The organism is Streptomyces sp. NBC_01334 (assembly GCF_035983595.1).
GTDB classification, from domain to species: domain Bacteria; phylum Actinomycetota; class Actinomycetes; order Streptomycetales; family Streptomycetaceae; genus Streptomyces; species Streptomyces coriariae.
In genome coordinates, this window is sequence record NZ_CP130718.1 from 9,097,650 (window position 1) to 9,559,022 (window position 461,373).

General features: G+C 71.1%; 379 protein-coding genes, 2 tRNA genes and 9 pseudogenes (1 of these 390 cut by a window edge). 211 read left to right on the top strand and 179 right to left on the bottom strand.

What is annotated here, in order from left to right; translation table 11 throughout:
• Positions 1-92: 92 nt before the first annotated feature.
• On the bottom strand, positions 93-908 hold the full coding sequence (locus OG736_RS40470; RefSeq protein ID WP_327186881.1) for an SAM-dependent methyltransferase: 816 nt from the start codon (positions 906-908) through the stop codon (positions 93-95).
• A 259-nt stretch (positions 909-1,167) separates the two neighbouring features.
• Between OG736_RS40470 and OG736_RS40475 the strand changes: the two genes are divergently transcribed.
• Positions 1,168-4,029 carry a protein kinase domain-containing protein gene (locus OG736_RS40475; RefSeq protein ID WP_327186882.1) on the top strand — a complete coding sequence of 954 codons (2,862 nt, stop codon included), beginning with the start codon at positions 1,168-1,170 and terminating at the stop codon, positions 4,027-4,029.
• Between the two features lie 75 nt (positions 4,030-4,104).
• Positions 4,105-4,638 (top strand): P-loop NTPase family protein, encoded by a 534-nt coding sequence (locus tag OG736_RS40480; RefSeq protein WP_327187844.1) that lies wholly within the window; start codon positions 4,105-4,107, stop codon positions 4,636-4,638.
• Between the two features lie 40 nt (positions 4,639-4,678).
• Here OG736_RS40480 and OG736_RS40485 read toward each other — a convergent pair.
• Positions 4,679-5,103, bottom strand: a pseudogene (locus OG736_RS40485) (SAM-dependent methyltransferase); the annotation flags it as partial.
• Between the two features lie 171 nt (positions 5,104-5,274).
• Positions 5,275-5,433, bottom strand: coding sequence for a DUF397 domain-containing protein (locus OG736_RS40490; RefSeq protein WP_327187845.1), 159 nt, complete (start codon positions 5,431-5,433; stop codon positions 5,275-5,277).
• Between the two features lie 220 nt (positions 5,434-5,653).
• Here OG736_RS40490 and OG736_RS40495 point away from each other — a divergent pair, with 220 nt between their 5' ends.
• Positions 5,654-6,094 carry an ATP-binding protein gene (locus OG736_RS40495; protein WP_327186883.1) on the top strand — a complete coding sequence of 147 codons (441 nt, stop codon included), beginning with the start codon at positions 5,654-5,656 and terminating at the stop codon, positions 6,092-6,094.
• Positions 6,095-6,136: 42 nt separating this feature from the next.
• Here the strand turns inward: OG736_RS40495 and OG736_RS40500 are convergent, their stop codons facing one another.
• Positions 6,137-7,444, bottom strand: a complete 1,308-nt coding sequence (locus OG736_RS40500) for a PP2C family protein-serine/threonine phosphatase (protein ID WP_327186884.1) — start codon at positions 7,442-7,444, stop codon at positions 6,137-6,139.
• Between the two features lie 870 nt (positions 7,445-8,314).
• On the opposite strand from OG736_RS40500, the gene OG736_RS40505 reads away from it, so the two are divergent.
• Positions 8,315-8,866 carry a YciI family protein gene (locus OG736_RS40505; RefSeq protein ID WP_327186885.1) on the top strand — a complete coding sequence of 184 codons (552 nt, stop codon included), beginning with the start codon at positions 8,315-8,317 and terminating at the stop codon, positions 8,864-8,866.
• 48 nt (positions 8,867-8,914) lie between these two features.
• Positions 8,915-9,340, top strand: coding sequence for a VOC family protein (locus tag OG736_RS40510; protein WP_327186886.1), 426 nt, complete (start codon positions 8,915-8,917; stop codon positions 9,338-9,340).
• A gap of 30 nt (positions 9,341-9,370) precedes the next feature.
• Here the strand turns inward: OG736_RS40510 and OG736_RS40515 are convergent, their stop codons facing one another.
• Positions 9,371-9,964 carry a TetR/AcrR family transcriptional regulator gene (locus OG736_RS40515; protein WP_327186887.1) on the bottom strand — a complete coding sequence of 198 codons (594 nt, stop codon included), beginning with the start codon at positions 9,962-9,964 and terminating at the stop codon, positions 9,371-9,373.
• A 79-nt stretch (positions 9,965-10,043) separates the two neighbouring features.
• Here OG736_RS40515 and OG736_RS40520 point away from each other — a divergent pair, with 79 nt between their 5' ends.
• Positions 10,044-10,979: an oxidoreductase gene (locus tag OG736_RS40520; RefSeq protein WP_327186888.1), complete on the top strand. Its 936-nt coding sequence runs from the start codon at positions 10,044-10,046 to the stop codon at positions 10,977-10,979.
• Between the two features lie 124 nt (positions 10,980-11,103).
• Here OG736_RS40520 and OG736_RS40525 read toward each other — a convergent pair whose 3' ends face one another.
• On the bottom strand, positions 11,104-11,427 hold the full coding sequence (locus OG736_RS40525; protein WP_057606645.1) for an antibiotic biosynthesis monooxygenase family protein: 324 nt from the start codon (positions 11,425-11,427) through the stop codon (positions 11,104-11,106).
• 321 nt (positions 11,428-11,748) lie between these two features.
• Between OG736_RS40525 and OG736_RS40530 the strand changes: the two genes are divergently transcribed.
• The 3 genes from OG736_RS40530 (at position 11,749) to OG736_RS40540 (ending at position 16,697) form a co-directional block, all read left to right on the top strand.
• On the top strand, positions 11,749-13,029 hold the full coding sequence (locus OG736_RS40530; protein WP_327186889.1) for a ricin-type beta-trefoil lectin domain protein: 1,281 nt from the start codon (positions 11,749-11,751) through the stop codon (positions 13,027-13,029).
• Positions 13,026-14,411, top strand: a complete 1,386-nt coding sequence (locus tag OG736_RS40535; RefSeq protein WP_327186890.1) for a ricin-type beta-trefoil lectin domain protein — start codon at positions 13,026-13,028, stop codon at positions 14,409-14,411. The genes OG736_RS40530 and OG736_RS40535 overlap by 4 nt, the downstream gene beginning before the upstream one ends.
• A gap of 78 nt (positions 14,412-14,489) precedes the next feature.
• Positions 14,490-16,697: a pectate lyase-like domain-containing protein gene (locus OG736_RS40540; protein ID WP_327186891.1), complete on the top strand. Its 2,208-nt coding sequence runs from the start codon at positions 14,490-14,492 to the stop codon at positions 16,695-16,697.
• Positions 16,698-16,717: 20 nt separating this feature from the next.
• On the opposite strand, the gene OG736_RS40545 is transcribed toward OG736_RS40540, so the two are convergent.
• The 3 genes from OG736_RS40545 to OG736_RS40555 all read right to left on the bottom strand — a co-directional run bounded on the left by OG736_RS40545 (position 16,718) and on the right by OG736_RS40555 (position 19,227).
• Positions 16,718-17,620 (bottom strand): class I SAM-dependent methyltransferase, encoded by a 903-nt coding sequence (locus OG736_RS40545; protein ID WP_327186892.1) that lies wholly within the window; start codon positions 17,618-17,620, stop codon positions 16,718-16,720.
• A gap of 95 nt (positions 17,621-17,715) precedes the next feature.
• Positions 17,716-18,306 carry a helix-turn-helix domain-containing protein gene (locus OG736_RS40550; RefSeq protein ID WP_327186893.1) on the bottom strand — a complete coding sequence of 197 codons (591 nt, stop codon included), beginning with the start codon at positions 18,304-18,306 and terminating at the stop codon, positions 17,716-17,718.
• A gap of 75 nt (positions 18,307-18,381) precedes the next feature.
• The gene (locus OG736_RS40555) at positions 18,382-19,227 is read right to left on the bottom strand and encodes an oxidoreductase (RefSeq protein ID WP_327186894.1); all 846 of its coding nucleotides are present in this window, start codon (positions 19,225-19,227) and stop codon (positions 18,382-18,384) included.
• Positions 19,228-19,333: 106 nt separating this feature from the next.
• Between OG736_RS40555 and OG736_RS40560 the strand changes: the two genes are divergently transcribed.
• Positions 19,334-20,269: a LysR family transcriptional regulator gene (locus OG736_RS40560; RefSeq protein ID WP_327186895.1), complete on the top strand. Its 936-nt coding sequence runs from the start codon at positions 19,334-19,336 to the stop codon at positions 20,267-20,269.
• Between the two features lie 55 nt (positions 20,270-20,324).
• Here OG736_RS40560 and OG736_RS40565 read toward each other — a convergent pair whose 3' ends face one another.
• From OG736_RS40565 to mmsA, 3 genes are all read right to left on the bottom strand, one after another.
• Complete coding sequence (locus OG736_RS40565; RefSeq protein WP_267021911.1) at positions 20,325-21,434, bottom strand: substrate-binding domain-containing protein; 1,110 nt, start codon at positions 21,432-21,434, stop codon at positions 20,325-20,327.
• A gap of 88 nt (positions 21,435-21,522) precedes the next feature.
• Entirely contained in the window at positions 21,523-22,821 is a 1,299-nt protein-coding gene (gene mmsB / locus OG736_RS40570; protein WP_327186896.1) for a multiple monosaccharide ABC transporter permease, read from the bottom strand.
• Positions 22,818-24,368, bottom strand: coding sequence for a multiple monosaccharide ABC transporter ATP-binding protein (gene mmsA / locus OG736_RS40575; protein WP_327186897.1), 1,551 nt, complete (start codon positions 24,366-24,368; stop codon positions 22,818-22,820). Before mmsA ends, mmsB begins: the two co-directional genes overlap by 4 nt.
• Before the next feature lie 208 nt (positions 24,369-24,576).
• Between mmsA and OG736_RS40580 the strand changes: the two genes are divergently transcribed.
• The 3 genes from OG736_RS40580 to OG736_RS40590 all read left to right on the top strand — a co-directional run bounded on the left by OG736_RS40580 (position 24,577) and on the right by OG736_RS40590 (position 27,931).
• Positions 24,577-25,845 (top strand): ROK family transcriptional regulator, encoded by a 1,269-nt coding sequence (locus tag OG736_RS40580; RefSeq protein ID WP_327186898.1) that lies wholly within the window; start codon positions 24,577-24,579, stop codon positions 25,843-25,845.
• A gap of 51 nt (positions 25,846-25,896) precedes the next feature.
• The gene (locus OG736_RS40585) at positions 25,897-26,655 is read left to right on the top strand and encodes an IclR family transcriptional regulator (RefSeq protein ID WP_327186899.1); all 759 of its coding nucleotides are present in this window, start codon (positions 25,897-25,899) and stop codon (positions 26,653-26,655) included.
• Between the two features lie 118 nt (positions 26,656-26,773).
• Positions 26,774-27,931: a PP2C family protein-serine/threonine phosphatase gene (locus OG736_RS40590; protein WP_442817133.1), complete on the top strand. Its 1,158-nt coding sequence runs from the start codon at positions 26,774-26,776 to the stop codon at positions 27,929-27,931.
• Positions 27,932-28,019: 88 nt separating this feature from the next.
• Here OG736_RS40590 and OG736_RS40595 read toward each other — a convergent pair whose 3' ends face one another.
• The 3 genes from OG736_RS40595 to OG736_RS40605 form a co-directional block, all read right to left on the bottom strand.
• Positions 28,020-29,513, bottom strand: a complete 1,494-nt coding sequence (locus OG736_RS40595) for a family 43 glycosylhydrolase (protein WP_327186901.1) — start codon at positions 29,511-29,513, stop codon at positions 28,020-28,022.
• Positions 29,510-32,761 (bottom strand): discoidin domain-containing protein, encoded by a 3,252-nt coding sequence (locus tag OG736_RS40600; protein ID WP_327186902.1) that lies wholly within the window; start codon positions 32,759-32,761, stop codon positions 29,510-29,512. Before OG736_RS40600 ends, OG736_RS40595 begins: the two co-directional genes overlap by 4 nt.
• Before the next feature lie 186 nt (positions 32,762-32,947).
• Positions 32,948-33,976: a LacI family DNA-binding transcriptional regulator gene (locus OG736_RS40605; protein WP_327186903.1), complete on the bottom strand. Its 1,029-nt coding sequence runs from the start codon at positions 33,974-33,976 to the stop codon at positions 32,948-32,950.
• A gap of 217 nt (positions 33,977-34,193) precedes the next feature.
• On the opposite strand from OG736_RS40605, the gene OG736_RS40610 reads away from it, so the two are divergent.
• The 10 genes from OG736_RS40610 (at position 34,194) to OG736_RS40655 (ending at position 45,349) form a co-directional block, all read left to right on the top strand.
• A complete protein-coding gene (locus OG736_RS40610; protein WP_327186904.1) occupies positions 34,194-35,510 on the top strand; it encodes an ABC transporter substrate-binding protein in 1,317 nt (438 codons plus the stop codon).
• A gap of 67 nt (positions 35,511-35,577) precedes the next feature.
• Positions 35,578-36,540: a carbohydrate ABC transporter permease gene (locus OG736_RS40615; RefSeq protein ID WP_327186905.1), complete on the top strand. Its 963-nt coding sequence runs from the start codon at positions 35,578-35,580 to the stop codon at positions 36,538-36,540.
• Positions 36,541-36,563: 23 nt separating this feature from the next.
• A complete protein-coding gene (locus OG736_RS40620) occupies positions 36,564-37,385 on the top strand; it encodes a carbohydrate ABC transporter permease (protein ID WP_327186906.1) in 822 nt (273 codons plus the stop codon).
• 198 nt (positions 37,386-37,583) lie between these two features.
• Positions 37,584-39,533, top strand: coding sequence for a glycoside hydrolase family 127 protein (locus OG736_RS40625; protein WP_327186907.1), 1,950 nt, complete (start codon positions 37,584-37,586; stop codon positions 39,531-39,533).
• A gap of 180 nt (positions 39,534-39,713) precedes the next feature.
• Positions 39,714-41,915 carry a beta-L-arabinofuranosidase domain-containing protein gene (locus tag OG736_RS40630; RefSeq protein ID WP_327186908.1) on the top strand — a complete coding sequence of 734 codons (2,202 nt, stop codon included), beginning with the start codon at positions 39,714-39,716 and terminating at the stop codon, positions 41,913-41,915.
• Between the two features lie 45 nt (positions 41,916-41,960).
• Positions 41,961-42,200, top strand: coding sequence for a hypothetical protein (locus OG736_RS40635; protein WP_327186909.1), 240 nt, complete (start codon positions 41,961-41,963; stop codon positions 42,198-42,200).
• Positions 42,200-42,577, top strand: coding sequence for a fic family toxin-antitoxin system, toxin component (locus OG736_RS40640; RefSeq protein WP_327186910.1), 378 nt, complete (start codon positions 42,200-42,202; stop codon positions 42,575-42,577). The genes OG736_RS40635 and OG736_RS40640 overlap by 1 nt, the downstream gene beginning before the upstream one ends.
• 165 nt (positions 42,578-42,742) lie before the next feature.
• Positions 42,743-43,849, top strand: a complete 1,107-nt coding sequence (locus OG736_RS40645; RefSeq protein ID WP_327186911.1) for an NAD(P)/FAD-dependent oxidoreductase — start codon at positions 42,743-42,745, stop codon at positions 43,847-43,849.
• A gap of 221 nt (positions 43,850-44,070) precedes the next feature.
• Complete coding sequence (locus tag OG736_RS40650; RefSeq protein ID WP_327186912.1) at positions 44,071-44,892, top strand: SAM-dependent methyltransferase; 822 nt, start codon at positions 44,071-44,073, stop codon at positions 44,890-44,892.
• A 136-nt stretch (positions 44,893-45,028) separates the two neighbouring features.
• Positions 45,029-45,349 carry a DUF6191 domain-containing protein gene (locus OG736_RS40655; protein ID WP_327186913.1) on the top strand — a complete coding sequence of 107 codons (321 nt, stop codon included), beginning with the start codon at positions 45,029-45,031 and terminating at the stop codon, positions 45,347-45,349.
• Positions 45,350-45,410: 61 nt separating this feature from the next.
• Here the strand turns inward: OG736_RS40655 and OG736_RS40660 are convergent, their stop codons facing one another.
• Complete coding sequence (locus OG736_RS40660) at positions 45,411-45,776, bottom strand: hypothetical protein (protein WP_327186914.1); 366 nt, start codon at positions 45,774-45,776, stop codon at positions 45,411-45,413.
• A gap of 582 nt (positions 45,777-46,358) precedes the next feature.
• Here OG736_RS40660 and OG736_RS40665 point away from each other — a divergent pair.
• Positions 46,359-48,497: a SpoIIE family protein phosphatase gene (locus OG736_RS40665; RefSeq protein WP_327186915.1), complete on the top strand. Its 2,139-nt coding sequence runs from the start codon at positions 46,359-46,361 to the stop codon at positions 48,495-48,497.
• 1 nt (position 48,498) lies between these two features.
• Here OG736_RS40665 and OG736_RS40670 read toward each other — a convergent pair whose 3' ends face one another.
• Positions 48,499-49,119 (bottom strand): class I SAM-dependent methyltransferase, encoded by a 621-nt coding sequence (locus OG736_RS40670; RefSeq protein WP_327186916.1) that lies wholly within the window; start codon positions 49,117-49,119, stop codon positions 48,499-48,501.
• 170 nt (positions 49,120-49,289) lie between these two features.
• On the opposite strand from OG736_RS40670, the gene OG736_RS40675 reads away from it, so the two are divergent.
• From OG736_RS40675 to OG736_RS40690, 4 genes are all read left to right on the top strand, one after another.
• Positions 49,290-50,141: a restriction endonuclease gene (locus tag OG736_RS40675; RefSeq protein ID WP_327186917.1), complete on the top strand. Its 852-nt coding sequence runs from the start codon at positions 49,290-49,292 to the stop codon at positions 50,139-50,141.
• Between the two features lie 135 nt (positions 50,142-50,276).
• Positions 50,277-50,960: an alpha/beta hydrolase gene (locus tag OG736_RS40680; RefSeq protein WP_327186918.1), complete on the top strand. Its 684-nt coding sequence runs from the start codon at positions 50,277-50,279 to the stop codon at positions 50,958-50,960.
• Positions 50,961-51,255: 295 nt separating this feature from the next.
• Positions 51,256-51,432, top strand: coding sequence for a hypothetical protein (locus OG736_RS40685; protein WP_020126612.1), 177 nt, complete (start codon positions 51,256-51,258; stop codon positions 51,430-51,432).
• A 180-nt stretch (positions 51,433-51,612) separates the two neighbouring features.
• Positions 51,613-52,827 carry an aminotransferase class V-fold PLP-dependent enzyme gene (locus tag OG736_RS40690; RefSeq protein WP_442817213.1) on the top strand — a complete coding sequence of 405 codons (1,215 nt, stop codon included), beginning with the start codon at positions 51,613-51,615 and terminating at the stop codon, positions 52,825-52,827.
• Between the two features lie 9 nt (positions 52,828-52,836).
• Here the strand turns inward: OG736_RS40690 and OG736_RS40695 are convergent, their stop codons facing one another.
• The 3 genes from OG736_RS40695 to OG736_RS40705 all read right to left on the bottom strand — a co-directional run bounded on the left by OG736_RS40695 (position 52,837) and on the right by OG736_RS40705 (position 55,933).
• Entirely contained in the window at positions 52,837-53,733 is an 897-nt protein-coding gene (locus tag OG736_RS40695; RefSeq protein WP_327186920.1) for an SDR family oxidoreductase, read from the bottom strand.
• 66 nt (positions 53,734-53,799) lie between these two features.
• Positions 53,800-55,431: a phytoene desaturase family protein gene (locus tag OG736_RS40700; protein WP_327186921.1), complete on the bottom strand. Its 1,632-nt coding sequence runs from the start codon at positions 55,429-55,431 to the stop codon at positions 53,800-53,802.
• Complete coding sequence (locus OG736_RS40705) at positions 55,424-55,933, bottom strand: SRPBCC family protein (RefSeq protein ID WP_327186922.1); 510 nt, start codon at positions 55,931-55,933, stop codon at positions 55,424-55,426. Before OG736_RS40705 ends, OG736_RS40700 begins: the two co-directional genes overlap by 8 nt.
• Positions 55,934-56,130: 197 nt before the next feature.
• On the opposite strand from OG736_RS40705, the gene OG736_RS40710 reads away from it, so the two are divergent.
• The 6 genes from OG736_RS40710 to OG736_RS40735 all read left to right on the top strand — a co-directional run bounded on the left by OG736_RS40710 (position 56,131) and on the right by OG736_RS40735 (position 63,935).
• Entirely contained in the window at positions 56,131-56,751 is a 621-nt protein-coding gene (locus tag OG736_RS40710; RefSeq protein WP_327186923.1) for a hypothetical protein, read from the top strand.
• A gap of 149 nt (positions 56,752-56,900) precedes the next feature.
• On the top strand, positions 56,901-57,044 hold the full coding sequence (locus OG736_RS40715; RefSeq protein WP_171401420.1) for a hypothetical protein: 144 nt from the start codon (positions 56,901-56,903) through the stop codon (positions 57,042-57,044).
• Between the two features lie 158 nt (positions 57,045-57,202).
• On the top strand, positions 57,203-58,384 hold the full coding sequence (locus OG736_RS40720) for an ROK family transcriptional regulator (protein ID WP_327186924.1): 1,182 nt from the start codon (positions 57,203-57,205) through the stop codon (positions 58,382-58,384).
• A 121-nt stretch (positions 58,385-58,505) separates the two neighbouring features.
• Positions 58,506-60,308, top strand: a complete 1,803-nt coding sequence (locus OG736_RS40725; protein ID WP_327186925.1) for an alpha-galactosidase D — start codon at positions 58,506-58,508, stop codon at positions 60,306-60,308.
• A 55-nt stretch (positions 60,309-60,363) separates the two neighbouring features.
• Entirely contained in the window at positions 60,364-62,730 is a 2,367-nt protein-coding gene (locus tag OG736_RS40730; RefSeq protein WP_327186926.1) for a glycosyl hydrolase family 95 catalytic domain-containing protein, read from the top strand.
• Complete coding sequence (locus OG736_RS40735) at positions 62,727-63,935, top strand: SGNH/GDSL hydrolase family protein (RefSeq protein ID WP_327186927.1); 1,209 nt, start codon at positions 62,727-62,729, stop codon at positions 63,933-63,935. Before OG736_RS40730 ends, OG736_RS40735 begins: the two co-directional genes overlap by 4 nt.
• Positions 63,936-63,957: 22 nt before the next feature.
• Here OG736_RS40735 and OG736_RS40740 read toward each other — a convergent pair whose 3' ends face one another.
• Together OG736_RS40740 and OG736_RS47370 are read right to left on the bottom strand one after the other, a co-directional pair.
• Entirely contained in the window at positions 63,958-64,431 is a 474-nt protein-coding gene (locus tag OG736_RS40740; RefSeq protein WP_327186928.1) for an MSMEG_6728 family protein, read from the bottom strand.
• Between the two features lie 26 nt (positions 64,432-64,457).
• Positions 64,458-64,545: pseudogene (locus OG736_RS47370) on the bottom strand (catalase); the annotation flags it as partial.
• Between the two features lie 358 nt (positions 64,546-64,903).
• Between OG736_RS47370 and ppk2 the strand changes: the two are divergent.
• The gene (gene ppk2 / locus OG736_RS40745) at positions 64,904-65,869 is read left to right on the top strand and encodes a polyphosphate kinase 2 (RefSeq protein ID WP_327186929.1); all 966 of its coding nucleotides are present in this window, start codon (positions 64,904-64,906) and stop codon (positions 65,867-65,869) included.
• A gap of 69 nt (positions 65,870-65,938) precedes the next feature.
• On the opposite strand, the gene OG736_RS40750 is transcribed toward ppk2, so the two are convergent.
• Complete coding sequence (locus OG736_RS40750) at positions 65,939-66,385, bottom strand: excalibur calcium-binding protein (RefSeq protein ID WP_327186930.1); 447 nt, start codon at positions 66,383-66,385, stop codon at positions 65,939-65,941.
• A 224-nt stretch (positions 66,386-66,609) separates the two neighbouring features.
• Here OG736_RS40750 and mscL point away from each other — a divergent pair, with 224 nt between their 5' ends.
• The 6 genes from mscL to OG736_RS40780 all read left to right on the top strand — a co-directional run bounded on the left by mscL (position 66,610) and on the right by OG736_RS40780 (position 69,847).
• Positions 66,610-67,059: a large conductance mechanosensitive channel protein MscL gene (gene mscL, locus OG736_RS40755; protein ID WP_327187846.1), complete on the top strand. Its 450-nt coding sequence runs from the start codon at positions 66,610-66,612 to the stop codon at positions 67,057-67,059.
• A gap of 85 nt (positions 67,060-67,144) precedes the next feature.
• A complete protein-coding gene (locus OG736_RS40760) occupies positions 67,145-67,585 on the top strand; it encodes a phage holin family protein (RefSeq protein ID WP_327186931.1) in 441 nt (146 codons plus the stop codon).
• Positions 67,582-68,010 carry a DUF3618 domain-containing protein gene (locus OG736_RS40765; protein WP_327186932.1) on the top strand — a complete coding sequence of 143 codons (429 nt, stop codon included), beginning with the start codon at positions 67,582-67,584 and terminating at the stop codon, positions 68,008-68,010. The genes OG736_RS40760 and OG736_RS40765 overlap by 4 nt, the downstream gene beginning before the upstream one ends.
• Positions 68,011-68,195: 185 nt before the next feature.
• Positions 68,196-68,387, top strand: a complete 192-nt coding sequence (locus OG736_RS40770; protein ID WP_327186933.1) for a hypothetical protein — start codon at positions 68,196-68,198, stop codon at positions 68,385-68,387.
• Positions 68,384-69,241, top strand: a complete 858-nt coding sequence (locus OG736_RS40775; RefSeq protein ID WP_327187847.1) for a DMT family transporter — start codon at positions 68,384-68,386, stop codon at positions 69,239-69,241. The genes OG736_RS40770 and OG736_RS40775 overlap by 4 nt, the downstream gene beginning before the upstream one ends.
• A gap of 132 nt (positions 69,242-69,373) precedes the next feature.
• A complete protein-coding gene (locus OG736_RS40780; protein ID WP_327186934.1) occupies positions 69,374-69,847 on the top strand; it encodes a hypothetical protein in 474 nt (157 codons plus the stop codon).
• 21 nt (positions 69,848-69,868) lie between these two features.
• Here OG736_RS40780 and OG736_RS40785 read toward each other — a convergent pair whose 3' ends face one another.
• The 4 genes from OG736_RS40785 to OG736_RS40800 all read right to left on the bottom strand — a co-directional run bounded on the left by OG736_RS40785 (position 69,869) and on the right by OG736_RS40800 (position 75,502).
• A complete protein-coding gene (locus tag OG736_RS40785; RefSeq protein WP_327186935.1) occupies positions 69,869-71,098 on the bottom strand; it encodes a PP2C family protein-serine/threonine phosphatase in 1,230 nt (409 codons plus the stop codon).
• A 166-nt stretch (positions 71,099-71,264) separates the two neighbouring features.
• A complete protein-coding gene (locus OG736_RS40790; protein ID WP_327186936.1) occupies positions 71,265-72,848 on the bottom strand; it encodes an alpha/beta hydrolase in 1,584 nt (527 codons plus the stop codon).
• Positions 72,845-74,125 carry a serine hydrolase domain-containing protein gene (locus OG736_RS40795; protein WP_327186937.1) on the bottom strand — a complete coding sequence of 427 codons (1,281 nt, stop codon included), beginning with the start codon at positions 74,123-74,125 and terminating at the stop codon, positions 72,845-72,847. The genes OG736_RS40790 and OG736_RS40795 overlap by 4 nt, the downstream gene beginning before the upstream one ends.
• 177 nt (positions 74,126-74,302) lie before the next feature.
• Positions 74,303-75,502 carry a PucR family transcriptional regulator gene (locus tag OG736_RS40800; protein ID WP_442817134.1) on the bottom strand — a complete coding sequence of 400 codons (1,200 nt, stop codon included), beginning with the start codon at positions 75,500-75,502 and terminating at the stop codon, positions 74,303-74,305.
• Between the two features lie 150 nt (positions 75,503-75,652).
• Here OG736_RS40800 and OG736_RS40805 point away from each other — a divergent pair, with 150 nt between their 5' ends.
• The 7 genes from OG736_RS40805 to OG736_RS40835 all read left to right on the top strand — a co-directional run bounded on the left by OG736_RS40805 (position 75,653) and on the right by OG736_RS40835 (position 81,523).
• Complete coding sequence (locus OG736_RS40805) at positions 75,653-77,152, top strand: long-chain-fatty-acid--CoA ligase (protein ID WP_327186938.1); 1,500 nt, start codon at positions 75,653-75,655, stop codon at positions 77,150-77,152.
• Positions 77,153-77,226: 74 nt separating this feature from the next.
• Positions 77,227-78,174 (top strand): SMI1/KNR4 family protein, encoded by a 948-nt coding sequence (locus OG736_RS40810; protein WP_327186939.1) that lies wholly within the window; start codon positions 77,227-77,229, stop codon positions 78,172-78,174.
• Positions 78,175-78,214: 40 nt separating this feature from the next.
• Entirely contained in the window at positions 78,215-78,889 is a 675-nt protein-coding gene (locus OG736_RS40815) for a maltokinase N-terminal cap-like domain-containing protein (RefSeq protein ID WP_327186940.1), read from the top strand.
• A gap of 32 nt (positions 78,890-78,921) precedes the next feature.
• Positions 78,922-79,215: a hypothetical protein gene (locus tag OG736_RS40820; protein ID WP_054237840.1), complete on the top strand. Its 294-nt coding sequence runs from the start codon at positions 78,922-78,924 to the stop codon at positions 79,213-79,215.
• A 140-nt stretch (positions 79,216-79,355) separates the two neighbouring features.
• Positions 79,356-79,429: transfer RNA gene (locus tag OG736_RS40825), tRNA-Met, on the top strand.
• Between the two features lie 191 nt (positions 79,430-79,620).
• Positions 79,621-80,823: a lactonase family protein gene (locus OG736_RS40830; RefSeq protein WP_327186941.1), complete on the top strand. Its 1,203-nt coding sequence runs from the start codon at positions 79,621-79,623 to the stop codon at positions 80,821-80,823.
• A gap of 241 nt (positions 80,824-81,064) precedes the next feature.
• A complete protein-coding gene (locus OG736_RS40835) occupies positions 81,065-81,523 on the top strand; it encodes an SRPBCC family protein (RefSeq protein ID WP_327186942.1) in 459 nt (152 codons plus the stop codon).
• A gap of 46 nt (positions 81,524-81,569) precedes the next feature.
• On the opposite strand, the gene OG736_RS40840 is transcribed toward OG736_RS40835, so the two are convergent.
• Both OG736_RS40840 and OG736_RS40845 read right to left on the bottom strand, forming a co-directional pair.
• Positions 81,570-81,743, bottom strand: a complete 174-nt coding sequence (locus OG736_RS40840) for a hypothetical protein (RefSeq protein WP_199876178.1) — start codon at positions 81,741-81,743, stop codon at positions 81,570-81,572.
• A gap of 25 nt (positions 81,744-81,768) precedes the next feature.
• Positions 81,769-82,125, bottom strand: coding sequence for a PRC-barrel domain-containing protein (locus OG736_RS40845; RefSeq protein WP_327186943.1), 357 nt, complete (start codon positions 82,123-82,125; stop codon positions 81,769-81,771).
• A 584-nt stretch (positions 82,126-82,709) separates the two neighbouring features.
• On the opposite strand from OG736_RS40845, the gene OG736_RS40850 reads away from it, so the two are divergent.
• Positions 82,710-82,937 carry a hypervirulence associated TUDOR domain-containing protein gene (locus tag OG736_RS40850; protein WP_327186944.1) on the top strand — a complete coding sequence of 76 codons (228 nt, stop codon included), beginning with the start codon at positions 82,710-82,712 and terminating at the stop codon, positions 82,935-82,937.
• Between the two features lie 416 nt (positions 82,938-83,353).
• Here OG736_RS40850 and OG736_RS40855 read toward each other — a convergent pair whose 3' ends face one another.
• Entirely contained in the window at positions 83,354-83,584 is a 231-nt protein-coding gene (locus OG736_RS40855; protein ID WP_327186945.1) for a hypothetical protein, read from the bottom strand.
• A gap of 213 nt (positions 83,585-83,797) precedes the next feature.
• On the opposite strand from OG736_RS40855, the gene OG736_RS40860 reads away from it, so the two are divergent.
• Together OG736_RS40860 and OG736_RS40865 are read left to right on the top strand one after the other, a co-directional pair.
• Positions 83,798-84,487 (top strand): beta-glucanase, encoded by a 690-nt coding sequence (locus OG736_RS40860; RefSeq protein ID WP_327186946.1) that lies wholly within the window; start codon positions 83,798-83,800, stop codon positions 84,485-84,487.
• Positions 84,488-84,615: 128 nt separating this feature from the next.
• Positions 84,616-85,044 (top strand): DUF6003 family protein, encoded by a 429-nt coding sequence (locus OG736_RS40865; RefSeq protein WP_327186947.1) that lies wholly within the window; start codon positions 84,616-84,618, stop codon positions 85,042-85,044.
• A gap of 96 nt (positions 85,045-85,140) precedes the next feature.
• Here the strand turns inward: OG736_RS40865 and OG736_RS40870 are convergent, their stop codons facing one another.
• On the bottom strand, positions 85,141-86,106 hold the full coding sequence (locus tag OG736_RS40870) for a YihY/virulence factor BrkB family protein (protein WP_327186948.1): 966 nt from the start codon (positions 86,104-86,106) through the stop codon (positions 85,141-85,143).
• Between the two features lie 159 nt (positions 86,107-86,265).
• Between OG736_RS40870 and OG736_RS40875 the strand changes: the two genes are divergently transcribed.
• Both OG736_RS40875 and OG736_RS40880 read left to right on the top strand, forming a co-directional pair.
• Entirely contained in the window at positions 86,266-86,886 is a 621-nt protein-coding gene (locus OG736_RS40875) for a TetR/AcrR family transcriptional regulator (RefSeq protein ID WP_327186949.1), read from the top strand.
• Positions 86,883-87,908 carry a DMT family transporter gene (locus tag OG736_RS40880; RefSeq protein WP_327186950.1) on the top strand — a complete coding sequence of 342 codons (1,026 nt, stop codon included), beginning with the start codon at positions 86,883-86,885 and terminating at the stop codon, positions 87,906-87,908. The genes OG736_RS40875 and OG736_RS40880 overlap by 4 nt, the downstream gene beginning before the upstream one ends.
• A 99-nt stretch (positions 87,909-88,007) precedes the next feature.
• Here the strand turns inward: OG736_RS40880 and OG736_RS40885 are convergent, their stop codons facing one another.
• From OG736_RS40885 to OG736_RS40895, 3 genes are read right to left on the bottom strand one after another with little or no spacing between them, the layout of a single operon-like run.
• The gene (locus tag OG736_RS40885; RefSeq protein WP_327186951.1) at positions 88,008-88,766 is read right to left on the bottom strand and encodes an SDR family NAD(P)-dependent oxidoreductase; all 759 of its coding nucleotides are present in this window, start codon (positions 88,764-88,766) and stop codon (positions 88,008-88,010) included.
• Entirely contained in the window at positions 88,763-90,100 is a 1,338-nt protein-coding gene (locus OG736_RS40890) for an L-fuconate dehydratase (RefSeq protein ID WP_327186952.1), read from the bottom strand. Before OG736_RS40890 ends, OG736_RS40885 begins: the two co-directional genes overlap by 4 nt.
• 11 nt (positions 90,101-90,111) lie before the next feature.
• Positions 90,112-90,963 carry a fumarylacetoacetate hydrolase family protein gene (locus OG736_RS40895; protein WP_327186953.1) on the bottom strand — a complete coding sequence of 284 codons (852 nt, stop codon included), beginning with the start codon at positions 90,961-90,963 and terminating at the stop codon, positions 90,112-90,114.
• An 862-nt stretch (positions 90,964-91,825) separates the two neighbouring features.
• On the opposite strand from OG736_RS40895, the gene OG736_RS40900 reads away from it, so the two are divergent.
• The 10 genes from OG736_RS40900 (at position 91,826) to OG736_RS40945 (ending at position 105,609) form a co-directional block, all read left to right on the top strand.
• A complete protein-coding gene (locus tag OG736_RS40900) occupies positions 91,826-92,878 on the top strand; it encodes a sugar ABC transporter substrate-binding protein (RefSeq protein WP_327186954.1) in 1,053 nt (350 codons plus the stop codon).
• 109 nt (positions 92,879-92,987) lie between these two features.
• On the top strand, positions 92,988-94,562 hold the full coding sequence (locus OG736_RS40905; RefSeq protein ID WP_327186955.1) for a sugar ABC transporter ATP-binding protein: 1,575 nt from the start codon (positions 92,988-92,990) through the stop codon (positions 94,560-94,562).
• A 2-nt stretch (positions 94,563-94,564) separates the two neighbouring features.
• A complete protein-coding gene (locus tag OG736_RS40910) occupies positions 94,565-95,605 on the top strand; it encodes an ABC transporter permease (protein WP_327186956.1) in 1,041 nt (346 codons plus the stop codon).
• Between the two features lie 85 nt (positions 95,606-95,690).
• Complete coding sequence (locus OG736_RS40915; protein ID WP_327186957.1) at positions 95,691-96,398, top strand: FadR/GntR family transcriptional regulator; 708 nt, start codon at positions 95,691-95,693, stop codon at positions 96,396-96,398.
• Between the two features lie 128 nt (positions 96,399-96,526).
• Positions 96,527-99,736, top strand: a complete 3,210-nt coding sequence (locus OG736_RS40920) for a glycosyl hydrolase family 95 catalytic domain-containing protein (RefSeq protein WP_327186958.1) — start codon at positions 96,527-96,529, stop codon at positions 99,734-99,736.
• A gap of 249 nt (positions 99,737-99,985) precedes the next feature.
• Positions 99,986-100,906 (top strand): amidohydrolase family protein, encoded by a 921-nt coding sequence (locus OG736_RS40925; protein WP_327186959.1) that lies wholly within the window; start codon positions 99,986-99,988, stop codon positions 100,904-100,906.
• A gap of 224 nt (positions 100,907-101,130) precedes the next feature.
• Positions 101,131-103,404, top strand: a complete 2,274-nt coding sequence (locus OG736_RS40930) for an MMPL family transporter (protein ID WP_327186960.1) — start codon at positions 101,131-101,133, stop codon at positions 103,402-103,404.
• 76 nt (positions 103,405-103,480) lie between these two features.
• On the top strand, positions 103,481-104,692 hold the full coding sequence (locus OG736_RS40935; RefSeq protein WP_327186961.1) for a sensor histidine kinase: 1,212 nt from the start codon (positions 103,481-103,483) through the stop codon (positions 104,690-104,692).
• Entirely contained in the window at positions 104,689-105,369 is a 681-nt protein-coding gene (locus OG736_RS40940) for a response regulator transcription factor (RefSeq protein WP_327186962.1), read from the top strand. Before OG736_RS40935 ends, OG736_RS40940 begins: the two co-directional genes overlap by 4 nt.
• Before the next feature lie 54 nt (positions 105,370-105,423).
• Positions 105,424-105,609 carry a DUF1963 domain-containing protein gene (locus OG736_RS40945; protein WP_327186963.1) on the top strand — a complete coding sequence of 62 codons (186 nt, stop codon included), beginning with the start codon at positions 105,424-105,426 and terminating at the stop codon, positions 105,607-105,609.
• A gap of 42 nt (positions 105,610-105,651) precedes the next feature.
• Here the strand turns inward: OG736_RS40945 and nadE are convergent, their stop codons facing one another.
• Both nadE and OG736_RS40955 read right to left on the bottom strand, forming a co-directional pair.
• Complete coding sequence (gene nadE / locus OG736_RS40950; RefSeq protein WP_327186964.1) at positions 105,652-106,482, bottom strand: NAD(+) synthase; 831 nt, start codon at positions 106,480-106,482, stop codon at positions 105,652-105,654.
• 149 nt (positions 106,483-106,631) lie between these two features.
• Positions 106,632-107,540: an SMP-30/gluconolactonase/LRE family protein gene (locus tag OG736_RS40955; protein WP_327186965.1), complete on the bottom strand. Its 909-nt coding sequence runs from the start codon at positions 107,538-107,540 to the stop codon at positions 106,632-106,634.
• Between the two features lie 86 nt (positions 107,541-107,626).
• On the opposite strand from OG736_RS40955, the gene OG736_RS40960 reads away from it, so the two are divergent.
• The 3 genes from OG736_RS40960 to OG736_RS40970 all read left to right on the top strand — a co-directional run bounded on the left by OG736_RS40960 (position 107,627) and on the right by OG736_RS40970 (position 109,973).
• Positions 107,627-108,064: an Lrp/AsnC family transcriptional regulator gene (locus OG736_RS40960; RefSeq protein WP_327187849.1), complete on the top strand. Its 438-nt coding sequence runs from the start codon at positions 107,627-107,629 to the stop codon at positions 108,062-108,064.
• A 380-nt stretch (positions 108,065-108,444) separates the two neighbouring features.
• Complete coding sequence (locus tag OG736_RS40965; RefSeq protein ID WP_327186966.1) at positions 108,445-109,209, top strand: alpha/beta hydrolase family protein; 765 nt, start codon at positions 108,445-108,447, stop codon at positions 109,207-109,209.
• A 98-nt stretch (positions 109,210-109,307) separates the two neighbouring features.
• The gene (locus OG736_RS40970; protein WP_327186967.1) at positions 109,308-109,973 is read left to right on the top strand and encodes a class I SAM-dependent methyltransferase; all 666 of its coding nucleotides are present in this window, start codon (positions 109,308-109,310) and stop codon (positions 109,971-109,973) included.
• 219 nt (positions 109,974-110,192) lie between these two features.
• Here the strand turns inward: OG736_RS40970 and OG736_RS40975 are convergent, their stop codons facing one another.
• The 8 genes from OG736_RS40975 to OG736_RS41010 all read right to left on the bottom strand — a co-directional run bounded on the left by OG736_RS40975 (position 110,193) and on the right by OG736_RS41010 (position 118,831).
• The gene (locus OG736_RS40975) at positions 110,193-110,948 is read right to left on the bottom strand and encodes an esterase/lipase family protein (RefSeq protein ID WP_327186968.1); all 756 of its coding nucleotides are present in this window, start codon (positions 110,946-110,948) and stop codon (positions 110,193-110,195) included.
• 291 nt (positions 110,949-111,239) lie between these two features.
• Positions 111,240-111,698 (bottom strand): DUF3237 domain-containing protein, encoded by a 459-nt coding sequence (locus OG736_RS40980; protein WP_327186969.1) that lies wholly within the window; start codon positions 111,696-111,698, stop codon positions 111,240-111,242.
• Positions 111,695-112,552 carry an ABC transporter ATP-binding protein gene (locus tag OG736_RS40985; protein ID WP_327186970.1) on the bottom strand — a complete coding sequence of 286 codons (858 nt, stop codon included), beginning with the start codon at positions 112,550-112,552 and terminating at the stop codon, positions 111,695-111,697. Before OG736_RS40985 ends, OG736_RS40980 begins: the two co-directional genes overlap by 4 nt.
• Positions 112,542-113,561, bottom strand: a complete 1,020-nt coding sequence (locus OG736_RS40990; protein WP_327186971.1) for an ABC transporter ATP-binding protein — start codon at positions 113,559-113,561, stop codon at positions 112,542-112,544. The genes OG736_RS40985 and OG736_RS40990 overlap by 11 nt, the downstream gene beginning before the upstream one ends.
• Positions 113,558-114,433, bottom strand: a complete 876-nt coding sequence (locus OG736_RS40995) for an ABC transporter permease (protein WP_327186972.1) — start codon at positions 114,431-114,433, stop codon at positions 113,558-113,560. Before OG736_RS40995 ends, OG736_RS40990 begins: the two co-directional genes overlap by 4 nt.
• The gene (locus OG736_RS41000; RefSeq protein ID WP_327186973.1) at positions 114,430-115,380 is read right to left on the bottom strand and encodes an ABC transporter permease; all 951 of its coding nucleotides are present in this window, start codon (positions 115,378-115,380) and stop codon (positions 114,430-114,432) included. Before OG736_RS41000 ends, OG736_RS40995 begins: the two co-directional genes overlap by 4 nt.
• On the bottom strand, positions 115,377-117,032 hold the full coding sequence (locus OG736_RS41005; protein ID WP_327186974.1) for an ABC transporter substrate-binding protein: 1,656 nt from the start codon (positions 117,030-117,032) through the stop codon (positions 115,377-115,379). The genes OG736_RS41000 and OG736_RS41005 overlap by 4 nt, the downstream gene beginning before the upstream one ends.
• A 92-nt stretch (positions 117,033-117,124) precedes the next feature.
• A complete protein-coding gene (locus OG736_RS41010; protein ID WP_327186975.1) occupies positions 117,125-118,831 on the bottom strand; it encodes a CocE/NonD family hydrolase in 1,707 nt (568 codons plus the stop codon).
• A gap of 241 nt (positions 118,832-119,072) precedes the next feature.
• Here OG736_RS41010 and OG736_RS41015 point away from each other — a divergent pair, with 241 nt between their 5' ends.
• The 4 genes from OG736_RS41015 to OG736_RS41030 all read left to right on the top strand — a co-directional run bounded on the left by OG736_RS41015 (position 119,073) and on the right by OG736_RS41030 (position 122,816).
• A complete protein-coding gene (locus OG736_RS41015; RefSeq protein WP_327186976.1) occupies positions 119,073-119,660 on the top strand; it encodes a TetR/AcrR family transcriptional regulator in 588 nt (195 codons plus the stop codon).
• Between the two features lie 389 nt (positions 119,661-120,049).
• Positions 120,050-121,507, top strand: coding sequence for an amidase (locus OG736_RS41020; RefSeq protein ID WP_327186977.1), 1,458 nt, complete (start codon positions 120,050-120,052; stop codon positions 121,505-121,507).
• Positions 121,508-121,608: 101 nt separating this feature from the next.
• Entirely contained in the window at positions 121,609-122,280 is a 672-nt protein-coding gene (locus OG736_RS41025) for a hypothetical protein (protein ID WP_327186978.1), read from the top strand.
• Between the two features lie 62 nt (positions 122,281-122,342).
• Positions 122,343-122,816 (top strand): GNAT family N-acetyltransferase, encoded by a 474-nt coding sequence (locus OG736_RS41030; protein ID WP_327186979.1) that lies wholly within the window; start codon positions 122,343-122,345, stop codon positions 122,814-122,816.
• Between the two features lies 1 nt (position 122,817).
• On the opposite strand, the gene OG736_RS41035 is transcribed toward OG736_RS41030, so the two are convergent.
• Positions 122,818-123,645 (bottom strand): alpha/beta fold hydrolase, encoded by an 828-nt coding sequence (locus OG736_RS41035; protein WP_327187850.1) that lies wholly within the window; start codon positions 123,643-123,645, stop codon positions 122,818-122,820.
• A 559-nt stretch (positions 123,646-124,204) separates the two neighbouring features.
• On the opposite strand from OG736_RS41035, the gene OG736_RS41040 reads away from it, so the two are divergent.
• The 6 genes from OG736_RS41040 (at position 124,205) to OG736_RS41065 (ending at position 133,055) form a co-directional block, all read left to right on the top strand.
• A complete protein-coding gene (locus tag OG736_RS41040; protein ID WP_327186980.1) occupies positions 124,205-125,239 on the top strand; it encodes a LacI family DNA-binding transcriptional regulator in 1,035 nt (344 codons plus the stop codon).
• 565 nt (positions 125,240-125,804) lie between these two features.
• Complete coding sequence (locus OG736_RS41045) at positions 125,805-126,899, top strand: ABC transporter substrate-binding protein (protein WP_327186981.1); 1,095 nt, start codon at positions 125,805-125,807, stop codon at positions 126,897-126,899.
• A 111-nt stretch (positions 126,900-127,010) separates the two neighbouring features.
• Positions 127,011-128,570, top strand: coding sequence for a sugar ABC transporter ATP-binding protein (locus tag OG736_RS41050; RefSeq protein WP_327186982.1), 1,560 nt, complete (start codon positions 127,011-127,013; stop codon positions 128,568-128,570).
• The gene (locus tag OG736_RS41055; RefSeq protein ID WP_327186983.1) at positions 128,563-129,525 is read left to right on the top strand and encodes an ABC transporter permease; all 963 of its coding nucleotides are present in this window, start codon (positions 128,563-128,565) and stop codon (positions 129,523-129,525) included. The genes OG736_RS41050 and OG736_RS41055 overlap by 8 nt, the downstream gene beginning before the upstream one ends.
• Positions 129,522-130,556 (top strand): ABC transporter permease, encoded by a 1,035-nt coding sequence (locus tag OG736_RS41060; protein WP_327186984.1) that lies wholly within the window; start codon positions 129,522-129,524, stop codon positions 130,554-130,556. The genes OG736_RS41055 and OG736_RS41060 overlap by 4 nt, the downstream gene beginning before the upstream one ends.
• Positions 130,557-130,688: 132 nt before the next feature.
• Positions 130,689-133,055 carry an AbfB domain-containing protein gene (locus OG736_RS41065; RefSeq protein WP_442817135.1) on the top strand — a complete coding sequence of 789 codons (2,367 nt, stop codon included), beginning with the start codon at positions 130,689-130,691 and terminating at the stop codon, positions 133,053-133,055.
• A 100-nt stretch (positions 133,056-133,155) separates the two neighbouring features.
• Here the strand turns inward: OG736_RS41065 and OG736_RS41070 are convergent, their stop codons facing one another.
• Positions 133,156-133,425 carry a hypothetical protein gene (locus OG736_RS41070; RefSeq protein ID WP_327186985.1) on the bottom strand — a complete coding sequence of 90 codons (270 nt, stop codon included), beginning with the start codon at positions 133,423-133,425 and terminating at the stop codon, positions 133,156-133,158.
• On the opposite strand from OG736_RS41070, the gene OG736_RS41075 reads away from it, so the two are divergent.
• Positions 133,415-133,645 carry a hypothetical protein gene (locus tag OG736_RS41075; RefSeq protein WP_327186986.1) on the top strand — a complete coding sequence of 77 codons (231 nt, stop codon included), beginning with the start codon at positions 133,415-133,417 and terminating at the stop codon, positions 133,643-133,645. The genes OG736_RS41070 and OG736_RS41075 overlap by 11 nt on opposite strands.
• A gap of 415 nt (positions 133,646-134,060) precedes the next feature.
• Here OG736_RS41075 and OG736_RS41080 read toward each other — a convergent pair whose 3' ends face one another.
• On the bottom strand, positions 134,061-137,336 hold the full coding sequence (locus tag OG736_RS41080) for a LamG-like jellyroll fold domain-containing protein (RefSeq protein WP_327186987.1): 3,276 nt from the start codon (positions 137,334-137,336) through the stop codon (positions 134,061-134,063).
• 568 nt (positions 137,337-137,904) lie between these two features.
• On the opposite strand from OG736_RS41080, the gene OG736_RS41085 reads away from it, so the two are divergent.
• Entirely contained in the window at positions 137,905-138,738 is an 834-nt protein-coding gene (locus OG736_RS41085; protein ID WP_327186988.1) for a class I SAM-dependent methyltransferase, read from the top strand.
• A 145-nt stretch (positions 138,739-138,883) separates the two neighbouring features.
• Here the strand turns inward: OG736_RS41085 and OG736_RS41090 are convergent, their stop codons facing one another.
• Positions 138,884-142,312, bottom strand: coding sequence for a CARDB domain-containing protein (locus OG736_RS41090; protein WP_327186989.1), 3,429 nt, complete (start codon positions 142,310-142,312; stop codon positions 138,884-138,886).
• Positions 142,313-142,847: 535 nt separating this feature from the next.
• Between OG736_RS41090 and OG736_RS41095 the strand changes: the two genes are divergently transcribed.
• The 7 genes from OG736_RS41095 to OG736_RS41125 all read left to right on the top strand — a co-directional run bounded on the left by OG736_RS41095 (position 142,848) and on the right by OG736_RS41125 (position 154,576).
• Complete coding sequence (locus OG736_RS41095) at positions 142,848-147,131, top strand: discoidin domain-containing protein (protein WP_327186990.1); 4,284 nt, start codon at positions 142,848-142,850, stop codon at positions 147,129-147,131.
• Between the two features lie 99 nt (positions 147,132-147,230).
• Entirely contained in the window at positions 147,231-148,241 is a 1,011-nt protein-coding gene (locus tag OG736_RS41100) for a LacI family DNA-binding transcriptional regulator (RefSeq protein WP_327186991.1), read from the top strand.
• A gap of 344 nt (positions 148,242-148,585) precedes the next feature.
• Positions 148,586-150,001, top strand: a complete 1,416-nt coding sequence (locus tag OG736_RS41105) for an ABC transporter substrate-binding protein (protein WP_327186992.1) — start codon at positions 148,586-148,588, stop codon at positions 149,999-150,001.
• A 330-nt stretch (positions 150,002-150,331) separates the two neighbouring features.
• Positions 150,332-151,294: a carbohydrate ABC transporter permease gene (locus OG736_RS41110; RefSeq protein ID WP_327186993.1), complete on the top strand. Its 963-nt coding sequence runs from the start codon at positions 150,332-150,334 to the stop codon at positions 151,292-151,294.
• A 20-nt stretch (positions 151,295-151,314) separates the two neighbouring features.
• A complete protein-coding gene (locus OG736_RS41115) occupies positions 151,315-152,193 on the top strand; it encodes a carbohydrate ABC transporter permease (protein ID WP_327186994.1) in 879 nt (292 codons plus the stop codon).
• A gap of 165 nt (positions 152,194-152,358) precedes the next feature.
• Positions 152,359-153,975, top strand: a complete 1,617-nt coding sequence (locus tag OG736_RS41120; RefSeq protein WP_327186995.1) for a glycoside hydrolase family 13 protein — start codon at positions 152,359-152,361, stop codon at positions 153,973-153,975.
• Between the two features lie 100 nt (positions 153,976-154,075).
• The gene (locus OG736_RS41125; RefSeq protein ID WP_327186996.1) at positions 154,076-154,576 is read left to right on the top strand and encodes a nucleotidyltransferase domain-containing protein; all 501 of its coding nucleotides are present in this window, start codon (positions 154,076-154,078) and stop codon (positions 154,574-154,576) included.
• Between the two features lie 159 nt (positions 154,577-154,735).
• Here OG736_RS41125 and OG736_RS41130 read toward each other — a convergent pair whose 3' ends face one another.
• Together OG736_RS41130 and OG736_RS41135 are read right to left on the bottom strand one after the other, a co-directional pair.
• A complete protein-coding gene (locus OG736_RS41130) occupies positions 154,736-156,244 on the bottom strand; it encodes an MFS transporter (RefSeq protein ID WP_327186997.1) in 1,509 nt (502 codons plus the stop codon).
• A gap of 239 nt (positions 156,245-156,483) precedes the next feature.
• Complete coding sequence (locus tag OG736_RS41135; RefSeq protein ID WP_327186998.1) at positions 156,484-157,227, bottom strand: TetR/AcrR family transcriptional regulator; 744 nt, start codon at positions 157,225-157,227, stop codon at positions 156,484-156,486.
• 59 nt (positions 157,228-157,286) lie between these two features.
• On the opposite strand from OG736_RS41135, the gene OG736_RS41140 reads away from it, so the two are divergent.
• Positions 157,287-158,891 carry an FAD-binding oxidoreductase gene (locus OG736_RS41140; protein ID WP_327186999.1) on the top strand — a complete coding sequence of 535 codons (1,605 nt, stop codon included), beginning with the start codon at positions 157,287-157,289 and terminating at the stop codon, positions 158,889-158,891.
• A 344-nt stretch (positions 158,892-159,235) separates the two neighbouring features.
• Here the strand turns inward: OG736_RS41140 and OG736_RS41145 are convergent, their stop codons facing one another.
• The 8 genes and pseudogenes from OG736_RS41145 to OG736_RS41180 all read right to left on the bottom strand — a co-directional run bounded on the left by OG736_RS41145 (position 159,236) and on the right by OG736_RS41180 (position 170,839).
• Positions 159,236-160,870, bottom strand: coding sequence for an alpha/beta hydrolase (locus tag OG736_RS41145; protein WP_327187000.1), 1,635 nt, complete (start codon positions 160,868-160,870; stop codon positions 159,236-159,238).
• A gap of 202 nt (positions 160,871-161,072) precedes the next feature.
• Positions 161,073-161,420, bottom strand: a complete 348-nt coding sequence (locus tag OG736_RS41150) for a VOC family protein (protein ID WP_327187001.1) — start codon at positions 161,418-161,420, stop codon at positions 161,073-161,075.
• A 167-nt stretch (positions 161,421-161,587) separates the two neighbouring features.
• Positions 161,588-163,009, bottom strand: a complete 1,422-nt coding sequence (locus OG736_RS41155; RefSeq protein WP_327187002.1) for a lamin tail domain-containing protein — start codon at positions 163,007-163,009, stop codon at positions 161,588-161,590.
• Between the two features lie 550 nt (positions 163,010-163,559).
• On the bottom strand, positions 163,560-164,231 hold the full coding sequence (locus OG736_RS41160; RefSeq protein ID WP_327187003.1) for a DNA alkylation repair protein: 672 nt from the start codon (positions 164,229-164,231) through the stop codon (positions 163,560-163,562).
• 82 nt (positions 164,232-164,313) lie between these two features.
• Complete coding sequence (locus OG736_RS41165) at positions 164,314-165,594, bottom strand: YhgE/Pip domain-containing protein (RefSeq protein WP_327187004.1); 1,281 nt, start codon at positions 165,592-165,594, stop codon at positions 164,314-164,316.
• 352 nt (positions 165,595-165,946) lie between these two features.
• Positions 165,947-166,732, bottom strand: coding sequence for an MBL fold metallo-hydrolase (locus OG736_RS41170; RefSeq protein WP_327187005.1), 786 nt, complete (start codon positions 166,730-166,732; stop codon positions 165,947-165,949).
• Between the two features lie 343 nt (positions 166,733-167,075).
• Positions 167,076-169,389 (bottom strand): annotated as a pseudogene (locus OG736_RS41175) (beta-L-arabinofuranosidase domain-containing protein).
• Between the two features lie 787 nt (positions 169,390-170,176).
• Positions 170,177-170,839 carry a tetratricopeptide repeat protein gene (locus OG736_RS41180; protein ID WP_327187006.1) on the bottom strand — a complete coding sequence of 221 codons (663 nt, stop codon included), beginning with the start codon at positions 170,837-170,839 and terminating at the stop codon, positions 170,177-170,179.
• Between the two features lie 217 nt (positions 170,840-171,056).
• Here OG736_RS41180 and OG736_RS41185 point away from each other — a divergent pair, with 217 nt between their 5' ends.
• The 8 genes and pseudogenes from OG736_RS41185 to OG736_RS41220 all read left to right on the top strand — a co-directional run bounded on the left by OG736_RS41185 (position 171,057) and on the right by OG736_RS41220 (position 180,454).
• On the top strand, positions 171,057-172,160 hold the full coding sequence (locus tag OG736_RS41185) for a pentapeptide repeat-containing protein (RefSeq protein ID WP_327187007.1): 1,104 nt from the start codon (positions 171,057-171,059) through the stop codon (positions 172,158-172,160).
• A gap of 935 nt (positions 172,161-173,095) precedes the next feature.
• A complete protein-coding gene (locus tag OG736_RS41190) occupies positions 173,096-174,199 on the top strand; it encodes an inositol-3-phosphate synthase (protein WP_327187852.1) in 1,104 nt (367 codons plus the stop codon).
• Complete coding sequence (locus OG736_RS41195; protein WP_327187008.1) at positions 174,196-175,221, top strand: SCO3242 family prenyltransferase; 1,026 nt, start codon at positions 174,196-174,198, stop codon at positions 175,219-175,221. The genes OG736_RS41190 and OG736_RS41195 overlap by 4 nt, the downstream gene beginning before the upstream one ends.
• Positions 175,218-176,075 (top strand): annotated as a pseudogene (locus OG736_RS41200) (sugar phosphate isomerase/epimerase family protein); the annotation flags it as partial. The gene OG736_RS41195 and the pseudogene OG736_RS41200, both read left to right, overlap by 4 nt.
• Before the next feature lie 262 nt (positions 176,076-176,337).
• Complete coding sequence (locus OG736_RS41205) at positions 176,338-177,054, top strand: EboA domain-containing protein (protein WP_327187010.1); 717 nt, start codon at positions 176,338-176,340, stop codon at positions 177,052-177,054.
• Positions 177,054-177,902: a TatD family hydrolase gene (locus OG736_RS41210; RefSeq protein WP_327187011.1), complete on the top strand. Its 849-nt coding sequence runs from the start codon at positions 177,054-177,056 to the stop codon at positions 177,900-177,902. The genes OG736_RS41205 and OG736_RS41210 overlap by 1 nt, the downstream gene beginning before the upstream one ends.
• A 3-nt stretch (positions 177,903-177,905) precedes the next feature.
• Positions 177,906-179,075, top strand: coding sequence for a metabolite traffic protein EboE (gene eboE / locus OG736_RS41215; protein ID WP_327187012.1), 1,170 nt, complete (start codon positions 177,906-177,908; stop codon positions 179,073-179,075).
• Positions 179,072-180,454: an alkaline phosphatase family protein gene (locus OG736_RS41220; protein WP_327187013.1), complete on the top strand. Its 1,383-nt coding sequence runs from the start codon at positions 179,072-179,074 to the stop codon at positions 180,452-180,454. The genes eboE and OG736_RS41220 overlap by 4 nt, the downstream gene beginning before the upstream one ends.
• 50 nt (positions 180,455-180,504) lie before the next feature.
• On the opposite strand, the gene OG736_RS41225 is transcribed toward OG736_RS41220, so the two are convergent.
• The 3 genes from OG736_RS41225 to OG736_RS41235 all read right to left on the bottom strand — a co-directional run bounded on the left by OG736_RS41225 (position 180,505) and on the right by OG736_RS41235 (position 188,580).
• The gene (locus tag OG736_RS41225; protein ID WP_327187014.1) at positions 180,505-180,816 is read right to left on the bottom strand and encodes an STAS domain-containing protein; all 312 of its coding nucleotides are present in this window, start codon (positions 180,814-180,816) and stop codon (positions 180,505-180,507) included.
• Positions 180,816-184,784: a SpoIIE family protein phosphatase gene (locus tag OG736_RS41230; protein ID WP_327187853.1), complete on the bottom strand. Its 3,969-nt coding sequence runs from the start codon at positions 184,782-184,784 to the stop codon at positions 180,816-180,818. Before OG736_RS41230 ends, OG736_RS41225 begins: the two co-directional genes overlap by 1 nt.
• 409 nt (positions 184,785-185,193) lie before the next feature.
• Positions 185,194-188,580, bottom strand: coding sequence for an ATP-binding protein (locus OG736_RS41235; protein ID WP_327187015.1), 3,387 nt, complete (start codon positions 188,578-188,580; stop codon positions 185,194-185,196).
• A gap of 212 nt (positions 188,581-188,792) precedes the next feature.
• On the opposite strand from OG736_RS41235, the gene OG736_RS41240 reads away from it, so the two are divergent.
• From OG736_RS41240 to OG736_RS41250, 3 genes are all read left to right on the top strand, one after another.
• Complete coding sequence (locus OG736_RS41240) at positions 188,793-189,431, top strand: hemerythrin domain-containing protein (protein ID WP_327187016.1); 639 nt, start codon at positions 188,793-188,795, stop codon at positions 189,429-189,431.
• Positions 189,428-190,372: a pyridoxamine 5'-phosphate oxidase family protein gene (locus tag OG736_RS41245; protein ID WP_327187017.1), complete on the top strand. Its 945-nt coding sequence runs from the start codon at positions 189,428-189,430 to the stop codon at positions 190,370-190,372. The genes OG736_RS41240 and OG736_RS41245 overlap by 4 nt, the downstream gene beginning before the upstream one ends.
• 202 nt (positions 190,373-190,574) lie before the next feature.
• On the top strand, positions 190,575-191,789 hold the full coding sequence (locus OG736_RS41250) for a ricin-type beta-trefoil lectin domain protein (protein WP_327187018.1): 1,215 nt from the start codon (positions 190,575-190,577) through the stop codon (positions 191,787-191,789).
• Between the two features lie 159 nt (positions 191,790-191,948).
• Here OG736_RS41250 and glpK read toward each other — a convergent pair whose 3' ends face one another.
• Complete coding sequence (gene glpK / locus OG736_RS41255) at positions 191,949-193,466, bottom strand: glycerol kinase GlpK (protein WP_327187019.1); 1,518 nt, start codon at positions 193,464-193,466, stop codon at positions 191,949-191,951.
• 24 nt (positions 193,467-193,490) lie between these two features.
• Entirely contained in the window at positions 193,491-194,336 is an 846-nt protein-coding gene (locus OG736_RS41260) for an MIP/aquaporin family protein (protein ID WP_327187020.1), read from the bottom strand.
• 440 nt (positions 194,337-194,776) lie between these two features.
• On the opposite strand from OG736_RS41260, the gene OG736_RS41265 reads away from it, so the two are divergent.
• Complete coding sequence (locus tag OG736_RS41265; RefSeq protein ID WP_327187021.1) at positions 194,777-195,343, top strand: DUF4760 domain-containing protein; 567 nt, start codon at positions 194,777-194,779, stop codon at positions 195,341-195,343.
• 120 nt (positions 195,344-195,463) lie between these two features.
• Here the strand turns inward: OG736_RS41265 and OG736_RS41270 are convergent, their stop codons facing one another.
• Positions 195,464-196,306: a GntR family transcriptional regulator gene (locus tag OG736_RS41270; RefSeq protein WP_327187022.1), complete on the bottom strand. Its 843-nt coding sequence runs from the start codon at positions 196,304-196,306 to the stop codon at positions 195,464-195,466.
• A 311-nt stretch (positions 196,307-196,617) separates the two neighbouring features.
• Here OG736_RS41270 and OG736_RS41275 point away from each other — a divergent pair, with 311 nt between their 5' ends.
• From OG736_RS41275 to OG736_RS41300, 6 genes are all read left to right on the top strand, one after another.
• Complete coding sequence (locus tag OG736_RS41275; protein WP_327187023.1) at positions 196,618-197,883, top strand: extracellular solute-binding protein; 1,266 nt, start codon at positions 196,618-196,620, stop codon at positions 197,881-197,883.
• 44 nt (positions 197,884-197,927) lie between these two features.
• Positions 197,928-198,938 (top strand): carbohydrate ABC transporter permease, encoded by a 1,011-nt coding sequence (locus tag OG736_RS41280; RefSeq protein ID WP_327187024.1) that lies wholly within the window; start codon positions 197,928-197,930, stop codon positions 198,936-198,938.
• The gene (locus OG736_RS41285) at positions 198,935-199,774 is read left to right on the top strand and encodes a carbohydrate ABC transporter permease (protein ID WP_327187025.1); all 840 of its coding nucleotides are present in this window, start codon (positions 198,935-198,937) and stop codon (positions 199,772-199,774) included. Before OG736_RS41280 ends, OG736_RS41285 begins: the two co-directional genes overlap by 4 nt.
• Positions 199,775-199,815: 41 nt before the next feature.
• The gene (locus OG736_RS41290; RefSeq protein WP_327187026.1) at positions 199,816-201,345 is read left to right on the top strand and encodes a beta-N-acetylhexosaminidase; all 1,530 of its coding nucleotides are present in this window, start codon (positions 199,816-199,818) and stop codon (positions 201,343-201,345) included.
• 63 nt (positions 201,346-201,408) lie between these two features.
• Complete coding sequence (locus OG736_RS41295) at positions 201,409-202,842, top strand: cellulose binding domain-containing protein (protein ID WP_327187027.1); 1,434 nt, start codon at positions 201,409-201,411, stop codon at positions 202,840-202,842.
• A gap of 305 nt (positions 202,843-203,147) precedes the next feature.
• Positions 203,148-203,438, top strand: coding sequence for a hypothetical protein (locus OG736_RS41300; RefSeq protein ID WP_327187028.1), 291 nt, complete (start codon positions 203,148-203,150; stop codon positions 203,436-203,438).
• Positions 203,439-203,550: 112 nt separating this feature from the next.
• Here the strand turns inward: OG736_RS41300 and OG736_RS41305 are convergent, their stop codons facing one another.
• From OG736_RS41305 to OG736_RS41315, 3 genes are all read right to left on the bottom strand, one after another.
• Complete coding sequence (locus OG736_RS41305) at positions 203,551-203,787, bottom strand: hypothetical protein (protein WP_327187029.1); 237 nt, start codon at positions 203,785-203,787, stop codon at positions 203,551-203,553.
• A gap of 1,586 nt (positions 203,788-205,373) precedes the next feature.
• Positions 205,374-205,805, bottom strand: a complete 432-nt coding sequence (locus OG736_RS41310) for a hypothetical protein (protein WP_327187030.1) — start codon at positions 205,803-205,805, stop codon at positions 205,374-205,376.
• Positions 205,798-206,832 (bottom strand): hypothetical protein, encoded by a 1,035-nt coding sequence (locus tag OG736_RS41315; RefSeq protein ID WP_327187031.1) that lies wholly within the window; start codon positions 206,830-206,832, stop codon positions 205,798-205,800. Before OG736_RS41315 ends, OG736_RS41310 begins: the two co-directional genes overlap by 8 nt.
• Before the next feature lie 298 nt (positions 206,833-207,130).
• Here OG736_RS41315 and OG736_RS41320 point away from each other — a divergent pair, with 298 nt between their 5' ends.
• Together OG736_RS41320 and OG736_RS41325 are read left to right on the top strand one after the other, a co-directional pair.
• On the top strand, positions 207,131-207,370 hold the full coding sequence (locus OG736_RS41320; RefSeq protein ID WP_327187032.1) for an Imm32 family immunity protein: 240 nt from the start codon (positions 207,131-207,133) through the stop codon (positions 207,368-207,370).
• 67 nt (positions 207,371-207,437) lie between these two features.
• Positions 207,438-207,791: a hypothetical protein gene (locus tag OG736_RS41325; protein ID WP_327187033.1), complete on the top strand. Its 354-nt coding sequence runs from the start codon at positions 207,438-207,440 to the stop codon at positions 207,789-207,791.
• Between the two features lie 392 nt (positions 207,792-208,183).
• On the opposite strand, the gene OG736_RS41330 is transcribed toward OG736_RS41325, so the two are convergent.
• The 5 genes from OG736_RS41330 to OG736_RS41350 all read right to left on the bottom strand — a co-directional run bounded on the left by OG736_RS41330 (position 208,184) and on the right by OG736_RS41350 (position 215,626).
• Positions 208,184-211,579, bottom strand: coding sequence for a hypothetical protein (locus tag OG736_RS41330; RefSeq protein WP_327187034.1), 3,396 nt, complete (start codon positions 211,577-211,579; stop codon positions 208,184-208,186).
• 326 nt (positions 211,580-211,905) lie between these two features.
• The gene (locus OG736_RS41335; RefSeq protein WP_327187035.1) at positions 211,906-213,054 is read right to left on the bottom strand and encodes a PP2C family protein-serine/threonine phosphatase; all 1,149 of its coding nucleotides are present in this window, start codon (positions 213,052-213,054) and stop codon (positions 211,906-211,908) included.
• 177 nt (positions 213,055-213,231) lie between these two features.
• On the bottom strand, positions 213,232-214,143 hold the full coding sequence (locus OG736_RS41340; protein WP_327187036.1) for an alpha/beta hydrolase family protein: 912 nt from the start codon (positions 214,141-214,143) through the stop codon (positions 213,232-213,234).
• Positions 214,140-215,036, bottom strand: a complete 897-nt coding sequence (locus OG736_RS41345; RefSeq protein ID WP_327187037.1) for a hypothetical protein — start codon at positions 215,034-215,036, stop codon at positions 214,140-214,142. The genes OG736_RS41340 and OG736_RS41345 overlap by 4 nt, the downstream gene beginning before the upstream one ends.
• A gap of 14 nt (positions 215,037-215,050) precedes the next feature.
• Positions 215,051-215,626: an NAD(P)-binding protein gene (locus tag OG736_RS41350; RefSeq protein WP_327187038.1), complete on the bottom strand. Its 576-nt coding sequence runs from the start codon at positions 215,624-215,626 to the stop codon at positions 215,051-215,053.
• Positions 215,627-215,628: 2 nt separating this feature from the next.
• Here OG736_RS41350 and OG736_RS41355 point away from each other — a divergent pair, with 2 nt between their 5' ends.
• Complete coding sequence (locus tag OG736_RS41355) at positions 215,629-216,438, top strand: flavin-binding monooxygenase-like family protein (protein WP_327187039.1); 810 nt, start codon at positions 215,629-215,631, stop codon at positions 216,436-216,438.
• Positions 216,439-216,458: 20 nt separating this feature from the next.
• Here the strand turns inward: OG736_RS41355 and OG736_RS41360 are convergent, their stop codons facing one another.
• Complete coding sequence (locus OG736_RS41360; protein WP_327187040.1) at positions 216,459-217,322, bottom strand: alpha/beta fold hydrolase; 864 nt, start codon at positions 217,320-217,322, stop codon at positions 216,459-216,461.
• 162 nt (positions 217,323-217,484) lie between these two features.
• On the opposite strand from OG736_RS41360, the gene OG736_RS41365 reads away from it, so the two are divergent.
• On the top strand, positions 217,485-218,285 hold the full coding sequence (locus tag OG736_RS41365; RefSeq protein ID WP_327187854.1) for an AraC family transcriptional regulator: 801 nt from the start codon (positions 217,485-217,487) through the stop codon (positions 218,283-218,285).
• 549 nt (positions 218,286-218,834) lie between these two features.
• On the opposite strand, the gene OG736_RS41370 is transcribed toward OG736_RS41365, so the two are convergent.
• The gene (locus tag OG736_RS41370; protein ID WP_327187041.1) at positions 218,835-220,886 is read right to left on the bottom strand and encodes a PA14 domain-containing protein; all 2,052 of its coding nucleotides are present in this window, start codon (positions 220,884-220,886) and stop codon (positions 218,835-218,837) included.
• Positions 220,887-221,141: 255 nt separating this feature from the next.
• Between OG736_RS41370 and OG736_RS41375 the strand changes: the two genes are divergently transcribed.
• Positions 221,142-221,375, top strand: a complete 234-nt coding sequence (locus tag OG736_RS41375; RefSeq protein ID WP_327187042.1) for a hypothetical protein — start codon at positions 221,142-221,144, stop codon at positions 221,373-221,375.
• A 205-nt stretch (positions 221,376-221,580) separates the two neighbouring features.
• Here OG736_RS41375 and OG736_RS41380 read toward each other — a convergent pair whose 3' ends face one another.
• Positions 221,581-223,914: a M4 family metallopeptidase gene (locus OG736_RS41380; protein WP_327187043.1), complete on the bottom strand. Its 2,334-nt coding sequence runs from the start codon at positions 223,912-223,914 to the stop codon at positions 221,581-221,583.
• 444 nt (positions 223,915-224,358) lie between these two features.
• On the opposite strand from OG736_RS41380, the gene OG736_RS41385 reads away from it, so the two are divergent.
• The 3 genes from OG736_RS41385 to rox all read left to right on the top strand — a co-directional run bounded on the left by OG736_RS41385 (position 224,359) and on the right by rox (position 227,259).
• The gene (locus tag OG736_RS41385; RefSeq protein WP_327187044.1) at positions 224,359-224,940 is read left to right on the top strand and encodes a hypothetical protein; all 582 of its coding nucleotides are present in this window, start codon (positions 224,359-224,361) and stop codon (positions 224,938-224,940) included.
• Positions 224,941-225,080: 140 nt separating this feature from the next.
• Positions 225,081-225,371 (top strand): hypothetical protein, encoded by a 291-nt coding sequence (locus tag OG736_RS41390; protein ID WP_327187045.1) that lies wholly within the window; start codon positions 225,081-225,083, stop codon positions 225,369-225,371.
• 340 nt (positions 225,372-225,711) lie between these two features.
• Positions 225,712-227,259: a rifampin monooxygenase gene (gene rox / locus OG736_RS41395; protein WP_327187046.1), complete on the top strand. Its 1,548-nt coding sequence runs from the start codon at positions 225,712-225,714 to the stop codon at positions 227,257-227,259.
• Between the two features lie 229 nt (positions 227,260-227,488).
• Here the strand turns inward: rox and OG736_RS41400 are convergent, their stop codons facing one another.
• Positions 227,489-228,418, bottom strand: coding sequence for an ADP-ribosylglycohydrolase family protein (locus OG736_RS41400; protein WP_327187047.1), 930 nt, complete (start codon positions 228,416-228,418; stop codon positions 227,489-227,491).
• A 250-nt stretch (positions 228,419-228,668) separates the two neighbouring features.
• Between OG736_RS41400 and OG736_RS41405 the strand changes: the two genes are divergently transcribed.
• Positions 228,669-229,169: a hypothetical protein gene (locus OG736_RS41405; RefSeq protein ID WP_327187048.1), complete on the top strand. Its 501-nt coding sequence runs from the start codon at positions 228,669-228,671 to the stop codon at positions 229,167-229,169.
• Between the two features lie 22 nt (positions 229,170-229,191).
• On the opposite strand, the gene tpg is transcribed toward OG736_RS41405, so the two are convergent.
• The gene (gene tpg, locus OG736_RS41410) at positions 229,192-229,746 is read right to left on the bottom strand and encodes a telomere-protecting terminal protein Tpg (RefSeq protein WP_327187049.1); all 555 of its coding nucleotides are present in this window, start codon (positions 229,744-229,746) and stop codon (positions 229,192-229,194) included.
• Between the two features lie 2 nt (positions 229,747-229,748).
• Positions 229,749-231,863 carry a telomere-associated protein Tap gene (gene tap, locus OG736_RS41415; protein WP_327187050.1) on the bottom strand — a complete coding sequence of 705 codons (2,115 nt, stop codon included), beginning with the start codon at positions 231,861-231,863 and terminating at the stop codon, positions 229,749-229,751.
• A gap of 331 nt (positions 231,864-232,194) precedes the next feature.
• On the opposite strand from tap, the gene leuE reads away from it, so the two are divergent.
• The 3 genes from leuE (at position 232,195) to OG736_RS41430 (ending at position 234,588) form a co-directional block, all read left to right on the top strand.
• Positions 232,195-232,845 carry a leucine efflux protein LeuE gene (gene leuE / locus OG736_RS41420; RefSeq protein WP_327187051.1) on the top strand — a complete coding sequence of 217 codons (651 nt, stop codon included), beginning with the start codon at positions 232,195-232,197 and terminating at the stop codon, positions 232,843-232,845.
• Positions 232,846-233,316: 471 nt separating this feature from the next.
• The gene (locus OG736_RS41425) at positions 233,317-233,688 is read left to right on the top strand and encodes an iron chaperone (protein WP_327187052.1); all 372 of its coding nucleotides are present in this window, start codon (positions 233,317-233,319) and stop codon (positions 233,686-233,688) included.
• A 321-nt stretch (positions 233,689-234,009) separates the two neighbouring features.
• Positions 234,010-234,588 (top strand): dihydrofolate reductase family protein, encoded by a 579-nt coding sequence (locus OG736_RS41430; protein ID WP_327187053.1) that lies wholly within the window; start codon positions 234,010-234,012, stop codon positions 234,586-234,588.
• An 80-nt stretch (positions 234,589-234,668) separates the two neighbouring features.
• Here the strand turns inward: OG736_RS41430 and OG736_RS41435 are convergent, their stop codons facing one another.
• Positions 234,669-235,463 carry an SDR family NAD(P)-dependent oxidoreductase gene (locus OG736_RS41435; RefSeq protein ID WP_327187054.1) on the bottom strand — a complete coding sequence of 265 codons (795 nt, stop codon included), beginning with the start codon at positions 235,461-235,463 and terminating at the stop codon, positions 234,669-234,671.
• 686 nt (positions 235,464-236,149) lie between these two features.
• Here OG736_RS41435 and OG736_RS41440 point away from each other — a divergent pair.
• The 7 genes from OG736_RS41440 to OG736_RS41470 all read left to right on the top strand — a co-directional run bounded on the left by OG736_RS41440 (position 236,150) and on the right by OG736_RS41470 (position 241,778).
• A complete protein-coding gene (locus tag OG736_RS41440) occupies positions 236,150-237,727 on the top strand; it encodes an ATP-binding protein (protein WP_327187055.1) in 1,578 nt (525 codons plus the stop codon).
• Complete coding sequence (locus OG736_RS41445; protein WP_020126464.1) at positions 237,724-238,131, top strand: roadblock/LC7 domain-containing protein; 408 nt, start codon at positions 237,724-237,726, stop codon at positions 238,129-238,131. Before OG736_RS41440 ends, OG736_RS41445 begins: the two co-directional genes overlap by 4 nt.
• On the top strand, positions 238,128-238,475 hold the full coding sequence (locus OG736_RS41450; RefSeq protein WP_314225445.1) for a DUF742 domain-containing protein: 348 nt from the start codon (positions 238,128-238,130) through the stop codon (positions 238,473-238,475). The genes OG736_RS41445 and OG736_RS41450 overlap by 4 nt, the downstream gene beginning before the upstream one ends.
• Positions 238,456-239,082, top strand: coding sequence for a GTP-binding protein (locus OG736_RS41455; protein WP_403874844.1), 627 nt, complete (start codon positions 238,456-238,458; stop codon positions 239,080-239,082). Before OG736_RS41450 ends, OG736_RS41455 begins: the two co-directional genes overlap by 20 nt.
• Positions 239,079-240,296, top strand: a complete 1,218-nt coding sequence (locus tag OG736_RS41460; RefSeq protein ID WP_327187056.1) for a cytochrome P450 — start codon at positions 239,079-239,081, stop codon at positions 240,294-240,296. Before OG736_RS41455 ends, OG736_RS41460 begins: the two co-directional genes overlap by 4 nt.
• A 2-nt stretch (positions 240,297-240,298) precedes the next feature.
• Positions 240,299-241,534, top strand: coding sequence for a cytochrome P450 family protein (locus tag OG736_RS41465; protein ID WP_327187057.1), 1,236 nt, complete (start codon positions 240,299-240,301; stop codon positions 241,532-241,534).
• 64 nt (positions 241,535-241,598) lie between these two features.
• Entirely contained in the window at positions 241,599-241,778 is a 180-nt protein-coding gene (locus tag OG736_RS41470) for a hypothetical protein (RefSeq protein WP_327187058.1), read from the top strand.
• 137 nt (positions 241,779-241,915) lie between these two features.
• Here the strand turns inward: OG736_RS41470 and OG736_RS41475 are convergent, their stop codons facing one another.
• Positions 241,916-242,458, bottom strand: a complete 543-nt coding sequence (locus OG736_RS41475) for a GNAT family N-acetyltransferase (protein WP_327187059.1) — start codon at positions 242,456-242,458, stop codon at positions 241,916-241,918.
• A gap of 145 nt (positions 242,459-242,603) precedes the next feature.
• Positions 242,604-243,461, bottom strand: a complete 858-nt coding sequence (locus OG736_RS41480) for a discoidin domain-containing protein (RefSeq protein WP_327187060.1) — start codon at positions 243,459-243,461, stop codon at positions 242,604-242,606.
• A gap of 479 nt (positions 243,462-243,940) precedes the next feature.
• On the opposite strand from OG736_RS41480, the gene OG736_RS41485 reads away from it, so the two are divergent.
• On the top strand, positions 243,941-244,894 hold the full coding sequence (locus tag OG736_RS41485) for a Ppx/GppA phosphatase family protein (protein ID WP_327187061.1): 954 nt from the start codon (positions 243,941-243,943) through the stop codon (positions 244,892-244,894).
• A 502-nt stretch (positions 244,895-245,396) separates the two neighbouring features.
• The gene (locus OG736_RS41490; protein WP_327187062.1) at positions 245,397-248,573 is read left to right on the top strand and encodes an AfsR/SARP family transcriptional regulator; all 3,177 of its coding nucleotides are present in this window, start codon (positions 245,397-245,399) and stop codon (positions 248,571-248,573) included.
• Between the two features lie 86 nt (positions 248,574-248,659).
• Here OG736_RS41490 and OG736_RS41495 read toward each other — a convergent pair whose 3' ends face one another.
• From OG736_RS41495 to OG736_RS47375, 5 genes are all read right to left on the bottom strand, one after another.
• A complete protein-coding gene (locus OG736_RS41495) occupies positions 248,660-249,475 on the bottom strand; it encodes an ABC transporter permease (RefSeq protein ID WP_327187063.1) in 816 nt (271 codons plus the stop codon).
• Between the two features lie 67 nt (positions 249,476-249,542).
• Positions 249,543-250,502 (bottom strand): ATP-binding cassette domain-containing protein, encoded by a 960-nt coding sequence (locus tag OG736_RS41500; RefSeq protein WP_327187064.1) that lies wholly within the window; start codon positions 250,500-250,502, stop codon positions 249,543-249,545.
• 281 nt (positions 250,503-250,783) lie between these two features.
• Positions 250,784-251,044 carry a hypothetical protein gene (locus OG736_RS41505; protein WP_327187065.1) on the bottom strand — a complete coding sequence of 87 codons (261 nt, stop codon included), beginning with the start codon at positions 251,042-251,044 and terminating at the stop codon, positions 250,784-250,786.
• Complete coding sequence (locus OG736_RS41510; RefSeq protein ID WP_327187066.1) at positions 251,041-251,604, bottom strand: hypothetical protein; 564 nt, start codon at positions 251,602-251,604, stop codon at positions 251,041-251,043. Before OG736_RS41510 ends, OG736_RS41505 begins: the two co-directional genes overlap by 4 nt.
• A gap of 78 nt (positions 251,605-251,682) precedes the next feature.
• Complete coding sequence (locus OG736_RS47375; protein WP_442817136.1) at positions 251,683-252,129, bottom strand: aromatic-ring hydroxylase C-terminal domain-containing protein; 447 nt, start codon at positions 252,127-252,129, stop codon at positions 251,683-251,685.
• Positions 252,130-252,259: 130 nt separating this feature from the next.
• Here OG736_RS47375 and OG736_RS41520 point away from each other — a divergent pair, with 130 nt between their 5' ends.
• Positions 252,260-253,444, top strand: a complete 1,185-nt coding sequence (locus OG736_RS41520; RefSeq protein ID WP_327187067.1) for a type III polyketide synthase — start codon at positions 252,260-252,262, stop codon at positions 253,442-253,444.
• A 55-nt stretch (positions 253,445-253,499) separates the two neighbouring features.
• On the opposite strand, the gene OG736_RS41525 is transcribed toward OG736_RS41520, so the two are convergent.
• The 3 genes from OG736_RS41525 to OG736_RS41535 form a co-directional block, all read right to left on the bottom strand.
• A complete protein-coding gene (locus OG736_RS41525; RefSeq protein WP_327187068.1) occupies positions 253,500-255,662 on the bottom strand; it encodes an ATP-binding SpoIIE family protein phosphatase in 2,163 nt (720 codons plus the stop codon).
• Positions 255,663-256,240: 578 nt separating this feature from the next.
• Positions 256,241-257,227 (bottom strand): aldo/keto reductase, encoded by a 987-nt coding sequence (locus OG736_RS41530; RefSeq protein ID WP_327187069.1) that lies wholly within the window; start codon positions 257,225-257,227, stop codon positions 256,241-256,243.
• A 217-nt stretch (positions 257,228-257,444) separates the two neighbouring features.
• Positions 257,445-258,404, bottom strand: a complete 960-nt coding sequence (locus tag OG736_RS41535; protein WP_327187070.1) for an NADP-dependent oxidoreductase — start codon at positions 258,402-258,404, stop codon at positions 257,445-257,447.
• Positions 258,405-259,270: 866 nt separating this feature from the next.
• Here OG736_RS41535 and OG736_RS41540 point away from each other — a divergent pair.
• Positions 259,271-260,143 carry a helix-turn-helix domain-containing protein gene (locus OG736_RS41540; RefSeq protein WP_327187856.1) on the top strand — a complete coding sequence of 291 codons (873 nt, stop codon included), beginning with the start codon at positions 259,271-259,273 and terminating at the stop codon, positions 260,141-260,143.
• A gap of 110 nt (positions 260,144-260,253) precedes the next feature.
• Here the strand turns inward: OG736_RS41540 and OG736_RS41545 are convergent, their stop codons facing one another.
• From OG736_RS41545 to OG736_RS41575, 7 genes are all read right to left on the bottom strand, one after another.
• Complete coding sequence (locus OG736_RS41545) at positions 260,254-261,210, bottom strand: amidohydrolase family protein (RefSeq protein ID WP_327187071.1); 957 nt, start codon at positions 261,208-261,210, stop codon at positions 260,254-260,256.
• Positions 261,211-261,252: 42 nt separating this feature from the next.
• A complete protein-coding gene (locus tag OG736_RS41550; protein WP_327187072.1) occupies positions 261,253-262,839 on the bottom strand; it encodes a Na+/H+ antiporter in 1,587 nt (528 codons plus the stop codon).
• Between the two features lie 67 nt (positions 262,840-262,906).
• Positions 262,907-263,278: a DUF2255 family protein gene (locus OG736_RS41555; RefSeq protein ID WP_327187073.1), complete on the bottom strand. Its 372-nt coding sequence runs from the start codon at positions 263,276-263,278 to the stop codon at positions 262,907-262,909.
• Between the two features lie 258 nt (positions 263,279-263,536).
• A complete protein-coding gene (locus OG736_RS41560; protein WP_327187074.1) occupies positions 263,537-263,962 on the bottom strand; it encodes a nuclear transport factor 2 family protein in 426 nt (141 codons plus the stop codon).
• A gap of 109 nt (positions 263,963-264,071) precedes the next feature.
• The gene (locus OG736_RS41565; RefSeq protein WP_327187075.1) at positions 264,072-265,088 is read right to left on the bottom strand and encodes a zinc-dependent alcohol dehydrogenase family protein; all 1,017 of its coding nucleotides are present in this window, start codon (positions 265,086-265,088) and stop codon (positions 264,072-264,074) included.
• A 36-nt stretch (positions 265,089-265,124) separates the two neighbouring features.
• Positions 265,125-265,514, bottom strand: a complete 390-nt coding sequence (locus OG736_RS41570; protein ID WP_327187076.1) for a (R)-mandelonitrile lyase — start codon at positions 265,512-265,514, stop codon at positions 265,125-265,127.
• Positions 265,515-265,545: 31 nt separating this feature from the next.
• Positions 265,546-265,878 carry a carboxymuconolactone decarboxylase family protein gene (locus OG736_RS41575; RefSeq protein WP_327187077.1) on the bottom strand — a complete coding sequence of 111 codons (333 nt, stop codon included), beginning with the start codon at positions 265,876-265,878 and terminating at the stop codon, positions 265,546-265,548.
• 377 nt (positions 265,879-266,255) lie between these two features.
• Here OG736_RS41575 and OG736_RS41580 point away from each other — a divergent pair, with 377 nt between their 5' ends.
• Together OG736_RS41580 and OG736_RS41585 are read left to right on the top strand one after the other, a co-directional pair.
• Positions 266,256-267,101, top strand: coding sequence for a helix-turn-helix domain-containing protein (locus OG736_RS41580; RefSeq protein ID WP_327187078.1), 846 nt, complete (start codon positions 266,256-266,258; stop codon positions 267,099-267,101).
• Positions 267,102-267,179: 78 nt separating this feature from the next.
• A complete protein-coding gene (locus OG736_RS41585; protein WP_327187079.1) occupies positions 267,180-268,049 on the top strand; it encodes a helix-turn-helix transcriptional regulator in 870 nt (289 codons plus the stop codon).
• A gap of 385 nt (positions 268,050-268,434) precedes the next feature.
• On the opposite strand, the gene OG736_RS41590 is transcribed toward OG736_RS41585, so the two are convergent.
• The 5 genes from OG736_RS41590 to OG736_RS41610 all read right to left on the bottom strand — a co-directional run bounded on the left by OG736_RS41590 (position 268,435) and on the right by OG736_RS41610 (position 271,823).
• Positions 268,435-269,304 (bottom strand): helix-turn-helix domain-containing protein, encoded by an 870-nt coding sequence (locus OG736_RS41590; protein WP_327187080.1) that lies wholly within the window; start codon positions 269,302-269,304, stop codon positions 268,435-268,437.
• Between the two features lie 189 nt (positions 269,305-269,493).
• Entirely contained in the window at positions 269,494-270,192 is a 699-nt protein-coding gene (locus OG736_RS41595; protein ID WP_327187081.1) for a type 1 glutamine amidotransferase domain-containing protein, read from the bottom strand.
• A gap of 20 nt (positions 270,193-270,212) precedes the next feature.
• On the bottom strand, positions 270,213-270,605 hold the full coding sequence (locus tag OG736_RS41600) for a nuclear transport factor 2 family protein (protein WP_327187082.1): 393 nt from the start codon (positions 270,603-270,605) through the stop codon (positions 270,213-270,215).
• Positions 270,606-270,850: 245 nt separating this feature from the next.
• A complete protein-coding gene (locus OG736_RS41605) occupies positions 270,851-271,630 on the bottom strand; it encodes a TetR/AcrR family transcriptional regulator (protein ID WP_327187083.1) in 780 nt (259 codons plus the stop codon).
• The gene (locus OG736_RS41610) at positions 271,533-271,823 is read right to left on the bottom strand and encodes an SDR family oxidoreductase (protein ID WP_327187857.1); all 291 of its coding nucleotides are present in this window, start codon (positions 271,821-271,823) and stop codon (positions 271,533-271,535) included. Before OG736_RS41610 ends, OG736_RS41605 begins: the two co-directional genes overlap by 98 nt.
• 251 nt (positions 271,824-272,074) lie before the next feature.
• Between OG736_RS41610 and OG736_RS41615 the strand changes: the two genes are divergently transcribed.
• Positions 272,075-273,022: a quinone oxidoreductase family protein gene (locus tag OG736_RS41615; protein ID WP_327187084.1), complete on the top strand. Its 948-nt coding sequence runs from the start codon at positions 272,075-272,077 to the stop codon at positions 273,020-273,022.
• A 476-nt stretch (positions 273,023-273,498) separates the two neighbouring features.
• On the opposite strand, the gene OG736_RS41620 is transcribed toward OG736_RS41615, so the two are convergent.
• On the bottom strand, positions 273,499-273,954 hold the full coding sequence (locus OG736_RS41620) for a MarR family winged helix-turn-helix transcriptional regulator (protein WP_327187085.1): 456 nt from the start codon (positions 273,952-273,954) through the stop codon (positions 273,499-273,501).
• 72 nt (positions 273,955-274,026) lie between these two features.
• Here OG736_RS41620 and OG736_RS41625 point away from each other — a divergent pair, with 72 nt between their 5' ends.
• Positions 274,027-274,818, top strand: coding sequence for an SDR family NAD(P)-dependent oxidoreductase (locus OG736_RS41625; protein ID WP_327187086.1), 792 nt, complete (start codon positions 274,027-274,029; stop codon positions 274,816-274,818).
• A 286-nt stretch (positions 274,819-275,104) separates the two neighbouring features.
• On the top strand, positions 275,105-276,640 hold the full coding sequence (locus tag OG736_RS41630; RefSeq protein WP_327187087.1) for an aldehyde dehydrogenase family protein: 1,536 nt from the start codon (positions 275,105-275,107) through the stop codon (positions 276,638-276,640).
• Positions 276,641-277,003: 363 nt separating this feature from the next.
• On the opposite strand, the gene OG736_RS41635 is transcribed toward OG736_RS41630, so the two are convergent.
• Both OG736_RS41635 and OG736_RS41640 read right to left on the bottom strand, forming a co-directional pair.
• Positions 277,004-277,141, bottom strand: coding sequence for a hypothetical protein (locus OG736_RS41635; RefSeq protein WP_327187088.1), 138 nt, complete (start codon positions 277,139-277,141; stop codon positions 277,004-277,006).
• 5 nt (positions 277,142-277,146) lie between these two features.
• Complete coding sequence (locus tag OG736_RS41640; protein ID WP_327187089.1) at positions 277,147-277,479, bottom strand: hypothetical protein; 333 nt, start codon at positions 277,477-277,479, stop codon at positions 277,147-277,149.
• A gap of 86 nt (positions 277,480-277,565) precedes the next feature.
• On the opposite strand from OG736_RS41640, the gene OG736_RS41645 reads away from it, so the two are divergent.
• The 5 genes from OG736_RS41645 to OG736_RS41665 are packed head-to-tail and all read left to right on the top strand — an operon-like array spanning position 277,566 to position 283,787.
• A complete protein-coding gene (locus tag OG736_RS41645; protein WP_327187090.1) occupies positions 277,566-277,790 on the top strand; it encodes a fumarylacetoacetate hydrolase family protein in 225 nt (74 codons plus the stop codon).
• On the top strand, positions 277,787-278,512 hold the full coding sequence (locus OG736_RS41650; RefSeq protein ID WP_327187091.1) for a maleylpyruvate isomerase family mycothiol-dependent enzyme: 726 nt from the start codon (positions 277,787-277,789) through the stop codon (positions 278,510-278,512). The genes OG736_RS41645 and OG736_RS41650 overlap by 4 nt, the downstream gene beginning before the upstream one ends.
• A 16-nt stretch (positions 278,513-278,528) precedes the next feature.
• Positions 278,529-280,082 carry an FAD-dependent monooxygenase gene (locus OG736_RS41655; RefSeq protein ID WP_327187092.1) on the top strand — a complete coding sequence of 518 codons (1,554 nt, stop codon included), beginning with the start codon at positions 278,529-278,531 and terminating at the stop codon, positions 280,080-280,082.
• Entirely contained in the window at positions 280,079-282,136 is a 2,058-nt protein-coding gene (locus OG736_RS41660; RefSeq protein WP_327187093.1) for an acetate--CoA ligase family protein, read from the top strand. Before OG736_RS41655 ends, OG736_RS41660 begins: the two co-directional genes overlap by 4 nt.
• Positions 282,126-283,787 (top strand): (2,3-dihydroxybenzoyl)adenylate synthase, encoded by a 1,662-nt coding sequence (locus OG736_RS41665; protein WP_327187094.1) that lies wholly within the window; start codon positions 282,126-282,128, stop codon positions 283,785-283,787. Before OG736_RS41660 ends, OG736_RS41665 begins: the two co-directional genes overlap by 11 nt.
• A 224-nt stretch (positions 283,788-284,011) precedes the next feature.
• Here OG736_RS41665 and OG736_RS41670 read toward each other — a convergent pair whose 3' ends face one another.
• Positions 284,012-284,383: an antibiotic biosynthesis monooxygenase family protein gene (locus OG736_RS41670; RefSeq protein WP_327187095.1), complete on the bottom strand. Its 372-nt coding sequence runs from the start codon at positions 284,381-284,383 to the stop codon at positions 284,012-284,014.
• A 92-nt stretch (positions 284,384-284,475) separates the two neighbouring features.
• Positions 284,476-285,270, bottom strand: coding sequence for an alpha/beta fold hydrolase (locus OG736_RS41675; RefSeq protein WP_327187096.1), 795 nt, complete (start codon positions 285,268-285,270; stop codon positions 284,476-284,478).
• A gap of 143 nt (positions 285,271-285,413) precedes the next feature.
• On the opposite strand from OG736_RS41675, the gene OG736_RS41680 reads away from it, so the two are divergent.
• The 5 genes from OG736_RS41680 to OG736_RS41700 all read left to right on the top strand — a co-directional run bounded on the left by OG736_RS41680 (position 285,414) and on the right by OG736_RS41700 (position 292,606).
• Positions 285,414-286,013, top strand: coding sequence for a TetR/AcrR family transcriptional regulator (locus OG736_RS41680; protein ID WP_327187097.1), 600 nt, complete (start codon positions 285,414-285,416; stop codon positions 286,011-286,013).
• 1,001 nt (positions 286,014-287,014) lie between these two features.
• The gene (locus OG736_RS41685; RefSeq protein WP_327187098.1) at positions 287,015-288,103 is read left to right on the top strand and encodes an amidohydrolase family protein; all 1,089 of its coding nucleotides are present in this window, start codon (positions 287,015-287,017) and stop codon (positions 288,101-288,103) included.
• Positions 288,104-288,854: 751 nt separating this feature from the next.
• Positions 288,855-289,559: a response regulator gene (locus tag OG736_RS41690; protein WP_327187099.1), complete on the top strand. Its 705-nt coding sequence runs from the start codon at positions 288,855-288,857 to the stop codon at positions 289,557-289,559.
• A 76-nt stretch (positions 289,560-289,635) separates the two neighbouring features.
• Positions 289,636-290,736, top strand: coding sequence for a sensor histidine kinase (locus OG736_RS41695; protein ID WP_327187100.1), 1,101 nt, complete (start codon positions 289,636-289,638; stop codon positions 290,734-290,736).
• Positions 290,737-291,514: 778 nt separating this feature from the next.
• Positions 291,515-292,606, top strand: a complete 1,092-nt coding sequence (locus tag OG736_RS41700; RefSeq protein WP_327187101.1) for a quinone oxidoreductase family protein — start codon at positions 291,515-291,517, stop codon at positions 292,604-292,606.
• A 471-nt stretch (positions 292,607-293,077) separates the two neighbouring features.
• Here OG736_RS41700 and OG736_RS41705 read toward each other — a convergent pair whose 3' ends face one another.
• Positions 293,078-294,307: a right-handed parallel beta-helix repeat-containing protein gene (locus OG736_RS41705; protein ID WP_327187102.1), complete on the bottom strand. Its 1,230-nt coding sequence runs from the start codon at positions 294,305-294,307 to the stop codon at positions 293,078-293,080.
• A 152-nt stretch (positions 294,308-294,459) separates the two neighbouring features.
• Here OG736_RS41705 and OG736_RS41710 point away from each other — a divergent pair, with 152 nt between their 5' ends.
• Positions 294,460-294,600, top strand: a complete 141-nt coding sequence (locus OG736_RS41710) for a hypothetical protein (protein ID WP_327187103.1) — start codon at positions 294,460-294,462, stop codon at positions 294,598-294,600.
• A 148-nt stretch (positions 294,601-294,748) separates the two neighbouring features.
• Here OG736_RS41710 and OG736_RS41715 read toward each other — a convergent pair whose 3' ends face one another.
• From OG736_RS41715 to OG736_RS41725, 3 genes are all read right to left on the bottom strand, one after another.
• Complete coding sequence (locus tag OG736_RS41715) at positions 294,749-296,443, bottom strand: carboxylesterase/lipase family protein (RefSeq protein ID WP_327187104.1); 1,695 nt, start codon at positions 296,441-296,443, stop codon at positions 294,749-294,751.
• Between the two features lie 475 nt (positions 296,444-296,918).
• Positions 296,919-298,934, bottom strand: a complete 2,016-nt coding sequence (locus tag OG736_RS41720) for a glycoside hydrolase (RefSeq protein WP_327187105.1) — start codon at positions 298,932-298,934, stop codon at positions 296,919-296,921.
• A 47-nt stretch (positions 298,935-298,981) separates the two neighbouring features.
• The gene (locus tag OG736_RS41725; RefSeq protein ID WP_327187858.1) at positions 298,982-300,616 is read right to left on the bottom strand and encodes a glycoside hydrolase family 43 protein; all 1,635 of its coding nucleotides are present in this window, start codon (positions 300,614-300,616) and stop codon (positions 298,982-298,984) included.
• A gap of 465 nt (positions 300,617-301,081) precedes the next feature.
• On the opposite strand from OG736_RS41725, the gene OG736_RS41730 reads away from it, so the two are divergent.
• Complete coding sequence (locus tag OG736_RS41730) at positions 301,082-302,728, top strand: glycoside hydrolase family 27 protein (protein WP_327187106.1); 1,647 nt, start codon at positions 301,082-301,084, stop codon at positions 302,726-302,728.
• 461 nt (positions 302,729-303,189) lie between these two features.
• Complete coding sequence (locus tag OG736_RS41735) at positions 303,190-303,900, top strand: phosphatase PAP2 family protein (RefSeq protein WP_327187107.1); 711 nt, start codon at positions 303,190-303,192, stop codon at positions 303,898-303,900.
• Between the two features lie 22 nt (positions 303,901-303,922).
• Here the strand turns inward: OG736_RS41735 and OG736_RS41740 are convergent, their stop codons facing one another.
• The 22 genes from OG736_RS41740 to OG736_RS41845 form a co-directional block, all read right to left on the bottom strand.
• Entirely contained in the window at positions 303,923-305,257 is a 1,335-nt protein-coding gene (locus OG736_RS41740) for a glutamate-1-semialdehyde 2,1-aminomutase (protein WP_327187108.1), read from the bottom strand.
• A 17-nt stretch (positions 305,258-305,274) separates the two neighbouring features.
• Positions 305,275-305,826, bottom strand: coding sequence for a dTDP-4-dehydrorhamnose 3,5-epimerase family protein (locus tag OG736_RS41745; RefSeq protein WP_327187109.1), 552 nt, complete (start codon positions 305,824-305,826; stop codon positions 305,275-305,277).
• Positions 305,823-307,064 carry a polysaccharide pyruvyl transferase family protein gene (locus OG736_RS41750; protein ID WP_327187110.1) on the bottom strand — a complete coding sequence of 414 codons (1,242 nt, stop codon included), beginning with the start codon at positions 307,062-307,064 and terminating at the stop codon, positions 305,823-305,825. The genes OG736_RS41745 and OG736_RS41750 overlap by 4 nt, the downstream gene beginning before the upstream one ends.
• The gene (locus tag OG736_RS41755) at positions 307,061-308,008 is read right to left on the bottom strand and encodes a glycosyltransferase family 2 protein (protein WP_327187111.1); all 948 of its coding nucleotides are present in this window, start codon (positions 308,006-308,008) and stop codon (positions 307,061-307,063) included. The genes OG736_RS41750 and OG736_RS41755 overlap by 4 nt, the downstream gene beginning before the upstream one ends.
• The gene (locus tag OG736_RS41760) at positions 308,005-309,303 is read right to left on the bottom strand and encodes an MATE family efflux transporter (protein ID WP_327187112.1); all 1,299 of its coding nucleotides are present in this window, start codon (positions 309,301-309,303) and stop codon (positions 308,005-308,007) included. Before OG736_RS41760 ends, OG736_RS41755 begins: the two co-directional genes overlap by 4 nt.
• The gene (locus tag OG736_RS41765) at positions 309,300-310,574 is read right to left on the bottom strand and encodes a DUF4910 domain-containing protein (protein WP_442817137.1); all 1,275 of its coding nucleotides are present in this window, start codon (positions 310,572-310,574) and stop codon (positions 309,300-309,302) included. Before OG736_RS41765 ends, OG736_RS41760 begins: the two co-directional genes overlap by 4 nt.
• Entirely contained in the window at positions 310,571-311,596 is a 1,026-nt protein-coding gene (locus OG736_RS41770; RefSeq protein ID WP_327187114.1) for an NAD-dependent epimerase/dehydratase family protein, read from the bottom strand. Before OG736_RS41770 ends, OG736_RS41765 begins: the two co-directional genes overlap by 4 nt.
• A gap of 3 nt (positions 311,597-311,599) precedes the next feature.
• On the bottom strand, positions 311,600-312,247 hold the full coding sequence (locus OG736_RS41775; RefSeq protein ID WP_327187115.1) for a PIG-L deacetylase family protein: 648 nt from the start codon (positions 312,245-312,247) through the stop codon (positions 311,600-311,602).
• Positions 312,244-313,053 (bottom strand): sugar phosphate nucleotidyltransferase, encoded by an 810-nt coding sequence (locus OG736_RS41780; RefSeq protein WP_327187116.1) that lies wholly within the window; start codon positions 313,051-313,053, stop codon positions 312,244-312,246. The genes OG736_RS41775 and OG736_RS41780 overlap by 4 nt, the downstream gene beginning before the upstream one ends.
• The gene (locus OG736_RS41785) at positions 313,050-314,285 is read right to left on the bottom strand and encodes a class I SAM-dependent methyltransferase (RefSeq protein ID WP_327187117.1); all 1,236 of its coding nucleotides are present in this window, start codon (positions 314,283-314,285) and stop codon (positions 313,050-313,052) included. Before OG736_RS41785 ends, OG736_RS41780 begins: the two co-directional genes overlap by 4 nt.
• Positions 314,282-315,556, bottom strand: a complete 1,275-nt coding sequence (locus OG736_RS41790) for a glycosyltransferase (protein WP_327187118.1) — start codon at positions 315,554-315,556, stop codon at positions 314,282-314,284. The genes OG736_RS41785 and OG736_RS41790 overlap by 4 nt, the downstream gene beginning before the upstream one ends.
• Positions 315,557-315,558: 2 nt before the next feature.
• Positions 315,559-316,818 carry an O-antigen ligase domain-containing protein gene (locus OG736_RS41795; protein ID WP_327187119.1) on the bottom strand — a complete coding sequence of 420 codons (1,260 nt, stop codon included), beginning with the start codon at positions 316,816-316,818 and terminating at the stop codon, positions 315,559-315,561.
• A gap of 1 nt (position 316,819) precedes the next feature.
• On the bottom strand, positions 316,820-318,340 hold the full coding sequence (locus tag OG736_RS41800; protein ID WP_327187120.1) for a right-handed parallel beta-helix repeat-containing protein: 1,521 nt from the start codon (positions 318,338-318,340) through the stop codon (positions 316,820-316,822).
• A gap of 8 nt (positions 318,341-318,348) precedes the next feature.
• Positions 318,349-320,325 carry an alginate lyase family protein gene (locus OG736_RS41805; RefSeq protein WP_327187121.1) on the bottom strand — a complete coding sequence of 659 codons (1,977 nt, stop codon included), beginning with the start codon at positions 320,323-320,325 and terminating at the stop codon, positions 318,349-318,351.
• Positions 320,322-322,517, bottom strand: coding sequence for a bi-domain-containing oxidoreductase (locus OG736_RS41810; RefSeq protein ID WP_327187122.1), 2,196 nt, complete (start codon positions 322,515-322,517; stop codon positions 320,322-320,324). The genes OG736_RS41805 and OG736_RS41810 overlap by 4 nt, the downstream gene beginning before the upstream one ends.
• A gap of 33 nt (positions 322,518-322,550) precedes the next feature.
• Positions 322,551-324,476, bottom strand: coding sequence for an asparagine synthase (glutamine-hydrolyzing) (gene asnB, locus OG736_RS41815; RefSeq protein ID WP_327187123.1), 1,926 nt, complete (start codon positions 324,474-324,476; stop codon positions 322,551-322,553).
• Between the two features lie 2 nt (positions 324,477-324,478).
• Positions 324,479-326,032: a Wzz/FepE/Etk N-terminal domain-containing protein gene (locus OG736_RS41820; protein WP_327187124.1), complete on the bottom strand. Its 1,554-nt coding sequence runs from the start codon at positions 326,030-326,032 to the stop codon at positions 324,479-324,481.
• The gene (locus OG736_RS41825; RefSeq protein WP_327187125.1) at positions 326,029-327,399 is read right to left on the bottom strand and encodes a Wzz/FepE/Etk N-terminal domain-containing protein; all 1,371 of its coding nucleotides are present in this window, start codon (positions 327,397-327,399) and stop codon (positions 326,029-326,031) included. Before OG736_RS41825 ends, OG736_RS41820 begins: the two co-directional genes overlap by 4 nt.
• Positions 327,396-328,676 carry a glycosyltransferase family 4 protein gene (locus OG736_RS41830; RefSeq protein ID WP_327187126.1) on the bottom strand — a complete coding sequence of 427 codons (1,281 nt, stop codon included), beginning with the start codon at positions 328,674-328,676 and terminating at the stop codon, positions 327,396-327,398. The genes OG736_RS41825 and OG736_RS41830 overlap by 4 nt, the downstream gene beginning before the upstream one ends.
• A complete protein-coding gene (locus tag OG736_RS41835; protein ID WP_327187127.1) occupies positions 328,666-329,982 on the bottom strand; it encodes a nucleotide sugar dehydrogenase in 1,317 nt (438 codons plus the stop codon). Before OG736_RS41835 ends, OG736_RS41830 begins: the two co-directional genes overlap by 11 nt.
• 82 nt (positions 329,983-330,064) lie before the next feature.
• Positions 330,065-331,543, bottom strand: coding sequence for a sugar transferase (locus tag OG736_RS41840; RefSeq protein WP_442817138.1), 1,479 nt, complete (start codon positions 331,541-331,543; stop codon positions 330,065-330,067).
• Between the two features lie 600 nt (positions 331,544-332,143).
• Positions 332,144-333,607 (bottom strand): aldehyde dehydrogenase family protein, encoded by a 1,464-nt coding sequence (locus OG736_RS41845; protein WP_327187128.1) that lies wholly within the window; start codon positions 333,605-333,607, stop codon positions 332,144-332,146.
• A 172-nt stretch (positions 333,608-333,779) separates the two neighbouring features.
• Here OG736_RS41845 and OG736_RS41850 point away from each other — a divergent pair, with 172 nt between their 5' ends.
• A complete protein-coding gene (locus OG736_RS41850; protein ID WP_327187129.1) occupies positions 333,780-336,209 on the top strand; it encodes a SpoIIE family protein phosphatase in 2,430 nt (809 codons plus the stop codon).
• Between the two features lie 104 nt (positions 336,210-336,313).
• On the opposite strand, the gene OG736_RS41855 is transcribed toward OG736_RS41850, so the two are convergent.
• The 3 genes from OG736_RS41855 to OG736_RS41865 all read right to left on the bottom strand — a co-directional run bounded on the left by OG736_RS41855 (position 336,314) and on the right by OG736_RS41865 (position 339,699).
• Complete coding sequence (locus tag OG736_RS41855; protein WP_327187130.1) at positions 336,314-336,748, bottom strand: VOC family protein; 435 nt, start codon at positions 336,746-336,748, stop codon at positions 336,314-336,316.
• A 202-nt stretch (positions 336,749-336,950) separates the two neighbouring features.
• A complete protein-coding gene (locus OG736_RS41860; RefSeq protein ID WP_327187131.1) occupies positions 336,951-338,330 on the bottom strand; it encodes an MFS transporter in 1,380 nt (459 codons plus the stop codon).
• A 1,000-nt stretch (positions 338,331-339,330) separates the two neighbouring features.
• Positions 339,331-339,699 (bottom strand): STAS domain-containing protein, encoded by a 369-nt coding sequence (locus OG736_RS41865; RefSeq protein ID WP_327187860.1) that lies wholly within the window; start codon positions 339,697-339,699, stop codon positions 339,331-339,333.
• A gap of 222 nt (positions 339,700-339,921) precedes the next feature.
• On the opposite strand from OG736_RS41865, the gene OG736_RS41870 reads away from it, so the two are divergent.
• The 5 genes from OG736_RS41870 (at position 339,922) to OG736_RS41890 (ending at position 344,818) form a co-directional block, all read left to right on the top strand.
• Positions 339,922-340,344, top strand: a complete 423-nt coding sequence (locus tag OG736_RS41870) for an ATP-binding protein (RefSeq protein WP_327187132.1) — start codon at positions 339,922-339,924, stop codon at positions 340,342-340,344.
• Positions 340,345-340,713: 369 nt separating this feature from the next.
• Positions 340,714-340,926 (top strand): hypothetical protein, encoded by a 213-nt coding sequence (locus OG736_RS41875; protein WP_327187133.1) that lies wholly within the window; start codon positions 340,714-340,716, stop codon positions 340,924-340,926.
• A gap of 114 nt (positions 340,927-341,040) precedes the next feature.
• Positions 341,041-342,324, top strand: coding sequence for an MFS transporter (locus OG736_RS41880; protein ID WP_327187134.1), 1,284 nt, complete (start codon positions 341,041-341,043; stop codon positions 342,322-342,324).
• A gap of 193 nt (positions 342,325-342,517) precedes the next feature.
• Complete coding sequence (locus OG736_RS41885; RefSeq protein WP_327187135.1) at positions 342,518-343,144, top strand: class I SAM-dependent methyltransferase; 627 nt, start codon at positions 342,518-342,520, stop codon at positions 343,142-343,144.
• 324 nt (positions 343,145-343,468) lie between these two features.
• Complete coding sequence (locus OG736_RS41890) at positions 343,469-344,818, top strand: phosphatase PAP2 family protein (protein ID WP_327187136.1); 1,350 nt, start codon at positions 343,469-343,471, stop codon at positions 344,816-344,818.
• A 165-nt stretch (positions 344,819-344,983) separates the two neighbouring features.
• Here OG736_RS41890 and OG736_RS41895 read toward each other — a convergent pair whose 3' ends face one another.
• The 6 genes from OG736_RS41895 to OG736_RS41920 all read right to left on the bottom strand — a co-directional run bounded on the left by OG736_RS41895 (position 344,984) and on the right by OG736_RS41920 (position 351,215).
• Complete coding sequence (locus tag OG736_RS41895; protein WP_327187137.1) at positions 344,984-345,451, bottom strand: SRPBCC family protein; 468 nt, start codon at positions 345,449-345,451, stop codon at positions 344,984-344,986.
• A gap of 122 nt (positions 345,452-345,573) precedes the next feature.
• A complete protein-coding gene (locus OG736_RS41900) occupies positions 345,574-346,035 on the bottom strand; it encodes an SsgA family sporulation/cell division regulator (RefSeq protein ID WP_327187138.1) in 462 nt (153 codons plus the stop codon).
• 115 nt (positions 346,036-346,150) lie between these two features.
• On the bottom strand, positions 346,151-346,993 hold the full coding sequence (locus OG736_RS41905; RefSeq protein WP_327187139.1) for a hypothetical protein: 843 nt from the start codon (positions 346,991-346,993) through the stop codon (positions 346,151-346,153).
• 271 nt (positions 346,994-347,264) lie between these two features.
• Positions 347,265-347,633 (bottom strand): ArsR/SmtB family transcription factor, encoded by a 369-nt coding sequence (locus tag OG736_RS41910; RefSeq protein WP_327187140.1) that lies wholly within the window; start codon positions 347,631-347,633, stop codon positions 347,265-347,267.
• A complete protein-coding gene (locus tag OG736_RS41915; protein ID WP_327187141.1) occupies positions 347,630-348,076 on the bottom strand; it encodes an SRPBCC domain-containing protein in 447 nt (148 codons plus the stop codon). The genes OG736_RS41910 and OG736_RS41915 overlap by 4 nt, the downstream gene beginning before the upstream one ends.
• Before the next feature lie 220 nt (positions 348,077-348,296).
• A complete protein-coding gene (locus OG736_RS41920; RefSeq protein WP_327187142.1) occupies positions 348,297-351,215 on the bottom strand; it encodes a glycoside hydrolase family 48 protein in 2,919 nt (972 codons plus the stop codon).
• Positions 351,216-351,476: 261 nt separating this feature from the next.
• On the opposite strand from OG736_RS41920, the gene OG736_RS41925 reads away from it, so the two are divergent.
• On the top strand, positions 351,477-351,818 hold the full coding sequence (locus OG736_RS41925; protein WP_327187143.1) for a cellulose binding domain-containing protein: 342 nt from the start codon (positions 351,477-351,479) through the stop codon (positions 351,816-351,818).
• Between the two features lie 306 nt (positions 351,819-352,124).
• Positions 352,125-353,852: a glycoside hydrolase family 6 protein gene (locus OG736_RS41930; protein ID WP_327187144.1), complete on the top strand. Its 1,728-nt coding sequence runs from the start codon at positions 352,125-352,127 to the stop codon at positions 353,850-353,852.
• Between the two features lie 603 nt (positions 353,853-354,455).
• Here the strand turns inward: OG736_RS41930 and OG736_RS41935 are convergent.
• Together OG736_RS41935 and OG736_RS47380 are read right to left on the bottom strand one after the other, a co-directional pair.
• A complete protein-coding gene (locus OG736_RS41935) occupies positions 354,456-355,502 on the bottom strand; it encodes a hypothetical protein (RefSeq protein WP_327187145.1) in 1,047 nt (348 codons plus the stop codon).
• A 76-nt stretch (positions 355,503-355,578) separates the two neighbouring features.
• Positions 355,579-355,889: pseudogene (locus OG736_RS47380) on the bottom strand (transposase); the annotation flags it as partial.
• Positions 355,890-357,254: 1,365 nt separating this feature from the next.
• Here OG736_RS47380 and OG736_RS41945 point away from each other — a divergent pair.
• From OG736_RS41945 to OG736_RS41960, 4 genes are all read left to right on the top strand, one after another.
• A complete protein-coding gene (locus OG736_RS41945; RefSeq protein ID WP_327187146.1) occupies positions 357,255-358,277 on the top strand; it encodes a LacI family DNA-binding transcriptional regulator in 1,023 nt (340 codons plus the stop codon).
• A 435-nt stretch (positions 358,278-358,712) separates the two neighbouring features.
• On the top strand, positions 358,713-359,846 hold the full coding sequence (locus OG736_RS41950; protein WP_327187147.1) for a glycoside hydrolase family 12 protein: 1,134 nt from the start codon (positions 358,713-358,715) through the stop codon (positions 359,844-359,846).
• 118 nt (positions 359,847-359,964) lie between these two features.
• Positions 359,965-362,169, top strand: a complete 2,205-nt coding sequence (locus tag OG736_RS41955) for a glycoside hydrolase family 3 N-terminal domain-containing protein (protein WP_327187148.1) — start codon at positions 359,965-359,967, stop codon at positions 362,167-362,169.
• A gap of 229 nt (positions 362,170-362,398) precedes the next feature.
• Complete coding sequence (locus OG736_RS41960) at positions 362,399-362,992, top strand: VOC family protein (RefSeq protein WP_327187149.1); 594 nt, start codon at positions 362,399-362,401, stop codon at positions 362,990-362,992.
• Between the two features lie 147 nt (positions 362,993-363,139).
• Here OG736_RS41960 and OG736_RS41965 read toward each other — a convergent pair whose 3' ends face one another.
• Complete coding sequence (locus OG736_RS41965) at positions 363,140-364,870, bottom strand: acyltransferase (protein WP_327187150.1); 1,731 nt, start codon at positions 364,868-364,870, stop codon at positions 363,140-363,142.
• 197 nt (positions 364,871-365,067) lie between these two features.
• Between OG736_RS41965 and OG736_RS41970 the strand changes: the two genes are divergently transcribed.
• The 3 genes from OG736_RS41970 to OG736_RS41980 all read left to right on the top strand — a co-directional run bounded on the left by OG736_RS41970 (position 365,068) and on the right by OG736_RS41980 (position 369,969).
• The gene (locus OG736_RS41970) at positions 365,068-367,470 is read left to right on the top strand and encodes an Orn/Lys/Arg family decarboxylase (RefSeq protein ID WP_327187151.1); all 2,403 of its coding nucleotides are present in this window, start codon (positions 365,068-365,070) and stop codon (positions 367,468-367,470) included.
• Between the two features lie 506 nt (positions 367,471-367,976).
• A complete protein-coding gene (locus OG736_RS41975) occupies positions 367,977-369,251 on the top strand; it encodes a sensor histidine kinase (RefSeq protein WP_327187152.1) in 1,275 nt (424 codons plus the stop codon).
• Between the two features lie 40 nt (positions 369,252-369,291).
• Positions 369,292-369,969 carry a response regulator gene (locus tag OG736_RS41980; protein ID WP_327187153.1) on the top strand — a complete coding sequence of 226 codons (678 nt, stop codon included), beginning with the start codon at positions 369,292-369,294 and terminating at the stop codon, positions 369,967-369,969.
• Between the two features lie 87 nt (positions 369,970-370,056).
• Here the strand turns inward: OG736_RS41980 and OG736_RS41985 are convergent.
• A pseudogene (locus tag OG736_RS41985) lies at positions 370,057-370,650 on the bottom strand (phosphatase PAP2 family protein); the annotation flags it as partial.
• Between the two features lie 244 nt (positions 370,651-370,894).
• Here OG736_RS41985 and OG736_RS41990 point away from each other — a divergent pair.
• The 3 genes and pseudogenes from OG736_RS41990 to OG736_RS42005 all read left to right on the top strand — a co-directional run.
• Positions 370,895-371,974 (top strand): hypothetical protein, encoded by a 1,080-nt coding sequence (locus tag OG736_RS41990; RefSeq protein WP_327187154.1) that lies wholly within the window; start codon positions 370,895-370,897, stop codon positions 371,972-371,974.
• Positions 371,975-372,139: 165 nt separating this feature from the next.
• Positions 372,140-372,613: a hypothetical protein gene (locus OG736_RS42000; protein WP_327187155.1), complete on the top strand. Its 474-nt coding sequence runs from the start codon at positions 372,140-372,142 to the stop codon at positions 372,611-372,613.
• A 159-nt stretch (positions 372,614-372,772) separates the two neighbouring features.
• Positions 372,773-372,874, top strand: a pseudogene (locus OG736_RS42005) (SDR family oxidoreductase); the annotation flags it as partial.
• Positions 372,875-372,993: 119 nt separating this feature from the next.
• Here OG736_RS42005 and OG736_RS42010 read toward each other — a convergent pair.
• On the bottom strand, positions 372,994-373,638 hold the full coding sequence (locus OG736_RS42010) for a GAP family protein (RefSeq protein ID WP_327187156.1): 645 nt from the start codon (positions 373,636-373,638) through the stop codon (positions 372,994-372,996).
• Between the two features lie 313 nt (positions 373,639-373,951).
• Here OG736_RS42010 and OG736_RS42015 point away from each other — a divergent pair, with 313 nt between their 5' ends.
• Positions 373,952-374,617 (top strand): hypothetical protein, encoded by a 666-nt coding sequence (locus tag OG736_RS42015; RefSeq protein ID WP_327187157.1) that lies wholly within the window; start codon positions 373,952-373,954, stop codon positions 374,615-374,617.
• Between the two features lie 267 nt (positions 374,618-374,884).
• Here the strand turns inward: OG736_RS42015 and OG736_RS42020 are convergent, their stop codons facing one another.
• Positions 374,885-375,586 carry a haloacid dehalogenase type II gene (locus tag OG736_RS42020; RefSeq protein ID WP_327187158.1) on the bottom strand — a complete coding sequence of 234 codons (702 nt, stop codon included), beginning with the start codon at positions 375,584-375,586 and terminating at the stop codon, positions 374,885-374,887.
• Positions 375,587-375,981: 395 nt separating this feature from the next.
• Between OG736_RS42020 and OG736_RS42025 the strand changes: the two genes are divergently transcribed.
• The 4 genes from OG736_RS42025 to OG736_RS42040 all read left to right on the top strand — a co-directional run bounded on the left by OG736_RS42025 (position 375,982) and on the right by OG736_RS42040 (position 379,877).
• A complete protein-coding gene (locus OG736_RS42025) occupies positions 375,982-376,725 on the top strand; it encodes a DUF1963 domain-containing protein (RefSeq protein ID WP_327187159.1) in 744 nt (247 codons plus the stop codon).
• Between the two features lie 105 nt (positions 376,726-376,830).
• Complete coding sequence (locus tag OG736_RS42030) at positions 376,831-377,331, top strand: GNAT family N-acetyltransferase (protein WP_327187160.1); 501 nt, start codon at positions 376,831-376,833, stop codon at positions 377,329-377,331.
• A 185-nt stretch (positions 377,332-377,516) separates the two neighbouring features.
• Positions 377,517-377,590: transfer RNA gene (locus OG736_RS42035), tRNA-Met, on the top strand.
• Between the two features lie 754 nt (positions 377,591-378,344).
• Complete coding sequence (locus OG736_RS42040) at positions 378,345-379,877, top strand: flavin-containing monooxygenase (RefSeq protein ID WP_327187161.1); 1,533 nt, start codon at positions 378,345-378,347, stop codon at positions 379,875-379,877.
• Positions 379,878-380,042: 165 nt separating this feature from the next.
• Here OG736_RS42040 and OG736_RS42045 read toward each other — a convergent pair whose 3' ends face one another.
• On the bottom strand, positions 380,043-380,279 hold the full coding sequence (locus tag OG736_RS42045) for a hypothetical protein (protein ID WP_327187162.1): 237 nt from the start codon (positions 380,277-380,279) through the stop codon (positions 380,043-380,045).
• Positions 380,280-380,314: 35 nt separating this feature from the next.
• Positions 380,315-380,764, bottom strand: coding sequence for a hypothetical protein (locus OG736_RS42050; RefSeq protein ID WP_327187163.1), 450 nt, complete (start codon positions 380,762-380,764; stop codon positions 380,315-380,317).
• Positions 380,765-381,140: 376 nt separating this feature from the next.
• Between OG736_RS42050 and OG736_RS42055 the strand changes: the two genes are divergently transcribed.
• On the top strand, positions 381,141-381,383 hold the full coding sequence (locus OG736_RS42055) for a DUF5302 domain-containing protein (RefSeq protein WP_327187164.1): 243 nt from the start codon (positions 381,141-381,143) through the stop codon (positions 381,381-381,383).
• A gap of 444 nt (positions 381,384-381,827) precedes the next feature.
• Here OG736_RS42055 and OG736_RS42060 read toward each other — a convergent pair whose 3' ends face one another.
• Positions 381,828-382,187 (bottom strand): excisionase, encoded by a 360-nt coding sequence (locus OG736_RS42060; RefSeq protein WP_327187165.1) that lies wholly within the window; start codon positions 382,185-382,187, stop codon positions 381,828-381,830.
• Between the two features lie 68 nt (positions 382,188-382,255).
• Between OG736_RS42060 and OG736_RS47385 the strand changes: the two genes are divergently transcribed.
• Both OG736_RS47385 and OG736_RS42075 read left to right on the top strand, forming a co-directional pair.
• Positions 382,256-383,227, top strand: a complete 972-nt coding sequence (locus OG736_RS47385; protein ID WP_442817139.1) for a Clp protease N-terminal domain-containing protein — start codon at positions 382,256-382,258, stop codon at positions 383,225-383,227.
• Between the two features lie 346 nt (positions 383,228-383,573).
• A complete protein-coding gene (locus tag OG736_RS42075; RefSeq protein WP_327187166.1) occupies positions 383,574-384,710 on the top strand; it encodes an FAD-dependent oxidoreductase in 1,137 nt (378 codons plus the stop codon).
• Positions 384,711-385,068: 358 nt separating this feature from the next.
• On the opposite strand, the pseudogene OG736_RS42080 reads toward OG736_RS42075, so the two are convergent.
• Both OG736_RS42080 and OG736_RS42085 read right to left on the bottom strand, forming a co-directional pair.
• Positions 385,069-385,419: pseudogene (locus tag OG736_RS42080) on the bottom strand (ergot alkaloid biosynthesis protein); the annotation flags it as partial.
• A 291-nt stretch (positions 385,420-385,710) separates the two neighbouring features.
• A complete protein-coding gene (locus OG736_RS42085; RefSeq protein WP_327187167.1) occupies positions 385,711-386,298 on the bottom strand; it encodes a TetR/AcrR family transcriptional regulator in 588 nt (195 codons plus the stop codon).
• 111 nt (positions 386,299-386,409) lie between these two features.
• Between OG736_RS42085 and OG736_RS42090 the strand changes: the two genes are divergently transcribed.
• Both OG736_RS42090 and OG736_RS42095 read left to right on the top strand, forming a co-directional pair.
• A complete protein-coding gene (locus tag OG736_RS42090) occupies positions 386,410-387,429 on the top strand; it encodes an NADP-dependent oxidoreductase (RefSeq protein WP_327187168.1) in 1,020 nt (339 codons plus the stop codon).
• 715 nt (positions 387,430-388,144) lie between these two features.
• Positions 388,145-388,663 (top strand): YczE/YyaS/YitT family protein, encoded by a 519-nt coding sequence (locus tag OG736_RS42095; RefSeq protein ID WP_327187169.1) that lies wholly within the window; start codon positions 388,145-388,147, stop codon positions 388,661-388,663.
• A 162-nt stretch (positions 388,664-388,825) separates the two neighbouring features.
• On the opposite strand, the gene OG736_RS42100 is transcribed toward OG736_RS42095, so the two are convergent.
• The 3 genes from OG736_RS42100 to OG736_RS42110 form a co-directional block, all read right to left on the bottom strand.
• A complete protein-coding gene (locus OG736_RS42100) occupies positions 388,826-389,056 on the bottom strand; it encodes a hypothetical protein (RefSeq protein WP_327187170.1) in 231 nt (76 codons plus the stop codon).
• A gap of 296 nt (positions 389,057-389,352) precedes the next feature.
• A complete protein-coding gene (locus OG736_RS42105) occupies positions 389,353-389,784 on the bottom strand; it encodes a hypothetical protein (protein ID WP_327187171.1) in 432 nt (143 codons plus the stop codon).
• Positions 389,785-389,845: 61 nt separating this feature from the next.
• Positions 389,846-390,256 (bottom strand): hypothetical protein, encoded by a 411-nt coding sequence (locus OG736_RS42110; RefSeq protein WP_327187172.1) that lies wholly within the window; start codon positions 390,254-390,256, stop codon positions 389,846-389,848.
• Positions 390,257-391,221: 965 nt separating this feature from the next.
• On the opposite strand from OG736_RS42110, the gene OG736_RS42115 reads away from it, so the two are divergent.
• The 4 genes from OG736_RS42115 to OG736_RS42130 all read left to right on the top strand — a co-directional run bounded on the left by OG736_RS42115 (position 391,222) and on the right by OG736_RS42130 (position 394,873).
• Positions 391,222-391,743, top strand: a complete 522-nt coding sequence (locus tag OG736_RS42115) for an HAD domain-containing protein (RefSeq protein WP_327187173.1) — start codon at positions 391,222-391,224, stop codon at positions 391,741-391,743.
• Between the two features lie 715 nt (positions 391,744-392,458).
• A complete protein-coding gene (locus tag OG736_RS42120; RefSeq protein WP_327187174.1) occupies positions 392,459-392,590 on the top strand; it encodes a hypothetical protein in 132 nt (43 codons plus the stop codon).
• 449 nt (positions 392,591-393,039) lie between these two features.
• A complete protein-coding gene (locus OG736_RS42125) occupies positions 393,040-393,456 on the top strand; it encodes a hypothetical protein (protein ID WP_327187175.1) in 417 nt (138 codons plus the stop codon).
• Between the two features lie 487 nt (positions 393,457-393,943).
• Positions 393,944-394,873 carry a M23 family metallopeptidase gene (locus OG736_RS42130; RefSeq protein WP_327187177.1) on the top strand — a complete coding sequence of 310 codons (930 nt, stop codon included), beginning with the start codon at positions 393,944-393,946 and terminating at the stop codon, positions 394,871-394,873.
• A gap of 6 nt (positions 394,874-394,879) precedes the next feature.
• On the opposite strand, the gene OG736_RS42135 is transcribed toward OG736_RS42130, so the two are convergent.
• Together OG736_RS42135 and OG736_RS42140 are read right to left on the bottom strand one after the other, a co-directional pair.
• Positions 394,880-396,424 (bottom strand): serine/threonine-protein kinase, encoded by a 1,545-nt coding sequence (locus tag OG736_RS42135; RefSeq protein ID WP_327187178.1) that lies wholly within the window; start codon positions 396,422-396,424, stop codon positions 394,880-394,882.
• On the bottom strand, positions 396,421-397,221 hold the full coding sequence (locus OG736_RS42140) for an FHA domain-containing protein (RefSeq protein ID WP_327187179.1): 801 nt from the start codon (positions 397,219-397,221) through the stop codon (positions 396,421-396,423). Before OG736_RS42140 ends, OG736_RS42135 begins: the two co-directional genes overlap by 4 nt.
• A gap of 710 nt (positions 397,222-397,931) precedes the next feature.
• Between OG736_RS42140 and OG736_RS42145 the strand changes: the two genes are divergently transcribed.
• The gene (locus tag OG736_RS42145) at positions 397,932-398,846 is read left to right on the top strand and encodes a LysR family transcriptional regulator (protein ID WP_327187862.1); all 915 of its coding nucleotides are present in this window, start codon (positions 397,932-397,934) and stop codon (positions 398,844-398,846) included.
• A gap of 162 nt (positions 398,847-399,008) precedes the next feature.
• On the opposite strand, the gene OG736_RS42150 is transcribed toward OG736_RS42145, so the two are convergent.
• Positions 399,009-399,575: a P-loop NTPase family protein gene (locus OG736_RS42150; RefSeq protein WP_327187180.1), complete on the bottom strand. Its 567-nt coding sequence runs from the start codon at positions 399,573-399,575 to the stop codon at positions 399,009-399,011.
• 178 nt (positions 399,576-399,753) lie between these two features.
• On the opposite strand from OG736_RS42150, the gene OG736_RS42155 reads away from it, so the two are divergent.
• The gene (locus OG736_RS42155) at positions 399,754-400,215 is read left to right on the top strand and encodes an MBL fold metallo-hydrolase (RefSeq protein WP_327187181.1); all 462 of its coding nucleotides are present in this window, start codon (positions 399,754-399,756) and stop codon (positions 400,213-400,215) included.
• A 468-nt stretch (positions 400,216-400,683) separates the two neighbouring features.
• Here the strand turns inward: OG736_RS42155 and OG736_RS42160 are convergent, their stop codons facing one another.
• The 3 genes from OG736_RS42160 to OG736_RS42170 all read right to left on the bottom strand — a co-directional run bounded on the left by OG736_RS42160 (position 400,684) and on the right by OG736_RS42170 (position 403,221).
• Positions 400,684-401,163, bottom strand: coding sequence for a MarR family winged helix-turn-helix transcriptional regulator (locus OG736_RS42160; protein WP_327187182.1), 480 nt, complete (start codon positions 401,161-401,163; stop codon positions 400,684-400,686).
• A 12-nt stretch (positions 401,164-401,175) separates the two neighbouring features.
• On the bottom strand, positions 401,176-402,237 hold the full coding sequence (locus OG736_RS42165) for an alkene reductase (RefSeq protein ID WP_327187183.1): 1,062 nt from the start codon (positions 402,235-402,237) through the stop codon (positions 401,176-401,178).
• Positions 402,238-402,315: 78 nt separating this feature from the next.
• Positions 402,316-403,221 (bottom strand): NADP-dependent oxidoreductase, encoded by a 906-nt coding sequence (locus OG736_RS42170; protein ID WP_327187184.1) that lies wholly within the window; start codon positions 403,219-403,221, stop codon positions 402,316-402,318.
• A gap of 774 nt (positions 403,222-403,995) precedes the next feature.
• Here OG736_RS42170 and OG736_RS42175 point away from each other — a divergent pair.
• Positions 403,996-404,373, top strand: coding sequence for a hypothetical protein (locus tag OG736_RS42175; RefSeq protein ID WP_327187185.1), 378 nt, complete (start codon positions 403,996-403,998; stop codon positions 404,371-404,373).
• A gap of 442 nt (positions 404,374-404,815) precedes the next feature.
• Here the strand turns inward: OG736_RS42175 and OG736_RS42180 are convergent, their stop codons facing one another.
• On the bottom strand, positions 404,816-405,667 hold the full coding sequence (locus OG736_RS42180; RefSeq protein ID WP_327187186.1) for an SAM-dependent methyltransferase: 852 nt from the start codon (positions 405,665-405,667) through the stop codon (positions 404,816-404,818).
• A gap of 142 nt (positions 405,668-405,809) precedes the next feature.
• Here OG736_RS42180 and OG736_RS42185 point away from each other — a divergent pair, with 142 nt between their 5' ends.
• The 11 genes from OG736_RS42185 (at position 405,810) to OG736_RS42235 (ending at position 416,062) form a co-directional block, all read left to right on the top strand.
• Positions 405,810-406,127 carry a PadR family transcriptional regulator gene (locus tag OG736_RS42185; RefSeq protein WP_327187187.1) on the top strand — a complete coding sequence of 106 codons (318 nt, stop codon included), beginning with the start codon at positions 405,810-405,812 and terminating at the stop codon, positions 406,125-406,127.
• Positions 406,124-406,873 (top strand): hypothetical protein, encoded by a 750-nt coding sequence (locus OG736_RS47390; protein WP_442817140.1) that lies wholly within the window; start codon positions 406,124-406,126, stop codon positions 406,871-406,873. The genes OG736_RS42185 and OG736_RS47390 overlap by 4 nt, the downstream gene beginning before the upstream one ends.
• Positions 406,874-407,369: 496 nt before the next feature.
• Positions 407,370-407,813, top strand: a complete 444-nt coding sequence (locus OG736_RS42195) for a hypothetical protein (protein WP_327187188.1) — start codon at positions 407,370-407,372, stop codon at positions 407,811-407,813.
• A gap of 105 nt (positions 407,814-407,918) precedes the next feature.
• Complete coding sequence (locus tag OG736_RS42200) at positions 407,919-408,674, top strand: GntR family transcriptional regulator (RefSeq protein WP_327187189.1); 756 nt, start codon at positions 407,919-407,921, stop codon at positions 408,672-408,674.
• Positions 408,675-408,805: 131 nt separating this feature from the next.
• Positions 408,806-409,930, top strand: coding sequence for a TIGR03364 family FAD-dependent oxidoreductase (locus OG736_RS42205; RefSeq protein WP_327187190.1), 1,125 nt, complete (start codon positions 408,806-408,808; stop codon positions 409,928-409,930).
• Between the two features lie 7 nt (positions 409,931-409,937).
• Entirely contained in the window at positions 409,938-410,651 is a 714-nt protein-coding gene (locus OG736_RS42210) for a phosphonatase-like hydrolase (RefSeq protein WP_327187191.1), read from the top strand.
• Positions 410,651-411,706: an ABC transporter ATP-binding protein gene (locus OG736_RS42215; RefSeq protein ID WP_327187192.1), complete on the top strand. Its 1,056-nt coding sequence runs from the start codon at positions 410,651-410,653 to the stop codon at positions 411,704-411,706. Before OG736_RS42210 ends, OG736_RS42215 begins: the two co-directional genes overlap by 1 nt.
• A 79-nt stretch (positions 411,707-411,785) precedes the next feature.
• Complete coding sequence (locus OG736_RS42220) at positions 411,786-412,580, top strand: 2-aminoethylphosphonate ABC transporter permease subunit (RefSeq protein ID WP_327187863.1); 795 nt, start codon at positions 411,786-411,788, stop codon at positions 412,578-412,580.
• The gene (locus OG736_RS42225) at positions 412,567-413,364 is read left to right on the top strand and encodes an ABC transporter permease (protein WP_327187193.1); all 798 of its coding nucleotides are present in this window, start codon (positions 412,567-412,569) and stop codon (positions 413,362-413,364) included. Before OG736_RS42220 ends, OG736_RS42225 begins: the two co-directional genes overlap by 14 nt.
• A gap of 55 nt (positions 413,365-413,419) precedes the next feature.
• On the top strand, positions 413,420-414,475 hold the full coding sequence (locus OG736_RS42230) for a 2-aminoethylphosphonate ABC transporter substrate-binding protein (protein ID WP_327187194.1): 1,056 nt from the start codon (positions 413,420-413,422) through the stop codon (positions 414,473-414,475).
• Positions 414,476-414,568: 93 nt separating this feature from the next.
• Positions 414,569-416,062, top strand: a complete 1,494-nt coding sequence (locus tag OG736_RS42235; protein WP_327187195.1) for an alkaline phosphatase family protein — start codon at positions 414,569-414,571, stop codon at positions 416,060-416,062.
• 183 nt (positions 416,063-416,245) lie between these two features.
• Here the strand turns inward: OG736_RS42235 and OG736_RS42240 are convergent, their stop codons facing one another.
• Complete coding sequence (locus OG736_RS42240; RefSeq protein WP_327187196.1) at positions 416,246-417,295, bottom strand: cellulose binding domain-containing protein; 1,050 nt, start codon at positions 417,293-417,295, stop codon at positions 416,246-416,248.
• 407 nt (positions 417,296-417,702) lie between these two features.
• Between OG736_RS42240 and OG736_RS42245 the strand changes: the two genes are divergently transcribed.
• Both OG736_RS42245 and OG736_RS42250 read left to right on the top strand, forming a co-directional pair.
• Complete coding sequence (locus OG736_RS42245; RefSeq protein ID WP_327187197.1) at positions 417,703-419,064, top strand: hypothetical protein; 1,362 nt, start codon at positions 417,703-417,705, stop codon at positions 419,062-419,064.
• A gap of 152 nt (positions 419,065-419,216) precedes the next feature.
• Entirely contained in the window at positions 419,217-419,900 is a 684-nt protein-coding gene (locus OG736_RS42250; RefSeq protein ID WP_327187198.1) for an alpha/beta fold hydrolase, read from the top strand.
• Between the two features lie 62 nt (positions 419,901-419,962).
• On the opposite strand, the gene OG736_RS42255 is transcribed toward OG736_RS42250, so the two are convergent.
• Both OG736_RS42255 and OG736_RS42260 read right to left on the bottom strand, forming a co-directional pair.
• On the bottom strand, positions 419,963-420,976 hold the full coding sequence (locus OG736_RS42255) for an aldo/keto reductase (RefSeq protein WP_327187199.1): 1,014 nt from the start codon (positions 420,974-420,976) through the stop codon (positions 419,963-419,965).
• 49 nt (positions 420,977-421,025) lie between these two features.
• Positions 421,026-421,667 (bottom strand): ScbR family autoregulator-binding transcription factor, encoded by a 642-nt coding sequence (locus OG736_RS42260; RefSeq protein WP_327187200.1) that lies wholly within the window; start codon positions 421,665-421,667, stop codon positions 421,026-421,028.
• 137 nt (positions 421,668-421,804) lie between these two features.
• Between OG736_RS42260 and OG736_RS42265 the strand changes: the two genes are divergently transcribed.
• From OG736_RS42265 to OG736_RS42275, 3 genes are all read left to right on the top strand, one after another.
• Positions 421,805-422,866 carry a ScbA/BarX family gamma-butyrolactone biosynthesis protein gene (locus OG736_RS42265; protein ID WP_327187201.1) on the top strand — a complete coding sequence of 354 codons (1,062 nt, stop codon included), beginning with the start codon at positions 421,805-421,807 and terminating at the stop codon, positions 422,864-422,866.
• A gap of 305 nt (positions 422,867-423,171) precedes the next feature.
• Positions 423,172-424,407 (top strand): acyl-CoA dehydrogenase family protein, encoded by a 1,236-nt coding sequence (locus OG736_RS42270; RefSeq protein ID WP_327187202.1) that lies wholly within the window; start codon positions 423,172-423,174, stop codon positions 424,405-424,407.
• A complete protein-coding gene (locus tag OG736_RS42275) occupies positions 424,404-425,147 on the top strand; it encodes an HAD family hydrolase (RefSeq protein WP_327187203.1) in 744 nt (247 codons plus the stop codon). The genes OG736_RS42270 and OG736_RS42275 overlap by 4 nt, the downstream gene beginning before the upstream one ends.
• Before the next feature lie 85 nt (positions 425,148-425,232).
• On the opposite strand, the gene OG736_RS42280 is transcribed toward OG736_RS42275, so the two are convergent.
• Positions 425,233-425,838 carry a TetR family transcriptional regulator gene (locus OG736_RS42280; RefSeq protein ID WP_327187204.1) on the bottom strand — a complete coding sequence of 202 codons (606 nt, stop codon included), beginning with the start codon at positions 425,836-425,838 and terminating at the stop codon, positions 425,233-425,235.
• 294 nt (positions 425,839-426,132) lie between these two features.
• The gene (gene car, locus OG736_RS42285) at positions 426,133-429,636 is read right to left on the bottom strand and encodes a carboxylic acid reductase (protein ID WP_327187205.1); all 3,504 of its coding nucleotides are present in this window, start codon (positions 429,634-429,636) and stop codon (positions 426,133-426,135) included.
• A 757-nt stretch (positions 429,637-430,393) separates the two neighbouring features.
• Here car and OG736_RS42290 point away from each other — a divergent pair.
• The 9 genes from OG736_RS42290 to OG736_RS42330 all read left to right on the top strand — a co-directional run bounded on the left by OG736_RS42290 (position 430,394) and on the right by OG736_RS42330 (position 442,016).
• Entirely contained in the window at positions 430,394-431,419 is a 1,026-nt protein-coding gene (locus OG736_RS42290; RefSeq protein ID WP_327187206.1) for a ParB/RepB/Spo0J family partition protein, read from the top strand.
• A gap of 133 nt (positions 431,420-431,552) precedes the next feature.
• Complete coding sequence (locus OG736_RS42295) at positions 431,553-432,383, top strand: 2-amino-3,7-dideoxy-D-threo-hept-6-ulosonate synthase (RefSeq protein ID WP_327187207.1); 831 nt, start codon at positions 431,553-431,555, stop codon at positions 432,381-432,383.
• 128 nt (positions 432,384-432,511) lie between these two features.
• Positions 432,512-433,624: a 3-dehydroquinate synthase II family protein gene (locus OG736_RS42300; RefSeq protein WP_327187208.1), complete on the top strand. Its 1,113-nt coding sequence runs from the start codon at positions 432,512-432,514 to the stop codon at positions 433,622-433,624.
• A 102-nt stretch (positions 433,625-433,726) separates the two neighbouring features.
• Positions 433,727-435,091, top strand: coding sequence for an aspartate kinase (locus OG736_RS42305; protein ID WP_327187209.1), 1,365 nt, complete (start codon positions 433,727-433,729; stop codon positions 435,089-435,091).
• A 118-nt stretch (positions 435,092-435,209) separates the two neighbouring features.
• Positions 435,210-436,454, top strand: a complete 1,245-nt coding sequence (locus tag OG736_RS42310) for a cytochrome P450 (RefSeq protein ID WP_327187210.1) — start codon at positions 435,210-435,212, stop codon at positions 436,452-436,454.
• 62 nt (positions 436,455-436,516) lie between these two features.
• Complete coding sequence (locus OG736_RS42315; protein ID WP_327187211.1) at positions 436,517-438,058, top strand: GMC family oxidoreductase; 1,542 nt, start codon at positions 436,517-436,519, stop codon at positions 438,056-438,058.
• 52 nt (positions 438,059-438,110) lie between these two features.
• On the top strand, positions 438,111-439,604 hold the full coding sequence (locus OG736_RS42320) for an aldehyde dehydrogenase family protein (protein ID WP_327187212.1): 1,494 nt from the start codon (positions 438,111-438,113) through the stop codon (positions 439,602-439,604).
• Between the two features lie 32 nt (positions 439,605-439,636).
• The gene (locus tag OG736_RS42325; RefSeq protein WP_327187213.1) at positions 439,637-440,659 is read left to right on the top strand and encodes a zinc-binding dehydrogenase; all 1,023 of its coding nucleotides are present in this window, start codon (positions 439,637-439,639) and stop codon (positions 440,657-440,659) included.
• A 52-nt stretch (positions 440,660-440,711) separates the two neighbouring features.
• Complete coding sequence (locus OG736_RS42330; RefSeq protein ID WP_327187214.1) at positions 440,712-442,016, top strand: flavin-containing monooxygenase; 1,305 nt, start codon at positions 440,712-440,714, stop codon at positions 442,014-442,016.
• Between the two features lie 315 nt (positions 442,017-442,331).
• Here the strand turns inward: OG736_RS42330 and OG736_RS42335 are convergent, their stop codons facing one another.
• The 10 genes from OG736_RS42335 to OG736_RS42380 all read right to left on the bottom strand — a co-directional run bounded on the left by OG736_RS42335 (position 442,332) and on the right by OG736_RS42380 (position 452,955).
• Positions 442,332-443,561 (bottom strand): cytochrome P450 family protein, encoded by a 1,230-nt coding sequence (locus OG736_RS42335; RefSeq protein ID WP_327187215.1) that lies wholly within the window; start codon positions 443,559-443,561, stop codon positions 442,332-442,334.
• 50 nt (positions 443,562-443,611) lie between these two features.
• Positions 443,612-444,958 carry an MFS transporter gene (locus OG736_RS42340; protein WP_327187216.1) on the bottom strand — a complete coding sequence of 449 codons (1,347 nt, stop codon included), beginning with the start codon at positions 444,956-444,958 and terminating at the stop codon, positions 443,612-443,614.
• A 179-nt stretch (positions 444,959-445,137) separates the two neighbouring features.
• Positions 445,138-446,841 carry an AMP-binding protein gene (locus OG736_RS42345; protein ID WP_327187217.1) on the bottom strand — a complete coding sequence of 568 codons (1,704 nt, stop codon included), beginning with the start codon at positions 446,839-446,841 and terminating at the stop codon, positions 445,138-445,140.
• A 5-nt stretch (positions 446,842-446,846) separates the two neighbouring features.
• Positions 446,847-447,647: an enoyl-CoA hydratase/isomerase family protein gene (locus tag OG736_RS42350; protein ID WP_327187218.1), complete on the bottom strand. Its 801-nt coding sequence runs from the start codon at positions 447,645-447,647 to the stop codon at positions 446,847-446,849.
• Positions 447,644-448,384, bottom strand: a complete 741-nt coding sequence (locus OG736_RS42355; protein ID WP_327187219.1) for an SDR family NAD(P)-dependent oxidoreductase — start codon at positions 448,382-448,384, stop codon at positions 447,644-447,646. The genes OG736_RS42350 and OG736_RS42355 overlap by 4 nt, the downstream gene beginning before the upstream one ends.
• Positions 448,381-448,872 (bottom strand): PaaD-like zinc ribbon domain-containing protein, encoded by a 492-nt coding sequence (locus OG736_RS42360; protein WP_327187220.1) that lies wholly within the window; start codon positions 448,870-448,872, stop codon positions 448,381-448,383. Before OG736_RS42360 ends, OG736_RS42355 begins: the two co-directional genes overlap by 4 nt.
• Positions 448,869-449,966 carry a Phenylacetic acid catabolic protein gene (locus tag OG736_RS42365; protein WP_327187221.1) on the bottom strand — a complete coding sequence of 366 codons (1,098 nt, stop codon included), beginning with the start codon at positions 449,964-449,966 and terminating at the stop codon, positions 448,869-448,871. Before OG736_RS42365 ends, OG736_RS42360 begins: the two co-directional genes overlap by 4 nt.
• On the bottom strand, positions 449,966-450,853 hold the full coding sequence (locus tag OG736_RS42370) for a Phenylacetic acid catabolic protein (RefSeq protein ID WP_327187222.1): 888 nt from the start codon (positions 450,851-450,853) through the stop codon (positions 449,966-449,968). Before OG736_RS42370 ends, OG736_RS42365 begins: the two co-directional genes overlap by 1 nt.
• 51 nt (positions 450,854-450,904) lie before the next feature.
• Complete coding sequence (locus OG736_RS42375; protein WP_327187223.1) at positions 450,905-451,897, bottom strand: 3-oxoacyl-ACP synthase III family protein; 993 nt, start codon at positions 451,895-451,897, stop codon at positions 450,905-450,907.
• Entirely contained in the window at positions 451,897-452,955 is a 1,059-nt protein-coding gene (locus tag OG736_RS42380) for a ketoacyl-ACP synthase III family protein (protein WP_327187224.1), read from the bottom strand. The genes OG736_RS42375 and OG736_RS42380 overlap by 1 nt, the downstream gene beginning before the upstream one ends.
• A 792-nt stretch (positions 452,956-453,747) precedes the next feature.
• On the opposite strand from OG736_RS42380, the gene OG736_RS42385 reads away from it, so the two are divergent.
• The 6 genes and pseudogenes from OG736_RS42385 to OG736_RS42410 all read left to right on the top strand — a co-directional run bounded on the left by OG736_RS42385 (position 453,748) and on the right by OG736_RS42410 (position 459,804).
• A complete protein-coding gene (locus OG736_RS42385; RefSeq protein ID WP_327187225.1) occupies positions 453,748-455,217 on the top strand; it encodes an MFS transporter in 1,470 nt (489 codons plus the stop codon).
• Positions 455,218-455,708: 491 nt separating this feature from the next.
• The gene (locus OG736_RS42390; protein WP_327187226.1) at positions 455,709-457,625 is read left to right on the top strand and encodes a 2-oxoacid:acceptor oxidoreductase subunit alpha; all 1,917 of its coding nucleotides are present in this window, start codon (positions 455,709-455,711) and stop codon (positions 457,623-457,625) included.
• The gene (locus tag OG736_RS42395; protein ID WP_327187227.1) at positions 457,618-458,730 is read left to right on the top strand and encodes a 2-oxoacid:ferredoxin oxidoreductase subunit beta; all 1,113 of its coding nucleotides are present in this window, start codon (positions 457,618-457,620) and stop codon (positions 458,728-458,730) included. The genes OG736_RS42390 and OG736_RS42395 overlap by 8 nt, the downstream gene beginning before the upstream one ends.
• A gap of 112 nt (positions 458,731-458,842) precedes the next feature.
• Positions 458,843-459,091 (top strand): annotated as a pseudogene (locus tag OG736_RS42400) (hypothetical protein); the annotation flags it as partial.
• Positions 459,092-459,153: 62 nt separating this feature from the next.
• The gene (locus OG736_RS42405) at positions 459,154-459,339 is read left to right on the top strand and encodes a hypothetical protein (RefSeq protein WP_327187228.1); all 186 of its coding nucleotides are present in this window, start codon (positions 459,154-459,156) and stop codon (positions 459,337-459,339) included.
• 48 nt (positions 459,340-459,387) lie between these two features.
• Positions 459,388-459,804 (top strand): hypothetical protein, encoded by a 417-nt coding sequence (locus OG736_RS42410; RefSeq protein ID WP_327187890.1) that lies wholly within the window; start codon positions 459,388-459,390, stop codon positions 459,802-459,804.
• On the opposite strand, the gene OG736_RS42415 is transcribed toward OG736_RS42410, so the two are convergent.
• Positions 459,788-460,369 carry a snapalysin family zinc-dependent metalloprotease gene (locus tag OG736_RS42415; RefSeq protein ID WP_327187229.1) on the bottom strand — a complete coding sequence of 194 codons (582 nt, stop codon included), beginning with the start codon at positions 460,367-460,369 and terminating at the stop codon, positions 459,788-459,790. The two genes, OG736_RS42410 and OG736_RS42415, sit on opposite strands and share 17 nt — an antisense overlap.
• A gap of 707 nt (positions 460,370-461,076) precedes the next feature.
• Positions 461,077-461,373 carry the final stretch of an NACHT domain-containing protein gene (locus tag OG736_RS42420; protein ID WP_327187230.1) on the bottom strand. 2,721 nt of this gene lie beyond the right edge of the window, so only the last 297 of its 3,018 coding nucleotides appear in the window; the start codon falls outside the window, past its right edge; its stop codon occupies positions 461,077-461,079.

Here is a 461,373-nt window from a genome sequence, read left to right on the forward strand (position 1 = left end):
GCTCCGCCGCACCGGCCCGGACGGCGGGTGCGGCGGAGCGGCGTCAGCGCGCGCCGGCCGCCCGTGCGGTGGGGAGGGCAGCGGCGTGGCCGCTACGGCTTGCGGGCGAGGCCGCCGTGTTCGCCGATCACGTCGGGGGCGGGGGAGGTGGCCTCCGGGCGCCAGAGGGGGACCGAGACGACTCCGGGCTCCAGGAGCTCCAGGCCGTCGAAGTACGCCGTGATCTCGTCGACGGAGCGCAGGTTGTACGGGACGGCGCCGCTTTCGTTGTAGGCGTCCTGGGCCTCTTCGAAGACCGGGTCGATGCCCCGCGAACCGTCGTTGACGGAGAGGTAGCTGCCGGACGGCAGTGCCGCCATCAGGCTGTTGACGATGGAACGGGCCTGGTCGTGGTCGGCGACGTGGCCCAGGATGTTGCTGAGGATGAGCGCGGTGGGACGGCTGAAGTCCAGCGTCTCCGCGGCGCTCGCCAGGATGCGCTCCGGGTCCAGCACGTCGGCGTCGACGTAGGAGGTCGCGCCCTCCGCGGTGGAGTAGAGCAGGGCGCGGGCGTGGGCCAGGACCAGCGGGTCGTTGTCGACGTAGACGATCCGCGTCTCGGGGGCGAGACGCTGGGCGACCTCGTGGGTGTTCTCGGCGGTAGGCAGGCCGGTTCCGACGTCCAGGAACTGCCGTATGCCCGCCTCGGAGACCAGGTACGTGATGTTGCGGCGCAGGAAGGCGCGGCTGCTGCGCGCGATGGTGACGATGCCGGGGAACACGGCGGTGTAGGCGTCACCGGCCTGCTCGTCGACGGGGTAGTTGTCCTTCCCGCCCAGCCAGTAGTTCCAGATACGGGCCGAGTGCGGCACCGAGGTGTCGATCTTCTGAGGTGCCGCTGAACCGGGCGTGGTCACATGGTCGGTCATGAGGGGCGTCCGTCTTTCGGCCGAGGCGTGGGCAGTTCGAGCCACAACCTACGTCCCAACGACCCTGGTACGTACACCCGTTCACATTTTCGGTCGGTTCGAACAGTGCTCTCGTGGAAACGACCGGCTGAACGTCCGGCTGTCGGCCGGTCCGGCCGCACCGTCGGTCAGGCCGCCCGCACCTCTCCTGGGACCCCTCAACTCGCTCTGTGCATAGGTACATTGAGACCGCCGAATCCTTGAGCGAGTGGGGGCGAGGATGCGCGACACGGTACTGGACGGCCGGTACACGCTCACGGAGCGGATCGGTGCGGGCGGTATGGGTGTGGTGTGGCGGGCCAGGGACGCGCGGCTCGAACGCACGGTGGCCGTCAAGCTGCTGAGTCTGCCACCGGGCACGGCCGGTGCCGAGCGGGAACGGCTGCTCGCCATGTTCGGGCGGGAGGCACGGGCCGCCGCCGCCCTCGACAGCTCGTACGTCGTGCCGGTCTTCGACCACGGCGCGGAGGGCGAAGTCCCCTACCTGGTCATGCCGTTGCTCTCGGGACGGACCCTGCGCGAGTCGGTGGCCGAGGGGCCGCTGCCGCCGGAGCGGGTCGCGGTGCTCGCGGCGCAGGTCTGCCGGGCCCTGGCGACCGCGCACCGGGCCGGCATCGTGCACCGTGACATCAAACCGGCGAACGTGATGGTCACGGACGAGGGCATGGTGAAGGTGCTCGACTTCGGAATCGCCAAGTTCCTCGACGCGACGACGGGCGGCCGGCTCACCGCCACCACGGACTCGCCCGTCGGCACCCTCCCGTACATGGCGCCGGAGCGTTTCACCCGTGGCGCTGACGACGGCCGCACGGATGTGTACGCGCTGGGCTGCACGGTGTACGAGATGCTCACCGGCGCACCGCCGTTCGACTCGGCGTCGGCGCCCGCGCTGATGCACTGCCATGTGTACGAGACACCGCAGAAGCCGTCGCTACGGTGTCCGGGGCTGGCCCCCGAGTGGGACGAGCTGGTGGGGCGGATGCTGGCGAAGCCGGTCGGTGAGCGACCGACGGCGGAAGAGGCACGGGCGCTGTTCGACACGCTGGCCGCGCCCGCGCCGCAGCTCTCCGCGGCCGCGCCCCGGCTCCCGCATCACACCGCCCTGCCGGGGCAGGGCGCCGCCGCCACGGCACCGGGGAGCCCGGCCCGGGCGTCCGCGCACCGAGCTCAGCGGGATCCCGCGCCTGCGCCGGCCCCGGGGCCGATCGCGGCGGATGTCACGCCCCCCGGCCTCGACGTCACCTCGTACCTCCTCGCACCGCCCCGCCCGAGGCAGCCGCCGACCGTTGCCGCACCCCCACGTCGGCGCTGGCGGGCCGCGTGGATCGGGGCCTGCGTGGTCGTGGCCGTCGCGCTCGTGGCCGCACTCGCCGTCCTCCAGCCCTTCGGCGGCGACGACAGCGACGGCCAGGGCAGCGGGAAGAACGGCTCGGGCGGGTCGAAGGCCGGCACCGTGGCCCCGGTGGCGAAGACCCAGACGCTCACCCTCGGCTCGGCCGCCGACTCCAAGGGTCCGGCCCCGGCGGTGCGGGACGCCCGTAAAGGGGGCACGGTCACGGTCCTCGAACCCGGCGAGATCACCACCGTCGACCCGGGGAACATGTGGTCCGGCGCCGACCGGCTGATCTCCCGCCTCGTCCACCGCAGCCTGACCGCCCTCAGAACCCTGCCCGACGGCTCCGTCCGGCTCGTCGGGGACCTCGCCCAGGACACCGGCCGGTCGTCGCTGGACGGCCGCGCATGGACGTTCACCCTCAAGGCGGGGCTCACCTACAACGACGGCTCGCCCGTACGCGCCCGGGACTTCGCGTACGCGGTCGAGCGCGCCCTCGACCCCGACGAGTTCCCGATGGGCGACCGCACCCTGCGCAGCTTCCTGCTCGGACCCGAGGACGCGGACGGCATCGGCGACGAGCACGCGATGCCGCCGGGCGTCATCGAGACCCCGGACGACCGCACGGTCGTCTTCCATCTCGACGGCGCCCACCCCGACTTCAACGTCGTCCTGGCCGGCCCCAACGGCGCTCCGGTGCCGGAGCGGGTCTCCGACATCTCCGGCACCTCCGCCCTTCTGCCGTCGACGGGCCCCTACCAGATCGGCTCCTTCACCGGTGCCAAGAACCTCACGCTCACGCGCAATACGAAGTGGCGCGCGGACACGGACCCGGTGCGCACCGCGTACCCCGACCGGTACGAGATCACCGGCGCGCTCACCCTCGACGAGATCAGGTCCCGGATCCGCGCGGCCGGTCCGGACTCCGCCGTGATGACGTTCTCCGGCTCGCTGGACAAGGACGGGCTGGGCACGACGGACGGCGCGACCGGCAGCGGAACGGTGCGGGTGACGTCACCGGCCCCCTACGTCCACGCGTACTGCGTCGACACCGAGCGGGTGCCGAAGCTGAAGGTCCGCCAGGCCGTCGCCACCGCGTATCCGGCGGCGGACGTCCTGGCCGCGAGCGGCGAGGACGGCGTCGCCACGCATCACCTGATGCCGCCGGGCATCCGCGGTTCCCGCGACTTCGACCTGTACGGCGCCGGCGCGCACGGTGACCCCGACGCCGCCCGCGCGCTGCTCACCGAGGCCGGCGAGACGGGCTACCCGCTCACCGTCGCCTTTGCGACGACAGCCGACGAAGCACGGGCGAAAGCGGTGAAGAAGGCCCTGGACAAGGCCGGTTTCCGGGTGACGCTGAAGAACGTCGACGTCTCTGACATCTACGAGAACGCGGGGAAGGGCGAGTACGACCTGGTCCGCCTGCCGATGAACGCCGGCGGCCTCCCGCTGGCGTCGGCCTATCTTCCGGACTCCTTCGACGGCCGCTACACCTATCCGACCACCTCCAACTTCTCCCGGCTCGACAGCGCGGCCGTCAACACCGCGATCGACGAGGCCAACGCGACGACGGACCTGGCGGCGGCGGGCGAGAAGTGGTCGACGGTCGACCGCCGGGTGATGGAGCAGGCGGCGGCCATTCCGGTGTACGTGCCGGTGCGCACGTTCCTCCACAGCTCCGGCCTGAAGGGGCTCCAGGCGGATCTGGACGGGCTCTCGCCGCTCAACGCGTACGTGTCCGGCTGACCCCTGCCACCGCGCGGAACCGGGAGCGACGCCGTGCGCGCCGAGGTCGGCCGGGCCGGTAGCGTGAGCGCCGTGATGGTGGGCACCCCAGAGACCCGGCTGGTCGTCCTGCGCGGCAACAGCGCCGCGGGCAAGTCGGCGGTGGCGGCCGGTCTCCGCGAGAGGTTCGGCCGGGGCCTGGCCCTGGTCGCGCAGGACAACCTCCGCCGGGTCGTGCTGCGCGAGCACGACCGCCCCGGCGCGGCGAACATCGGGCTGATCGACGCCGTCGCCCGCTATGCCCTGGACGCCGGCTACCACGTCGTCCTCGAAGGCATCCTCTACGCCGACCGGTACGGGCCCATGCTCGAACGACTGCGCAGGGATCACCGCGGCCCGACCCACGGCTACTACCTTCACGTGCCGCTCGCCGAGACCCTGGTGCGTCACGCCACGAAGCCGATCGCCCACGAGGTCGGCGAGGCGGACCTGTGCTCCTGGTACCGGGAGCTCGACCTGCTGCCCGGCGACGTCGAGACAGTCATCGGCGCCGACAGCACGCTCCCGCAGACCGTCGACCGCATCCTGCTCGACACGGGCCTGGACCGGCTTCCCGCCCGGGAACACTGACACCCGGGGTCGGGCCCGCACCGGGCCCGACCGGTGCCGTCGGCTTGATGCCCACTCCCGTCCAGAGGCTGACCTCGGCGTCCGTGGCCTCGACGGTGGTGTCCGGGCGCCCCAGCGGTGCCCGACCGTGACGCCGGGGCCGAGGAGGTCCAGCCCGTCGAAGAAGCGGGCCACGTCGTCGCGGGAGCGGAACCGGACCGGTGTGCCGGCGCCCGTGTAGATGTCGGTGACCTTCCGCCAGGTGGCCGGGTCGAAGTCGGGCGTGCAGTGACTCAGGGCCAGCGCGCTGCCCGAGGGCAGCGCGGCCGGCAGGCGGCCGACGATGCCGTACGGGTCCTGGGCGTCGGTGACGAGGTGCATGAGGGCGTTGAGCGACAGGGCCACGGGCCGGTCCAGATCCAGCACCTCGGCGAGCGCGGGCGCGCTCAGCAGCGCGTCGGCGTCGTTGACATCCGCCTCGAGGTAGTAGTCGTACATCCGGGCGGAGTGCGGCCTGCCGATGTCGATGTCCCGTGGGGCGTTCGAACTGGTCATTTTGCGTGGCCGGCCTGTCGGTGGTGTGCGTGGGGGGGGGTAGCGGGCAGGGCCGGGGCCGGGGAAGGAGGGGCGGCCGGGTCCTGCCCGTGGTGCTCGGGTTCAGCCGGCCGCGAGATGGTCGGCGAGACCCCGTTTGACGCCCGCGACGAACGCGGCGATCTCCTCGGGTGTGTAGATCAGCGCGGGCCCGGCGGGATCGGTCGACTGCCGCAGTGCCACGCGGCCGTCGGCGAGATACCGACCCGCTGAAATTATCAGGCAGTCGGTTGCAGCTTGAACTTCGTTGCGAGCATAGTTACTTGTGTGAAGCGTGCTGCCGAACTCGAGCGTTCCCCCGCCAACTCTGCCCACCCCTCACCGGAGTTGGACCGCTCGCGCGTTCGCGGTACCGGGCCCGTACGGAACACCCCTTCCCCGTAGGCCCCTTGCTCACCGTTCCCCGCCTGGCTGCTGCCGCCCCCCACGGAAGGCGACCACCGTGTCCCCCCACACGACGTCCTCACCCCGGCCCTTGGACACCTGGAGCCCCGACCGGACGCACTGGATCGAACTCCCGGCACACCGCTCCAGCGTCTCGGTGGCCCGCAGGGCCATGAACGCGCGGCTGGCCGCCTGGCGGCTGCCGGGCGAGCTGTGCGCGGACACCGTCCTGCTCGTGTCCGAGCTGGCCACCAACGCCGTACGGCACACGCTCGGCACCCGGTTCCTGTGCGGTGTAGGACTCGTCACGGACGGGCGGCTGCGCCTGGAGGTGCACGATCACGACCGTACGGGACGGGGCCTGCCCCGCTGCGAGCCCGGACCGGACGACGAGGGCGGGCGCGGTCTCTTCCTCGTGGAGCAGCTCGCCGAGACCTGGGGAGTCGACCGGTCGAGGCTCACGGGCGGCAACGCGGTCTGGGCGACCATGACAACCTGAGCGGCCCCGGGAACCCGGCACGCGCCGGCCGGGCCCGGCGACTCAGCACCCGGCCGGGGTCAGTTCGGCCAGCAGCAGGGTGCGGTCGTCGGCTCCGGCCGTGCCGGAAGGGGCGTGCAGGAGCCGACGGCACAGGGACGGCAGCGTGTCCTGCCCGTCGCCGTCCACGGGTTCGACGGCTGCGGCCGCGTCCACGGTGCGTGCGAGACGGGTGATCTCCTGGTCGATGTCGGAGTCGCGGGACTCGACCAGACCGTCGCTGTAGAGCACCAGCAGGGCCGGATCCGGCACGCTCAGCACGGTCTCCTCGTAACCGCCCGCCCCGAGCCCGAGGGGCAGACCCGCCCCGGTCAGCCTGACCGGCGCCGTGCGGCCGTCCGGGCCGCGCAGCAACGGGGGAGGGTGGCCCGCACCCACCAGGGTGCAGGTGCGCCGCCGGGCATCCCACTCGGCGTATATGCAGGTCGCGAAGGACACGCCGGGGGAGTCGCCGGCGAGGGTGTCGAGCCGTCCTATGAGGTCGGCCGCGGGGATGTCGAGCGCCGCCAGGGTACGGACGGCGGTGCGCAGCTGGATCATCGCGACGGCGGACTCGGGACCGTGCCCCATGGCGTCCCCGACGATCAGACTGACCCGGTCGCCCGGCCGCTTCAGCACGTCGAACCAGTCGCCGCCGACGAGGTTCCCCTGACCGGCGGGCAGACAGCCGTGCGCGGTGCGGCAGCCGCCGAACTCCTGCGCCGTGCCGGGCGGCAGACTGTTGCGGATCGCCAGGGAGGTCCGGCGCTCGCGCTCGTAGCGGCGCGCGTTGTCGAGGGCCACGGCGGCCCGCGCGGCCAGTGCCTCCACGGCGGCCACGTCCGCCGGGCCGAACGGCGCACGTCCCGGCCCCCTGGTGCAGGTGACGAAGCCGATCGCCAGGTCCCGCAGCCGCAGCGGCACCACGAGGAAGGCCGCCACGCCCAGGAGGTCGCAGACGCGGGCCTCGCCGTCCCCGGAGGCGATGAGCCGCTCGGACGTGTGCGGGTCCACCGCGTCGAGCACCTGCGCGTGCCCGGTGGCGAGCGCGCGGGCGTACGGCGTGTCCCGGGGGAAGGTGATGACCTCGCCGACCGGCAGCACGCCCTCCCAGTCCTCCCGCGCGCCCGTCCCGACACGCAGTGCCATCCGGCGCGCCTCGATCCTGGGCGCGTCCACGCCGACGTGCGCGTTCTCCTCGACGCGCCACCGCTCCAGCAGGTGGACGGAGGCCGCGTCGCAGAATCCGGGGGTCAGCGCGTGCACGACATGGCTGCCGGTCATCAGCAGATCGAGTTCCGAGCCGATGACGTCTGCGGCGGGGGAGAACACCGACCGACGGGGCGAGGAGGCAAAGACGTCGTCGGCGCCGCTGCGCGGTTGGTTCCGCAGGGTCGTGCCTTTCCAGTGGGGGTCGGCCGCGCGGCGGGGAGCAGGGGGAGCGCCGCGTGCCGTCGCAACTATATGATGGCGCGTCAAGTCAGCGGGACTGAAGCCAAGTTGCCGCACGGATCCCCGGTCCATGACGCCGGTCCGACCACTCGGGGCGACCGGCCGACTTCGCGCGGGTGAGAGAGTGGCACCGCGGGCGGGCCGAGCCACCGCGAGCGGGCGCGGGGCGGCCCGGTCGGAACGGCGGAAAGCGGCTCAACCCTCCGAAGCCCGGCAACCCCGCGCCTACGCATCAGGTCCCTCCCCCTGACCGAACCACCGGCCCAACGGGGGCGACACATGTCAGTGCACAGGGGATATCTGCGCAAGGGGTTCGTCGGAGCGACCGCGGCGGTGGCGGTGACGGCCGTGGCCCTCACCGCCGTACCCGCGTCCGCGGACCCGAGGCCGGCAGCCGGCCGCCACGAGGCGACCCGGCGGGCGATGGACGCCGTCGTCGACGAGGGCGCACCGGGAGTCGCGCTACAGGCCAAGGACAAGTACGAGGTATGGAAGGTTCCGTGGCGTTCACCACGGCGAACGGCAAGCACTCGCTCGCCGCCAACGTCAACGGCGACTGGGCCGGTGACCCCGCGGAGATCATCGAGGCGGAGTTCTGCGGCGAGTAGCCGTCCGGCGGTTGGGAGCGGGCGCGGGCCCACCGGGACCGGGTGACTGTCGCGTCGCCGGTCCCGCGGAAGCCCGTGCCCGCGCTCGTCCCCGCCGAAAGCCGGTTGAGATACCGGGCGGACAGGGGAAGGGTCTGCCGGTATGGAGTTCTTCTGCTACCACCGTGACCGGCCCGCCTCCGCCGCCCTGCGCGACGAACTGCTCGAGAAGCACTGGTCCTACATGGACCGGTACGCGGCGCAGATGATCGCCCGGGGGCCGACCTTCGCCGCCGACGGCGACACGCCCACCGGCAGCGTGCACATCGTCGACCTCCCGGATGCCGCCGCCGCCCGCGCGTTCGTCTTCGACGAGCCCAACTACCAGGCCGGTGTCTACCGGGACGTGCTGCTGCGCCGGTGGCGCAACACGCTGGGGCGCACCATGTGGGACTTCCCCGGTGGCCGGAGCGGCGGCAACCGGTATCTGGTGCTCGGCCTCGGCCCGGTCACGGACGACGGCCTCGTCGTGCCGCCCGAGCGCGACGAGCTGATCGCGTACGGTCCGCTGCTGTCCGACGACGGGGCGACCCGGGTGGGTACCGCGGTGCTGCTCAGAGCCCCGGATGCGGACTCGGCGCGCGCCGTCCTGGCCCCGGACCGGTATGCCGACGTCGAAGTCCACGACTGGCAGTTCGGCGGACGGCCGTCATGAGGCCGCAGCCGCCCTCCGTCCGGCGCGGGTCTGCGTGACAGTGGAGGCATGAACACGGACGACAGGAACATTCTGGCCCGGGGACGCGTGGCGACCAGGCTTCCCACCCAGGACCTGGACCGGGCGCGGCGCTTCTACGCCGAGCGGCTCGGGCTGGAGCCCGTCGACGAACGGCCCGGCGGGCTGTTGTACCGATGCGGAGGGACGGAGTTCGCCCTGTTCACATCGACGGGAGCCTCGCCCGGCACCTTCACCCAGATGGGGTGGCAGGTCGACGACCTCGACGCGGTCGTGGCGGAGCTCAAGCGCCGAGGCGTGGTGTTCGAGGAGGTCGACGCGCCCGGGTTCGGAACCAAGGACGGCATCGCCGAGATCGACGGGAACTACCCGAGCAAGGGAGCACGGGGGGAACGCGCGGCCTGGTTCCGAGACAGTGAGGGAAACCTCCTGGGCATCGGCGAGCCGGTCGTCTGAGGGCCGTCATGGCCCGGGGCTTGTGGCCATCTACTCCGGCTCGCAGCCGCGCAGGGCGGACGCGATCACGTCGTCCAGGCCGGGCCCGGTGACCTCCGGTGGCAGCAGCCCGCTCACGGTGAGCCCGGCATACCCGTGCAGCGTCGCGAAGATCGGCAGGGCGACGCGCTCCAGCTCGCCCTGCCGCACCTCGCCCCGGCGCTGCCCGTCGCGGATCAGTTCGAGCAGCTGGTCGGACCACAGGTGGGCCGTCGCGCCCAGTGCCTCCGACGCCTCCGGGCTGTGCTTGGCCGAGAACATCAGGTCGAGCAGCGCGGCGTTGGTCACGGCGAAACCGACATAGGCGCGGGCCGCGGCGTCCAGCCGTTCGGCGAACGACTCGCCGACGTCTTCCTGGGCGGCCGAGACGACGGCGGCCAGCCGCTCGAAGCCGGTCAGCGCCAACGCGTCCAGCAGTGCCTGCTTGGTCTTGAAGTGGCGGCTCGGCGCGGCGGGGCTCACCCCGATGTCACGGGCCAGTTCCCGGAGGGACAGCGCTCCCGATCCCCTCTCGCGCAAGGTCTGCTCGGCGCGTGCGAGCAGCTCCGCAGCGAGGTCTCCGTGGTGGTAGGGGCGGCTTCTCATGCCCTCAGCCTAGCCCGGCGTGAGCAGCGCCCACATTGTTATCGTTGCCAACATTGTGAGCACCGCCTACATTGGATCCATGGCAAAGGACATGAAGACCACCCAGCCCTGGAACACCACCGACATCCCCGACCAGACCGGCCGCACCGCCGTGGTGACCGGCGCCAACAGCGGGCTCGGCCTCGCCACCGTCGAGGCACTGGCCCGCGCGGGGGCCCATGTGGTCCTGGCGGTACGGGACCCCCGACGCGGCGAGGCGGCGGCCGCGGCCGTGCCGGGCAGCGTGGAGGTGCGCCGGCTCGACCTGGCCGACCTCTCCTCCGTACGCGAGTTCGCCGCAGGCTGGCGCGGCGACCTGGACCTGCTCATCAACAACGCCGGCGTCATGAACGTCCCCGAGGGCCGCACCGAGGACGGCTTCGAGACGCAGTTCGGCACCAACCACCTGGGCCACTTCGCCCTGACCAACCTGCTGCTGCCGCACATCACCGACCGCGTGGTCGTCCTGTCGTCCGGCGCGCACAAGATGCCGGGCAGCCCCCGCATCCGCTTCGACAACCTCGACCTGACCGGCGAGTACACCCCGATGGCGGCCTACAGCCAGTCCAAGCTCGCCAACCTGCTCTTCACCCTGGAACTCCAGCGGCGGCTCGGCGCGGCGGGTTCGCCCGTACGCGCCCTGGCCGCACACCCCGGCTGGGCCGCCACCAACCTCCAGGGGCACGACGCCAGCTACCTGCGGCGCCTCTTCATGCGGCTGGGCAACCGGCTCGTCGCCCAGGACAGCCGGGCCGGTGCGCTGCCCACCCTGTACGCCGCGGTCCGGGACCTGCCCGGCGCGAGCTATGTCGGCCCCGACGGCCCCTTCGAGATGCGCGGCGCCCCGACCCTGGTCGGCCGCTCCCCGGCGGCCGGCGATCCGGCCGCCGCCCTGCGGCTGTGGACCGTGTCCGAGGAGCTGACCGGCGTCACCTTCCCCGAGCACGCACTGACGCCTAGCGGCCTGACGTCCTGAGGAACCCGGAAGGTCGCGACGGATCGGCACGACCCGACGCCGACCGGGACGGCCGTCCATCGCCGGTGACGGCCGGCGGCGGGCGGCGGGTGGACGGCACGGCGGCCACCCGCCACGGGAGCGGCTACTCGCCCTTCGGCGCCGCCTGTTGCACCACCTCGAAGGACCAGAGGGTGGAGCCCGATGCCGCGGGCTTGGGCCGTTCCCCCTCCGTGTCGCCCCGGTGGGCGGCCTTCATCGGGCCCTCGAGCCAGGCCTGGAAAGACGCCTCGTCACGCCAGCGCGTGTAGACGAGGTAGGTGTCGGTGCCCTCGACCGGGCGGAGCAGCTCGAACCACTCGAAGCCGTCCGAGTTCTCGACGGCGTGGGCTCGCGCGGCGAACCGCTTCTCGAGGGTCTCCCGCTGTTCCGCCGGGACGGTCAGTACGTTGATCTTGACTACGCTCATGGTTCCATCCTGCCCTCCCGCGACCGCAGGGCGGCGGACCACCCCCTCCGTGACAGCCGGCTCCCGCTCCGGAGGCCCCTCTCCTGAATCCGGGCCTCCGGGATCCGGGTCTCCCGAATCCCGGTCTCGCGAATCTGGTCCAGACCAAACTCTTGACAGGGTCATTACTCACTTCTTAAATCACGTAGTGAACTAAGCCCATGTCAGGGCCGGTTCGCACCCCCCACCCATTCGGCGCGGTCAGCGGTGAGCCGCCCGGCCGCGCCCACGGATGTCATGACCATGTCGTGACCGTCCGTCATGTGTCAGGAAGGGAGAGCCATGGCCTCTCCGCGCCTGCCCCGGCGCCTGCTGTTGTCGCTGGCCTCGCTCCTCGCCTTCGCGTCGCTGTCCACCGGACCGGCGCTGGGCGTGTCCCCGTCCGCGGAGGACTCCTCCGCACGCGCTGTCGCGGCACCCCGGGCGGCCGCCGTCACGTTCTCCGAGGAGTTCGACGGGCCCGCCGGTTCTGCCGTGGACGGCGCCCGATGGCAGACCGAGACCGGGGACAACGTCAACAACCACGAGCGGCAGTACTACACCGCGGGCAACCGCAACGCCGCTCTGGACGGCCAGGGCCATCTGGTGATCACCGCCCGCCGGGAGAACCCGGGCAACTACCAGTGCTGGTACGGGCGGTGTGAGTACACCTCCGCCCGGCTGAACACGGCCGGCCGGTTCACCACGACGTACGGCCGGGTCGAGGCCCGGATGAAGGTCCCGCGTGGGCAGGGCATGTGGCCCGCGTTCTGGATGCTGGGCAACGACATCGGCCAGGTCGGCTGGCCCGCCTCGGGCGAGATCGACGTCATGGAGAACGTCGGCTTCGAGCCGGCCACCGTCCACGGCACCCTGCACGGCCCGGGATACTCCGGCTCCGGTGGCATCGGCGCCGGGTACACCCTGCCCGGCGGACAGGCGTTCGCCGACGCCTATCACACCTTCGCCGTCGACTGGAGTCCGAACGCGATCACCTGGTCCGTCGACGGCACCGTCTACCAGCGGCGCACCCCGGCCGACCTCGGCGGGCGGCAGTGGGTCTTCGACAAGCCCTTCTTCCTGATCCTCAATCTCGCGGTCGGCGGTTACTGGCCCGGAGACCCCGACGGCAGCACGGTCTTCCCCCAGCAACTCCTGGTCGACTACGTCCGGGTGAGCACCGACACCGCCCAGCCCGGCGGCAGCGGCCCCATCACGGGCCTCGCCGGCAAGTGCGTGGACGTGGCCGGGGCCAACAGCGCCAACGGCACGGCCGTGCAGCTGTACGACTGCAACGGCACCGCCGCCCAGCAGTGGTCGGTGGGCGCCGACGGCACGATCCGCGCGCTCGGCAAGTGCCTGGACGTCGCCTCGGGCGGCACCGCGGACGGCACCCCCGTCCAGCTCTGGGACTGCAACGGCTCCGCGGCCCAGCAGTGGGCCGTCCCCGCCGCCCGGGACATCGTCAACCCGCAGGCGAACAAGTGCCTGGACGCCACGGGCGGCAGCTCCGCCAACGGCACCCGGCTCCAGATCTGGACCTGTACCGGTGCCTCTCAGCAGAAGTGGACGGTGACCCGATGACCAGGAGGATCCCGCATCGCCGCGCCGTACGCGGCGCGCTGGGCGCGGCGGCCGTGGCCGCCCTGCTCACCGGCCTGAACGGCACACCGGCGAGCGGTGCCGCGGCGGCCGCCGCCGGACAGATCACCGGGATCGGCGGCAAGTGCGTCGACATCGCGGGTGCCGCCACGGAAAACGGCACGGCCGTGCAGCTGTACGACTGCAACGGCACCGCCGCCCAGCAGTGGTCGGTGGGCGCCGACGGCACGATCCGCGCGCTCGGCAAGTGCCTGGACGTGACCTCGGGCGGCACCGCCGACGGAACCCGGACCCAGCTGTGGGACTGCAACGGCAGCGCGGCCCAGCAGTGGACCGTCACCGCCGCCCGCGACATCGTCAACCCGCAGGCGAACAAGTGCCTGGACGCGACCGGCAACAGCTCCGCCAACGGCACCCGGCTCCAGATCTGGACCTGCACCGGATCCGCCAACCAGAAATGGACGGCGCCCGGCGGCGAGCCGGCGCCCGGACCCGGAGCCATGGCCGTCGCGCCGTACCTCTACAACGGGTGGGGCAGCCCGCCCAGCCCCACCACCGTGATGAACGCGACCGGCGTCAAGTGGTTCACGCTCGCCTTCGTCCTCAGCAACGGCTACTGCAACCCGCAGTGGGACGGAAGCCGCCCGCTGACCGGGGGAGTCGACCAGCAGACCGTCACCACCGTCCGGGGAGCCGGCGGTGACGTGATCCCCTCCTTCGGCGGCTGGAGCGGCAACAAGCTGGAGAGCTCCTGCGGCAGCGCGGGCGAACTGGCCGCCGCGTACCAGAAGGTCATCAACGCCTACGGGCTCAAGGCGATCGACATCGACATCGAGGCGGCGGCGTACGACAGCCCGACCGTGCAGCAGCGCACCGTCGACGCGTTGAAGACCGTCAAGGCCAACAACCCGGGCATCAAGGTGTACATCACCTTCGGCACCGGACAGAACGGCCCCGACAGCAGCCTGATCGGCAGGGCCGCCGCCTCCGGACTCACCGTGGACAGCTGGACGGTCATGCCGTTCAACTTCGGCGGCGCGGGCCAGAACATGGGCCAGCTCACCGTCCGGGCCGCCGAGGGACTCAAGACCGCGGTGAAGAACGCTTACGGCTACTCGGACGACCAGGCCTACCGGCGCACCGGCATCTCCTCGATGAACGGCATCACCGACAACAGCGAGACGGTGACCGTCGCCGACTTCCGCACCATCCTGGCGTACGCCCAGCAGCGCCACCTGGCCCGGCTGACCTTCTGGTCGGTCAACCGCGACCGGCCCTGCACCGGCGGCGGCGCCGACACCTGCTCGGGCATCGCCCAGCAGCCCTGGGACTTCACCCGGGTCTTCGCGCAGTACGCCGGCTGACCCGCCCGCGCACCCCGCCGACCTGGCCCTGCCTTCCCCGATCCCCACTCACGCCGTCCCGACGGCACAGGAGAAGACGTGTTCCGCATCCCCCGACCATCCCTCGCCGGCCCCTGGGCCGCGGCCTCCGTGGCAGCCGCCACGGCGGTCTCGCTCTTCACCGGCGTCCAGCCCTCCCGGGCCGCGACCGACGCGGCCACCGCCCTGCCCACCGGCTGGTCCACGGTGGTGAACTCCGGCAGCGGCAAATGCCTGGACGCCCGGGCGGCCGCGACCGTGAACGGCACCGCCGTGCAGCAGTACGCCTGCAACAACAGCACCGCCCAGCAGTGGAGTTTCACCGCGACCGGCGACGGCTTCGTGCGGATCGGCAACCGCAACGACGCCCAGCAGGTCGTGGACGTGAGCGACGTGTCCACCGCCGACAACGCGGCCGTGCACCTGTGGGCGTACGGCGGCGGCGCCAACCAGCAGTGGCAGGCCGTCGACGAGGGCGGCGGCGCCTACCACTTCGTCAACCGCAACAGCGGCAAGTGCCTCGACGTCCCGTCCGCCTCGACGGCCGACAGCGTCCAACTGGTGCAGTACACCTGCAACGGCACGGCCGCCCAGCGCTTCCAGGTCGCGCCGGTGAGCACCGCCCCGGGGGACGTCGACCTCGGCCCCAACGTCGTCGTCTTCGACCCGTCGATGCCGTCGTCCACGATCCAGAGCCGGCTGAACTCGATCTTCCAGCAGCAGGAGACGAACCAGTTCGGCTCCCAGCGCTACGCGGTCATGTTCAAGCCCGGCACGTACAGCAACGACGTCAACGTCGGCTTCTACACCCAGGTCCTGGGGCTCGGTCAGTCGCCCGACTCGGTCACGATCAACGGCGCCGTGCATGTGGAGGCCGACTGGTTCCCGCCGCAGAACGCCACCCAGAACTTCTGGCGCGGCGCGGAGAACCTCTCGGTCAACCCGACCGGCGGTACCGACCGGTGGGCGGTCTCCCAGGCGTCCGGCTATCGCCGTATGCATGTCCGCGGCAACCTGGAGCTGAGCGACGGCGGCTGGTCCAGTGGCGGGTTCATGGCCGACAGCAAGATCGACGGCCAGGTGCGGTCCGGCACCCAGCAGCAGTGGCTGACCCGTAACTCCCAACTCGGCAGCTGGACCGGCTCCAACTGGAACATGGTCTTCGTCGGCAGCCAGGGCGTCCCGGGCAACAGCTTCCCCAACCCTCCCTACACCACGGTCAACCAGACCCCCACGGTCCGGGAGAAGCCCTTCCTGTACGTCGACAGCGCAGGCGCCTACCGGGTATTCGTGCCGTCGGTGCGGGCCAACTCCTCGGCCACCACCTGGGCGAACGGGACCGCCGCCGGCAGCTCGCTCGGCATCGACCAGTTCTTCGTCGTCAAGCCGGGCGCGACCGCCGCACAGATCAACACCGCTCTCGCCGAGGGCAAGAACCTGCTGGTCACCCCCGGCGTCTACCACCTGAACCAGACCCTGCGGGTGACCCGCCCCGACACCGTCGTGCTCGGTCTCGGCCTCGCCACGTTCGTCCCGGACAACGGCGTCACCGCCATGACCGTCGCCGACGTCGACGGGGTGAAGGTCGCCGGCGTCCTCTTCGACGCCGGCACCACCAACTCGCAGACGCTCATGGAGATCGGCCCGGCGGGCGCCGCCGCCGACCACACGGCGAACCCCACCTCCCTGCACGACGTCTACTTCCGGGTCGGCGGGGCCGCCGTGGGCAAGGCGACCACCAGCCTCGTCGTCAACAGCGACGACGTCATCGGCGACCACATGTGGATCTGGCGCGCCGACCACGGCAGCGGGGTGGGCTGGACCACCAACACGGCGGACACCGGACTCGTCGTCAACGGCGACGACGTCACCATGTACGGCCTGTTCGTCGAGCACTACCAGAAGCACCAGACCCTCTGGAACGGCAACGGCGGCCGGACGTACTTCTACCAGAACGAGATGCCCTACGACCCGCCCAACCAGGCCGCCTGGATGAACGGCACCACCCAGGGTTACGCCGCCTACAAGGTCGCGAACTCGGTCACCGGCCACCAGGCCTACGGGCTCGGCAGCTACTGCTACTTCAATGTCAACCCGAGCGTCACCGCCGAGCACGCCTTCGAGGTGCCGGCCAACCCGAACGTGCGCTTCCAGAACATGGTGACGGTCTCGCTGGGCGGCACCGGAACCATCCGGCACGTCATCAACGACCGGGGCGGACCGTCCAACTCCAGCTCGAACGTGGCCAACCTGGTGAACTACCCGTGAAGTGAGCCACCCACGGGCCGTCAGGCACGGCGTGCGGCCCACACCGTGCGTTCGGTGCGCACGCCCAGGTCGGTGCGGCGCAGGATGCCGTGCGGGCTGTCGGTGTCGAGCAACCGGTCGAAAGCGGTCAGGTCCTCGGCCGTCAAGGCGGATGCGATGCCGGCCCGCATGCGGCGCAGACCGCTGAGGGCGTAGCGGCCGACCGCGTCGGTGTGGGTCGGGCCTATGTCGACGGTGAGGGTGCGTTCGCCTTCGACGGTGAAACCGGCCTTCGCCAGCTCGGGTCCCCAGTCGGCGCCGCGATGGGGGAGCCGCTCGGCGTGATGGTGGTCGAGCGCGGCATGGCAGCGCTCCTCGAGACCGGGAGCGTCCTCCGGGGCGCTCTCGGGCAGGAACCGGGGGAAGCCCGCCAGCTCGACGACGGCGAACAGTCCGCCCGGTGCCATCAGGTCGTGGACCTGGCGCAGGGCGCGGCCGGGGTCGGCCATGTGGTGCAGGGAGGCCGATGCCCAGACCAGCTCCGGCCTGCCGAGTTCGGGCCATGCCGGCGCGTCGAGGTCGGCCCGCACGATGCGCACGCGGTCGGCCGCTCCGGCCGCGACGGTCTTCTCCCGCAGGCGGTCCAGGTGGGCGTCCGAGACGTCGACGGCCGTCACCTCGGCCTCGGGAAAGCGCTCGAGCAGGGCAAGGGTGCCCGCTCCGGTCCCGCAGCCCAGGTCCACGATGCGGGCGGGGCTGGTCCCGACGGGCAGCCAGGCGGTGAGGGACGCGATGTGCTCGGCGAGCACTTCCGCGTCCAGGTCGAGGATCTCCGACTGGTCGCCTGCCTCGTGCTCGTGCTCGTGTTCGTGTTCGTGCACGTGCTCCTGCTCGTGAGGCCGGTGCGCGGCGGGGTGCGTCGTGTGCGGGGAGGGGGGGTTCATGCGCTCACGCTAAGCGGGCCGAGGGCGGGAGCCGGCTCCCGTTGCGGAATGCGCAAGACGATGGCCCGCTGGATTGCGTGACACGCAAAAGGCGGTCACGGTGACGGGCGGTTCGCCTTTGCGGCCCCCTCGCCGCGCTGGTGGCCGCGGCGGGCGTCGCGGTCGAAGATGCCCAGGAGCTCGCACGGTCCGCCCTCGGCGCCGATGGCGTGCGGGAGCATCGTGGGGAACTCCGCCGCCTGGTGGGTCTCGATCCGGAAGCGCCGGTTGCCCAGCAGCAGGATCGCGGTGCCCGAGAGGACGACCAGCCATTCGCGGCCCGGGTGGGCGCGCATGCGCGAGGGGTTGTCGGGCGGCGGGTCCGTCATGCGCTGACGCACGACGGTCACGCCGGGCTCCGCCTTGACGAGCCAGCGCATCCCGTGGGCCGCGTCGACGATCGGGTTGGAGACGACGTCGTCCGTGGCGGTCTCGACCAGTTGGTCGAGGGAGGTCTCCAGGGCGCGGGCGAGCGTCACGAGCTGGTCCAGGGCCAGGCGGCGCCTGCCGTTCTCGATACGGCTGAGTGTGGACTGACTGACCTGGGCGCGGGCCGCCAGCTCCTCCAGGGACCAGCCCTGCGCCAGACGCAGCGCGCGGATGCGTTTGCGTACCAGGCTCTCCAGCTCACCGGCTTCTTGCGTCATGAGCAATATCGTATGCCCCCGCGGCAAGAAGAATCCGAACCGAACGGTGCGCCTGCGGGCCCGCCGATCACGCCGTCACTCCGTGTCGAAGTCCGTCCCCCGGGAGACCCTCTCCCACTCGATGAGCTCGGCCCGCACGGAGTCCAGGTGCCCGGTCAGGAAGTCGACCGCGTCACCGCCCAGGGCGAGGCGGAGCGGGGTGTTCTCGGCGTCCAGAGCCAGCCGGATCGCCGCCGCGGCCTTCGCCGGGTCGCCGGGCTGATCGCCGTTGCCGCCCTCCACCAACTGCCGGGTCGCGCCGACCTTCTCCGCGTACGCCGGGTTCTCCTCGGAGAAATACGCCGCACCCTTGCCGAACAGGTTGGTACGGAACGCGCCGGGCTCCACGATCAGCACCTTGATGCCGAACGGTGCCACCTCGTCGGCCAGGCCCTCCGACAGCTGCTCCAAGGCCGCCTTGGTCGCGCTGTACGCGGAGAACCCGGCGAAGGACAGCTGACCGCCGAAGCTGCTGATGTTCACGACCGATCCACTGCCCCGCTCCCTCATCTGCGGCAGCAGCGCCCGGGTCAGCCGCGCCGGGCCGAACACGTGCAGGTCGAACAGGTCGCGCAGCTCCTGGTCGGTGGTCTCCTCGAACGCACCGACCTGGGTGCGGCCGGCGTTGTTCACCACCACGTCCACCCTCCCGTAACGGGCCAGGACGTCGGCGGCCACCGCGTCGACGCGCTCGCCGTCGGTGACGTCCATGCTGATCGCCTCCGCGCGGTCCGGGTGCGCGGCGACCAGGCCGTCCAGCGCCTCGATCCGGCGGGCCGTGCCGATCACCGTGTCACCGGCGGCGACCGCGGCCTGCGCGATGGCCCGTCCGAAACCGCTGCTCGCGCCGGTGACCAGCCAGACCTTGGCGTTCTCGCTCATCTTCGTCTCCCTCGTCGGCTGCCGGTCGGGGCTCCCCGTCCGACGGCTGCCATCCTTCGCCGGACATCGGGGCGGCGTCCAAGACCCCTTGTGATAGCCATGAGTTATGGACATCCATGGACGCGATCTGCGCTACTTCACCGCGGTGGCCGAGGAGTTGAGCTTCACCCGCGCCGCCGAGCGGCTGTTCGTCTCCCAGCCCGCACTGAGCAAGCAGATACGGATGCTGGAGAACCGGCTGGGCGTGGTCCTGTTCGAACGGGACCGGCGGACGGTGCGGTTGACCGCGGTGGGGGAGGCCCTGTTACCGCACGCCCACGAGGTGCTGGCCGCCTGGCACGCCGCGGAGGCGGCGGTGCGGGAGGCGGAGACCGCCGAGCGGCGCACTCTGGTGATCGGCATGTCCACCAGCCCGGGCCGTGGCCTGCTGCCCGCCCTGCGGACCCGCCTCGTCTCCCGCTGTCCGCAGGCTCAGCCGGTCCTGCGGCAGGTCAACTGGGCCGATCCCAGTGCCGGGTTGGCGGACGGATCCAGCGACGTCGCCTTCGTCTGGCTGCCGCTGCCGGACGAGGACCGCTACCGGTATGCGGTGGTGGCCCGCGAGCCTCGCCTGGTCGCGCTGCCGGAGGGACACCCCTTGGCGGCGCGGGCCGCGTCCGACCCCGAGGGGCAGGTGGACTTCTCCGACCTGCTGGAGGAGCCCTTCCTCGCCCTTCCCGCGGAGGCCGGCCCGTTGCGCGACCACTGGCTCGCTCTCGATGCCCGAGGCGGCCGCCCGCCGCGGATCGGCGGGGTGGTGGCCAGCGCCGAGGAGACCCATGAGGCGGTGTCCGGCGGTCAGGGGATCGCGCTGCTGGCCACCGGGAACGCTGCGCTGGTCGTCCGGGACAAGGTGGTCGCCGTACCGGTCCGGGGCATCTCCCCGTCCCGGCTGGCGGTCGCCGCCGCCCAGGACGACAGACGGCCCCTGGTGCTCGCCTACCTGGCCGCCGCGAGCGAGGTCGGAGCCACCACCCGCTGTGACCCGGTGTCTGGGGCATGACCGCCTTCGCCCGCCCCGGAGAGCCTTTCGGGGCGGGCGAAGACGCTGGTCGGTGCTACTTGGTGAGCGCTGCCAGCTTGGGGTCGTTCGCGTAGGCCTCGGCCGCGTTCTCCTTCGTCACGATGACCGGCGGCAGGAGGAAGGACGGGACGACCTTCTTGCCGTTGTCGTACGACTTGGTGTCGTTGATGGTCGGCTTGTCGCCCTTCTGGAGGGCCTTGACCATGTTGACGGTCTCCGCGACGAGCTTGCGGGTGTCCTTGTTGATGGTCGAGTACTGCTCACCGGCCATGATCGACTTCACCGACTCGACCTCGGAGTCCTGACCGGTGACGACCGGGACCGGCTTGCCGGCGCCCTTGACCGAGGTGAGGATCGCGCGGGCGAGGGTGTCGTTCGGGGACAGGACGCCGTCGAGGGTCTTCTTGCCGCCGTAGGCCGAGGTCAGCAGCGAGTCCATGCGCTGCTGGGCGTTCTCGGCCTTCCAGCCCTGCGTCGCGGTCTGTTTGATGTCGGTCTGCCCCGAGCCGACAACGATGTCGCCCTTGTCGATCAAGGGCTTCAGCACCTCCATCGCACCGTCGAAGAAGACCTTGGAGTTGTTGTCGTCCGGCGAGCCGGAGAACAGCTCGATCGTCCAGGGACCCTTCGGCTTCTTCGCCTTCATACCGTCGATCAGGGCCTGTCCCTGGAGCTGGCCGACCTTGAAGTTGTCGAAGGCGATGTAGTAGTCGACGTCGGGCGTGTTCGTGATGAGCCGGTCGTAGGCGATGACGGTGGCGCCCTCGTCCTTGGCCTGCTTCACCTGGGTCGCGAGCTGCGAGGCATCGGTCGCGCCGATCACGATGACCTTCGCGCCCTTGGTGACCATGGAGGAGATCTGCGCCTGCTGGTCGGCGACGGTGGTCGAGGCGCCCGCGTACTGGACGTCGGCCTTGAAGCCGGAGTCCTTCAGGCCGTCGGTGAACAGGTCACCGGCGAGCACCCAGTTCTCCGAGGTCTTGGCGGGCAGGGCGACGCCGATCAGCGAGTCCTTCGCGAAGCCCTTGCCGTCGGCGCTGTCGCTGCCGGTGGAGCCCTCGCGTTCGTTGGAGCAGGCCGTGCCCAGGGTGAGCAGGGCGGCGGCGCCGACGGCGGCGATGCTTCTGATGACGAGTGTGCGCATGGTGGAGTTGGCCCCTTCGTACGGTGTGCGGTTGCGGGAGTGCGGTGTGCCGTCGAGCGCGGCGGGGGAGGAGACGCGGGCTCTGCGGTCAGCCCGCGATCCCGGCCTTGTCGGCGTCGGAGTCGGGGGCCGCCGGTGGAGCCGGTGCCGCCGGGTCGTCCCGCCGGAACGGGCGTGTCAGTGCGCCGATGACCGAGAAGCGTCCCTGGCTCTTGTTGTAGACGTCGAAGGCGACGGCGAGCAGGAGGACCAGGCCCTTGATGATCTGGACCATGTCGGATCCGACGCCCTCGAGTTGGAGGCCGTTGTTGAGCAGTGCCATGACCAGGCCGCCGACGATCGAGCCGCTGACGGTGCCCAGGCCGCCGGAGACCGCCGCGCCGCCGATGAACACGGCCGCGATGGCGTCCAGTTCCCAGCTCAGGCCGTCCTGCGGTCCGGAGGCCGAGGAGCGGGCGACGAAGATCATGCCGGCCAGCGCGGCCAGCACCGACATGTTCATCATGACGAGGAAGTTGACCCGCTTGAGCTTCACACCGGACAGTTCCGCCGCTCGCGCGTTGCCGCCGACGGCGTAGATGTGCCGGCCGCCGATGGTGTTGCGGGTGTAGTGCGAGTACGCGAGGACCAGAACGATCAGGATGATGCCGGAGATCGGCAGGCTGGTGCCGATCCGGCCGCCGGCGAAGCGGAGCGTCGCGAAGACGATCACGCCGAACATGACGGCCAGGCGGATGCCCGTGACCCACAGCGGTGCCAGGTCGGCCTTCATCTCGCGGCGGGTCTGGCGCGCCTTCCACTCGCGCCACAGCACGCCCGCGCAGGCGGCCACGCCGAGGAGCAGCGTCAGGTTGTTGTACCCGGTGTCCGGCCCGACCTCGGGCAGGAAGCCCGCGCCGATCTTGCGGAAGCCCTCGGGCACCGGAACCGTGTCGGCGTTGCCGATGTACTGGTTGCCGCCGCGGAACAGCAGCATCCCGGCAAGGGTCACGATGAAGGCGGGCACGCCGATGTAGGCCACCCAGAAGCCCTGCCAGGCACCGATCGCGGCGCCGACGAGCAGACCGAGCGCGATACCGAGGGGCCAGGGCAGGTCGTACTCCTGCATCGCCTTGGCGACGACGATGCCGGTGAACGCGGCGACCGAGCCGACCGACAGGTCGATGTGCCCGGCGACGATCACCATCAGCATCCCGATGGCCAGGATCAGGATGTAGGAGTACTGGCTGACGACCGCGATGAGGTTGCCCGACGTGAGCGTCAGGCCGTCGGTCCAGATCTGGAACAGCAGGACGATCGCCACCAGGGTGGAGATCATGCCGAACTGTCGGGCGTTGGAGGTCGTTCCTCCGAAGAGGTTCTTCTGAAGGTCGGTTATACGGCTCATGGAGTGGGGCTCTTCTTGGTAGCGGTCATCTGCTTCATCAGGAGTTCCGGATCGGCGTCGCCACGCGCCACATCGCCGGTGATGGTGCCCTCGAACACCGTGTAGATGCGGTCGCACAGGCCGATCAGCTCGGGCAGCTCGGAGGAGATGACGACGACCCCCTTGCCCTGGGCGACGAGCCGCTGGATGATCCCGTAGATCTCGAACTTGGCGCCCACGTCGATGCCGCGGGTCGGTTCGTCGAGGATCAGCAGGTCCGGGTCGGTGAACATCCACTTCGCCAGGACGACCTTCTGCTGGTTGCCGCCGGAGAGCTTGACGACACCCTCGTCGACGCTGGGGGTCTTGATCCGCAGGCTCCGGCGGTACTCCTCGGCGATCCGGTGCTCGCGCACCGGGTCGATGACGCGCCGTCGGGCGATCTTCGACAGCTTCGCGGCGACCATCGAGGTCTTGATGTCGTCCAGCAGGTTGAGGCCGATCGACTTGCGGTCCTCGCTGACGTAGGCCAGTCCGTGCCGGATGGCGTCCGACACGGTCTTCAGCCGGACTTCCTCGCCGTCCTTGAAGACCCGCCCCGACAGCCAGGTGCCGTAGGAGCGGCCGAAGAGGCTCATCGCGAGTTCGGTGCGGCCCGCGCCCATGAGTCCCGCGAAGCCGACGATCTCCCCGCGGCGGACATGGAACGTCGAGCCCTTGCACACCATCCGCTCGTCCGAACTGGGGTGGCGTACCGTCCAGTCGCGGACCTCGAAGAAGATCTCGCCGATGTCGGGCGTGCGGTCGGGGAAGCGGCTGTCGAGCTCACGGCCGACCATGCCCCGCACGATGCGGTCCTCGTTGACGCCGTCGGCCTGTACGTCGAGGCTCTCGATGGTGCGGCCGTCGCGCAGGATCGTGATGGTGTCGGCGACCGCCTCGATCTCGTTCAGCTTGTGCGAGATGATGATCGAGGTGATGCCCCGCTCGCGGAAGCCGCGCAGCAGGTCGAGCAGGTGCTGCGAGTCGTGCTCGTTGAGGGCCGCGGTCGGCTCGTCGAGGATCAGCAGCTTCACGTCCTTCGCGAACGCCTTGGCGATCTCGACGAGTTGCTGCTTGCCGACACCGATGTCCTTGATCAGAGTGTCGGGGTCCTCCCGGAGCCCCACCCGCGCCATCAGCTCCAGAGCGCGGCGTTGGGCCGTCTTCCAGTCGATCGAGCCGCGGCGGCGCGGTTCGTTCCCGAGGAAGAGGTTCTCGGTGATCGACATACCGGGTACCAGGGCCAGTTCCTGGTGGATGATCGCGATACCGGCCTGTTCGCTGGCCCGGATGTCGTGGAACCGGACCTGCTCGCCGCGGTAGACGATGTCGCCGGTGTAGCTGCCGTGCGGGTGCACCCCGCTGAGCACCTTCATGAGGGTGGACTTGCCGGCGCCGTTCTCGCCGCAGATCGCGTGGATCTCGCCTTCCCGCACGACGAGGCTGACGTCGGCGAGCGCGGTGACGCCGGGGAAGGTCTTGGTGATCGACCGCATCTCCAGCAGGGTCGGGGCGGTGGGCGTCATGAGTGGTGCTCCCCACCGCCGGGAACGCGCCTGGGCGTACCCGAGCCTTCGGGCCTGCGGCATTGCATGGACATCAACTTGCCTCCGATGGCACTGCCCTGTGCCTTCGTGTCCGGGATTTCGTCTGCCGGACACTAAATCCATTTGTTTTACTAAGTCAATGGGCTGCGAGAGATAGGTTGTAGGGGGAAACGAGAGAGGACCGTGCGTGCGGCAGGCAGGAACGAACCTTCCCAAGGTCGGGCGATACAACCGGGCTGTCGTCCTGGACCAGATCCAGCTCGCGGACGGCATCAGCCGGGTCGAGATCGCCCAGCACACGGGCCTCACCCCGCAGACGGTCTCGGGCATCGTGCGGCGTCTGCTCGACGAGGACATCGTGCGGGAGGACGGCGCGAGCAGGGTGTCCAGCGGCGGGAAGCCCCGCACCACCCTGCGCATCAACGCCGAGGCGGGCAGCGCGGTCGGCCTCCACTTCGATCCCGTGGAGCTCAGCTGCACCGTGGTCGACCTGCTCGGCCGGCCGCTGGTCGTCAAGAAGCGACCCACGGATCCCGGCACCGACCCGGCCCAGGTCGTCAAGGACATGGCGGAACTGGTCGCCGACGTGCTGGCCGAGACGGGCGTCGACCGCGGCAAGGTCCTCGGGCTGGGCCTCGCCACCCCCGGGCCGATCGACCTCGAGGCGGGCGCGATCGTCGGCGCGCCCCAGCTGGCCCGCTGGACGCGGGTCCCGGTGCAGCACATGCTGAGCGAGGCGACCGGCCTGCCGGTGACCCTCGACAACGACGCCACCGCCGCCGCGGTCGGCGAACGCTGGTCGGGCAAGGGCAAGGGCGTGGCCGACTTCGCCTACTTCTTCTTCGGCACCGGCGTCGGCGGCGGCCTCATCCTCAACCACCAGGTGTACCGGGGCGGTTCACTCAACGCGGGCGAGTTCGGGCACTCCTCGGTACTGCCCGAAGGACCGGAGTGCTACTGCGGCAACCGAGGCTGCCTCGAGCGGCTCGTGAACCCCACGGCGATCGTCGCCGAGGTGCATCGCAGGCTCGCCGCCGGAGCGCATCCGGACAGTGCGCTGGCGCGGGTGTTCGCCGAGCGTCCCGAGGCGGTCGACCACGCCGCCATCGGGGTGGCCGCGGCGGCCGGCGACCCGGTCGCGGCCGCGGTCATCGACGAGACCGCGGAGCACGTCGCCTCGGTCGCGGTCGACATCGCGAACTTCATCGACGTGGACCTGATCGTCCTCGGCGGCCACGGCATCCAGCACGTCGAGTCGCGGTACGTCGAGGTCGTCGCCGCCGCGCTGGCCAGCCGGCCGTTGTCCCGGCACGTCCGGGTCGTCGAGGTCGAGGCGTCCTGGCTCGGCACGGACGCGGCGGTGGTGGGCAGCGCGGCACTCGTCCTGCACGCCACGTACTCCCCACAGCTGTCGGCCCTGCTGGGCACGGCCGCGGGCCCCGGCGGGATGCCCTAGCCGGGGCCCGCGCGCCTTGCCCGAGCCGGGTGTCTGGCGCAGGCTGTTCCTATGGGTGCGCAGGACGGCCCCACGCTCATCACCTCCGTGCAGCGGGCCTTCCGCTTGCTGGAGGCGGCGAGCGCGCACGAGAACGGCGCGCCGGCGAAGCAGCTGGCGCGCGAGACGGGGCTGCCCCTGGCCACCGCCTACCACTTGCTGCGGACCCTCGTGAACGACGGCTACCTGCGGAAACTCCCGGACGGCGGGTTCATCCTGGGGGACCGGCTCCAGACGCTGCACACCGCGGGCCGCGCGCAGGCGCTGCTCAGCCGGGTCCGGCCCGCCCTCGCCGCACTGCGGGACGAGCTCGCCACAGCCGCCTACCTCACCTTCTACGAGGAGGGGGAGATCCGGGTCGCCGAGATCGTCGACGGCCCCCGGGCACCCCGGGTGGACCTGTGGGTCGGTTTCGAGGACGCGGGGCACGCCACCGCGCTCGGCAAGTCGGTACTGCGGGAACTGGACGAGGAGGCCCGCAAGGAGTACCTCTCCCGCCACCACCTCGCCGATCTCACGCCCAGGACCATCACCAGCGCCCCCGAGCTGCTCCGGCAACTGGACTCCTCGCCCGTGGCCCCGGCCGTCACGGACCTGGAGGAGTACGCCCTCGGCACGGTCTGTGTCGCGGTGCCCGTCTACAGCGGCGACACCCTCGGCTCGCTCGGCGTCTCGCTGCCGGTCGACCGGCTGTCCCGGCTCGAACAGGTGCGGGCCCGGCTGCTCCCGACCGCGAGCCGCGTGACCAGGGGTCTTTCGCTCACCAGGTGATCGTTCACTATCTGAAAATCTGATCCTTGTGAGCAGTCGGGTCGAACCCGTTTCCTAGACGAAACGGACATTTCCGAAGTGCCCCGGCGCACGGACAGATGAGGATTGCGGACGAAGCATGGGTCATGCGCGCAACCATGGCGGCGATCACTGCCCGACACGGCTGTTGAAATCGTTCAGACACCGGGTGGCAGGGCCTCTGCTGCCGGTTCTGATCCTCCTGGTCATCATGCTGGTCGGCCTCTTCGGTGACCCCGGGATGATCTGGCTGCCCCTGCTGTCGGCGGGGCCGGCGCTGGCCGCCACGACCAACGGCCCGCGCGGTGTCCTCTGCGTGGGCCTTCTCGCCGCGGTGGTCGGCGCGACGCTCGGCGCCCGGGTCGGCGCTCCCGGCCGCGAGGTGGCCGCCGTACTGGCCGCCCTGGTGGCCGTCACCCTGGCGAGTGGTCTGGCCAGCGCGCTGCGCGGGCGCCGTGAGCGGGTGCTCGCGGACGTCCGGTCGGTCGCGGAGGCCGCCCAGCACGCGCTGCTCAGGCCGGTGCCGGCGACCGTCGGTCCGTTCGAGGTCGCCGTCCGTTACAGCGCCGCGGCCGCGGAGGCCCGGATCGGCGGCGATCTCTACGCGCTGGTGCCCACCCCGTACGGCGTACGGCTGATCGTCGGTGATGTGCGGGGCAAGGGACTGCCCGCCGTGGGGACCGCCGCACTCGTCCTCGGCGTCTTCCGGGAGGCCGCCTACGACGAACCCGATCTCCTGGCCGTCGTCGACAGGATCGAGCGGAGTCTCGCGCGCAACCTGGGTACCGACGACTTCGTCACCGCCGTGGTCGCCGGATACCCGCGATCCGGTGAGCTGGAGATGGTGAACTGCGGGCACGCGCCACCGCTGCTGGTCGGCGCCTCCCGGAGCGTCGTGGCGGTGGAGCCCACGCAGCCCGCCCCGCCCCTCGGGCTGCGCGCCCTCACCGACCAGACCCCGAGCCTTCAGGTGCTTCCCTTCGCCGACGGCGACCAACTGCTGCTCTACACGGACGGGGTCATCGAGGCCCGGGACCGCGACCGGGAGTTCTACCCGCTCGTCGAGGGCCTCGAGCACCACCTCTGCGACGATCCGGCGCGCACGGTCGGAGCGATCCACGACGAACTGCTGTCGCACGTCGGCGGACGACTGCATGACGACGCGGCCCTGCTCCTGATCCGCAAGCCCGCCGTCGCCGCCACCTCGATTCCCCAACCGGCCCTGCCTGGACAGTTGTTGGGGGACCAGGCGGTGTGAACGCCGTGACGCTTCCCGCCACCGCGCCGAGGGTGACGACACGCGTCCGCGGGGCATCGACGCGATGCCCCGCGGAGGACCGGTCCGGCTACTCGCCCGACGGGGCGGTGAGTGTGACGCCGAGGGCCACGGGGGTGCCGAAGTTCGGCGTGCCGTCGGTGTTCCAGGTGAACTTCTGCGCCCTGGTCGTCCGGTTCATGTCGCAGCCGCCGCCCGTGGAGTTGTTGGCGTGGTAGACGATCCAGTCCTCGGTCCCGTCGGGCGACTTGAAGAAGCCGTTGTGGCCGGGACCGTAGACGCTGCCTGCGTCGGACCGCTGGAAGACCGGGTTCGGCGACTTGACCCACGACGAGGAGCTGAGCGGGTCACCGCCGTTGTAGGTGAGCATCCCGAGCTTGTAGTCGGGCGTGGAGCAGTGGCTGGCGGAGTAGACGATGTACGTCCTGCCGTCCCGCTGGAGCACCTCGGCGCCCTCGTTGACCGCGCCGCCAACCGTCTCCCAGCTGTAGGTCGGCGTGGACAGCACACGGCGGGTGCCGCTCGCGGTCCACGGGTTCGACAGCGGCCGGATGAACATCGGCTGCGAGCCGTTGTAGAAGGTGCCCAACAGGTAGAGCTGACCGTTGAGTTGCAGGATCCCCGGGTCCAGTTCCCAGGTGTTGTCCTGGGTCGGGTCGAGCAGGTCGGCCTTGAAGCTGTACGGCCCCATCGGGTCGAGGCCCGCGCTCTCGAGCACATGGATGCGCTGGGTGCCGAGGTCGTAGGGCTCGCGGCCGGCCGTGTAGTAGAAGTACCACCGCTTGCCGTCGGGGCCGTCGAGCAGATGGAACTCCGGCGCCCACATCGTGCCCGCCCCATTGGGCCGGGTGAGGTTGAAGATCACCTGGTCGGTGGCGGTGGCGAGCCCGGCCAGGGTGCTCGCCCTGCGCATGGTGACCGTCGAGTTCCAGGTGGTCGTGGCGAGGTAGTAGGAGCCGTCGTAGTACGTGAGCCAGGGGTCGGGGCCGTGCTGGGACAGGGGGTTGGTGAACGTGTGCGGGCCGGTGCCGCCGCCGGTGAATCCGGGCAGCCGCCACACCCTGCCGTTCGCGGCGGCGCACGGCAGCTGCACCAGAACGGAGCCGGACGCCGAGGACCCGCCGCTGGGTGTGACGCACTTGCCCGAGCTCACGGAGACCAGGTTGAAGGTCTTGTCGGTGCCGCCGACCGACACCGCGACGAGCCGCCACCGCTGGTTCGTCCCACCGTGGCAGGGCCACTGGATGATCGCCGCGTTGTCCGCCGTGGACGCCCCGTGGACGTCGACGCACTGGCCGGACCCGGTGGTGATCGTGTACGTGTCGTTCGTCCCGGAGACCAGGGTGTGGGCGAAGTTCTGGTTCGCGCCGGAGCCGCAGGCGAAGGCACGCAGTTGTGTCCCGTTGGCCGTCGAACCGCCCGGTAGATCGAGGCAGTTGCCGCCGTTCTGGTTCACCCCCGTCGAGGTGAACGCGACGGCGGCGGAGGCGGGCGGCGCCACGAGGAAGGCGACCGCCGGGGTCAGCAGGGCGATGAGCGCGGCCAGGCATCTGGAACGGGTCACGGTCCGTACACCTTTGCTTCGAGGAGACCGACGGAGTTGGTGCCGTTGCCGGTGAGCAGCACCCGCAGCCGGGTGGTGCTCGTGGCGGTGAAGGCGACGGTGTTGTACTGGTTCCTGACCAGTGGGTAGCCGCCGGCGCCGGGCATGTCGACGTAGGCGCTGCCGTTCCAGTACTGGAGCTTCCACGCGGCCGGCAGGTCGATGCCCTGGTCGTCGTCGAAGAAGTACACCTCGGCCCTGTTCAGGGTCCTGGCCGACGGCCAGGTCAGTTCCGCCCACTGCTGACCGGTCTCCGGCCAGGTCCCCCAGCGCGGGTTCACGGTGTCGTTGGACGACGGCGGGTCGATGCCGTCGTTGACGGCGGTGACAGCTTCCCAGGGGGAGGTGTACGACGCGGACGGCGTCGCGGACGTCGCCAGGTTGGCCGGTGGCTGCACGCCGCCCCGGTTGTACACCTTGACCTCGGTGAGCCCCGTCTTGGCGCCGGAGGCGTTGGTGGCCAGGACCCGTACGCGTTGGGCGGTGATCGCCGGGAACCGTACGAGGTTGTAGTTGGCGCGTGGCACCGCCGGGCTCCTGGTCTGGCCGGGCGCGTTCACCCATGAACTGCCGTCGTGGTATTGGACGGTGTACGCGGACGGCGCCCGGTAGGTCGTATTGGCCGGGCGGCTGTCCTTGAAGTACAGGCGCAACTCGTCGAGCGTGCGGGCGGTGCCGAAGTTCAGCTCGTACCAGTCCTGGCTGTTGGCGGACCCGCCGGCGCCCCAGAAGGGCTCGTTGGTGGGGTATCCGTCGATCGCGCCGGCGGTGCTGCTGCCGGATCCGGTGGCGGAGGCGGACACGGTCGCCCCCGCGGCGAGGTTGGTGAGGTCGGCGGTCAGGTCGACGCCCGCCTTGGCGAGCATGTCGACCATCCGGGGGCTGTTCTGGACGACCTGGTTCGGGGCCTGGAGCCCGGCCACGGCCGTGTGGTGGGTGACCGTGCCGCTCGTGGTCACGTTTCCGGTGGCCGGGTCCCAGGTGAAGGGCACCAGCGAGCCGACCGTCGCGGCCCGGCTGCCGTTGATGAAGATCGAGTAGCCCTCCGGGACGCCGGGGTAGCGCACCACGCCGTCGGCCGGGTCGTCCCAGACGACGGTCAGGTCGGCGCCCCGGTAACGGAGGTTGTTGACGGTGAAGTGGCTCCAGCCGATGTCGATGGGGGACAGCTCGACCTTCGCGTCGTTGCGCGGCCGCAGCCCGGCGACGTCCTCGATCACCGTCCAGTTGCTGCTGCCCAGGATGTTGTGGTGGATCCAGGACCGGTAGTCGATCCCGGTGCCGTTCCAGTCGGCCCAGAACTCGTTCGCGTCCGGCCACTGGGTGTTGCCGCCGATGTACTGCGCCCAGGTGTTCCAGTACAGCAGCTTCTTGTAGTCGGTCGCGTTCATCCAGGAGTTGGGGTAGTTGCGCAGCACGGACGAGTAGAGCCGGAACTGCACGGTCGAGTTGATGGTGGAGAAGTTGTTGGAGCCGGGGTTCCCGGCGTCGGCCGCCGCCTTCTTGTCCACCTGGTTGGCCGTGTAGAAGGGGAAGACGGGGTACTGGGCCGGGTCGTCGTACAGGCGCAGGGCCTGCTTGTACGTCGCGGTGTCGGGGACCGCTCCGACCGCGAACGGGTAGTAGTTGTTGATCTCCTTCCAGGGCACCCACTCGTTCGTCGACTTGAGCCGGTGCTCGAACAGCTGCCGGTTCGGGTTCCACAGGACGTTGACGATGGCGTCCTTGATCTGCGTCGCGAGGGTGCGCATCTCGGTGGCCTTGGCCGTGTTGCCGACCGCCTCGTAGGCCTGGGCGGCGGCGAGCGCGCCGCTGTACTGGTAGGCGGACTCGGCGCGGTCCATGTTCCCGGGCTTCCAGTGGAAGGAGACGGCGTCGGCGTCGTTGCCCGTCAGAGCACCCCAGTCGTACTCGATGAGCTTGTTGTTGTCGTGGTCGTAGTAGGAGAGCTGTCCCTTGACGTCTCCCTCCGCGTAGCGCGCGAGGTTGCCGGCGATCGCCGGTTGCCCGCCGTGGATCTGGTAGCTCTTCCAGGCCGCCTCGGCGATGTACTGGGTGTAGCTGTTGGACCAGTTCTCCGGGTCGCCGGGGTTGTCCAGGAAGCGGCCGCCCTTGGAGGTCTGGCCGGCGCTGAGCCAGTCCCCGTAGGCGTAGGCCGGGTTGCGCAGGTACTTGAGGTCGTCGATGTGCATGGGCTGGGTGAGCGCGATCGCGTTGTTGTAGCCCAGGACGCCTTCGGTCGAGGTCGGGAACTGGAAGGTCTGCCCGGGGATGTCGGCGTCGAGGTTGTTGAAGCGCATCAGCCACCAGCGGTAGTAGACGTTCTTCTTGATCGCGGGCTCGGGCACGTCGATGTAGGGCACGTTCTGCGCCCACCACAGGTTGTACGCCTTGACGTGGGTGGCGAAGGCGGTGGTGTCGGAGTAGCCCGCGTAGGCGTTGTACTCGGTGAGCGACTCGGGGATCTCGTCGGTGACGAAGCCCATGACCACCTTGGCGGTCACCGTGGCTCCGGCGCCGACGGTCACGGACCGGTTCAGGCCGCCGCTGGACACGCTGAAACCGTCGCCGGTGAGTCGCGGCCGGACGGTGGTGAGGTTGTTGTAGGCGTTCACCTGCCCGGTGAGCTCGCTGCCGGTCCCCGCGGTGGCGATCGGCGAAGTCGCCCGTAGCTGCAGGGTGGTGGAGCCGGTGCCGTTGTTCCTGATCGAAAGGTTGGTCACGGCGACGTTGTTCTCGGTGATGAACTTGGTCTGGGTGACGGTGATCGAGCCGCTGGTGTGCACGCTCTTCCAGTGGCTCGGCACCTGCCGGCGCTGGGCGACCTGTTCGGTGAAGGCGCCCGGGCTGATCGCGACGGTGTAGGCGTTGTTGTCGTTGATGCTCTCCCAGTAGGCGACATGACCGCCGAAGCCCATGACCGCGGGGTTGTGGGTCTTCATGAAGACCGCCCGGCCACGGCTCATCAGCCAGGGCCCGGCCGGGTCGTCGCCGGTGCGGGCCAGCAGACGGTCCATCCAGAAATCGGTTCCCGAACTTTCCGCGTCGTAGATGCTCCGCATCATGTCGCCCGGTGTGTAGGCGACGGGCGGAGCCGGGATCGCGGGTCCGCTGAACGAAGGGAACCCGATCGTCTGCGCGGCGGCGGCCGGGGTCACGGAACAGACGGAACAGAGGATGAGCACGAGTGCGACGAGGAGGCGCTTCATGAGGTGCTCCCTGTCAGGGTGACGGCGAGCGGGCAATGGCATGTGCCTGACATATTGAACAGAAACTGACCTAAAAGGTTTTCGCAACGTACGAGCGACCTGATGAGGTGTCAAGAGAGGGCGGTGCGGACCGGATCGGACCGGGAACGCAGGCCGGGAGGGTCAGGAGTTCGGGCAACGGGACGTTCAGGACAGCGGCGCCGTCGACCCCCTGATCACCACACGGCAGCGCACGGTCTCCACGCCCGAGCGCCGCACCCCGCCGATCGCGCCGAACAGGGCGTGCGCCGCCGCGCGGCCGACCTGCTCCAGATTCATGTCGACGCTGGTCAGCGGCGGCCGCGAGGCGGCGGTCAGGACCTGCCAGTTGTCGAAGCCCATGACCGCCACGTCCTCCGGCACCCGGTGGCCCCGCTCGCGCAGGACGTCCATGACGCCACGGGCGATCTGGTCGCTGCCGCACAGCACGGCGTCGAGATCCGGATGCCGGTCGAGCAGCAGCGCGGTGGCCGCCCGCCCCCAGCCCTCTGACCACGCCCCGAACCGCGGTTCGCCGACCGGGGCGAGACCGGCGTCGGCCAGCGCGGCCAGGGCGCCCTCGGCCCGCTCCCGCGCCGCGAGGTACCCGGGGTCGCCGGTGATGTGCGCGATCCGGGTGCGGCCGCAGGCCAGCAGGTGCTCGACCGCTGTCCGGCCGGCGTCGACGCTGTCGGGCACGATGGACAGATCGGCCGGATCGTCCGACGGCGCGTAGGCGTAGACGACGGGCACGGGCAGCTCACGCCCCAGGGAGGGCCGGGGATCGGTCCGGCTGCCCACCACGATGAGACCGTCGACGCGACGCCCCAGCAGCGCGCGGACATGGTGCTGCTCGCGGATCGCGTCGCCGCGGGCGTCGCACAGGAACACCGCGACCTCGCCGGCTCCGAAGGCGTCCTCGGCACCCATGAGGATCGGGATGCTGAACCGGCCCTCCAGGTCGCTGGTCAGCAGTCCGACCGTGCCCGACCGTCCGACGAGCAGGCCGCGGGCCAGCTGGTTCGGACGGAAGGCCAGTCGTTCGGCCGCTTCGATCACCCGCTGCCGTGTCTCCGCGCGCACCTGGGTGCGGCCGTTGAGCGCCTTGGACGCGGTGGCGATGGACACTCCGGCCAGCCGGGCGACATCGCTGAGCGTGGCGGGCTGCGAACGAGAGGGGCCGACGGCCGGTGTCATGGAGGTTCTCCTGTCTCGCGGCGCGTGCGTAAACCGTACGCGAGATGTTTCGGCCGGGGTGCGCGCAGGAGGCTTTCACAGCTTTCGGCGTCACCCGGCGCGACGGCGCGTACAACCGTTGCCTGCAAGGGGATTGACGGGTCGTGAGCCGGGTTCTAGCTTTCAGAAAGCCTTTTCGGCTTCTTTCCGTCGCAGAACCCGTCCAAGGGGGATCGTCATGGGGAGCACGACCGGACCACGTGGACCCGTCCGCCGGCTCACCACCGGCGTCGTCGCGCTCCTCGCCGCAGCGAGCCTGGTCACGGCCTGCGGGTCGGGGGACGGCGACTCGGACGGCGGGGGAGGGGGCGCGGCAGCGGACGCCAAGGGCGTCGACGACGGCACCACACTGACGATGTGGACACGCGCGGCCACCCGCCCGCAGAGCGAGGCGCTGGTCGAGGCGTACAACGCGTCCCACAAGAACAAGATCAAGCTCACCGTCGTCCCCACCGACGACTACCAGGCCAAGGTCGGCGCGGCGGCCGGCTCCCGGGACCTCCCCGACCTCTTCGCCTCCGACGTGGTGTTCGTGCCGAACTACACCACCAGCGGCCTCTTCGCCGACCTCACCGAGCGCGTCGACGCCCTGCCCTTCGCCGCCGACCTGGCCCGGTCGCACATCAAGGCGGGCACCTACGAGGGCAAGAAGTACGTCGTCCCGCACACCCTCGACCTGTCGGTGCTCTTCTACAACAAGGATCTCTACCGGAAGGCGAAGCTCGACCCCGCCGAACCGCCCACCACGCTGAGCGAGTGGGACCGGCAGGCGCGGGCCGTGGACGCGCTGGGCGGCGGCGTCGACGGCACCTTCTTCGGCGGCAACTGCGGTGGCTGCGGCGTCTTCACCTGGTGGCCGTCCATCTGGGCCGGGGGAGAGGAGGTCCTGAACAAGGAAGGAACCGAGGCGAACCTCGACTCCGCCACCGCGAAGAAGGTCTACGACACCTACCGGGGCTGGGTGAAGGACGACATCGTGGCCCCCGGCGCACGCGACGAGACCGGCACCACCTGGACCGGCGTCTTCCCGAAGGGAAAGGTCGGCGTCATGCCCATGCCGTCGACCACGCTGGGCCTGATGCCCAAGAACCTGGACCTCGGTGTCGCACCCATTCCGGGACCCGACGGCGGCACCTCCACCTTCGTCGGCGGTGACGCCATCGGCATCTCCGCCACCAGCAGGTCCGCCGACCAGGCCTGGAACTTCCTCGCCTGGTCGCTGGGCGACGAGGCCCAGGTCGACGTGGTCGCCGCACACAAGGACGTCGTGGCCCGCACCGACCTCGCCTCCAACAAGTACTCCGCCGCGGACCCGCGCCTCGTCACCATCAACCGGCTCGTGGCGAACGGCCGCACCCCGTACGCCCTGAAGTTCGGCCAGACCTTCAACGACCCCAACGGGCCCTGGCTGTCCCTGATGCGCGACGCCGTCTTCGGCGACGGAACGTCCGTCGACAAGGACAACACGGCGGTCACCGCCTCACTGGCCGACTGAACGGCACGGCACCGGACGCACCGGACCCCGGCACGTCCCCTCCCACGTCACCCGGCAGAGGAGAGCCATGCAGGTCAAGGCCTACGACCGAGCGACCACCGCGGACCGGCCCGTGGTGCGTCGCCCGGCCCGCCGACCCCGTGCCGCCGCGCCCCGCCGGCACTCCCGCACGATCCAGGGCCTCGGCTACGCGGCCCCCACGGCCGTGTTCGTCACCGTCTTCTTCCTGCTGCCCCTCCTCCTCGTCGGCCAGATGTCGCTCAGCGACTGGCCGCTGCTCGCCGGAGACCGGGGCGGCAACGTCCCGGAGAACTACACCGACGTCACCGACAGCCCCCTCTTCTGGCCGGCCGTGCGCTTCACCCTCCTCTACACGGGGATCGTCACGGTCGTCCTGCTCGGCCTGGCGCTGCTCCTCGCCCTGCTGGTGCAGGAGTCCCGCCCCGGCGCCGGCTTCTTCCGTACGGTGTACTTCCTGCCCGGCGCCCTCGGACTCGCCTCGGCCTCGCTGCTCTTCTGGGGCCTCTACAGCCCCACCACCGGGCCGCTCAGCCGCGTCCTGGAGCGGCTCGGCCTCGTCGACGACCCGGTCTCCTTCCTCGGCACGCCGACCTCGGCCCTCCTGTCGACGGTGTTCCTCGTCGTGTGGAAGTTCGCCGGCTTCTACATGCTGATCCTGCTCGTCGGTCTCCAGCGCATCCCCCACGAGGTGTACGAGGCGGCCCGCACGGACGGCGCGAGCCGCGGCCAGATCTTCCGTTCCATCACGCTGCCGCTGCTGCGTCCGTCGCTCGCCCTCTCCCTGCTGCTGTGCGTCACCGGATCACTGCTCGCCTTCGACCAGTTCTTCGTCCTCACCAAGGGCGGACCCGACAACAGCACCGTCACCGTCGTGCAGTTGATCTACCGCGAGGCGTTCCAGCGGCTGAACCTCGGCACCGCCGCGGCCCTGTCGATCGTCGTGCTGGCCGCGCTGCTCCTGCTCAACGCCCTGCAGTTCCGCGGTCTTCGCCGCGCCGACGAGTCATGACCCGCTCGAGACAGGAGACTTCGGTGCTCACCAGAGCCCTCGGCCGGACGCCCTACTACGTCGTCGCCGGAGGACTGGCCGTCATCTTCCTCTTCCCGCTGCTGTGGAACGCCTGGGCCTCGGTCGACGGACAGCCCGGCACCGCGCAGGAGACCGGCTACGGCCTCGGCAACTACCGCACGCTGCTCGACTACGACGCCGGCCTGTGGCGGTACCTCGGCAACAGCGCCGTCGTCTCCGCGCTCACCGTCGCGCTGACCCTCGGCGTCTCCCTGCTCGGCGGCTACGCCTTCGCCCGCTTCGACTTCCCGGGCAAGAACCTGCTGTTCCTGCTGACCCTGGCCATCCTCATGGTCCCGTACGCCACGCTCCTCATCCCGCTCTACGTGCTGCTCGGCAGGCTCCACCTCCAGAACTCGCTGCTCGGGCTGAGCCTGGTGCTGGTCATGTTCCAACTGCCGTTCGCCACCTTCATGATGCGGATCTCCTTCGAGGCGGTGCCGCGCGAACTGGAGGAGTCGGCCCTGGTCGACGGCTGCGGAACCGCGGGCGCGCTGCGCCGGGTGCTCCTTCCCGCGGTGCGACCGGGGCTGATCACGGTGGGGCTGTTCGCCTTCCTCGCGGCCTGGAACGACTTCATCGCACCGCTGATCCTCATCTCGGACAGCGAGAAGGCGCCGCTGCCGCTGGCCGTCGCGAACCTGCGCCAGCAGAGCATGGGCGCCGTCGACTACGGGGCCACCGAAGCCGGGGTGGTGGTCCTCGCCGTGCCCTGCCTGCTCCTCTTCCTGCTGCTGCAACGGCACTACGTACGGGGCTTCATGTCGGGCGCGCTCAAGGGCTGAAGCCCTGGCACCCGCACGGCCGGCCCGACAGACGACCCGCACGGACATCCGGACGGACAACCTGCACGGACAATCCCACAGCCACCCCCACAGCCACCTCCACGGACAACCCGCCAACCCGCGGAGAACCCGCACGGCCACACCTGACGGACCACCGAAGGGACGAACCGAAGGCATGAACTGGTGAGGGAGAACACGGTGCGCTCATCCTTTGTGCCGGTGGCGCCGAGCCGGGGACGGCTGCGGCCGCTCGGCCTCGACGAGGTCCGGATCACCGGGGGCTTCTGGGCCCGACGCCGGCAGACCAACGAGACCGCCACACTCGACCACTGCCGGGACTGGATGGAACGCGTCGGCTGGATCGGCAACTTCCGGGCCGCCGTGGAGGGCCGGATCCACCGGGACCGGCGGGGCCGGGAGTTCGCCGACTCCGACGTCTACAAACTGCTCGAAGCCATGGCCTGGCAGGCCGGGCAGGCCCCCGGCGGTTCGCTCGACCCGCAGATCGCCGCACTCACCGAGGCCATCGCCCCCGCCCAGGAACCGGACGGCTACCTCAACACCGCCTTCGGCCGCCCCGGTCAGCAGCCCCGCTACAGCGACCTCGAATGGGGCCATGAGCTGTACTGCTACGGGCACCTGATCCAGGCGGGCGTCGCCCAGACCCGGGCCCGCGGTGAGGGCGAGCTGGCGAAGATCGCCCGGCGGGCCGCCGACCACGTGTGCGCCACCTTCGGCCCGGGCGCCATCGAGGGCGTCTGCGGACACCCGGAGATCGAGACGGCCCTGGTCGAACTGGCCAGGGCGACGGGGGAGCAGCGCTACCTGGACCAGGCCGCGCTCTTCGTCGACCGCCGCGGGCACGGCACCCTCGCCGACCCCGAGTTCGGCCGCGTCTACTACCAGGACGACCTGCCCGTCCGACAGGCCACGGCGCTGCGCGGCCACGCCGTCCGCGCCCTCTACCTCGCGGCCGGCGCCGTCGACGTCGCGGTGGAGACCGGGGACGACTCCCTGCTCGACGCGGTCGTACGGCAGTGGGAGACGGGGGTGGCCCGGCGCACCTACCTGACCGGCGGCATGGGCTCGCACCACCGGGACGAGTCCTTCGGCGACGACTTCGTGCTGCCGCCGGACCGCGCCTACTCGGAGACCTGCGCCGGGGTGGCCTCCGTGATGCTCAGCTGGCGGCTGCTCCTCGCCACCGGCGAGCCGCGCTACGCCGACCTGGCGGAGCGGACCCTGTACAACGTGGTCGCGACCTCCCCGTCCGAGGACGGCCGCGCCTTCTTCTACGCCAACACCTTGCACCGGCGCCGCCGCGGCACCGTACCGTCGCCGGACGCCGACAGCCCACGTGCCGAATCGAGCCTGCGCGCCCCCTGGTTCGCGGTGTCCTGCTGCCCGACCAACGTGTCTCGGACCCTGGCGCTGCTGCCCGGCTACCTGGCGACGGTGGACGACCACGGCATCCAGCTGCACCAGTACGCCGACGCCGAGATCACCACCTCCCTCGCGGGTGGCCACGGCGTCGCGCTGCGCGTCCGTACCGACTACCCCACCGGTGGGAGCGTGCGCGTGCGTATCGACCGGTCGCCGGACCGCCCCTGGACGCTGTCGCTGCGCGTCCCCGCGTGGACGGAGGGTGCCCCCGCCCGGCTGGTCGGTCCGGACGGCGCGCGCCGAGCCGTGGCACCCGGCACGGCCACGGTCACCCGGGTGTTCCGGCCCGGCGACGAGGTACGGCTCGAACTGCCCGTGGCCCCGCGCTGGATCGCGCCCGACCCGCGCATCGACGCGGTGCGCGGCACCGTCGCCGTCCAGCGCGGTCCGCTGGTGTACTGCGCCGAGTCCGTGGACCTGCCGGACGGGCACGAGGCCGACGCCGTACGAGTGGATCCGTCCGCCGCGCCGCAGGACGGGCCGGACGACACGGTCCTGGCGCCCGGTGAACTCGTCGCCCTTCACGACGAGCCGCGCGAGGCCACCTGGCCCTACCAGCCGCTCGGCCAGGCCCCTGCCCCCGCAGGCGAGCCCACCGGCATCGTCCTGGTGCCCTACCACTCCTGGGCGCGCCGAGGCCCCTCGACGATGCGCGTATGGCTGCCGACCACGGCGGAGCCGCCGACCGCGCCCCCCGGGGAGTAGTCGTGCACCGGTGGGCGACCGGCAGCGCACATGCGGCCGAGTGGCGCCCGCCCAACGCGTTCCGCCATGCGTGTCCGGCCCCCCGACACGTTCCACTGCCACGCGCGCCCGCCCCTCCCACCGGCACGTTCCACCACCACGCGCTTCCGTCCCGCCCCCCACACGCAAACGGAGCCCAACATGCCCCAACCCCCCACTCGCCGACGTCTGTTGAGGATGGCCGCAGGGACCGCGGCCGCCGCACCGCTGCTGCACGCGACCCCGGCGGCAGCCCGTACCGCGTACACCGCCGCCGCCACCGCCGCACCGCCGATCGCGGGGACTCCGGCACACGTCCCGCCCGCCGCTGCCCCGGCCGTTGCACCGGCAGCCGTCCCGGCGACCTGGGCGGTACATCCCTTCCCGCTGGACCAGGTGACCCTCGGCGACGGTGTGTTCCGCCGCAAGCGCGATCTGATGCTCGACTACGCGAGGGGCTACCCGGCCGACCGCATCCTGGCCGTCTTCCGGGCCAACGCCGGGCTCGACACCCGAGGGGCCCGGCCGCCGGGCGGCTGGGAGACCGCCGACGGCAATCTGCGCGGTCACTACGGCGGCCACTTCCTCACCCTCGTCTCCCAGGCGTACGCCGACACGCGCGAGGCGGCCCTGAAGACCAAGCTCGACCAGCTGGTGGCCGCGCTCGGCGAATGCCAGCAGGCCCTGGCCGAGCACGGTTCGCCGAAGCCGAGCCACCCCGGCTACCTGGCGGCGTACCCGGAGACGCAGTTCATCCTGCTGGAGAGCTACACGACCTACCCCACCATCTGGGCGCCCTACTACACCTGCCACAAGATCATGCGTGGTCTCCTCGACGCGTACACCCTGGCCGGGAACGCACAGGCCCTCGCCATCGCCTCGAAGATGGGTGACTGGGTGCACAGCAGGCTGGGCCGGCTGCCGAAGGCGCAGCTGGAGCGCATGTGGTCGATCTACATCGCCGGTGAGTACGGCGGGATGAACGAGGTGATGGCGGACCTCCACGCCCTCACCGGCCGGGCGGAACACCTCGCCGCCGCCCGTTGCTTCGACAACACCGCGCTGCTGGACGCCTGCGCCGGCGACCGGGACATCCTGGAGGGCCGGCACGCGAACCAGCACATTCCCCAGTTCACCGGCTATGCGCGGCTGTTCGACCACACGGGGGACGAGAAGTACGCGGCCGCCGCCCGAAACTTCTGGCACATGGTGGCGGGCCCCCGGACGTACAGCCTGGGCGGCACGGGCCAGGGTGAGGTGTTCCGGGCCCGGAACGCCATCGCGGCCACCCTGGGCGACAACAACGCCGAGACCTGTGCGACGTACAACATGCTCAAGCTGAGCAGGCAGTTGTTCTTCCACGAGCCGGACCCCGCCTACATGGACCACTACGAGCGGGGCCTGACCAATCACATCCTCGCCTCCCGCCGGGACGCCCCCGGCACGGACAGCCCCGAGGTCACCTACTTCGTCGGCATGGGCCCGGGGGTGGTGCGCGCGTACGACAACACCGGCACCTGCTGCGGCGGCACCGGTATGGAGAACCACACCAAGTACCAGGACTCGGTCTACTTCCGCTCCGCCGACGGCGACGCGGTCTACGTCAACCTCTGTCTCGCCTCCACCCTGCGCATGCCGGAGCGGGGGCTGGTGATCGAGCAGACGAGCACCTATCCGGCCGAGGGCGTCCGCACCCTGACGTTCCGTGAGGGCGGTGGCGCACTCGACCTGAAACTGCGGGTGCCGTCCTGGGCCACGGCGGGCTTCACCGTCGCCGTCAACGGTGTCCGGCAACAGGCTCGGGCCGTGCCCGGCAGCTACCTCACCCTGAGCAGGAACTGGCGGCGCGGCGACCGGGTCACGGTCTCGGCCCCCTACCGCCTGCGCGTCGAGAGGGCGTTGGACGATCCCACCGTCCAGTCGCTGTTCCACGGACCGGTCCTGCTGGTCGCGCGGAGCCGGGAAACAACACTCCGGCAGTTCTCCTTCTACCGTGACTTCACCCTCCGGGGCGACCTGGCCGACGCGGTCCGGCCCGAGGGGCGTCCGCAACACTTCACCACGCACGGCCTGACCCTGGCGCCGTTCCACCTCGCGGACGACGCCGCCTACCACGCCTACTTCAGGCGCTCCGAGCCGGTCGTCGTCTTCGGCACCACCGACTCGGGGGTGGCGAACCGAGCCCGGGGGGACGGCCTGACCCTCCTCGACGTCCTCTGGCAGCAGGCGCCGTTCGCGACCGCCGCCCGTTTCGTGGACGCGGTGCGCGCTTTGGCCGACGTCTGGCTGGCGGAGGGCCTCTTCACACGGTCCGAACGGGACCGTGTCGTCGCGGCCGCCGGCGCGGCGAACCTGCGCGGCTGAAGAAGGGGGCTGCCGCAGCCTGGTAACAGCTGTGACCGTCTGCGTATGGCGAAGACACAGTTGGGTGCGCGCGTCGACGACGAGATCGCGGAGCCGGCCAGGGCCCGGGCCGAGGACCGTGGCCTGCCGCTCGGCGAGTACATCGCCGCACTGGTCCGCGAGGACGCCGACGGGCTGCGGCAGCGTGGCCTGGACGCGGCACGGCGCTTCCTGGACGAGCACCAGGCCGTCTTCGACGAGGCCGAGGACGCCGACCGGCGCGTCCCGGGAGCGCACGCCGCCTGATGGAACTCCATATCGACGTCCCCTGGATCCTCCAGGCCGCCGAGATCGCCGGCGCGGCCGACCCCACCTCCGAGGACTACGGGGTGCCGGTGGCGGCGGTCGCCGGCCACCGCGCCGAACTGCTCGAGCAGCCCGTCCACGACGGGCCCTACGCCCGCGCCGCCGCCCTGGTGCACGTCCTCGGCCGCTGCCGCTGGCTCGAGCGGTCCGACATGGCCGTCGCCGCGGCGACGGGCGTGATGTACCTGGACGCCTCAGGGATCCCGGTCAAGCCCACCCGTGAGGACGCGGTGGCCCTGCGCGACCTGCTGCGGGATCCCTCCTGCACGGCCGGAAGGATCGCCGCGCTGCTGCGCGCCTGGCCGCGAGCCACCTGAACCCCGCGTGACTTCACGGCTGCACGGCTTCACCGAACGTGCACACAACTGCACACGCCTCCACGTGAACTTAAAAGTTCAAGCGCTACGCTCGTCGGCAGTCCGAGTGGCCGAGGAAGCCCCCACGGCGCGGTCGCTCGCTTCCCCCATGCACAGGAGACGCGCGTGCGCGACGGCGACATAGTGGTGATCGGCGGAGGCTACGCGGGCGTCCGGCTGGCGAAACGACTGGACACGACGGCCCGGGTCACCCTGGTGGACCGTAAAGAGGTGTTCTTCCACCGCATCGCCTCGCTCCGCGCCGGCGTGCGCCCCGAGTGGTCGGTCACCCCCTTCATTCCGTACGACCGGCTGCTGCGCGACGGCCGGGTCGTCGTGGGCAAGGCGGTCCGTGTCGACACCGACGATCGGCAGGTCGTCCTGGCGACGGGCGAGCGGCTTCCCTACGACGTCGTCGTGATCGCCACCGGCGCCGACTACCCCGAGCCGGCCCGCTTCACCGGCACCACCACCGAGGAGACGATCAAGTCCTTCGCCGGTCACCAGCGCAAGGTCGCCGCCGCCGAACACGTTCTCGTCGTCGGCGGCGGGCCCTCCGGCGTCGAACTCAGCGCCGAGATACGCCTGGCCCGGCCGGATGCCCGGGTCACGCTCGCCCACGCGGGGACGGCGCTGCTGAACTCCGCAGGCAGTCAGCGGGCCGGGCGCCGGGCGCTGGCCTGGCTGGAGTCCCACGACGTGGAGGTGCGCCTCGACTCGTTCATGTCGCCCGGAAACGACTTCGGCACCTATCGCGACGCGCGCGGAAACGTCATCGACGCGGACCTCTCCTTCTGGGCCACGGGCACCACACCCAACACGCTCTGGCTGCGACTGGCCGGACACGGCGACTGGCTGAACGCGGCCGGGCACGTCAAGGTCGACCGGAGGCTCAGGGTCGAGGGGCGCCCGGACGTGTTCGCGGTCGGTGACGTGAACGACGCCACCGAACTCAAGATCACCCCCGCCGCGTTGGCCCAGGCCGATCTCGCAGCGCACAACATCCGCGTCCACCTGAGGAGTTCCGGCCGGCACCGCAAGGAGCCCCGCCTCTACCGGCCGGTCCAGCGCACCCCTCTCATCGTGCCCTTCGGACCCGCCGACGGACTGACCGTGCTGCCCGTGCCGGGCGGCGAGAGCGCCGTACTGGGCGGTCGCACCTCGGTGCTGGCGAAGGCGAAGACCCTCATGACGCCGTACATGAGGCGCCAACTCGGCTACAGCGCCGGCTGACCCGCCAGACCCGCCGGTCTGCCGCGGCCGTCGCTCACCGTCGGCCGTCGTCGACCCCTTTTGAGAAAACGCTTACCGGGGTCGACTCGCCGTACGGAGCTGCCGAATGGCCGAAACGGTATGGCAGACGACAGCAAGCGCTCTCAACTTCCCTGCCCGGCAAGAGAGTTCGCCTACGTTGGTGCCCTGATCAACTACGTAGCCGTGCAGGAGGCTTTGCCGTGTCGGACCCGACTTCCCAGACCACCACGACCGCCGGAACACCCGGCCGGATCGACACGTCCAAGCCGCACTCGGCCCGGTTCTGGAACTACTTCGTCGGCGGCAAGGACAACTACGAGGTCGACCGGGAGATCGGCGACCACATCAAGGAGATCTTCCCCGGCCTCGTCGACGTGGCGGTCGCCAGTCGGCACTTCCTGGGACGCGCGGTGCGCCACCTCGCCGAAGAGGAGGGCATCCGCCAGTTCCTGGACGTGGGTACCGGTCTGCCCACCGCCGACAACACCCACCAGGTGGCGCAGAGCGCGGCCCCGGACGCCAGGATCGTGTACGTCGACAACGACCCCGTGGTCCTGGCCCATGCGCACGCCCTGCTGACGAGCACACCGGAAGGCAGGACCGCCTATCTGGACGCGGACCTGTACGACCCGGAAGCCGTGCTGGAAGCCGCCGCGGCAACGCTGGACCTCTCCCGGCCGGTCGCCCTGATGATCCTCAACACGCTCGGTCACGTCGGCGACTACGCGCAGGCACGCGACCTGGTCCGGCGGCTCATGGCCGGTCTCCCTTCGGGCAGCCACCTGGTGATCAGCGACAGCACGGCCACCAGCGAGGGCATGATCGCCGCGTCGGAGGCGTACAACGCGAGCGGCGCCGTGCCTTACCACGTCCGCGCCGTCGAGGAGATCGGCGGCTTCTTCGACGGCCTGGAGCTGGTGGAACCGGGGATCGTCCAGGTCACGAAGTGGCGTGCGCACCCCGATGATTCGGCCAACTTCGCGGCCGTCGACGCCTATTGCGGCGTGGGGCGCAAGCCGTGACCGCACGGCCGACCCCGGACAGCCCCGGATCACCGACCCCGGAGACCTGACCCCGGACACCACCCCCGGATCACCGGGGCCGGGAACCCGCCGAGGCCGCCTGTCCACCTCGCGTGCCGGCTCGGAGAATGGGGGCATGGGATTCGCCGTGTTCATGACCCTGCCCGGGCTGGTCATCCTGCTGACCGCCGTGGCCTTCGCCGACCAGCTGGTTCTCCGCGCCGGGCGGGCCGGGCTGCTGCCATGGCGCAACAGCGCCCGGCAGGGCCAGATATCGGCGACCGGGTTCGAGCAACTCCACGCGAGCTTCTCGCCCGGGAAGCAGAACGAGCTCAAGGAGCGCCGGTCGGCACTGGTGATGCGTGACGACGAGGAGGACGGCGCGCCTCCGAACCGGACGACGGTGGACCTGGACGGCGGAGTCGCGGTCGTCCGGATGCCCCGGGACGGCAGCTAGCCGCACGGTCCCGGCTTGCGACCGGCCGCCGGCCTCCGGCTCCCGCGGGTGATCCCACAGCTCAGCCGCTGTGCCGGTCCCTGGACAGCAGCCACTGCCACCGGTTGCGTTCCGTGACGAGGGTGCCGGCCACCAGGAGAGACACGAGGACTGCCGCACCGGTGGGCCATACCCACCATGCGGCGCTCGCGGCAGCGGCGAGTTGGAGCAGCACGAGCAGGATCGTGACCGTACCCGGCACAGGGATGATCACCTGTGCCTTGTCGCCCGGAGTCGAGAAGACGGTCGGCAGACCGATCAGTACCACCACGGCCAGGACGGCGTAGACCCACGAGTACGGGGACAGGGCCCACGGGGTGGCCACCCAGGCGACGAGTTCCGATACGAAGCGCAGGACGGATGCGATGCGGTCGTCCGGTCTTTCCATGTACGCCCCCCCGGGCTGTGCCGATCACCAGCGGCAAATCCCACGACGAGCCACAGCTCTCGACAGGGCTGTGAGAGTGGCTCGACGATCGTGCTCGTCGCGCAGGGCTCGTACGGCGACGTGGTGCTGCCGGTCGTCCGGGCCGACGCCTTCGGCACCCCGGCGGGAAACAGGGCCCGGGTGGTGAAGAGGCGGCGGGCGCGGGCGCGTTGGGCGGAGCACCTGGCAGCCCACCACCCGCCAGGGCGTCAGCGTACGGGGCCACACCCCGGTCGGTCGGACCGTCGTCGACGCACGCGACCGGTTACGCCTCGGCGTCCGCACCCTCGCCCGACCGGAGAAGACCGTCCCGGCCCTCGGCGGTGCCGGCATCCCCGACGAGTGACCCTTACGGCCGGCCGCGCCCTCCCGGCCCGGACGGCACCGGCGTCCGGGCCGGGAGACGGTGTCCCTCGGGCGCCTCCTTCCCCTCGGCGAGGGCGCTCACGTCGTCGCCCGCAGCGACCGCTACGGTAAGAGTGGGGCCCAGGTGGACCGCCTCCCGACGAGGCCTACGCGCCCGTACGGCGTAACGTCGTCCTTGTGGACCTGACGGCTGCCGGTCTCGTGTCCCGTGTCGTGCGCGAGCTCGGTTCGCGAGCGGACGAGCTGATCGCCGAGGTGGAGCGCGGCCTGCGGCGGGAGCTGCCCGAGCTGTGGGACGACCCCGGCATCGCGCGGATGGCGGCGGAGAACGTGGCCGACCACATCGCAGCCGGGCTGTTCGGCCTCGAGCACGCCATCGAGCCGACCCTGATCGAACCGCCGCCCGCCGACCTGGACCGTTCGCGCCGGCTGGCCCGGCACGGCATCCCCCTCGGCACGATGCTGCGGGCCTTCCGGCTGGCGCAGACCATCGTCCTCGACCGGCTGCTCGCGGAGATGCCCCGGTTCACCGACGACGCCGAGCTGGTCAGCGCGGCCGCACGGCACGTGATCGCGACGGCGGCCGTGTACGTGGACCGCACCTCGGAGCAGGGCGTCGCCGCGTTCCAGGAGGAGCGGGACCGCCGACTGCAATGGCGGCTGTCGATGGTGAACGAGGCGGGCGTGCGCATCGGCACCACCCTGGACATCGCCCGCACCACGCAGGAACTGGCCGATCACGCCGTCGAGCGCTTCGCCGACCTCGTCACCGTCGATCTGCTCGACGCCGCGCTGCACGGCCACGAATTCTCGAGCGACGGCCCCCTCGTGCTGCGCCGGACCGCGCGGGCATCGGTGACCGACGACGGTCCGGAGCCGGGCGCCGCGACACAAGTGCTGCACACCTGCCCCGCCGGGTCGCCCGAGGCGCACGCCCTGGTCACCGGGCAGCCCGCCAAGCACCACGGCGACGCGGCCGCCGCCGGCGCCCCGCACATCCACTCCACCCTGGTGGTGCCGCTGCGTGCCCGCGGCGCCACGCTGGGCGTCGCCCGGTTCTCCCGGCACCGCAACCCCGACCTCTACGACGACGAGGACCTGCTCCTCGCCCAGGAGATCGCCGCCCGGGCAGCCGTGGCCGTCGACAACGCCCGCCGCTACAGCTACGCCCGCGCCACCGCCCTCACCCTCCAGCGCAGCCTGCTCCCGCGCGGTGCGCCGCGGCAGTCAGCGGTCGAGGTCGCCTACCGCTACCTTCCCGCGGGCGACCTGGTCGGCGTCGGCGGCGACTGGTACGACGTCATCCCGCTGTCCGGCGCCCGGGTCGCCCTCGTGGTGGGTGACGTGGTCGGCCACGGCATCCACGCCGCCGCCACCATGGGCCGTCTGCGGACCGCCGTACGCACCCTGGCCGACATCGACCTGCCGCCCGACGAACTCCTCACGCACCTCGACGACATCGTTCTGCGTCTGTCCGGCGAAACCTGGGACGACGTGGACGGCGAAGCCGCCGGAGACCTGGGCGCCACCTGCCTGTACGCCGTCTACGACCCGGTTTCCCGGCGCTTCACCCTGGCCCGCGCGGGACATGTGCCGCCCGCCCTGGTGACCCCGGACGGAGCGGCCGAGATCCTGGAGCTGCCGCCCGGCCCGCCACTCGGCCTCGGCGGCGTGCCGTTCGAGGCGGCGGAGTTCGAACTCCCCGAAGGCAGCCTCCTCGCCCTCTACACCGACGGCCTGGTCGAGTCCTGCGACCACGACGTCGACGCCGGTCTCGCCAGGCTGCGCCAGGCCCTCGTCCGGCCGGCTCCCTCGCTGGAGGAGATCTGCGACCACGTCATCGAGGAACTGCTGCCGACCCGGCCGGACGACGACGTCGCCCTGCTCCTGGCCCGCACCCACGCCCTGGGCGCCGACCAGGTCGCCACCTGGGACCTGGCCGCCGAACCCGCCGCCGTCGCCCGGGCCCGCTCGGACGTCTCCCGGCAGCTGAGCGACTGGGGTCTGGAGGAACTCGCCTTCACCGCCGAGCTGGTCGTCAGTGAACTGGTCACCAACGCCATCCGCTACGGCCAACCCCCCATCCGGCTGCGCCTGATCCACGACCGCAACTTGCTGTGCGAGGTCTCCGACGGCAGCAGCACCACCCCTCACCTGCGCCGGGCCCGTGTCTTCGACGAAGGCGGCCGAGGCCTGCTCCTGGTCGCCCAGCTCGCCGAACGCTGGGGAACCCGCCACGCCCGCCGCGGCAAGACGGTCTGGGCCGAACTGAGCGACTCCGCCGAACTCCCACTGCTCGCCGACACCCAGGCCTGAATCAGCGGCGGCGCGCCCAGAACAGCGCGTGACCGCTCTCGCCCTCGGGCACGAACTCCTCCTGCTCGATCACGAGACCGGCCTGGGTGATCCAGCTCCGATTCGTCGCGACGTCCGCGTGGCTCCACCACATGGGGGTCCCGCCACCCAGCCAGTCCTCGTCGACGCCGGTCCAGGCCCGATGCCCGGTGGTACCCAGGAACCAACCGCCCGGCCGCAGCCATCCGGCGACCTTGCGGAGCAACGGAAGCTGTTCGTCGAGCGGAATGTGGATCAGTGCGTAGAACGAGACGACCGCGTCGAAGGAGGCCGGCCCGAAGTCCACCGCGGTGGCGTCGGCATGGACGAACTCGGCCTGCGGCACGCGCTCCCGAGCCCTGCGGATCTGCACCTCACTGAGGTCGACGCCCGTGACACGGTGACCCGCGGCCGCCAGGTCACGAGCGACGGGGACCCCGCTTCCGCACCCGAGGTCCAGCACCGTGCCGCCTGCCGGGACACGGCCGGACAGTGCGTGGATCCATGGCCGGTACTTCGTCTCGGCGCCGTACGTCCGGTCGTAGTGGAGGGAGAGCGCGTCATACCCGCGCCGGACCAGCTCCTTGGGATCTTCGATGTCCACGCCGGTGCACGCTAACCGCGCACGGTGAGATCCCGCCAACGGATTTTCCCGGAGGAACAGGGCGGTGTGCTCGGCCCCACGCGCTCGTGCTCACCCCTCCCGATAGAACCGCCCCGACCTGGGCACACGCTCGATGATCTTCGTTGACGCACCCGGGAGGAAGCACCGCCATGGCCGTACCGCCGCACGTTCCGCAGCCCGCGCGCAGTCCGCGTCGGTTCGAACTCCGCTCCACGGCCGTGTACTTCGTGCTGCTCGCCATCCTGCTGACCCTGCTGGGCACGGTCGCCCGTACCGCCACGGCAGCGGCGGAGCGCCGTCCGGGCTGGGCGGTCTCGCTCGTCCTCGTCGGTGCTGCCAGTGCCGTCGCGGGCCGTCGCGGACGGCGCAGGTTCTCGGCGGCGAGGCTCGCGCGCCGCGCCGCGAGGTCCCTGGAGGAGGCCACGGAGACGGTGGTCGAGGCTCTCGAGACGCCGCCGCCCCTCGTCGCCTCGGGACCGGCCGTGCCTCGCACGGAGTTCGTCGGTGGGGGATGCGACGTGGAACCGACGATCCCGCTCGGTCAGCCCCTCGGCCAGGTGTCCGACCACCCTCTCGACGACGTGTGGGCCGACACCGAGGAGATCGGTTACGAGGAGCTGGACCCCGACGAGTTCGAGCAGGCGATAGCCGAGCTCTGCCGGCGCGACGGCTGTACCGAGGTGGAGGTCGTCGGCGGGGCCGGTGACCTGGGCGCCGATGTCGTGGCGCGGACACCGGACGGACGGGTGCTCGTCATCCAGTGCAAGCGCTACAGCGATACCAACCGCGTCGGTTCCCAGGACATGCAGCGCTTCGGCGGGACGTGTTTCGCCGTGCACGCGGCCGAGGTCGCGGCGGTCGTCACCACCGGCGACTTCACCGCGCCCGCCGTCGAGTACGCGAGGCAATGCGGCATCGTGTGCGTGGACGGCGAGGACCTCGGGCGTTGGCAGGACGCGGCGGGACCGAAGCCGTGGGAGCCGGAGTTCGTGGCGGGCTGAACCGGCGACCGTCGAGAAGGTCCGGATGTGCGGCGAGAGAGGCGGCGGGCAGTGCGCGAACAAGCGGGCGAACAAGCGGGCGAACAAGCGGGCGAAGGAGCGGTCGGAGAAGCGGGCGGAGACGGAGGAGGGGCCGTGGGGAGCGCGTCCGCGTTGGTGGTGCGGCAGCGACCGGTCGGCACGCCGGGCGCCGCGGTCGTGGTCCTGCACGGCGGCCGGGAACACGGCCGGGAGGCATCGCGGGGCTGGCACCTGGCCGCCCTGCGCATGCGTCCCGTCCTGCGGGCGGCCGTGGCCGCGACGGACCGTCAGGACGTGCTGGTCGGCGAGGTGCGCTACCGCTACCGGGGCTGGAACGCGACCGCCGATCCCGTGCACGACACCGTACGGGCCCTCGACGAACTGCGCCGGACGGTCGGCGAGGTGCCCGTGACCCTGGTGGGCCACTCGATGGGCGGCCGGGCGGCCCTGCGGGCGGCGGCCGACCCCGCGGTGCGCGGTGTCCTCGCACTGGCGCCGTGGTGCCCGCCCGGCGAACCCGTCGACCATCTCGGCGGGAAGCGGATCGTCGTACTGCACGGAGACCGTGACCGGGTGACCGATCCGGGGGAGTCCGCGGAGTACGTCCGACGGGCCCGGCGGGCGGCGGCGCAGGCGGGCATCGTCCTCGTCCGTCGCGGCGACCACGCCATGCTCCGACGGTGCGCCGACTGGCACCGTGCCACCGCCGCGATCGTCGCCCAACTCCTGCGACCGGAGCCGGTCGTCGAGGGTCTCGCCGGCGAGGCCTGCGCGGCGGACGGCCCCCTGCCGTGGTGACAGCGGGCGGAGCGCGCGCCGACGCCGAGGGGCCGCGCCGAGGGCGTCCGGGGCCCGTTCGGAGCCCGTCCGAGGCGCCTGCTCGCAGCCCGCCGCCACCGTTCCCGGGCCCCCATGTCACCCGCACCCGGGCCATCGGGGACAATACGATGACGTCACCACGGTCGGTTCCGCTGTCGAACCGTCAGGAGACGTCGCAAAAGCGCCGGTTCGCTCCGTCGGATCGTCGGCCGTGTCCGAAGCAAGTCCTGCCGTGTCGGCTTGCCCGACCGTCCACGAAAGCAGAGCCCCCTCGGTGATCCCCGTCTTCGACGACACCCCGATCTACCACCGCCTCATCATCGAACGCGGCGACGTGCCCGCCCAGGTGAAGGGCGAGGCCGAACGCATCAAGCGAGACCTGGACCGGGTCATGAGCGCCCCGTCCTCCTTCACCCCCGGCCTGCCCGCGCAGCGGTCGTTCTTCGGCTGAGGTTCCGAGCTTCTGGGGTTCGGGAGGGCTGAGGCTCTGGGGGTCTGAGGTCTCTGGAGGTCTGAGGTCTCTGGGACGCCCGTCCGGAGTCCTCGTCCGCCCTGGGTATCGTGAGCCCGCCCGGCACCGGCAGGGCACCCGACCAGGGACGATCCGAGGAGCTCCGTGAACGAGGGCGAAATGGTCACCGGGCCCCGACCGTTGACGCTGCCTGACGGGCGGCCCGCGCTGGCGGCCTGGACGCTCGACCCCGACCTGCGGCATCTCAACCACGGCTCGTTCGGCGCCGTCCCGCGGGTGGCGCAGGAGCGGCAGAACGCCCTGCGGGCGGAGATGGAACGCGCCCCGGTCGCGTGGTTTCCGTCGCTGCCCGGCCGGATCGCCGCGGCCCGCGCGGCCGTGGCCGGCCGGCTGCGCACCGACGCGAAGGACCTGGCGCTCGTGCCGAACGCCAGCGCGGGGGCCAGCGTCGTCTACACCGCGCTGGCCGCCCGGCCCGGCGGGGACATCGTGGTCACCGACCACGGCTACGGCGCCGTCACCATGGGCGCGGAGCGGCTGGCCCGTCGCTGGGGGACCGGCGTACGCACGGCCCGGGTGCCCCTGGCGGCCGATGCCGAGCAGGCGTACCGAGCGGTGATGGCGCAGGTGGACGACGGCGTCGCCCTGATCGTCCTGGACCAGATCACCTCGGCGACGGCCCGCCTGATGCCGGTCGAACGCGTCGGGACCGAAGCCGCGCGGCGCGGGATCACCCTGCTCGTCGACGGCGCGCACGCCCCCGGTCTGCTGGCCGCGCCCCTGGACGGCCTGGTCTGCGACGCCTGGGTGGGCAACCTCCACAAATGGGGCTGTGCCCCGCGCGGCACGGCGGCGCTCGTCGCCCACGGCCCGCTGCGGGCGGACCTGCGCCCGCTGATCGACTCATGGGGCGCGGCCGAACCCTTCCCGGACCGCTTCGACCACCAGGGCACGCTCGACGCCACCGGCTTCCTGGCCGCGCCCGCCGCATGGGACTTCATCGACGACACCTGGGGCTGGGACACGGCCCGCCGGTACATGGACGAACTGGCTGACCACGGCGCCCGTGTCGTCGCGGAGGCCTTCGCCCGGACCGGGACCCCGGCCGACCCCGTCGACGTCGGCATGCCCGTCCCCGGAATGCGGCTGGTCCGCCTGCCCGGGGGCCTGGGCACGAGCCGGGTCGCGGCGGACGCCCTGCGCGACCGTGCGAACGCCGAACTGGGCGTGGAGGCCGCGTTCACCAGCTTCGACGGACTCGGCTACCTCCGGCTGTCCGCCCATGTCCACAACACCCCCGACGACTACGGGCACTTCGCCGAGACATGTGTGCCCGTCGTCGAGAAGTGGGCCCGCGAGGCAAGGGAGTCGTAGCCCCGGCGCTCAGCGGCCGTTGGGCGCGTGTCCCCGCTGTGCCGCCGCCGCGTCGGCGCGGCCGCCGGCGCCGAGCGGCCCGGTGGGACGCAAGGAATCCGAGGCCTCCAGGCGGGGCAGCGCGCGGCGGGAGCGGCGCAGGACCAGGGCCGGCAGCGCGGCCCGTGTCACCTGGACGAGGCGCAGCGAGGCCGGGACGTAGACGGCGGTGCGCCGGCGTTCCACGGCCGTGGCGAGGCGCCTCGCCACGAACTCCGGCGGGAAGACGCGTCGGGCGGGCGGCGGCATGTGGGCGCGCAGCTCGCGCAGCACCGCATGCCGGTCGGCGTCGCGGATCATGTCGGTGTCGGTCCAGTTCAGATAGGCGATGCCGACCGCCACGCCATGGTGGGCCGTCTCGGCCCGCAGCGCGTGCGCGAAGGCCTCCACGCCGGCCTTCGAGGCGCAGTAGGCGCTCATCAGGGGAGCGGCCCCCATGGAGGCCAGCGAAGCGATCTGGAGGTGGTAGCCCGCCGACTCCATCAGGTCCGGCAGGAAGGCGCGTGCCGTCAGGGCGCTGCCCGTGACGTTGACGTCGATCACCCGCCGCCAGGAGGCCATGTCCGCCGAGGCGAACGGACCGCCCTCCGCGATCCCCGCGTTCGCGACGACCACCGAGGGCGTCCCCAGCCGCGAGCGCACGATCTCGGCCGCCCGCTGCAGCGCCTCGCCGTCGGTGACGTCGGCCTCGACGGCCAGTGCGGGAGTGGGCAGCGACGCGGCCACGGACCGCAGCGCCGCCCCCTCGTGGCCGATCAGCGCCAGGCGCGCTCCGCGCCGTGCGAGCTCCCGAGCCAGCGCCGCTCCCACCCCGCGGGCGGCTCCCGTGACCACGGCGGTGCGGTCTTCGAGGGGACTGTCGTGCACGGCGTGCTCCGTTCCTCGGGTCCTCCGTCTTTGGCGTTGTCGGTTCCTCGGCGGGCAACGCGCGGGTCAGCCCGCAGACGGCTGTCTCGCGCCGGTGCGGTCCCGGCGAGCGAGTGCCCGCTGGACGAACGTCCCGCCGGGCGGCCGGTGCCGGCGCAGCGCGGCACGGGCGGCGTTGGCGCCCGGCGCGCCGTGGACACCACCGCCGGGATGGGCGCCGGCGGAGGCCAGGAACAGCCCGCGCACCGGGGTCTCCGGGCGCCCGCTGCCGGGCAGGGGGCGGAAGAGGAGCTGCTGGTGCAGCGCGGTCGTACCGCCGTTGATCGCGCCGCCGTGCAGATTGGCGTCGAGGGACTGGAGCGTGGGCGGGGCGAGGATGCGGCGGGCGCGGACCAGGGACCGGAAACCGGGAGCGAACCGCTCGACCTGTTGTTCGACCCGGTCGGCCATCAGCTCCTGCTCGCTCGCGTCCCAGGCGCCCGTGAGCCCCTCGTCGCCGGCGTCGCCCTCGATCAGCTGGGGCACATGGGTGTAGGCCCATGCCGACTCGGTCCCGGCGGGGGAGCGCCCCGGGTCCGAGGTCGTCATCTGGCCGAACAGCGCGAAGGGGCGGTCCGGCACCTGGCGCATGGCGATCTGGGCCGCGAACCGGGTGAGCTCGTGCAGGCCGTCGGCCAGGTGCACGGTCCCGGCACGACGTGCCGCCTCCGCCTGCCAGGGCACCGGCCCGTTCAGCGCCCAGTCGACCTTGAAGGTCGCGAAGTCCCACTGGAAACGCTCCAGGTCGGCCAGTAGCTGGGAGGGCAGATGTTCCGGCTCCAGCAGCACGCCGTACAGCGCGGGGACGGAGACGTCGGCCAGCACCGCGCGGTCCCCGGCGACCCGCTCCCCGTCGGTGGTGCGCACGCCCACGGCCCGCCCGTCCCGGACCTCGATCCGGCCGACCCGCTGCCCGCAGCGCAGCACGCCGCCACGGGCGCGCAGCCGCCGGACCAGGGCCTCGGTGAGGGCGCCGGAGCCGCCGGCCGGCACGGGAAAGCCGTAGGACTGGCCGAGCATGGCCATCAGCCAGCCGAACCCGCCGCTGCCCGCGGCCTCCGGAGCGAGATCGGCGTGCAGCGCGTTGCCGGCCAGGAGCAGCCGGCCGCCCTCGCCCCCGAACTCCTCCTCGCCCAGCCGCCGCACCGGCAGGGCCAGCGTCCTGGCCATGCGCAGGCCGCCCGCGGCGCGCAGCCGGAGCGCCAGCCGGGCCGTGGCCCGCACCGGCGGGAACGGGGTGAACAGCGCGTCGAGGATGTCCGGGCGGAGCTGTTCCCACACCTCGTGGAGGCGACGCCAGGCGGCTCCGTCCCCGGCGTGGAAGGCGTCGAGGGAGCGGGCGGTGACCTCGACCCTGCGGTCGAGGACCGCGCAGCCGCCGTCGGTGAGTGGATGGGCCACGACACTGGGCGCATGGTTCCAGCGCAGACCGTGCTCGTGCAGCCGCAGCCCGGACAGGACCGGTGAGGCGACGGCCAGCGGGTAGAAGGAGCTGAAGAGGTCGCTGACGAACTCGGGGTCCACCGCCCGGTCGTGCCGCACCGCGCCGCCGGGCTCCGGTTGCTCCTCGAGGACCTCCACGCTCCAGCCCGCGTCCGCCAGCAGGTTCGCCGCCACCAGTCCGTTGGGTCCCGCCCCGATCACCACCGCGTCAGGCATCGGCGCCTCCCTCGGCGTGCGATCGCGCCGCCGCGGGCGTCCACCGGGCGCCGTCGGACGCTCCGCCGCGGGCGTCGGCCTCGCACACCTTGGCCAGCCGACGGAGCATGGCCCGGTGGCGGATCTGGGTCACCGCCTCCACGGCGGCGTTGTGCAGCAGCCCGCCGACGCCCTGCAGCGGATGTTCGTCCAGGATCAGCAGACAGTGGCGTCCCCACGGCCGCAGCTCGAACGCGATCCGCGCGGTGCCCAGCGCGCCCGCCCGCGCCTCCAGCTCCAGCACGTCCGGCTCCCGGCAGCGCCGTACGATCGTCTCGTTGCTCAGGGTGACGGGCCCCACCCGGATCTCGTAGGCGATCTTCGCGTCCACGTGTGGCCATTCGCCCGTCATCTCGTGGGTCGACGACGTGCCCACCACCCACTCCGCGTAGCGGTCGCCGTCGGCGAGGATGCCCCACACCGTCTGCGGACTCGCCTTGACCAGCCGATGCCGTACCGCCACCGTGCACCTCCCGCAGTCGCTGACACGTGGCTCGCCGAGTGCCCGTATCGCTGGAGGTCAACCGCCGGGAGGGCAGGTCGCGGCCCCGATGAACCCGCCCGTTGTCAGTGCCGTCATGAAGGATGCCCCACATGAGATCAACTTCGGCTCAGCCGGGTAGTCGGTCTCATGTCCCCGCCGAGGAAAGGTCACCGATCATGCCGCCCACCGCCCTCCAGCCGCAGCTCCTCGACGTACGTTCCGACGCCCACCCCCGGCAGCGTCGGAGCGCGGAGGTGTCCGGCGCGACGGGCACGGTCGGCTTGGCGGCCGGCGTGCCGCGTCAGCGTGGCCCGCTCCCGATGGGCCGCGAGGAGAAGGCCCGTCCGGTGAGCCGTCCGGTACCGGCTCCGGCGCCGCGACCGGCCCGCACGGACGACGGCGCTGCGGTGCGGAACGGGCGGCCGGCCCACCCGTCCCGCCCCGGCGTGTCGCCGGGCCGAGCCGGGGCCGACGTGCTGCGCATCGTCGCCGATCCCCGGACACCCGTCTTCGTCACCGAGCACGCCAGTGGACGCCGGGTGTACGGCTACTGGCGGCCGCTGGACGCCGACAGCGGCCGGGGAGGCTGCTATGTCGCGCTGTCCGCGACCGAGTGCGACGAGCTGTACGCGGCCGGCCGGATCACGGTGGGCGAGCCCGTCACGGACCCGACGAAGACCACCTACCGGGTCCGTGCCGCCCGCGCCCAGGGCGCGGCGGCTCGCACCCACGCCGCGGGCGCCCGTCCCGCGGCCGCGCCTGCGCGGACGACGGCGGCCAGGGGGCGCGCGGCGTGAGCGGACGGCAGGCGGCGGGGGAGCGGCGCGTCCGCCCGACCGACCCGAACCCCCCGTCCGAGGGGCCTGATCGGCGGGTTCGGGGGTAGCCGACGACCGGAAGAGGCGGCCCGCCGACAGGCAGGCCGACACACAAGGGGAGGACGGAAATGAGCGTCATTCAGCGCATCAAGGAGTTCGCCAGGAGCCCGCAGGGCCGGCGCACGATGGAGCAGGCACGGCGTGCGGCGGCCGATCCGCGCCGTCGGGCCCAGGCGCGCGGCCTGCTGGCCCGCCTGCGGACGCGGCGCTGACGCCGCACGGTGCCTCCAGGGGAGCATCGGCTTCGATCACACGTCAATACCTCGTCACCGTAGGCCTTTTGAAAGGTGCTCAGGGCTCACGGCGGAGCTTCAGCTAATTCCTGCTTCTTTCATTGACAGCGGAAAATAAGGGCCCTAGGTTCCGGGCCATGCCCTCGTCCTTCGCCGCGCACCCCGCCGAGACGTTCCCCGCCGCAACGCCGGCCGCATCGCAGGTCTTCACCACCGTCCTGTCCCAGGGCCCGCTCACCCGCCTGGAGCTGGCCCGGCGGGCCGGTCTGTCGGCGGCCGCCGTCACGAAGGCGGTCCGGCCGCTGTTCGAGTCGGGATACCTGGTGGAGGACGCGGACACGGAGGCCCGCTCGGCGCTCGGCCGGCCCGCGAACCTGGTGCGCGTCGACGGGGGCCGCGCCCTGTTCCTCGGGCTCAAGCTCACCGGGGACGCGATCTTCGGGGTGCTCACGGACCTGCGCTGCCGGATCCTGCTCGCCCGGCGCGTGCCGCTGACCGACCGTGCCGCCAGGGCGGTCCTGGCGTCGACCGCCGACGTGGTGCGGGAGTTGCTGACCGAGGCGGACGGCTACGGCGTACGCGTCATGGGGCTGGGCGTCGCCGTCTCCGGCGACGTGGACCGCGGGGAGGGCGTGGTGCGCTACTCGCCGTTCCTGGAGTGGCGCGACGTACCGCTCGCCGAACTGGCCTCCGCCGTCACCGGCCTGCCGGTCACCGTCGACAACGACGTACGGGCCCTCACTGTCGCCGAGCAGTGGTTCGGCGCCGGCGTGGGCCTGTCGAACTTCGCCGTGGTGACCGTCGGCGCGGGCGTCGGCTGCGGCCTGGTGGTACACGGCCGCGTGGTCGCCGGAGCGCACGGGGTGGCCGGCGAGATCGGCCATGTCACCGTCGACCCGAACGGGCCGCTCTGCCACTGCGGCAACCGCGGCTGCGTAGAGGCGATCGCCGCGGACCCGGCGATCCTCACCCGGATCCGCGAACGGACCGGCGTCGACGTCACCGACACCACCGAGGCCGTCGACCTCGCCCGCCGGGGCGACGTCCACGCCCGCGAGGCGTACTCACGGGCGGGAGAGGCGATCGGCCGCGGCATCGCCACCGTGGCCAATCTGCTCGGCCCGGAGCGCGTCGTCATCTCCGGGGAGGGACTGGCCGCCTACGACCTCTTCGCCGAGCAGATCCGCAGCGCCTTCGCCGCGGCCGCCTTCGGTTCGGCCGCGCGGTGCGACCTGCAGACCCGCCCGCTGCCCTTCGAGGAGGGGGCGCGCGGCGCCGCGGCGACCGCCATCCAGTCCTTCATCACCGACCCGAACTGACCGTACGAGCAGCGTCCCCGCACGTTCCGGCGCGGTGCGTCGGCGGCCCGCCATCGGCGCGGGCCACGACCGGGCCGCCCCGGAGCCGTTCCGCCGAACCCCACCCCAGGAGGTCAGACCCATGCGGTCACCCTCGCACTTCGCCCTGCCCGCACGCGCCCTGAGAGCCGCCGTCGTCCTCGCCCTCGCCGTGGGCACCGCCACGGTCGCCCCCGCCGCCCACGCCGAGAGCACCGCACCCGCACCGGGGCCGGCCGCCAAGCCGTACATGGGCTGGTCGAGTTGGAGCATGCAGTCCTCCAAGTACCCCGGACTCAACCCCGACGGCGACTACAGCTACCTCACCGAGTCCAACGTCCTGAAGCAGACCGACGCCCTGGCCGCGAAGCTCAAGAAGTACGGCTACGAGTACGTCAACATCGACGCCGGCTGGTGGCGCGACAAGGCCTGGAAGCCGCAGTTCGACCGGTACGCCCGCCAGAAGGCCGACCCGCAGCGCTTCCCCCGGGGCATGAAAGCCGTCGCCGACCACGTGCACGCCAAGGGCCTCAAGGCGGGGATCTACCTCCCCGTAGGCCTGGAGAAGGAGGCGTACGCGGACGGCAAGGCCCCTATCTGGAACGCCGAAGGCTGCACCACGGCCGACATCGTCCACGACGACCTGCGCACCACCAACGGCTGGGACAGCGCCTACAAGATCGACTTCTCCGACCCCTGCGCGCAGAAGTACATCGACTCCCAGGCGCGGATGTTCGCCGACTGGGGTTACGACTTCCTCAAGCTGGACGGCGTGGGCCCCGGCTCCTTCAAGAGCGGCGAGAACTACGACAACGTTGCCGACGTGGCCGCCTGGCAGAAGGCGATCGCCGCCACCGGACGCCCGATCCACCTCGAGGTGTCCTGGTCCCTCGACATCGGACACGCCGCCGACTGGAAGAAGTACTCCGACGGCTGGCGCATCGACACCGACGTCGAGTGCTACTGCAACACCCTGGTCTCCTGGGAGAACTCCGTCGACGACCGTTTCGACGACCTCCCGGCCTGGACCCGCCACGCCGGCCCCGGAGGCTGGAACGACCTCGACTCGCTCGACGTCGGCAACGGCGCGATGGACGGCCTGACCAAGGCCGAACGGCAGACGTACGCCACCCTGTGGGCCATCGCCAAGTCGCCGCTCTACACCGGCGACGACCTCACGCGCCTGGACTCCTACGGCCTGTCCCTGCTGACCAACCGCGAGGTCATCGCCGTCAACCAGGGCGCCGCGCCGCCCGCGCACCCGGTCACCCCGTCCGACTCCCAGCGGGTGTGGGCGGCCGAGAACCCCGACGGCACCTACACCGTCGCCCTGTTCAACCTGGCCGACGCGCCGGCCTCGGTCAGCGCCGACTGGACGACGCTGGGCTTCACCGGCAAGGCGGCCGTCCGTGACCTGTGGAACCACGAGAACCTCGGCACCTACAAGAACCGGATCACCCAGGCGCTGCCCGCCCACGGCTCCCGTCTGTTCACCGTCACCCCGCGCGGCGGCGCACTCGAACGCACCGGCTACGAGGCCGAGGCCCCGGCCAACACACTCGTCGGCAACGCCTCCGTCGCCGACTGCGCCACCTGCTCCGGCGACCGCAAGGTCGGCAACCTCTACCTCGGCGGCGAACTGACCTTCACCGACGTCGTCGTCGACAGGCCCGGCACCTACCAGATCGAGGTCGCCTACCTCAGCGGCGACGCACGGACCGCCGCGGTCTCCGCCGACGGCGGCGGCGTCACCCGCCACACGTTCCCCGCCACCGGCGACTGGGGGACCGTCGCCCGCGTCCATGTGCCGGTGACGCTGAAGGCGGGCGCCAACACGATCACCTTCGACAGCGGTTCGGGCTACGCGCCGGACATCGACCGGATCGACGTACCGAAGACCTCCTGACGACACCCGGGGGCCCGGTACCGCACCCGGGCCCCCTCAGACCTCCGGAGCCGCCATGAACCCCCACCCGACGGACCCCGACAGACGCGCCCTCCTCGCCGCCGGTCTCACCGCCGCGGCCCTGGCCGGCCTGCCCGCCTTCACCGCCTCCGCCGCGCCCCGGCGCCCCCTCGACGCGCCGCGGCCCACCGAGGACTCCCGGCACCTGCTCTGGTGGCAGGCCCCCGCCGACGACCACTCCATGATCGAACAGGGCCTGCCGGTCGGCAACGGCCGCCTCGGGGCGCTCGCGGGCAACGACCCCGGCCGGGAACTCCTGCTGATCACCGACGCCACCATGTGGACCGGCGGCCTCAACGACAGACTGGACGACGACGGCCAATTCCCCTACGGCCGCGCCGACTTCGGCTCCTTCACGCTGCTCGCCCGGCTCACCGTGGACCTCCCCGACCACGACCTGTCCGCCGTCAACGGCTACCGCCGCACCCTCGACCTCTCCCAGGCCCTGCTCACGACGACGTACGTCCGCGCGGGAGTGACGTACCGGAGGCAGATCTTCGCCAGCCGCCCGGACGACGTGATCGTCCTGCACTTCACCCAGAGCGGCGGCGGCCGGTACACCGGCTCCGTGACCCTTGACGGCACGCACGGCGAGACGGGTGGCGGAGCGGAGTCCTTCGGCGCGTCCTTCCCCGGCGGTCTGCGCTACGGCGCGGCCGTCACGGCGCACGGCACCGGCGGCCGGGTCCGGGTGAACGGGGCGCGGATCGACTTCTCCGGCTGCGGCGACCTCACGGTGGTCGTCAGCGGCGGCACCGACTACGCCCCCGACGCCCGCGCGAAGTACCGCGACCCGTCCCTCGACCCCGAGAAGCTGGCCCGTACGAAGGTCCGCGCGGCCGCCTCTCACCCGGTCGGCACACTGCTGCGCACCCATGTCGCGGACCACCGTGCCCTCTACGGCCGACTCGACCTCTCGCTCGGCACGTCGACCGCCGGACAGCGCGCCCTCGACACCTGGGAACGCCTCACCGCACGCGCCCGCGACAGGACCCCGGATCCGGAACTCGAAGCCGCCTACCTCCAGTTCGGCCGCTACCTGATGATCTCCGGATCCCGGGGCAGCCTTCCCCTCAACCTCCAGGGGCTGTGGCTCGACGGCAACGACCCGGACTGGATGGGCGATTACCACACCGACATCAACCTCCAGATGAACTACTGGATGGCCGACCGCACGGGCCTGTCCCCGTGCTTCGACGCCCTCACCGACTACTGCCTCGCCCAACTGCCCTCCTGGACCGCCCTGACCCGGTCCCTGTTCGACGACCCGCGCAACCGCTACCGCAACTCCACCGGAAAGAACGCCGGCTGGACCGTCGCGATCTCCACCAACCCGCACGGCGGGATGGGCTGGTGGTGGCATCCCGCGGGCAACGCGTGGCTCGCCAACACCCTCTGGGAGCACTACGAGTTCACCGGCTCCCGCACCCATCTGGAGAAGATCTACCCGCTGTTGAAGGGCGCCTGCGAGTTCTGGGAGGCGCGGCTGCTGCCCACGACCCTGCCCGGCGGCGAGCGGCGGGTCCTCGTCGCCGACAGCGACTGGTCCCCCGAACACGGCCCGCTCGACGCCCGGGGCATCACCTACGCCCAGGAGCTGGTGTGGGAGCTGTTCGGCCACTACCAGGCCGCGGCAGGGGAACTGGGCAAGGACGCCGCCTACGCGGACACCGTCGCCGGCCTGCGCCAACGGCTGTACCTGCCGGAGGTGAGCCCGAAGACCGGGTGGCTGCAGGAGTGGATGTCACCCGACAACCTCGGCGAGACCACCCACCGGCACCTGTCGCCGCTCGTCGGCCTGTTCCCCGGCGACCGCATCCGCCCCGACGGTTCCACCCCGCGGGAGACCGTCGACGGAGCCACCGCCCTCCTCACCGCGCGCGGCATGGACAGCTTCGGCTGGGCGAACGCCTGGCGCGCCCTGTGCTGGGCCCGCCTGAAGCACGCGGAGAAGGCGTACGAGCTGGTCACGACCAACCTGCGCCCGTCGACCGGCGGCGGCAACGGCACCGCCTTCAACCTGTTCGACATCTACGAGGTCGAACAGGGCCGGGGCATCTTCCAGATCGACGCCAACTTCGGCACCCCGGCGGCGATGACGGAGATGCTCCTGTACTCGCGCCCCGGGCACCTCGAACTCCTGCCCGCCCTCCCCGCCGCCTGGGCCGCCTCCGGGCATGTCACCGGCCTGCCCGCGCGCGGCGGATTCGTCGTCGATCTGCGGTGGCGTGAGGGCGCGCCCACCTCGGTGCGGGTGCGCAGCGTCGGCGGCCGGACCACGACGGTGACGTACGGGGGGACGTCCCGGACGGTGGACCTGCGGCCGGGGAAGTCCGTCACGCTGAAGGGGTTCACCCGGTGACGGCCCGCCGCACGCCGGTCCGCGTGGTCCTTGCCGTCCTCACCACCCTGCTCGCCGCCGCCCTGCCGCAGGCCTTCCCGGCGTTCGCTCGCGCGGCGGAGACCGGCCACGACGTCGTCACCTGGGCGGCGTCCGCGGACCGGCTGGGGGAGGCTGTCGCCGACCGTGGCTACCGGCTCGTCGTCCGCACCAGCGTCGGCGGCGGCGACCTGCGGATCCGGCTCACGAATGCCTTCGGCGACCGGCCGGTGACCTTCGACAGCGTCCACGCGGGGCTCCAGCAGGAGGGCGCGACCCTGGTCCGGGGCAGCAACCGGCGACTGAGCTTCGGCGGCGCGCACTCCGTCACGATCCGCGCCGGCGACACCGCGCTGAGTGACGCGCTGCCCGGTCGGCTGCCGGCCGCCACCGACCTGGTGGTCAGCCTGCACTCGCCGGACGCGGGGGGCCCGGCGAGCGGTCACGGGATGGCCCTGCAGACCTCGTACCTCACCCAGGGCGACCACACCGCCGAGGAGAGCGGCGACCGGTGGAGCGGGACGACAGGCTCCTGGTTCTACCTCGACTCGGTCTCCGTCCGCGCGAACGCGTCGACGGGCGCGGTGGTCGCGCTCGGCGACTCCATCACGGACGGCTGGCAGTCCACCGCCGACCTCGACCGCCGCTGGCCCGACTACCTCGCCCGCCGACTCCAGCGGGCGGACACCCGGGTCAAGGGCGTGGCCAACGAGGGGATCTCCGGCAACAAGGTCCTGGCGGACGGAGCCGGCCAGAGCGCGCTGAACAGGCTCCAGCGGGACGTGCTGTCGCAGCCGGGAGTGCGCACCGTGTTCCTCTTCGAGGGTGTCAACGACATCAAGGCGCACACCGGCGTGACCGCCCAGGACATGATCGCCGGCTACCGGGAGATCGTCCGCCGCGCGCACGCGGCCGGGAAGTGCGTCGTCGGCGCCACCGTGGCCCCCTTCGAGGGCTGGTCGGAGTGGGACCCGGCCGCCGAGTCCGTACGTCAGGAGGTCAACGCGTTCCTCCGGAGCGGCGGGGGGTTCGACGCCGTCACCGACTTCGACCGCATCCTGCGCAGCCCCTACGACCCCCGGCGGATCCTGCCCTTCTTCGACGGCGGAGACCATCTGCACCCCAACGACAAGGGGATGCGGGCGATGGCCGACGCGGTGGACCTGACGGCGCTCGACTGCACCTGACGACGGGCCGTGGCGAGGGGGCTCACCCCTCGCGGGGCGTGGTCCGGTCGGACGCCGGCCAGACGTACGGCAGGTCGTCGGGCACGCCGGGGAACAGCGCCGCGTAGAACTCGGGATCCTTGCGCACGAGCGCCGACCGATGACTGCGGTGGAACGCGGGATCGCCGAGCCACGGCGGCAGTTCCCCCGCCTCGGCGAGCAGCTCCTGGGTGCGGATACCGTCCGGCTGTCTCCCGAAGCCGGTCACCAGCGAGGCGGCGCAGGTGTCCGCACGTCCGGTCGCCGTCCACAGACCGCAGACCTCCAGGCCGTAACGCACCAGCGCCTCCTCGTACCCGGTCCACATGCGCACCGCCGGGTGGTGGCGCCATCCGTAGCCGGGGACCGTCAGACCTCGCAGCACCTGGAGCGCCTCGACCCGCTGCTTGCCCAGCCGGCGAGGGTCCAGGGCGGCGGCCGACGCGGTGAAGTCCGGGTACGGCAGAAATGTCTGCACGGTCCGACCCCCGTACGCAGGAAGCGTTTGCGGTCCGGGTGTGGTCTCCCGGCGTGGACGATGTCGGGGAACTTGTTCGCGTCCTATGAGGAAGACGGGCATGTTCTCCCCGACCGCTTGCCGGGATGCCCTCTTCCGGCGCCCCGCGGGCGCCTCGGAGGCTGTCGGTGATCTTCTGGGCGGCCTGCTTGAGGGCGTTGGTCTCACTCATCGGATGACAGTCCTCCGATACATACCCGAAAATGCATAGAAAGGGCATTTGGTGTGCCACGCTCTCACGGCCCGGAGAGCCGCGCACCGGGCGCGCACCGATGGGGTGAACCCCGGGTCGTCCGGGGCCCGGTCGAACCGTCGGGGTTTCCGCGCCGGGCCGGACCGAATGGCTTTTCAGCAGGTCAATGCGTTTGGAGTGGTCGTCGGTAGGAACCCAGCCGCAGACGTGAGCGACGCATCGCAGGGAGGCGCGGAACCGATGGATCGTGAAGAGGTAGAGGCCAGGTTGCTCGACGGGCTGACGGTGGACGACCGCAGACCGGAACAGCCGGTGCTGCTCGACGGCGCGCGTCAGCCGATCACGACGTGGCGGGAGAACCACCCCTACGACCGCAAGGTGAGCCGCCGCCAGTACGAGCGCACCAAGCGCGTCCTCCAGATCGAGATGCTCAAGCTCCAGCGCTGGGTCAATGACACCGGCGCCCGTCTGGTCGTGGTCTGCGAGGGGCGGGACGCGGCGGGCAAGGGCGGCACCATCCAGCGATTCACCGAACGCCTCAATCCCCGTGGCGCGAAGATCGTGGCGCTGGGCAAGCCCACGGAACGGGAGAAGGGCCAGTGGTACTTCCAGCGGTACGTCGCCCATCTTCCCGGGCCGGGTGAGATCGTCTTCTTCGACCGCTCCTGGTACAACCGGGCGGGCGTGGAACGGGTGATGGGCTTCTGCACGCAACAGGAGTACGCACTGTTCCTCAAGCAGTGCCCGCTCTTCGAGGAGATGCTCGTCGAGGACGGCGTCATCCTGGTGAAGTTCTGGTTCTCCGTCTCCCGGACCGAGCAGCGGACGCGGTTCGCGATCCGCCAGGTCGACCCGGTACGTCAGTGGAAGCTCTCACCCACCGACCTCGCCTCCCTCGACCGCTGGGACGAGTACACCACCGCCAAGGTCGAGATGTTCCGCGTCACCGACACCGCGCATGCGCCCTGGACGGTCGTCAAGAGCAACGACAAACGCCGGGGTCGCCTCGAAGCGATGCGCAGCCTGCTGCACCGCATCGACTACGCGGCCAAGGACGCCGAAGCGGTCGGCAGTCCGGACCCCCTGGTCGTCGGTGCCGCGGCCACCCTGCTGGAGCCGGGCGAAGAGGACACCGTCCTGTCGCCGACTCCGCTGACCAACCAGACCCAGGGCCCCGGACGGCATCCCGGCGACACGACCTCCTGAGGCGCGGTGCGGGTCCGTCCGCGCGGGCTGCCCGCACGGCGCTTCCGGCGAGGCCCTGGCCGGGTCCGGTCAAACGCGGCTTCGGCGCCGCCTCACGCAGGCGGCGCCGGCCAGCAGGCCCGCCGCCGTCAGGCCGGCGCCGATGCCGATGTCCCGGCCGGACGGTCCCGCGGTCACGGCGCCGCCGACGCCGCCGCGCACACCGAGGCTGGGCAGTGCCGCGGGGCTGATCGTCACCGGTGCGGAGCCGGTCGGGACCGGCGCGGGAATGCTCGTGGCGGGTACGAGGGTGGGCAGCGACCGGTGGGGGAGGACCTCGCAGGCGATGCCGTCGTCCGGTCCCTGGTCCTGATCGAGGCGGTTGGGGTCGTTCCTGTCCCGGTCGAACTCCGCCTGGGCGTCCTCCTGGAAGGTGAAGTCGCGGCAGTCCAGGTCCTGGGCTCGGGCGACTCCGGACAACGGAGCGAAAGTCATGATCGTCGCGGCTATGCCCGCGACGACGGTGCGATGGGGCATGGGTGTCTCCTCCTGGCCGGGGGCCGTCGCTTCGACGCTAGGCAAGGACCGACGCCGTCGCGCGAGGCGGGCGTCCATCCGGGTGGAGCCGCCCCGATCCGCGGGCCGCCGACCGGTGGTGTGACCGGCGCCGGCGCGGCAAGACGCACTCCGACCGCCGCGGCCGGACGAAGCCGCGAACGGCCGGGCGAGGACGAGAGAAGACGGAGGGAACCGTGAGGGATCTGCTGGGAGGGTTCCGCAGTTTCATACTGCGCGGGAACGTGGTCGACCTGGCCGTGGGCATCGTGATCGGGGCGGCCTTCACCGCACTCGTCAACGGCTTCGTGAAAGCGTTCCTGACCCCGATCGTGGGCTTCGCGACCGGCGCGACGGGCGACTACAGCCGCAGGACCTTCGCCCTCGGCGGGACGGTCTTCCCGTACGGGAGTTTCGTGAACGCCGTCATCAGCTTTCTGCTGATCGCCTGCGTCCTGTACTTCCTCGTCGTCCTGCCGATCAACAAGCTGCACGAACGGTTCGCCCCGCACCAGGACATCCAGGCGGACAAGCGGGACTGCCCCGAGTGCCTCAACCCCGTGCCCGCCCAGGCGCGCCGCTGCGGGTTCTGCACCAGCGACCTGGTGCCCCTTCCCGACACGGCCGGCGCGGGGGAGACGCGGGCGCAGGCCTGACTCGTCCCGTTCTGCCGCGGCAGGGATGTCTTTCTTGCTGGTCCCCGGGTACCCGGTGCGGCACCGAGAGGAAGGGGTGAAAGCGATGGCTGAAGCGGGACGGTACGGCACGGACGGTGAACGCGGCGCGCGGACCGCCGACGGCGGTGAGTCGGTCGGCGACCTGGTGCAACGCGCTTCGCAGCAGCTGACCGACCTGGTGCGCGGCGAAATGCAGCTCGCACGGGCGGAGATGGTCGAGAAGGGCAAACGCTACGGAAAGGGCGGAGGCCTGTTCGGCGGAGCCGGGCTCTTCGGCTTCCTCACCCTTCAGGCGCTGGTCGCCACCGCGATCGCCGCGATCGCGGTGCCGCTCCCGGTGTGGGCCGCGGCCCTGATCGTCACCGCCGTGCTGGCGGTGATCACCGCCGTGCTGGCCCTGACCGGCAAGAAGCAGGTCGGCGCGGCCGCCCCACCGGTGCCCGAGCGGACCGTCGACAGCGTGAAAGCCGATGTGTCGGAGATCAAGGAGAGTGCACGACGATGACCCAGCCACCCCACGACGAGCCCACCGCCGACAGCCCCGAGGAACTGCGCCGACAGGTCGAACAGACCCGCCACGAACTCGGCGAGACGGTCGAGGCGTTGGCCGCGAAGACCGACGTCAAGGCCCGCGCGCAGGAGAAGGCGACCGCGTTGAAGGAACAGGCCGGCACCACGGCGGCGCAGCTGTCCGAGCAGGCCAGGACGAAGGCGGCCGGGGCGGCCCACCTCCTGGAGGAGAAGGTCCCGGCCCCGGTCAAGGACACGGCCGCCGCGGCCGCCGTCCAGGTCAGGGCCAAGGCCGGGCAGGCCGAGCAACTGTGGCAGGACAAGGCGCCCCGACAGGTGCGCGACCACCGCGGCGCCCTCATCGGCGCCGCCGCGGCGCTGACCGTCGCCTACCTGCTGCTGCGCCGCGGCAGGAAGTAGCCGACGGCTGCACGGGCGCCGCCGGCCCCACCGGCGGGCGGCGCCCTTCGCCGAACTGCGGATCACGCCCCGAGATGTGAGACTGCGGCCAAAGCGACCGGTCCCTCCCGGTCGATCCGGTCCGCCCGGTCCTTCCGGTCATCCCGGTGCATCCGGCAGCGAGCAGCCCACCAGGTGGTGACGACGTGACGGCCGAGGTCATCGACGAGCAGTTCATGGGCTTCCTCGCCGACTCCGCCCACCGCACGCTGCAGCTGTCCACGGCGGTGGCCCGCCGCACCGAGGCACGCGGCCTCCGGCACGCCGTGGCCGGCCGTCCCCAGGACGATGCGGCGATCCTGCTGCTCGAGTGGAATCCGCCCGCACCGGAGTCATGATGGCGCTCGCCGTAGTCTTCGCCGTCCTCGGTGCCGTCAGCAACGCGGTGGGCACGGCGTTCCAGCGCAAGGCCGCCTCGACGGTGGACCGCGGCGGCGGAGTAAGGCTGCTGCTCGCCCTCGCGCGGCGCCCCGCCTGGGCGATCGGCATCGCGGGCGTCGTGTGCGCCGCAGTGTTCCAGGCGCTGGCCCTCATCAACGGCCCCATGGCGCTGGTCCAGCCCCTGTTCATTCTCGAACTCCCCTTCGCGCTGCTGTTGGCGGTGCCGCTCATGCACCGACGGCTGTCGGCCGAGGGCTGGTGGGCGGTCGGGGCGGTGGTGGCCGGCCTCGCCGTGCTCCTGGCGTCGGCAGCTCCCTCCGGCAGCCGGGAGCAGGCCTCCATGGCGCGCTGGATCCCGGTCCTGGCGCTCACGCTGGGCGCGATGGCCGCGGCGCTCCTCCTCGCGCGCTCCGCCTCCTCGCCGTTGGTGCGCGCCGCGGCGCTCGCCTCGGCCGCGGCGGTCGGCAACGCCCTGACCGCCGCCCTGCTGAAGTCGGCCACGGGACGCCTCGCCGACGCGGGACTGCCGGCGTTCCTCACCGCCTGGCAGACCTACGGATTCGCGCTCACCGGGGTCCTGGCCCTCCTGCTGCTGGAGAACGCCCTGCAAGCCGGCCCCCTGGCCGCTTCACAGCCCGCGCTGACCATCGGTGACGCGGCGGTGAGCCTCCTGCTGGGTGTGGCGCTGTTCGACGAGAGCATCCGTACGGGCTGGTGGCTGCTGCCCGAGGCGCTCGGCGCCCTGCTCATCCTCTGGGCCGTGGTACGGCTCACCCGGGTGGTGCCCCACCTCGTCGACGTCGTGCGCTGAGACCGGCTCGATCGGGTTCGGCGACGGTGCATCCGGACGGCACGGACGGTGGCGTCGCCCGTGCCGTGCTGTGCTGGTCCGGACAGGTAGGGAGTCCGGTCGGGAGTCCCTGGCGCGAAGGAAGGGGCGAAGATGGGCGACCTCCACGGTCCGGACCACGAGCACCGGCGTCCCCCGGGCGTCGGCGACGAGACGGTGGAGGCGCTCGGCTCGCTGTCCAAGGCGCTGGAGACGGTCGAACGGGCCCGCGGGCACCTCTACTCGTTCCACCAGCTCACCGGCACCGCGGACCTGGAACTGGACCGCACGGTCGAACTGCTGCGCAGGGCGGGCCACGCGACCTGGGCCGAACGCGTCGAGACGGAGATCCTGGGGCGCAACGTCATCCCGGGACACTGGACGTTCCAGATCGTCGAGGCCTACGACGGGACGTACTACCGAGCGTTCAGAGACCTGGAGCACGAGGCGGTGCAGCAGCTCGCCGAAGGACGCGACCACCTCTACGAGGCGGAGATGAAGGAAGCCCGCCGCACCCGCGACCACCCCGACCACACCGCCCGACCCGACACCCCCGGCACCTCCGACCCGACCGGTCCGTCCGACTGACGGCGGGGATCCCGGAGCGGGTCACAGCCGCAGGACGATCAGGGCCGTGTCGTCGGTGGTGCCGGTGGTGGGGAGGAGGTCGGCGAGGAGGGCGTCGGCCAGGGGTTCGGGGGCCGAGTGTCTGTGGTGGGTGAGGGACGCGGCGAGCCGGGCCAGGCCCGTGTAGATGTCCTCGTCGCGGCGCTCGATCAGGCCGTCGGTGTACAGGACGAGGGTGGCGCCCTCCGTGAAGCCGGTGTGAGCCTGGGGGCGGGGGAGGTGTTCCGGGCGCGCGGCGAGCGGGGGATCGGTGGCCTGGTCGAGGAAGGTGACGGTCCCGTCGTCGTGCACCAGGGCGGGCGGCGGGTGGCCGGCACAGCTGTAGGTGATGGTGTGGCTGTCCCAGTCGATGAAGGTCGTCACGACGCTGGTCGCCTCGGCGCCCTCGACGAAACGGGCGTACAGGCCGAGGGCCTCCAGGGCCTGGGCGGGGCCGTCGGCCACCCGGCAGGCGGCGCTCAGGGCGCTGCGCAGCTGCCCCATGGTGCAGGCCGCCGCGAGGCCGTGCCCGACGACGTCGCCGACGGCGACCGCGAGATTGTCGCCGGGCAGGTCGACCAGGTCGTACCAGTCGCCGCACACGTTCAGTGCGCCGACCGCGGGCCGGTAGCGCACGGCGGCGGCGTGCGGACCGGTCGGGCCGGGCGCGGGCAGCATCGCCGCCTGGAGGGCCAGAGCGACCTCCCGCTCGTGGGCGTGCGCCTGGCGGAGCCGTTCGTTGACCTCTTGCAGCTCGCGGGCCCGGGTGTACAGCTCGGCCTCCAGCACACGGGCTCGGGCTCCGCCGTTCGGACCGCCGCGCGCGTGGATGAGCTCCGTGACCTCCTCCACCCGGTGCACGATGAGCGCCACCTGCCCGTCGGGACCGTGCACGGGCGCGTTCACCGGGCTCCAGTAGTGCTCGCGCCACACACCGGGCCGACGGGGGTCCTCGATGTCGTAGCGCAGCAGTGCCATCGTGTCGCGCTCGCCGGTGGCGACCACCCGCAGCATCGACTCCCGGGTCTCCCGCATGCCGGCGGCCGCCGGGTCGTTCGGGTTCTCCGGGAAGACGTCGAAGATGTAGCGGCCGAGCAGCTGCTCGCGGGTGCGTCCGGCCAGCCGCAGGAAGTCGTCGTTGGCGTCGGCGTAGATCAGGTCGGGGGTGAGGAGGGCCACCATGCCGGGCAGGGCTCGGAAGACCGCCACATAGTCGATCAGTGGTTTCCGCATGACCTGCCGCCTGTCTCGGTGCCGAGCGTCACTGTGCCGTTCCACGATAGAAGGGAGATCGCGACGGGGCCTGGAAACCGCGTCTCCCGAGCCCGACGCGTTCCCGGATCGTGGACGGCGCAATCAGCCGTGGCAGCGGGCTGAAAGCGTGGTGGGAGCGGCGTTCTCACCTCCCTCCGCGGGGCTCTCCCGCCGTGCCGGTGGGCCCGGCGGCCGCGCAGGTGACGTCCGTGGCGGGCAGCTTCCCGGTGCGCAGGTAGGCATTGACCGTGCCGTCGACGCAGGCGTTGCCGTACGCCCCGTAGACACCGTGCCGGTCGGAGCCGGTGACGGTGACCAGGCGGGAACCGGGCCACGCGCGGTGCGTCGCGGTGGCACCGGCATAGGTCGTACGGGGGTCGCCGGTGGAGTTGACGAGCAGCGCGGGGAGGTCGTCGCGGACGGTGGTGGGGCGTTCCCGGGGCCGGTCCCAGAAGGCGCAGGGGGTGATGTCGTGGGTGAAGGGGCCCATCAGCGGATGGCGCGCGCGGCTGCGCTGGACGTCACGCCAGTAGACGTCCGGGTCGCGCGGTGCTGCCACGTCACCGCAGAGGATCGCGGTCTGGACGCTGCCGTAGGCCGACCCGTCGTCGCCCCCGTTCAGCAGGTAGTCCAGGGTCTCCGCGAGGTCGGGGTCCGGTTCGGCCGGGCGGCCCTCCGCGGCCTCCTTCATGGTGCGGATCGAGGCGGCGAACGACCGCCGTGCCTCGTCCGTGTCGTCCGACAGGCCGTTGAAGACGATGAACGGCACGGTGTGCTCGTCGAGCCGGTAGGACGCGGAGGAGCCGCCGCCGATCACCAAGTGCCGTTCGCCGGCCGTGCGTCGGATGCGGTCGATCGTGGCCAGGACGGCATCGCGGGTCGAGCCGAGACCGTAGGCGGCGTCCCGCGCGGCGGCCCATGCGGCCCAGTGCCGCAGCGCCTTCTCGTTGGCGGTCTCGGTGCCGACGAGCAGCCGGGGTCCGTAGCGGTGCGGGTCGATCACGCCGTCGAGGACCACGCGGTCGGTACGGCCGGGGAACATCGTCGAGTAGACCTCGCCGAGGTAACTGCCGTACGAGTAGCCCAGGTAGGAGATGCGGCGCTCGCCGAGGGCGGCGCGGACGACGTCCATGTCGCGGGCGGTGTCGCGGGTGGTGATGTACGGCAGCACGTCCCCGTTCGTCCTGCGGCACCGGTCGGCCAGATCCCGTTCGAACGCCGTGACGTCGTCGAAGGCGGCCCGGTCCGCACCCGCCCAGCGGAAGGGGCTGCCGGTGGGCCAGCCGCAGTCCAGCGGGGTGCTGCGGCCGACGAAACGGGGATCCACGCCGATGATGTCGTAGCGCCCGGCCACGTCCCCCAGAGCGTCGTGCACCCAGGGCGGGTCTCCGACGGCCTGACCGCCGGGGCCGCCCGTGTTGAGCAGGAGGGAGCCGATGCGGTGAGCGGTGTCGGTGGCCTCGATCCGCGAGAGCGCGAGGGTGATCGTGCGGCCGCCGGGGTGGGCGTGGTCGAGGGGCACGGTGACGTCGGCGCAGCGGGCCCCGGCCTTCTCCAGCTCCTTGCCGGTCTCGTCGTCGGGGCCGAGGACGCAGCTCTGCCAGGTCAGCTCCTGGTCCTGGTGGCGGCCGAGGGCGGCGGCGGACGACGGCCCGGCCACGGCCGCGGGCGGCAGGGTGCTCAGGCAGGCGGTGGCGGCCAGGGCCAGCGCGGCGGCGCGGATCCTCATGCGGACTCCTCCACGATCTTCCCGTCGGTCGGTCGGGCGGTCTCCGGCCCGCGCCCCTCGCACAGGGCCGCCCGGACCACCTCACGGAAGTCCTCTTCGGCCTGCTCGGTGGACGGCACCTGGTTCACCGCGACGGCGACGCGACGCCCGCCGGGCCCCACCGCACCGAGGGCGCGGTGGCCGCCGGGCACGGTCCCGGCATGGCCCCACCACAGCCCGCCGCAGGGCAGCGGGCTGGAGATGAGGCCGAGTCCGTAGCGGGCGCCCGGCCACAGCCGGTCCGGGTCGGCGGCCACCGTGTGCTTCATCTCCGACAGCCGGTCCGGGGGCAGCAGCCGGCCGCTGAGCAGGGCGTCGAAGAAGCGCTCCAGGTCGGCGGGCGAGGAGACCAGCGCGCCGCCGGTGCCGCCGAACGTCATGTTCCAGTCGGTGCCGTCCACCAGGGCCGCGCCCTGCTCGGGCAGGTGGTAGCTGCGTGAGTGCGGGCCGCGCAGGCGCGGGTCGTCGCCGGGCCAGTAGGTGTCGCGCAGTCCGAGCGGCCGGAGGATGCGGCGGGTGATCTCGGATTCGGCCGAGCGGCCGGTGACCTGCTGGACGAGCAGACCTGCGACGAGGTAGTTCGTCGTCGCGTAGTGGAAGCCGGAACCGGCCGATGCGCCGGGGTGCGGCAAGCTCAGCGCCTGGTCGATCAGCTCACGTGGCTCGAAGTGGCGGTACCGCAGCCGTTCGGGGTGCTCCCACTCCGGGGCGTCGAGGTGGTCGGGCAGCCCGCTGGTGTGCTGGAGCAGCTCTCGTACGGTGATCTTCCGGCCGTCGTAGCCGTTGCCGTCGATCAGACCGGGCAGGTAGTGGGCGACGGACGCGTCCGGGTCGATCCGGTGCTCGGCGGCGAGCTGGAGTACGACCGTGGCGGTGAAGGTCTTGGTGACGCTGCCGGCGCGGAGCCGGTCCTGTGCGTTCATCGGGCGGCCGGTGCCGAGGTCGGCCGTTCCTGCGGCGTCGCTCCAGCGGCCGCACACCGGATCGGTGACCTCGACCGCGGCGCCGGCGAGGTGGTGGTCCTCGGTCAGTGTGCGCAGCGCCTGGCGCAGCGTGCTGTGCTCGCCGCAACCCGGTAAGACCGTCGAGGAGGAGGCGGAGGAGGTGGCGGAGGAGAAGGAGAGAGGCCGGGCGGGGGCGGGCGGGGCCGACGCGGAGGCCGGGATCGCGGACGCCGCCAGCACGAACGCGGTGGCCAGGGTCGCCGTCGCCGTGCACGGATGGTCGAGAAGTCCCATGCGGTCCGACGCTAGGCCGCTTCGCTCCCCGGCTCACTCCGGTCAGCTCCCCGTTCCGCCTGGTGCCAGCCCCACCGCCGACCGTCGGGGCATCCCCCGAACCCCCTGGCAGTCGATGCCGTCGCTCGCCGTGCCCGGGACAGGCGTGCGCACCACGCTCGTCCGTGAGCAGCGGTGTCAGTCCGATGCGGGTGACGGCTGTTCGCCCGCACCGACGCCGGCGTTGCGGACGGCCAGGAGTGCCACGCCGATGTCGGCCACCGCGCGCGGATCGGAGAGGGAACGGCCCGTCAACTCCTCGATACGGCGCAGCCGGTAACGGACGGTGTTGGGGTGGACGAAGAGGCCCAGGGCCGCGTCGGTGGCCGACCCGGCGGCGGCGAACCAGTGTTCCAGGGTCTCCAACAGGCGAGCCCGTTCCGCGACCGGCAGGTCGACCAGGGGTTGGAGGACCACTCCCACGAGATGAGCCGCCTCCGCCGGAGCGGCGGCCACCACCATGGCGAGCGGGCTGTCGTCGAACCGTGCGACGCCGGGACCGGTGCCCCGCAGCCCGGCGAGCGCCAGGCGAGCGAAGCGCAGCGCCTGCGGAGTGTCCCGCAGGGAGGGGAAGCACGGGCTGACGCCCACGCGGGCCTGGGCGCGACGCAGGACGCGCAGACAGGCGCTCTCCGCCGCCGGCGTGGGCAGGGCGATCACCCCGATCTGATGGTCGGGCAACAGCCGCCAGGCCGAGGCGAGTCGGGCCTGACGCAGCTCGGCTTCGATGCCCGCCAGCGGCTCCCGGCCGGGAGCGCCGGCCGCCGCCGCGACCACCGCGTAGGGGCCCTGCTCGGGCAGGCCCAGCTCACGGGCGGCCTCCCACAGCGTGGTCCGGTCGGCGATGACACCGGTGAACAGCGCCTCCACCAGCGCCGAGCGCCGGGCGTGCCGCTGCGAGGTCAACTCGGCGGAGGTCTCCCGGTAGGCCGCCGCCACCGCCTCCGCGTACAGGCCGAACAACGCCCAGATCTCCGCGGACTGGGACACCAACTGGTCGTCGGAGACCTCGGGATGTGTCCGTGACTCCAGGAGGATCTCCGTCCACAGCAGTTCGAAGCCGACCCGGTACGCGTGCAGGGTATCCGCCAGCGGCACGCCCTGTTCGGCGCGCACCCGGCCCGTCTCGCGGGCCGGGCTCGGGTCCGGGGCATCCGCGTGGCCGAGGTGGCTCAGGACCAGGTCCGCGTTGGCGGTGCACGAGCGGCGCAGCGAGTCGAAGGGGATCAGCGACTCCTCGTCGTAGGCGTCGACGTCCGAGCGGATACGCTGCGCGATCCGCTCACCCAGTTCCGGAAGTCTGGAATGAAGCGCCGCTGCCACGCCAGAGATATCCATTACCGCAGCTTAACGCCATCGTTTTGTTCTCCGAACCAATCCGGGAGGGGTGGCGCTGTCCTGCCGCCCATGGTCCGCCGCCGTGCGTGGCAGCACGATGTCGCGCAGGTGAACAGCGGATTTCAACGGTGACGTTCGTGGAGGCGGGTCATGGCCAATCTGGCGCAGTTCCTGGTGGAGACGGCACAGCGGCAGCCGGGACGCCCCGCGCTGCGCCTGGGCGAGCAGGTCACCAGCTACGCGGAGCTGGAAGAGCGCAGTGCCCGCGCCGCCGCGCTGCTGCGGGCCGAGGGCGTGCGGCCGGGGGACCGGGTCGCCCTGATGCTGCCCAACGTTCCCGAGTTCGTCGTCCTGTACTACGGGGTGCTCCGTGCCGGGGGGATCGTCGTACCGATGAACCCGCTGCTGAAGACGCGGGAGACCGAGTACCACCTCGACGACTCCGGGGCGGTGCTGCTGTTCGAATGGCACCAGGCACCAGGGGAGGGCGCGCAGGGCGCGGCCGCCGCCGGTGTGCGGCACCTGGCCGTCGAACCCGCCGCCTTCGGCGCACTGCTGGCCGGGCACGAGCCGCTGTCCGAGGTGGCCGAGACCGGAGTCGACGACGTGGCCGTGCTCCTGTACACCTCCGGCACCACCGGCCGCCCCAAGGGCGCCACGCTCACCCACGGCGGGCTGCGGCACAACACCGAGGTCAACACGGTCCACGTCCAGCGCATGACACCTCAGGACGTGGTGGTGGGCTGTCTGCCGCTGTTCCACATCTTCGGCCAGATCTGCACGATGAGCGTGGCCGTCCGCGCCGGCGCCTCCCTGACGCTGATCCCCCGCTTCGCGCCGCAGACCGTGCTGGACGCCATCGCCCGCGACCGGGCCACGGTCTTCGAGGGCGTTCCCACGATGTACGCGGCGCTGCTCCAGCACCCGTCCGAGGTGGACGTGTCGACGCTGCGGATGTGCATATCCGGCGGGGCCTCGCTGCCGGTGGAGGTGCTGCACGGCTTCGAGCGGCGCTTCGGCTGTGCGGTGCTGGAGGGCTTCGGCATGTCCGAGACCAGCCCGGTGGTCACCTTCAACCACCCCGACCGGCCGCGCAAGGCCGGCTCCATCGGCACCCCGATCCGTGACGTGCAGGTGCGGCTGCTCGACGACAAGGGCCAGGACGTCGCCCCGGGTGAGGTGGGCGAACTGGCCGTGCGCGGCCCGAACGTGATGAAGGGCTACTGGAACCGCCCCGAGGAGACCGCGACCGCCGTCCCGGACGGCTGGCTGCGCTCCGGCGACCTCGCGCGGCAGGACGAGGACGGCTACCTGTACATCGTGGACCGCAAGAAGGACATGATCATCCGTGGTGGCTACAACGTTTATCCGCGGGAGATGGAGGAGGTCCTGCACGAGCACCCGGCCGTCGCCCTGGCCGCAGTGGTGGGCGTGCCGCACACCCACCTGGGGGAGGAGATCGCGGCCGCGGTCGTCCTGCGCCCGGGCGCCCATGCCACCCCCGACGAGCTGAGGGAGTTCGTCAAGAGCCGGGTGGCCGCGTACAAGTACCCGCGTGAGGTGTGGCTCGTGGACACCCTGCCGACCGGCCCCAGCGGCAAGATCCTCAAGCGCGAGATCACCGCGCCCGTCGGACCGGGCCGAGGCTGAGACCGGGGCCGCGGCCGGAGCCGAGACCGGGGGGCTCATGAGGAGCCGGCGGGGAGATTGACTACGCTGCCCCCATGGCTGATTCGGACCTTGCCGCCACGGGCTGTGGGCGACTGGCCCGGCTCGTGGCACCACCGGCCGAACCGGTGGACGCTTGCGGGGACTGGGCCGCCGCGCAGGCCAGGATCGGCAGCCGGCTGCCCGCCGACTACCGGTGGCTCGTGGAGACCTACGGCTGGGGGGAGTTCTGCGACTTCCTCTTTCTCCGCACGCCCTTCGGCACGAGCAGGCACAACGGCATCGAACGGCAGGTGGCCGACCTCACGAGATCTCCCACGCCTCCCACGCCTGTCGTACCTCCCGCACTCCCCGCACCTTCCGTACGGGAGCGTGAGAGCCACCCGCGTTCCTCGCACCCGGCCTCGGGCGCCGGCCCGGCGGAGCTGTTGATCTGGGGCACGACGATGGACGCCGACCGGTTGTGCTGGCTCACCGGTGGGGCTCCCGACGAGTGGCCGGTCGTGGTGTGGAGCAGCGAGCGCCGGCACGAGACGCATCACATGGGCGCGGCCGAGTTCCTCGCCGGATGGGTCGGCGGCCGCGTCGGCTCCCACCTGCTCATGGACATGGAGCCGGACCTGGCACCGTGGTTCAACGCCTTCCGCCCCCGGACGCACCGCTGCCTGCGACTGTCCGAGGGCCCTCGCGTCCCCGCCGAGTGCCTGCGGATCCTGCGCGACGCACTGGCTCCCACCGTCGACCGGGGCTCCTGGTACTCCGAGGACGGCGAGATGGGACAGGACCACTTCGCGACCGTCGACACCGACTGGCTTCTCACCTACGACGCGGGCCGCCACCACGGGATCCGGATCGCCTTTCCGCCCGAAGACGGCGAACGGGTTCGGCAGCGCCTCTGCGCCGCCGTTGCGCTGATGGGGTGCGAGGTGCTTCAGGTGACGACCGCAGCGGGAATGCCCCTGGCGGCCTGGAACGCACCCACGGACGAAGACCGCTCCGCCTGACCTGTCCCGGCTCATCCGACCCACGAAAAGGAAACCCGGCATGGCCGTCGTCCACCGCACTGTCCTCGCGCCGACCAAGCTGGAGCTGCTCACCTCCTGGCTGCCCACCCGGCCGTGGTACACGGGTGGTACGGGCACACCGGAACTGGCCAAGGCCGGGGGCTTCCGGCTGGACGACCCCGAGGGCGAGGTCGGGATCGAGTTCCTGGTGGTCACCGACACCTCCGGCAGCCGTCCGGTCACCTATCTGGTGCCGTTGACCTATCGCGGGGCCCCGCTCGACGGGGCGGAGCACGCCCTCGTCGGCACCATGGAGCACGGGGTGCTGGGGCGGCGCTGGGCCTACGACGGCTGCCACGACCCGGTGCTGGTCGCCCAGTTGGCGGCCCTGATCGAGGGCCGGGTCCAGGCCCAGGACCAGAACATCAGCGATGTCCCCGACCGGGAGGTCTCCCGCTGCTGCACCGGTGACGGTGCCACCCCCACCGACTCCATGGCCGGCGCCACGGACGACCCACAGGGCACTGGGCTGCCCGCACCGCAGGGCACGACGCTCCGCCTGCACCGGGTCCTGCGCCCTGCCCCGGACAACGAGCCCTTGCTGCCGGCGCAGGCCGTCGGCCATGTCGCCGGCTCCTGGGCACTGCCGGACGGCACTCGCGCGCGGGGGCTTTTCGCCGTCCTGCACAACGGCGCATCGCCAGCCGACTACTGATGAAGCGCGCGGATCGGGGTACCTGGGCCCACATGGCACAGAAAACTGATCACGTCGAATCCGTGCGTGCCGTGCGGCAGCTGCGGCGCATCCGCCCTGTCTACGCGGGCGGTGCGGCCTTGTGGGCCGCATCGGCTGTCTGGACGGGGTGGGACGATCCCGGGAGTCGGCAGATGTGGGTGTCGGTGCTCTTCCTGGTGGTCTTCGCAGGTCTCCTGTCCGTGACTTCGCTGTGGCTGTGGCGTCAGCAGACGGCCGGCGAGGGCAGGTCCGTGCACCACGCCGCCCCACGAAGGACGGCCACGCGTCGCCACGCCAACGCCTGAGGGCCAACGCCTGAGGGCTGACGGCGGGGAGCTGCGGCTGCGGGCCGAAGTCTCGGCCCCTCCGCTTGTCCCGGCGTCCGCCGTGGCAGGGCCCGACAAACCCTTGGCCCGCCACGGTCCCGGCGTCCTACAGTGAAGGTCGCCGGGTGGAGCAGGTAGGCAGCTCGCTGGGCTCATAACCCAGAGGTCGCGGGTTCAAATCCCGCCTCGGCCACGAAGACCGGGCCCGCCGCGTGTGCGGCGGGCCCGGTCCTGCGTTGCGGCGTGATGCCGAACGGGCCTCGGCGGCCCGGACCGTCCGGGCGCGGTTCTTACGGGACTCTGACGTGAGCCTCGGACACCTTCAGCACTGCAGTCACTTCGGCAACTCTGGTCACGCAAGCCCCCGGACTCGAGGAGCCGCACGTGAGCAGGCACAACAAACGCAGGTCGAAGCTCCAGAAGAGGTTGACCGTCTTCGGCGGTGGCACGGTCGCTGTCGCCGCCGTGGTCGCGACGGTCAACGTCGCCTCCGCAGGCCAGGTTTCACCGGCCGCCACCGCGCCGAAGGCCGACCACGCCGTCTTCGTCCAGGGCAACGAGCTCGCGGGCAACACCATCCATGTCTTCCGCCGAGGCGACGACGGCAAGCTGACCGCCGCGGGGGAGTACGCGACCGGGGGCATGGGCGGGGACCAGGTCGACGCGCCCACCGACTCCCTTGCCTCGCAGGGGAGTCTTGTCTACGACCCGCGTTCCGGCCGGCTGCTGGCGGTCAACGCGGGCAGCGGCACGCTGACATCCTTCGCGGTGCACGGCCAGAAGCTGTCGGATCGACAGACCGTCTCCGCGCGAGGCCGGTTCCCGGCCGGCATCGCGGTCTCGGGCGACCTGGCGTACGTGCTGAACGCGGGTGGCGCCGGAAGTATCCAGGGATACAGGATCACCTCGAAGGGACTGAAGCCACTGAGCGGATCCCACCGCGGCCTCGGGCTCAAGAACGGGAGCGTGCCGTTGTTCAGCAGCTCGCCGGGCCAGGTCGCGTTCACGCCGGACGGCCGGAACCTGGTGGTCACGACCAAGTCGGCGAACACCATAGAGGTCTTCCCGGTGGGCCGTGACGGCCGCCCGGCGGCGAAACCCGTGGTGACCGGATCCGCGGGCATGGTGCCGTTCGCCGTCACCTTCGACAGGGCCGGGCGCATGCTGGTCGCCGAGGCCGCCAGGTCGACCGTCACCACCTACCGCGTGCGGCGGAGCGGTGCGTTGGACATCGTGCAGAAGTCCCTGCCCAACGGGCAGGACACGTTGTGCTGGCTGGAGCGGGCGGGTGACTTCTTCTACGGCGGCAACACCGGCAACTCGACGGTCACCGGCTACCGGACGGGCCCGCACGGCCGGCTCGCCCTGACCAACGAGGCCGGCATCGCCACCGCTCCGTCGGGGAAGTCCCAGGGCGTCATCGACATCGCCGTGGCCGAGGACAAGTTCGTCTACGTCCAGAACGCCACCTCGGGCACCGTGGACGGCTTCCGGGTCGGCCGCGACGGCGCCCTCACCAAGGTCACGACGGTCACAGGTCTGCCCGCCTTCGCCGAATCCGGCATGGAGGGCATCGCCGCGGTGTAACGAAGCTGCCTCCGCGGCAGAACGCCCCGGGCCCGCTCACCGCGTGCTCGGGGCGTTTCTCCGGAGGCCCGCCCGGCTCGCAAGGGTGTGTCTCCGCTCCCCGCCGCGCCCGCCTCGCGGAGAATTGCCGATTGCCGCGCGGGGTGTTCGATGGTCCCATGGGGTCGCGGTGCCGCTGCGAAGTGACGTGCGGTACGGCGTGGCCTTCGCGCGCGTGCGACTCGACCGATGGGGAGTGCTCATGTCAGGACAGTTCGAAGCGACGGTGGAGGTCGATCGGGCTGTCGAGGAGGTGTTCGCCTACCTCGCCGACGGGCGCAACGATCCGCAGTTCAGTCCCCGTGTGCTCAAGATCGAGCGGATTCCCGATGCCCCGACCGCGGTGGGCACCGTCTTCCGGAGCACGGTCAAGGACGCCGGGATGAAGACCGCGAGAGAGTTCCGCATCACCGCTCTCGAGGCCCCCGTGAAGATCCGGTGGGCCGAGGCCTCGAAGAACACCGTGACGGTGCGTGAGGGCGGTTACGACCTGGAGCCGCTGCCCGGCGGCGGAACCCGGGTCCGCATCTTCAACGTTCTCGAAGGCCACGGGCTGGGCAAGCTCCTCGTCGGCCTGGCGCTCGCCGCCGCCCGCAAGGACGCGCCCGGCTTCGGTTCCCGTATCAAGACGGCGGCCGAGGCGGCGATCGTGCCGCGTTGACGGACCGGACGAGTCATCGGCGTCTCCCCGGCCGGGGAAACGCCGGTCAACGGGCAATACGGTGTTTCCTTCCGCCACGGCGGAACCGCACCCCGGCGTAGAAGAGATCGGCGAGGAGGACCAGGGCGCCGATGATCAGCAGGTAGAACAGCCCGTGGACCGCGAATCCGATGATGCCCAGGACAAGGGCCACGAGGATCAGAAACAGAAACAGGCTCATTGGCTCTCCCGGCGGCCTCGACGTGTCAGCGACGGGCGAGGCGACGCTCGCCGCCGGCGCCCGGCGCGTAGTCCAGTTCGTAGTGCGCGAAGATCTTCGGTTCCTCCGGGGCAGGCAGCTCGCCGTCGAGGTCGATCGACGGGGCCTTCTTCACCGCGTTCCTGTCGTGGGCGACCTTCAGGTAGCCCGGACCGACCGTCGCGCCGAGGAGCGGCACGAACACCAGACGGCGACGGGTGGGAAGCCCGACCGTCACCGTGGCGAAGCTGGGCAGGTCGGTCCCGGTGTCCACATAGACCGACTCCAGGATGCCGATCTTGTGCCCCTGCGGGTCCACCACGTCGTGACCGCGCCACTCACGGATATCGCTCGGCTCGAACATCAGCCACCTCCGCAGGGGCGGGTACCCGCGTTCGCGTCTCCGATGTCATGCGCACACGCCACGGCCGCACATACGGGAGCCCTGCGGAGCGCCGTGGACAGGCGCCGCACACGCACACCAGAGATCCGGCGGTCGGCTCGTCCTCGCCGCGCCGCCCCCGCAGGTGCTGCGGCTGCTGACCATCACCGGTCCCGGCAGCATCTTCACCATCTGCGGCAGTCCGGCCGAAGCCCGGGAGACGCGTCCCCCGGGCGCCACCTCGCCCACGGCGTGCGCGGACCCGCTCGCCGGTTCGCCCGTCCGGCTCTGTGAACAGCGCGGATGCGGGTACGTGAAGGTCACTTGGACGCCTACCGGCCGTCACCCGGGCCCGGCACAATCGCCCGTATGACGATCACCACGGGCGCGCCGCCCACGCGCCGCACTCCCGTCACCCTCGCCCGAGGGTTCCTGACGGGCGGCGCGATCGGTGTTGCCCGCCACGTGCGGATGCGTGCACGAGCCGGTGGCGCGAGTCTGGGAGTGATGACCGACCACTCGTACCGCCCGTGCCCGGGCGCGGCATTCGGTCCGAGGAGAACGCCATGCCGAAGAAGGACGACCCGAGCAAGGGCGACACGGTCTCGTGGAAGAGCCACGGCCAGAACGTGACCGGGAAGGTGAAGAGGAAGATCACCGACCGTACGGAAGCGGCCGGTCGCACGGTCGATGCCTCGCGTGAGGAGCCGCAGTACGAGGTGGAGAGCGACGGCACCGGACGCGCCGCCGTGCACAAGCCCGGCGCCCTGCGCAAGAAGGGCGGCCGTTCCTGATGGCGGGGAAGGCGGGGAAGCAGCAGGCCGCCGACCGTGACGCGACAGTCGACGCGTTCCACCGGGTGGTCGACCTGTGACCGTCGGCCGACCGAACTGACCCACGACGGCACCCAGGTGAGCGAGAGGAACGAGTGCCGAGCGGCCACGAAGACGCGTACGGACGCCTGCAACGCGGTCTCCAAGGTCACCGACTCGGCCGCGAAGTCGTGCGCTCACAGAAGCGGAGGGCCTCGGCGTTGCTCGCATACGCCGTCACCTCCACAGGGCACGGCTGCACGCCACAACACCCTCCGCATCTGCGTGCTCCGCGGTGCGGACAACCACCTCATGCAGTTGATCACTCATGGCGCGCGACGCTGTCCGCCACTACTGACACCGCCGCCCGGCGGCCGCTCCCGTTCCCGGCGCCGCGTCTACCGGCGGTCCGGTCCGTGCTCCCAGGTCTTCGGGCCGCCGCCTCGCCACTCGATCAGCGGGGACGACTCGACGTAGGCCTCGTCGGCATCGTCCAGCCCGGTCTCGCGGAGGAACTCGACGACGTCCAGCAGGCCGTACGCCATCCCCAGGAAGTGGTCACCGGCGCGCACCCGTCGCCCGCCGTCCGCGGCGGGCGGATAGATCACGACGGGGTGCGCAAGGCCCATGCCAACAGCGTGCGCCCCGCGCCGAACAAGCGCATGCGGGCCAACGGCGGAGGGGGCGCGCCCGATACGGACGCCGACCGGTCCGCGCACCGCGCGCTCTAGGCCGAACGGGTGAATCGCGGGTCGGGCGAATTCGGGCATCGCATGGCCGGGGCCGCGCTGGGGAGAAATCCGGCATGTGATGCCGTATCCGGCGACAGAGGGAGCCCTCGGGTGAGCGCAGTCGTCTTCACCGCTGATTTCTCCTCCGACCGTCAGTGGGTGGCGGGCCGTTCCTGGGCCTATCCCGACGGCGGCCCCACCAACCCCGGCGACAACAAACTGGACCACCTCACGGCCGACCCCTCGTACTCCCGCACCGGCACGTTCCGCGCCACGCGCAGAGCCGACGGCCTGTGGGACGCGGGCCTGTTGACCACCGAGGAGAGCGCCGAGGGCTTCATGGTCCGCACCGGAGACCGCCTCGACACCAGGGTGCGCCTGCCCACCGGGTCGGGTTCCTGGCCGGCGATCTGGACCTGGCGGGACGGAGGCAACGAGGTGGACGTGTTCGAGTACCACCCGGACAATCCCGACCTTCTGGAGTTGAGCAACCACGTACGCGAGGGGCACAGTTACGTGCGCGACGAAGCCGTCAGCCCCGGTGGTGTCATCGATCTGAGCGTGACCTTCGGCAGGCGCAGCGTCGTCTGGTCCCTGAACGGGGACCGGATCTTCGCCGACGGACGGGGTGTCGGGTCCTCCTGGCACGCGTACCTCATCGTCAACCTCTCGGTGTGCGCGGGCCGTTACCACCCGCCTCCGGACGACGCCGCCACCGAGTTGTCCTACGGGGTGGAGAGCCTGGTGGTGCGCCGTGCCGTGGACCGGGACCGTGCCGTGGACCAGGGCTCCGGTCCCTGACGGGTGGGAGCGACGGGTGGGTGACGTTGCCGAGAGGCCGACGGTAATCCGGGTGCCGTGGGGTAGAGGGACGTCGATCGGCCCCTCACCGTGGTGGCCGGATGTCTCCCGTCGAGAAGGAGCCGAGCATGACCGACGAGGCCTACCTGTTTCTGCTGGACGACGCCGACGTGACGCTCGGGGTGGCTCCGGCCGCCGTCGGTGACCTCGCCTGCATGGACACCACGGCGGTACGCGCGTGGCTGAACGCACAGGGAAGCACGGCGACGTCCCCCCGTCTGCGACTCGTGCCGCCGGAGGAGAGGACGGCCGTTCCCGAGGGAGCGGAACGGCTGCCGGTCCCGCTGAGCGAGGAGGAACTGAGCCGTGTGCGGCATCGGATGGCGCCGGGGGCGCACGCCGGGGTCGAGGACGAGCTGCTCGCCTACCGCGACAGTGCCGACGGCAGGGACGAGCTGATCGGGCGGGCACTGGCCGCCGGCGTGCCCCCGCACCGCATCGTGGAACTGACCGGTGTGGATCCCGCGACGGTGACCGCGGCGGCAGGCGGTCGCTGACACGCCGGCCGCACCGGCGACAGGGGGCGACGGCGGTCGGGCGACGGCGGTCGGGCGACGGGCGGCCGACCTGGGCGGAGGGCGTGAAGCGGCGCGTCACGCCCCCGGGCCGGGGTCCGGCCGCACGGCGGATTCGACGCCGGCCCGGGCCGCTTCGAGCTGCGCGGCGAACGCGATGCCGAGGAAGAGCGCGACGGCCGTGAGGTTGGCCCAGAGCAGCAGGGCGATGAACGCGGTGAGCGGCCCGTACAGGGCGCCGAAGGCACCGCTCTTCTCGACGTACAGGGCGAGCAGCCACGTGGCTGCGATCCACAGCAGGAGATGGACCGCGGAGCCGAAGGCCAGCCAGGTGTAACCCGGTTGCCTCCGACGGGGCGACCACCGGAAGATCACGGCGGAGGCCACCCAGGCCAGCGCGAGTCCCACGGGGATGTCGAGCACGCCCCACCAGTGCGGCCCACCGCCCTCCCACCCCGCGGTGTCCGCGATCGCGTCGCCGACTGCCTCGCCGGCCACGAGTACGACGAACCCCAGCCCCAGGGGCAGACCGGCCGACAGCGCCAGGACCAGAGCCCGGCCGTACTTGCGGGGGAAGGAGCGGTCGCGCTCGATGCCGTAGATACGGTTGGCGCCCCGCTCGATCTGTCCCATGGCCGAGGCGAGGTTCAGCAGTGCGAAGGCCAGCCCGAGCCAGAGGGCGAGCGTGCTCCACGCGTCGCCGTGCGCGCTGCGCCGCGTCCCGTCGAAGGCGTCCTCTACGATGCCGGCGCTGGCTCCCGGCACGATCCGGCCGAGGGTCAGCTCGATGATCCGGCCCACGCCCTCCGTGTGCACCGAGGTGGCCAGCCCGACGAGCGCCACGGTGCACGGCACCAGGCCCAGCACCACCTGGAAGGCGAGCGCCCGCGCGTTGGTGAAGCCGTCCGCGTAGCGGAACCGGGCGAAGGAGTCGGTCAGCAGCCGCAGCCCTCCGTAGTGGCGCAGCGCGGTGAACGCTTCGTCTCCGGAGAGTTCCTCCCCGATCATGTCCCGGGTCTGAGGGACGTGGACGGTGGTTCCCATGACGTTGACGCTCCCTCGTCGCGCGATCGCTCCCTGTCCGGTTGCCCCGTGAACCTCGATCACGCACCGCCGCCGGGATCGGTTCGGCAACAAGTACCGCACGTCGAGCGAGCCCCGTTCTAGGTAGACTGACCTACCTAGAATCTGGGAGGGAACGGAATGAGTGACACCCCTACCGCCGCGTCGCGACCCGGCAAGGCGCCCGGGAAGGGGCCCGGCAAGGCGCGCGCACGGTTGCTCGCCGCCGCCGCGCGCCGTTTCTACGCGGACGGCGTGTCGGCGACGGGGATCGACACGATCACCGCCGAGGCCGGTGTGGCGAAGATGAGTCTGTACAACAACTTCTCCTCGAAGGCCGACCTGGTGATGGCCTACCTCGACGCGCGGCACGAGGAGTGGCTGGGCCTGTACCGGCGGCGGCTCGAAGAGGTCCGGGACGGTCGCGGCGGCGTACTGGCCGTCTTCGACGCGTACGCCGATCACGCCGCCTTCGCCTACGAGCACGGCTTTCGGGGGTGCGGGCTGCTGAACGCGGCTGCCGAACTGCCCGCCGGGCACGAGGGGCGGGACGTGGTGCGCCGGCACAAGGAGGAGGTCGAGTCCCTGCTCTCCGGGCATCTCCGGGAACTCCTGCCCGACCGGCCCGAGGAGGCCGAAGCGTTGGCGGAGCATCTGTCGTTCCTGCTGGAGGGCGCGACGGCACGGGCCGGCCTGGAGGGCGCGGGCACGCGGCTGGAGCATGCGCGGACCATTGCGGCGAACCTGCTGGACCGGCTGTGACGCGGTCCGCCGGACCCGCGGTCGGCTCGGTGGGCACGGGCTCGCTGTGCGTGCTCGTGGCGTCGGTGCTGTGGGGCACCACGGGCACCGCCGCGACCTTCGCACCAGCCGTGGGACCCCTCGCGATCGGGGCCGCCGCCATGGGCCTGGGCGGACTCCTCCAAGCCCTCGTGGCCGCCCCTCGTATCGCACGGGAGATGTCCGCGCTGCGCGCGCGGCGCGAGGTGGTCGTGCTCGGCGCGCTGGCGGTGGGGGCCTATCCGCTGGCGTTCTACACCTCCATGCACCTGGCCGGGGTCGCCGCCGGCACCGTGGTGTCGATCGGCTCGGCCCCTCTCGCGTCGGCCCTGATCGAACGCGTGATGGACAAACGCCGTCTGACGCGCCGTTGGATGACCGGCGCCGCTCTGGGCCTGTCGGGAACCGTTCTGCTGTGCATGGCCGAAGCGGCCCAGGCGCACTCCGGCCCCGGCGCCCGTTCGGTGCGGACGACCGTGTTCGGCGTGGCGCTGGGCCTGGTGGCGGGCTTCACCTATGCCCTGTACTCGTGGGCGGCCCATCGTCTGATCAGCCGCGGGGTCACCTCCGGCGCGGCCATGGGTGCCGTCTTCGGGCTGGGCGGCCTGCTGCTTCTGCCCGTGCTGTCGGCCACCGGCGCCCCGCTGCTCGGCTCCTGGTCCAACGCGGCCGTCGGCACCTATATGGCCCTGGTCCCCATGTTCACCGGATACGTCCTGTTCGGCTGGGGCCTGGCACACGTCCCGGCGAGCACCGCGACCACGCTCTCGCTGCTGGAACCCGCCGTCGCGGCCGTGCTCGCCGTGGTGGTCGTCGGTGAACGCCTGCCCCTGCTCGGCTGGACCGGCATCGCCCTGGTCGTCGGCTGCCTCGCCGTACTCACCGTGCCGACCGGTACCGCATCCCCGACTTCTGCCGCTCCACCGTCCGGTACCGCTCCACGAGCTCCGGTGTCCGCGGCCGAGCCGGGGGAGAGGGCGAGGGCCGACGCCTCCACAGGCTGAGCGATGAGGGGCAGGGGTGTCCGGGTCCGGCAGCCCCTCGCGGTGCCGCCGCACGCCGACGCGGTGACCTGTACCCGGTGCCACCGAGCCGACCGGTTCTCATGACCCGGCGGCCGGGCGGAGCCGGAGTCCCTGCATACCGCCGTCGACGGCCAGGGCCGTGCCGGTCACACCGGCGGCGTCGGGACTCGCGAGGTGGACGAGGGCGGCGGCGACCTCGTCCGCGGTGACCAGACGGCCCATCGGCTGCCTGGCGTGCAGCGCCGCGCGTTCGGCCTCGGGATCGTCGACGGCGTCCAGCAGCCGGGCCACCCAGGGGGTGTCGGCGGTGCCGGGGTTGACGCAGTTGACGCGGATGCCCTCGTGGACGTGGTCGGCGGCCATCGCCAGGGTCAGCGACAGCACGGCGCCCTTGCCGGCGGAGTACAGGGCGCGTTGCGGCAGGCCCGCCGTGGCGGCGATGGAGCAGGTGTTGACCACGGCGGCGTGGGACGAGCGCCGCAGATACGGCAGGGCCGCACGGGTCGTGCGCACCATGCCGATCACATTGACGTCCAGGACGTGGTGCCACTGCTCGTCCGGGTTGTCCTCGACGGTTCCGGCGGCACCGATACCCGCGTTGTTGACGAGGATGTCCAGGCCGCCGAACCGCCCGGCCGCTTCTTCGACAGCGGCCCGTACCGAGGTGTCGTCCGTGACGTCGGCCTGGAGCGCGAGCAACGGCTGTGGCACCCCGGCGGGCTCCCGGTCGAGTACGGCGACCCGGGCGCCCTGCTCGGCCAGCAGCCCTGCCGTGGCCAGTCCGATGCCGGACGCGCCGCCGGTCACGAGAGCCCTGAGACCCGAGAGGCCGGTCATGAGGTCGCGTTCCCTTCGGCGAGGTCGGCGGCCCAGAACGTGCCGTCGGGGTAGCGGTACTCGGCGAGGGACCCGGGGTGCATCGCGGCGGAGAAGCCGGGGGACAGCGGCGCGGTGTAGTGGCCGTCGCGGATCACCACCGGTGTGACGAAGTGTTCGTGGAGGTGGTCGACGTACTCGATGACCCGGTTCTCGGTGGTGCCGGACAGGGCCAGGTAGTCGAACATCGACAGGTGCTGCACCAGTTCGCACAGCCCCACACCGCCGGCGTGCGGGCACACCGGCACCCCGAACTTCGCGGCCAGCAGCAGGATCGCCAGGTTCTCGTTGACGCCGCCGACGCGAGCGGCGTCGATCTGGAGGACGTCGAGGGCGCCGGCCTGGAGCAGTTGCTTGAAGACGATGCGGTTCTGGACGTGCTCACCGGTGGCGACCTTCACGGGCGCGACGCCCGCACGGACGGCGGCGTGGCCGAGGATGTCGTCCGGACTGGTGGGCTCCTCGATCCAGTACGGGTCGAACTCCCCGAGGGCCCGGACCCACTCGATCCCCTCGCCGACGTTCCAGCGCTGGTTGGCGTCGATGGCGATACGGATGCCGTCACCGACGGCGGCGCGGGCGGTGCGCAGCCGCCGGATGTCGTCCGCCAGGTCGGCGCCGACCTTGAGCTTGATCTGGGTGAAGCCGTCGGCGACCGCTTCCTTGGCGAGTCGGGTGAGCTTCTCGTCGGAGTAGCCGAGCCAGCCCGGCGAGGTGGTGTACCCGGGATAGCCGTGCGCCAGCAGGGCCGCCTCGCGCTCGGCGAGCCCGGCCTGTCCGTCCCGCAGCAGGGTGAGGGCGTCCTCGGGGGTGAGGGCGTCGGCGATGTAGCGGAAGTCGACCTGGGAGACCAGCCATTCGGGGTCGGCGCGGGCGAGCAGACGCCACAGCGGCTGCCCGGCCCGTTTGGCGGTGAGGTCCCACACCGCGTTCACCACCGCCCCGATCGCCATATGCATGACGCCCTTCTCGGGGCCGAGCCAGCGCAGCTGGCTGTCGCCGATCAGATCGCGGTTCAGCGATCCCGGATCGGCGCACAGCTCCTCGACGGAACGGCCCAGGAGATGAGGGCGCAGGGCGCCGATCGCCGCGACCTGGACGTCGTTGCCGCGCCCGATCGTGAACGTGAAGCCGTGCCCTTCGAGACCGTCGCCCGCGTCGGTGCGCAGCACCACATAGGCGGCGGAGTAGTCGGGGTCCGGGTTCATCGCGTCGGAGCCGTCCAGTTCCCGCGAGGTGGGGAAGCGGATGTCGTGCGTGTCGACCGAGATGATCCGGGCGGGAGTTGCAGACAAGGGGGTGCCTTTCACGCTTGGCCGAAGGTCTGCCGCTGGCCGCCGAGCCCGTCGATCTCGAGCTCGACGGTGTCGCCGGGACGGAGGTAGGGAGTGCCGGGCAGGCCGAGGGCCACACCCGCGGGCGTACCCGTGTTGATCACGTCACCCGGCTCCAGAACCATGTACTGGCTCAGGTACGACACGAGGTGGTGGACCGGGAAGATCATGTCGCGGGTGTGGCCGTGCTGGCGCTTGACGCCGTTGACGGTCAGCCGAAGTCCCAGGTCCTGCGGGTCGGCGACCTCGTCGGCGGTGACCAGCCACGGGCCCAGCGGGTTGAAGGTCTCGCAGGACTTGCCCAGGTCCCACTGCGGCGAGTACTCGAGCTGGAACTCACGCTCGGAGACGTCGTGGCTGACCGCGTATCCCGCGATCACCCCCGGCGCTTCCTCGGGCCCCGCCAGATAGCGGGCACGCCGTCCGATGACGACCGCGAGTTCCACCTCCCAGTCGGTCTTCCGGGAGCCGCGCGGGACCAGCACCTCGTCACGGGGGCCGACGACGGTGCCCGGGTCCTTCATGAAGACCACCGGACGGGCCGGGATCGCGGCCCCGGTCTCGGCGGCGTGGTCGCGGTAGTTCAGACCGACGCAGACGATCTTTCCCGGCCGGGCGACGGGCGCGCCGACGCGCAGGCCTTCCGCGTCGAGCTCCGGCAGAGCGCCGGCCTCGACCGCCGCGCGCGCCCGGTCGACACCGCCGGAGGAGAGGAAGGCGCCGTCGATCTCGGGGGTCACCGGGCTCAGGTCCAGCAGCAGGTCGTCGTCGACGCGGACCGCGGGCCGCTCCTCTCCCGGGGGGCCGACGCGTAGCAGTTTCACTGAGCAACTCCCTTGCCATGGGTGCTTCGTCCGCGAGTGCGCCCCCGTGCCGTGAAGAGCTGCCGGGCGAGCAGGGCAGGCCTCTTCGCGCAGGTCACCGGCCCGATCACGCGCACGGTCTGGACTCGACCAGCATTCATCGGAGGAATGACGACTCCGTGACTGTAAAGGCTCTCAAGCGTCTGGGCAATGCAGTCCTCGGATGTATCCGGCGTGACCCGGTCGATATCGCCAAACCGCACCGGGACTTGTCCGCATTCGCCGGGGAGGCCTCGCGGGGCCGGCGTGGCCCATCGGACGAATTTCCGCCGAATGCGTCGCGAGACGGATCGGCGGCCTCTTCCGTTCGGCGGTGACGGCCCCCACCGCCGAGGCGCTCCGTGCGCCCGTCGCGGTGGCGCCGGAGGCCCAGACCGCCCCCGGGTACCGTCTCCGAGAGCGGGACCATGTCGAAATCGTGAACTCCGGGACCTGTCGCGTCCTGAGCGGACGGCGGAGGAAAAGACCAGCTCGGAACCGGTCGAACAGAGGGGCCCAAGGTCGTCGATCGGACTGGTGGCCGTATGCGGGGCGCTGCCGCGGAAATCGTTGGGGGACGGACTCTTGTCAACGTCGGCAACGCCGTCGTAACGTCCACGTCGTCCCGGATACATCGGAGGAATCAGCTTCGCTGGCTCTCTCGGCTGTTCAGTACCGCCTTCTCGGCCCTCCTCTTCACCCTCATCCCGTCCCCGCCGGCACGGTCCGCGCATGCCTTCGGCAGCCACCTTCACGGTTCGAGTTCCCGTTCCGCCCACCGGGCGCGGACGCCTCGGCCGCCGCCGCGCACCGCCCTGCCCTGGCTAAGGAGAAACACACGGCCATGAAGCTCGCTCGCACCCGTTCCGCCGCCGCAGCCGCCGGCACCGTCCTCGTGGCGCTCGCCCTCGTCACCGCATGCAACCGCGAGAGCACCAGCTCGGGTGCCGCGGGCGGTGCGGACAAGCCCGCCGTCGGCATCGACCTGCCGCGCTCCGACTCGGACTTCTGGAACTCCTACGCCGACTACGTGAAGAAGGACGTCAAGGCCGACGGCGTCAACGCGCTGCCGCTGAGCAACTCGCAGAACGACGTCACCAAGCTGGTCGCCAATGTGCAGGTGTTCCAGAACACGGGCGCCAAGGCGATCGTCATGGCCCCCCAGGACACCGGTGCCATCGCCTCCACGCTCGACACGCTCGCCTCGAAGAAGATCCCCGTGGTCAGTGTCGACACCCGCCCCGACAAGGGTGACGTCTACATGGTCGTACGCGCCGACAACAAGGCGTACGGCACCAAGGCCTGCGAGTTCCTCGGCAAGCAGCTCGGCGGCACGGGCAAGGTCGCCGAACTCCAGGGCGCCCTCGACTCCATCAACGGGCGCGACCGCTCCGAGGCCTTCGCCGCCTGCATGAAGGAGAAGTTCCCGAAGATCAAGGTGTTCGAGCTGCCCACCGACTGGAAGGGCGACGTGGCCTCGGCGAAGCTCCAGAGCCTGCTCGCCCAGCACCCGGACCTGAACGGCATCTACATGCAGGCGGGCGGTGTGTTCCTGCAGCCGACCCTGGCCCTGCTGGAGCAGAAGGGCCTGCTCAAGCCGGCCGGCCAGAAGGGACACATCTCGATCATCTCCAACGACGGCATCCCGCAGGAGTTCGACGCGATCCGCAAGGGCCAGATCGACGCGACCGTCTCCCAGCCCGCCGACCTCTACGCCAAGTACGCGCTGTACTACGCCCAGGCGGCGGCCGACGGCAAGACCTTCAAGGCGGGGAAGACCGACCACGACTCCACGATCATCGAGATCCCGAACGGCCTCGAGGACCAGCTGCCCGCCCCGCTGGTGACCAAGGACAACGTTGAGGACAAGACGCTGTGGGGCAACAACGTCGGCTAGCCACCGGCCCCGGCGGCAGGCACGCGGAGGGGCCGGCGCACCCGGTCCCTCCGACCCCTCCGCCTCCCGCCCGTACCCCCGCATCCGGACCAGAAGGACGGTATTCACCATGGCGGACTCCGCGACCGCCCCGGCGACCGGCACCGTGAGCCGCGCCCCGGTGGCCGAGGCGACCGGAATCAGCAAACGGTACGGCGCCACCGTCGCCCTGCGCGACGCCCGCATCACCATCGCCGAGGGCGAGTCGCACGCCCTGGTCGGACGCAACGGCGCGGGCAAGTCGACGCTCGTGTCCGTCCTCACCGGACTTCAGCAGCCCGACACCGGCACCCTGCGCTTCTCCGGCGAACCGGCGCCCGCCTTCGGCGACATCGACGCCTGGCGGTCCAGGGTGGCCTGCGTCTACCAGCGGTCCACGATCATCGGGGATCTGACCGTCGCCGAGAACCTCTTCCTCAACCGGCAGAGCGACGCCGCGTTGCGCCCCATCCGCTGGAAGGACCTGCGGCAGCGCGCCGAGCAGCTCCTCGGCGAGTACGGAGTGGACGTCGACCCCACGGTCCGGGCCCGTCATCTCACCGTGGAACAGCGGCAGTTCGTCGAGATCGCACGAGCCCTGTCCTTCGGCGCCCGGTTCATCGTCCTGGACGAGCCGACCGCCAAGCTGGACGCCCGCGGAATCGACCGGCTCTTCGCCAAGCTCCGGGACCTCCAACGACAGGGTGTCGCCTTCCTTTTCATCTCCCACCACCTGCAAGAGGTCTACGACCTGTGCACCACGGTCACCGTCTACCGCGACGCGGCCCACATCCGCACCGCGGCGGTGGCCGGACTCGACAAGCACGAGCTGGTCGAGGCCATGACCGGCGAGTCCGCCAGGACGACGGGTGCCGACGAGGCGAGGACGGCCTCCCCGGCCGGCGCCATGGTGCTCCTCGACGTCGACCGGCTGACCCTGACCGGCACCTGCCGAGACCTGTCGCTCTCCGTCCGCACCGGTGAGGTGGTCGGCCTCGCGGGCGCGACGGCCAGCGGCAACGTCCAGGTGGGGGAGGCCGTCGCCGGACTGCACCGCGCCGAGGGAGGCAGGATCTCGGTCGACGGCCGGACCGTCCGTACCGGCAGTGTCCCGGCGTCCCTCACCGCGGGCGTCGGTCTGGTGCCGGAGGACCGGCACGTCCAGGGCCTCGTCCACGATCGCAGCGTCGCGGAGAACGCGACCCTCACCGTCACCGACCAGCTCGGCCCGTTCGGTACCGTCCTGCCGGCCCGCACCAGGACCTTCGCCCAGCGCATGATCCGCGATCTCGACATCAAGACGCCGGGTGCGGGCACTGCGGTCTCCGCGCTCTCCGGCGGCAACCAGCAGAAGGTCGTCGTGGCCCGGGCCCTGGCCACAGACCCCCATGTCCTGGTCGCCATCCGGCCCACCAACGGAGTGGACGTCAAGTCCAAGGAGTTCCTGCTCGCCAGGATCCGTGGGGTCGCCGACACCGGGAAGGCCGCGCTGATCGTCTCCGACGAACTGGACGACCTCAGGGCGTGCGACCGGGTCGTGGTCATGTTCCACGGACGCGTGGTCGCGGAGTTCGACCGCGGCTGGAAGGACGAACAGATGGTCGCCGCCATGGAGGGCGTCGCCGGCACCCCCGCAGCAGCCGACACCGAAGAGCACGGAAGGTAGTCATGTCCGCCACCACCGATGTCACCGACCCCGCAGCGAGCGTGGGGCAGACGACCGCCAAGGGCACCCGGCGCGGACTCGATCTCGGCCGCTTCCGTGAACTGTCCCTGGTCCCGGCCATCCTGGTCCTCGGCCTGATCGGGTTCATCGTCTCCCCGGCCTTCCTCACCTCAGACAACCTCATCGGCGTGGCCCAGCAGTCCACCGAGCTGAGCCTGCTGGTCCTCGCCACGGCGCTGATCCTGATCGTCGGCCGGATGGACCTGTCCCTGGAGTCCACGATCGGGGTGGCGCCGGTCATCGCCGTCTGGCTGGTCCTGCCCACCAGCGGCGGCCGGTTCAACGGCCTGGGGCTCCTTCCGCAGTGGACGGCGATCCCGCTCTGTCTCCTGGTGGGCGTGGCGATCGGCGCCCTCAACGGCTTCCTCATCCTGAAGCTGCGCCTCAACGGGTTCATCGTCACGCTCGGCGGGCTGACCATGCTGCGCGGACTCCAAGTGGCCCTCTCCGAAGGCCAGTCCATCGTGGATCTGCCCCCCTCCTTCACCTATCTGGGCAAGGCTTCCTGGCTGGGCGTCCCGGCCGCCATCTGGATCTGCGCGGCGCTGTTCGCCGCCGGCGGCTGCGCACTGGCCTGGCTGCGGCACGGACGGGCGCTCTACGCGATCGGCGGCAACGCGGAGGCCGCCCGGACCGCCGGTATCCGGGTCGACCGGATCGTGTGGGTCGTCCTGATCATCGGCAGCCTGCTCGCCGCCTTCGCCGGCATCCTCTACAGCGGTCACTACGGCTCCATCTCCGCCACCCAGGGCAGCGGCTGGATCTTCCAGGTCTTCGCCGCGACCGTCATCGGCGGCGTCAGCCTCAACGGCGGCAAGGGTTCGGTGTTCGGCGCGCTCACCGGTGTGCTGACCCTCCAGCTGGTCGTCAACGTGATGACGCTGGCGGGCGTACCGCCGCTGTGGAACCAGTTCCTCAACGGCGCGATCATCATCGTCGCGCTGATCATCTCCCGCTTCGCCTCCGGCGAGAAGCAGGAGTAGACGCGGTACCCGGGGCGTCGAGCGGGCTCGTTCCGGGGCCGCCTGGAGCCCCGCCGTGTTCCTTCGGGACAGAGAGGCGCCCCTCGTGGCACTGACGGACGAGGCGATGGAGAAGATCAAGGCGATGATCGTCGCGGGCGAACTCGCGCCCGGCTCCCGACTGCCCAAGGAGGATGCGCTCGCCGGTCAGCTCGGTCTGTCCCGAAGCTCGCTGCGCGAGGCGGTCCGTGCGCTGACCGCCATGCGCATCCTGGTCACCCGGCAGGGCGACGGAACCTATGTCTCCAGCCTGGAGCCGCACCTCCTGCTCGAGACGATGTCCTTCGCCGCCGACGTCTCGCACGGGCGGACCGCCCTTCAACTGCTCCAGGTGCGCAGACTGCTGGAACCGCCGGCGACCGGGCTGGCCGCCACCCTGCTGACCTCCGAGGACCTCGAGGAACTCGGCGCCATCCTCGAACGGTCCCGGGCGGCCGCCACGGTGGACGAGTTCGTCGCCCACGACATCGCGTTCCACCTGCGCGTCGTCGAAGCCGTCGGCAACCCCGTGCTGTCCATGCTGTTGCGCGTCCTGTCCACCCGTACCCAGCGGGTCCGCATCGTGCGGGGCAGCCGGGCACGGCGCGCCGTGGAGCGCGCGCACGCGGAACACGAGGAGATCCTCCGCGCGCTGAGGGCACGTGACGCACTGTTGGCCGTCTCCGCCGCGACGGTCCATGTGGCCGCCGTCGAGCACTGGCTCGCGGCGAGCTCGAGCTGGGTCGACGCGGACGGGCCGTCAGCCGACGGCTAGTCACGCCTCTAGACATCCGATCTATCTTGCCGTGAAGATGGCTGACGACGACAAGGCCCTCGGCAGATGTCGATGTGGCCGCTCCTCCCTCCGTGAAAGAGCCGATGAATGGGCCGGGAGATCTTGCTGTGATCAATGAATCCCAACCGCTGAGACGAAGCATCCTCAAGTTCGGCGGTGCTCTCGCCGTCGCGCCACTGGCCACTCAGCTGACGGGTGCCACGCCTACCGGGCAGGCCGTCGCCGCCGGGGCCCACGCGGCGGCGGGCATCCAGTGGCCGACCCTGTCGCGCAAGGCGCTGACGTACTCCGTCCCCGCCGCGGACTGGCAGTCGCAGGCCCTGCCGATCGGCAACGGCCGGCTCGGCGCCATGCTCTTCGCCGATCCGTACGAGGAGCGCATCCAGTTCAACGAGCAGAGTCTGTGGGGCGGAGTCAACAACTACGACAACGCTCTCGCCGGCAAGCCGGACAGCGACTTCGACACCGGTATGACCGGCTTCGGCTCGTACCGCAACTTCGGTGACCTCGTCGTCACCTTCGCTTCCCGTCCGAAGCCCACGGTCACGGCCCCGGGTGGACCGTACAGTTCCTCCCCCTCGGAGGGCGTCGACAAGACGTACGACGGCGAATCGAGCACCAAGTGGTGCATCGAGGGGCCCGGTGCGAAGGTGCGGTGGCAGGTCGAACTCCCCGACCCCGTCGTGGTCGCCTCCTACCGGCTGACGAGCGCCAACGACGTGCCGCAGCGCGACCCGCAGGAGTGGACGTTCTCCGGCTCCGCCGACGGCGCCACCTGGACCACCCTGGACAGCCGCACCCTGGAGGCGCCTTTCGAGAGCCGCTTCCAGACCAGGGAATTCACCAGTGCCCACAGCGCGGCCTATCGCTTCTACCGGTTCGACTTCGTTCCCAAGGCGGGCGTCAGCCACTTCCAGGTGAGCGAGATCGGCCTGGCCGGCGTGGACCTCGGCGGGGACACCTCGGTCTACCTGTCGTCGCCGAGCGGGCACTCGCAGGGATCCGTGGCCCGGCCCGGGACCAGGGGCACGGACATCTCACGTTCGGTGGACCGCGATCCGGCCACCGTCTGGCGGGTCGACGGCACCGCACCCGCCGTCGCCTGGCAGGCCGACCTGCCCCGCCCGGCCGTCGTCACCTCGTACACGCTGACGGCGGCCCCCGACCGCCCGCGCGACGACCCCCGGCAGTGGACGCTCGAGGCGTCGCAGGACGGGACCACCTGGACGACCCTCGACACGCGGAACCCGGGGGCGCCCTTCGCCGGCCGCGGCGAGAGCCGGACCTTCTCCTTCACCAACAGCACGGCCTACCGCGTCTACCGGCTCACCCTGATCCCCGGCGCGTCCTCCACCGGCTGCCAGATCGCGGAGATCGCACTGGCGGGCACGGGCTTCGACACCGGCGCCCAGCGCAGCATCGTCGACTACCGGCGCACCCTCGACTTCGTCGAGGGTCTCCACGTCACCCGCTTCGGGGCGCCAGGACAGCGCGTCCTGCGGGAGGCCTTCGCCGGCCGGTCCGCGGACGTCATGGTCTTCCGGTACACGTCCGACAGCGCCGAGGGACTCTCCGGGGCGATCTCGCTGACATCCGCGCAGGACCGGGCCCCGACGACCGTCGACGCCGGCGCCGGGCGGATCGGCTTCAGCGGTGTCATGGGCAATGGACTCAAGCACGCCTGCACCGTCCAGGCGGTACACACCGACGGCGACCTCAGCGCCGACGGAGCGGTGCTGAGGTTCAGTGGCTGCACGACCCTGACCCTGTTCCTCGACGCCCGCACCGACTACCGGCTCGACGCCGCCGCCGGGTGGCGCGGAGCCGCTCCGGAACCGATCGTGGACCGGACGCTCGACAAGGCGGCCGCCCGCCCCTACGAGAAGCTGCGCGCCCGGCACATCGCCGAGACGCGTGCCCTCATGAACCGTGTCTCGGTCGCCTGGGGCACCTCCCCGGCCGCCGTCGTCGCGCTCCCCACCGACGCCCGGCTGGCGCGATACGCGGCGGGCGGGGAGGACCCGACACTCGAACAGACGATGTTCGACTACGGCCGGTACCTGCTGATCGGTTCCTCCCGGCCGAAGGGCCTGCCCGCCAACCTCCAGGGCCTGTGGAACGACCAGAACCAGCCGGCCTGGGCCTCCGACTACCACACCAACATCAATGTCCAGATGAACTACTGGGGAGCCGAGACGACGAACCTGTCGGAGTGTCACGAGGCGCTCGTCGGGTTCGTCGAGCAGGTGGCGGTGCCGAGCCGGGTGGCGACCCGCAACGCCTTCGGCCAGGACACACGCGGCTGGACCGCCCGCACCAGCCAGAGCGTCTTCGGCGGCAACTCGTGGGAGTGGAACACCGTCGCGAGCGCCTGGTACGCCCAGCACCTCTACGAGCACTGGGCGTTCACCCAGGATCCGACCTATCTCCGTACCGTCGCCTACCCGATGATCAAGGAGATCTGCGAGTTCTGGGAGGACCATCTCAAGGAGCGTGAGGACGGACTCCTCGTCGCACCGAACGGCTGGTCCCCGGAGCACGGGCCGCGCGCGGACGGCGTCATGTACGACCAGCAGATCATCTGGGACCTGTTCCAGAACTACCTCGACTGCGAGGCGGCGCTCGAGGCGGATCCCGCGTACCGGGCCAAGGTCGCGGACATGCAGGCGCGCCTCGCGCCGAACAGGATCGGCCGGTGGGGCCAGCTCCAGGAGTGGCAGGAGGACATCGACAGCCCCGACGACATCCACCGCCACACCTCGCACCTCTTCGCGGTCTACCCGGGCCGCCAGATCACCCCGCAGACGCCCGACCTCGCCGCCGCGGCCCTCGTCTCCCTCAAGGCGCGGTGCGGCGAGAAGGAAGGCGTCCCGTTCACGGCCGCGACGGTCTCGGGCGACAGCCGCCGCTCATGGACCTGGCCCTGGCGGGCGGCCCTCTTCGCCCGCCTCCGTGACGGTCGGCGCGCCCAGATCATGCTGCGCGGACTGCTGACCTACAACACGCTGCCGAACCTGTTCTGCAACCACCCGCCCTTCCAGATGGACGGCAACTTCGGCATCTCGGGCGCCGTGGCGGAGATGCTCCTGCAGAGCCATGGCGGAGTCATCGACCTGCTGCCCGCCCTCCCGGACGGCTGGAAGGCGGAGGGATCCTTCACCGGGCTCCGCGCCCGGGGCGGCTACGAGGTCAGCTGTGAGTGGCGGAACGGAAAGGTGACGTCCTACAGGATCGTGGCCGACCGGGCACGGAACCGGAAGGACGTCACCGTTCGGGTGAACGGCGTCGACAGGAAGGTGAAGCCGGCCAAGCGCTGACGGGGCAACGGCTCGCTGCGGCGGCGGCCCGGTCGACGGTCGTCCGCCGCCCGCCGCCCGCCGCCCCGAGTGCGGCGGCACGGGCCGCCGGCCGGGCCGGTCGTCGCCCCCCGGCCGCCGACGGTCGGGCCGACCCCGGTCCGCACCGGGCGGAGGCCCGGGTGACGGATCCCTCACGGATTCCCCGCACGAAGGAGTGGACCCGCCGCCTGACCCGGGCCGATCGTGGGCGCCATGGATGATCACCGCATGGAACCCGTCGACCCCGGTGGTGCCGCCGAAGTCACCCCCGTGGGGGAGGAGGCCGGGGAGGTGCGCGGCTTCTGGGGCCGCCTCGGTCTTCCCGGACTCGTCGACGTCCACACGCACTTCATGCCCGAGCGGGTCCTGCGCAAGGTCTGGGCCTACTTCGACGCGCTCGGACCGCAGACCGGCGGGCTCGAGTGGCCGATCACCTACCGGAACGAGGAGACGGAACGGACGGCCCTGCTGAGGGAGTTCGGCGTACGGGCCTTCACCGCGATGCTCTACCCGCACAAGCCGGGCATGGCCCGGTGGCTGAACGACTGGGCGGCCGACTTCGCCCGCCGCACGCCCGACTGTCTGCACACCGCCACCCTGTACCCCGAGCCGGGCGTCGAGACCTACGTCCGGGAGGCCGTCGAGGCGGGCGCGCGCGTCTTCAAGGCGCACGTCCAGGTGGGGGCGTACGACCCGGCCGACGAACTCCTCGATCGGACCTGGGGGTTGCTGGCCGAGGCCGGGATCCCCGTCGTGATCCACTGCGGCTCCGGGCCCGCACCCGGCAAGCACACCGGACCCGAGCCGATCGCCCGGGTGCTGGCGCGGCACCCCCGGCTGCGACTGGTCGTCGCGCACCTGGGGATGCCCGAGTACGAGGAGTTCCTCGGCCTCGCCGAACGGTACGGGGAGGTGCGGCTGGACACCACGATGACGTTCACCGACTTCGCCGAGGAGCTGATGCCGTTCCCCGGCAGGGCCCTGCCCCGGCTGGCCGGGCTCGGCGACCGTGTCCTGCTCGGCTCCGACTTCCCCAACATCCCCTATCCGTACGTGCACCAGCTCCACGCCCTGGAACGGCTGGGCCTCGGGGACGAGTGGCTGCGGGCGGTGTGCCACGACAACGCGGCAGAGCTGTTCGGCCTGTGAGAGCCCCGTCGTGGTTCTCGCCGCCGAGGTGCTGGTGATCCGTCCGGCCGGGGGGCGGAGCGTCGTACCGGAGCATGAGTCGGCGACCGGACGTGTACCGCGGTTTCAGTAGTCGGTCCTCCGGATACGGGAGGCGGCAGTGCCAGTAGCCGGACGACGACGGGAGGGTCCTCGCCGCGACAGCCTGATCAGGTCAAGCGAGAACAGATCTGGAGTTTCCTGACGTGGCTGATCATCTGTATCGACTGGGCCGACTGGCCTTCCGGCGGCGCGGTCGGGTCGCCTTGATGTGGCTGGCCGTACTGGCGGCCGTCGGACTGGGCGCCCTCCAGGCGCCGGGAGCCTCCGACGAGGAGTTCTCGATGCCGGGCATCGAGTCCCAGAAGGCGTACGACCTGCTGCAGGAGCGCTTCCCGGGCGCTGCCGCCGACGGCGCCACCGCCCGGGTGGTGTTCGTCGCCCTCGACGGGCGGAAGGTCACCGGCGCCGCCGAGAAGGCGGCGATCGAGGAGACGGTGGAGGCCCTGGGCCAGGGCTCGCAGGTGGCCGGCGTCGCGGATCCCTACGAGACGAGGGCCGTCAGCGAGGACGGCTCCACCGCGTACGCCACCGTCACCTACAAGGTGAAGTCGTCCGAGGTCACCGACGCCGACCGGACGGCGCTGGAGAAGGCGGCCGACCGGGCCCGGAACGCCGCACTGACCGTGGAGGCCGGCGGCTCGGCCATGGACAGCGGCGGCGGACCCGGCGGCGTCGCCGAGATCATCGGCATCTCGGTGGCGGCCGTCGTGCTGCTGGTCACCTTCGGCTCGTTGGCCGCCGCGGGGCTGCCGCTGCTGACGGCGATACTCGGCGTCGGCGCGAGCATGTTCACGATCACGATGCTGGCCGACGCCCTGGGTCTGTCCACCAGCACCGGCACCCTGGCGATGATGCTGGGTCTGGCGGTCGGCATCGACTACGCGCTCTTCGTGGTCTCCCGCTACCGCGAAGAGCGGGCCGAGGGACACTCTCCGGAGGAGGCGGTCGGTCTCGCGGTCGGCACGGCCGGGTCGGCGGTCGTCTTCGCGGGCCTGACCGTGGTCATCGCGCTGGCCGGCCTGGCGGTCGTGGGGATTCCGATGCTGACCAAGATGGGCCTGACCGCCGCCGGAGCGGTCGTCGTCGCCGTGGCCGTCGCCCTGACCGTCGTGCCCGCGCTGCTGGGCTTCTGGCCGAACGCCGTGCTGCCGGGCGCCGTACGCAGGCAGCGGCGCGGCGGGCGTCTGCTCCGCCTCGTGAGGTCCGGCAGGACCGGGGCGGGGAAGGGACAGGGCGCGAGCGACAACCGCGGCAGCCGCTGGGCCCGCTTCGTGCTGCGCCGCCCGATCCCCGTACTGCTGCTGGGTGTCCTGGGCCTCGGTGTCCTGGCGATCCCGATGACCGGGTTGGAGCTCGGCATGCCGGGCGACGAGGCGAAGGCCGCCTCCACCACCGAGCGCCGTGCCTACGACGCCCTCGCGGACGGCTTCGGCCCCGGGTTCAACGGGCCCCTGACCATCGTCGTCGACGCCAAGGGGGCCGAGGACGCCAAGGCCGCGGTCGACACGATCAACCGGAAGATCGCCGACACGAAGGGCGTCGTCTCGGTCACCACGCCCCACTTCGACAGTGCCGGGGACACGGCGGTGTTCACCGCGACACCGTCCAGCAGCCCGACCGACGAGCAGACCAAGACCCTCGTCACGACCATCCGCGGCGAACGTTCCGCCATCGAGTCGGGGGCCGGCGCCTCCTTCGAGGTCACCGGTAGCACCGCACTGAACATCGACATCGCCGGGAAGGTCCAGGCGGCGCTGGTGCCCTACCTCGTCACTGTCGTCGGCCTGGCCGTCCTCCTCCTGCTGGTGGTCTTCCGCTCCGTGCTCGTCCCCCTCAAGGCGGCGCTCGGCTTCCTGCTCTCGGTGCTCGCGGCGCTGGGCGCGGTCGTCCTGGTCTTCCAGCAGGGGCACGGGGCCGCCGTGTTCGGGGTGGAGCAGACCGGGCCGATCATGAGCCTGATGCCGATCTTCCTCGTGGGCATCGTCTTCGGCCTCGCCATGGACTACGAGGTCTTCCTGGTGTCGCGGATGCGGGAGGCGTACGTCCACGGCGAGTCCGCGCGGCAGGCGGTCGTCTCGGGGTTCCGGCACAGCGCCCGGGTCGTCGTGGCCGCCGCACTCATCATGATCGCCGTCTTCGCGGGCTTCATCGGCGAGAGCGACTCCATGATCAAGATGATCGGTTTCGGCCTGGCGTCCGCGGTGCTGCTCGACGCCTTCGTCGTCCGGATGGCCGTCGTGCCCGCCGTCCTCGCCCTGCTGGGCGACCGGGCCTGGTGGCTGCCCGGGTGGCTGGACCGGCTGCTGCCCCGGGTCGACATCGAGGGCGAGGCCCTCACCCGGCGCCCGGCCGACGCCGCGGACCGCCACTCCGACCCGGGCCCGACCCCGGACGAGCCGGTCGAGGCGCGCGTCTGACCGGGCCGGCACCGAGCGGCCTTGCGCGCCGCATGTGGTCCACCATGGCGCTCAGGCCCTGCACTTGGAGAGACAGATGACCACCAGCCTGGAGCGCTACACAGGGCGTCGGCACATCGCCACGGACCTGATCCTGGCCCTGGGGCTGCTCGGCACCGTGACCCTCGGTGCCTCGATCGCCATCCCCGGCATCAGCCAGCCGCGCGAGGACTGGCCGGCCGTGCTCCTCGCGGCCGTCTCCTGCCTCGTCCAGTTGAAGGCACGCACCCGCCCCCGCACCGCTGTCGTCGTGGCCACCGTCTGCACGGTGATCACCGTGGCCCTGGGCTACCTGGTGTCCCCCCTCCTGCTGGCCCCTCTGATGATCGCCCTGTACCGGCTGGCCGCCGGGACCGACCCCCGGACCACGCGCGTGTACGGCGGCCTGACCATCGCCGTGGTGGTGGCCACCGCCGTGATCGACACCGACACCCGCACGACCGGGATGTATCTGCTGCGCAGCATCGGCCCGGTGCTGTGGCTGATGCTGCCCCTGGTCGGCGGCGGCCGGGACCGTCTGCGCCGTGACTACGTGGACTCCGTGCAGGCGCGCGCCGCGCACGCCGAGCGCACCCGCGAGGAGGAGGCCCGGCTGCGGGTCGCCGAGGAGCGGATGCGTATCGCCCGCGAGCTCCACGACGTGGTGGCCCACCACATGGCCGTCGCCAACGCCCAGGCCGGCACCGCCCGCCACCTCGCGCCCACCCACCCCGAACAGGCGCAGAGACTGCTCGGCGAGCTGACCACCACCACATCGTCCGCGCTGCTCGAACTCCGCGCCACCGTCGGGGTGTTGCGCCAGAGCGGCGACCCCGACGTCGACCCCCTGAAACCCGCCCCCGGCCTGGACCGCCTCCCCGAGCTGATCGCGACGTGCGAGTCCGCCGGCGTCGAGGTCTCCGTCACGACCGAGGGGGAACCCCGGCCCCTGTCACCGGGCGTGGACCTGACGGCGTACCGGATCATCCAGGAAGCCCTCACCAACGTCACGAAGCACGGCGCGGGCAGAGGGGCTCGTGTCCGGCTCACGTACTCCGACTCCCGACTGCTCGTCTCGGTCACCAACGACGGGACCGCCGCCCCTCCGCCGGTCCCGGACGGCGGTTACGGTCTGATGGGCATGCGCGAGCGCGCCCACTCCGTCGGCGGCGACCTGCACGCCGGTCCTCGCCCCGAGGGCGGCTTCGAGGTCGCCACCGCCCTGCCGCTGCACCTCCTCGCCCCGGAAGAAGACGAGACAAGCCTTTGAGCATTCGTGGCCTGCTCGCCGACGACCAGGCCCTGCTGCGCGGCACGTTCAAGCTGCTGATCGACTCCTGCGAGGACATGGAGGTGGTCGGCGAGGCCGCCGACGGCCAGGAAGCGGTGGATCTCGCCCGCACCCACCGCCCCGACATCGTCCTGATGGACATCCGCATGCCCGGCACGGACGGCCTCGCCGCCACCGCCGCCATCTGCGAGGACCCCGGGCTGGCCGGCACCAGGATCCTCGTCCTCACCATGTTCGAGACCGACGAGTACGTCGCCAAGGCGCTGCGCGTCGGCGCCAGCGGCTTCCTCGGCAAGTACGTCACCACCGACGCGCTGCTGGCCGGCATCCGCACCGTGGCCGCGGGCGAGGCCCTTCTTTCGCCCGGAGCGACCCGCGCCCTCATCACGCGTTTCCTCACCGCTCCGGCCCCGGGCGCCCTCCTGGCACCTCCGGAGCGCCTGAACGACCTCACTCCCCGCGAACGCGAGGTGACCACCCTCGCAGCCCGGGGCAAGTCCAACGACAAGATCGCCGAGGAACTCTTCCTGAGTGTCCTGACCGTCCGCAGCCACATCCAGCGCGCCCTGACCAAGCTGGGCGCCCGCGACCGCGCCCAACTCGTCGTCATCGCCTACCAGACCGGACTGGTGCGACCCACCTCGCCACAGCCCTGAAGCCTGATCACTGCCCGGCCCACGGGCGCCGCCCAGCGGTCTGTCAGTGGCCAGGTGGCCTTGGACGACCCGCGGCTCTCCGACGAGGCGGGTGCCTGGTGCCTGCCGGCCCGGTTCGACAGCGAGGCCTCCGCGGACATGACGGGGGGCGACGCCGGAGTCCTGTACCGGCTGATCCGACCGCGGGACCCGGCCGAGCGGCGATTCGACCGGGCGATGATCACCTGGCGGTGCAGCTGACGGGCGACCGGGCCGCGGCGAACGACGTCGGGTCCTCGCCTCTCAGGGGGCGATGGGCAGTCGGCGCTTGTGGTCCGTGAGCCGGTAGCGGTCGACGATCGTTCTGAAGACGCCTTCGTCCACGGGCCTGCCTTCCAGGAAGTCGTCGATGTCGTCGTAGGCGACCCCGAGCGCGTCCTCGTCGGTCTTGCCGGGATCGAGGGTCTCCAGGTCGGCCGTCGGGACCTTGTGCACCAGCCCGGCCGGCGCCCCCAGCGCGTCCGCGACGGCTCGCACCCGGCGTTTGGTCAGGCCGGACAGCGGGACGAGGTCCGCCGCGCCGTCACCGAACTTGGTGAAGAAGCCGGAGACCGCCTCGGCGGCGTGGTCGGTGCCGACGACCAGTCCGTGGTGCCCGCCGGCCACGGCGTACTGGGCGATCATGCGCTGTCGGGCCTTGATGTTGCCCAGTACGAAGTCCTGGTGGTAGACGTCGCGGAAGCTCACCTCGGCACCCAGCACGGCCTCGAGCGCGGCGTCGCTCGCGGGTTTGATGTCCACGGTCAGCACGTGATCGGGCCGGATGAAGGAGAGTGCGAGCTGGGCGTCGTGCTCGTCGGCCTGGACGCCGTAGGGCAGCCGCATCGCGTGGAACCGTGCCTCGTGCCCGTCTTCGCGGGCTCGCTCGACCGCCAGCTGGCACAGGCGGCCGGCGGTGGTGGAGTCGACGCCTCCGCTGATGCCGAGCACGAGGGAGGACAGGCCGGTGGAGGTCAGCCGCTCCGCGAGGAACGCCACCCGGCGCTCGATCTCCGCCTCGGCCTCGAAGGCCTCGGCGACCTCGAGTTCCCGGGCGATCTCCTGCTGAAGGGTGAGGAAGGCCGGGTCGTTCACATCTGCTCCTGGTTGCGGTTCACGTGGTGTCGGCGCCCCACCTCTCGAGGACGGGGAGGACCGCCGGTGGGTCAGTGTCGGACAGCCATGACCGTCCGGCGCCGGGGCGGGCAGGACACAGTGCCCCGGACCGCGGTCGGACATGCGCCCTAGACGCGGGGCGCTCCCGTCACCGACATCACCAGCGAGTACAGCGAGGTGGTGGCGGTGATGAACATGCGGTTGTTCTTCGGCCCGCCGAAGGTGATGTTGGAGACCGGTTCCGGCACCCGGAGCCGTCCGATGAGGGTGCCGTCGGGGTCGTAGCAGTGCACGCCGTCCTCCAGGGCGGCGGCCCACAGGCGGCCCTGGTCGTCCAGGCGGATGTTGTCGAAGTGGACGCCCGCTCGTGCTTCGGCGAAGACCTCCTGTCCGGAGAGCGTGCCGTCGGCGTGGACGTCGAAGGCGTGGATACGGGCGGCTCGCGAGTCGGATACGTAGAGCCGCTTCTCGTCCGGTGCCAGGATGACGCCGTTGGGTCCGTCGAAGCCGTCGGCGGCGAGGTGCACCCGGCCCGTCGCCGGGTCGACCCGGTAGACGTTGCAGGCGCCGATCTCGGGCTCGGCCCGATGACCCTCGTAGTCGCTGGTGATGCCGAAGTCCGGGTCGGAGAACCACAGAGTGCCGTCGGACCGCACGACGGAGTCGTTGGGGCTGTTGAGCCGCTTGCCCTCGAAACGCTCGGCCAGGACCGTCACCGTGCCGTCCGGCTCGGTGCGGGTGACCCGGCGGTTGCCCTGCTCGCAGCTGACCAGGCGGCCCTGCCGGTCGAGGGTGTTGCCGTTGACGTGTCCGGCCGGGTCGCGGAAGACGCCGACCGTCCCGGTGGCCTCGTCCCAGCGCAGGATGCGGTCGTTCGGGATGTCGCTCCAGATCACCTGGCGCCAGGCGGGCAGGTACAGCGGACCCTCTGCCCAACGGCAGTTGTCGTGCAGCACCTCCAGCCTGCCGTCGCCGTTCGTACAGCGTCCGGTACGGAAGCGGTCGTCCAGGATCTCGTACAGGCCATCGGCGGGCATCGGCGTCCCTTCGCATTCGCTGATCAGGATATGATTCAACGTAACACGTAGATCACCGAACAGGATATGGTCAGATCATGAAGCCGATAGATGACATCGACCGTGGCCTGATCGCGCTGCTACAGAAGGACGCGACCCGGTCCTATGCCGAGTTGGGCAAGGGGGTCGGTCTGTCGGCGGGTGCCGCCCATGAGCGAGTGCGCAGACTGCGGGAGCACGGGGTCATCAGGGCCACCACGGTCGACGTGGACCCCGCAGCCCTCGACCGCGGGGTCCTCGCCTTCGTGCTCGTCGACTCGACGGCCTGGATGGGCGACCGCGCCGAGGACTTCGCCGGCGTACCGGAGATCCAGGAGGCCCACGTCATCGCGGGCAGCGCGGCGGTCCTGGTGAAGGTGCGCACGGCGAGCACGGAACAACTCCAGGACGTACTGCGCCGTCTGTACGCGATCGACGGGGTCAGCGGCACCCAGGCGACCGTCGTCCTGGAAACGTTCTTCGAACGACCACTGGACGCCGGGTAGGCGCGGTGCGCGACCGCGTGCTCACGCACGTCGGCCCCGCCGAGCAGCCTCCACCGGGCGCGCAGGGGCCGAACAGGTCGGGGCATGACGGGTCTCGGTCGACGCGTGGTCCTTCCCGGTGGCGCGAGGGCGTTCTGGCCACTCGACGAGGCCGACACCGTCATGTCCGGCGGATCGGCCGTCTTCGCGTGGTGGGGAAAGGCGCTGGAGGGATGATGATCGGGCTGGTAGCTTGCAGTCGACCGTGACGCCGCCCGAGGAGGTGAGACCCATGACCGTCGTATCGATGTGGGTGCTCTCCCTTCCCGTCACGGCCGGCGACTGACGTAGGTGTCGCCGGGAGCGCCTCGACAACAAGGCACTCCCGAAAGGCAACACCTGTGCACTCTCTGCAGTTCACCGCCGAGTCCTCGTCGGACGGCACGGTCGAGCGCGAGTTCACCGTGGGCGACGTCCCCGGAGTTCTCTGGTCGCCTGCCCCCGGCGCCGATCGCGCGCCCCTGGTCCTGCTGGGCCACGGCGGCGGCAACCACAAGAAGCATCCGGCGATGGCGGGCCGCGCCCGCCTTCTCGTGACCGGCTGCGGCTTCCATGTCGCCGTCATCGACGCGCCCGGTCACGGTGAGCGGCCGCGCACCGCGCGCGACGAGCAGGAGATCGCCGAGCTGCGCAGGGCGCAGGCGGCGGGCGAGCCGGAAGGCCCGATCGTCGTCCGTTACAACGCCCGTCTGGCGGAGCTCGCCGTGCCCGAGTGGCAGGCGACCCTGGACGCCCTTCAGGAGCTTCCGGAGATCGGCGCGGACGGGCCGGTGGGCTACTTCGGCATCGGTCTGGGCACCGCGATCGGCGTGCCGCTGGTGGCGGTCGAGCCCAGGATCACGGCCGCGGTCTTCGGGCTGATGTGGCCCGATGCCCTGGCCGAGGCGGCGAAGCGGATCATCGTCCCGATCGAGTTCGACCTGCAGTGGGACGACGAGCGCATCCCGCGCGAAGCCGGCCTCGCGCTGTTCGACGCCTTCGCCTCGGGGGAGAAGACGTTGCACGCCAACGCGGGCAAGCACTTCGACTTCCCCAGGTTCGAGGCCGACAGCGCGGTCCGGTTCTTCGCCCGGCATCTGAGCCGGGGGGCCACCTCACCGGCCTGAAGGTGAGCGGCAGCGGCGTCCGGTCCGCCCTTCGGGCGCCGCTACCGAGATCGTGATTCTCCCGGCTCGGCTCGGGGCCGGGAACTACTGTCGCGTGCATGGTCGAACACAGTGCCCTCAGTGTCACCCGTCAGGGATACGACGCTGTTGCCCCCGCCTATGCGCAGATGTTCCGCGACTCGTTGCGTGACAGTCCCCTGGATCGCGCGATCTTGGGTGTCTTCGCCGAGGCCGTCAGTGCGAGCGGGGACGACGGCCAGGTAGCGGACCTGGGGTGTGGGCCTGGTCATGTCACCGCTCATCTCGACGAGTTGGGGCTGTCGGCGTTCGGCGTCGACGCCTCTCCCGCGATGATCGAGTTGGCTCGACAGGCTCATCCGCGCCTGCGGTTCGACGTGGGTTCGATGGCCGCGTTGGACATCGCTGACGGTGTGCTGGGCGGCGTGCTCTCACGCTGGTCCGTCATCCACACTCCGCCGCCGGAACTCCCCGTCATCCTGGGGGAGTTCCATCGTGTGCTGGCACCCGGCGGCCACCTTCTGGTCGGCTTTTCGGCGACCGATGGTCCGTCCCACCCGACACAGGTCTTCGACCACACCGTCGCGCCGGCCTATCGGTGGTGGCCCGATCACCTCGCCGCCATGCTGCGCAAGTCCGGGTTGGCCGAGGTGGCCCGGATGGTTCGCGAGCCTCAGCCCACCGACCGGCGGCAGTTCCAGGAGGTTCACCTGCTCGCCCGCAAAACTCAGGCAGGAGCCGCCTGACGCATCTGTGCCAGGTCACCGCGACCCCGGGCGCGGCGAGTCACGAGAAGCTCGCCCTGCTCACCGTGCCGGGCACCGACCGGTTCGCCGTCGACACCGAGTGACGCCGGGCCGGGTGACCGTCCCATGCCGTGCGCCCCGTTCCCGGCGGTCGCGCTGCCGGGAACGGGGCGTGGTCGGGCTGAGCACTGGTCACGCCAGGGCTGCTCGCGCGGTGGGTCAGGAGGCGATGAAGTCGGCGATCTGGCCGAGGACGACCGTGTCCGTCAGGTAGCCGATGTGGGTCTGGCAGAGCACGTTGTTGTTCGTAGCGCCGTCCAGTCGGGTGCTGGTGTACGGGATGATGATGCCGTCGCACGCCGAGTACCAGGTGGCGTACCGGGTGGTGCCCGGCGTTTCGTCGCCCGCGGTGATCTGGGCGATGAACGACGAGCCCGGGTACATCTGCTGACAGGTCGTGTAGATGAGGCAGGCGCCGGCGTAGGTGGTTCCGTGGTTCGCGCCGGCGATCGAGGCGAGGTGGCTGACGCTGGTGTTGCCGCCCAGGACCTTCAGGTAGTACTGGCTGACGAGGCCGCCCATCGAGTGGTTGACGATGGCGACCTTGCTCGCTCCGGTCCGCGCCTTCACGGTGTTGACGAAGCTCGCGAGCCCCTGGGCGTTGGTGATGTTGTTGCCGTAGGAGTTGTACTCGTAGGCGAACAGGTTGGAGCTGGACCAGCCGTTGAGCCGGAAGACGCTCATGGCGGTGGTCCAGTTGGACGCGCTGCCGGTGTAGCCGTGGACGAAGACGACCGGTGTGCTCGTCGACAGCGGCTGGGCGGCCGCGTCGGCCGACCGGGCGGTGGAGGCGACCGACGCGGCCGTGCCGGCCGTGGTGGTGGCGCCGGCCGTCGGCGCTGCGGAGAACAGGGTGAACGCGAGGGTGGCGGTCGCGAGAACACCGAGGAGACGGCGCGGGGCATGACGACGCATGGAGCCCTCCTGACGAGGATGCGGGTGGCTGGACCTGACCAGCGTCGTGGCGCCGAGCGGGGGAGCAATCGGCGAAATCACCGGCGTGCGCGGCGTCGCCGGGCATCCCGGATCGTGGAGCCCTTCGTGCTGGTCGGCAGCCGGTCAGGTGGCTTCCCGTCGGGGCGGGCGACGTCGCGTCCGCGGTCGGGCTCGGCCTGAGGGCACGCCTGCCGTCCGCCCCTCGGCCTCCGCACTCGGCTGAAGGTGCCGCCCCGTCGCCCGTTTCCGGCGCCCTCGCGGCGACGTCGTTCAGTCCACCGTGTAACAGCGGATCACGATGTGTCCGTCCTCCTCCCGGGCGAGGCCCACGAAGACCGTGCGCGCGAGCCAGCGGTGTTGCGGGGCGTCCGTGCGGAAGACGGGGGCGGTGCGGAAGTACGTGCCGGACTCGGCGAGGCGCAGGGTGCCGTCGTACAGGTCGGGACTGTCGGCGTGCTCGTGGTAGTAGCCGCGGTTGACGATGTCGATCACGGAACCGTCGTCGGCCCGCAGGAGGTAGCGGGCCTCGAGTTCGCAGACGGTGCCGCGGGTGTTGGACCAGTCGCCTCCGCCGGCCAGGACCGTGCCGCTGAGCCGGGGGCCGTGGACCGTTCCGCCGGTGATGGGGGTGAACTCGGTGCGCTCGCCGTCGCCGTGGCCGATGTGCAGGCTGGGGGCGACCGCCGCGCGGATCTCGAAGGCGTAGGTCAGGGAAGGTGTCACGGTCATGCCTGGCTTCCGTTCTCTGCGGACTCTGCGGACTCTGCGGACTCTGCGGACTGTGCGGAGCGGCGGGTCGGCTTCCAGCCCCGGCGGGGCACGGAGTCCCGCAGCCGACGGGTGTAGGGGGCTTCGGGGTTGGTCAGGACCGTCTCGGCGGGTCCGCGTTCGACGACGCGGCCGCGGTGCATGACCAGAACGTCGTCGCAGACGTGCCGGACGATGCCGAGATCGTGGGTGATGAACAGGTAGGCCACTTCGGTGCGTCGGCGGATGTCGGTGAGGAGGGTGAGGATCTGGGCCTGGACGGAGACGTCGAGTGCGGCGACCGCCTCGTCGAGGACGAGGAGGCGCGGCCGCACGGCCAACGCGCGGGCGATGGCCACCCGTTGGCGCTGCCCGCCGGAGAGCGCGCGGGGCAGCGCGGCGCCCTGGCGTTCGTCGAGGCCCACCTGGTCGAGCAGTTCGGCCACGCGGTCCGCGAGGGGCGCGCCGCGCAGGTCCGTGTGGAGGGCGAGGATCTCGGCGAGGCTGTCGCCCACCTTCTGCCTGCGGTCGAGCGAGGCGTACGGGTCCTGGAAGACCATCTGCACCTCCCGGGCGAAGCGCCTGCGCTCGGCGGTGGAGGCCCGGCGGCCCGGATGGGCCCGGCCGCCGAGGAGCACCGTGCCGGCGGTGGGCTCCTCCCGGCCGACGATCATCCGCGCGGTGGTGGTCTTGCCCGACCCCGACTCGCCGACGACGGCCAGGGACCCGCCCGGCCCGATCTCCAGGTCGACGCCGTCGACGGCGGCGAAGTTCCCGAAGGTCTTGCGCAGGCCGGTGACCTGGAGGGCGGGAAGGGAGGTCGGTTCATCGGCCATGGGGGTTGCTCCTCGCGCCGGGGTGCGGTGTCACGCGGGCGTCGGTGGCCGGGTAGTGGCACGCGGCCAGGCCCTCCCCGGCCGGCGTCAGCGACGGTCGTTCGGTGTGGCAGAGGTCCTGGGCGTGCGCGCAGCGCGGCGCGAAGGCGCAGCCCGGGCCGGTCTCGAAGGCGGACAGCGGGCGGCCGGGGACGGCCCGCAGCGGCTCGGCGGTGGCCGCGGGGTCGGGTCGTGAGGCGAGCAGCGCCCGGGTGTAGGGGTGACCGGCCCGCTCGTGCAGGTGCCGGGCGGGCAGCTCTTCCACCACGCCGCCCGCGTACATGACGGCGATCCGGTCGCAGACCGCCGCGGCGAGCGCCAGGTCGTGGGTGATGAAGAGCATGGCCAGGCCGCGCTCGGCCCGTGCCTCGTCGATGATCGCCATGACCTCGGCCTGGGTGGTCACGTCCAGCGCGGTGGTGGGTTCGTCGGCGATCAGCAGGCGGGGTTCGCCCGCCAGCGCCGCGGTGATCATCACACGTTGCAGCAGGCCGCCGGAGAGCTCCGGGGGCCGCTGGCGCATCCTGCGGGACGCGTCCGCGATGCCCACCTCGCGCAGGAGCGCGGTCACCTTGGCCTCGGCCGCGCGGGGCCGCACTCCCCGGGTGGTGATCAGCGCCTCCGTGAGGAAGTCGCCGACCGTACGCACGGGATTGATGTGGGCCCGCGGGTCCTGGAAGACCATCGCCACGTCGTGGCCGCGCAGCCGGCGCAGCCCGGCCGCGCCCAGCGTGGTGACCTCGCTTCCGTCGAAGCGGATGGAACCGGTGGCGCGGGCCCGCGAGGGCAGCAGCCGCAGCACCGCTCGGGCCGTCATCGACTTGCCGGATCCCGACTCGCCCACCAGGGCGACGGCCGTTCCGGCGGGCACGGTCAGGTCGGCCCGGTGGATCACCCGGCGCATGCCGTCCCGGGTCGGCAGGTCGACGCGCAGGTCCTCGACGACGAGCAGGGGTGGGGAACCGTTCATCGGTCGTCTCCCAGGAGCTGTCGGGACAGGCCGCCGCCGAGGAGGCTGCACGCGACCACGAAGACGACGATCACCACGCCGGCGTACAGCGACTGTTCGGCGCGCCCGGCCAGGATCCCGGTGGAGCCGTTCGCCACCATCAGCCCCCATTCGGCGGTCGGCGGCTGGGCGCCGAGTCCGATGAACGAGAACGCGGCGACGTCGAGCAGGGCGTAGCCGAAGGAGGTCGCCACCTGCACCAGCACCAGAGGCAGCAGATTGGGCGTCAGGTGGCGCAGGCAGATCCGTCGTCCGGACATGCCGAGCATGCGCAGCGCCGAGACGTACGGCAGGTTCCGCTCGCGCAGCGCGGCGCTGCGCACGACCCGTCCGATGTAGGGGAGGTAGGCGAGGGACAGCGTCACGACCGCCACCCGCAGGCCCGCGCCGAAGACGGCGGCGGCCACCACGGCCAGCACCAGACCGGGGAACCCGAAGACGATGTCCAGCAGGGCGGACACCAGCCGGTCGTACCAGCCGCCGAGCCAGGCGGCGCTCACCGCCAGGACCGTGCCGCCGAGTCCGGCGGTCAGGGTGACGGCGGCGGGGGCCAGCAGGCTGGGGCGGGCGCCGTACAGGAGCCGGGACAGGATGTCCCGTCCGGTGTCGTCGGTGCCGAGCCAGTGCGCGGCGGAGCTGCCCTGGTAGACGGCAGCCGGGTCCACGGCGTCCGGATCGTACGGGGCCAGCAGAGGCGCGAACAGGGCGGCGAGGACGGCCACGGCGACGACGGCGCACGCCACGACGAGCACCCCGCGCCCGCGGATCAGCCGGCGCAGCCTCGACCACCGCGCGCCGCCCCGTCCGAGGGCGGCGATCTGATACGTGGTCATGCGGTGCCCTCCAGGGAGACCCGGTGGTCCAGCGCGGCCGTGATCACGTCGACCAGGGTGTTGACCAGGACGAAGACCACCACGGTGATCAGGGCGAGGGCCTGGACGACGGCCAGGTCCTGCTTGGCGGCGCTCTGCACGAGCAGGGCGCCGATGCCGTTGATCCCGAAGGCCTGCTCGACGATGGAACAGCCGGCGATCAGTCCGGCGACGGCCACGCCGGAGACGGAGAACAGCGGTCCGGCGGCGTTGCGCAGAACGTGCTTGCGCACGACGAAGCGCTCGGGGACGCCCCGGGCCCGCGCCGTCTCGACGTGCTCCGAGGCCAGTTCGGCGCGTACCGCCGACCGGGTCACCTGGGCGACGTACGCCAGCCAGGCCGTGGCCAGCGCGAGCGCTGGCAGGGTGAGGTGTTCGAGGCGCCCGGTGAAGCCGTCGCCCGCGCCGTAGGCGGGAAGCCAGTCCCACTGGACGGACAGCCACCAGATGAGCACCACCGACATGACGAACGTGGGCACCGCCATGAGGGCGGTGGTCACGACCGTCACCAGGGTGTCGCCGATGCCGCCGCGCAGGGCCGCGACCGTGCCCAGGGTGACGCCGGGCACGATGATGAGGACGGCCGCGTACGCCACGAGGAAGGCGGTGTTGCCGATGCGTTCGGTCACCAGGTGGGTGACGGAGTCCTTGTAGGTGAGGGACTGGCCGGCGTCGCCGTGCAGCATCCCGCCGAGCCAGCGCCAGTAGCCCCGGAGGAACGGGTCGTCGAGGTGGTACTGGCGGTGGATCTCGGCGAGCAGCCGCGGGCTGGGCGGCTTTCCACCGCCGATGAGGAGCGTGGCGGGATCGCCGGGGGCGATGAACAGGGCGCCGTACACGGCGACGCTCGCCACGAGCGCGGTCACCACGAGCATGGTCGCTCGCCGGGCGACGAAGCGTCCGATCATGACGTGCCCTCGCCCGTGCCGCCGAGCTGGGCCGCCCAGGGCATGTTGATGTAGGCGAAGGACGCGGGAGCGCCGCTGAGGCGCTTGTTGAGGAACACGCGCTCGTAGGGCACGGCGATCGGCACGATGGCCAGGTCCTCGGTGTAAAGGGCCTGTGCCCGGGTGAACAGCTCGGCGGACGACTTCGGGTCCAGGGCCGCGCGGGCCTGGGTCAGCAGCGAGGTCACCTCGGGGTTGTCGTAGCGCGTCCAGTTCATGGGGGACGCGGGCGAGGTGAACATCTCGGCGTACGACAGCGGGTCGGGAATCTCGACGTAGCCGAGAGCCATGGTCGCGTCGAGGCCCTCGCGCAGGGAGGCGTCGTAGAACAGGCCGGACATCTGGGTGGGCTGGAGTTGCTTGATGACGACGCTCAGCCCGATCTTCTTCGCGCCCGCCTGGAGGAAGGTGAGGGTCTGGAGCGACTGCTGGTCGCCGGCGCCCATGGCCACGGTGACGGTGCGCTTCTTCGGTGCGGCCTGCGCGACGAGCTTCCTGGCGCGGGCGACGTCGGTGTCCGGGACGGCGGGCAGGGCGTCGTAGCCCTTGGCGTAGACGTCGGAGGCCTCGCCGGTCTTCCACACGAGGGACGGGATGAACGTCTTCTCCTTGCGGGCGGCGCCGTCGAAGACGTTGCGCACCAGGGCGTCCCGGTCGAGCACCAGGGAGAGCGCCTGGGTGATCCGGGGGTCGGCGAGGGGCGAGTCAGGGCCGGTGGGGGCGACGAACACGGTCTGCGCGGAGGGCCCGTGGTAGAGGGTGCCGGCGTCGGAGGAGCGCAGGGCCTTGGCGACGGTCGAGGGGATCTCGTAGCTGCCGTCGATCTGGCCCGACAGCAGGGCGCTGGTGAGGGTGCTCGCGTCGGTGATGAACTTGAACGTCAGCTTGGCGGCCTTGGGCCTGAGGGCGGTGTCCCAGTAGGCGTCGTTGCGGACGGCGGTGAGGGACTCGCCGGACTTCCAGCTCTTCAGTTCGAAGGGGCCGGTGCACATCAGGCCGCCCTTGGCGGTGCCGTAGGCCGCGCCGGCCTTCTTGACGTACGCGGCCTCGCTGACCGCTCCGAAGCCGTTGACGAGGTACTTGAGGAACAGCTCGTCGGGCGTCCTGAAGCGGACCGTGACCTGGTGGTCGCCGGTCGCCTCGATGGTGCTGACGGTGGCCAGGACCTGGGTGTTGACGCTCTGGGTGGCGGGGTCGCGCTGCCGTTCGAGGCTCGCCACGACGTCCTTCGCGGTCATGGGGTGGCCGTTCCAGAAGGTGACGTCGTCGCGCAGTTCGAGCACGAGCGTCCTGGGGTCCGGGCGCTTCCAGGAGGTGGCCAGACCGGGGGCGACGGAGTAGTCGGCCTTCAGCCGCAGCAGCGGGTCGCAGAGGTTGGAGACCACGGTGCTGGGGGAGTAGTCGCCGACCTTGGCCGGGTCGAGGGTCGTGGGCTCGCCCAGGGGCAGGTTCCAGGTGACCTCGTCCAGGGCGCCGGACGCGGCGGGAGTGGTGCTCGTCAGCCTCAGGCTCTGGGGCGAGGACGACGTGCTGCCGCCGCCCGACGAACAGGCGGAGAGCGTGAGGAGGGTGGACAGGGCGGTGACGGCGAGGGTGGTTCTGGGAGCGTGCATGGTGGTGCTCCTGAGGCGGGACGGGGGCCGGGTGACGGATCCCTCGGGGTGGGGGAGCGCGGGCGCGCGGGGGCCCGCGGAGTGCGGGTGGGTCAGCCGGCGGGCGGGGTGAGGACGGTGACGGTCAGCCGGGACGGGGTGGCGCCGCCGGTGGCCAGGGTCTGCGTGCTCGGCTTCGGGACGAGGGTCGTCCAGGGGTTCTCCTCGCTGCCCGAGCACGGCAGGTACATGGGGTAGTCGCTGCTCGCGAGGAGCAGCGCCAGCCGGTGACCGGCGCGCAGCCGGTAGCCGGTGTGGCCGCACTCGACGCGTACCTCGCGGGAGGTGCCGTCGCCCCGGACGGAGACCTGGCCCCGTACGACGAGCCGTGCCGTGCCGTCGGGGGCGAGGTCCAGCACCTTGGCGAAGAGGTCGAACACCGGGGCCGTACCGGCGAGATGAAGGGCCAGGCTCACCGGCCCTGCGAGGTCGAGCGGGTCGGCCAGGACCGGTCCGGTGAAGGCGAGGACGTCGTCGCGGGCGGCGAGAGGGCCGGCGTCGGGGTGGTCGCGGAGGTAGGAGAAGGAGTCGGGGACCAGGGACGGGACGAGGTCGTCCGGGTCGTAGGCCCACTGCGTCCGGTCCTCGTCCACGACGGGGGCGTCGAGGAGCGCGCCGCCCGGCAGGGGCCCGGCCGCCGTGGCCCGACCGGCGAGCCAGAAGGTGCGCTCCGCGCTGTCCGCGGGGGGCCACGCGGTCGCCGTACGCCAGCCTGCGTGCCCCAGTTCCCAGGTCACCTTGGCCAGGGCGGTCACCGGGCGGCTCCCCTTGAGGAAGACGTCGAAGAAGTCCAGCGCCGGGCCGGCGTACTCGGGCAGCAGCCGGTCGAGGGCCGCGTCGCTGGCGGCGTGGTCGGTGTCCTCGGTGACGGGTGCGTGGTCGAGGCGGTAGTTCTCGTGGTCGACGGCACCGGCCCACAGGTACTGGACGGCGTCCCAGCCCGGCCGGGCGGCGAGCGCGAGGTAGTCGTTCATGTGCGGGATGCCGATGTTGTCGTACCAGCCGACACAGTGCAGGACGGGCACCGGCCGGGAGTCGAAGGGGTGCCTGCCGAGGGCGTGCAGCACGTCCGTCTGGCGCGGGGCGAGGAGGTCGAACCAGGCGGAGCGGGCGCCGATGGCCTCGAAGGCCCGCTCGTACTGGTCGATGACCGGGCGGACGCGCCGGTCGGGCTCCCAGTCGTAGGCGTCCTGGTCCACCCAGTGGTGGGCGTAGTACTCGATGCCCTCCACCCACACCGGCCGGCCGACGCCGGTGTCCGTGTCGCGCGGGTCCAGGGCCGTGGTCGCGTTGAAGTCCACCGTGGTCACGCGCGGGACGATCGCGCGCAGGGCGGGGTGCTGGGAGGCCACCGCGGCCCACTGCGTGAAGCCGTAGTAGGAGTCGCCGAACATGCCGACCGCGCCGTCGGACCAGGGTTGGTGGCTGATCCAGTCGATGGTGTCGTAGCCGTCGTCGGGCTCGCGCAGGAAGGGCAGTGTGCGGCCGCCGGAGCGGAACTTGCCGCGCACGTCCTGCACGACGAGGGCGTAGCCGCGTGCGGTGAAGAGGGGGGCCGCCTTGTCGAAGTAGACGTAGCGGCTGTTCTTGTCGTACGGGAGGCGGACCAGTACGGCGGGCAGGGCGCGGTGCGTGTCGGCGGCGCCCTCGGGCAGGTAGACGTCCGTGGCCAGACGCGTTCCGTCCCGCATGCGCACCAGGTGCTGGACGGCGTGATCGGGGACGGGAGCGGCTCCCGTACGTGCGAAAGGAACTCTCATCGAGTGTTCTCCGGGTGGTTCGGGCTCAGAAAACGGGCGCAGGAAACGGGATCGGGACCGGGATCGGGACCGGGACGAGCACAGAGATCGGGCCGGGGCTCGGGATGCGAGCCGGGTCCGGGAGCGAGCCCGGGATTCAGGCTCGGGAATCCGAGATGAAACGTCGTTGTGTAACGGCGTTGTATGACAACATTGCAGCTCCTTGTAAACGGGGTCAACCCTCTGCGTTAAGGTCTGCGACATGCCGATCGAGGTAGACGAGGCGCGACGGCTCGACGAGATCGCCGCCGCCACCCTCCGCGTCGCCCGGGAACGGGGCGTCCGTTCCGTCACCATCCGGGCCGTCGCCGCCCAGTTGGGCGGCTCGACGGCCATGGTGACCAACTATGTGGCGAGCCGGTCCGCTCTCATGATCAATGCCATGCGATGGGCGGAGCGGGAGTGGGGCGCCCAGATGGACGGCGCGCTGGTCGGTCTGGCCGGCGAGGCCCGCCTGGAAGCCGCGCTGAAGTGGATGTGCACCACCGAGCCCGACGACGAGATCCTGCGCCGGCTCCTGATGGAGATCGCGAGCGAGGGGCCCGATGCGGGTCCGGCGGTCGAGGACGTCCGGCGCGTCACCTCCCGGCGCAACCGCGACGAGCTGAGCGCCCTGGCCGCCGAGGCCGGACTGCCCGACCCCGCACTCGCCGGCGACGTCCTCCACCTGCTCACCCGGGGGTACTGGCTCACCACCCTGGAGGATCCGGAGGGCTGGCCCGAGGAGCGCGCCGCGCACGCCCTGCTCGCGGTGGCCGCCCTGCTGCGCGGCGCGTCCCCCGCGGACTGACACCGCCGACGGGGCTTGACACCCGAGGGTGCCCGGGCGCAGGCTGACCGCGAAATAAAACGCTGTTTTATGACGGGTGGCGTCGGCACTGCCGTTCTGCCGCGTCCCGCCGTGTCCGGTGAGGGTCGGCGCACGCACCCCGCTCTGTCCGGTGCGACGGTGGACAGGGGTCGGTCGATCGGCGTCCCCGTCCGCCCGAGGGGGCGGGAGCGGCCGTGCTTCCGTCCCGTCCCGGCTGCGACCGGCCCGCCGCGCGAACCGCCCGGGTGCCGTTCCTCCCGCCCCTCCCTGCCGCTCCGACCGTTTCCTTCCGTCTCCTCCCCGGCCTCACCCACCGACGCCCGCCCGTGCCGCTGCCGGGCGGGCCCCCGCAAGCGAAGAGGTATCCGATGGCGACTTCTCCCCGCCCGACCCAGCCGTGGCAGCTTTCCGCGACCGAACTCGCCGCCGCCGTCCGGGCCCGTGAGATCTCCTCCACCGAACTGGTGCGCTCCTGCCTGGAACGCGTCGAGGAGACCAACCCCCGACTGAACGCACTGGTCGACCTGCGGCCCGAGGAAGCGCTGGAGGAGGCCCGCCGGGCGGACGACCGGACCGTGTCGGGCGCCGAACTGGGGCCCCTGCACGGCGTGCCCGTCTCCATCAAGATCAACACCGAGCAGCGGGGCCACGCCACCAGCAACGGGATCCCCGCCCTGGCCCACCGCCCCGCCGAGGGCGACGCCGCCTGCGTCACCGCCCTGCGCACCGCCGGCGCCGTACCGCTCGGCCGGAGCAACTCACCCGCCTTCTCCTTCCGCTGGTTCTCCACCAACGAACTGCACGGACGCACGCTCAATCCCTGGGACGCCGAACGCACCCCCGGCGGATCCAGCGGCGGAGCCGCCGCGAGCCTGGCCGCCGGGATGACTCCGCTGGCCCAGGGCAACGACATCGGCGGTTCCATCCGCTTCCCGGCCGCCTGCTGCGGCGTCGTCGGGGTGCGCCCCACCGTCGGCCGGATCTCCGACTGGGCCCCGCCCGCCTACGCCGACACCCCCGCGGGGCCGGTCCAGCTCGACTTCCCGCCCACCGTGCACTCCTGCGCGGTGCAGGGTCCCCTGGCCCGTACCGTGGCGGACGCGCGGCTCGCCCTGCACGCCATGACCACTCCGGACCTGCGTGACTCCGCCGGCGTCCCCGCCGTTCCCCTGCGGCCCCGCCCCGCAGGCCCCGCACGGGTGCGGCTCGTTCGCGGCAACGGCACGGTCAAGAACCACCCGGCCGTCGACCGCGCGCTCGACCGGGCGGCCGCGCACCTCGCCGACGCCGGACACGCGGTCGAGGAGGTGGCCGAACTGCCCCTGCTGGCCGAGGCCGCGCGGCTGTGGGCGCTGCTGATCACCGAGGACATTCGCCCGATGCTGCCCGTGGTCCACCAGCTCGGCGGGGACGACATCCGCACCGCGCTGGAAGGCCACTTCGCGGCCGCCGCCGAACTGTGGGGCGAGCGGCCCGATCTGGAGACCTACATCAACGGATGGGCGCGGCGGGCGACGCTCGTCACCCGGCTCCAGGAACTCCTGGGCGGCGACCGGATCCTGCTCACCCCGGTGTGCGCCGAACCTCCCTTCGAGCAGGACGCCGACATCACGGATCGGGACCGCGCGATGCAGCTGTTCCCCGCGATGTGGCCGATGACCGCCGTGCCCGTCCTCGGCTTCCCCGCCGTCACCGTGCCGGTCCATGTCGACAACGGCCTGCCGTTCAGCGTGCAGCTGATCGGCGGCCGCTTCGAGGAGGACCTCGTCCTCGACGCCGCACAGGCCGTCGAGGTCCGGTCCGAAGTGCCACGGCTCTGGGACTGACCGCAGGGGCGCAGGGGCATGCCGACACCTCGCGGCCGGGCGGAATCTCCGTTGCCGGGAAGCCGCACCGCCCGCGATCCTGAGGCGATGAGGTACTCCGTATGCGGCTGAGGCTGCAACAGTTCAGGCCCCGGACCGGGCCGCACGAGCACCGTGTCGTCCAGCCGAGGAAGCCCCTTCGCCACACGTCGCTGAGCGCCCCCGAGCCCATCGGCCTGTTGTTCGGCGACCATGACGGGCTGAACCGGCTCGCGGGTCTGTTCTCCTTCGCCGCCTACTCCCGGCACACGATCGTCCATGTGCCGCTGCGCGACGGCCTTCGGCCCGACGAGGGCTTCGGCACGCCGGTCGATCTGGTCCTGGTCCACGACACGCTCGGTCTGCGTCCCAGCAAATGGCCCGAGCTGCGGCGCAAGCTGGTCAACGGCACTCCGCTGACCGTCGGCACCGTCGAGGAACGCACGGCCAGGGACGCCGCCGGATGGCGGGAGCGCGGGAGCCGGGCCGACTCACGGGACGAGCTGCGGCACGCCACCCATGCCCGCACGTTCTTCCTGTTCGGCAACCGCGAGGTGTTCGCCGAGACCGCCACCTCCCTTGCCCACGCGGCGGGTTGGGGCCCTCGCCAGAAGGGCGTCACCCAAGGCCGCTCCGTACTGATGACGGCCCTCCCGACGCTGGTCCAGCGACCCGGCGGCGGGCACCCCGTGGAGGTGTTGATCTGTTTCAAGCCGTACCCGCCCTACGCCCACTTCCAGCGGCCGGGCCGTTGAGCAGGCAGCCCGACTCACGTGATCCGGGCGGCTTTTCGCCTGCGGCGGCCGAGGCGCCTGCCATGATCGTCGCCATGGGCATACAGATCGCGCCGGCCGGTGTGGCCGACTTTCACCAGGTCCTGACCGATCACGCCCGTTACTGGGGCGAACGCGACCTTCGATCGCTGCACCTTCTGGCGCTGGTGCAGGAGTTCGGTTCCACCTGCCTGGTCGCCCGGGCCGAGGACGGGATCCGTGGGTACGTCTTCGGGTTCGTGACGCCGGAGGGCACCGGGTACGTGCATCTGATCGCCACGCGGGACGACGCCCGGGGCACGGGTCTCGGGCGCCGTCTGTACGCGGCGTTCGCCGAAGCGGCGCAACATCAGGGCGCACGGCGGTTGAAGGCGATCACCTCGGTCGCGAACACCGGGTCGATCGCCTTCCACCGCAGTCTCGGCTTCGAGGTGAGGATCGTCGACGACTACAACGGCCCGGGCCGGACCATGGCCGTCTTCGACCGGGATCCGGTCGTGCCGGGCCTGGTGCCGTAGCTCAGCCGCGCGCGAATTCGAGGAGGTCCTCGTTGAACCTCTCGGCGAACTTCGGAACCAAGGCCAATCCGTGGGGCGCACCGGAATACACCTTGTACACCGCGTCCTTGACCAGCTTCGAGCTCTTGTCGCCCGAAGCGACGATGGGGACGATCTGGTCGTCGTCCCCGTGCACGATCAGCGTCGGGACGTCGATTCTCTTGAGGTCCTCGGTGAGATCAGTCTCGGAGAACGCCTTGATGCAGTCGTACGCGCCCTTGATGCCCACCGTCATTCCCCACAGCCAGAACTCGTCGCGCGTTCCCTGGGTGACGGTCGAATCGTCGCGGTTGGCGCCGAAGAAGGACGCGCTGAGGTCCTTGTAGAACTGGGAGCGGTCCGTTGCCACGCCCGCACGGATCTCGTCGAAGACCTCGATCGGCAGCCCCTCCGGATTCGCGTCCGTCTTCAGCATCAGAGGAGGGATGGCGCCGACCAGGACGGCCTTGGCGACACGGCTCGAACCATGCCGTCCGATGTAGCGGGTCACTTCACCGCCGCCGGTGGAGTGACCGACCAGAATGACGTCGTGCAGGTCGAGTTCTTCGATGACCGCGGCGAGATCGTCGGCGTACGTGTCGAGATTGTTGCCGTCCCAGCTCTGTCCTGAGCGGCCGCCGCCTCTCCGGTCGTGGGCGACGGCACGGAATCCGTTGTCCGCCATCAGCTTCAGTTGCGGATCCCAGGCGTCGGCGGTGAGCGGCCAGCCGTGGGAGAACACGACCGGTTGTCCCGAGCCCCAGTCCTTGAAGAAGATGCTGGTGCCGTCCTTGGCGGAAGCAAAGGGCATGGCTTTTCCCTCTCGTGCCGTTCCGGAACTCCGCAGTGGGCGGGTTCGATGCTCGAATCGGGTTGTCGAAATCCGTGCCGCGCGCCGCCGGCAGCACGGGAACGCACGCGGTGGACGGGCCAGGTCGGCGGCGAACGGCGACCGTGGGAGCACGTCTCAGGGGAAACTGTAGTCGAGAGGCCGGTGCGCGGCGCGTCGGCCGTGCGGCCGGATCACGGCAGGAGTCGCGGACGCCGACGGGCTGACCGGCAGCCTTAGGCGGCGCCCGTGACCGTCTCGGCCGTAGACCGGTGACCCGTTCACGGACGACACTGCTCCCGAGCCGCTCACGGACGGCACGTCTCCCGGTCGCGTGTCGCGGTCCCCGGACGGTGTGGTCCAGCCCGCCGGACGGGCGCTCGCACCCTGTGCGGCGGCCGTCCGCCACCCGCCTTGTCAGCGTGGCGAGGACGCCTGTATAACGTTGTAAAAGTCAAGTATGAGGGCTCGGCGCTCGCCCACGGTGACGACCCCGTAGCCGCACCGGCCATCACGTCGGGACGCTGCGAAGGGGAATGCCGTGCGGGTCAGCCTCAAGGACGTCGCCGCGCACGCGGGGGTCTCCATCAAGACCGTCTCCAACGTGGTGAACAACTACCAGCACGTCACGCCCGCCATGCGCGAGCGCGTGCAGCGGTCCATCGACGTGCTCGGCTACCGACCGAACCTGGCCGCCCGGCATCTGCGCAAAGGGCGTACGGGCATCATCGCGCTCGCCCTGCCCGAACTCGGCAACCCCTATTTCGCCGAGCTGGCGGCCGCCGTCATCGACGCCGCCGCCGCGCACGACTACATCGTGCTGCTCGACCACACCGGAGGGCACCGCGAGCAGGAGATCCTGGTCAGCCAGGGTTTCCGGGCGCGGGTCATCGACGGCCTCATCCTCAGCCCGATCGAGCTCGAGACCGAGGACCTGCGCGACCGGGCGGAGAACGTACCGCTGGTGCTGCTCGGCGAACGTGACTACGACCTGCCGTACGACCACATCGCCATCGACAATGTCGCCGCCGCCCGCGCCGCCGTCCGGCATCTGAACGGGCTCGGGCGGCGGGAGGTGGCCTTCATCGGCGCCCGGCGCGGTCGCAGTGAGCCCGCGCAACTGCGCGTGCGCGGCTGGCGCGAGGAACTGACCGCGGCCGGTCTCCCGGCCGACGACGGGCTCGTCGCCGCCACCGACGGGTGGGGCCACGCGGACGGAGCGGCCGCCATGAACCGCATCCTGGAATCCGGACGGCGCCCCGACGCCGTGTTCGCCTACAACGATCCGATGGCCATCGGCGCGATGCGCGTCCTGCACGAACGGGGACTGCGCGTCCCCGAGGACATCGCCGTCGTCGGCTTCGACGACGTGGTCGAGGGGCGCTTCGGCGCGGTGACCCTCACCTCCGTGTCGCCGGACAAGGAGGCCATCGGCCGCCTCGCGGTCGAGTGCGTGCTGGCACGGCTCGGCGGCAACGAGATGCCCGAGCCGCGCCGTGTCCGGGCGGACCATCGCCTCGTGGAGCGGGAGAGCACCCTGGGCCGGGCGGCGGCGAACGGCGGCGGACGCGGGTGACCTCGAGGGCGGTGCGCGTGCGAATCACCTTCCGCCCGAACCCCCGCAGGGCTGCGTGACGCGCCGGCCGTCTCGCTGCTCCGGTCAACTGTGCGTAGAACTGGCGGTGTCGACCGGTCTGTCACGCGTCTTCTGACGTCAGCAGTCGAGCGACTCGTCAACTCCACTGTACTGAACGGGCGTTGCTCTTTGCAGGTGCGGTCGTGAGCGGTGAGGTCCCAGGCGGCGCGCCCTCGCGAGCGTGTGGGTCGCTCGACGGGGTCGCGGAGGCATCTGAATTCCCCGGCCGTGACGCGTCCCCCTCCGTGGCGGAGGGGAGCGCGGAGGCGGGTGGTGTCGGCCGACTCGCTCGCGGCGAGCCCCGCACAGTGCGTGCACAGGGGGTTTACAGCACTCTTCCAACGATGTAAAAACCTCTGTGCGGCGGGTCGAACGACCTTTCCCGCCAGGGGAGAAGCACATTTCTCGGCACGGCTACCGCTCGGCTACGGCACGACCTTGTTCGACCTCTGCTCGTTCACCACCTCCCCAGTGTTCCTTCCGCGTCGCCCGGATCGGGGTCACCATGCAGCGCACCACTCACCGTCGTCGTCTTCTCGCCCGTCCCGTGGTCGTCTCCCTGGCCGCGGCGGTGGCGTTGACCGCCACCTCCTGCGCGAAGTCGGAGGACGACACGTCGAGCGACACCAAGTCCTCGGCCGCCGCCGACGCCGCACAGAAGGTCGCCTCGCCCGCGCCGGGCGGCAAGACCTGCACCGTCGACGCGTACGGCGGTGCGAAGTCGGACCTCAAGAACGCCACCGTCGGCTTCTCCCAGTCGGAGAAGGAGGCCAACCCGTTCCGCATCGCCGAGACGCAGTCCATCAAGGACGAGGCGAAGAAGCGGGGCGTCAAGCTGCTGACGGCCAACGCCCAGTCGCAGTTCTCCAAGCAGATCAGCGACGTCCAGGACCTGTTGGCGAAGGGCGCCGACCTGCTGGTCATCGCCCCGCTCAACTCCGACGGCTGGGACCCGGTGCTCCAGGCCGCCGCGGCCAAGAAGGTCCCCATCGTCACGATCGACCGCAAGATCAACGCCACGGCCTGCAAGGACTACGTCTCGTTCATCGCCTCCGACTTCGTCGAGCAGGGCCGCCGCGCCGCCGACCAGATGATCGAGGCGACCGGCGGCAAGGGCGAGGTGGCGATCCTCCTCGGCTCGGCGGGCAACAACGTCACCACCGAGCGCACCAAGGGTTTCAAGGACCGGATCGCCGAGAAGGCACCGGACCTGAAGGTGGTGTTCGAGCAGACCGGCGACTTCGCCCGCGAGAAGGGCCAGCAGGTCACCGAGCAGCTCATCCAGTCGAAGCCCGGCATCAAGGGGATCTACGCCGAGAACGACGAGATGGGGCTGGGCGCGGTGGCCGCGCTGAAGGGTGCGGGCAAGAAGGCGGGCGACGTAGAGATCGTCACCGTGGACGGCACCCGCAACGCCGTACAGGGCATCGTGGACGGCTGGATCAGCGGTGTCGTCGAGTCCAACCCGCGCTTCGGGCCGCTGGCCTTCCAGACGCTGGACGCCTTCACCAAGGGTGAGGGCGTCGCGCAGGACATCGTCATCGAGGACGGCGCCTACACCGCGGACAACGCCAAGTCGGGTATCGGCAAGGCCTACTGATTGTCCGTCAGGGATCCGCCCCGCCCCGCCCACCGCGGGCCCCTCTCGCTCTCCGTCGCTCCTTGCACTGCACCGCACCGCAACGCACCGCATCGCATCCTGGAGGCACAGGTGGCACCCCCCGCCGAAGTGCTCGCCGTCCGCGGACTGAGCAAGACCTTCCCCGGCGTCCGGGCCCTGGACGACGTGGACCTGACCCTGCACGCCGGCGAGGTCCACGCCCTGATCGGCGAGAACGGCGCCGGCAAGTCGACCCTCATCAAGCTCCTCACCGGCGTGTACCGGCCCGACGCCGGCGAGATCGTCTTCCAGGGCCGCAAGGTCGCCTTCGCCACTCCGCTGGAGGCACAGAAGGCCGGGATCTCGACCATCTACCAAGAGGTCAACCTGATCCCGCTGCTCAGCGTGGCCCGCAACCTGTTCCTCGGCCGCGAGCCGCGCAACCGGTTCGGCGTGCTGGACATGGGGCGCATGAACCGCGAGGCCGAACGCACCCTGAGCACCTACGGGGTGCGGGTGGACGTCCGCAGGCCGCTGCGCACCCTCGGGGTCGGCGCCCAGCAGATGGTCGCCCTGGCCCGCGCGGTCGCCACCGAGGCACGCGTCGTCGTCATGGACGAGCCGACGTCCTCCCTCGAACCGCGTGAGGTCGAGACCCTGTTCTCGGTGATCAGGAGCCTGCGGGACGCGGGCATCGCGGTCGTCTACGTCAGCCACCGCCTGGACGAGCTGTACGCCGTGTGCAGCACCGTCACCGTGCTGCGCGACGGCCGGCGGGTGCACCGCGGCCGGCTCGCCGACCTCGACCGCCTCTCCCTGGTGTCGACGATGCTCGGCCGGGACCTGGGGGAGGTCCGCGAGGAGGGCCTCACCAAGTTCACCGGCGAGCACGGCACCGCGGACGCCGAACCGGTGCTCACCGCCTCGGACCTGACGGTGCCGCACAAACTGCACGGCGTCTCCCTCGGCATCCGCCCCGGCGAGGTCGTCGGCCTCGGCGGACTGCTCGGCTCCGGACGCACCGAGACCGCGAAGACCATCGCCGGCGCCCTGCCCGCACGCTCGGGCGGCGTCACGGTGGCCGGGGTACCACTGCGGACCGGCTCGACCCCGGCGGCCATCCGTGCGGGGATCAGCCTGCTGCCCGAGGACCGCAAGAGCGAGGGCATCGTCCCCGGCCTGTCGGTGCGGGAGAACATCGCGCTGGCCGCGCTGCCCCGGCTCTCCCGCTTCGGCCTGGTCTCCGAGGCCCGCGTCGACAGCGTCGTCGACACCTTCATCGAGCGGCTGCGCATCAAGGCCTCCTCACCCCACCAGAAGGTGGGCGAACTGTCCGGCGGCAACCAGCAGAAGGTGCTGCTCGCCCGGTGGCTCGCGATGAACCCCAAGGTGCTGCTGCTCGACGAGCCCACCCGCGGCATCGACGTCGGCGCCAAGGCCGAGGTGCAGAAGCTCGTCGACGAACTGGCCGCCGACGGCCTGGGTGTCCTGCTCATCTCCTCCGACCTGGAGGAACTCATCGAAGGGTCCGACCGCGTGGTCGTACTGAAGGACGGCGCCGTCGTCGGCGAGCTGACCGGCGACGACGTCACGGAGGACAAGCTCATGCGGACCATCGCCGGAAACGCCCCCGCGCGGGACGCGGGCAAGGAGGCGGCCGTCGATGGCTGAAGCCGCCCTGCGCACCGCCCCGCTGGACAGGACCCGACTCGTGCAGTGGCTCCAGACCTACGGCGTCTACGCCGGTGTGGCGGCGCTGCTCGTCGTCAACACCGTCATCACCCCGCACTTCCTGACCGCGGAGAACTTCCGCACCCAGGCCGTCCAGGTCGCCCCCGTCATCATCGTCGCCCTCGGCATGGCCCTGGTCATCGGCACCGAGGGCGTCGACCTGTCGGTGGGCGCCGTGATGGCACTGGCGGCCTCCGTGACGGCCCTCTACCTCGGCTACGGGCTGCTGCCCGCGCTGCTGGTGGTCGCGCTGTTCGCCGCGGGGGTCGGGCTGGCCAACGGCGCGCTGGTCGCGTTCGTCGGAGTGCAGCCGATCGTCGCCACGCTGGCGCTCATGGTCGGCGGTCGCGGACTCGCCCTGGTGCTGCTCCCGCAGCTCAAGGACCTGCGCAACCCCTCGCTGGCCTCCCTGGGCTCGGGCGAGGCCCTCGGCGTCCCGTACCTGATCCTCATCGCCGCGGCCCTGGCGCTGCTGGTGGCCTTCGTCGTGCGCCGCACCACCTTCGGACGCCAGCTCCTCGCCATCGGCGACAGCCGTCCCGCCGCCCAGCTCGCCGGCCTGCCCGTGCGACGCGTGCTGATCATCGTGTACGTCGCCTGCGCGCTCCTCGCGGCGGTCGCGGGCGTGCTGGCCACCGCCCGCCTCCAGGCCAGCGACCCCACCTCGCTGGGCAACCTGATGGAGCTGTCCGCGATCACCGCGGTCGTCGTCGGCGGGACCCCGCTGACCGGCGGCCGGGTCAACATCGGCGGCACCGTGGCGGGAGCCGTCCTCATCCAGCTCCTCACCGCCACCCTCATCAAGCACGATCTGCCGCCCTCCTGGACCCAGATCGCCCAGGCCATCGTGATCGTCGCCGCGGTCTACGCGGCGCGGGGACGGGGGAAGCGTTGACCACCACGAACACGGACGTACCCGTGATCACTACCGGTAGCGAACCGCCGCAGGACGCCCACCCGGTGGGCTCCGCACGTTCCGAAGGGCTGAGCGCCCTGGTCCAGCAGCACGGCGCACTGGCCGTCCTGTCGATCGTCTCCCTGGTGGCGTCGTTCTCCTTCGACTCCTTCGCCACCGGCGACAACATCAGCAACATGGCGACCAGTTCGGCCTTCCTGGCGATCGTCGCACTGGGCATGACCTTCGTCATCATCACCGGCGGGATCGACCTGTCCGTCGGCTCCCTGTTCGCCCTCGGCGGCGTGCTGGCGGCCTGGGGGTCGCGCCACGGCACCCTGGTGGCCCTGCTGCTGCCGCTCGTCGTCTGCGGGCTGATCGGCGTCGTCAACGGCCTGCTGGTCGCCCGCTCCCGCCTCGCGCCCTTCATCGTCACGCTCGCGGCCATGCTCGGCGCGCGCGGACTGATGCTGGCGCTCACCGACGAGGGCGCCGACACCTACCTGATCGGCAAGGGATCCCTCCTCGCCGAACTCGGCCAGGGCAGCACCCTCGGCCTCGCCAACCCGGTGTGGATCACGCTGGCCCTGTTCGTCGCCGGAGCCGTCGTCCTGCGCCGGACCCGCTTCGGGCAGCACGTCTACGCGGTCGGCGGCAACGAGGACGCCGCCGCCCTGATGGGCGCGCCGGTGGTCCGCACCAAGATCCTCGTCTACGCGCTGTCGGGACTGCTAGCCGGACTGGCCGGCGCCCTCAACGCCGCCTGGCTCGCCTCCGGCGTGACCATTCTGGGCAGCGGCATGGAACTGGAGGCGATCTCCGCCGTCGTCATCGGCGGCACCCTGCTGACCGGTGGACTCGGCTACGTCAGCGGCTCGCTGGTCGGGGTGCTGCTGCTGAAGGTGATCCAGAACGTCATCAACCAGATCGGCTCGCTCGACTCCTCCTACCAGCAGGTCGTCAGCGGCGCCTTCCTGGCGGTGGTCGTCGTCGCCCAGACGTGGCTGGGCCGCCGCCGACAGCTCATGTGACAGGCCCCGGACCGGCCCCGGACGGCGGCGGAGCCCCGCCCCGCCACCGTCTCCGGTGCCAGGCGGCCGGACCTCCCCCCGGCCGCCTTCTGCACGCGCACGTCTCCCCACCCCACGAGTCAAGGAGGCACGATGCGTCGAGTACCCGCAGGCCGAAGGCTGTTCGCCCGGATGCGACGACGAGCGCGGTGGGCCACCACCTCGCTCGCCGCGCTCACCCTGGTCGGCGGCACGGCACTGACCGCCACCGCCCCCGCGGCCGCCGCGGCACAGGCGTGGACGCCCAAGCCGTCACCGATGACCACCCCGTGGACGAACCAGGTCCCCACCGACACCCCTCTCCCCGAATATCCCCGCCCGCAGCTGACCCGCCCGGACTGGGCCAACCTCAACGGCATCTGGGACTTCGCGGTCACCTCGGCGGACGCCGGTCAGCCCGCCTCGTTCACCGAACAGATCCGGGTCCCGTTCGTCGCCGAGTCCGCGCTCTCCGGCATCCAGCGCAAGATCACCCAGAACGACAAGCTCTGGTACAAGCGCACCTTCACCGTCCCGACGAACTGGAACGGCCGACGCGTCCAGCTCAACTTCGGCGCCGGTGACTGGCGCACCACCGTCTGGGTCAACGGCCGCCAGGCCGGAGCCGCCCACAGCGGCGGCTACGACGCCTTCTCCTACGACATCACCGACCTGCTGAACGGCGGCGGCACCAACACCCTCGTCGTCTCCGTCTGGGACCCCACCCAGACCGGCTCCCAGGCGGTCGGCAAGCAGCGCATCAACGATGTCGCCCCGCACGCCGGGGGCGGCATCTTCTACACCGCTGCGTCCGGCCTCTGGCAGACGGTGTGGTTGGAGCCGACCGCGCCCGCGTACGTCGGCCGCCTCGACCTGGTCCCGGACCCGGCGAACAGTCGCCTCAAGGTGACCGTCCGGGGCACCGGGACCAGCGGCCACCGCGCCCGCGTCACGGTCTCCACCGGCGGCACGACCGTGGGCACGGCCACCGGCGCCGTCGGCACCGAGTTCACCGTGCCCGTCCCGAACCCGCACGTGTGGAGCCCTGACGACCCGTTCCTCTACGACGTCAGGGCCGACCTGCTCTCCGGCACCACGACCGTCGACTCCGTCGGCAGCTACACCGGCATGCGCACCATCGGCCTGGCCCGTGTGGGTGGCCTGCAACGCCCGGTCCTGAACGGCAAGTTCGTGTTCCAGACCGGCACCCTCGACCAGGGCTACTGGCCGGACGGCATCTACACCGCGCCCACCGACGCGGCGCTGAAGCACGACCTCCAGAAGCACAAGGACCTGGGCTTCAACATGGTCCGCAAACACATCAAGGTCGAACCGCAGCGCTGGTTCTACTGGGCCGACCGGCTCGGCCTGCTCGTCTGGCAGGACATGCCGGCCATGGACCTGCGCACCCCCGACACCGCGGCGCGCGCCCAGTGGGAGGCAGAGTACGACCGCGTCATCGACCAGCACCGCAGCTCGCCGTCCCTGGTGATGTGGGTCGACCAGAACGAGGGCTGGGGCCAGTACGACCAGGCCCGCATCGCCGCCGAGGTCAAGGCGTACGACCCGACGCGCCTGGTGAACAACATGAGCGGCGTCAACTGCTGCGGATCGGTCGACGGCGGCAACGGCGACGTCGTGGACCACCACGTCTACGTCGGCCCCGGCACCACCGTGCCCAGCGCCATCCGTGCCGCCGTGCTCGGAGAGTTCGGCGGGCTCGGCTTCGAGGTCGCCGGACACGAGTGGTACCCCGCCGGCGGCTTCAGCTACGAGGACCAGCCCGACCTCGCGCACCTGGACAACCGGTTCGTCGGCCTGCTGGACGCGATCCGCGAAGTGTGCATGCCGCGCGGCCTGTCGGCGTCGGTCTACACCGAGATCACCGACGTCGAGAACGAGGCCAACGGCCTGCTCACCTACGACCGCCAGGTCGTCAAGGTCGACGAGGCCCGGGTCAGGGCCGCCAACCGCGCGCTCATCGACGCGTCCCAGGCCTCGACCACGCCGGTCACCCTGCCCGCCGACCAGTACAGGTCCCTGCGGGTGACGACCCCCGGCTACACCGACCGGTACCTGCGCCACAGGGACGGCGCGGGCTTCACGGAGGTCGTCACCGCCGGCAGCGACGCGTTGCTGAAGAACGACGCCACCTGGAAGATCGTCCCCGGCCTGGCCGACAGCGGCTGCTACAGCTTCGAGTCGCGCAACTACCCCGGCCAGTATCTGCGTCATCGCGAGTACCGCGTCCACAAGGAGTCCGGCAGCACGGACCTGTTCCGCGCCGACGCCACCTTCTGCCCCGTCCGCGGCGCGAACGGCGCCGTGCGGCTGTCCGCGTACCACTTCCCGGAGCAGTATCTGCGGCACTACAACGCCGAGTTGTGGCTGGCCACGCCGGGCGGTACGCACACCTGGGACAACCCCGCCCTGTTCGCCGAGGACACGACGTGGTCCGTGGAGGCGCCCTGGGCGCCGTGACCCCGGCACAGCCGCCGACGGCAGCGGTCCCGGTGGCCGGGGGAGACCTTTCCCCCGGCCACCGGGACCGATCTCGAGCGCCGGAGGCTCGGCCTGAGCCTCAGCGTGACGGGAACGTCCACGACTGGCGGATCCAGTTGCCCAGGAGCTTCTGGCCGTCGCCGTCGTCGGCCACGTCTCCCTGGGCCGACATGGAAATGGTGAAGGAGCTTCCCCGGGTGCCCCGCATCCAGGGGCCGTTGCAGGTGCGCACGTACGTGGACTGCTGCATACGGCTGGTGTACCAGTTCTGGCTGGAGCAGCGGCCGGTCGAGGTCGGGCCCGAGCCGGCCCGCCAGCCGCCGTCGATGATCACGTTCTTGAATGTCATGCTCGGGTTTTTCACGGCGCGCCCGGCCGGGCAGGAAATTCCACCGGCCGGCGGGAGTCCGACACTCAACGAGCAGTCGGTCGGCCAGTCGACGCGGAATTGCCATCGGCCGCGCACCAGTCGCAAGCCGTTCGCCGAGGCCGCCGTCCATTCCAGGCAGACCCTCTCCGAGACCCGGGACCACTGCGCGCTCGTCTGCCAGACCTTGCTGTTCGTGTAGTCGGAGCAGGCCACCTGGGTGGTCGATGCCGCTGCCGAGGCCGACGGGCAGCCGACCGACACGCTCAGCAGACCCAGCGATGCCGCGGTGACCAGTCCGCGGATGTACTTCCGATTCCGTTGAAACATTCGCCCCCCATTTCGCATTCACCCGCGGAAGCGAATGGCCGCGCGGGTGAAATCTGGAATGTTCCACATGGTGCAGCACGCTAGCGCGCCGAAAATCGTCAAATGTCGAAAAGGCCGGGTCTGCGAGAAGGAACTACGTATATCGGTGGGGAGTGCGAAAGCGCGCGGGGCAAGCGTGGACGGCGCGTGCGAGCGCCGTCGAGGCCGTCCAGGATCCGCTGCTGAGCAGGGGCGCGGCCTCGCCCCGCGAGGGGGCAAGGCCGCCACCGTCTGCCGAACGCGGTGCCTCAGGGCTTCTCCTCCGCGTAGAGGCCGCTCACCTCCTCGGCGTCGAGCGCCCGGTCGACGGCGTGGACCTCGTCGACCGCGCCGTTCAAGAAGTCGACGTTCGCGCCGTCCCAGTGGGCGCGCCCCACGGTCAGCGGACCGGTGCTCGGCAGGGCGGTGCCGCCGTTGGCCGTCGCCGCGAGCCTTCCGTCGACGTACAGCCGGATCTGGTTGCTCGCGGCGTCCCGCACGCCGACCAGGTGGTACCAGCGGCCCGTCTCCGCGGGGACGGCCACCTGGGCGCGGTGCTCGCCGGGCGTGCTGAAGGCGAACGTGCCGTGGCCGTACTGGAGGTAGAAGGAGTTGGCCGTGGCGCGGGAGTCCTGACTGACGGCGGTGGCGTAGTTGCCGGGGATCGCGTCGAGCCGGACCCAGGCGGCCACCGAGTAGCTGCCGGCGGTGTCGAGCACCGGTCCTGCGGTCTCGGCGTACTGCTTCTGACCGTCGAACTTCAGGGCGCTGCCGCTGACGCCGGGGGTCCAGGAGGCACCCTCGCGGAGCGTGAGAGGCCTGGCGTTCGGGCCCTCGTCCTTCGCGGTGGTGCCGGTGCCCTCGTCGAGGCTCCAGCGCCCGCCGCCCTTCGGCGGCCCCGCGCGGCCCGCGGCGGCGCCGGCGGAGATCACCCTGCGGTTGATCTTCCGCACCTGGGCGGGATCGACCTTGATCTCGCGGCGGTCGTATGTGTACAGGCCGTTCAGTTCGTTCTCCAGGTCGGTGATCTGCGTGTACACCGAACCCGACAGTTCGGCGCCGGCCTGCTCGACATAGAACTGCCGGGTGTTCTCGACGTACTTGCGGGTCAGCTCCTCCTTGGTGTTGACACCGCTGTAGATCACCGTCGGGGCGCCCGGCCACATGTGGCCCGGCGTGCGCAGGACGAAGCCGCCGTGCTCACCGTCCATGGCCGCCCGGCCGTCGTCGGGGAAGGCGGGATCGGTGTTGTTGTAGTCGTGGTGGTCGATGATGTCGCCCTTGCCCGAATCCCCCTTGGAGTTGCAGCAGTTGACGCCGCTGTGGGCGTTGACGACGCGGGACGGGTCGGCGGCCCGGACGGACTCGGTGATGCGGCCGGTCTCCTCGCGGTTCCACTCGCCCCAGCCCTCGTTGAAGACGATCCAGCCGATGACGGAGGGCGAGTTGTGGTGCCGGCGCACGATCTCCTTGCCCTGGTCGACGAACGCCTTCCGGCCGTTGGCGTCGGTGAGGTTCCCGGAGACGAAGTCCTGCCAGACCAGCAGGCCGAGCCGGTCCGCGTGGTAGAACCAGCGCTGCGGCTCGACCTTGATGTGCTTGCGGACGGCGTTGAAGCCCAGCTTCTTGTGTGCCTCGAGGTCGAAGGCGAGGGCTTCGTCGCTGGGCGCGGTGTAGAGGCCGTCGGGCCAGAATCCCTGGTCGAGGGTGGCGAGGGAGAAGATCGGCTCGCCGTTGAGGACCAGCTTGTCGAAGCCGCCCACCTTTTCGATGCCGACCTCGCGCATGCCGAAGTAGCTGCCGATCCTGTCGGTCGACCTGCCGTCGGTGAGCGTGACGTCGAGGTCGTAGAGGTAGGGGTCGTCGGGGCTCCACAGGTGCTGCTTCGCCACCGGCAGGCGCAGTTCCCTGCCGGCCGGTCCGGTGACCTTGCCGACGACCTTGCCGCGGGCGTCGCGGGCGACGGCCTCGACCCGGGCGGTGGGGGAGGCCTCCTCGGAGTTCACCGTCACCGCGAGGGCGCCGGTGTCGAGGTCGGGCGTCGTGACGATGTCGTCGATCGAGGCGGGCGCGACGGGCTCCATCCACACGGTCTGCCAGATGCCGGACGACTGGGTGTAGAAGATGCCGCCCGGGTTCGTGGACTGCTTGCCCGTGGGCTGGTCGGCGCCTCCGGTGTCGGTGACGGCGACGACGATCTCCTGTGGGCCGGTGCCCTCGAGCGCGTCGGTGATGTCGGCGCTGAAGGCGTTGTAGCCGCCGGTGTGTTCGGCGACCTTCGTGCCGTTGACGTAGACGCGGGCCTGGTAGTCGACGGCGCCGAAGTTGAGCCTGAGCCGTTCGGCCCGGCCGCTCCCGCCGACCTTCCAGCTCTTGGGTACGTCGACGAGCCTGCGGTAGAACATGTGGTCCTCGTGCCGCTCGAGACCGGACAGCTGGGACTCGACCGGGAACGGCACGATGATCGTCTCGTCGAGCTTCTTGCCGAAGACCGGCTCCTCTCCGGCCTCGGCCGCGCCGAACTGCCAGGGGCCGTTGAGGTTCTTCCACCTGTCCCGCACCTGCTGGGGGCGCGGGTACTCCGGCAGCGGGTGCTTCTTGTCGAGGCCGTCGCCCCACTCGGTGGTGAGCCGGTGGGTGGAGGCGTTGTCGGCGTAGCGGATGACCTTCGGCACGCTCTCGCCGCCGGCCGTCAGTCCGCCCTCACCGTCGTAGGAGGCCCTGACGAGTTGGCTGCGCTGGATCGGCTCCGTGAGGTCGACGTTCAGGGAGGTGGGGTCGCCGGGGACGGCCGTCACCGACCTGATCGGCATGGCGGTCGTGTCGGCCTCGACCTTCAGATGGTCCTCGAGGCCCCGGAGACCGCCGACCCTGCCGTCGAACCGGGCGCGCAGCCGCCGTCCGTTCTCGGCGACCGACATCTCGACCGGGTACACCTCGAAGTCGGCCGGTGGGGTGAACGCGGACATCGGCACGATCTGCTTGGACATGGTCGGAGTCGACCAGCGCAGGTACATGTTGGCGCCACCGGTGTCCTGGAACAGTTCCAGGCGGAAGTCGTGCTGCTCGCCGGCGGTCAGCCGGACGGCGGCGCTGGTCTGCTCCCGGTCCCAGTCACCCACCCAGTGGTCGATGACGGGCCGATCGTCGACGTAGAGCCGGAAGCCGTTGTCGCCGATGGCGTAGAAGGTGTAGTCACCGGTGGCCGGCGCCTCGATCCGGCCCGTCCAGCGCGCGGTGGTGTGCTCGGTCCGCCCGGTCAACTCCTGGAAGGTACCGGTCAGTCCGGAGAAGTTGATCTGCGGGTCGAGCAGGGTGCCGCCGAGTCGGTCGAAGTCCCGGGCGCCGGGCGCCGACATGCTGAAGTACTCGCCCTTCAGGCCGTGCGTCTCGACGGCGGCCTGTTCGGCGGCGGGAGCCGACGCGCTGTTCGGCGGCTCCGCGGCCGCCGCCGTGGGAAGCAGCCCGCTCGGGGGCAGGATCAGGGCCGCCGCGGCGAGCAGCGCCCACACTCTGGCTCTGGGGCGGGTGGCGTGTCGTGTCATCGAACCCTTCCTCGTACAGAGGCCGTGACCACGCCCGGCGGGAGTGAGGGCTCCTGGCCGGGAACCCGCGGAGGACAACTGCACACCGGTGACGGGACGCTCGGTCGAGTGGCCTTTTCAACGTTGGAAATCCTGTGACAGCGGTATGACAGCACGCTCACAGGGGAGTGTCCAGACCTCACGCAGCACTCCGTCGCCCTCCCGTCACGAAGAACAGGGGGAGCTTCGGCCCGCGTCAAGGGTGGTTCCGTGGACGTCGGTCGGGCGCCGGCTCACGACCCGCGCGGCCACGCACCGTCGACTGCCTCGGTTGTCCGTGAGGCTCGCCCGCGCTGCTTCGTCCGTCGCCACCAGGCTTCCAGCCGTGCGCGTCGCCGCCCGCCCACGGTGCCGGGCCCGCCCGGCGGCGACCCGGTGCGCGGCCCCGCCCCGAGACCCTGCCCGACGGGTCGAACCGTGAGACAGTCGAAAGAGGCGCCGGAGTCGGCGAGGCTCGGGCGCGGTGGTCCGAGGCGGTGGCCCCCGCCCGGAACCGAAGGCGAACGGTGCCGCAGCGGAGGGATCCGTCATGTCCGAGGCGAGTGAGGCGACCCGGGCCGACCGGGCCCTGAAGGCGAAGCACCGAGCCATGTGGGCACTGGGCGACTATCCCCTCGTGGCCTCGGACGTCATTCCGGACCTGGGACCGGAGCTGGTGCGCGAGAGCGGCGTCCAGCCGGGGACCCGGGTGCTCGACGTCGCGGCCGGTTCGGGGAACGCCGCCGTCCCCGCCGCCCTCGCCGGGGCCGACGTGGTGGCTGTGGACCTGACCCCGGAACTGCTGGAGGCCGGCCGCCGGCTCGCCGCGGAACGTGGTGCCAAGCTGGAGTGGCGCGAGGGCGACGCCGAGGAACTGCCTTTCGCGGACGCGGACTTCGACACCGTGTTGTCCTGCGTCGGAGTGATGTTCGCTCCGCACCACCAGCGGGCCGCCGACGAGCTGGTCCGTGTCTGTCGACCCGGCGGGAAGATCGGCCTCGTCAACTGGACCCCGGAAGGCTTCATCGGGCAGATGTTCGCCGCCATGCGCCCGTACGCGCCCCCGCCGCCGCCCGGAGCGCAGCCGCCGCCGCTGTGGGGCGACGAGGATCACGTGCGTTCTCTGCTCGGCGACCGCGTGACCGGCGTCGACGCCCGTCGTCGGTTGCTGCGCGTCGACGTGTTCTCCGGACCGGAGGACTTCCGGGACTTCTTCAAGCGCTGCTACGGCCCGGCCCTCGCCGTCTACGGCGCCATCGCCGACGACCCCGACAAGGTGACCGCCCTCGACACGGCGCTCGTGGATCTGGCCGCCCGGCACCTCGAGGACGGGGCCATGGAATGGGAGTACTTGCTGGTCACGGCCGACAGAGCCTCCGACTAGAAGAGATCGTACGGCGCTCGCGTTCGAGCGGGCGGTCCGCGGAGCGGGCATCCGGCGTTCGTCATTGCACTCCGGCGCCGGAGCGCTGGAGTGCAATGACGTGGGCGCGGTGGGCCCCCGGCTTTCGAGGGTCCACCGGTCGTGCTCAGTAGGCGTCGCGTCGTCCCGACGCCCCGTTCGGGGTGCCGGTGATCGTGAACTGCGAACCCGGTTCGATGAGTACGTCACCCTGGGCCGAGCCGGTGATCGTCACACCGGACAGGGTGGCGCTGCCGCGGGCACCGCTCATCGCGAGGATGCCGGAGCCGTTGTTGGATCGGTCGATGCGCACGTTCGTGATCCTCACGCCCGGCATCACGCCGCCACCCGTCTTGAACTGGATGCCGTCGTACGTCGAGTCGTGGATCTCGGTGTCCCGGATGGTGACGCCCGGGATGTCCTGACCCTGAGCGAACAGGGTGATCGCGCCGAACTCCTGGTCCTCGTTCCAGAACGCGCCGCCCGTGCGGTACAGGGCGTTGCCCGCGATCAGGGTCTCACCGGTGAAGGGCAGCGGGTCGTGGTCGGTGGCCAGCATGATGCCCGGGTAGTTCATGGTGTCGGAGACGACGTTGTTCTCGATGGTGTTGCCGTGACCGCCGTACACCGCGACGCCGTTGGCCCGCCAGGGCAGCTGGATCGTGTTGTTGCGGAAGTGGTTGTCGTGGCCGACGTCCACCGAGGTGTCCTTCACGTACTTGCTGGCCCACACGGCGAGCGCGTCGTCGCCGGTGTTGCGGAAGGAGGAGTTGTGGACGGTCGAGTTGCGGGTGCCGTTGGCGAAGTTGATGCCGTCGGCGTAGGTGTCACGGACGCGCACCCCGGAGAACTCCAGCCCGTCGCCGGGGCCCCACAGTTCGGGGATGTTGGAGTAGTCGCGGCCCACCCAGACACCGACGTTGGCGTGCTCGATCCACACGTTGGTGATCTTCGTGCCCTTGCCGAAGCGGCCGTTGAGACCGACGCCGCCCTCGGCGTTGCCGTCGCCGCCGCGGATGGTGCCCGAGCCGAAGACGGCGATGTCGGAGATCTGGGTGTTGGAGTCGATGTCGAAGCCGAAGTTGCCCTCGTGCGGGTGGTTGATGCCGCCCGCCTCCTGCGGCGGGGTCAGTGTGTACAGCTGGGAGTGCCACATTCCCGCGCCGCGGATGGTGACGTCCCGGATGCCCACCTGGTTGAACTGCCCCCGGTTCAACGGGTCGTCGGTCAGGATCTTCTGCTCCTGACGCCACTGCCCGGCCGGGATCCACACACAGGAGATCTGGCCGTTCTGGTCGGCGGTGACCGCCCGCTGGATGGCGTCGGTGTCGTCGAGACCGTCGTTCGGTACGGCGCCGTACTCGGTGATCGAGGTGCAGGCGGTCGGCTTGGACGCGGCGGGAGCCACCTGCTCCAGATCGACCAGGTCGATCACCTGGAAGGCGGCCGAGTCGCCCGCGTCGCGCTGGAGGCGGAACACGGTGCCCGCCGGGTAGCTCTTCGACAGCAGCGCGTGTGACTCGTCGAACAGGCGCCGTGCGTCACCGCCGGGCCGGTTGGTCAGTCCCTCGGGGTCGTCGGTGGTGCCGTAGAGCCAGCTGTGCTTGGACGACAGGGGCAGCTTCTGCACGAAGGCGCCGTCCGCGTACAGGCTGACGGTGGCGTCCGCGCCGCCGCCGGACGCGGAGTCCGGGACGGAGTTGCGCACCACGAGGGAGTTGGCCGCGTTGGTGGAGGTGAACTCCACGTACTGGCCGGTCGAGGTGAGCCGGACCGACTTGCGGCCGGAGGACTCGGTGGCGAAGTCGGTGTGCCCGAAGGTGCGCTGGGCGTCGGCGGTGAGGAGGGTGCCGGTGTACCGCCCGTCCTCCGCCTCGTACTCGGTGTAGGGCACGGCGGCGCCGCGGCCGACCACCAGGGACTTGGTGAGGACGTTGTTGTTCTCGTTCGTCTCGGTGACGACCCCGGTGGCGTCGGCGGTCGCGGTGAGGGTCGCCCCGCCCGCGGTGGCCGTCCAGGTCCCGCTGATCGCCACGTTCACCGTGGCGTCGGGGGCCACCTGACCGGTGGTGCCGTCGAGGGTGGTCGAGCCGGCCTGGACCCTGGTCACCGAGCCGGCCGGAGCGGCGCTGATCCCGCGGTTGTGCACGGCGACGGTGAAGGAGACGGCCTGGCCGACGGCCGGGTTGGCCGGGCTGGTGGTGATCGAGGCCACCTCCAGGTCGGGGCCGGGCGCCCGGGTGATGACCAGTCTGTTCGCGGCCGTGCGGCTGTTGTTGCTGTCGTCCAGCTCCGGGACGGTGTTCCGGGGGTCGACGACGGCCGACACGCCGTAACTGCCCGCCGCTCGGGTACCGGTGGCGACATCCACGGTCGCCGAGGCGCCGGGCTCCAGCGCCGGGACGGAGGCGCTGCCCGCGACCGTGCCCTCCACGCTGACGTCGACGGCCGTGGCCGCGGAGCGCGCGGTGCCCGCGTTGCGCACGGTGGCCTTGACGGTGACCGCGTCCCGCTCGCTGGGTGCGGCCGGCGTCCAGTCCAGCGTGGTCACCGTCAGGTCGGGGGCGGGTGCTGCGGTGCCCACGACCTGGAACTCGGCGACCTGCCCGCCGGGCGCACCGGAGTTGGCGGTGAAGTGCAGCCGTACGTCGGACCAGCGGCCGCTGACCGGGACGGTCACCGTGTTGCCGCTCGCCGGGCTGAAGGAGTACGACTTCGCGGCGGCCAGCGAGGTGAAGCCGCTCGCGGACTGCTGCCGGCCGAGGACCTGGACGGTCTGGGTGCGGGCCGCCCACACCGGGTCGGGGTTGAGCTTGACCACCACGCCGGTCACGTCGGCGTCGGCCCCCAACTGGACGGTGAGATCCGAGGGGTGACCGGCCGCCTCCCAGTAGGTGGAGACGGAGTCGTCGGTGGCGTTGGCGGCCACGTAGTTCTGCGCGGTGGAGGTGGCCTCGACCGGCTTGTTGCGGGCCAGGTTGGTGCCGGCGGGCGGCGGGTCGCCCGGGTCCGTGCCGCCGTCCTCGCCGTACACCTCCAGCTCGGAGAGTTGCGCGGCGTTCCAGCCGGTGTTGCCGGAGACGTTGACGCGGACGTACCGCACGTCCGCGGGGGAGGCGAGGGCGACGGACACCGTGTTGGCCCGTTCCGGGTCGAACACCCGGACCGCCGAAGCCGCGAGAGTGCTGAAGCCGGAGCCGTCGCTGCTGCCCTGCAACGACAGGGTCTCGTTACGGCTGCCCCACCCGGTGGGGAGTTTGAGCACGACCCGGTCCACCTCCCGGGCCGCGCCGAGGTCGACCTGCGCCCACTGCGGGAAGGCCCCCGCCGGGCCCTCCCAGTAGGAGGCCTGGACACCGTCGGTGAGGTTGCGGGCGGGGTATTCGGCGTGCGCGCCGCCCGCCGTGGCGGGGCGGCCGAGGGCGAGGTTGACGTCGGCCGCGGCGGGAGCCGCCTGGGCGGGGGAGGCGAAGGCCAGCGGAAGCAGGCCGGTCGACAGGAGCCCGGCGACGACCGCGCCGGTCACGGGCCGACGGCCCGGTGGTCTCCAACTCATGAGGTCCTCTGTTCGGTCGGTGAACACGGGGGGAGGGCACGGCGGGGCGGCCCCTGGAGGTGCGGGGAGACGGAGGAGGCGCGGGGAGGAGAGTGCGGGAGCGGCCCCGGGAGGGTCGATCCGAGGTGGGAGACGCCGGCCGTGCACGCAAATTGAGTTGAACAGTCGATTCTTTGCGGAAAGTACGCCCACAGGTTTCTAGCGTGTCTCCGCTTTGTCAACGGTCCCGGCAGTGGCGGGAGTTGACCACGCAAGCGACTTGCGTCGCTTGCGGATCCGCTTGCGTCAGCGTGAAAGCTCGCACGAAAGTCGCTGATCCCGGTGCCTGGGCAGGTCGTCCAGGGGATGGGCGGGTCGGAGGCACTGCTGTCCCGACGGTGGACGAACCTCTATCGGTCTGCAACTCTCTGAGCGATTCACGCAAAAGCGGTGCCCTGTCCCGCACATTGAGGCGTGTCCGGCGCGCCGGCGAGCCAACCCATCCAGCAACCGCGTTCCTCCGCGCCACGGCGGACGGGACGGAGATCGGGGAGAGATGAGACCGAAGCGCAGGGGACGGCGGTTCTTGGCCGCCGTCCTCACGACCAGCCTGCTGATGCTGGGCGCGTCGTCACTGACCACCGCCCAGGCGGCCGACGGCCCCAACCTCGCTGCCGGACGGCCCACCGCGGCCGGCAGCGCACACACCGAGTACGCCGCCCGCAACACCACCGACGGCGACCAGGGCTCCTACTGGCAGAGCGCGGGCGGCGACCTGCCCCAATGGGTCCAGACCGACCTCGGCTCCACCGCCCGCGTCGACGAGGTCGTGCTGAAGCTGCCCGCGTCCTGGGAGACCCGCAGCCAGACCCTGTCCGTGCAGGGCAGCGCCGACGGCACCGGCTTCACCACCCTGAAGGCGTCCGCCGCCTACACCTTCAGCCCCGGCTCGGCCAACAGCGTCACGGTGAGCTTCCCGGCCGGACAGACCCGCTATGTACGCGTCGAGATCACCGCCAACACCGGCTGGCAGGCCGCCCAGCTCTCGGAACTCGAGGTGCACGCGGCGGGCGAGTCCTCCACCGACCTCGCCCGCGGCCGCACCCTCACCGCCAGCAGCCACACCGAGACGTACGTGCCGTCCAACGCCGCGGACGGCAACAAGGCCAGCTACTGGGAGAGCCGCAACAACGAACTCCCGCAGTGGATCCGGGCCGACCTCGGCTCCTCCCTCGGCGTCGACCGGGTGGTGCTCAAGCTGCCCGACGGCTGGGGCGCCCGCACCCAGACCCTGAAGATCCAGGGCAGCGCCAACGGGACCGACTTCACCGACCTGACGGCGTCGAGGGCGTACCGGTTCGCCCCGGCCGACGGGAACACGGTGACGATCACCTTCGACACCGCCACCACGCGCTACGTCCAGGTCCTGGTCACCGCCAACACCGGCCAGCCGGCGGCCCAGTTGTCCGCGCTGGAGGTCTACGGCCCGGCGACCGGCGACACCCAGGCGCCCACCGCTCCCGCGAACCTGGCGTTCACCGAGCCTGCCGCCGGGCAGATCCGGCTGACCTGGAACGCCTCCACCGACAACAACGCCGTCACCGGCTACGACGTCTATGCCGACAACGAACTGCTGACCTCCCTCGCCGGTAGCGCCACCACCTACACCGACACCCGGCCCGCGAGCGCCACGGTCTCCTACTTCGTGCGCGCCAAGGACGCCGCCGGGAACGTCTCCGGCAACAGCAACACCGTCACCCGCCGCGGCGCGACCGGCGACACCCAGGCGCCCACCGCTCCCGCGAACCTGGCGTTCACCGAGCCTGCCGCCGGGCAGATCCGGCTGACCTGGAACGCCTCCACCGACAACACCGCCGTCACCGGCTACGAGGTGTACGGCAACAACACCCTGCTGACCACCGTCGCGGGCAACGTCGCCACGTACACCGACAACCGCCCCGCCACCGTGACCGTGTCCTACGTCGTGCGGGCGAAGGACGCCGCCGGGAACGTCTCCGGTGACAGCAACTCCGTCACACGGACCGGTACTTCCGGCCCCGGCTCCAACCTCGCGGTCGGCAAGCCCATCACGGCCTCCTCGACCGTGCACACCTTCGTGGCCGAGAACGCCGCCGACAACTCCACCAGCACCTACTGGGAGGGCTCCGGCCACCCCGCCACACTGACCGTGCAGCTCGGCGCCAACGCCGACGTCACCTCACTGGTCCTGCGCCTCAACCCGGACAGCTCCTGGGGACCGCGCACCCAGACCGTCCAGGTGCTCGGGCGGGAGCAGTCCGCGAGCGGCTTCACCTCACTGGTCGCCGCCAAGGAGTACGCCTTCAGCCCGGCGAGCGGCAACGCGGTGACCATCCCGGTCGCCGCCCGCGTCGCCGACGTCCAGCTGCGGTTCACCGTCAACTCCGGTGCCCCGGCAGGGCAGATCGCCGAGTTCCAGGTGATCGGCACCGCCGCGCCCAACCCCGATCTGCAGGTCACCTCGCTGACCGCCGCACCGGCCTCGCCCGTCGAGTCGGACACCATCACCCTGTCCGCCACCGTCCGCAACAGCGGCGAGACCGCCGCGCCCGCCAGCAGCCTCGCGCTGCGGCTGAACGGCACCAAGGTCGCCACCGCCCCGGTGGGCGCCCTGGCCGCCGGGGCGCAGGCCACGGTCAGCGCCTCGATCGGCACCCGCGAGACGGGGACCTACCAGCTCAGCGCCGTCGCGGACGACGGCGGCACGGTGATCGAGCAGAACGAGACCGACAACACCTACACGGCGCCCACCGCGCTCACCGTGCGCCCGGTCAGCAGCTCCGACCTGGTCCCGGTGATCACCACGGCCCCGTCCGGGCCGGCCGCGGGCGACACGGTCACCTTCCGGGTCGCCGTGCGCAACCAGGGCACCGTCGCCTCGGCGAGCGGCGCCCATGCCCTCGCCCTCGCCCTGGTCGACTCCAAGGGGGTGACCGTCCGCACCCTGACCGGCTCCCACGACGGGGCGATCGCCGCCGGTGCCACCACCGCGCCGGTCACCCTCGGTACCTGGGCCGCCGCCGACGGCACCTACACGGTGCGCGCCACGGTCGCGGCCGACGGCAACGAACTCCCCGTGAAGCGGGCGAACAACACCGTCGAGCAGTCCCTGTTCGTGGGACGCGGCGCCGACATGCCGTACGACATGTACGAGGCGGAGGACGGCACCACGGGCGGCGGCGCCACCACCGTCGGACCCAATCGCACCGTCGGCGACCTCGCGGGCGAGGCGTCAGGACGCAAGGCCGTCACGCTCGACAGCACCGGCGAGTACGTGGAGTTCACCACCCGGGCGGCCACCAACACCCTGGTGACCCGCTTCTCCGTTCCCGACGCCGCGGGCGGTGGCGGCACCGACACCACCCTGAACGTCTACGTCGACGGCACCCTCCGCAAGGCCCTGCCGCTCACCTCGCGATACGCCTGGCTGTACGGCGCCGAGGCCTCGCCCGGCAACGCGCCGTCCGCGGGAGCCCCGCGCCACATCTACGACGAGGCGCACCTGATGCTGGGCGAGACCGTCCCGGCCGGTGCGAGGATCCGGCTCCAGAAGGACGCCGCCAACACCTCGCGCTACGCCATCGACTTCGTCAGCCTGGAGCAGGTCGCGCCCGTCGCCAACCCCGACCCGGCGGCGTACGCCGTCCCGGCCGGCTTCACCCACCAGGACGTGCAGAACGCCCTCGACCGGGTCCGTACGGACACCACCGGCAGACTCACCGGCGTCTACCTGCCGCCGGGCGACTACCCGACCTCGGCCAAGTTCCAGGTGTACGGCAAGGCCGTGCGGGTGGTCGGCGCCGGACCCTGGTACACCCAGTTCCACGCCCCGGCCGGCCAGGAGAACACCGACGTCGGCTTCCGGGCCGAGGCGAGCGCCAAGGGCTCCGCGTTCCGCGGCTTCGCCTACTTCGGCAACTACACCTCGCGCATCGACGGGCCGGGCAAGGTGTTCGACTTCGCCAACGTGTCGGACATCGTCATCGACGACACCTGGACCGAGCACATGGTCTGCCTGTACTGGGGCGCCAACACCGACCGGATGACGGTCAGCAACGCGCGCATCCGCGATACGTTCGCCGACGGCGTCAACATGACCAACGGGTCGACGGACAACCACGTCGTCAACAACGAGTCCCGCTCCTCCGGCGACGACAGCTTCGCGCTGTTCTCGGCGATCGACGCGGGCGGCGCCGACATGAAGGACAACCTCTACGAGAACCTGACCTCGCTGCTGACCTGGCGGGCCGCGGGCATCGCCGTGTACGGCGGCTACGACAACACCTTCCGCAACATCCACATAGCCGACACCCTGGTCTACTCCGGCATCACCATCAGCTCCCTGGACTTCGGCTATCCGATGAACGGCTTCGGCACCGACCCGACGACGGTGGAGAACGTCTCCGTCGTCCGCTCCGGCGGGCACTTCTGGGGCGCCCAGACCTTCCCCGGCATCTGGCTGTTCTCCGCGTCCAAGGTGTTCCAGGGCATCCGCGTCAACGACGTCGACATCGTGGACCCGACCTACTCCGGCATCATGTTCCAGACGCAGTACGTCGGCGGCCGGCCGGTGAACCCGATCAAGGACACCGTCCTCACCGACATCTCCATCACCGGCGCCCGCAAGAGCGGTGACGCCTACGACGCCAAGTCCGGCTTCGGACTGTGGGCGAACGAGCTGCCCGAGGCCGACCAGGGTCCGGCGGTCGGCGAGGTCACGTTCAACGGGCTGCGCCTGAACGGCAACGCCGTGGACGTCCGGAACACCACCTCCACCTTCAAGATCAACATCAATCCCTGAACGCCGGTCCGCAAGAGAGTCATGGATCCTGACGGAAACTGAACATTATGGCCCTGGTTGGCGCAAGCCGTTTGCGCGGCTTGCGCTAGCCTTGCGCCCATGACGCGACGACTTGCTCAGGTTGCCAAGAAGGTAGGGGTCAGCGAAGCCACGGTCAGCCGGGTGCTCAACGGCAAGCCGGGGGTCTCCGAGACCACCCGTCAGTCGGTGCTGACGGCGCTGGACGTGCTCGGCTACGAGCGCCCCACCCAGCTGCGCGGTGAGCGCGCCCGCCTGGTGGGACTCGTCCTGCCGGAGCTGCAGAACCCGATCTTCCCGCTGTTCGCCGAGGTCATCGGCGGCGCACTGGCACAGCAGGGGTTGACGCCCGTGCTGTGCACCCAGACCAAGGGTGGCGTCTCCGAGGCGGACTACGTCGATCTCCTGCTTCAGCAGCATGTCTCCGGTGTGGTCTTCGCCGGAGGGCTGTTCGCGCAGGCCGACGCCCCGCACGACCACTACCGGCAGCTCGCCGAGCGGCGCATCCCGGTGGTCCTGATCAACGCGCCCATAGAGGAGCTGGACTTCCCCTGTGTCTCCTGCGACGACGCCGTCGCGGTGGAACAGGCCTGGCGGCACCTCTCCCTGCTGGGCCACGAGCGCATCGGGCTCGTCCTCGGGCCCCGCGATCACATCCCCTCCCGGCGCAAGCTCGCCGCAGCCCAGGCGGCGGCCGAGGCGGCCGGCTCCCCGCTCCCCGACGACCGGGTGGAGCGCTCGATGTTCTCCCTGGAAGGCGGCCAGGCGGCCACCTCGCGCCTGCTGGACCGCGGGGTCACCGGCATCATCTGCGCCAGCGACCCGCTGGCCCTCGGCGCCATCAGGGCAGCCCGGCGGCGCGGCCTCGCGGTGCCCGAGCAGGTGTCCGTCGTCGGCTTCGACGACTCCGCCTTCATGAACTGCACGGAGCCCCCGCTGTCCACCGTGCGCCAGCCCATCGAGGCCATGGGGCGCGCCGCCGTGGACCTGCTGTGCACCCAGATCCAGGGCGGCGAAGTGCCGCCCGGTGAGCTGCTGTTCGAGCCCGAGCTGGTCGTGCGCGGCTCCACGGCCCAGGCGCCGCGCGACTGACGGACGGAGACCGTCCCGTTCGGCACGCCCCTTGCCCGCACCTCTCCTCGCGTACACCGCCCGTCGCGTCATCGGCCGGCCCACGGACCCTCGTGGGCCGGCCGTGTCATGTCGTCGCCGGTGTGACGGCACCGTCCGGGAAGCGGTACGCAATGTTCCGTACTCGACACCGACTTGCAGCGAATCACCGGGCGTCAACCGTTCCATCTGCGTTGCTCTGTCAAGCAATTACGAAATCAGCGCGAGATATTGCGCAGTCTTGTTGGCGGTGATTGAGTGTGCGGCGCCCCACCTCGTACTGATGAGGGGGCGCCTTCCACGTTCATGCCCGAAGGGGACCACCCATGAGAAGAGCTCGGTTCCGCCGTACCCGCCGCGCCGGCGCGGTCACCCTCGTCTCCGCTCTCACACTGACGGCGCTCGCCGCCTGCGGCACGAGCAGCAGCGACGACGGCGACAACGGCGACGGGAACAGCGCGAACGCCAACCCCGCCGCGCCGCTGGACCCCAAGACCAAGGTGACCATCACCATCGACTGCATGCCGCCGGCGGCCAAGAAGGCCGAGCTCAAGGAGTGGAACGAGGACGTCAAGGAGTTCAACAAGACGTACCCCAACGTCACCGTGCAGGGCCGCTCCACCCCGGGCCAGTGCCTGGAGCCGCCGCGCTTCACCGCGATGCTCAAGGCGAAGTCCCAACCCGACGTGTTCTACACCTACTTCACCGACCTGGACCAGGTCCTCGACAACGACGGCGCCCAGGACATCAGCGCCTACGTGAACGACAGGACCGTGCCGCTGCTGAAGGACATCGACCCGGACGTCCTCGGCTCGCTCAAGAAGGACGGCAAGCTCTACGGCCTGCCCACCAGCAACTACCGGATGGGCCTGCTCATCAACCGCTCGCTCTTCGAGCAGGCCGGCCTCGACCCGGACACCCCGCCCGCCACCTGGGAGGACGTCCGGGCGGCGGCGAAGAAGATCGCCGGACTCGGCGGCGGCGTGGCCGGCTTCGGCGAGTACAGCGCCGGCAACACCGGCGGCTGGCACTTCACCGCGCAGATGTACAGCCTCGGCGGTGAGGTCGTCGACGCCTCCGGTACGAAGGCCGCGTTCAACGACGCGATCGGCAAGCAGGTCGCCCAGAACCTCCACGCGATGCGCTGGGAGGACGACGCCATGGGCAAGACCCAACTGCTGAAGTGGGGCGACCTGCAGAAGCAGATCGCCACCGACAAGCTCGGCATGTTCCTCGCCGCGCCCGACGACGTGACCTACATGGTCCAGCAACTCGGCGCGAAGTACGAGAACTTCGGCATGGGGCCGATCCCCGGCGGCAAGAACACCCTCGCCGGCGGCAACAACTACATGATCAAGAAGGGCATCTCGCCCGACAAGGTCAAGGCCGCGATCGCCTGGCTCAACTTCAAGTTCACCACCGTCGGCAAGGGACAGTACGACTGGGAGCGCACCAAGGCCGACAGCCTCCCCGTCGGACTCCCGCAGCCCAACCTGTGGCTGAACGACAGCAAGACCAAGGACGACGCCGCCCGTCAGCAGTTCGCCACCATGCCGGTGCAGAACTTCAAGGCCTTCATGGACAACCCGGTCCCGGGCAAGGCCGAGCCGCCGAAGGCGCAGGAGATCTACAAGGTCCTCGACAACGTGATGTCCGGCATCCTCACCAACAAGGACGCCGACATCGACAAGCTCCTGTCGACCGCGGAGGCCCAGGTGAACCAGGTCCTCGCCAACGGGTGACCCCCGCGGGGCCGGGCGGTCTCCCACCGCCCGGCTCGCGAGCGCGCCCCAGGGCCTGTCTTTCGGATCCTGCCGGGGGCGCTGGGTCCGGCACGTACTCCCCCAGAGGGGGGACCCCAGCGGTGTTGTCGTCGGTTGTCGACGCTCCGCGTTGCAGCCGCACGCACCAGACTCCGCTCGGGCCGCCGGTACGGGCCGTCGATCGAGCCGGCCCGTACCGAAAGAAGGGCCCCGACCCGCTCCCACCCGGCGGGCCCGGCGCCCGTCCGCCCACGCCACTCATCCGGACCGTCCCGTCCGGCGACACCGCAGTCCGACCGAGGAGCACCCATGTCGGCCCCCACCCTCACCCAGGACCCGGCGGCCAAGGAACGCCGTCCCCGCCGGCCGCGTGCCGGCGCCGTCCGGCCCCCGGCCGGAGGCCTCGGCAAGGCCGTGCGCCGCAATGTCACCGCCCACGCATTTCTCATCGGCGCGGTGCTCTGCTTCGCCTTCTTCTCCTGGTACCCGATCGTCCGCGAGTTCCTGCTGGCCTTCCAGAAGACCGAGGACGGCCAGGTCAGCTGGACCGGCTGGGACAACTTCGTCACCGTCTGGAACGACCCCGCCTTCGGCCAGGCCTGGCGCAACACCCTCTGGTTCACGGCCCTGGCACTCGTCCTGGGCTTCGCCGTCCCCTTCGTCACGGCCCTCGTCATCAACGAGTTCCGGCACGGCCAGGGCTGTCTGCGGCTCCTTGTCTACCTGCCCGTCATGCTGCCGCCCACCGCCTCCGTACTGCTCTTCAAGTACCTGTACGACCCCGGGTACGGCATGTTCAACGAGGTGCTGGACGTCTTCGGCGTACCCGCCCAGCAGTGGCTCCAGGACCCCGACACCGCGATGCTCTCCGTCGTCGTCGCCTCCACCTGGATGAACATGGGCGGCGCGACCCTCATCTACCTGGCCGCGCTCCAGAGCGTCCCGGGCGAACTGTACGAGGCCGCCGAACTCGACGGGGCCGGCCTGCTGCGCAAGGTGTGGCACGTGACGATCCCGCAGACCCGGCTGATCCTGGCGCTGATGCTGCTGATGCAGATCATCGCCACGATGCAGGTCTTCATCGAGCCCTTCCTGCTGACCGGCGGCGCCGGACCCGAGGGGTCCACCACGACCGTCGTGTACCTGATCTACCAGTACGCCTTCAACTTCAACAACTACGGTGCCGCGGCGGCGCTCGGCCTGATCCTGCTCGTCACGCTGGCCGTCTTCTCGGCCGTGTACGCCAGGCTCAACCGCGCCACCGAAGAGTAGGACCGGGGGGAGACACGGACATGTCCACAACACGCACGCTCATCTCGCCCGCCGCCCTCGCCCGTCCGCGCGGCAGGCTGCTGTACTGGCTGTGCTTCGCGCTCGTCGTCGTCCTGTTCACGCTGGCCTTCCTCGGCCCGCTGTACTGGATGGTGTCCGGCGGGCTCAAGACCACCCAGGAAGCCGTCCAGACACCCCCGACCTGGGTGCCCGGCTCCGTCCACCCGGAGAACTACCAGCGGGCCTGGGAGGTGATGGACCTCGCCCGCCTGCTCCTGAACACCCTGTACTACGCGTTCGGCGCGCTCGCCTTCCAGCTGGTGCTGGACGTCGCCGCCGCCTACTCCCTGTCCAAGCTGCGGCCGGTCCTGGGCAAGGCGATCCTCGGGCTGATGCTCGTCACCCTGATGATCCCGGCGACCGTCCTCGTCGTCCCGCAGTACCTCACTGTGCTGGACATGCCGATCGTCGAGCGCAACCTGCTCAACTCGCCCTGGGCGATCTGGCTGCCCTCGGTGACCAACGCCTTCAACATCTTCCTGCTGAAGCGGTTCTTCGACTCCATCCCGAAGGAACTCCTGGACGCGGCCTCCATGGACGGCGCGGGTCCGCTGCGCGTCCTGTGGTCGGTGGTGCTGCCGATCTCCCGGCCCATCCTCGGCGTGGTGTCGATCTTCGCGGTCGTCGGTGTCTGGAAGGACTTCCTCTGGCCGATGCTGGTGCTGCCCGACCCCACCGGCCAGACCCTCGCCGTCGGCATCTACTCGCTCGCCACCAGCGTGCCCGAGAACGTCCTGATCGCCGCCCTCACCATCGCGTCCCTGCCGACCCTGCTGTTGTTCCTCCTCTTCCAGCGCAACATCATGAGCGGACTGACCGCGGGCGGCCTCAAGGGCTGAATCCGACCTCCGGCACCCGGCGTTCCCCGGCTCCCGCCGGCCGTGGGTGCCGCGCCCGCCCGGCCCGTCGGTACCCCTTCCGATACTCCGCCACCGCCCCGTATCCGACGCCCCGCTGTCCGGGTCGGCGGCGGAGAACCACCCCTGCCCCGAAAGGACCGTCACGTGGCAGCCCCGCACCCCGACAGGACCCCCGCCCCCTCGGACGACTGGTGGCGTGGCGCTGCCATCTACCAGGTGTATCCCCGCAGTTTCGCCGACGGCGACGGCGACGGCACCGGGGACCTGGCGGGCGTACGGGCGAGACTGCCCTATCTCGCCGAACTGGGCGTCGACGCCATCTGGTTCACCCCCTGGTATCTCTCACCGCTCGCCGACGGCGGCTACGACGTCGCCGACTACCGCACCATCGACCCCGCCTTCGGCACCCTCGACGAGGCCGAGAAGCTGATCGGAGAGGCCCGGGCCCTCGGCATCCGCACCGTCGTCGACATCGTCCCCAACCACGTCTCCGACAAGCACCCGTGGTTCCGGGCCGCGCTCGCCGCCGGACCCGGCAGCCCCGAGCGCAAGCTGTTCCACTTCCGCCCCGGGCGCGGCGAGGACGGCGAACTGCCGCCCAACGACTGGCCGTCGCAGTTCGCCGGCCGGACCTGGACCCGGGTCGCGGACGGCGAGTGGTATCTGCACCTGTTCACCCCCCAGCAGCCCGACCTCAACTGGGCCCACCCGGCGGTCCGCGAGGAGCACGAGGACGTCCTGCGCTTCTGGTTCGAGCGGGGCGTGGCCGGCGTCCGCATCGACTCGGCTGCCCTGCCCGCCAAGGACCCCGACCTGCCGGACTTCGTGGAGGGCAGCGACCCCCACCCGTACATCGACCGCGACGAACTGCACGAGATCTACCGCTCCTGGCGGAGCGTCGCGGACGCCTACGACGGTGTCTTCGTCGGCGAGGTCTGGCTGCCGGACGCCGAGCGCTTCGCGCGCTACCTGCGCCCCGACGAACTGCACACCGCCTTCAACTTCAACTTCCTGGCCTGCCCCTGGGACGCGGACCGGCTGCGCGCGGCCATCGACGACACCCTGGCCGAGCACGCCCCGGTCGGCGCGCCCGCCACCTGGGTGCTGTGCAACCACGACGTGACCCGCACGGTCACCCGCTACGGCCGTGCGGACACCGGATTCGACTTCGCGACCAAGGAGTACGACACCCCGACCGACCTGGCGCTCGGCACCCGCCGGGCCCGCGCCGCCGCCCTCCTCACCCTCGCGCTGCCCGGCTCCGTCTACCTCTACCAGGGCGAGGAACTCGGCCTGCCCGAGGCGGACATCCCACGTGAGCGCATCCAGGACCCGATGCACTTCCGCTCCGGCGGCGCCGACCCGGGCCGTGACGGCTGCCGGGTCCCGCTGCCGTGGACCGCCGACGCCCCGTACGCGGGCTTCGGTTCGCGCGTCGAACCCTGGCTGCCGCAACCCGCGGGCTGGTCCGCCTACGCGGCCGACCTCCAGGCCGCCGACCCCGGCTCGATGCTGGTCCTCTACCGCACCGCGTTGCGGCTGCGCCGTACCGAGGCGGGCCTCGGCGACGGCCCGCTGGAGTGGCTGCCCGCCCCCGCCGGGGTCCTCGCGTTCCGCCGGGCGCCCGGCCTGGTCTGCGTGGTCAACCTGACCGCCGCCCCGGCCGCCCTTCCCGAGCATGATCACGTCCTGCTCGCCAGCGGCCCCCTGGACGCCGCGGGCCGACTGCCGGGCGACACCGCGATCTGGCTGCGCGCATGAGCGAGTCGCACACTGTCACCGGGCCCGAGCCGGGGACTTCCCGCCGCCGGCCCGGCCCCGCGGGGGAGAAGAACCGCGGGGGAGAGGAGCTGCTGCCGCGATGATGACGGCCGAGGACGTGCTGTCCGTGCTGGCACTGCTGCGGCGCGCGGGCGCCGACGCCTGGATCGGAGGCGGCTGGGGCATCGACGCCCTGGTGGGGGAGCAGACCCGCGACCACCGGGACCTGGACCTGATGCACCGCCTGGAGCAGGAGCCCGACGTGGTGGCCGCCCTGGCGTCGGCGGGATTCACCGAGACCCTGGACCGGCGGCCCGTGCGGTTCGTCGTCACGGATGCCGCCGGACGGGAGATCGACCTCCACCCGCTGGTGTTCGCCTCCGACGGCTCCGCCACCCAGGCGTCCTTCGACCCCGACCGGCCGTTCCCCTACCCGGCCTCCTGCTTCGTGACCGGCACCATCGGCACGAGCACGGTCCCGTGCCTCTCCGCCGGCCAACAGGTCCACTTCCACCAGGGCTACGAGCCGACCGGACGCGACCTGCACGACATGGGGCTCCTGCGCAGGACGTTCGGCATCGCCACCCACTTCGACCCCTGAGGCGGGATCGGCGAGGGAGCGCCGCCGAAGCGGTCGGCGGGCCGTACGCGTACGCGTCCGGGCGTGCCGGCCGGTCCCGGGCGCCTCGACGTCGGCACCGTGTCCGCCGCCGCCATGTCGCCGTGCCCCGCACCGGGGCCCGGCGGCGCCGGCCGCGGATCAGGACTGGCGGGAGTGCAGGGGATCATGGGCGACCTCGTCCGGACACTTCTCGTGCGGTCGCCGCGTCCGCCGGTCGCGCCGCCAGTCGGCGGTCGCGAGGGCCAGCGACGCTCCCATCCCCACCAGGGCGGCGACCAGCGCGACGGTGAGGGCGCCGCGGTAGTCGTCGCCCTCACCGAGCGTCAGGTGGTACAGGCCGGGCAGGGCCGCGGTGCCCACCGCGGCGCCGAGGCGTTGACCGGTCTGGAGGGCACCGCCCGCCGCGCCGGCCATCCGCACCGGCACGTCCCGCAGGGTCATGGTGATGTTCGGCGAGACCACGAAGCCGCCGCCGACGCCGCCGAGGAAGAGCAGCGGGGCGGCCGCCCAGGGGGCGATGCCGAGGGGTGCGAAGCGGAGCAGCAGCGCGGCACCGCCCAGGCCGGTGATCACGCCCGTGAGGCCGCACACGGTGAGCAGCCGGCCGAACCGGTCCACCAGTCTGCCGGCGACGACGGCCGCGCTCGCCGAACCGATGGCGAAGGGTGTCACGGCGAGGCCTGATCGCAGCGGCGAGAAGCCGAGCCCGCCCTGGTAGAAGAGGGCGAAGACCAGCCAGACCCCGCTCAAACCGATGAAGTACAGGGTGCCGACCCCGGCGCCGACGGCGTAGCCGCGCACGGTGGTGAACAGGCGAGGATCGAGCAGCGGCTGGGCGTCCCGGACGACGAGACGGCGCTGCCACCGCACGAAGACGCCGAGCAGTGCGGCGCCGAGGAGGAACAGCCACCACAGGCGGCCCAGCCCGCCGGAGTCCGCCTGCACCAGCGGATACATGAGCGCGAGGACGCCGAGGCCGAGGAGCAGGACGCCGGGCACGTCCACGTGTCCCCGGCCGGCCGGCCGGGTGCGGGGCAGCAGCCGGCGGCCGAGCAGGACGGCGAGAACGCCGATGGGGACGTTGACGTAGAAGATCCAGCGCCAGCCCTCGGAGCCGGAGGCCAGCGCGAGGATGGCGCCGCCGGTGAGCGGGCCGACGGCGGAGGAGATGCCGACGGTGGCCCCGAAGAATCCGAAGGCCCGTCCACGCTCGGCGCCGCGGAACATCTGCTGGATGAGCGCGGAGTTCTGCGGAGCCATGAAGCCGGCCGCCAGCCCCTGGGCGAGGCGGGCCACCACCAGCCAGGTGATGTCGGGGGCGGCGCCGCAGGCCGCGCTGAAGATCACGAAGCTGCTCAGGGCCAACAGGAAGATGCGGCGTCGGTCGAGGGCGTCACCGAGGCGGCCTGCGGTGACCAGGGCGAGGGCGAAGGTGAGGGCATACCCGGAGACCACCCATTGCACCTGGGCGGCGGAAGCGTGCAGCTCGCGCTGGACGGTGGGCAGGGCGACCGCCACGATCGTCACGTCCAGCAGGCTCATGAAACCTGCCACCAGGGTGACCCAGAGGGCCCGCCACCGGTTCGGGTCCTGCTCGGAACCACTCTCCTGAGCGAACGGACTTCCGTTCTTCGCCGACGCCGTCACAGGGCCTCCTCTCGCCGGGCCGCGTCCGAGGACACCTGGTCACGCGGTGGAGGCGCCCCGTTGTTCCCCGGTACCCCCTGCGCCGTCGTCCGGCACCCTGTTCGCCCCGCTGTGTTCTGAGTGAATTCTGAGCCGCATCGATCCTCCGGCGCACACCGGAGCTCCTGCCCGGATCACCTGGGGTGCACGAACACAGTGCGCCACGGTCGCCGCTGCCCGGCCCGACGGGGCAACCGGGACTACGGGCCGAGCACGTCACGTGCGGCGGTGAACAGGCGGGAGCAGCGCTCCGTCATGGCGTCCGCCGACTCGTCGGGATGGTTGATCCACCAGCGGATCAGGGCGGTGGCCAGACCCCGCCAGGCATGGCTGAGAGCGTCGGCGTCCAGCGCGTCGAAGGACTCGGCTGCCAGGAGTACGTCGGCGGTGCCCGTGGCCGCGCACTCGTCGATCGCGGCACGGTATCGCCGCGCACGGCGGGCCGCCTCGCTGTCCGCGGGGACCGAGGTGTCATAGAGGACGAACCACGCCTCCCGCCGTCCTTCGAGAGCGGTGAAGACGCCGTGCATGACCCGGAGCGGTGTGGACGGTGCGACCGCCGGCGCCGAGTCGGCGAAGGCCTCCTGCGCGGTGGCACGTCTTCCGGCGGATTCCCCCCCGGCAGGGCTCTCTCCGGCCGAGTCCTCCTCGGCCGTGTCGTGCCTGGCCGTGTCCTGTCCTGCCGTGTCGTGCATGGCGGCCCGGACGGCCGACAGGATCCGGTCGGCTGCCGGGACGAGGCAGGCGAGGTACAGGTCGTGCTTGGCGCCGAAGTACTGGTGCAGCAGCGTCTTGGTGACCCCGACGCGAGCCGCGACGGCGGCGAGGGAGGTCCCGTCGTAGCCGTTGCGCCCGAACTCCTGCGTCGCGGCGGCGAGGATCTGCTGCTCGCGCCGGGCCCGCGGGACGCCTTTGGTGCCTGCTCGCGCAGAGGGGGTTGTCACGGATCGAATTTACCATAGGGTAATTTACCGCTTGGTAAGTTCGACGAGGGAGCCTGCCCATGTCCGGCACCACCGCACCGCGCAGCACCCGCGACCGATCCTGGTGGGGATGGGGCTGGGTCGACGCCCACCCGGACGACGCCGAATGCGTCGCGCTGGGAGCCCTGGTCCCCGGCACCCTGGCCCGGCCGCTGCCCCTGCCCGAGGTGGCCGATCTGCGCATCGGCAAACCTGCCGTCGAGGCGCCACGCAGCCTCGCGCCCCTCGTGACGTACGACCCCCGACCCCGTGCCGCCCACGCCATGGGCAAGGCCTACCGCGACGTCGCGCGCGCCCTGCGCGGCCGACCGGGCCGGATCCCCGACCTCGTCGCCCACCCGACCTGCGACCGGCACGTGGCCGACCTCCTGGAGTGGGCCGCCGAGCACGAAGTCGCCGTCATCCCCTACGGCGGCGGCTCGTCCGTCGTCGGCGGGGTGGAATACCGGGGCCGGGCCCACCGCGCCGTGCTGTCCCTGGACCTGACGGCCATGGACCGCGTCCTGGAGATCGACACCGTCAGCCGCGCCGCCCGCATCCAGGCCGGAATCCTCGGCCCCGCGCTCGAAGCCCAGCTCCGCACGCACGGCCTGACGCTGCGTCATTTCCCGCAGAGTTTCGAGTTCTCCACCCTGGGCGGGTGGCTGGCGACCCGCGCGGGCGGCCACTACGCCACCGTGCGCACCCACATCGACGACTTCACCCAGTCTCTGAGCGTGGTCACCCCCGCCGGCACCAGTACGTCCTGGAGGCTGCCCGCCTCCGGAGCCGGCCCCTCGCCCGACCGCCTCTTCCTCGGCTCCGAAGGCTCCCTGGGCGTCATCACCGAGGCATGGATGCGCCTGCAGGAGCGCCCCCGGCACAAGGCCTCGGCTTCGGTGTCCTTCGCCGACCTCCACGCCGCGCTGCCCGCGGTCCGCGCACTCGCCCAGTCCGACCTCGCGCCCGCCAACTGCCGTCTGCTGGACCCCGGCGAAGCCGCTCTGTCCGGCGCGGCGCGGGACGGCCGTGCCGTGCTCGTCCTCGGCTTCGAGTCCCCGACGGCACCCGTGGAAGAGCGCCTGGGCCAGGCACTGGATCTGGCCCGCGCCCACGGTGGGCGCCTCGACCCCGACCCGTCGGGCTCGGGAGCGCCCGAGGACGCGGCCGTCGGCGCGTGGCGCTCGGCCTTCCTGCGTATGCCGTACCTGCGGGACGGGCTCGCCCGCATGGGAGCCGTCGCCGAGACCTTCGAGACAGCCACGACATGGGACCGGCTGCCCGCCCTGATCGACGCGGTCCGCCAGGAGGTCGGTGCCGCCGCACTCAAGGCCACCGGGCACCCCGCGACGGTCAACTGCCGCCTCACGCACGTCTATCCGGACGGCGCCGCGCCCTACTTCACCGTGATCGCCGGTGGGCGTCCCGGCGACGAGGTCGCGGTCTGGGACGACCTCAAGGCCGTCGCGAGCGACGTTCTCCATCGCCACCGCGCCACGATCACCCACCATCACGCGGTCGGCCGCGACCACCGTCCCCAGTACGACCTCCAGCGCCCGGAGCCCTTCGCCCTGGCCCTGCACGCGGTGAAGCGGGCCCTCGACCCACGGGGCGTCCTCAACCCCGGTGTCCTCGTGGGTGATTGACCACACGGAGCGGATCGTCCGAAGGTGCTGCCCGGAGGTGGATCGGAAACTCCGGTGCTTCCGCCGCGGCGGCTCGGTAGGGTCGGTTCCGTGCAGGTGCGCAGGCACCGGGTACTTCGCCTGTCAAGCGGGAAACGCGGGTTCGAATCCCGTCACCGGCTTCGGCCGGTGTCGTCCAGCGGCCGAGGACACCTATGTTCCGTTGCCGACTCCGATCTCTGCACAACTCTGCGACCCCGGCGGCGCTGTACGTCGCGTGGCGGCTGTACGGCGTTGCGCCCCGGTCGCCCGATGCCGAGGCGCCGGCCGTGAAGGGCCGGCGCCTCGGGGTCGGTGTCGAACCGTCAGCGCACGGCGCCGATGCGTTCGACGCGCTCGTCGACGCCGTTGCGGAGTTCCTTCAGCGTGGTGCCGGGCGGGGCCACCTTCGGTGTCGAGGAAGGCGGCTGGGTCTCGTCCGCGCAGGTCTTGCCCTTGGCCGGGACCTTCAGATCGACCAGGTAGGCGATGACCGCGTCCGTAGCGCAGGCGCTCCGGCCGAACGCGGTGTGCCCCTCCGCCTCGAACGTCAGCAGCGAGGCGTTGTCGAGCTGTCGTGACAGCGCCACCGCGTCCTGGTACGGGGTGTCCGGGTCGCCGGTGGTGCCGAGGACCAGGATCGGTGCCGAGCCCTTGGCCCGGTAGGAGCCGTCGTAGCGGCTGACCCGCTCGCCGGGCCACTGGACGCAGGCCGTGGCGTGCTGGTGGTCGTACGTCGGCGGACCGTACGCCATGGCGGGACCGAGCAGCGGCGCGTCCTTCGCGTTCGCCGTGACGTTCCGCTTCAGCCGACGCAGATCGCGCGGGTAGTCCCGGTCGACGCACTCGACGGCCACGTTCGGACCGAGGAAGTCGAAGCTCGCCGGGGACGGCGGCCGCAGCAAGAAGGAGGTGTTGTCGCGCAGTTGGGCCTTGCGCAGCGCCTCACCGAACGAGGGCCAGATGACCTTGCCCTCGTTGATGTTGAACATCAGCCGGTAGACCAGCGTGTAGCCGTTGGCACGGCCGCCGTTCGCGGTCGGCACGGGATCGGCGTCCAGATCGGCCTTCAGCTTCTCGAACGCCCCGCGCGGGTCGCCGTCGCCGAACCCGCAGGTCGCCTGATCGGCGGCGCACCAGTCGAGGAAGCGGCCCATCGCGCCGTCCAGCGCCAGGTACTGCGGCCGGTCGTAGGCGTACGGGCGGTTCGCGTAGTGGACCGGGTCGTAGGCGCCGTCGAGCGTCAGTGCCCGCACCCGCTTCGGGAACATGGCCGCGTAGACCGTCCCGATGTACGACCCGAACGAGCGCCCGTAGTAGGTGAGTTGCTGCTCGCCGAGTGCCTGACGCAGCAGGTCGATGTCCCGGGCGACGTACTCGGTGCCGATGTACGGCAGCAGCTCGCCCGCGTTGTCCTCACAGGCCTGGTCGAACTCGGCGGCCTCCTTCAGCGCCGGCCCGTAGGCGTCCGGCCCGGGCACGCCCTTCGCCTGCGTCACCGCCTGGGTGTAGCGCGCGTCGTCGAAGCAGGTCAGCGCCGAACTGCGGCCGACACCACGCACGTCGTAGCCGAAGACGTCGAACGAGTCGCGGAGCGCGGCCGGCAGGTCCGCGTAGTTGTTGCGCACGAAGTCCACGCCGGAGTTGCCGGGCCCGCCCGGCTGCATGAAGAGCGTGCCCTTGCGCTTCGTGCTGTCCGCGGCCTTCTTCCGGACCACCGCGAGGGTGATGGTCCTGCCCTGCGGCTTGCGGTAGTCGAGCGGCACGTCCGCGTTCGCGCACTCGAAGCCGCCCTGGCAGTCGCTCCAGGTGAGCGACGGCACGGGCGGGGTCGCGGGTGTGTCCGGTCCGGCCGTCGCCCGAGTCGCCGTCCCCGTCCCGGCGACCACGAGTGCCGTCAACGCGGCTCCGAGGACGCCGAGTCGCCCGAAGCGTCTCGGTATGCGGTGTGGAGTTGTCATGGTGTCCTTCCCCCTGGGCTGCTGTCTGGCCGGGTGCTCACGGGTCACGGTGAGTCCGGCTAGCTGAACAGAGGGGGAAAACGCGCGAGAGGTGCCACCGCGTCCGACTTTCCGCAGAAAAATCTTCAGCACCTGATCGGGCCCGAACGAGGCGACCGACGAGCGTGCGGGCCTGCCGTGGGCGCGCGTGGTGCGGGAGGCCTCAGAGGTGGCGCAGCACGTTGACCACGCGGCCGTTGGGGTCGCGTACGAAGAACCGTCGTACTCCCCACTCCTCGTCCTGCAGGGGGTGGACGATCTCCGCGCCGCTGTCCCGCATCAGCGCGTAGGCCGCGTCGACGTCGTCGACCTCGACGCTCATGTCGGGGGTGACCGGGGCGGCCTTGTCGCTGCTCATGATGCTGACCTGCGCCGCCGGAGTGGACGGCGAGGCAAGCGTCATGATCCAGCCCAGATTCATGACTTCCTCGAAGCCCAGCAGGCCGTAGAACTCCCGGCTCTCCTGTACCGCCTCCGACTGAATGACGGGCATGACACGGCGAACGGTCATCGACGACTCTCCATGGGATCGGACACGCATCCTGGACTGTTCACAACTCTGCCGTACACCACTGACAATCCGGCCCGGCAGGGCCGCACGCACTGCACGCACTGCACGGACCGGGCGTCGGCGTGTGGCCCGGCCCGTGGGCGGGCCGGGGCCACACGAGTGGGGCTTCAGCAGGTGATGGTGCCCTTGCGTAGCGCGTGTCCGCCGTCGTTGGAGTCGTCGGACCAGTAGACGGGCTTGGAACCGGCGACGCACTCGTCGGAGCCGGCCGGCGTGAAGCCCTCGTTGTTGTAGTCGGGCATGCCGCTGGGACGGTCGTAGACGGCACTGGTGGTGAACGCGCCGGAAGCGTCCACCTTCAATGTCCGGTGCCGGCCGTCGCAGGTGTCGTCGCAGACGGCCCACAGGCGAGCGGCCTGCGGCTCCCACTGGAGCTCCATCACCCCGGGCATGCCGCTGCTGAGAGAGGCGACACGGGTGAAGGCGCCGGAGTCGGCGAGGACGTAGCCGTAGATCATGCCGGTGCCCTCGACGCCGACGAAGAACACGCCACCGCTGTGGGCGGCGTAGCGGGCCGGGTCGTAGGCCGAGCCGGTGGTGGCGTCCTCGAAACCGGCGCCGCTCAGGTAGGTGTCGGGAATCCAGGTGATCCCTTCGAAGCCGAGGTTGGAGCCGGTCGAGGGCAGGTCGGAGGTGAGGTTCCATTCCCTGCTCGAGGTCAGGGTGGAGCCGCCGGCGGTGACGTCGTACTTCAGCACCGACAGGCGGCTGGTGCCGGAGGCGTCGCCGTTGCGCTCGCTCGCGACGAACGCCCCGCCGGCGGAACCGGAGCCGGTGAAGGTGACGCCCTCACTGTCGGGGCTTCCCGAACCGCCGGGGAAGCGCAGGGTCTTGCCGGAGGACCAGCCGCCGCTCGTGTCCGGGGTCCAGCCGCCGGAGCCGTCACGGACCAGGCGCCACAGCTTGCCGCTGTTCTGCGCGCCCCACAGCACGCCTCCCTCCTGGTAGAGGCCACTGAGGTCCTCACCGAACACGTCGGAGGCGTCCGCCGTCGCCACGGTGCCGCTGCCGGGCCACGCCACGGGGGTCGTACCCCCGCCGCCGGTGCCGCAGTCGTTGGGGGCTCCGAGGGTCAGGGCCGCCTTCCCGAACGCGCCCGTCCCGTCGGGGCAGCGCGACCAGGAGGGGTCGGAGTGCGCGCTCCAGGCGAAGCTGTCGACCAGGGTGGTGCCGTCGGCGAGGTACAGGCGGGCCTTGTCGTCGGAGCCCAGACCGAACTTGCCGTGGACGTCGAACGCCCGGTACGTGCCCGGTGCCAGCGTGGTGCCGGAGGCGATCTTGTACTTGGAGCCGCTGTCGTCGTCCTTGAGGATCCAGCCCGAGACGTCGATCGTGCCGGTGCCCTTGTTGTAGAGCTCGATCGAGTCGTCGACGTCGCCGGTGGTCACGACCTCGTTGATGCGGATGTCGTCGGCGGCGGCTGCGTGGGCGGCCGGGACGCCGGTCAGGGCGCCGACGGTCAGCAGCGGTCCGGCGACGAGGAATCGGGCAAGACCACGGCGCCGACGGCGGGCGATCGATGAAGTCACGAAGTTCCATCCCGAAGTTGTCATGGGCAAGGCGGCATGACGGTCCCTGCGCAGGCCGAACACGACTCCTGCGGGGAGTCGGACGGCCGGTGAACGACGGGCGAAGCTTGCGCGCGGCCGCACCCCCACCGGCGGGAGTGCGCCCGGTGGAGGAGCGGGGGCGGGTGGCTGCTCCGCCGCAGGAGCCGGTGAAGACGTCCACCTGGTCGCTGCCGCTGCTCGTTCACCGCGTCGACCTCGACGGTGAACGTGCCCGGTCGGACACCCCCGCGGCGGTCGGCGAAGCCTGCGCCGCGAGTGGCGCGGTCGCCGAGGCCGGCGCGGCGACGCTCGTGCCGAAGGCTGAGGCGCCGACCGTACCGAGCACCAGGATGCGGAGGGACCTACGTTCCCGTGCCCATGACAAGGCCCCGCTCCTCTTTCATGCAACGGACACCCGCCCGCACCGCCCGCCCATCGCGGAGAACCCTGTCCGGGCAGTGGGGGCTGTTGGGGTTGTGGAACCTTTCGGGCTCGTCGCGGTCTGCGCCGGGCACCGCACCGCAGCCTTCTATCCCTTGTGCTGCCGGCGCACCATCTCGTCGATCCAGACGGGTGCGAACGGGGAGGTGCAGCCCGGAGGCGTCGGATAGTCCTTGAGCACCTCCAGGCGCTCACCGATGTCGACGGCGCGGCCGCGGAGTTCGGCGTGCTCGATCCCGATCTGAGCCAGGCAGTGGTTCATCGCCCACTGAAGGCGGTCCGGGGCGTCCTTCATCTCCGCCTCGATGACGTCGAGCAGTCCTGCGAGGTCGAGGCCCTCGGGCCTCTTCGCCACGCGTTCGGTGGTCAGCGCCCAGCCGGCGCTCGCGACCACCGGATCCGGATCGGCGGACCAGATCACGCGCAGTTCCTCGGAGTGCGGGCTCTTCTTCACCACGTGGTTCACGAGCCAGTCGTGCACCTTGGGCGTGCGGGCCTCGCGCAGCATGGCGTCCAACTCGTCACGCTCGAATGCCTTCGGGCGGCAGATCAGGATCGCCAGCAGCCTCGCCGCGCTGTCGTCCGTCTGCCACAGCCGACCCGCGAGTTCCTGCTGCGTCTTCAGCCGCTTCGCGAGCGCGCGCAGCTTGCCGAGGTTCACACCGTGATCGTCACCGTGCTTCTCGTTCACCGCGCGGGTCTTCGGGTCCTCGAGGCCGGCCAGCTCGGCCATCACCTCGGCCAACGCCGTCTCGGCCATCTCGGTCTCCTGTCCACCATGTACGGGATGCAGCATAGGTTCCAGCCGCCCGGAGCGGCTCCCGAGCACCTGGGCCCGTCGCTCAAGCGGGCTGCGGGGTGAGGCGCTTGTGGCCCTTGCGGTCGTAGTACGTGGTCATCGCGAAGCCGAAGAGGAGACCGATGGCCGCGCCGATCCCGATCATGGTCCAGGCGCGGGTGAGTCCGGCGTCGCCGCGTGCGTCGAAGTAGAGGATGGCGCGGACCCCGTCGCTGAGCTGGCGCATGGGCTCGAAGTGGGACAGGAAGCGGTAGAACTCGGGGACGGCCTCGAGCGGAACCGTGGCGCCGGACGAGGGCAGACCGAGCACGATGAACACGAACATGGACACCAGCTGGCCGATCCCGCCGAAGGCGGCGTTGATGGCCTGGACGCCGAGGCCGACCGCGAGGGCCGCGCAGTAGGAGTAGACCCACAGCAGGGGGATGTGGGTGGCGTCCATGCCGAGGGCGCTGACGCAGGCGAGCAGTACGAGGGAGACGCTGAGGACCGTGATCCCGGCCGTCATGGCCATCTTCAGCAACAGCGTCTGGGTGCGGCTGATCGGCACCGTGGGCAGCCGGGTGTGCCAGGGGCCGATCTCGTTGTCCGCGTAACCGAGGGCGGTGTCCACCCCGTTGCTGATGACGTTGCCGCCCATGAAGCCGGCCAGTACGAGCAGCAGGGTGTAGTAGAAGGCGCTCAGACCGAGGCCGCTGTTGTCGCCCAGGGGATGGCCGACCTGGGTGACGACGCTCACCGGGTCGGCGAGCAGCAGTTCGGTGGTGGAGTCCGCTCCCGAGGCGGCCGCCGTCAGCTGTCTGCCGATGGTCCGGGAGGCCTGCTGGGCCGCCGTGGTCGTGATCTTGCTGGCGAGGGAGGAACCGAGGCTGCCCTTGGCGGGATTGGTCAGCACGGTCATCGTGGGCCGCGCGGTCGCGTTCGAGCCGGTGAGTGCGGCGACGGAGTCGGTGAAGTCCGCGGGGATGACCAGCGCGCCGTAGACCTTGCCCGAGTTCAGCTCGTCCTGGGCCTGGGCCCGGGTCAGCTGCCGCCAGTCGGCAGTGTCGCTCGAGGTGTCCGAGACGACGGCCGCGGCCACCTGGGTGCCGAGGTTCTGCTTCTGCCCGGTCGGCGGCTTGCCGGTGTCGCTGTTGACGAGTGCGATCGGCAGGTCGTGCAGGTCGCGCTGCGGGCTGACGATGCCGCCCATGTACAGCAGCGACAGCAGTAGAGCCAGCAGTCCGGTGAGGATCGTGGGCACCAGCCACAGCTTGGGGCGGCGCAGGAGAGTGGCGGCGTGCACTTGAGGGCCGGTGTCGGGGGTCGTGTCGTCGGCGGTCATGGTTCTCCGTCGTGTCTGGGACCTGGCGGGTGGGTGTCCGCTCCCGGCCCGGCCGCCGTGGGCTGCCGGCCCGGGATGAGGAGGTACGGCGAGTCGTCCCAAGTCTCGTCGTCCGGCGGTCCGGGGGAGCGCAGACAGTCTGTCGACGGGCGGGTCACCAGCCGGATGGGGTCACCCTTCCACCGCGCGGCCGTTCGACGGCGCCGGCCGCGCGGTGGAAGGGCAGGTCGTCCGAGACGGAGCACGCGAGGTCCTGCCGACCCGGGTGACCGGGATGCCGTCAGGCCGGCCAGGACCGGCTTCCCGGACCGGCGGAGCACGGACGACGCCGGCTCATGCCGCCTTGTCCTCGCTACGCGCCTGCCCGCGCCTTCTCGTACAGGACGGGATCGTGAGCGTTGACGATCACGAGGTCGGGGGCGCCCTGCCGGTACAGCTCGGCCAGCCGGGCATGGTTGTCGCGGACCTTCTTCCCGTCGTACGCGATGAAGGCCTCCATCCTGCGCAGGGACGCCGGAATCGGAGAACGGCCGTCCAGGGTCCCCCGGTGGTAGAAGGCGTCACCGGCGTGCAGGAGCCAGCGCGTGCCGGCGTCGACCGCCACGGCGGCGTGGCCGCGGGTGTGGCCCGGCAGAGCGATCAGGACGATGCCGGGAGCGATCATGTCGAGTTCCCGTGCCGCGGCGAATCCGCGCCACGTGTCGCCGTCGGGGCGGTGCTCCACGAGGTGCGGGCCGTGTGCCCACTGCGACCGCTGGAAGCGGATGCGCTCACGCCAGGAGGGGGCGTGGACGGATCCGCGCGCCTCGTCCGCCGTCAGGTGGACCTGGGCGTCGGGGAAGTCGGAGAGACCGCCGATGTGGTCGACGTCGAAGTGGGTGACCACGACATGGCGGACGTCGTCCCGGCGGAACCCGAGTCTCTCGACCTGCCGGACGGCCGTCTCGTCGGGGTCGAACAGCGGCCGCACGAGGTGCCGCGGCGGCCCGACGCGCCGCTTGGGGTCGGCGATGTCACCGAGGCCGTAGCCGGAGTCGACGAGCACCAGGCCGTTCGCGGTCTCGATCAGCAGGACGTGGCAGACGAGTCGGCCGCCGGGCGGGCGCATGGTGCCGCAGTTGAGGTGGTGGACCTTCATGGAGGGCGTCCTTGGGGGATGAGGGACGGCACAGGTGGGGCGGTCTTCCGCTCGGGCCTACGTGGCACATTCGACCTGCGGCCACGGGTCGGCGTGTCGGCCCACTACGGGCAGGGCCAGGGCCACTCCCGTGCGTTCGGCCTTGCGGGTCAGTATCAGAACCATCAGACAGCAGGGCAACAGGGCAACAGGGCAACAGGAAGCAGGACAACAGGAAGCAGGGAAACAGGGAGCAGGGAAACAGGGCATCGGAATCAGGAGAAGGAGCGGTGCTCGCCGTGGCCGGTGGTCTGTGGCTGTCCGGGCCGGCGCCGGACAGCCACACGGAACCTGCGGCCGTCGGTCAGGCGCTCGCGATGCGCCACCGGTTGTCGGCGGTGCCGTCGTCGGGGGCCTGGACCGCGAAGGCTCCGACGGCGGTGGAGTTGCCCGCGATGGCGAGCAGTTTGCCGCTGTGCACATTGCGGATCTTGTAGGTGCCGTCGCCCTGGTCGAGCAGCGTCCACTGATGGTCCGCGGTGCCGTTGTCCGTCCACTGGAGCACGCTCGCGTTGTCCGCGGTGGACATGTTCAGCACACCGAGAACCTTGCCGCTGTTGACGTTCCGGAAGCGGACCGCCGTCCCGTCGGCGATCATCTCCCAGTCGTGATCGGCGGTGCCGCTGTCGGTCCACTGGAGGGCGAGGCCGCCGTCGGCGGTGGACATGTCCCGGACACCCAGCACCAGGTTGCTGGCCGCGTTGACGAGGTGTACGGCGGCGGTGCCGCCGGTGTTCCAGTAGACGGTGTAGTTGAAGCCGTGCGCGTCGTGGAACGGGCCCAGGTCGACGGCGGAGCCGCCCGCGGTCGCGGTGAAGGCGAGCGACGTGCTGCTGGTGCGCGCGATGCTGGCGGTGTTGAGCAGCGGGAGTGTGCTGAGCGTGCTGTCTCCGTAGTCGCCGGCCAGCACGACCGGCCCGTAGGTGACCGCGGCGGTGTTCGCGTTGTCGGGCGCGGGCCGCAGGACGACCCGCATCGGCAGACGGACGGTGACGGTGTCACCGGACGCCCAGGTGCGGGTCAGGGTGGCGTAGGTGCCGGGGGTGGTGGCGATGTTCTGCGCCACGCCGTTGACGCTGACCGTGGCTCCGGTGGTCCAGCCGGGAATGCGGATGCGCATCGCCCACGTTCCGGCGGCGCTGCCGGTGACCGTCAGCGTCGTCGTGTCGGCGGTGGGGTACGAGGTGGTCTGGGTGACGGTGATGCCGCGCTGGGACCAGGTGAGCACCGACGGCACGAACAGGTTCACGGTGAGCGTGGTGTCGTTGCGGAAGTAGATGGAGTCCATCAGCCGGGTGTGCATCTCCAGGCCGGTGCCCTGGCAGCACCAGAAGGTGCCGTAGTCGGTGCTCCAGGTGCCGCCGCCCCAGGCCGGGCCCACACCGCGTCGGCCGCCCGGGTTCAGCGGGGTGAAATAGGTGACGTGGCCGTGGGCGTCCGCCGGGTTCTGCTGGCCGATCATGTGGTTCAGCCAGGCCTGCTCGTAGAAGTCGAACAGCGCGGCCCGGTCCGGGGTCAGCGCGTACAGGTCGCGGGTGAGCTTGAGCATGTTGTACGTGTTGCAGCTCTCGCAGGTGTCCTGTTTCAGGTAGGCGGCGATCGCGCTCGGCGCACGGAAGTGCTCCGCCTGGCTGTTGCCGCCGATGGCGTAGGTGTGGGTGCCGACGGCGATGTTCCACGCGTTGGTGGCGATGTCCCGGTACCGGGTGGTGCCGGTGGCCTTGTACTCGCGCAGGGCGCCGATCCACTTGGGGACCTGGGTGTTGGCGTGCAGCCCGTTCAACCGGTCCAGGTTGGCGGCCAGCGGGTCGAACACGGCGGCGTGGTCGAAGCGTTGGGCGGCGGTGAGCCACCGGGCGTCGCCCGTCTGCTGGTAGAGGTCGCACAGCACGTCGTTCATACCGCCGAACTCCACGCCCAGCATCGTCTGCATCTGCGCCCCGGTGAGCCGGCCGGTCCGGGTGTCGACCCAGCCCGCCAGAGCCAGCAGGACGTCCCGGGCCTGTGTGCTGCCGATCAGGCGCCACACGTCCAGCAGCCCGGCGAGCGTCTTGTGGATCGTGTAGTACGGCACGTTTCCGTTGCTCAGGGTGCCCTGTTCGAGGGCGGTGAAGTCGGACTCGGGATAGCCGGAGAGGTAGCCGGCGGTGAATCCGGCGGCGCTGTTGTTGGCCTGGCACTTGGCCAGCTCCGCCACCATGGAGACCGCCTTGCTGCGGGCGACCGAGTCCCCGGTGACGGCGTACAGCTGCGCCCAGGCGGTGAGGAAGTGTCCCTGGACGTGGCTGCGGAAGGGGAAGTCGGGTGCGTCCCAGCCGCCGTTGGCGGCGGCGCCGGCCGTGGAGAGCTTGTGGTTGGCGCGGAAGGTGTACAGCAGCCGGTCGACGTCCACGAACCGCAGGTAGGCGGCTGTGCGGGTTCTGGTTGTCCAGCCACCGGCTCGCGGTCAGCCGCACCTGGCCGAAGTCGAAGGAGTACGCGGAGACCCCGATGTCGGCACGGGCGGGAGGGACGGCCGCCCGGGCGGGAGAGGCGCCGACGAGGGGGCCTGCCGCGGAGGCGGCGAGCGTGACTCCGGCAGCTTGCAGGAGGCGCCGTCTGCTGAGTGAGGAGGACATCGTTCCACCTGTTCCTTGATCGGAGGAGCGGGGATGGGGGGGGAGGGGGAGGGCCGGCGCTTCGCGCCGCCGGGTGGTGACGTGGGTGAACCCCGCGGGGTGCGCGTGGACCGGCGCCCGTCGGAGTCCGGCCGCCGATCGTCGCCCGGGGCGGGGCGTCCGCGCGGGAGGCGGGCGTCCGCAGCCTTCGAGGTGCTGCCCGATGGACAGGGCCTCGACGGCGTTCTCGGGTCGGTGGTTCTCGGGGCGGAGGTCCTCGACCCGGGCGCGGGGGCGGTGACATGGTCGCCCGGAGAGGTCCTAGCCGGTTCGCGCCCGAGCGCCCGGACTCTCCCGAGTCCGGTGAGTCCTGGTCGTGATCACGGTGTTGCCGGTTCGTACCGCCCGATGCTCACCGCTGCGTAGGTGATGGAGCCAGGACATGCCGGATCAGCGCTCCCTGCTGGGCTGGACGTAGCGGCTCTGTCGGTGTCGTCGTCGGGGAGGAGCGCACCGCGGCGCGGCACGCCCGGAGCAGACGCGGACTCCGGTTCCGGTGCGGACGGCTCACCCGCACAGGTGATCATGCTGTTCGTGATATCGAACATTGGTCGACTCTTCGGCAAGCAGGGATGATAGACGCCCGAACGAGTCGGCCAACACCCTTCGTGCCGTGATTTCAGCGGATCACTGTGAACTCGATTGTCGATTCAGCGACTTGCCGTGTCGGCTCGGGACGCCCCCGGTGGGCGTACGCCGTTGCGACGAGGCCGAGCGAGTCGTGCCACGCCTCGTTGCGTACGCGTCGTCAGCGTGCGCCTCGCGGCAGGCCGAGCTCCTCGCGCGCTCCCGCCACCCAACGCAGCACGCCGTGGGAGTCGGTGCTCTCGGCCAACTCCGTCGCTTCCTCGAGCAGGGCCGCCGCGTCATCGCGCCGGTCCTGCTGGGCGGCCAGGAAGGCCAGCCCGATCAGGTTCGCCGCCACCCCCGGCAGGAAGCCCAGCTCCCGGCGCAGACGGGTGGACTCCTCGAAGTGCGCACGAGCCTCGTCCAGGCGGCCGGCCATGTGGTCGGCGAAGCCGAGGTGCCGCAACGCGTAGGACGTCGTCAGCCGGTCGCCGGCCCGGGTGGCGAGGTCGAGGGCTCGTTCGAAGGCGGGCACGGCGGCGTCGGTGTCGTCGCGGACCACTTGGTGGAAGGTGCCCACCCAGAACAGGGCTTCCCCCTCGCCCCGCACGTCACCGAGCCGTCCGTACAACTCCGCCGCCCGCTCGAAGAGTTCGAGCTCCCGCACGTCCTCGACCCGTTCCTCCAGGAACCGGGCGTGGATCACCTTGGCGCGAGCCAGCGCGAGGTCCGCCTCGACCGCGTCGAGACTCCGGTCCGCGGACGCCAGCGCACTGCTGTCGCCGCCGAACACGGCACGTTCGTAGAGGAGTTCGGCTTGCTCGATGCGCGAGTCGGCAGTCATCCCGTGATCGTATCGACCGCGCGCCAGAGAATCCGATGTCCTTCACAAGGACGGACCGAAGCCACCGTTCGTCCCGCAGGGCGTGCGTCGAAGCCGATACGCCCGAACGGTGCCTCTTGATCGTTTTCTGGGCTGCGCCTAGGCTTCCATGCCCATGGAGACGGGGGAGCCGGACCGTGGGCGCAGGTCGTGGCCCGCCAGGCTGGTCAGGCATCGGGTGACCGCGGCTGTGCTGGCAGGGGCGGCGGGGCTGGCCGTTCTCGGCGCGGTGCTCGTCCTCCTGCCGGGTGTGGTGGTCGACCACGACCTCGCCGGGGCGACGGTCGCCCCGCAGGACCGGCTGAAAGCGGTGAACGACGTCCGGACGACCCTCCTCCAGGCCGTCGGCGGCGTGGTCGTGCTGTTCGGCGCGTACGCCACCTGGCGGCAACTGCGCGTCAGCCAGGACGGCTTGCGCGCCACCCAGGAGGGCTATGTCACCGACCGGTTCAGCACGGCCGTCGATCAACTCGGCAGTGACAAGCTGGAGACGCGCATCGGCGGACTCCACGCGCTGTGGCGGATCGCGGAGCACTCCGCCCGCGACCGCGAGGCCGTCATCTCCATCCAGGCCGCCTACCTGCGTACACACCTGCCCTGGCCGCCCGCCGGGCCGGAGGCTCCGGCGACGGACGTCCCCATCAACGACGTCGTGCCGCTGGAGGTCCGAGCCCCCGACGCCCAGGTGGCGCTGACCGGGCTCGGCGTGCTGTTGCTGCAACCCCGGGAGCAGTCCTGGGTCAATCTCGGTGTCACGGACCTGCGCCGGGCAGACTGCGACGGGTTGTGGCTGCACGAGGTCAACCTCGACCGATCCTGTATGGAGGCGGCAGGTCTTTACCACGCCAACCTGACCCAGGCGTCCCTCGTCGCTGTCAACCTGCGGCACGCCGACCTCAAGACGGCGATCCTGCGCCGGGCCCGCTGTGTGCAGGCCGACCTGCGGGGCGCACGGCTCGTCCAGACGGACTTGCGTGACGCGGACTTCAGCGAGGCCGATCTGCGCGAGGCGAACGTGCGCAAGGCCGATGCGGGGGGCGCTGTCTTCCGCCGCGCCGACCTGCGCCTGGCCGACCTGCGTGGCTCCGACCTGAGCACGGCCGACCTGTACCAGGCCCGTCTCACCGGTGCGTTGGCCAGCGAGCACACGCGCTGGCCGGCCGGATTCGACCACGCGGCCGCGGGCGTCGTCGTCACCGAGGACCCCGGCCCCGAACCTCCGCCGCTGCTCCAGCCTTCGGGGATCACGACGCAGCACCCGCAGCTGCGGTCCACGCCGTGACCGAGGCCCGGCCGCGGGTGTGTCCGGTGGCGTTTAGCCGACCTGGTGTCATGGGGTGCGGAGGAATTCCTTTCCCCTGAATTCGGCGTCGAGTGCACCCGGAACTCCTGTGTGCATTATCCCTCCGTACCGTTTGTGTGTTGCGTGGCGGTCGCCGAGTGGTTCTCCAGCGCTATTCCGGTACGGGCCGTGAAAGGGAACCGGACCGAAGCCCGGCGTGGCTTGTGCGAGCTGGTGATGTGTGCGGACGTGGGTCGGGCGGATGGGGGCTGACGCTGTCGGTCCTTTCCGGCCATGGCGGCGGAATGGGGGAGTCCGGCCTGCTGTCGTGGTGCGGACCCCCCTCGTCGCGGGGCCGCCGCGGCCCGGTTGCGGGCGGGGCGGCTGCCCGTCCGGGCTGTGCGAGGCCGGAAAACGCTCGCCCTTCGGGCTGCTGCCGTCGTGTCAGGTCGCCACGGGTTCAGGCGTCGCCCGGCCGTCGGCGGACTGCCGGGCGGACTTGAGTTCTCCTGGAGAGCTGGTCCACGAAGGCCCGGGGTGAGCGGGCCGAGCCCTGTGTTCCGTAAGGCACGCGGTCTAGCATGCCGGGAAATGCCACGTATTCCGGCACGGGGGACGGCGTGGAGTCCGTCTGTGATGTGCCGCCGGAAATGGTGGCGTTTCCGAATGGCTTTCAGGAGGTGCAGGTCGTCTCTGGTCGATCAGGGTCCGGGTTCCCTGATCGACCGGCGTCACGTTCCTGCCGTCGTCCCATCCGCTCGCGAACTCATTCTCCAACTCCCGGTCGCCTCCTTTGCGTGGCGGCGTGCCGAGAGTGCTGCGTGGTCTGTGTCTCGGGTGGTTTTCGTTTGTCGTCGCTGACGTAGTTTCGGGAGGTTGTCGTGTCTGAGTTCGCCGAGTCGCCCGCTGCTGGTGCCGCTGCTGTCGGCGGTGGGGTGGGAGGTACGGGTGTCTGGTTGGTCGGGGCGCGTGGGTCGGTCGCCACGACGGTGGTCGCGGGGTGTGCCGGGCTGGTGGCGGGGTTCTATCCGGCGACAGGGTTGGTCACGGAGACCGAGGAGTTCGCCGCTGCGGGGCTGCCCGCGCTGTCGTCTCTGGTGTTCGGCGGGCATGACACCGTGGACTGGCCGTTGGTCAAGCGTGCCGAGGTGCTGGGGGAGCAGGGCGTGCTGCCCTACGGGCTGGTGCGCGCGGTGCGTGGTGAACTCGCCGCGGCCGACGAGGAGATCCTGCCGGGAGGACCGGCGGCGGGTGACGACCGCAGCGACGAGGAGCTGACAGCGGCGTTCGCCGCGGACATCGAGGGCTTCACCCGGCGCCGGGGGCTGGCGCGGACGGTGGTGGTCAACGTCGCTTCCACCGAGCCGGTCCCGGTTGCGGACGGGCGGTTGCCGGCGAGCTCGCTGTATGCCGCGGCGGCGTTGCGGGCGGGTTGTGCGTACGTGAATTTCACCCCCTCGGCGGGAGTGGGTCATCCGGCGCTGGAGGAGTTGCGCGGGCGGGCGGGCGTGCCGTGGGCGGGCCGGGACGGCAAGACCGGGCAGACCTTGTTGCGGGCGGTGCTGGCGCCGATGTTCCGCCAGCGTGCCCTGGGCGTGCGGGCCTGGTCGGGGACGAACCTGCTGGGCGGCGGCGACGGCGCGGCGCTGGCCGATCCGGCGGCGGCCGCGGCGAAGAACGCCGGCAAGAACCGGGTCCTCGAGGACAACCTGGGCGCGCTGCCCGAGGGTGAGGTGCACATCGACGAGGTGCCCGCCCTGGGCGAGTGGAAGACGGCCTGGGACCATGTGGCCTTCGAGGGGTTCCTCGGCTCGCGGATGGTCCTCCAGACGATCTGGCAGGGCTGCGACTCCGCGCTGGCCGCACCGCTCGTGCTCGACCTGGCCCGGCTGACCGCCCGCGCCCAGGAAGTGGGGATCGCCGGGGGTCTCGCGGAACTGGGGTTCTACTTCAAGGATCCCGACGGCGGCTCCGCGGCGCTGGCCGAGCAGTACGACGCCCTGGTCGCGTTCGCCGCACGGCTGGCGTGCGGCCGATGAGCGAGCTGCGTGACTGGGCCGAACTGCTGCGGGTCTCGGCGCTGTTCACCGTTCCCGGGGACGCGCTGGCGGGGGCTGCGGCGAGCGGTCGGCGTCCGGGTGCCGCCACCGCCCTGGCCGTCGGTGCCTCGCTGTGCCTGTACGAGGCGGGGATGGCGCTCAACGACTGGGCCGACCGGGACGAGGACGCCGCCGAGCGTCCTCACCGGCCTGTTCCCTCGGGCCGTATCGCTCCCGGGCAGGCGCTGGCGGCGGCCGCCGTGCTGACGGGCGCGGGCCTGGGTCTGGGTTTCGCCGCGGGCCGGCCCACCGGATGGTGCGCGACGGCTCTCGCGGGCACCGTGTGGGCCTACGACCTGCGGCTGAAGCACACCGCGGCGGGCCCGGCGGCGATGGCCTCGGCCCGCGGACTGGACCTGCTCATGGGCGCCGTGGCCACCGTCGGACCGCGCACGGCCCGGCAGTGGCCGTCAGCCGCGCACCCCCCGGCAGGATCCTCCTCGGGCGCTGGGGCGGGCCCATCGGCGGGTGGTACCGCCGGGGCGGTGCGCCGAGCGCTGCTGCCCGCTGCCGTGCTCAGCGCGCACACCTATGCGCTCACCACTGTGTCGCGGGCCGAGACGCGGGGCGGTGCGCGGGGCGGGCCGCTCGCCGCGCTCGGTGTGACGGCCGTCCTCGGCGCCCTGGTCGGCGCCGATGGTCGGACGGGCCCGGCCGCCCGGTGGCGGCGGAGCGGGCGCGCCGGTGAACTCGGTGTGCCCGGTGCGCTGGGCACGCCGGGCGGACTCGGCAGGGCGGTGCTGGCCGGTGGCTATGTGGTCACGGCCGGACGGCCCTTGGTGCATGCCGTGCTCAATCCGTCGCCGCCGCTGACCCAGCGGGCCGTGGGCGGCGGTATCCGGGCGCTGATCCCGCTCCAGGCGGCTCTCGCGGCACGCTCGGGTGCGCCCGTCTCCGCCGCGCTGCTCGCCGGGCTCGCTCCCGTGGCACGCCGGCTGGCCAGGAAGGTGAGCCCCACATGAGTGTCCGTCTGGGCTACGGCACGAACGGCCTGACCGATCTGCGGCTCGATGACGCCCTGGGTGTATTGGCGGAACTCGGCTACGACGGCGTCGGGCTGACGCTGGACCACATGCACCTCGACCCGCTGGGCCCCGGCCTGGCCGGGCGCGTCGCGCGGGTCGCCGACCGGCTCGGCGCGCTCGGCCTGTCCGTCACGGTCGAGACCGGCGGCCGCTACGTCCTCGACCCGCGCCGCAAGCACGGTCCCACCCTGCTGGACGCGGAGCCCGAGGGGCGGGCCGAGCGGAGCGCGCTGCTGGTCACCGCCGTGCAGGTCGCCGCGGACCTCGGCGCTCACGCGGTGCACTGTTTCAGCGGTGTCCGTCCCGCGGGCACGGGCGAGGACGCGGCCTGGGAACTGCTCGGCGCTTCCCTGACCCCGGTCCTCGACGCCGCGGCGCAGGCGGGAGTTCCGCTGGCGATCGAGCCGGAGCCCGGTCACCTGCTGGAGACACTCGCCGGTTTCCACCGGCTGCGCGGGCAGCTCGACGACCATCCGCTGCTCGGTCTCACGCTCGACATCGGCCACTGCCAGTGCCTGGAGCCGCTGCCGCCGGCGGACTGTGTCACCGCGGCGGGACCCTGGCTGCGGCACGTGCAGATCGAGGACATGCGCCGTGGAGTCCACGAACACCTGCCCTTCGGCGACGGCGAGATCGACTTCCCGCCCGTCCTGACCGCGCTGGACGCCACCGGATACCAAGGGCTGACCGTGGTCGAACTGCCCCGCCACTCCCACGCCGGCCCCGAACTCGCACGCTCCTCCATGGAGTTCCTCCGCAACCGGCTCGCCGCACTCGAGAACCGGCATCCCGCCGTCGGCCCGACCCCCACCGGCCCGACCCCCACCGGCCCGACGCCCGCCGCGCTCTTCGCCGACAACGCCGCCCCTGTACTCGCGGCAGTCGGCCCAACTCCGTTCCATCACACTGCTGTTGGACGGACCTCCACCGCGCCGCCCGGCACGTCCGCCGCACCGTCGTCCGCCGCGCGTCCGGCCGCGGGCGCTGCTCCCGGTCCGGCTTCCGCCGCGCTCCGTACCGTGTCCCCGCCGCCGTCCGCTTAAGGAAACCCGCATGTCGGCCATCCGAGAGGAACTGTCCGCCCGCCTCGGCTCCGAGGCTGCCGCCTGGCTCGACGGCGCGCTCGCCGACGCACGTGCCGCCGCGCCCCCCGACCAGGACCTCGCCGAGCCTCCCGCGAGGGACACCGCGTCCCCCGACGCCCCGCCCCCCGAGCCCTTCGCCGGAAACGCCGTGCCTCCCGCCCGGGACGCCACGTCGCCCCGGGGAGTACCCGCGTGGGAGCTGCGGTTCGCCGCGGCCGGCCGGGTGGGTGCCGGCCCGGAGGCCGCGGAGGCGGCCCGGGTGCTGCTGCTGCGCACCGCCCGCCCGGGCGCGGCCGCCGTGGCCCGCCTCTACGACCACGGCAGCGGCGCCGAACGCCGCGCCGTCCTGCTCGCCCTGCCGTACCTGCCCCTCACACCCGGTCAGGGTGTGGCGCTGGTCGAGGACGCGCTGCGCGCCAACGACACCCGGCTCGTGGCGGCGGCCGTCGGCCCCTACGCCGCCGCCCACCTGCCCGCCCACGCCTGGCGGCACGCCGTACTGAAGTGCCTGTTCACCCAGGTACCGCTGGCCGCCGTAGCCGGGCTCGCCGACCGCGCCCGCGGTGACGGCGAACTCGCCCGCATGCTCGCCGACTTCGCCGCGGAGCGCACCGCCGCCGCCCGGCCCGTCCCCGACGACCTGCACCACGCCCTCGCTCTCGCCCTCGCCGCCAAGGAAGCCTGATGCGCATCTTCGACCCGCACATCCACATGACCTCGCGCACCACCGACGACTACCGGGCGATGCACGAGGCCGGGGTGCGTGCCGTGGTCGAGCCCTCCTTCTGGCTCGGCCAGCCGCGCACCTCGCCGGAGAGCTTCCTCGACTACTTCGACGCGCTGCTGGGCTTCGAACCCTTCCGCGCCGCCCAGTACGGCATCGCCCACCACTGCACCATCGCGCTCAACCCCAAGGAGGCCAACGACCCGCGCTGCCTGCCCGTCCTGGAGGAGCTGCCGCGCTACCTCGTCAAGGACGGCGTCGTGGCGGTCGGTGAGATCGGCTACGACTCGATGACGGCGGCCGAGGACTCCGCCCTCGCCGCCCAGCTCGAACTCGCCGCCGAACACGGCCTGCCCGCAATGGTGCACACCCCGCACCGCGACAAGCTCGCCGGACTGCGCCGCACCCTGGACGCCGTGGCGGAGTCCCGCCTGCCCGCCGAGCGGGTGCTGCTCGACCACCTCAACGAGACGACCGTGAAGGAGGCCAAGGACTCCGGCGCCTGGCTGGGCTTCTCCGTGTACCCGGACACCAAGATGGACGAGCACCGCATGGTCGCCGTCCTCGACGAGTACGGACTCGACCGGGTGCTGGTCAACTCCGCCGCGGACTGGGGCAACAGCGACCCGCTGAAGACCCGTAAGGTCGCCGACGCGATGCTCGCCGCGGGCTTCGGCGAGGACGACGTGGACCAGGTGCTGTGGCGCAACCCCGTCGCGTTCTACGGGCTCAGCGGCCGCCTCGTCCTCGAGCCCGCCGAACCCGCGGCCCTGCACGAGGGCAACTCCCTGCTCCGCGGCGGAGAGTGACCCGTGCGCTTCAGCCACCCCGACGGCTCGACCGTCCACCTCGCCTACTGCACCAACGTCCACCCCGCCGAAACCCTCGACGGGGTCATCGCCCAGCTCGGCGCCCACTGCGAACCGGTACGCCGTCGGCTGGGTGTCGAACGCCTGGGCACAGGCCTGTGGTTGGCCCGCGACGCGGTCCGCGCCCTCACCGCGGACCCGGCCGCACCGGGCAGGCTGCGAGCCGAACTCGACCGGCGCGGCCTGGAAGTGGTCACCCTCAACGGTTTCCCCTACGAGGGCTTCGGCGCGGAGGAGGTCAAGTACCGCGTCTACCGGCCCGACTGGAGCGACCCGGAGCGGCTCGCGTACACCACCGACCTGGCCCGGCTGCTGGCCGCCCTGCTGCCCGACGACGTCACCGAGGGCACCATCTCCACCCTCCCGCTGGCCTGGCGCACCGCCTACGACGAAAGCGCCGCACACCGCGCCCACACCGCGCTGAACGAACTCGCCGGCCGCCTGGACGAGCTGTACGAAGCCACCGGGCGCCAGATCCGTGTCGCCCTGGAACCGGAACCGGGCTGTGTGGTGGAGTCCACCGCCGACGCGCTCGCCCCGCTCGCCGCGCTGCCCGCCCACCGCATCGGCCTGTGCCTGGACACCTGCCACCTCGCCACCGGCTTCGAGGAGCCCGTCGACGCGCTGGCCGCCCTGGACCGGGCCGGCATCACGGTGTTCAAGACCCAGCTGTCCGCGGCCCTGCATGCCGCCGACCCCCGCGATCCGGCCGTACGCGCGGCGCTCGCCGCCTTCGACGAACCGCGCTTCCTGCACCAGACCCGGGCCCGCGTCCTCGGGACCCTGCACGGCACCGACGACCTCGGCCAGGCGCTGACCGAGGGCGCGCTGCCGGACATCGTGCCCTGGCGCGCCCACTTCCACGTCCCGCTGCACGCACCCCCCGCTCCACCGCTGACCTCCACCCTGGACGTGCTGCGCGACACCCTGAGCGTCCTGCTCGGCGGCCCGCACCCGCGTACCCGCCACCTCGAGGTCGAGACCTACACCTGGCAGGCCCTGCCCGCCCGCTCCCGCCCCACCACCGACGCCGCCCTCGCCGACGGCATCGCCGCCGAACTCAGCCTCGCGGCCGACCTGCTGGCCGACCTCGGACTCAAGGAGCAGCAGTGACCACCAGCCCCACCCCCCTGCTCGTCCTGGATGTGGTGGGCCTGACCCCCGCGCTCCTGGACCACATGCCCCATCTCAAGACACTGGCCGGCCGCGGTTCGCAGGCCGAGCTGGGCACGGTGCTGCCGGCTGTCACCTGTGCCGCGCAGTCCACCTTCCTCACCGGCACGCTCCCCGCGGAGCACGGCATCGTCGGCAACGGCTGGTACTTCCGCGAGCTCGGCGACGTCCTGCTGTGGCGTCAGCACAATGGTCTCGTGGCCGGTGACAAGCTGTGGGACGCCGCCCGGCGGGCGTATCCCGGGTACACGGTCGCCAACGTCTGCTGGTGGTACGCCATGGGCGCCGACACCGACTACACCGTCACCCCCCGTCCGGTCTACTACGCCGACGGCCGCAAGGAACCCGACTGCTACACCCGCCCGGCGTCCCTGCACGACGAACTCACCGAGAAGCTCGGCACCTTCCCCCTCTTCCACTTCTGGGGACCGGGCGCCGGCTTGCCGTCCAGCGCCTGGATCATCGGCGCGGCCCGGCACCTCAACCGCACCCGCCGTCCCGACCTGACCCTGTGCTACGTGCCCCACCTGGACTACGACCTCCAGCGCTTCGGCCCCCGCGACCCACGCTCGCTGCAGGCCGCCGCCGACCTCGACACCGAACTGGCCCCGCTGCTGGAGGAAGCCGCGGCGGAGGGCCGTACGGTCGTCGTGCTGTCCGAGTACGGCATCACCCGGGTGAGCAGGCCCGTCGACATCAACCGCGCCCTGCGCCGCGCGGGCCTGCTCGAGGTGCACACCCAGGACGGCATGGAGTACCTCGACCCGATGGCGTCCCGTGCCTTCGCCGTGGCCGATCACCAGCTCGCCCACGTCTACGTGCGCCGGCCCGAGGACCTGCCCCGCGTGCGGGAGGTGCTGGAGGAACTGCCCGGTGTCGGTGAACTCCTCGGCGACGAGGGCAAGAAGAAGCACGGTCTCGACCACCCGCGCTCCGGTGAACTCGTCGCCGTGGCGGAGCCGGACGCCTGGTTCACGTACTACTACTGGCTCGACGACGCCCGCGCGCCCGACTTCGCGCAGCTGGTGGAGATCCACCGCAAGCCCGGCTACGACCCGGCCGAGCTGTTCATGGATCCCCTCGACCCCTATGTGAAGGTCAAGGCGGCGGGTGCGCTGGCCCGCAAGAAGCTCGGCCTGCGCTACCGCATGGCGGTGGTGCCCCTCGATCCGTCACCTGTTCGGGGCAGCCACGGCAGGCTGCCGCAGCGTGCCGAGGAGGGGCCCGTCCTGCTGTGTTCACGCCCCGGTGAGGTCGCCGGTTCTCTCGCCGCCACGGAGGTCAAGCCGTTGCTGCTGCGACTGGCGGGCGTCGCCTGACGGCTGAAGCCGGTGCCGCGCGTGTCGGCCGTGCGGCACCGCCGCCGCCCTCACGCGGTGGCGGTGCCGTCCGACCTCGGGGGCCGGACCGTGACGAGACGGGTGAGGCCGGACACCGACAGGACCCGTTCGAGCAGCGGGCCGGCGATGAGTTCGACGCGGTCGGCGTGGGCGAACAGGACGTTGAGCCCTGCGCTGTCGAGGTATTCCACATCCGTCAGGTCGACGACGACCGGCCCCGGTACGCCGTCGATCGCGTCGGCGAGGGCGCCGCTGTTGCTCATGTCGATCTCCCCCGCGACGGTCAGCAGGGTGCCGCCGTCGGAGTGTCCGCCCCGCGTGAGAGTCAGCTGAGTGGGCATCACAGGATCCTCGTGTGCATCTCGACGGTGGTGCCCAGGGGGCCGGGAACGATGGTCACATGGTGCGACAGAGCCTTCATGATGCTGATCCCCCGGCCGCGGTGGGGCGATCCGGCCGGATCGCCGGGCTTCCAGATTCCGGTGTCCGCCACGATCACCCGGACGGTGTCGGAGGAAGCGTCGGCGTGCAGGCGGATGGTCCCGTCGGGGGAGGCCCGGTGGCCGTGTTCCACGGCGTTGGCACAGGCCTCACCGGCGGCGATCAGCACGTCCTGGGCGGTGCGCCGGGGCAGGTCGCACCGGGTGAGCCACTCGCGCAGGGCGTGACGCGCGACGGCGAGCTGGCCGGACTCCGCCGGAAAGGAGAACCGCAGCGGGCCCGGATGTCGGTAGAGCAGGAGGGCCACGTCGTCGTCGTAGCCGCCGGCGGGGGCCAGCTCGGACATGAGAAGGTCGGCCAGCTCACGGGCGGCGAGGTCGCGGCCGTCCCGCAGCACCTCGCCGGCCCGGGCGATGCCCACGTCCAGCGACTGCCGCCGACGCTCGACGAGACCGTCGGTGTAGACCAGGAGCGAGGAGCGGGAGGGGAGCTGACAGACGTGCTCGGGGCGTTCGTGGGAGGGGCGGACGCCGAGAGGGAGCGCGTGTCCGCCTTCGAGCAGGTGGGTGCCGCCGTCCGGGAGCGCGAGGACGCTCGGCGGGTGGCCGGCGCTCGAGTAGGTGAGGCTTCCCGTCCGCGGGTCGAGAACGCCGCAGAAGACGGTCGTGCACATGGCGCCGGGGATGCCCTTGGCGAAGTGGTCGAGAGCCATGAGCGTGCTGGCGGGCCCGAGATCCTGGAGGAACAGGGCACGGCAGGCACTGCGCAGCTGGCCCATCACGGTGGCCGCCTGCAGCCCGCGTCCGACGCAGTCGCCGACCACGATGCCGATCCGGTCGTCCGGCAGCGCGATGACGTCGTACCAGTCGCCGCCGATCTCCAGCGGTGGCGTGGCCGGCTCGTAGCGGGCCGCGAAGCCCTCGGGCAGCAGCGAGGGGCCGAGGATCGCGCGCTGCAGGGCGAGAGCGGTCTCGCGCTGCTGATCGATCTGGTGGGCGCGGGTGAGTGCCTGGGCCAGATGGCCGCCGAGGAGCGCCAGCAGCAGTTCGTCCTCGCGGCCGAAGCGGCGCGCCGGCTCCAGCTCGATCCACAGGGCCATCGGGCCCTCGGGGTGTTCGAGCAGGATCCCGGCCCCGCTCTCACCGACGACGGGGGTGAGTACGGGGTGGTTCTGCAGGTCGCTGATGGCCCGTCGGCGCTCGGCCGGGATGTCCTGCCAGGTCAGCGGGCGGGTGGCGGTGAGGTGCGGGTGGCCGTCCGCGGTGAGGACCGCCGACAGGACGTGTTCGGCGTGCCACAGCTCCCGGAGGCGGTCCAGAGCCGCCGTGAGCGCCTGGTGGAGGCCGGCGGTCTCGGCGAGGCGGGTGCTGAGCGAGGCGAGGGCGCTCTCGCGCTGGACGGCATGCCGTTCGGCCGTGACGTCGCGGAACGTACCCACGATCATCCGACGTCCGCTGTCGGGATCGCGGGCGTCGTTGAAGGCGGCTCTGACATACAGCCGGTGCCCGTCCCGATGGATGAGGGGAAGGGTGTGGTTGCCGTGGCCATGGGTGAGCAGGTGGGCGAAGGCGTCGGCCACCGTCCGGTGGGCCGCGGGGTCGGTCGTGGCATCCGGCCACCATGGGTGGTCCGGTGCGTAGGGCACCCCCTCGGGGCCGTGGCCGAGCATGGTGGCGAACGCGGCGTTGACCTCGAGGACGGTGCCGGTGTCGTCCATGACGAGCAGGGCTTCCTGGAGCGAGTCCACCAGTGCGGCGCGCCACCGTACGTGGTGGGTGCGCAGCCTTGCCAGTTCCACGTTGGCACGCACCCGGGCCAGCAGTTCGGCCGCGGCGAAGGGTTTGACGAGGTAGTCGTCCGCGCCCGCCGACAGTCCCTCGATGGACGCCTCCTGGCCTGCCCGTGCGGACAGCAGCAGAACGGGGACCGAGGCGGTCCGGGTGTCCGATCGCAGGGCGCCGACCAGGGCGAGGCCGTCCATCAGCGGCATCATCACATCGCTGACTATCAGGTCCGGAGCCTCGGCGCGGGCGGCGGCCAGGGCCGCAAGACCGTCGCTCACCGCGTCGGCCCGGTAGCCGGCGCCGGTGAGGATGCGGACCAGGTACTCGCGCATGTCGGCGTTGTCGTCGGCGACCAGGACGCGTGCGCGCACGGCCGATCCGGAGGCGGCGGAAGGGGACGAGGTGTCGTGCGTGGCCTTGTCCCGCACGGCCGTGCCGCGGTCGGCCGGGAGCCAGCGCAGGGCCTCCTGAACGTAGGGGACGGCGGCGGCCGACGCGGGGCGGGTCCGGGACGACTCGTGGACGGACTCCGCGGGCAGGTGCGCGGACCCGAACGGCAGCCGGACGGTGAGACGCGTACCCCGGTTCGGGGCGCTGTCCGCCGTGATGGTGCCGCCGTGCAGCAGGACCAGTTCCCGGACGAGGGCCAGGCCGATGCCGCTGCCCTCGTGGGAGCGGGCACGGACCCCGCTGATCCGGTGGAAGCGTTCGAACAGGTGTGGCATCTCGTGCGCCGCGATGCCGACACCGGTGTCGGAGACCGTCACCACCGCCCGGTCGTCCTCCTCACGGACCGTGACGCCGAGGGAACCGTCGAAGGTGAACTTGAGCGCGTTGCTCAGCAGGTTCAGCATCACCTTCTCCCACATGTCCCGGTCGACGTGGACGGGCCGGTTCAGCGGGGGGCAGTCGACGACGAGCTCGAGGCCGGCCCTGTCGACGGCGGACCGGAAGACGCTGGTGAGTTCGGCGGTCAGCGCGGCCAGCTCCACCGGTTCGTAACAGGCCTGGACACGGCCTGCCTCGATGCGGGAGAAGTCCAGGAGGGTGTTGACCAGTTTTCCCAGGCGCAGTGCGTTGCGCTGGATCGCGTCCAGTTCCTGCCGGACCTCCACGTCGGCGTCCGCGAGGTGCCTCTGCAACTCCTCGACCGGCCCGGAGATCAGCGCGAGAGGGGTGCGGAACTCGTGGCTGATGTTGGAGAAGAACGTGGTCTTGGCACGGTCGAGTTCGGCCAGCTCCTCCGCTCGCCGCTGCTGCGCACGGTAGCTGCGGGCGGAGGCGATCCCCGCGGCGAGGTATCCGGCGACGAGTTCGACGAACCCCCGGTGCTCCTCGTCGAGGGCACGGTATCTGTTCAGCGCGGCGACGAGGAAGCCGTAGGGCGCGCCACCCGGTTGCACCAGCGGCACGACCAGGGCCTGTTCGGGCGGCTGTGCCCAGGCGCCGGCGGGCAGGTCGCCGAAGAGGCCGGCGTCCAGCCGCACGCACACGGACGCGCCGTCCGCGACGGCTGCCACGGGCCACGGCCCGGAGTCCTTCGGCGACAGCAGTTCCGGAGCAGCCGGACGGCCCGTCGGCCAGCCCGTCGTGCAGGCCAGACGTGCGCCGTCCTCGTGCAGGAGGTAGGTGAGGGTGAACGGCAGGTCCGCGAGGTTGCGTTCGAGCTGACGGCCGAGGAAGGCGAGCGTCTCCGTCTCCGTACGTACGACGCTCGGGTCGGAGCCCAGATCGCGCAGGGTCGCCATCCGGCGTGCGCCCACCACGCGTTGGGTCTCCTCGCTGACCACGCACAGCATGCCCACCACGGCGCCCGCGTCGTCTCGCAGCGGGCTGTAGGAGAAGGTGTGGTAGGTCTCCTCCCGGTATCCGGACCGTTCCAGGAACAGCAGCAGCGCCTCGTCCCAGGTCGCTTCGCCCGAGGCGAGGACGTGGTCGATACGGGGGCCGACGTCGGACCAGATCTCCGACCAGACCTCGCGGGCCGGGCGCCCCAGTGCCCACGGATACTTGCGCCCCAGTGTGTTGCGCCGATAGGCGGCGTTGCAGAGGAACGTGAGATCCGGTCCCCAGGCCATCCACATGGAAAAGCGCGACGACAGCAGGATGCGTACCGCCGTCAGCAGGCTCTGGGACCAGTCGGCCGGTGCGCCGAGGGACGTGGACGCCCAGTCGACGGTGGCGAGGTCGCCGCCGATGTCCGGATCGGCGGCGAACGCCTCCGTCCAGTCGGCTCCGCTCGGATCATTCACACCTCTGTCCGCGTAGGCCACCTGATACCCGCTTCTCGTCTGTGATCGGTTGGCAAGACGCACACGACCCGCACCGGAGTCGTGCCGGCTTCCCCTGCTGATCCTTGTTGCCACTGCACCGCGTTCGTCCGCCCAGGACTCCGACAAATCTATTCCGCCGGGTCGGCGGATCCGGATGCATCGCCGATTTCCGATCAACGTCCGTTCGTTCTGCGGTCGGCGCGGCACGGTCGGGAGCGACCTACGTCGCGAGGGTCCGCCGCCGTGCACGCGCCGCGGACAGCTCCGCGGCGGCTCGGCGGGCACTCTCGGCGAGATGGGGTGAGCCCCACGCGAGGGCCGTGCGTTCGGCCAGCGCGTAGTTCTCGGCCGCGGCCCGTTCCTCGTCGAGGAGCCGGTACAGGTCCGCGAGGGCGTGGGCGAGAGGACGGGTCGCGTAGACCGCGCCGGCCGCTCCGGCCAGCTGGTGCCGGAGCGGCAACAGGTGCTCGACCAGCTCGGCGGCGGTGTCCTGGTCGTGGTGGAGGACGGCGAGCTGGGAGCGGAAGTCGAGTTCCACGCCGTAGAGGTGGTCGGTGACGGGCTCCGCGGGAAAGCTCACGGCCTGCGCCTCGTCGAGCCTGCCGAGGCGGGCCAGAACGAGAGCGAGTGCCACCCCGACCGGGGCACCGACGGAGTCGTACACGGCGCGCATCACCGGCTCGATCTCGGCCGTACGGTCCTGGGCGAGCCGGATGGTGGTCAGTCCCAGTGTGCGCAGGCCCTGGGCATGGTGTGCCCCCACGCGCTGCAACAGGACGTCGGCCTCGGCGTACCAGGACTCAGCCTCCTCGAAGCGGCCCGCGACACCCGCCAGCATGGCCGAGGTGGCGGCGTTGATGCCCTGCGCCCACACCATCCGGTAGCGGTGCGCGAGCACCAGGCCCTGCGCGTTGTGCCGGCGTACCGCGGCCGGATCGTTGAGGGTGGCGGCGGTCATGGCGTCGAGGTTCTGGCACACCCAGCGGTAGGCGGGGAGGTCGTGCGCACGGGCGAGCTCGCGCAGTTCGGCGACCAGAGGCGGCCGTGCGTCACCCGGCGCCTCGTGCGGGAGCAGCTTGGCGGAGGTCATCAACGCGGCGGCCAGCAGCCGCGGTTCGCCGTTCGCGCGGGCCAGCCGCAGTTGCGTGCGCGCCGCCTCCAGGGCCCGGGGCGGGTCCACGGCGGCCACCGCGTCGACGAGAGCCTGGAGCACACCCGCGCGGGCGGGATCGTCCAGGTCCGGATCGGACGCCAGCTCCTCGAGCCGGGCCAGCAGCGCGGGGTCGTAGGAGCCTCCCAGCCTGCTGTGCCAGGGGGAGGGTTCGATCCAGGCCCCGAAGACCGCCGCGACCAGGTCGCCCCGGTCGGCCTGCTCGGCCAGTTCGACGGCCCGCTGCCGGGTGCGCCGGGCCGCGTCCGTCGACCCCGACCGGACCTGCGCGCCGAGCAGCCGCACCAACAGGGCGACCGCGCGGTCGGGTTGTGCGTCCAGGCCGCCCGAGGCGGTGGTGTGCACCTCGATCGCCTGCTGGATCAGCCCCACGGCGATGTCGTGGGCGTAGCGCCGCTCGGCGACCTCGGCCGCCCGCAACGCGTAGCGCACGGCCAGGGGCGCGTCCGCGGGGTTGCCCGCATGCGTGAAGTGGTGTGCCAGAGCGGCGAAGTCGTCGGGGCGATGGCGGCGCAGCACCTGGGCGATGCGTGCGTGCAGGCGTGAACGCCGTACGCCGGACAGGTCGGTGTAGACGGTGTCGCGGACCAGCGCGTGCACGAACCGGACGCGGCCGGGTCCCGGCGCCGTCAGCAGATCCGCGGCCAGGGCGGCGTCGAGCCCCTCCAGCATCTCGTCCTCGGCCGTGTCGGCCGCGTCGACCAGGAGGGACACATCGGCTTCCAGCCCCACTGCGGCAGCCAGTTGGACCGCGGACCGGGCCGCGGCAGGCAGCAGGGCCAGGCGTCTTCGCAGGACGTCTCGGACGCCCTGGGGGACTTCGGAGATCGCGACCAGGGCGCCCTCGCTCGCCAGCAGACGTGCGCTCTCCAGGACGTAGAACGGATTGCCGCCGGTCCGTTCGGCGAGCGCCGCCACCGTCGCCGCGTCGACGGACGCGCCGCAGACGGTGTCGACCATGGTGGCGACGTCCCGCGGCGGCAGGCCGCCGAGCGCGACCCGGTGCGGCGCGCCGGGGGCGAGGTGGGCGAGCGTCTTGACCAGCTGCTCACCCACCTCCGCCGGACGGTAGCTGGCGACGGTCAGCAGGGGCACGTCGGTGACCGCGGCCGCCGCTTCGAGCAGGGCGAGCGTCTCGCTGTCGGCGCGGTGCAGATCCTCCAGGACGACGGCCAGCGGCGCCTCGGCGGCCGCGGCACGCAGCCAGGCGGCGAGCGCCCGGTGCATCCGGAAGCGGCCGGCGGTCGCCTCGTCCGGGCTCGTGGCGGCCACACTCTCCGGCTTGCGCAGCAGAGCCGCCAGTTCCTCGGGCCGAGCCGGCGGCAGTTCCCGGGCGAGCGTGCCGAGCGCCTCCACCCACGCCCAGGCGGGCGGCGCACCCTCGTACTCCGGGCAGTGCCCGACCACCACCCGCCAGCCACCGGACCGCAGACGGCACTCGAGTCGGCCGAGCAGGGCGGACTTGCCCGCCCCGGCCTCGCCGGTGACCAGCACCACGCCGCCATGGTGCCGAGCGGCTCGCGCGGCGGCGTCCACGGCGCGCAGTTCACCGCTCCTGCCGACGAACAGGTGCTGCCCGGGCCGTCGCGGTCCGGCGACGGCGGGGCCCGGCTCGGTCACGGCCGGCTCAGGGGCGTGCACGGGCGCGGGAAGAGCGAGAAGGGGACCGGACACGGACGCGCGCAGGACATCGAGCCGCTGGGCGAGCACGGCGCGCTCCAGCTCCGCCAGCATGGGACCGGGGTCGCAGCCGAGTTCCTCACGCAGCGCCCCCGCGGCACGGCGCAGCGAGGAGAGCGCGTCGGCCTGCCGGCCGCAGGCCCAGTGGGCGAGGACGAGCAGCCGCCATCCCTCCTCCCGCAACGGGCTCTCCGCGACGAGGAGTTCGGCCGCCAGAGCCGCCTCGGCCGCCCGTCCGGTACGAAGATCGGCGGCTACGGCGAGTTCGCGGGCCTCGGCACGCAACCCGGTCAGGAAGGCCACCTCCGACGCCGCCCACTCCTCGTCCGCGTGCTCCGCGAAGGCCGGCCCCCGCCACCACCCGAGCGCCTCGGCGAGCAACCCCCGGGCCTCCTCGGCCGACGCGCGACGCGCGAGGTTCACCCGCTCCTCGAAACGCCAGGCGTCCACGGCGTGCTGGGGCAGCCGCAGCGCGTACCCCGGGGGAGCGGTGACCAGTACGGTCGCCGGGGCGCGCGCGGGCCGCCCCGGCTCGAGCGAGCGACGCAGGTTCGACACGTAGGCGTGCAGGGACACCGTGGCCTTCGCCGGCGGCGCTCCCCGCCACAGTTCCTCCGCCATCCGGTCGACCGGGACGACGCTGCCACGGGCAGCTATCAGCAGCGACAGGACAGCCCGCTGCCGCGGAGTACCCAGTTCGACCGGCCTACCCCCGACATCGGCGCCCAGCGAACCCAGGACTCGAATGTGCAGCACGGCGCGCGAATCTACCCGAGTTGCCGGTCCGGCCCGTCAACAGACGATAAACGCGACGCTCACCGGCTCCAAGTGGCGCTCCAAGCAGACGCCAAGAAGGAGCCGGACCCTGGGAGGCTGTTGCCGAAAACTGATCGCTGGAGCCAGCAAGCGTGTCCCCCGACAGCACCATTGACGAACCTTCCACAGCAGCGCGTCCCTACACCCACGAGATGATCGTGGTCCACCGGATCTTCCGCCGCGAGTCGGCGCTTCTTCCCCGGCTGGTGCGTGCCGTGCCCGACGGCGGGACGGCACGCGCGACGAAGGTCGCGCAGCACCTGCGCGAGTACCTCGAAGGTCTGCACAGCCACCACTCCCTCGAGGACGAGCTCGTCTGGCCGCTGCTGCGTGAGCGCGCCCCGGACGACCGACTCGTCGTCCGCATGGAGGAACAGCACCGGCGCATCGACAAGAGCCTGGTGGCCGTCACCGACTGGATACCCGCATGGGAACGAGCGGCCGACCACATCGCCGGTGAGGAACTGGCGCTCGCCCTGGACGAGCACCGCGCCGCGCTGCTCGAACACCTCGACGACGAGGAGCGGCTGGTCCTTCCGCTGATCGCCGAGCACCTGACGGTCGCCGAATGGGACCTGGTCGGCCGACGCGGACTGGAGCGGATCCCCAAGGACAAACTCCTGCTCGCCCTCGGCGCGATCCTCGAGGAGGCCACGCCGGAGGAGCGCGCCTGCTTCCTCGGCAGAACCCCGCCGATCGGTCGCCTGCTGTGGAAGGCCGTCGGCCGGCGCCGGTACGCCACTGCCTGCCGCGCCCTGCGCGCCCCTCTGGACGGGGGAGCAGGACGGTGACCGTACTCGACTCCGCCCCGCACGACGTCCTCGACGCCTACCGCACCTGCGAGTTCGTCACGCTCGGCCGCGACGGCACGCCGCTGGCCTGGCCCACGGCCGTGCGCCGCCGCGAGGACGGGACACTCCTGCTGACCACGTCACTGGCGTTCGCGCAGAAGGCCCTGAACGTACGCCGGGACGGACGCGTCGCCCTGCTGTTCTCCGATTCCACCGGCAGCGGCATCGACCACGCTCCGCAGGTCTTCGTCGCCGGACGCGCCGCCTGTCCCGACCAGATCATGACGGGGCCTCAGGGCGCCGAGGACTACTGGCGGATGCTCTTCGAGCGGCAGCCGCACAGCCGCTCGTACGTGACCGCTCCGATGCGGCGGCTGATGGACTGGTACTACCTGCGCCTGCTGATCACCGTGACTCCCGAGCAGGTGATCGTACGGCCACCGCTCCCGCCGCTCCCATCGAGCTCCGTGCCCGAGCAGGCCGGCCCGCGCGGGCGGAACCCGCTGCCGGGAGCCGACCGGCTCGCCCGTTTTCCGAGCGCGGTCCTGGCCGCCCGCGACGCCTTCGGGGTGCCCGTACTCGCACGGACGCGGCCGGTACCGACGGACGACGGCTTCGTGGTGGACGTACCGTCCGACTGCGCCGCCGTGCCGGGCCCCGCGTCGCTGCTGGTGCACCGGCACGACGACCGGCTCAACCACATGGACAACGCGCTCGTCCGCGGCGAGCTGCGGATGAGCGGCGACGGCCTGCTGCTGGTTCCCACCAAGGTGGTGGAGCCGATGGGTTCGGGACGTCCGACCGACGCGGTGCGGCTCCTGCGCCGGACGAAGCGCACCACCCGCCGCTACCTGGAACAGCGTGGCCTGCAACGGCCTCGGGTGCAGTGGGACGAATTCAGGGCCCTCGCGACATCGGTACGGCAGCGGCGCGACGCCTGACCGCGCGGCCGGCTGCACGCCTGCCTGACTGACATTCCTGTGCGCTCGACCGGGTGAGGGCCGTCCCGCACCCGGTCGAGCGCCGCCGGTACCCATGCTCAACCCGGGCGGCTCTGCCCGTCTGCCCGTCTGTCCGTCGGCCTGTCTCCGACGCCGTGCCGACCGCGTACGAATCCATCGACTCCACCATCGGAAGGACGCCATGACGGCAGACCCCGGCGAGCGCACGGCCGACGTCGCCGACGCCGCTCAGGACGAGCACGCTCCGGCATGTCTCGGGACCGCCACGGAGCCCGGGGCCTCCGCTGGGGCCGACGATGCCGCCGAGACGCAAGCCGCCGAGTCGCGCTCCCCCCTGCCCAGGCGGAGCATGTTCTCCGGACGCGCCGGAGTACCCCGGCGCAGTGCGATGACGGAGGCGCGGATGGCCGCCGTGCGGGTCGTGGAGCCCGACCCGGTGGAGCAGCCCGGTCCGGGAGCGGAGCCGGCCCACGGTCCCGGGGTCGATCTCGACCCCCGAACCCGGCCCGAGCCCGAGCCCGCCCTCGGGTCCGCGAGCGGCGATCTTCTCGTTGCGCATACGGCGGCCACCGCTTCCGACACCGCTGCCCGGACCGATCGGCGCCGCCTCAACAAGGGCGTGCTGGCGGGGGCAGCCGTCGCGGGCGTGATCCTCATCGCCGTGCCCTTCCTGGTCGGCGCCGTCGGCGACGACGGTGACAAGCGAGGCTCCGCATCCGGCGCCACCGCGGACAGCGACCTCGGCGACCACGGAACCGGTGACGCCCCGGACGCGTTCGGCTCGGCGTCCCCGTCGTCGGACTCCAAGTCGCACCTGACGAGCGTCGGCTCCACAGGGAAAGCCGGCAACAAGGGTGTCGAGGGGGCGGACGGTGCGGACGGGGACTTGGGAAAGAAGGGTGGTGACGGGGACCCGTCCTCGTCACGGTCGACGGACACGACCAAGTCGACGACCACCGCAACGTCCTCGTCCGGCCACACATCGACGGGCACCGGCGGGGCCACCACCGCCTCGGGGGTGTCGATCCGGAGCCACGCCTCGGGCAAGTGCATCGACGTGAGCGGCGGAGAGTCCAAGGACGGCGTGCCTCTGGACATCCTCGACTGCGCGTCGGCCGCCCGGATGAGCTGGACCTTCGCGTCGGACGGCACCGTACGTGCGCTGGGCAGGTGCATGGACGTCGCCTGGGGGGCGACGGGCAACGGCGCGAAAGTCCAGCTCGCGGACTGCAACGGCGATCCCGCCCAGCAGTTCCGGCTCAACGACGCCCACGACCTCGTCAACCGGCAGGCCGACAAGTGCGTGGACGTCACGGACGCCAGGACCGCCGACGGCACCGGGCTCCAGATATGGGACTGCACCGGAGCCGACAACCAGAAATGGAGCAAGGGCTGAGGGCCACCGACGGCCAGGTAGATCGACGATGAACTCCGTCTGCCCTCCAGCGGCACCCCCTACGGCTGCGACGGCTGGGAGTACGCCGAGGCCTGACCAGGGAGAAGACGGTGAAGGGGGCGGACCCTCGGGCCCGCCCCCTTCACCGTCTTCGTCGGTCTACTCGACCTTGGCCCAGTCGAGCGTGCGCTCCACCGCCTTCTTCCAGCCCGCGTATCCTTCCGTGCGCTGGTCGTCGGACCACTGGGGCTCCCAGCGCTTGGACTCCTGCCAGTGGGTGCGCAGCTCGTCGGTGTCGCGCCAGAAGCCGGTGGCCAGACCCGCCGCATAGGCGGCGCCGAGCGCGGTGGTCTCGGCGACGACCGGACGGCTGACCGGCACGCCGAGGACGTCGGCCTGGATCTGCATGCACAGGTCGTTGGCCGTGACGCCGCCGTCCACCTTGAGCACGTCGAGGTGGACTCCGGAGTCCTGCTCCATGGCCTCGACCACGTCGCGGCTCTGGTAGCAGATGGACTCCAGGGTCGCCCGGGCCAGGTGGCCGTTGTCGTTGTAGCGGGCGAGACCGACGATCGCGCCGCGGGCGTCGGAGCGCCAGTACGGAGCGAACAGGCCCGAGAAGGCGGGAACGAAGTACATCCCGCCGTTGTCCTCGACGGTGCGCGCCAGCGTCTCGCTCTCCGCCGCGTCGTTGATGATCTTCATCTGGTCGCGCAGCCACTGCACCGCCGACCCGGTGACGGCGATGGAGCCCTCCAGGGCGTAGATCGCCGGGCTGTCGCCGAACTGGTACGCCACGGTGGTCAGCAGACCGTGCTGCGAACGGACCAGCTCCGTACCGGTGTTGAGGACCAGGAAGTTGCCCGTGCCGTAGGTGTTCTTGGCCTCGCCCGGCGCATAGCAGACCTGTCCCACCGTGGCCGCCTGCTGGTCGCCGAGCACCCCGGTGATGGGGATGGCGGCGCGCAGCGGCCGGGAGGAGCGGGTCACGCCGAACGCCTCGCGGTGGGAGGACGGGTTGATGGTGGGCAGCATCTGCCGGGGGATGTCGAAGAAGCCCAGCAGCTCGTCGTCCCAGTCGAGGGTCTCCAGGTCCATCAGCATGGTGCGGCTGGCGTTGGTCACGTCGGTGGCGTGGACACCGCCGTCGGGGCCGCCGGTCAGGTTCCAGAGCACCCAGGCGTCCGTGTTGCCGAAGAGGGCGTGCCCCTGTTCCGCCGCCTGGCGGACGCCGTCGACGTTCTCCAGGATCCACTGGATCTTGCCGCCGGAGAAGTAGGTCGCCGGCGGCAGCCCCGCCTTGCGGCGGATCACGTCGCCCTGGCCCGAGCGTTCCAGGGCCGCCGCGATGGAGTCGGTGCGGGTGTCCTGCCAGACGATGGCGTTGTAGTAGGGACGTCCGTTGCGCGGGTCCCACACCACGGTGGTCTCCCGCTGGTTGGTGATGCCGATCGCGGCCAGATCCTCGGGGGAGAGGTTGCCGTGTCGCAGCGCGTTCTGCATCACCGAGTTGGTGCGCTCCCAGATCTCCACCGGGTCGTGCTCGACCCACCCCGAGCGCGGAAGGATCTGGGCGTGCTCCAGCTGGTGCTTCGCCACCTCGTTGCCGGAGTGGTCGAAGATCATGAATCGGGTGCTGGTGGTGCCTTGGTCCACCGCGCCCACGAAGTCAGCCATGGGTTGCCGCCTCTGCTGTGGGTGTCATTCCTCGGGGGCCGGAACTCGGCCGGGAGGCTCGGGCTCCGCCGTCGGCAGGAACCGGCCGATGAAGGCCTTGTAGAGGCCCGCACCGAGCAGGCCGCCGATCAGGGGACCGACGATCGGCACCCAGAAGTAGAGATTCCCGTACTGATCTCGCCATGCTGTGCCGTATCCCGTGATGAAGCTCGCCAATCGGGGCCCGAAGTCACGTGCCGGGTTGATCGCGTAACCCGCGTTGGTACCCCACGCCATACCGATGGCCACGACGATCAGACCGACGATGAACGGGGCCAGGTTGGCTCCCGGCGGCGTGTTCAGCAGGTCCGTGACCGCCAGGATCAGCAGGAGCAGGATGGCGGTGCCGATGATCTGGTCACGGAACGCGCCCCACTCGTGGACCGGCAGGTTCGGATTGCCGTTGGCGGGGAGCGTGGAGAACACGCCCTGTGTCTTGATGGTGTGCCCGGGGTCGGCCTTCGCCAGTGCTTCGGTGTAGTTCCACCGCACGATGAGGGCCGCCACGAAGGCTCCGGCGGTCTGGGCCAGCGCGTAGGGCGCCACCTTGCTCCACGGGAAGCCCTTGAACGTGGCCAGGGCGACCGTCACCGCCGGATTGAGATGGGCGCCGCTCAGTCGCGCCGCGACGTAGACACCCAGGGTGACGCCGAGGCCCCAGGCCCAGGCGATGCTGTCGTGGTTTCCGAGTCCTCCCGCCGGCGTCGTGAGCGCTCCACCGGCGACCACCTGGGCCACCACGCCACAGCCGAAGAGAATGAGAATCATGGTGCCGACGAACTCGGCCGACAGTTCGCCGACCAATCCCAACCTTTTGAATCGCTCAGCCATGGAAGCCCGCTTCCCGCCGGCACTGAGCCGGCACGTCGACTGCTCGAGCTCTCCCGGACAACAGCATAGGGCGATCATGGACCAAGCGCACAAATAGGGCGTTTCCTGTCCTTCCCGGCCTCCCCGCCACTATGGATGCGGCACCCTCGGCTACGGGGCGCCCACCATCCGTGAGCGGCCCGTAGTCGAGGGCGTCGACAGCCGCAGGGCACCCCACCACGGGCCGGCGACACGCCTGCCGAAAGCGTGCAGGATCGGCTTGCCCGGTGCGTCCGGCCTGCCGACGGCGATGTCACTGGTTCGACAGCAACCGAGTCATGTCGAACGCGTCCGGACTCGGGGTGACCCTTTGGGCGGCGAAGTTTGGCAAAGCGCGACCAAAAGACTCCGAATGTGCCCATCCGGCCTGTCGGCGGCGGCTCCTGCCTAGCGTTGACCGGATGCTCAAAGCCTTTCTGGTCAATGTCCTTCCGGTGGTCATCGCGGTGACCGCCATCGCCATTCCCACCTGGCTCGGCATGCGGCAGACCCGTGTCAGCCGCCATGCGAACAACATTCAGCCCATGATCGCTCTGCTCGCCGAGTTCCGGTCGGCCGCATTCCATGACCAGCACGATTACGTGTGCGCCCGACTCCAGCAGGAGCACGCCCCGGACGGCGGGGTGCGCGGGCTTCCGCACGACGCCAAAGCGGCCTTCTGCAACGTCGTGTACTACTACCAGACCCTCGCCAACCTGACCGTCTTCAGGATCGTCGACGAGGAGGTGTTCCTGCCGCTCCTGCGGCACCGGATCGTCAGCGTCTGGCAGGCGGCCCGGCCCTACGTGGAACGGGAACGCGAACTGAGGGGCAGTGACGGCTCCTACCTGTCGGCGTTGGAGGAACTCGCCTCCCGGACGGCCGAGCTGCCGCACACGTACCTCCACGAACGCATCGCAGCCAGTCGGTCCGGTCGACGGTGGTGGACGCGGCGGCGCCGCTGGGGTCGCTCGCGCCGGACCGCCTGAGGCCGGGTGGGCGTTCGCCGGGCTGCGGGGGTGGGTGATCGGTTCGAACGGCAGCCGCATGCGTTGCCGCCGGCGCCCGACGGGACGCGTCTTCCGGCCGCGGCGCTCGTGCCGGTGCTGTCAGCGGGCGGGCTGGATGTCGCCCTGGGTGGTCAGGGCGACGGAGTCCTGGTGGGCGAAGGCGCCCGGCGGGATACCCGGGAGGTGTCCCGCCGTCGCGGTGGACTCGCGGGTGGCCGCGGGACCCAGGGTGAGGCGGGAGACGATGCGATAGCGATCGCCCCGGTAGACGGAGTGGACGTACTCGACGGGCCGGCCGTCGGTGTCGCTGGTGAGGCGCTCGAACAGGAGTGCGGGAGACAGATGGGGCACCCCGAGGAGCTTGGCTTCCGCCTGGCTGACGACGGTGGGCTCGATGGTCTGCACGGCTTCGCTGACCTGGATTCCGTGCCCGTCGCGGAGGTGGTCGTACAGGTCGCCGGCCTCCAGTTCCCGAGCGGTGAGGGCGGGTACCAGGCCGGCGCGGATGTGCAGGTGCTCGATGGCCATGGGGACGCCGTCGACGAGGCGCAGCCTGGCCGCGTAGACGACGTCGGCGGCCGGTGACAGACGCAGCTTGCGCCCGACGCGGGCGCCGGCGGCGATGGTGGTGAACTCCAGCAGGCGGCTCGACCAGGCGCCGGAGGCCCGTGGGAGGGCCATGGTCCGCTGGTCGGAGACGAGTTCCTGGGTGATCTTCTCGGGCGCGACGAACATGCCGCGCCCGTGCTGGCGCACGAGGAGGCCCGCGGCGACGAGTTCGTCCACGGCCGCTCGCAGCGTCGGCCGTGAGACGCCCAAGTCGGTGCACAGGGACCGCTCGGAGGCGATGGCGTCGCCGGGGCTCAGTGACTCGATGAGCTCGAGGATGTAGTCGCGGACGCGCTCCCGCTTGAGAACCGCCCCTGACCCGCCAGCGCTCATGTGCCGCTCCTGCCCGACTGCGTGTGATGCCATGCGATGCCCTGTGGTGCCTTGCTGTGTCATGCGATGCCCGCGATGTCACTTGACCAGCTCCCTATTGTTGACCACTCGGCGGGCACTGGTCAGGTGCAGTCTAGCCACTCCGGGCCCCTCGGGCAGGTGATTCCTCACTCTGTGCGCACAAAGCCCCGGATAACGAGGGGGGTTGACGCTTCGATTGGTCTATGCCACCTTCATCGACCAATGAGAGGTCACCTGACCAGTTGGTTAACTGGTCAGGTTGCCCGGTGCCTTTCTCCCAGGGGTGAACTGTGAAGCTCCGCATGCTTGCAGGTGTTTGCACACTGGTGATCGCTGGAGGCCTGAGCGCCTGTAGCAGCTCCGATTCGTCCGGTGGCTCGGACGGGGGCACGACGACGATCGACGTCTGGCTGATGCGCGACAGCGTCTCGGCCCGGTTCCAGAAGGAGTTCGTCCAGGGCTTCCGGGCCGCGCACCCGGACATCGAGGTCAAGGTGCAGATCCAGGAGTGGGACGGGATCGGCGAGAAGGTCACCGCCGCCCGCGCCAGCAACGACGCCCCCGACGTCATCGAGACGGGCAACACCCAGGTGGCCCAGTTCGCGCAGAGCGGCGGGCTGCTCGACCTCAGCGACAAGGTCGACGAACTCGGCGGTAGGGACTGGCTGCGCGGCCTGGCCGAGCCCGGCGCCTACGAGGGCAAGCAGTACGGCATCCCGTACTACGCGGCCAACCGCGTCGTGATCTACCGCACCGACCTGTTCCGGAAGGCCGGCGTCGATCCGGCCGCCATCAAGACCCGCGACCAGTGGATCGCCGCCACCGAGAAGCTCAACAAGGGCGGCACGCAGGGGATCTATCTTCCCGGGCAGACCTGGTACGCGCTGGCCGGGTTCATCTGGGACGAAGGCGGAGACCTCGCCAGGCGGTCCGGCGACTCCTGGGAGGGGACCCTCGACACCCCCGAGGCCCTGCGTGGCATGGACTTCTACAAGAAGCTCCAGGCCCTGGGCGAGGGACCGCGGGACTCCGACGAGGCGGAGCCGCCACAGGCAGAGGTCATGGCCAAGGGGCAGGTCGCGCAGATCATCTCCACGCCCGGCGGTGCCAACGTGGTCACCGAGAGCAACCCCGCACTCAAGGGCAGGCTCGGCTTCTTCCCCATCCCCGGAAAGACGGCGGACCGGCCCGGGTCGGTGTTCATCGGCGGCTCCGACCTGGTCGTCCCGGCGGCCTCAGGCAAGCAGGACGCCGCGTTCACGTTCATCGAGGAACTGACCGGTGACGCCTGGCAGCGCAAACTCGCCGTCGCCATGAGCTACGTACCCAACAAGACGACCCTGGCCGACGCGGTCGCCTCCGATCCGGGCGCCGCGGCCATGGCGGAGGGTGCGGCCGTCGGCCGGGCGACGCCGAACACCCCCGCGTGGGCCGCCGTGGAGGCGAAGAACCCCATCAAGGACTACATGACCGCGGTGCTCACCGGCGCCGACGCCGAGGCTGCGGCCGCCGAGGCCTCCGAGTCGATCACCGAGGCCATGCAGTCGGGCTCCTGAGCCGCCCCCGCTCCCCGCGCCCAGAACCGGAAGGAGACGACGTCGTGTCGATCATCCGCGAACGCGCAGCGATCCGCCTCCCGCTCGGCCGGCCCTCACGACGGCAGCCACTGCGGGGGTCACAGCGGCCGGCCCCGCCGGGCCCGGGCCACGGACGCCGGCCCCGGCCCGGCCGCGCATGGCCGTACCTGCTGGTCGCCCCGACCGTGCTGGGGATGCTGTACCTGCTGGTGTATCCCCTCGCCCGCACGGTGCTGATCTCGTTCCAGGACTTCAGGCTGCGCCAGCTCATCCGCGGCGACGCACGGTTCGTAGGGCTCCGCAACTACGAGACGCTGCTGACCGACGGCCACTTCTGGCAGGTCGTGCGCCGCACCTTCCTGTTCATGGCCGTCGACGTCGTGCTCATCATGCTGCTCGCCACCCTGGTCGCCCTGGTGATAGAACGGCTGGGCCGCCTGGGCCGCACCGCGGTGCTCAGCGCGCTCGTGCTCGCCTGGGCCATGCCGGTCATCGCCGCCACCACCGTCTTCCAGTGGCTGTTCCACTCGGAGTTCGGCATCGTCAACCACACGCTGACCGGGCTGGGCTTCGACTCCTTCGACCGCTATCCCTGGTTCGCGCACGGCCCGGCCGCGTTCACGATCCTCGTCCTGCTCATCGTCTGGCAGTCCGTGCCGTTCGCGGCCGTCACCCTCTATTCGGCGCTGGCCACGGTGCCGTCGGAGCTGTACGAGTCGGCTCGCATCGACGGTGCCCCGGCCGGACGCATCTTCCGCTCCATCACCTTCCCGATGATCCGGCCGATCTTCATGCTCGTCCTCTCGCTTGAGGTCATCTGGACGTTCAAGGCGTTCGTGCAGATCTGGGTGATGACGAACGGCGGGCCGGGCGACGCCACCACCATCCTGCCGGTGTACGCCGTCCAGACCGCGCTGTCGAGCCAGCGCTACGACCTCGGCTCGGCGGCCTCCATGGTCACCGTGCTGATGATGGCCGCGGTGCTCGTCCTCTACTTCCGTCAGCTGTTCCGTCAGGAGGGCGAAGCCCTGTGAGTTCGCCGCGCCCCCGACTTCGACGCCTTCCGCTGCACGTCGCCGCGGGTACGACGATCGCCGTCTGCCTCTTCCCCGTCTACTGGATGGTCGTCACCGCGTTCAAGCCCAACCGGGACATCCAGTCCGACCGCCCGCAACTCCTGCCGCAGACCTGGACCCTGGACCACTTCCGCACCGCCGTCGACGCCGACGGGTTCGCCCTGTTCTGGCGCAACAGCATCCTGGTCACGCTGGGTGCCGTCCTGCTCGCCCTGGCGGTGGCGCTCGGCGCCGCCTTCGCCGTGGCCCGGATGCGATGGCGCGGCCGGCGCCAGTTCGTGCTCATGGTGTTCATCGCGCAGATGGCACCGTGGGAGGCACTGATCATCCCGGTCTACATCATCTCCCGCGACACCGGCATGCTCGACCGGCTGCCCACGCTCACACTGATCTACTTCATGATGACGCTGCCGTTCACGATCGTGGTGCTGCGCGGATTCATCGCCGCCATCCCCGCCGAACTGGAGGAAGCGGCGCAGGTCGACGGTTGCACCCGGGCCGGCGCCTTCCGGCACATCGCCTTCCCGCTGCTCGCCCCCGGCCTGATGGCCACCTCGCTGTTCGGCTACATCACGGCCTGGAACGAGTTCACGTACGCCAACTTCCTGATCATCAAGCACCAGGACAGTCGCACACTGCCGGTCTGGCTCTCCTCGTTCCAGAACGTCTTCGGTACGGACTGGGGCGCCACCATGGCCGCCTCCACCCTGTTCGCCCTGCCGGCCCTGGCGGTGTTCCTGCTGCTCCAACGCCATGTGACCGCCGGCTTCGCGGCCGGAGCCGTCAAGGGCTGACCGTCCGGCCTTCCCCGCACGCGGACCCCCGGGAGACAACTGTGCCCGCACCCCCTCTGGACGCCACGCTTCTGCCCCGGCCGACCAAGGCCCGGGGGAGATCGGGACAGTTCACGTTCACAACCGACACCTGCCTGCGCGTCAGTGAAGGGGCCGAGGACGCCGCGCGGCTGCTGCGCACCCTCCTCACCCCCGCTTCGGGCCTGCCGCTGCGCCCCGCCGACGACGCGGAGGTCGTCCTCGCCCTGGACCCGGACCTGACGGGTCTCGGCCACGAGGGCTACGGCCTCACGGTCGGTCCACACTCCGTGCTGCTGCGTGCCGCACGGGCCACCGGCCTGCTGCGCGGGGTGCAGACGATCCGGCAGCTGCTGCCCGTGCAGGCACTGGCGCGGACGCCGCAGCGCGGGGTGCGGTGGACTCTGCCCTGCGCCGAGATCACCGACGTCCCCCGCCACCCCTGGCGCGGGGCCATGCTCGACGTGGCACGCCACTTCCAGCCGGTGGAGTACCTGCGGCGCTACGTCGACCTCCTCGCCCTCCACAAGATCAACGTGTTCCATCTGCACCTGACCGACGACCAGGGGTGGCGGATGCCGGTCACCGCCTACCCCGAACTGACCGAGATCGGCGGCCACCGCACCCAGTCCATGACCGGGACGACCGGCGACGACTTCGACGGCATCGCACACAGCGGCGCCTACACCCGGGCCGAGCTGGCGGGCCTGGTGGAGTACGCGTCGGCGCGTGGCGTGACGGTCATGCCGGAGATAGAGATGCCCGGCCACGTCCGCGCCGCCCTGGCGGCCTGTCCCCGGTTGGGCAACGATCCCGGCCGGGCCCTGGAGGTGTGGACCCGGTGGGGGGTGTGCGACACCGTCCTCGGCGTGCACGACGAGGTCCTCGACTTCTGCCGCACCGTGCTGGAAGAGGTCATGGAACTCTTCCCGTCGCCGTACCTCCACATCGGCGGCGACGAATGTCCCCTCACGGAGTGGGAACGCAGCCCCCTGGCCCGGGCACGCATCGCGGCCGAGGGCCTGAGCGGGCCCGCCGACCTGCACCGCTGGTTCCTCGGCCGGATCGGGGACTTCCTCCTCCGCAACGGGAGGCGCCCGGTCGGCTGGGCCGAGAACGGCACCGAACTGCCCGCCGGATTCACCGTGATGGCCTGGCGCGACCCCGCGCACGCCCTCGCCGCCGCCCGCCGCGGCCATGACGTGATCAACGCCTACTACCGGGCCACCTATCTCGACCACCCCCAGAGCGCCGGTCCGCAGGAGCCCCCCGGCCAACCGGGAGCCGTCGTCGGTCTGCGGGACGTCCACGGCCACGACCCGGTGCCCGAAGGCGCGGCTCCGGACGTCGCCGCGCGGGTGCTGGGCACGCAGGCCCAGATGTGGACCGAGTTCGCCGCCACCCCGGAGCGCCTCGAATACCTCAGCTATCCGCGCCTGTGCGCCCTGGCGGACCGCGGCTGGAGCGGCCCCACCGAGTGGGGCGACTTCCGGTCCCGTCTGGACCTGCACACCGCCCGGCTCGACGCACTGGAGGTCCGCCGCCGTGCGTGAGCCGCGCGCGAACCGCCCTGACCCAGCACAGAGCACAGCACCCTGCCCCGGAAAGGAATCACCATGAAGTCGAGAACCCGTCCGAGCCGGCTGCGCGTCGCCGCAGCCTCAGCCGTGGCCGTCGCCCTGGGCGCCGCCGGCCTCGCCGCCCTGCCCGTCACTGCAAGTGCCGCGGCCGCCGACGTGGCCGTCCAGTACCGCACCAGTGCCACGGGCGCCACGGCGGACCAGGCCGAGCCCTGGCTCAAGGTCAGGAACACCGGTGACGGGGCCGTCCAGCTCAGCACCGTCAAGGTCCGCTACTACTTCAAGGCCGACAGCGCCGGCGCGGGCTACCGCTTCGCCTGTTCCTGGGCCGTGAGGGGCTGCGCCGACATCACCGGCACCTTCGGCACCCTGGCCCGTCCCACGGCGACCGCCGACCGCTATCTGGAGATCGGCTTCACCCCGGGCGCGGGCACCCTCGCGCCCGGCGCCGACACCGGGGACATGCAACTGCGTTTCCACCGTGCGGACTGGCAGTCCCTCAGGCAGAGCGACGACTACTCGTTCGGTCCCGCGCAGACCGCCTACGCGGACTGGTCGAAGGTCACCGCGCAGCTGTCCGGCGCCACGGTGTGGGGCACTGCCCCCGAAGGCAACGACCCGACCGACCCGCCGACCGACCCACCCACCGACCCGCCCACCGGGGGGCAGAGCCTGTTCGACGACTTCGACTACACCACCTCCAGCGACCCGAGGATCGCCGCCCACGGCTGGAACGTGCGCTCGAACTCGGGCGGTCCCGGAGTGCCCGGCGCCACCTGGGCACCGGAGAACGTCACCTTCGCCGACGCCGCCGGCAACTCCGTGATGAACCTCCGGACGTCGACCGCGGGGACGGCGGACAGCACCAAGCAGACCGAGGTCCTCACCAAGGCGACGAAGTTCAAGAAGGGCACCTACGCGGCCCGGGTGAAGTTCTCCGACGCACCGCTCTCCGGGCCCGACGGCGACCACCTCGTCCAGACCTTCTTCACCATCAACGACCTCACCGCCCCGATGGCCGACAACTACTCGGAGTACGACTTCGAGTACCTTCCCAACGGCGGCTGGGGAGAGCCCTCGAACATCCTCTACACGACGTCCTGGGAGACCTACGATCCGGACCCGTGGCAGGCCGTCAACCAGCACACCGAGTCCCGTCAGAGCCACACCGGCTGGCACGACCTCGTCCTGACCATCGACGACAGCGCCATCACGTACTACGTCGACGGCCGGCTCTTCGGCGTCCATGACGCCGCCTACCTGCCCGAGCGGCCCATGTCGATCAACTTCAACCAGTGGCTGATCGACCTGGCCGGCCAGACCGGCACGACGGCCCGCGCCTACGACCAGCAAGTCGACTTCGTTCTCCACGTCAAGGACCAGGTCCTGACACCCGCTCAGGTCACCGCCAAGGTCAACGCCTACCGCACCGCAGGGACCACGTTCGAGGACACCGTCCCGGCCGGCTAGACCACGCCCCTGAGAACCTCCTTCCAAGGAAGCCCCGGCTGGACGGGTAGGACCAGCCGGGGTGGTGACCAGTTTCGGGCCCAGGCGGCTGTGTACGCGGACGGTGACCGGTGCGACCAATGTCTGACGGCCCGTCAACCTCCGCCGACATCCCCGCCGCCAGCCGGGCGCAAGGAGGTGCGTGCTCTGCTCGCCGAGCCGAGGGCGTCGGATCGCAGAGAGCGGTCCGGGCACCCATGTGCCCCTGTGGCGTCGGGGAGTTGCCGATTTCGTGGGTGCGCGCGCCACTGTTTATGATCTTGGTCATGTCTGTGCAGAGCTTTGACAAGAACCTCTCCCGTAAGCAGAGACTTCAGGAGAAGCAGCGCCGTCAGCTGGCGGTGGTGGACACCGTGGACAAGGCCGAGACCAAGGTCCGCAAGGCAGAGGTCGAACTGGCCCTGGCTGTCACCGAGGCGGTGCAGGTGTTCGGTGACGAGGAGTCCGCGTCCGAGGGCCTTGACATGCCGGTCGAAGTGATCCGGCGCTTCCTTGGCATGGCCGAGGACGAAGCGTCCGGTGCCGACAACGTCGTCGAGATCGCCGACAAGACCTGAGATCTTCGGCAGCCCCGGACGGTCACCGGTCGCATGGGCAGTGCGGCCCGTGCGGCCCGTGCGGCCCGTGCGGACGAGCGAGCCAGGTCCTGGAAGCATCGGTGCGAAGGCATCAGTCGAATCGGTCGAAGTCGTTGATCTGATCGCTCGTTGTGGGGCCGGTGGCCTGCCATTGCCCAGGACTCAGCAGACGTGCCCGCGCGGCCAGGCGGCGCAGGGCGGCGACGGCGCCTTCGTCGAGTGGCGCCCCGCTGTAGCCGATGTACGCCACAACACCGGGCACCGGCTCCCAGGCCAGCGCACCGTTGCCACCCAACGCGGACGTGATGACTGCGGGCTTGCCGTTCACGGTCCCTGCCGTGCGGACACGGCCGGCGTACAGCTGGTCCTCAAGGCCGCCGCACCGGGCGACGCCGGTGAAAGTCAGGCCTCCTGAGAGCTCGTTGGCCTCCCCGGTCTCGGCTGAGCCGTATCGGGCCTCGTGTATGTAGGGCGGCCGTGAGCTGCCGGTCGCCGTCACCGACAGTCCGGGCGGCGATTCGACGACGGGGCGGCCCGAGACGACGCGAGTGGCGACAGCGACAGCGATCAGTTCGGACTGTGGCAGATCCCCTCGGACCCGCACGTACGAGCCTCCGACCGGCCAGGTGATCTCGCGATCGCGACCCCTTCCCGAGACGCCGCCGACCTGGACCGGGCGTCCTCCTGTCGGCGCCGGTACAGGGAACGTGACCACCGCGCCGTGTCGTCCCAAAGACCCGTCCAAGCGTCGTAGCACCACCGTCGACGGGCCCGCGTCCGCTGTGCGGTCCCGCCTGATCAGCGTGGCACCCTGAGGCAGTGGCAGCCCTGTGATCACCATGCCAGGGGTCTGCCCCGCCCTGACGGTCGTGTCCGGGCCGTCAGGAAAGGCACTTCCGGAAGCCGATGCCGACGACGAGTTCAAGGGCGTCGCCGGAGCTTCCTCGTCCGACCCGCTGAGGGTCACGATGCCCACCACGAGGGCGGCGGACAGCGCCGTGGCCGTGGCTGCTGCGATCAGCCGACGTGGTGGCCTCCAGGGCGGTCGGTCCGGGCCACTGCTGAGCACATCCCCCATGTCTTGCAGTCTGCCCCACAGGTTCCGGGCGGTACAACGAGCTTCGCCGTCCGTGCGGAGACCTGGCCGCGTCCTGTGCGCCGGTCCGGACAAGAGTGTCTCCCCGGCCGCTGCGGTACCGCAGCGAAGTACAGCAACCAGCCGAGAGTTCGGCACGCAGAGGCCGTGCCGGAGCCATGGCAGATCGTGTGTGCGGAGGGGGGAAGACGAACGACGGGGAACACCGGGGAATCGGCCGACCTCACATCAGGCGCCGACACCACTGGGCCGCAGGTCAGACTCAGAGCAGGCCTTGGATGCCTCTACTTACCGAGCTGAGGGCTCAGGGCACCGAGCCGAGGGGTACGTTGCGAGGATGCCGACCGAGTCCATACCAACCTGTCCCCAGTGCGGTGGTCCGTTGAAAGCCGGCGCGATGGCACTTTGCCACCGGGAGGAGGACGACCGCCGAACCTGCCGTGTGGTCTGGGGCTGCCCCGACCAACACGTCTGGTGGAAGTGGGCCGACCGTCCGACCGCCGCGCTGGAAATCTGTCCCTACCCGGATCTGATGAAGGGCTGACAGATGCGGCAGACATCACGACGCCGGACGGGGGCGTACAGCAGCACCCCTGGCAGGGCGTCGCGGCAGCCGACGACCGTCGCCAGACCCACCTGAATCGAACTCACGCGGGTGTCGCAGCTTCGGATCGTCCCGGGAGCACCAGGCGAAGGCCCCGGACCGATCATGTCCCCGGGCCCGTGACATGCCATGTGAGCAAGCCGCCTCTCCGCCCTGTGGCGCCGCCGGACCAGCTCGCGTCCCGGCGGCGGTGTGATCTCCGAACGCGTCGCGGTCAGAGATCCCATACTTGATCTGGGTCGTCCAGTGCCGCGCGGACCTGTGAGAGGTCTCCGATGTCCGCGAGCGGCGAGCTCTTGGCGATGTCGACGATTCCACGCACGACGGTCTGCAGCACGTCGCCGTTGCCCTCGTCGAGTGCCCTGTCCAGCCGGGCGAACATCTCCTCATAGATGTTGCGCCGTTCCGCGAATGCCTGTGCGAAGTAGTCCTTGAGGACGGCTTCAGCGGCCCGGATCCGAGCGACCTCCGTGGCTTCGTAGGCCTCGATCCGGGCTCTCTTGGTGCTCTCGACCTCGTGGATGTGGATGCACTCGCGGGCGGCTTCAACAATCTGGTTCAGCGCAGCGAAGCCGTCCATCGCCCGAAACGAACCCTTGGCCGCGTTGACGACCCTTCCTACATGCACCTTGGGTTGGTCAGTCATCTTGAGTCTCCTCGGTCAATGGTCGGTACCTGATGGTGAGGTTCGCGCTGCGCTCGTCCAACTCGCCTTCGGCGTCCACGATCGGAGTCGCCGCTACGTCGCGGACCGCCATGACCAGTGTCATGGCCCGCTGGAAGCGTGCGGCGTGCCTCGACGGATCGAACGGCTCGGACTCCAGGCGCTCCAGCGCCTCAAGCGCTCGGAAGGTGAGGTCCGTGAGAACCTCGCGCAGCTCCGCGGCGCGAGCGTCGACGCCCTTCAAGTGAGCGTCCGTCTGGTCGAGCTCAGCGATTGCCACGGCGATCTCCGCCTCGAACTCCCTCGCTCGGGTCATCGCCTTCGTACCGCGGCCCTTGACGACCAATCCACCGACGAGCAGCGCGGGACCGATCGTGACAAAGTTGAGCGCCGTAGCTCCCAGGGCCATCCCGCCGCCACCCGATACAAGCGAGCCACCGCCCAGGAAGGCGAGGGTCGCACTCTCAGCCGCGGCGCCCGTCAACCCCGAGATCGCCGCTCCGGTGCTCGCGACTCCGAAGCTGCTCGCCGCCGCCGTGATCCCAACGCCCGCGCCTGCGCCCGCCGCCGCGGATCCGAGAGCCCCGCCGATCCATGCCACGGCGTCGACATCGAGGCCGCGAAGCCCGGGCATCTTGGCCATGGTGACGTCGATGCCCTCCACCAGCAGCCGCTCGCTCTCGCGCACCTGTCGCTCATGGCGACGCAGGAAGTCGCCCATGCGTACGACGACATCGACGAGCGCCTGCCTCTGCTGCTCCCCCAGTTCATCGAGGAACGCGTTCGTCGCTGCCAGGGCGTCCTCGGCCTGGGCCAGGCGTCGCTCGTAGTCCTGGCCCGCCTCCTGCAGCCGGTCCTTCGAACGCTTGAGGTCGTGGGCGCCTTTGCCACCGAGGGCGACCCCGCTACCGCCGGTCGCCACACCGACACCGATAAGAATGATTGGTATGAAGAACGGCACGATCCCCCCTTGGGTGCCCCATGACCCTGCGCGAACCAGCAGGTTCAACCGTCACATTGTGCCCTCACTGAGGCCCATTGCTTCTCCACGGGACCGGCGGGGTCGACGTCCGCGACTACCTGGGAGGCAGTCTGGAAGCCTGTGCGGTCGGCTCAGTTGCCTGAGGGCCCGGCCGAAGCCCAGCCGTCGATGAACACAGGTGAACGCCCCTGTACACAGCCCACCGGCCCACCGACACGTTGGGAAAGCGTGCGCCCTCGGTGCTGGACGGTCCCCGAGTACGCGATGCTTGGGTATGGCCCTTGAACCTGACGCTTCTCCGTCGACGACCACTCACGTGAGTGCGGTGACCGACGGAGTCACCCGAGTCTTCACGTGGGAGGAAGGCGTACACGTCGAGGTCCGCAACCTGGGCGGAGAGATCGTCATCGAGGCGAACGCCGCCGGGTTGAGGACGCTGGCCGGCCACCTCCTCACGCTCGCCCAGGCCGACACACCGGATGGCGCCCACCTCCACCTGGAGGAGGCCAACGGACTTGCAGAGGGGTCCATAGGCCTGGTTCTGGAGAGGTGTGACGAGGAATGATTCCTGTTCCGAGCCACTCCTTCGGCCTCACGCCAGGGTGTGCGGCATCAGCAAGCCGGAGGGATTCATGACCGACGGTCGACGCGTCGACGACCACGCAGCGATGTCGTTGCTGACCTACTCCGCTGTGATCGAGATTCGAGCCATGGCCCGGCGGCACAAGGCTCTGGCCAGTTGGCCCGATGATGACTTCGTCGCATGCATCGCCTGGCTTGCCGACCTTGTTCACAACATTGCCATGGGTGCGAGACGAGAACCCCGGTGGAAGTTCTGGCGTAAGCAGAACCGCCCCATGGCCTATACCTGGACTGTGGCAGGCCCGGCCGGTCAAGCATGGATCCAGGCGACCCTCTCCAGGAACGGACTGGAGTGGACCCCACCGCCGCTGCTCCCTGTCCTGGTCAGGGACGTCCACGGCTGACATGTACTGGCTTCTTCAGCTGATGCCGCCAACGGAGTCAGCAACGGCAAGCGGCCTCGGCCCTGCTCTCGTGGTGTTCGGGTGCCTACGATCGCGCAGTGAGCTACGACATCCACTTCTTGAACAGAAGCGACGGGCAGTCCTGGGATGAGGTCCTGGAGGCGATGGGGGACTCGGCCGAGGACAGCGAGCCGATGGATGCGGCACTGTCGTGGCGGAAGACCCGGAGACCAGCGCGGGACAGACGTCCGCCAGTAGCGGGGGCTCGATCTCGCCCACCCGAACAGGCTATCGGGACCCTGACCCGGTTCGAGCCTCGTGAGCAGCAATGATCCGCAGGAACGGCCCTGGCGGTATTGAGCCGCCGGGCCGGGTGACCCGGTGCCCAGCGGTCATTCGTTCTCCGTCATCGTTCTGTACGCCTCGTGGCGAACGTCGGCGTTCTTGTGCCCGCGGAGCAGGCGCAGCAGCGACCGCCACTCCTCGGGCCAGTCGAGCGGGCCGCCCGTTCCCTTGGCGAGGCCTACCGCCAGCAGGCCCGTCGCGGTGCCGCCGTCGCGGGCGAACCGGTCGGCCGCGGTCAGCAGGGCCTCGGCGCGCTGCGGAACGGCGCGGTACGCCGAGGACGACCGCAACCGGTCGGACGTGTGGACCGCGACGGTCGTCCCGGCGCCCTCGAGAGCGTCCGCGAGGTCCCGCAGTCGTTCGAGCAGCGCGGGCGGCTCCACCGTGCGATCGACCAACTGGCCCAGCAGATGCGCGCGTTCGGCGATCAGCAGGGGTTCGGACGCCAGTTGCTCCGCGACCGCTTCGAGCAACTCGGGTCGCACTCCGTCGACGTAGCCGAACGACGTCAGGTTCCGCAGCCGCTGCAGCGCCGGCAGGTCCCGGCCCTCCAGCGCGTCACAGCCGCCCTCCGTCGTGTGCATCGCGGCCAACAACTCGGCCACCGCGCCGTGGAACATGCTGCCCGGCGCGGCCCCGCCCACGGGATGCGGAAGCTCGGACGCGGCCAGATCGCGTATCACCCATCCCGCGAACTGCCAGTGGGTACGCTCGCCGAGGTCGCAGACGGTACGAGCGATACGGGCGGCCAGTTCGGTCGAGTAGCGGCACCACACCCCCATGGCGCGCAGCACGGCATAGCCGCCCCCGAAACCCTCCGTGAGCGCGAGCGACGTGTCGTACGCCGCGACGACCACCGCGGCGTAGGCGCGGCGGTGCGGCTCGGGCAACTCCCAGGGGGTGACAGTCAGGAGGGCGTCGTGCACGGGCCGGGCGTCGTCGCGCGCGACGTCGTCGAGCAGGTGCCAGGCCTCCGGCTCGCCGACCAGCGGGGGCAGTGCGCGGACGACGGCGGCCCGCACGTCGGGGTGGCGGTCTGGAGCCTGGAAGGTGCTCGCCAGCAGGGACACCGCCCGCCGGGGCGGCAGGAAGCCCGCGGCGAGCCGTACGGCCTCCTTGCGGGAGGTCACCTTCGCGGGTTGTTCCCCGGTGAGCAACGGGCCCAGGGCGAGGGCGAGTTCGGACGGGGCGGTGAAGCGGGCGGCGCGGGACGCCGCGTAGACGGCCACCCGGGCCCGGTCGCTGCCCGCCTGTTCCAGCAGCACCGGCAGGGTGTCGTGGGGCAGGTCGGTCCAGGGCAGGGCGCCGAGCGCGGCCTCGGCGACGATCACCTCGGAGTCGTCCTTGTGCGCGAGTGCCAGCGCCCGCCCGAACTCGGGCACCGGCGCCGCGGCCCGGATCAGGGCGGCCCGCTCGTCGAGCGGAAGGGAACCGTCCGCGACCGCCTCTCCGGCCAGCAGCACCGCCGTCCGCTGCTGGCGGGGCAGCCAGCGGTCGCTGTCGCCGAGGTCCGGCAGCGGCCGCCGGGCCCCGTCCACCAGGAAGCGTCCGTAGGGCGCAGACGCGTCGAGCAGGGAGTCCAGCAGATCCGTGCGCCGCCGGGTCAGCACCCGCCGTACGGGCGGGAGGACGACCGACGACGGTTCGAGCGCGATGATCCTGGCGACCCGTTCGCCGCGGGTCGCCGGCGCGGCCAGCCACAGTTCGGCCGCCGCCCGGAACGTCTCGTCGTCGCCGCGTTCCAGGGCCGTGACCAGCCTCTCCTGGAGCTCGGGCAGCCGTCGGGCGCGTGGTCCCAGTGCGGTGGCCAGGCCCAGCAGCAGCCGGAAGTCGGCCCGTCCGGCCCCGGCGTCGAGCCAGGGCCGCAGGGCCTCGAACACCTCGTGCTCCTGGCCCCGCCGCAGGACGCGGTGCAGCGGGCCGAAGTCGGGTACGCCGACGCGGCTCGTGATGCGTTCCAGGACGCGCAGCGCCCAGTGGCGCAGATCCGAGGCCTCGTCCGTGGCGTGCTCGACGAGCAGACGCACGGCGAGGGTGCGCAGCGCCGTCAGGGTGCCGACAGAACTGTCCCGTGCCTCGAGTGCGCCGGCGGCGATCACGTCCAGCAGCGGGACGTCGTCGGCGCCGAAGAGCCGCGGGTGCGTCTCGGCGAGCGCGCCGAGCGTCTCGGCGCGCACCGGGTCCCGCTCGTTGCGCAGACGGCGGCCCGCCGTGGTCAGCAGCTCGGTGATCGCCTCCCGGCTGCCGTCACGGGCGGCGCAGGCCACGAACAGCGGCCAGGCGGCGGCCCGGTCGTCGGCGTCGGACCGTCCGATCGCCGCGAGCAGTGCGGGACGTGCCTCGTCGACCGGGCCGTGGGCGAGGGTGTCCAGGTCGTCCCACCAGTAGTCGGTGCCGTCGAACTCGGCCGCCGCACGCCGGACTTCCGCCCAGCGGCGCTCGCGCGGCAGCAGGCCGAGGACGCTCAGCGCCGGGTCCTGCTGAGTCCCTCCGTCGGCGACCGCGTCCACGAACGCGGGGCGCCGACCGGGCGCGATGGCCTTCACCAGCGCCGTGAAGTGCTCGCCGCGGTTCAGCCAGTGACGGCCCAGCGCGGTCAGCGACGCGGGTTCGGCCCGCACGATCCTGTGCAGCACTCCGGGCGGCGGAATCGGCTCATAGCGCTGTTCCCGGCGGTCGGGGGAGGTGATCCAGCGGATCACGCGTTCGGCGTCGAAGGTGACGAGGGGACCGAGCCCGTTGTTCAGCGCGGGCGGCAGACTGCCGGGACCGTGCCGCTCCAGCAGGGTCATCACCCTCTCGGGGCGCAGTGGCACGAGCGCCGCGACCGTGGTGGCGTGCAGACGCCACCAGTCGTCCCGCTGCTGTCCGCCTGCCCGGTCGGCCAGGGTCTGCTCGGCGTGGTCCAGCACCGGGTCGGGATGCCGGCACGCGAGCCGTGTCCAGCCGTCGACGGCGTGTGCCAGCCCCGGCAACTCCCGTGCCACGAAAGGGGGAGAGCAGGCCGGCAGCAGCCGCGCGGCCTCGGCGTCGCCCCATTCCGCGTGCAGTCGCGCCACCAGTCGCTCGGCGAGCGCCGTACGGCCTCCCGCGGCGAGCAGCCGGGCCAGCCGCTGCCGCAGCACGGCCGGCGCGTCGTCGTACGCCGCCTCCACCGCCCGGTCCGGTACGGGCAGCTCGCGTGCGCCGCGCCGCGCATACCCGGCGACGACCGGGTCCGGGTCGGCCAGCCGCTCCGCGAGGAACCCCGCGTCCCGTCCGACGAGGGCCGCCAACGCAGCGAGCCGCCGCTCGTACGGCCCGCGCCCGTCCAGCTCGGTCAGGAGCGGGGCGAGCGTCCCGTCGTCCGCGAGGCTGCGTGCGGTCCGCGCCGTCAGGGTCAGGCGTGCGGGGAACGGCAGCGGTTCGAGGGCGGAGAGCAGTCGCTCCGCGTTGATCGGCATCCGCCGATTGTGCCCGGCAATGTGTGTTCATGCGATCGAATAAGGCGGCTCGCCTGCGACGGCCGTGGCCGGCCGACCCGCCGCGATCCCGCTGACCCGGGGCCGACGCCAGGACAGCATCTGCGCACGCCGCCCGCTCCTGACACACTCCGGGTCCTGGTCCCGCGCACCGGCCCCGGTTGGCGCCCGGCAGGCGACCGGCACGCCGGAAATGTCGTCAACTCGACTTCGGTGAGCGCTGTTTCCTTCGCCGCAAGGGCCTGCGCGGCGTCGTCACCGGATACGACTGGACCGCCACCTCGTACGAGGCGGCGGTCGATCTCGCGTCATTCCTGCTCTGGGGAAGATCCGGGGGAAGACGGACCCTGGTGTTCCTGAGGCGAGATGTGCCGGCAGCGCACCGCGAGGGCCGCGATGTCGTCGTCCAGCCTTCCGCCGGCGTAGCGGAGCAGGTCCCTGTGGAGCTCGGTGAGCAGCTCACGGGGCGCGGCCGCGCGGTGCCGGCGCATCCAGTCCGGCAGCGGGAAGAACGTGCCGCTGCGGTCGCGGGTTTCCGTCACACCGTCGGTGTAGAGCAGCATCTGATCGCCGGGGACGAAGGCGACGGTGTCCACGTAGTAGTGGTCTCCGAGCAGCGCCGCGAGATTGAGGGGTGTGGAGGGGCGGGTGGGCTCGAGCACGTGGATTTCCCCGCTCTGCACGAACACCGGTGGAGGGTGCCCGCAGTTGAGGACCTTGACGTGCCCGCTGCCGTAGGGGATCTCGGTGATCAGGGCGGTGGCGAAGTGCTCCTGCTGGTCGTCGGCGGGGATCGAGGCGCTGTAGCGGGTCATGGTGATCTGCAGGCGACGGACCAGCCCCTTCAAGTCGGGCTGGTCGTACGCGTTCTCTCGGAAGCAGTTGATCACTGCCGCGGCTGCCCCCACCGCTGACAGGCCCTTGCCGCGTACGTCGCCGATGAGGAGGCGGACGCCGTACGGCGTGTCGGCCACCTCGTAGAAGTCACCACCGATCCGGGCCTGCTCCTGGGCCGCTCGGTACAGCGACTCGATCTCGATGCCCTGGATACGGTGCGGCAGCGGGCGGAGCAGCACCTTCTGGGCCGCGTCGGCGACTAGTCGGACCTGGAAGAGCGTCTCCTCGCGCTGGAGTCGGAGATGGCTCGCATAGGCGGCGGCCAAGGTGACCGCGGCGATCGCGGCAACCGTGTACGGGGTCCCCAGATCGGAGTGGACGAAGCTGATGCCGATCATGATCAGTAGGCAGAACGTCCCCAGCAAGACCGTCGGGAGCACGGGCCACAGCGCGGCCGCGAGGGCGGGTGCGGCGGGCAGGAGGCGGCTGAACGCGATCTCTCTCGGAGTGGAGAAGGCCAGGCCGGCGATGACGACCGTGACAAGCACCGGCGACAGCAGTACGGCCTGCCGCTGGCCGCCGTAGGGACGGTGGCGGCGCCGGTGCTGTGCTGACCTCATCACAATTCAGATCCTATCGGGACAAAGGGGGTGACGAACGGATCCGCCACTCGGCGATCACCCCTGGTCGGGCCCGGCCGCGCCGCGATCCCGTTGCCGGGGCGGGAGACCGGCACGTGGTTCGTGGCCGTGCGGGCAGCCATGAAGCCTTCCGTGGCCGCCCGCACGACGACGTGCTCAGGGCCTGGCGGTGTACACGACTCCGGCCAGGCTCTGGGCCGCGGAGCCCCACACCTGGGCGTACAGGGAGGAGTCGACGCCGAGTGTGTGGAGGAGCCAGGCGGTCGTGACGCCGTAGGTCAGTTTGAGCTGGGCGGTCCGGGTGATGGTTCCGCTGTCGCAGCCGATGCCGGAGCTGTCCTCGAATCCGCAGTGGAACCCACCGGTGATGACGCGCAGTTGGGTGGCGGCCGGCTTGGCGTCGTACATCTTCTGCTGGTTGCCGGCGACACCGGCGATGCTGTCGGCACTACCGCCGACGTACTGGACGGGGATGCTCAGCGCGCTGGAAGCGCTGACGGCGGATGGGTCGGTCTCCGCGGCCGCCAGGGTGGAGACGGACCTGACGGCCGGGTTCCGGCTCGCTGCGACCAGTGCCGCGCCCCCGCCCATCGAGTGCCCCGAGACGGCGAGCCGGCTGGTGCTGACCGCGCCCGCGAACCGTGAGCCGGTGGTGCTGTTCTGCGTGGTGAGCCAGGTGAGTGCCGCGTTCAGGTCGTCGGCGAACGCCGAATGGCTGGGGAACAGGCCGCCCTGGGACTTGGGTGCGACGGTGATGATTCCCCAGGAGGCGTAGTGCTTGAGCAGGCTCTCGTACTGGGTGATCGCCTGGAAGAAGCCGTGCCCGAAGGCGAGGCCGGGGTGGGCGCCGGAGGCGACCGGCGCGTTCGACCCGGCCGTCGTGCCGGGGTACCAGACGCGTGCGCTGTACGAGCGGCCCGAGGCGGATACCGTGAGATCGGTGTAGGCGACGGGGAACGACCCGGTGGTGGAGGGGTCCGCGGCGCGCACCGAGGCCGCCGCCTCCGACGACTGGGCGGCCGGTGCGAGGGTGAAGGCGGCTACTGCGGTCAGCAGCAGCGCGGTCATGGACCGCAGGAGTGTCCTGGATAGCCGTGGAGACGGTGGTAGGGGTCGATGACGCCGGTGCCGGGGCTGTCGCCGACGGTGCATCCGCCGATCAGGTGACCGGTGGTGGGGATGTCGAAGAGGTCTGCCCAGGTGCCGCAGGCCTGACCGTCGATCCGGTCGGCGGCCGTGCGGGCGGCTCGGTGCCCTGCGGGGATCCAGGTCGGGTTGGGTGCGCCTTCGCCGGGTCGGCTGCTGAGGCGGCGCCGGCCGGTCTTCGTGCGCCGCAGACAGGTGGTCACCGAGTTGTCGACCGACTGCATGACCAGCAGGACCACGGACTGCTGGGACCAGCGGCGAGGGTTGTGGAGCGCGGGAAGGCGGCGGGCGTTGCGTGCCATGGCGACGAGGCCCACGAGGAAGCGGGACCGTCCCGGCACCGGGTCGACGAGCATCGCGCCGAGCAGCCCGAGCAGGTTGCTGCCGCGGCCGTAGCGGACCGGCTCGACATGGGTGGTGTCGTCCAGCCGGACGGAGGAGGTGATGGCCACGCCGCGCGAGCAGTCCGCGTCGCGTGCTCGGGCGCGGACTCCGAGGATGGCCTCCGAGTTGGTGCGGGTCAGCCGTCCGAGCCGGGGTGAGATGTCGGCGAGTGAGCCGTCGTCCTTGAGGGTGTGCAGCAGACGTTGGGTGCCCAGCGCGCCGGCCGCGAAGATCACGTGGCGTGCCGTGAGCGTCTGCCGTCGCCTGCGCGGGACAGCCCCGGTGCGGACCGAGCTGACCGCCCAGCCTTCGCCGGCGCGACGGACATCCGTGACGGTGCGGCACTCCATGACGTGCGCGCCGGCCCGTTCGGCCAGGCCGAGATAGTTCTTGGGCAGAGTGTTCTTCGCGTTGTGCCGACAACCGGTCATGCAGGCACCGCAGTTCACGCAGGCGTTGCGCGCGGGCCCGGCGCCGCCGAAGTACGGGTCGGGCACCGCCGCGCCGGGGGGGCGCCGGTCGGACCGAAGTGGACTCCGACCGGAGTGGGGCGAAAGGTGTCGCCGCAGCCGAGCTCGCTTGCGGTGTCCTTCAGCAGCAGGTCGGCTTCGGTGAACACCGGGTTGGGTGTGACGCCGAGCATGCGACGGGCCTGTGCGAAGAAGGGGGCCAGTTCACGGCGCCAGTCGGTGAGGGACGCCCAGTGCGAACCCTCGTAGAAGGCGGCCGGTGGTTCGTAGAGCGTGTCGGCATAGCCGAGGGACCCGCCGCCGACACCGGCGCCGCTCAGCACGAGGATGTCGCCGAGCAGGGACGTACGGAGGATGCCCGTGCAGCCGAGGCGGGGCGCGAACAGGTAGTTCCGCACCTGCCAGGACGTCCGCGGGAAGTCGGTGTCGGCGAAGCGCCGGCCGGCTTCCAGGACGCCGACCCGGTAGCCCTTCTCGGTGAGGCGCAGTGCGCTGACGCTGCCGCCGAACCCCGACCCGACGACGAGTACGTCGTAGTCGAAGGCGTTCATGCGTGGTCTCTCACGCTGAAGTCGGCGAGCAGCGGCGGGTCCTCGTACTGGGCATCGGCAACTCGGCCTGCGACATCGCCGTGGAGACCTCGCGTGTCTCCCGGCGGACGTACCTCGCCATGCGCCGGGGCGCGCACATTCTGCCCAAGCACCTGTTCGGCACGCCCACCGACCATCTGACCCACTCATGGCTGGCCAAGGCGCCCCTCGCTGTTCAGGACCGCGGGCTGCAGCTCCTGCTGCGACTGAGTCGCGGCCGACTGGCGGACTACGGGCTGCCCACCCCCGCCCACCGCGTGCTGGCCGCGCATCCGACGATCTCCGACGACCTGCTGTCCCGGCTCAGCCACGGTGACATCACCGTGAAGCCCGCGCCGCGAAAGGCCGACGCCGACCATGTGTTCTTCGACGACGGAAGCGTCGAGGAGATCGACACGATCATCTACTGCACGGGGTACGACATCGCGTTCCCCTTCCTCGGCGACGAACTGATCGACTCCGGGGACAACGACCCGGGGCTCTACCACCGGGTTGCCGCGCCCGATCGACCCGGGCTGTACTTCATCGGTCTCGTCCAGCCGCTCGGTGCCGTCATGCCGCTGGCGGAGGCCCAGTCGCACTGGGTCGCCGACCTGCTGGAGGGCCGGTGCGCGCTGCCCGGACGGGAGGAGATGCTCGACGAGATCCGCACGTACCGCGCCCGGACGGCCCGGCGTTACGTCGCCTCGACCCGCCACACCATCGAGGTGGACGCGCAGGCCTATCTGAGGGAACTGGCCAGGGAGCGCAGGCGGAGGGCGGTGCCGCGGTAGCGGAACGGAGCGGCCCTGCGTCAACCGGTCTCGGGTGCACGAGCGGTGTGGCTCGCGGCGAAGGGCAGGAGCAGTGCGGCGGTCCGCGGCGGATCCTCCAGGATGGGTGTGTGGCCGGCACCGGGCAGCAACTCGACCGTCGCGCCCGGAACGACGCGGTAGTCGGCCGCGGACGAGGGTCGCCATCTGCGGTCCTGGTCGCCGAAGATCACCTGTAGCGGTTTGCCGAGGACCGCCAGCCGATCCGGGAGCGCACGCCGGGTGAGATAGGCGGTGGACGCCTGCATGGCTGCGGAGACCGCGCGGTAGGTCATGCCCCGTAGTTCGTCGACGAGTTCTTGTGGGACCTGGTGGCCCGCGCGGAATCCGGTGCTCGCGAACCGGCGGATCTGCTCGTCGGTCGGTGGGCACCGCGCGGGGTCGAACGCGGTGGGCCCCGGGGCGATGAAGGCATCCATGCGGGGGCCGGTGTTGATGAGCGCGAGCGCGGTCACCAGGTCGGGCCGTTGCTCGGCGAGAGCGGTGGCGGCATAGCCACCGCTGGAATGGCCGACGACCAGGGCGTCCTCGACGCCGAGCCGGTCCAGTGCCATGCCGATCCTGCGTCCCTGCTCCGGGATCGCGTAATCGCCGCCGGCCGGTTCGGCGGAGCGGCCGTGCCCGGGCAGGTCGATCCGGATGACGCGATGGAGGGTGCTCAGCAGCGGAACCAACGCGTCCCACGAACGGCTCGACGAAGCGGATCCATGGAGGAGCACGAGCACGGGGGCGTCGCGAGGGCCGTCCTGGAAGACGTGGAGGTCGCCGTGGTCCAGGCAGAGGATCGAAGCCTCGGTGGCGCGGGCGTCGCCGTTCATCTGGCGGTGAGTGTCGGGTGGAGTCATGAGTCCACTGTCGGCGCCGGTGCTCACCTGCGGCTTGGACGAATGTTCCCTCCTGGGCCCGCGTAGCCTTTGGTGATGGGGTCCATGACGGGCGGACGTGACGATCACGCCGGGTGGGACGTCGCACGTCCGCGGCGGCCCAGCAGGACGGCCGGAGTCGACATGGCCGGGTTCCGGGTCCCCGGCCCGCTCGTCGGTGGTCTGCGGGTGGTCCCGCATCCCGCCGTGATGGTGATCCTGGAGTTCGGGGCAAGTCCGTCCACCGTGGTGGACGACGCCGGGCGGCGACACCGGGGGAGTCTCGTCGCCGGGCCGGGGTTCGGCTCCGGGGGCGGGGTCCGGGCGTGGGGCGAACAGGTCGAGTGCGTACAGGTGCGTCTGTCCCCAGCGGTCGCAGGCACGGTGCTGGGCGCGTGTCCGGCGGATCTGGCCGGTTCCCCGGTGTCCCTCGACGACCTGTGGGGCAGGGAGGCGTCACGGATTCGCGAGCGGCTGGGCGAAATCTCCTCGTGGGAGGACCGCTTCGCCCTCACGGACGCGCTGCTCGCCCGCCGACTCGAGGCACGGTCGCCGGTGGACCCGGCGGTGGCCTGGGCCTGGAACCGGATTGTCGTGGACAGGGGCCTCGTCCGGATCGACCACTTGGCGGCCGAACTCGGATGGAGCCGCAAGCGTCTGTGGTCCCGGTTCCACTCCCAGATCGGCATGCCGCCCAAAGCCGCCGCGAAGCTGGTGCGCTTCGACCACGCCGTGCACCGGCTGGTCGCGGGTGAGAGCGCGGCCCGAGTCGCGGCGGACGGCGGCTACTACGACCAGTCCCATCTGCATCGGGACGTCATGGGGTTCACCGGCACAACCCCGGCGACCGTGCTGAGCGAGCCGTTCCTGACGGTGGACGACCGCGCGTGGCCGACCACGGCATCGGTGTCGCCGTCGGTCATCGCCCGGAGATGCGCGCGGTAGGCGGCGAGGATCTCTTCGCGGGCGTTCGCGTCCGGGGATGCGGGCATGGTGGCTCCTGTCCTGGTGGGGTTCATGGCGATGGCCAGACCGATGCTGCCGGGGCCGATGACGACGACGATCTCCTTGACCGCCCTGTTCTCGCTGCTCATGGTCCAGACTTCTTCGTTCCAGGTTCCCGGGGCGGTCGGCCGCGCCCTGGTCACGAGCGCGTGCCGACCTGGAGTCCCGTCCACACGCCGTTCGCGCGGGCGCAGCCGAAGGCCGGGCGAGGCCGCCGAGGGGCAGGCGTGCCGAAGGAGGTGGCGTCCGTGCCGGTATGGGAAGGGAAACTCCACCCCGCCTGAGCCCTCCGACCGCCGTGAGGCAGACCGCGACGATCAGGGGAACAGCAGGGCCCCCCACGCCCCGGCGGCTACGACGTGCCGCGATCCGTTCGGGACAGCAGCCGAGGAGGCCGCCCCCGCGCCCGCGGGAGTTGATTCGGGGCAGTACGGACTGTCCCGGCGGGAGCGGGGGCGACGACCTCACCAGGCCGACGGACCCGACGGGCTAGACGCGGTCCTGGAAGACGCAGTTCCACACGTACGTGCCCGCGACACCGCCGTCGGCGCGCACCGCTTCCAGCGTGTAGAAGTGCGTGGTTCCCCGGGCGGCCGTGGTGTCCGTGTAGGCGCGGGTCTGCGCCGGCAGGAGTCCGGCGTGCAGCGGCTCGTACGCCTGCGTGGCCGCGTTCCACCTGCTGACCCGGTAGCCCGCGACGGTGTCGCACTCGGCGGTCCTGTCACAGCGCCAGCTGATGGACGGCCCGTCCTCGTCGGGTCCGCCGATCACGGTGCCGTGGCCCAGGCTGCCGAGGTCCCAGTCCCGGGTGACCGTCACGGACGGACGCACATCCAGCTCGGTGGCCTCGACGACCGTGACCGTCAAGTCGCTCGGGGGCAGCGCGTTGCCCCAGAGGTCCCTGGCGACGACCGCGTACACGTACGTCTCGCCGTCCGGCAGGTCGCCGCAGAGGACCCCGAGCGGGTCGCTCGTGCCCTCCCGGCAGGAGGCGGTGGTGAGCCACTTGACCGTGCCGTCGGCCTGCCGGACGCCGGTCCAGACCGCGTAGCGCTCGACGTCGTCCTCGGTCGAGGCCGCCCAGCTCATGAGGATGCCGTCGGCGCGCGGGGTGGCCGTCACGCCGGTGACCGGCCCGGGTGCGACGCGGTCGCCGGTGCGGACGACGAGCGGGGCGGACAGCGCCGACTCGTTGCCGGCCGGGTCCACGGCCGCGACCGCGTACGTCACGTACGTGCCGGCGGGCATGTCCAGGTCGTGGCAGAGGCCGCCGGTGCTGGTCTCGTCGCTCTCCTCCGCGCAGGTCACGCGGGTGAGCGCGGCCGGGTCGAGGGTCTTGCCGGGCGAGCGGTAGACGCGGTAGGTCCCGCCGTTGTCGAAGTCCTCGTGGAAGCCGTCGGGCTGCTTCCAGTACACGTCGGTGTAGCCGAAGCGGACGACGGAGCCGAGGGAGGTCGGGGACTTCGGCGGCGTACGGTCGACGCCGTCGCCGGTGACGGCGGCGTACGCCGACGGGTTGCCGAGCGCGTCGAGGGCGCGGACCCGGTAGAACCGGGCGGTGTTCACGGGTGCGTCGGTGCGGTACGACGCCGTGGTCGTCGTGCCCAGCAGCTCGAACGGGCCGGTGGCCGTGGAGGCGGCGTACACCTCGTACGTCGCGGCGTCGGCGGCACCCTGCCAGGCCAGGGTGGCCCACCACGCGTCGCCGGTGACCGTGAGACCGGTCGGCGCCGCCGGGCCCGTGCGGTCCACGGTCACAGCGGTGGCGTCGAGGCTGCCGACGGACTCGCGGCCCGCCTTGTCGACGGCGCGGATCTCGTACAGGAAGGTCTGGCCCGTGGCGGGTGTCGCGTCCACGAAGGACGGGGAGGTGAGCAGCGACGAGCCGCCGGCCCTCACCCACTGGGTGGTGCCCAGCCGACGGTAGACGCGGTACCCGGCGAGGTCCATCTCCTTGTTCGCGGCCCAGCGCAGGGTGGTCTTCGCGGTGTCCCGGTTGTACGCGGAGGTGAGGCCGGTCGGGGCGAGCGGCTTGACCGTGTCGACGCCGGCCTCCGTGCGCGGGGCGTACGTGAACGCGGCGTGGGCGAGGCCGGTCCAGGCGACGTAGTCCACGCGGAGCGTGTGCTTGCCGGCCGGGACGGTCAGGTCGACGGACTTGCGGGCGGTGGTGGAGACGTTCTTCCACAGGCTGATCTTCCGCACGCCGTCGACGTAGACGCGCATGCCGTCCTGCGTGGCGGCGGAGAGCCGGAAGGGGCCGCCGGAGCCGAAGTCCCGGGTGAGCGACCAGCGGACGGAGAAGTTGTCCTTGGGCAGCGTCACGCCGGTCGGGTCGCCGTACCCGTAGTTCTCGTTGACGGCGGAGTCGCAGGCGGTCAGCTTCGGCGTGCCGCTGAAGGTGGAGTTGCCGAAGTACTGCGCTTTCCAGACGGGAGAGGCGCAGGTGACGGCCGCTGAGGCCGGGGCGGCGAGCATCAGATCGCCGGTGGCGGCGAGGGCGGCCGTCGCGGCGAGCGCGGTCAGCCGGGTACGAGTCATCACAGAAGGTGGGGCCCTTTCCGGACCAATGAGAATCAGGTGGCGCGTGTGTGACTCCTGAGGCGGGGGCAGGGTTGCCCCGCCCCCTCACCCTTCTTCACGGACGGCGGCCCCGCGACGGCTGTACCGGTGCACGTCAGCGGTGGCGGCGCGGCGTCCGGATGATGATCCGGCGGCCCCGCTCGACGGCGCGGAGCGGACATCGGGGCCGGCTGTACCGACCCGGTCGCCGTTGCCGTGTCGGGGGCCGTGGTCATGACCGCCCCGGAGATCCTGACCACCCCGCCGACCGTCCGCGTCTCGGGCGACGACGAGCTCGCCGAGAAGACCGTCACCGACCTCCTCGGCGACCTGGGCCGGCAGCCCGCGTGGATCGAGGACCTCGGGGACGTCACCACAGCCCGCGCCACCGAGGCCATGATCCTGGTCGTGCCCCACGTCCCGCGCCGACACGGCTTCGAGCCCTTCGCCGTCTCCCTCGCCCGCTGACCCCACCGCCCGCCTGCGGTCAACCTCCCCGGCCCCGCAGTCCCGGCCCCGCTCCGAGTCGTCCGGCCGCCGCCCCGCAGCCGGGACACGACCGGCCCACCCGCCGGAGCCACGCGGCGGGTGCGCCGCCGGCCCGTGTCGGGTGGGCCGGCAGGCCCGGTTCTGTGCGGGCCGGCCCCGGCTGCACCTTGGCGCAGGCTCCGAGTCAGAAGGTCATGCTCCACCGGTCCAGGTAGCCGGGGTCGACGGTGAAGATCCCCGGGGTGTTGTCGGTGACGCGCAGCTTCCACACGCCGTCCGCGGGCAGCGCGGAGGCGTCGACCGTGAACGTGGCGTGCAGCTCGGTACCGGTGTCCCAGACGAAGTCCTTGACCAGGATCACGGTGCCGTCCTCGGCGACGAGTTCGATGATCTGGCCTCCGATGAAGTCGTGGACCAGATCGACGGTCACCTTGAGGTCCGCAGGAGCGTCGCCGGTGCGGCCGGCGACGCGCAGCGGTGACTCGATCGTCCGCCAGTTGGGGATGTCGTAGCGGTCCGGGTTGACGAAGTGGTCGCCACCGGAGGCCAGGACGGTCCAGGTGTAGGGCAGGTCGAGCTTCTCCGCCGCGGAGTCGGTGACGGTGACGGTGACCGTGAAGGTGCCGGCGCGGGTGGGCGTGCCGGTGATACGGCCGTCGGCGGCCCCGAGACTCACGCCGTCGGGCAGTCCGGTGGCCGCGTAGGTGAGCGCGCCGGGCCGGGTGGACGTGGCGGTGATCTGCCGGCTGACCGGCTGGCCGACGGCCGCGTCGCGGGTGGAGGGGGCGTCGGCCGCGATGTGGTTGACGTAGCGGGGGCCGACGTTGACCGCCGCCCACGCGTTGCCGACCGTCTCGTAGGCGTCGCTGGTGGTGCCGAACAGGTCGGCGGCCGCCTGCAGGGTGGCGGTGCGGGCGCCGGCGTAGTCCGTGGTGCTGGTCATGTAGCGGGTCAGCGCCCGGTACCAGACGTTGGTGGCGTTCGCCAGGCCCAGGGCGGCGACGGGCTTGCCGTCGTAGGTGGGGCTGTCGTAAACCACTCCGTTGACGGTCGTGCGGCCGCTCCCCTCGGCCAACAGGTAGAAGAAGTGGTTGGCCGGCCCGGAGCTGAAGTGCGGATCCAGCTTCTTCGTCCCGGCGGTCCAGTAGTCCTGTGACGTTCCCTTCGCGGAGGCGTCCTTGGAGGGCTGGTCCATGTAGCGCAGGGGCTTGCCGGACCCCCGGACGTCCGCGAGCTCCCCGATCAGGAAGTCGGGCGTGTCCTGGGCGTTGGCGGCGAAGAACTCCACCGCGGTGCCCATGATGTCGCTGGTGGCCTCGTTGAGCCCGCCGGATTCGCCGGTGTAGATCAGGCCGGCGGTGGCGGAGGTGACGCCGTGGGTCATCTCGTGCGCGGCGATGTCCAGTTCGGTCAGCGGGCGCTGACCGTCCAGGCCGTCGCCGTACGTCATGCAGAAGCACAGGTCGTCCCAGAACGCGTTGGCGTACTTGGCGCCGTAGTGCACGTTGGAGACGGCGCCGACACCGTCGTCGGCTATGCCGTTGCGGCCGAACCGGTCGTGGTAGAAGTCCCAGGTCCGCTGGGCTCCGTAGGCGGCGTCGACCGCTGCCGTCTGCGCCGTGGCGGGACTGCCGTCGCCCCACACGTCGTCGGTGTCCGTCACCAGTGTGCGGACGCCGCCGGTGACGTCGTAGGTGCGATGGTTGCCGCGCTGGAGATCGGCGAGTTGGAAGACGTCCGCGTCGCGGAGCGACGCCAGCGGGACCGTGCCGCTGTACTGGCTGTGGCCCTCGCCGGCCTGGATGTCGTCGTAGGAGGCGAGGCGGGCGCCGGTCACGGCATCGGTGATCACATGGACACGGCTCGGTGTCTGATCCTCACGCACCCCTGTGACAACGTTGTCCCACGCGAGTCGGGGGGAGCTGCCCGCCGCCCAGACGACCTGCCGCGCCGCGGCCGCCCGCTCGGAAGCGAGGGATCCCTGTTCGTCGGCTGCCGCCAGTGCGGCCTTCTTCGCCGCGGCCGAGGAGACCACGGCCTTGGTCGTGGGCACCGAGAGAGCCTGGGGTGTCGTGCGTGTGACGCTCTGCTCGCCCGCGCGCTCGTGGACGATCACGTCGGCGCCGATCACCGGGAGTCCGGCGTAGGTGCGGGAGTAGCGCGTGTGCACGGTGCCGTCGGCGTCCTTCGCGACGTCCTCGGCAACGAGCGCTTCCTTGCCGCCCATACGGAGGCCGCGGGCCGTGTCGTGAGCGGACTCGGCGGCGCGGTCGAGCAGTTGGTCGCGCTGCGCGCGGGACAGGGTCACGCCACGCGCCCCGGGTCTGGGCTCGGCGTCGAGGTGCCGGGACGCCGATGTTCTGGAGCCGTTCTCCAGAGCCGAGGCCGGCTGGGCTGTCGGAGCGGTGATCGCGAGCACCGCCATACCGGCGGCGAGCGCGGTCGCCAGCCGGCCGCGCTGTCGTGCCGTGCGGGGGAGCGCGGGTGAACGGCGAACTCCCATGGGCGATCTGGTCATGCGGGCAGCTCCTTTCGCCGGCTGTCGGCGGACAGCGGCGGGAAACGGGGGAGATGACGGGGGAACGCGGGAGACCGGAGGCCGTCGGCCTGCGGTGGGAAGCGAGGCGGGTGCCGCTCGACTGCGGACAGATCGTTTCAGGGCGTCCGGATGCTGTCACCACTGCGGAGATCGATGTCCGAAAATCGGTCAACTGGCCGTCTCTGGAGGGTGATCGGGAAGGGCACCGCCACGTGTGGCTTTACGAAGCGGCAATACGGCGCTAACCAGCAAGGTTGGCCGTATCCGACCGCCGGTGCGCCTGTCCTGCCCGTCCCGCCCGCCCTGCGGAACGGCCATCTGCGGGCGGAGTGCGCTGCGTTCCGGGAGGTGGCCCCGACGCGGTCCGGGAACGCGACCCGTGCGGCAACACGTTGATTCCCCGCCGGCCTTTAGGGTCGTGTGATGGGCAGCTTCACCACACATCACCTGCGGGCGCACGACCGTGGGCGTTCACCGGCGCAGCGCTTCGGGGCACTGCGCACGTGCATCGCGGAGTTCGCTCCCTACGGCTTCCCGGCGACCTACCACCACCTCTGTCGCAGCGCCGGGATTCCGGCCGAGCCCGAGATGGACGCGGAGGCGGTGGTGCGGGCGGTCGAGGAGCTGCACGCCGCCCGGGAGATCTGGCTGTCGGAGTTCCGTGCGTGGCAGGTCCGCCGTCGTGCGCAGAAGGCCGCCGGCGTACGCGTTCCTGACCTGCCCGAACCACGACGCCGGCTCTGGTACCCCGACCCGGAGTCGCATCCGGCAGAACCGCTCGACTTGGTGATGCCGCGCATCCTGGGCGCCCCTGCCGGGGAGCTGGCCGAATGCCCGGTGTGCGGGGCCGACCGCGGAACGAGAGTCTGGCACGACGGTTACACGGAGCACCTGCTCTGCGCGGGCTGCGGGGCGAGCCTCGCCGGAAGACCCACCGCACCCGCTCCCGACGTCGAGGCCGCTCGCGCCGAACGCTGGAGGCTGGTCTGGAGACGCCGGGTATGAGGAGGGGTCGGAGCGATCGTCGACGCCTGTGGATCGGCACCAGAAGGAGTGACGCGCGTCCGCCGAGTCGGCAGACGGTCGAGCTGCGCAGTGGTGAGTTGCGGACGGCATGATGCTCACCCGGAGTCCGAGGGGGAGTCATGAGATCGCGCCTGCAATGGATCCACGGCCGTGGAGGGCATGCCAGCGTCCAACGCAAGCAGACGTACGCGGCTGAGATCCTCGTCAAGTTCCTGGTCCTGGTCGGCCTGCTGTACATGCCGGTTGTTCTCATTTTCCATTGGGCCGAGTGGATCCCGTTCGCCGGAGCGAGCAGCTACCTGCTGTGGGAACTCGGCCGCCTCGACAGCGCGCTCGGCGAGCTCGCCGACCTTTGGAACGAGCAGTACCAGCAGCGACAGGAACCGGCTCGAAGCGACTCCCTCCAGTGACACAACCGGTCGGCAGGACGGTCTCGCCGTCGGCCCAGGGCACACCCCTCCGGCAGGACAGGCGGGGTCATGGAACGGCCCTGCCTGTCCTGCCGGCCGAGCAAGGGAACTGCATCGCCCGGCCCGAGTCGCTCGGAGTCGTGATCGTGTGGCGGGGAAAGCATTGGACCGGGTGACGCTCGGGCTTGTAACTTGCAGTTGACCGCGACACCGCCCAAGGAGGTGAGACCCATGAACGCTGTATCGACGTGGGTGCTCCCCCTTCCCGTCACGGCCGGCGACTGACGTAGGTGTCGCCGGGAGCGCCTCGACAACAAGGCACTCCCGAAAGGCAACACCTATGGACTCTCCGCAGTTCACCGCCGAGCCGTCGTCGAACGGCACGGTCGAGCGCGACTTCACCGTGGGCGATGTCCCCGGAGTTCTCCGGTCGCCGGCCTCCGGCGCCGATCGCGCGCCCCTCATGTACGACGTGATCATTGCCGGGTGCGGGCCGACCGGCGCGATGCTGGCCGCCGAACTACGGCTGCACGACGTGCGGGTACTCGTTCTGGAGAAGGAAACCGAGCCCGTGTCGTTCGTCCGCATCGTCGGTCTGCACATTCGCAGTCTGGAGCTGATGGCGATGCGCGGACTGCTGGACCGCATTCGCGAACACGGAAGGCAGCGTCCGGCCGGCGGATTCTTCGCCGCCATCGACAAACCCGCGCCCAAGGGCCTGGACTCCGCGCACGCCTATCTGCTGGGCATCCCGCAGCCCGTCATTGTTCACCTGCTCGAAGAACACGCCACCCAACTGGGTGCGCAGGTCCGGCGCGGTTGTGCGGTGGCCGGTCTCGAGCAGGACGACGAGGGGGTGACCGTCGAGCTGACCGACGGCGAACAGCTGCGCTCGCGCTATCTGGTCGGCTGTGACGGCGCGCGCAGTACGGTGCGCAAACTGCTCGGTGTCGGCTTCCCCGGTGAGCCCGCGCGGACCGAGACGCTGATGGGCGAGATGGAAGTGGGTGTGCCGCAGGAGGAGATCGCCGCCAAGGTGACCGAAATCGGCAGGACCAATCAACGATTCTGGCTCAGGCCCTTCGGCGCAGGGGCATACAGCGTCGTAGTCCCCGCCGCGGGAGTCAGCGATCGCGCGGAACCGCCCACCCTCGAGGATTTCAAACAACAGCTGCGCGCCATCGCCGGAACCGATTTCGGCGTGCACTCCCCGCGCTGGTTGTCCCGCTGCGGGGATGCCACCCGGCTGGCCGAACGTTATCGGGTCGGGCAGGTGCTGCTGGCCGGCGATGCGGCCCACATCCACCCACCCACCGGCGGACAGGGCCTCAACCTGGGCCTTCAGGACGCGTTCAACCTCGGCTGGAAACTGGCCGCACAGATCCGCGGCTGGGCGCCGAAAACACTGCTGGACACCTACCAGACCGAACGCCATCCGGTCGCCGAGGACGTGCTGGACAACACCCGCGCCCAGATGGAACTGCACTCCACCGAACCGGGCCCGCAGGCCCTGCGCAGGCTGCTCACCGAACTGATGGACTTCGACGAGGTGAACCGCCATCTCATCGAGAAGATCACCGCGATCGGCATCCGCTACGACTTCGGGGAAGGCCCCGACCTGCTCGGCCGCCGCCTGCGCGACATCGCGGTGGAACAGGGCCACCTCTACGGTCTGCTGCATCGCGGCCGCGGACTGCTGCTGGACCGCACCGAACGCCTGACCGTCGGCGGCTGGTCAGACCGGGTCGATCACCTCGCGGACCCCACCGCGGTACTGGATGTGCCGTGCGTTCTGCTGCGCCCCGACGGTCACGTCGCCTGGATCGGCGACGATCAGCAGGACCTCGACGACCACCTCTCCCGCTGGTTCGGCAAGCCCGTCGACTGATCCCGCCCGAGCAACCGAGACGCTCGTGAGGAGGATCGGACGGCCGGCAGCGACTGACCGTCGGAAGGCTGGAGGCGGCATCAGCCGTGGTGCTCTGACGTCAGGGTCGGCCTGCGAGGAGGGTTGGCCTCCGCGTGGCGACCGTAAGACGGCGGAAGAGCACCACGGAGTGGATCGGCGCAGGCGGCCAGGCGTTCGTCCGAGGGACGACTGCTGAGCAAGACCCGGTTCAGCCTCCGAGGCGGTGTGCGAGGTGGAGCAGATCTGCCAGGTGCAGCACCCGTCCGCCGAATCCTGGGAGGGGGACGTGGAGCGGCCGGGTCCAGTGGGCGGGGATTGCGTCCAGCCCGTGGTACGCCCCCGCGAGGCTGCCGGTCACCGCGGCGACGGTGTCCGTGTCACCGCCGAGGTCGATCGCCGCGCGTATCGCGTCTTCGAAGTTGGTGGTGGTGCGCAGGGCCCAGACGGCGGAGCCCAGGCAGGGCCAGACGGCACCGTTGAACTCGGTCGCCTGATCGGGGTGCCAGTCGGGCGCGAGGACGGTGGCGTAGCGGCCGCGGTGGTCGGGGTGGACGAGCGCCAGGATGTCCGGGAGCGCGGTGAGGGGGTCGGTGTCCTCGAGTGTGACGCGGATGAGTTCGTGGAAGATCGCGGTGCCTTCCCAGGCCGCGCGGTCCCCGTGGGTGAGGGCAGCGATGCGGCGGGCCGCGTCCGTGGTGGCTTCTTGGCCGGCGGCCGCGAAGTGGACCGCGGAGGTCGATGCCCGCATCAAGGAGCCGTTTCCCGCTGCTCGTCGGTTGACCTGGAAGTGGATCGCGGCGGCGAGGTCCCAGGGCATGCCGTTGGTCAGGACGTCTTCGGTCTGCAAGCCGATGTCCTTCGGTTCCGATGCTGCCCACTGCTGGAAGCGGGCGAAGACGTCCGGCAGATCCAGTCCGCCCCGCTCCAGCAGCGACTCCGCGACCAGGACGGCCATCTGCGTGTCGTCAGTGGCCTCGCCGGGGTCCCAGCCACCGCCTCCGCACATCTCGCCGCCGGCACCAGGCGCTGGAAACCGCGCGGAGAACGCTCCCTGGGGACCGAACTCGAAGGGACCGCCCAGAGCGTCACCCACCGCTGAGCCGACGACCGCGCCGGCGACCCGCTGCATCCGCTCCATTCGCGCAGGCTATCTGTGCCGCGCCGACGGCCGCGCGGCCCTGTTCCTCATTCCGCTTTCGTGAGACACCCTGGGGCGTCCGGCTCGTGCCGGCCACTCGGCCTGCCGAACAAGGTTCGCGCCGCCCGCGTCAGTGGCCCGCGAGACCCACGAAACGGCTTCGTCCAGGTGATCAATTTCCAAGGGGTGATGCTGCGAGCCGACGGCTACGATCGGGCGTGAGATGCGGGGGCTTCGGGGAGGGCGGCCTGTGGGTGGCATGGCGGGTCTCGGACGTCGGGGGGTGCTCGCGCTCGGAGCGGTGACGCTGCTTGCGGCGTGCACAGCGCATGCGAAGAGCGCGGGTGGCACCAAGGTCCGCACCGACCTGGAGCCTCTGGAACGTAGGTTCGCCGGCCTCGGCCCGCTGTCAGGCGCGCACTGGCTCGGCATCGTACTGGGCGCCGATTCACGGGGATCCGTTCCGGGCCCCACCGATGTACGCCTCGTGGGAACCGCCCAGCTGCGGCGGGGTACCGTTGCCGCCGTCACGGGGGCCTCGCAACAGAGTTTTCAGCCGGCGGCGCCAACTCAACTCCCCGAGGAACTCGCCGAGTTCGTGCCCGAGGATGCGGGGTGGGTTCGGAGTGACTCCTTCGACCATGACATGACGGCCGGGACGTACACCGGTGCGTTCTATCTCGATCCCGGCACGGACACGGTCTACTTCGACACGACCAATCCGAGTGCTCCCGCCGGCTCCGGACCGTGACAGCCCCCTGGGACTCAACGATCTAGAAGGACACGTCGAAGTAGTCGATGTTGTTGAGTTCGACTTCCAGGCCGTCGGCACGGCGGCCGCCGTCCTTGAAGTAGATCTCCTGGAGTCCTTCGGCGACGATGCCGCGCATCTGCGCGTCGCTGGCTCCTTGGTCGCGGGCGTCGAAGAGACGTTGGGCGTAGGACGGGGGAAGGTGGACGGTGAGGCGGCGGAAGCGGCCGTCGTCGGTGGTGCCGACCGGGGCGGTGTAGCCGAACTGCGCGCGGGTCTCGATCGTGATCCCGGTCGTGGCCGCTGCCTGCTTACGGGCACGTTGGCGTACGCGGGGCTGCCAGCGGGCGCGTACGGCGTCGTTGATGCGGTCGGTGATCTCCGCAGGCGGGTTCTTGCGCTCGCCCTTGATGTACCGCTCGACGGACCGCCGGCTGACCCCGACTTCCGCCGCGACGGCGCGGGTGCTGCCGAGCTGTCGCATCAGGTAACCGATCTGTCCCTTGAGGGTCTTGGGCGGCTGCTGGGTGAACGTTTCGCGTGCGGCGCGCTCGAGAGCTTCGTCGATGTCTCCCACGGCTACTCTCCCCCGTCGAACTTGGCGTCATGGCCGTCGCCCTTGATGTGGCGGGCGGGGTTGTGGCCCTGTTCCATCAGGTCGACCGCCCACGCCATGTCCTGCACGCCTTCGACCTTGCAGAGTCCGGGGGTGGAGCCGATGCGGAAGACGCCGGGCAGCGGCTTGCCGGAGGTGCTGTAGGGCAGGAAGTCGAGCGGGCTGCGGCCGGGGGAGGGATATACGACGCAGTCGGAGAGCACGGCCAGCGGGTAAAGGCCCGTCGTCTTCGCCATGTTGAGCATCTTGCGGTGCATGGTGACTCGCGCCTTGCTGATGACGGCGGCCCGGATGTCCGGCCGCCAGGTCGGCCGCTCCAGCGCCGGCCACCGCTCACCGTCGCGGTAGTGGAGTCCCTGCGGCCGTTCACGCAGCTTGCCCACGCCGCCCTTCACGGTCGCCTTGACGGCGGCGAGGACGGCCGCCAGGCCAGGGTCGACCTGCTTGTGCCCCTCCATCGCGGCGAGGAACTGCTCGTCGGTGAGATCGGCGCCGACCCCGAGATCGGCCATGGTGTCGACGTAGGCGGTCTTGAGCCGGTCGTGCCACGGATCCAGGTACGCACCTGTCTCGCGCCGCAGGTACGCCTCCGACGGGGCGACGTTGTAGCCGAGTTCCTGCGCGTAGGCGACGGTGCGGGTCTCGTACCAGGCCGGCCCCGTCGGGTGCTCCCCGGTCGGCGTGAACGGCGAGGGCAGGCGCGGGTCCACCTCGACGTGGGAGAGGTCGACCAGCCAGCACCCGGGGATCTTCGGGTTGAACACCGGCCCGGTGAAGTGCTCGGGCCCGGACAGCCCCACCATGAGCCGGGCCGTGGCGGCGAGGAACGCCGTGTTGATGTCCAGCCCGACCACCCACGGCAGCGCGGCCTCCTCGCCGGTGAGCAGATCGACGTCACGCACCCACTGATACGCCTCCTCGTCCAGGAAGCCGCCCGCCCACCCCTGAGCGACGGGGTGTTCGGCCGGAGCTTCCGGGGGTGCGGGGTCGCAGGGCTCGGTGCCGAGCGAGCCGGGGTTGTACCCGGAGACCCAGCCCCCCGTGGCGCTCTCGCGCACGGCCCGCGTCGGCGGCCGCATGGCGGTCATCAGCTCCAGCCCGGACACGGCGGTCGACCCGCGCGGGGTGATGACCCGCTGGGCGTAGACCCCCAGCACGCGGGCGAGTTCGGTCGGCTCCACGCCCTCCAGGCCCGGCCAGGCGCGCGAGTCGAACGCGTCCCACGGCACAACGGCGAGCTGCACGCACTGCCGCTCGCCTCCCTTGGCCGGACGGTAGACCCGCGCCCACGGCCCGAACCCACGCTGCGTCAGCTTCCACTTCGCCTTGGCGATCTGCTTGAGGACGGGGTGCCCCTCCTCCAGCCGGAGCCCGCGCCGGTCCTCCAGGCGCTCCGGGAGTCCGAGGCGCACGGCGGCCGCCGCGGTCAGCACGACGAGGGGGTCGGCGTCCGTGCCGTACCGGTGCAGCCGGGACGCGCCGAAGCCGGACTCACGCAACGTCCACTCGACGAGCTCGGGGATGGTGGTGGCCGGGCAGTCCAGGACGATTCCGCCGACGCAGTAGGCGGTGCCGTCGCCGTCCAGGACGGCGAGGGGGCCATGAGGGAAGCGCGGGTCGGTGACGGGGGCGGGAGCGGTCGTGCGGGCCGGGCGGCGCGACGTGGCCCGGGGCGCGGTCGGCTGCGGGGGCGCAGCGGGGGCCTGCGCCGGAACTTCGGGCGTGGGGGCGGCCTTCTGGGGGGCGCCGGTGAAGGTCTCCCGAACCGGGACCGCAGCCGGGGCGGCGGCCGGGGCCGGACCGGGTGGGGTCGCAGACGTAGGGGCCGTCTTCGGGTACTTCGCCGCCCACCCCTCCAGCAGCCGCTGGTAGGCCTCGAGTCGCGGCGGGCGCGGTTCGCTGCGGCCGTTCTCCCAGTTCTTCACCGTCTGGGGCGTCGTCTTCAGCACCTGCGCCAGCCGGGTCTGGGTGATGCCGGCCTCCTGGCGCAGCCGCGCCCGCTCCGCCGGGAGCGGCAGCTGCGGCTCCTCCTCGAGCAGCGCGTCCACCGACGCGAACAGCTCTTCCTGGCTCGCCATGTGGTGAGTCACCTCCGCTCGGGACACTAACAGAGTTGGACCTTGAATTTATCCTTTGAATTAACCCGATCGGGTAAGGGTGTCTGACGGCGCATCGGGCCCCGAAGTCAGGAAGGTTCCCGGCCTGCGCCCGCGATGACATCAGGTGGCCGACGGAATCCGTCATCGCGGGCGCGCTGTCCCCTCACGGACCGAGGCCTGGTGCGACGGTGGGGAGAGACCGCCCAAGGCGTCCGGATGTGCGGGGTGGCTGTTGACCTGGGGTGTTGCCGGTCGGGCTGAGGGTGAGCACCCCTCCCGGGTGTCGTACTCGCATGCGACACTGCTGCACATGTTCGGAGTCGTCGACCTTCCCACCTACCTGGCAGGACTCGTCCTGATAGTCCTCCTTCCAGGGCCCAACTCTCTTTACGTCCTGTCCGTCGCCGCCCGGCGCGGCGTACGGGCCGGGTACACGGCCGCGGTCGGAGTGTGGTGCGGGGACACCGTGCTGATGACTCTCTCCGCGGCCGGGGTGGCCTCACTGCTCCAGGCCAATGCTGTGCTCTTCGGGATCGTGAGGTACGCGGGCGCCGGCTATCTGACCTGGCTGGCGGTCGGGATGCTGCGGGCCGCCTGGGGGATGTGGCGCACGCGCCGTGAGCGGGTGCTCGCCGAGGACGGCCCCGCCGCGGTCTCCGTCGAACGGCCCTTCCGGCGGGCGCTGGTCGTCAGCCTGTTCAACCCCAAGGCGATCCTGTTCTTCGTCGCCTTCTTCGTGCAGTTCGTCGACCCGGGGTACGCCTACCCGGCGCTCTCCTTCGTCGTCCTCGGCGTGTTGGCCCAGCTCGCCAGCGTGCTGTACCTCAGTGCCCTGATCTTCGGCGGCACCCGGCTGGCCGGCGCCTTCCGACGTCGCAAGCGGCTGACGGCGGGGGCCACCTCGGCGGCCGGCGTGCTGTTCCTCGGGTTCGCGGTGAAGCTCTCCCTCGCCGGCGCCTGACCCTTGAAGGCGTCGTTGCCGTGCGACACCTGAAGAACCTCCGGGAGGGACCGTGCCGCCCGGCGTGCCGTGTGGCGCGAACGGCACGGTGGCCGCGCCCAGGAGCCGCCGCCCGGGTCGGCCGTCATCGGGCGAAGGACGGGTGGCGGGCCTGTGCTGTGCGGCGGGGCCGCGCGGCATCCGGCGTGGACCCGTGCGTGGGCCGGGGGGCACTGGTTCGGCCCCGCCGACGCCGAAGCGGTGGGAATCCTGCACCTGTTCGGCCCCCACGGCGACCAGGGCGTCGTCCGTACCGGCCCGACAGCGAACGACTGAGAGGCACCCCCTGCCGACCAGGCCGGCAGAGCCGATGGGCAACCGTGCACACCGGGTGGTTTCAGGTACTCCAGACGGCCCCGCCCGCGCTCAGGGAGTGGGCAACGGAGCATTCCGTTGCCGACCACGAAGGGTGGGTGGTGCCACACTGACGCCATGGGGAAGCCGCAGACGATCGATGAGTACATCGAGGGCTTCGCGGGGCAGGGCCGCGAGATGCTCGAGCAGGTACGGGCACTGGCTCTCGAGGCGGTCCCCGCGGCGAGCGAGGCGATCAAGTGGGGCCATCCCGCGTGGGTTCACCCGTCCGGGACGATCCTGTTCATGGTCAGCGGCCACGCGAAGCACGCGAACGTCGTGTTCACCCCCAGCACCCGCGAGGCGTTCGACGCGGACCTCGCCGAATTCGCCACCGGCAAGGGCTCGGTCAAGCTCCCGTACGGCGAGCCCGTGCCGGGCGACCTGCTGCGCCGGATAATCGCGTTCCGCGTGCGCGAGCACGAGGTCGCCGGCGTGCTGTGGATGTGACGGCCGCGGAGGCGACGCGGGACCGCTGACCCGCGGCAGCTGTGAGGCCGGCTATGGAACACCTCAGTAGGCCACGTCCGCGCTCAAGCTGCGGCCGGCTTGCTCCCTTCGTCTCCGTCGGAGGGACGGGGACGGCCTCGGGCACGGGCCTGCCCATTCCCTCGGTCGAGGCGCGCCTTCTCCGGCGTGGTGAGGCCACCGGGGCCGCATCCGGAGCGGCCGGACTCCAGGAGCCCGAGGTCCGAGGGCGATGAGTCTCGCAGCGGTCGTCAGTCTGCATTCCCAGGACGCGATCAACCGCACTCGATCGAGGAGAACATCATGACCGCCACCTACACCTTTGACGTCTTCTCCAGCCTCGACGGCTTCGGCGCCGCCAGTGGCAACTGGACCGGCTACTGGGGCAAGCAGGGCCCCGAGCTTCTCGACCACCGACTCGACCTGTACGCCGAGGAGCAGCGGATGGTCTTCGGGGCCAACACCTATCGGGCGTTCGCACGGATGCTGGCTGCGAGCACCGAGGAGTCCGAGGTGCGTGACCCATGGGTCACGCGGATGAGGAGCCTGCCGGCGACGGTGGTGTCGACCACGCTGGAAGGACCCCTCGACTGGCCGGATGCGAACATCCTCAGCGGCGATGCCGTCGACGTCGTCGCTCGGCTCAAGGAGGAGTCCGAGGTGCCGTTGCGCTCGCACGGCAGCCTGTCGATGAACCGGGCGCTGATGGCCGCCGGTCTGGTCGACCGCGTCCAGGTGACGCTCTTCCCCGTGATCACCGGTCAGACCGGGCTGGACCCGATCTTCCAGGGTGCGGCCGACTTCGACCTCGAGCTGATCGAGCACCGGACGCTCGACGGCCGCACCCAGGAACTCGTCTACCGGCCCGTCCTGCATGTCTGAGCCACGTGTGACGACCAAGGCCGGCGGAGGGGCGCACTGTCCTTTCCCGGCGATGTGCGCCGACCGCCGGCCCCGCGTCGTCAGGGCAGGATCGAGTCGACGTACCCGCCGTCGACCCGCAGGGCCCCGCCCGTCGTGGCCGAAGCCTGGTCGGAGCTGAGGTAGACGACCATGTTGGCGATCTCCTCGGGCTCGATCAGCCGTTGCAGGAGGGACTGAGGCCGGTGCTTCCGCATGAATTCGCGCTGCGCCTCTTCCCAGGGCAGGTCGCGGTCGACGAGTTCGTAGACGAAGTCCTCGATCCCGCCGGTGTGGGTGGGGCCGGCGATGACCGAGTTGACCGTCACCCCCGTGCCCGCCGCCTGCTTCGCGAAGCCGCGGCCGACGGCGAGGAGCGCGGTCTTGGACATGCCGTAGTGGATCATCTCGGCCGGGATGACGACCGCCGAGTCGCTGGCGATGTACTGGATCCGGCCCCAGCCGCGCTCCGTCATGCCCGGAAGGTACAGCCGGGTCAGCCGTACGGCGGCCAGCACGTTCACCTCGAAGTAGCGCCGCCACTCCTCGTCGCTGATCTTCAGGGGGTCGGCGGAGCCGAAGATGCCGAGGTTGTTGACGAGGATGTCCACCTCCGGCAGCGCCTCCAGGACCCGCCGTGCGCCCTCCTCGTTCGCCACATCGGCGGCCACGGGCACGAAGGAGGCCCCGGGCACCTCCGCCGCCAGCCGCGCCACGCCCTCCGCGACCCGCTGCTCGTCTCGGCCGTTCACCCCTACGCGGGCGCCGGAGCGCGCGAGCCCGGCGGCGATCGCCGCGCCGATGCCCTGCGTCGAGCCCGTCACCAGGGCGGTGCGTCCCGCCAGATCGATCTGCATGTGGAACCAGTCCCTTTGCGCGTCTGTCCGTCCGTCCTGCGTGCCGGCACCTCTGCCGTCACCGTCAGCCTGGCGGCAGGGCGATCGACTCGCCACTCCGGCCGATGCCGACGGCCTCGGCTGCGTATGCCCACTCGGCGACGGGGGACACGCGTGTCGGGCTCGTGCCGCACGGGGGAACCCGAGCCCGCGGACGCCCGAGCCGCGGACGAACCCGAGCCGCGGACGCCCGAGCCGAGGGCGAACTCCCTTGACTGCGACCGCTCTCCTGTCGGACCTGTGCCAACGGGCCCGAGTCCCGTAGGCGTTCGCACGGCGCGTACACCTCGCGTACGGGACAGGCCGTGTTCCTCCCGGAGGCACGGGGCGCGGGGCACGCGCCCTGTCTGTCAGCGCCGTCGGCGAGGATTCCGGTCGGGCCCCCGGCCGCGCAGCCCGCACAGCCCGCACAAAGAATCTCTGGTCAGCCGGGGGAGAAGACCGTCGAGTCGGGTCGTCCCGTGGCGACGTCCGGCACCCCTCGATGGCGAGTTTGCGAACTGTGCTGGTCGAACACTGTTCGGCGTGATCGAAACTCTCGTATAGTGACGCCCGGTTGATCACCGACTACAGACTTCTGTGCACTATCTGCCCCTTAGGACAACACAAGGGTCGCGTTCCCGAGCGGCCACCCGAGGACCTGAGCGATGACCGCGCCCGCCCCTTCCGGCGACCGATCCACCATCCGTTCGCTGCTGCCCCTGCCCCTGTTGACCGCCGCCCTGTCCGCCCTTGCCGTCGTATGGGCCGTCACGTCCGTACCCGAGTCGGCACAGGCGCTCGTGGGCTGCGGCGGCGCCATCGCCGCGGTGCTGCTGTGCGTGGCCGTCACCGTCGCCGTACAGGCGCGCCGCGCCGCGCGCTCCGTACGAGTCGCGCTGCGGACGGCGACCGCCGAGGCCGAGCGGGCCGCCCAGGAGCGCGACCTCCAGGCGGAACGCTGGCGCCGCGAACACCAACGGCACACCGACGCCACCGCACACGAACGAGCCCGGCTCGCCGAGGAGTTCACCAGGGAACGCGCCGTGCGCGCCCAGGAGGCGGAGGCCGAACGAGCCCGGCTCGCGGCCGAGGTGCGCAGGCTCTCCGGGCAACTCGACCGCGCTCTCGGCGACCGCGACACCGCGATCGCCGCGACCGCCAACGCCGCGGCCCGGATGCAGGCACTGGCCACCGGCACCCTGGCCGACCTGCGCGCCATGGAGGAACGGCACAGCGACGAGGACGTCCTCGCCGACCTGCTGCACCTGGACCACCGCACCGCCCAGGCCGGCCGGCTCGCCGACTCCGTCGCCGTCCTCACCGGCGCACGTTCGGGACGCCGTTGGGCGCGCCCCATCTCGATGGAGTCCGTTCTGCGCGGCGCCATGGGCCGGATCAGCGGATACCAGCGCATCCGCCTGCACTCCGTCAGCGACACCGCGGTGGCCGGACACGCGGCCGAGGGTGTGATGCACGCGCTCGCCGAAGTGCTGGACAACGCCGCCAACTTCTCGCCTCCCAACGCCGAGGTGCACGTCTACGTCGAGGAAGTGCCGGCCGGCGCCATCGTCTCGGTGGAGGACAGCGGCCTCGTCATGAGCGACGTCCAGCTGCGCCGCGCGGAACAGGCCGTCTCCGGCGACGCGGGCGGACTCGGCGGGCTCACCGGCACCAGGCTCGGCCTCGCCGTGGTGGGACGTCTTTCGCGCAAGCACGGCATGAAGGTGTCCTTCCGGCCCTCCGCCCGGGGCGGCACGGGTGTGCTCATGCTGATCCCCCAGGACATCCTCACCACGGCGCCGTCCCCGGTACGACGTCCGGCGGACCCGCCCGCGCGCAGCACCCCGACGCGTTCCCCGCAGTCGGGCCCCGGCGCGCCCGCTCCCGCCGAAGCCGCCACGCCCCCGGAGCAGGTCCCGCCGCAGGCGACCGGTGCCGACGCCCCGCAAACCGCCGACGGACTGCCCAAGCGCCGGCGCGGCCGCACCCTGGCCGCCGCCGAGAGCGCACGCGCCGCCGCCCAGAGCGCCGAGCGCCGCACGGACCCGCCCGAGGACATCCGCGTCCGAGCCAACCGCTTCGGCGCCTTCCGCCAGGCGGTGCGCGCCGCCCCGGCGGAGCGCACGGGCGGGCACCCGCTGCCGGCCGCCCCCGACGACTCGCACACCACGCCGTCCCCGCAGACCGAGACGGCGCCCGGCAGTCCCACCCCCTCGCACCCGGAAGGCGACACCACCTCATGACCGGCACGACGACCGCCGACGAGAAGCTCACCTGGCTCATAGAAGGGCTCCTCGAGCGCACACCGGGGGCCCGGCACGCGCTCGTGCTCTCCCGCGACGGGCTGAAGCTGTGCCGTACCCCGGAACTGACGGTCGACCAGGCCGACCAGCTCGCCGCCATCGCCGCCGGCATCCAGTCGCTGTCGCACGGCGCCTCGGTCGAGTTCGGCGACGGCAGCGGAGGCGTGCGTTCCTCGATGACCGAGTTCTACGGCGGAACGCTGTTCATCGTGGAGGCCGGTGAAGGCGCGCACCTGGCCGTGGTCACCACCGAGGAGGCCGAACCCGGACTCGTCGGGCACAACATGAGCGAGCTGGTGGAACAGCTCGGCGAGCACCTGACGGCCCCGCCTCGCACGGCGTGAAGCGCCCAGGCAGGGACGACGCGCCCGACCGGCTCTACACCCTCACCGGGGGACGCAGCCGCTCGGGGCCCGACAGTCCCTTCGACCTGGTGACGCTGGTGGTGGCCGAGAGCGACCCCACCGTCGGCATGCAGTCCGAGCACGCGGCGGTCCTCAGGCTGACGCAGGCGCCCACCGCCGTGGTGGAGGTCGCCGCCGAACTGGGTCTTCCCGTGAGCATCACCAAGATCCTGTTGTCCGACCTGCTCGCCGCCGGCCGGGTCAGCGCCCGCCACCCCCGCAATTCCGCCCTTCCCGATCCCGACGTCTTGGAGCAGGTGCTCGTTGGACTCCGCAACCTCTGACGTGCGCACCCCCCTGGGTGCCACCGCCGACAACGGTCTGAAGATCGTCGTCGTGGGCGGCTTCGGCGTCGGAAAGACGACCATGGTCCGTTCGGTCAGCGAGATCCGTCCCCTCAACACCGAGGAGACGATGACGAGAGCCGGCGAGACGGTCGACGACATCAGCGAGATCCGCGGGAAGACCGCGACCACCGTGGCCTTCGACTTCGGCCGGATCACCCTCGACGAGCGCAACGTGCTGTACCTCTTCGGCGCGCCCGGCCAGGAACGCTTCTGGTTCCTGTGGGACCGGCTGTTCTCCGGCACCCTCGGCGCGGTCGTCCTGGTCGACACCCGGCGCATCGACGACTCCTGGTACGCCATCGACCGCCTGGAGCGCCACGGCACGCCGTTCATCGTGGCCTGCAACGACTTCGGCGGCGCCCGCCACGCGCACAGCGACGTCCGCGAGGCCCTCGACCTCGATCCGCAGGTGCCCCTGATCGACTGCGACGCCCGTACCCGGGAGTCCAGCAAGCAGGTCCTCATCACGCTCGTCCAGCACATCCAGAGCCGGTACGCCGGGCAGAGGGCCCACGCCGCCGCTTCACCACGGGAGTTCGTGTGAGCACCGACGCCGTTCCGCTCAGCGGACCGCGCTTCCAGACCGACCCCGCCCGGCTGTACCGGGAGATGCGCACGCAGCACGGCGCCGTCACCCCCGTCGAGCTGGACGGCGGAGTCCCGGCCTGGCTCGTCCTCGGCTACCGCGAACTGCATCAGGTCACGGGCGACCCCGTCCTGTTCAGCCGCGACTCGGAGTTGTGGAACCAGTGGGACACGATCCCCGGCGACTGGCCCCTGCTGCCGATGATCGGCCGCAAGCAGCCGTCGATCCTCTACACGGTCGGTGAGCGGCACCGCGAGCGGGCCGCCATGATCAGCAACGCGCTGGAGGCGAGCGATCCGACCCGGCTGCGCCGCCACGCCGAGCGGTTCGCCGACGAGCTGATCGACGCCCTGTGCGCCGAGGGAACGGCCGATCTCGTCGGCCAGTACGCCATGCTGCTGCCCGTACGCGTGCTGGCGCGGCTGTACGGCTTCTCCGACGAGGACGGCCCGGGCCTGGTCACCGCGCTCAACGACATGATCGACGGCCGGGAGCGCGCTCTCGCCGGACAGAGCCATCTGGCCTCCTCGATGGGCGAGTTGCTCGCCGCCCGCCGGGCCGCGCCCGCCGACGACGTCGTCTCCCGCATGCTGGCCGACCCCGGTGGCTTCACCGACGAGGAGATCGCCCAGGACCTGATGGTGATGATGGCGGCCGGACACCAGCCCACCGCCGACTGGATCGGCAACTCGCTGCGGCTGATGCTCACCGACGGTCGTTTCGCCGCCTCGCTCTTCGGCGGCCGCAACAGCGTCGCGGAGGCGATGAACGAGGTGCTCTGGGAGGACACGCCCACCCAGAACGTGGCCGGCCGCTGGGCGTCGCGGGACACCCACCTCGGCGGCCAGCACATCCGGGCCGGAGATCTGCTCCTCCTCGGCCTCCAGGCAGCCAACTCCGACCCCCAGGTGCGTCCCGTCGGAAACGAACTCACCGGCGGCAACAGCGCCCACTTCTCCTTCGGCCACGGCGAGCACCGCTGCCCGTTCCCGGCCCAGGAGGTCGCCGAGGTCATCGCCCGGACGGGGATCGAGGTCGTCCTGGACCGGCTGCCCGACATCGATCTCGACGTTCCGGCCGAGTCCCTGACCCGTCGCCCGTCGCCCTGGCTGCGCGGGCTGACGGAACTGCCCGTGCGGTTCACCCCCACCCCTGCCCTGGGAGGCAACTGATCATGACGTCCGGAACCGAAGAGCTGCGGATTCCCCTGGATCCGTTCGTCACCGACCTGGACGGGGAGAGCGCCGAGCTGCGGGCGGCGGGACCGCTGGCCGCGGTCGAGCTGCCCGGCGGGGTCCCGGTGTGGGCGGTCACCCGGCACGCCGAGGCCAAGGCGCTGCTGACGGACCCCCGGCTGGTCAAGGACATCGACGTGTGGGGCGCCTGGCAGCGCGGCGAGATCCCGCCCGACTGGCCCCTGATCGGCCTGGCGAACCCCGGCCGCTCCATGCTGACCGTGGACGGCGCCGACCACCGCAGGATGCGCGGGCTCGTCGCCCAGGCCCTCACCCCGCGCCGGGTGGAGGCGATGCGGGAGCGGATCACGGAACTCACCGGACGCCTGCTGGACCGGCTGCCCACCGACGCCGAAGTCGTCGACCTCAAGGCGGAGTTCGCCTACCCACTGCCGATGTACGTCGTCGCCGACCTCATGGGCATCGAGGAGAGCCGGCTGCCGCGGCTGAAGGTGCTGTTCGAGAAGTTCTTCTCCACGCAGACCCCGCCCGCGGAGGTCGTCGCCACTCTCGTCGAGCTGGCCGGGATCATGGCCGAGACCGTCGCCGCCAAGCGTGCCGAGCCCGGTGACGACCTGACCAGCGCGCTCGTCCTGGCCTCGGAGGACGGTGACCGGCTCACCGACGAGGAGATCGTCTCCACCCTCCAGCTCATGGTCGCCGCCGGCCACGAGACCACCATCTCCCTGATCGTCAACGCCGTCGTCAACCTCTCCGTCCACCCCGAGCAGCGGGCGCTGGTGCTGTCGGGCGCGGCGGACTGGTCCGCGGTGATCGAGGAGACCCTCCGCTGGTCGACGCCGACGTCGCACGTGCTGATCCGGTTCGCGACCGAGGACGTGCCGGTCGGCGACCGGGTCATCCCGGCGGGCGACGCGCTCATCGTGTCCTACGGCGCGATAGGCCGCGACGAAGAGGCGCACGGCGCCTCGGCCGGCGACTTCGACATCACCCGCGAGACCCGCACCCGCCACATCTCCTTCGGCCACGGCCCGCACGTCTGCCCCGGCGCAGCCCTGTCCCGTCTGGAGGCGGGCGTGGCGCTGCCCGCGCTGTACGCCCGCTTCCCCGGGCTGGACCTGGCGGTGGCCCCGTCGGCCCTGCGCAACAAGCCGGTGGTGACCCAGAACGACCTCTTCGAACTCCCCGTACGGCTCACCTCCTCGACCGCCTGACGCGCTTGCGAGCGCCACTTCCAGGCCCGTGCATCCGTACGGCCGTGATGCGAGGAAGAACCAGGTGACGCGCTCCCGTCCCGTGACCCCCCGAGCCGGGACGGGAGCCGTCCCGCCGAGGCCGGTCACCCTCGACGAACGCTTCGGCGAGGCGTGCCGGCCCACGGTGACGGAGTCCCGCCCGGCGAACATCCATCGGCCGGACCGGGTCAGCCACGTGATGGCGGAGTGCTTCCAGCCGTAGACGGGATCTGAGCCGGAGAAGCACCTCGCGCGGACTCGGACTCGCAAGATCTCCGTCCCGGTCGGTCGTCGGCGGCAGTCATGCCTCGGGCCGTCCCTGTCTGCTCCGCGGGCCGCACTTGGCGGTCGGTCGGCGATCTAGACCTTCGCTTCCTGCTTCCAGTCCTGGGCGAGGAGCCCGAGCAACACCTCGTCCAGGAACTCGCCCATCACCCAGGCCGAGGAGCGCAGCACGCCCTCGCGGACGAAGCCGTTGCGCTCGGCCGATCGCAGCATCGCGGAGTTGTCCGACAGCGTCTCGATCTGCAGCCGCTGCAGGCCCCGCACGACGAAACCGTAGTGGCACAGCACCGCGACCACATCGGTGCCGTAGCCCTTGCCGCGGGCGGACGGCAGCAGTCCGAGGCCGATGTGCGCGGCCCGGTTGTGGTTGTCGATGCCCCACAGCGTCGCGGTTCCGACCAGAGTGCCGCCCTCCAGCTCCACCACGGAGAACTTGACGCTTCCCTGTTCCTTGTCGTCCACCACGAGCCGCGGATCCTTCGAGCCGGGCGTGGTCGGCCGCCACGGCCCGCTTTCGGCCCGCGAGGAGTTGACCACGTCGTCGTAGAGCTCGGTCCGCAGGATCGGGATGTCGTCCTCGTGCCGGGCCCTGAGCCCGACCTTGTCGCCTTTGAGCATGCGAGCTTCTTATCCGCCCGGACCGGCCGGCGGCAAACCATTAAGCATGCCGAGGCCGTCGCGTGGGCGCGGTCCGTGGCGCGGTGTTCTCGCGTGCCCGTACGAGGAGAAGAACCGGTGAAGTGGCGGCGCCTGTCGCCTGGTTCTACCGAATGCGGATTTCGGCGAGTTGGAGGCGGTAGCGGGTCCTTTCATCCGAGGCGGGCGTGCCGAGCCTGCTCGCTCGGAGCCGGAGGTGGCGGCCGGTGGTGGAGGTGTGGGTGTAGGTCTGGGCGGCACCGTCGGGGTTGACCTGGCCGGTGACGGTGCGGGCGGTGGTGTAGGCGGTGGCGCCGTCGGCGCGGGTCTGGAGGGTGAAGTCGACGGGGAATCCGGCGGTGTCGCCGCCGGTCGTGGTGGTGTCGGTACGGGGGTGGAGGGTGACGGAGCCGATCGCCCGGTCGGCGCCGAGGTCGATCTCGACCCAGACCGGCGTCGCGCTGATGTCGGCGGAGTCGAAGTCGACGCTGGTGTAGCCCTTGGCCCCGGTCACGCTGACGACCGTGCCGTCCAGCACCCGGGTCTTGCCCCAGTCGCCGTTCTCCAGTGTGTAGTTGCTGGTGACGGTGGTGGAGGCCACGGGGACGGTGAGCTCGGCGAGCTGGAGGCGGTACTTGGTGGTCTCGTCGGTGGGAGGCAGGCCGAGCTTGGTGGCCTGCAGGCGCACATCGCGGGCGGTGGTGGTCCTGAAGCCGTACGTCTGCGGGAGCCCGGCCGGGTCGGGCTCGGCGGTGACGGTGCGGACGGTGGTGTAGGTGGTGGCGCCGTCGGCACGGGTCTGGACGGTGAAGTCGACGGGGAAGCCTGCCGTACCGCCGCCGGCGGCGGGCGTGTCGGTGCGGGGGAAGAGGCGTACGGTGTCGAGGTCGGTGTCGGCCCCGAGGTCGATCTCGACCCAGACCGGGGTCGTACCGACGTCGGGGGAGCTGAACTCGTTGCTGGTGTAGCCCTTGGCTCCGGACACGCTGGTGAGGACGCCGTCGGTGAGCCGTGGCGACCGGAGCGCCACGACGAACGGCCGACATCGCACAGCGCCCCACGGCCCGATGCCGGCAGGGCACCGAGCGGCTGACGCAACCTGCCAAGTGCAGGTCGAGAACGTCGGCCCGCGCCGGCCGTGATGCTGACCCCGGAGCCGGAGCCGGAGCCGGAGCCGGAGCCGGAGCCGGAGCCGGAGCCGTGCGCGGCGACGCGGATTCCCGGCGCCCGGACGTCAGTCCCGCGCGCTCATTTCGGCGGCCCTCGGGGCGGTGGCCGCGGTCCGGGTGAGGAGCCGTCCGGACCCGGACCCGGTCGTCGACGACAGCCTGGGCCAGAGGATGCACGGGTGGTGACGGTATGCTCACGCGGTGGGCCGGAATTCCCGTCGCGCCGGCGAAGGGGCTGTCGGAGGATCGGAGAAGGCCGGTCCGGCCGGGCGCGAGGCCAGAAGGAGGCGATGGGATGCGGCAGGCGAGTGTGCTCGATGTCGGGTGCCACAGTGCTCTGCTGACAGTGGTGCGGGGGCGCCCGGGTGCGGAGCTGGAGCCGGTGTTCTCCCGCAAGGTGCGCCTGAGCCTGCACGAGACCCTCGACCGCAAGGGGCGGCTGGACAAGGCCGGGGTGAAGAGCGTCGAGCGGGCCGTGGCCGAGGCTGTCGACGCCGACCCGCGGCTGCGCGGACAGGACGTGTTCGCGTTCGCGACCTCCGTCATCCGGGACGCGCCCAACTGCGACGAGATCATCGCGCGCGTGGCACGGACCACGGGCACCCGGCTGCGCGTGCTGGCCGGCGAGGAGGAGGCGCGGCTGGCCTACGTGGCCGCCCGTCGATGGGCAGGCCCGACGGCCGGACAGCTGCTGGTCCTGGACATCGGGGGCGGCACCGTGGAGATCGCCTCCGGCAGCGGAGAGCAGCCCGGCGTCGTCCACTCGCTGCCGCTGGGCGCCCGCAGGATCACCCGGGACTGGCTTCCCGGCGGCACCGCGCCGTCCCAGCGCCGCCTGGCCGAGATCCGGCAGCACCTGCGCCGGTCCCTGGAAAGTCTCCCAGGCCTGCCGCAGGCCGAACCGGGCGGGCGAGTACTGGCCTGCTCCAAGACCTTCGAACAGCTCGCCCGGCTCGCCGCCGCCCGGAGCAAGGCGCCGCGAGCCGGACGGCGACTGGCGCTGCCTCAACTGCGCACATCCGTCTCCCTGTTGGCCGACGCGGGACCGTCCCGTCGTGCCAAGCTGCCGGGCATCTCCCGGCACCGCGCCGAACAGTCCCTGGCCGGAGCCCTGATCGCACAGGTCCTCATGGAGGCCTGCGGGGTCAAGAGCGTCGAGATCTGCCCCTGGTCCACCCGTGAAGGACTGCTGCTCGAACGCCTCGGCGTCCCTTCCACGCCCGCCGGGCGCCCCCGCTTCGTCGCCTGAACCCGACGGGCGTCGAGAGCGCCGGCGCCCGGGACCATCACGGGGTGGCCGCCATGAACGGGCATGGGTCAATGGGGGTCCAGTTCGCCGTCCGCAGGACCTCGACGGCCTCGGCGGTAATGAAGCCGCGTTCGAGCAGGGCGGGACCGGAGCGACGACGACCGCATACTCGCTGAACGCGGAGACCGTCAGAGTTCGCCCGCCGGGCCGGCAGTGTCGTCGAACCCGACGCCGGCCACCACCCGTTCCTGTCCCGGCCCGCCGCGGTCCGGGATCTGCTGCTGAGCCTTTGACGGCAGCCGCGCACGAGCCGAGCCGGTGATCCGAGGGCGTGGAGGCCGTCGCCTCGATGGGGGGGGGGCGACCGACCCGACCCGGCCCGTCCGCGCGGCTGCACGGTGCGCCTTCGCTTTACTGGGGGCGCCAGTTGGGTGATGCTGACCCGGCGTTGGAGGGATGATCGACACCGCAGGAGCGGGTCGGTCCGGAGGGGGAGACCGCCGTGGTGCGCGTAGTGCTGCTTGGACCGATCCAGGTGTACGCCGACGATGTGACGCCGGTCGGGGTGGGTGGCGTCCGGCTGCGGATGCTGCTCGCCAGGCTCGCCCTCGAAGAGGGCCGGACGGTGTCGGTCGACTCCCTCGTCGACGGCCTGTGGGGGGAGGAGCCGCCCGCCGACGCGGCCAACGCGCTGCAGGCGCTGGTGTCCCGGCTGCGCAGGGCGCTGCGCGGGTCCGCGTCGGTGGAGTCCGCGTCCGGCGGCTACCGGCTCTCGGTGCGGGCCGAGGACGTGGACGTCCACCGCTTCGAGGATCTGACCGCCCGGGGCAGGCGGGAACTCGCGGCCGGGCGGGCCGGCGAGGCGGCCTCGCTGTTCGGAACGGCGCTCGGGCTGTGGCAGGGCGCGGCGCTCGCCGATGTGCTGGACGCTCCGTTCGCCGGGCCTGTCGCGACCCGGCTCGACGATCTGCGGACCGCCGCGGCCGAGGACCGCTGCGATGCCGAGCTACGGCTCGGACGATACGGAGAGGTGCTGGCGGACCTCGAAGCGGCCGGTGCCGAGCGGCCGTTGAGCGAGCGGGTCGCCGGGCTGCGGCTGCGCGCGCTGTCCGCGGCCGGACGGCAGTCCGATGCCCTCGCGGTGTACGAGGCGATACGTGAGCGGCTCGACGACGAACTCGGCGTCGTCCCCTCGGCCGAGCTGCGGGAGATCCATCTGGCCCTGCTGCGAGGCGAGTTGGAGACGCCCGCCGAGCGGGCCGAGGCAGCCACCAGCCGCCTTCCAGGCAGGCTGACCAGCTTCGTCGGCCGTGACGAGGAACTGAGCCGACTCGGCCGGCAGTTGGCCCACAGCCGGCTCGTCACCATCGTCGGCCCCGGTGGCGCGGGCAAGACCCGCCTCTCCTTCGAAGCGGCCACCAGGGACAGCGCCCACGCGCGCGGCCGGGTCTGGTTCGTGCCGCTCGCCGGGGTGAGCGCACCGGACCAGCTGGCCGACGCGGTGCTCGGCGCCCTCAGCTCGACCGACGGTCGCCTCTACGACGCCGGCCAGGGGCAGCGGGACACCCCGGTCGAGCGTGTGGCCGGCCTCCTCGGCAGTGGCGACGCCCTGCTCCTGCTCGACAACTGCGAGCACCTCGTCGACGCGGCCGCGGAACTCGCCGCCGAACTCCTGTATCAACTGCCGGAGTTGCGGATCCTCGCCACCAGCCGCGAGGCCCTCGCCATCACCGGCGAATCCCTGTGCCACCTCGGCCCCCTCGACGTACCGACGGGATCGCCGGAGCCCGCCGAGGCCGCGCAGTCGCCAGCCGTCCGCCTCTTCGTCGAGCGGGCCGCCGGAGTCCGGCCGGACTTCACGCTCGACGACATGACCCTCGACGCCGTGGTCGAGGTCTGCCGACGGCTCGACGGCATGCCACTGGCCCTCGAGCTGGCCGCGGCGAAGCTCCGCTCGATGAGCGTCGAGCAGATCGCGCGTCGCCTCGACGACCGCTTCCGCCTCCTCGCCTCGGGCAGCCGCACCGCCCTGCCCCGCCAGCGCACCCTGCTCGCGCTCGTCGAGTGGAGCTGGGACCTGCTCGACGAACCCGAGCGGATCCTCGCCCGCAGACTGTCGGCGTTCCCGGGCGGCGCGACCGTCTCGGCGCTCGAAGCCGTGTGCGCCGACCCGTCGCTCCCGGCGGCCGACATCCCGTACGTCCTGGACGCCCTGGTCGAGAAATCACTGGTCGACCATCCTGACGACGGGGTGGGCGAGCCGCGCTACCGCATGCTCGAGACGGTACGCGCGTACGCCGCGAGGCAGCTTGCCGACGCCGAATCCGGGGACGCCCTCACCAAGCGCTATGCCGCGTACTTCCTGGCCCTCGCGGAAGAACACGAACCCCGCCTCCGTACGGGCGAACAGCTGCGTGCGATCGAGGTCTTCGACGCCGAACACGACAACCTCGTCCTCGCGCTCCGCCTGGTCGGCGACGCTCGGGACGCGAGCCTGGCCGCACGCTTCGCCGGGGCGATGTTCTGGTACTGGGGGATCAGGGGGATGGGCACCCTGCTCGACACGTATCGGGCGGAGGTCACTGGGCCGGATGCCACAGAGGCACAGGAAGCCGTACGGGCACGGGATTCCGTACAGGTAGGGGTCGGTGAACGTCCGGCCGTCGGGGGTGAGTCGGCGACGGCGCGGGAGTTCCACCCGGCCGCACTCCTCCTGCGGATGTCCCAGGTCTCCTTCCCAGCCGGGGCGTCGGGGCCGGCCGGAACCGCGGACCGGAGTGCTCTCGACTCGCCCGATCCCTGGGTGCGCGCCAGCGCTCACCTGGCGCGGGACTTCGCCCTCACCGAACAGGGTGATCTGATCACCGGCGCAGAGTCCCGGATCGAGGCCCTGCGCGGCTTCGAGGAGGTGGGCGACCGCTGGGGGCTCGTGATGAGCCTGCTCCCGATCGGCCGCGACCACTCCCTGCGCGGCGAATACCCCCAGGCGATCGCCACCTTCGAACGAACCGTGGCACTCAGCTCCGAACTCGGCACCGAGGACTACCTCTACCTCAGCAAGGCCCGGCTCGCCCGCGAACGGCGGCGCAGCGGCGACCTGGCAGGCGCCTTACGTGATCTGCGCGCCGCCCACCGGCAGGCCCGCGAGCACGGACAGCTGCGCCTGGAGGCCAACATCCTCGTGGGCCTGGCCAATGTGTACCGCAGGGCCGGTGACCTGGCGCAGTCCGACGCGACCCTCGACCGTCTCGAGGCGCTGAGCGCCCGGCGCCCCTCCCTCAGGGAACTGGCCCGCGACCTGATCGTCAGCACCCGTGTCGAGAATCGTCTCGCAGAGGGGGACGCGGTGCGGGCCAGGGCCCTGCTGCCCGAGGCGGCCGGCGCCCTGTTCGGTCAGGGGGCGGGCGCGGCGCTCGCCTGGGTGGCCGAACTGCTCGGCGGGCTCAGGGCATTGGAGGGCGCTCCGGAAGAGGGCGCCAGGTCGCTCGGCATGAGCCAGGTGATGCGCGGCGCCTTCGACCGGGGCGAGCCCGAGTGGCGCGAGCTGATCGACCGCATCGTGGCGACGCTGGGCGAGGACGGCTTCGAGAAGGCGTACGAGGACGGGGCCGCGTACTCCCGTGAGGCCGCGCTGCGGTGGCTGGAGGCGGAGACCTTGCGGGCGGTGGCGCGGAACTGACGAGGCGCGCGGTCGTCATGCGGACAGCAGGGCGGGGTCCGCACTGTGGGTGCGGACCCCGCCCGGCCGGGTCGGTCACCGGAGGATCATCCGGCGTTCTTGCGGTAGGCGCGCATGGCCAGCGGGAAGAAGACGGCGATCACGCCGGCCATCCAGGCGAAGGTGCCGGCCAGGGAACCGGCGACGGGGCCGCCGTTGAGCAGGCCGCGGACCGTGTCGGCCACCAGGGAGACGGGGTTGACGTCGGACCAGGCCTGGAGCCAGTCGGCCATGTCGTCCCGGGGGACGAAGACGTTGCTGGCGAAGGTGAGCGGCAGGATCAGGATGGTCATGAGGCCCTGTACGGAGGCGGGGTTCTTGATCAGCATCCCGAGGTACACCGAGATCCAGGAGAAGCTGAGGGCGAAGCCGACGAGCAGGGCGAGCGCGGCGAGCGAGGCGACCGGGCCGGTCTCGACGCGGTAACCCATGACCAGGGCGAGGGCGACCAGGGTGCCCAGGCAGACGACATAGCGGACGATGTCGGCGAGGACGGCGCCGATCAGCGGGCTGGAGCGGGCGATCGGCATGCTGCGGAACCGGTCGAAGATCCCCGTACTGGCGTCCGCGCAGAGCGAGGCACCGATGCCGACGCTGGCCTGGAAGACGGCCATGACCATGACGCCGGGAGTGACGAGCTGAAGGTAGCGGTCGGTGTCACCGCCGGACATGGCTTCCCCGAAGAGGTAGATGAACATCAGCAGGCTGATGATCGGGGTGAGGATCACGTCGACCAGTTGGATCGGCGACTTCATGAACCTGGTGACGCCGCGGCCGGCGAGGGCGAGGCTGTGCCGGGCGGTCTGCGCGAGGCCGACACGGCCGGCGAGTTCGGCGTGGACGAGGAGGGGCTGGGTGCTCATGACGGGGTCCTCTCGGGAAAGTCTGTACGGAGCCGGGGGAGCCGGGGGAGCCGGGGGAGCCGGGGGCTCAGACGGCGACGGGCCGATCGCCGGTGACGGCGGGCGCGTGTCCGGTCAGGGCGAGGAAGACCTCGTCCAAGCTGGGCAGCCGCAGGCCGAGTTCGTCGGCGGTGATGCCGACGCCGTCCAGGCGGCGCGCGACCGCGGCGACGATCATCGGGTCGTCGGCCGGCACGGTGAGTACGCCGGAGTCCCGGGCGGGGGCATGTCCGGTCAGCTCGGCGAGCATCGCGGCGACCTGCGGCACATCGGCGGCCACGGTGGGCCGGACCTGGAGGATCTGGCCGCCCACGCGGCGCTTGAGCTCACCGGGGCGGCCTTCGGCGACCTTGCGGCCCTTGTCGAAAACGGTGATGGAGTCGGCGAGTTGGTCGGCCTCCTCCAGGTACTGGGTGGTGAGCAGCACCGTGGAGCCATCGGCGACCAACTGCCGTACCACCTCCCAGACTTCCTGCCGGGCGTGCGGGTCCAGGCCGGTGGTGGGCTCGTCCAGGTAGAGCACCTGGGGCCGGCCGACCAGGGAGGCGGCCAGGTCCAGACGCCGTCGCATCCCGCCGGAGAAGGTGGCGATCGGCTTGCGGGCCGCCTCGGCGAGGGAGAAGTTCTCCAGGAGCGTGGCGGCCCTCGCCTTGGCATCGCGCCGGGACAGGCCGAGCAGCCGCCCGATGAGCACCAGGTTCTCGGCGCCGGACAGGCTCTCGTCCACGGAGGCGTACTGACCGGTCAGCCCGATCAGCTGCCGGACCTTGACCGGGTCCTTGACGATGTCGTGGCCGCCGACGGTGGCGTGTCCGCCGTCGGGGCGCATCAGCGTGGCCAGGATGCGCACGGTGGTGGTCTTGCCGGCGCCGTTGGGACCCAGGACGCCGACGACCTTGCCGGCCGGGACCTCCAGGTCGACACCGTCCAGGGCGGTGAAATCGCCGTACTTCTTGACCAGTCCCTCGGCCCGGATCGCATATGTCATGATCGACAACTCCTCGTCAGGTCTTCGTCGTTCTCGATGACCATGACGATGCCGGGCCTTGCTGACAGTCCGCGGACAGCACGCTGACAGCGGTCGTCGACGCCTGACAGGCGGTGTCGGACGGTGTCAGGCAGTGTCGGGTACTTCGCCGGCCTGCGGCGCGAAGCGTGGGTTTGACGTTCCGTGCATACCTGGCATCGAGCGTCCCGACAACGGATGACGGGTGACCGACGCCCGCACCGGCCGGGAGCGCTGCTCGCAAGGGTGTGAGCAGCGCCCGCTCACAGGCGGGTCCGGCGGCGGACGGAGAGGACGCGCAGCGACAGCGCGACAGCCAGGAGGATCCAGGCCGCTATGCCGTGCGCCCACGTCGCCTCGTCCCGTACGGCGCCGACGAAGCTCCAGGCAGCCCAGAGAGCCAGGACGACACAGAGAGCCGTCCACGCGATGCCGGAGATGCGGGTCCGCAGCTGAGCACGTTGCCTGGTGCCGGGCTCCAGATCGCCGAGTCCGGATTGGCCGGGCGCCTCCCGCGGTGTCATGCGTCCCCTCCTTGGCGGTGTGCGGTGTGGTGAGCGTGAGCCGGGACGTCCTCGCCGTCGAGGGACGCCTGCATGGCGCGCAGACGTCGATGCTGGAGGTTGCCGTTGCCGACACTCCAGGCGAGGAAGACCACGGTGAGCAGGGCGAAGCCGATCGTCTGCCGGGGGCCCGAGGTGAGGGCCACCAGGGCCGTCACGGTACAGAAGAGGACCGCGAGGAACACCAGGGCCGCCACACGGTGACGCGTGCGGTGCAGACGCTGTGCGACCAGAGAGCGCATCGCCTCGCGCTCGGCCGGGTCGACGGGTACCTCACCCTTGCGTAGCTTCCCGTCCAGCGAGACGAGGCCGTTCGTGCTACCGCCGGCCGCTCGCCTCTCCCGGCGGCGCACGACGAGCACGACGACGATGCCACCGATGGAGACGAAGGCGGTGCGCAGCACGACCGAGAGAGCCGAGCGCCCTGGGTACAGGAGCATGACCAGGGCGCTGGCACACAGGATCGACAGCACGAACTGCAGCCACAGGTGTTTGCCCAGAAAGGCGTTGACACGTTCCACGGTTGCCGGCTCCTTCCGTGCGGATTCGCCCGTCCGCGTACCCCGGCTGGGTTTACACAATCCGGCAAGTCGAGTCAGCTAAATGGAAGTTGACGGTCCGATAGTCGAGCCGGCCGCGCTGTGGCGGAAGTTCTTCGGACTGCCGGACTGCCGGACTGCCGGACTGCCGGACCAACGGCCGACGGCCCGTGTGAACGCTTCGCGGTCGGGGGCGCGATCACCTGCCCAGGCGACCGTGCCGTCGGGTCGGACGAGCACGGCTCCGCGTCCGAGATCGTTTCTCGCGGGCCCGACCACATACCGGACCCTGCTCTCACGGCCCGTCGCCGCCCGGAGCGGCGCACCCGCCTGCACCGGGCGCCGTGTGGCTACATCAGAAGTCCGACCGGCCTCCGGCCTCCCTGGCTGACGGCGGCTCAGGCGAGATCGGTGGAACCGCTCCGAGGGCCCCTGTTTGAGCGATGTGTGCCGTATCACGCCACCAAGGGCCGCCCAAGTTGTCTGAATCACAGCGGAAATGTCCATTTAGCGTCCATGCTCGATGGCGACAGCGACTCCCGGAAGGGAGCCCATCGGCATGGGTGCGAAGTTCCAAAGTGCCCCATGGCGCAGCCCTCGTGACGTTTCTCCTCGTTCCCTCGGAAAGGTGCCCATCATGGCCGCTTACCTCTGTCCCCCTGCCGTGATACACGGCGAGCACGCCGTGGAGACCAGCCAGATCGTTGCGGAGGTGGGCGACCGGCATCCGCACGCGGCGTGGGCGCCGCGGGTCGACGGCATCGCGGCCAGTACGGGCATCGAGACCCGCGGGTGGATGCTGCCGCTGGAGACCGCCCTCGCGCCCGGCAACGGCGGCGGCCTGCGGGATGTCGGCACCGGGCCCGCCCAAGAGGCGCTGGCACGCGACGGGTTCAGCCGGCAGGACGTGGACCGCGTGATCGCCGCCCTCGAAGCGATACCCGCGCCGCAGACCGTCCAGGAGCGCACCGGGCCGGCCTGGGAGGCCGTGCAGTCCTACGGGGAGCGGGCGGCGCGTGGTGCCCTGCAGATCGCCGGGCTGGACGCCTCGGACATCGACTGCCTGATCACCAGTCACTCCACCACCCCGGCGCTGCCGGGTCTGGACGTCTCCCTGGCCAACAAGCTCGATCTCCGCAACGACGTGATGCTGCTGCCGGCCACGCAGTGGGCCTGTGTCGCGGGGACCCGCTCCCTGGCCCTGGCGGCGGATCTTGTGGCCGCGGACCCCGACCGGGTGGTCCTGGTCGTGATCGCGGAGGCGCTGAGCACGACCTACCAGCCCGCGGACGACACCATCGAATCCCTGATCGTCCGGTTGTTGTTCGCGGACACCGCGGTCGCCGCGGTGGTCACGGGCCGCCCGAGAAGCGAGTCGGTGCTGCGGCTGGACGCCGCCTGGCACCACACCCTGCCCGGCACCCGGGACCTGCACCGTCTGGACACGCGGGCGGACGGCACCCACTTCGTGATGGACCGGCGGGGGCCGCGCGCCGTGCAGGAGACGGTCACCGCGATGTGGGAGTGGCTGCGCGTCCGCTACCAGGACGACCCCGACTCCTGGCACCCCGACGTGCTGCTCGCGCACCCCGGCGGGACCCGGGTGCTGGAGTACATGGAGCAGACGATGCCCGACGCCTGGCCGTCGGGGCTGCTGGACTACAGCCGGGACAGCTACACCAGCGGCAACCGTGGAGGCGCCGCCGTGTTCGACATCCTGCGGCGGGCGCACGACGCCGGGCAGAAGTCGGGCAGTCGTGCCGTCCTGTACGCGGCGGCACCGGGCCTCACCGCCACCGCCCTGGAAGGTGAGTGGCTGTAGAGCGAGCACGTGCCGCGCTCGCGCACCTGGGCCGCGTCCCGTACTCGCAGCCGTGTCACCTTGCGACTTCCGCCCAGACCACCTTGCCGGTGTCCGTCCACCGCACCCCCCACCGGGTGGTGAGCCGGTGCACGATGTGCAGGCCACGCCCGGCGTCGCCGAGGAGGTCGCCCCGGCCCAGACGTGGCCTGCCGTTGCCGCTGTCGCCCACCTCGCACAGCAGGCCGTGACCCGCCCTGATCAGTCGTACCGTCACGGGACCGGCGGCAAAGCGCACCGCGTTCGTGACCAGCTCGCTGACCAGCAGGGTCACGTCGTCCCGGGTGTCGCTCCTGCTGTCCCATTGCCGCAGCAGCGCGGAGACGTGCGCGCGGGCACGGGCAGGCGCGTCGTCGCGGGCGGGCAGCCGCCAGGTCGCGGTGTCCCCCTTGCGGTAGCCGATCATGCGCGCGAGCAGCAGGGTCACATCGTCGCGCTGGCGCACCGGCGCCAGCGTGGAGACGACGTGCCGTGCGGCCTGCTGGAGGGTGTCCCAGGGGTGCACCGTGGCCACGGTGTCCGCCAGCCTGTCGATGCCCTCGTCGATCGACAGGGCCGGATCCTCCACCAGGCCGTCGGTGTAGAGGGCGAGCAGGGAGCCCGGGGGAGCGTGGAACGTGTGCACGTCGAACGGTTCCCGCAGTGCGAACTCGGCGCCCAGGCCGGGGTGTGGGCGGACCGCGAGCGGGCCCGCGTGTCCGTCGGGAAGCACCAGGACCGGCGGGAGATGGCCGGCGCTGGCCAGCGTCACGTGGTGGCTGACCGGGTCGTAGAGGGCGATGCAGCAGGTGGAGCCGAGGGCGCTGTAGCCGGCCGCCAGCCCGGACTCCGCGTCGTCCAGCAGCGTCACGGTCTCGTCCAGGTGTTCGAGCACTTCGTCCGGTGCCAGTCCCGCGGACAGCAGCGCGCGGGCCTCCATGCTCAGCTGGCCCATGGTCGCCGCGGCTCCCAGGCCGTGCCCGACGACGTCACCGACCACCAGCGCGGTACGGCCGTCCGGCAGCGGAAAGCTGTTCACCCAGTCGCCGCCGACGCCCGCGCTGTCGGGGGTGGCGGGCTGGTAGACGCTGGCGATCTCTATCGTGTGGCCGCCCGTCCGGGGCAGCAGCCGGCGCTGCAACGCCAGCACCTGCGTGTGTTCGCGCTGGTGCTGACGGGCCAGGTCGACGTGATGGGCGGTCCTGTCCACCAGTTCCTGGAGGTCGAACAACTCGCCGTCGCGGAAGGGGCGGTCCGCCCGCCGCCAGACCTCCGCGACGCCCAGTACGACGGGCGGCGCGCTGTCCAGGACCAGTGGCATGCACGCCACACTCGCCGACCGGTCACCGGGCACCAGGGCGCGGATCACTCGCGGACTGCCGAGCAGCCGCTCGATCGCCTTCCGGTCGGGTAGGACGATGGCCTGCGGGGCATCGTCCCGCAGTACCGCCTGCGCCAGCAGACGACTCGCGTCGCTCGGAAGATCGCCGCCCGGAGTCACATAGCCCTCGGGCCACGCCCGGTCCGGCACCAGGGCTGCCCGCCGCAGCCGGATGCGCCCCTGCGCCTGCTCGGTGACTCCCTCGCCCGTCCACACGGCGAAGTCGAGGTCGACGGCGGCCACGTCTCCCCAGGCCAACAGGGACTCCGCCAGCGACTGCGCGGTCTCGCCGATGTCCAGCGAGGTGCCGATCGCGGTCTCGGCGGCGTACAGGTGCAGCCTCCTGGCCATGGCGATCAGGGAGACGGTCAGGCCCTCCTGAGGTGCCGCGGCGGGCAGGATGCTCAGCGAGACCACCAGCTCCGACCCGTCGGCGCGCCGCAGGCGCTGGATCCGGGCGACATGTGCCTCACCGATCTCCAGGACCTGCCGCAGTCGCCGCGTGACCGTCGGTACGTCCCCGGGAGGCAGGAGATCGGCGAAAGGGCTCCCGGCCACGGCGTCCAGCCCCGCGAACACGGCGGCGTCCAGGTTGCAGCGGGTGATCCTCAGATCCCTGTCCAGGTTCACCACGCCGAGAATCTGATCGTGACGGTCGACTGCGGGGCTCTCGGCTGCGCGTCGGCCGGTGGTGCGCTCGCCCTGCGCGCTGTCAGGACCGGCGGTCGCTGCCGCACCGCCGCGCGAACCGTAGCGCCCCAGGGCGCTGCTGACCAGGTCGAACGGCGATGAGGACGAGGGCGACGGCGTGGAGTCCATGCGGCTCTCTCGGCAATCCCCGGCACAGGGCCGGGGCCGTACTCGGACCCGTGCGACGGGGCCCCGAGATCCCTGACCGCACACCTCATTGAATAACACCGGGGGTCGCTTCGCCCACCAGCGGATCGCGCGATGAGCACCGGCCGTGAGGAATGCCGCGGCCGGTGGGGCCGTGCTCACCATGCCGCGGCCGGTGGGGCCGTGCTCACCATGCCGCGGCCGGTGGGGCCGTGCTCACCATGCCGGGGGAGAGGGGGGCGTCGCCCGCCGGTGTTCGACGACCGCCGCAGGACCACCGGGCGCCGGAGCCGACGGTGACGGTGACGGTCGATCCGAGATCGCTGCGGAGGCGCGGGCGCAGGAGCAACACGAGAGCACAGCCCGGCCCAGCCATGATCAGGCCGAGCGACAGGACCCTTCCGGGTGAAAGCCCAGGTCAGTAGGTCGCTATCGTGCACCTGACACCTGACACCTGACACCTGACACCTGACACCTGACACCTGAAAGAGGCTCGGCTTCGCGGCGAGTAGCCCACCAGCAGGCTCTTCGGACCGGTCGCGGAGTACCGCCGTCGTCCGTTACTTGTCGACCAGCGACATGTGGTGCTCGTTGTAACGGTCTCCCTGAACCCCGACCCGGCCGGCGAGTTCGTTGAGGTCCGCCAGTTCGTCGGGAGACAACGGCAGCTTGGTGGCGCCGGAGTTCTCGTCGATTCGCGCGATGTGTCGTGTGCCCGGAATCGGAACGATCCACGGATCCTGTGCGAGCAGCCAGGCAAGTGCGACCTGCCCGGGTGTGGCGCTCTTGGTTTCCGCGAGGGTGGTGATGTGTTCGACGAGAGCCTGGTTCGCCGCCCGGTTCTCGGCCGTGAATCGTGGAATGTTCGTGCGGACGTCACCGGTCACGAACGAGGTCGACGCGTCCACCGTGCCGGTCAGGAATCCCTTGCCGAGCGGGCTGAAGGGCACGAATCCGATCCCGAGCGCCGCGCACGTCGGCAGGACCTCCGGCTCGGGATCCCTCGTCCACAGCGAGTACTCGCTTTGCACCGCGGTCACGGGGTGGACCGAGTGTGCGCGGCGGATGGTCTCCGCACTGGCTTCCGAGAGCCCGAAGCAGCGGACCTTGCCCTCCTGCACGAGCTCACCCACCGTGCCGGCGACCTCCTCGATGGGCACCGCCGGATCAACGCGATGCTGGTAGAACAGGTCCAGCCTCTCGACCCCGAGCCGTTTCAGGGAGGCCGCGGCGACGGCACGGATCTGCTCGGGCCGACTGTTGAGTCCGGCGGGGGCGCCGTTCTCGATGCGGAATCCGAACTTGGTGGCGATCACGACCTGGTCACGCACCGGAGCGAGGGCCTCGCCGACAAGCTCCTCGTTGACGTAAGGGCCGTACACCTCCGCGGTGTCGAAGAAGGTGATCCCGCGGTCGACGGCGCCACGCAGTACAGCGATCATGTCGCTCCGGTCACCGGGGTTCGGCCCGTAACTCTGGGACATGCCCATGGCGCCGAGGCCGATGGCGGAGACCCGCAGGTCGCGCCCGAGCGTTCGCGTGTGCATTGTTTCTCCTTGTCGAGGCCGGCACCGGCCGGCCGATGTCGAGTGCAGGACGGCCGGTCGCGGAGTCCTGCGTCGTTCCAGCGGCCCATGGCGCCCGGAGCGTGCGGTCGGTTTCCGGCGTCTCCGGTTCGCAACGGTGAATGAGCAAGGCCGATGGTGGAGGCGCCGTCGGTGTTCAGGGCTTCCAGGTGAGCGAAGTGGTGCCTGGTGAGCCGGGCTACCACGCTTCGTTGTCGAACGAGAGGACGATTCGTTCGCGCAGGCCGCCCTGCTCGAGCCGGGCATGGGCCGCAACCGCCTCGTCCGCATCGAAGGACATTGCGGCGCGCAGTGTGATGGTGCCGTCTTCGACCTGGTCGCGCAGACGTACGATCGCATCCCGGTCCGTCCGTCGTTCTCGCACGTTGAGGTGCTTGACCTTGACTCCGCGCCCTGGATCGCCGTCCCAAGAGCGCAGGATGCCGATCTGGCCGCCGTCACGCACGGCGGGAGCGATCTGCTCGTGCAGCAAGGCGGCATCAGCCACCGCGTCCACCGGGGTACCGAGCTCGTCGAGTACCCGGAGGGCGATGTCGGGGCCGCGCGGTATGAACGCGTGCGCGCCGAGTGAGCCCAGGAGGTCGGCATCTTCCTCTGCCGCGACGGCCACGACACGAAGGCCCGCCGCGGCACCGAGTTCCACGAGGTATCCGCCGACCGATCCGGCAGCGCCTGTCACCAAGAGCGTGGCGCCTTCTGGCAGCCGAAATGCGTCGAGCACGTTGTGAGCGGTGAGCGCATTGTTGAGGAAACCGGCCGTCTCGGCGGCGGAGGCATTCGAGGGAGCGATGGCCACGGACCGCGCGGGCAGGGCGAGATATTCGCTGTAGCCGCCGTGCCTTCCGACGTTGTCGACGAATCCCACGACGTGTTCGCCCGGCACCAGGCCCCAGCGAGGGTCGACATCGCTGCCCACCTCTTCGACGGTACCTGCGACCTCCATCCCGGGGACGAAGGGCGGCGTGAGGCCCGTGTACATCTGCTCCAGCTGCCCGGACCTGACCATTGCGTCCACGGGATTGACTCCGGCGGCGTGAACACGGAGTCGCACCTCCTCGGCTCCAGGGTGCGAGTCGGGGAGTTCGAAAGATTGCAGCACTTCCGGTCCTCCGAACTCGCGCAGTCCAATGACTTTCATCCGGCTGTTTCCTGACTTCTCGCGATGTGAGGTGGCGAGGCTCAATGGATTTCTCGCGCAGAGCCATCGGTTATCGTACCCAGGCACTTGATCCTGAAGGGGGGAAGGTTTTTTCCCAGGATGAATCCTTCCCCTGTGCAGGGGTGGGTCGGCCGTGCAAGCTCTGTCTGCCCAGCAGCATCGTCCTTGGCATGAATTCTCGCGTCCGGACGACTGTGCATGCATCGATCCGGTGACTCATAGGTCCCCGCAAAAAAGATCCGTGGCCGCAATTCTTGCCCACAGTCATACTGCGGCTGCGACCCAATTCCAATTCCACCCCTGTCTGGAGAATCGCCGGCTCCCCGGCCGCAGAACCAGAGGCAGCCGTAGTGACTTCCTCCGCGCGGCCCGTACACGACGTACTGCCGCTCCCAGATTGAGAAGCAGTGATGACGATGACGTACAACCACCTCGAAGGACGGCAGCTTGATCGAGTACCGCGAGGCCAAGGACGACGTCCTGCACTGAGCATCCCCGCCCCAGCTCTGGAGCGGGCGGGCGAGCAGGGTGCCGAAAGCGTCGGCGGCCTGGGCGCCGCCCCGCCCGCCCGTTCGGACACACCGCTGGCGGTGCCGGCGTGCCGAGGCGTGCCGCTTTCCAGCACCACAGCCGTGGTCGGGGCATGACCAGCGAGCCGGCCGCTGGGGGCAACCGTTGGCCGCCCCCAGGGAGATCTTGCTCAGGGGGGTGCTTGCGGGCCCCTCGGCGATGACGGGGGGCACCCCGTGCCCTTCGCCCGGCGTCTCGACCTCCGGATGAGGACGGGGTTGGTGGTGAAGGGGCGTTTGGGGCGCGGGATCGCGGCAAGGTGCGAAGCTGTGGGTGTGCGACGCGATCCGAGCCTGGAGGAACTGGGGGCCTTCCTCAAGGCGCGCCGTGCCCAGCTGAGTCCGGACAAGGCCGGGCTGCCCGACAACGGTGAGCTCCGGCGTGTTCCCGGCCTGCGGCGTGAGGAAGTCGCTCAGATGGCCGCGATCAGCACCGACTACTACACCCGGCTCGAGCAGGGACGTGTCCAGGCGTCGACGGCCGTACTCGACGTGCTCGCACAGGTGCTCCGCCTCGACGGCGATCAGCGCGAGTACCTCCTGACCCTCGCAGGGAAGACGGCCTCGCCCATTGTCAGCCGGAGCGTTCGCCAACGAGTCCAGCCGCAGATGCGGCACCTGCTCGAGGACCTCTCCCTGACCGCGGGCTTCGTCATCGGACACAACACGGACCTGCTGGCGTGGAACGCCATGGCCGCCGCCCTGGTGATGGACTTCGGACAGGTCCCGGAGGAACAGCGGAACTACGTGCGCCTGGTGTTCACCGAGCCCGCCATCCGCGTGCTGTACCGGGACTGGGAGGACATGGCTCGCCTGGCCCTGTCCCACCTGCGCATGGACAGCAGGCGGAACCCTGATGACCCTCGACTGACTGCCCTCGTCGAGGAGCTCTCCGCGCTGGATGCGCATTTCCGCCTGTGGTGGACCTCGCACGATGTCGCCGTGCGGGCCGGCGGTACGAGGCTGCTCCGGCATCCCGTGGTCGGCGACCTGGCCCTCGAGCGGTCCACCTTCATGTGCGCCGAAGATCCCGAGCAACAGCTCGTCGTGTGGACCGCTGAGCCAGGAAGCCCCGCTCACGAGGCTCTGCGCTCTCTGGCGTCCACGATCGAGAGGACGCCTGAGGGACTGGACGGCGCCGCCGTGTGACGCCTTCGCCGAGCAGGCACATCGGACCTGGGCCCTGGAGACGTGGTTCGCCGACGGAACCGGCGGCGCAGTCTTCATGACCGCGTCGGCACGCGGCTTGCCATGGTTCGTCACGAGGCGCTCTGGAAGACACGCTTGGCGTTTGCCGTCGTGAGTGACCGCCACGTGCCGCCTTCCGCCGGCGGCTCGGCGGCGTCGATCGCCGCGATGTGCGCGTCGGCCAGCGGGGACGGCGTCCAGCAGTAGTCACTGCCGAAGAGCACGCGGTCCGGGTCGACGAGCTTCAACAGCGCCGGCACGTGGCGTGGGAAAGCGGTGCCCGCCATGTCGTAGTACAGACCGCGCAGTTGCTGCACCGCGTCCAACGGCGGCGGCTGCTGCGACTGCAGGAACAGGCTCATGAACTCGTTGATGCGATCAGCGAGGACGGGCACCGCACCGCCGCAGTGCGGGACGATCACCTTGATGTTCGGGTGACGTGTCAGGACGCCCGCCATCACCATGTCGGTGACGGTACGGGCCGTGTCGAAGATGTACTCGACCATCGGCCGCGGTCTGCCGAGTGCGGACACTTCCCAGCACAGCGGTGAGGTGGGGTGCAGGAAGACGACGGCCTGGCGGCGGTCGAGTTCGGCGAAGACCGGCTCCAGGCGCTGGTCGCCCAAATAGACCCCGTGCGTGTGGGTCAGCAGGGCCACGCCGTCGGCGTCGAGTCCGTCGAAGGCGAAGGCGATCTCCTCCAAGGATCCGCCCACGTCGGGAAGGGGCAGCGAGGCGAAGGTGCCGAAGCGACCCGGGTGGCCCCGGGCCAGTTCGGCGGTGTACTCGTTGACGCGGCGGGCGAGGAGGCGGGCCGCCTTGTCGTCGCCGAAGTGCACGCCGGGTGATGACATGGACAGCATCGCGGTCTCGATGCCGTTGCGGTCCATCAGGCCCAGGTGGGCTTGCACGGACCATGACGGCCAGCCGTCCATGCCGTCGGGGTGGCCGTGGCCGGCTGCCGTCGCCTGCTGGACGTAGAAGTCGGGGAGGAGATGGGCGTGGACGTCGATCAGGCCGGTGGACATGACGGGAGGTCCCTTCTGGCGTGTGGTGTCGTCCGGCTCGGCTCACTCCACCTGCTCGCGTCCGGCCAGCCGCACCTCTTCGTAGTCCAGGGCGGTCTGGAGGCGGCGCAGCACGGTGTCGTCGATCCGCTGTTCGTCGCGCAGGCGGACGACGGTTGCACGCTTGTGGGCGATGAGGGCGAGGCGGAGGTCGGTGTAGTGGCGGTTGTGGAGCAGTGCGGGATCCTCGTCGGTGCCGGCGCCTTCGGCCCGTACGGTCGCCAGGTGGGCCTCGTACTCCTGGCGCAGCCACTCCGTGACCTTGGGAGTGGTGCCCAGTTCGGCGGCGAGTTCCGGGAGCGCCTCGACGGCTTCCTCGGTTGCCGCGGTCTCGGCGAGGGTCTGTTCCTCGTCGACGGAGGTGTCGCGGGGCAGCCGGGCCCAGCGCACCACGCCCGGCAGCAGCAGTCCCTGCACGACGAGGGTCACCACGATGACGCCGGAGGTGACGAAGACGATGAAGGCGCGGTCGGGGAAGGGTGCGCCCGAGTCGACGGTCTCCGGCACGGAGAGCGCCACGGCCAGCGACACCGCGCCCCGGAAGCCGGCGAAGCCGCTGACGGTGCGTGCCCGGTGACTGATCCTCCGCAGCCGCTGCTGTGGACGTCGGTCGATCAGGCGGATCAGGTAGGCGGAGGAGAACAGGAACGCGAACCGGACGAGGACCAGCACCAGGCTGACGACACCGACGGCGATCAGTGCATCCCGCAGATCTGCGCGGCTCAAGTGGCGGAACGCGTATTGGAGTTCCACTCCGACCAGGACGAACAGGGCGCCGTTGATGATGAAGGTCGCCAGCGGCCAGAACGCCAACGCCTGGCGTCTGTGCTCGGCCCGGATCAGGCTCGGAGCCACCTGAGCCATGATCAGTCCGCTCACGACGACCGCGAGAACACCCGAGGCGTGGATCAGTTCGGCGAGCAGATAGGCCGTGAACGGTGCCAGGATCATGACGAGATTGCCCAGCAGGGGATCGTCCAGGCGGCGCCGGAGGTTCATGTTGACCCAGGCGACCGCCATCCCGACCGCGGCCCCGCCGCCGTACGCCAGCAGGAACAGCGCTCCGACGTGCGCAAGGGTGAGGTGCTCCTCGCCGACGGTGATGCCGACCGCCAGCCCGTAGACGACCAGCGCCGTGCCGTCGTTGACGAGGCTCTCCGCCCGGAGCACGGTGACCTCACGGCGCGGCAGGGAACCGGCCAGCGCGCCGACCGCGGTCGCGTCGGTGGGCGCCACGGCCGCGCCCAGAACCCACGCCGGCCCCCACGGCAGTCCCAGCACGTGCCCGGCGGCCGCGACGGCCCACGCCGTGAGGATCACCAGGACCGTGCTGAGCAGGACGATGCCGCGCAGGTTCGAACGGATCTCCCGCATGGACGTCGTCAGGCTCTCCCAGTACAGCAGCACGGGGAGGAAGAGCAATAGCACGACTTCGGGCGGGAGTTGGGTTTGGCGGACGGCCGGCACGAGCCCGATGAGGGTGCCCACCATCAGTAGGACGACGGGCGGCGCTACACCGAAGCGCTGCCCCAGGGCATTGCCCAGCAGCACGGCCGCGCCCAGGACGACGACGAGTTCAAGACCGAGCATGGGGCTTACTCCAGTGCTGGACCAGCTGTTCGTGGGGGTTCAGCGGCTTCCGCGGGGATCGTCCTGCTCATCGCGGGATCAGCCGCAGCGTCGTGGAGCGTGCGGCGACCATGGGGTCGACGTAGGCGCCGCCGAAGCGGCCGTACTTGGTGCGGTACGCCGTGTCGATACGGTCGTTGATCTCGTCGTCCTGCACCTCCACGAAGGTGACGGCCTTGGCGACTCCGCCGGAGCGGATGTGCCCCTCGTAGCTCGCACGGGCCGTACGCCACCAGCCGCCGTCCGTGCCTCGGAAGGAGCGGACGTAAAGGTCGTCACCGTCGCGGACGACCCAGATCGGCACCGGCCTCCACAGAGTGCCGTTGCGCCTGAGCGGTGCCATCTCCAACTCGTCAGCGGTGGCGATGCGGTTGAGGTCATCGCTCGTCCATGCCGTCATCGGTGTGTCTCCGATCTCCTTGATCCGGTGAGTACGCGAGGAAGCTCGTCAGGGTCGTCGGGCCGGCCTCCGGAAGAGATTCGCCGCAACACCGACGAAGGCCATGACCGCGGTGATGGTCAGGCTTTCGCGCAGGCTGTGCGGGATGTCGCCATGGGCTGCCGGCAGGGCGCCGAACGGACATGCGGGGGGCTCCTGAGACCGAGGAAGGCGTATGTACCGATGTGTTGCTGTCGAGGGGTTTCGGAAGACCTTCGGTCAGGCCGGACCTGGAGTGAGAGGCGCACCGAGGTAGCTACGGGTGATGCCGAGCGAGTCCTCGAATACGCGATAGTCGGTGATCCGGCCGTCGGCGATGGTGAAGCGCAGGATCATCTCGCTTTCGAGCACCTGCCCCGAGGGATGGAACCGGGAGGCGTACCGGCCCGGTACCAGCACCCGTCCGTCGGTCTCCACCAAGGAGCGCAGCTCAAATGCGAGCGGCTCGACGGCCGCGAAGAACGCGGCGAGAGACTGCCGGATCTCCTCCGGCCCGCTGCGGCGCCCAGCCCATGGCGTCAGGGCCGGATCACCGGGGATCGTCCAGGTGGCATTTGGAGCGAAGTGGGGGAGGATCCGTTCCATGTCGCGCGTACCGAGCGCCTTGACGTACGCCTCGACGGTGGCAATCGCCTCGCTGGTCATGGCGGTCGGTCCGTTTCTGCTGGGCTGCGGTGGGCGGGCGCTCACCGCTCGGTGGTGGCGGCGGTGGTGGGCGCGGCTCATCCTGCACCCACCACCGCCGGGCTTCATGTCACGGACGCAGCAGCGCCTTGATGGCGCGGCGCTCGTCCATGGCCTTGTAGCCTTCGGCGACCTCGTCCAGGGGCAGGGTGAGGTCGAAGACCTTGCCCGGGTCGATACGGCCGCTGACGACGCGGTCGATCAGGTCGGGAAGGTAGGCGCGCACGGGCGCAGGGCCGCCGCGTAGACCGACGTGGGAGAAGAAGAGTTCCTGGCCGTCGATCTGCACGCCGTGAGGCATGCCGACGAAGCCGACGTTGCCACCCGGGCGTGCGGACTGCAGGGCCTGGTGCATCGACTCCTGGGTGCCGACGCACTCCAAAACCGAGTCGGCGCCTACGCCGTTCGTCAGCTCCTTGACGCGGGCGACGCCCTCCTCGCCGCGCTCGGTGACGATGTCGGTGGCACCGAACTCCAGGGCCAGCTTCTGCCGGGGTGCGTGCCGGCTCATGGCGATGATGCGTTCGGCGCCCAGTTCCTTCGCCGCGATGACACCGCACAGGCCCACAGCACCGTCACCCACGACCACGGCCGTCGAACCCGGCCCGACCTCGGCCGCCTTGGCGGCGTACCAGCCGGTGCCCATGACGTCGGAGAGGGCCAGCAGACTCGGGACCAGCTCTGAGGCCGGCTGCTCCGGGGTGGCGACGAGGGTGCCGTCGGCGAGGGGGATGCGGACGTATTCGGCCTGGCAGCCGTTGGGGAAGTCACGGTGCCGGCAGGAGGTGTGGTAGCCGGCCCGGCAGACCGGGCAGGTGTTGTCGGAGGCGATGAAGGAGCCGATGACGAACTGACCGGGCCTGACATTGGATACGTCGCTGCCGACCTCCTCGACGATGCCGACGTACTCGTGGCCGATCGGCTGCGGCTCGGTGACTGGGTTGATGCCCCGGTAGCTCCACAGGTCGGAGCCGCACACGCAGGTGGCGACGGTACGGATGACGGCGTCCGTCGGTGCGACGATCTTCGGTTCGGGGACGTTCTCCACCCGGATGTCACCAGGCGCGTGGATGATGGTGGCTCGCATGATGCTCTCTCAGGTCGCGTCGGATCTGGCGTGGTGTCAGGGGCGGGTACGGGCGTTGGCGCGCGGTCCGTTGTACTCGTCGTCCGAGACGTGCTCGAGCCGGGTGGCGTCGTCCGTCTCCCACAGGGCGAGGTGGGTCATGAACTGGTCGGGCGTGGCACCGTGCCGGTGCTGCTCACCCGGAGGCGTGTGGAGGACGTCTCCGGGGTCGGCCTCGATGATGTTGCCGCCACGGGACTGCACCAGTGCGATGCCCTCGACGACGCAGAGGGTCTGGCCCAGGCCGTGGGAGTGCCAGGCGGTGCGGGCGCCAGGAGTGAAACGGACCATGTTGGCCCGCATCCGAGAGGGCTCCTCGCCACGGTGGATCACGTCGGCGTAGGCGTCGCCGGTGAACCATTCGGCGGGCAGCTTCAGCAGTTCCATGGTGTGTCTTTCCCTTGATGGGAGCGGTACCTCAGCCCGACTGCTGCGACTTCTCCACGATCGCCTTGAGCTCGGTCACCGCAGTCATCGCGTTGGGCCATCCGGCGTAGAAGGCCAGATGGGTGAGGGCCTCCACCAGCTCGTCCTTGGTCACGCCGTTCTCCAGCGCCTTGCCGAGGTGGAAGCCGAGCTGGTCGTTGCGGTACAGGGCGGCCAGAGCGGTGACGGTGACCAGGCTGCGGTCTCGCGGGGACAGACCCGGTCGCTCCCAGATGTCACCGAACAGGACCGTGTCGGTCACCTCGGCAAGCTTCGGGGCGAACTCCTGGATCGCCGGCGGTGCGAACTTCTTCCGCTCGGTCATGGGGTGGTGCTCCTTGTGTGTTCAGGGATTCGGGTGGCCCGGCCTGCGGCCGGGAGCTGGTTCATGTGCGGGTGCTCACCGAAGAACGTCAGAGAGCCGAGCACACCGATGCGGTCGGGGCCGACGTCCTCGCGCCCCGGTGGGCAGTGTGGAAGGAAGGGACGGCGAAGCCGCTCTGGGCCAGACCACCGGGCGTGGTGACCGGGGGACGTGACATCGGTCCTCGCTGTCTTCGCCGACGGCGCTCGCCGACCTCGTCTCGACCCTGCCACCATCGCGTGAGGCCGCAATGGGGAGAATTCCACCCCGGGCAAGGCTTATCCAGGGAAGAATCCTTCCCCCCCTCGTCAGGACGGGGCGGTGCGAGACTGGCCGGCATGACCAGCGACGCGCATGTGAACGAGCTGGGAGAATTTCTCAAGGAGCGGCGGGCCGAGTTGAGTCCACGCACCGTCGGTCTGCCCGAGACTGGTGGCCCGCGACGTGTGCCCGGCCTGCGCAGGGAGGAGGTCGCCCTGCTCGCGGCCATCAGCTCCGACTACTACACACGGCTGGAGCAGGGGCGTATACAGCCGTCCGCGCCGGTGCTGGCGGCTCTCGTCAGGGTCCTGCACCTGAACAACGACCAGCGGGACCACCTCTTCGAGCTGGCCGGTCGCCAGGCGACTCGCCCGCGCCGTCAGGCCGCACAGAAGGTGCAACCGCAGCTGCGTCGCCTGCTCGACGATCTCACCGCCACCCCCAGCGTGGTGATCGGTCGCCGCATGGACATCCTGGCGTGGAATTCCCTGGCAGCCGTCCTGCTCACCGATTTCGGGAAGGTGCCGGAGACGGAGCGGAACTATGTCCGCATCCTGTTCAGTGACCCTGCCATGCGGACGCTGTACGCGGACTGGCGGACCGTCGCCCGTGAGTGTGTGTCACATCTGCGCATGGCGGCTACCACGTACCCGGACGATCCGCGACTGGCCGGGCTGGTGGGTGAGCTCTCCGTGCATGACACGGACTTCGGCCGCTGGTGGGGGAGCCGTCACGTGGCGTCGCGCAGCATGGGCAGGGAGAAGTTCCACCATCCCGTCGCCGGGGAACTCGTCCTGGACCGGGACACCCTCGCCTGCGGCACGGATCCCGACCAGGAAATCGTCGTCTGGACGGCTGAGCCCGACACTCCCTCGCACGAAGGGCTGCGCGTTCTCGCGTCGTGGACGCCGCTCAGTCGTTGAAATCAAGCCTGAATACCCCAACCCTGGGAGAAATCCTTCCCCCTCACCTTTCGATCGAATGCGGCCACACTGGCTGCTATGTACAGCAAAGCGCCTTTGGTTGAACTGGGGGAATTCCTCAAGGCGTGCCGGGCCCGACTCAGCCCGCGCACCGTGGGCCTGCCCGAGTCCGGAGCATCTCGGAGGGTGACGGGCCTGCGCCGTGAGGAGGTCGCTCAGCTGGCGGGGCTCAGCACCGACTGCTACGCGCGTCTGGAACAGGGGCGTGTCCCCGTGTCGAGGCCGGTGCTCGCGACGCTCGTCAGGGTTCTGCATCTTGACGATGCTGAGCGGGACCACGTGTTCGAGCTGGCCGCACGGGGAGACTGCGTGCCGTCCCGCCGACCGGCGCAGAAGATCCAGCCGCAACTGGGGCGGCTTCTGGACGAGCTGACGGCGACGCCCGCGCTGGTCCTGGGCCGGCACATGGACATCCTGGCCTGGAACTCTCTGGCGTCCGCTCTCTTCACCGACTTCCATCGCGTCCCGGAGAAAGGGCGCAACTACGTCCGGCTGCTCTTCACCGAGCCCGCCTTCCGCGACCTCCACGTCGACTGGAGTACGGTCGCCCGGAGCTGCGTCGCGCAACTGCGCCTGCTGGCCGCCCGGCGCCCCGGGGCACCCGGATTGACGGCGCTCGTCGGCGAGTTGTCGGTGGCGGACGCCGACTTCCGGCAGTGGTGGGCAGGCCGCCACCTGGCCGGCCTGCGGGTGGGCACCAAGAAGCTGCGCCACCCGGTCGTCGGCGACCTCACGCTCGACTGGGACAGCCTGACCTGCTCGGCCGACCCCACGCAGCAGTTGGTGATCCTGACCGCGGAGCCCGGGACGCCGTCCCATGACGGACTGCGCCTCCTGGCGTCATGGACTGCCGATCCGTACGAGCCGGAACGGGATGTGACAGCTTGAGTGGCACTCAGAAGGTCAGGACGAGCCGGCCTCGCACCCCGCCGGCAGCCGGCACCTGATGGGCCTCGGCGGCCCGTTCCGCCGGAAACGTCTTCGCGGCCCGGAGGGGTGATCCGGCCCTCCTCCACCTGCTGCTGGAGCCGGTCGAGCTGACGAGCGTGGCGGAACACGGCGATCGGCTCGACAGACGACGTCTCCAGCCGGGACCCGTGCAGCGTCACCACGGGGCCGCCGCCCCGGACCGCCCGAGTGGTGAGAGCGCCGACCAGCGCCTCGTCGAGGAGCCCCTCGACGCGTCGGGAACTTCCGCGCGTACCCGGTCCGGGTCCCTGAACAGGGGAAGGGCTTTCCTCCGAATCCGACCGCGCTCATCTCGGGAAAGGGCTCAACCGAAGGAGCCGGATGCCGTCCGCTTCTGGTCCGCTGCCCAGGACGCCAGCAGACGCAACCCGTCGTGCGAAGGGGAACCGGGTGCTGCGGTCCACACGATGATGTGCTGCTCGGGATCCGTGGCACAGGTGAGCGTGTCCCAGTCGAGCGTCAGCTCCCCGACCACTGGGTGACGAAGCTTCTTGGTGCCCTTGCCCCGCGTGGCGACGTCGTGCTCGGTCCACCACTGCCGGAACTGCGCGTCGCGGGCAGAGAGCTCCTCGACCAGATCGGTGAGGCGCTGGTCGCCGGGGTAGCGCGCACTCTGCATGCGCAGCTGGGCGATGGCCAGACGGGTGACCTCTTCCCAGTCCGCGTACAGCTCGCGCATCCAGGGTTCGGCGAACAGCAGCCGGACGAACACGCGCTCCTGCTCCGGGTAGCGCCCGAAATCGGTCCACAGGGCGGCGGCGAGCTGGTTCCAGGCCAGGATGTCGGTCCGCCGACCGATCACGAACGCCGGAGTGGCGGTGAGATCGTCCAGCAGGCGCCGTAGTTGGGTGTCCACCTGCTGGCGCTCGCCTGCCCTGGGCGTGCGCACCGTCTCCTTCGCCGCGAGCTCGAACATGTAGGTGCGCTGGTCCTCGTTGAGGCGGAGCACTTGGGCGATCTCGTTCAGCAGGGGACTCGACGCCTGGAGACGGCCCTGCTCGATCCGCGCGTAGTACTCGGTGCTGATCGCGGCCAGAAGGGCCACTTCCTCGCGGCGCAGACCGCGCACACGCCGCCGTTGGCCGCCGCGCAGCCCGACCTCCTCGGGGCTGAGCTCGGCACGGCGGGCCTTGAGGAACTCTCCCAGCTCGTTCAGGTGCGGTTTGCGGTTCATCATCCCCAGCGTCGCACAGAGGCCAGGCGTTGTGAGGGGGAAGGATTCTTCCTACGTTGCGTTCGACCAGCGTGGGAGAATCATGCGTTTCGACGTTTGTATCCGCATGTGACGAGACTCGGCGGCCAGGCCGCGGCGCTGAGCGCGACCCGGCCGCCGAGTGAGCGCACCGCTGGGACGTCTGGGACGTCAGCCCAGTGCCTTGAGCAGCTCCTGGGCCAGTGCCACCGCCGAGCCAGGGTTCTGCCCGGTGAACAGGGTGCGGTCGACCTCGACGTGCGGGGTGAACGGCTCGGCCTCGCGGTAGTCCGCCTTGAGCTCGCCGACGAGGCGGTCCTGCAGCAGCCACTTCGCGCGGTCCGCGAGACCGTTCTGCTCTTCCTCAGCGTTGGAGAGGCCGGTCAGGCGGTAGCCGGTGAACGGGGACGTCCCGTCCGCACCGATGGTGGCCAGGAGCGCCGCGGGGCCGTGGCACACCAGGGACACCGGCTTGCCGGAGGCGAGCCATTCGGTGAGCAGCTTGCCGGACGCGGCGTCGTCGGGCAGGTCCTCCATCGGGCCCCAGCCGCCGGGGTAGAACACGGCGACGTAGTCGTCGATGTTCACGTCCTCGATGCGCATCGGATGTGCCAGCTCGGTGGCCTCGCGCAGCGCGCTCCGCATGCGCTCGGCGCCTTCCTCGCCGCCGTTGAACTCCGGGCTGAGGCTGAGCGCGTCCGCCGTGGGCGCCACGCCTGCCGGCGTGGCGGCGGCGATCTCGTACCCGGCCTCCTTGAAGACCTGGTACGGGCCGAGCGCTTCCTCGGCCCAGAACCCGGCGGGCTGCCGGGTTCCGTCGGCCAGCGTCCAGTGGTCGGACGCGGTGATCACGAAGAGGATCTTCGCCATGAGGGTCTCCCGGTGCTGGGTCAGCCCTTGAGGGCTTCCTGAAGGACGTGGCTGTCGGCGGCCTGCTGCATCCGTACGGCCTTGCCGTCGCGGATGGTCCAGAGGTGGATGAAGCGGACGTCGGCCTTGTGCCCGGTCTTCGTCTCGGCGTGGTAATGCCCGTACACGAAGACGTGTCCTTGGTCGTCCGCGTAGAACTCCTCGGGCACCGCGCCGAAGGACTCGTAATTCGGCATCATCGCGCCGAAGAAGTCCTTCGCAGCACTGTCCCAGCCGTGGTACACGCCGCTGTTCGGAAAGCCCGGGGTGATGTCCCAGATGAGGTCCGGCGCCATGATCTCCGCGGTTGCTTCCGGGGACATTCCGGATTCGTAGAGCCGGCGGATGAGGGCGATGTTCGGGGAGTCGGACATAGTTCTCTCCTTGCGGAGGCGCATCAGATGGAGGCCCTGAAACGGCACATGGTCGCGCGGCTTGTCGCATGTCGTGCGCGCCGCGTGACGAAGCATTGCATCGGAAGGGCGCGGTGTGAGGGGGAAGAAAATTTCCCCGGCACGCAATGCGCCGGGGATCCGGTCGATCCCTCAGTGAGAAGGAAAAGCGCAGAACGGCGAAGCAAAAGCACGGGGGCGCTGCATTCATTATGGGAGCGCAGGGCTCAGCCTTCGGAGGCGTTCCACAGCTCGCTGAGTTCTGCCCAGTCCGGAGCCGGGCTCTGCAACGCGGTGGGCCCGTCGGTGGCCGACGCGCGCAGTCCGGCGAGGACCAGGTCCAGGTACCGCAGGTGGAGCGTGGTGGCGCGTTCGTCGGTGACGGGGATCCGCGCGGTGAGGTGTTCGAGCAGCAAGGGGACGTCGGCGGAAGTGAAGTCTGCGCGCAGTACGCCCGCGCGGTGCGCGCCGTCCACCAGGTCGTCGAGGGCGGCCCGGAGCCGGCTGGAGGCGGCCACGATCTCATCGGTGGCCGGCAGTCGGCCGCCCACCAGCGGGAGCAGCGGACCGACTGCACCCTGGGCCGAGAGCGCGTTCCGCAGGAAGCGGGCGAAGGCCGCCCAAGGGTCCGGCTCCTCGGCGAGGGCTGTGCGGGCCTGGGCGATGAGCTGTTCCATCCCCATGACGCGCATCCGCTGGGCCAGCAGCTCCTTGCTGGGATAGCGGCGGTAGAGGCTGCCCATGCCGATGCCGGCCCGGCGGGCGATCTCCGAGACGGGGGCGTCCCAGCCGAGCTCGGCGAAGACTTCGCGCGCAGCCTGCATGAGGCGGGCGTCATTGCGGTCCGCCTCCCGCCGGCGGCCGCGCGGTCTGCCGGTCTGCGTGTCACCCATGGACAGGTATCTTTCCCTACCGGCGTGCACGCCGTACCCACCGTCGACGGTGAGCACCTCGCCGGTGACGAAGGCGGCCTCCTCGCCGACGAGCATCGTGATCACCCGAGCCACGTCCTGGCTCCGCGACACGCCCCAGGGGCGGGTCGTCCGCCAGCCGCCCCTGAAACTCGTGCGGCATGCGGGCGCTGATCTCGGTGCGGACGTAGCCGGGTGCCACGACGTTGACGCCGGGCGGACCGGCCTCGTGGGCGACGAAGCGCGCGAAGGTGTTCAGGGCGGCCTCGGCGGTGCCGTGGGCGGCCATGCCCGGGGCAGGCGGACCATCGGCCACCGTGCTGGAGACATGCACGATCCGGCCCCGCCTTGGGTGCCCATGAGTTCCAGCAGCGCCGAATCCCCGGCCGCCGCCGGTCACCAGGGACGTGGGTGTGGCCTGGCGTTCATGTGTCCTCCCGCGTCGGGTGATCGGCTGCCCAACCTATCGGAGCGGAGCGCTCCGCTCCAAAAGTCACCGCAATGGGGAATCGGACCTTCCGGCACCGCGTTCTCCCTGACATGAGCGAAGCAGTAGTAGCGCGTGCTTACGGTGGTCCCGAGGTGCTGTCGGTGATCGATGTCGCCGTAGCGGAGCCCGGGCCGGGCCAGGTGCGCATCGAGGTCCGCGCCGTCGGCGTCAACCCTTTCGACCACAAGATGTACAGCGGCGCCTTCGGAACCGATCCGGCGAACCTGCCGATGCGGCTCGGTGCCGAAGCGGCCGGTGTGGTGACCGCTGTCGGTGCCGACGCGACCGGCCCCGCCGGTCCGATCCAGATCGGCGACGAGGTGATCGTCTACCGAGCGCCCGGCGCGTACGCCGCCGAACTCATCGTCCCGGCCTCGTCGGTGGTGCCCAAGCCCGCCGCTCTCTCCTGGGAGCAGGCCGGAGGACTGATGGTCACGGGCGTCACCGCTGTGCACGTTCTCGAAGCGATCGGCCTACGCGAGGACGACTCGGTGCTGGTCCACGGCGCGGCGGGTGGCGTCGGCCTGATGGCCGTGCAACTGGCCGTCGAGCGCGGAGCCAGGGTGCTGGGAACGGCGAGCCCGGCCAAGCACGACGTACTGCGCGACCTGGGGGCGATTCCGATCGCGTACGGGCCGGGTCTGGCGGACCGGGTGCGCGCGGCAGCACCGCAGGGAGTCCACGCGGCTGCCGACCTGGTGGGCACCGACGAGGCGGTGGACGTCTCGGTGGAGCTGGTGGCGGACCGGTCCCGCATCGCGACCGTCGCGGCGTTCGAACGCGGGGCCCGAGCCGGCATCAGGCTCCTGGGCGGCGGGCCCGGCGCGGACCCCGGCACGGAAGTCCGCGCCGCTGCGCGCCTGCAGCTCACCGAGGCCGCGGGCGCCGGGCGACTGCGCGTCCTGATCGCCGCCAGCCATCCGTTGCGCGAAGCCGCCGCCGCGCATCGGCAGATCATGACCGGGCATACGACGGGGAAGATCCTCCTCGTCCCGTGACCGGGCCCCTGACTGCACAGGCAACTTCGTTCGGATGGCCGTGGTCGGCCGACGCACGAGTCCTGACGCTGGTGTGCCCGTGACGTCATGACGCAGTGAGAAGCGAGAAGGGAGCGTCCGAGGCGGAAGCGGAGGGCGAAGAAGCTCTGCCCCGTTGCTCGCGGTGGTGGGGACCGCTGGAGGCTGCGGCACCCACCTGCTTCAGGCGGCAGGGCGCGCCCTTCAGGATCCCTGCCGCCCTGCACGGACCGACCGTGCACGGACGGGATCGCCGTGCCGATGTCGACCTTGAGGCGAGGGCGGTGGACTGGTCCTCGAGCGAGTGGTCGCTGCTTTCGCTGCGGGCCGACCGGTGCCGCGGTCGGCTGGAACCCCGCTGGCGGCGGCATACGACGCGCCGAGACCGCCGGGGGACCGTGGCGTGCGCCGTGCCAGGGCCACCGACGCGCCAGCCTGTCCTTGACCGGCCGACGAGCTCAGGCGTTGCGCACCGTCTTGCTCACCTGGTCGAGCAGCGTCCGTAGTTGCGCGCTCTGGTCCGATCCCAGGCCCTCGGTGATGTGACGCTCTACGTCAGCGATGACCTGGTCGGCCGCGCGCAGCGCCTCCCGCCCGGAGTCGGTGAGGTGCAGTTCCTGCACGTGCCGGTGGCGAGGGTGCTCGCGCCTCTCCAACTGGCCGCGGCCCTCCAGGCGTGCCACGAGGGAGGCGACGGCCTGAGGGGTGACGTTGAGGCGGCGGGCCAACTCGGCGCCGGCCAGACCTGGTTCGCTGTGCACCGACATCAGCAGGGTGTAGTGCGCGGCGGCCATGCCCAGCGGGCGCAGCCGCTGTTCCTTGAGCGTCTGCACCGCCAGTTCCGCGCGGCGCAATGCCCAGGTCACCCGGTCAAGCGCGCCGAGCCCCACAGGCTCCTCGTCATCACGTATCACCTGCAAAGTGTACGACACTTCATAACCATCAAGCGTTTGACACTAAGCTAACAGTTGAGGCATGCTCGACGTATGACTCGCACGATCGCTCTCATCACCGGAGCTTCCTCCGGCATCGGCGCCGAATACGCCCGTCTGCTGGCGGAAGACCACGACCTCGTCCTGGTGGCGCGCCGCGCGGACCGGCTCGGCGACTTCGCAGAGGAGCTCCGCGCCCGGGGTGCCGCCGTGGAGGTACTGCCCGCCGATCTCGGCACCCACGAGGGCATCACCGCTGTCACCGGCCGTCTCGCCGCGGGGGACGTGCGCCTGCTGGTCAGCAACGCCGGCGCCGGCGGCTACGCCCCGCTCGTCGACGTCGACCCCGCCGACATCGACCGCCTGCTCACCCTCAACGCCGTGGCCCCCGTTCAGCTGGTCCGCGCCGCGCTTCCCGGAATGCTCGCCGCCGGAGAAGGCGCGATCATCACGGTGGCCTCGCTGCTGGCATTCAGCGGCGGCCTCAACGATCCCCGCGCACCACGACGCACTCTCTACGCGGCGGCGAAGGCCGCCACCGTCGCCTTCACCCGGACCCTCACGGGTGAGCTCGCCGACACGCCCATCCGTACGCAGCTGCTGCTGCCCGGCGTCGTGGCCACGGAGTGGAACGAAGGCGTCGGCCGCGACATCCCCTGGGCGATGACCCCGCAGGACGTCGCCTCGGCCAGCCTCGCCGGCCTGCGCCTGGGGGAGACCGTGTGCACACCCGGTCTGGAGAACCAGGCCGCAGCCCTTGAAGACCTGCTGGCCGCGGAGTCCGCTCTGCTCACCGGCGGCAACCAGCCCACCCCCGCAACTCGCTACCGCGGCCCGCAGGCGTAGCAGCGGGTGCCTCCTCGGCGCTGCCTCCGACCCGGCCACGGGTCGCCCTCCCGGGGTTGCGCTACGCCCGTCCGTCGAGGGTGCTTCCCGCTCCGCGGCCACCCTTGCCCCACTGCCGAACGTCTGGCGCGGCACACGCCCCCGATGACCTCCACCATGCAGTCCTCCACGTCGGCCCGCGCCGACTGCCCTCCAGCGGCCACTCGTGCCGAAGACCCGCCTCCGCCACCGCCCTCACCCACGGTGTGTCTCATCCGGGTGGGCGGAAGAAAGTTAGGGAAGACCTATGACCGACAACATTCCGACGATCACACGTGACGGCGTCATCGGATACGACGCGACCGAGATCGTCACCATCGACCAGGCCACCGGAGCCGAGTTCGCGCGATACCCCGTGGCCGGCAAGGAAGAGGCGGCCGCGGCCGTCGCCGCCGCACGCTCGGTCACCGGGGCCTGGTGGGACCTCGGCTTCGAGGGCCGTGCGGAGCGGCTGCGCGCGTGGCGGCGGCAGATAGCGTCGAGTGGTGAAGAGGGTGCCGCACTCATTCACGCCGAGAACGGCAAGCCCCTGGACGACGCCCGCGTGGAGGTGCTCGGGACTCTCGAGCACCTCCAGTACGTTGCTGACAACGCCGCGCGGGTCCTGGAGCGCCGGGAGGTTCCGGCCAGCCCCACCACGCCCAACCAGCGTGCGTGGGTCGAGTACCAGCCCTACGGCGTGGTCGGCGTCATAGGCCCGTGGAACTTCCCCCTGCTCACTCCCGCGGCCATCCTCGCCGATGCGCTCGCGGCCGGGAACGCCGTCATCCTCAAGCCGAGCCAGATCACGCCCGGCGTCGCCGAATGGCTCATCCGAACCTGGCAGCGTGCCGTTCCGGAACTGCCGGCCGTCCTGCAGAACCTGAACGGATACGGGGCCACGGGTCAGGCGCTCATCGAGGCCGGCCTCGACAAGCTCGCGTTCACGGGCAGCGTCGCCACGGGCCGGACGGTGGCCGCCCAATGCGCGCAGACCCTGACCCCCGTTCTGCTGGAACTCGGCGGGAAGGACGGCGTCATCGTCGCCGAGGACGCCGATCTGGACGAAGCCGCCGCTCACATCGTGTGGGGCGCGATGCAGAACACCGGACACGGTTGCATCAGTCTCGAAGTGGCCTATGTCGTCGAGTCGGTGCACGACGAGTTCGTCGAGAAGATCAGCGAGCTCGCCGGGCAGGTACGCGTCGGCAGCGACGAGGACGCGGAGATCGGGCCGGTTCCGCTGCCGAGCCAGACCTCGATCATCCGGGAACACATCCAGGACGCCCTGGAGCGCGGCGCGACAGCCACCGTCGGCGGCCTCGACGCGGTGGGCGACCGCTATGCCGCGCCCACCATCCTGGTCGGAGTGGCCCCCGCCGCCCTCGCGGCGACGGAGGAGACGTTCGGGCCGACGCTGGCGGTGATCAAGGTTGCCGACGCCGACGAGGCCGTCGCTCACATCAACGCCGGCCGGTACGGGCTGGGCAGCGCCGTCTTCAGCCGCGACCGCGGCGAAGCCATCGCCCGTCGCCTCCGCGTGGGAATGACCAGCATCAACGACGCACTGGTGTTCTCCATGAACCCCGCTGTGCCGTTCGGCGGTCGGGGCGACAGCGGTTACGGGCGCAAGCAGGGGGAGGAGGGACTGCGGGAGTTCGCCTACGCGCACTCCTTCACCGCCAAGACCGGCCCCGCCCGGTTCTCCGCCTCGACCTTCGGCAGGCCCGCGGGTGCCATGGCGGGAGCCCTCGCCAGCGCCCGCAACAGGATCCTGGCCGAGAGCGGCGAGAAGTCGGACTGATTCCACTCACGGGCGCCGACGGACGTTCCGGGCCGAGCCCGGCCCGCCGTACGTGCCCGCACGAGGTAGGCCGTCTGCCCGCCCGGCACCCGGGTTCGAGACTGCACCGTCTTGGACCCGGGTCCCGGACGCCGCGCCGATGTCGGGGCGCATGGGAGAGCTGCGGCGCGCCGGCCGCAGGTGCGAGCGGTGAGCGATGGATGGCCGCCGGGCATGCGGCCGCCTGGCGATGGTGCGGAGCGCTGGACCGGATATCGGAGGATGCCGGGCCCAAGGCAGCGTCGACTCCTATCAGGCGGGGCCCCCGCCATTTCGCCTGAACCTCGACGCCCGACCCCCCCTTCGGTCCGGGCCTGGGCCCGCTCACCCGCGGGTCAGGCCCAACTCGCCCGCGCGCACCCCGGCCTGGAAACGTGAGTCCGCGTCCAGGGCGACGAGGAGTTCGGCGACTCTGCGGCGGTAGGTGCGCAGCGACATGCCCAGTTCGCGTGAGGCTGTCACGTCGGTCATTCCGGAGCCCAGCGCGACAGCACCTCGCGGGCTCGCGCGTCGATCCGGGGCCGGTCGGGGTCGAAGAAGGCCGCCAGTTCGGTGGCCGTCTCCCACGCTGCTTCGAACAGCGCGTACGCCCCGCACACCAGGGCTGGTTCGACCGCATCCAGGCGGTGATCTTCGCCTACGGCCACGGCCACGGCCACGGCCTCGCCCGGCCCGCAGTGGACTGAACCGGCGAGCGGCCGCCGGCTGCGATCCGGGACCCCGTCACGTCGGGGGTGATGGGGCTCGCGCTCATCGGACGGTCCGGTATGGCCTGCCGCACCACCGGAGATCGTCGTCATGCCGTAACTCGGAAAGTACGCATGTCCGCGAGGCGCCGGGTCAGCGGATCGCGGTCACGGAATTCGCTGTCCAGCGCCTGGATCTCGTGACTTGGCGCCCCGTCCGTCACTGCGGCGAACCGGCCGCACTGGTCGCGTACCTGTCCGAGGTCGTCACCCTCGTGCCCGGCGACGTGATCGCCACCGGCACTCCGGGAGGGGTCGGCCACGCCCGCAAGCCCGCCCGCTATCTGCAGGACGGATCACTCCTCGTCACCCGGATCGAGGGGATCGGCGAGACCCGCAACACCTGCCGTCGGGAGACACGGTGAGCGAACGCCCGGCCGCGATGCTGGGGCGGGTGACCAAGGGCACGGCGGCGTTCGAAGCCGCCGTGCACCGGCTGACCGACCCGGGATTCACCAGGCCCTCGTACCTGCCGGGCTGGAGCCGCGCTCACGTGGTCGCCCACGTCGCCCGCAACGCCGACGCACTCGTCAACCTGCTCATCTGGGCGCGTACCGGTGTCGAGACGCCCATGTACGCAAGTGGCGACCAGCGTGCGCGCGAGATCGAGGAGGGCGCCCGGCAGCCGGCCGAAAAGCTGCGTGCAGAGCTGCTCGCGGCCGACGGCCGTCTCGCCGAGGAGCTCGCCGCGCTGCCCGACGAGTGCTGGGCGGCGACCGTCCGCACCGCGCGAGGCCGTGAGGTGCCCGTCTCTCAGGTGCCCTGGATGCGGGTGCGCGAGGTATGGGTCCACGCCGTCGACCTGAACATCGACACAAGCTTCGACGACGTGCCGCACGAGGTGTGCGCGGGCCTCGTCGACGACGTGGCCGCCTCCTTCCCCGGCCGGCCGGACCGAACCTCCGTCCGGCTGCGGTCCGAGGCCGGTACGCACACCTGGCTGCTGGGCGACTCGGCCGACGTCGAGCCGGTCGTGGTGAGCGGTGACCTGCCCAGCCTGGCCGCCTACGCGACCGGGCGCCCCGTCCCCGGCCCGTTGTACCCGACCGGCGGGGGATCCCTGCCGAAGCTGCCCGCGTGGCTGTGAGCACGAAGGAAAGACGATGAAAGTTGCCTGCATCGGCGCAGGTCCCGGAGGACTGTTCTTCGCCACACTGCTCAAGCGGAGCCGGCTCGGCGCCGAGGTGGTGGTCTTCGAACGCAACCGCCCCGACGACACGTTCGGCTTCGGAGTGGTCTTCTCCGACGCCACACTCGACGCCATTGACGCCGCCGATCCCGTCCTCAGCGAGGCGCTGGAGAAGCACGGGCGGCACTGGGACGACATCGAGGTCCGCGTGCACGGGGCCCGGGAGCGCGTCGGCGGCATGGGCATGGCGGCTGTCGTACGCAAGACGCTGCTGAGCCTGCTGCAGGAACGGGCCCGCGCCGAGGGCGTGCAGATGCGCTTCCAGAACGAGGTCCGCGATCCCGCCGAGCTGGACGACTTTGACCTGGTCGTGGTGTGCGACGGCGCCAACAGCCGCTTCCGCACCCTGTTCGCCGACGACTTCGGACCGACCGCCGAGGTGGCGAGCGCGAAGTTCATCTGGTTCGGCACCACCTACGCGTTCGACGGGCTCACGTTCGTCCACCAGGACGGCCCCCACGGTGTCTTCGCCGCCCACGCCTATCCGATCAGTGACTCGCTGAGCACCTTCATCGTCGAGACCGACGCGGACTCCTGGGCCAGGGCCGGTCTCGACGCCTTCGATCCGTCGACCCCGCCGGGCATGAGCGACGAGAAGACCAAGAGCTACCTGGAAGACCTGTTCCGCGAGCAGATCGACGGGCACCCACTGGTCGGCAACAACTCCCGTTGGGCCAACTTCGCCACCCGCAGGGCCCGTTCGTGGCGACGGGGCAAGTGGGTGCTGCTGGGCGACGCTGCGCACACCGCGCACTTCTCCGTCGGGTCCGGCACCAAGATGGCCATGGAGGACGCGGTGGCGCTGGCCGAGGCCCTGGGCGGGGCGTCGCACAGCGTGCCGGAGGCACTGGAGATCTACGAGGAGCGCCGCCGCCCCGAGGTGGAGAAGATCCAGAACTCGGCGCGGCCCAGCCTGTCCTGGTGGGAGCACTTCGGCCGCTACGTCCGTACGCTCGACGACCCGACGCAGTTCGCCTTCCACTTCCTCACCCGCAGCATCCCGCGCGGCAAACTCGCCGTGCGCGACGCGTCGTACGTGGACCGCGTCGACGGATGGTGGCGGCGCCGTCACGATGCGGGGCCCCTGAAGACGCCTTTCCGGGGCGGGCCGTACCGACTTCCCTCGCGGCGGGTGACGGTCGACGACGACGTCCTGACCGGGACCGACGGCACCGGCATCCCGATGGTCCCCTTCGGCGGTCAGTCGTCGGGGGCGGGCGTATGGATCGACGTCCCGGACACTGAGAAAGGTCTGCCGCTCGCCCTTGACCAGGTGCGTGAGACGGCAGAGGCGGGCGCCTTGCTCGTCGGTGTACGCGGCGGTACGGCGCTGACCCGCGTACTGGTCGCGGAGGAGGCCCGGCTCGTGCACAGCCTGCCCGCCGCGATCGTCGGCGTGTACGACGACGACACCGCGACCACGCTCGTCCTCTCCGGCCGGGCCGACCTCGTCGGAGGCACCGAGTGACCGCCCTGGACGCGCTGTTCGCACCCCGAGCGATTGCCGTGCTCGGCGCATCGGCCACGCCTGGGAAGCTCGGCGCGGCGATGGCCGACTCCCTGGCTTCCTTCCCGGGGCCGGTGATGAAGGTCAACTCCGGCCGTCCGGACCCCGATCGGGGCTTCTTCCCCACCGTAGGCGAGGCCGCCGCGGCCCACGGCATCACACCCGACCTGGTCGTGTCCTGCATTCCGGCCACCGTGACCGCCGGCGCCCTGCGCGAGGCGGCAGCCTTCGGCGCCCGCGCCGCACTGGTGTGCGCCGGCGGGTTCGCGGAAGCCGGGGGTGACGGTCCGCTGCACCAGAAGGCGTTGACCGAGGTGGTACGGGACACCGGCATCCGGGTCCTCGGACCGAACACATCAGGCTTCCTCGCTCCCCACCGACGGCTCACGGCCAGTTTCGTCCCGGGCTCGTCCGACCTGGAACCGGGCCCGGTGGCGGTCGTGGCCGCGAGCGGCGGCGTGAACCACGCGCTGGCGTTCGCCCTGGCCGAGGCCGGCGTCGGCCTGCGCCTCGGGGTCGGGCTGGGCAACAGCCTGGACGTCACCCAGGGCGACGTCCTCGACCACCTTGCGGAGGACGACGGCGTACGGGCCGTCGCCCTGCACGTGGAGACCGCCGCGGAAGGCCGCCGCCTCACCGAGGCGGTACGGCGTCTGACCGATCGTGTCCCCGTGGTAGCCCTGGTCGTGGGCCGTAGCGACATCGGAGACTTCGCCCGCTCCCACACCGGCGCCCTGGCCACCTCCTGGCGCGTGACCAGGACGGCCCTGCGCCAGGCCGGAGCCGTCCTCGTCGACGACGAGCGCGACCTCGTCGACGCCGTCACCGCGCTCAGCCGCGTACGCCTCCCCGCCAACCCACGCCCAGGCATCGGCCTGGTCACCGCACAGGCCGGACCCGGACTGCTGCTCACGGACGACCTGCGCTCCGACGGCATCCAGGTTCCTCCGCTGGTCGAACGGACGGTGAAGGAGCTGCGCGAGCTGCTCCCGGCCCTCACGTATCTGAACAACCCCGTCGACACCGGCCGGCCTTCGCCCGTGCTCACGCAGGTGGTGGAGCGGGTCTCGGAGGACCCCGGGATCGACGTCACCGCCGTGTACGGGCTGCTGGAACCGACGGCGGTGGACCTCCCGGCCGCGCTGACCGCCGCCCGTCCGGCCACCCCGCTCGTCGCCGTCGTCGGCGGACCCGTGGAGCAGGCGCGGCGGACCCGCCGGGAACTCGGCGAAGCCGGCATTCCTTGCGCGGCCACGCCGGCCTCGGGATCGGCGATGGTGCGCGCGCTCGTCGAGGACGCGGCTGCGCGCACTCGACTGGAGGCCGTCCTCACCGCCTCCGACGCTCCCGCCCTGCCCCCGCCGGGGCCGGTCGACGAGCACACGGCCAAGGGCGTCCTCGCGGACTTGGGCATCCACACGCCCGTACGGCGCGTGTGCGCCGACCCCGCCGCGGCGCACGCGGCTCTCGATGAGCTCGGCGGCTCGGTCGTCGTGAAGATCCTCGACGCGGACATCCTGCACAAGACGGAAGTGGGCGGGGTCCAGGTCGGCATCCGCACGCACGAGGAGCTCGACGAAGCCCTCGCCCGCATGCCCGCGAGCCCCGCGCTGCTGGTGGAACAGATGGCCCCCGCGGGTCCCGAACTCATCGTCGGCGTACGCCGCGACCCGGTCTTCGGCCCCGTGCTGGCTCTGGGCGCCGGGGGAACGGCTGCCGAAATCCTCGGCGACGTCTCCCTGCGCCTCGCGCCTCTGTCCGCGAACGAGGCCCACGCGATGCTCGACGAGCTCGCCACCCGTCAGATGTTCCTCGGCGCGCGCGGCGCCACCCCGGTCGACCGCGCGCGACTCACGAAGGTGCTGCTCGCCCTCGCCTGCCTCGCCGCCGACGATGCCGTGGCCGAGTGCGAGATCAACCCTCTGCGCGTCCTGCCCGACGGCGACGTCGTCGCGCTCGACGCCGTACTGCTGCTGCGAGACCCCCGGGATCAAGGAGGATCCGATGACGCGTGAGGGATTCGTGCCCTGGCCCGAGGAGGCGGCCGACCGCTACCGCGAGGCCGGGTACTGGCGTGGCAGGCCACTGGGCTCGTACCTTCACGAGTGGGCCCAGACCTACGGTGACACGGTGGCCGTCGTGGACGGCGAGATGCGCCTGACGTACCGTCAGCTCAGCGACCGCGCAGACGGATTGGCATGCCGTCTGCTGGACAGCGGTCTCAACCCCGGTGACGCGATGCTCGTCCAGCTGCCCAACGGCTGGGAGTTCGTCACACTCACCCTCGCCTGTCTGCGGGCCGGAATCGCTCCCGTGATGGCGATGCCCGCGCACCGCGGTCACGAACTGCGCTACCTGGCCGCACATGCCGAGGTCACGTCGATCGCCGTACCGGACCGACTCGGCGACTTCGACCACCAGGCCCTGGGGCGGGAGATCGCCGAAGCCACCCCGAGCGTACGGCTGTTGCTCGTCACGGGTGGCACGGTCGGCACGGACGCCACGGATCTGCGCGCCCTGGCGGAACCGGCCGACGACCCGGTCGCCGCACGGGCCCGGCTCGACCGGACAGCCCCGGACAGCGGCGACATCGCCGTGTTCCTGCTCTCCGGCGGCACGACCGGACTGCCGAAGCTCATCACCCGTACCCATGACGACTACGAGTACAACGCCCGCCGCAGCGCCGAGGTCTGCGGCCTCGACTTCGACTCCGTATACCTGGTGGCCCTGCCCGCCGGACACAACTTCCCCCTGGCCTGCCCCGGCATCCTCGGCACCCTCATGAACGGCGGCCGGGTCGTCCTGGCCCGCACCCCGGACCCCGACAAGGTGTTGCCGCTGATGGCCGTCGAGGGCGTGACGGCCACCGCCGCCGTACCGGCCGTCGTCCAGCGCTGGATCGACGCGGTGGCCTCCGGCCGCCACCCCGCCCCGCCCGCACTACGTCTGTTGCAGGTGGGTGGCGCCCGCCTCGCGCCGGAGGTCGCCCGCCGCGCCGAACCCGTGCTCGGTGGCACGCTCCAGCAGGTGTTCGGCATGGCAGAGGGGCTGTTGAACTACACGTGCCCTGACGACCCCGACGAGATCAAGATCGAGACACAGGGGCGCCCCATGTGCCCGGACGACGAGATCCTCGTCGTCGACGCCTCCGACGAACCGGTCCCGCCCGGCGCGACGGGTGCCCTGCTCACCCGCGGCCCATACACCCCACGCGGCTACTACCGGGCCGCCGAGCACAACGCCCGAGCATTCACTCCCGACGGCTGGTACCGCACCGGTGACGTCGTCCGGCTGCACCCGTCGGGCAATCTCGTCGTCGAAGGACGAGACAAGGACCTCATCAACCGGGGCGGGGAGAAGATCTCCGCCGAGGAGGTCGAGAACCTGATCTACCGCCTGCCCGGTGTCGCCCGCGTCGCGGCCGTCGCGAAGGCCGACCCCGACCTGGGGGAGCGGGTGTGCGCGGTCGTGGTCGTCGAGCCGGGAACCCACCTGAGCCTCGAATCGGTCCGTGCCGCCCTCATCGCGATGCAGGTGGCGCGATACAAGCTCCCGGAAGACCTGCTGGTCGTGGAGGAGTTGCCGCTGACAAAGGTCGGCAAGATCGACAAGAAGCGTCTGCGGGATGTCGTCCGTGGCAAGGCGAACTCCGTCGAGGCGGTGTGACGGCGCTCGCCGCGGCGGCCAACGGGCCGGCGGTGCTGCGGTGACGCTCCCGCATCCCCGCAGAAAGGCAATCGGCTTTGCCGGCCCTCTGGCGGTACCTGGGGAAACAGCTCCAGGTACCGCCATCGCCGTCGCCCCGTCCCGACTGTCGGACCAGCGGCGGGATGTACCCCGTCCTGGTGACCAGCGATATGCGTCGGCGGCCCGGCCTCGGGTGGCGGTCGTCATTCCCCGTCGCAGACGCCCTCTACAGCGAACTTCTGGTAGAGGTGCGGGTAGGCCACGGTACCGGCAGGGTAGCTCGCCAGGTGCGAGGCGAACTCCGGCGTGCCGAGCGCTGTACGGAGGTGCTCGGTGGATTTCCAGACTGCGACGTTGGTGAAGAGTCGGCTGCCGGCTATGCCCCGGTACAGCTGCACGGAGAGGAGGCTCCCTGACCTCTTCATGTACTCCGCGTCGTCCGTCCAGGCGGCCACCACCTCGTCCTCCTTGCCCTCCGGGGCGACAAAGGTGTTGATGATGGTGACCGGGCCGGCCTCCTCCTTCTGCTGGTCGTGGAAGTGGGTGGACTCGTCGAGGTGGCCGAACTTGAGCATGGTTCCTCCATGTACTCGCGTGTGGTGAGTTGTGATCAAGGAGCGGTCCGGGTGAGGGGCCGGGCCCCTGTGGTACCGCCCGTGGTGTGCGTTCAGGCGTGGTGCTTGTCGAGGAAGTCGGTGATGAGCTGCAGCCACTCGTCGGTCCGCTCCAGCATCGGCAGGTGGCCGGTGGCGATTTCCGCGAGTTGGGCGCCGGGGATGGTCTCGGCGAGCCGGCGGTGCAGGTCGCTGGAGACGAGGCGGTCGTCGGTGGTCGAGACGACCAGGGTGGGGATCGTGATGCCGACGAGGTCGTCCCGGACGTCGACCTGGCCGACGAGATCGGTCTGTTCGGAGCTGCCGTCGGCCGTACTGGCGGCGACGTAGCCGAGGGTCTGCTGCAGTTGCTCGGCCGGCATCGACTCCAGTGCCTGGGTGCCGAGGGCCATCATGAGCTGGAATTCGGCGAGCAGCTCGCGGTCGCCGGACGCGGCGATCTTGCTCTGGATCGAGGAGGCGAGGGCGAGCCGGTTGTCGCGGTACGGGAAGGCGGCGGTAAGGACGAGTGCGGTGACGCGCTCGGGGTGGCGGGTAGCGGCGCGGATGGCGACCGGGCCTCCGAGGGAGTAGCCGGACACGGCGAAGCGGTCGACGCCCTCCGCGTCGGCGGCGGCGACGAGCTGGTCGGCGAGGTCGTCGACGGACAGCGGGGTGGTGGAGCGGGGGGTGTCACCGCTGCCGGGGTAGTCGATGCCGACGACGGTGTGGCGGGCGGCGAGGGCTTCCAGGACGGGGCCGTAGGTGCCGGCCAGGCTGCTGCCGGCGCCGTGGGCGAGGAGCAGGCCGGGGCCGGAGCCGAGGCGAGTGCGGGCGAAGGCGGGTGCGGTGAGGTTGCGGGGTGACATGGCCGTCTGCCTTTCGAATGCGCCGACACGCGAGAATCATCCAGTGCGTGTGATTACTTCCTCAGGTCTATCACACAGTGCGTATGATTACCGCCTGTGACGTCAATCACACACGTCGTATGATGTGCGGGTAGGGTGGTGGCATGAAGCAGCCGCTCCACCGCCGTCAGCCGGCTCCGGGCAACCCGCGCGTACAGCGCACCCGCAATCGCGTGCTGGCGGTCGCGCGGGAACTGCTGCCTCAGGTCGGACCTGCCGGGCTGACCTACGCCCTGCTGGCCGAGCGGTCGGACGTCACCCGCCAAACCCTCTACCGGCACTGGCCCACCAGGGCCGCGCTGCTCTTCGACCTCGTCCTCGAAGGCCCCGACCTCGGCACCTACCCCGAACCGGGCAGCGACGTGCGTGAGGTGGCCACCGCCTGGCTGAAGAGCCTGCGCGCCGGCGTCAGCGTGCCGGCCGTGCGAGCCGCGGCCCTGGCCGTCACCGCCCAGGCCGACCACGACCCCGACAGTGCGCGGGCGCTCGTCCGCATCGGCGAAGACCGCTACGTCGGCTTCAACAAGCTGCTGGAGCCTTCGGGCATCCAGATCAGCGACGACGAGTTCACCCTCCTGTACGGGCCCGTCCTCGCCCGCCTCTTCCTCGACCGCGGCCAGGTCACCGACGCCTTCATCGACGCCGTCGTCGCCCAATGGCTCACCACGCTGCAGCCTGCCGACGCACAGCAGGACTCCCGGTAGTGGTCACCGAGAGCTCCTGACGGAGGGGAACAACCGCGTTCAGGCAGCTGGACCGGACTACTGACAACCCGTCATCGCCGCCCCTGTCGAGTGAGCCTCGCCCCCCGCTGCCGGGCACTACTGCACACCAGGCATGGCCGCCGGCCAACTATCCGTGTCCGCATGTGGAGCGCCGTCGGGTACTCCCGGACGTGGTCGCCGACCCTTGGCCGGCCGAGCCGGTCTGGTCCACCACCGACCTGAGCGACGCTCCGCAACCAGTACGAAGCTCTCGAAGGCACGGTCGCCAGTGCGGCGATCGGCTTCATAAGGGCTTCATGTGCTGAGTGGTACACGCTTTATGAGGCGGCTGTTGTCTGGCGGTCATGCACGTACTCCTCGTCCCGCCGGCGGGCAACGTCGACCGCCCTGCTGTGCGGCGCCTGACTTCTGCGATCGGCACCTCGCTGTCCGGTTCCGTCGTGACCGGCGTGTTCCTTGGTAGGGGGTCGGCCAGGTACGTGGAGCCCGCGGGACACGAGCTCGGCGATGACGCACTGCATGAAGGAACCGCCCGCCTGTTCACCTCGGTGAGGGCAGCGACGGCGGGGCCGGCGGCGTTGCTCGCGGGTCCGCTCCAGTAACAGACCGGCGAACGCCGGCCTACGCGGCCACGTCGGCGCCGGGGGTTCTCACGTCTGAGCGCCCCGAACGGCCTGTTGGCGGCAACCGGCCAGCCCGAGGAGCGACTTGGCCGCTTGCGCTCCCCGGCCGGCTTGGTCCGCGCACACCGGCCCGGGGAGAGAGCGGGCTCACCATCGCGGGGCCCCTCGCCCTTCCCCGCGGACCCTGCCGGCCGGGCGACGGCGCCGTGACGCACGCACACACGAACTGACTCGCACACAGAACGAAGAGGAGCACCGGAAATGAACCTGCGACGGAACATCTCGCGTCGAAGGATGATCGAAGGAGCATCGGCCGCGGCACTTGTCACGGCTGCTGCGGCCACCATGCCTGCTGCCATGGCCAGTCAGGAGGCGGCACCGTCCGGCCAGGGGCTGCCGAAGGGCAACTGGCGTATCGATACCCACGCGCACTACTCGCCCGACGTGTACAACGACTACCTCAAGCGCTATGGCCTCCTCGGCGCCATTACCGGGGCGTACGGTCCCTGGTCGGTGGATCGGCACCTGGCCTTCATGGACCAGTACCGGATCCAGGCCAGCGTCCTGTCGTTCGGCGACCTCCAGGTCACCGTCGGCCCGGTCGACGACCGGCGCGCCACCGCCCGCGCGGTCAACGACTACGCCCGCGACCTCGTGCAGACCCGTGGTGACCGATTCGGGATCTTCGCGGTCACCCCGATGCCCGACATCGAGGGCTCGGTGGCCGAGGTGGACCGCGCGCTCGGCGAACTGGATCTCGACGGCATCTGCCTGCTCACCAACTACAAAGGCACCTACCTGGGGGACCCGTCGTTCGCGCCTCTGTACGAGATCCTCAATGACCGCGGTGCTTACGTCTATGTCCACCCGACGGGTCCGGAGAACAACCCGGCTCCCAAGCTCTGCTTCGGCCCCGACATCCCGGCCGGGAACAACGTCTTCGAGTACACCTTCGACGCAACCCGTGCGATGACGAGCCTGATCTACAACGGTGTCCTTCGGGACTACCCGAACATCCGCTGGCACTTCACGCACAGCGGCGGGGCACTGCCGTTCCTGGCCTACCGGCTCGCGACCCGGCACTCGGCCTTCCCGCCGTTCAACGAGGTGCTGCCGGAAGGTCCCCTCAAGTACATCGAGCGGCTGTACTTCGACGACGCACAGGCGTTCACCGCCGCGCAGTTGCAGCCGCTTTCGTCGCTGGTGCCCGACAGTCACATCATGTTCGGCAGCGACTGGCCGGCCACCCGCCACCTCTACGCGGCCGACAACGTCGAGACGATGCCCTTCCTCAAGGGCAGCCTGCCGAATCTCAAGGCAGGCGACCCCGAACCGACCGTCGACGAGGTCTACAGCCGGCGCCAGCGGATCGCTCTCGAGCGGAACAACGCCCTCGAGCAGTTCCCGAAGCTGAAGGCGCGTATACGCAGCTCCGGCTCTCGCTGAACCGCGACCCGACGCCGGCCAGGCCCGCCGCCCGCTGCCCCGCCGAGTGACGCGGACGGAGCTCGGTGCAAAGGCCGGCGCTGACTGACGGGGAGGCCGGCGAGGGAGATCGACGTCGCCTGGCCGGGCGAGGGCGACACACAGGTTGGGGAAGCCGGTGCCTGATCTGCCCAGCGGCGGAGGCCGGTGCCGGGACCGGCGTGGAGAAGGGGATCACGGTGCACCGACTGGCACCGCGTTCCATCCCGGCTTCCCTGCCTGCTGGAGGAGTTCGGCTCCAACGTCAAGCACTTCCCGCCCACTTGAGCCGTCTGCCGGAACCTGGCGGCCACCCCGCGCCGATGAGAGACACCGGTGGCGGCCACGAACCGCTTCGTGCCGGAGAACCTCCTGGGCCACACCCGGCTTCCGACCCGACTCGCGAGCGCACCCTCCCGGCTGGCGTGGCGGGACCTGGGGCACGTGTCCGCCGCACCCGCGGGGTCACCGCGCCCACCCAGGGCGGTCAAACCGCTGCACACAACGGTCTGGCTTCCCCAGCCCACGCCGCCTTCCTGTGGGCTTGACCTGGAACGCTGCTCGAAGCGAGCTGATCGGCGATCCGGCGGAGCCAGCCCACGAGAGCGTCGCCGGCCACGACAGACACCGTACGCTGACGGCATTCGAGGCCGTCTGCCTCCATGCCGCCGGCGCCCTGCGGCCATGACGGCCTTCCTCCCCCCTCCTGTCTCGGCGATGGAAAGCGAGCACGATGAGTACGCAGCGCGTTCTGGTCGTCGATGACGAGCCCAAGATCCGTATGACCGTGCGCGGCTACCTGGAGGCGGACGGGTTCGACGTCGTCGAAGCCGCGGACGGACGGTCCGCTCTGCAGGCGGTCACCCGCGACCGGCCGGACCTTGTCGTGCTCGACGTGATGCTTCCGGGCCTGGACGGATTCCAGGTCCTGCGCCGCATTCGGGAGGCGAGCCAGATTCCGGTGATCATGCTCACCGCCCGGGACGAGGAGGTCGACCGGCTGATCGGCTTCACCACCGGCAGTGACGACTACGTCACCAAGCCGTTCAGCCCCCGCGAACTGGCACTACGGGTGCGCGCCATCCTACGGCGCACCGACAGCCGGCCCGAGGCGGACCACGAGGACGGCGTGCTGCGCTTCCACGGACTGGCTGTCGATCGCGCGACGCGGACCGTGCTGGTCGATGCCGACCGAACGGTGGAGCTGTCCGCTCTCGACTTCGATCTGTTGTTCGCGATGGCCCGTGTCCCCGGGCGGGTCTTCACTCGACGCGGCCTGCTGGCCCAGGTGTGGGGCGATGACTTCTTCGGCGACGAGCGCGTCGTGGACGTGCACATCCGCACTCTGAGGCGCGCGCTGGGCGACGACGCGGGCGCACCCCGGTTCGTGGGAACCGTCCGCACCATCGGCTACCGGTTCATCGGGCGCCCCGCCTAGCGGCCAGGAAGGACACCCACCCGTGCCTGCCCCCCGCTTTCCGGTTCATCACCTGTCCCGTGCGCGGCTGCGCCGAGTGAAGGAGCGTCTGTCGCTCCGCAACCGGCTGGTGCTCTCGCACGTCATGGTGCTCCTCCTGGCACTGGCGGCCATGGCGGCGATCAGCGCGCTGATCGAGGTGTGGCTCGGTTTCGACGACGTCGAAGGCGACGTGGTCCTGCAGGTCGGCCTGTTGTTCGGTGGGGCTGCGGCATTCCCGGCGTCCGTCGCCCTGTCCCGGTTTCTGCTGCGTCCGCTCGACAGGGTGCGCGCGGCCACGCGCCGGCTCGCCGAGGGACACTACGACGACGTACTCGAACTTCCCAGCGAGCCGGGCCTGGCAGCGCTGGTCCAAGACGTCAACACGCTGGCGGCTGCCCTCGCCGACACCGAGCGCCGCCGCGCCCGGCTGATCTCCGAGGTCGCCCACGAGATGCGCACCCCCATCACCATCCTTCGCGGCCAGATAGAGGGCATCGCCGACGGCATCTTCACCCCTGATGAGGCGATGTTCGCCTCCCTCGCCGACGACCTCGACCGGCTGCAGCGCCTGGCCGGCGACCTCTCCAGCCTGTCCCGGTCGGAGGAGGGCGCCTTCGATCTTCGCCGCAAGCCCACCGACGTGGCCATGTTGGTTCGGAGCACAGCCGAGCGACTGCGCCCCCAGTACGACGACCAGATGGTGACCCTGGTCGTCGACGCAGGCACACCCGTCGCCGCTCTCTGCGACCCGGACCGGATCACCCAGGTCCTGGTGAACCTGCTCGGCAACGCACTGGCCGCGTGCGACCGGCAGGGACATGTGTCGTTGTCCGTGCACGCTGCACCGTCTCCCGCGCACCACGTGATCGTCCGCGTCATGGACGACGGCATCGGCATCGCCGAACACGACCGGGAGCGCATCTTCCACCGCTTCGAACGCCTTGAGCATCCCGGGCGACCCGCTGCCGCCGGCGGCAGCGGCATCGGCCTGACCATCGCCCGGGGCATCGCCCGAGCCCACGGCGGAGACATCACCGCGGAATCGGCCGGCCTGGGCAAGGGAGCGACGATCACCTTGCACCTACCGCAGGATCACGTTCTCGGGGCGGCCTGCCTCCCGTCTACCCCTGACCCGTCGAACCCCAAGCTGTTGTGACGAGCACGTCACGGTCTCGAAGGACGCCGAGCAGTGCGCTCAGTGCGCCCCTCGCCGACCCCGGAGTCGGCGAGGGGCGCGTGCGGCGGGCCGCCTTGTCCGCGGTGCGTGACTCGGCCGGCGTGTCGCAGGGCCTCGGCCGGCGACGCTCGGATCACATCGGCGATCGGGTCATGACCACCAGCGGCGCCGGCCCGTCCCGCACTCCCGCTGTGCTTCCGGCCGCCAGAACCTACGACGGACAGGGGAGTGTCACCGCACGTGCCGAGGATGGAGGCGTCGTCCGAAATCCCCCGCGGTGGCGTTACGCACAGCACGGAAGGTGTCAGGCGTGAAGACCATCCGGTACGTGGAATTCGGCGGCTCCGAGGTCCTGCGGCTCGCGGAGATCGAGGAGCCGCACGACGACCCCGCCCAGATCCAGCCGTAGGCATGGCTGTCCGCGTCACGCCTTCGCCGACGGCCCGGAGTCGGCCGGCCCCGACGACCTCCGTGGGGTGCCACCGGATTCTCGGTCGGGAGAAGGGAGCGCCGGTGGGGAGAGCCCGGCTTCATGGAAGCTACATACGCAGAGTGGTACGGGTTTTATGAGGCTGCTGTTGCCTGGTGGTCATGCAGCTTCACCGCCGACCTGCGCACGGTCTGTGCGGGGACGGCGCGGATTCGCGGCGTGCTCGCGGATCTGCCCCACGGCCGACTGCCGGCTGCCGACGTGGTCGCGTCGGGAGTGCCGAGCGTCGGGTGCGTCGGCGGACTCGGTCCCCTGATCTGAAGGAACGTGACAGTGGTACAGACCATGATGGCGGTCCGCCTGTTCGAGCACGGCGGCCCCGAGGTGCTCCAGTACGTCGAGACGCCGATTCCCGAGGTCGGACCGGACGAGGTCTTGATGCGCGTGCACGCCACGGCCGTCAACAGCTGGGACCTGCGCTACCGCTCGGGCAACCTGCCGCAGCCTCTCCCGGGCCGCCCGCCGTGGCCCCTGCCCTTCCAGCTCGGCCGGGACGCGGCCGGTGAGATCGTCGCCACCGGCGAGAACGTCACCCGCTGGCGCCCCGGCGACAGGGCGGTACAGCTCCCGCACCCCCCGTGCCGCAACTGCGCCCTGTGCCTACGCGGACTCGAAAACCTGTGCATCGACACCGCCTACCCAGGACACCAGGTCTTCGGCGGATACGCCCAGTACGTCGCCCGCCGCCAGGACGCCATCCTGCCCATCCCCGACGGCGTCGACTACGAGACAGCCGCAGCCACCATGTGGACCTACACCACCCCCCTCAACTGCGCGCGCCAAGCACCCGTCGGCCCCGGCGACACCGTGGTCATCACCGGCGCCAGCGGCGGAATGGCCATCGCCTGCGCACAACTGGCAAAACTGAGCGGAGCCACCGTCATCGGCACCACCACCAAGGCGGACCACGACGAAACGCTCACCCGACTCGGCTACGACCACATCGTGCACTCCACCGATCCCCGACTGCCCGCACAGGTACGGGAACTGACCCACGGCCTGGGCGCCGACGCCGTCTGGGACTGCGTCGGCGGCAACGACTTCTTCCAGCTCTCCCTCGCCTGCACACGACTCGGCGCCACCGTCATCGTCCTGGGCACACCGACCGACCAGGGATCCCGCCTCGAACTCGACGCACTCGCCCTCATCGGCCAGCAGGTCAAAATCGCCAGCGTCCGCGGCGCCACCCTGCGCGACCAACAACTGTGCCTTCAGCTGCTGGCAGACAAAAAGATCACCCCGACCATCGACCGCGCCTACCCCCTCGAACAAGCCGCCGAAGCCCACACCTACCTCGAAAGCCACCGACAGACCGGCAAAGTACTCCTCCTGCCCCAACACCCCGGAGCCGATCACTGACGAGGTGAAGGCGGCAGAATCCTGCCAGAGGTCGGTGGGACCGCTGTGGTCGTCCACTTGTAGGCGTCCCGCTCGGTGACCGGGAGCTTGTCGACCCACCCCGGATCCGCGGGCCGGGGAGCCGGCTCACAGCGGGTGATGTTTCCTTGGACAGCGACGCCCAAGCCGCCATGTGCCCTCGGGGTACTCCGCTGTCGTCCGATGACGTCGGCGTCGGCCCGTCACGATCGTTCCCCGGGGCAGCCGTGTGCACCGAGGCGTCGAGGTGGTCGATGGTGCGGGTGACCAAGGGCTGGGCGGCGTTCACCGGGCGAGCGGATCCGGCGCCCCTCCCGCCTCCACGACCCAAGGGTCCCTGCCCACGACCAGGGAAAGTTCCAGGTCGTGGACAGCGGACACGGAACGGTCGACGTCGTGACCTGACGACGACCGTCCCGTCAGGGCTTTCGGGAAGCCGTCCGGGCGTGCCGCTCAGAACCGTGCGCCGACGTCCGCGCCGTTGCCGGGCCGCAGGAAGGTGGAGGACGGGATGGCGCCGACGGCTGTCCTGGGGCCGGTGATCGTACTCGCGTCGGTGCCGGCCAACGACCAGCTGCCGCCGAGGTTCCAGGAGTTGCCGCTGCCGGTGGAGGTCGAGCCCAGCGAGGCGTCGGTGCCGTTGTCGGTCGCGAGGTTCTTCGTGAGCGTGCTGGAGGAACGGTCGAAGCCGAACCCGGTCTTCGTGTTGCGCCACGCGGTGCAGTGGTCGATCTTCATCGCGCCCGGGTTGCTGTTGTCGACGAAGCCGCCGGCGGAGTTGTCCCAGGCCATGCTGTTGCGCACGGTGTGGTTGGCGGCCACGCCGTTGCCGCCCATCTTGAACCCGTTGCCGTCGCCCCGGTAGTCGGGCAGGTTCCACCGGTTGAAGCCATTGCCCCAGGCGAGGGTGTTCTCGACGAGGATCGGCGAGTTGTCGAACATCCAGAGGTCCAGGCCGTCGTCGGCGTTGTTCCACAGCCGGGCGCCGCGCACCACGTTGCCGCTGCCGGAGCCTTCCTTGACGGCCAGGCCGTCGGCACTCTCGCCGTTCTTGCGCGGGTCGCGGTTGCCGTAACTGTCCAGGTTCAGGATCTGGTTGTTGCCGGAGGACCCCTGGAGATGGAATCCGGACTCGTAGTTGTCGCGGGTGACCAGGCGCTCGAAGACGTTGGAGCTGGTGTCCACGCCGAACACGCCGTAGGCGCCGTGGATGATCTCCAGGCCTGCCAGCCGCCAGTACTCACCCTCGATATGGACTGCGCCGCGCTCGGGACGCGGGATGGTCGAGCCCACCGCGCCCGGCGTGTACGGCATGTTCTCGCCGTCGATGACCACGCGCTCGCTGCCGTAGCTGCGCAGGGTGATGGGCTGGCTTGCCGTGCCGCTCTTCAGCAGCTGGATGTTCGTGCTCGGTGCGTACGTTCCGCCCCGTACCTGGATCGTGGCCCCTGCCTGGGCCAGGTCCACCGCGCGCTGGATCGTCTTCAACGGGGCTGCGAGCGTCCCCGGGCTGCTGTCACTGCCGCTGATTGCCACGTAGAGGTCGGTCGCCCGCAGCTGACTGCCTCCCTCGACGGCACGCTGCGCGGGAGCGGCGTGCGCACCGGCACCTGAGGACAGGACGAGGAGTCCGGCCAGGAGTCCGGAGAGACCGGTGGACAGGGTGCTGGGTTTCAGGCGCATGGGTCGTCTCCTGGATGTGGCGGCGCACGGGTGGCAGCAAGCGCTTGCTGCGGCGACGCTAGGAGTCTCGCTCTGGGCACGTCAATAGATACGTACGTGATCCATGTTCGCATTCATGAACATGGACGGCTGGCGTGGCTTGATTGCGTGGCGTGAGGGGCCCGGCCGGCCGGGGGGATGCCTACGACGTTGCTTCCACCCGCGAGGTACGGATGTGCCAGGGCGGCCGGGAGATCCTGCGGATCGAGGGCTGCCTCTTCCCGGCGACGTATCCGCTGGACGAGGGGCACTGAGGGCGACCCGGCAAGGCAGAAGCCCATCAGGAGCGCTTCAGGAGCCCTTCACGGCGCGCCGCCGAGCGGCCGGACGGCGGCGACCCCGTCCTCACCGAAGCACGCGACAGTGGCACGCGGCCGCCGCTGACCTTGTGACCCGGCAGGATCAGTAGGACGTCGTCCGGGACTTCAGATAGTCCTTCAGGAAGGCGTACTTGGCGTCGCTGTCGGCCGCCGGGAGGGTCGCGAAGTGGTCACCGAGTTCCATGGAGAGCGGCTTCGTCGTGCGCAGGGCGGGCCAGGCGGGCAGCGAACGGCCGTTGGGGTTGCCGGTGGCCACGAAGTTCGCCACGTACGAGGATGTGGTGTCGGCGATCGCGTGGTCTGCGTCGGTCCAGGGGCGGTCGGTGCCGTAGAGGTTGCCGAAGAGGTAGTACTTCTCCGCACCGTGGTAGGCCCCCGCGCCGTTCGCGGGCTCGATCGGGTTGGTGGTGTCGGAGCCCGGAGGGACGCGGGTCCACCAGTAGTTGTAGATCGGACTGCGGTTCCCGGCGGTGTCGCGGAACTGGGTGCCCCACAGGTAGGTCGAGACGCGTTCCTCGTCCCGTGCGTAGTTGTTGTACTGCGCGGCAGCCTCCGTGTCGGTGCTCGCCGGGTAGAGCGCCAGGAAATCCGCCGCCCGGTCGCCGAAGGTGGTGTCCGCGTACGCCTGGTACTGGGCGACGGTCATCGCGAGGGTCGGTGAGGCGCCGTTCTCGTCCTTGTTGTTGCCGGTCAGGACCGGCACGTCTGCCTCGGCTCCGGACTCCATGGCGTCGGTGTAGGTGGTCGGCAGGACATGGCCGTCCAGGACGTTGCCGAAATCGGTGCCGGTGGCCGGCGCGCCGGGCGCGTACACCTTCGTCACGATCTCGTCCGCGGTCAGCGCTCGCAGGTCCGCCGCCGAGGACGCTCCCATGTAGTCGGCAAACGCGGTGCCGTTGGCCTCGGCCACCGCCAGCGTGTCGTAGCCGCCCGCCACCCGGCCGAGCGCCGGGTCCTTGGTGTACTGCACGCCGGCCGCGAGCAGCGCCCGGTGGTACAGGCCCCGGGCCAGCCGCGAGATCATCAGGATGTTGACGAACGACGAGCCGTGAGACCAGCCGGCGATGGTCACCCGGTCCGGGTCGCCGCCGAACGCGGCGATGTTGCTCCGGATCCATTCCAGTGCCGCGACCGTGTCCAGCACGCCCCAGTTGCCGGAGCCGCCGTGTCCGCCCTCCACGCTCAGTTCGGGGTGGGCGAGGTTGCCGAAGGCGCCCACGCGGTGGTTGTAGGTGACGACGACCGCGCCCTTGGCTGCCAGGTTGGCGCCGTCGTAGACCGGCTGTGAGGCCCACATGGCGGAGTTGCGGCCGCCGTAGATCCACACGAACACCGGGCGGCGCTCACTCGAACCGACCGCGCCCGTCCAGATGTTGAGGTTCAGGCAGTCCTCGCTCAGCGGCGGCACCTTGTCTGCTGTGATGCCGGTGACCGGCTGGGGGCAGGCGGCGCCCCAGGCCTCGGCGGCACGTACGCCCTTCCAGGACGGCGCGGGCCGCGGCGCGCGCCAGCGGTTCTCGCCGGCCGTCGAGGCCGCGTAGGGGATGCCCTTGTAGACGGTGATCCCGTCCAGGGCGGCCGGGACACCGGTCACCAGGCCGGACCGGGTACGCACCGGACGATCGGCGGCGGCGTGGGAGGCGGCCGACGCGGGCTCGGCCGTCAGGCCGCCCAGCAGCGTGGCGCCGGCCGCGGCGCCGACGGCGCTCCCGAGGAAACCGCGGCGGCCGATGCCCTCGGTGTCGTGGTCGGGATGGGGGACGTCTATCGGACTCACAGGGGCTCCCTGTCGGAATGGCGGAGCGGACGTCTCAGGTGCACGGCTCGGCGTCCGTCCCGCCTGCGGTGGGGTCGCCTCATGCTGTTGGCGTTCAACAACCGAAACAAGCGGTGTCACTCGGACTCACAGCTTCCGCAGCGCACCCTCAAGTTGCACCCCGTGGGATTGACAGCGCCCGGCTCTGCCCGGCGAACGGCTCGCCGACGACGTGGTCCGGGTCGCCGAGCGGATCCGCACCGCCGCCGCAGCCCCGCACCGCCGCCACCTGTGTCGCCACTGTGCCGAACGGTGCCGCCACGTACATGGCGGACGCCATGAGTTACGACCGGATCACCTGTGAAGTCCCTCCCTCCTCTGTGGTCCTGTGATCGGCCCCCACCCCGGGACGCCGACTGCAGCCGACTTCCAGGATCACGGTCGGCGGTGCGCGTGGGGAGCGCTCCCTCGGAAGCGCTCCCCACGGATCGGTCGGTCAGCAGGTCGAGTTGGTCTGGGTCAGGAGGCCGAGCCGCCAGGGGAGGAGGTTGTAGTCGCCGCCCGCGCTGGGATTCAGGCCCTGGTAGAGGTACTGGAGCCGGCAGGCCGGAATGGTGAGTGTCTGGTCGTAGCCCGCGCGGATCATCTCGCCGTGGCTGATGTCCCGGGTCCAGGCGCCCGCGGGGAAGCTGACGTTGTTCGCCCGGGCGAAGGGATTGCTCTCGGATGCGGCGAGCTGCGTCCAGGAGCCGGCGAGACCGGCGGCGGTCCAGGAACGGAAGTAGCGGCGTCCGTCGGAACCGATGGCCTCGACGAGGAGCAGATACTGGTTGCTGCCTTGCACCTTGTACACATTGCTCGCTTCGAACAACGCGTTCTTCGAGTCCTGCAGTGCGATGACCGTGTTCGTGAAGCCGTTGGGGAACTGGCCGACGGTCGTCTGCGAGCGGTACAGGTGTCCGTTGTCGTCGGAGGAGAACAGGTAGCAGTTGGCGCTGTCGCAGATCACCCACATGTCGACCCAGTAGCCGTTGCCGATGTTCTGCCGGATGATGTCCGGCATCGACGAGTAGAAGTTGCGCGGGGCGCTCCACCCGTTGGGGTTGCTGATGTCGGGGTTGGTGGAGTACGAGGCGTTGCCGGTCTGGTAGACGAGGTACCACAGGCGTTGCGGCGCGTTGTAGAACACCTGTGGCGCGGCGCGGTAGCCGGCGCCGATGGCGGTGCGGTCCAGGTAGTGGTGGGTGGCCGAGCCGGCCTGGGACCAGTCGCTGAAGTTCAGGTAGACCAGGTTGTAGCCGGAGGAGCTCGCGGTACTGGCGAACACGTGGTACTTGCCGTTGTAGTGGACGACCGTGGGGTCCTTGATACCGGCGATGTTGTGGGTCGAGTCGGACTTCGGCGCGATCAGCTGGCCGCTGGAGCTCCACGAGTAACTGCTGGGCAGGGCCCGCGCGTCGGGGGTGCTGCGCGTGGTGGCGGGCGTGCCGCCCAGCGTGGTGAGCACCGTGTTGTACGCCGACTTCTTGTTGCCGTTGCGGTCGAACAGCAGGGGGTTCTCACTGCTGCGCCAGGAGTCGCTGTCGCGGATGCCCCAGACCGTGATGCCGGTGCAGCGCGCGACGTTCATGCAGGCCCTGACCGTGTTCCCGTACGCGGTCGGTGACGCCTGCGCGATGTCCAGTTCGGTGATCTGGACGTCCACGCCGAGGGCGGCGAAGCTCGACAGCGTCGTCTGGAAGCTGCCGGGGGGACCGCCGGCGCCGAAGTGGGCCTGGAGGCCGACGCAGTCGATGGGTACACCGCGTGCCTTGAAGTCGCGCACCATGCGGTAGACGCCCTGGGTCTTGGCGGCGTTCCAGTCCTCGATGTTGTAGTCGTTGTAGCAGAGCTTGGCCGCCGGGTCGGCCGTCCGGGCCGTGCGGAACGCCTGCTCCAGGAAGCCGTCGCCCAGCACGTCCCGGAAGACCGAGCTGCGGAGCTGGCCGCTGGAACCGTCGGCGAAGGCCTCGTTGACCACGTCCCAGGAGTGGATCCGGCCCTTGTAGTGGTTCATCACGGTGGTGATGTGGTTGTTCATCACGCCGCGCAGGGTGTTGGCGTCCCTGATCGAGCTGACCCAGCCGGGCAGTTGGGAGTGCCACACCAGGGTGTGGCCTCGCATGCGCTGACCGTGGGACGTCGCGCGGTTGACGATCTGGTCGCCAGGACCGAAGTTGAACGAGCCGCGGGACGCCTCGATCGTGTCCCACTTCATCTCGTTCTCGGGCGTGACCGAGTTGAACTCTCGGTCCAGGATGCCGGTGTACGTTCCGTCGCCGAGCCGGCCTGCGGCCACGGCGGTTCCGAAGTACCGTCCGGACTGGGCCGCCTGGGCGCCCAGGGTGGAGGCCCGTACGGTGTCGGGCGTGTCGGGCACGCCGGTCGCGGTCCCGGGTGTCGCCAGGACGGTCGCGGCCAGCAGGCCCAGGACCGAGGCGCGGCGACAGCCGAGCCGTTTCAGCGGGTTCATGGTTCTCCTCGGGGTGGGGGGTTGCGTGGTGCGATCGGTGGACCTCTTCAGGGCGTGGTCAGCTCGAACCGTGTGAAGCGGACCGCGCCGCCGAGCGCCTGGGTGGCGTGGTTGAAGAGGGCGAATCGGTAGCCCATGAAGAACCGCCAGTCGTTGCCCAGGGAGAAGGCCGGGCCGAGGCGGGTGAAGGTGGTGCCGTCGGTGCTGTAGGAGAAGGCGCCGAGGCGTCCGGTGCCGGGACGGATGTCCGCGCTCGCGCGCAGCCAGACACGGCTGCCCGGGACGGCAGCGCTCGCGACCTCGGTGCCGGTGCCCGTGGTGTTCCAGTTGGTGTCCATGGTCAGCCCGTTGACCATGGACACCCGCGTCCCGGCGCCGTCGCGCTTGACGCCGATCCACGCGGAGGAGTCACGCAGCAGCGCGAGTCCGGCCCGGTCGCCGTTGTGCATCTCGGTGTGGTCGAGCTGGACCGTGGCGGTGGAGGTGGGGCCCTGGATGCGGTGCGTGAGCGTGTTGCGCGCCCAGTAGAGGTCGTCGGTGACGGTCGCGGTGCGCAGGGTCAGGCCGTTGTTCACCGACCATCGGGTGTTGTCCGGGTTGTGGTTCCACTCCCATCTCGGCTTGAGGGCTGCGCCGTCGAAGGTGTCGACGCCGGTCATGGGGGTGACCCGGCGGGGCGGAGGGGGCACGGTCGGGCCGGGATACGAGGTGCCCCACGCGCCGTTGACGAGTTGCACGACCGGCCAGCCGTCCGCGGTCCAGGTGACCGGCGCCAGGGCGGGCATCCGGCCACCGGGGTACGCGTCGACGAAGGCCAGGTAGTACCAGGCGCCGCTCTGCGTCTGCACCAGCCCGCCCTGGTGGGGGACTCCACCACCGGCGATCGGCCCGGGCAGGTCGAGGAGGACCTGCCGCATCGTGTAGGGACCGAAGGGGCCGCTCGACGATTTCAGGATGTACTGGCCGTTCGCGGGGCGGGTCAGGAAGATGTAGTACTGCCCGTTGATCTTGTAGAAGCGGGAGCCCTCGAGGGTGCCGACGCTCGACGGGGCGGTGAACACCTGCTGCGTGCGGACCTGGTTGCGGCCGTCGGGCGAGAGCTGGGCCACGCTGATCGTGGTGTTCCCGTACGCCACGTACAGGGTGTCGTCACTGTCGACGAGCAGTCCCGCGTCGTAGTAGGGCGTGCTGATCGTCGTGAGCCGGTTCCACGGCCCCTCGGCGGCCGTCGCCGTGTAGACGTACGTCCTGGCGAAGTCGATCTGGCCGAGCCAGTAGAACGTCCTGTTGCTCGGCCGATAGGCCAGCGACGACGCCCAGACGCCCCGGACGTAGCCGCGGGCACCGTTCAGGTCGTACTTGGCGCCGAAGTCGAGCACGGGCACCGAGTGGCCGGCGATCTCCCAGTTGACCAGGTCGTACGACCGCAGGACGGGCGCGCCCGGCGAGTAGTGCATGGTCGAGGCCGAGGCGTAGAAGGTGTCACCGACGCGGATGACGTCGATGTCCGCGAAGTCCTGCCAGATCACCGGGTTCGTGAAGGCCGCCGCGGCAGCGAGGGCCGGCCCTCGGGGGGAGGCGGTGCCGTGGGCCGCTGTCGGAGGAAGCAGGGCACCGGCGGCCAGGCCGGTGGCGGTCGTCAGTGCGCGGCGACGGGACAGGATCTGATGAGTCCATGACATCTGCACGGGTGGCGTTCTCCTTCTGCGGCCCGTCCGTTGGGGGGAGTTGCCCGGAGGCGCCCTGCTGGTTCGCGCCAGCGGCTGCTCTGTATACGGGATCTCGAACAAGGATCGGCTTGTCGAGCATTCTGGATGATAGGAGGCCGGTGAATCCCGTCAATACCCCGCGCATGAATCGTCGGAAGCTTCGAAACATTCGAAGCTTTTGATTCGACGCCACTGCAGGCCAATTGCCCGGATGGTGCAGATGCGCCACCTTGCGCGGGTCTGTATGGCCAGATCGTGGAGGCGGTTCGGCGATGGGGTTGACATGTTCGATCGCCTCCCTAGTATCCGTGAGGCCTTCAGTTTCCGAATGGCTAACGAAATTTCGAACCGACCTTCTCTTCTGTGCGGTGTCATGGACGTGACATGGATCTTCATGTCGCCCGCCCATGGCGCCCCTTCCGGGAAAGCGAGCACTTGGTGCCCAGACGATCAGGCGGACGACTGCTCCACCTCCTCGCGGCGGCCGCGTTGACGGTCACCGCGGCCGTGACGGCTTCCGCTCCCTCCACCGCCGCGGCCGCGCCCGGCAGCCCGGCGCTCACGCCACCACTGGGCTGGAACAGCTGGAACAGCTTCGGATGCGGGATCACAGAAGCGCAGGTCCGCCAGGCCGCCGACGCGATGGCGTCCTCGGGCATGCGCGACGCCGGCTACCGGTACGTGGTGGTCGACGACTGCTGGTTCGACCCGCAGCGCGACGCGGCGGGCAACCTGCGGGCCAACGCGACCAAGTTCCCGAGCGGGATGAAGGCGCTCGGGGACTACATACACGGCAAGGGCCTGAAGTTCGGGATCTACCAGGTGCCGGGCGAACGCACCTGCGCGCAGACCAGCGGCGCCTATCCCGGGTCGACGGGCAGCAGGGGGCACGAGGCCCAGGACGCCGCCACGTTCGCCTCGTGGGGGGTCGACTACCTCAAGTACGACTGGTGCTCCTCCAGCGGCACCCGCGACGAGCAGGTCGCGCGGTTCACGCTCATGCGCGACGCACTGCGCGCCACCGGGCGGCCGATCGTCTACAGCATCAACCCCAACAGCTTCCACGCCATCACCGGCGCCACGTACAACTGGGGCGAGGTCGCCGACCTGTGGCGGACGACCGAGGACCTGCTCGACATCTGGCAGAACGGCAACACCAACAGCTATCCGATGGGCGTCGGCAACGTCCTGGACATCACCGCGCCGCTGGCTGCGCAGTCGGGTCCCGGACACTGGAACGACCCGGACATGCTGGTCGTGGGCCGTCCCGGCCTGTCACTGACCGAGTCCCGCTCCCACTTCGCTCTCTGGGCGCTGCTGGGTGCCCCGCTCATGGCCGGCAACGACATCCGCACCATGTCCGCCGACGTGAGCGCGATCCTGCGCAACCCGCGTCTGCTGGCGGTGAACCAGGATCAGCTGGGCGCGGGAGGGCGCAGGGTGCGCGACGACGGCAGTGCCGAGGTGTTCGCCAAGCAGATGTCCGACGGTTCGGTCGCGGTGGGCCTGTTCAACCGGGGAGGCAGCACTGCGACGGTCACCACCACTGCGGCGCAAGTCGGCCTGTCCGGCAGCCCGTTCACTCTCACCGACCTGTGGACCGGCGGCACGTCGAGCACGTCCGGGCAGATCTCGGCGAGCGTCCCCGCGCACGGCGCGGCCGTGTTCCGGGTGGGTGGTGGCAGCCCGCTGGCCGCCACCACCTCGCGGCTGCGCGGCAACGCGTCCGGCCGCTGTCTGGACGTGGACAACGCCTCCACCGCTGCCGGGGCCACGGCGCTGCTCTGGGACTGCCATACGGCAGCCAACCAGCTGTGGACCACGTGGGCCGGCGGCGAGATCCGCGTCTTCGGCGACAAGTGCCTGGACGCCTACGAACAGGGCACCGCCAACGGCACCCGGGTCATCACCTGGCCCTGCAACGGCCAGGACAACCAGAAGTGGACCGTCGGCTCCGACGGCTCGATCCGCAACGTCCACGCCGGGCTGTGCCTCGACGTCGACCGGGCCGGCACCACCAACGCGACCCCGCTGGTCCTGTGGAGCTGCAACGGCCAGGCCGGCCAGAAGTGGACCCGGGTGTGAGCAACCGCGGCTTCGGAAGGGGAGATTCATGATGATGAGGACACGATTCCTCCGCCGCCCCGAGCTCCGGTTGCGGCATGGCGCCCTGAGGAGCGGAACGCACACGATCCGGAGCGGCGGCAGTTAGGGTGACAGGCGGCGACTGATTCCATCGTCCTTGACCAGGGCGACGGACAGGCCGACGAGTTCGGCCCAGCAGCGCGCACCCCGTAGATCTGACGATCCGGCCAGGTCGGCGGGCGGCAGCGGGCAGTGCTCGGGGACGGGGCGTCGCGGTGGCGGCTGGTGACATGGGGGCGGCCCCGACGGGAGGGCGACGTGCGGCGCATCTGCCGGATGGACAGCGACGGTGTGCGGCGGGTGGTGCACGTGCTCGTCGGCCCGGGCGGTGGGGGCCGCGACGAGGGCTTGGAACAGGGGAGACAGAAAGCCGTTGCAGGTCGACCGGCCGCGGTGGCCGTGTGACCGGCCGTCCGGCGTCCGCGGTGCTGCCCCCCATGCTGCGCGGGTGGCTCGGGCTGATCGGGGCCCTCGCCGCGCTGGTGGTCGTCGCGGTCGGGGTCCTGTACGCCGGCCACAGCCAGCCCGGCAGGGTGGACAGGTGGATCATCCGGCCGACGGCGGACAGCGTGCGGCCGCCGTGGCGGCACGTCGCTCTGGCCACGGACTTCCTGGGAGAACCCGCCGGAGCGGCGATGCTGGTCGTGGCCGCCGTTACGGGCTGCCTGCTGCTTCGGCGTCCTCGCGCAGCGGTGCTCTTCGTGGCCGGGGTCGGCATGGCCGTGGTGACGGCGACGCTGCTCAAGTCCCTGGTGGGACGCACCATCCACGGCGAAGGCAACCTGTCCTACCCGAGCGGGCACACCGCCTTCCTCACCGCGCTCGCCCTCGTGGTGGCGCTGCTCACGACCGGCCGGCTCGGCCTCGGCAGGACGGCGGGCACGGTGCTCGTGCTCGCCGCGGCGCTGGTCGCCGGCGCCGCCATGGGCTGGGCGCAGGTCGCCCTGGGCGCGCACTACCCGACCGACGTCCTGGGGGGCTGGTGCACCGCGCTGGCGGTGGTGCCGGCGACCGCGTGGCTGATCGACCGTACCGCCGACCGGCTGAGCGACAGGCCGGCCGACCGGCCTGTCGACCCGATGGCCGACGCCGGTCGGCGGGAGCGTCGCTGATGTCACGTCATGTCACACTGCGTCACACCAAGCGGCGGAATACGGGTTTCACCGGTCGTCCGGCCAGCCAGGGAGTGGGGTCGGCGGCGTCCAGCGCCTTCCGGTACACCGCACATGCCTGGGCCACCACGTCGACGGTGCGATCGATGTCGGCGTCGTCGAGCGCGCTGCTCACCACGAACGACGGGGCCAGCACCCCGCCCGCGAGGAGCCGGCGCAGGAACAGGGTGCGGTACTGCTGCGACGGCTGCCCGTGCTCGTCGAGGGTGGCGAAGACCAGGTTGCTCGGCCGGCCCCGGACGACGATGTGGTCGCCCACTCCCATACCGGCCGCGACGTCGCGGACACCGGCGGCCAACCGCTCGCCGAGGGCGTGCAGCCGCGCGGTGACGCCCTCCTCGACGTAGGTGGTCTGCACGGCCATCGCGGCTGCCAGGGAGTGCGTTTCGGCACCGTGCGTGGTGGACAGCAGGAACACCCGGTCGCCGGAGTGACGCAGCCCGCCCAGCTCCATCAGATCGCGGCGCCCGGCCAGCGCGGAGACGGCGAATCCGTTGCCCAGCGCCTTGCCGAACGTGGAGAGGTCGGGGACGACGCCGTACAGGCCCTGGGCGCCCGCCTCGGACCAGCGGAAACCGGTGATCATCTCATCGAAGATCAGTACGCAGCCGTGCCGGTCGGCCAGCTCGCGCAGGCCGGTGAGGTAGCCGGGCGGCGGCTCGGTGTGGGTGGCCGGTTCGAGGATCAGACAGGCGACCTCGTCCTGGTACCGGGTGAGCAGTTCCTCCGTGGCGGCCAGATCCCCGTAAGGGAACGCCACGGTGAGCTCGTTGGTCGCCGCCGGAATGCCGGCGGACATCGGTGTGGTGCCGATGAACCAGTCGTCGACGGAGAAGAACGGATGGTCGGCGCAGAGGGCCACCCGCGGGCGCCCGGTGGCGGCGCGGGCGAGGCGCACCGCGGCGGTGGTGGCGTCGGAGCCGTTCTTCGCGAACTTCACCATCTCGGCGGTCGGCACCGTGGCCAGGAAGCGCTCCGCGGCTTCGACCTCCATGATGGACGGCCGGACGAAGTTGCTGCCGCGGTCTAGTTCGCGTCGCACCGCCTCGATGACGCGTGGGTGGGCGTGGCCGAGGCTGACCGACCGCAGGCCGGAGCCGTACTCGATGTAGCGGTTGCCGTCGATGTCCCACACGTGGGCGCCGTGGCCGTGGCTGATGACCGGGGCCAGGTTCTCGGGGTACTGGTCGTCGCCCTTGGCGTAGGTGTGCGCGCCCCCGGGGATCAGGGCGTGCAGCCGCTCGTTCGCCGTCCGCGACCGGGGCAGGAGGAGCTCTGCGGTGTGTTGGGTGTCCACGCCGACCTCAACTTTCTTTACGTTTCTCTGTGCTTCAGGACCTCGGCGAGGCTCGGCGCCTCCCGGTCCCGCTGGGACATCGAAGTGACCGGCAGCGGCCAGGGAATGGCGAGCTCCGGGTCGTCGAAGGCGATCGTCACGTCCTCGGCCGGATCGTGCGGGCGGTCGATCCGGTACGAGGTGTCGGTGGTCTCGGTCAGCGCCTGGAAGCCGTGCGCGCACCCCGCCGGGATGTACAGGGTCACCTGCGTGTCGCCGGACAGCTCGAACCAGGCCCGGTTGCGATACGTCGGCGAGTCCGGCCGCAGGTCCACGACGACGTCGAAGATCCTCCCGTACGAGCACCGCACCAGCTTGGCCTCGCCGGCGCCGGAGCGCAGGTGCAGACCGCGCAGCACGCCCCGGACCGAGCGGGACAGGCTGTCCTGGACGAAGGCGTCCGGGTCGATGCCCACCGAGCGGACCACGTCGGCGTCGAAGGTGCGGCAGAAGAAGCCGCGTTCGTCGGCGTACGGCGTCGGCTCGAAGAGGTACGCGCCGAGGATCTCCGGGACTTCGGTCGCCTTCATGACGCCTTCCGTAAGGTGGGGGTGTGGTCGGTCGCAGGGAACAGGGCCGCGGTCAAGGAGTCGAACTGGCGCTCGAGTTGCCGGGAGACGGCCAGGTTCCGCTCGGCGAGGGTCCTCCGCAGCTCGGCCGAACGCTTCTCCAGCGCGCGGAACTGTTCGAGCAGCCGGTCGGCGTCGACCTCGCGTGCCGGGTGGCAGTACGCGCCGAGGCCCATCTCCGTCATGAGCGAGTCGCTCTTCGCCGCGTAGCAGAGAGCGAGCACCGGAGTTCCGGTCTTCAGCGCGCAGATCAGGTTGTGGTAACGGATCGCCACCACGGTGTCGGCGGCCGCCATCTCCTTCATCAGGTCGGCCAGTGAGGCCGGCTCGGCAGCGGTGACCAGCGCGGAGTCCACCGCGTCGAGGATCGCGGCGACCACCGACGCGTCGCACTCGTCACCGGTGAGCAGCCGGACAGCCCTGCCCTCCTCGACCAGCGCGCGGACGAACCGGATCGTCCCGTCGAGGTAGCGCCGGTATATCTCATCGGCCCGGGCACGGTCGTCGTTGCCGCCGTGGAAGTCCATGACGCCGACGCAGACCGGGCCCGACGGGTCCGACGGGTCCAAGGGCGCGCCCGCCCGTGGCGTCGGCAGGGCGAACGCGAGGTCCGGGTGGACCTCGTCGCGCGCGGTGTCCACGCCCATCGCCCGCATCGCGTCGCGGGACTGCGCGTCCCGGTACGACCGGTATGCGGCCAGGCGCGCCGACCAGCGCACCAGAGCCCGGGTCGGCCGGTCGCCGATCGTCGCGGCGCCGACGCCGACCAGCGCCACCCGCGTGCGCAGCAGCCGGCCACTCGCGCAGAGCAGGAACAGCGAGTACGGGAAGCCCCAGGGCCGCAGCGGCAGTGTCGCCTCCAGGACGCCCATGCCCGGCACGATCACCACGTCGTGCCGGCGTACCCAGGCAGCGGTGCGGAAGACGTCGACGAGTTTGCCCAGACCCTTCGCCGCGATCGCGCCCGCCCGCGACGCGGTGCGGTACTCCCCGCGGTACCAGTGCAGCCGCGTCGCGGGGATCCCGAACCGGGTCGTCACGGCCTCGGGTCCGCCGCACAGCGCGTCCACGACCGCATCCGGGTGCGCGGTGCGGAGGTACCCGAGCACGGCTTCGAGCGATCCGTCGTTGCCGAGGTTGCCGGAGCCGAGCAGGCCGAACACCCCCACGCGCACCGGGGCCCCGCCCGCGGCCGTCATGTCAGCCTCCCCTCACGACCGGCGACGAGCGCGTCGACGGAGACCGTGAGCAGGGCCGGATCGACCGGGGCGCGGTCCTCGATCCGCTCACCGGCGCCCGGCCGGACCCGGCTGGTCATCCAAGCGGCCAGGTGGCGGTAGCACGCGCGCCGGTCGGCAGGGGACAACGGCGCCCGCCGGATCGCCGAGGCGAAGCCCCAGACGTACTCGGCGAGCAGCCGGGGCGTCGGGTGCAGCGGGCCCGCCCGGCGCGGGTCCAGGTTGACGCACCGGGAGCGCTTGGAAGGGTTCGCACGCTCGGCGCGGGTGGGGTGGTCGCGGCGGAAGTACAGCAGCTCCGGCACCTGGTGGAAGGGCCCGTGCAGAGTGATCTCGGCGACGTACGTGCGGTCCGCGTGGTGGTAGCTGTCCATCGGTTTCACCCGGCGCAGCACGTCGGCCCGCATCACCCCGTAGAAGTCGTCGCCACCCGGCTCGAACAACAGACTGCGGAAGCGCTCCGGCGCGTGCGGAGAGTCGGTGGCGAGCCCGTACTCGTAGGGGACCGTCACCTGGCCGTCGCCGTCGATGACCGCCTGGCCGGTGTGCGCGAGGATCATGTCCGGGCGCTCGTCCAGCGCCTGAACGCATTGCCGCAGCAGGTCCCGGCCGTACAGGTCGTCGTGCGAGGCCCACTTGAACAGTTCACCGCGGGACTCGGCGAGCACATGGTTGTGGTTCGGCGTGGCGCCGATGTTCCGGGGCAGCCGGAGGTACCGGATGCGCGAGTCCCGAGCGGCGTACTTGCGGCAGATCTCCTGCGTCCCGTCGGTCGAGGCGTTGTCGGATACGACCAGCTCGAAGTCCTCGTAGGTCTGGCCGAGCAGGGCGTCGAGCGACTCGGCCAGGTACTCCTCGCCGTTGTACACGGGCAGTCCGATGCTCAGCCTGGGTCGGTCGGTCATGAGGTCCTCACTTCGGGGATGGGATCGCGGTGGCGCTCGCGCAGGGCGGACCGCAGTTGCAGCCACCACACGGCAGAGCTGCTGACGGTCGCGGCGGCGACGCCCCAGGCCGAACCGACCGTGTCGGCGGCGGCCGCCCCGCCGAGCCCGCCGCCGACATAGCAGGCGGAGGCGAACAGCTGGCAGCGCAGGCTGCGCCGGGCCGCGCCGAGCGCGCGCAGCCCGGCCGCCGCGCCGGTGCCGAGGCCCGCGCCCGCGACGCCGAGGGTGATCGGCACGATGAGCTCCGAGGCGGAGTGCCAGACATCGCCGAGCGCCAGCTCGCCGAGCCGGCCGGGCATCAGCAGCAGCGCCGCGCCCCAGAGCAGTGCGCCGGCGGCCTGCCCCCCGCCGAGGAGGAGGCAGAATCGGCCCAGTTGATGCGGGGCCTGCCGCAGCACCCGTGCCGCCTCCGGGACGGTGACGAGCGAAAGCCCCATGAGCACCGCCAGGAACGGACCGAGCAGGAGCTCGGCGCCCCGCACCGCACCCACCGCGCCGATCCCGACGATCGCGCCGAGCCCGTACGCCCGCAGCTGGCTCGCACCACTGAGGCTGACGTTCTCGACCAGGTACCGGTAGCCGAGATCGCGCTGCTCGCGCAGCCACCCGCGCGCCTCGGTCGTCCGGGGCCGGATGCCGGACTGGATGTAGCCGTACCCCGCCGCCACCGTTGCGGACGCGCCCCAGGCGAGCACGAAAGCGGCCACGCTGCCCACGTGGGCCGCCACCACCAGGGCCGGGACGAGCGCGACACCCCACACGACGTCGTTGACGAACGCCTTCCGCCCGGCGCCGGCGGCGAAGAACGAGAACCGCCAGGCGTCCTGGAGCAGCAGCCCCGGCAACATGACACCAAGGGCGGCGAACGCGGGCCCCAGGCGGCCGCCGAGGCCGAGCCCGGCCACCAGGCACACCGCGCCGATGGCCGCACCGACGCCGAGTGCGGTACCCGTCGACCGGGCCACCGCCCCGCGCCAGGACGCCTCCGGCACGCCGCTGAAGCGGACCACGAGCGGATCGGTGGCCAGCCCGCGGGAGACGTTGAGCACCACGCCGTACGTCACCCAGGCGAGGCTGAACACGCCGAACGCGGTCACCCCCAGTGAGCGGGCCACGTAGATACCCACGGCGAAGTTGCTCACGCTGGAGGCCGCCTGGTCGGCCAGTCCCCAGGACAGCCGACCGGCGAGGGCCCGCCTGGCGGATCCGGCCGGTGACGTCGTTTTCTCCCCCTCGGTGGTCATCGGCGTCATGCCTTGATCAGCCCGGCGCCGTGCAGGGCGTCGGCCGCGGCGGCGACGGCGCTGAACGGCAGCCCGGACCGCTCCGCGACGTCCAGCAGACTGTGCTCGCCGTCGGAGAGGTTGAGCACCCAGAGCATGGCCATCTGGGCCTGCTTGGTGTCGCTGCGGCCGCCGAGCGCGTCGTACAACCCGCGCCGGCCCAACTGCGGCTCGCCGTAGGGGCTGAGATTGACGTACCGCCGGTTGCGGTCGAGGACGGCGAATGCCTCGCGGCACAGAGCGAGCGTGTCCGCCATCGCCGCCGGGGAGACGAAGTCCAGGTTGTCCGCCGAGGTGTGGTACTCGGGGTAGCCGGCGTACGGGGTCCGGCTGAGCGAGCCCACGCCGAGATCGAACCCGGGCGAGCAGAACTGCCGCTCGTCGTAGCCGTACGGAGTGAACTCGGTGATGTGGTGCGGGCGTTCGGAGGCGGGCAGCACGTGTCGCATCACGCGGTCGATCTCCGCGTCGCCGCGCCTGCTCTGCTTGTACGTCAGCCGGCCCGGGTCGCCGGCGCAGGCCAGCACAAGGCCGTGCTTGACCCGTTCGACCCGCTCCGCGTTGCGGGCGAGCCAGGTGACAGCCCCGATGGTGCCGGGCGCGAAGATGAACCGGTAGGTGTAGTACGGCGTCTGCTCGGCCAGCGCCCGGGCCAGGAAGGTCGCCACCGCGATGCCGGCCAGGTTGTCGTTGGCCAGCGAGGGGTGGCAGACGTGGCAGGAGACGATCACCTCGTCGGGGACCTGCCCGGGGACCACGTGCTCGGCGTAGGTGAGGTGGCCGTCCGCGAGGGTGGAGTCGATGCGCACCTCGTAGTCGCCGTCCGGCAGCGCGTCCAAGGTCTCCTGGGCCAGGCAGAATCCCCAGTCCGGCTTGTAGTAGCTGGTGCGGTACGGCACCCAGGCCGGGTGGTCCGGCAGGGTGTGCAGATGTCCACGCAGCTCGGCCAGCGGCATGGTCGCCGACACCGGCACGCTGTAGCCGAGCACGTGCAGGCTGGACGCGGCGAAGTCGACGACCCGGTGGCCGGTGGTGTCGGCGACGTAGGCGTCGCGGATGTTCCACTCCTGCGGCACCGTCCAGTCGAGCACCTGAGTCCCGGTCGGCACCTCGTGCACCTGCAGCGGGACGTACTCGTCGACGATCTCCAGGGTGGCGCGCACACCGTCGCCGGTGATGCTCCGGCACAGCGGGTACAGCCGCTCCACCAGCTCGTACATCTCTTCGCCGGCCACGGTCATCCGCGCCACCGCAGGGTGTCGTCGACGGCGCCGGCTTCGGACGCCGCGCGCAGCACGGCCAGCCGGGTGAAGCGTCGCTCGAAGTCCTCCCGGGTCAGCCCGAACTTCTGGTAGGCGTCGGCGAGTTCGAGCGCGCCCTGCTTCACCGTCCACTCGCAGTCGAAGCCGGGGATCGCGGCGCGGAACCGGGAGAAGTCCACCCGGTACGACCGCGGATCGGCACCGTTCTCCCCGGTGATCACCACCTTCGCGCCGGACACCGCCTCGGCGACCTGGTCGGCGATCTCCGCGACCGTGACGTTGTTGATCTCGCTGCCGATGTTGAACGCCCGGTCGTGCACCGCTTCGCGCGGCGCGGTCAGCGCGGCCGTGAAGGCGCGTGCGATGTCGGCGGCGTGCACCAGCGGGCGCCAGGGGGTGCCGTCGGAGAGCACCAACACCTCGCCGGACAGGAGCGCGTGGCCGACCAGGTTGTTCAGCACGATGTCGGCCCGCAGCCGGGGCGAGTAGCCGAAGGCGGTGGCGTTGCGCATGAACACCGGGGTGAAGTCGCCGTCGGCCAGCGCGTGCAGGTCGTCCTCCACCCGCACCTTCGACTCCGCGTACGGCGTCACCGGGCGCAGCGGGGCGTCCTCGGTCACCAGGTCGTCGCCGCCGGAGGCGCCGTAGACCGAGCAGGTCGACGCGTACAGGAAGCGCCGCACTCCGGCGTCGCGGGCCAGCCGGGCCAGCCGCACGGACGCATGGTGGTTGATGTCGTAGGTGAGCTCCGGCGCCAGCGATCCCAGCGGGTCGTTGGACAGCGCGGCCAGGTGGATCACGGCGTCCACCCCTGCCACGTGCTCGGCCGTGACGTCGCGCAGGTCCACCCGATGCCCCGGCGGGTCCTCGGGCGCCGGGCCAAGGACGCAGTCGGCGAACAGGCCGGCGTCAAGGCCGACGACCTCGTGCCCGGCGGCCGCGAGGACCGGGGCCATCACGGTGCCCAGGTAGCCCTGGTGTCCGGTGAGCAGTACGCGCAAAGTTCAGTCCCCCAGATTGAGCGTGAGTTTGGTGACGGCGAACGCCTCGGCGTAGCGCGCGTGGCATTCGATTCCGCGGATCCGGGCCAGGCCGAGGAAGGCCTCCCGGTCGTACCAGGGCCGGTGCCGCTGCGAGGGGTAGTGCTCCTGCAGCAGCCGCACCTTCTGTTCGGCGATCTCCGGCGACAGCGGCTGGTATGCCGCCGGACGGCCGAGATCGCCGTCCCACTTGACGATCTCGTAGCCGAGCACGAGGTGGTCACGGAATGCGGTGGGTATCAGCTGCGCCAGGCCGCGGTGATCCTGGTGCGCGTCATCGGTGCGCGGGGCCAGCACCAGATCCGGCTCGGTCTGCCCGCGCAGTTCCTCGACCGCAGCCTTGGCCTCCTCCCAGTGCGCGGGCAGCCGGCCGTCCGGCAGCTTGTGCACGGTCAGTCGCAGGTCGGCGCCCGGGCAGAAGGCGGCGAGCGCGGCCTGCTCCTCCTGCTCCCGGTCGGTGCCGCCGCCGGAGAGCACCAGCGCGTCGACACGGATACCCGGCCGCGCGAGGCACAGCGTCAGCAGCGTGCCGCCGGCGCCGATGGAGATGTCGTCGCAGTGCGCGCCCACCGCGACGATCCGGTCCAGGCGCCCTGCGCTGAGCTGGATCATGCGGTCCTCACTCCGGCGCGCGCCTCCGCGCCTTCCCGTTCCCACACGGCCCACGGGCGGTCGCCCCGGGCGTAGGCGTCGTCGAGCGCGGCCCGCTCCTTCACGGTGTCGGTCGGCTTCCAGAAGCCGCGGTGCTGGTGCGCCACCAGCCGTCCACGCTTGGCCAGTTGGGCACATCCGTCGGCGACCAGGTCCCCGTTCTCCGGTATGTGGTCGAAGACCTCCTGGCGGAGAACGAAGTAGCCGCCGTTCTCCCACAGCGGCAGTTCGCTCACCGCGGTGATGCCCCCCACCAGGCCGTCCTCGCCCAACTCCACGCAGTGGAACGACGACTGCGGCGGCACCACCATCATCGACGCACCGGCGTCGCGCCGGGCGAACCGGTCGATCATCTCCGGCAGCGGGGCGTCGGTGAGCACGTCGGCGTAGTTGGCGAGGAACATCTCGTCGCCGTCCAGGTGGTGCCGCACCCGGCGCAGCCGCTCCCCGATCGGCGACTCGATGCCGGTCTGCGCGAACGTGATCGTCCAGTCCGAGATGTCGGTGGACAGCAGCTCGGTCCGCCCGCCCCGCAGCACGAAGTCGTTGGACGTCGTCTCCTCGTAGTTGAGGAAGAAGTCCTTGATGTGGTGCGCCCCGTACCCGAGGCACAGGATGAACTCCGTGTGCCCGAAGTGCGCGTAGTAGCGCATGACGTGCCAGATCAGCGGTCGCGGGCCGACCATCGCCATCGGCTTGGGCACGTCGTCGGAGGTTCCGTTGCGCATCCGCATCCCGTAACCGCCGCAGAACAGAACGACCTTCATGACTTGGCCTCGACAATGCTCAGTTCCGGGATGGGAAAGACCAGCCGGCCGCCCCAGTCGTGCACGAAGGACAGCTGCTCGACCAGCTCGTCCCGCAGGTTCCACGGGAGGACGAGGACGTAGTCCGGCTTGTCGGCGGCTATCTGCTCGGGCGGCAGGATCGGGATGCGGGTGCCCGGGGTGAACCGGCCGTGCTTGTACGGGTTGCGGTCGACCGTGTACGGGAGCAGGTCGGGCCGGATGCCGCAGTGGTTGAGCAGCGTGTTGCCCTTGCCCGGAGCGCCGTAGCCGACGACCGTCTCGCCGCGCTCGGCCGCCTCGATGAGAAACCGCAGCAGATCCCGGCGCACCTTGGCCACCCGGGCGGAGAACTCGGTGTACCCGGACAGCTCCTGCAGCCCGGCGGCCTTCTCCCGGGCCAGCACGTCGGCCACCCGCCCGGTCGGCTCGCCGGCCACCTCGGCCGGCCGGGCCCACAGCCGGATGGAGCCGCCGTGCGTGGGCAGCAACTCGACGTCCACGAGCGTGAGTCCGCCGCTCGCCAGCGCCCGGCTCGCGGACGCGACCGTGTAGTACTGGAAGTGCTCGTGGTAGATCGTGTCGTACTGGTTCTCCTCGATCAGGGTCAGCAGGTGCTGCACCTCGATGGAGACCCAGCCGTCGTCGGCGACCAGGGCGCGCAGCCCCTGGGTGAACCCGACGACGTCGGGGATGTGCGCGTACACGTTGTTGGCCACGACGAGGTCCGCCGGGCCGTGCTCGGCGCGGACGTCGGCGCCGGTGGCCGGGTCCAGGAAGTCCGTGCGCGTGGGCACACCCGCGTCCCGCGCCGCGGCACCGACGTTCACCGAGGGCTCGATGCCGAGGCAGCGGATCCCGCGGTCCACCACATGCCTCAGCAGGTACCCGTCGTTGCTCGCGACCTCGACCACGAAGGCGTCGGGGCCGAGCCCCACCCGTTGTACGGCGTCGGCGACGAACGTGCGCGCGTGCTCCACCCAGGAGGTCGAGTAGGAGGAGAAGTACGCGTACTCCTTGAACGTCTCCTCCGGCGTGATCAGCGGCGGGATCTGCGCGAGCCAGCAGTCGGTGCAGACCCGCAGGTGCAGCGGGTACGCGGGCTCCGGTTGCTCCAGTTGGTCCGCGGCGAGAAAGCTCTCGCACGGCGGAGTCGCCCCGAGATCGACGACGCTCTCCAGCGCCGCCGAGCCGCAGAGTCGGCATCGTGTCATCTACTGCCCCCATCCCGCTCGCGCGGGTGACCCCACCGCGAGCCAGTGATCTTTTCCCCTGTCGGCGGCGGGCTGTCCCCGCCGCCGGACCGACCCGCGATCGCGGAGCGGTACCCCTCCACCAGGCGCTCGAGGCCGACGGCCGGGCTGAACCCCTGCTCGTAACGGCGCCGGGCCGCCCGGCCCATCTCCCGGTTGAGGTCCTGTCCGGCCGCGATCCGGCGTATGCAGGAGGCGAGCGACGCGGACTCGCCCGGCCGGTGCAACAGCCCGGTCACCCCGTCCTCGACGAGTTCGACGAAGGCGCCGTGACCGGCGGCGACGACCGGGACCCCCGCCGCCATCGCCTCCACGACCACTAGGCCGAACGCCTCCAGCCACGTGGAGGGCGCCACCACGGCCACCGAGCGTGCGATGGCCTTCTGGCACTCCGCCGTGTCACAGAGGCCGACGTACTGTACGTCGTCCCGGCCCGCCGCCCAGGCGGCCACCTCTGCCTCCAGTGGCCCCGTGCCGGCGATCACGAGCGGCACGCCCACACCGCCGCCGGCGGCGACCTCCTCCCACGCGGCCATGAGCAGCCGCACGCCCTTGGCCTCCGCGAGCCGGCCGAGGTAGAGCAGATGCTCGCCGGCGCCGGTCCGTCGGGCGTCCGGGTCGGGCACGAAGTTGTGCTTCACCGCCAGCCGCTCGGCAGGCATGCCGGACCGCACCAGGACGTCGCGTTGCGCCGCGGAAATGCAGAAGAACCGCTCCACCCCGGACCACCACCGTCGCCGGTTGACCGACAGGCTGACCGCGAGCGGCACCGTCGCCAGCCGGGAGTTGCGGTAGCAGCCGTGCCGGACGGCGGGCAGCGGCGCGGACCCGACGCACTCGGTGCACGGCCGGCCGTCCCGCTGCAGCGTGCCGGGCGGACAGACCTGGGTGTAGTTGTGCAGCGTGGCGACGGCGGGCACGCCCGCGTCGGCGCAGGCGGCCAGCACCGCCGGCGACAGGAGCGGAAAGACGTTGTGGACGTGCACCACGTCCGGCCGCTCGGTGCGAAGCCGGGCGGCGAGCTCCGCGCGGACCGCCGGGTTCCACGGCACCAGCAGCGGTATCGCGGCCTTGCCCAGCAGGGACCGGGCGGCGATGTCGTCGCTGCGCCGCTCGAACGTCTCGACCCGGTGGCCGGCCCCGCGCAGCAGCGCCACCTCCTGGTCGACGACCTTGTTCTCCCCGCTCGGCTGCGCCGAGGCGTAGCGGTTGTGCACCACGAGGACGTGCATGCTCAGGTCATCTCCGATCTTCGGGGCCCTTGCGGGATGCGCCGTCCGGGGACTTCGGGCGTCGAGAGGGGAGCGGGCGCGGCAGGCGCCGCCAGCAGCGAGGCAGCCACGGCCAGATGCAGCAGATACGGCGAGGCGTCGCCGAGCCCGGCCTCCGTGTACGACGCGATCGCGCAGTAGCTGATCAGGAAGATCGCACACGCCCTCGACAGCGATGGTGGCCGCAGCAGCGCGACGCCGCCCAGCACGATGATGATCGCCGCCACCAGGGCGACGCCTGTCATGCCCTGCTCGTGGTAGACGGCCAGCCAGCTGTTGTCGATCGGCAGCCCGCCGAACGACTTGTCGCCCAGGCCCGCGCCGAACAGGTACTCCGAGGTCGTGCGGGGTGCCGCCAGCAGGGCGTGCCAGACCTTGGCCCGGCCGGTGAGGCTGGTGAAGTTCTCCTGGCTCTGTCCGCGCAGGAACCACGCCTGCAGCGCGGAGCCGAACCCCACCGCGGCCACCGCGGCGCACAGCACCGCCCAGGCGAAGAACCGGCGGGCGGCGGCGCTGGTGAGGACGAGCGAGCCGATCGCCAACGCCAGCCCGATGAGCAGGCCGAGCGTGGCCGTCCGGGTGTGGGTCAGCGCGAGCAGGACGAGTGCCGGCACGATGACCACGGCCGCGCCGGCCCTGTCGGTCCGGCGGCCCAGGACGAGCAGCACGCTGAGCCCGATGATCACCGCGGCGTACTGCCCGATCTGCGGCGGGGTGAGCGGCCACAACGCGCCCACCAGCCGCCCGCCGTAGAGCTCGGGCATGGCGGCGCCCGGTGAGATGATCGCGCCGGCGGCCACCGACCCGAGGACCACGAAGTACATCCTGATGTGGTGCCGGACGAACGTCAGGCCGCCGTCCCACCAGCGGCTGAGCAGCCACAGCGTGCCGACGAAGAGAGCCAGCCGGGCGCAGCGGAACAGCGCGCCGAACCCGGACTCGAGGTCCGCGCTGGAGATCACGCTCGGTACCAGCAGCAGGGTGAGCAGGAACCCGAAGGCGCTGGCTCGGATACGCAACCGGAGATTGACCGCGAGCGCCAGCGTGAACGCGGCGACGAGCGCGCCCATGGTGACCATCTGGATGAGCGACCGGGGCAGCGGGACGATGGTCTTCGCCCCGGCGGAGCCGAGCGTGTTGAGGATCAGCAGCCCCCAGACCGTCCCGACGATCTTCGACGTGTGGTCTGTGTGGTCTGTGAGGTCTGTGAGGTCTCGGCTCATCTCAACCACCGTCCCGCGCGCGGAAGGTGCTGCCCACGTCCTGCTGGTACGGCGTGCCCTGCCACTGCACGGGGTCGAGTATCCGGCTCGGGTCGTGGGCGACGAACTTCCATGGTCCGAGGTAGACGTTGTCGTGCCAGCGGTTGTGCTGCTCGCGGGTGATCGCCTCGGCCACCCGCTCGCCCTGGTACGGCGACCAGTCCGGGTAGGTGCCGTAGTTTGCCAGCACCGCCATGCGGTCGCACTTCACCGTGCAGTCCACGACGGACTTGTCCAGCACGAAGCGGTTGCCGTGGATGTCCACCCGCTGGGTCTTCCACCGGCAGTCGGCGTAGAGCGGTGCGGTGGCGATCGCCGGCTGTGCGCAGCGGTCTTTGCTCTTCACGAGCAACGTGCAGTCACCGGACGAGGTGTTGGCCGGGCTGTTGCAGAACCGGTCGGCGTTTTCCCACAGGGTGATCCCGGACCAGTTGTTCTCCAGCACGTTCCGGTAGATATCGATCTTGTCCGTGCGGGCTCGGATCCGTGGCTCGCCGCCGGACTCGGACAGGTAGACGGTCGCGAACGGGAAGTTGTCGCCCCGGTCGGCGTACCTGCGCCCCTCGACCCAGTTGTTCCGCCGGATCGTGTTCTTCCGGATGACCGCGTTGTAGCTGGTCTCGTAGATCAGCGCGGCACCGTCGTTCGCCTCGAGCACGTTGTCCTCGATGCGGAAGTCGTTGTTGTTGGTGTCCGCCCATAACCCGGCTCCCCGGTTGTCGTGCACCCAGTTGCCGCGTATGTCGGCGCCGTCGACGGCCCAGAACTTGATGCCTCCGGTGCAGCCGCAGCCCGGCCGCCGCCGCTCCCAGTCGTCCCTGTTGTTGCCCACGATCTCGTTGCCCTCGACCACCAGGCCGGTGATACGGCCGGAGGCCTTGTACGCGTTCATGCCGTACTGACCGTTGTCGCGCAGGCAGCTGGCGCCGACCCGCTGGCGGGCACCGGCCATCAGCCCGGCGCCGGAGTTGTTCTGGATCGTCGCGTGCTCGATCACCCACCCGTCGGCCGAGTCGTGGTTGACCACGCCCTCGTCGTGCGGCGCGACGAAACCCTGCACGGTCAGGTAGCGGATGGTGACGTCGGGAGCGGTGCCGCCGAACGCGTACTGGTTGGTCTTGCGGCCGTCGAGCACCGCGCCCGGCGCACCGAGGTAGCTGTCCCCCTTCTTGGGGATGACCTGGGCGTAGCGGTCCGGATCGAGCCTGTGCTTGCCCGGTCGAAGCCAGAACGTGGTGTTCGGGGGGCTGCTCTTGGTCTTCGCAGCCAGGTCACCGGCCACCGCGGGGTCGACCGTCACCGCGCCCGCCGGCGCCTTGGGCGGCCCGGCCGCGGGCTTGGCACACACCCGGGCCACGGACGTGGCCGGCGCTGAGGTCGGCTTCGGCCGCGCGCCCGACGTGCTCTCACAGCCGGTCGCCGCCAGCAGGGCCAGCGCCAGCGGTGCCGCCGCCAACGCCCAGTGCCGCCTCTTGATCCCCACGCGCCCCCCTAGCCGCGGAACCTGAGCACGGTGGTGAACCCCTCCGCGCCGTCGGCGAAGCCGGTGCCGACCAGCGTCGTGGTGGGTTCCTTGCGCCCGAAGCCGGGGGAGTACCAGCCCAGGGGCGGGTCGCTCTCGCCGCGATGCGCCCGCCAGCTCAGCTGCCCGGGCAGGTCGAGCGCCGCGGAGCGGTCCTCGCCGTCCCGGGTCCAGGTGAGCCGTGCCCGGTTCCCCAACAGGTCCGCGTCGATCGCCGGGCCGAGGTGGAACGCCAGCCGGACGGCGCGGCGCGGGCCGCGCACCTCGTCGACCACCCTCAGCTCCTGGCTCGCGGCCGTCAGCTCCACCCGGCGCCGGTGCACGGAGCGCTGGTAACCGTCGTGCTCGGCGCACCAACGGGCCGTCCCCTCGCCGGAGGCGTCGGAGGTGTCCACGGCCAGGACGCGGCTGCGGGCATGCCGGGTCCACAGGAACGGGCCGCCGGAGACGGACTGGTCACCGCCGTCCAGTTGCAGGGTGTTGTGGCCGAGGGTCGACCGGAAGTACTGCCGCCACTCGGGCTGCCCGTGGTAGCAGTACGTACCCGGGTCGGCGAGCACGTCGACCCCGTCGTGCCGGACCTCGACGGACAGCGCGTCGGCGTGAGCATGCGCGGCGATGGACAGGAATCCGTGCGGACCACCGTCGCAGCGGCACCAGATCTCCCCCGGACCACGCAGGATGGTCATGCCCGCGTCGGCGAAATGGGCCGGCCGGCTTGCCGGGCGGGACACGGCCGGTGCGGCTGCGTTCTTCGCGTACGGCCGGATGAGCGCGGCCAGCAGCGGGGTGCGCACATCGGTGCCGGTCACCGCGGGCCACCAGGCGAGCCGACCGAACACGGCGTCCCCGGTGGCCAGCAGTGAGGCCCAGCGGTCGGTGCCCTCGCCGTCCACGACCAGACCGTGCCCGTCGTCCGCGTCCCCCTGGCGCGGCGGCCGTAGCCGGCTGTCCACGACGGCCGCGAGCGCGTCGGTCATCCGTAGCAGGACCAGCCGGATCGACGCGGGCACCGGCACGTCGGCGGCATCCGCCTCGGCCACCGCGGCCAGGCCGAGCTCCAGCACCAGTCCGTGGTACTCGGTGGCCAGCTCGCGGTTGAGGCCGGAGTCGAAGGTGTTGCTGCGCAGCTGCCGCTCCAACGACCGCAGAGCGTCGGCCCGCCAACGCGCCGAAGAGGGGAACCACCCGAACGCGCAGGCCGCGGCGAACTGCCCGGCGGCCTCGGCGACGACGTGGTTGTTCGCCGAGGACCCCCGGCTGGGGAAGGAGGCCAGCCAGTGCTGGTGGTGCCAGATCTGGTTCAGCGCCACCGGGTTGTCCTCGAACAGAGCGGCCGCGCCCGGCCAGCCGTCGAGCAGCCGGCGGATCCACACCCAGGACAGCAGCCGGATCCCCAGCTCGATGCCGCTGGTCCAGTGCACCCCGCGCAGTGGCGCGTTGCCCGCCCACCACGACCGCAGGTGCTCGGCCACTCGCTCGGCGTACCGCTCGTTCCCGGTGACCGCGTAGGCGGCGGCGAGCACCGTGAGGTACTGATGCCGGGACAGCTCCCAGATCTGCTTGATGTCCCCGACCGCGTCCTCGTTCCGGTACGGCACGTCGAAGGCGTAGCCCCACGGGGCCCGGCGCCCGGTCTTCGGGTCGTACCACCAGTCCGGGTCGGCCAGGTCGTCGCGATCCACCCCGAAGTACTCGACGTGCCCGGCCATCAGCCGGTCCGCATCGGCGACGAGGCGTTTCGCGGCGTCCGGTGGCACCGCGGCGACCGTCCCTGCGGGCAGTGCCGCGGTGAACCGGGCGCCGGTCACGCTCGGGCTGTCCGGCCGCGCCGTCCGCCACCGTCGCCTGCGCACCGCGTCGCCCGCCCGGCCGCCGACCTCCCGCGGTCCCATCCGGGACAGCCGCCGCAGGTACCAGCCCGGGCTACCCGAGTTGACGGTCATCGCGCTCTCGCCAACGTCACCGGCGCGCCGCCGACCAGGCCTGCCTGCACGGCGAGGGTCGCCGCCGTGGTGGCGACCAGCGACTCCAGCGGCACCGGCATCGGCCCGCCGGTCCGCACGGCCTTGACGAACGCGGCCAGCTCGGCGGACTGGCCCTTGTCCCGGGCCTTGGGCAGCCGCGAGCTGACCCACCGCTTGCGGCTGCTGTCGTAGACAGCGGCGCGGACGAAGTCGTCGAGCCGCAGTACCTTGCCGTCGGCGACCAGGTCCAGTGTCTCCTTGGGGAAGCCGGAGGAGCCGGTGGTGACGTAGCTGATGGTGGCGGTGGATCCGTCCGGGTAGCGCAGCACGACCTGCAGGTCCTCGTTGCCCGACGTGGCGACCGCGTACACCGAGACCGGGTCGGCCTGAAGCAGCCAGCTCGCCGTGTCGATGAAGTGTCCGCCCTCACCGGCGAACCGCGAGCCCTCGGTGCCCTGTTGGAGGTACCAACTGCCGTGCTGCAGCCGGCCCGCATTGACCAGGTAGCGCAGGCTCGCCGGTCCGGTCCGGATGCCGAACCGCTTCCTGGCCTCCTGCAACAGCGGCGCGAACCGGCGGTTGAAGCCCACCTGCAGCCGGTCGTTGCCGGACTCCTCCACCGCCGCGAGCACTCCGGCCAGCTCGTCCTCGGTGAGGGCCAGGGGCTTCTCGACGAACACCGCCTTGCCGGCCAGCAGTGCCTTTCGGGTCAGTTCGGCGTGCGAGCTGTGCCGGGTGACCACGAACACCGCGTCGATGGACTTGTCGCCGAGCACGGCGTCGAGATCGGTGGTCGCCTCGGCGAAGCCGAACTTCCGCTTCGCGTTGGCCGCGGACAGCGCCGTCGTGGTGACGACCGTCGACAACGCGACGCCTTCGCGCTGTGCCAGGTGCGGCAGCAGCATCGACGTCGCGTAGTTCCCCGCGCCGACGAACGCCAGCCGCACCGGCGCCTTGGCGGCTCGGGCCGGAACGGACGCTCTGCCGATGCGCGGCACCGCGGGCACCGTCACCGCCGGGGCCTCCGCTTCCCCGGCTTCCTCCTTCTGCTCGGGGTACCGGAACAGCACGGCCACGGCCTTCAGATCGCCGTCCTTCAGGCGCTGGTAGGTCTCGACGGCGTCGTCGAAGTCGGCGATGTGGGAGACCAGGGGCTCCACGTCGACGCGGCCGCGGGCCAGGAGATCCAGGAAGCACGCCAGGTTGCGGCGCTCGGTCCAGCGCACGTAGCCGATCGGGTAGTCCCGCCCCTCGAGCTCGTACTCCGGGTCGTAGCGCCCGGGGCCGTAGCTGCGCGAGAACCGGACGTCGAGTTCCTTCTCGTAGTACGCGTTCCACGGCAGGTCCAGGCGGCACTTGCCGATGTCGACGACCCGGCCGCGGTCCCGGCTCAACTTGGCCGCCAGCTCCACGGGTTGGTTGCTGCCGCCGCCGGCCGCCAGGTACACCTGGTCCACGCCGTGGCCGTCGGTGAGTTCGGCGACGGCCGTCTCCACGGCCGCGGACGCGGGATCGCCGCAGGCCGCGGCGCCCAGGCGTTCGGCCAGCTCGCAGCGCACCGGGTCGGGGTCGACCCCGACGACGCGGACTCCCGAGGCGGCCAGCAACTGCACCACCAGCTGCCCGATCAGGCCGAGGCCGATGACCAGCGCCACCTCGCCGAGCTGCGGCTCGCCCTGGCGCACGCCCTGCATCGCGATCGACCCGACGGTGCCGAAGGCCGCGTGCCGCGGCGCGAGGCCGTCCGGCACCCGGGCGTAGAGGTTCTTCGGCACCCAGTTCAGCTCGGCGTGCAACGCGTGCTCATTGCCCGCGCAGGCCACGAGGTCGCCGACCTTCACATCGTCGATCCCGGTGCCGACCTGCTCGACCACCCCGCACAGCGAGTAGCCCAGCGGCGTGTAGGAGTCCAGCTTGCCCATCACCTTGCGGTAGGTGGCGGGCACCCCGTTCGTGGCCACGCTCTGCATGACCTTGGCCACCTGGTCCGGCCGGGAGCGGGCCTTGCCCAGCATCGACATGCCGGCCTCGGACACCTTCATGAGCTCGGTCCCGGTGGATATCAGCGAGTAGGCGCTGCGGACCAGCACCCCGCCCGGCTTGCATCCCGGCACCGGCACGTCGAGCACCGCCAGCTCGCCGCTTTTGTAGTTCTGAACAACCTGTTTCACCCGAAGTCCTCTGTCTCTACTGTCTCTACGCCGTCAGTGAGAGTTCTGGCCGGCCCGTGAGGTCGCGTCGCGATACCAGTACTCGAGGGTCAGCACGTGCCACAGATGCTTGGAGAAGTCCCGCTGCCCGGAGGCGTCCTCGGCGACCATGCGCGCCAGCGCGTCGCGGCGCAGGAGCCCGGAACCGACGAGCACGCCGTCGTTCACCACCTCGCGCACCAGCGGCGCCAGATCCCGGCTCATCCAGGCGCGCAGCGGGGCACTGAACAGGCCCTTGGGCCGGTACACGATCTCCCGGGGCAGGACCGAGGCGGCCGCCTCCTTGAGGACGGCCTTGCCCTGCCGCCCGACGATCTTGCGATCGCCGGGGAAGGCGAACGCCGCCTTGACCACCTCCACGTCCACGTACGGCACCCGCACCTCGGTCGACGCGGCCATGCTCGACCGGTCGGTGTAGGCGAGGTTCAGACCCGGCAGGAACATCCGGGCGTCGCCCAGGCACATGCGGTTGACGAAGTCGTCGAGCTCGTTGTCCTGGTAGATGTCCGCATGCTCGGTCAGTACGTCGTCGACCGTCCCGGCCAGGTCGGGATCGACCAGGGCGAGCAACTCGTCCTGGTCGTACATGGTGTAGCTGCGCCGGAACGCGGTCTCCTCCGGCAGATCGGCGAAGGAGAGGAACCGCTTCGCGAAGCGCACCGACCGGTACCCCCGGCGGGCCGTGGCGACCGGCAGCCGGTCCACGGCCCGGGACAGGCCGCGCCGCAGGGGCCGCGGGACGCGCTGGTAGCGCAGCGCGAGCAGGTTGGCCAGGTGCTTGCGGTAACCGGCGAACAGTTCGTCGGCCCCCATCCCCGAGAGCATCACCTTGACCCCGGCCTCCCGGGCGGCCGAGCAGATGAGGAACGTGTTGATCGCGGCGGGGTCGCCGATCGGTTCGTCCAGGGCGTACGTCATCTGCGGCAGCAGGTCGAGCACGTTCGGAGCGATCTCGATCTCGTGCAGGTCGACACCGAACCGCTCGGCCACCTGCCGGGCATAGCGCAGGTCGTCCGGCATCGCCTCGAACCTGGCGTCCTCGGCACGGAACCCGATCGTGTAAGCGGAGATCCCGGGTCGGTCGCGGGCCGCAAGCGCGGTCAGGTAGCTGGAGTCCAGCCCGCCGGAGAGGAAGGTCGCCACGGGCACGTCGGAGAGCAGGTGACGCCGCGTCGACTCCTCGACGACGGCAGCCAGATCCGGCTGTTCGCCGCTGCGGGCCCGTTCCTGCCCCTCGGCGGCGACGTCCTTCAGGTGCCAGAACCGGCCGCGCTCCACCCGGCCGTCAGGCCGGCACCGGAGCCAGCTCCCCGGCGGCAGCTTCTCCGCTTCGCGGAACGCGCACCGTGAGTCCGGCACCCAGTAGTACAACAGCGAGGCCACCAGCGCCGCATGGTCCACTTGCAGCGAACCGCCGGTCGCGGCGGCGAGCGCCTTGAGCTCGGAGGCGAACATCAGACCCTCGCCGCGCCGGAGCAGGAACAGCGGCTTGATGCCGAGCTGGTCGCGGGCGAGCACCAGGTCGCCGGTTCGCTCGTCGAAGATCCCGAAGGCGAACATGCCGCGCAGCCGGGGCAGGCAGTCCGTGCCCCAGCGCCGCCAGGCCTCCAGCACCACCTCGGTGTCGGAGGTACCGCGGAAGCGCGCCCCGGCGGCTGCCAGCTCGGCCCGCAGCTCGGGCGCGTTGTACAGCTCGCCGTTGTACGTCAGGACGAGGCCGCCCGAGACCATCGGCTGGGCGCCGGTCTCGGACAGGTCGATGATGGCCAGCCGGCGGTGCCCGAGGTGCACTTCGCCGTCACCGACGGGGTGGCCGTACCGGCCCGCCCCGTCCGGACCGCGGTGGGCGAGGGTTTCGGTGAGCCGGTCGGTCACGATCTTCCCGTCCGGCCATCGGTAGGTTCCTGCGATGCCACACATGTCTAGCGCGCCTCCTGGTCGCTGTCCGGGACGCGTGCCGCCCACATCGGCAGTCGTTCGGTCCGCCGCGGGCCTTCCCCCACTGCCTGAACGGCATGGGAGGTACCCCCACCGTTCTGTCGGGCCGGCAGCTCGTTCTGGCCGCGCAGCGCGGCGTGCGGCCCGTCCCACAGCGTGCCGTCGGTCCGGTCACGCGGGTCGGGGTCGATCAGCACCACACCGATCACCGCAATGCGCTGGTCCGCGAGCTGCCGCGCCACGGTGTGCAGCCATGCGGCGCTGCCGTGCCCGGCACGCACGACGAGCACGGTCCGGGTGCCGAGGTACCGGAGGTCGGTCCACGCCGTGCCGGGCGCCACCGAGCCGACGCCGAGCCGGCGCTCCTGAGGCGACACGGTCGCGGCCCGCTCGCCGCTGACCACGGTCGGGTCTCCCGGCTTCGGGCGGCGGCCTGCGAGCCGCAGGCCGGGCAGGCCGTCGACGATGACCACGGGCCCCTCCGCCGCCAGTGCCCCGGCGAGGTCCAGGGCGAGCGCGCTCGTGCCGCGCGCACAGCCCAGTTCCAGCAGCGACACCGCTTCCGCGGAGCCGCGCACGGTGCGGGCCAGGGACGCGGTGAGTCGTTCGCGTGCCGCCCGGATCCGTCGGCGCTGCCACAGCCTGGCCGACCGGTGGGGCAGTTCCGCGATGACCGAGGCGTCGAGGTTCGCGGCGATGTCCCGGCGCAGTACCGGGCGGTCCGCCACCACCGTGCGGACCGCGGCCACCGCGAGTCCGAGGGCGAGTCCGAGGACGAGCCCGACCGCGCCGTTGGTGGCAGCGCTCCTGGGCAGGGAGTGCCGCACGGCGCGAGGGGCGTCCACGACCTGTGTGCCGGCGATGAGCTGGGGGGTGCCGATGCGCGCCTCCGCGGCGCGCTGGTCGAAATCGGAGATCCGCGAGGTGAGTTCGGCCCGGCGGGCGAAGAGCGACTCCAGGTTCGCGGCCGCCTTCGGCCCGCTGTCCGGCGATGCTTCGCCGATCTCCTTGTTCACCTGGGCGAGTTCGTCCCGTAGCCGGTCACGCTGGTCGACCAGGGCCTTGGCCTCGGCGTTCGCGGCCTGCTGGATCCGCTTCACATGGTCCGAGATGAACGCGTCCGCCAGGGCCTTGGCACGGGCCACCGCTTCCGCGTCGCTGTCACCTGTGACAGTGATCTGCAGCAGGTTGTTGGTCAAGCCGATACCCCCGTAGTCCTGCATGAAGTCCTCCGGTTTCTCCGGGGACTGGAGGGACCGCAGGGCCGTACCGGCGATCCGCGTGGTCTGCAGCAACGCGACGTCGGTGCGGATCAGCGTTCCGGGGTCGTTCGGCTGGTCCTCCTGATGCGCGACCAGCACCTTGGTCACCGCGGTCGGCGGCGGCGGCATCAGGACCGCCACCGCCACGCCGACGAGCAGCCCCAGCAGCGCCAGGGAGCACCAGAAGCGGCGGCGCCTGCGCACCGACACCACCAGCGCCTGCAGGTCCACCAGCGGAGCGGCGGCCGACGACTCCGACGTCGTGTGCGTCGTCACTCCGAACCTCCTGTCGCGTCGTTGCCGACCGCGAGCGGCTGCGTGGCGGCATGGCGAGGATGGTCTGCGGACCGCGTCGGGCGCGCCCAGACCGTGCCGGCGAGGACGATGCCGACGACCTCGTGCTTGGCGTCCGCACACGCCTCGGCGATGCCGGCGAGCTCCCCTGCGGTCCAGCTGCCCGCGCTGAGCACGACCAGGGCACCGGACTCGTTGTCGCGGTCCGGCATCATCGGCCGGGACACCGAAACCTCCACCACCCGCAGCAGCGGATCGTTCTCGCTCTCGGCCTCGGCGACGAGCTGCCCGGCGGCCCGGAGGGCGATCTCGTCGCCGTCCGGGACGACCACCAGCAGCCGCCGGGGGGCGGGCAGTCGGTCCCGGACGCGGGCGCACACCCGCCGGTAGCGGATCTGCCTGCCGGCCTCGTCGCCGGAGGTCTGCGGAGCGGGTACGTCCCACCGGACGTCGACGCCCAGCAGCCGGCGGATCCGGGCCCGCGGGCCACGGCTCTCCGGCCGGTGCGCGGGTTGTTCACCGGTTACGTCGACGGTACCCAGCAGCGCCGAGCCCAGCGCCGCGGCGATCTCCGGTTCGGTGCGCAGCCGGCGACTCATCCGGGCGGCGGTGAGATGGCCGATGACCGCGAGCAGGAAGAACAGCAGCGCCCCGGCGACGACGAGCTGGATCCTCGTCGGCGGTGCCTCACCGGCCGGCCGGGCCGCCGAACCCATGACGACCATGTTGGCCTGGGTGGCAGCCGGGTCGGTCTGGTCCAGCTTGTTGATGGCTTCCTGCAGCGCGGTGCGCAGCTTCGAGAGCTCGGTGCGGGTCTGCACGCTCTCCACGGTCTGCCCCGGACCGGCCGCGTCGGCCAGCTCGGTGATGCGGCGGCTGGTCTGCACCACCATCTGCCGCAGTGCCTCGGGCGCCGCCGCTTCGGGGTCGGTGCTGTCGCCTGCGATCTGCGCGGCGAAGGTGACGAACTGCTGGGCCACCTGGTCGGAGAGCTGCTGTGCGCGCTCGGGGGTGTCGGCCGTGCCCGAGATCTTGATGATGTTCCCGTCGGCGGCCTTGGCGCTCACCCGGTCCCGCAGCTCGCTGCCGCTGACCCCGGTCCAGTCGAGCTTGGCAGCCGCGCGGTCGACCACCACCGAACTGGTCGCGATCTCCGCCTGGGTCACCAGCTCGCGCTCCTCCCACGCCCCCGGCAGCAGTACCGACGCCGACGTCGTGTATCGCGGCGGAAACAGCAAGGAGGTGCCGAAGCCGACGAGCGCACCCACCACGACGAGGATGGTGAGCAGCCGTCGACGCCGACGGATGATCCGCCCGATCGTGACCAGGCGTATGGTGTCATCGCTCAACGGCGCGGCCTCTTCCCTGCCCGGTGCGGTTCGCTCGCCGACAGCGGAGCGTGGTCACGGCAGGCGGCGGCGTAGGCGGCCAGCAGCGATCGCTGGGAGTTCCGCCAGGAGAGCGGCCCGCTGATCCGCTCCTGGCCGATCTTGCCCATCCGGGCCCGCATCTCCGGATCGTCCAGCAGCACCGTGATGAGCTCGGCGAATTCGGCCTCGTCGTTGGCGGGCGCGTAGACGGCGGCGTCACCGGCGGAGACTCGCGCCTCCCGGAGGTCGAACGAGACGATCGGTCGGCCCATCGCCATGTACTCCAGGACCTTGTTCATGGTCGACACGTCGTTGAGCGGATTGCGCGGGTCGGGGGAGAGGCACACGTCCGCGGTGGACAGATAGCGCACCAGGTCGGCGTCCGGAATGCGCCCGGTGAACTGCACCTGCTCGGAGAGCCCGAGCCGCCGGGACAGCTCCACCATCGCGTCGAAGGCGTCGCCCGAACCGACGAACACCGCATGCCAGTCCGTCCGTCCGAGCTCGTCGCGCAGCTTCGCAAGGGCACGCAGGGCGTAGTCGACGCCGTCCTGCGGGCCCATGACGCCCAGGTAGCACAGCAGATGAGGCTTGCCGCGCTTCAACTCGGGCTCGGGCGGCACCGGTTGGAACCGGTCGGTCTGCGGCGCGCTGCGCACCACGAACACGTCCGCCGGCCGTCGACCGCCACGGCGCACCGCGACGTCCCGGTAGCTCTCGTTCGTGGCGAGCACGATGTCCGCGGCCCGGTAGGTCAGCCGTTCCAGCGCGCACACGGCGCGGTAGAGCAGGTCTTCGCCGCGGTCGAACCGGGAGAGGTACAGCTCGGGTACCAGGTCGTGCTGGTCGAAGACGAACCGCGCTCCACGCCGCTTCAGCCACAGTGCCGGCAGGAACAGCAGGTCGGGCGGGTTGCAGGCGTGGACCACGTCGACCGGGCCGACCTTCCGGGCCAGCCGGACCGTATGCCACAACGCCGATCCGTACTCCCGCAGATAGCCGGCCGGCCCTCCGGTGGCCGCGCGCAACGGGTAGCGATGGATCCGCACCCCGTCGATCTCCGCCTCCGGCTCCGTGTCCCGCTTGCTCCCCTGGGGGCAGATGACGTGCACCTTCCAGCCCGCGTCGCGCAGCGTCGTGCACTCCTGCCACACCCGCCGGTCGAACGGCACCGACAGGTTCTCCACCAGGATCAGCGCGCGCCGGTCCGGCCGGTCGTCGTCGGCTCTGTCACCGAACGATGTGTCACCAAGCAAGGCCCACGTACCCCGGTTCGGCCCGGCGCGCTTCGGCGTCGGGAAGGTGGATGAGGTCGACGATCACCGTGCCGTCGCCATGCGGCAGCGCCGCCAGCACGGCCGGATCCCTGGTCCCGACCAGGCACACCTCGGCGTGTTCGAGTACTTCCTCGACGGAATCGGCGAGCAGCTGCGCGAGGTGCGGCAGCCGGGTCTCGATGTACTCGCGGTTCGCGCCGAGCAGTCGGGAGAGGCTCACGTTGGCGTCGTAGATCTTCAGGTCGTACCCCTTGCCGAAGAGCCTCTCCGCCAGCTCGACGAGCGGGCTCTCGCGGAGGTCGTCGGTGCCGGGTTTGAAGGACAGCCCGAACAGGCCCGCCCGGCGCTTGCCGGTGCGCTCGACCAGCTCCACCGCGCGCTGCAGATGGTCGGAGTTGGAGGGCAGCACGTGGGAGAGGATGGGCACCGAGACGTCGGCCCGCTGCGCCGCGTGGACCAGGCTGCGCAGGTCCTTGGGCAGGCAGGAGCCGCCGAAGGCGAAGCCGGGCCGCAGGTAGGCGGGGCTGATGTTCAGTTTGCGGTCGGCCAGGAACACGTCCATCACCTGGTGCGAGTCCACCCCGAGCGCCCGGTACACCGCGCCCAGCTCGTTCGCGAAGCCGATCTTGAGGCCGTGGAACGCGTTGTCCGCGTACTTGATCGCCTCGGCCGTCGGGACCGGCACCCGGAACACCTCGCCGGGCAAGCCGTCGTACAGCGCCAACACCGCGTCGCCGCTTGCCGGGTCGAGCTCGCCGATGACGGTCTTGGGCGGGTCGAAGAAGTCCCGCACGCTCGTGCCCTCGCGCAGGAACTCCGGGTTGACCGCGACCCCGACGTCCACCCCGGCCGTGCCGCCGACGTACTTCTCGAGGATCGGGACCAGCAGGTTCAGGCAGGTGCCCGGGAGCATGGTGCTGCGGAACACGACGGTGTGCCGCCCGCCCCGCTCGGCCAGGGCGGCGCCGATCTGCTCGGTGACCCGCTCCAAGTACGTGGTGCACAGGCTGCCGTTGGGCTCCGACGGCGTGCCCACGCAGACGAGCGACACCTCGCTGCCCATGATCGCCTCGCGGACGTCGTCGGTGGCGCGTAATGCCCCGGTCCGTACGACCTCGGCGATGAGCTCGCCGATCCGCTCCTCGACCACCGGGGCCTTGCCGTCGTTGACCAGGTCGACCTTCACCTGGTTCACGTCCACCCCGATGACCTCGTGACCCATGCTGGCCAGGCACGCGGCCGACACGCAGCCCACGTAGCCGAGCCCGAAAACGCTGACCCTCATGTCCCGTTCCTCCCCCCAGGCAGGCCCTTGCGGCCTGCGGTCCGCGCGCCGGCGGGACCGTCGAGTTGCAGACTTCCGCGCATCAGTAGGCCCCCTGGCCGTAGAGCACCGCACGCAGCGTCTTCCACAAGATCACTGTGTCCAGGGCGAGCGACCAGTCCTCCACGTACCGCAGGTCCAGCCGGACCGCCTCCTCCCACGACAGGTCGCTGCGTCCGCTGATCTGCCACAGGCCGGTGAGTCCGGGCTTGACCAGCAGCCGCCGCCGGATGTCCGGGCCGTACGCGGCGGACTCCTCCGGCAACGGAGGCCGCGGACCGACGAGCGACATCGATCCGGTGAGCACGTTGAAAAGCTGCGGTAGTTCGTCGATCGAGTACCGGCGCAGCACTGCTCCCACCCGGGTCACCCGCGGATCCCGGCGGAGCTTGAACAGCAGGCCGGCGCCCTCGTTGAGGTCGGCCAGCTCGGCACGTGCCCTGTCAGCCCCGGCGACCATGGTGCGGAACTTGAGAATGGTGAACTCGCGGCCGTCCTTGCCGACCCTGCGCTGGCGGTAGACCACCCCACCCCGGCTGTCCAGCAGCACGAGCAGCCCGACGAACACCATCAGTGGCGCGAACAGCATCAGCAGAATCGTTGCGCCTATCCGGTCGACCACCCCTTTCACCGCCCGGCGGCCCCCGGTGAAGGTCGGCATGCTGACCCGCAGCAGCGGGATCCCGAGCACCGCGTCGATGTGCAGCCGAGGGCCGGCCACCTCCATCAGCACGGGGGCCACGACCATCTCGGCGTCGCTGCCTTCGAGGTTCCAGGCCAGCCGCTGCAGCCGGTCCGGTGACCAGTGCGGGTCCGGGGTGACCGCGACGACGCGGTAGCCGTCGCGCTGGACGTGGCCCGCGACGTCCGCCAGCCGGCCGACGACCGGCACTCCGTCCAGTTCGTCACCGTCGAGCCCGAGACCGTCCGTCGTGCACACCCCGTCCACCCGCCAGCCGAGGTGCGGGAACTTGCGGGTTCGGGTGATCAGGTCGCGCACGGTGGCCGGGCTGCCGGCGGCGAGCACCGGCCGCAGGCACTGGCCTTCCTTCCGTTGTTTGTGCAGCCAGAGGCGCAGCAGGTACCGCGCGGTCATGGTGACGAGCGCGATCGCGGGGATCGCGACGAAGATCCAGAGTTTGATGTTGCGCGAGGTGAGAGCGATCCCGCCGAGGGCCAGTACGACGGTCGCGGTGAAGAGCGAGCGGCCCAGCCGGCGGAATTCCTCGGCGCCCTGGCCGAGTACGGCCGGCGCCCACGACCGGCTCACCGCGAGCGCCCCCAGCACCAGCAGCTCGGTGCCGAACGCGAGAATTCCCCATTTCTCGTGCCAGTTGGCCGCGTCCCGGGCCCCGAAGAAGTTGCCGATCGCCGCCACCACGAAGGCGGTGGCCACGGTATCGCTGGTGATCACGGAACGGCGGTACCGCTGTTCCCAGTCGGTCGCGGGCTGTCTTATCGCGCCGTTCGGCAGACGCCCGCGCGTCGACGGAAACGGGCTGACCAGTCCCCCTTGCCGCACAGAACCCCCCAAGGTCCCCAGTGGTTCGACGTGTTCGCCTAACACTGTTCCTCCCCCCGGGAGGCCCCCGCCCCCCGCACTGTTCCTCCCCTCGGGAGGCCCCCGCCCCCCGCACTGTTGCTCCCCCCGGGAGGCCCCCTGCCTCCCGCGCTGTGCCTCCCCTCCGGAGGCCCCCGCCTCCGCGCGTGACATTCCGGCTGTTTCAGAGGTACTTGAACAACCCGCCCTGGCGGCAGAGGACTTGTAGGTCCTGCCGGACTCTCGAGGTGCGCGGGATCCTGTCGAAACCTCGGGTGCTCCCCGCACCCGAGGCCCTCTCGGGCTCTACGAATCGTTCACCCCGACGGCTTGCGCCGGGGACGCGACTGCTGGCTCTACGTAGCGCCGGACCTACAGATGAATACGGGTCGCCTCATGTCCGAACCGCTGAAGCACGGTCAATCTAGACCATCCGGGCCAGTATGAAGAGAGGGTGTGTGTAATTTGTGTTCAAGCTTTGGGACTTGATCCATCGATCGGTGACCACCTACGAATGCTTTGCGCCACCTGGCGCTCCGTCAGCTCGCCAGGCCCCGGACGCGGCTTCCGTCGAGAGGTGGATCAGGTCCGTCCAGGCATGGTCATCCAGCGCCACTGGGTGAACAGCTCGAGGCTGGCGGTGCCGCCGATGCGGGAGCCGTTTCCGGAGATGCCCATGCCCCCGAAGGGAGCGTTCGCGGCGTCCTTGGCGGTGACGTCGTTGATATGGGCCATGCCGGTGCGCAGTTGCTCGGCGACGGCGGTCGCTCTGGGTACGGAGTGGGAGTGCACCGCGGCTGTCAGGCCGTAGGCGGTGTCATTGGCGAGATCGATCGCTTCCGCCTCGCTGTGGAAGGGGATGACCGGGGCTACGGGCCCGAAGATTTCCTCGGTGAAGGCCGGCGCGGTGCGCTTCACGCGGTCCAGGACGGTGGGCGGGTAGAAGAGCCCGTCACGTCGGCCGCCGGTGAGCAGCCGTGCCCCGGCGGCCAGACTCTCGTCGACGATGCGCTCGATCCGTGCGGCCTGCCGCTCGCTGATGACGGGACCCATCGTGACGCCCTCCGTGCGGGGGTCGCCGAGGCGCATGGCCTTCGCGTGCCCGACCAGGGCGTCGGTGTAGGCCTCGACCAGGTCGGCGTGGACGAGGTGGCGGCCGGCGGCGACGCAGGCCTGACCCTGGTAGCCGAACGAGCTGGCGGCTCCGGCCGCGGCGGCAGCCTCGACGTCCGCGTCCTCGAGCACGATGATCGAGTTCTTTCCGCCGAGCTCGAGGGAGACCCGCCTCAGCCCTTCGCCCGCCGCGCGGGCCACCGCACGGCCGGCCTCGGTGGAGCCGGTGAAGGAGACCATGGCGATGTGGGGATCGGCGGCGACCGCCTGCCCCGCCTCGGCGCCTCCGGGCAGGACGTGCAGCACCCCGTCCGGCAGCCCGGCATCCTCGAATAGCTGTGCGACGAGAACGCCCCCGGAGACGGGCGTGAGCGGGTCGGGCTTGAGCAGTACGGCATTGCCCAGCGCGAGGGCGGGCGCCAGCGCGCGCATCGCGAAGAGCAAGGGAGCGTTCCAGGGGGTGATCACGCCGACGACCCCCAGCGGCACCCGCCACGCCAGACTCCCGCCGCCGGAGATCTGCGGTGTCAGGACCTCGCCCTGGGGCAGGGACGCCAGCGCGACGGCGTGCGTCAGCTGGGCGAGGGCGGCGGCGATCTCGTAGTCACCCTTGGCCGGAACGCCGGCCGATTCGCGGACGATCCACTCGCGGACCGTCGCACTGTGCTCCCGCAGAGTGGCGGAGACGCGCAGCAGGAGCTCGATCCGTCGGGAAGGGGTCGCCGCGGCCCAGTCCCCGGCCGCGGCCCCCGCCCTCGCACCGGCCCGTGCGACGTCCGCGGGGCTCGCCACGCCTACTTCGGCCAGCGTGCGGCCCGTGGCCGGTTCGATCACCTGCTGCGTACCGCCCTCGGAGTCGCGCCAGCCCCCGCTGTAGATCCTTCCGGCCCACCCGGCCGGATCCGGCCACGTCTCCTCGCCGATGACAGCCATGCATGCCGCCCTCCGTCCGGGGTCGGTGTTGCCGTCCTGCCGCGAAGACCGATTCACGGGCATCTGTCACTCTTGTTGTCTAGTGTCGTGATAAATGCAGGTGTGGCGCACCTGCACCCCGGATCCAACCCGGGCGGTCGGCCCCCAGGCGTGAGGGAGGCGAGATGAGGTCATGACCGGAACCGCGTCCGCCGGGGACGAGGGCCGCGGCGCTTCGTCGCAGGAGATCGTCGACGAGGCGTCCACGGCGAGTGCCACCGTGGACGGGCACGGCATCGTCACCGCCTGGAACGAGGGCGCACGACGACTGCTCGGCCACCGGGCCGCCGAGGTCGTCGGCCGGAGCGTGGCCGCGCTCCTCCCGGACGAGGCTCCCACCGAGCTGCCCCGGTCCCTGACGGGTCTGCGCAGGTGGAGCGGGACGGTGACGCTGCCGCACCGTGACGGCCGTCCGCTCACGGTCGGACTGCTGGCTCACCGCCGGGAGGGCGACGGCGACGGGTGGCTCCTGGTGTCACCGGTGAACCGCCCGGCGCCGCTGCCCGAGGACGACGCGTTCGTCCGGCGGAGTTTCACCCAGGCCCCCTGCACCATGGCCCTGTACGACACCGGACTGCGGCTGCGCCGGGCGAACGCGGACATGGAGCGTGTGATGGGCCTGTCCGAGGAGGCGATGCGCGGGCTGCGGGTGACGGAGCTCGTCCGCGATCCGGAGAGCGAACGGACCGAAGCAGGTATGAGGCGGGTACTGGAGACCGGTCGGCGGCAGGAGCTCGGGGCCGCGCTGCACCTCGTCGGCCAGGAGCGCCAGAGCGTGTGGTCGATGTCCTTCGCGCCCGTGCGGGACGCCGAGGGCCGGATGGAGGGGGTCCTGCTCACGGCACACGACGTGACGGAACAGCACTTGGCGCGGCGGCGGTTGGTACTGCTGAACGACGCCAGCGTGCGCATCGGCAGCACCCTGGACCTGGCGCGTACGGCTCAGGAACTGGCCGATGTCGCCGTCCCGTGGTTCGCGGACTTCGTCACCGTCGATCTCCTGCCGGCGATCGAGGGCGGTGAGGATCCGCCGCAGGGGCCGCCACACGGTCCGGTGATGCTGCGCCGGGTGGCCTGTCAGTCGGTCCTGGACGGCTGCCCCGAAGCCGTGGTGCGGCGGGGGGCGGTTGCCGCGTATCCGGCCGGGTCGACGGCCGCCGAGTGCCTGGCCGCAGGCCGGCCGTTCATCGAGCACGTGACACCCGAAGCCTTGGACGAGGTGGAGCGGCACACCCCGCAGCGCGCCGAACGCATGCGGAGATTCGGATTCCACTCGGTGCTCGCGGTGCCGATGCGGGCCCGTGGGCTCACCCTGGGCGTGGCCACGTTCTCGCGTCACCGGCAGCCCAAGCTCTTCGAACAGGATGATCTGCTGCTCGGGGAGGAGATCACCGCCCGCGCCGCCGTCTGCATCGACAACGCCCGCCGCTACACCCGCGAGCGTTCCATCTCCCTCACGCTGCAGAGCAGCCTGCTGCCCCAGGGACTCCCCGAGCAGGCAGCCCTGGACGTAGCCTCCCGCTATCTGCCCGCCGGCAGCCGGGCCGGAGTCGGCGGAGACTGGTTCGACGTCATTCCGCTGTCCGGCGCCCGGGTGGCACTCGTCGTCGGAGACGTCGTCGGCCACGGCATCCAGGCTTCGGCCACCATGGGACGGCTGCGCACCGCCGTACGCACCCTCGCCGACGTCGACCTGCCCCCCGACGAGTTGCTGACCCACCTCGACGACCTGGTCAACCGTCTCGCCGCCGGGGCCGACAGCACGGCCGTGACCGCCGGCGACATCGGGGCCACCTGTCTGTACGCCGTCTACGACCCCGTCTCCCGGCACTGCACCGTCGCCCGCGCGGGCCACCCCGTGCCTGCCCTGGTGACGCCGGGCGGCGGGGTCGAGTTCCTGGACGTTCCGGCGGGCCCGCCGCTGGGCCTCGGCGGCCTGCCCTTCGAGTCGACCGAGCTGGAGTTGGCAGAGGGCAGCCTGCTCGTCCTCTACACGAACGGGCTCGTCGAGGCCGGCGGTCGCGACATCGACGAGGGCATCGACGCGCTGAGCGAAGTGCTGCGTCGGCCGACCGGCGATCTGGAGGCGACCTGCGACGCCCTGCTGCGGACCATGCTCACGGACCACCCTTCCGACGACGTCGCCCTGCTCGTGGCCCGAACCCACGCCCTCGACGCCTCCCACGTGGCGACCTGGCCGGTACCGCCCGACCCGGCCATGGTTGCCGAAGCACGGAAGAACGCCTCCCGACAGCTGTCCGAGTGGGGCCTGGACGAGGCCGCGTTCGTCACCGAGCTGGTCGTCAGCGAACTGGTCACCAACGCCATCCGGCACGCCCGACCCCCCATCGAGCTCAGACTGATTCACGACCGCAACCTTGTCTGCGAAGTCTCCGACGGCAGCGGCACCGCCCCCCACCTGCGTCGGGCTCGCACCTTCGACGAGGGAGGCCGCGGGCTGCTCCTGGTCGCCCAGCTCACCCAGGGCTGGGGCACCCGCCAGACCATCGACGGCAAGATCATCTGGGCCGAACAGGAACTTCCCACCGGTGGGAGCGGATGACGTCGGCTCGTCCTGCTCGGAGCCGTACGCATCGTGGGAGAAGGCTCCCTCGGTCCGTGGCGGCCCAAGTGCAAGGCTCCCCGCCTGGCCGTCCCGCAGGACGCTCAGTCGAGGCAGAACTCGTTGCCCTCGATGTCCTGCATCGCGATGCAGGACTCGTTCTTGCCATCGGCAACCAGTAGTTGCACGCGTACCGCGCCGAGCGCGACCAGCCGTGCGCATTCGGCCTCGAGCGTGGCCAGGCGCTCCTCGCCCACCAGTCCGGTGCCGACCCGCACGTCGAGATGCACCCGATTCTTGACGACCCTGCCCTCCGGAACGCGCTGGAAGTACAGTCGCGGCCCCACACCTGACGGATCAACGCAGGCGAACCATGCACCCTGCTCCTCCGGAGGCAGGGAGCGGTCGAAATCGCCCCAAGTCGCGAACCCCTGCGGGGGCGGCGGCACGACGTACCCCAACACCTCGCACCAAAAGCGAGCGACACGCTCGGGTTCCGCACAGTCGAAGGTGACTTGGAACTGCTTGATCGATGACATCGGCGCACCATAGCAGGGGGGTTCTGTTACCCAATTCCCGGTGGGAAAGCGCATGTTGAACGGTGGACGGCCGCACGGATCCAGGCCACGTTCGAGGTTCCGGCCGGGCCCCGGGTCGACGCCGAGGCGCTGTCGTCGACTTCGGCCGCCGTGCACGCGTTGAACGCACGCCTCTCACGTTCAGCGGGCCATCGCGAGGAGATCACCCGGCTCCGGAAGGCCCGGGAGGCGGACGACGGCGGGCCCCTGGGGCTTGGACGCCGTCTGGCTCAGTACGAACCGGACCGAGTGCCGGGCAGCCTTCGACGCGACCGCGAGAACCTCCGGGGACAGGAAGCTCCCGTCCCAGACGAGCCAGCGGGGACAAAGCCATCAGCGCCGGGGACGACATCATGCCTGCGGCCGTCGCCAGGAGGCTGGTGCGCAACCCCCACTCCGCTGCGAGAGATCCGCCGAGGAGCGAGCCGAGCGGGGTCAGCCCCATGCCCACAAAGGTGATCGTCGCGGCAGCGCGGCCCTGCATCCCGTCCGGAGTGACGGCCTGCCGGACGGCCATGACCGTGACGTTCACCAACTGGGCGCCGGCGCCGAACACGAAGTTGACCGTCAGCAGCACGGGAAGCGTCACCGCAGCGGAGCCGTGCAGAGCGGGCACACACAGGAACGCGCCGTCGCCGAGAGCCGCCGCGGACATGAGCACCACGCCATGGCCGAAACGGCTCGGCAGACGGGCGGCCAGCACAGAGCCCAGGAGCGCGCCCGGCCCCATGGCGGCGATCGCCAGCCCGACGGCGGTGCCCGACAGGTGCAACTCCTGTGGCAGGAAGAGCAGATAGACGGTCATCATGGCGGCGAAGGAGAACTGGAAGGCGGCCGAGGCGAGGCACACGGTTCGCAACGAGGTTTCGCCGACGACGAAACGGAGGCCCTCACGGATCCGCCGCCCTACACGAGGAGGACGATCCGAGGGCTTCGGGAGCGACTCGACCCGACGGATCCGCCGGATCGACAGGAACGACAGCGCGAAGAACAGCGCGCTGGAGGCGGCGGCGATCGGCGCCGACAGCAGTGACACCAGTGCGCCGCCGAGGGCGGGACCGCCGATCTGCGCCGCGGACCGGCTGCCCTCGAGCGCGCTGTTGCCCCGGACCAACTGATCAGGCGTCACCATCCGCACGACAGACACCTGGTAGGCCACGTCGAAGAACACGGACAGGCCGCCGACGACGAAGGCGACCACAAGCAGTCCCGGCAGACCGAGCCCCTCGAGGAGACCGGCCACGGCGGCGGCGCCCAAAGCCAGGGTCCGGCCGGCATCCGTGAGCACCATCACCGTGCGGGTCCGCCACCTGTCCACCCACGCGCCGACGAAGAGCGAGAGCAACAGGATCGGAACCTGCCCCACCGCGCGCAGGACGCCCAGCTCGCCGGCACCGGCGTCGAGCGTCAGGACGGCGAAGAGCGGCAGAACCACCAGGCTTGCGTGTTCGCCGAGTTGGGAGGCCGTCTGACCGACCCAGAGCCTGCGGAAGTCGCCGTCCCGCCACAGACCTGACGGGACCGGCCGACCGGAATCGGACACGGCGGAGGAAGAGGGAGAAGCGGACGGCACGGAGGTCCCTTGGATCGCCGACGACGAGGCCCGCCCCCTGGCGCACAGCAGGCGCACTTACGGTCGGGCGGGGAAAGGCTCGCTGTGCCGCAACATCAAGGGCAGCACGCGATGACAGGCCGATCACGGCCCACAGCGTCAACGCGCGCTCTGACGACCGATCATGTCTGCGCTCCTCGTGGGTTACTCGTCGCACCCGAACACTAACCCTCGGCGGCCCGGCGCGAAAGGCGACGGTCCCGGGCGGACAACAAGGTCGCGCAGTCCGCATCCGCGGGCCGCCACCGCTGCCGTCCGTCAGCCCGAGGAGCCCGCGGGCCCTCAATCCGCCCACCACCGACAGTTCGCTCACGGTTCCGTGTGACGGCCGGCGGCCCGTTCGCGGCGCCTACAGAGCGAACACCCGGCGAGCGTTGCCGCGCCTGGACGGGGGTGATCATCGGATGGGTCGTGCCGAAGAGGACTTTGCCCCGGCCCCGGCCGCGCAGATACCGCACCAGTTCCGCCGGGTAGCGGCGGGCCGTGTAGACGCTGGTGTCGAGGTAGACGTTCTCGTGTTTGTCCGCGACCGCGATCATCTCCGTCGTCCACGGATAGCCGCTGGCGGTGGGGCGTGAGGGAAGCCACCCGCCGGTTCAGCGGCGGCCTGAGGGCACTCGTGCTCGCGGACGGCGACCCCGTGAGGGTCGCGAGCTTCACCGCCACCGAGGGCGCGCCTCAGAAGACCGGTGCCTCGGCCGCCGCAGTGTCACGGAACGAGTGTGAGCGTGGATGTGAGGGTGACTCGGCAGGGGAGGGGTTGGGGAGACAGCCTCTCGGGCGCTTCGCCGACCATGGACGGCGAAGAGCTTCCCCACGCTCTACGTGATCCTCGCGTGGCGCTGTCGCGTCGCGCCGAGCTCGGCTTGCCCTGCCGGTCCGGGACAGGCGCACTGGGGACACAGGCGGACTGGAGACCTCAACAGGGTGCTCAGTTGGTCAGGGCCTGCTCGATGGTCGGGTGACAGGGAATGAGGGCGTCGATGCCGACCAGTCGCAGGACGTGCAGAACGGGTTGCTGCGCGGCGGCGATACGCAGCCATCCCTCGGTGGCGCTGACGGCCTGGTGGGCGGCGACGAAGACGTTGATGCCGCTGGAGTCCATGAAGGTCACACCGCCGAGGTCCACCACGATGCGCGACGGCTGTGTCGCGCCGTCCCCGATCAGCAGGGCACTGCCGAGGACGTCCTTGACGTCGTGGTCGATCTCGCCCTGAACCGTCACGACACGGACGCCGTTCACCACGCGATGCTCGACGGAGAGCCTGCCCGGCCGGCCCGCTTGTTCGATATCGGTCACCGTCTCCTCGACTGGCTGCTTGGCCTTGCCCCGATTCAGGGCGTGCACGGACGATTCTGCCCCACTGCCCGGGCCAAATACACTCGGGCGGCCGTGCCGAACAACATGCCTCTGACATGTATGACGGAATCGGGGGTAGCGCGCGTAAAACGGGGAATGAGGGCGAGGCCAGTGGGATCCCATGCCGATGGTGACGGTTGTACGGCGCCGGATGAACATCTGATGCGCGTCGGCCACGCACTGGGCGGAGACGACGGCTGTATCGCCGACGCCCGTCACCACGCCGCCACCTTCCTCGATCAAGCCGGCGCCGACCACCACCTGCCCGTATCCGCACGGGTCAGGGACCTGACCCAGCTGGTAGTCAGCGAGCTGGTCACCAATGCCCGCAAATACGCCCCCGGGCCCGTCCTGATGGAACTGCGCATCACCACCCGTGTCGTGGACGTCGTCGTGTGGGACAGCGACCCCGTCGTCCCCGCGGCCCGGCCCGCCGATCCGGACAGGATCGGCCAGCACGGTCTGGAGATCGTCAAGGCCGTCACCGAGGCCCTCTTCATCGAGCAGAGGCCGGTCGGCAAACGCATCACGGCCCGTATCCCCCTGCTCGACCCTCTGACAGCGACACCGCCGCCCGCGGTCTGACGCAGCGGCCGTGCGGGCCCGGTGCCGCGCCATGCGTGCCGAGGCTCCGTCGGCCGACCATGGCCCCCACGGCTTTCGCCGTGCAACGATGGGCGGACACGAGACTGGCCGGCACCCCGGACGCCGACCTCTGGGTCATGGACATCGCCCCCTCCACGGGCATCCAACTCCCGCCATCGCCGGCCGCCTCCCGTCGGGCGCCTCGCCTTTGGGCTCACCACCCCCCGAAAGGGGGCCCGCCCAGATGCACATCACCACGATGATCGGCGGCACCGCCGCCCGGATCATTCCGCACGGAGCGATCGACCACGACACCCTGCCCGCGCTGCGCGCTGCCGCAGCGGCGCGTTGCCGCCGAACGTGAGCGTGGTGACCTGGGACCTCCACGACACCCCGTTCATGGACGTCGCCGGCCTCCACCTGCTCACGGACCAGCGACTGCAGGACGGCCCGCCCCGGCAGACGGCAGTGACCGGCCTGGCGCCCCAGCCCCTGCGCCTGCTGCGTCTGGCCGCGGAGCTGTTCCCCGCCCTGGAGTTCACCCTCCTGCTCTCCGACATGCCCCCGATCCAGGCCTCTTGACGGCCCACAGCCTCCCGGGCAGCTGCCGGGTCTGCCTCCCCAGGCGTCGTCGGCCGGGAACAGAGGAGCGGTCCGGGCCACTACGCTGAGGGCTTTTACGCGGGGGAGGGTTCATTGGGGCGGCAGATTCCACTCGGGGAGGACTTCCGGCGGCTGTGGGGCGCCTACGGGGTCAGTGCTGCGGGCAGCGCCGTCGCCATGGGGGCACTGCCACTGGTCGCCCTCCTGGTGCTGCATTCCTCGGCGTTCCAGGTTTCCCTGCTCACCGCTCTGTCCGCCGTGGCCAGCGCGGTGATCGCCCTGCCGCTCGGCGTCCGTATCGAGCACCGGTACAAGCGGCCCGTCATGATCACCGCAGATCTGGCTCGCTGCGCGGTGCTGGTGAGCGTGCCGGTCGCGGCGGCTCTCGGTGTGCTCACCTTCGCCCAGCTGTGTGTCGTGGGCATCCTCCAGACGGCGGCGTCCGTCGCGTTCGACGCGGCGAGCGGCGCGCACCTCAAGGCCCTGGTCCTGCCCGAGCACCGCCTTCGGGCCAACAGCCTGTTCGAGACCACCAACTGGATCAGCGTCAGCGCCGGGCCACCGGTCGGTGGGCTCCTGGTCGGTGTCCTGGGCGCCACCGCCACGATGGCGGTCGACGCCGTGTCCTTCCTCGGATCCGCCCTCGGCGTCCGCCGCATCCGGCGGCCCGAACCCGCGCCGCCGGCACCCGGCGCCGCCGCTCGGCCGGGCCACGACATCGTCGCCGGCTGGCAGTACCTCCTGCGGCATCCGGGACTGCGCCCGCTGTTCTTCAACTCCCTGCTCTTCGGCGGCTCCATCATGATGACGTCGCCGCTGATGGCCGTCCTCATGCTGCGTGACCTCGGTCTCGCGCCGTGGCAGTACGGCCTTGCTCTGGGGCTGCCGTGTCTGGGCGGAGTGCTGGGTTCGCGCCTGGCCCCGCCGCTGACCCGGCGGTTCGGGCAGCGCCGGATCCTGCTGCTGTCCGGTGCCGCCCGCACACTCTGGACGATCCTGCTGCCGCTGGCGCCTGCCGGTGCCCTCGGCGTGTTCATCATCGTGGCCGTCGACTTCGGTCTGCTCTTCGCCGCCGGCGTCTTCAACCCGTCCTTCACCACCTACCGCATGGAGGCCACACAGGACGCGTTCATGTCCCGTGTCGGCGTTTCCTGGTCGGTCAGCTCGAAGACGTGCCAGGCGGTCTTCATGATCGCCGGAGGCCTCCTCGCCGACGCGGCAGGCGTCCGCGGCACGCTGCTCATCGCCGGTGTGCTGTGTATGGCGAGCGCGCTCCTCCTGCCCTGGCGGAAGGCACGCATCTCCACCGGAGGCGTTCCAGGACCCGCGGGGGAACCGGTCCCGGAACCGGCCCCGTCCCAGGCCGACTCGCCCTGACCAAGGTGGGGCGACGGATGGACAGCCCTCGTCAGGGGGACGGGAGGTCACCGGCGTCGAGCCGTCACGGATCCCGGTGGCGGCCGGGCGGACGCCTTCCCGCACCCCTGAGCGGCCGCGAGGTCTGTACCTACGATAGGAAACGCGCGATGGCACCGGTCCTCGCCCCTGACCACCGGGAGGAACGCAGACCATGAGCAGCCAACGCGACCGCTGGGCGGAACTGACGGGCGGACAAGCCGGCGAGGAGTACGCCCTGCGGTTCGCGCGGCTGGCGGAGTCGGGCCACGACGTCCACGGCGAGGCCACCTTCTGCGACGCGCTGCTGAAACCTGCCGGGAGGGTACTCGACGCCGGCTGCGGCACCGGGCGGATCGCGATCCGGCTCGCCACGCTGGGTCACCTCTGCACGGGCGTGGACCTCGACCGCTCCATGCTCGCCGTCGCGCGCCGCGCTGCCCCCGACCTGGAATGGCTCCACGGCGACCTGGCCCGGCTGGACGGCCTCGGTCTGGAACCCGGCTTCGACCTGGCGCTCGCCGCCGGGAACGTCATCCCCTTGCTGGCCCCCGGCACCGGGCCGGCTGTTGTCCGGCAGCTGGCCGCCGTACTGCACGTCGGCGGACTGCTGGTTACCGGAATGGGACTGGACGCGGAACACCTGCCACTGCCGGAACCGACAGTGACACTGACGGAGTTCGACCACTGGTGCACACAGGCCGGACTGACCCTGCGGCAGCGCTTCGCCACCTGGGACGGCGACCCGTACATCCCGGGCGGCGGCTACGCGGTGAGCGTGCACTCCCGCACCACCGACTGACCGCGAGAGCGCCCTCCGCAGGCCCCGCCCAGGGCGTCACGTCGGCCGAGGCGGAAGGCGACGGGCCCGGGAGCTCCGGCAGGTCACTCTCACTACCTGTGACCGAGCTTTGCCGATGCACATTTCGACGTAACCCACCCGCACCACTCCGTTAACATGTTCGAACTCGCGACGAACGCCCCCCATGCCCGTCCTTCGCCAGGAAAGCACTCCCATCGGCGTGCTGAGTAACGTGATCAGTCAAAATCAAACAAATTGGTTAAGTAATTGATATACATAGCATTGCGGGCGTTTTCGCGAATAAAAGGAAGAACTGCCCGCTCCGTGAGGCGTCATCCCCGGGCGATACTGTGGGCCACGGTGGGTGTGGTCGCCCTCGGATTCCTCATCGCGCTGGAAGTCGCGGCGCGTCGCTGCGGCCTGCCGGGGCCGATCAGCAACCAGGTGGGGGAGCTGATATTCCCTCCCAAATCGGGTTTCCTGCTGTACGCCAGTCTGGCGTTGATGATGGTGGTTCTCACCTGGCGGCAACGGTTCATCGCGGTCGGCGCCGCGATCGGCATCGACGTCTTCTTCTTCCTGGTCCGGCGGGCGGTCGACGCCAAGGTGACCGAAGGCCACCCCTTCGGCAACGGCGCGTTGTGGGTGATGCTGGGCTGTGCGGTCATCGCGGTCACGCGCCGCACCGGCCAGGAACGCGCCCTGCTGCTGAAGGGCGTCGGGCTGGGCCTGCTGCTGGTGGCCGGCCGAAAGACCGGTGACATCTGGCTGATCATCACCTCGAAGACCCGCCCCATGGTGCTCGACCAGTACGTGGCGACCGCCGACCACGCGCTGGGCGAACCGTCGTGGCTGGCAGGCCGGATCATCACCGCCACCGGGTCGATCGGCTTCAACTTCCTCGACATCGTCTACGGCCAGCTCGCGGTGGCCGCGGTCGTCGTCGCGCTGTACCAACTGCGCAACGTGGCGGTCGAGCGTCGCTTCCCGGGGCACCATCTGGTGCGCACCTTTCTGGTGATCGGCCTCCTCGGACCGGCCATCTACATGATCTTCCCGGTCGTCGGACCGGTCTTCGCCTACGGCACCGGCGCCGAGCACTGGGCGTCGGTCAGCCTGTGGGCGCACACGCCGCCGAGCGAGCAGTGGGCGGTGGCCGACCTGTGGCCGGTGACTCCGTCGCCGATCACCAGCCCGCGCCACATGCCGTTCGACGAGATCACCCCGCGCAACTGCATGCCCAGCCTGCACACGGCGTGGGCTACCACGATCTTCATCCATTCCCGGAAGGGCCCGCGATTCTTGCGGTTCGCCGGCACGTTCTGGCTGGTTGCCACACTCGCCGCAACCCTGGGATTCGGCTACCACTACGGCGTGGATCTCATTGCCGGCGTGGTGTTCGCGGTCACGATCGAGGCAGGTCTGCGCTCGCTCGACCGCGGCTGGGATCGATCGGGAATCCAACTGGTCGCCTACGGTGCCACCGTCTTCGTGGCGCTCCTGGTGTCGTACCGCTACCTGCCGCTGCCGATGGCGGAGCATCCGTGGGTGTCCGGACCGCTTCTCCTGCTGGCGATGACCTCAGTGATCTACGGGTACGCGCGGACCACCGCGCTGTGGGAACCGAAGACCGCACCAGCCCGGCAACCGGAACCGCAGCCCGAACTCATCTGAATCATGTTCCGCCGGGCTACGACGGGCCGAGCGCCGCTCGGGTGGGCCGCGATGTTGATGTCCGGCTGAGGCGACAGCTCAGCCCATGACGGGCGGCCGCCGGCCCCGGCTGACTCGCGAGCGGCGCCGTCCTTCCGGACACTCGAGCGGGGTGGCGGACGAGCCTCAGCGTGGCCGGTCGCCTTGCGAGGGCGGAGTGCCCAGAGCGTGGTCGACCGCCCGCGGCAGACTCTCGGACACCTGGTCGCCGAGCCGTTCGAACTCGCGCTGCAGCAGCGGACCGGCCAGCCGAGCCAGGCCGTGGAAGTCGACATGCGCCCGATAGGTCAGCTGCGTGACTCCCGCGCGTTCCTCGAAGCGCATGTCATCGGTGGAGGTGGCCGTCTTGTTCCGCCCCACGAAGGTGAGGCGGTCCGGCTCCCACCGGACGAGCCGGTATCGCAGCTCCGTGCGACGCCCTCGGAACTCCGACACGTTCCGCCACTCCGTCCCCACGGACACTGCGCGGTCGCCCAGCCGTTCGCAGGTGACAGTGCCTGGGTCCCACATCTCGGCGTGCGAGAAGTCCGCGAGGTACCGCACGACCTCGTCCAAGGGATGGTGGACGGTCAGGACACGCTCGACTTCGACCACGATTGCCTCTCTTCGCTCACTGATCCGGTGGCGCTGACCGGTCGCGTCACCTTCTGTTTCCGTGGTCGGACGGCCCACGGATGCACGGCATGTCCGGGGTCGGCGTGTCGGCCGCACCGCGGTCACCCGGGGTACAGCAGACGCTCCAGGGGCCCCTCCCAGCTCATGCGGGCGGATTCCTCCCCCGCAGGCACCGACGCGAACGTCTCGTCCAGCCAGTCACGAAGCTCGTCGGCCGGCACGAAGAGCACCGCAGCGGCGAAACTGCTCCGCAGCAGGATCCGGACGGTGCCCAGGCCATGGCAGGGGCAGGGCGGCCAGACCCGCACGTCGCCCTCACCGGACGGCACGCGCAGACCGGCGTACAGCAGATCTCGCGAGAACGTCCAGGGCGCGATGTCGTCGGGTGAGCCGGGGAAGTCCATGCGTACGGCGAGCGGATCGGCGGGGTCGTGGACGAAGCAGACCCTGAGCTGAACGGCCTCGTCGGCGCTGAGGAGCACCCGGATGGACAGAGTGCGTCGCAGCACTTCGGGCTCCCGCACGGGGCGGCAACCGTTCGTCGGGTCGGTCGGATGGTGCATGACGCCTCCCGGAAGGGGTGAGGCCACCTCTGCCGGCCCGCCCGGACCACCGCCGGGCGAGCCTCTCACTCTTCCTTCGCCGTGACCGGGCACGGCAGATGCGTTTCGTGGAGTCCTACGGGTGTTCGCGAAGTTGCAGGAGCCCGGCGACGGAGAAGCACAGGGCGCCGGCGAGGGTGCTCCCGTTGGCGATGTCGGCGTTGACCAGGCTGCCCGTGGCGGGGCGGGTGTAGGCGGCGAGCGCCGAGACCATGAACAGGACGGAGCCGAGTTGGTTCACGGCGACGATCCACCAGCCGAGACTGTGCGGGCGGACGCAGGGCCGTCCATGGCAGATCTCGACGAAGCCCAGATGCCCGGAGACCAGGAAGAGCAGGCAGCCGATCATGTCGGGCGCCCAGATCAGCCGGTTGACCTGGTGGACGTTCAGGCCCTGGAGGAAGGAGTCCAGCAGGTCGACGGCGAAGACGAGCGTGCCCGCGAAGAGGACGAAGGCGCTCAGCCAGTCCACTCGCATCGGCTCGTAGCTCCACCACCGCCACGGGTGGGTGACCAGCGGACCTTCGCCGCCGACCACGTGGCGAGGTGCATTGATCACCTGGAGCAGCGAGACATAGCCTCCGGTGTTGAAGAAGAGGCCGCCTGCGAAGTAGATCGAGGCGCACTGCGTGGCATTGCCGGAGCCGAACTGCGCGAAGGCGGCCCCGGTCGCGAACAGTGCCCCGCCGATGACGAAGGCGACCGCCGCGACGGCGTTGAGTCTGCGCAGCCTGGCGATGCCCACGGCGTCCGCACGGGTGTGCCGAGCGGTCGCCGCGCCCGGAGGACGGACGGCGAGCAGTCCGCGCCGCCGCGCGAGCCGTGAATCCCACACCGCGGTGCCGCCGCCGGGAAGGCGCCAGGTGAGCCGGGTGGTGAACGGTCCCGCGCCCTCGGCGCGCTGCTCAGGCTGCCCCACGGGCCGAGGGTAGACCGGGGGCGGGCTCTCGAAGGGGGCGCAACGCCGTAACGCCCGGGCTCGCGGCACTCATGACCGGATCGCCTTCGCTGTGGCAAACACCGTGGCTCTCCGGCCGGCGCCGACACCGGCAAGGCGCGCCAGACCGATGGATCGACGGGGATGTGAACCGGTTCGGAACCCATGACTCCCACGACTCGACAGTGGACTTCGAGCAGTGTCCGGTAGGCGTTGCGCGTACTGTCGTGTCCATGGGGTTCTTTCCCTCGGTTCAATCGGGGTGTGTCGCACCCGGATCGCGTTCCGCCGCCTCGGCGACGCGTTTGATGTTCGCCAACCGCCGGTCCCAGTCGGCCGCGAGCGAGGCCATCCATCGCGCCGTCGTGTCCAGTGCCGCGGGCCGCACCGCGTAGCGAACCTCACGTCCGACGCGGCCGCCGGAGACCAGCCCGGCGGCGTCCAGGACGGCGAGGTGTTTGACCACTGCCTGCCGCGAGACGGGCAGCCGTTCGGCGAGGGTCGTGGCAGTGGCCTCGCCCTGTGCGGCAAGGAGGTCGAGCAGTTGGCGACGCGTCGGGTCGGCCAGCGCGCCGAGGACGCTGTCGACGACCTCGGCGGCTCCGGGACGTTCCTCCGTCACGTGGCGGACTGTTCGGCGCGTGCCTTGAGCGCGTCGAGCTCCAGAGGCCAGCCCGCGCTGTGGTCCTTGAGGTTCTGACTGCGCAGTTCCTCGGAACCCGCCAGTGCCGCGAACCCGCTCTCGACGACGCGGAGTCGGGTCCGGTCGCCCTCCTGGGTCAACGTGAACTCCACGAGGGTGCTGTTGTCCTCGCGCAGTTCTTCTCCGGGGAAGGCGCTGGTCCAGCGATACGACAGGTAGGTCGGCGGCTCGACCTTCTCCACACGCACCGGGAAGTCGCCGTGCTCGGGGTTCTTCGCCACCATCGACTCGCCCTCCCTGGCCACGGTGCCGGGCAGGCTCGCCTTGTCGGCCACCCAGAAACCGGGCTGGGCCACCAGCGACCAGACCCGCTCCAGGGGTGCTGCGATCAGGGTTTCGCGTTCGATCCGGTCCTCGCTCATGAGGGGCTCCTTCATCGTCACCGTCTGATGCAACTCCAGGGTTGCACATCGACTCCAGAGGTGCAACCGGAAGGTTGCACTTCTGTGCACCGCCCTGCCGGCCCGTCGGTGTCGGGTCACGTACGGCAGGACCGGGCGGCCCCTTGTGCTGGTGGGGCCGCCCGGCAGGTCGGCCCTGACGTCAGGTGTCAGGACCGCGCACGCGGAGCGCGGGCGGGGCCTATTCGAGGAGCTCCGCGTACGAGCCCATGGCCAGGGCGATGTCCGCCTGGGCCCAGAAGCGGTGGTACGTGAACACGGGTGCGGCTCCGCCCGCGAGATAGCTCTCGATCTTCGACCAGGCCGGGTCGTTCTTGTAGAAGGACCGCAGCGAGGCGAAGGTCGAGGAGGAGTTGATCGCGTCGCCGTTCGGCATCTTGCCGCTGAAGGTGCTCGGGACGTACACGCCGTCGTCGAACCGGCTGTAGTCGCTGCGGGTTTCGGGGACGGCGATGCCCAGGGCGTCCTGGTAGTTGTTCCACATGCCGTCCAGCAGCGCCTTCGCCGTCGACCCGGCGTTCGTGTCACCGGACTTGGCGGCGTAGTACGTCAGGGTCTTGGCGTACGCGGCGGCCACGCCGACGTCGTTGGTGTAGTCGGCGACGGTGACGTGAAGTCCCGTGTTGGCGCCGGGACTTGACGCGTTCCAGGTGTCGGGCCGGCCGGACCACTGGAGGGTGGAGGGGATCCGGTAGGTGCCGTCCGGGTTGATGGTGGTCTTGGACAGCGCCCACTTGACCCACTTGTCGAGGACCGCCTTCGCCTGGGCGTTCCCGGACTGCTGGTAGTACTCGGCGACCCGCTCCATGGACCACGCCTGGAAGCCGAACCACTGGTTGGACGGCGGGTCGTGGTAGACGGGCTGCTGGTCGTAGTACATGCCGTAGAAGGTCGACGTGCCGGCCGGGGGAGTCGTATAGCGGCCCGCCCAGCTGTTGGTCGCCCCGCCCGCGATCGCGCCCTCGGACGACTGCAACCACTGGTAGAACTCCATCTGTCGCTGCAGCGACTTGCCCCAGTCCGAAGTTCCCGAGGCCGACTTGGGCTTCAGGTCGGCGTTGGAGCTCAGGGCGTAGGCGGCGAGGGGGTTCTGGTAGCCGCCGTGGGTGTGGCTGGAGCCGATGCGCCAGGCCCAGCCGCCACTGGTGTCGTTCGAGCCGCCCCAGGCGTAGTACCAGGAGAGCAGGTAGTGCGAGGCGTCCTTGCCGGTGCCGGCCGGGCAGGTCGAGGGCCCCGCGCAGTTGCCGATCTTCTTGAAGTACTTGTCGTACATGGCGTAGCGCAGGTAGTCGCCCATCTTGGCGGCCTTGCCGACCGTGGCCGAGACGTCGCTGCCTTTGCCCTGGGCCTTCGCCCACACATCGGCCCAGTACGCGGCCTGCACGGCCCGCGCGTCGGCGTCCGGGGCGTCGGTGAACTTCCACTGCTTGGCGTACGTCGAGTCGCCGGTGAACAGGTCCAGGTAGCCGTTCCTTCCGCCGTACTTGAAGGCGTCGCAGGTCGGCTGCGGCACCGTCTCCCACACCGACTCCTGCGGGCCGCGCTGGAAGGTGTTCATGTACGACGGGCCGGTCTCCGCCGGGCCGCCCTCGCAGGTGCCGCCCGGGGTGTTGCCGAAGCCGTAGACATTGTCCACGTCCTGGATCCAGTGCATGCCGTAGACGTCGTCCGTACCGTACGCCGACTTCAGCTCACCTGCGATCGGATCGGATCCCACCGATACCGACGGGTCCAGTTTCGCCGGGTACTCGTTCGGCGTGTCCTCCTCGGGTGCGTACGTCGCCGGCTTGGAGGCGTTGTAGAAGGAGTTGGTCGGCTGGTCGGCGTGGGTGGGGATCATGTACTTCTCCATGATGTCCCAGGCGCCGTTGAACTTGGTCCAGTCGCCGGTGATCTTCCCGTACATCGCCTGCAGCCAGATGAGGTAGCTGTAGGCCTCGGAGGTGGTCTCGTGCCCCTGGTCCGGGGCCTCGACGATCAGTGTCTCGACCGAGTGGTACGGGACGCCCTCGGGGGAGAAGTAGCCGTTGGCGGGGTTGGTGATCTTCCCGTAGAGGTCGAGGAAGCGGGCGTCGTACGTCTTCGACGCGGGCAGTTCGGTCACGGTGACCGTCGCCTTGCCGTGGCCGGCGGCCGAGGCGGTGAAGGTCGCGCTGCCCGTGCCGGAGGAGTCGGCCGAGACGGTCACCGACTGTGCGGTGTTCCAGTTGGCCGGCGTGAAGGTCAGCGACGAGCCGCTGGACACGGACAGCCCGGTGTTGCCCTCCGTGCGGGCCACGGTGACCGCCACGTTCGCGCTCGGCTGCTTCGACAGCTTCACCGAGAACGTGCCCGACTTGCCCTGCTGGACACCGAGTTGGGCGGGGGACGCAACGACGGCGGGGCCGGACGCGACCGTGATGCCGACCGGCGTCGAATCCGCGGCGGCGCCCAGGCTGTCGTACGCCTTGGCCACCAGGGAATGACTGCCCGCGGCCAAGCTCGAGGCCGACAGCGAGTACGGCGCGCTCGAGTCCGTTCCCAGAAGCGTGGTGTCGTCGTAGAACTCCACCTTGCTGATCGTGGCGTTGTCCGCCGCCGCGGCGGTGGCCGCGAGCGGGACGGGGTCCCCCTGGGTGTAGACCGCGCCCGCGCTCGGGCTGGTCAGTACCGTGATCGGCGGCTGGTGGGCTCCGGTGCAGCTGGTGCCGTTGACGGCGAAGGCGGCGGGGGCGGTGTTGGCGCCGCTGTAGGTGAACTGCGCGCCGGTGGAGACCGCGGCGCCCGCGGCGATCGTGCTGTTGTACGAGGCGTTCTTGACGGTGATGGTCTGGCCTGACTGGGACCAGGCGCCGTTCCAGCCGTTCGAGAGCCTCTGGTTGCCCGTGTAGCCGTAGGTCAGGGTCCAGCCGTCGATCGCATCCGTGCCGCGGTTGGTGATGGTGAGGTCGGCGGTGAAGCCGGAGCCCCAGTCGTTGGTCTTGTAGTCGACGCTGCACCGGACGGACGCCGCGTGCGCGGCGGTGGGGCCGGTGGCGAGCATCGACAGGGGCAGGGCGAGCGCGGCCAGGGCGGCGGTCCATAACCGTCGACCGGCTCCGCGTTTGCGTCCGGGATCCATGTGCTGGTTCCTCCTTGCGGCGTACGGCTCGGGGAGAAGTCAGTTACTGAACCAGTGGGAGCGCTCCCATTAATGGGGGCGATCCTGTGAGCGGTCAAGGTGTTTGAACGCTCGAAGTGGTTCGTGGGTGTCGTTGAGTTCAACTCCTGACGTGGGACTGGGCATCGGGGCGAGTTGCCGCTATCTTCCTTCCCACCAGTGGGAGCGGTTCCATTCAGTCGACGCGCCTGTCACGGCGCGCCAAGCTGCAAGGAGTCGCTCATGCGACACCCCCCATGTTCAGCACACGTACCGTCGCCGGCGCCGTCGCGCCTCTTCGGCGGGGTGGCCGTGCCCGCAGTGGCGGCCGAGGGAGCGCCTCCGGCCTGCACGGTGGAGTGCTCGGACCCCAGCCGGTCGGACACCGGTCGCCGGAGCTCCGTGGCCGAGGACCGCAACAGCGATACGCCCCTTGGCGTGTGGGAGCTGTACTTCGGCCTAGCGGGCGACCAGGAGGTCACCTGGGGCTGGGACGCCCGGTGCTCCGAGTCCGGCGTCACCGTGACCGCCGCCGCGGAGAGCGGAGACGGCGGGCGCGGTTCCGGCTCGAGCGTCCGTACCTGATAGCCCGTAACTGATCGCCCGCCGCCCGGGCCGGACACTCTCCCTCACCCTGCACCGACCGTCGTCAACTACGACGTGACGACGGGTGTGACGGGACGGCCTGAGAAGACGACACGGAGCCGAGTCCGCTGCCGACCGGTTCGCCCCCGGCCGCTCCGGCAACCGGTCCACCCCCGACCACTCCTCCGAACGGCGCGCTGACCACCGCCTACGACGGGACACCCACCACGTACGGCATCGGGCTGCGCGACCACACGCGCGCCGTCAACCCGTAAACCCCACGGAAAACAAAGGAAACCACCACAGATGAGTCGCACTCGAACATCGCTGCTCGCTGCCCTGGCGCTGGTCGCCGGGGCCTCCGGAACCGCCCTCAGCATCCAATCGGCGGGTGCCGCGGTCACGGCCACCCCCTGCACCGTCGACTACAAGGTGCAGAGCCATTGGGACACCGGCTTCACCGCCGCCGTGACCATCACCAACAACGCCGCCGCGAAGTCGAGTTGGTCGGTGAAGTGGTCGTATGCCGGCAACCAGCAGATCACCAACGGCTGGAGCGCGAAGATCAGCCAGAGCGGCACAGCTGTCACTGCCGCCAACGAGAGCTACAACGGCGCGCTGGCGAACGGCGGTTCCGTGAGCTTCGGCTTCAACGCCTCCTACAGCGGTACCAACGCCATACCCGCCACGTTCACGCTCGACGGCGTCACCTGCAACGTCGATGGCGGCGGCGATGGTGGCGGCGGTGGCGGTGGCGGTGACAACGGCGGCGACAACGGCAGCCGGGTCGAGAACCCGTACGTCGGCGCCAAGTCGTATGTGAACCCGGAGTGGTCGGCGAAGGCCGCAGCCGAACCGGGTGGCAGCCGCATCGCCAACCAGCCCACCGCCGTCTGGCTCGACCGGATCGCCGCCATCAACGGCGTGAGCGGAGGCATGGGACTGCGCGCCCACCTGGACGAGGCACTGAAGCAGAAGGGCTCCGGCGAGCTCGTCGTCCAGCTGGTCATCTACGACCTGCCCGGCCGCGACTGTGCCGCCCTCGCCTCCAACGGCGAACTCGGCCCGAACGACCTCGACAAGTACAAGTCCCAGTACATCGACCCGATCGCCTCGATCCTCTCCGAGGCGAAGTACGCGGGCCTCAGGATCGCCACCGTGATCGAGCCCGACTCACTGCCCAACCTGGTCACCAACGCCGGCGGCACCAACACCAGCACCGATGCCTGCGTGACCATGAAGGGCAACGGCAACTACGAGAAGGGCGTCAGCTACGCCCTGGACAAACTCGGCGCCGTCCCGAACGTCTACAACTACATCGACGCCGCCCACCACGGCTGGCTCGGCTGGGACAGCAACCTCGGCCCGGCCGCGCAGGAGTTCGCCAAGGTCGCCACCACCAACGGCGCGAGCGTGGACGACGTGGCCGGCTTCATCGTCAACACCGCCAACTACAGCCCCGTCAAGGAGCCTTACTTCAAGGTCACCGACAGCGTCAACGGGCAGACGGTGCGCCAGTCCAAGTGGCTGGACTGGAACCAGTACGCGGACGAGCAGTCCTACGCCCAGGCGCTGCGCGACAAGCTGGTCGCGGCCGGCTTCAAGTCCGGCATCGGCATGCTGATCGACACCTCCCGCAACGGCTGGGGCGGCGCGGCCCGGCCCGCCGGCCCGGGTGCGCAGACCTCCGTCGACGGCTACGTCGACAGCAGCCGCGTCGACCGGCGCATCCACGCCGGCAACTGGTGCAACCAGAGCGGCGCCGGAATCGGCGAACGGCCCACCGCGGCCCCGGCCGCCGGAATCGACGCCTACGTGTGGGTGAAGCCCCCGGGGGAGTCGGACGGGTCCAGCTCGGCCGTCTCCAACGACGAGGGCAAGGGCTTCGACCGGATGTGCGACCCCACCTACGGCGGCAACGCCCGTAACGGCAACAACCCCACGGGTGCTCTGTCGAACTCGCCGCTGGCCGGGCACTGGTTCTCCGCCCAGTTCCAGCAGCTGATGCAGAACGCCTTCCCGCCCCTGTCGTAGTCGGAGGAGCGGATCCGCCGGGGCCGGTCCCTGCCGAAGGACCGGCAGGACCGGACCCGGCGGGTCGTCCGTTCCACGCACCTGATTCCCGACCAGCGTGGCCAGGCCGTGAACGACGAACTCGAGCGCGAAGCCGTACCCGTCAGTTCTGCCCCTGGCCGGAGCGCGATGCCTGGCATACCGGTATGGAGGCCGAGGCCGAGGCCAACGCGCCAGGGACGCTCTCTCGACCACCCCGTCGAAGGCGCTGCCCAGCCCACTCGCGCGGAACGGCACCGTCCGCGCCCCACTCGACCAGGCCGTCGGCGGCCGTCCGGGCGCTGACCCGCCCAGCGACGCCGACCGTCCCCCCCGCCGCCGACCCGCTGTCGCCCGTACCGTCCGCGGACCGCGGCGGACGGCCACCGCCCCCACCTCGACCGCAAGTCGAGACGAACGACGGCTCACACCGAGAGACGAACCCGGGATCAGACCACCAACAGGGCGCCTGCGGCGGCTCGGCATGCCGCTGAGCCGCCGACAACGTGTACCGCGGGCCTCGGCGGATCCTGCCTCGGCCGCGGACTCCGGGCCGGTGGCACTCGTCTCGGTCACACGCAGGGCTCACGGAAGCAGTTCGATGTGCGGATGGTCCGGGGATGCCGGGCAGGCGTGGAGTTGGAGGTCGTAACCGCCGATGATGTCGATCAAGGTGAAGTTGCCGTCCTGGGCGCCCAGGGGAGGCGGGGTCGGGTTCGTCCGTTCCTCCTCGGCGATCCAGGTCCCGCTGCCGCCGTCCCATTCCCAGGAGGCGATGGTGAGGAGCGGGACCTGCTCGGTGCCGCACTCGGGGCAGGGGCGGGGCTTGGGGTCGGTGCGGGGCCAGCTGCTCCAGCCGCCGGTCTTCCAGCCGGGGGCCGTGGAGAGGTTGTTCTGGTAGAGCTCGCCCGGGTCGTCCGCGTACGTGTGGTACCGCGCAGGATCGATCGTCTCCCAGCGGCTCATGTCGTCCAGCTGGTCCCGGAGCTCCTTGCTCAGCTCCCCGGGGTAGGGGAATTCGGTGACCTGCTCCGGTGAGAACAGGCACGGCTCCGGGAGGTAGCAGTCCCGCTGGACGATGGGCGGCTCGGGCGGTGCGTCGAGAACCTCGGTGACGGTGGCGGAGGAGCGCCAGAAGAGGGCTGTCCGGGGGTGGGCCATCTCGTGGTCGAAGGGGCACCAGAGCACTTGGAGGAGGTCCGCGTCGGGCGGGCACGGGAAGGGGACGTCGCGGGCGTAGAGCTGGGCGACGGGCAGGAGGGGGATCGGGCCGTCGAACCACGGGCGGCCCACCTTGATCCGCTCCCCGGTCGCCCGTTCCTCGGGGGTCCACTGGGGTGCCTCGGGGGCGAGGCGCAACCGCTCGGCCGCTACGGCGCGGTCGCGGCGGAGGAGCCGGACGTCGTCCGGTGAGTAGACCACCGGCGCCGCGTGCCTGTCGTGCGGCTCGTCGCAGTGCGGCCACGGCTCGCAGGCGGGCCACAGGAGCGGGCCGCCGACGGAGCTGTCGTGCACGGTCGGCGCCCCCGGCCGCGGGTGCAGCCGGGTCGCCGTCCGCGCCAGAGGAGCCAGCTGAGGGAAGAGCGCGGTGATGTCGAACGGCCGCGGTGGGGTGGTGAATATGGCGTTCACAGCGGTGATGCTGCCAGCAGTGTCTGACAATGGGCGTACCGATCTACGTCAGCTGACACCACACAACTTCCCTGTGTCAGCAGGCGGACCAGAGGAAGATGCCAGCAACATGGAGTCCGGCCAGGTAGATGGTCGCGGTCTTCTCGTAGCGTGTGGCGATGCCGCGCCACTGCTTCAGGCGGTTGATGCACCGTTCGACGGTGTTGCGCTGCTTGTAGGTCTCGCGGTCGAACGCCGGCGGTCTCCCGCCCCGGCTGCCCTCCGCAGCCGATGGCCACGTTGATCTGCCGGCACGGGGATCACCGCGCGGATGCCGCGCTTGCTCAGGTGATCGCGGATCGCGCGGGAGGAATACGCCTTGTCGGCCATGACTACGTCAGGTCTTGTCGGCCATGACTACGTCAGGTCTGGTTCGAGGCCGTCCGCGGCGACGCGGTACACCGAGGCCGGCAGACTGAAACGACCACACCCTCACCAAGCGACTGTCCCCCGCTCCGTGCCCGACCCGATCACGCCCCCCCCCGGGCCGACACCGCCTTCACCGACGGCTCCACTCGTTCTGCACACCGACGGACTCATCAAACGCCGCCACAAGGACATCGACACCGGCCATGACCGCCTCGCCGACTCACTCCGCCGGCCCAGAAACCCTCGGCAACTCCTCTTGCGCGACCTCGTCTAACCCGCCGCGGCATCATCGCCCCGCGCGGCTCATGGCCGTGACGCTGATCGGCCCCAGCGGGGTCTCGCGCAGCGTGGCGAAACCGAAGTGGCGGTAGAGGGGGACGTTCGCCGGGTGGGCCGTGGTCAGGTCGTGGTCCAGAGGCAGACGGCCGGCGCCGCGTCCTTTCAGGTCGGGGTGGACCCCGATGAACTCCAGCGTCCAGGCCCCCGGGGGCGCGCAGCCGTCGGTGGCGTTCAGGTAGCGCAGGGTGCGGGCGAGGGCGCGTGGCCCGCAGCGGAGCCCGGTGCGGGCTGCCCAAAGAGCGCGGGCGCCGAGGGGTCGGGGTCGCGCTCGGCGGGGTGAGGACGGCCGCTGCGAGGAGCCGGCCGTCCGCGCCCACGAGCGCGGTACGGCGGGCGCCGTCGAGGCCGGCGTGGGTACGCAGGGTGGCGAGCAGCAGCGCGGCGTTGGCCGGCGTCCAGGCTAGGTCGCCGGACAAGACGATCAGCCCCATCGCGGCGAGGTGGATCAGATGCGCCGAGACGAACAGCAGCCGGGCGCGCCTGGCTCCGGGGTCGGGCCGGTGGTACCAACGCCCCGCGGCGTTGGTGGAGTTGGTCAGTACCCCGCCGATCAGGTCGAGCCCGGCCAGGGCAACCACGGCGAGTTGTACGGTGGACAACTAGAGGCGTAGGGAGCAGCTGCTGGGCAACGCCCGGTCGGCCGGTCCCGGCCACCGCCGCCGCAGGCGCGGTCGGCACCGGCCGAAACACCTCCCAGCTGTGCGCGGCGTTCCACGCAACGCTCATGCCGCAGCCGGGCGTTGTGCTCGGAAGACGCCCACGACGGCCGCGCACGGGTCCGTAGGTCTCGGACCTGCCGGGTTGCGAATCCGTGCCTCGACTCGCGCACCGTGCCGGACCGCCGCGAGGTCACCGAGCGGGGCGTACACCGGTCCCCGCTCCTTCCGTGGTCCGCCACGCCTCGCGGCGTCCGGTTGCCCGGTGGTTCGGCCATGCCGCCGGGGAAGTCTGTGTGCCGGGTTGGGTCGGGCCGTAGGATTTGGTGATCTCGTGGGGGAGGTGGTCATGGGCAGACGACGTCCTGGGGGGCCGACGCTGGAGGAGGTGGCCGTCCGCGCGGGGGTGGGGCGGGGCACGGTCTCTCGCGTCATCAACAACGCGGCCGGCGTGAAGGCGTCGACGCGCCGGGCTGTGCAGCGTGCTGTCGAGGAACTCGGGTATGTGCCCAATCTCGCCGCGCGGTCTCTGGCAGGGCGACGGGCCGATGCCGTTGCCCTGGTCCTGACCGAGCCGGACTGGAGGCAGTTCGCGGAGCCGTTCTTCTCCGAGATCGTCCGCTCGCTGGGGGATGCGCTGGCGGACACCGGGATGCAGTTGCTGCTGACGCTGGTCCGATCGGATGCGGAGCGGCAGCGTTTCCTGGAGTACGCGCGGGGCGGCCGGGTCGACGGGGCGCTGCTGGTGTCCGTGCACGCCGGGGACCCGCTGCCGGACATGCTCGCCGAGGCGCGGTTGCCGACGGTGATGCTGGGACGCCGTTCGGGCGACGAGCACGTCAGCTACGTCGACGCGGACAACGTCGGCGGTGCCCGCAGCGCCGTAGCCCACCTGCTCAAACGGGGCCGTACGGAGATCGCCACCATTACCGGGCCGCTCGACATGTACGTCGCCCAGTGCCGATTGCGCGGCTACCGGGAGGCCCTGGCCACGGCGGGACAGGGGGGCGAGCGGTCCTGGGTCGCCGAGAGCGACTTCACGCAGGAGAGCGGGCGCCGTGCCATGGCCGAACTCCTCGAACGGCATCCGGAGATCGACGGGGTCCTCGCCGCGTCGGACACCACGGCGGTGGGTGCTCTGCAGGCGCTGCGCGCGGCGGGACGGCGGGTGCCCGAGGACGTCGCCGTGATCGGTTTCGACGACTTTCCGCTGGCCGAGCAGACCGAGCCGCGGTTGACCACGGTCCGTCAGCCGCTGGAGGAGATCGGGCGGGCCATGATCCGGCTGCTCCTGGAGGAGATGGACGAGCCCGCCGTCGCCTGGCGCCACGTCATCCTCCGTACGGAACTGGTGGTCCGCGAGTCGTCCTGACCCCCGGTCGATCGTCCCGCATCGCGGCGGACCGCAGGGAGCGGGGCCTGACCGCCCCCGGCAGGCCGTCCTGGCCCCCGGCCGGTCGTCCTGACCGCCCCCGGCCGGTCGTCCTTCCCTCGGTCGGTCGTCCTGACCGTCGCGGGTCGATCCCGAAGCCCCGTTGAGTGGGACGCTCCCGGCCGCGGGCGCTCGGGAGCGCTCCCAACAGGCGCGCGAGGGGCAACCCGCACGCCTCCTCCGACCTGGCATCCTCGGAAACTCCGGCCAGGCATCCTCGAAGACTTTCGACGGGTTCCTGCCCGCAGTCTTGTCAGGAACATGGAGCCTCCCTAGAGTCCCTGCCGAACCGAGGGAATGGGAGCGCTCCCATTGTCGTAGTCGTGGGAGCGCTCCCCGCACCTACTTCCCCCACTCCCTTCGGAGAGGATCCGCATGCGACCGTCACCGCACCATGCCCGCAGGGCGCGTGGCCTGTTCGGCGCTCTGCTCACCTCGCTCGTCTCGCTGGCCGCGCTGCTGACTACCGCTTCGGCGGCGCAGGCCGACACCACCATCTGTGAGCAGTACGGGTCGACCACGATCCAGGGCCGCTACGTCGTCCAGAACAACCGCTGGGGCACCAGTGAGACACAGTGCATCAGCGTGAGCGACTCGGGATTCCGGATCACCCAGGCCGACGGCTCGGTACCCACGAACGGCGCCCCGAAGTCCTACCCGTCCGTCTACAACGGCTGCCACTACACCAACTGCTCACCCGGAACCAAGCTTCCCGCCCAGCTCAGCACCATCTCCAGCGCGCCCACCGGCATTTCCTACAGCTACGTCGGCAACGCGGCGTACGACGCCGCCTACGACATCTGGCTCGACCCCACGCCCCGCACCGACGGGGTCAACCGGACCGAGATCATGATCTGGTTCGACAAGGTCGGATCCGTCCAGCCCGTGGGCTCCGTGGTCGGCACGGCCACCGTGGCCGGGCGCCAGTGGCAGGTGTGGTCCGGCAACAACGGCTCCAACGACGTCCTGTCCTTCGTCGCACCGTCGGCGATCAGCAGCTGGAACTTCGACGTCATGGACTTCGTCCGGCAGGCCGTCTCCCGCGGACTGGCCCAGAACAACTGGTACCTGACCAGCGTTCAGGCCGGCTTCGAGCCCTGGCAGAACGGCGCAGGCCTCGCCGTGACCTCGTTCTCCTCCACGGTCAACACCGGCGGCGGCTCCGGTGACCCCGGCACCCCCGGCGGCTCCACCGCCTGCAAGGTGGCCTACGCGACGAACGTCTGGCAGGGCGGATTCACCGCCGACGTGACCGTGACCAACACCGCCACCTCCCCGGTCAACGGCTGGAGGCTCGGGTTCACCCTGCCCGCCGGACAGCAGATCACCAGCAGCTGGAGCGCCGGCGTCTCCCCGTCGGCCGGAGCGGTCACGGCCAGCAGCCTGGCCTACAACGCACAGATCGCCCCCGGCGGCCAGGTGTCCTTCGGCTTCCAGGGCAGCTATGCCGGCTCCTTCACCAAGCCCGCATCCTTCAGCCTCAACGGCACCTCCTGCACCACCGTCTGACACCTCCGCTCATCCCGGGACCCGCCCGCCCACCGGCCCTCGCCGTGGAGCGGGCGGGCCCCGGCCCACGCACTGCGCCGCCCCCACCCTCCCGGCCCCCACCGGAAAGGCCCAACCCATGCGCCTTCTGACCGACTGTCGCGGCCCGGCGACTGCCGCTCTGGCCCTGTGCGTCGCCGCCCTGACCCTCGTCGGACCGGCCGCCGCCCTCCCGGAACCCGCACCCCTCTCGTCCGCCGCCGGCCTTCCCTACCAGGACGCCTCCTTACCGGTCGCCGACCGCGTCGACGACCTGATGTCGCGGATGACGCTGGACGACAAGCTCGGCCAGATGACGCAGATCGAGAAGGACGCCCTCGTCCCGCAGTCCGACCTCGCCACGTACCGCATCGGGTCCGTGCTGTCCGGAGGCGACTCCACGGTCAGCCCCAACAACGCGCGGACCTGGGCCGACACGTACGACAGCATCCAGCGCACCGCTCTGACCACCTCGCTCGGCATTCCGATGATCTACGGGATCGACGCCGTGCACGGCCACAACGCGGTGCGCGGCGCCACCCTCTTCCCGCACAACATCGGACTGGGCGCCACCCGTGACCCCGCCCTCGTCCAGCGCGTCGGACGGGCGGTCGCCGAGGAGGTCTCCGGCACCGGGATCGACTGGGACTTCGCCCCCTGCCTGTGCGTGGTCCGCAACGACCGATGGGGCCGTACCTACGAGTCGTACGGCGAGACAGCGGAACTGCCCTCCGCCATGACGACGTTCGTCAGCGGGCTCCAGGGCGACACCCTGGGAGCCGGCCCCGCCTCCGTGCTCGCCACCGCCAAGCACTACCTCGGCGACGGTGGCACCACCGGCGGCGTGGACCAGGGCGACACCGAGCTGTCCGAGGCCGATCTGCGGGCGATCCACCTGCCGCCGTTCAAGGAGGCCGTGCGCCGCGGCGTGGGGTCGGTGATGCTGTCGTACAGCGGCTGGAACGGCGTCAGGTCCCACGCGAACAGGTACCTGGTGACCGATGTGCTCAAGGGTGAGCTGGGATTCACCGGGTTCGTCGTCTCCGACTGGGCGGCCGTCGACCAGCTCGACGGGCAGAGCGGCTTCACCGGCGCCGAGATCAGCACGGCAGTCAACGCGGGTGTCGACATGGTGATGGTGCCGCACGACTACAGGAAGTTCCTCACCCTGCTGCGCGGCGAGGTCACCGCGGGCCGCGTCCCGCAGTCCCGGATCGACGACGCCAACCGCCGCGTCCTGACGAAGAAGTTCCAACTCGGTTTGTTCGAGAGGCCGTTCACGGACCGGTCGTACACCGCCACGGTCGGCTCGGCCGCGCACCGGGACCTGGCCCGGCAGGCGGTGCGGGAGTCCCAGGTGCTGGTGAAGAACGAGGGCGGGATCCTGCCGCTGGCCAAGTCCGCGAAGCTCTTCGTCGCCGGCAAGTCCGCCGACGACATCGGCAACCAGAGCGGGGGCTGGACCGTGGGCTGGCAGGGCGGCAGCGGCCCCGTCACCGAAGGCACCACGGTCCTCCGGGGCATCCGTGCCGCCGTCACCGACGCGTCCCGGGTCACCTACGACCGCCATGGCAACGGCATCGACGCGAGCTACGGCGCCGCTGTCGCCGTCGTCGGCGAGGCGCCGTACGCCGAGGGCAAGGGCGACCGGCCGAACGGCATGGGGCTGGACCAGGAGGATCTGCAGACCCTCGCCCGGCTGAAGGCGAGCGGGGTGCCGGTCGTGGTGGTGCTCGTATCCGGCCGGCCCCTCGACGTCTCCGTCCAGTTGCCCGACTGGAAGGCGCTTCTCGCCTCCTGGCTGCCCGGCACCGAGGGCGCCGGAGTCTCCGACGTGCTGTTCGGCGATTACGCGCCCACCGGCAAGCTGCCGGTGACCTGGATGAAGAGTGCCTCGCAGCAGCCGATCAACGAGGGCGACGGCAAGGCCGCGCTCTTCCCGTACGGGTACGGGCTGACGTACGACACCACGGACCCGGACCCGGAGCCCACGCCGCCCCCGACGCAGGGCGCGTGCGCCGCGCAGTTCCGTACCGTTTCCTCCTGGCAGGGCGGTTACCAGGCGGAGGTCACGGTCAAGAACACCGGCTCTGCCGCACTGACGGGCTGGTCGGTGGCCTGGGATCCGTCGGGCTCGACCGTCACCAGCCTGTGGAACGGCGTGCTGACCGCCGCCCAGGACCGGGCCACCGTGCGCAACGCCGCCTTCAACGGCTCGCTGCTCCCCGGCGCCACCACCTCGTTCGGCTTCACCGCGAACGGCACGGCAGGCACACCGGCCCCGCACTGCACCGCCGGCGGCTGACCGCACGTCGGCCCGCCTGCGGGGAGCGCCGTGGGAGGCGCTGGGGCACCGGGGGACCGGAAGTCCGTCACGGTGCCCCGGCAGGGCGGCCGACGAGCGGCCGGCAGCGTCCTGGCAAGTCGGTGGCCTGGCGGGGCTGATCCTCGGCTCCGTCCCGGGGCCCCGGCGCTGACGCCGACAGCGACGGCGACAATGAGCAGCGACGGGTTCGACGGCTTGGGGGAGCGGGATGCTGACCGGGATCGTGATCGACGCGCTGGATGTCGGGCGTATGGAGGACTTCTGGCGGGACGCGACGCAGGGCCGGACCGGCGGCCTGCGGCTGCGGTTCGTGCCGACCGCGAAGCCGAAAGCCACGCAGAAGAACCGACTCCACCTCGACCTGGCCGGGGGACCGGACTGGGAGGCCGAGGTGGCGCGCCTGCTCGCACTCGGTGCGACCCGGATCGACATCGGGCAGGGGGACGTCCCGTGGGACGTGCTGGCCGATCCGGAGGGCAACGAGTTCTGCGTGCTGCGTCCCGGTCACCCCGGCGTGCTCGCCGACTCCGGCCTCGTCGCGATCTGCCTCGACGTAGCCGAGGAGGACCGCCACGCGCAGTCGGTCTTCTGGGAGTCCCGGGCGGACTGGCGCGCGGTCGAGTCCGACAACTCGGCCGTCCGGCTGCGCCGGAAGCCCACCAGCACCGTCTCGCTGGTCATGGGGCCGCCCGCGGCGCCCAAGACGGGGCGGAACAGGCTGCGCCCGGAGATCACCCGACGCGACGGGGAGCCCGGCGAGTTCCCCGACGCCGGCGGAAACGAGTTCCACGTCACGCGCTGACCCCTGGCTGCCCCCGGCCGGCGCCTGTGGGAACCGACCGTTTCAGAGCGAGTCGCGCTGTACGTGCTGCGGCCTGTGTTGCCTGGCGTGACGTTCAGGCGAAGACCGCAGGCTGCCCGTACCAGCGCGCACCCGTGGAACCGATCCTCACGACAGACCGTGGTGGGGCATCGTGAACAGAGGGGAGCGGACCGGCTCGGGGCGGTGCACACCCCGCGGCCGGTATCCCAGTCGGTCCGCCACTCCCACCTGATCGGCCAGCAGCCAGATGATGGCCAACCACATTTCGGTGCCTTGCAGCCCCGGCTCCCGGCCGGGACCCGAGCCGCCCTCTCCCGCCGGACCGAAGCCGAAACCCGCCCGGTCACGCCAGTGCCCCAGCGCCTGCGTCAACTGCTCCTCGGCCCACGCCCGCACCTCATCCTCCCGATGACGGGTCTGACGTCCCGCAAGCCACAGCGGATGCGCCACGTCCAGGACGTTGCACGCGTTCTGACGGCCCGCCGCGAACCAGCGCGGATCGCGCGCATGGGTCAGCACGGTGTCCACCACCCGCTCCGCGAACGGCACAGGAAGCCCGAACTGGGCGAACGAGCCACGGGTCAGCCGGTAGTAGCCGTTGACCAGTTGGAGCCGGCCGTCGGCCGGCGACGGTGCCGCGCCCCACATTCCCGTCCACGGATCCACCCGGGTCCCCAGCCAGCCGAACAGCGCCTCCAGCGCGCCCGGTTCGCCGCACGCCTCACCCCTCGACTCGCGATTGCGCCAGGCGCCGGTCGCCCAGCAGTCCACCCACGCGCCCGCCGACCAGGCCTGGGTCCGCCAAGGCAACGCCTCCAGCCGGGCCACCAGTTGGCCCGCCGTCATGCGGTCCACGACATGCACCGGGTGGGCGAACCGGGAGTCCAGCAACTCCAGCGCATAGCCCACCGACAGCACGTGGTACTCGGCAGCGCCGTCCTCGATCCATCCGTCGCGGGCCGGCGCGGGAAGCACTCCGGGCCCGCCTCCAGGGGCGAGTTCGGGTACCAGTCCGCTCACCGGATCCTGCAGCACACGCAGCCGCTCGGCGTGCTCGGCCGCGGCCATCTGCCCGGGAGGCGCGCCCAGCAGCAGATCGGCGATCTCCACAGCATCACAGTGCGCGCGCACCGTCGCCGATACGCCCGGTCGGTCGCTGTAGCGGCCGGTGTCGTCGTTCCAGCAACGGGCAAGGACATCGGCGGTCTGCGCCCGGGCCCGCTCGGCGAACTCGGCCACGGCATCGCCCAGGCCGGCTTCCGGCGTGACGGCCACCGATCCGCCGTGCCCACGGCGATCACGCAGCGGGCGGGCCGGGTTGCCGGCGGCGATCGTCCACGGCGCCAGGTCCTTGGTGACCACGGCCCCCGCCCCCACCACGCAGTGGTCGCCGATCGTCACCCCGTCCAGCACGACGACGTGCGAGCCGATCCACACGTCATCCCCGATGACGACACCCTTGCTCGTCAGCGGCTGCCGGTGCACGGGCCGGTCCGGCGCGAAACCGTGGTTGAAGCCGAGCAGGGAAGCGTGCGCGCCGATACGCACCCCGTCCCCGAGCGTCACGTGCCCCCGCACCGTCGCATACGGGTTGACGGAGCAGTCCCGCCCGGCCCGCACCTCGCCCGTGACATAGGCGTATCCCGCGATGTAGGAATCGGCGCCCAGCCGCAGAACATCAGTGAACACGGCAGCGGCCGAAGAGACATAGCAGCGAGGCCCAAGACTCGCTCCGGCTTCGACCAACGTCTCCTGGTGCGCGGCCTGAGCCGCTCGCTGCACGGAAGAGGCCCTGGGGACGAAGTCCCAGGGACAGTAGTCGAAATAGGAGTCCTCGACGCCGCCTTCCTGATCCACGCACCTCAGCTTAGATAGCGCTTACTGGCCGGGCAATCTCCCTCAGCCGCACGCACGGGAGCGATCCACGGCCGGAGGGTAAAGCTCGAGCCCACCGGTTCCGCCCTGCGGGCGGTTTACGGCTGTGCGGCTGCAGGCTCGGCCGGTCCGCTCGGAAACTGGGGCGTAACGCGGCACCGGCCGCCGGAAGGGGTCTCATGGCGGACAGCAGGATCTTGGTCGCGGTACGGGAACGTCCACAGGACGAGGGTGCCGGCGCCGAGCAGTTGGCGCGCATCGGTGAGGCCGTCGAGTCGCGGGGGTTCGACATCCGATGGGCGGCGGGTGTCGCGGACGCCGAGGCGGTGCTGCGGACGGAGGCGGGGCTGACCGCGGCACTCGTCGCCTGGGAACTACCGGGCGGAGGGAGCGCGGACGGCGAGCCAGGCGGCGCTGCCGTGCTGCGCTCCATCGGGCGGCGCTTCCAGGACCTTCCGGTCTTCCTGGTCATGACCGACGACGGCGTACGGGACCTGCCGCTGTGGGTATCGGAGTCGGTCGTCGGGTACGTGTGGCCGCTGGAGGACACGCCCGGATTCATCGCGGGCCGGATCACCACCGCCGCGCGCACCTACCAGGACACCGTCCTGCCCCCCTTCTTCCGGGCGCTGCGCCGCTTCGACGACGCGCACGAGTACTCCTGGCACACCCCGGCCCACTCCGGCGGTGTCGCCATGCTGAAGTCGCCCGCGGGCCGGGCCTTCCACGACTACTTCGGGGAACGCCTGCTGCGCAGTGACCTGTCGATCTCCGTGGAGGAGCTCGGCTCGCTGTTCGAGCACACCGGCCCGATCGGCGAGGCGGAGCGCAACGCCGCCCGGGTCTTCGGCGCCGGCCTCACGTACTTCGTGCTGCACGGCGATTCCACCTGCAACCGTGTGGTCGGCCACTTCGGCGTCACCCGCGACGAGATCGCTCTGGTGGACCGCAACTGCCACAAGTCGGTGCTGCACGGGCTGGTCGTCTCCGGCGCCCGTCCCGTCTACCTGATCCCCACCCGCAACGGTTACGGCCTGGCGGGGCCGCTGCCCCCGGCGGAACTCGCGGCGGACTCCGTCGCGGCCCGGATCGTCGCGAACCCGCTGACCCGGGATGCGGTCTCGCCGCACCCTCAGTACGCCGTCTTCACCAACTCCACCTACGACGGCCTGTGTTACGACGCCCCGGCGGCGGCACGAGCGCTCGCCTCGAGTACGCCCCGGCTGCACTTCGACGAGGCATGGTTCGCGTACGCCCGCTTCCACCCGCTCTACGCCGGCCGGTACGGCATGTCGGTGGACGAGGTCACCTTCCCCGGTTCGGACCGGCCGACAGTCTTCGCCACCCAGTCCACCCACAAACTGCTGGCCGCGCTCTCGCAGAGCGCCATGATCCACGTCAAGCCCGCCCCCAGGGCGCCCGTCGAGCACGACCGGTTCAACGAGGCGCTGATGATGCACGGCACCACCTCCCCGCTCTATCCGATGATCGCCTCGCTCGACGTGGCGACAGCGATGATGGACGGGCCGCAGGGCCGCTGGCTGATCGACGAGGCCGTGACCGAGGCGGTCCGTTTCCGCCAGGAGATGGTCCGCATCGGGCGCCGTATCGAGGAGGCCGGCGACCGACCCCCGTGGTTCTTCGGCGTATGGCAACCCGAGACGGTCACCGACCCGAGCACCGGCACCCGGCTGCCGTTCGACGAAGCCCCGGCCGACCTGCTGCGCACGGAGCCGGCCTGCTGGCACCTCGAACCCGGAGCGGCCTGGCACGGCTTCCCGGGGCTGACCGACGGCTACTGCATGCTCGACCCGATCAAAGTCACCCTGATCTGCCCGGGCATCGACGCGACCGGCACCACCGGTGACTGGGGCATCCCGGCACGCGTGCTCACCGCGTACCTGGCCACCCGTCACATCGTCGTGGAAAAGACCGACAGCTATACGACGCTCGTCCTGTTCTCCATGGGCATCACCAAGGGCAAATGGGGCACCCTCCTCGACGCCCTGATGGACTTCAAGGCCCTCTACGACCAGGACGCCCCCCTCGACCGGGCCCTGCCCGCACTGGTCGCCGAGCACCCCAGGCGATACGCCGGCCGAACCCTGCGCGAGCTGTGCCAGGACATGCACGACCACCTGCGCTCTGTCCGTCTCGTCGAGCTGCTGGACGCTGCCTTCCAGCAGCTGCCGGAACCGGTCGGTCCACCACAGCTGTGCTATCAGCGCCTGATCCGTGGCGGTACCCACCGCGTACGGTTGACGGAGGCGCCGGGCCAGGTGGCCGCCGCCATGATCACCGTCACTCCGCCCGGCATTCCCGTCCTGATGCCGGGCGAGAACGTCGGCGCCCCCGACGGCCCGCTGCTGCGTTACCTCTCCGCCCTCGAGTCCTTCGACCGCCGTTTTCCCGGATTCCGCAGCGAGACCCACGGCGTGACACTCGACCCCGACACCGGCGACTACCTCATCGAATGCCTGCGACCGGCAGCCGACGAGGAACCAAGCTCCGACGGTCAGGAACCCCGCACCGTGGCGGCCCAACGCAGCCATCCGCAGGAATCCCAGATCGAGGGCAGGTAGACCGGCACAGTCCGGCCCGGGCTCGGCTCCAGGGGCCGTCGTGCAGCACGTCGACGCCGCTGCCGGAGGCTCACCGGAGTGGCTCACCGGCCATGTCGTCCAGCGTCCGCCGCGCACGCACGCCACGATCTCGCGAAAGTTCCACACCGGCCGCCCAGGTGCTCATCGGCCACCAACTCCACCACGCCTTGCCTGAGCCGACGGGACGGCCGAAGGGCGCCTGCACCAGCGGCCTTCCGGTCTCAGGTCACCGGAGCAGATTGGACTTTCGGCAGTGTCGGAAGGCTCCCGATGTCCGTACCGTCCCTTGCGTGGACAGCATGATGATCAACAGTGGGACTCCGACTCCGACTCCGACCGGGACGGCTGATCGTCGGCAGACTCTTGATCCAGGGGGTCTTCTGACAGCGGGCGCGCTGACGGCCGCCGGCCTGAGCATGGTGAACCTCTGGTGGACCGTCCCGACTGTCGTCGCCGCGTTCTTGGCCGGACGCCGGCCTGGACGGATGGCGCCGACCGCGCTCGCTCTCGTCGGGCTTCTCTCGGCCGGTGTGGTGGCCTTGTCCGTCGTGCCTGCCTGGCTGCCGTTGGCCGGCCGATTCGTGGCAGTCGTGGTGGTCGCCACGATGCTGCCCTGGTTCGCGGGCCGGTTCTGGTGCCACTACCAGCAGCTTGTCCGGGCCGGCTGGGAGCGCGCCGGGCACCTGCAACGCGAGCAGGAGCTGGTCGCCGAGCAGGCCAGGCTGCGCGAGCGGGCGCGCATCGCGCAGGACATGCATGACGTACTGGGCCATGACCTCAGCCTGGTCGCCCTGTCGGCCGGCGCCCTGAAGCTCGCGCCGGACCTCGCAGAGCATCATCGAAGGGCCGCGGGCGACATCAGGGCCAAGGCGGCGGCCGCGGTGGAGCGTCTCGGCGAGGTGATCGGCGTCCTGCGGGAGGAGCTCGGTGAGGCGCCGACGGACCCTGACGGCGCCAGTCTTGCGGGCCTGGTCGCGCAGGCCTCCGCGGCCGGCCTCGCCGTGGAGTTCCGCACCGACGGCAAGGCCGACGACCTGCCACCGGTGGTCGAGCGGGCGCTTCACCGGGTCGTGCAGGAAGCGCTGACCAACGTGGCCAAGCATGCGCCCGGCGCGACGGCGACCGTCCAAGTGACGTATGTGGCAACGGAGTCGGAAGTCCTCGTGGCGAACGGCCCGCCGCCGTCCGCGGTCAACCTGCCGCCCCGGCTCGGCAGCGGGGGGCATGGCCTCATCGGCCTCGAAGAACGGGTGCGGTTGGCCGGCGGTTCGCTCGACCATGGTCCGCGCGACGGGGGCTTTGTGGTCACCGCACGGATCCCGCACGCGCCTTCGGTAGCACCGTCACGGCTCCTCGCGCCCGCGGCGTCCCCGGCAGGCAACGAGTTGCCGCAGGAACATCGCCGTGCTCGGCGTCGCGTCGGCCGGGCCCTGGTGGCTGCGGTCATGGCGCCCCTGGTGACTGGAGCGGCACTGAGCGGAGCGCTCATGGGGTGGGAGATGCTGTCGGCGTCCCGATCGGTCCTGGAACCTGGTGACTTCGCCCGCCTGCGAGTGGGGCAAGATCGCTCTGAGGCGGAGCGTTTCCTGCCGGACCGGCAGACGAACCACCGACCGCTGACGCCCGAGCCGACAGGAGACGGCACCACGTGCGAGTACTACGCGATAACGGCCGACCGGTTCGACGACAGGTCCGGCGACGCGTACCGGCTCTGCTTCCGGGACGGCATCCTGGTGTCCCGGGACACGCTCACCCCGTGAAGGCCGGTGCCCGGGGACACGCTCACCCTGTGAGGGTCCGATGATCCGGGTGCTGATCGCCGACGACGAGCCGATGATCCGGGCGGGAGTACGCGCCGTTCTCGCCTCGGATCCTGGCATCGAGGTCGTCGCCGAGGCCTGTGACGGGCGCGAGGCCGTGGAATCGGTCCGGCGTCACCGTCCCGCGGTGGCTGTGCTGGACATCCGTATGCCGGGGATGAACGGTATCGACGCGGCTGCGGAGATCCGCAGCATCGCGCCCGGCACGGGCGTCGTCATGCTGACGACGTTCGGCGAGGACGACTACATCCTGCGGGCACTCGGGGGTGGCGCGGCCGGCTTCCTGATCAAGTCGGGCGAACCCGAGGAACTGATCACGGGGATCCGGGCGGTGGCCGACGGCGCCGCCTACCTGTCACCGAAGGTCGCGGCCCGGGTCGTCGCGCACCTTGCCGCTACCGGCGCGGGCGCTCTGGCCGGTCGGCGCTCCGTCGCCCGCGCCCGAGTCGACTCCCTGACCACCCGGGAACGGGAGGTACTTGCCTTCCTCGGCAGGGGGCTGTCCAACGGGCAGATCGCCCGGCGGTTGCATGTGGTGGAGGGGACGGTGAAGGCCCATGTGAGTTCCATCCTGGCGAGGCTCGGCGTGGACAACCGGGCCGCTGCCGCGGTCGTCGCCCACGAGGCCGGGATCGTTCCTCCGCCCTCCCAGCCGTGATGCCGCCCGCTGAGCCGGCGGCGAGAACGTGAGGAGTACGGCCACCACCACCGTGGCGCCGAGGATCGCGCCGGCGAGCACATCGTGCGGGTAGTGGGCCCCCGTCGACACGCGCAGCAGCGCGGCGGCCGCGGCCAGCGGCAGCGTGGCTGCGGCAAGGCGCGGCCGAAGCACGGCCAGGCCGACGGCCGTCCCGGCGGCGAGGGTGGCGTGGTTGCTCGGGAAGGACCAGTCTCCCGCGCCGGGGCACTCCGCGACGAGGTCGGCCCCCGTGCGCAGCGCGCGGCAAGGTCGCTCCTCGTCCACCACCAGCTTCACCGCTTCGCTCACCGCGTAGGCCGCGAGGGTGCCGAGACCGGTCAACACGGACTCGACGACCCCTCGCCGGTCTTTGCGACGGACTGCGGTCCACCACGTGCAGGCCAGCATCATGGCGAGAACCACCAGCGTGCCCTCGGTGGCCACTTCCAGGAGCGAGCCCAGCCACGACGGCGCATCGGCCACCGCCCGAGTCACCGACCGGTAGGCGGACGCCGACGCTCCTCCGGTGACCTTGACGGCGCCGGCTTCGCCCAGACCACCCGGGGAGAGCCGGACGACCGCTGCCGCCCCCACACCCAGGACGCCCGTAGCACCAAGCAGCCGACCAGCTCTGATCTTCTCTCGTGGTTCCTGTTCCATGGGGCCTGAACGTAGAAGCGGGGCTGGCCGGGAACCCGAGCCGAACGGCAACAGCTGCCCCTGACGATCGTCAGGGTAGACGGCCACGGAAACCCTCGGCAGTGCCGGTAGTCCGGAGGGCGCCCTGGACCACGCCTGCGGCCACTACCTCGCCATGCCAGAGATCTGAGGCACCGCCACACACCGCAGCGGCTCAGAGTCGACCCCCCGAAGGACCTACGGCGCCGACCACTAAGGTGTGCTGGTGATCTTCAAGTGGAAGCGGGAAGCCAAGGGCTTCGCCGCCATCGTGACCGAGCTGGAGGGAGCGGTGGCCGCTCGCGACGGCGACCGCACCGGGCCTGCCTTCACCGCCTTGATGAACAGTGTGCAGTCGGCGTCGGACGCCGAACGCCGCCTGGCAGGGCCCCGGTTGGCGGCGCTGCTCCCCGCCTTTCCGCCCACCGGCCCGCGGCCGATGCTGGCGATGGCGGCCGGCTTCTGCGTCGAGCGCGGGGCCGATCCGGTGGCCTGCGCCGAGCCGATCCTCGGCGGTGTCCATCAGGACCTGCTCGACGCCCTGGAGTTCGCCCGCCGCTGGACCGCCACCGGCGCGACCGAGGACGAACTGCCGGAGCCGGACGAGAAGATCATCGACGACGCGCTGCCGGCCCGCCTCGGCGGCGACGTGTACGAGGCCACGCGGCTGGCGCTGGCCTGGTGCTCGATCGAGGAGTGGCAGCCGCCCGCGCTGGCCGTGCTGTGCCGCAGCGCCGAGGTGCGCCGCAGGCACGCCTCCGCGATCCTCCCCGCCTGCCGCGACCTGGCGGCCCTGGAGCGGCACGACCTCAAGTGCCTGGCCTACGCGCTGGCGGTTCTGGACGACGAGCCCCTCGTGGTGCTGCACAGGCCCACCGGGACCGGGTTCGAGGTACGCATCGGCGGCATCGGGGACAACTTCCAGTTGCACACGCTGCTTGCCCACGTCCTCGTCGGCGGCGGCCACGTGCCCGGCACTGCGCCTTCGGCGGAGAGCGTCCGCCTGGCCACGGACCCCGAGCCCGCGCAGGGAAGCACCCGGACCATCGCGACCGGCGCCTTCGAACTCCTCGCCCCGGACGGCGGGCGGATCTGGAACGAGGGGTTGCCCGACGACATACCCGTGGTGGAGGGACGCCGCCTGCTCGTGCTCGACGAACCGACGTACCAGCGCAGTTGGAACGCCGACCGGTTCTTCCCGCATCTTCCCGGCACGGCCGAACTGACCCGCGTCCTGACCGCAGACGAGACGCGGACCTGGTTCGCCCACACGTCGCCCGGCAACGAAATCCGCCGGCCTTCCTGAGTCTGTGGACCGGGTGGCCCTCCGGAGTCGTCGAAGGACACGTCGACCGGATCAAGATGCTCAAGCGCCAGATGTACGGCCGCGCCGGCTTCCAGCTCCTACGGAAACGCGTCCTGCTCACTCCGTGTCTCGGTCTGTCAGAAGCGGCCAGTAGCCTCAGGCGCCATGGGCATTCAGATCGATGTGGTGGCGGGTTACCCGGTCAACGATGAGGTGGAGAGGGTGCTCGGGCTGGCCGAGGCGGTCGGCGAGCCCGTCACTGTCACGTTCATGTGGGAGGGAATCGAAGAGGCGGAGTGCGCCGTGCTGGTGCCCGCCGCCACGCTGGCACTCTGGGAGCATTGGGCCCCCACCACCTACCCGCCGAATGCCGCCGGGGACGAGCGCCGGGCTGAGGCGGAGGAGCCGGAACTGGCCCACCCAAGGGAATTCGGCGCCTTCACGCTCTTTCGTCGTCGCGCAGGGGGACGCACGGCGGTGGCTCGCGGAGGCGTGGTGGTCGCCGAGCTACTGGACCCAGGCGAGGCGCACTGGCTCCAGGAACAGGCCCGTACTGTTCGCCAAGGCTTCATGGATCCGAAGCAGAAGGCGGCGTTCGAGGAGTTTCTTGCCCGGCAGTCATCCCCCGGTGAGCGGTGACGCGCCCGACCTTTGCTTCGGCCCACCGCGGTGTTGGGAGCACGTCGGATCCTCGCGGCTGACGTCCTCAGGACGGCTGCGCCGCTACGAACCGTGCTGGTCGCAGTCCTCGACGAACTCCTCAACGAACGGCTGTGACCAGTACTTTCCCCACAGCCCCCACTCCCGGTCGCCGACGTGGTGGCCTTCCTCGCTTCCGAGCAGAGCAGCTTCATCCTCGGAGCCAACCTGTACGTCGACGGCGCCGAGAAGCAAACCTGATCCACCGGTGGCTGGAACCGATTCGTGCGACACCGGACGGTCGACGGCCCGGGTGAGAACGGCCCGGCTTCGGCTTCTCGTCCTCGGTGGCGCTTTCGGGGACACGTGCGGAGGGCGTGTCAGGCGACGAGCTCGGCGATGCTTCGGGCCGTCAGCATCAGGCCGAGGAGCAGGGAGAGCGTGACGATCAGCTGTTCCTGGTGCTGCTCCATCCAGGTCCTCAGGGCGTTCAGCCGGGCGTTCGCGACCGCGGGTGCCCAGACCACGTACAACTCCATGACGATGAGGCTGAGTGTGGCCAGCAGGCAGTAGCCGGTCAGTGCGAGCCAGCCGGCGAGGGTGGAGAGGTTCGCGTCGACGGCGGTCGCGGCGCCGGCGCCGACCATCGCCCAGGGCTGCAACAGCCATGCCAGGCCGGCTGCCGTGACCGGGGAGGCGTTGTCGATCCGGGCGGTCCAGCGTGGCGGGCCGTGCGGGCGGGGCGGTCGGCGGTGCCGGTATGCGCCGTACAGCACCAGTGCCAGGCCGATCGCGAGCTTCACATCGATCACGGCAGTCGAGGGCGCGCTGTGACGGGCCGGGGGCTGACCGCCGGTCAGCAGCACCACACAGGCGATCACCACGATCAGGTTGGCCAGCCACGACAACAGGAACGCCAGACCCTGACGAACGCCACGTCGTGACGAGAGCAGCAGGATGAAGGCGCTGTTGTGCAAAGGCCCCAGGCTGATGGCCGTACCGATCACAACCAGGTCGAGGACCATCGGATCAGCCGCTCCTGGATGTCAGGGCCGCCTGCCACCTGTGGACGGGCGGCCCGGTCGGCAGAGTGAGGCGGTGTCGGTGTTGCTGCGGTGCCGCATCCCGACTTTGCAGGCGGCGGCCAGGCAGGTCAAGCAGGCCACGCCCGCAGGGCGGCACCGGCTGCCGGCGGTCTCCAGGGCGGCGCCCAAGCCCCGGCGGTGAGAGTCGGCGTCGATCCAGCCCCTGGGACTTCGGTCAGCGGCGCTCATGGAAACATGCCTCGGGCGGGGCGGTGCCGACTTCCTCGTACGAACCAGTCGAAGGGGTGCTCACATGGGGGACATATCGGCCGAGCGGCGTCGCATCCTGCAGTCGCCTCCGCCCGAGCTGGTCGCGGAGGCGGCCGCGAACCCGGGCGGGTCGGTTGCGGCGATCGACCCTGACCTCGTCGGTGACCCCGAGGGCTACGTACCGGGGGAAGCCGTCCAGGGTGTCTGGCGGGTCGGCGAGGACGGGAGGCTGACCGGCGAGTTCGTGGAGAATCCGCACTACGGACCGCCCAAGGACGACTTCGTCAAACTCGCGGATTCCGAGCACTGGCTGGACTGGCTCGGCGAACAGCCGGCCGTTGCCGTGCGCGACTCCATCGCGGGGATCCTGGACGAACAGGTCCCCGGAGCGGTCCTGGAGTGGATCAAGGTTCTCGACGATCCGCGCTACCTCACCGGAGGCCGCCCCCAACCGGACGACGAGAGCAAAATGATCGTCACCCGGGCCGGTATCGCCCTGTCCTTCGCGCTCTCCGTGACCAGTCCCGGACGCAGACGGGAGACCCTCCAGGGCGCGTTCTCCTGGGTGGCCGTCGGACTCGACCGGCCCGGCAAACGCAAGGACCGGGTGTGGCTCGACCTACGAGCTGACCTGGACTGGGCGGAGACGGAACTCCGCAACCGGATCTACCTCGTCGGCCAGGCCCCGGCCCCCGGCACCACCACCTGAACCCGCCCCGAGGCATGTTGTGGCGACGCGAGATTCGGGCGGGGCCCTCCTCGGACCGCTGAGATATTCGTCCGGTACCCGAAGCGCTGCTTTCAGGCTGCCGCGGCGATGCCGATGCCGATGAACAGCCAGCCGGTCCCAGGTGGACGAGGTAGGCCGCGCCCAGCAGCTTGATGGTGTCGTAGACCGCCGGTGAGCGGGCTGCGATCAGGGACAGTCCGCCGAACGCATGCAGGCACGCACTCACTCACTCAGTCACGCATGCCCTTAGCCGAACGTGCCCTCCATCCGTTCCAGTTGGCCGGCCAGGTCGCCCAAGCCATCGGCGTACAGGTCGAACCTGTCCGCGGCGGCGGGCGGATCGCCGACGCTCCGGGCGACATACGCGCAGCGCAGGCCGTGACGCTGCGCTCCGCGCAGATCCCAGGCGTGTGTGGCGACCATGAGCAGCCGCTCCGGCGGTCGCCCCGATGCGGCGACAGCCAGCCGGTAGACGGCCGGGTCGGGCTTGTAGGTGCCGACCTCCTCGGCGGACAGAGCGGCATGCCAGCGCAGACCTGCGTGGGCGCTGAGCTCCAGCAACGACGTCCGGCTCGCGTTCGACAGGCCGATCAGCCGGTACCGCTCAGCCAGCCGGTCGAGCCCTGCCACGGTGTCGGGCCACGGCGGGAGCCGGCGGCCCGACAGGGCCAGCTCCGCCGTCAGGGCGGGGTCGGCGCCGACGGTGTCCACGACGAGCCGGGCGGCCTCGCGGTCGAGAACCTCGCTGGGCGCGTACGGCCGGACGCCTTCGCGGACATGACGCTGCTCGTCGTCGATGTGCCGCTGCCACAGCGAAAGAAGGTGCTCGACCTCGGACGCGCCGAGCGCCGGATCGAGCGCACGGATCCCGGCGCGGATCCCGGCGGGCTCGTCGACGAGCGTGCCGAGCACGTCGAAGACGATGGCATCGATGTCCACGTTCGGCATGAGGTGATCTCCAGGACGAGGCGAGGGTGGGTGGTGACACCGTCCGTGCCTGCTTCTGAGCTTCGGTTCTGAATACCCTTGGCCCTTCGCCTTGTTCTTTAACCCCCGGGGGTGAAGCATCCCGCTTTGGGGCCTTCGCGGCGAGTTGTATGCGTGTCTGACGGTGCGGGGCGACGAACTTTCGAGCCGGCGGACGCGGCGCTGTGTGCGCAGGGCGCCGCGTGTCGGGTGCCGTGCGGTCGGCGGTGGAGCGCCCTCATCCGCTTCCGCGGAATCACCGGATGTCCGGCTTCCCACTTGCCTACAAACGCGCATCAATGGTCTGCCCTTTGCTCCAGAGAGTCCGAAGAGGCAAACGACGGGTGTGTCAGACCGCTGAGGCAGACTGTCGGCCCATGAACGCAGTCGACGAATATCGCGTGGCGGCTCGCAAGCGAGACGTGCCAGAGCACCTCCTCGACAGGGCGCTGCGGCTCGCCCGTCCACGCTTGGAGCTGCGGTCGATGGACGACTCCGATGGTCCTGTCGTCGGACACTACGGAGGCCATCCCCACCTTCCCCCGGACGTTGAATGGTCCGGCTTCCCGGCGTTCGTCGCGTCGGTCGACTGTGCCGCGCTTCCCGTTGGCGACCTGGACATCCCGCTGCCGAAGGACGGGCATCTGCTGTTCTTCGCCAACAACAGCGAGCCGAGCTACGTCCCGGGGCCCACGAAGGAAGGCCGGGTGGTGTACGTCCCGGCCGGAACGGCAACGACGGAACGGGCCCCCTCCGAAGAGGACGCGTCCTACACGTTCGAGTCGTACCCCCTCCGAGGCCGGCTCGACTGGTTCATGCCGGATGCCAACAACGACATCGCCGACCAGGAAACCGTGCGTCTCATCCACCCGTACCTGCTGGACTACGTGGACGAGACCATGAACGGCGAACTCACCCTGGGCGGATACTCGAGCGTCATACATCACGACCCGGCCCCCTGGCCCGTCACCGATGACGAAGCATTCATCTTGCTGGCACACGCGGACTACGAGTTCGTGGATACCCCCCTCAGCTGCGCCGCATCCTGGTTGATCCACCCCCGGGACCTGGCCGAAGGGAACTTCGAGAACGTGCAGCTCGACATGCAGGCATATATGTGACACCTGGTACTCCAGTCGTAGACCGTTGTATGCCCTGACCTTGTGGCTGTCTGCGCCGATGGAAACTCAGGTGGCCTCAGCGCGCCATCTGGGTAGAGTCGGGCGGTGCCCGAGCTGAAGCGACTACATGCTGGCGATGCCCCGGCGGTCCTGGCCTTCGAGCTGGCGAACCGCGCCTACTTCGCTGCCTCGGTCTCCGACCGCGGCGACGAGTTCTACGACCGGTTCACCGACCGGTACAGCGCCTTGCTGGCCGAGCAGGAGGCGGGCATCTGCGCCTTCTACGTGCTCGTCGGCGAGGATGGTTCGGTTCTGGGCCGATTCAACCTGTACGACTTGAAGGACGGCACTGCCGAGCTCGGCTACCGGGTTGCGCAGCACGTCGCCGGCCGCGGCGTGGCGACGGCGACCGTCCTGGAGCTGTGCCGGCTGGCGGCGGCTCGGCACGGGCTGAGCACACTGCGGGCGGCCACCTCCCACGAGAATGTCGCGTCCCAGAAGGTGCTGACCAAGGCCGGTTTCGTCCCGGTCGGCCCGGCCGACCCGGCCGACGTCGGTGGTGAGCCGGGCACCTGGTATCAGCGTGACCTGACAGCCCAGCCGTAGCGCGCGATTGATCATGCTGGTGGACTGGCCGCAAGCGGCAGCGTAGATCCTGCCCGCCGGCAGGAGGCGCTTCATCACTGATGGGCCGGTAGTGGGCCGGTTCGCGCGAGTGGAGCCCTGGTCCGGCGCTGAGACGGCCGTACGACGCAGCACCCCGTGGATCACGTGTAGGGTGGGATCACCGACGCGGGGTGGAGCAGCTCGGTAGCTCGCTGGGCTCATAACCCAGAGGTCGCAGGTTCAAATCCTGTCCCCGCTACGAACGGAAGGGGCCCGGCATTGCTGGGCCCCTTCCGCATGTCGCCGAGCCGATGTCCATCCCACCGGCAGGCTCTACCTCTTGCAGGCCGGGCCGCTGCTCACGGCTTTGTACGTGCATGCCTGGTACTGCACGTTTCCTCGGCTGGTCTGTCGGCTCTTCTGCAGTCCTCGGCCATTGAGAAGAGCATCGTCACGAAATCGGTCTTGGGGACGGAGATCTCCACCCGTACGGAGCAGCATGTGGTCGGCGCGGCGGGGAAGCCGGACGTTGCGCTGGCAGGTGTGGCGTGGTCCCCTCACTCCAGCGTCCGGGTGGCCGCAGTCGAACTTCCCCGAGTCGACCGCGGCCACCCGAACAACCGGCCATCCGAACAACAAGGATTTCGCGCGGGGCGGGGGACTTCCGCGACCGTTCGGCGCGGCTGCTACGCACAGCGGCACGGCGGTATGGCCCGGAGAAGTGACCGCATGGTCCTGACACCGCCTGTCGCACCGATGCTCGCCCAAGCCCGGCGACAGGGGTGACGCCGCGGGCGTCATGGTCGTTGTCGGTGCGTGATCACTCCACTCGAGCGGGGTTCGGCCCCGATCGCCCTTCTGCCCCATGTTGCCGACCAGGCCGCTGCACAACGGCCCCAGTTGCTGGAGGCCGCCTGCCCGAAGGTCCTGCGGGAGCTCCGTGCGGGCGGTTGCCCGTGCGCAGGCCGTACGGCTGGAGCGTTGCTGTGATCCCGGCGCAGGGTGAGCGGATCGTGAGGGACGTGCGGGCCGTCGTCGTCGGAGCGGGGTTCTCCGGGATCGGGGCCGCCGTCCGGCTGCGCGAGGCAGGGTGTGACGACGTCCTCGTTCTGGAGAAAGGGACAGGCCTCGGCGGCACCTGGAGGGAGAACACCTACCCGGGCTGCGCCTGCGATGTGCCCTCGACGCTCTACAGCTACTCCTTCACGCCGGATGCCGCCTGGAGCAGGGTCTTCGCCGGACAGCAGGAGATCCTCGCCTATCTGAGGGCGACGGCCGAGCGGTACCGGCTCGGTGACGTGCTCCGCTGTGGCGTCGAGGTGCTGGAGGCACGATGGGACGGGGTGGCCGGCCGCTGGCTGCTGGAGACCAGCGACGGGCCCTACAGCGCGGCGGTACTGGTCCTGGCCACCGGCCCGTGGCACGTCCCGCGCCGCCTGGAGGTGCCCGGCATCGAGGACTTCGACGGTCCCGTGTTCCATAGCGCCCGGTGGGATCACAGCGTCGACCTGACCGGGCGACGGGTGACCGTCGTGGGAGGCGGCGCCTCCGCCGTCCAGATCGTCCCGGCCATCGAAGGCCGGGCCGCGACCGTCAACCTCATCCAGCGCACACCCCAATGGGTGCTGCCCAAGCCCGATCTGCCGTTGCCCGCCGCTTTCAACCGGCTTGTGGATGGCGTCCCCGGCGCTCGCGGTGTCCTGCGCGCCGGCCAGTACGCCCTGCAGGAGGGCTTCGGCCACGCCTTCCGTCACCCGCAGGCCGCCCGTCTCCTCGAGGCCGGCGCCCGCGCACACCTGCGCCTCGCCGTCCGTGACCGGCAGCTGCGGCGGCACCTGACGCCTGACTACCGGCTGGGATGCAAGCGCCTGCTGACGTCGAGCACCTTCTACCCGGCCCTGTCACAGCCGCACGTGCGTCTGCATCCGACCGCCGTGAGCGCCGTACGCCGCAACGAGGTCGTCGGCGCCGACGGCACCACCGTCCACACCGACGTGCTCATCGAGGCCACGGGCTTCCGAGTGGGCGAGCTGCCGCTGGCCACGACCCTGTACGGCATGAACGGTCAGACACTCGACGAAGCGTGGGGCGACGAACCGCAGGCGTACCTGGGCACCACCGTGAGCGGCTTCCCCAACCTCTTCCTGCTGCTGGGGCCCAACCTGCTCGGCGGCTCCACGTCCGCGATCACGGTCCTGGAGGCACAACTGACGTACCTGGTCGCAGCTCTGGCCCACCTCGACCGAGGCGGCCATCGCGCCCTGAACGTCAGGCCGACCGCACAGGCCGCGCACAACAACGCCGTCCAGGAGGCGCTCGCGACCACGGTCTACAACACGGGCGGCTGTACCAGCTACTACTTCACCTCCACCGGGCGCAACACCTTCGCCTGGCCGTGGTCCACCGGACAACTCGTACGCAGCCTGAGCCATTTCGACGCCGACGCCTACACCTCCGACACTCCGGACCGTCACCTTCCCCTCCCCGCTCAGGCGAGGCCGAAGTCTGGAGACCGTACGGCAGCCGCGAACGCGGAGCAGCCATGAAAGAACACCGGGCCGGCCGCAGCGGTTGACGTGTGCTGGCGTCTGCTGCGGGAAGAGGCCGCCGATTGCGTCCAGAAGGTTGTGACGATGCGAACGGACGCAGGGTGATTGCGCTGGGCGGGATCGGGTCGCGGGAGTGAGTATGGGACGCGGGGTTCTCTGAATTCACTGCCGAACCGCACTCGTGGTCACGATGTCGATGGCGACTTGAAGCGGTGTCTCCGCAGTCCCCAGCAGAGCCCGGGTGATGGCGATCGCCTGGACGGTGCTCACACCGCGCTCGGCCAGGAAGGACTGGACAGCCGCCATCCCGTCGTTCTCGAGGACTGGCCGGGACTGCTCGACCAGCGTGACCCAGCGTGCGGCCTCCTCGGGGCGTAGTCCGGCGACGTCGTCGAACATGGCCTCTCCTTCCCGTGCTGAGCCGAAGGGACGACTCACGTGTCGTCAGTGCTGGTCGCTGCACTCAGGACTTGCACGGCGTCAGCGTATTGAACGCGGTCGAACTGGAACGGGCCGAACCCCGAGTAGTCGCGTGACGTGCGGTGGGGCTGTGCGAAGGAATCCCAAGTTACGTGGGCAGGTGTCACGGTGATACCAGCCATCAGTGGCCAGCACCCCCACTCGCCGCATTCGCAGCCCAGTACGGGCGTCTTCGGCCCCCTCGTGCCGGTGGATCGTCCGTGGAAGTGGTCTTCCATCGGGCCGAACCGGAAGAACTGCGGGACAAGGCCCCCGTAGGCGCCTCCGGCTGGCTGCATCCCCGCGTCGGTTTCGAACTGGTCGATCAAGGTGGTGAGTGGTATTCCGTCGATGCACGGGACGACTTCGAGCACGCCACGATCGGCATGGCGTCGGCAGTCGAACCGGATCTCCTGGCTGGTCATATTCTGATTGTCGCAGCCCACCTGCTTACCGCCGGGGGTTCTGGCTTCCCCTCAACCGGAACTTCCCGCTTGCCGAGATCGCCGCAACCCATCGCATCGGCGAACAGGGCCGCTTGCGAGGCAAGCTGTGCTCGTGATCGGCTGAGGTGGGGCCGACGCACTCGCCGCCTCCGACGGGACGGGAATTCTCCGGGATCCAGTCCAGTTGCCGACACCGCTCGCCGTGAGGGCGACGGGCGGCGGGGAGAGTCCTCATCCACGTTCAGTGCCAACCACCCGCCACGGCGGTTGGCGAGTGGGGGACGAGGGCTGGTGCCTGGAGCGGTGCTCGTCATGACAAGCTGTGCTTTCCACTGCCCAGTCCCAGGAGGTCACCATGGCCGCAGAGTCTCCATTGCCCGAAGGCTCGGAGCCGGTTGACGGCGAGAGCCGTGCCCTCTCGCCCGACGATGACGGCCAGTACGACTTGAAGCGCAAGTTCCGGGAGGCCCTGGCGCGCAAGCAGGGCAAGCAGGCGGACGCCACCGACCTCGCCGCGAACACCGACACGTCGAAGATCCACGGCGCGCACGGCCCGGCCGCGAGTCAGCGGTCGTTCCGTCGAAAGAGCGGTGGCTGAGTCCACACGGTTTGTAGACGGAACTCGGCAGCAGGTTCCGGCGACGGCTGGGAGGTATGCGGCCGAGTTCCGCGGGACTTCGACACCGCCGTGCCCCACGCCTGGACACTGCTTCAGCAGAACGTCGCCGACCGGGTCCGCGCCTCCCGGTTCCGGGCAGCCCGGTCGGCCTCGCCGCCGACCGGCCGTGTACGCGATGCACCAGTGGACAGCCGGCTGAGGCGACAAGATCGGCGACTGCTGGAGCAGGCGCAGCTGGAACACGTCATGGTGCACGCGGCACGGACCGCGGTGGAGCCGGCCGCGCACTCCAAGCCCGGTGCCGTCCCGTTCTCTCCTACGGGCGCCGATGGACCGGCCGTACACCCTGGTCGTGGATGAGGCAGGCGGATCCGGCGACGGTGGCACCGTTCCGCGCCGATGACATGGTGCTGCTCGCGTTGGTCACTTCCGTTCCAGCGCGGCCAGCCGCAGCTCAAGCTGATCCACCCGGTGCCGTAGCAGGGTGACCTGGGCTTCCAGGCTGACTTCCCGTTCCGCCCTGCGCTGAATGCGCGGAGAGGCGGCGGCGCGCTCGATCACCGCGTCCAACTGGACCAGGCGCTGCGGCCCGTTCGGGCCGTCCACCAGCCGGGACCGGATCTCCCCATTGCGATACCAGGACCGCAGGGCGGAGCGGGAAACGCCGGTCTCCGCTTCCGCCTTGGCCAGCGTGACCCAGGGTGTCTCGTCCAGCTGCTCGAACAGCTCCAGCTCATTCCGCCAACGCGCGAGCCGGTCCTCCCAGTCCGACGGTGTCTCCATCACACCCTCCCTTCAGCACGGTGACCCTATCAATAGCAGTGTATTGACAGGGTTGAGACCATAAAACCATGTCATTCGAGAGGTTCACGGTGGAAGCCCGCAAGGTGGTCGTCACGGCTCAGGAGGAGGCGAGGCTGCTCAAGCACAACTACATCGGCACGGAGCACATCCTGTTGGGGCTGCTCGACGCGCCCGACAGCATGGCGGCGAAGGTTCTGCACCAGCTCGGGTACAGCAAGGAGACGGCGCAGGTGGACATCGCCGCGGTGGTCAAGCCCGGTACGCAGGAGCTGAGCGGCCATATCCCGTTCGCGCCGCGCGCGAAGAAGACGCTGGATCTGGCCCTGCGCGAGGCGCTGCAACTGCAGCACACCTACATCGGTACGGAGCACATCCTGCTTGCTCTGGTCAGGGAAGGCGAGGGCGTCGGCGCGAAGGTACTTGCCGGGCGGATCAATCCGATCAGCAAGATCCGTGCCGCGGTGCTGGCGTCATCGGAAGGATCGCAGGACGTCGCGGCCGGCCCATGGCCGACCGGCACAGCTGCCACCGAGGACACCGTGTCCGTCGCCAGTGCGCTGGCCGGTGGCGCACCGGTCGGCAGCCATCACCTGCTGGAGGCGATGCTGCGGGCGGAGAACAGCATGGCGGCCAAGGTGCTGCGCGAACTCGGGGTCGACCCGGACGCGGTCGCCGCCAAGATCGACGAACTGGATCCGGAGACGACCACCGACGCGAACCCGGAGGAGGCCGCCGCGCGCAAGATGGAAATCCGGGTGGTCGACGACGAGGTGCACTTGATCCTGCGGGACCCGACAACGGTCACGATCGCCAAGAAGGTCACCGAGCTGTCCAACGGCCCGATCCAGGGCGTCGGGCCGGTGGCCGGCATGTTCGTCCCGCTCTGGCGGTCGAGCCACCAGCTGCTGCTGCAGATCCAGCGTGTGCTGGAACCGGAACCCGGAGAAGAGGACGGATCCGCCGCGAACAACGTGGCCAAGGTCGTGCGCACGGTCCTCGCGCCCCGGCTCCGTCGGTGAACCGGCTGAACAGAGGGCCGGAATCTGTCTGTGGGACAGGCGAGGACGGGAGCGTGGTGAGCGACCACGGGCCGGCACCGATCTCGCCGGCGACCGGTGCGTGGTTCACAGGCGCGCTCGCCGCGTCCACCGAGGCGCAGCGGGAAGCCTGGCGGGTCGTCGCCGTCGGCCGTCACGCTCTGGTGGTCGTGCCTCGCCGAGCCGTAGGGGGCCGGCCGGCTGACCACCGTCCCGAACGAGGCGATCGGCGAGTCCGGGACCGCGTTCGGCGCCCCGCCGGCGGTGGCCCACGCGCGCCACGGGTCGATCTCTCGCGAGGAATCAATGCCGTGAATCGGAGGCAACCATGACCACCACCATCACCATCGTCGGAGCCGGCTTGGGAGGCCTGGCCCTTGCCCGCGTGTTGCACATGAACGGCATCGACGCCGTCGTGTACGAACGGGAGTCGTCGCGCGCCGCGCGCGGTCAGGGCGGCATGCTCGATCTGCACTCCGGGACGGGGCAACGGGCGTTACGCGAGGCCGGTCTGATCGACCGGTTCCACGCGATTGCCCGTCGAGAAGGCCAGGACCTGCGCCTTCTCGAGCCGGACGGCACCCTGCTGCTGCAGGAGGATACGCCCGACGACGCCCCGCTCGAGCGACCCGAGGTCGACCGCGCCGATCTGCGCAACCTGCTGCTGGACTCCCTCCCCGAACACGCCGTGCGCTGGGGGCACGCGGTGGAATCCGCCGACCACGGCCTGCTGCACTTCGCCGACGGCAGCAGTGCGACGTACGACCTGCTGGTCGGCGCCGACGGCGCGAACTCCCGGGTCCGCGCGCTGCTCACCGACGCCCGACCAACCCACACCGGCCAGAACGTCGTCGAGCTCGGTATCCCCGACATCGACCGCACCCACCCCGACCTCGCGGCGATGCTGGGACGCGGCAACTACTGGGTGCTCGGCAACGGACAATCCCTGTCGGCGCAGCGCAAGGGCGACGGCCGCGTGTGGATCGGCCTCAGCTTCTACACCGCCAACACCGCCAGCACCGCCGAGGACTGGTTCGCCACCAACGGGATCCCGTTCGACGAGCCGGCCGCCGCTCGGGGGCGGCTGATCGACCTGCTCACGGGCTGGGACCCACGTTTCACCGCACTGATCGCCGCCTGCGACGACACGGTCCTGCCGCGGTCGATCACCACTCTCCCGGTCGGCCTGACCTGGCCGTCGAGGCCGGACGTCACGCTGCTCGGCGATGCCGCGCACCTGATGCCGCCGGTGGGGCAGGGCGCCAACATGGCGCTGCTCGACGGCGCCCTGCTCGGCCTCGCGCTGGCCGCGCACCCGGACGACTTTCCGGTCGCAGTCAGAGAATACGAACGCGAGATGTTCGAACGCACCAGCGCCGCCGGTCGGCAGTCCGCGTACATCCAGGAAATCCTGGCGTCGCCGGACGCGAGCCAGAAGATGCTCGCGTTCTTCCAACCGGGCTGACATGAGAGTGCCAGTGCTCGGCAGAAGCCGGGGGACGGCCCGCGGGCAAGCGCCGTGATCCGCAGCTCGCGTCGGTGCGTCAGTTGGCTGCGGAGCTGGATCTGCGGCTGGTTGAACCCGCTGAGCTGCCGGCTGCGGCGGGCATGGTGGTCGTCTCGGCCATTGCCGGTGCCGGCGGGGTGGGCAAGTACTGGCCGATGCTGCACTGGGCGCGCTGCAATCCCGACCGGTTCCCCGACGGCCAACTGTTCGTCGATCTCCGGGGCTTCAGGCCGGACAGGCCCGCGCAACGTGGACGCGCGCCGACGACGAGTCGCGCCGCGCGGGGAGTGGGTCACGAGGCCGATGCCGAGCTGCTTCATTCCATCTCTCGTTCGAGGAGAGCGTGGAATGTGCGCGCGGGTCGACCGGTGAGGCGTTGGACGGTGTCAGTGACGCGGTCCTCCACGCCCTCGGCGATGGCACGGTCCATGCCGGCCAGTATCGAGGCGAACTCCGCCGGTACCTGCGCCATGAGGCGGTCGCGCATCTGCTCGTAGGCCAGACGCTGGTGGTCCACGGGCCGGCCGGTCACCTGGGTGATGGTGGCGGCGATGTCGTCGTAGCTGAGCGCCTCCGGCCCGGTGAGGACGAGATCGGTGCTGGGGGCGTGTTCGTCGGTCAGAGCATGGACGGCGACGGCCGCGCTGTCCTCGACGTCGACGAAGCCGCGGGGCCTGGTGAGCGAGGACTGATCGAGAGCCGGGGGATCGACAACCGGCTGGTGTCCGCTGAGCAGGCAGGCTTCAGGGAGCCTCCGCTGCATGAAGATCGCCCTGCGGGTCCGCTCGGGCCGCGCAAGCCTTCAAGGACTCCTTTGGCAGCCTGGGTCAATTTGGCGGCCGGCGACCGGCGGCCAGGAGCTGAGGCAGCGGCTCGACGTGCTCACCTCGCCGGCGCCGGGTGCCGGACCTGAGCCGATGGCTCCGAAGGTGAGCGCACCATCTCGCTGCGATTCCAACTACGGGCCCGGGGGCGGCGTTTCCCCAGGATCGGTGCTCGCGGGATTCGTCAGGATCGCGCTCGCGACAACGTCGAAGAGGTGATCGGCGCGTGGGGCGAGTGAGGGTTGATCGCTGAGCCAGGCGAGCCCTGCCACCAGTGCGAAGAGATCGGTGCCATCGATGTCGGTCCGTGCTGCGCCCGAGGCCTGGGCGCGGGCGAGGAGCCGGGCACCGGCCGCACGCAACGTGACGCACGCCGCGTGCAGCGCTGAGTCGGTGTCCTCGATGGCTGCTGTCATCAGCGCGGTCACACCCTGATACTCCGTCGTCCATGCGACGCAGTCGCGTAGCCACGAAACGAGAGCGTCTTCGGGCGAGTTCGACGTCTCGAGCTCGCCTGCCTTTGCCGTCAGCCCGTTGAAGCTCGTGCGGAGCAAGGCCTCGAGCAGTGCCTCGCGCGTCGGGAAGTGACGCAGCAGCGTCGCGAGTCCGACGTCGGCCCTGCGCGCGATGTCACGCATGGACACGTCCGAGCCCTGCTCGGCGATGGCGGTTCCCGCGACTGCGAGCACGTGGTCGCGGTTCTTCCTGGCGTCGGCCCGCATCTGCCCCTCTTGACTATCCGGATCAGTGGTCCATATATTCGGATCAGTGGTCCACTTATGTGGAGCGCTGATCCGGATAAGCCTATCCCGCGGAGCGGGCAGGAGAAAATGATGCGGATACACACGATGAGGGCGGTCCGGCTCCACGAGCACGGCGGCCCGGAAGTCCTGCGCTACGACGAGGTGCCGATCCCCGAGCCGGGGCCGGGTGAGGTGCTCGTTCGCGTGCACGCGGTCGGCGTCAATCCGCCGGACTGGTACCTGCGCGGCGGGCTGACCAGGATGCCAGGGGAGACGGAATCGACGGTCAGGCTGCCGGTGATTCCGGGGACGGACGTGTCGGGCGTCGTCGAAGCCGTCGCCGCGGACGTGGACGGCCTCGCCGTAGGTGATGAGGTCTTCGGTCTGCTGCGTTTTCCCAGCTTCGACGGCAGCGCATACGCCGAGTACGTGGCCGCGCCCGCGGCGGACCTCGCACGCAAGCCTGCCGGCATCGACCACGTGCACGCCGCCGGGGCGCCCATGGCCGGGCTGACGGCGTGGCAGTTCCTGATCGAGGTCGGACACGGTCACCCCTCGCCCTTCCAGAAGGCGCCGCATCGCCCGACGGCACTCGACGCCGACACGACGGTGCTCATCAACGGCGCCGCGGGCGGAGTGGGGCATTTCGCGCTACAGCTGGCGAAGTGGAAGGGCACACGTGTCATAGCGGTGGCATCGGGTGCGCATGAATCGTTCCTGAGCGAGTTCGGGGTCGACCAGTTCATCGACTACACCAAGAGTCGTCCTGAGGAACTCGTGCACGACGTCGACCTCGTTCTGGACACCGTCGGCGGGCCCGACAGCAAGCGACTCCTGCGTACGCTCAAGCGCGGTGGCGCCCAGTTCCCCGTGCTCCCAGGGGACTTCGACGAAGAAGAGACCGCGAAGCTGGGCGTCACGGTCTCGAGCGCGCAGGTTCGCTCGAACGGCGCACAACTCGCTGAACTGGGGCGCCTGCTCGACGCGGGCAGGGTCCGCGTCGCGATCGACAGCACGTTCGCGCTCGGGGATGCCGGAGCAGCGCACGAGCGCGCCGCCCGGGGGCACATCCAGGGCAAGATCGTGCTCACGGCCGCCTGCAACGGTTGACCCAATGAGGGGGACGGGCCCTGATTGCCTTGTCCGGGGCGGTGGTTGGGCAGGTGAGCGCAGGTCTGGCAGGCCCGCGTCGCCTCCGTCCCGCGCCGGTCGTCGCGTTCTCGCCTCCGGCAAGGACGACAAGCAGGTTCGTCGGCCTGGAGGAGACCCGGAGCAGGCGACGGTGAGCGGTCATCCGTACGCGGTCCGGCTGTCCCCGCCTGACGCTCATGCGACGGGTGCGGGCGTGTGACTTCCGGTAGCGCCTCGTGCGAGTGCCTGTTCTGCCTGCGCGAGTCTGCGGATTGCCTGGACCAGTTGACTCGAAGGAAGCGTGTACGGCAGTCGGATGTTCCGCTCGAACGCACCCCCGATCCCGAATCGGGGTCCGGCCGCGATGGTCACTCCGTGGTCCGGCGCCACGGCTGCCAGCCGTGAGCTGACGGGCCCGGGGAAGGTTGCCCATAGCGTCACACCACCGGCTGGTTGCAGGGCGTGGACGTCCGGTAGGCACTCGGTGAGTGCTTGCCGCAGGGCGTCACGTTGCGACCTGAGTTGCTGGAGCGTGTCCGGCCGCTGGGTTTGGTGCTCGTTCAGGAGGACGGCTGTGGCGAGCTGTTCGACGACGGGGGTGCCGAGGTCAGTCGTGGGACGGGCCTTCTCGACGCGTTCCAGGAGAGAGGGAAGCGCGCGAATCCAGCCTGTGCGCAGGCCGCCCCATACGCTCTTGGGTTGGGCGACGAACCTGATCTCGCTGCTCGTGCTGATCGCATGGATCCCTCTGCGAGAACTGCCCGGGCTCGGCACGATCCTCAACGTCGTGATCGTCGGCCTCGCCGCAGATGCCACCGCGGCTGTGCTCCCCAGCCCACAGGGGCCAGTCGCCGAGATCGGATACCTCGCCCTCGGTCTTGTCACTCTGGCGTTCTTTGACGCGCTCTACCTCGGCGCGCAGTTCGGGTCGGGACCACGCGACGGCATCATGACCGGGCTTGTTCGGCTCACCCGCCTACCCGTCGCCCTTGTTCGCACCGGTATCGAAGTCGCTGTTGCCTGTGCGGGCTGGCTTCTGGGTGGAACCGTCGGGGTCGGCACTGTGCTGATCGCACTGTGCATGGGGCCTCTCGTCGGCTGCTTCCTGCCGCGAGTGGCGGTTCGCCTTCCTGCCGATTCCGCACCCACACGGCGCACATCCGATGGCCGTGAAGAGACCATCCCTTCACCGCAACGCCCCGCTGTCTGTTGAAGGCCGACGCCGTCTCGTCGACCGTTCCCACACGGCTACCAGGGAACCTGGCCGAACGACGTAGGCCCGGCGAGTCTCAGGTGAGTGGCCAGTTGCGCAGGGCGGCGTCGGCCATCGCCACGGCGGCACGGAGCTCGACGGTGGGGTGGGGATCTCGGGTTTTCAACAGCGTTCTTCGCGGTCCTGGACCGTGGGTCGTTGGGGTGTCGTCTCGATGCCCGGGCCGAGGCTTCGTCGGCCCTTGTGGCCGGCCAGGTCCTGATGCTCGGCATCCCCCGGGAGCACGTCAGGGGCGACTCGTTCGGCGGGCAGAAGCCTCGGCCCGGTGTCCGTGGTCAGCGTGCTCGTGGTGGTGCTCGGGCCCGTGCCGAGTCGGCGTCGCGTGGTGCTCATGGAGGGGAGTCTGCCTCTAATCCGGTGCCGGCGGGGCGTAGGAGGCGTGCCTGTTCTGGTCTGTCGCGTGTGGAGAGGGGTGCTCGTGTGCATGTAATGGCGTGCGTACGTAAAGAGGGCCCTGACCTACTGAAGCTGTGCCGGTCACGGCTGCCTGACGAGCCGCGTCGCCCGCCCGTAGATTTCGGGAGCCCGGTGTGTCGTCTCAGGCCCCGTCGAGGCGAGGCTCGCCGACGCGAGGCGCGAATGGGCGGGGCGCTGGGCTTGTCAGGGCTGCGCACCTCTGCGGGGCGTCGTCACCAGAACCGGCCGCCGATCTGGATCCACGACGGCGACTTGCCGTTCGCAGGAGGCACGATCTCGCCGTCCTCACCCCCCGCGTCACCCCAGTAGCGGAGCCGCCCGACGAAGACGTGGTCCGCACCCATCACTGTCGACAGGCCCTCGAGCCGCGCGTCGACCTCGGGCGACTCGACCCCGGGATCTTGCACACGCAGATACTCGACGGCCTGTGGACCGCCTTCGCTGTCCGTGCCCGCCTCGGCGTGCGGAACCAGCACCCAGCGGGCTCGTGTGACCAGTTCGGCCAACTCCGGTTCGGCCAGCCCCAGGGGTGCGACCTGGCACTTTCCGTGGAAAGCGGCCTGGCCCAGCAGCTCTGTCAGCCGTGCGAGCGGGACTGGCGGGCGCAGTTCGATGCTTCCCTCGACGAGCCAGTCATAGCCCATGGACACTCCTTCGTTGAGACTCTTCGCCGGTGTCGCCAGGATCCTTGTGCCGTCCGCCGGTCTACTGGTGCCGGCTGATGAAGGCACGCAGCGCGGCTCGAGGGTCGGTGGGGCTGATCCAGGTCTTGTTGAGCTGTTCGGCCGAGCGAATGCCGTCGAGAAGCATGTCGCGCATCTGCGCGACCGCTTCGCTCCTCGCTGTGGCGATACGGCCGGCACCCTCCGCGGAGCCGTCGGCGGCCTTGAGGGCCTGGACCAGTTGCTGCCGCCACGCTCCGACGCGGTCCCGGGTGTGCATCTCGCCCTGCGCGGACCCGGCGTATTGCAGACCTACCAGATGCCATCCCTGGTCCTGAGACAGGGGAGTGTCGGCGGATACCCAGTCCGTGGCCACTTCCGCTGCTTGCCGGGCCAGTTCCTCGTCGGTCATCTCGCAGGCCTGGGCGGTGAGTTGTGACGGCGCCTTGTTCATGATCCTGAGGTTATCGTCTCAATGACGATAAAAGCAAGGTGTGCTTTCGGTGCCCGTCCCGCCGAGGGGCGGTGCTGCACTCGGAGGGCGGCAAGCGCCATCGCGTTGCCGATCCTGGTCCGGCTACCGGCCGTTTGACGACTCCGGGGGCATGCGGCCGGCATGCCGAAGTCGAGCAGAGCTGCGTTGGGCCCGCGGGTCGGCGGAGGGGGACGGCAGCGAGTACTTCTCACTGGAATCCACGGCGCCGAATCTGTGTCGCTGATCGCGCGGCGGCCGGGGGTTGCGGGATCGAACCGGTCGCCGATCCCGGTGGCAGCCGAGCGGAGGTTCTCCGTGTCCGGGCCGGGGCAGCCGCATGCCTCCCGTGGGGAGCCGGGAGGCGCGGCGGGCCCCGGCATCCGTAGCAGACGGCAGGGCCCAGCAAGGGGATCCTTGCCCCGGGGGAGGCGGAACCCGCACCTCACCATGCACCACGAACCAGCCAGTGGCATAGATCGCGGCCGGAACTAGATGTGCGGCTGCTTCCTCCCGCCCTTCGTTGCTACGCGCGAGCGCAAGTCCGACGAGACTGATCTGAGCGATGAAGCGATGAGCAGGGGCGTTGGTCGAGCCGGTCATCATCGCGTGGAAGGGTGCGCATCCCTCGATCGGCGGCGAGACAAGGCCATCGACAACGCACGTAGTCAGTGCTCTGCCGGCAGCAGCGGTGGATCGTCCAGAATGTGCGTGCCACAGCGGACAGCAGCAGGATCCGCCGCTGCCCGAACCGCCGGGTCAGCGGCGGGGCCGGGCGTGAACCCGGCACTCCGCCCAGACGCGGCAGCCCCGGAGCGAGCCTGTGCTGCGGGTCTTGGGGCCCGTGGATGTTCACGAGGAAACAGCAGCCGCCGGGGTGGCCGTCGGCTGCGGGACCTCGGCTGTCGAGGCAGTAACCAGTGGAGACCTGTCGCTATCGTGATCCCGTGACCGGCTCTGTGCAGCGTTCCCTGTTGTTTCTCGATGTGGACGGGCCACTGATCCCATTCGGCGGAGTGTCCGAGTCGTATGCGACCCGTGCGACGGGTTCCGAACCGCTTGGTGCCGACGTGAATCCGCTCCTGACCAGGATCAATCCCGAGCACGGGCCTCGGCTGGCGGCGCTTCCGTGCGAGGTGGTCTGGGCCACGACTTGGATGGCTGACGCGAACGAGTGCATCGCACCCCGTATCGGTCTGCCCCAGTTGGCGGTGGTGGTCTGGCCGGACCCGTCCGACATCGATGACCAGGACGAGCGGAACGGACTGCACTGGAAGACCCGCACGCTTGTGGAATGGGCTGCGGGGCGCCCGTTCGCCTGGGTCGACGACGAGGTCACAGACACCGATCGGGCCTGGGTTGCTGCCCACTACAGGGGACGCGCTCTGCTCCATCGTGTCGATCCCTGCCATGGCCTGACAGACAGTGACTATGCGGCTCTCGACTCGTGGCTGCGACAGCTGGTCTGATACGCGGCTGGAGAACCTGATGAGGGCGTGAGCAGGACCGGCGACGTGCATGGGGCCGCTTGCCCCCGTGAGGGCGCCGACCGGTCGAAACGGAGTCTGCGTCGGCGTCCACACCTGGAGCGGCCGCCGGAATCGGCCCCACCTGGGTCTCGGGAAGACTGAGACGGTCCCGGCCCCCGAGCAGGCGCCTACCGCGGAGGAATTCGAGAGAGTGCCTCAGATCGGTTGGGACGCCTACCGATCTGCCGCTTCATCAATCTGATGCAGTCACCGCAAGTCCCAGCGCTGCGGTGCCCCGGGCCGGTGAGCAGGACAGCAACTGCATGACATGACTGGGCAGTTGGTTGCAAAGGCGCCCTACTGTTCAGAAGTGACCTGGATATCGCTACTTGCCACACTCGTCGGCGCAGTGATCGCGATGGGATCGGCACTGCTGGTGGAGCGCCGGAAGACACAGCGAGAGACGACAGCCGAATGGCACAGAACACGGCGGGAGCTCTACACGAGGTTCCTGGCATCTCATGCTCAGGCTGGAAGCGACCTACGCAACATCGCCGCCACACCCGGCCTTGATGCGAGCGAGAGGTATCGGCAGGCTCGCGCGGCCTACACACACTGCTACGCGTCTCGCCACGAGTTGGAACTTGTCGCCCCGCGCTCTGTCGTCGGTCCTGCCGAGAAATGCAGTGGGGCAGTCCGAGGTATGCGTGACGCCGTGAGCGCTGGAGCCCTCGTCGACAGCGAGCAGTTCCTGGAACTGACGCGTCGGTACCTGGACCTGCGCCTGGAGGCCCGGGATGCCATGCGTGCCGACATCGAGTCCGACAACGCATTCCGGCACACCTAGGCCCACCGAGGCAAGCAAGGGCGGATCCCCCGGGCAGGTTCCGGGGGGAAGGCAGTTCGGCTGAGGCGCTCTCCCACGGGCTGTCTGCAAAGGACGTCGGACTCCTTGCTGACGCGGGTCACGGGGGTGGGGAGGCCACCTGGCGGCACGGCCCGCCCGGCAGGCGTACTTCATGATCTCCGACTTGCTCGGCGTTGCCCGGTCACGGACGCACGGCGACAGCTCGCCGCCACGCCGGGGAGATGCTGACGGCCTGTCATCGGAGGCGTGTCACTCCGGAATCTTCCGGATGCCGCTCCCTGTATTGCCACGGATACCTTCCAGGCACCGGTCCCAGCCACTGTGGCGAGGATCCGGTGACGGCGATCCCATGGCGCGCGAACGCGGCCGGAACCTGTCCGGCCACAGCCCTGCCCCGGAAGGCGCCCGTAGACGACGAAGGAGAAGTCATGATCGTGAAACACATCAAGGCGACCGCGGCATCCGTCACGGTGGCCGCCGCGCTGGCCGGAATCCTGGCCGCTCCCTCGGCGCAGGCAGCGACGTCGGCACCAACGGCGGCAGCGGCGGCCGAGTGCGGCGTGCGCGCTCACGACAATCGGCTGTGGTGCGGGAACAGCGGATCGGCGCCGACCCGGGCGGAGCCGTTCCACGAAAGTCCCATCACCGGTCTGCTGCAGTCGACGTTCAGCTACTTCACCTGCTGGTCGCCCGGCGGACTGCACGGCGGCGGCAACACGACCTGGTACCGCACGGTGCCCGACTGGAGCAGCGACGGGCGGGAGGGCTATGTGCCGGCCGACTGGGTGTTCACGCCCAGCTGGTTCGACGCCGACCCGAGCAGGTATGGCCTGCGGCGCTGCTGACATGGCGACCGTCGGCCCCACCGGGACGCACGTCCCGGTGGGGCCGGGCTCGGCCGCAGTGACCTGATGCGCCTCGCGTCACCTCAGCAGCAACGCAGTCGACCATGCCCGGCGTGGACCGGGTGGACGTCACCTCTGAGCCCGAGGACGGCGGAGGGCAGACACGGTGACGGCCTGGGCGGACGCGAACGTGTGCTCCTGTGCGTCGACCGAGTGCCGCGTAGAGAGCATGGTTCGCGCCGAAGAGTCCTGTCCGGCGAACTGCTGGACGACCGGTCGGCGGTCACGGCCGAGGGATACACGAAAGACGAGTGGATCCAGCGCCGCTGAACGCGGGCGGAGTCGCGGCTGTGGCAGCGGCATCCACCTCGAGGGCGACGCGACCGGGGGCGTCGGCCGGCAGTGCCGGCGCCCCCGTCCGGCCCGCCCCGGAGCACCGTACGAAACGACCGTCCGGCACCGAGCCGGGCGGGCAAGGAGGGATTCCATGCGCACACCCCGCAGCAGACGCGTCTTCGGGTCGCCGCTGCCCAGGCCGTTCGTCCTCGCCGTCGCGGCCGTCCTCGCGGTGTTCGGGTTGTGGGCGGCTTCCGGGGCGGCCCCGGCGGCCGCCACACCGGCGCAGGCGGCCGCGGGCGTCCGGCCCGACTTCCGGCTGCCCTTCGCCTGCGGCGAGACCTGGCAGTTGCAGACGTACCAGGGACACGCTCCCGACGACAAGAAACTCGACATGTACCGCGTCGGGGGGCAGACCCTCGGTGCTTCGGTCGTCGCCTCGGCCGCCGGCACGGTCACCGAGTTCTTCGAACCCGGAGGCCTGGAGATCAATCACGGAGGCGGCTGGTTCTCGGTGTACCTGCACATGGACCGCATCGACGTGCGTCTGGGCCAACAGGTTTCCTCGGGCGCGTCGCTCGGCAGGCTCGGACTGGTCGGGACCACCTCGGCGCACCTGCACTACGAGCAGCTGTACGACACCAACGGCGACAACGACGGCGAGACGGACGAGATGGTGCACCCGGTGCTCCAGGGCACCGAGTACCGGCTTTCCCCCTCCGGGCCGTTCCCCCGCGTCACCAGCACCAACGCCTGCGGCGGCAACCCCGCTCCGGAGCGGTTCTGGGTGGACACCTTCGCCGACGCCCCCGGCTACGCGGCGGTCGACTGCGTAGGCGACACCAGCCCCCGTTGTGCGGTGCAGGGCAAGCTGCTCAAGGGCACCAACTACGTCCTGTGCAAGAAGCCGGGCGACGAGGTGCGCGTGGGGAACTCCTACAACCACTGGTGGCTGCTCACCGACCTCGACCAGGTGGTGCCGGGCGGCTCGGGCCGCGCGTATATCTCCGCGTACTACCTCCAGCGCTGGGGCAATGACGAGGCGAAGGACAACGAGGGGCGAGACATCCGGCTGTGCTGACCGACGTCAGCCCGGAGAGGGCCGGGCCGGGCACTCCGCCAGTGCCGGACGATCCTTCGTCCGCACCGCCGGCAGCCAGGCCGTGGTCCGGCCCTTCTCCGCCGTGAGACGCACCCGGTACCACCGCACCGAACGCGTGCCCGCCTCGTCGGCGACCGGCATCCCTTGGGGGAGCTGGCAGTCGGCGGTCAGGACGTCACCGTCCCACACCCTGGTCAGCACGACGTTGTCGATGTCGTACGGCAGCAGGGGGTCGATCGCGAGTCCGAGGCTGCACAGGTTGTCCCGCTCGCCGGGCCGGTGACACGACCGCTCGGCGTTGTACACCTTGACGCGCGCGTTCGGCACGATGCTCGGCGTCGCACCGCCTCGCCCGGACCCGGACCCGGACCCGCTGCCGAGTGACCGCTGGTCGTCGTCGTACTGGAGCCACCCGACGGAGCCCACGCCGCCGGCCGCCACGATCAGCGCGGCGGCGGCCAGGAACGTGCGCCTGTTCCGAGCCCCTGGAGGAGCGGCGGACCGCTCCTGCTCGGCGCGGATACGGCCCAGCAGGCTCTCGACGGTGTGCGCGGCACGGTCGGTGTGTGCCGGACTGAGGCAGTCGGCCGCCAGATCGCGCCAGAAGGGCGGCACGCGCAGGTCCATGCGCAGCGGGGCGCGTCCGTCGGCGTACTCCTGGGCGGCGGCTCCGCGGGCCGCGGGCGTGGCGCCGGGAAACGGCGAGGCACCTCCGGTGAAGACCTGGTGGATCATCACGCCCAGTGCCCAGATGTCGGTGCTCTGCCGTACCTGTACGCCCCGTTCGCCCAGCGACGCCTGCCAGCGTTCCGGCGGCAGGTAGTCAGGGGTGCCCAGGGGCGGGATGTAGGCGTGGGTGCCCGTCAGCTCCACCGAGAGGCCGAAATCCGCCAGCCGTGCCGATCCGTCCGCCATGATCAGGACGTTGTCGGGCTTGAGGTCCCCGTGCACCCAGCCCAGTTCGTGCAGGTGCGCCAGTCCTTCGCAGACCTCGGTGAGCAGCCGCGCGCCCTCTCGCGCCGACAGCGGCACCTCGTCGGACGGGGTGGAGGATTGCGCAGCGGGCGACGACGGGCCGCCCGGACCGGAGGGAGACGAAGCCTCCAGGCGTTCGCGCAGGCTTCGCTCGGCCCGCTCCATGACGAGCACCACGGCCCCGTCGAAGGCCGAACCGGCGGACTCGCCGAGCGTGATGGAGTCGAACAGCCTGATCAGCCGGGGATGCCGGGTGCGCCGGCTGAGCTCGGTTTCGCGCCGGGCGGTCTCCACCAGCCCGCGCGCCTGTCGCGGCGCGAGCCCGGCCGTGGGCAGGAACTTGAGGGCGACCTCCGACGGGGCCGTCTCCCCGTGCCCGGCCGGCCCGCCCTCGTTCCCGTCGCCGCCGTACTCGCCGTCACCGCCACCGTCCGGATCGCCGACGCGCTCGGCCGCGTACACCGTCCCCCATCCACCAGCCCCGATCAGGCCGGTGACCTCCCACTCACCGACCCGGTAGCCGCGTGGAACCACCTCCACGGATCCGCTGTTCACCCTCCCGCCACCCCCGTCCCGTGGAGCGGCGATCTCCTCGACGGCAGGAGCCTCAGATGCTCCTCGCGCACGAGCCCAAACCGCAGGGCGAGTCCCGCCACCGCCTCCCGCTTGCCGTTGCGTCGCCCGCCCTGACCCGGTCCGGTCGTCGCCGAGGCGGTGATCCGCAGCTTTTCGTCCGCCAGATAGTCGATGTGGGAGCTGACCGCCCGGTTGGTCAGCCGCTCGCAGCCCGGCTGGTTCCGTAGCCGCTCCACGATCTGGGGCGTGGTCGCCACCGCCACCGTGGACTCGTCGCGCAGTCGCGGCTCGCACAGCGCGACCAGTACGAGGAAGTACGTGGAGGTCTCGTCCAGGGAGAAACCGGCGAGCGTCCCGGTGCCCGTCAAGCCCGCCGTGCCGCTCGCGCCGAGGTACACGTGGTCGGGGGCGAACACCTGGAAACTCACGGCGGAACCCCGGGCAGGCAGGACGACACGTGCGAACTCGAAGGGCACGGGTGCCCCGGCCCTGCGGGGCGGGACCCTGAAATATTCCCCCGCCCCTTCAGGGTTCTCCACCAGATAGGTCTGGTTCGTACTGAGGTTGCTCAACTGCCAGTGGTCCTCCGTCACCCGGATCTCTCCGGCGAGCCGGGATACCGCTGGATTCGCCATCCGCAGATCGACGGGGACGGACGCGGAGCCGCGCCCGAAGCGGGCGACGTCCCCCGGACCGAGCCGAAGGCTCACCGGCTCCGACGCCGGCGTGGTCTCCGCCCTCCCGTCCGACGGCAGGTGAACCAGTAAGCCGCTCATGGTCTCCTTCTCCTCCTGAAATCCTGGTGCCCACCCGCACCGTCCGGACGGTATTCACGAGCTGTGGGGTTCGGCCCGGCCGGCGCGGGGCTCGGCCGTCGAGCCCAGTAGTCGCTTGATCGAAGGTCCGGGACGGCCGAAGGCGCTCAGCCGGCTCCGGCCCCTAAGAGGCGACGGCGGCAGTACCGGTTCCCCGCTGTGGGCGCTCTCGGTGGAGTCGGGTTCGAAGGGTGAACCCGTCGCTGCCGAGGGGCCGTTGGAGAGTGGGGGAGTGCGTGCCGTCGGCGAGTCCGCAGGCAGGCGGGGGCGTGCCGCATCGGCCCGGGGACGGCAGTCCGGTCCTGCCGGGCGTCGGGCACGTACGGGGAGCGGGCGCAGGTCCGACACTCGTGGTGCGCGGCGGAGCAGTCCTCAGACCGTGCCCGCGCGCGGTGTGCGCCGCGTGTCCTTCCGGGCGAGGACCGAGCCTGCGGATCGGCAGTGGTGCTGCGGCGGCATACTGGTCTCGGCCAAGGTCGGTCCCCCGTCTGATTCCCTGCAACGAGCGAGTGCGGCAGTGCCCGGCGCGAAGCCGGGGGGTCAGTCCGGCGACCGAGGCAGCGTTCAGAACACTCACACGGCAACACCCTCGTTGTCACGGGATTCAGGCATGCGGAATCCCATCGGATCGATAAGGTAATCCTCATGAATGAGGGAAGAGGGCAACTGCCATAGCCGGCACGGGATCCGAGGGGTCGGCGGAACCGAGCGTCCACCAGCTGCGCCTGTTCGTGCTGCTCAGCGAGGAGCTCCATTTCGGGCGCGCCGCCACACGTCTGTTCATCACGCAGTCGGCGCTCAGCCAGCAGATCCGGGACCTGGAACAACGCCTGGGTGTAAGGCTGTTCGAGCGCACGAGCCGTGCGGTCGCTCTCACCGTCGCCGGGCGGGCCCTGCTCCCCGAAGCGCGAGCAGCCGTCGACGCCATCGCCCGGGTGCGCAGAATCGCCGACGCCCAGGCACGCCGGATTTCGGTCCAGCTCGTCGTGGGAACCATCGGGGCCGAGGCTGCCATGCCGCACACCCGCGCCGTCCTGCGCACCGTGCTGGACCGGAACCCGGGGATGACACTGCAGGTCGTCAACCTCAACTTCGCCGACCATCTCGCCGCTCTCGTCCGGCAGGAGGTCGACGTGATGTTCCTACGGCCCCCCGTGCCGGACGGCGTAGAGGTGCGCCATCTCGCCACCGAGCCCCGCGTGGCCTGCCTTCCCGCCGGCGATCCGCTGGCCGCCCTGCCCAGCGCCACCCTGGCGCAGTTCGCCGGCCGACCTGTCGTCGCCATGCCCGAGAAGGTGCCGCGGGTGTGGTGGGACTTCTGGGCGGTGGACCCGCGCCCCGACGGCAGCCCAGTGCGGTACGGGCCGGTGGTCACCGACATGGAGTCCCTGCTGCACGCCGTGGCCGGCGGAGAGGCGATGTGCTTCCTTCCGGCAGCCGCACGCGACTTGTTCCCCCGTCCCGGCATCCGCTACATCGACGTCACCGATCTCACCCCCTGCAGTGCCGCCCTGGCCTGGCTCGCCGAGAGGCGCGACGAACCCGGCATCGCGGCCATACGGAAGGCAGCCCGCGCCGCTCTCTGAAGCCGGCGGGGGAGGGAGGACGACCGGTGGCACTGGACGCCCGCCCCGGAGAGCCGATCGCGGCGCCCGCGAACCCTCGACAACCCCCCTACTGTTCAGACGCCGCGTCAGGAGGCGGTGTCAGGAGGCAGGTGCCGACCAAGTGGGCGGACACCCCCACCATCAGGCTCCCCGCAGAGGTGCGGCGGGGGGCGCTGGGGGCTCGGGGTGCTCGTCCTCCCCGTAGTCCTCGGCGAGTTCCTGCACGTCCACGTCCGGCGATGCGCGGGCCGCCTCACGCCACTGTCCCAGCAGGCCGAGCGCACCGACATCGTCCAGCAGCATCGCCAGGGCCCGCATGGCGAAGACGTCAGTCACCTCCTCGCGCAGCGTCGCGGCCGTGAGCGGCGCCAGCCCGGCGTGCAGCGCCTCGGCGTACGCGTGTCCGGAGCCGCTCAGCCGACGCAGCACGAGCCGGGCGAAGATGCCGGGCGGTCCCAGGCTCAGGGAGCAGGCGTAGAGCTCGGGCACGACGGCTTGTACCAACTCCGGGCGGTCCCAGCCCACGTCCTTGAGCAGATGCAGTGCGGCGAACAGGTCGCCTCCGCCGTTCAACGCCTTCCGCACCGCGGGCAGCGGGTCGGTCTCGAACAGCACCCTCCGGGCCTTGCTGTACGTGTTGCTCGCCCGGACGTAGTCGTCCCAGGCGTCCTCGGCCTCGCTCGTCTCTTCCTTGCAGAACCAAGCCATGGTGTTCCCCTCGGCGTGCAGGCTCTCCCCGGCGGACGATCCTGGCCGTCCGCCGACCACCCCGTCCCGTACCTCAGACCAACAGACCACCGGATAGTTGCTCTTCCGCTCCGAGACGCGGGCAATCCGGGCTGACTCACCCCAGGTTGCCGGACAAGCCCGAGAGCGCGCGCGGGCGATGGCGGCGGAGAGCGCGTCCGGCATCCCTCTCGACCTGGTGGCGCTGGTCACCCCGCTGCCCGCGGACGGTGGACAGGTTCCGGGCGAGGTCATCGAGCATCAGGCGCACGCTGTCGGCCACGCCGCGGTCCTCCTCGCGGACCGTGGCGTCCTGCTCGTCGGCGACATGCTCTCCGACGTCCTGATCCCGCTCTTCGACATTCGCCAAGACGATCAGGTGGGAGCCTACGAGGCCGCCCTCGACCGGCTGGGTGAGGCCGTCGGGCACGTCGATGTCGTGGTGCCCGGCCACGGCGCCGTTGCCGAAGGTCCCGAGGTGGCGGCCCGTCTCGCCGCCGATCAGGCCTACATCGACGCGCTCAGGCGGGGAGCGGAACCGGTCGACGCGCGTCTGGGGCCGCATGCGGACTGGCTCTTCGGCCCCCACCGGTCGAACCAGGAGCAAGCCCGGGGGCGGTAGGGCCGGGTCCCTGGCGGGTCGGCCCTGACGATGGGGTGCGGCCGTACCGCCGGTTCGAGCGGTGACAGTGTCCGCTGCTGCGCGTCGAGGGCGACGCGGATGCCGACCACCTGGTGAGGGGACTTCGCTCTGACTGGACCGCTCGATCGCCCGTGATGAACCTCGGCGATCGCACGCCACGGACTCCTGATGCGGGCGCTGGGCCGCCCGTGGCCGCCGCCTTCGTGCCCAGGCCGGGCAGCTCCCGGAGCGGGCGGGGACCCCCGTTCTCCCCGATGTACGGGGGTGAACGGGGGTCCCGCGACATTCGCCGGCTCGGCTCGCCGGGCTTCTTCCGACAGCCGGGGAACCTGGCTCCGCTCGGTAGGAAGCTCTCGTGAGCCGAGCGTGCCGCAGGACTGTCCGCTTCGCAGGAACGCCGGAAGCGACGTGCACTCCAGGCGGGAACGGGGTGCAGGCCGAGGGGAGTTACTCGGACTCTTCCTGCGGAAGAGCGCGGCTGTTGATCGCGTCGGCGATGGCGTAGGCGGTGCGGACGAAGGACTCTGCCTGCTGCGCCGACAGGTTCCGCGCGGAGGTCTCCTCCAGGGCCCGCCACATGGCTGCCAGGGGCTCGCGCATGGCACGGCCCTTGTCGGTGAGGTGGACCACCATGACGCGCCGGTCGTGTTCGGCCGGTTCGCGGATGAGCAGGCCGGCGTCCTGCATGCGGCGTAGGGACTTGGAGACGGTGGAGTGGTCCAGGCCGACGCTTTCGAGCAGCTCGGACTGGGTCTGGCCGTCCCGGTCGAGGAGTTGCATCAGCAGCAGTTCCTGTCCGGGATGCAGGTCCATCTCGCGGAGCATGGCGCCGGCGCGGGCACGGTGGGCGCGGGCGAGCTGGAAGATCGCGTAGCTCACCGGTCCCTCGCTGGCCGTGGTGGGGTTGCGGGGTGTCGGGGTGGGCATAAGTTCGGTTCCTCAGACGGTATGGGTGGGGTAGTCGGTGTAGCCGGCCACTCCGCCGCCGTAGAAGGTCGCCGGGTCGGGGGTGTTCAGCGGCGCGTCAGAGCGTAGCCGCTCCACCAGGTCCGGGTTGGCGAGGGCGAGGGCCCCCACGGAGACAAGGTCGGCCGTGCCGTCCTCGATGTCCTTGGCGCGGGTCGGCAGGTCGGTCCCGGCCCGGTTGAGGATCAGGGTGGTCGGCCACAGTGCGCGCAGGGTGCCCAACAGTTCTTCGTCGCCCGCGTGCAACACGTGGAGGTAGGCGAGGCCGAGCGGGCCGAGGGCGCGCAGGAGAGCCGGATACAGCTCGGCGGTGTCGGACTCGGCGATGTCGTTGTAGGGGTTGCCGGGGGAGATGCGCAGGCCGGTGCGGTCGGCGCCGATCTCGTCGGCCACGGCAGCGGCGACCTCGACGGCGAAACGGATGCGGTTGTCGAGGGAACCGCCGTAGCGGTCGGTGCGCTGGTTGGTGTTGTCGGACAGGAACTGGTGCACCAGGTAACCGTTGGCGCCGTGGATCTCCACGCCGTCGGCGCCTGCCGCGACGGCAGCCGCTGCGGCGCGGCGGAAGTCGTCGACGGTCGCCGCGACCTCCTGCGTCGACAGAGCACGGGGTTCCGGCATCTCCTGGGGCCCGGACGCGGTGAACATCGCGCCCTGCGGCCGGATCGCCGACGGGGCGACCGGTCGGCGTCCGTGGGGGGTGTTGTCGGGGTGGGCGATGCGTCCGGTGTGCATCAGCTGGACGACGATCCGGCCGTCGGCCGCGTGCACGGCGTCGGTGACCTTGCGCCACCCGGCGATCTGCTCGTCATTGTGGATGCCGGGGGTGAGGAGGTAGCCCTGGCCGTCGGTGGAAGGCTGGGTTCCCTCGGTGATGATGAGCGCGTGCGAGGCCCTCTGGGCGTAGTACTCGGCGTTCAGCTCGGTCGGGACGCCTTCGGGTGTGGAGCGGTCACGGGTCATGGGGGCCATGACCAGGCGGTGCGGCAGGGAGATGTCACCGACGGTGGTCGGTGTCCACAGGGAATTCAGCATGCGTGGTCCTTCGGTGTGGTGATGACCAGGCGGTCATCGGGATGGCGGCGGGTGTGGTGGGTGCCGTGGCGGGCGTGATCAGTTGAGGGTGAGCACGAGCTTGCCCCGGACATGCCCGGCGTCGCTGACCTGCTGGGCCGTGGCAGCCTCGGCGAGCGGGTAGGCGGTGACGGTGGTGACGACCTTGCCGGTCGCGGCATCCTGCGCCAGGGCGGCCAGGCGGGAGGCCGAGCGGTCCTGGGTACCGCTGGCGAAGGTGATACCGAGCTGGTGCGCGCGGAAGTCGGCGATGGTCACGATGCGGGCGGTGCCGCCCCGCAGGGCGATGGAGTCCTCCAGGGCTCCCTTCCCGGCCACGTCGAACACCGCGTCCACGCCGTCGGGGGCGAGCGCCCGGACCCGCTCGACCAGGCCCTCGCCGTAAACGGTCGCGGTGGCGCCGAGCGAGGCGAGGTATTCCTGGTTGGCGGGGCCGGCGGTGCCGATGACACGCGCTCCGCGGGCCGTGGCGAGCTGGACCGCCAGGGTGCCGACCGCTCCGGCCGCGCCGTGCATCAGCACGGTCTCTCCGGCCGCGACGCCCAGCAGGTTCAGGACCCGCTCGGCCGTCTCGCCCGCCACCGGCAGCGCGACCGCGTGCTGCCAGTCGAGGCCGGCGGGCTTGGGGACGACGGTGGTGGCCAGCGCGTACTGGGCGTACGAGCCGGTGTCCGACCAGCCCAGCACCTCGTCGCCCACCTGCGCGTCCTGCACGCCTTCACCCAGGGCGTCCACCACGCCGGCGAGCTCGTGACCGGGGACGGAGGGGAGCGCTGTGGGGAACACGGCCTCCAGTGCCCCGGAGCGGATCTTGCCGTCCAGCGCGTTCAGCCCGGCGGCCCTGACGCGGACGCGGATCTGCCCGGGGCCGGGCTGCGGTACCTCGAGGTCCGCCTCGCGCAGCACTTCCGTGCCTCCGAAACGGTCGAACAGGATGGCTTTCATGATGACTCCTCTCGTGCCGTCACCCACTTAGGTGGCTGGACACATAACTAACGTAACAGCAAACATGTGGCTAGCCAAGTATTGACTGCCGCTCAGGCTGCGCAAGATCGGTCGCGGTCGTGCGCCGGTCTCCTTGCGGCGGCGGACGAAGCGGGAGGCGCCGACCGGAGCCCGTCTTGCGCGGCCAAGGGGTGCCTCGGCCGGGAGCTGGACGACCGGGCCGGCCGGACCCGGGCGGTGCGCGGTTCCCTTCTGGTTCAGGGCCCGGACCAGCGCGCGGGCGGCCGCCCGGGCAGCCGCCGGCTCCGCGTCCCTCTCCTCCAGCCGCGCCGAAAGCTCCGTGATCGCCCGTGCCGGACGGGAGATCTGGCGCTGAAGCCTTTCCTGGTCGGCGGGGGCGCTGATGCCTCCCCGTCGCCCGCCCGCGATCCCGTATCCCAGGCACTCACATACCTGCACGTCAGATGGGCTGGGATGATTCCATCGTCGCCAACGGGACGGCAGCCGTTGCGCCGGACTCCGGTGGCCACCGATGCTCTTGGTGTCGCACCACCGGGGCCGGACCTACCCACCGCGTCAGGGCGACGTTCGGACACGCCCGCGCCAACGGTTGCTCTCACGGCCGCCGCTCTTGATACGCCGTCACCCACGCTCATGGTGCCCGTTGCCGTACTCGTCGCAGCACCGGCCTCCCCCCCGCTGACCAGCGGCATGCGCAAACGGATCACGATCCAGCTGCCGTGCCAGACGATCCACCTAGCTATGGGAGATTCGATGAAGTCCGTCATCCGAAAGACAGCATCCTTCGCGGGCGTGAGCGTGGCCGTCGCAGCCATGTCCGTGACCGGCGCATCGGCGGCCCAGGCGGAGTCCCCCACCCACGGCTGCCCGTACCCCTACGTCTGCTTCTACGTGGACGAGCAGGCCTACAACGCGGGCACACCGATCACGAAGTACCGCGATGTCACCAGCTCCTACCAGACGGTCAGGTCCCGCCCGCACTACCACGTCGTGAACACCCGGAACGACGACGTGGCGTATCTACGGCTCCAGGACGGGAACTCGATCTGCCTGCCACCGAACCACGAGACCGTGTTGACGAACTCTTACAGCGTCACCGGGATCAAGATCTCCAGCAGTTCCACCTGCTGATCTGCTCGATCGGTCGTTGGCCCGTGGGTCGTTGGAGCATGCGTGCCACCCACACAAAGGCGGATGAGGAACACCGGGTCGGCCTGGTCCAGAACCTCCTGCCTGTGATCGTGAAGGAGGGTGACTTCCTGAACTGCCCGGCTCGCCGGACAGGGTCGGGGTGTGGACCGCGGCAGCAGACAACCGGACGACGCGTTCGCCGGGGAAGCGCGGGGCGAGCTGCCGCCCGCACGGCGCGGGCGCTGTGGTCGGGATAGGCCGGGCTGGGCTCGCCGTCCTGGGCGCCTCGGTGCTCGTCGCCGGCGCGGAGCACGGCCGACGACTTCCCGTGGCGGTGGCCCTGGTCCCGGCACAGACGTGCGCCCTGGCCGGCCGGCCGCGCATGAACCTCGCTCCACTCATCAGGTCCCCTTGGAATCGATCAGCCGGGGAACCGAGGCGCCTACCGGCGGACCGCCGAGATCAGTCCGCCGGGCCGCTCCTCGCGCTGCGGCGGTGTGCTGATCGGGCGGCCGTAGGCGGCAGCGCGCTCGCGCAGGGTGTGGCTGTCGGCCTCCCAGCCGTGCCCGGCCAGCCAGCCCACCGGGTCGTCGGGCATCTCCGAGACCCACATGGACGCCGCCGATCCCGGCGCGGCGTCCGCCCCGAAGCGCTCGATCACGCCGCGCGAGCCCAATGTCAGTCCCATCCGACTGCCTGCCGCCGACCGCGTGCTGATCCGGGCCAGCAGTAGCTCCACCGCATCCTCGGGCAGATAGATCAGTAGTCCTTCGGCGATCCACGCGGTCGGCACGGCCGCGTCGTGCCCCGCGGCGGCCAGCGCGCCCGGCCAGTCCTCACGCAGATCCACCGCGACGGTGATCCGCTCGCAGCGTGCCACGGCCCGTTCCTGGCGCAGCACCGAAGCCTTGAAGTCCAGTGGCGCGGCGGTGTCGACCTCGAACAGCCGGGTGCCCTCGGGCCAGTCCATCCGGAAGGCCCGGCTGTCCATGCCGGCGCCGAGCAGCACGACCTGCCGGACCCCGGACGCGGAGGCCTGCTGCAGCAGGTCGTCGAGGAACTTCGTCCTGATGACGATGGAGAACGACACGGCCAGCCGGCGGCGTTGTGCGGCAGCGTCATCGGGCAGCGGCGGCGAGGAGGGCCACAGGCCGCCGGCGCCGGCGAAGGCCTGTGCCAGTGGGTCGCGGAACAGCGCGTTCTCCCGCTCGGTCTCCAGCGCCCGCACCCTGGCCACCCCCACCGCTGTGGCCCACACTCCCGACGGCTGCACCCACTCCTGCTCATCAGTCACCGAGCCAGCCTAGGAGATCGATGCCAAAGGGCCGCCTGCGACCACGGAACCCCGGTGCGGCTGCCTGCCTGTAGCCCCCGGGAGTCCGCGCCGCACGAATGTCGTACTCGACATATGGTGGGCGTGGTGCTTCACTCGTGACATGGCATCAATTCGCCTCACAAGACCGACACTTGAGGTAATCAAAGTGTTGCTGGCGTCCACCGCGGACGACCCTGCATGGGGGCTGAAGATCTGCGAGGAGACCGACCTCGGGTCCGGGACCGTGTATCCCATCCTTGAGCGTCTGGTCGACGCGGGATGGGCCACCCGGTATGAGGAGACGGGTGAGCACCCGGGGCGGCCGAAGCGGTACTACTACGAGCTCACGGCCGTCGGTCAGCGTGCAGCCGGTCAAGCCCGGGAGCGGAAGCCCCGACTCTTCGGGCTGCGTGTGGCAGATGAAGGGGGCACGGCGTGAGCACCGACGAGGGCCCCGAGGAGGGCGGGGGCGTCGGACCGCTGGCTGTTGTCGCCGTGCTGGGGCCGGTGCTGGCCGGCACGGCAACGATGATCTTCCTGGCCACCGGCTACATCCTGAAGAAGTTCGACTCCGAGCCGGCGTTCGCCCAGGATCTGCTCACCACTGGCTGGGTCTTCGGCGCGATAACGTCGGGCGCGATCCTGGTCACCGCGGTCAGTCTGCTGCTCACCGCCCTGCGAACTGCCCCGCAGACGACGGAGGAGGGGCCTGAGGCCCCTACGAGCACGGTTGCCCCGAGCCGCGGGGCCGGCCTTCGGACTCTGGACCTCGCCTCCTTCGTTGCTGGAGAGCGCAGGGCACACCTCCGGGAGGAGTGGGCCGCAGTCCTGGCCGGCGATCCCGGGAACGGCGTCGTCCTCTCGTCACGCCGCAGGATGCGCTACGCCGTCGGCTTCCTCTGGGCGGCGTTCCGCATGCGGCTCCGGGACCTCGCTGCTCCGCTGTGGATGCCTGTGGACTGGCTGCTGTCGGTGGAGTCGCGCACGCACGGGTTCATCGCGTCGGCCGTCGGCGCGCAGATCCTGTACATCCAGTACGAGGACGGTTTGCATGCCCTTGCCACCGAGGGCTGGGGCTGGTGTGCCGGGTGTGGAATCGCGCTCCGGCTGTTCGTCAGCTGGCTCCGCAGGATTCGCGGCATCGAGCTCGCCTCGACGCCCGACAAATCCAGGGACCACCAATGAACTTGAATTCGTGATGTCGCGGCTTCGCGGAGCCTGTTGGGCGCCGGTCGTTCGGGATCAAGGGCGTGTCCGCAACCAGTGACGGGCGGGGTTCATCTCGTCACCGTATCTGACCAGCGGCTTTCTTCTTGCGGGTTCAGGTCGGACGGACAGGTGGGCAGCTGCAAGACCGTGAGCCGGTCCGTGTTCGCTTCGGTGGACGCCCGCAAGGACTCGGTCGTCCACCCGGGACGTTCTGCGGCGCTCGCAGCAGTCGGTCGGAGCGATGGTCTCGAAGCATCCGTCTTCTCTTTGGCCGGATATGATCATGGGCATGTCGAATGAGTATCCGGCCCCGCAGAATCCCTATGGTCAGCCCGCTGGGCAACAAGGCGGTGGCCTCGGGCCCCAGGGCGGTCAGTTCGGACCGCCGCCTGGAACTCCGCCCCAGGCCTACCCTGCGCAGCAGCCCACCCACGGCACCCCGGGGGTGTACGGCGGTCCGGCCGCTCACGGCATGGTGGGAGGAGCCGGAGCTCCTGGTCCGTACGGCGCCCCGTACGCCTACGCGCCCATGCCGCCGATGGCCATGCCGGGCAGTGTGCGGGCCGCCCAGGTGGTCATCTGGGCCATGGCGGGCGTGACCATGCTGATCGTGCTGGTGTGGGGCTTCGGTTCCAGCGCCGAGGCCGCGGGCCGGCTCTTCGCCACGAACCTGATGGGGTGGGCGCTGTTCTTCATGGCGTTCACGTACCACAGGGCGGGCGGCGGTGTACGGACCACGTCGGTCGTGTTGGCGGGCGTGCAGATCGTGTTCTCGCTCGGTGGACTCGCCAACGGAACGGGAGGCGGAGGCTTGCCTCTCATCGGCGCGATCGCCATCGCCGTCCTGCTGAACCAGGAGAGCGCGAGGCACTGGTTCAATCGGCCGCGCGGAAACGTCCTGCCCTACGGTCACTGACCGACGGCTCACCGCCCGCGGCTGAGCTGGGCGGTGCCACGGCATCGCACCGTATGAGACGGAGGTCCCGCGGAGCCGGCGGGCCGCGTCTGCGACCATCCTTGCGTGGACTACCCGAACGACCAGGCCCCGGGCGCCCCCGTCCGCTCCGGGATCCCGGAGCACGGCCGCGTGCCGAAGTACTACGCCGTCAAGGCGCGGATCGACGAACTCGTCGGCGAGTTGGGGGAGGGCAGCGCCATCCCCACCGAGCGGGACCTCGCCGAGCGGTACGAGGTCGCCCGCGAGACGGTCCGGCAGGCGGTGCGTGAACTGGTGCTGGAGGGCAAGCTGCGCCGGCAAGGCCGCGGCACCGTCGTCGCGGGGCCCAAGTTGGAGCAGCCGCTGTCCCTGGCCAGCTACACCGAGGGGGTGCGCCGTCAGGGCCGTACCCCCGGCCGTTCGCTCGTCACCCTGGACCGCTTCCCGTGCCCCGGGCCGCTCGCCGCCGAGACCGGCCTCAACCGCGGGGAGCCGGTCTGGCATCTGGAGCGCGTGCTGCTCGCGGACGAGGAGCGGGTCGGCCTGGAGAGCACCTATGTCGCCGTGGCCCGCGTCCCCGACCTGGACACCGCCTTCGACCCGGACTCGTCCTTCTACGCTCACCTCTCCGAGCAGGGCATCGCCTTCGGCGACGCCGACGAACGCATCGAGACCGTCCTCGCCACCCCGCGCGAGGCACTGCTGATCGGCACCCCGCCCGCCCTGCCCATGCTGCTCATCCACCGTGTCTCGCGAGACGCGGAGGGCCGCCCGCTGGAGCGTGTGCGCACCCTGTTCCGAGGCGACCGGTTCTCCTTCACGGCCCATTTGCGAGGCTGAGAGCCATCGCCTCTCCACACCTCGACAAGTAACGAAAGGATAACGGGTCTAGCCCAATTGTGACAGCCGGTTCACGCTCTCGTTGTCATCCGGATTCCTCCGGTTCCCCGATGCCGAGGAGCGTTGCGGTCGTGAGAGTGATAGTCGTTGGAGCCGGCGTAGTGGGCACCATGCACGCCTGGCACGCAGTCGAACGCGGCCACGAGGTCGTACAGATCGAGCGAGAGACAGAGGCGCGCGGTGCCTCACTGCGCAATTTCGGCCAGATCTGGGTCAGTGGTCGCGCAGGCGGCGAGGAACTGGACGCCGCGCTGCGGGCCCGGGAGTGGTGGGAGGAGATCGGCGGCCGTCTGCCGGAGTTGGGCTTCCGCCCCAACGGTTCCCTGACCCCGGTCCGCGGCCACCTCGAACTCGCCGTCGCCGAGGCCGCCGTGGGGCGCCCGGACGCCGCTGCCCGGGGCTACAAGCTCCTCACCCCTGGTGAGGCCCGGGCACTCAACCCCGCGCTGCGCGGCGAGTTCGACGCGGCCCTGTACTGCGAGCGCGACGCAGCCGTCGAACCGCGCACCGCCCAACTCGCCCTGCGCGCCGAGCTGCTGAAGTCGGAGCGCTACACCTTCCTGCCCGGCCGCGAGGTCCGCGACGTCGTCGGCGAGAACGCCGTCCGGGACGACCACGGCGACCTTCACACCGGCGACGTCGTCGTCCTGTGCACCGGTGCCTGGCTCAGCGGCCTGGTCCGTGAACTGACGGGCCCGGACCTGCCCGTACGCCGGGTCCGCCTGCAGATGATGCAGACCGACCCCCTCGGCGAGCCACTGACCACCTCGGTCGCCGACGCCGACAGCTTCCGCTACTACCCCGCGTACGCCTCGCCCGCCCTGGACGAGCTCAACGCCCGGCAACCGCAGGCCGAGACGGCCGCGGAGCACGCCATGCAGCTGCTGATGGTCCAGCGCGCCGACGGCGGTTTGACCATCGGCGACACCCACGAATACGAGCACCCCTTCGCCTTCGACACCCTGGAAGACCCCTACGAGCACCTCACCGGCGTCGTGGAGTCCCTCCTCGGCCGCCCGCTGCCGCGGATCCGCCGCCGCTGGGCCGGGGTGTACGCGCAGTGCGTCGACAAGAGCCGGGTCGTGCACCGGCAGCAGGTGCGCGACGGCGTCTGGCTGGTCACCGGGCCCGGCGGGCGCGGCATGACCTGCTCGCCCGCGATAGCCGAGACCACCGCGAACGAACTGGGCTGGTGACATCCTGATGACCACGACGACCCTGACCACGACGACCCTGACCGACATCCGCCTCGTCGTCCTCGACATGGCGGGCACCACCGTCGCCGACGGCGGCCTCGTCGAGCGCGCCTTCGCCACCGCCGCCCGCGAGCTCGGCGTCGAGCCCGGCACCGAGGAGCACGCCGGGCAACTCGCCTACGTCCGCGCCACCATGGGTGAGTCGAAGATCTCCGTCTTCCGGCACCTGTTCGGCGACGAGGACCGCGCCCAGCAGGCCAACGTCGCCTTCGAGAAGGCGTACGGCGAACTCGTCGACGGCGGCCTGATCACCCCCCTTCCCGGCGCCCGCGAGACGATCGAGGAACTCCTCGCCGATGGCCGGAGCGTCGCCCTGACCACCGGCTTCGCCCGCGTCACCCAGGACGCCCTCCTGGACGCGCTCGGCTGGCGGGACCTCGTACCGCTCACGCTGTGTCCCGCCGACGTGGGCGGGCGCGGACGGCCGTACCCCGACATGGTGCTGGAGGCGTTCCTGCGCACCAAGGCCGCCGACGGCGTGCACCAGGTCGCGGTCGTCGGCGACACCTCGTACGACGTGCGCAGCGGCTTGCGGGCCGGTGCGGGCCTGGTCGCCGGGGTGCTGACCGGAGCCCACGGCGGCGACGCCTTCCGCGAGGCGGGCGCGTCCCACGTCCTGGATTCCGTCGCCGACCTGCCCGCCCTCCTGCGGGGGACCTGATGAGTGTCGGCGGAATCCGCTTCGACGCGGTCACGGTCGCCTACGACGGCAACGTGGTGCTCGACGCTCTGGACCTCACCGTCGAACGCGGCGAGGTCATGGCGCTGCTCGGGCCGTCCGGATCCGGCAAGACCACCGCGCTGCGGGCGGTCGCCGGGTTCGTACGGCCTGCCTCGGGACGGGTGTTCCTCGGAGACCGCGACGTCACCGACCTGCCCCCGCACCGGCGCGGCATCGGCATGGTCGTGCAGCAGTACGCGCTGTTCCCGCACATGCGGGTCGAGGAAAACGTCGCCTTCGGGCTCCGGGCCCGCAAGGCCGCTCGCGCCGAGACACGCGAACGGGTCGCGGAGGCCCTGGAGATGACCGGAATGGGCGCCTACGCCCGCCGCTACCCCCGCGAGCTGTCCGGCGGCCAGCAGCAGCGCGTCGCCATCGCCCGCGCCCTCGCCGTCCGCCCGGACGTCCTCCTCCTCGACGAACCGCTGTCCGCGCTCGACGCCCGGCTCCGCTCCGGGATGCTCGCCGAACTGGCCCGCCTGCACCGCGAACTGCCCGACGTGTCAATGCTCTACGTCACCCACGACCAAGTGGAGGCGCTGACCCTGGCCGACCGGATCGCCCTGATGGACAGGGCCCGCCTCCAGGCCTGCGGCACCCCGCGCGAGCTGTACCGGGCACCGGCCAACGAGTTCACGGCGTCCTTCGTCGGCAACGCCAACCTCCTGCCCGTCACCGTGGGCGCCGCAGGCGTCGCCTTCGGCGGCGTGGAGATCGAGGTCGACACGGCGGGCGCGGCGCCCGGCGCCTCGGCCACCCTGTGCGTCCGCCCGCACCTCGTCGGCCTCGGCGACGGCCCCAACCGGCTCACCGGCACGGTGGGGGAGATCCAGTGGCGAGGCGCCACGCATCGCCTCCACGTCGACGTGGACGGGCACCGCGTGATGGCCGACCTGCGTGAGCTGCGGGACCCGCCCGGCCACGGGGACAAGGTCGCCCTGCACTTCGCGGCCGAGGACGCGGTGCTGCTGCCCGCGGGGGTCGACCGTGACTGACGTCGTCCGGAAACCGCAGGCAGTTCGTGGCCGGGCGCGCAGTTCCCCGCTCCCCTCCGGGGCGCGTCTCCTCTGGGCCCTGCCTCCCGTCGCCCTCCTCGCCCTCGTCTTCCTCTACCCCCTCGCCCTCGTCGTCCGGCAGTCCTTCCGGCCCGACACCGGCGGCACCTCGCTCCAGCCGTACGCCGACGTCCTGGCGTCGCAGGTGTTCCGGGAGGCGCTGTGGACCACGGTCTGGCTGGCGGGGGCCTCCACGGCAGGCTGCCTGGTTCTCGGGTTCGTGCTGGCGTTGATCATCGCCTTTGTGCCGTTCCCGGGGGCGAGGGCGGTGTCACGGTTCATCGACGTCTTCCTGTCCTTCCCGTCCTTCCTGATCACGCTCGCCCTGCTGTTCGTCTACGGCACGGTCGGCATGGCCAACGGAGTGTGGACGGGCGTCAGCGGGGCCGCCGAGGGGCCGTTCGCGTTCCTCAACACGCCCTGGGGCGTGCTGCTCGCGGAGATCACGTACTTCACGCCGTTCGTGATGCGCCCGTTGCTCGCCGCCTTCTCGCAGTTGGACACCGGCCAGCTGGAGGCGGCCAGTTCCCTGGGCGCCCGCGCGCCACGCATCGTCCGGGAGGTGATCCTGCCCGAAGCGCTGCCCGCGCTCGCGGCCGGCGGCAACCTGGTCCTGGTGCTGTGCCTGAACGAGTTCGGGATCGTGCTGTTCACCGGCGCGAAAGGGGTCACGACCCTGCCGATGCTCGTGTACGGCAAGGCGATCCTGGAGTCCGACTACCCGGGCGCCTGCGTGGTCGCCGTCGTCAACGTCCTGATCTCCGTGGGCCTCTACGGCCTCTACCGGATGGTGAGCCGCCGTGTTGGTGCATAGCCGCGGGGCGAAGTGGGCCGTGTGGTCGGTCTTCTTCCTCCTCTTCCTCCCCTTGTTCGCCCTCCCGCTCCTCGTCGTCCTCGGTGCCTCCTTCGCCACCCACTGGTCCAGCGTCCTGCCCTCCGGCTTCACCACCGCCAACTACCAGGCCGCCACCCGTGGTGAAGCCCTCCAGGCACTCACCACCAGCCTGGTCACCGCTGTCAGCGCCAGCCTGCTCGCCCTGGCCGCCGGCACCTGGGCCGCCCTCGCCGCGGCGGCATTGAGGAAGCGGCACCGGGCGGTGCTCGACGCGCTGTTCGTTCTGCCGGTCGCCGTGCCGTCGGTCGTCGTCGGCCTCGCGGTCCTGGTGGCCTTCTCCCGGCCGCCGATGCTCCTCAACGGCACCCGCTGGATTGTGATCATCGCCCACTCCGTCCTGGTCACGGCCTTCGCCCACCAGTCGGTGTCCGCCGCGATCACCCGCCTCGACCCCGCCTACGAGCAGGCCGCCGCATCCCTGGGCGCGTCCCCCGCCCACGTCCTGTGGCGGGTCCGGCTGCCCCTGCTGCTGCCGTCCCTGACCGCCGCCGCCGGCCTCTGCTTCGCCCTGTCCATGGGCGAGTTGAGCGCGACGATGATGCTCTACCCGCCCGACTGGACTCCGCTTCCGGTCCTCATCTACGCCGCCACCGACCGCGGCGCCCTGTTCACCGGCTCCGCCGTCGCCGTGGTTCTGATGACGGCCACCCTGCTGGTCCTGCTCGCCGTCTCGCGCGTCCGCACCAGAGCCTCGTACCGCTAGTCACCGCTCGTCCACGCGATCAACCATTCACCCACCGCAAGGAGTTCACCTCGCCATGCCCAGAAACTCCCTCACGCTCGCGATCGCCCTGACCCTTGCCGCCGCCCCGCTGCTCTCCGCCTGCGGCGGCACCTCGGCCGCCTCCGACGAGAAAGTCGTCACCGTCTACAGCGCCGACGGCCTCAAGGGCGAGCACGGCGACGGCTGGTACGACCAGGTCTTCAAGGACTTCGAGAAGGAGACCGGCATCAAGGTCGAGTATGTCGAGGGCGGCTCCGGCGAGATGGTGCAGCGCGCCGTCCGCGAGAAGGCCAACCCGCAGGCCGACGTGCTCGTCACCCTCCCGCCCTTCATCCAGCAGGCCGACGGCAAGGGCCTGCTGCAGAAGTACGTTCCCGAAGGCGCCGACCAGGTGGACGGCGCCGACAAGGCCGCGGACGGCACCTGGACCGCCGTCGTCAACAACTACTTCGGCTTCGTCTACAACAAGAAGGACCTGAAGCAGGCCCCGGCCACCTGGGAGGACCTGCTCGCCGGGAAATACGAGAACAAGCTCCAGTACTCGACCCCGGGCGTCGCCGGCGACGGCACCGCCGTCCTCATCAAAGCCATGCACGACTTCGGCGGCGAGAAGCCTGCCCTGGAGTACCTGAAGAAGCTCCAGGCCAACAACGTCGGCCCGTCCGCCTCCACCGGCAAGCTCGCGCCCAAGGTCGACAAGGGCGAACTGCTCGTCGCCAACGGCGACGTCCAGATGAACTACGCCCAGTCCGAAACCATGCCCAACCTCGGCATCTGGTTTCCGGCGAAGGAGGGCGGCAGGCCCACCACCTTCGCCCTGCCGTACGCGGCCGGCCTGGTCACCAAGGCACCGCACGGCGACAGCGCCAAGAAGCTCCTCGACCACATGCTGAGCCGCAAGGCGCAGCAGCAGGCCAGTGAGATAGGCGGCGGCTTCGCGGCCCGCCAGGACGTCAAGGCCACCGATGCCAACGCCATCGCCCTCACCGAGGTGATGGACGGCGTGGAGGTCTTCGAGCCGGACTGGGACGACATCGACAAGAACCTCACCGCCTACATCGACGGCTGGAAGTCGGCCACCGGCAGCTGACCCGCCCCGCTCCGTCGCCGCGCCCCTGGCACCACCACCGGGGGCGCGGCCATGCCCGCGGATCCCTCACTCCCGTTCCCTTCGGAGGTTCACATGTCACACCACATGTCCCGCCGCTCGCTGCTCCTGTCCGCCGCCGCGCTCGCGGCCACCACCGGCCCGCTGACGGCCGTCGCCCGCGCAGCCGCCAGAACGCCCAAGGTCCTCGTCATCGGCCTCGACGGCGCCCTGCTCACCCGCATCAAGGACGCCGACGCCCCTCACCTCGACGCCCTGATGGCAGCCGGCCTCACCGCCCCCAGCAGCATCTATGCGAACCCCCTCGCGCCCACCCTGTCCGGCCCCGGCTGGTCGACCATCATCACCGGCGTCTGGCCCGACAAGCACAACGTCAAGGACAACACCTTCGCAGGGCAGCGGTTCGCGCAGTACCCGGACTTCCTCACCCGGATCGAGACCGCGCAGCCGTCTGTGTCGACGTACGCCGTCGCTTCCTGGGCGCCGATCACCGACACCGTCTTCTCGTCCAAGGTGGACACCCGCGTCTCCACCCCCGGCGCCGAGTACGACACCGGCACCACCACCCGCGTGATCGCACAGCTGACCGGCGCTGACCCCGACGCCGTCTTCGTCCACCTCGACAACATCGACCACGCCGGCCACACCTACGGTGCCGCCAGCACCCAGTACACCGACGCCATCCACACCGCAGACACCCAGATCGGCCAGATCCTGGGCGCCGTCACGTCCCGTGCCGGCTATGCCACCGAGGACTGGCTGATCATGATCACCACCGACCACGGCCACACCGACACCGGCGGCCACGGCGGCTCCACCCTTCCCGAACGCCAGACCTTCCTGATCGCCACCGGCGCCGGCCTCGCCCCCGGCTCCGTCCGGTACGACGTGAAGATGCCGGACGTCGCCGCCTCCGCCCTCGCCCACCTCGGCATCGCGATCTCCCCGGCGTGGAATCTGGACGGCCGGCCCGTCCAGCAGCCTCGGTCCGACGACTTCGACGCCTTGCGCGCCAAGCTCACCGCCCGCACCGACGAGACCGGCATCCCGGCCTCCGTCCTCGGCTACACCCACTTCCCGCCCGCCGGCTGGTCCGTCGACAACACCGCGATGGGCACCGGCGGGGTCACCGAGTGGCGCGGCTGGGCCTTCACCACCGACGAGTTCTGGACCCAGGCCCAGCGCGACCAGGGGCGTGAGTCCAACCTCCGCGCGCGCAACGTCTTCGCTGTCGCGGACGGCGACGAATGGCAGGACAGGACCTTCTCCGGCACCTTCGACTCCACCCTGCTCAGTCCCGCCTACCCGGTCACCGGCGGCACCACCGCCACCCTGACCTACACCACCTACTACCGCCAGGAGTCGCCGCAGAAGGGCGAGGTCCTCGTCTCCTACGACGACGGCACCCCCGTCACCGTCCGGACCTACACGGCCGACGTCCCCTCACGCACCGAAGCCGTGACCCTCCAGGTCCCCGTCGGCGCGCGCACCGCCCGCGTCCGTTTCCGCTACACCGGCGGCAACAACTGGTACTGGGTCGTCGACGGGGTCCGGCTGAGCTCGTCCTGACGGGCTCGGGGCGCCGGTACACGCTCTCCGGCGCCCCGATTCGTCAACTCCTCTGCGTACACCTGCTCAAGCAGGAAGGCGCGGTGCTGGGACCGAAACGGCGGGCATCGTGCCGAGCTACCCGGCCCCGGGTGACCTCTGCTGTGACGTGCTCACACGCCGTCCGCCGCCCACCGGAAGGTCTCAAGACGCCGAACACGTGGCCGTCACCGAAGGCGCGCCCGCCGCAGCCGACGTGCTCGCGAGGAAGCCGAAGGTGGTGCTCGCCCCCGCCGTCACCGTGCCGTTCCACCCGGCGTTGCGCACCGTCGTCCCGGTCAGCGCGCCGTTCCAGACCTGGGTGAGCCGGCTGCCCGTCGGGAGTACGAGGGACACCGCCCAGGAGGAGATCGCCGCCGTGGACGAGGTGTTGGTGACCGTCACCTCACCCTGGTAGCCGCCCTGCCACACCGACACCGCCCGGAAGGCCGCCGAGCAGCCACCGCTGCCGGGGTCCCCGGGGTCCCCCGGGTCACCGGGGGTGAGCAGGGCCGACAGCGCCGGGTACCAGCGGGCCGCCATCTTGGCGTCGCCGGAGGCGTTGGGGTGGACGCCGTCGTAGGTGTCGGTGGCCGTGTCGAAGCCCGTCCACTGGTCGACGACGGTCACCGGCGACTGCGCGGTGGTGATGCCATGGGCCCAGTCCGGAATGCGCTGGTTGAAGGCCACCGTACGGGCGGCACACTCGGCGCAGCTGCTCGGATCGATCGGGATGAGCTGGGCGACCAGCACCTTCATCGCCGGGTTGCCGGCCCGCATCTGGCCGACCAGCTTGGTGTACGCGGTGAGGATGGTGTCCGGCGCGATGCTGCTCCAGACGTCGTTGGTGCCGAAGTGCATGACAACGATGTCCGGCAGGGTCGCCGCCAGCCAGCCGGGCAGCAGGTTCTGGTCGGCGGTGGCGGTCGCCTGGAAGCCCCCGTGGCCTTCGTTGTCGGCGTCGTGTGTGAGGGCGCAGCTCTGGGCGTTCAGGGTGCCGACGAAGTCGATGTCGGTGTAACCGGCGTTCTGCAGCTGGTTCCAGAGGAGGGAGCGCCAGCAGCCGGGGGAGCCGGTGATGGAGTCGCCGAGCGGCATGATCCGTACCGGGGTCGCGGCCGCGGCGGACGGGGCGCCGGCCAGGCCGTAACCGGCGACCAGGACGAGCAGGGCGGCCAGGAGAGTGGCGAGGAGGGGGTGGCGTCTGTTGCGCACGAGGGTGTCCTTCCCGAAGTGGGGCGGGAGCGGGGGTGCGGCACGTATATGTGGGAGCGCTCCCATGGCTACGTGCTGTTCATCAAGCCACCGTTGTCGCTGACACGTCAATATCCCGGACGGGCCCGGATCGACTGTGTCGTCTCTTCGGATCTTGCCGGTTCGGCTTGTCTCGACCGGCGGGATGCAGGGTGAAGGCGGACGTCAGGCGATGGCTCCAGAGCGCGAGCTCGAGGTGGGAGCGTCTCGGAATGCGCCTGACCGGATGGTGCCGTCCGAGATGCCGGCAGCTGTCGGCGGGAACCGAGAGCATCCGCAGACCGCGCGGGATTGTCGGACGCCGACGGCGCAGGGCAGCCGGGCCATGCGGGCGAGGGCCGCTGGTGCAACTCGGCTAGCGTGGGCGCATGGTGCATCTCAAGCGGCCGCAGCTGTCCGGGCTCGGGCGGAACCCGGCTGCCCCGACGGGTGTCCTGGTGCGCCTGGCCGCGCACGATGCGGGCCGTCACGGGCTGTTGATGCGCAAGGGGCAGCTGCCCGACGCGGTCGTCGAGGCCCTGCTGACCCACGGCGGCGGCGATGCCGCTGCGCAATTGCACGGGCGCCGGGTCTCCCCGGTGATGCGCAGCCGGATCGCCGGACATCCCGACCCCGCGATCCGCGATGCGCGTGCGGACCTCGTTCGCACCATGGTGGAGTGCGGGTCGGGGTTGGGCGTCGAGGCCCTGGTCGAGGCGTACGACCGGCCGCCGGCGGAACTCGCGGCCAGCCCCGACCCCAGGGTGCGCGCGGCGATCGCGCAGGACTGGCACGATCGGCCCGCCGCCGTTCAGTCCGCGCTGCTCACCGATGCGGATCCCGGGGTGCGGGCGGCGGCGACGCGGGCCGAGCACCCGGGCGTCCCGCCGGAACTCCGCGAGCGCTGTCTCGCCGATCCGGCCGTCCGGTCCACCCTCGCGCGCCGTCTCCCACTGACGCCCGCGCAGTTCGAACGGCTGCTGGCGACCGGGGACAAGTCGGTGCTGCGCGCTGTGGCCGGGAACCCGTGCCTGACCGCCGACATGGTGGCCCGCTTGCGGGACAGCGAGGATCCCTCCGTGCGCGTCGCGGTGGCCTACAGCCGCCACGTCCCTCCCGAGACCCGGGACCGCCTGCTCTCGTTGGTGAAGGCCGAGGACGCGACAGGCAGTATCGATGCCGAGGTCGCCCTCCACTGGTCGTCCTACCGGCCCGTCTGGCTGCGGGATGCGCCGCTCGCCGAGCGGCTGACCTACCTGGACTGCCCGCACGCGGTGTTCCGGCGAACGCTGGCAGAGAGCACGGACCTTCCCGACGAGGCATGGCAGCGACTGGACGAAGACCCCGACGTGTCCGTCCGCTACGCCGCCGCCCTCAGACCTGATGTTCCGTCAGATACGCTGCTGCGACTGGTCCGGGCCCACGGTGATCCGTCCGCCTTCCGGCCCCTGCTGGTGGAGCACCCCAACTTCCCGCGCCGGGAACTGCGCGGCCTGGTGGACGAGCCGGACCCGAGGGTGCGCCTCCTCGCCCTGGAGGACCCCGAGTTGCCCCTCGCGGAGCTGCGCCGGTTGGGGGACTGCGAAGAGTCGATCCTGCGCGCGGGGGTGGCCAGGCATGCCAACGTCAGCGCGGACCTCCTGGAACAGCTGCTGGCCGACCCGGAGCCCGAGGTCGCCGACCATGCTGCGGCCAACCCCGTGCTGCCGCGGGCGGGGATGGGCCGCATCATCGCCCGGGCCGGCCTCTGACGGCCGCACGGGCACGCTCTCGCCGCGGGGCAACGAGCGCTCTCGGCGGTGTTGCTGCCGTTCCTCCTCTTTCCGCGGAACGGCCGTGACATAGAGTGACGTGGCCGTTACGGAACGTACGCGTGGGGTTGTGCTTCGCTTACGATGACGCGGTGAAGTTCGTGATGGTGCCAGGTGGTTGGCAGGGCGGGTGGGCGTTCGACGCGGTTGCGGCCGAGCTGCATCGCGACGGTCACCAGGTCGAGGCGGTGACCCTGGCAGGGCTGGAGCCGGACGGCCCGGTCGACGTGGACCGGCCGCCGAATCTCGACACCCACATCGACCAGGTGGCCGAGATCCTCGACTGCGGCGGTGAAGGGCCCCTCGCGCTGTGCGGGCACAGCTACGGCGGGATGGTGATCGCCGGTGTCGCGGACCGGCTCGGTGACCGCCTCGATCAGCTCGTCTTCATCGACGCCTACGTCCCGGAGGACGGTGATTCGTGCTGGTCCCTGACCAGTGACCGGTTCCGGCACCTGTTCATGGCCGGTGCCCGCGACGACGGCCGCTGGGTGGCGGTCCCCTGCGGGGCCGACCCGCGCGCGCGGCCGCACCCGCTGGCGAGCCTCCTTCAGTCGCTCAGGCTGCGCAGCGGCCCCGGACGCGCGGTCGGCCGCACGTTCATCAGCGGTGGCGCGTGGCCAGGCAGCCCGTTCGTGGCTGTGAGCGAACGGCTGCGCCGCAACTCGGGCTGGCGTGTGCACGAGATCCCCGTCGGCCACAACATCGCCCGTCACGATCCGGGCGGTCTCGCAGCAGTCCTCGGGTCGCTGCCGCCGGCCGGCGGGAGTGCGTGACGCTGATGCGCGGCCCGCGGCCCCAGGCGGTGGCGTGCTGAGCGCCGGCTCCCGGTGGGAGGTCACTCGCGGGCGGTCGCGGTGGTGCTCATGTCCGCGTAGCGGGTGCCGGCCACCTGTGCCGCCAGCGGTTCGAGCGCGGAGAGGTCGGCCGCGGACAGGGTGAGCGCCGCCGCCGCGGCGTTCTCCCGCAGCCGGGCGGACCTGCGGGAGCCGGGTATGGGGAGGACGGTGAGGCCGTGGACGCGGGACTGTTGGTGCAGCCAGGCCAGCGCGATCTGTGCGGGGGTCGCGGCGTGATCCGCGGCGATCGCGCGGACGGTGCCGAGGAGCGCGTGGTTGGTGCGAGCGTGCTCGCCGGTGAACCGGGGCATCGTCAACCGGGTGTCGCCCGGGCTCAGTTCGCTGCTGTCGGGGAGCGCGCCGGTGAGCAGGCCGCGGCCGAGGGGCGAGTACGCGACGAACGCCAAGCCGAGTTCCGCGGCCGCGGGGACCGCCGAGGTCTCGACGTCGCGGCTGAAGAGCGACCACTCGGACTGCAGCGCGGTGATCGGGTGGACGGCGTGAGCCGCGCGAAGTTCGGGGCCGGTCACCTCGCAGAGCCCCAAGTGGCGGACCTTGCCCTCCTGGACGAGCTCCGCCATCGCGCCGACGGTCTCCTCCAGGGGGATCGAGGGGTCGCGGCGGTGTGCGTAGTACAGGTCGATGGTGTCGATGCCGAGGCGTTTCAGGCTGGCGTCGACGCACTGGCGGACGTAGGTGCGGTCGCCGCGGACCTGGTTCCAGGTCCGCCGGCCCGGCTGCCGCACGATGCCGAACTTCGTGGCGAGGAAGACCCGTTCGCGGTGCGCGCGCACGAAGGGGCCGAGGAGCACCTCGTTCTCGCCGTGCCCGTACAGGTCGGCGGTGTCGAACATGGTGACGCCCGCGTCGAGGGCGGCCTGCAGGGTTTCCTGCGCCTGGGTTTGTGCGCTGGGTCCGTAGAACTCGCTGAATCCCATGCAGCCGAGGCCCTGGGCGCCTACTGACGGACCGCTGGTGCCGAGGGGAACGACCGGGAGGGTGAGCGCAGACATGGGAAGGGCTCTCCTTGTGCGGCGGTGGGTGGCCGGGAGGGCGCGGACATCACGCGTGGTGGGGGAGGACGACGTCGATGATCTCCTGTACGCGATCCGTGAGATCCTCACGATTGCGCTGGACCCAGGAGATGTGCTGGCTGCCGAAGAACGCGGCGACGATGACCCGGGCCATGGAGGCGATGTCGGTGGTGGTCCGCAAAGTGCCCTCGTCCTGGGCCTGTGCCAGTAGCTCGGTGAGGAGCTGGGTGAACTCGCTGAACGGCGTCGGCATGTCGGCGTCGACCAGGTTCCGCTCGATCTGCAGCCGGGCACCGGCCTGCATCACCGGGTTGTCCCGCAGGGCGACCGCGGTCTGCAGGAGGAGCTCGGCGACCGCGTCGAGCGGCGGGAGCTGCCTGGCCGTGACCGATTCGGCAATGGCGGGCAGTTGCGTGTAGAACTCCTCGGTGACCGCGACGGCCACCGCCTCCTTGTTCGTGAAATGAAAGTAGACGGCTCCCTTGGTCACCTCGGCGCGGTCGGCGATGTCCTGGAGCGTGACGGCGGGGAACCCCTTCTCGGCGAAGGCTGCCGCGGCGGCGTTGAGGAGCTGCCTCCGGGTGCGGCCGGCCCGTTCCTGCTTGAGTTCCCGCGGGGGTGAGGCCTTGGCTCCGGCGGCTGTCCGGGGGTCGCTCTTCAGGTTGCTCATGATTCCTCTTCCGTACGCTTCGACGGTGCCTGGCGCGCATGCCCCGCACGAGATGGTTCCCTTGCAAGATACCTCTGCGAAGGTATATTTTCACGGCGCACCACCACGGTATTCCCGAACCCAATGGGGGAGAGACCATGGACCAGTTGCACGAACTGTCGACCAGGGTCCCAGGCGCACCGGGCACGGCAGTAGTGGATGCCTCTCTGCAGTTTCTTCAACCAGTCTCCCGACAGCTGGTCCACAGGGCCGCGGTTGCGGAGGTCTTCATCACGGACGCCCTGCAGGTGAGCGAGGGCCGGTTCCTCGTGGGAGCCCAGTGGCCTCGGGATCACGCACTGTACTATCCCGACGCCCAGGGCATGTCCGATCCGCTGCTGCTGACCGAGACGGTGCGCCAGGCCTTGGTCTACCTGGCGCACGAGTACTGCGGGATCCCGCTGGGGCACCGCTTCGTCGGCAGCGACACGTACTTCGAGATCACGGACCACGAGGCGCTTCTGGTCGGCGACACGCCGTTGCACCTCACCCTGGACGTCCAGTGGTCGTGGGTGGCGAACAGGCCGCCCCGGCGCTTCGGTATGCGGGTGGACGCGGTGGTGTCCGTGGCCGGGCGCGAGTGCGCCCGGGCCGGGCTGAGCGTCTACGCCGTCGACGAGAGGCTGTACCAGCGGCTCCGCTGGCAGGGGACGAAGAGCCCGGGCCGTGACGAGGCCGCCCGCGTCGGGCACTCCGCCGCAACTCGCCTGCCGGCGGCCGACGTCGGCCGCCTGCGGGCCAAGGACAGCGTGTTGGGCCGCACCGAGACGGGGGAGTGGCGGCTGCTGGTCGATCTTCACCACGCCGTGCTCTTCGACCACCCCGGAGACCACATACCGCTGATGGTCACCCTGGAAGGCGCCCGTCAGCTGAGCCACCGCCTGGTCCACCGCCGCCACGACGCTCCCGCGGGAGCGGTACTGCGCGCTGTCCGGATGGACTGCCCGGCCTTCGCCGACCTCGACGAACCGGTACGGCTGTGCGCCCAGTTGCAGCCGCCGGCCACCGCGTCGGACGTCACCGGGCTGCGCATCACGGCGGTACAGAGGGAGGACACCGTCGCCACGGTCACCATGGAGTGGCTGCCCCGAGTCCTGCCCGCCGTGCCCGCGGAGGTCACCTTCTCCCGTGGCACCGTCGGCTCCGGCGCGGCGGTGTAGCGGTGAGCACGGACCGGCGGGCTCCCCTCGACCGCGGCCGCGGTCTGCGGGGTACGGGCGAACCGAGACCCCGCCGCACCCTGCGAGTTGCGCGGACCGCGACGGTCGGCTGACGCCCGAACTCGAAGCGGCGTCGATCGGTGGGCCGGACTTCCCGGCCGTGCGTGCCTCCCGTGGCGGGACGGGCGCCGATGCGCACGTGCGCAGGGGGCGTTCCTGCTCTCGCGGCATCCGCACCTCCGAGTAAGAAACCGTTAAGAAAGTATGTTTCCACATCCCTGTCCGGCTCGACAAGGAGCTAAACGATGCTCGATCATGCTGAGCCGCAAGAAAAGCAGCGATCCGGCCTTTCCCTTCCGGAGCGAACAGGCGGCACGCTCGCCGAGGACGCCGTACTGCGGGCCGCCCGGGCGGCAGGGTGTGGCGCCTCGGCGGCGGACCGGGACCGGCGGCTGGCTCCCGCGGTCGTGACCGCGCTCAAAGAGGCCGGTTTCGCACGTCACTTCGTGCCCCGCCGATGGGGCGGCCGGGAAGGCGGCTTCGCCGACCTGATCACCGCCACGGCACTCATCGCCGGGCAGTGCCCCTCGGCCGCATGGTGCGGCATGCTCTGGGCCGCGCACGGGCGGTACGCCGCCAGGCTGCCCGAAGAAGGACAGCGGGAGTTATGGGGGAGGGGCCCCGACACACTGATCGCCGCGGCCCTTGCCCCGCCCGCCGGAACGGCTCGCGCGGTACCCGGCGGCTGGCTGCTGGACGGCCGGTGGGACTGTGTCAGCGGCGTGGACTTCTCGCACTGGGTCCTGCTCGCGGCCCCGGCCGACGGCACCCCGGTCGCGGCCGGTGTCACTCTCGCCGGTCCGGCGCAGCCCGCGGCATGCGTCCTGGCGGTACCGCGCTCCGAGGTGATCGTGCGCGACACCTGGCGCAGCACCGGGCTGCGCGGCACCGGCAGCAACTCCGTCGACGTACGCGGGGTGTTCGTCCCCGACCGGCGCGCCTGCCCGCTGGGCGACGTGCTCTCCGTCGTGGTCGAGCCCGGCGCCTCACCGGCACGCCAGGCGTCCGCGCAGCTGGCCGGCGGCCCGATGTTCTGCGCCCCGGCGCTCGGCGCGGCCCGGCTCGCTCTGCGGTCCTGGACGCGCTGGGCGGCGACCCCGCCCGCCGGGCGCCCGGCAGCCCTGGGCGACACGGCCGTCCAGCGGGTGCTGGCGCGCTCCGCCGCCGAGATCGACGCCGTCGCCCTGCTGCTGGACCGGGCCGGAGCCGGCGCCGACGCCGAGCCCACCGCTCCACGCGTCGAGGCGGTCAACCGGCGCGACGCCGCGGTGGCGGCCGAGTTGCTGGTGGAGGCCGTCGAACGGCTGTTCAGGACGGGCGGTGCCCACGCCCGGGACGACACCAGCGAGGTCCAGCGGGCCTGGCGGGACACGCACACGGTGGCGGCGCACGGCGCCCTGCGGCTGGACGCCTCGGCCGGCGCGTACGCCGCCTGGGGCGAGGGCGAGTGGTCGGCGCCGATGCCGTGCGGGTCGCGATGAGCGGGCCGTCCCGCCTGGTGTTCAGCGACGTCGACGAGACGCTCATCGCAGGGAAGTCGATGCTCGACTTCCTCGCGTACTACTTCCGCAGCACCCGCGGAACGCGAGGTGCCCGCCTCGCGGCGGACGTCCGAGGGGACCTGACCCGCCGGACGTCCGCCGGCGCTCCCCGGGAAGCCATGAACCGCCTGTACTACCGCACCTGGGCGGGCGAGCCCGCTGCCCGGGTCGCGGAACTGGCCGAGGCCTGGTACGCCGAGCGGTCGGGGGCTCCCGGCTTCTACCTGGCTGCCACACGCCGGGCGCTGGAACTGCACCGCGGCGCGGGGGACACGGTCATCCTGGTGTCCGGATCGTTTCCCGCGGTCCTCGCGCCCATCGCCGCCGAAGTCGGTGCGACGCGCCTGCTGTGCTCGGTCCCCGCGACCCGTGACGGAGTGCTGACCGGCCGACTCGTGGGCGATCCCTGCATCGGAGAGGCGAAGCGCGCGGCGGTGCGTGACGCGCTGCGGCGCTGTCCGGACGTGGACCCTGCGCGGTGTTACGCGTACGGGGATCACCTCTCCGATCTGCCGATGCTGGCGGAGGTGGGGCACCCCGTCGTCGTGGGCGGCTCGGCGGAACTGACGGCGCGGTTGCCGCGGGCGCGGGTGCTGCACCGGCACGCGGCGCTAGGCGTCCCCGCCCTGCTCCCACCCGGTCCGGTGGCCGGCGCCGAGGCCGGCCGGGCAGGCGCCTGACCGGCCGCACCAGCGCTCTCGCGTCTCGTCCGGGCCGGCCCGTCTCCACCGGAGGCGAGCGGCCGGCCGGGGGCGGACCGGCGCTTCAGGCGTCTTGCGGGCCGGCGGCGGCCCATCCGTCCCTTCGCGGCCCGGACACGGCCGCCCACAGGTCGTCGAACTGCCGCGCGGCGTCGGCGTCGTCACGCGGCACGGGATGAGGAACCCCGAAGAAGACCGACACCAGCAGGCGGGCCACGGCCTCCGGGGGATATCCGCCGGAGCTCCCGTCACCGGCCTGCGCCTGCGTGACGGCACGGGTCAGCGGCAGGCAGATCCGTTGCACCAGCCCGAGGTCGTGCCGGTCCAGGTGAGGGCTCTCCACGGCGAGACGCAACGCGGACCGGGCCCGCGTGTCCTCGCGGAGGTGCCGGGCGAGATCGAGCACGGTCTCCCGCAGGGCGCGCACCGCCGCAGCGTCCGGCTCGCCGGCCCGCGCCGCGCGCGTGCTCAGCTCGTCCCCGGCCTCCTCGATCAGCGCCGTCGCCAGCTCCTCCTTCGAGGAGAAGTGCCCATACAGCGCGCCCTTGGTCATACCGGTGCGCTGGATCACGTCGAGCAGTGTCGTGCCCATGTAGCCGTGCGCGGCGAACTCCACCGCCGCGGCGTTGAGCACCTGCTCCCGTGTACGCGCTGCACGTTCCTGAACCATGCCGAGCCTCCACCCCCCGAATAAAAACCTTTGAAAAGGTATGTTTTACGGACGACGCGCCGCCGAACGCATTGACGTGATCTTATCCAGGTGCTCCGGAGCGCGCGGCGATATCCCGCCATGCTCCGGGCAGGGGTGAGGCAGTCCGCCACCGGGCCCGAGCAGGGCACTGCCGCCCGGGGCGGACGCCGACGGCGGACTCCTGGAGGAGCCCGCGCACCGCGCCGACTGCTGCGGCGCCGTCCCGTCCGCCCCGGGAAGCAACGCACCGTCACTTCCCGGGGCGGACGGGCCCTATGAGATCAGGCCCAGGTGCCGCAGGTCCGCCACGTACTTCTCGACCAGCGGCCGGGACAGGTGCGGGATGTCCTGCTCGGCGCCGATGCCCGCGGTGCGCACCGCCGCGCGGAACCGCCCGGCGGGCAGTGCCGACGTCGTGCGAGGGATGAGCGGCTCCCGCCAGGCGGCCATCAACGGCAGCAGGGAGTACGGGCGCTGCGCCTGCGGCAGCGTCTGCAGCGCGGCTTCGAACTGCTCGTGCCACTCCCCGTGGCCGCCGACCCGGCGGACGGTGATCCCGCTGTCGGCCAGCCAGTCGACCACGGTGTCCAGCGAGACACCGTCGTCGTGCGGGTTGACCACGTTGAACGTCCGGAACCCGGCGGTACGCAAGCCCAGGGCGGCCACCGCGGCGGCGACGAAGTCCCCCGGCAGCCCGTCGTAGTGCGCCCGCGGCCGCCGGTCGCCGTCCGCGCCGCTGTAGAACGACTCGGGTGCGATCCCCGTGGCGATCAGGCTCAGCAGCAGTCGGGTGAAGGTGTCCGGCACGTTGAGCTGCCCGGCGTACCGGGCATGCGCCAGGATCATGCCGGAGCGGAACACGGTCACCGGCAGCCCGCACAGGTCGTGGGCCTCGCGCAGCAGCACCTCGCCGGCCCACTTGCTGGTGGCGTAGCCGCCCGCGTGGCTGTCGTCGATCGCGTGCTCGGGGTGGGCGACCCTGATGTCGGTGTCCTCGTCCGGCGTGGCCGCACCGTGAGCGGCCAGGGCCACGGTGGACACGTACACGACCGGCTTCAGCCGGGTGGTCAGGGCGGCGCGGACGACCTCGGCGGTGCCGGCCACGTTCGGCTCGAACAGCTGCCGGTACGGCAGCACGTGGTTGACCAGCGCCGCCGGGTGCACGACGAGGTCCACCGTGGCGGTCAGCTGCTGCCAGTCCTGTTCGCTCAGGCCCAGGTGCGCCGCGCCGATGTCGCCGGCCAGCACGCGCAGCGCGCCGCCGGCGGTCAGTTCGGCGAAGCGGCTCTTGAGCGCGGTGTCCCCGCTGTCCAGGGCCTCCTCCAGGCGCTGCCGGGCGGCGTCGTCGTCGGCGGCGCGCACCAGGCAGACCAGCGTGCCGCCCACCGGAGCCAGCCGCTGCAGCCACTCCAGGCACAGCAGCCGGCCGAGGTAGCCGTTGGCCCCGGTGAGCAGCACCGTGCGCGGCTCGCCGGCCGGCCGGGGGAGTGCCGTGCTCGCGGTGAGTGTCGCAGCGTCGATGAACTTGTCCAGAGTGAGGTCCGCGGCCCGCACCGAGGTGGCGTGCTCGCCGTGGACGGCGGCGAAGGTGGCCCGCTGAGCCGCGGCGCCGCCGCGCAGCCGCTCCACGAGTCCGGCGATCTCGCCCAGGCTGTTGGCCGGTCCCAGCAGGGTTCCGACCGAAATCTCGACGCCGAAGATCTCCCGCAGCAGGTTGGCGAAGGACAGCGCCGACAGGGAGTCTCCGCCCAGCTCGGTGAAACGCCGCTCCGGGCCCGGCTCGACGTCGAGCCCTGCCAGCAGCGCCTGCGCGGAGCGGGCGACCGTCTCGGCCACCGGGCGGTCGCGGTCCTGCCACACCGCGCGCAGCTCCGCGGCCTGTCCCGCGGCGAGTTCGGCGTAGCGCCGCTCGAGCCGTTCGCCGTACCGCTCCTTCAGCCGCGGGCGCAGCTGCTTGGTCGAGTCGGTCAGCAGGCCGTTGTCCTGGCTGAACGGCACGGTCTCGACGATCAGGTCGCGCGGGACCTCGTAGGGCGCCAGTCCGGCCTGCGCGGCGACGCTCTGCAGCGATCGGCCGACCGCCGCCTTCAGCGCCGTCTCGTCGCCGGCCTGCGCGATCGCCTCCGGGGTCGGCACCACCACGGCGAGCAGGTACGCGCGGGAGCTGTTCCCGTAGACGAAGATCTGCCGCACCAGCGGGCTGGCGACGAGCGCAGCCTCCACCTTGGACAGTGCGACGAACTCCCCCTGGGAGAGCTTGAGCACGTTCTTGCGGCGGTCGACGTAGACCAGTTCGCCGGGCGCGGTCTCGGCCATGATGTCGCCGGTGCGGTAGTAGCCGTCCTGGTCGAACACCTCGGCGGTGTCCTCGGCGCGCCGGTGGTAGCCGGGGGTGATGAGTGCGGTCCTGACCAGCAGTTCGCCGCGCGGGTAGGGGGAGTCGGCGGTGGAGTAGCCCAGTTCGGGCACGTCCACGAGCTTGTAGTCCACCACCGGGGGGCTCTGCACGCGGTGGTCCAGCATGACCAGACCGGTCTCGGTCGTGCCGTAGCTGTCCAGGAGCGGGACGTCCAGGTCGTTGCGGAGGAACTCGGCCAGCTCCGGGGCGAGCGGGGCGGACCCGCAGGGGGCGTGGATGACACGCCCGCCCAGCACGTGGTCGCGCAGGTGCGCGATCACCTCGGCGTGGTCGGCGTCGCGCAGCTCGCCGCGCGCCGCGCGCTGGTTCAGCTGGGCGTGGTAGCTCTCGAAGAGCAGCTCGCAGACCCGCGGCACCATGGCGATCTCGGTCGGCCGGATCAGAGCCAGGTCGTCCAGGAGGGTGGACAGGTCGCTGCCGGCCACGAAGTTCGCGGTGCCGCCGGTGGCCAGCGTCTTGATCACCAGCCTCCTGGCGACCAGGTGGCTCTGCGGCAGGAAGTTGGCCGTGATCAACGGATACTGGTCGTCGGATCCCGCGGGCGGGCGCCACATGAGGGACACCGTCGACTCCGGGAACATCACGCCCTTGGGCGTGCCGGTGCTGCCGGAGGTGTACACCAGTGCCGACAGCGCCCCGTCGGCGCCGCTGTCCGGCGGCAGTTCGGGCACCGGCGGCAGCGAGCCCGCGCGGCCGACGACGTCGGACAGTAGCTCCACCGACGTCGGTGCACCCGTCGTGGCCAGCAGCCGGCCGGCGGCCGCCAGCGCCTCCCGGTGCTCGGCGAGCTCGGGGTGGTGGTCGAAGACGAGGATCCGGTGCACGCAGGTCTGCCCGGCCAGCGCTTCGAGCACGGTCGCCAGCCGGTCGGCGCTGGTGGCGAAGACACGCGGGGCGGCCTCCGCCACCAGGTGGCGGATGTGGTCGACCGAGGCGTTGGTGTGCAGCGGCACGGCGACCGCCCCGAGCTGACCGCACGCCAGATCCACCGTGGTGTAGTCGGTGCCGGCGAAGCCCAGGATCGCGACGAAGTCCCCTTCACGCAGCGGGTGTTGCGGATGGTGGTACCAGTCGGCGGCGACCGCGCTCAGCCGAGACCACAGCTCGCCGTACGAGACCGTGTCGAACCGGGGCAGCAGCCGCACGGTGACGCGGCCGTCCACGCTGACGTACTGCCTGGCCCGCTCGCCGAGTGCGGGCCGCTCGGCGTACGCCGCCAGGGTCCGTCTGACGATCTCGGACAGGCGCGGCCCGCATCCGGTGCTCTCCTCGAAGACACCGGCCACCGGCATGCTGTCGGCGAGCTCCGGCTCGGCCCGGAACAACTCGGCAATACGCTGCTTCCGGCTTTTCCCCACGGAAGCGCGCGTGGTGATGCCTGGTGAATCATTACCCATGACCACGCCTTTCTGTGACCGCGAATTCTTTCCGGCACATGAGCCCGGCCGAAAGTCGAAGGAGAACGCCACGGGCCGGGCCTGCGCATTGGAACAGAGGCTCCGGTGGCCAAGGCGCGGGCAGCTTACCGCGCGGAAAGAAATGGACGCCAGATTATCGGGGGCGGGGGGAGGGGAGAGGAACCGTGTCCGCGACACCGATCTGCATTCCGCTCGCGCGGATCGGTGCGGGTTTCCCGCGGGAAATCACCGCGCACCGTATCCGGCTCCGCAGGGCGTCCCGTCGCCGCACCGCGGCCCGCCCGGGCCGCCCTGCGCCGGGCGGACCGTCGCAGGGGCACGCCCCCGGAAGGCCGTGCATCGGCCCCCGTCCTCCTTCCTTCCCGCCGACGGGAGGAGAGCCCGCCGCCGCGAGGTCCCCTCCTCGAGGGCGGCCCGGTCCGCTCTGCTCCTGGCCGGCGCGGTCCCGGCGGCCCGCCTCCGCGGTCACCGGATGTGCAACCGGGGAAATCCCCGGTTGCACATCGCACCGGGTGCTGCGGCAAGGTTGCAAAAAAATACCTTGACGGAGGTATTCTTATGGCGGGTCGCTCGGAGTGCGCGCAGGCTCCGGGGCCCCTGACCGAGAGCGGCGGGTGTGGCTGAGGAGTGGTCGAACGTGACAAACAGCGAAGCAGTGCTCCGGCGACGTGACGCGCGCGTCCACCCATCGGAGCGCGTGGACGTTGAAGCGCGGTACGCCGGTCCCGACGCCGACGCGGACGTCGAATGGATCCCGATCGCGACGCTCGACCTCTCCCACTCGCCGCGCTCCGCGGGGGAGAACGGCGAGCACATACGGGTCCTGGCGGAATCGCAGGCCGACCTGCCGCCGATCATCGTGCAGCGCGGCACCAACCGGGTGGTCGACGGTGTGCACCGGGTCCGCGCAGCCCTGCTACGGGGCGAACAGGCCGTCCGGGCCCGCTGGTTCGACGGCGACGACGCGAGCGCCTTCGTCCTGGCGGTACGGCTCAACGTGCGGCACGGACTGCCCTTGTCGCTGGCCGACCGCAAGGCGGCCGGCACTCGCATCCTGGGCGAGCAGGAGGACTGGTCGAACCGCGCGATAGCGTCGGCCGTCGGGCTGTCGCCCAAGACGATCGCCGCCCTGCGCGAGGCGGTCGGGCGGCCCGGAGGGCAGGCCAGGATCGGCAGGGACGGCCGCGTGCGGCCCGTCAGCACCGCCGCCGGGCGCGAGCGCGCCAAGGAGATGCTCTTACGGGAACCCGCCTCCTCCCTGCGGGCGGTGAGTGCGGTCGCCGGTGTGTCCACGGGCACCGTCCGTGATGTGCGCGACCAGCTCCATCGGCAGAGCGGGGCGGTGATCCCCGGACAGCGGCCCGCCCCGCCCGCGCGGAACGCGGAGGCGCCGCGCGCGCAGGCCGCGCCGTCGGGGCCGGTCGCGCTGGACAGGTCGACCGCGCTGCTGCGCTCCCTGCGCACCGACCCCTCGCTACGGTTCAACCAGTCCGGCCGCCTGCTGCTGAGCATCCTCGCGGTGGCCGCCATCGACCCGCGGGCGCAGGACGGTCTCGTCCTCGACCTGCCCGACCACTGCCTCGACTTCGTCGCGGAACTCGCGCAGGCGAGCGTGCAGGCGTGGCAGGACCTTGCCGTGCGTCTGTCGGAGCGCCGGTCGGCGCAGCCCGGGCGGAGGCAGCCGACGGTAAACCCTGAAAGGCAGGGAAAACGCGGGGCTTGACGGGCCGGTGAATTCCTTGGTTTTGTCATTGAAGCAACACCGGAAACATCGAAAAAACTTCCACAGAAAGCGCATCGAATGCGCGCCGGAGAACTGATCCGGTTATCTGGATTCGGGACGGGGTGTTGAGAAAATGACCGATGCATACGGCTGGACCGGAAAGGACCGTCGCGTTCAGCGAATTGTCCACTCGGCTTCCGGGACGACGTTCCTGGTTCCGCTCGACCACTCCCTGGCCGACGGCCCGGTGGCTTCTGCCGCCGGATTCGCCGGGCTCGTCGAGGCGATGGCCGCCAACGAGGTGGACGGGATCATCGTCCACAAGGGGCGCGTCCGGTTCCTGCCGACCGATGCGCTCGGGCGGCTGGCACTGATCGTCCACCTGAACGGCAGCACGCAGCACGCGCCGGACGTGGACGCGAAGATTCTGGTAGGCGCCGTGGAAGAGGCGGTTGCCCTGGGCGCCGACGGCGTCAGCGTGCACATCAACCTGGGGTCGAGCACCGAGGCCGCCCAGCTCACCGACCTCGGCGCGGTCGCCGGCAGCTGTGCCCGCTGGGGCCTGCCGCTGCTCGCGATGGTCTACCCGCGCGGCCCTCGCATCACCGACCCCGCCGACCCGGTCCTGCTGGCGCACGCGGCGAACGTCGCGGCGGACCTCGGAGCCGACATCGTGAAACTCCCCTACACCGGCTCGCCCCTGACGATGCGCGAGGTCGTCGCGGCCAGCCCGATCCCGGTCGTCACCGCCGGCGGCGTGCTCGAGGACACCGGGAAGTTCCTCGACCTCATCGACAGCACGATGGAGTCCGGCGTGCTCGGCGTCGCCGTCGGACGCAACGTCTTCCAGGCGCCGGACCCGGGCGCGCTGGCCCGCTCGGTGGCCCGCCGGGTCCACGTCGGACCCCGGTCGCTCGAAGCCCTGGCGGCCCTGCGCCAGGAACTGTCCGAGGCGGCCGTCTGACGGGCATCCCCCCAGCCGACGGTTCCCCCACCCGGCAATTCCCCCCATCGCAGACCGCCGTGACGACCCGTCGCCGGCAGCCACGCGCGACCACGACAGGCAAGCAACCCACAACCGAAGGTGTGAACATGAAATCCGCATGGATCGACCTCCGCGGCACCGCCGCCGAACTCGCCACCGCCATCGTCGAGGAGAGCACCCACATCGGCGTCGAGACCGTGGTGCTGGACGACCCCGAGCTGGCCGGCAAGGTCCCGCCGAACGTGCAGAAGGCCGCCGTCGTCACCGGGGAGACGCCCACCACCCTGATCGACCGGCTCGTCGACGTGGTCGACATCCTGATCGCCGACCACAGCATCGCCGAGAAGTTCGAGGGCATCCGCCCCGGCCTGCGCTCCGGTGTCCTGATCAAGGTGCTGGACGAGCAGAGCCTCGAGCTCGCCTGCCGGATCGCCAACGAGTCGGAGCTGACCCTCGTCGAGTTCCGCCAGGACCCCAGCAAGATCCCGCTGGAGATCCTCCTGGCCGCGGCCGACAAGGCCAAGGGCTCCATCGTCACCGTCGTCGAGGACGTCGAGGACGCGGCCACCACCATCGGCGTGCTCGAGCGCGGCTCGGACGCGGTGCTGCTGGCCCCCAAGCGCGTCGGCGACGCCACCGAGCTGGTGCAGGTCACCCGGGGCGAGGCCGCCTCGCTGGAGATGGAGGAGCTGGAGATCGTCCAGCTCACCCACCTCGGCCTGGGCGACCGGGTCTGCGTCGACACCTGCTCGCACCTGCGGCCCAACGAGGGCATCCTGGTCGGGTCGTACTCCACCGGCCTGGTGCTCGTCAGCAGCGAGACCCACCCGCTGCCGTACATGCCCACCCGCCCGTTCCGGGTGAACGCGGCCGCCCTGTCCTCCTACACCCTGACGCCCGGCAACCGCACCCAGTACCTGTCCGAGCTGCACTGCGGGTCGGAGATCCTGGCCGTCAGCACGGACGGCAGCGTGCGCACGGTGGTCGTGGGCCGCATCAAGATGGAGTCCCGCCCGATGCTGCGGATCGAGGCCCGCACCCGCAGCGGTCAGCTCGTGGACATGGTCGGTCAGGACGACTGGCACGTCCGGGCGCTCGGTCCGGGCGGCAGCGTGCACAACTTCACCGAGCTGCAGCCCGGCGACGTCATCCTCGGCCACACCATGACCGACCAGCGCCACGTCGGCTACGCGATCCGGGAGTTCCTCCACGAGCAGTAGAGCCCGAGCCGGTCACGTGACCGCCCCGGGGACCGGCGGTCAGCGCGGCACTCGAGCCACGTCTTCCACGTCCCACGGATCTGAAGGAAGCGAGTGCGTGAGATGGCGCTCATAGTGCAGAAATACGGCGGAACGTCGGTCGCCACACCTGAAAAGGTCATCGAAGCGGCACGGCAGATCCGGGCGGCGCGCGAGGACGGCAACCAGGTCGTCGTGGTCGTGTCCGCCATGGGCGGGGCCACCGACGAACTGCTCCGGCTGGCGTCCGCGGTGACCGCCCGCCCCGACGCACGCGAGCTCGACGCCCTGCTCTGCACGGGCGAGGCCGCGTCCGCCGGACTGGTGTCGCTGGCGCTCGACCACCAGGGCGTCGCGAGCCGCTCGTTCAGCGGTCCCGAGGCGGGCATCCGCACCGACCACCGCCACGGCCGGGCCACGATCGTGGAGGTGGACCCGCGAAGGCTGCGGGAGGAGCTCGCCAGGGGAACCGTCCCCGTCGTCGCGGGCTTCCAGGGCGAGTCGATCGCCACCGGGGCCCGCACCACCCTCGGCCGCGGCGGCTCCGACACCACCGGCGTCGCCCTGGCCGCCGCGCTCGGCGCGGACCACTGCGAGATCGTCACCGACGTCGCAGGCGTCTACACGGCCGACCCCCGCACGGTCGTCGGCGCCCGTCGGCACACCGCCCTGCTCTACGAGGAGATGGCCGAACTGGCCGTCAGCGGCGCCAAGGTGCTCGCCTCCGACTCGGTCGACTACGCGCGAACCCACGGCGTCGACCTGAAGGTGCGCTCCAACAGTGCCGCGATCGGCCCGCAGACCTGGGTGGGCGACGGCCGTCGCGCGGCCGGGGCGGTGTCCGGGCAGTCCTGGACACCCGCCGGCCGCATCCGCCCGATCGCCGGGGTCGCGGGGCGCTCCGGCCTGGTCCGGTGCGTACTGCGGCGGATCACCACGGACCACGTCCTGCGCCTGCTCGGCGAACTGGTCGAGCGCGAGACCGAGGTCGAGCTGCGCCGCTACGGCAACCTCGGCACCGAGGACGCCGGCGACATCGCGCTCACGCTGCCCGAGGACAGCGTGCAGGAGATGCGGGAACTCCTGGCCGACACCGACCGCGGCATCCGCCTGGACGAGGCGCACTGGACGTCCAACCTGGCCCGGCTCTCCGTCGTCGGCCTGGGCATCGGCCGCCAGCCGTACGCGCCGCTGCGGCTGCTCGAAGCCCTGCGCTCGGTCGGCGCCGCGCGCACCGACCTCCACGTCACCTCCAACCGGCTCAGCGTGCTCACCGGTCGCAGCGACCTGGCCGCGGCGACCCAGATCGTCCACGACACCTTCCTGTCCGAGCCGGTGACGCCCCTGGTCCACCGGGCGGGCCCGGACCACGTCGGCACGGCCTGGCCGCCGGCCGCCGGGCGCGGGCAGCTCGAAGCCGCGGTGCCCGCCCTGGCCGCCGCCGAGTGATCCCGGCCCCCACACCACGAGGGAGAACACCGATGTCCGTCATCCGACTCGACCCCGGCCGTCCGGGCGGGCCGACACCGCGCGGCCCCGCCGGGAGGCCGCGGCCGGAGGGTCCCCGATGACCGCCACGCCGACCTTCGACCCCACCTCCGACGACCAGCTGGCCGACCCCTACCCCGTCTACGCGCAGATGCGCGCGCAGTGCCCGGTGCTCCACGACCGGGACCGGGACATCTGGGTCCTCACCCGCCACGAGGACGTGGTGCGCGTCGTCCACGACCCCGAGACGTTCTCCTCCGAGAGCGCGGTGCGGATCACCGCGGGACCCGAGTCCGACGAGGTGAAGCAGGTCCTGGCCGAAGGCTGGTCGCTGACACCCAACCTGACCGAGAGCGACGGCGAGGAGCACACCCGGCTGCGCGTGGCGGTGAACCGCGTCTTCACGCCGCGGCGCGTGGCGGCGCTGGAACCCTTCGTCCGGGACACCGCCGAGGATCTGATCGCCCGGTTCGCCGCGGACGGCTCGACCGACATCATCGAGGGCTACGCCTGGCCCCTGCCGCTGATCGTCATGGCGCACATCCTGGGCGTGCCGCCCCGGGACGTGCCGCTGCTGCGGCAGTGGAGCTCCAACTGGCTGAAGCTGTCCGTCGGCACCGGTGAGCCGGCCGAGCGCGTCGGCTGGGCCCGCGACGTCGTCACCATGCAGCACTACGTGATGGCGCTGCTGGACGACACGGACCGGGCCGGCGAGGACTCGCTCGTCTCCTCCCTGGCGCAGTACGGCGTCGAGCACCGTCTCGACAACGTGGAACTGATGCGCATCGTGATGAACCTGATCATCGCGGGGCACGTCACGGTCACCCGCGCCATCGGCAACGGCCTGGTCACCCTGCTGGAGAACCCGCGCCAGCTCGCGGCCCTGCACGCCGGCGAGGCACCCGTCGAGGCGATGGTCGAGGAGATCCTGCGATTCGAGTCCCCGGTGCAGGGCCTGTTCCGCACCGTGACACGCAAGACGGAACTCGGCGGCAGGCACCTCGTGCCCGGCGACCGCGTGATGGTCCACTGGGGCTCCGCCAACCGGGACGAATGCGTGTTCGATGACCCGGACGAGTTCGCCCTGCGCAGCAGGCCCGGCCGGCACCAGATGGCCTTCGGCCGCGGCATCCACGCCTGCCTCGGCGCCTCCCTGGCACGACTCCAGTTGCGCGTCGCCATCCCGCTGCTCTTCGACCGGCTCCCCGGGCTGCGCCTGGGCCCCGCCGACTCCCGCACCCGCGAACGGCTGGTCATCGCCCGCGGATTCGAAGAACTGCACCTCCACTGGGACGTCCCACACCTGCGAGAGGCAGCATCATGACCGCACCAGCGCCCGGCCGGCGACGCGTCGCCGGCCGACCCGGGTCCGTGTAGGCGGCCGCCATGACCTACGACGTGATCGTGATCGGCGGCGGATCCGCCGGGTGCGTCCTCGCCAACCGGCTGAGCGCGGAACCGCGTTGCTCGGTCCTCCTCCTGGAGGCAGGCCCCGACTTCGCCACCACCGCCGACATGCCGCCCGGCATCAAGGACGCGGCCTACGCCCCGTACACCTACGACTGGGGCTACCGCTGCGTCCCGGACGCCTTCGGCAACGAGGTGCCCGTTCCGCGGGGTCGCGTCATCGGCGGCTGCTCTGCCGTCAACGTCTGCGTCGCCATGCGGGCCCGGCCCTCGGACCACGACGCGTGGGCCGCCGCGGCCGGCCCCGCATGGGGCTACGCGCAGATGCTCCCCCTCTACCGGGAGATGGAGCACTACCCGTACGGCGAGGAGAAGTACCACGGTCTGGGCGGCCCCTACCGCATGACCCTGGGCGCCCCGGGGGACCTCGGCCGGCACGCCGTCGCCGCGCAGCAGGCAAGCGCGCGCCTCGGGCACCCCGAGGTCGCCGATTTCAACGCGCCGGGCCCGCCGGGATTCGCCCGCACCCCGCTCAGCGCGGCCGACGGCGTACGGCTGAGCACCGCCGTCGGCTACCTCAACCCGGTCCGCGACCGGCCCAACCTGCAGGTGCGCGGCGAGACACTGGTCGACCGGGTGCTGTTCCAGGACACCCGGGCCCGGGGCGTGCGGCTCGCGACCGGGGAGGAGATCCCCGCCCGGCACGTCGTGCTCAGCGCCGGCGCCTACAACTCACCCGCCATCGCCCTGCGTTCGGGCATCGGCGACCGCGACGACCTGGCGGCGCTCGGCATCGGTGTGGTGGCCGACCTGCCCGGGGTGGGGCGCAACCTCACCGAACACCCCGCCTATTGGAACGTCCATGTGGCCAAGCCGCCCCCGGCCGAGGCCCGGTCGGTGTTCGGCAGCGTCCTCAGCGTCGCCAACGGGCCGGACGAGCCCGACTTCGACGTGCAGATCCTGCCGTCCGCGGCGGTGCCGGCCGGCAGCCTGCCCGAGCAGTTCGTGCCGCGTGCCGCGCACCACCCCACGGGCTGGGACATGGTCTTCTTCGTCTCCTGCGTCCAGCCCCGCTCCCGCGGGAGCGTACGGCTCTCGTCGCGCGACCCCGAGGACGCGCCGACGATCGACCTAGGCCTGTACACCGCCGCCGACGACGCCGAACGGGTCGCCGACGGGGTCCGTCTGGCCCGCCGCCTGGCCCGCACCCGCCCGCTGGCCGACCTGCTGGTCGACGAGCGGGTGCCGGGCCCCGACATCAGCGACCGGGAACTGGCCGACACCGTCCGCCGCGCGCCCGCGCACTACAACCACGGCAGCGCCACGATGCGCATGGGCCGGCCCGACGACCCGACCGCCGTGGTCGACACCGACGGCGCCGTGCGCGGCGTCGAGGCACTGACCGTCGCGGACGCCTCGGTGTTCCCGGCGATGCCCCGCGTGGCCACGAACGTTCCCGCCATCGTGGTCGCCGAGCGGATCGCCTCGGTGCTGCGCGAACGGCTCGCCCCGCGCAACTGAGCCCCACCACCAGCCGAAGCCGGCGCGCCCGGCGCAAGATCAGGAGGATTCCGTGTCCACGACCGTCGAAGCAGTACAAGTCCTGCGTACCCGCTGGTCGTCCGAGAACGAGGCCGACCGGTTCACCGTGGACGACCCGGCGACCGGCCGGCCCCTGGCGGTCGTCCAGGGCGCCGACGCCGACCGGGTGGACCAGGCGGTCAGGACCGCCCACGAAGCCCACTACGCGTGGAAGGCCCGCACCCCGCGGGAGCGCGGCAAGTGGCTGTGGAAGGTCGCCCAGGTGATCCGCGAGCACGCCGACGAGATCGCGGCGCTGGAGTCCAGCGACAACGGCAAGCCGTTCACCCAGGCGCGCCAGTTCGATCTGGAGGGCGCGGTCACCGTCTTCGAGCTGTTCGCCGGCCTGTGCGAGGCGATGCCCGGCCAGGCCCGCGACGCGGGCAGCATGCTCGACGTCACGGTGCGCGAGCCGTTCGGCGTGGTGGGCGCGATCGTGCCGTTCAACTGGCCCCCGCTGCACACCGCGGGCAAGCTCGCCCCCGCCCTGGCGGCAGGCAACGCCGTGGTCCTGAAGCCGCCGGAGCAGGCGCCGCTGTCGGTGCTGCGCGTCGCCGAGCTGGTCCAGTCGGTGCTGCCGGACGACGTCGTGCACATCGTGCCCGGCGGCGCCCGGACCGGCGCCCAGCTGGCCGGCCACAAGCTGGTCGGCAAGATCTCCTTCACCGGAGCGCCCACCACGGGACAGGCCGTGATCAGGACGGCCGCCGACAACCTGACGCCGACGCTGCTGGAACTCGGCGGCAAGAACGCCCTGATGATCTTCGACGACGCGGACCTGGAGTCGGCCCTGCCCTGGGCGGTCGAGGGCGGCTACTTCAACCAGGGCGAGGCGTGCACCGCCGCCTCGCGGGTCCTGGTCCACGCCGACCTGCACGACGAGGTGGCCCGCCGCCTCGCGTCCGCCGTCGGGCGGCTGAAGGTCGGCTCCGGCTCCGACGCGGGAACCCACGTCGGCCCGCTGGTGAACCCCGCGCAGCGGCAGCGGGTGCTCGACTACCTGGAGATCGGTGTCGGCGAGGGCGCCACGATCGCCGCGCAGGCGCCCCTGCCCACCGACCCGGACCTGGCGAACGGCTACTACGTGCCGCCGACCCTGTTCACCGGCGTCACCCCCGGCATGCGGATCGCGCAGGAGGAGATCTTCGGGCCGGTCGTGTGCCTGATCCCATTCCGCGACGAGGCCGAGGCCGTCCGCATCGCCAACGGCACCGAGTACGGCCTGGTCGCCGGCGTGTTCACCCGCGACTCCGAGCGCGCCCTGCGGGTCAGCCGAGAGCTGAGGGCCGGCATCGTGTTCGTCAACCACTACAACCGCTCGTTCACCGGCACGCCGTTCGGCGGTGTGGGCGCCAGCGGATACGGTCGTGAGCACGCCCTGGAGACGCTGCAGGAGTACAGCTTCAGCCGCAGCCTGCGCCTGCCCTCCGGCCGCGAGGCGATCCCCCGCTGGGCGCCGTCCCTCGACGTCGTCGGCGAAGCCTGACAGATGTCCGCACACACCCGAGGTGGTCGGAAGTGAGTACGACGATGCGCGCGGCGGTCTGCACGGAGGCGGGCGGTCCCGAGGTCCTGCAGATCCGCGAACTGCCGGTCCCCGAGGTCCGCGACGGCTGGAGCCTGGTACGCGTGGAAGGAGCGGGCCTGAACCGCTCCGAGCTGAGAACCCGTCAGGGGCACTCCCCGAGCGTCTCCTTCCCCCGCGTGCTCGGCATCGAGTGCGTGGGTACCGTGGCCGACTCCACCGACCCCCGGCTGCCGGCCGGGAGCACCGTCGCGGCGGTGATGGGGGAGATGGGCCGGGAGTTCGACGGCGGCTACGCGCAGTACGCGCTGCTGCCGAACGCCCTGCTGATGCCGGTGACCACCACCTTGCCGTGGGAGGTCCTGGCCGCGCTGCCCGAGACCTACCTGACCGCGCGCGGCTCCCTGGACACCCTGGGCATCGCGCCGGACGGCGGCGGACGGCTGCTGATCCGCGGCGGGACCTCCTCGGTGGGGCTGGCGGCGGCGCAGATCGCCTCCGGCCACGGCGTCGAGACCGCGGCCACCACCCGGAGCAAGGACAAGGCGGAGGCGCTGAAGGCGGCCGGCGTCGACCACGTCCTCCTGGACGACGCCCAGCCGCTGGCGGACACCGTGCACGCGCTGTGGCCCGACGGCCCGGACCACGTCCTGGACCTCGTCGGGACCAGCACCGTGCCGGACTCGCTGCAGCTGGTGCGCCGCGGCGGAACGGTGTGCGTGGCGGGCTCGCTCAGCGGCTGGCTGATCCCCGCCTTCGAACCGATCGCGATGATCCCGACCGGGACCAGGCTCACCGCCTTCCACAGCGACACCCTCAAGGGCAGCACCGGCCAGGGCCTGCTGCAGCGGATCGTCGACGAGGTCGAGGCGGGCGTCTACCGGCCCAACCTCGACCGCGTCTTCGCCCTGGACGACATCGTGGCCGCCCACCGCCGCATGGAGGCCGACCGGGCCACGGGCAAGACGGTCGTGCTGCCCTGGGCCGACGCCACCGGCGCGTCAACCGCCGGATGAGGCACCACCGCGTGACGAGAATCCACTTCCTATGCGGACCAGGAGCGCTGCCATGATGACCGAGTTCGTCGAGACCGCCGTCGTCGGAGGGGGCCAGCAAGGGTGCTCGGTCGCGGGCTCGCTCGCCCGGCTCGGCTACCGGGCGGTGGTCTTCGAGCGGGGGGAGACCGGCCAGGCCTGGGCGAAGGAGCGCTGGGAGAGCCTGCGCGTCAACACGCCCAACCGGACCGTCACGTTCCCCGGCATGCCGTACGACGGCGACGACCCGGAGGGGTACATGCCGGCCCGCGAGGTCGCCACGCGGCTGCGGCGCTACGTGGCCCAGGCGGGCATCGACGTGCGCGAGCACACGCCCGTGCGGTCGGTCGAGGCACCCGTCGACGCCCCCGCCCACCCCGACGCGCGCTTCCGGATCCATCTGGAGAACGGGCGGACCGTCGAGGCCCGTAACGTCGTCGCCGCCCTCGGTGGCTATTCCTCGCCGCGCCTGCCCGAGCTGACCGCCCGGATCGACCCCGCGGTCACCCAGCTGCACACCCGCTACTACCGCGACCCCCGGTCCCTGCCGCCGGGCGCGGTGCTCGTCGTGGGCTCGGGCAACAGCGGCCAGCAGATCGCCGAGGACCTGCGCGACGCCGGCCGGCAGGTGTACCTCGCGGTCGGCCGACACAAGACCTCGCCGCGCCGCTACCGGGGTGCCCAGGTCCTGGACTGGCTGCAGCTGCTGCCGCTGGAGGGCAACCTGGAGTCCGCGTCCGGCGGGCGCGGCGACTCGCCCGTACTGCCCGGCGTGTCCGTGCTCAGCGGCAAGGCCGGCGGCCGTGACCTCAGCCTCGGCGTGCTGGCCCGCAAGGGCGTCACCCTCGTCGGCACCGTCCGCGGCGCGCAGGGCGGCATCCTGCTGCTGGAGGACAACGTCCGCGCGATCGCGCGGGACGCCGCCCGCGCCGAGACCGAACTCCTGGAGGCCATCGACACCGCGATAGAGCAGCACGGCCTGGTCGTGCCCGAGCGCACCTCCGTACCCCCCTTCGACCCCTCGCTGTTCGCGGACTACGGGGACAAGCTGGACCTGGCCGCCCGGAACATCACGACGATCGTCTGGGCCACGGGATTCGTGCCCGACTACCGCATCCTGCCCCGCACCGCCCTGGACGACAGCGGCATGCCGGTGCACCGCGCGGGCGCCGGCACCCTGCCGGGGCTGTACTACGCGGGCCTGCCCGAGGGCGGCTCGGTGATGCCGCTGCTCATCGCCTCCACCCGGGTCCAGGCCGAGCGGGTCGCCCGCGGGATCCACCTGGACAACACCCTGCGCCACCGCTCGCCGGCGGCGCTCGGCCAGCTCTGGGGCTGACCACCGCCGGCCCCGGCGATCAGCACGACGCAAGCAGCGGCGCCCGGCGGGTCCTCCCGCCGGGCGCCGCTGCTTGCTTCTTGGCGTCGGCTCCGCCCTGCCTCGTGGCTGGCGCGTGGTTCCGCGGCTGTGGCACGGTCTGCACCCACACCTCATCGGTGGCCGCGCCGGACAGCCGTCCGGCAGACGGCGCCGGCCGGGAGGCGGTCCCGGTCGGCGCCGCGCTGGAGCGGGCCGGGCGATCCGGCCGACGACACGGACGCCGCCGGCGCCGCCCCCAGGCCCTCGGGGAGCGGCGCCGGCGGCGCAGGCACGTCATGCCGGCCGGGGCACGACCTCCAGGCCCAGCGGGCCGTTGATGATGAAGGACTCCACGCGTGCGGGCCGCTGACCGGGGTGCGCCAGGGCGAGATCGGGCAGCCGGCTGAAGAGCGTGCTCAGGGCGACGTCCGCTTCGAGCCGGGCGAGGTGAGCACCGAGGCAGAAGTGGGGCCCGTGACCGAACGCGAGGTGTTCCTTGCCGGACCGTGTGGGATCGAAGCGCTCCGGGCACTGCGGGTGCAGCTCCGGGTCGCGTCCGGCGGCCGCGAAGCCGACGGTGATCGCATCACCCTTGCGGATGACGACACCTTCGCCCAGGTCGATGTCCTCGAGGGCACAGCGCATCGGTATGTGCATGATCGGGCCCTCGATGCGCAGCGTCTCCTCGATGACGTCCTGCCAGCCGATGGTCCCCTCATGGATCCGGGTGAGGGTCTCGGGGTGGTCGAGCACGGCCTGCACGGCACTGGTGATGAGATTGACGGTGGTCTCGTAACCGGCACCGATCATGAGGAAGAGCGTGCCGAGCAGTACCTCCTGCGACATCGGCTCCTGACCGGGGTCGGACGGCAGCAGCAGGTCGCTGGTCAGATCGGCGGCCGGGTGCTGCCTCTTGTACCGCAGCAACTCGTCGAGCCGCTCGTACAGGGCGTTGTTGGCGGCCAGTGCCTCCCTCGGCCCGAGCGAGGAGTTCAGCACCGCGTCGATCCCCGTGCCGATCTTGGTGCGCAGGTGGTCGGGGACGCCGAACAGGTCGCAGATGACCGTGATGGTCAGCGGCAGCGCCAGGGCCTGGCGCACGTCGGCGACGGTCCCGGGCGGCAGCGCGGCCAGCGCGTCGACCAGGCGGTCGGCGGTCGTCTGGACCTGCGGACGCATCTGCTCCACCTTCCGCGGCGAGAACGTGGGGGCGACGCGGCGCCGGGACCTGCGGTGCTCCTCGCCGTAGAAGTTGAAGAAACTCTGCTGCAGGGCGAGGGCGGCGAGCGGCCAGCCCTCGGGCATCCGGGCCAGAGCGGGCCAGTGCCGGCGCAGGTCGCGCGAGACGCGCGGATCGTTGGTCAACGCCTGGATGACGCTGTGCCGGGTGACCGCCCAGGCACGGACGGGCCCCGGAAGCTCCACCAGCACGGCCGGTGCCTCGCGCAGCGAGGTGGCCTCGGCGTGCATCGCACGGCCGGTGGGATCGAGAACGGGACATCTGGTGATGGCCGGGGACGACATGGGGTGACTCCCTCACTGGAGAATTGCACGGGGACTTCCGCCGGTTCCGCCTAACTCCTGGCGGCGGCGACGTCAGCAGACGCGGCCGCCGCCGCCGGCAGTCCGGCCGCGGCGTGCTGCACGGGCGAGTCGGCGGAGCGCTCCCGCAGGAACAGCGAAGCGGCCAGGCCGATCACGCCGGCCGCCGCCATGTAGAGAGCGATCGGCGTCCAGCTGTGGTACTTGCTGAGCAGTGACGTGGCGACGAGCGGGCTGACGGCGCCGCCGAGCAGACCGCCCACGTTGTAGCTGATGGACATGCCGGAATACCGCAGCGCCGTGGGGAACAGCTGCGGGTAGAACGCCCCCTGCACGCCGTAGTTCGCGGCGAACCCGGCGAACAGCGCCAGGAAACCGAGCGCCATCAGCGGGAAGGAACGGGTGTCGAGCAGCGGGAACCAGGCGAACGGGGCCGCCGTCATGACGACGATGCCGCCGACGAAGACCGCCTTGCGGCTGCGCCGGTCGCCCAGCCGGCCGAAGAACGGCATGGCGAGGATCAGGAAGACGCACGACCCGGCGAGCAGCGTCAGCATCTCCGAGCGGCTCACATGGATGGTCGACGCGTACCTGAGCGAGAACACCGAACCGAGGTAGAAGACCAGGAACATCGGGAGCGCCGACAGCGACGCGCACAGGGTGAGCAGACCGTGCCGGGACACGACGTCGAACGCTGGCATGGACCTGACCGCGCCCTCGGACTTCACCCGTTCGAACTCGGGGGTCTCCGCGAGCCGCAGCCGGACGCGCAGCGCGAAGGCCACGAGCACCGCGCTGAAGAGGAACGGCAGCCGCCACCCCCACGCCAGCACCTGCCGGTCCGGAAGCATCGTGACGAGCAGCAGGACGCCGTTGGCCAGCAGCAGCCCCCAGGCGTTGCCGGTGCCGACGACGGCGGTGAGGAAGCCCCGCCTGTTCGGCGGGGCGCTCTCCAGCGCCATCAGGAATCCGCCGCTGGACTCCCCGCCGAGCGAGCACCCCTGGACGAAGCGGAGGGCCGTCAGCAGGATCGGGGCGGCGACGCCGATCGTCCGGTAGGTGGGGAGCAGGCCGATCAGGACCGTCGCGCCGCCCATCGCGGTGAGCGTGGTGACCAGCGTCGTCTTGCGGCCCAGCCGGTCCCCGAAGTGCCCGAAGACGAAGGCGCCGAGCGGCCTGCCCACGAACGCGACCGCGAACGTCGACAGCGACAGCAGGGTTGCGGCGGTGGGGGAGAAGGAGGGGAAGAACAGTTTGCCGAAATACAGTGACGAGAACGACCCGTAGATGAGGAACTCGTAGAACTCGATGCTGTTGCCGATGAGGCTGCTCAGCACGGCTCTTCTGCGCTGCCCCTCGGGTGTGAGGACGGGATTCATGGCGTCTCCGGGGCTCGATGGTCGACAGTGCCGGTGAGGATCCGGGGCCGAAAGCCGGCCGAACGGGCTGCGCCCTCGAACGTCCGCCTGCGGCGCAGCCCGTTCACCGATCGGATGAAGTGCGCCTGGTCCGCGGCAGACGACGCCGCCCCGGCAGCCACACCCGGCGGAACGGGGAGCTAGCTGTGGAAGTCCTCCTCCCACCACTCCTGCGCCGAGCGCGCGAGCCGCTGCTCCTCGCGCCTGCGCAGCTCGGCCCGTTGCGTCTTGCCGGAGATCGTCTTGGGCAGCTCGGCGAACTCGATCCGGCGTATCCGCTTGTAGGGCGCGAGGTGCTCGCGGGCGTGCGCGAGGATCTGCTGCGCGGTCTGCGCCTCCGGCCGGTAGTCGGCGGCGAGCGCCACGTACGCCTTGGGAACGGCCAGCCGCAGCGGCTCGGGTGAGGGCACCACCGCGGCATCGGCGACGGCCGCGTGCCGCAGCAGCACGCTCTCCAGTTCGAAGGGGGAGATCCGGTAGTCGGACGCCTTGAAGACGTCGTCACCGCGTCCCAGGTAGCGGAAGAGGCCCTCGGCGTCGCGGGTGGCGAAGTCGCCGGTGCGGTAGTGGCCGCCGCGCATGGCGCGCGCGGTCGCCTCGGGATCGCCGAGGTACCCGCTCATCAGGCCGAGCGGCCGGCCGGCCAGCGGCAGGCAGATCTCGCCCTCCGCACCGCCGCCCCGGACGGGGGCGTCGGTCTGCGGGTCCAGCAGCGCCACGTCGTAGCCCGGCAGCGCCCAGCCCAGCGCGCCCTCCACGACCGGCATCCCCGGCGGGGTCCCTATCTGGGCGGTGGTCTCGGTCTGCCCGTAGCCGTCCCGTACCGTGACGCCCCAGGCGTCGCGGATGCGGTGCACGACCTCCGCGTTGAGCGGTTCCCCGGCGGCCACCGCCTCGCGCAGCGACATCGGCCACCGGGTGAGGTCCTCCTGGATCAGGCTCCGCCACACGGTGGGCGGCGCGCAGAAGGAGGTCGCCGCGCAGCGCGACATCATCTCCAGCAGCGGACGCGCCGCGAACCGCGGCTGGTTGACGACCAGGACCGTCGCCTGCGCGTTCCAGGGAGCGAACAGGCAGCTCCAGGCGTGTTTCGCCCACCCGGGCGAGGAGATGTTCAGGTGCACGTCGCCGGGGCGCAGGCCGATCCAGTACATGGTCGACAGGTGACCGATCGGATAGCTCAGCCCGGTGTGCCCGACCATCTTGGGACGGGCGGTGGTGCCCGAGGTGAAGTAGATGAGCGACGGCTCCTCGGGCCGGGTCCGTACCGTCTCCCGCAGCGGTGCGGCGGCGTAGGCCCGCTGGTAGTCCTGCCAGCCCTCGACCCGGTCCCCGACGGCGACGCGCGTCCATCCGCCGCGCAGTCCGTCGAGCTTGGAGGTGAGGTCGGCCTGCGCGATGACATGCCGCACCTCGCCGCGCTCCAGCCGTTCGGCCAGGTCGTCGGGTGTCAGCTGGACGGCCGCGGGGATCACCGCGGCGCCCAGCCGAAACGCGGCCAGCACGCACTCCCACAGTTCCACCCGGTTGCCGAGCATGAGCAGGATGCGGTCCCCGCGCCCCACGCCGATCGACCGCAGCCATCCGGCGACCCGCCGGGAGCGCTCGGCCAGCTCGGCGAAGCTCAGCGCCGTGTCGGCGAGGACCGCGCCCTGCCGGTCCAGGTCGACCACGCGCAGCGCGGTGGCGTCGTTGCCGTCGCAGACGGCGTCGAACCAGTCCGCGACCCAGCTGAACGTCTCGCCGAGGTCGGGCCGGGGGAAGGCACGGGCGCGCGGCAGGTCCCCGTAGGAGGACAGCAGGTGGTCGCGGGCGCGCTGGAACCCGCCGGTCGCTGTACGCATGGTGGTCACCTCCCGTTGAAGGTCGCTCGGCCGGGCCCGTCGGCGGCGAACCGCCGCATGCCCGTCAACCGGTCCTCGGTGGCGAACAGGGCCGAGAACACCGACCGTTCGATGGCCAGCCCGGCGGCCAGATCGGTCGCCAGACCCTGGTCGACGGCCGTCTTGGCGGCGTGCAGGGCCAGTGCGGGGCCCTTCTCGAAGCGCCGCGCCCACTGCAGCGCGGTCTCCAGTACCTGGCCGGTCGGCGTGACCTGGTCCACCAGGCCCAGCTCCAGCGCCTCGTCCGCGCCGACCTGGCGTCCGGTGAAGATCAGCTCCTTGGCCCTGGCCGGACCGATCAGCCGCGGCAGCCGCTGGGTGCCGCCGGCTCCCGGGACGACGCCGAGCAGGATCTCGGGCAGGCCCAGGCGTGCCTCGCTGCCGCAGATGCGTGCGTCGGCCGTCAGCGCCAGCTCGCAACCGCCGCCCAGGGCCGGTCCGTTGATCGCGGCCACCACCGGCTTGGGGATGGCGGCCACCGCGTCGAAGGCGCCCTGGAGCACCGCCGCGTGCCGCACCATGTCGGCGTGTGTCATCGCGGCCATCTCCTTGATGTCCGCCCCCGCCGAGAAGGCCGTGGGCCCGCCGTGCAGGACCACCGCGCGGACCCGCTCGTCGGCCGCGGCCTGCTCGGCCGCACGGCGCAACGCGGACTGCGCCGCACGGTCGAGCACGTTCAGCGGCGGCCGGCCCAGGCGCAGGATGCCCACCGCTCCGTCGATCTCCAGCCACGCGGAGGGGCGGCCCACCGCGGGTGCGGTCGTCATGACCACAGCAGGCCTCCGTTCACCTCGAGTACGTGGCCGTTGACGTAGCTCGACTCGGGACCGGCCAGGAAGACCGCCGCGTCGGCGGCCTCGTCGGCGCCGCCGGGCCGGCCGAGCGCCAACCTGGTCCTGTAGCGCGACCAGACCTTGTCGTTGTCGGTCAGTTGCCGGCCCATCCCCTCGTCGAGGATGCCCGGGGCCAGGGAGTTGACCAGGATGCCGCGGGGGCCGAGCTCGACGGCGCTGACCCGGGTGAACATCTCCACCGCGGCCTTGGTGGCGCAGTAGCCGGCCGCCCCGATCGCGACCCGGGTCGCCATGCTGGAGGAGACGTTGACGATCCGGGCGGCCGAGCTGCGTTCCAGGTAGGGAATCGCGGCCCGGGTACACAGGAACACCCCGGTCAGGTTGGTGGCCACCATGTCCTGCCAATCGGCGACCGGCAGCCGGTCCACCCGCCCGTCCCGGCTCACACCGGCGTTGGCCACCAGGATGTCGACGCCGCCGAAGCGCTCGGCGGTCTCGGCCATCAACGCGGCGACCGAGTCGTTGCTGGTGACGTCGACCGGGACGTACGCGCCGCGGCCCGGCGCCAGGTCGAGGACCTCTTTGATGTCGTAGGGGTTGCGGGCCGCGCACACCACCCGCGCGCCCTCCAGCAGGTAGCGTTCCGCGATCGCCCGGCCCAGTCCCCGGGAGCCCCCGGTGATCACGGCCGTCTTTCCGGCGAGCCTCATGATGATCCTCCTTGCGTGACGTCGGGTACCGGGAGCACGGCGGAGCAGCCGGCTGTACCGATCACATCGAAGGGCGAGCCGCAGCCGCGGCAGTCGTAGGGCACCTTGCACACCGCGCCGCCGAAGCGGCCGGCCCGCAGGACGTCTTCGCTGCCGCAGTAGGGGCACCGGGGAGCGGCGCCCGCCACGCGGTACCCGGCGGTGCGCAGCGCGTCGTGGCCGGCGGTGGTCACCGCCGCGGGCTGCCACACGCCGCGCTCCCACACGATCTCGATCCCCTGACCCGGCGCCGCGGCGGTGAGCGCGGACCGTACCCGCCGGGCGATCTCGCCGCGGGCGGGGCAGCTGAGCCGGGTGGGGGCGAGGCGGACCACGATCCGGCCGCCGGTCCTGGACACCGAGCGCACCACTCCGAGATCGCCCAGGCCCACGTCGATCTCCGGGTCGCGCACGTCGGCGACCACGTCGGTGAGCGGGTCGGGGCTCACAGGAACACCTCCGGGGCGTACTGCTCGCGGACGACACGGCCGCGCGCCAGGCAGTCCGCCAGGACGCTCCCGCCCATCCCCGCGGCCCGCGGCACCGGCAGGTGCGGCAGGAGTGATCCGGGGCCGCCGCTGTCGCTGACCAGGGCGGCCAGACGGCCGTGCAGCTCCACGGCCGCGGCCGAAGGGCCGGGCAGCGCACCCGTCAGGACGTCCTGCGGGCCGGCGTCGAACAGGTCGCCGGCGCTCTGCGTCACCTCGGCGTACGCCTGCGCGAACTCCTCACGCGTCTCGGGCCAGGCGGCCAGCGCCCGTGCCCACCGCCGCCAGTGGTCCAGGTGGACCAGCTGCTCGTCGCGGATGGCGGCGATCGCGGGTTCGTCCGCGGCGCGCTCCTCGGCCAGCACGGTGACGGCCGCGGCGATCACCAGACCGCACGCCACGGTCGACGGCCAGTCGCCGAGCCGGCCGATGACCCGGGACACCCGCCACCGCGCCTGCGGCCGCTCGAAGAAGTGGGCGTCGGCGGCGGGCCCGTCGAATCCGTGCAGCGCCAGGACCGTCTCGGCGTGCGCCAGTGCCTCCTGGCCGATCGAGCCGACCGCCAGCGACTCCTCCAGGTCGATGTAGTCGACGATGCGCTCGCCCAGCCGGTTGCCCAGCACGAACAGGTCGTCGGCCAGCGCCATCCACAGCCCGGTCAGGGCGCGGTCAGCGGCCCCGCGCGGGTCGCCGCCGCGCTCGGACGCGGAGCCGTCGGGGCGCTGTTGTAGGGCAGCGGAGGTCTGTGTGGCGGCGGTGTCCGGGGCTGCGGAGCGGTCGATGCGGCGCGTGGTGGGGAAGCGGGGCTGGCGGTGCGGCATCCGGGTCTTGGCGGCGAGCAGGCCGCGGTCACCGGCGTCGGAGACGATGAGATCGGTGCGCCGGACGACCCAGAGCCGGGAGAGGTCGTCGCGGCGCCCGTAGGTCTCCTTGGCCAAGTGCCAGGCTGCGTCCCGGCGCGGCGCGACGATGGAGCCGACGTGGTTGAGCGCCGAGCCGGTGCCGACCTGCGCGAACACCTCGTAGACGTCGGTGTCGGTGGGAACGTGCGGCATCACGCCACCCCCCGCAGCGCGCGCCGGTAGCGCGTATTGCGGTCCAGGGCGCTGCGCACCCAGTCCAGTCGGCGCTGCGACGCCGGGCCGCCGCCCGCGACGACCTTCTTCACCTCGGCCCAGTCGGGCATGGCGAACTCCCACTCGCCCGACGGCGTCTGGCGGACCATCGCGGGATCCACGTGCACGCCGAGCTTCTGGAAGACCGGAATGATCTTGCTCAGCCAGGCCTGGCGCAACTCGTCGTTGCCGTCGGGCTTCAGGCCGATCTGGTGCATGCGGTTGGCGTGCAGCGTCTCGGTGTCGGGCGGACCGAGGTACGCGAGCACCCGCGGCAGCCACATCTCGAACCCCTCCTGCACCCGGCGGCGCTGGTCGGCGTCACCGTGCGTCAGTACCTCGTGGGTCAGGTCCAGGGCGTGCTGGTAGTGGAAGGACTCCTCGCGCTCGATCTTGCGCAGCGCCCGGGCGTACGGCAGGTACACGCCCTTCATCAGCGACCGGAACTGGAGGATCGCCGCCGAGTTCATCAGGAGCAGCCCCGGGCCGAACTCCTCCCAGGACGCGAAGGAGTAGTGGAAGATGTTGTGCACCTTCGAGCGACCCTCCAGGTAGTCCAGGAGGATCCGCTCGCGCGGCATGCCCAGGTCCTCGGCGACCCGCGCGGCCACGTGCCCGTGGCCCACCTCGTCCTGGACCTTGGCCATCAGCATCTGCCGCCTGGTGCAGCTGGGCGCGCGGTCCAGCCACTCGGCGAACGGCAGCACGCCCACCAGCTCGTTGAGCGCCTGCACGGTGGCGAACCGCCTGGCGCCCTCCCGTACCTCGTCGGGCATCGGGTCCCACAGTTCGTAGCAGCGGAGTTCCGCCGCGGTCGCTGTCGGCATGTCTCGGTCCTTTCGCAGCGCTTGCATGGTTTGCAGCGGTGTCGCGGGGGCTCAGTACCAGCGGACGACCACGGCCCCCGCCGTCATGCCGCCGCCCACTCCGGCCAGCACCAGGTGCTCGCCCCGCCTGAACGGCCGCAGTTCGTTCTCCGCGCGCAGGGTGAGCGGGATGGAGGCCGTGGCGGTGTTGCCGAACTGCGGTGCCGTCAGCGGTACCCGGTCGGGGTCGATGCCGAGCTCACGCGTGCACGCCTCCACCAGGCGGGTGTTGGCCTGGTGCAGGATGAAGCGGTCCACGTCCTCCAGCCGGACTCCGGCCGAGCCGAGCGCCTCGCCGACCACCTTGGGCAGCACGCCGAGCGCGTACTCGCGCACCTCGCGGCCCCGCATGCGGAACTGGTGCTCGCCGGCCTCCCGGCTGCGGGCGTCCAGCGGTGTGCGGGTGCCTCCGGCGGGCACCTCGACCAGTTCTCGGTGCTCGCCGTGGGTGACCAGCCGCCAGCCCAGCACGCCGTACCCGTCGGGCACCGGACCGAGCAGCACCGCGCCGGCCCCGTCGCCGAAGAGGCTGACGGTGCGCCGGTCGGAGGGGTTCATCAGCGAGGAGTAGATGTCGGTGCCGACCACCAGGGCGTGGTCGCCGCCCTCACCGGCCAGCCGTGCCGACAGCATCGACTCGGCGATCGCCAGCGCGTAGAGGAAGCCGGAGCACACCGCATTGACGTCGAACGCGGGGATGTCCGACAGGCCGAGCTTGTTCTGCAGGATCGCCCCGGTGGAGGGCTGCGGCTGGTCGGGCGTCGACGTGGCCACGATCATCACACCGAGCCGGGCCGCCGCCTCGGGGAGCGCGCCCAGCGCCTCGCGCGCGGCGTGCAGCGCCAGGTCGGAGGTGACGGTGCCTGGCTCCCGGTACCTGCGCTCCAGGATGCCGGTCCGCTCGACGATCCAGCTCTCCTCCGCGCCCGTCCACTCGGCGACCTGCGTGTTGTCTATGACCAGCGGCGGCACGTGCCCGCCGAGGCCGAGGAATCCGAAGCCCATCACACCTCCCGCGCCGAAGCGTGTTCCTGCGGTACCTGGACGACGGCGCAGGCCCAGGTCCAGGCCGCCCCACCGCTGATCACCAGCGCGACGTCGCCCGGCTGGAGCGGCACCCGGTCCCGCATGTCGGCCAGGTTCGCGAGGAAGTCCCCGCAGCCCAGGTGGCCGGTGGCGGCGCCGAACCGCAGGGCCTCGGCCTTGAGCAGCTCGTTGATCACCGGGCCGTAGATGGAGTCCAGCAGGCTCGCCCCGAGCCGCGGCAGCGCGATGTACTTGATCCGCGGATCGTCGGGCTGCAGGCCCGCGTCGTGCAGGCTGTCCGCGATCACCTTGCGGATGTTCCGGCCGGCGACGGTCTCGAACTTCTTCTTGCCGTACTCCGCCAGATAGGACTTCTTGGGAGTGCGCAGGTCGATGAAGCCGTCGGGCCACATGGGCGCCGGGCTGAAGTCGTTGCCGTGCCGCATCATCAGCTCGAACTGGGCGTCGGTCGCGCTGGCCAGGGACAGGAGGGCGTAGTCGTCGGTCTCTGCGCCGCCGCGGTGCACCAGCGCCGCGGTCCCCGCGTCACCGAAGCCGAGGCCGTAGTCGGAGGTCCAGCGGTCCATGCCGGGAGGACAGAACCGGTCGCCCGTGGTGACGAGCACGGCACCGAGCCCGGCGTCGGTGTCCAGGTGCATCGCGGCCAGTTGGAGGGCCAGCGCGCCCGCATTGCAGCCCTGCTGGACGCCGTACGGCGTCGCATGGCCGGCGCCCACCGCGTTCGCCACGTAGTGCGGCGGCGACCACATGTCATGGCCCTGGTGGTAGATCCAGGTGTGCAGGACCAGGCCCACATCGGACGGGCTCCAGCCCGCCCGGCCTATCGCGGCACGACCGGCCTGCGCCGCCATCTCGGGAGCGGACAAAGAAGTTGAGACCGGCAGGTGGCTGACGCCGAGCCGCTCCGCGTCCGCATCGGTCAGCTTCCCGGCCGCCACGGCGTCCTCGACGTTCTCGCGGTCCGGTGGAAACCACGAGGTCACGGTCTTGATCCGCAGGTCGTTTCCGAATTTCATGCAGGCTCCTTCGAAAGCTCGGGATCCGTGTGCAGTGCGGGTCTCCGGCCGACGAGCGGGGGCCGGGTGAGTGCTCGACAGTTCGTCCGGCCGGCCGGGAAAGAGGGGCACGCCGTACCAGGCGCAATGCGGTACGCGGGTCGTCCACCACGGGGAGCGGACACTGGCGCGCCAGGTCACCGGTGGCTTCCCGCCAGAATCGCATACCTTCGCAGAGGTATGTAACTGCGCCAGGGTGCAGTGTCCGTTGCGGCCACCGGCCTGTGCCGAGCCCGCGGGCGCTGCCTGCGCACCCTCGTGGCGCGGGCGCCGCAGGAGGGGGCGGCCGCTGTGCAAGTGAGGACGGTCCTCACTTGCACAAGACCGCAGACGTGCCGCGGACGGCTTCGGTGGCCGCCGGCCACCGAAGCCGTCCGCGGCACGGCGCCGACACCGGTATCCGTTCGGCGAACGTGACTTCGGGGCGGTCGGGGTTCTCGCCGTACAGGCGCCACGCACCGCTCGTGACGACGGTGCACCCGGTCGGACCCTGCCCCGCACCCCGGGCAGGTGACCCGGACGGCATTCCCGGTCCGAGCCGTGATCCGCGCCGGATCCGCACCGGCCTCGGGTGCCGACTGCCTCGCACCGCAGCCGCGGTGACGGAGTCTCAACTGCATGAGATCAGTGCGGAGTTGACCGATCCTGCTTCCCTCCCCAGATTTACATACCTTTGCGAAGGGATTATTCTCTGCCGTGGAACCCACCTCGGGCGGCCACCGCCCCGCTCACCCCGAAGGAAGAAGCCACACCATGGCCACCTCAGACTCCCGATCGCCACGGTGGGCCGGGTACACACTCGCCCTGCTGGCGTTCACCCAGTTCATCGTCACCATCGACTACAACATCGTCTACGTGGCGCTGCCGGACATCGGCAGCCAGCTCGGCTTCTCCGCACAGTCGCTGCAATGGGTCGTGAGCGCCTATGCGGTCGCGCTCGGCGGCCTGTTGCTGTTCGGAGGCCGCGCGGCCGACCGGATCGGCCCGCGACGCATGCTGGTCATCGGCCTGGTCATCTACGCCCTCTCCTCCCTCGCCGGCGGACTCGCGAAGAACGCCGGGCTCCTGGTGGCCGCTCGCGCGCTCCAGGGCGTTGGCGGTGCGCTGCTGACACCGGCGACGCTGATGCTCGTCTTCACCACGTTCGCCCCGGGCTCCGAGCGCAACCGGGCCACATCCGTCTGGGGCGCCATGGGCAGCGCGGGCCTGGCCGCGGGCTCGCTGCTCGGCGGCGTGCTGACCAGTACCCTCGGCTGGAGCTGGGTCTTCTTCGTCAACGTCCCGCTCGCGCTGATCACGGCGTTCGCCGCCACCCGGATCCTGCCACCCGACCGCCCGCTCGGCACCGGCCGCGGCTTCGACGCCGTCGGGGCCGTGGTCGCCACCATCGGCTCGACGCTGCTGGTGTTCGGCCTGGTCAGCGGTCCGGCCAAGGGCTGGGGCTCGGTCCAGGGCCTCGGCGCCCTGACGGTCGGCGCGCTGCTGCTGGCAGTCTTCGTGCTGATCGAGAAGCGCTCCTCCGACCCGCTGGTGCCGCTGAAGCTGTTCGGCCTGCGGGGCCTGACCGTCGCCATGCTGGCGATGATCGTCTTCCAAGCCTCCCTGGGCGGCACGTACTACCTGCTGACCACGTACCTGCAGACCGCGCTCGACTACACCCCGCTCGCCGCCGGCATCGCGTTCCTCCCGCCGACCGTGGTCTGCATGGTGGTGTCGATGAAGCTCAACGCCCGGGTACTGGGTCACCTCGGAGTCCGTACCACGCTCTTCCTCGGCACGGTAGGCACCGCCGTCGGGCTGGCCGCGATCATCGCGGGCATGTCCACGCACGGCTCCTACTGGGCTCTGCTGCCGGGCATCGCCATCTGGGGCGCCGGCGGCGGCTTCGCCTTCCCGTCGCTCTTCGTCGCGGTGGCGTCCTCAGGAGTCGAACCGGCCCAGCAGGGAGTCGCCTCGGCGCTCGCCTCCACGTGCCGTCAGATCGGCGGCGCCCTCGGCCTCGCGGCCCTGGTCGCGGTCGCGAACTCCCACGCCGGCCACAACCCCGACCCCCACGCGCTGGTCGGCGGGCTCCGGACGGCAGGGTGGGTCGCCGCCGCAGGGACACTCGCCGGTGCCTTCATCGGACTCGGCCTGAAGAAACAGCCCCGGCCGGCCCCCGCGCCCGCCACCACCCCGGCGTCGACGGCGGAGGTCACCGAAGCTGCCACGCAGGCGGGCTGACACCACCTCAACAGAACGCAGCATGCGGGACCCGGGCTTCCGCGCCCAGCAGGTACGGACGCCCGGAACAGGGAGGCGCCGTCGTCCGCCCGACGCGGATGACCGTGGGCGATGCCCGAGCCTGCAGCCGGCCGCGCGCAGGGCCCCCGCCAGGGCCGACGCACGGTCGGCCGGCAGGCGAGGCGACCGCCTTCCCTCGCTGCGACGCCGGCACCGACGGCACCGGACGGCGTCCCGGACCCGGCCGCCGTCCGCGCGGGCAGCAACGACGCTCTCGTGCGGTGCGGCAGGGTCCGTCCCGCCCCGTATCCACCCCGGGCCCGACCGGCCGCCGGCACCGCGGCGGCAACCGACGGCCGAGACACCGACAGCAAACCGCTCGGCCACCCCGCCGGAGCAGCGCCGCGATCTCTTCTCCCACGGGCCCGCAGCCGCGCACGGCGCCCTGCGGCGCCGCGATCTGTGACATCAAGGATTGACAGGAGCTTCCGATGCTTGTCCAGACCAGCCTGTCCGCCGAGGCCGAGGTGCCACCCACGAAGGAGATCCGCCGCCTGGACCGGGTGATCATCCGGTTCGCGGGGGACTCCGGGGACGGCATGCAGCTGACGGGTGATCGCTTCACGTCGCAGACCGCGTCGTTCGGCAACGACCTCTCCACGCTGCCGAATTTCCCCGCGGAGATCCGGGCGCCGGCAGGCACGCTGCCGGGCGTGTCCTCCTTCCAGCTGCACTTCGCCGACCACGACATCCTCACGCCGGGCGACGCACCCGACGTCCTGGTCGCGATGAACCCGGCCGCCCTGAAGGCGAACCTGCCTGATGTGCCGCGCGGCGCGGAGATCATCGTCAACACCGACGAGTTCACCAAGCGCGCGCTGGCCAAGGTCGGATATCGGGCAAGCCCGATCGAGGACGGATCTCTGGACGGCTACCACGTGCACCCGGTACCACTGGGGACCCTGACAGTGGAGGCGCTGAAGGAGTTCGGGCTGTCCCGCAAGGACGCCGACCGATCGAAGAACATGTTCGCGCTGGGCCTGCTGTCGTGGATGTACCACCGGCCCACCGAAGGCACGGAAACCTTCCTGCGGAGCAAGTTCGCCAAGAGGCCGGAAATCGCCGGAGCGAACATCGCCGCCTTCCGGGCGGGCTGGAACTTCGGCGAGACGACCGAGGACTTCGCGGTCTCCTATGAGGTGGCTCCGGCCGCGAAGGCGTTCCCGCCGGGTACCTACCGTTCCATTTCCGGCAATCTGGCACTGTCGTACGGGCTGGTGGCGGCCGGCCGGCGGGCGGATCTGCCGCTGTTCCTCGGCTCGTATCCGATCACTCCGGCCTCCGACATCCTGCATGAGTTGTCCAAGCACAAGAACTTCGGTGTCCGGACCTTCCAGGCCGAGGACGAGATCGCCGGCATCGGCGCCGCGCTCGGCGCAGCCTTCGGCGGCTCGCTGGGCGTGACGACGACCTCGGGCCCGGGCATCGCGCTGAAGTCGGAGACCATCGGCCTGGCGGTCTCGCTGGAGCTGCCCCTGTTGATCGTGGACATCCAGCGCGGCGGCCCGTCGACCGGGCTGCCGACCAAGACCGAGCAGGCGGATCTGCTGCAGGCGATGTTCGGCCGCAACGGTGAGGCGCCGCTGCCGGTGATCGCCCCGGCCACCCCGTCGGACTGCTTCACCGCCGCACTGGACGCCGCCCGCATCGCCCTGACCTACCGCACCCCCGTGATACTGCTGTCCGACGGCTGTCTCGCCAACGGCTCCGAGCCCTGGCGGATCCCGGAGACCGATGATCTGCCCGACCTGCGCGTGCAGTTCGCCTCCCGGCCGAACCACACCCTGGACGACGGCACCGAGGTCTTCTGGCCCTACAAGCGCGACGAGCACACCCTGGCGCGCCCGTGGGCGATCCCCGGCACTCCGGGCCTCGAGCACCGTATCGGCGGCATCGAGAAAGCCGACGGCTCGGGCAACATCTCCTACGACCCCGCCAACCACGACCTCATGGTCCGCACCCGGCAGGCCAAGATCGACGGCATCGACGTCCCCGACATCGAGGTCGACAACCCCGGCGCCGCCGACGGCGACGGGGCGAAGCTGCTGATCCTGGGCTGGGGCTCCACCTACGGCCCGATCACCGCCGCCGTCCGCCGCGTCCGCGCCGCAGGCCAGAAGATCGCGCAGGCCCACCTGCGGCACATCAATCCCTTCCCGGCCAACCTCGGCGAGATCCTCACCGCCTACGACAAGGTGATCATCCCCGAGATGAACACGGGCCAGCTCGCCACGCTCATCCGCGCCAAGTACCTGGTCGACGCCCACTCCTACACGCAGGTCAACGGCATGCCGTTCAAGGCCGAACAGCTCGCCCACGCCCTCAAGGAGGCCATCCACCATGGCTGACACCACTACGGAGACGCCGGTGACCGCCGCGCTGTCCCTGGTGCCGAAGTCCCACGACAGGCAGTCCATGAAGGACTTCAAGTCGGACCAGGAGGTGCGCTGGTGCCCCGGCTGCGGTGACTACGCCGTCCTCGCCGCCGTGCAGGGCTTCATGCCCCAGCTCGGCCTGGCGAAGGAGAACATCGTCTTCGTCTCGGGCATCGGCTGCTCGTCCCGCTTCCCCTACTACATGAACACCTACGGAATGCACTCCATCCACGGCCGCGCCCCCGCCATCGCCACCGGCCTGGCCTCCTCACGCCGTGACCTGTCCGTGTGGGTGGTCACCGGTGACGGTGACGCGCTGTCCATCGGCGGCAACCACCTGATCCACGCCCTGCGCCGCAACGTCAATCTCAAGATCCTGCTCTTCAACAACCGGATCTACGGGCTGACCAAGGGCCAGTACTCGCCCACCTCCGAGGTCGGCAAGATCACCAAGTCGACGCCCATGGGCTCCCTCGACACCCCGTTCAACCCCGTCTCCCTCGCCCTGGGCGCCGAGGCTTCCTTCGTAGCCCGCACCGTCGACTCCGACCGCAACCACCTCACCGACGTCCTGCGGCAGGCCGCCGACCACCCCGGCACCGCCCTGGTGGAGATCTACCAGAACTGCAACATCTTCAACGACGGCGCCTTCGAAGTACTCAAGGACAAGAAGCAGGCCCAGGAGGCCGTCATCCGCCTCGAGCACGGTGAGCCGATCCGCTTCGGCACGCCTCTCGGGGACGAGAGGGGCGCCAGAGGTGTCGTGCGGGACCCGGCCACCGGCGACCTGACGATCGTCGATGTCACACCGGACAACGAGGCGCAGATCCTGGTCCACGACGCCCACGCGGCGTCCCCGACCACGGCCTTCGCTCTCTCCCGCCTCACCGACCCGGACACCCTGCACCACACCCCCATCGGCGTGCTGCGCTCGGTCGACCGCCCGGTCTACGACGCCGAGATGGCCGAACAGCTCGCCACCGCTGTCGAGCAGCAGGGCAAGGGCGACCTCGCCGCCCTCCTCGCCGGCGGCGACACCTGGACCGTGCGGCCGACCCCGGGCAGCCGCCCGCTGTGAGCACCCGCCCGCGGAAGGAGGTTGCCCTGCCTGCCTCGAAGGAACGGGCTGGACCTGACCCCGACGTCTTGCCCCGGTACGCCGGCTCAGGATCGAGGGCGGCCGGCTGCCGACCATGGGCGGCCAGACCGCGCTGATGAGCATCTGGCACAGGCCGCTGCACGCGGTGATCGAGGCCTTCACCGGGGCCGGTTTCCGGATTACGGTCATCAGCGAGCCAGAACCTGATCCAGCCGCCCGCGAGCTGTTCCCCGAAGCCATCGCGGCCGAGCCGCGCTTCCTGTGCTTCCTGTGCTTCCTGTGTGAGGAGTCTGGTTCACGTGAGCCCGTGTACGCCTTGCAGGCCAGCAGGCGGGAGTGACGCCCCATCAGGTCTCAGTTTTTCTCCGCCGTGGTCGGCCATATCCGGTGACGGTGCTGGTCATGGAGACCGACGCGGTGTTCTGGGACTCGCTGGTGTTCGACGGGATCGACGACGTGGACGTCGAGGCGGTGGCCGTTGCGTTCGGCACGGTCGGCGTGGTGGCCAGAGGCCGGGCGGCCGGGGCGGCGTGTCCGGACTGCGGTCGCTTCTCCGACGGATGCACGACTGCTACCAGCGGAGGTTGAAGAATCTCCCGCTCGGTGGGCAGAGCGTCGCAATCATGTTGAAGTCCGGTGCAGGACACCTTGCAGAGCTCCGGCAGCGTCGAGGGCGCCGTCAACCGCATCAAGAAGATCAAGAGGCAGCTCCACGGACGGGCCGGATTCGAACTGCTCCGCAAGATGATCCTGCTGCAATGGACCGAGCCGTCTGCCTCATCGGCGCCATCCGGGGACGCGGACATGGATTCGCTCCGCTGGGCGGTGGCCTGGATCGCCACTGACCAGGTCCTGGGCGAGGAACAGCGGCTGCTGCGGCAGTGTCCGGGTCGGCACGATTCGCGGCCGGTCGACGACCTCTTGCTGCGACCTCATCGCTACCGACGTTTCCGCGAACCGCGCGACGGTGCGGGGGACTACGTCCGGGGATCTCGACGAGATCCCCGGGGGGCACGTCCGCTTGATGGCCGTGTGATCAGGGCGCGTCGATGAGGATCCGGCCGTCAGCGGGCACGAGCGCGGCGATTCCGCTTGCGTAGGCGGACTGTACGCGGGAGCGCTCGGCCGCGTTCGGTGTGGCGTTGGTGCAGGCCGTGCCGGCGCTCGATCCCGACATCAGCTGTGAGCAGGGGCCTGGCTTGGTGTCCGGCAGGCCGAGACTGTGACCCATTTCGTGAGCGGCGATCCGGGTCTTGTCGTAGCCCTGGTCCACGGCCTGGCTGCCGAGCTCGACGCGGACCTGACGGCCCGGACGAACGGGGCCGAGCGTGGCCTGCGGCCAGCCCGTGGTGGCGACGATCACGATCTCGGCCACGGTGCCGGGCGCCGCTTCCACCAGATGGACGTTGCTCACGTTCGCGTTCCATGAGGCGACTCCGGCCGCGATCGCGGCTTCCCAGCCTCCGGCGCGACTGTCGTCGTAGCGAAGGGTCACCGCTGCCGCCTGCGCGGCGGACGATTCACCCGCGGGTGCGGGGGCGGCGGTCGCGGCGCCCGCCATGCCTAGGACGAGCGCTGCGGCGGAAGTGCCTGCCTTGAACCAAGTGCCGAGGGGCATTGCTGCTCCTTCATCCGTGGGGGGAATCCGGCCCCGGCGGGGCCGGGTACGCGAAGGAGCGGTAGGGGTCGTCCGGCGGGGTCCGGACGCACCGTCGACCGCCCTCCGGGGCGTTGCGATGGTATGCCCTACGATCCCCGTCCGTCATGTACCTGCCACGATGAATATCCGTCAGAATCCAGTCCCGAAGGCGAAATTGCCCGGCCAGCCACCGACCACCGCGGCCGCGGCCGAGCGGTTCAGGCTGCCGGAGCGGCTAGAGACAGCCAGGGGCCTGCGCCTGGCGGAGGACCACCCAGTGGTCAAGCAACTCGCGCAGAGCAGCTGCCAGTTGACGCAGCGCCGCATGACCTGAATTTCGTCCGCGCCGTCAACGCAGGGCACCTCTCACCCGGCGTCTGCCCTGCCACCCTCCCAGGACGGCCGGTCAGCCGGTAAGGGACTGCCCGTGAGCGTCGATCGACGGGGCAACGCCCGCAGCCGTTCGGTCAGCGCGCTCTCCTCTGTGCCAGCGTGGCCGGCAAAAATCTCAGTCAGGCGGAAGAGCCTGCTGCTCTGGCACACAGAATCGGGTCAGCATCACGCTGCACCGGACCCGCCTGGCTGCTTCACCTCAGGCCTGCGCGGAATCGGCTGAGCGCCAGACCGGGTCACACGTTCAGCAAGGTGGCCGATCCAGCCCCCTACGCCGGATCCGCTGTCAGCCGCTACTCGCCGCGCGAAGTCCCGAACCGGGCGGCCTCGGCGCGTCCCTGGAGCAGCTCACGCAGTTCAGCGGGAGCGTGCGCCGATAGTGCATCGACGAAGTGCTGCGCGTCCTGTGAGGGGAAGCGTTTCAGGTCGCGGTCCAGCAGGTTGACGAGCACGGGCCGGAGGTGCCGCATGAGTGAACCGTCCCGGTCGGAGACGAGGAGCGCGTTGCCGATGCGCCGATACAGTGCCTGCGTCTCCACCAGAGACATCCCGGTCCCGCCGTGCAGCCACAGCTTCAGAAGATCGTGGGC

Coding starts and splice junctions, on each gene's coding strand:
- OG736_RS42260 (WP_327187200.1), bottom strand. CDS start 421,667: ATGAGCAACCTGAAGAGCGACCCCCGGACAGCCGCCGGAGCCAAGGCC.
- OG736_RS41900 (WP_327187138.1), bottom strand. CDS start 346,035: ATGCACCATCCGACCGACCCGACGAACGGTTGCCGCCCCGTGCGGGAG.
- OG736_RS41970 (WP_327187151.1), top strand. CDS start 365,068: ATGGCGGACAGCAGGATCTTGGTCGCGGTACGGGAACGTCCACAGGAC.
- OG736_RS40550 (WP_327186893.1), bottom strand. CDS start 18,306: ATGACGCAAGAAGCCGGTGAGCTGGAGAGCCTGGTACGCAAACGCATC.
- OG736_RS42380 (WP_327187224.1), bottom strand. CDS start 452,955: ATGAAATTCGGAAACGACCTGCGGATCAAGACCGTGACCTCGTGGTTT.
- OG736_RS41545 (WP_327187071.1), bottom strand. CDS start 261,210: ATGTCCACCGGCCTGATCGACGTCCACGCCCATCTCCTCCCCGACTTC.
- OG736_RS41665 (WP_327187094.1), top strand. CDS start 282,126: ATGACGCGTGAGGGATTCGTGCCCTGGCCCGAGGAGGCGGCCGACCGC.
- OG736_RS41575 (WP_327187077.1), bottom strand. CDS start 265,878: ATGACCGAGCGGAAGAAGTTCGCACCGCCGGCGATCCAGGAGTTCGCC.
- OG736_RS41160 (WP_327187003.1), bottom strand. CDS start 164,231: ATGGCCGAGACGGCGTTGGCCGAGGTGATGGCCGAGCTGGCCGGCCTC.
- OG736_RS41140 (WP_327186999.1), top strand. CDS start 157,287: ATGTCCGGCACCACCGCACCGCGCAGCACCCGCGACCGATCCTGGTGG.
- leuE (WP_327187051.1), top strand. CDS start 232,195: ATGTTCGGAGTCGTCGACCTTCCCACCTACCTGGCAGGACTCGTCCTG.
- OG736_RS42315 (WP_327187211.1), top strand. CDS start 436,517: ATGACCTACGACGTGATCGTGATCGGCGGCGGATCCGCCGGGTGCGTC.
- OG736_RS41630 (WP_327187087.1), top strand. CDS start 275,105: ATGACCGACAACATTCCGACGATCACACGTGACGGCGTCATCGGATAC.
- OG736_RS41125 (WP_327186996.1), top strand. CDS start 154,076: ATGATGACGGCCGAGGACGTGCTGTCCGTGCTGGCACTGCTGCGGCGC.
- OG736_RS40475 (WP_327186882.1), top strand. CDS start 1,168: ATGCGCGACACGGTACTGGACGGCCGGTACACGCTCACGGAGCGGATC.
- OG736_RS40780 (WP_327186934.1), top strand. CDS start 69,374: ATGGGCGACCTCCACGGTCCGGACCACGAGCACCGGCGTCCCCCGGGC.
- OG736_RS41000 (WP_327186973.1), bottom strand. CDS start 115,380: ATGATCGGACGCTTCGTCGCCCGGCGAGCGACCATGCTCGTGGTGACC.
- OG736_RS41035 (WP_327187850.1), bottom strand. CDS start 123,645: ATGCCCTTTGCTTCCGCCAAGGACGGCACCAGCATCTTCTTCAAGGAC.
- OG736_RS41780 (WP_327187116.1), bottom strand. CDS start 313,053: ATGAAGGTCGTTCTGTTCTGCGGCGGTTACGGGATGCGGATGCGCAAC.
- OG736_RS40785 (WP_327186935.1), bottom strand. CDS start 71,098: ATGCGGAAACCACTGATCGACTATGTGGCGGTCTTCCGAGCCCTGCCC.
- OG736_RS41070 (WP_327186985.1), bottom strand. CDS start 133,425: ATGACATTCAAGAACGTGATCATCGACGGCGGCTGGCGGGCCGGCTCG.
- OG736_RS40870 (WP_327186948.1), bottom strand. CDS start 86,106: ATGGGAACCACCGTCCACGTCCCTCAGACCCGGGACATGATCGGGGAG.
- OG736_RS42160 (WP_327187182.1), bottom strand. CDS start 401,163: ATGCCCACCCCGACACCCCGCAACCCCACCACGGCCAGCGAGGGACCG.
- OG736_RS41535 (WP_327187070.1), bottom strand. CDS start 258,404: ATGAAAGTCATTGGACTGCGCGAGTTCGGAGGACCGGAAGTGCTGCAA.
- OG736_RS42150 (WP_327187180.1), bottom strand. CDS start 399,575: ATGGCTTGGTTCTGCAAGGAAGAGACGAGCGAGGCCGAGGACGCCTGG.
- OG736_RS42175 (WP_327187185.1), top strand. CDS start 403,996: ATGAAGTCCGTCATCCGAAAGACAGCATCCTTCGCGGGCGTGAGCGTG.
- OG736_RS47385 (WP_442817139.1), top strand. CDS start 382,256: ATGTCATTCGAGAGGTTCACGGTGGAAGCCCGCAAGGTGGTCGTCACG.
- OG736_RS42000 (WP_327187155.1), top strand. CDS start 372,140: ATGGGCATTCAGATCGATGTGGTGGCGGGTTACCCGGTCAACGATGAG.
- OG736_RS41435 (WP_327187054.1), bottom strand. CDS start 235,463: ATGCAGATCGATCTGGCGGGACGCACCGCCCTGGTGACGGGCTCGACG.
- OG736_RS41640 (WP_327187089.1), bottom strand. CDS start 277,479: ATGACGACGATCTCCGGTGGTGCGGCAGGCCATACCGGACCGTCCGAT.
- OG736_RS41350 (WP_327187038.1), bottom strand. CDS start 215,626: ATGAACGCCTTCGACTACGACGTACTCGTCGTCGGGTCGGGGTTCGGC.
- OG736_RS40795 (WP_327186937.1), bottom strand. CDS start 74,125: ATGGGACTTCTCGACCATCCGTGCACGGCGACGGCGACCCTGGCCACC.
- OG736_RS41690 (WP_327187099.1), top strand. CDS start 288,855: ATGAGTACGCAGCGCGTTCTGGTCGTCGATGACGAGCCCAAGATCCGT.
- OG736_RS40875 (WP_327186949.1), top strand. CDS start 86,266: ATGAGTGACACCCCTACCGCCGCGTCGCGACCCGGCAAGGCGCCCGGG.
- OG736_RS40865 (WP_327186947.1), top strand. CDS start 84,616: ATGACCGACGAGGCCTACCTGTTTCTGCTGGACGACGCCGACGTGACG.
- OG736_RS42295 (WP_327187207.1), top strand. CDS start 431,553: ATGACCGATGCATACGGCTGGACCGGAAAGGACCGTCGCGTTCAGCGA.
- OG736_RS41390 (WP_327187045.1), top strand. CDS start 225,081: ATGAGATCGCGCCTGCAATGGATCCACGGCCGTGGAGGGCATGCCAGC.
- OG736_RS40760 (WP_327186931.1), top strand. CDS start 67,145: ATGGCTGAAGCGGGACGGTACGGCACGGACGGTGAACGCGGCGCGCGG.
- OG736_RS40615 (WP_327186905.1), top strand. CDS start 35,578: ATGCAGGTCAAGGCCTACGACCGAGCGACCACCGCGGACCGGCCCGTG.
- OG736_RS40790 (WP_327186936.1), bottom strand. CDS start 72,848: ATGAGGATCCGCGCCGCCGCGCTGGCCCTGGCCGCCACCGCCTGCCTG.
- OG736_RS41495 (WP_327187063.1), bottom strand. CDS start 249,475: ATGAGCACCCAGCCCCTCCTCGTCCACGCCGAACTCGCCGGCCGTGTC.
- OG736_RS41385 (WP_327187044.1), top strand. CDS start 224,359: ATGGGCAGCTTCACCACACATCACCTGCGGGCGCACGACCGTGGGCGT.
- OG736_RS41110 (WP_327186993.1), top strand. CDS start 150,332: ATGTCGGCCCCCACCCTCACCCAGGACCCGGCGGCCAAGGAACGCCGT.
- OG736_RS42055 (WP_327187164.1), top strand. CDS start 381,141: ATGGCCGCAGAGTCTCCATTGCCCGAAGGCTCGGAGCCGGTTGACGGC.
- OG736_RS41330 (WP_327187034.1), bottom strand. CDS start 211,579: ATGCCGATCAACGCGGAGCGACTGCTCTCCGCCCTCGAACCGCTGCCG.
- OG736_RS41180 (WP_327187006.1), bottom strand. CDS start 170,839: ATGACTGCCGACTCGCGCATCGAGCAAGCCGAACTCCTCTACGAACGT.
- OG736_RS40990 (WP_327186971.1), bottom strand. CDS start 113,561: ATGAACGGTTCCCCACCCCTGCTCGTCGTCGAGGACCTGCGCGTCGAC.
- OG736_RS40700 (WP_327186921.1), bottom strand. CDS start 55,431: ATGCCTGACGCGGTGGTGATCGGGGCGGGACCCAACGGACTGGTGGCG.
- OG736_RS42390 (WP_327187226.1), top strand. CDS start 455,709: ATGCTTGTCCAGACCAGCCTGTCCGCCGAGGCCGAGGTGCCACCCACG.
- OG736_RS41790 (WP_327187118.1), bottom strand. CDS start 315,556: ATGCACGTCCTCGTGGTGCACAACCGCTACGCCTCGGCGCAGCCGAGC.
- OG736_RS41685 (WP_327187098.1), top strand. CDS start 287,015: ATGGCCAGTCAGGAGGCGGCACCGTCCGGCCAGGGGCTGCCGAAGGGC.
- OG736_RS42140 (WP_327187179.1), bottom strand. CDS start 397,221: ATGAGCGGCTTACTGGTTCACCTGCCGTCGGACGGGAGGGCGGAGACC.
- OG736_RS40985 (WP_327186970.1), bottom strand. CDS start 112,552: ATGGCCGATGAACCGACCTCCCTTCCCGCCCTCCAGGTCACCGGCCTG.
- OG736_RS42375 (WP_327187223.1), bottom strand. CDS start 451,897: ATGGGCTTCGGATTCCTCGGCCTCGGCGGGCACGTGCCGCCGCTGGTC.
- OG736_RS40565 (WP_267021911.1), bottom strand. CDS start 21,434: ATGCGCACACTCGTCATCAGAAGCATCGCCGCCGTCGGCGCCGCCGCC.
- OG736_RS42355 (WP_327187219.1), bottom strand. CDS start 448,384: ATGAGGCTCGCCGGAAAGACGGCCGTGATCACCGGGGGCTCCCGGGGA.
- OG736_RS40900 (WP_327186954.1), top strand. CDS start 91,826: ATGAAGCTCGCTCGCACCCGTTCCGCCGCCGCAGCCGCCGGCACCGTC.
- OG736_RS40690 (WP_442817213.1), top strand. CDS start 51,613: ATGGTCACCGGGCCCCGACCGTTGACGCTGCCTGACGGGCGGCCCGCG.
- OG736_RS42270 (WP_327187202.1), top strand. CDS start 423,172: ATGCTCGATCATGCTGAGCCGCAAGAAAAGCAGCGATCCGGCCTTTCC.
- OG736_RS41020 (WP_327186977.1), top strand. CDS start 120,050: ATGGCGACTTCTCCCCGCCCGACCCAGCCGTGGCAGCTTTCCGCGACC.
- OG736_RS42110 (WP_327187172.1), bottom strand. CDS start 390,256: ATGAACAAGGCGCCGTCACAACTCACCGCCCAGGCCTGCGAGATGACC.
- OG736_RS42405 (WP_327187228.1), top strand. CDS start 459,154: ATGGAGACCGACGCGGTGTTCTGGGACTCGCTGGTGTTCGACGGGATC.
- OG736_RS41165 (WP_327187004.1), bottom strand. CDS start 165,594: ATGACCGCCGACGACACGACCCCCGACACCGGCCCTCAAGTGCACGCC.
- OG736_RS41300 (WP_327187028.1), top strand. CDS start 203,148: ATGTCTGTGCAGAGCTTTGACAAGAACCTCTCCCGTAAGCAGAGACTT.
- OG736_RS42300 (WP_327187208.1), top strand. CDS start 432,512: ATGAAATCCGCATGGATCGACCTCCGCGGCACCGCCGCCGAACTCGCC.
- OG736_RS41590 (WP_327187080.1), bottom strand. CDS start 269,304: ATGAACCGCAAACCGCACCTGAACGAGCTGGGAGAGTTCCTCAAGGCC.
- OG736_RS40905 (WP_327186955.1), top strand. CDS start 92,988: ATGGCGGACTCCGCGACCGCCCCGGCGACCGGCACCGTGAGCCGCGCC.
- OG736_RS40660 (WP_327186914.1), bottom strand. CDS start 45,776: ATGGAAAGACCGGACGACCGCATCGCATCCGTCCTGCGCTTCGTATCG.
- OG736_RS42230 (WP_327187194.1), top strand. CDS start 413,420: ATGCCCAGAAACTCCCTCACGCTCGCGATCGCCCTGACCCTTGCCGCC.
- OG736_RS42245 (WP_327187197.1), top strand. CDS start 417,703: ATGGTGCATCTCAAGCGGCCGCAGCTGTCCGGGCTCGGGCGGAACCCG.
- OG736_RS41855 (WP_327187130.1), bottom strand. CDS start 336,748: ATGTCATCGATCAAGCAGTTCCAAGTCACCTTCGACTGTGCGGAACCC.
- OG736_RS41150 (WP_327187001.1), bottom strand. CDS start 161,420: ATGACCGTTCGCCGTGTCATGCCCGTCATTCAGTCGGAGGCGGTACAG.
- OG736_RS42330 (WP_327187214.1), top strand. CDS start 440,712: ATGATGACCGAGTTCGTCGAGACCGCCGTCGTCGGAGGGGGCCAGCAA.
- OG736_RS41015 (WP_327186976.1), top strand. CDS start 119,073: ATGCCGATCGAGGTAGACGAGGCGCGACGGCTCGACGAGATCGCCGCC.
- OG736_RS42025 (WP_327187159.1), top strand. CDS start 375,982: ATGAACGCAGTCGACGAATATCGCGTGGCGGCTCGCAAGCGAGACGTG.
- OG736_RS41555 (WP_327187073.1), bottom strand. CDS start 263,278: ATGACGGCATGGACGAGCGATGACCTCAACCGCATCGCCACCGCTGAC.
- OG736_RS40810 (WP_327186939.1), top strand. CDS start 77,227: ATGGCTGATTCGGACCTTGCCGCCACGGGCTGTGGGCGACTGGCCCGG.
- OG736_RS41570 (WP_327187076.1), bottom strand. CDS start 265,514: ATGGAACTGCTGAAGCTGCCCGCCGAATGGTTCACCGGCGACGCCTAC.
- OG736_RS41030 (WP_327186979.1), top strand. CDS start 122,343: ATGATCGTCGCCATGGGCATACAGATCGCGCCGGCCGGTGTGGCCGAC.
- ppk2 (WP_327186929.1), top strand. CDS start 64,904: ATGGATCGTGAAGAGGTAGAGGCCAGGTTGCTCGACGGGCTGACGGTG.
- OG736_RS40715 (WP_171401420.1), top strand. CDS start 56,901: ATGAGCGTCATTCAGCGCATCAAGGAGTTCGCCAGGAGCCCGCAGGGC.
- OG736_RS41505 (WP_327187065.1), bottom strand. CDS start 251,044: ATGACACCGCGGGAGGCGCCCGGCCAATCCGGACTCGGCGATCTGGAG.
- OG736_RS41145 (WP_327187000.1), bottom strand. CDS start 160,870: ATGACAACTCCACACCGCATACCGAGACGCTTCGGGCGACTCGGCGTC.
- OG736_RS41295 (WP_327187027.1), top strand. CDS start 201,409: ATGAAGTCGAGAACCCGTCCGAGCCGGCTGCGCGTCGCCGCAGCCTCA.
- OG736_RS41045 (WP_327186981.1), top strand. CDS start 125,805: ATGCAGCGCACCACTCACCGTCGTCGTCTTCTCGCCCGTCCCGTGGTC.
- OG736_RS40640 (WP_327186910.1), top strand. CDS start 42,200: ATGGAACTCCATATCGACGTCCCCTGGATCCTCCAGGCCGCCGAGATC.
- OG736_RS41360 (WP_327187040.1), bottom strand. CDS start 217,322: ATGACTCCACCCGACACTCACCGCCAGATGAACGGCGACGCCCGCGCC.
- OG736_RS40885 (WP_327186951.1), bottom strand. CDS start 88,766: ATGACCGGCCTCTCGGGTCTCAGGGCTCTCGTGACCGGCGGCGCGTCC.
- OG736_RS41565 (WP_327187075.1), bottom strand. CDS start 265,088: ATGCGAGCCACCATCATCCACGCGCCTGGTGACATCCGGGTGGAGAAC.
- OG736_RS41870 (WP_327187132.1), top strand. CDS start 339,922: ATGCGCGTCGGCCACGCACTGGGCGGAGACGACGGCTGTATCGCCGAC.
- OG736_RS40910 (WP_327186956.1), top strand. CDS start 94,565: ATGTCCGCCACCACCGATGTCACCGACCCCGCAGCGAGCGTGGGGCAG.
- OG736_RS42170 (WP_327187184.1), bottom strand. CDS start 403,221: ATGAAAGCCATCCTGTTCGACCGTTTCGGAGGCACGGAAGTGCTGCGC.
- OG736_RS40545 (WP_327186892.1), bottom strand. CDS start 17,620: ATGAACCCCCCCTCCCCGCACACGACGCACCCCGCCGCGCACCGGCCT.
- OG736_RS41625 (WP_327187086.1), top strand. CDS start 274,027: ATGACTCGCACGATCGCTCTCATCACCGGAGCTTCCTCCGGCATCGGC.
- OG736_RS41205 (WP_327187010.1), top strand. CDS start 176,338: ATGTCGGCCATCCGAGAGGAACTGTCCGCCCGCCTCGGCTCCGAGGCT.
- OG736_RS41760 (WP_327187112.1), bottom strand. CDS start 309,303: ATGACGCCGATGACCACCGAGGGGGAGAAAACGACGTCACCGGCCGGA.
- OG736_RS41520 (WP_327187067.1), top strand. CDS start 252,260: ATGGCCGCTTACCTCTGTCCCCCTGCCGTGATACACGGCGAGCACGCC.
- OG736_RS41090 (WP_327186989.1), bottom strand. CDS start 142,312: ATGAGTTGGAGACCACCGGGCCGTCGGCCCGTGACCGGCGCGGTCGTC.
- OG736_RS40800 (WP_442817134.1), bottom strand. CDS start 75,502: ATGGATATCTCTGGCGTGGCAGCGGCGCTTCATTCCAGACTTCCGGAA.
- OG736_RS41765 (WP_442817137.1), bottom strand. CDS start 310,574: ATGACCGTGGCCGGCGAAGAGATGTACGAGCTGGTGGAGCGGCTGTAC.
- OG736_RS41550 (WP_327187072.1), bottom strand. CDS start 262,839: ATGCTCGGTCTTGAACTCGTCGTCGTCCTGGGCGCGGCCGTGCTGCTG.
- OG736_RS41370 (WP_327187041.1), bottom strand. CDS start 220,886: ATGACTCGTACCCGGCTGACCGCGCTCGCCGCGACGGCCGCCCTCGCC.
- OG736_RS41025 (WP_327186978.1), top strand. CDS start 121,609: ATGCGGCTGAGGCTGCAACAGTTCAGGCCCCGGACCGGGCCGCACGAG.
- OG736_RS42280 (WP_327187204.1), bottom strand. CDS start 425,838: ATGGTTCAGGAACGTGCAGCGCGTACACGGGAGCAGGTGCTCAACGCC.
- OG736_RS40995 (WP_327186972.1), bottom strand. CDS start 114,433: ATGACCACGTATCAGATCGCCGCCCTCGGACGGGGCGGCGCGCGGTGG.
- OG736_RS42085 (WP_327187167.1), bottom strand. CDS start 386,298: ATGCGGGCCGACGCCAGGAAGAACCGCGACCACGTGCTCGCAGTCGCG.
- OG736_RS41745 (WP_327187109.1), bottom strand. CDS start 305,826: ATGAAGGCGACCGAAGTCCCGGAGATCCTCGGCGCGTACCTCTTCGAG.
- OG736_RS41340 (WP_327187036.1), bottom strand. CDS start 214,143: ATGACCGCGCTGCTGCTGACCGCAGTAGCCGCCTTCACCCTCGCACCG.
- OG736_RS42305 (WP_327187209.1), top strand. CDS start 433,727: ATGGCGCTCATAGTGCAGAAATACGGCGGAACGTCGGTCGCCACACCT.
- OG736_RS41100 (WP_327186991.1), top strand. CDS start 147,231: ATGACGCGACGACTTGCTCAGGTTGCCAAGAAGGTAGGGGTCAGCGAA.
- OG736_RS41440 (WP_327187055.1), top strand. CDS start 236,150: ATGACCGCGCCCGCCCCTTCCGGCGACCGATCCACCATCCGTTCGCTG.
- OG736_RS41915 (WP_327187141.1), bottom strand. CDS start 348,076: ATGAGCGAGGACCGGATCGAACGCGAAACCCTGATCGCAGCACCCCTG.
- OG736_RS40720 (WP_327186924.1), top strand. CDS start 57,203: ATGCCCTCGTCCTTCGCCGCGCACCCCGCCGAGACGTTCCCCGCCGCA.
- OG736_RS41580 (WP_327187078.1), top strand. CDS start 266,256: ATGACCAGCGACGCGCATGTGAACGAGCTGGGAGAATTTCTCAAGGAG.
- OG736_RS41345 (WP_327187037.1), bottom strand. CDS start 215,036: ATGACCGGTTGTCGGCACAACGCGAAGAACACTCTGCCCAAGAACTAT.
- OG736_RS41065 (WP_442817135.1), top strand. CDS start 130,689: ATGCGTCGAGTACCCGCAGGCCGAAGGCTGTTCGCCCGGATGCGACGA.
- OG736_RS40520 (WP_327186888.1), top strand. CDS start 10,044: ATGGCAAAGGACATGAAGACCACCCAGCCCTGGAACACCACCGACATC.
- OG736_RS42215 (WP_327187192.1), top strand. CDS start 410,651: ATGAGTGTCGGCGGAATCCGCTTCGACGCGGTCACGGTCGCCTACGAC.
- OG736_RS42370 (WP_327187222.1), bottom strand. CDS start 450,853: ATGCCGACAGCGACCGCGGCGGAACTCCGCTGCTACGAACTGTGGGAC.
- OG736_RS40630 (WP_327186908.1), top strand. CDS start 39,714: ATGCCCCAACCCCCCACTCGCCGACGTCTGTTGAGGATGGCCGCAGGG.
- OG736_RS42045 (WP_327187162.1), bottom strand. CDS start 380,279: ATGTTCGACGACGTCGCCGGACTACGCCCCGAGGAGGCCGCACGCTGG.
- OG736_RS40530 (WP_327186889.1), top strand. CDS start 11,749: ATGGCCTCTCCGCGCCTGCCCCGGCGCCTGCTGTTGTCGCTGGCCTCG.
- OG736_RS40840 (WP_199876178.1), bottom strand. CDS start 81,743: ATGAGCCTGTTTCTGTTTCTGATCCTCGTGGCCCTTGTCCTGGGCATC.
- OG736_RS40635 (WP_327186909.1), top strand. CDS start 41,961: ATGGCGAAGACACAGTTGGGTGCGCGCGTCGACGACGAGATCGCGGAG.
- OG736_RS41795 (WP_327187119.1), bottom strand. CDS start 316,818: ATGAGCCGAGACCTCACAGACCTCACAGACCACACAGACCACACGTCG.
- OG736_RS41170 (WP_327187005.1), bottom strand. CDS start 166,732: ATGAAGGTCCACCACCTCAACTGCGGCACCATGCGCCCGCCCGGCGGC.
- OG736_RS42210 (WP_327187191.1), top strand. CDS start 409,938: ATGACCACGACGACCCTGACCACGACGACCCTGACCGACATCCGCCTC.
- OG736_RS41705 (WP_327187102.1), bottom strand. CDS start 294,307: ATGCGCCTGAAACCCAGCACCCTGTCCACCGGTCTCTCCGGACTCCTG.
- OG736_RS41475 (WP_327187059.1), bottom strand. CDS start 242,458: ATGCTCAAAGGCGACAAGGTCGGGCTCAGGGCCCGGCACGAGGACGAC.
- OG736_RS42335 (WP_327187215.1), bottom strand. CDS start 443,561: ATGTCGTCCCCGGCCATCACCAGATGTCCCGTTCTCGATCCCACCGGC.
- OG736_RS40480 (WP_327187844.1), top strand. CDS start 4,105: ATGGTGGGCACCCCAGAGACCCGGCTGGTCGTCCTGCGCGGCAACAGC.
- OG736_RS42345 (WP_327187217.1), bottom strand. CDS start 446,841: ATGCGTACAGCGACCGGCGGGTTCCAGCGCGCCCGCGACCACCTGCTG.
- OG736_RS40560 (WP_327186895.1), top strand. CDS start 19,334: ATGGACATCCATGGACGCGATCTGCGCTACTTCACCGCGGTGGCCGAG.
- OG736_RS40525 (WP_057606645.1), bottom strand. CDS start 11,427: ATGAGCGTAGTCAAGATCAACGTACTGACCGTCCCGGCGGAACAGCGG.
- OG736_RS41835 (WP_327187127.1), bottom strand. CDS start 329,982: ATGAGGGTCAGCGTTTTCGGGCTCGGCTACGTGGGCTGCGTGTCGGCC.
- OG736_RS40855 (WP_327186945.1), bottom strand. CDS start 83,584: ATGGGCCTTGCGCACCCCGTCGTGATCTATCCGCCCGCCGCGGACGGC.
- OG736_RS40850 (WP_327186944.1), top strand. CDS start 82,710: ATGCCGAAGAAGGACGACCCGAGCAAGGGCGACACGGTCTCGTGGAAG.
- OG736_RS42350 (WP_327187218.1), bottom strand. CDS start 447,647: ATGACGACCGCACCCGCGGTGGGCCGCCCCTCCGCGTGGCTGGAGATC.
- OG736_RS40835 (WP_327186942.1), top strand. CDS start 81,065: ATGTCAGGACAGTTCGAAGCGACGGTGGAGGTCGATCGGGCTGTCGAG.
- OG736_RS41010 (WP_327186975.1), bottom strand. CDS start 118,831: ATGAGAGTTCCTTTCGCACGTACGGGAGCCGCTCCCGTCCCCGATCAC.
- OG736_RS41365 (WP_327187854.1), top strand. CDS start 217,485: ATGGCCGGGTTCCGGGTCCCCGGCCCGCTCGTCGGTGGTCTGCGGGTG.
- OG736_RS42195 (WP_327187188.1), top strand. CDS start 407,370: ATGGTGGGAGGAGCCGGAGCTCCTGGTCCGTACGGCGCCCCGTACGCC.
- OG736_RS40510 (WP_327186886.1), top strand. CDS start 8,915: ATGAACACGGACGACAGGAACATTCTGGCCCGGGGACGCGTGGCGACC.
- mmsB (WP_327186896.1), bottom strand. CDS start 22,821: ATGAGCCGTATAACCGACCTTCAGAAGAACCTCTTCGGAGGAACGACC.
- OG736_RS42100 (WP_327187170.1), bottom strand. CDS start 389,056: ATGAGCACCACGCGACGCCGACTCGGCACGGGCCCGAGCACCACCACG.
- OG736_RS41850 (WP_327187129.1), top strand. CDS start 333,780: ATGACCGGAACCGCGTCCGCCGGGGACGAGGGCCGCGGCGCTTCGTCG.
- OG736_RS40820 (WP_054237840.1), top strand. CDS start 78,922: ATGGCACAGAAAACTGATCACGTCGAATCCGTGCGTGCCGTGCGGCAG.
- OG736_RS41445 (WP_020126464.1), top strand. CDS start 237,724: ATGACCGGCACGACGACCGCCGACGAGAAGCTCACCTGGCTCATAGAA.
- OG736_RS40925 (WP_327186959.1), top strand. CDS start 99,986: ATGGAACCCGTCGACCCCGGTGGTGCCGCCGAAGTCACCCCCGTGGGG.
- OG736_RS41925 (WP_327187143.1), top strand. CDS start 351,477: ATGCGACACCCCCCATGTTCAGCACACGTACCGTCGCCGGCGCCGTCG.
- OG736_RS42395 (WP_327187227.1), top strand. CDS start 457,618: ATGGCTGACACCACTACGGAGACGCCGGTGACCGCCGCGCTGTCCCTG.
- OG736_RS41930 (WP_327187144.1), top strand. CDS start 352,125: ATGAGTCGCACTCGAACATCGCTGCTCGCTGCCCTGGCGCTGGTCGCC.
- OG736_RS40975 (WP_327186968.1), bottom strand. CDS start 110,948: ATGCGTCGTCATGCCCCGCGCCGTCTCCTCGGTGTTCTCGCGACCGCC.
- OG736_RS41055 (WP_327186983.1), top strand. CDS start 128,563: ATGGCTGAAGCCGCCCTGCGCACCGCCCCGCTGGACAGGACCCGACTC.
- OG736_RS41920 (WP_327187142.1), bottom strand. CDS start 351,215: ATGGATCCCGGACGCAAACGCGGAGCCGGTCGACGGTTATGGACCGCC.
- OG736_RS40675 (WP_327186917.1), top strand. CDS start 49,290: ATGGCCGTACCGCCGCACGTTCCGCAGCCCGCGCGCAGTCCGCGTCGG.
- OG736_RS42075 (WP_327187166.1), top strand. CDS start 383,574: ATGACCACCACCATCACCATCGTCGGAGCCGGCTTGGGAGGCCTGGCC.
- OG736_RS40470 (WP_327186881.1), bottom strand. CDS start 908: ATGACCGACCATGTGACCACGCCCGGTTCAGCGGCACCTCAGAAGATC.
- OG736_RS42385 (WP_327187225.1), top strand. CDS start 453,748: ATGGCCACCTCAGACTCCCGATCGCCACGGTGGGCCGGGTACACACTC.
- OG736_RS40970 (WP_327186967.1), top strand. CDS start 109,308: ATGGTCGAACACAGTGCCCTCAGTGTCACCCGTCAGGGATACGACGCT.
- OG736_RS41400 (WP_327187047.1), bottom strand. CDS start 228,418: ATGGAGCGGATGCAGCGGGTCGCCGGCGCGGTCGTCGGCTCAGCGGTG.
- OG736_RS42415 (WP_327187229.1), bottom strand. CDS start 460,369: ATGCCCCTCGGCACTTGGTTCAAGGCAGGCACTTCCGCCGCAGCGCTC.
- OG736_RS40955 (WP_327186965.1), bottom strand. CDS start 107,540: ATGCCCGCCGATGGCCTGTACGAGATCCTGGACGACCGCTTCCGTACC.
- OG736_RS42275 (WP_327187203.1), top strand. CDS start 424,404: ATGAGCGGGCCGTCCCGCCTGGTGTTCAGCGACGTCGACGAGACGCTC.
- OG736_RS40515 (WP_327186887.1), bottom strand. CDS start 9,964: ATGAGAAGCCGCCCCTACCACCACGGAGACCTCGCTGCGGAGCTGCTC.
- OG736_RS40585 (WP_327186899.1), top strand. CDS start 25,897: ATGGGTGCGCAGGACGGCCCCACGCTCATCACCTCCGTGCAGCGGGCC.
- OG736_RS42125 (WP_327187175.1), top strand. CDS start 393,040: ATGATCGTGAAACACATCAAGGCGACCGCGGCATCCGTCACGGTGGCC.
- OG736_RS42165 (WP_327187183.1), bottom strand. CDS start 402,237: ATGCTGAATTCCCTGTGGACACCGACCACCGTCGGTGACATCTCCCTG.
- OG736_RS41195 (WP_327187008.1), top strand. CDS start 174,196: ATGAGCGAGCTGCGTGACTGGGCCGAACTGCTGCGGGTCTCGGCGCTG.
- OG736_RS41885 (WP_327187135.1), top strand. CDS start 342,518: ATGAGCAGCCAACGCGACCGCTGGGCGGAACTGACGGGCGGACAAGCC.
- mmsA (WP_327186897.1), bottom strand. CDS start 24,368: ATGACGCCCACCGCCCCGACCCTGCTGGAGATGCGGTCGATCACCAAG.
- OG736_RS40710 (WP_327186923.1), top strand. CDS start 56,131: ATGCCGCCCACCGCCCTCCAGCCGCAGCTCCTCGACGTACGTTCCGAC.
- OG736_RS41805 (WP_327187121.1), bottom strand. CDS start 320,325: ATGACCGTCAACTCGGGTAGCCCGGGCTGGTACCTGCGGCGGCTGTCC.
- OG736_RS42235 (WP_327187195.1), top strand. CDS start 414,569: ATGTCACACCACATGTCCCGCCGCTCGCTGCTCCTGTCCGCCGCCGCG.
- OG736_RS42130 (WP_327187177.1), top strand. CDS start 393,944: ATGCGCACACCCCGCAGCAGACGCGTCTTCGGGTCGCCGCTGCCCAGG.
- OG736_RS40555 (WP_327186894.1), bottom strand. CDS start 19,227: ATGAGCGAGAACGCCAAGGTCTGGCTGGTCACCGGCGCGAGCAGCGGT.
- OG736_RS40535 (WP_327186890.1), top strand. CDS start 13,026: ATGACCAGGAGGATCCCGCATCGCCGCGCCGTACGCGGCGCGCTGGGC.
- OG736_RS41585 (WP_327187079.1), top strand. CDS start 267,180: ATGTACAGCAAAGCGCCTTTGGTTGAACTGGGGGAATTCCTCAAGGCG.
- OG736_RS41270 (WP_327187022.1), bottom strand. CDS start 196,306: ATGAGCGCTGGCGGGTCAGGGGCGGTTCTCAAGCGGGAGCGCGTCCGC.
- OG736_RS41975 (WP_327187152.1), top strand. CDS start 367,977: ATGGCGCCGACCGCGCTCGCTCTCGTCGGGCTTCTCTCGGCCGGTGTG.
- OG736_RS42015 (WP_327187157.1), top strand. CDS start 373,952: ATGGGGGACATATCGGCCGAGCGGCGTCGCATCCTGCAGTCGCCTCCG.
- OG736_RS41310 (WP_327187030.1), bottom strand. CDS start 205,805: ATGACTGACCAACCCAAGGTGCATGTAGGAAGGGTCGTCAACGCGGCC.
- OG736_RS41670 (WP_327187095.1), bottom strand. CDS start 284,383: ATGCTCAAGTTCGGCCACCTCGACGAGTCCACCCACTTCCACGACCAG.
- OG736_RS40610 (WP_327186904.1), top strand. CDS start 34,194: ATGGGGAGCACGACCGGACCACGTGGACCCGTCCGCCGGCTCACCACC.
- OG736_RS41980 (WP_327187153.1), top strand. CDS start 369,292: ATGATCCGGGTGCTGATCGCCGACGACGAGCCGATGATCCGGGCGGGA.
- OG736_RS42090 (WP_327187168.1), top strand. CDS start 386,410: ATGCGGATACACACGATGAGGGCGGTCCGGCTCCACGAGCACGGCGGC.
- OG736_RS40750 (WP_327186930.1), bottom strand. CDS start 66,385: ATGCCCCATCGCACCGTCGTCGCGGGCATAGCCGCGACGATCATGACT.
- OG736_RS41720 (WP_327187105.1), bottom strand. CDS start 298,934: ATGAACCCGCTGAAACGGCTCGGCTGTCGCCGCGCCTCGGTCCTGGGC.
- OG736_RS41655 (WP_327187092.1), top strand. CDS start 278,529: ATGAAAGTTGCCTGCATCGGCGCAGGTCCCGGAGGACTGTTCTTCGCC.
- OG736_RS42105 (WP_327187171.1), bottom strand. CDS start 389,784: ATGGGCTATGACTGGCTCGTCGAGGGAAGCATCGAACTGCGCCCGCCA.
- OG736_RS40590 (WP_442817133.1), top strand. CDS start 26,774: ATGGGTCATGCGCGCAACCATGGCGGCGATCACTGCCCGACACGGCTG.
- OG736_RS41725 (WP_327187858.1), bottom strand. CDS start 300,616: ATGTCATGGACTCATCAGATCCTGTCCCGTCGCCGCGCACTGACGACC.
- OG736_RS41600 (WP_327187082.1), bottom strand. CDS start 270,605: ATGTCCGACTCCCCGAACATCGCCCTCATCCGCCGGCTCTACGAATCC.
- OG736_RS40655 (WP_327186913.1), top strand. CDS start 45,029: ATGGGATTCGCCGTGTTCATGACCCTGCCCGGGCTGGTCATCCTGCTG.
- OG736_RS47375 (WP_442817136.1), bottom strand. CDS start 252,129: ATGGACATTTCCGCTGTGATTCAGACAACTTGGGCGGCCCTTGGTGGC.
- OG736_RS41240 (WP_327187016.1), top strand. CDS start 188,793: ATGATCGTGGTCCACCGGATCTTCCGCCGCGAGTCGGCGCTTCTTCCC.
- OG736_RS41265 (WP_327187021.1), top strand. CDS start 194,777: ATGCTCAAAGCCTTTCTGGTCAATGTCCTTCCGGTGGTCATCGCGGTG.
- OG736_RS41325 (WP_327187033.1), top strand. CDS start 207,438: ATGACCGACGGTCGACGCGTCGACGACCACGCAGCGATGTCGTTGCTG.
- OG736_RS42365 (WP_327187221.1), bottom strand. CDS start 449,966: ATGCCGCACGTTCCCACCGACACCGACGTCTACGAGGTGTTCGCGCAG.
- OG736_RS41210 (WP_327187011.1), top strand. CDS start 177,054: ATGCGCATCTTCGACCCGCACATCCACATGACCTCGCGCACCACCGAC.
- OG736_RS41375 (WP_327187042.1), top strand. CDS start 221,142: ATGACCGCCCCGGAGATCCTGACCACCCCGCCGACCGTCCGCGTCTCG.
- OG736_RS42010 (WP_327187156.1), bottom strand. CDS start 373,638: ATGGTCCTCGACCTGGTTGTGATCGGTACGGCCATCAGCCTGGGGCCT.
- OG736_RS41335 (WP_327187035.1), bottom strand. CDS start 213,054: ATGAGGTCAGCACAGCACCGGCGCCGCCACCGTCCCTACGGCGGCCAG.
- OG736_RS40730 (WP_327186926.1), top strand. CDS start 60,364: ATGAACCCCCACCCGACGGACCCCGACAGACGCGCCCTCCTCGCCGCC.
- OG736_RS41225 (WP_327187014.1), bottom strand. CDS start 180,816: ATGCCCACTCAGCTGACTCTCACGCGGGGCGGACACTCCGACGGCGGC.
- OG736_RS41380 (WP_327187043.1), bottom strand. CDS start 223,914: ATGACCAGATCGCCCATGGGAGTTCGCCGTTCACCCGCGCTCCCCCGC.
- OG736_RS42020 (WP_327187158.1), bottom strand. CDS start 375,586: ATGCCGAACGTGGACATCGATGCCATCGTCTTCGACGTGCTCGGCACG.
- OG736_RS41105 (WP_327186992.1), top strand. CDS start 148,586: ATGAGAAGAGCTCGGTTCCGCCGTACCCGCCGCGCCGGCGCGGTCACC.
- OG736_RS40505 (WP_327186885.1), top strand. CDS start 8,315: ATGGAGTTCTTCTGCTACCACCGTGACCGGCCCGCCTCCGCCGCCCTG.
- OG736_RS40980 (WP_327186969.1), bottom strand. CDS start 111,698: ATGACCGTGACACCTTCCCTGACCTACGCCTTCGAGATCCGCGCGGCG.
- OG736_RS41680 (WP_327187097.1), top strand. CDS start 285,414: ATGAAGCAGCCGCTCCACCGCCGTCAGCCGGCTCCGGGCAACCCGCGC.
- OG736_RS41960 (WP_327187149.1), top strand. CDS start 362,399: ATGCTGACCGGGATCGTGATCGACGCGCTGGATGTCGGGCGTATGGAG.
- OG736_RS41425 (WP_327187052.1), top strand. CDS start 233,317: ATGGGGAAGCCGCAGACGATCGATGAGTACATCGAGGGCTTCGCGGGG.
- OG736_RS41785 (WP_327187117.1), bottom strand. CDS start 314,285: ATGACACGATGCCGACTCTGCGGCTCGGCGGCGCTGGAGAGCGTCGTC.
- OG736_RS41945 (WP_327187146.1), top strand. CDS start 357,255: ATGGGCAGACGACGTCCTGGGGGGCCGACGCTGGAGGAGGTGGCCGTC.
- OG736_RS41610 (WP_327187857.1), bottom strand. CDS start 271,823: ATGGCCGCCCACGGCACCGCCGAGGCCGCCCTGAACACCTTCGCGCGC.
- OG736_RS42255 (WP_327187199.1), bottom strand. CDS start 420,976: ATGTCTGCGCTCACCCTCCCGGTCGTTCCCCTCGGCACCAGCGGTCCG.
- OG736_RS42265 (WP_327187201.1), top strand. CDS start 421,805: ATGGACCAGTTGCACGAACTGTCGACCAGGGTCCCAGGCGCACCGGGC.
- OG736_RS42050 (WP_327187163.1), bottom strand. CDS start 380,764: ATGACCAGCCAGGAGATCCGGTTCGACTGCCGACGCCATGCCGATCGT.
- OG736_RS42310 (WP_327187210.1), top strand. CDS start 435,210: ATGACCGCCACGCCGACCTTCGACCCCACCTCCGACGACCAGCTGGCC.
- OG736_RS42185 (WP_327187187.1), top strand. CDS start 405,810: ATGGCATCAATTCGCCTCACAAGACCGACACTTGAGGTAATCAAAGTG.
- OG736_RS41500 (WP_327187064.1), bottom strand. CDS start 250,502: ATGACATATGCGATCCGGGCCGAGGGACTGGTCAAGAAGTACGGCGAT.
- OG736_RS41955 (WP_327187148.1), top strand. CDS start 359,965: ATGCGCCTTCTGACCGACTGTCGCGGCCCGGCGACTGCCGCTCTGGCC.
- OG736_RS41675 (WP_327187096.1), bottom strand. CDS start 285,270: ATGTCACCCCGCAACCTCACCGCACCCGCCTTCGCCCGCACTCGCCTC.
- OG736_RS41260 (WP_327187020.1), bottom strand. CDS start 194,336: ATGGCTGAGCGATTCAAAAGGTTGGGATTGGTCGGCGAACTGTCGGCC.
- OG736_RS41755 (WP_327187111.1), bottom strand. CDS start 308,008: ATGACCGACCGACCCAGGCTGAGCATCGGACTGCCCGTGTACAACGGC.
- OG736_RS41750 (WP_327187110.1), bottom strand. CDS start 307,064: ATGACGGCCGCGGGCGGGGCCCCGGTGCGCGTGGGGGTGTTCGGCCTG.
- OG736_RS41525 (WP_327187068.1), bottom strand. CDS start 255,662: ATGGACTCCACGCCGTCGCCCTCGTCCTCATCGCCGTTCGACCTGGTC.
- OG736_RS41250 (WP_327187018.1), top strand. CDS start 190,575: ATGACGGCAGACCCCGGCGAGCGCACGGCCGACGTCGCCGACGCCGCT.
- OG736_RS41085 (WP_327186988.1), top strand. CDS start 137,905: ATGTCCGAGGCGAGTGAGGCGACCCGGGCCGACCGGGCCCTGAAGGCG.
- OG736_RS42340 (WP_327187216.1), bottom strand. CDS start 444,958: ATGAATCCCGTCCTCACACCCGAGGGGCAGCGCAGAAGAGCCGTGCTG.
- tap (WP_327187050.1), bottom strand. CDS start 231,863: ATGGCGAGCCAGGAAGAGCTGTTCGCGTCGGTGGACGCGCTGCTCGAG.
- OG736_RS42060 (WP_327187165.1), bottom strand. CDS start 382,187: ATGGAGACACCGTCGGACTGGGAGGACCGGCTCGCGCGTTGGCGGAAT.
- glpK (WP_327187019.1), bottom strand. CDS start 193,466: ATGGCTGACTTCGTGGGCGCGGTGGACCAAGGCACCACCAGCACCCGA.
- OG736_RS41845 (WP_327187128.1), bottom strand. CDS start 333,607: ATGGCTGTCATCGGCGAGGAGACGTGGCCGGATCCGGCCGGGTGGGCC.
- OG736_RS41430 (WP_327187053.1), top strand. CDS start 234,010: ATGACCGCCACCTACACCTTTGACGTCTTCTCCAGCCTCGACGGCTTC.
- OG736_RS41080 (WP_327186987.1), bottom strand. CDS start 137,336: ATGACACGACACGCCACCCGCCCCAGAGCCAGAGTGTGGGCGCTGCTC.
- OG736_RS40775 (WP_327187847.1), top strand. CDS start 68,384: ATGATGGCGCTCGCCGTAGTCTTCGCCGTCCTCGGTGCCGTCAGCAAC.
- OG736_RS42155 (WP_327187181.1), top strand. CDS start 399,754: ATGGCGGCGGAGAGCGCGTCCGGCATCCCTCTCGACCTGGTGGCGCTG.
- OG736_RS40725 (WP_327186925.1), top strand. CDS start 58,506: ATGCGGTCACCCTCGCACTTCGCCCTGCCCGCACGCGCCCTGAGAGCC.
- OG736_RS41595 (WP_327187081.1), bottom strand. CDS start 270,192: ATGGCGAAGATCCTCTTCGTGATCACCGCGTCCGACCACTGGACGCTG.
- OG736_RS40765 (WP_327186932.1), top strand. CDS start 67,582: ATGACCCAGCCACCCCACGACGAGCCCACCGCCGACAGCCCCGAGGAA.
- OG736_RS41615 (WP_327187084.1), top strand. CDS start 272,075: ATGAGCGAAGCAGTAGTAGCGCGTGCTTACGGTGGTCCCGAGGTGCTG.
- asnB (WP_327187123.1), bottom strand. CDS start 324,476: ATGTGTGGCATCGCAGGAACCTACCGATGGCCGGACGGGAAGATCGTG.
- OG736_RS41465 (WP_327187057.1), top strand. CDS start 240,299: ATGACGTCCGGAACCGAAGAGCTGCGGATTCCCCTGGATCCGTTCGTC.
- OG736_RS41005 (WP_327186974.1), bottom strand. CDS start 117,032: ATGCACGCTCCCAGAACCACCCTCGCCGTCACCGCCCTGTCCACCCTC.
- OG736_RS41560 (WP_327187074.1), bottom strand. CDS start 263,962: ATGACCAGCGAGGCGATTGCCACCGTCGAGGCGTACGTCAAGGCGCTC.
- OG736_RS41485 (WP_327187061.1), top strand. CDS start 243,941: ATGCGGCAGGCGAGTGTGCTCGATGTCGGGTGCCACAGTGCTCTGCTG.
- OG736_RS41775 (WP_327187115.1), bottom strand. CDS start 312,247: ATGATCCAGCTCAGCGCAGGGCGCCTGGACCGGATCGTCGCGGTGGGC.
- OG736_RS40935 (WP_327186961.1), top strand. CDS start 103,481: ATGACCACCAGCCTGGAGCGCTACACAGGGCGTCGGCACATCGCCACG.
- OG736_RS41230 (WP_327187853.1), bottom strand. CDS start 184,784: ATGTGGATGGCCTGGGGACCGGATCTCACGTTCCTCTGCAACGCCGCC.
- OG736_RS41095 (WP_327186990.1), top strand. CDS start 142,848: ATGAGACCGAAGCGCAGGGGACGGCGGTTCTTGGCCGCCGTCCTCACG.
- OG736_RS40600 (WP_327186902.1), bottom strand. CDS start 32,761: ATGAAGCGCCTCCTCGTCGCACTCGTGCTCATCCTCTGTTCCGTCTGT.
- OG736_RS41115 (WP_327186994.1), top strand. CDS start 151,315: ATGTCCACAACACGCACGCTCATCTCGCCCGCCGCCCTCGCCCGTCCG.
- OG736_RS40815 (WP_327186940.1), top strand. CDS start 78,215: ATGGCCGTCGTCCACCGCACTGTCCTCGCGCCGACCAAGCTGGAGCTG.
- OG736_RS41530 (WP_327187069.1), bottom strand. CDS start 257,227: ATGCACACGCGAACGCTCGGGCGCGACCTGCGGGTCTCCGCCATCGGC.
- OG736_RS41950 (WP_327187147.1), top strand. CDS start 358,713: ATGCGACCGTCACCGCACCATGCCCGCAGGGCGCGTGGCCTGTTCGGC.
- rox (WP_327187046.1), top strand. CDS start 225,712: ATGGACTCTCCGCAGTTCACCGCCGAGCCGTCGTCGAACGGCACGGTC.
- OG736_RS40605 (WP_327186903.1), bottom strand. CDS start 33,976: ATGACACCGGCCGTCGGCCCCTCTCGTTCGCAGCCCGCCACGCTCAGC.
- OG736_RS40805 (WP_327186938.1), top strand. CDS start 75,653: ATGGCCAATCTGGCGCAGTTCCTGGTGGAGACGGCACAGCGGCAGCCG.
- OG736_RS40845 (WP_327186943.1), bottom strand. CDS start 82,125: ATGTTCGAGCCGAGCGATATCCGTGAGTGGCGCGGTCACGACGTGGTG.